Below are 461373 nucleotides of genomic sequence, written 5' to 3'. Positions count from 1 at the left end.
GCAGTGCACCGAGTTCGCGTTGCAACGTCGTTTCATCGAGCTTGTCTGTGCGATAGCCCGTCGCCTGCAATGCAGCAAGCGTACTCGCAAGGCTGCGCGGCAGATTAAGAAACGATGCAGACAGATTCTTCTCGCCGGACGGGTAGTTGTAGAACAGGATGGCCACGCGCTTCCCGGCATTTGGCGTGGACTGCAACCGCGCGAGCGCGACCGCCTTGCCTGCCACGGCATCGACCTGCTCCGGAATGCCGACGATGGCGCCATCGCGCTTCGACGTGGCAGCGGCCAGCATCGGGTCCATCACGCCTGCCAGTTCGGGCTGCACGAGATAGAACGGCGTATCCGTCAGGCTGATGCCATGTGGATCGGCAGCCCAATCGGCGGCATCGCCCTTGCGATAGGGCATCACCTGCAACACCGGCACACCGAGTGTTTCGAACTCGGCCTTGCGTCCCTGCGGATTGAGCATGATCTGCCCATTGATCAGCACATCGACGAGGCACTTGCCATCCGGCGCCACCATGCGCGTGATGGCATCGGCTTCCATGATCGGGCCATAGAAGACGAGGGCGCGTGCGTGACGCGATTCGATGCGCGCGACCAGGTCATCGATGAACGCGCTGTCGAGGCCCGACACATAGGCTTGATGGATGGCGATGCCGATCACCGGCGTACCGCCTGCACCCGATGCTTTCAACGCTTCCGCAGGCGTGGTCGTGATGACGTTTGGCAAGCGGGGATGGTAGTACGCCGCCTTCGGAAATATCACCGGCGGTGGGATCGATGCATCCGCGCGCAAGCGAAACTGCGCGGACGCCACCGTGCGCAGCATCGCATCGAAGTTGGCGCGGCCACCGTTCGCGTAGTAGGTCTGCATGCGCTTTGCCAAGGCATCATCGACGCCGTGCGACTCGTATCGATCGGTCGCCAGCAAGACGCGCGGCGTGGTCGATGTGGTCCACAACGGACCGAGTTGCGCGAGCATCGCCGTGACGATATGGTCGCGCGGCGCATCGACGATCAGCAGGTCCGTCTTCGTCGCAAAGCTACCGAGTTCCTGCGCGGAGAGCTTCTCGATATAGCGCGCCTCCAGCGTCATGCCGTGCTGCGCGGCCATCTCGCGCAGGGGTTCGAACTTACCGGCGGGCACGGGCGATGCGGTCAGGATGTGGATGCCCGGCGCGGCGGCATGCGCGGACATCGCCATCATCGCAACCAGCAGCACAACCAGGAACGCCAACCACCGCGCCTTTGCCGATATCAATTGTTGAAACATCGTGTCTCCTCCTGATGGCTTGTGCGTCATGCGTGCGTCAGAACGCGACCTTGACACTGGCCGCCACAGTCCGGCCCGGCTGCGTATAGAAATCGAGGCCCGGGTCCGTCGCGGTCACGCCGGTCTGGCGCACATCGCCCCAGAGCCAGTACTTCTTGTCGAACAGGTTGTTGACCGCGAGTGTCAGCGTGGCGCGCTTGCCGAAGCGCCACCATGCCTGCAGATCGACCACGCCATAGCCACCAGGCTTGAAGTACTGCGTGCGCGAATCGTCCGTGCGCGTCACGGCCTTCGCACCGCGCCAGCGCAGTGCGGCACCGGGACCATCCTCACGCTGCGGCTCCCATGTCAGCCCCGCCGATGCGCGCAATGGCGACACCGTATTGAGCGGCTGGTCCTTCTGCTCGTTCGTGCCATGCGCATACGCTACCGCGCCATCCACGCGCCACTGCGGTAGGAAGCGCCAGGATCCACGCCACTCCGCACCATAGATGCGCACCTTCGATTGATTGCGGTACTGGTAGGTCGCACGCATGCCGGACAGGCACGACGGATCGGATGGACAGCGGAGCATCACCTGTTCGATGAAGTCCGTGTAGCGATTGTCGTACATGGCCACGCTGCTCTGCACGGTGTCGCTGGTGTAACGCACGCCCACTTCGAACGAACGGCTTTTCTCGGGGTCAAGATCGCCGTTCGGCGCCGCGCCGTAGCCCTGCACCGGATTGCGGAAGCTGCCGTTGATCTCTCGATAGCTCGGCGCGCGATAGCCAAACACGTATTGCGCCCACACGTTGATGCGATCCGTCGCCTGCCACAGTGCGGACAGCTTCGGCGACAGGTTCGAATCGCTCTTGTCGATAGGCGCCTTGCCGTTTGCGCTGTGATACAGCGAATCGTCATCGGGACCGAGCGAGTACTGGTCAAAGCGCAGGCCCGGCGTCAGCGTGAAACGGCCATCGAAGAAACGCAGTTCGTCCTGCACGAACACACCGATCTGACGCGTCTCTCCCTTGGGGAAATCGTGCAGCGGGAAGTTCTCGCCGGCCAGCGATTTCACAGTGGTACCGGTCGTGGTGTTGACCACGGTCGCGTCGCGCATTTCCTCCGAAGTGGTCTGGAGAAAGTCCACGCCGCCGATCAGCCGATGCTCGACACTACCCGTGCGAAAACCCTTGTCGGCCTGCACGTTGAAACCAGTCTGCGCCTGCTCGAATCCGAAATCGAGTCCCACATTGCAGAGGTTTCTGCCAGGCCGCGTGCCCGAACATCCCGCGCTGCTGCCGCTGCGCACCTGATCGGTATGCGTGCCCGAATCGCTCTGCTGGTAGTACACCGATGCCGTGAGCCGATCGAGCACCGCATTGGCAGGACGCCATTCGTAATCGAGCGAGATACGGTCGCGTTTCATCTCCTCCGTGCCATCGGCCTGCGTCACGCGAGGCAGCGCGGGCGTGAGGCGCAGCATGTTCGTGCTGCTGTGCGCATCGCGCCGCTCATAGGTCAGGCGGAAACGTTGCCGGGGCGTGGCATTCAGCACCACCTTGCCAAGATAGGCATTGGTCTCGCCGCGCTGCGGATTCGGTGTGGTGCGGTAGATCGAGGTCGAATCGTTCGCACCCATGTTCTGCATTTCATGCGACGTGCGGTGCGCGTACATGAACAGGCCCTGCACCGTGTCGTTGCCGCCGGCCACGCCCACGGTCTGGCGGAAGCCGTCATCGATGCCATTCCATTCGAGCCCCGCTTCCGCACCCACAGTCTTGCCGCGCATCAGATCCACGGGATCTTTCGTCGCATACGACACCACGCCGCCGATGGCATCGGAACCATAGAGGCTCGATGCGGGACCACGTAGTACTTCGACGCGTTTCAGGAACGAGAACTCCGGCGCCTCGCGCGTGGATGTCGAGATATTCGACGGCCCCCCGCCGCTGTAGTAGTCGGGCAGGCGCACGCCATCGACCATCTGCAGCACGCGGTTGTCTTCGATGCCCCGGATGTTCACGCTGCCCGCGCCAAAGCGGCGACGGTCGCGCGGCACGTCGATGTCGGGTTCGTCGGCAAAGAGGCCGGTCTCGTCAACGGGCATGGCCTGCCCGATCCTGCGCGCGTCTTCCACCGTGATGGTGGACGCCACCGCATCGGCGCGTTCCTCGGTGCGCGTGGCGGTGACCACCACCTCCCCGAGTTGCCGCACCTCCTCGGCACATAGCGGTGCGCTCAGCATGGCGCAAAGTGTGGCGACAGGTGTCGTCCTGAAATTGGCGCATGAGCGCGCCAGCCAACGGCATGTCATCGGTTTTTCCCCCTGATGGAAAGCGATAACGCTGGCTGGCTGAAATGCCGCGTGGCCGATGAGGTCCTCGCGTCAGGGGGCGGATGGCTGGCATGCGTGCACGGCGGGCCCTGTGGTTGGTGTGTGGGCGTCGCGCCGGAAACGAGAATTATTCTCGTTTATTTCCGAGTCGACAAGAGCCGTTGTGCAAGGTGCCCTGTTGTTGTTGGAGAACGACGAGGCGCGACGGGGAACGATCGGAAAAGACTGACTCCCGCTCCCGCCTGCGCGGGAGGGGAGCAGGGAACATCAGTGCGTGACGGCCTCGGGCTGCTTCACGTCGAGCGGGTTGCCCTCGGCGTCGATCTGCAGCGGGCCGGTGCCGGAGTACTTGTCCAGCGCCAGGTAGATCACCGGCGTGATGAACAGCGTGATGACTTGCGAGAACAGCAGGCCGCCCACCACCGCCAGGCCCAGCGGCTGACGCAGTTCGGCGCCCGCACCCAGACCCAGGGCGAGCGGCAGGGCGCCCATCACGGCGGCGAACGTGGTCATCATGATCGGACGGAAGCGCAGCAGGCACGCCTGCCGGATCGCCTTCGCCGGATGCATGCCCTGTTCGCGCTGCGCAGCCAGCGCGAAGTCGATCATCATGATCGCGTTCTTCTTCACGATGCCGATCAGCATCAGCACGCCAATCGTCGCAATCAGCGATAGCTCCACGTTGAACAGGTACAACGTAGCCAAAGCGCCAATTGCCGCCGAGGGCAGGCCGGCGAGAATCGTCAGCGGGTGAATGTAGCTCTCATACAGCACGCCCAGCAGCGTGTAGATCACCGCCAGCGCCGCCACAAGCAGCACCACCTGCGTGGCCTGCGAGGACTGGAACACGGCCGCATCGCCGCCCCAGCTCGTGAAGATCGACGCGGGCACTTCCAGTTCCTGCTTGTAGCGATCCATCAGCTTCGACGCGTCGCCCAGCGGCGCACCCGGCGCGAGGTTGAACGACACGGTCACCGAGGGCAACTGCCCCTGGTGATTCACCGCAATCGGTCCCACGCGGCGCTCGGTGGTGGCAAAGGCCGACACCGGCACCATCTGGCCCGTCTTGCTGCGCACGTAGAGCTTGGAGAACGCGGTCTCATCCACGCGATCCACATCGGCGGCGGTCAGGATCACGTAGTAGTTATCGATGGGCGTATAGATCGTCGAGACCTGCCGCTCGCCGAACGCGGTGTACAGCGCCGTGCGAACGTCCTGGATCTGCACGCCCAGCGCATTGGCCTTGTCGCGGTCGATGGTCAGGTGCGCCTCAAGGCCCGACTGCTGCGAATCGCTCGTCACGTCGCGGAAGATCGGCTCGGCGCGCATCTTGGCCATGAGCTTGTCGCTGAACTCCTGCAACTGCCCGGCCTTCACGCTCTGCAGCGTGTACTGGTAGCGGCTCTTGCTCTGGCGGCCGCCCAGGCGCAGGTTCTGCACGGGCGAGAAATACACCTGCAGCCCCGGCACGCCCGAGACATCCTTTCGCAGTGACTCCACCACCTGCGGCATCTTCACGCGCTCGCCAAGCGGCTTCAGTTCCACGAACATGCGGCCCGTGTTGATGGCCGGCGACGGTCCGCCGCCAATCGATGCCACCACGCTCTTCACCGACGGATTCGCGCGGATGCGCTCGGCAGCATCGCGCAGGCGCTCGGACATCGCTTCGAACGAAATGTCCTGCGGCCCTTCTGCATTTACCTGGATCTGGCCGATGTCTTCTTCGGGGAAGAAGCCCTTCGGAATCTTCACGAACATCACGGCGGTAATCACGAACGTGAGACCCGCGATACCGAGCACGAAGCGGCGATGCGCCAGGCACCAGTCCAGCCCGCGCGCATAGTTGTGCAGCGTCCACTCGAACAGGTCTTCGAACCACTGCGTCGAACGCATGCCGATGGTCTGCTTCTGCGCCACGCGATGCACGGGCGCGCCCGCTGCGTGATCGCCATAGGCATGCTGCGATTCATCGATGGGGACGTTTTCCGCCGAGAGAAAGCGCGCGCACAACATCGGGATCAGCGTCAGCGAGACCAGTGCCGAGACCAGGATCGATAGCGACACCACCGCCGCGAATTCGTGGAACAGCAGCCCGATCACACCCGGCATGAAGAAGATCGGGATGAACACGGCCACCAGCGAAATCGAGATCGACAGGATGGTGAAGCCCATCTCGCGCGAACCCACCAACGCGGCCTTGAGCGGCGGCACGCCTTCCTCGATATGGCGCACGATGTTCTCGAGCATCACGATGGCGTCGTCCACCACCAGGCCCACGGCCAGCGTGATGGCCAGCAGCGATACGTTGTCGAGGCTGTAGCCGAACGCCTTCATCAGCGCCACGGTGCCGATCAGCGAGATGGGCAGCGAGACCGTGGGAATCAGCGTGGCCGCCGCGCGGCGCAGGAACAGAAAGATGACCAGCACCACCAGCGCCACGGTCAGCGCCAGCGTGAACTGCACGTCATGGATCGATTCGCGGATCGATACCGAGCGGTCGTTCACCACGGCCACGTTGACCGATTCCGGCATCTGCTGCTTCAGGCGCGGCAGCGCATTCCTGACGGCATCGACCACGGCCACCGTGTTGGCATCGGGCTGGCGCTGCACGGCCAATACGATGGAGCGTTCGTTGTTGAGCCAGCTACCGGTCTTGATGGTCTCGACGCTGTCTTCCACATCGGCCACGTCAGAGAGTCGCACCACGGCGCCGCTAGGCTGGCTCGCCACGATGATGTTGCGGAACGCTTCCGCACTCGTCATCTGGCGATTGGCCTGGATGGTCAGCGTCTGTCGCGCGCCATCGAGCGTACCGACCGGCGTGTTGGCATTGGCGCGATTCAATGCCGTGGCGAGCTCGTCGAGCGTGAGACCGCGCGCGGCGAGTGCATCAGGGTGCGCACGCACGCGCACCGAGAAACGTTTCTGACCGTAGACCTGCACCTGCGCCACGCCGGGCAATGTGGCCAGCGTGGGCGAGATCAGGTTGTCGCCGAATGCATTCAGTTCGCCCAGGCTCATTGATGGCGAATTGATGGCCAGCAAGATCACCGGTGCGTCCGCCGGGTTCACCTTGCGGTACGACGGCGGCACCGTCATCTCGATCGGCAACGAACGTTGCGCGCGGAACAGCGCGGCCTGCACGTCAACGGCCGCATCGTCGATACTGCGGTCGCTGTTGAATTCGATGGTGATGCTGGAGTTGCCGAGCGTGTTCGACGAACTGATCACGGTCACGCCCGGAATCGTCGCGAACTGCTTTTCCAGTTGCGTGGCCACCGAAGCCGCCATGGTCTCGGGACTCGCCCCGGGCAGCGTGGCGGTGACCTGGATCACCGGCGAATTGAAGCTGGGCAGCGCGGCAATTGGAATCGTCGGATACAACACGATGCCGGTGACGATGACGGCCAGGCACAGCAGCACCGTCATCACGGGCCGGCGGATACAAAGCTCGGACAAACTCATGATGTCAGTGTCCGTTGCCGTTGGGTGCTGCCGCTGGAGCCGATGCTGCGGCACCACGCGCCGGCACTTCGCGCACCAGCGTGCCCGGACGCAGGTTCTGCGCGCCCTCGATCACCACGCGGGCCTTGGGCTGCACGCCTTCGACCACGGCGGCTGCGGCGGTGGTGACGATGACCTTCACCGGCACGCGCGCCACCTTGCTGTCCGGCTGCACCACGTAGACGAAGCGGCCCTCGGGACCTGTCACCACGGCTTGCGGCGGCACGCTCAGCGCATCCTTCAACGTCTGCACCGTGGCGCTGACGTTGGCATAGGTGCCCGGCCAGAGCCGGCTTTCCGCGTTGTCGAACATCGCCTTGACGCGGATGCTGCCGTACTGCGGGTCCACCGTGTTGTCGACGAACGTGATCTTGCCCGTGACGGGGCTCTTATTGCCGTCGTTGGGCTGGGCCGTCACGGCCACCGGGCCGGCACGCAGCGCATCGCGCAGCGAAGCCAGTTGCCGCTCCGGCAGCGTGAACGTGACCGTGATCGGCGCAATCTGTGCCACCGTCACCATCGGCAACGCATTGGTCGGCGTCACCAGCGAACCGGGGAAGACATTGATGATGCCGGTGCGTCCGCCAATCGTCGCGCGGATGGTGCCGTAGCTGATGGCTACCTGGCTGGCCTCGATGGCAGCCTGGTCAGCGCGGATCGTGGCTTCGAAGCCATCCACCTTCGCCTGGGCCGTATCCACGGCGCTGCGCGAAATGAAATTGCGCTGCAGCAGTTCCTGGCTGCGCGCCAGCGTGCGGCGGGCATCGGAGAGATCTGCCTGATCGCGCATGAGCTGGGCGCGGGCCTTTGCCAGATTGGCTTCGTCCATGCGCGAATCGAGCGAGAACAGCAGATCGCCCGGCTTCACGGTCTGGCCTTCCTTGATATGCACGGTGCGCACGGTGCTCGATACCTGTGGGCGCACGTCCACGCTCTGCATGGCCGTCACGGTGCCGTTGGCGTTGACTTCCACGGGCACGTCGCCCTGCTGCACGAGGGCAGTAGCCACAGCCGCAGCGCTGGGGCCCTTGGCTACAGGCTTCGGGGCGAGCCACGTCTTCCAGCCGAACCACCCGGCAATTGCCACGACCAGTACCGCGATCACCACTACCCATGGCGATGTACGGCCACGGCCCGTGCTGGCGGCCGCGCTCCAGTTCCCATCGACAAAGCCTTTCGGCTGGTCGATCCCATCTGATTTCATGTGAGGACCCTCAATTGCCGCATGGCGCGCTCCCCAAAACGTGGCACCCGGCGTCTTGGCACCGGATTTTGCCCGCGCGAACCGCTACTAGTACCGCGCCTCGCCCATCCAGGCAAAGCGCGTTGTATTACAAGCCATTACAGCATCGATGGGGACGGATGGAGGGCCGGCGAGGATGGCAGGCCCCCGGCGGTGGCCAAAATGCTTGTATCAGACCTAAAACATTAGCAGAAAAGCCGGTTCGGGCCACTGGGGAATAACGCGGGAAAGGGGAGGTTTCGGCGGAAAACTCAGGCGTTTTCCCGCCGATTGAGGCTTTCGAGCGACACTTCACGTGGCCCTGGAACCAGCACCACGCCATCGCCAGCCCGTATGACACCTGGGCGCGCCACGCCCAGGTACACGCCCGAAAAGCCACTGCGGGTCATGTCGCGCACGGCATGCGCATAGCCCAGGGCGGCATTCAGTTTGAAGCAGGGGCGACGTGTCGATTTCACCACAAACTCGACATCGCCGATGTAGAGGTGGTCTCCCACCCACAGTGCGGTTTCGAGCAATCCTTGCGTGGTCAGGTTCTCGCCCATCGCACCAAACGCCAGCGGACGTTCGGCTTCTTCCACGCCGGCTTCGCGCCGCCGGGTGTTCCACCAGGTGTAATGCTCGATCGGATAGGCATAGACGGCGCGATCCGGGCCACCGTGGACAGTGCGGTCCACCTGTTCATCGCCCGCCATGCCGAGCCGATGCACGCCCACCGCGATAGGGTGATGCTGGGTGCTGAGGGGATGCTTGCGAATGGCCGACATAACCACGGCCTCGGTTCCGGCACCCGCCACGACCAGCGGCAGCGCCGTCCCCACATTGACAGCCAGTACGCGCCGGACGGCAGGGCCGCCGGTGCCCATTGGATTGGGACGCGGATCGGATTCGGCCACGGTACGCCCTCCTTGCGTGTGCGGGGCCCGCGCGGGTGCCCAGCTTTTCGCTGGTGCCACGCGCTGACTTTGTGAACCGAGTGTACCGGCTCGTCCACGCGTTTGAGGATGGGTAATGTGGGGAAACAGACGCTCCCGGCACACGCGCCAAGCGCGCGCCGGGGCAGGGGTGAGGCAGGGACGAAACTCAGCGCGAAAGCGCAGGCGTCAGCGCCTTGGGATTGGCGATGCTGTCGTGCTTGCCGCCCAGCACGTCGAGGATGTTCTGGAACGCGGTGCGGAAGTACAGCTCGTAGCTGTCACGCTCCACATAGCCCAGGTGCGGCGTGCAGATGCAGTTCTCCATGCGCAGCAGCGCGTGGCCCTGCAGGATCGGCTCGGATTCGAAGACGTCGATGGCCGCCATGCCGGGGCGGCCCCGGTTCAGCGCGGCCACGAGCGCGTTTTCCTCGATCAGCTCGGCACGGCTGGTATTCACGAAAAGCGCCGTGGGCTTCATGCGTTGCAGGTCAGACAGCTTGACGATGCCGCGCGTCTCGTCGTTCAGGCGCAGGTGCAGCGACAGCACGTCGCTGTCGGCGAACAGTTGCTCGACGGATTCCGCCACGTTCAGGCCGTCGTCGCGCGCCGCCTGTTGCGACGCCTCGCGGCCCCAGACCAGCACGTTCATGCCGAACGCACGCCCGAAGCCAGCCAGCAGCTTGCCGATCTTGCCGTAGCCCCAGATCCCCAGCGTCTGGCCACGCAACACCTGGCCCAGCCCGAAATTCGGCGGCATCGTGGTCGACTTCAGGCCCGACTGCTGCCAGGCGCCATGCTTGAGGCTGGCCACGTACTGCGGAATGCGGCGCTGGGCCGCCATGATCAACGCCCACGTGAGTTCGGCGGGTGCCACGGGCGATCCCACGCCTTCCAGCACCACGATGCCACGGTCGGTGCAGGCTTCGATATCCACATGACTACCGGCCCGGCCCGTCTGGCTGATGATGCGCAGCTTGGGCAGCTTCTCGAGCAACTGACGCGTCACTCGCGTCCGTTCGCGGATCAACACCAGCGCCTCCACATCGGAGAGGCGCGCGGCCAACTGGCCCACACCTTTGACGGTATTGTTGAAAACCTTCACGTCATGCCCTTCCAGCAGGGAAAAGCAGGGCAGCTTGCGCACGGCGTCCTGGTAATCGTCGAGAACGGCAATCTTCATTGGTGACTCTTTGAACGGGGGCTTGGTGCGCGCGGCCACAGAATCAGCGCGCGCCGGACAGTATTGTTGGCTTCCCTGACGCAACATCCACGACAGACAAGCGCAGGAATTCGAACAGCCATTTTGACAGGGGCGACAATGCTGCGCAGCAAAAAACAGGGGGCCCGTAGAGTGGTATTCTTGCCCGCTTCCGCGACGCGACAGGTTGGTCGAGCCAAGCTCCCACTCCCTGTTCGCCGCCGGACAATGCCCGACCGGCCCCTGCCGTCCGTCAGAAACGGACGAAGCGCAACTGTATCGCAGCCGCAGGGACCCCCGCGACCCTTTGCCCTCAATTGGTCGCCGCCGAGTTGTAACGGGATGTGACCACACCGTATGCGAGCGTTTTGCCTTCTTTCCCGGCAGGCGCCCGGCCCGGTAGCCGGTCTTCCCCGCTCACTCCGCACCCGGCCCCTCGCGCCGGTTGGACATTGCAAGGTTTCTTTTTCGCTTTGGAGCAGTAGATATGAACCACCCCACAATGCAAGGCACACCGGCCCTGAACGTGCCGGCCTGGGTAAAGAACCAGAAACTGGTCGCCTGGGTTGCCGAGATCGCTTCCCTGACCAAGCCGGACCAGATCTACTGGTGCGATGGCTCGCAGGAAGAATATGACCGCCTGTGCGAACTGATGGTCGCTGCGGGCACCATGCGCCGCCTGAACCCGGCCAAGCGCAAGAATTCGTTCCTGGCGCTGTCGGACCCTTCCGACGTGGCACGTGTGGAAGACCGCACCTTCATCTGCTCCGAGAAGAAGGAAGACGCCGGCCCCACCAACAACTGGACTGCACCGGCAGAAATGCGCCAGACGCTGTCTGGCCTGTTCGACGGCTGCATGCGCGGCCGCACCATGTACGTGGTGCCGTTCTCGATGGGCCCGCTGGGTTCGCCGATCGCGCACATCGGCGTGGAACTGTCCGATTCGCCGTACGTGGCCGTGAACATGCGCATCATGACGCGCATGGGTCGCGCCGTGTACGATGTGCTGGGCACCGACGGCGAGTTCGTGCCGTGCGTGCACACCGTGGGCAAGCCGCTGGCTGCTGGCGAGCAGGACGTGGCATGGCCGTGCAACAAGACCAAGTACATCGTCCACTTCCCGGAATCGCGCGAGATCTGGTCGTTCGGTTCGGGCTACGGCGGCAACGCGCTGCTGGGCAAGAAGTGCTTCGCACTGCGGATCGCCTCGACCATGGGCCGCGACGAAGGCTGGCTGGCCGAGCACATGCTGATCCTGGGCGTAACCTCGCCCGAGGGCAAGAAGTACCACGTGGCCGCTGCATTCCCGTCGGCCTGCGGCAAGACCAACTTCGCGATGCTGATCCCGCCCAAGGGCTACGAAGGCTGGAAGATCACGACGATCGGCGACGACATCGCGTGGATCAAGCCGGGCCAGGACGGTCGTCTCTACGCCATCAACCCGGAAGCCGGCTACTTCGGCGTGGCCCCGGGCACGAGCGAGAAGACCAACTTCAACGCGATGGCGACCCTCAAGGAAAACGTCATCTTCACCAACGTGGCGCTGACCGATGACGGCGACGTGTGGTGGGAAGGCATGACCCGCGAAGCCCCGGCGCACCTGGTGGACTGGCAGGGCAAGGATTGGACGCCTGCTATCGCCAAGGAGACCGGCGCCAAGGCCGCGCACCCGAACGCCCGCTTCACCGCCCCGGCCTCGCAGTGCCCGTCGATCGACGACAACTGGGACAACCCGGCTGGCGTGCCCATCGACGCCTTCATCTTCGGTGGCCGCCGCAGCACCACGGTGCCGCTGGTGACCGAAGCGCGCAACTGGACCGAAGGCGTCTACATGGCCGCCACGATGGGCTCGGAAACCACCGCCGCCGCTGCTGGCCAGCAAGGCGTGGTACGCCGCGACCCGTTCGCGATGCTGCCGTTCTGCGGCTACAACATGAGCGACTACTTCGGCCACTGGCTCGCACTCGGCAAGAAGCTGGAAGCCTCTGGCGCCAAGCTGCCGAAGTTCTACTGCGTGAACTGGTTCCGCAAGGACGCCGACGGCAACTTCGTCTGGCCGGGCTTCGGCGAGAACATGCGCGTCCTGTCGTGGATGATCGACCGCGTGGAAGGCCGCGGCGAAGGCGTGGACCATGTCTTCGGCACGTCGCCGCGCTACACCGACCTGAACTGGAACGGCCTGCCGTTCACGGCCGAGCAGTTCGAACAAGTCACGTCGATCGACCACGCCGCCTGGCAACAGGAACTGGCACTGCACGACGAACTGTTCACGCAACTCAAGCACAACCTGCCGCAAGCACTGGTGGAAACGAAGGACGCACTGGCTAAACGCCTGGGCTGAGTTTCGTTTCTTGCTTTGAGGAAAAGCCGACTGGTGAAAGCTGGTCGGCTTTTTTGTTGGTTGGCGCTCGCAAGTGCTGTGGGTTTGCTCCCCTCTCCCGCGTTGCGGGAGAGGGGCTGGGGGTGAGGGCGAGCGGGTCAACTGCCGATCAAGCAACTCACCGATACAAAACCTGCGGCAACCACAACCCAATCCCCGGAAAGATATACAGCAGCGCCAGCGCCACGATCTGGATGGCCATGAAGGGCAGCATGCCGGCGAAGATCTGGTTCAGCGTGACGTGGGGTGGCGCCACGCCCTTGAGGTAGAACGCGGCCATCGCCACGGGCGGAGAGAGGAACGCGGTCTGCAGGTTCAGTGCCACCAACAAACCGAAGAACAGCGGGTCGATGCCGAAGTTGTCGAGCAGTGGAATGAAGATCGGCATGAAGATGATGATGATCTCCGTCCATTCCAGCGGCCAGCCGAGCAGGAAGATGATGATCTGCGCGAGGATCATGAACTGCACGGGCGACAGGTCCATCGACAGCACCCATTGTTCGACCAGTGCCTGCCCCCCCAGCAACGCGAACGCCGCCGAGAAAATCGACGAGCCGACGAACAGCCAGCAGACCATCGCACTGGTCTTCACCGTCAGGAACACCGAGTCACGCACCACGGTGTAGTTGAGCTGCCCATACGCGGCGGCCAGCAGCGCGCCGCCGAGCGAACCCACCGCTGCGGCCTCGGTAGGTGTGGCGAGGCCGAACACGATCGACCCAAGCACTGCGAGAATCATCACGGCCAGCGGAAAGAACGATGCCAGCAGCATCTTGAACACTTCGAGCCGCGCGAAGTTGAAGAACCAGTAGAAGACCGCGAGCACGGCAACGAGCACTGCCAGCGTGATCCAGAACCACATCGGCGCGGGCCGTGATCCGGCTTCGGCAATCTCCTGCGCAACAGGTGCGCTGGTCTGCGCAGCAGGTGCCGCATCCAATGGCGCAGCGGGCTTGGGCGTGACGCTCTCCGTCGTCGGTGGTGGCTGCAGGCTGTCGGTGCTGGTCGTGGCATCGGCGGGCGGCGCCTGCAGATCATCGAAGCCCGTCGATTCGGTGCTCTCCACCATGGCGCCCATTTCGGAAATGGCCGGTCCCTGCGCGGCACGCGGCGCCGTTACCACCGCATACATCAGGCTCATCATCAGCGCGACGAAGATCGCCGGCATCAGCACCACGCCAAGTTGGCGGACGATGTAGCCAGCCGGCACGCTGGCATTGCGACGCCCCTTCACGGCCATGAGCAGTGCAGGCAGCGCACGTTCGCTGAAGTGATCGCGCAACGTCGTAGCGAAACCCGACAGCGGAATCCGTCGTTCCTCTGCCGAGAGCGGGGGCGCCATCGATGGCTTCAGTTTGGCGATGATGACGGCGTAGAGAATGTAGAGTCCCGCGAGCATCAGCCCCGGAAAAAACGCGCCTGCATAAAGCTGCACGACCGATACGCCAGCCGTGGCGCCATAGACGATCAGCAGCACCGATGGTGGAATCAGAATGCCCAGGCATCCGCCTGCGGTCACCGCACCCGCCGATAGCTGCGTGCTGTAACCCGCGCGCAGCATCGCCGGAAACGCGAGCAGTCCCATCAGCGTCACCACTGCGCCCACGATACCCGTGGCCGTGGCAAACACCGCGCAAGTAATCAGCGTTGCCACCGCCAGCGAACCGGGCAGCCACGCCAGTGCCAGATGCAGGCTGCGGAACAGCTTCTCGATCAGGTTGGCGCGCTCCACGAGATAGCCCATGAACACGAACAACGGGATCGAGATCAGCACGTCGTTGGTCATCACGGCATAGGTCCGCTGCACCATCAGGTCCAGCGTCTGCGCCACCGCGATCTCGGGGTTCGCATGCCGATATGCGAGCCACGCGAACAACACGCCCATGCCCATCAGCGTGAATGCCGTGGGAAAGCCGAGCATGATCGCCACCACGATCAGCGCGAGCATCAGCAAGCCGAGATGACCGTTGGTCCAGTCGGCAGGCGAGGGCATGAAAAACGCCACCGCGCCGACGATCAGGATCATCAGCGACACGCCGAACCACAGTTCCTTTCTCATCGCACCGTCCCCTCGGTCCTGTTCGTGCGCGCGGCATCAGCGGTGGCGTCTGCGCTTGTCAGCACGCTGTCCTGTCCCACCATCTGCTTGAGTTTGTCGACGTCCACTTCTTCCACGTCATCCTCGCGCGTGGGCCAGTGTCCCTGCATCAGGCACAGCACGCAGCGCGCGGTCTCCGCCACGCCCTGCAGCAACAGCAACGCGCCCGCCACCGGAATCACGGCCTTGAACGGATAGATAGGCGGCCCGTCGGCGGCAATCGACGAATGCTCGTTCTGCGCGAGCGACACCTCGAAGAAATCCACGCCCGCCCAGGCCAGCGCGATCACGCCCGGAAAGAAGAACACCAGGTACAGCACCAGGTCGATGGTGGCCTGCGCACGGGGCGCGAGAAAGCCGTAGAGGATGTCGCCGCGCACGTGTCCACGCTTGGCCAGCGTGTATGCCCCACCCAGCATGAACAGGGCGCCATAGAGCATGTTGCTGGCGTCGAACACCCAGGCGTGCGGCGCGTCGAGCGCGTAGCGCGAGAAGACCTCGTAGCTGATCATCAGCGTCAACGCGATGATCAGCCACGCACCGGCCTGTCCCACGAACGTGCTGATGCGGTCGATGCCGAGCAGCAGTTTTTGCACAGGTGGCTCCGTCGGAGTACGGCTTGCGCGCTACGCCTTCTTTGCGCCGAAATAATGCTGGGAGGCCATGCGGTACTCGACATTGGTGTCGTTCTGCCAGCGCGTGGTGCGCTGTGCAAACGCCCGCATCGAATCGTTGACCTTCTTGAACATCGGATTCTCTTTCTCCTTGCGCGCCACAATCTCATCCCAGATCTTGAGCTGCGCCTGGAGCACGCTGTTCGGCGTGGCGTAGAACTTCACGCCCTGCTGCTGCAGCGCCAGGTAATCCTTTGAATAGCGATCGATCGCCTTGATCGACATCTCCGCGGAACTTGCGTCCACGGCATTGGCGATCAGCGCGCGCAGCTTGGGCGACAGCGCGTCGTACCGCTTCTTGTTGAACACGATCTCGAACTGCTCGGAGCACTGGTGGAAGCTGCGCAGCATGCAGACCTTCGACACATCCGGGAAACCCAGCGCGCGATCCGAACTCGCATTGTTGAACTCGGCGGCATCCAGCAGGCCGCGGTCCAGCGCCGGTACGATCTCCGCGCCCGGCAGCGCATTCACTGCGGCGCCGAGTCCCGTGAAGATATCGATCGACAAGCCCACGGTGCGGAACTTGAGTCCCTTGAAATCCTCGGGTTTCGTGATCGGCTTCTTGAACCAGCCGAGCGGCTGCGTGGGCATCGGGCCGTAGAGGAACGACACCACGTCGAGATTCAGGCTGCGGTAGATCTCTTCCTGCAGCTCCTTGCCGCCGCCGTACTTGTGCCAGGCCAGCAGCATGTTCGGGTCCATGCCATAGCCGGGGCCCGATCCCCACAGCGCCAGCGCCGAATTCTTGCCGTACCAGTAGGCAATCACGCCATGGCCACCGTCGAGCGTGCCCTTGCTGACCGCATCGATCAGGTCGAATGCCTTGACCACTGCGCCCGCCGGCAGCAACTCGATCTTGAGATCGCCGCCGGACATGTCGTTGACCTTCTTGACGAAGTCACCGGCGAACTCGTGGAAGATGTCCTTGGTTGGCCATGTGCTCTGCCACCGCATCGTCACCGGCCCCTGCGCCTTGACGATGGCTGGAAAGCCCATGGTTGCCGCGCCTGCGGCCGCCACTGTGGCGCCGCCAATGAATCCCCGCCGTGAAACCGTCTCCGCGGCACCGTCCGTGCCGTCCTTGCGCCTTGCTGCCATGACCGTCTCCCCTTGTGTGTTGAACGAACAACCACTGCACGGCTGTCCCTCCCTCCGCGCAGGCAGTGGCCAACGCGGAAAAGCGGGACGAAAAGGAACTGGAAGATTCAGTGCGAGGCCAGGACGCGTCGTATTTTTTTCTGGAAACGGTACGGACTACGCAAACAAGTCTGGCAATGCAGACAAGCATCGGGCCTTGGGTTGAATTGATCTTAGGCAGTGCGGATCACGCGAACAATGTAGGGAATACCCGATTCAAACCCTGACGCGAACCCGTATTCGCTACGCAGACGGCTTGGTATCGCCGCCGTCACCCACTTGCTGCACCGCATACTTGACCAGCCCGGCGCGCCCTTCGATGGCCAGCTTGCGCTTGAGATTGAGCCGGTGCGTCTCCACCGTACGCACCGATACGCCGAGCTGCGCGGCGATTTCCTTGTTGGCCATTCCCTTGCCGATGCCCTGCAGGATGTCGCGTTCGCGCGGTGTCAGCGCATCGAGTGGGCTGACCGCATGCTCGGCCATGCCACGGGCGATGCGCGCGCTGTAGAACACGCGGCCCGCCAGCACGGCCTGGATGGCCGCCATCAGTTCGTCGGCGGGCGCATCCTTGAGTACGTAGCCGCGCGCACCGGCCCGGATCGCCTGTCGCACATATTCGAGGTTGTCGTGCATCGACACGATCAGCACCGCGAGTTCGGGATACCGGTCGTGCAACGCGCCGGCCAGTGCGATACCGCCCATGCCGCGCATCCCGATATCGGTAATCACGAGTTCTGGCAGGTTGCCCGGCGCGGCATTGGCCAGCCATGCCAGTGCGCCTTCGCCATCGTCGGCCTCGCCCACTACCTCCAGGCCGGGCTGCAGGGACAGGTGCATGCGCATGCCATCGCGCACCAGCGCGTGATCGTCGATCAGCAACACGCGGGCCGGCGCGCCGGAAGGAGGATGGAGGTCGTCTTCGTGCAGAACGGTCATGACAGCGATATTTCGGGAATGCGGAAGTTCACAGGCAGCGCGGCCACGAGCCGCGTGCCGGTGGGTGTCGATACCACGTCGAACTGGCCGCCCAGCGCCGCCATGCGTTCGCGCAGGTTGCGCAGGCCAATGCCACGCTGCGGATCACGCTGCATGCGGGCCACATCGAAACCCGTGCCGTTGTCGCGCACGGTGAGCCGCGTGGCCGATGGCCCGAAGTCGAGCTGCACATCGACATGCGTGGCATGCGCATGGCGCTCGACATTGGTCAGCGCTTCCTGGGCGATGCGGAACAGCGCAGTCGCCTGCTCGTCGGTCAGCGTGCGCGGTGGCCCCGCCTGCGAGACCGCCACGGTCAGCGTGCTGCCCGCCTGCATCTCGCGCGCCAGATGCTCCAGCGCAGCGAACAGGCCCAGGTCATCGAGCAAGGCAGGGCGCAGGTTGCGCGCCACGCGTCGCACTTCATTGAAAGCGGAGTCCAGACGGTTCAGCGCCATGCCGAGAATCGGCGCCACTGAAGCGCCTTCCGTAGGCGCGGTCCGGATGCGGTTGGTAGCGGCTTCGAGTACCAGCTTCACGGAGACCAGCAACTGGCTGATGCCATCGTGCAGTTCGCGCGACAGCCGCGCGCGCTCGTCTTCCTGCGACTGCACCACGCGCTGCGCCAGTTGACGCAGCTTGGCATCGGCCTCGCGATGCTCGCTGATATTGAGTGCCAGGCCGCTGGCCGCCACCAGCAGGATGCTGATACCCGCGATCACGCCGATCCACGCCATGGTCTCGCGGATATCGGTCTCCGCGCGCGCATCGAGCCTGCGCAGCGTCTGCTCCACATCGTCAAGGTAGATGCCGGTGCCAAGCATCCAGTTCCAGCCCGGCACAGCCACCACGTAGCCCAGCTTGGGCGCGAGCTGCTTCGACGATGGCTTCTGCCACATGTAGCGCACCGAGCCACCCCCTTCCTTGGCCGCCGCGATCAGCTTCTGGATCGTCAGCGCCCCTTCGGGGTCGCGCATCAGCCACAAATCCTGGCCAACCAGTTCAGGCTGGCGCGGATGCATCAGGTTGCGGCCCTGCAGGTCGTAGAGGAAGAAATAGCCATCGGGACCGTAGTCGAGCCGCGCCAGCGCCGCCATGGCCGCCTGCCGCGTGGCCATGTCGGTGCGCCCCGATTCCACCATCGGCGCGATGGCGCTCTGCGCCAGGTCAACGTAGTGGCGCAGCTCGGTTTCCTTGCTCTGCAGATAGGCGGATTCCACCAGCGCGCGCTCGTGGCGGGCAAGGGCAGTGGCCTGGAATTTGACGGCCAGCGCAATGCCCATCATCGCGACGGCGAGCGGCGCCACGGCGAGCAAAAGTATCTTTTGACGGAGTTTCATCTGTACCGGGGGTAAACACCGATGACGGGGAGGCCGCTTGACTTCGTCGGCATACGTACTACTACGCATGCTTGTTGCGTAGTTTCGCGCTTGTGCCGACATGGGCGGGTGTCAATACTACACGCCGGTTCGCGCCCGGGCATGGCCCCGGCACAAATCGACGCAGTAGGTGCACCGCGGCCCTGGCTTTTATCGCTGGTCCGGGATGCACTGCCTGCCTGCACGATCAGATCCGGGACCAGACGAGTACAGACCGGGCGCCGCAGACATCGAGGAGACCCGCTTTCCGCGCGATTGTCAGCGTCCGCTATCCGGCACCGCCCCCTCTACCCGATTTTTCTGTCGACGCAGGTACTTTCAGCCGGTCTGAGGAGACCCTTCAACATGAATCGCATCGGACAACACCTGTTGTGGCTGGCCGTCGCCGTACTCGGCGCATTTGCCTTCGCCACCGTCGCGCTGTCGCGCGGTGAAGCCGTCAGCGCACTGTGGATCGTGGTTGCCGCGCTCTGCATCTACCTGATCGCCTATCGCTACTACAGCAAGTTCATCGCCGAAAAGGTGATGCAGCTCGACCCCAAACGCATGACGCCCGCGTGGCGGCACAACGACGGCCTGGACTACGTGCCGACCAACAAGGCGGTGCTGTTCGGCCACCACTTCGCCGCGATTGCCGGTGCCGGACCGCTCGTCGGTCCCGTGCTGGCCGCGCAAATGGGCTACCTGCCCGGCATGCTGTGGCTGCTGGCCGGCGTGGTGTTTGCCGGTGCGGTACAGGACTTCATGGTCCTGTTCATCTCCACGCGCCGCGATGGCCGCAGCCTGGGCGACCTGGTCAAGTCGGAGATGGGCACCATCCCTGGCATGATCGCGCTGTTCGGCTGCTTCATGATCATGATCATCATCCTGGCGGTGCTGGCGCTGATCGTGGTGAAGGCACTGGCCGATTCCCCGTGGGGCACGTTCACCGTGGCGGTGACGATTCCCATCGCCATCTTCATGGGTATCTACACGCGCTATATCCGCCCGGGCCGTATCGGCGAGGTGTCGGTGATTGGCTTCGTGCTGCTGATGCTTGCCATCATCGGTGGCCAGTACGTGCATGAAAGCGCCACGCTCGCGCCGCTGTTCACGTACGACGGCAAGGCCCTGACGTGGATGCTGATCGGCTACGGCTTCGTGGCCGCCGTGCTGCCCGTGTGGCTGCTGCTGGCGCCGCGCGATTATCTCTCCACGTTCCTGAAGATCGGCACGATCATCGCGCTGGCCATCGGTATCCTGATCGTCGCGCCCGAACTGAAGATGCCGGCGCTGACGCAGTTTGCGGCAGGCGGCGGTCCGGTGTGGTCGGGCAACCTGTTCCCGTTCCTCTTCATCACCATCGCGTGCGGCGCCGTGTCGGGCTTCCATGCGCTGATCTCGTCGGGCACCACGCCCAAGCTGCTGGAGAACGAATCGCACGCGCGCTTCATCGGCTACGGCGCGATGCTGGCCGAGTCGTTCGTCGCCATCATGGCCCTGGTTGCCGCCTCGGTGATCGAGCCCGGCGTGTACTTCGCGATGAACAGCCCGGCGGCCGTGATCGGCACCTCGCCGGAAGCCGTGGCTGCCACGGTATCCACGTGGGGCTTCGTCATCACGCCTGACGTGCTGATCCAGACTGCCAAGGACGTTGGCGAGAACACGATCATTTCGCGCGCCGGTGGCGCTCCGACGCTGGCCGTGGGTATCGCGCACATCCTGCACCAGGTGGTGGGCGGCCAGGCCATGATGGCCTTCTGGTACCACTTCGCCATCCTGTTCGAAGCCCTGTTCATCCTGACCGCTGTCGACGCAGGCACCCGTGCCGGCCGCTTCATGCTGCAGGACCTGCTGGGCAGCTTCGTGCCGGCGCTCAAGAAGACCGAGTCGCTGACCGCCAACCTGATCGCCACCGGACTGACCGTGGCGGCCTGGGGCTACTTCCTGTACCAGGGCGTGGTCGATCCGCTGGGCGGCATCAACACGCTGTGGCCGCTGTTCGGCATCTCCAACCAGATGCTGGCTGCCGTGGCGCTGGTGCTGGGTACGTGCGTGCTGGTCAAGATGAAGCGCGGCCAGTACGCCTGGGTCACGCTGGTGCCCACCTGCTGGCTGCTGATCTGCACGCTGACCGCTGGCTGGCAGAAGCTGTTCCACTCGGACCCCAAGGTCAGCTTCCTGACCCACGCCGAGAAGTTCAGCGCCGCCATTGCCGAAGGCAAGGTGCTGGCCCCGGCCAAGTCGATGGAGCAGATGCACCGCATCGTCTTCAACGACTATCTGGACGCCGGCCTGTGCGCGCTGTTCATGTTCGTGGTGCTGTCGATCGTGTTCTACGGTTTCAAGACCGCGATGCAGGCACGCGGTATCACGAAGCGCACGGACAGCGAGACGCCGTTCGAACCGCTGCCGGCCCAGGCATCGGTGCAGTCCTGATCACTGGCTATCTGAATTGAGGAGGCCGCCATCATGCTCGAACAGATCGGAACCATGGGACGTTACCTGGGACAGTCGTTGCGGCTGATGGTTGGCCTGCCCGACTACCAGACCTATGTGGCCCATATGGAAGCCACCCACCCCGACCGCGCACCCATGACGTACGAGGAGTTCTTTCGCGAACGCCAGGAAGCACGGTACGGCGGCGGCCAGGGCAAGTGCTGCTGAACCATCGCAGCCCGGCAGTACGGAAAACGGCTCCTTCATGGAGCCGTTTTTCATGGGAAGGCCGCTTGCCCATTTGTGACGGCAAATTGCACGATGTGGCGCCAGAACATCAGTTTTTAACGCGCCGATACCGTTTCTCCGGCGGGTTACAGGGCTTCACATCTAGTTACAGCAAGGGCAGGGCTCCTTCTCTACACTCCGTTCCCAGATACAACAATTAAAGGAAATTCGAATGTCTCGCCATCTCCGCACCCTGACTCTGGCCCTTGCTCTCTCGGCAGCAGCCCTGCCGGCGTTTGCAGGCGGTGATTTGAACAATGCCCTCGGCGGTGGCCTGGGTGGCGTGGCAGGTGCCGCAGTCGGCGGCGCGCTCGGTGGCAGCACCGGCGCCGTGCTCGGCGGTGCCGTAGGCGGCGGCGCAGGTGGTGCACTGACCTCGAACCGCCGCGAACGCACGGGCGCCATCATCGGCGGCGCCCTGGGCGGCGGCGCAGGCACCGCAGCCGGCAACGCCATGGGCGGCCGCACCGGCGGCCTGGTCGGCGCCGGCCTGGGTGGTGCAGCAGGTGCCGCACTGGGTGGCAATGTCTCGCGCAGCAACTCGTACGACGATGACCGCCGCTACTACAAGCGCAGCAAGCACAAGAAGCATCATCGCCACTATCACGACTGATAGTTAGCGAGGTGGAATGGAGAACGGGCCCTTTGGGGCCCGTTTTGTTTTTTCAGATTCGTCTCATAGGCATCGGCAATCACGAAGTCCAGACTGTTTGTTTCCCAACGGAGTGGACAGCTATGACCAGGACAGCACCGACAATCGAAGACGAAGGTGACGTGCAGAAGAGGATAGGGGGCGTTGCAGCGCTCTTCGGATTCCTCGGCGAACTGACATTGGAGGAGTTCGACGCTTGCAATGAAGAGATCGCAGAGTTATTCCTGGGCCAGTCAGATGAGAATGATGACTGGGACGCGCAATAAGCCCCATGTCTAAGACGCCAAAAACAAAAAAGCCCGTACCAACCAGGTACGGGCTTTTTACAATGTGCGGGGCAGCTTACAGCTTGGCGCCATCCGTGAACACGTCGAACGGGGCCTTGGCGCCGTCGGTGTACGGGTCGAACTTGCCCATCTTGGCACCGTCCGTGTACGGATCGAACTTCGTGGCCTTGGCGCCATCGGTGTAGGGATCGAACTTGCCGGCCTTGGCGAAGGCGGGAGCGGCGGACAGGGCTGCGGTCAGGGCAACAATCAGGGCAATTTGGCGCTTCATGACGATCTCTTCACTTTCATGCGGATGCCGGCTGAGTCGGGAGTTTGCTGCGTTGCGGCATCGAATGACTCGATATTAGGCATTTCCCTGATATGCATAAATAGCTCGATCCACAATGATTGATTGTGGTTTCAACAATAAATTACCCTCCACAGGGAAAAATTCAGGCAGCAGCCAGGGGAATATGTCATGGATCGACTGCAATCGATGCGCGTGTTCGCCAAGGTGGTCGAACTGGGCAGCTTTGCCCGTGCGGCGCAGCAACTCGAAATGTCGAACGCCGTGGTCACCCGCTACGTCGCCGATCTGGAAAGCCATCTCGGCACGCGGCTGCTGAATCGCACCACGCGCAGCCTCTCGCTGACCGATGCCGGCGAGACTTATCTGCAGCGTTGCGCGCAGATCCTTGAAGACGTCGAGGAAGCGGAATCGATTGTCACGGCGCGCAGCCAGTCTTTATCGGGCACGCTGCGGCTGATCACGCCCGTCATGTTCGGTTTGCACCTATTACCGCAAACCCTGGAACGGTTTCATCGCATCTATCCCGATATCGTCTTCGATGTGCAACTGTCCGACCGGATGGTCGATATCGTCGAGGAAGGACGTGACGTGGGGGTCATGCTGTCGGACCTGGGCCTGGGATCGCACCTCGTGGCGCGCCCGCTGATCTCGGCGGAGATCGTGCTCTGCGCATCGCCGGGATACCTGCGCGACCATCCGCCGCTGCGTACCGCCCACGATCTGACCAGCCACCGCGCCATCGCGATGCGGTTGCCAACTGCCGAGCACGAATGGACGCTGTCCGGCCCCGAGGGCGAAGTCACGGTGCCCATCCGTCCGGGATTGCTGTGCAGCAATGCGGAACTCGCGCATCAGGCTGCGCTGGCCGACATGGGCATCGCCATGCTGTCGTCCTACCTCGCACGTCCGAATATCGAGGCGGGACGCCTGATGCACGTCCTGCCGCAATACCAGCTGCCGCGCCGCGACGTCAGCGTGGTGTACCCGAGCCGGAAATTCCTGCCCACCAAGGTACGCGCCTTCATCGACTTCCTGCTCGAGGAAGGCAAACAGCGGGGCGGCGAGACGGTTGCCAAGGCGCACAGCCAAAGCTGAAACCTGCGGCAGCAAGAGCACCAAGCAAAACGGCGAGGTTTTCACCTCGCCGTTTTGTTTGCCGTCACCGGGAATGGTGAGCGGTTACTCTTCCGCGTCAGCCGTCTGCTTGGCCGTAGCACGCGGCTTCTTGGCTGCCGGTGTCTTGGCGGCTGCAGTCTTCGTCGCCGCCTTCCTGGCCGGCGCCTTCTTCGCAGCTACCTTCTTGGCCGGTGCCTTCTTTGCCGCAGCGGTCTTGGCTGGCACCGCTTCCGCACCATCATCCTTGGCGGCCGTCTTGGCTGCAGGCTTCGCGCCGGCCTTGCCGGCCTTCGGCTCGCGCGCCTCGAACTCGAAGCCGATCTTGCCGTCAGGCTGCTTGACCAGGAACGCCTTGAAATTGCGTCCTGTCCGAGACGACTTGAAGCCGGTCAGCAGATCCGTCTTGCCGGCCGACAGCAGCTTGCCGATCTGCTCTGGCGACACTTCCTGCTGCAGGATGATCTTGCCGGTCGTGAAATCGCAGGACTTTTCCGGACCCACGGCGTTCTCGCACACGTACTTCATGCCGTGCTCATACACCGAGCCATTGCACTTCGGGCAGTGGCCCAGCGCCGTCTGCTCACTGAAATCCACCGGCTCGCCGTCGCCATCATCGTCGTTCTGGCCGAAGTCGAACTCCATCTTCCAATGGCCTTCGTCGTCGTGGGCGAGCTTCAGGATGGCGGCAAACGGACGTCCCATCTTGCTGCGGAAGCCCTGCAGCGGACCGATTTCCTTCTTCAGCAGCAGTTCCTCAACCTCGTTGATCTCGAACTGGCGACCACCCGGGATCTTGCTGATCGAGAAATCGCAGGCCGTGCAGGCAAACCGGCGATAGTTCTCCTTGACCTGCCCCGCGCATTGCGGACATGGCGTGTCCAGCGTGGCGTAGTCTCCGGGAATCGTGTCGCTGTCGTATTCCTTGGCGCGCTTCACGATCTGCTGCGTCATCTGCGCGATCTCGCGCATGAACTCATCCCGCTTGAGCCGGCCGCGCTCGATCTGCGACAGCTTGTGCTCCCACTCGCCTGTCAGCTCGGCCTGCGTCAGTTCCTGCACGCCCAACCCGCGCAGCAACGTCATCAGCTGGAACGCCTTGGCCGTAGGGATCAGTTCACGCCCCTCGCGCACCAGGTACTTCTCGGTCAGCAGCCCTTCGATGATGGCCGCGCGCGTAGCTGGCGTACCCAGGCCCTTGCCGGCCATCGCCTCGCGCAGCGCGTCGTCGTCGACGAGCTTGCCAGCACCTTCCATGGCCGAGAGCAGCGTGGCTTCGTTGTAGCGAGCCGGCGGCCGCGTGGTCAGGCCCACCGCATCGACCTTGTCGGTCTTGACCTTCTCGCCTTTCTGCACGGGCACCAGGTTGGCGTCCTTGTCGTCCTTGCCCTGCGCCTCGCGGCCGTAGATCACGAGCCAGCCCGGATTGACCAGCACCTTGCCTTCGGTCTTGAAGTGGTGTCCGGCAACCTCGGTAATGCGCGTGGTCACCTGGAACTCGGCCACCGGGAAGAACACGGCCAGGAAGCGGCGCACGACCAGGTCGTACAGCTTCTGCTCGGGCTCGGACAGGTTCTTGGGTGCCTGCAGCGTCGGGATGATAGCGAAGTGATCGCTGATCTTGCTGTTGTCGAAGATCTTCTTGTTCGGCTTCACCCAGCCGCTCGACAGGATCTTCTTGGCGTGCGGCAGGTAGTTCGGCGAGCTGTCGGCCAGCATGTCCATGGTCTGCTTGACCGTGTCCAGGTAGTCCTCCGGCAGCGCGCGCGCATCGGTACGCGGGTAGGTCAGCACCTTGTGCTTCTCGTACAGCGCCTGGGCCAGACCCAGCGTGTTCTTGGCCGAGAACCCGAAGCGGGAGTTGGCCTCGCGCTGCAGGGTGGTCAGGTCGAACAGTGCCGGCGACTGCTGCGTGGACGGCTTCGACTCCTCGCTGACCGTGCCCGGCTTGTCGCGGCACGCGGCCACGATGCTCTTGGCTTCGGCCTCGCTCCACAGGCGCGACTCGCGCGCCTCGGGATCGAATTCGTTCTTCTTGAACTTGGGATCGAACCAGCGGCCTTCATAGAGGCCAGCCGCCGCGATGAACTCGGCGCGCACTTCCCAGTAATCGCGCGGCACGAAGTGTTTGATCTTCTCTTCGCGCTCCACGACGATCGACAGCGTCGGCGTCTGCACCCGGCCCACGGTGGTCAGGAAGAAGCCGCCGCCCTTGCTGTTGAACGCGGTCATCGCACGCGTGCCGTTGATGCCCACGAGCCAGTCGGCTTCGGAGCGGCAGCGCGCGGCATCGGCCAGCGGCAGCATTTCCTCGTCGGCACGCAGCGCGGCAAAGCCGTCGCGGATTGCCTGCGGGGTCATCGACTGCAGCCACAGCCGGCTCACCGGCTGCTTGGCCTTGGCCTGCTGCGCGATCAGGCGGAAGATCAGTTCCCCTTCGCGCCCCGCGTCGCATGCGTTGACCAGCGCGGTCACATCCTTGCGCTTGATCAGGCGGTTCAGCACCTTGAGGCGCGACTCGGTCTTGGCGATGGGCCGCAAATCGAAATGCGGTGGAATCACGGGCAGGTTGGCGAAGCTCCACTTGCCCCGTTTGACTTCGTAATCGTCGGGTGCCGCGATCTCCACGAGATGGCCCACGGCCGAGGACAACACGTAGTTGTCGCTCTCGAAGTATTCGTCGTGCTTGGTAAAGCCCCCGAGGGCGCGCGCGATATCGGCGGCAACCGATGGCTTTTCCGCGATGATGAGGGCTTTAGACATTCAACGGGTCCTTGTGACGCGGCGCCCCAAAATGAGCAGCCTGCGCCTCTTGAAATTCACGGCAAACTATGTAAACAGCACGCCTGGGCTTTGAGGCGCCAATAATAAGCGCGGTTTCGACGGGCTTGCAAGCCACTGCCGTCACCACACCCAGCGCGCCTCAGCTATCCCGGGCATCCAGGCCAAGTAGCCACGGCAGCACTTGAGGAATCTCCGATGCTGCCGCAGGCATGGCGGCGCCTTTTATCAGCATCCGCTCCAGCACGTCGAGGTGTGGCAGCACCGTTCCGTAGAAATGTGGCGCGCCGCCTGCGATGGGCTGAATCAATACAGTAGGAAAGTTTTCGATGTCGATGTCCTCACCGAGGTAGTCGGAATGGGTTTCGACGTCGATCCACACAAAACAATCGTTCGGATACCGCTCGGCCAGCGCGGCAAACCCGGCCACATACTGCTTGCAGGTGCCGCACCAGTCGGCACACAGGCAGGCCACGAGCCGTCCGGCGGGACGGTTGGCCAAGGCCCGGCTGACGGCGCCAGGGTCCTGCTCGGGGTAGTAAACGGCCATTGCAAGCGAAGTATGAGGCGAACGCGATACCGCGGATCATGCCAGACGCCGGAAGCGATTGCCCGGCAGCCGTTCCGCCGCCCCGGCCAACTCAAGCTGCAAAAGGGCCGCAGACGCCGCTTCCGCTATCATCCCCGCCCGTTCGCACAAGGCGTCGAAGCTGACAGGATCATAGGACAGGGCACCGCCAAACACGTCCCCCGGCATGGTGCCAGCCTCGCGAGAAACGGCGACAGCCGCCTGCCCCGCCACCCGCTGCGGCGTACCCAGATCAGCAAATTCCTCAAAAACGTCTGCCGGGGATTCCACCAGCTTCGCCCCCTGCCGAATCAGCTTGTGGCAGCCGCGCGAGAGTTCCGCGTGGATCGAGCCGGGAATGGCAAAGACCTCCCGGCCAATTTCGGATGCCAGCCGCGCCGTGATCAGCGACCCCGACCGCTCGGCAGCCTCCACCACCAGCACGCCCCGCGCCAGCGCGGCGATGATTCGGTTGCGCCGCGGAAAGTGATTCGCCCGGCCTGGCGTACCCAGCGGAAACTCGCTGACAATCGCCCCGCCTGCGTCCACGATGCGGTGCGCCAGCCCATGGTGTCGCGCCGGATAGACGATATCGACACCGGTGCCGACCACAGCCACGGTGTTGCCCGGCCCCTCGATCGCTGCCGCGTGCGCTGCGGCGTCGATCCCCAGCGCCAGCCCTGACACCACGGTCAGACCCTTCTCGGAAAACGCCTGCGCGAACAACTGCGCATTGCGCTCGCCCTGCGCCGTGGCGTGCCGCGCGCCGACAATACCCAGCGACGGCGCCTGCAGCCGCGCTGCATTGCCATTGATATAGAGCACCAGCGGCGGATCGGCCAGATCAAGCAGGCGCGCGGGATAGGCCGCATCGGCCATGGTTACGACGGCGTGGTCCGGCACGTCAAGCCACCGGCATGTCCGGTCGATGCGTTCGGCCATGGCCTCGTCGGGCCGCGCCACCAGCGCCCGAACGGCTGCGGGTTCGGCCACTTCGCCCAGTCGTGCAGCCTCCTGGGACAGCACGGCTTCCGGCAAGCCGAATGCGGCCAGCAGGTTGCGGGCGGTGCGGGCCGAAACGCCGGGGGTGGTGGTCAGGCGGACCCAGGCGGCAACTTCAGTGGGGTCGCGAGTCGATACGGTCATCGGGAAGCGCAGCGGGACGGCGCCTCGGCGCCGCCCCCACTGGTCACTGCGGCGTCTTGGCGAGGTCGCCGACCTTCATCACGTTGGTGGCGTCTGTCACCAGCGCGTAGGCGATGCCCGGGAACACACGGTAGACATAGGCCAGTCCGTACCGGTCGTCGGGCAGCGTGATCGTGCGATTACCGTCGGTGGCATCCTTGACCTGGCCGCCCGTGCGGGACAGCGCCAGCACATGGCCCGGCTCCAGCCCGGCGTTGGTGCCCAGGTTAAGCACGACCACCTGCTTGGCGCCGCCGTACTCGACGCCGCCATAGACCGCCGCGATGCGGGCTTCGATATTGGTGTCCGGCGCGTGCGGCACGTATCTCACCAGCTCACGCGCGGGTTGCGGCAACAGCAGCGAGCCCGCTCCCATTTCCTGCGGCGACTGGGTGACCTGCACCGTCGCCACGGCATCGGGGCCCTCCGGGCCGCGCGTCAGGCGCACATTGCCCTGGTACTGGGCCTCGTAGCCGAGCACGGCCTGCGTGATCGGATCGTAGACGGGCTGGGCCGGCTTGAATGCCTGCCAGTCGCTGCCTACGGAGTCCGTCGGCGCGATGCCGCGCACGTAGCCGGTGTCGCCACGGCCCATGTACACGCGGGCATCCGTCAGGGCCACGATGCGGGCCGACGTGGCCACCGTCTGCTGGTCCACCACGAGGGGACGCTTCAGGAAAGGTTCGATATCCGAAGAGGGAATGCTGGGGATGGCGTTGTTGCTATCGCCCTCGCCCCGCACGCGCGGCGACAGGCGGATATCGCCACCGCTCGCGCCGCCCGGTGCGGTGGTGGACAGATAGGCGCGGCCATCGCGCTGGACCAGATACAGGATCTGACCCGGATAGATCAGATGCGGATTGCCGATCTGCTGCCGGTTCATGCCCCACAGCGCCGGCCAGCGCCATGGCTGGCGCAGGTACTTGCCCGAGATCCCCCACAGGGTGTCACCCGAGCGCACCGTGTACTGCCCGGGGGCATCGGTAGCGAGTTCCGAAATTGGGATACCCTGCTGGGCAGTGATGTCCGCCTCGGCGCGCTGCGCTGGGGAGATGGCAAGGTCAGCAGCCTGGACAGCCGCTGCCGCCCCTGCTGTGACGCATGCAGCACTCAGCATGGCGAGGGTGAACGCGTGCAGCCTGCGGCCCGACGCCGCCTGTTGTTTGGTAATATCGCGCATTTTCCTGAACCGGTCGGGAGACCAACCGGATTGACCCTAGGTAGAGCGTGCCTGCTGCGGCGCGCCTTGAATTTTTGTACTAGCGCCCCGATTCTGCATGTAAACACCGCACGCCGCAACGCTGGCCGGGCAGTGGACAGCACCCGGCGTTGCGCTCCAGCATCATGGCCAAACTCGATATCCTCACCTATCCCGATCCTCGCCTGCACAAGGTGGCAACGCCCGTGGCGGTGGTGGACGACCGCATCCGCCAGCTCGTCGCCGACATGGCCGAAACCATGTACGAAGCCCCCGGCATCGGCCTGGCAGCCACCCAGGTGGACGTCCACGAGCGCGTGATCGTGATCGACGTATCCGAGTCGCGCGATGGGCTGATGGTGTTCATCAACCCCGAGATCGTCTGGGCCAGCGACAACCGCAAGGTGTGGGAAGAGGGCTGCCTCTCCGTGCCCGAGGTCTACGACCGCGTGGAGCGCCCGGACCGCGTCAAGGTGCGCGCGCTCAACGAGCGCGGCGAGACCTGGGAAATCGACGCCGACGATCTGCTGGCCGTATGTATACAGCACGAGATCGACCACCTCGATGGCAAGGTATTCGTCGAATATCTGTCGCCGCTAAAGGTCAACCGGATCAAGAGCAAGCTCCAGAAACGCGTGCGCTCGCGGATGTAACAGTGGGGCCGCACGTGTGCGGCCTCTGCTATCGTTACACGATCCGAATCCCGATCACGTACCGGCCGCTATGCGGCCGGTGTCGTTTTGACTCCGTATTGTTGCCATGACCCAAGTCCAGCCACTGCGCGTCGCGTTTGCCGGCACGCCCGAATTCGCGCGTGTCGCCCTGGAAGCCATCCACGCTGCCGGGTTTCCGGTGGTGGCCGTGCTGACCCAGCCCGACCGTCCCGCCGGCCGCGGCATGCAACTGCAGGCCAGCCCGGTCAAGCAGTTTGCCGTGGAAACGGGATTCGGCCCCGTGCTGCAACCCCGCTCGCTACGCCGCCACGGCAAGTACCCCGAAGAGGCCGGGGCCGCCGTGGACACGCTCGCGCAGATTGCGCCCGATGTGATGGTGGTGGCCGCGTATGGCCTGATCCTGCCGAAGGAAGTCCTGGAACTGCCGCGCCTGGGCTGCCTGAATATCCACGGCTCGCTGCTGCCACGCTGGCGCGGCGCGGCACCCATCCATCGCGCGATCGAGGCCGGGGACGCCGAGACGGGCATCACGCTGATGCAGATGGACGAGGGCCTGGATACCGGTGACATGCTCACGCGCGAAGCCGTGGCCATCGGTCAGCAGGACACCACGGGCAGCCTGCATGACACGCTGGCCGAAATGGGGGGCCGGATGATCGTCGATGCGTTGCGCCAGCTCGCTGCCGGCCAGCCGCTGACCGCCACGCCGCAGCCCGAAGCCGGCGTGACGTATGCCGAGAAGATCGCCAAGGAAGAGGCACCGCTCGATCTCACACGCCCGGCGGCGCAGTTGGCGAACCAGGTGCGCGCATTCAATCCGTTCCCGGGCGCCACGATCCAGGTGGGCGACACCGTCATCAAGTGCTGGCAGGCCCTGCCGCTGGCCGCGCCGGCAGGGCAGTCCCAGCCGCCGGGCACCGTGCTGGCTGCCGACGCCGCCGGCGTGATCATCGCGTGCGGCGACGGAAGTGCGTTGCAGGTGACCGAGTTGCAGAAGCCGGGCGGTCGGCGCCAGCCCGCGCAGCAGTTCCTGCAAGGCATGCCGCTGCCCGCCGGCACGCGCTGCCTGGTGCCGGGTGCGGCCTGAGCGCCTGACATGCCACATGCCGCGCCTGAAACCCTGCGAACGACATTGAATTTCTGGAGTCCTGGCCCTATCTAACCGTCATCGCGTCCGCAGGGGCGGGTACGCGTACTGGACGATTTGGATCTGGAGACCAAAGCCATGTTCAACTGGGTCAAGACCTTCATGCTGATGGCAGCGATCACCGCGCTGTTCATCGTCATCGGCGGCATGATCGCTGGCCGTAGCGGCATGATGTTCGCGCTGCTGATAGCACTCGGGATGAATTTCTTTTCCTACTGGTTCTCGGACAAGATGGTGCTGCGCATGTACAACGCGCAGGAAGTGGACGCCAGCACCGCGCCGCAGTTCTACAACATGGTGCAGGACCTGGCCCAGCGCGCCGGCCTGCCCATGCCGCGCGTGTATTTGATCAACGAGGACGCGCCGAACGCGTTTGCCACGGGCCGCAATCCCGAGCACGCTGCCGTGGCGGCCACCACCGGCATCCTGCGCGTACTGTCCGACCGCGAATTGCGCGGCGTGATGGCGCACGAACTGGCGCATGTACGCCACCGTGACATCCTGACTTCGACGATCGCCGCGACGATGGCCGGTGCCATTTCGGCGCTGGCCAACATGGCGATGTTCTTCGGCGGGCGCGACCAGAACGGCAACCGTACCAACCCCATCGCGGGCATCGCGGTGGCCCTGCTGGCGCCGCTGGCCGCATCGCTGATCCAGATGGCGATTTCGCGCGCCCGCGAGTTCGAGGCAGACCGGGGCGGTGCCGAGATCAGTGGCGATCCGCAGGCGCTGGCCAGCGCGCTGGACGAGATCCATCGCTATGCACAGGGCATTCCGTTCCAGGCAGCGGAGGAACACCCCGCCACCGCGCAGATGATGATCATGAACCCGCTGTCCGGTGGCGGCATCGCCAATCTCTTCTCGACCCACCCGGCCACGGAAGAGCGCATTGCGCGCCTGATGCACATGGCGCAGACGGGCACGTACCCCGCCTGATCGACGGGTTTGCCGGTCTATCCGGCGACAACGGGTAAACTGCCCGCTGGGTTCCCTCAGGGACCGGCGGGCATTTTTGTATCCGCCGATCTTCTCACGTCGTTTTTTCACCGCTTTTCGGTCTTTTCGGTATTTCCCCATGCGCCTGCAACACGATTCCCTTGCCTTCCAGATGCTCGGTGCCGCCGCGGCTGTTCGCGGCGTAAACGAAGGCACGGCCTTGCCGCAGGCCATCGAGGATGTTGCCACGCACTTGCGGCTGGACCGCGTGCGCGACGCCGCCACACGCGGCGCCATCCAGGACCTGGCCTATCGGTCGGTGCGCCAGTTCGGCACCACGCGCGCACTCGTCACGCAACTGGTGACGCGGCCGCCCGGCGCGCTGGTCGACTCCCTGTTGGCCGTGGCGCTGGCGCTGCTGCTTGAAGGTGAGGACGGTGACGGCACCAAGGTGGGCCGGGGCGGTTATTCGTCGTTCACGGTGGTGGACCAGGCCGTGAGCGCTGCGGCATCCGAACCCAAGACTGCGCATGCGCGCGGCCTGGTCAACGCCGTGCTGCGCCGATTCCTGCGCGAGCAGAAACTGCTGCTGGCCGCCGCCCTCAAGGACGATGAAGCGCGCTGGAACCTGCCGCACTGGTGGCTGAAGATGCTGCGCCAGGCTTACCCCGATCAATGGAGCACATTGGCCGACACCGTCAACGCGCGGCCCCCGATGACGTTGCGCGTCAACACGCGCCGTATTTCGGTGAAGGACTATCTGCAAGCACTGGCCAACGCGGGCATGGCCGGCACCGCCGTGGGCGACCAGGCCGTGCGCCTGGTGCGTGCGTTTCCGGTATCGCAGATTCCCGGCTTTGCCGAGGGCGACGTTTCGGTGCAGGATGCCGGCGCGCAACTGGCGGCTCCGCTGTGCGAAGTCGCCGACGGCATGCGCGTGCTCGACGCCTGCGCGGCACCGGGCGGCAAGACGGGCCATCTGCTCGAACTGGCCGATATCCACGTGACCGCCGTGGAAAGCGATGCACAGCGCGCCGCGCGCATCCACGACAACCTCGCTCGCCTGGAGCAGCGTGCCGAGGTCATCGTCGGCGATGCCAGCCGCCCAAAGGACTGGTGGGACGGGCAGCAGTTCGACCGCATCCTGGCCGATGTACCATGCTCCGCATCGGGCATCGTGCGCCGCCATCCGGACATCCGCTGGCTGCGCCGCGAGACCGATATCGCCAAGCTGATGACCGAGCAGCGTCGCATCGTCTCGCAGCTCTGGCCGCTGCTGAAACCGGGCGGCATCCTCGTATATGTCACCTGTTCTATTTTCCCAACGGAAGGCGAAGAGCAGGCGCGCTGGTTTGGTGCGCAGCTGCCAGATGCGATACGATTGCAGGCGCCGGGCCAGCTCCTGCCCGGTATCGAGGCGCCTGAAACGGCTGGCAGCGACATCGCCGGCAAGGCAAGCCTGCCGTCGGATCACGATGGCTTCTACTACGCCCGCTTCCAGAAACGCGCCTGATACTTCCACCGATGCCCAGCCTGCAGCGCCTGTCCGACCTATGTGCCCCAGGCCGCGCGGTACGCGCATGGGCACTGGCCGTGCTGCTGGTGCTGATACTCGGCGTGCAGATGCTTCCGGCCCGCGCGCAATTGATCGAAACCAATGACGCACGCATCGAGTACACGGACGGCGCGTTCGAGCTCGCCACGTCGTTCGACTTCGATCTGCCCCCGGCTTTGGAAGACGCGCTGCATAAAGGTATCTCGCTCTATTTCGTGGTCGATTTCCAGCTGTCGCGGCCCCGCTGGTACTGGTTCGACGAGAAGCCGGTCAACATCACGCGCTCGGTGCGGCTTTCGTACCAGCCGCTGACGCGCCAGTACCGCGTTTCCACGGGCGGCCTGCAACTGCCGTTCAATCGGCTCAAGGGCGCGCTGCAGTTCATCCAGCAAGTGCGCGGATGGCGAGTCTTCGAGCGCCGCGACGTCAAGCCGGGCGAGACGTATCACGTGGAGACACGCATGCGGCTCGACCTGAGCCAGCTCCCCAAGCCGTTCCAGGTCAACGCGGTGAATACACGCGACTGGAACCTGTCTTCCGAATGGAAGCGCTTCAACTACACCGTGCCGACGAACTTCGACACCCCGCAGCCGGTGCCCGCGCCAGCGCCGCCGCCCGTGGCGCCACCCGCACCGCCCGCGATGCCGGGCGCGTCTTCCACCGCTCCTGCACCTGCCCCATCGGCTGACGCACGTACACCGTTCGCGCAGACCTTGTCGAACGCACTGTCCCCGAATCAGCTGGTGCAGCCGGCCAGCCAGCCATGAACGGAAATCCGTGGGACAGCAGGTTCCGCCGCATGCTGTATCGCGTGGTGGTGGGGATCATCGTCTTCCTCGCCCTGGTGCTTGTGGGCCTGCTCGCCGGGGCTTCCGCCAATACCGAGTTCTTCGACCGCTATTTCACGCTGCTTTTCAAGATCAACCTCGTCGTCGGGGTCTTGCTGGTCCTGACGGTGGGCGCGCTCGCGCTGACGCTCTATATCCGCTACCGGCGCGGCAAGTTCGGCACGCGGCTGATGAGCAAGCTCGCCGTGTTCTTCGGCGTGGTGGGCGTGCTGCCAGGCGTGCTGATTTACCTGGTGTCGCTGCAGTTCGTCTCGCGCAGTATCGAATCGTGGTTCGACGTGCGCGTGGAGACAGCCCTGGAAGCGGGCCTGAACCTGGGCCGCTCGACAATCGACAGCCAACTGGCCGATCTGCAGGGCAAGGCACGGCTCATGGCGGACCAGCTCACCGGCGCCTCGGGCATGGCCACCTCACTGCAACTGAATCGACTGCGCGAGCAGTATGGCGTGCAGGAAGCCGCGATCTTCACGGGCAGCGGGCGCGTGTTGGCCACGGCATCGAGCAGCTATGCTTCGCTCGTACCCGATATTCCGTCGGGTGTACTCGCCGAGCAGGCGCGCATGGCCGGCGGCTACGCGGCTGTGGAAGGCGGCACCGACCCGTCCGCTGGCGAGAAGCCCGTCAATATCGACAGCAGCCACCTGTACCGCATCCGCGTCATCATTCCGCTTGGGCCGGCGCCAGCCGCGTCGGACGAACCGCCGCAGGCCAGTGCGGCAACGGCTGCAAGGCCACGGCCCCAGTCGTCGATAGGCAGCCGCTGGGCAGGCTCTGGACTCTCCGTCGAACGGCGTCCCGAGGATGCGCCGGCTACAGGCTTCGGACTGATCGGCGACACGGTACGCGAGGAACGTTACCTGCAGGTACTGCACCCCGTGCCGGCAGTGCTGGCGCGCAATGCGGACGAAGTCCAGCGTGCCTACCAGGAATACCAGGAGAAGGCGCTTGGCCGCACTGGCCTGCGCAAGATGTACATCGGCACGCTGACGCTGACGCTGTTCCTGGCCGTGTTCATTGCCGTGATGCTGGCGCTGCTGCTGGGCGGGCAGCTTGCGCGTCCGTTGCTGATGCTGCTGCAGGGAACGAAGGAGGTCGCCGAGGGCGATCTCTCTCCCAAGCGTGAACTGAAAAGCCGCGACGAACTCGGACAACTCACACAGCAGTTCAACCAGATGACACGGCAGTTGTCCGAAGCGCGCATCGCGGTAGAAGATAACCGCGTGGCGCTGGAGCAATCGAAAGCCTATCTCGAAAGCGTGCTGCAGAATCTGACAGCCGGCGTGCTCGTGTTCGATCGGCGCTTCACGCTGATCACGGCCAACCCCGGCGCCGAGCGAATCTTCCGGCAGCCGTTTGCCGGTGTGCTGGGCCAGCCCGTGGAGCAGATTCCGGGCATGGGCGATTTTGCCGACATCGTGCGCCAGGCGTTTTCCGAGCAGACCACCAGCGAGGTGCTCGGCGGCGCGCAGCATTGGCAGAAACAGATCGAACTGCCCCAGGGTGAGGAACAACCGCTCACGCTACTGGTGCGCGGCGCCCACCTGCCGGGCGCCAGCCGCGACGAGCCGGGCTACGTGGTGGTGTTCGACGATATTTCCGACGTGATCTCGGCCCAGCGCTCCGTGGCATGGGGCGAGGTAGCGCGGCGCCTGGCCCATGAAATCAAGAATCCGCTGACCCCGATCCAGCTTTCCGCCGAGCGGTTGCAGATGAAGCTGTCGCCGAAACTGGAGGTCTCCGACGCCGAAGTGCTAAAGCGCGGGGCTGCAACGATCGTTAACCAGGTGGCGGCGATGAAACGCATGGTGGACGACTTCCGCGATTACGCGCGGACGCCGCCGGCGGTGATGCAGTCACTGGCGCTGAACAGCCTGGTGGCAGAAGTCTTGCATCTGTATGGCATCGACGATCCGAACGTGCATGAGCATCCGGTGATTCATCCGACGCTGGCCCGTGATTTGCCTGAAATAAAGGGCGATCCGACGCAACTGCGGCAGGTGATCCACAACCTGTTGCAGAATGCGCAGGATGCGGCGGCAGACAACGTGGCGGCCGGTAGGGCGGCGCCCCATATCACTCTGCACACCGAGACTGTAGAATACAAAGATTCTGCCGGCGAAGACCGGAGAGCCGTCAAGTTGTCCATTACGGACAATGGTCCCGGATTCGCACCACGCATCCTGAGCCGTGCGTTCGAGCCGTACGTGACCACGAAAGCCAAGGGTACGGGTCTGGGGCTTGCGATGGTGAAAAAGATCATTGACGAACATGGTGCGCGGATCGAACTGCGCAACCGCATGAACGGCACCGAGATCGCGGGAGCGCAGATCTCGATCCTGTTCGTTAAGCTGCCTTAGTCAATCTTGCGCGCCGGTGCCTCCGGTCGCGCTGCGGTGGGGTTAAGAGGGGAAGTATGGCAACGATCCTCGTAGTCGATGATGAAATGGGTATCCGGGAGTTGCTCTCGGAAATCCTCAGTGACGAAGGACATGTGGTGGAGCTGGCCGAAAACGCCCAGCAGGCCCGCGAGTTCCGCGCGTCCGCTACGCCTGACCTGGTGCTGCTCGATATCTGGATGCCGGATACCGATGGCGTCACGCTGCTCAAGGAATGGTCCGCACAGGGCTACCTGTCGATGCCGGTCATCATGATGTCCGGGCATGCCACGATCGATACGGCTGTCGAGGCCACCAAGATCGGCGCACTGAATTTCCTGGAAAAGCCGATTGCGCTGCAGAAGCTGCTGTCGGCCGTGGAAGCGGGCCTGGCGAAGGGCGTGGAGCGTCCGCGCAGCGCACCGTCCGCGCCCGCCACGACCGCAGCCCCCGAAAGCGTGCCCGACGCGGCCAGTGCGGATACCCTCCCCGTGGAGACGCTCCCGGCCGAAGCCACGGTCAATGGCAATCCGTCACGCGGCGTCCCGGAAGGCGAAATGCACTTCTCGTTCGACATGCCGCTGCGCGAAGCACGCGACCTGTTCGAACGCGCGTACTTCGAATACCACCTGGTGCGCGAACACGGCAGCATGACGCGCGTCGCCGAAAAGACCGGCCTCGAACGCACCCACCTCTACCGCAAGCTCAAGCAGCTCGGCGTGGAACTGGGCCGCAACAAGCCTGAACCGCCGGAACAGTGACCCGGCCACAAAACGCTTGACGAGGGCGATACTGGCAGTTATAGTTTCGCTTCTTTGGCCCGGTAGCTCAGTCGGTAGAGCAGAGGATTGAAAATCCTTGTGTCGGCGGTTCGATTCCGTCCCAGGCCACCAGAACATGAAAACGGACGCTTCGGCGTCCGTTTTTGCGTTTGGGGATTCCGTTTGGGGATTCCACTTAACACCGCCCCCGAAAACATTCACATCGCCACGCTGCTGCGCAGGCACTTGGCTGCGTTACGCTCATCCGCATTCATACGATGCGAGATCACCATGCGGAAAGCGCTTACTTCCATCCTGATACTTGCCGGTGTGGCGGCAACCCATGCGGGGGCTGCTTCGCCGGGCACCTCGAATGACCCGGTACAGCGCCGTGCCGTGGAGGCAGTGATCTGGGGGATGCCGGCGGTCAACACCGAGTTGATGGTGCAGGCAATGTTGCGTAGTACGTCGGCCAAAGAGAACGAAATCGTTTACTGGTCGGAGCCTGTGAACTGGAAGAACCAGACGCTGACGCCGAATCCGGATTCGATCTACTTCATGTCATTCGTGAACACGAAGGTCTCGGGGCCGCTCGTGATCGACATTCCGCCGGCCGAGGGTGGCTCACTGGCAGCCAATATCGTGACGACGTGGCAGATGCCGCTCGAAGATGCCGGTCCCGATGGCGCGGACAAGGGGAAGGGTGGCAAGTATCTGATTCTGCCGCCGGATTATCGTGACACGCCGCCTGAAGGTTATGTCGTGCTGCGTTCGGACACCTATGGTGGCTTCGCGCTGATGCGCTCGAACCTGGCTAGCCACAGTGAAGCCGATGTGGCGAAAGCGGTGGCGTACGGAAAGCGCGTCAAGATCTATCCGCTGTCGCAGGCCAGTGCGCCGACGCCGACGCGCTTCACCGATGCCTACGACGTACCATTCGATTCGACGATTCGTTATGACGCATCGTTCTTCAAGACGCTCAACGACGTGGTGCAGAAGGAGCCGTGGATCCAGCGCGACCGCGTGATGATCGATCAGCTCAAGACGCTTGGCATCGAAAAGGGCAAGCCGTATCAGCCCGACGCCAATATGCAGAAGGCGCTCGATGCCGCTGCGCGACAAGCTAACAAGGAGCTATCCGCACGCTATGACCTGGGCTTCTATCGCATGGTGCCCGAGTACCGCTGGTTCCCTGCGGCGATGCCGGAGGTGATTCGTGCCGTGTCCACCGGTTACGGCAACGTCGACGAGTATCCGGTCGATGCGCGCGGCGTGACCTACACGCTGGGCTTCACGGGCATCAAGCGCATCGGCACCGCGCAGTTCTATCTCATGGTGAACAAGGACAAGGACGGCAAGGCGCTGGATGGCAAGCAGACGTATCGCCTGCGCGTGCCCGCGAATCCGCCGGTCAAGCAGTATTGGTCGGTCACGGCCTATGACCGCAATACGCACGCGCTGATTCGCAATGTGCCGCGCGCGAGCGTGGCATCGACGACGACGGGTGTGCAGAAGGAAAACGATGGCGTGGTCGAAGTCTACTTCGGCCCGAAGGCGCCCAAGGGCAAGGAAGCCAACTGGGTCTCAACCGATCCGAAGGGCAGCTTCGAATTGCTGTTCCGTCTCTATGGTCCGGAGAAGCCGTTCTTCGACAAGGAGTGGAAACTGCCTGACGTCGAGCGTGTGTCGGCACGCTGAAGGATTGGTGTTAGGCAAAAAGGCCACGCGGCATATCGCGTGGCCTTTTTGCATGGGCCTGCCTGCCTAGCCGAACAGTTCTTCCGCCACCGTGGGATGCAGCGGCATCGTCGTCTTCAGATGCGAGGCTTTCACGCCGAGCCGCAGCGCCACGGCAAAGACCTGGATGATCTCCGGCGCCGCGCCATCCATCAAATGCGCGCCAAGGACGCGGCCACTGCGTGCATTGAACACGAGCTTGAAGACCGATTGTTGCGGCACGCCGCCGAAGCGGCTTTCGAGCGAGACAAATCGCTTGATTTCGGTCCGCACGCGATCGGCCTTGCCGCCGGCGGCCTCAATGGCTTCGGCCTCTGTCAGGCCCACCGCACCGATGGCTGGTTCGCAAAACACCGCGGTGGGCACGGCATCGAAATCAGCAATATCGCCGCGCTTGTCGAAGAGTCGATCCGCCAGCCAGCGGCCCTGTGCCACGGCAACCGGTGTCAGGTGGATGTTGCCGGCCATGCAATCACCGATGGCGTGAATTGCGCGCACCGAGCTGCGGAACTGCCGATCCACGCGCACACCGCCGTGCTCGTCGAGCTTGACGCCCAGCGCTTCCAGACCGAGTCCGTCCACATTCGCCTTGCGTCCTATCGCGGCCAGCGCCGCTTGTGCGCGAACCGTTTGCATGCGGCCCGGATTGTTCTCCTGCTTGTAGCAGACGTCCATCGCGCCGTTCGATTGCGAGACCATCGTGACTTCCGCGCGGAAGTGGATGCGCACGCCCTTGGCCACCAACGCATCGGCAAGCGCTGCTGCAATGTCGTGATCGAAGCGTTTCAGCAGCCTGTCCTCTCGCACGAGCAGGTCTACTTTCACGCCGTAGCGCGAGAGAATCGAAGCCATCTCCACAGCGATGTAACCACCGCCGATCACGACGATGGAAGCGGGTACGGTCTGCCACGTGAACACATCGTCGGAGGAGGTCACGAGTTCGCCGCCCGGCACCGGCAGCGGCACGGGACGCGCGCCCGTGGCGATCAGCGTCTTCTTTGCGCGGATGACTTCGTTGCCGACGACGATATCGCCGCGATCGTTGAATTGCGCTTCACCGTGCCAGATCTCGACGCCTGCTTCATTGAGGCGCTGCTTGTACGACGCATTGAGGCGCGCCACCTCGGCATTCACGCGCACGATGGCATCGCGCCAGTCTTCCTTGCCGCCTGTGTGCGACAGGCACGTGGAGAGAATCGACGCCCAGCCTGCACCGTACGACAGCATCTTCTTCGGCACGCATCCCCGGTTGACACAGGTGCCGCCGATGGCGTCACGCTCCACAAGGATCACGCGCGCGCCATGCGACGCAGCACGCCGCGCGGCAGCCACGCCGCCCGAACCCGCGCCGATCACGACAAGGTCGGCCTCGCGCATCTTCGAGCGGGCATCGCGTTTGCGCGGTACGCGCTCCACGACGGGTTCGGCGCTGACCTCGCTGGCCCGCCTGCGGGGACGGGTGGATGCCTGGGTAGTTGTCTGCGTAGTTGTCTGCAAGACGATCTCGGGTGATGCCTGACGCTTTGTCATTCATGCCTCCTTGGCTCTCGCGGCAGTTGCCGCCTACCAAACGATCGACCGGCGCCATGGCAGCGCGTTCCCCGAAGACAACGGGCTTATTGCGCCGGCAGTAAATCCTTCCTGATATCGGGCCATTCGCGCAGGAATGTCTCGGCGTCACGCCGGCCCAGGTCGTATGCGTGTGTCATCGCCTGGGGCTTCGTATAGTCCCAGCTTGAAATCGGCACGCGTTGCGAAGGTTGCAGATAAAGGCGGCGCTGGCCGCCCGTCTCGACGATGAAGCGGCGCGGACGCGGATAGAGACGCGTCACCAGCACCAGCACATTGCCCGGTGCATCGTCGAGCGCATCCACGGGTACGTTGTCCACCAGGCCACCATCGAGCACCGCGCGGCCATTGCGTCGCAGCACGGGCGTGAAGGGCGGCGTCGATGCCGATTGCAGCAATAGATCGGCAAGGTCCTCGGGCGAACGGCAATCCTGCGCGCGCACGAACTCGGGGCGAAACCCAAGCGAGCGGCCCAGCCGCGGATGCAGCGTTTTCAGCAGGTGCTTGTCGATGTTGTACGCGAGCAGCCCGGCCGCCACTGCAAGGCGCGGACCGCTCCAGCGCGGGATATGCGCCACACCGATGCGAATCTCGGGCGCACCCTTCAGCCGTTCCAGCCGATTGTCGGAAAACAGCGAGAGCAGCGCATTGCGATAGATGCCGTAGTGTGGAAACACGCGCTCGCGGCGCAGCAGGTTGCCCCAATAGGCATTACGCGAATTGTCGGCCAGCACATCGCGGTAGTACGCCATGGTCTGGTGCGAATCGTGCGCGTAAATCATGCACGCCGTGGCGGCCCCAGCCGAGATCCCGGCGATCACGCGCGGACGCAGTTGCAGTTCAGGCGCTACCGTGTCCCACCATCCGGCCTGCCACCAGCAGCGGTTGCCGCCGCCGGCAAAGACGACCTGGTCGAATATCTGGGAAGAGGAAGAAGATGCCATGTCGGTCAGAGCAGCGCGTAGGTCGTCGTGGCCTGCACCGCGAGCTTGCCATCCTGGCCGGTCAGTTCGATCTCGCCGAACACGACCGTCTTGCCGAGCCGCAGCACGTTGGCGCGGACCAGCACATCGCCATCGATCACGGGACGCATGAAGTTGGTGGTGAGGGTCACCGTCGTCATTGGACGGAACTCGCCGAGCGCAGCGGAGATGGCGACGATCATCGCGGTGTCGGCGGCCGACATCAGCACCTGGCCGCACACCACGCCGCCTGCATGGCGGAAATGCTCGCGAAATGGCAGGCGCAGCGTTACGCCGCTGGCATCCACGGCTTCGGCGCGCAAGCCCAACTCGCGCACCCAGGGCGCAAGCACGCGCTCAAGCGTGGCCTCGATATCGGCAAGTGTGAAAGTGGCGGCAGGCACGTTCCGGTCTCCTCGGCGCGCAGAGGTGTTGTTTGCGCCAATGATACAGAATCGCGCCCGCCGCGCTGCAGCCGGCCGGACTTACCGCTCATGCGGCGCTTATGCGGCGTTGTCGGCCTCCGCACGCGACGTCGAGCGGGTGGCATGCCAGCGCAGCACGCGCGGCACCACCACCACGGCCACCGTCATGGCCAGGATCGTGGCGGAGATCGGCTGCTTCACGAACAGGCTCCAGTCGCCCTGGCCAATCGACAGTGCATTGCGCAGCTGCTTCTCGGCCATCGGGCCGAGGATCAGGCCGACGATGACTGGTGCGGTCGGAAAATCGAAACGGCGCATTGCCATGCCGAGCAGTCCGATCACGAACAGCAGCAGCAGGTCGAACCACGACTGGCGGATGCCATAGGCACCGAGTCCCGCGAAAATCAGAATGCCACCATAGAGCAGCGGCGTGGGCACGCGCAGCATGCGCACCCACAGGCCGATGGCCGGCAGGTTCAGCACCAGCAGCATCACGTTGCCGATGTAGAGCGATGCGAGCAGGCCCCAGACCAGATCGCCCGATGTCTGGAACAGCATCGGACCCGGCTGCAGGTTGTAGTTCTGGAATGCGGCCAGCAGGATGGCCGTCGTGTTCGAGGTAGGAATGCCCAGCGTCAGCAGCGGGGCCAGCGTGGCCGTCACTGCGGCATTGTTGGCTGCCTCGGGACCCGCCACGCCTTCGATGGCGCCCACCTTGCCGAACTCTTCCTTGTGATTGGACAGCTTCTTCTCGGTGGCGTACGACAGGAACGTGGGAATCTCTGCGCCGCCTGCCGGGATCAGGCCGAACGGAAAGCCGATCAGCGTGCCGCGAATCCACGCAGGCACCGAGCGCTTCCAGTCCGAGCGATTCATATGCACCGAACTGAGCTTGTTGAAGCTGCCATCGGGCTGCGGGAAAAACGCGTTGAACAATGCCTCGCCCACGGCGAACAGGCCCACGGCCACCACGACGATATCCACACCGTCGTACAACTCCTGCACGTTCATCGAATAGCGCGTCTGGCCCGACAACGAGTCCATACCGATCAGGCCGATGCCCAGACCCAGGAACAATGCAGTCATACCGCGCAGCAGCGACGAGCCCAGCACGGCAGAGACCGTCGTGAAGGCCAGCAGCATGATCATGAAGTATTCGCCCGGGCCGAACTGCAGCGCCACGTCCGCCGCCACCGGCGCGAACATCGACAGCAGCACGGTGGCGATCGTGCCGGCCACGAACGAGCCAATCGCCGCGGTGGCGAGTGCCGGACCCGCACGGCCGTTCTTGGCCATCAGGTTGCCTTCCATCGCCGTGACCATGGTCGACGATTCGCCTGGCGTGTTCATCAGGATCGATGTCGTCGATCCGCCGTACATCGCGCCGTAGTAGATGCCCGCGAACATGATCAGCGCGGCAGTCGGTTCCACCTTGGTGGTCAGCGGCAGCAGCATGGCCACGGTCAGTGCCGGGCCGATGCCGGGCAGCACGCCGATGGCGGTGCCGAGGAAGCAGCCCACCAGTGCCCACAGCAGATTGATGGGCGTGATGGCCACGGCAAAGCCGTGCATGAGTTGGTTCAGGGTATCCATGTCAGAAGCCTCCCGTTGTTGGCAGTCAGGTGCGGACTCAGAAGCCCGCCACCGGCAGCAGCGGCAGGTTGATGCCGAGCAGGAAATCGAACAGCGCCCACATCGGCACCGTGAGCAGCAAGCCAATCAGCGCATCGCGCACGATGCGCCGGCTGCCGTAACCGCGTGCCACGCACACCATCATCAGCGTCGACGAGAACACGAAACCCAGCATGCCGATCAGTGCCATGTTGGCCACGAGGCCGGCTGCCACCCACAGGAAGCCCTTGAAGTTGTGCGGCGCCGCGGGCAGCTCGGCATCTTCCTCCGGCATGTTGCGGAAGCCGCCGCGCACGCCTTGCCATGTCAGCAACGCACCGCATACGGCGAGGCCGATGGCGACGAGTGTGGGCACGAATCGCGGCGACAGGCCGGCGTAGCCTTCCTCGCCCGAAATGCCCGGCAGGCCGGCAAAGAAAAATACGGACAGCGCCAGGACGGCGACACCGATGCAGACGTGGGACGGTTTCATGATGGCGCTCCCGGATGAACGAGCCATCCGCGCTGTGCGGGGGATGTGGTGGGGTAAGGCGAGGGGACGCACCACGCGGTGCGTCCGGTCATGCCGATCTCTTGGATCGTTCTTGTGATGCGAATCGCGCGGGACGTGCTTGCGCGAATTACTTCGCCACGCCCAGTTCGCGCAGCGTGCTACCCAGGCGCGCGGATTCCGCATCCACGAACTTGCCGAACTCGTCGCCGGTCAGCAGGAACGGCGTCCAGTCGTTCTTCTGCAGCGCGTCCTTCCAGACCTTGTTCTCGGTGCCCTTGACCACGGCATCGATCATGGCCTTGCGCTGTTCGGGCGTGGTGCCGGGCGCGCCGTAGACGCCGCGCCAGTTGTAGATTTCCACGTTCACGCCTTGCTCCTTGAGCGTGGGGATCTCGGCGGTGCGGTCCTTCGACGTCACGGCCAGCGCGCGCATCTTGCCCGTCTTGATGAACGGCAGGAATTCGGAAACGCCAGCGATGCCCACGGTCACGTGGCCGCCCAGGATCGATGCCGATGCCTCGCCACCGCCGGCAAACGGCACGTAGTTGACCTTCTTCGGATCCACGCCCACTTCCTTGGCAATCAGGCCGGCCAGGATGTGGTCGATCGAACCCTTCGAGCCGCCGCCCCAGCTCACGCTGCCGGGGTTGGCCTTCAGTTGCGTGGTCAGGTCCTTGAGCGACTTGATCGGCGAATTGGCCGCCACCGTCAGCACCATCGTGTCGGCGAACAGTCGCGCGATTGGCGTGGCGTTCTTCAGCGTCACGGGCGGCTTGTTGGTCTCGATCGCACCCACCATCACCGCGCCGGTCACGATCAGCGCATTGGGGTTGCCCTTGTCCGTGTTCACGAACTGGGTCAGGCCGATGGTGCCGCCCGCGCCGCCCTTGTTGTCATAGGACGCGCTCTTGGCCGTGCCCGCCGCAATCATGGCCGCGCCGATGGTGCGGCCGGTCTGGTCGTAGCCACCGCCGGGATTGGCGCCGATCATCACCTTGAGGTTGTCCACCGCGTAGGCGGGCGCTGCCACCACGGCGGCCGCAAGCGTGGCCGTGGCAACGAAGGCGTGGGTAAATCGGGCAAGCGAGCGGGGCATGGTGAGTCTCCTGGGTTTTATTGGCATCCTGGGCCGGATTCTAGGAGCGCCGAACTGTCAAATTCCTGTCAAAACGACAGCTTTATGCTCGGGGTTTACGTGGGTGTCGCGGGCCCGTGCCGGTGTCCGTCTGCATGGCCCTTGTCGTTTTTTGGCATCGTCGGGTGTCCCATATCTGATCTGCACATCTTTGACTTGGCGGACGTCCGACATCTCTCTACGATTGACTTCGGTCATCTGCCGCACCGACACGGGCGCAGACGACGATGCGGAACACCTCCGCATGCAGACAAGGACCGCCGCACGACGAGGCGACGGCCACTCCGGATCTCGGGTATCCGGAAATGCAGGTTTCGGGTAGGTCGGGTGTTTTAAAAAAGAAGCAGAGTGTCTAAGGGGTCAACACGCATGGATACATCGATCAAGACGTCGGACGGCTGGCCGCCGGAGCTCGACGTGGGGGCCGATCGCGGCCTGTGGAAAAGCACGGTTGCCGCCGCCAACCAGGCGCTGGAAGCCGCCAAGGGCATGCAGGCAGCGGTCGGGCAGACGCTGAAGCTGCAGCACAAGATCATGGCGCTGCGCGACGAGCTGCATCGCGCCGAGGCCGAGCGCGATCTGTATCGCGACCTGCATACGCGCACGGTCGATGAACTGAATCACACGCTGGATCTGAGTCCCTCCGAATGGCAGAGGCTACGCGCGGACAACGAGACGCTGCAGATCCGCCATCGCGCCTACAAGCTGCTGGTACAGCACTACGTGCGCGCTGGTACGCCGATCGATCCGGCCACGTTCGCGGACCAGCGCAGCCGCGTGCAGCAGCACATCCTGTTCCAGCGTCGCAAAGGTATTCCTGTCTCGGTCATCACGGCCGACGACATCGCATTCCTGCTGCGCTGACCGTACGCGTGACCTGTCACTGGTTTCTGGGGAGACGACCATGAACTGCCTCATGCCTGGATTGGCGGCGCCGCTGCATTGCCGTCCTGCCCATCCGCCGCGCACACCTGATTGCGTCCCGCTGCCTTGGCGGCATAAAGACGGCGGTCGACCGTCGCCAGCATGGCATCGAGTGTCTGGCACCCGTCGATCCCGGCTTCTGCGACGCCAATCGATACGGTGAAGCGGATGCGTCCGTCGGCCATCCCGGCTGGCGGCGCATCGGGCGCCGGTACAACGCCGAGCGTCTCCACGATTGCGCGCAGGCGCTCGGCGGTAGCGGTGGCTTCCGCCAGCGTGTCGCCCGGCAGCAGCACTGCGAACTCCTCGCCACCGATTCGTGCGGGCACATCCATTTCACGCAGGTTGTCGCGCAGCGCGTGCGACAACGCCTGCAGCACTTGGTCGCCGCTGGCGTGGCCCCATCTGTCGTTCACGCGTTTGAAGAAGTCGATATCGAGCATCAGCATGGCCAGTGGCTCGCCGTCGCGGTGCCGCCGCGCGGATTCGACGGCGAACCGGTTGCTGAACGATCGACGATTCGCCAGTTCCGTGAGCGGGTCGGTCTCCGCCATCGCCTGCAGCTTTTCACCGACGGCAAGGTAGTGGCTGAACAGGTGGTTGACCACGCGCAGCGTGACCAGCATCAGCAGCGGCAACGCCAGCCAGATCGCCAGCAGCGGCAGGCTGGTCCGCTGGAACACCGCGCGATAGACATCGGCGTCATCGAAGGTCTCGAAGATCAGCCAGTTGCCGCGTCCGCCGGCCTGCTGGAACAGCAGATATTGCCCATCGACATGCAGCATGCCGTTGCCCTTGGCAAACAAGTCGGCCAGCGACGTGTGGCGCCACCGCGCGCCCACATCGGCGGGCCAGCGCAGGTCGATCCGCTCCCGGCTGTCGCTCGTTGCGAAGATCGCGCCGTTGCGATCCATGAGATAGCGCACGGCGCCATGCTGTTCGGGTTCGCCGATCAGCGTGCGCAACTTCGGCAGGTCCACATCGAGCGCCGCCACGCCACGAAAACGATTGCCCACGTAGACCGGGATGCTCAGCGTCGTGGTGCGTTGCCGGGTGCTCTCGAACTGCGTGTAGATCGGCGCGAGCCGCATGATGCGCTCGGGATTCCGGTCGGGCAGCAGATTGCGGTAGTAGGGCATCTGGCTGAAACGTTGCATCAGCTCGCCGGCCTTGGCCTCGGACAGCGGCGGATAGGTGACATAGAAGCCGTTGCTCGAGATAAACGTGACGACGCTCTCGGTATCGTCGTTGCTGCGCTGGCTGATGCCTAGCACATGGCTGAGTTGGCGCGCGGCGTAGAGATCCGAACGCAGATCCGCGTCGCGACGCTCGAATCCCTCCAGGCCATGCAGCCTGTCCGCAGAGACGCCCACCACGGAAGCATCGCCCTCGGGGACCGCCATGGTCCATTCGGCGTGGTTGCGAGCGGCGTAGGCTTCCTCGATCACCGTATCGGTCGGCAATGCGTCGGGACCTTGCTGGATAGAGATCAGCTGCTGCGCGTAGTCGCGTACGAATTCGAGCTTGAAACGTTCGGCAGAGATCACCGCATCGATGCCGAGCGCGCGCAGGGTCAGGTCATGCTGGCGCGCGCCCAGTACGCGTTCACGCAACAGGTAGAGATCGCGCGCACCCACGCTGATCATCAACACCATGGCAATACCGAAACCCACTACCACCACGCGATGCGGATGCATCAGCACCTCGCGAGGCAGCCATCGCGGGCTCGGTAGCAATTTGCGCCAACTCATCGGAACGTCTCTCCCGGCAAGGCCCGCGTTTCGCGCCGTCGACAACGTCGGCATTCGGCAGGCGGTGGCAATGAGAAATGCAGCGTGCGGCAATGCTGGCGCGCAGGCGTGTCCTGCGGCGCAACCGGCACAGTGTAGTGCAGGCGCCTGGCGGCGGCTATCGCAGGGAATTGCGGTGGCGCAAGGAGAAGGAGAAGGAGAAGGAGAAGGAGAAGGAGAAGGGGGGAAGGGGAGGAAGGACGGCAGGTGCCGCGCGACGCCCGGCGTCGCGCGGCAGACCGGTCTACGGGATCAACGACGTTCTGTGCGGAAGTAGAGCAGGGCGAGCGCGGGCAGCGCAAACCCGATCCAGCTTGCCAGCGGCCAGCCGGCCCGCGCAAATGCCCACGCGCCTACCGATGACCCGATGGCGCCGCCCACGAAGAAGATCGCCATGTAGAGACCATTGAGGCGGCTGCGGTGCGCCTCGGACAATGCAAAGATGGCGCGTTGGCCGATCACCAGATTCGTGGAGACGGCGAAGTCCAGCAGGATGGCCGCAGCCGTGAGCGACAACAACGAGAGCGTCGATCCTTCCACGCCGAGTCGGCTCAGCAGGAACGATCCCGCCCCCAGCGCCAGGGCGAGCGCGGTCATCTGGCGGCTGTGACCGCGATCCGCATAGCGGCCTGCCATCGGTGCGGCGACGGCACCCGCCACGCCCACCAGCGCAAAGATCGCAATACCGGTCTGCGACATCCGGAAGGCCGGCCCGGCCAGGTACAGCGGCGTGGTGGTCCAGAACAGGCTGAACACGCCGAACATGCTGGCCTGGTACGCCGCACGGCGACGCAGCACCGGCTCGGTGCGCAGCAGGTGAATCATCGAACCGAGCAGCGCGATGTAGTGAACGCCTGGCGCGGGGCGGCGCTGCGGCAGCTTGCGCGCCAGCACCACGGCGAGCAGCACCATGGCAACGGCCGATGCCGCGAAGATGGCGTGCCAGCCGAATGCGTCCGAGACCAGGCCCGCCACCGGGCGCGCCAGCATGATCCCCATCAGCAGGCCGCTGGTGACATTGCCGACGGCCCGGCCGCGCATGTGTTCGGGCGCGAGGTGTGCGGCAAATGGCACCAGCACCTGCACGGCCACGGAGCACAGTCCGATCGCGCATCCCGCCACCAGGAACACGCCAGCATGGGTGGACAGCGATGCAGCCAGTAGCGCCACCGCGCACCCGGCTACCAGCGTCAGCACGAGCTTGCGGTTCTCGACGATATCGCCGAGTGGCACCAGCAGCAGCAGGCCTACGCAGTAGCCAATCTGGATCAGCGTCACGATCAGGCCCGCCACCTCCGGCGAGAGGTGAAGCGCCTGCGCAATCGGCCCCACCAGCGGCTGGGCATAGTAGAGATTCGCGACGATCATGCCGCAGGCCACGGCCAGCAGCGGCGTGATCCATGCAGCGGGCGCGGCCGCGCGTTGTGCGGTGGTGGAGGTCATGGGGCGGCTTGTGGAGAACTCCCCGCACCTGTTTCGGCGTACCGGGGGAAGCCGCCGATTCTACCGGGAGATAGATAGGCGTGCAGGGCGGAGGGCTTAGGCCGGTGGCTCGGCGCGGTCGTCCTCCTCCTGTCTTTCGTCGTGTGCGTCGACTTGTGAGTCTTCGGAACCGTCCTCGTCGAACCGGAATGCCTCCTGTACCGGCGCGGGGTTGTCGCCCTGCTCGGCGGCTGGCATCAAGGCACTCACGCGCACGCCAAGCAGCCGGATGCGGCGTTCCAGCGGAATGCGCTTCAGGCATTCCGTGGCGCCGCGCCGGATGTCGCCACCATCGGCGGTGTGCGCGGTCATCGTCAGATCGCGTGTGACCGTATGGAAATCGTCGAAGCGCAGCTTGATGCCGACGGTGCGCCCCACGTAGCCCTTGCGCCGCAGATCTTCGCCCACCCGCATGCACAGCTTCGTGAACTGCTCGGATAGCACGGGACGGTCCCCGCGCGGATGAAGGTCACGCTCGAAGGTGGTCTCGCGGCTCATGGATTTGGGCTCGGAACTGACCACCACCTGGCGCTCGTCGCGGCCATGGGCCACTTCCACGAGCCACGCCGCATAGTTGCGTCCGAAATGGGTCTGCAGCAGCGCCAGATCCGCCTCGGCCAGCTGCGCCACGGTCTCGATGCCAATGGCCGCCAGCTTCTCCGCCGCCTTCGGACCAATCCCATTGACCTTGCGGGCCGGCAGCGGCCAGATCCGCAGCGGAATATCGGCAGGCGTCAGAATGGTCAGGCCGTTGGGCTTGTCGAGTTCCGAACCGATCTTGGCCAGCAGCTTGTTCGGCGCCACGCAGATCGAGCAGGTCAGGCCGGTGGCATCGTTCACCGCAGCCTTGATATCCGCAGCCACCTGCCTGGCCTCACCCTCAATATTCGTAAGATCGATATATATCTCATCGATCCCGCGATCCTCTATTTGTTCCGTGAATGTTCGTACAGCGGCCTTGAACAGTCCCGAGTAGCGGCGGTAAGCGTCGAAGTCGGTCGGCAGCAGGATGGCGTCGGGCGCGAGCTTGGCCGCCTTCATCATGCCCATCGCCGAAAACACGCCCAGCGCCCGCGCCTCGTAGGTGGATGTGGTGACGACGCCGCGCCCCACGTAGTCGCGCAGCCGCGCGTAGCGGCGGCTGCCATCCGGCAACGTCTCCGGTATCGCGTTGCGACCCCCACCGATCACCACGGCCTGGCCGCGCAGATCCGGGTACCGCAGCAGTTCGACCGATGCGTAGAACGCATCCATGTCGAGATGAGCAATTCGCCGGGGTACGGAGGCCATGAGTCAGAGGAGACGTTGGATTACTGTATGGATGTACAGTATAGTGTGGTCGCCAATTTAAGGAAACGGCGATCACACGCCCATCTTTATATCTATCGCACGAATTTTAATGGCTAAATTTTATGAGCTTTATTTTTCGTATCAATCGCCTCTCGCGATTTCCAGCGACTGACGACCAATCCTTCCACAGCGTAGATCGCCAGCGAGATCCAGATCAGGGCATAGCCGATCTGCTTCATCTGCGGGAAGGGCTCGTGCCACAGCCAGATACCCAGCGCGAGCTGGATCGTCGGTCCCGCGTATTGCAGGATGCCGAGCATCGAGAGCGGAATCCGGCGGGCGCCCGCAGCGAAGAATAGCAAGGGCACCGCCGTCACCGGCCCGGCCAGCAGCAACAGCATCTGCGTGAGCGGCGTGGCTGCACGCGTGGTGTCGTGCCCGGTGATGAAAAGAGAACCCAGCGCGACGGCGGCCACCGGAAATAACAGCAGCGTCTCCAGCGACAAGCCTTCGAGCGCACCCAGCGCACCCGTCTTGCGCAGCAGGCCGTAGCCGCCGAACGATGCCGCCAGGCCGAGCGCGATCCACGGCAAATGTCCCGCCGACCACGTGAGCCACAGCACTCCGGCCCCGGCGACGGCAATAGCCAGCCACTGACCCCAGCGCAGGCGTTCGTGCAGCAGCAACACACCCAGCAGCACGCTGACCAGCGGATTGATGAAGTAGCCGAGGCTGGCATCCACCACACGATCCGCGGACACCGCCCAGATATAGAGGAACCAGTTGCAACAGAGCAGTCCCGCACTGGCCGCGAAGTTGAGGATCAGCTTTGGGTTGGCCGCCACCTCGCGCAGCCAGCCGAAGTGACGGCGCCACAACAGGATCGCGCCGAGGAACACCAGCGACCAGACCATCCGGTGCAGCAGGATTTCGAGGGGCGCCACGCCGTGCAGCGATTTGATATAGAGGGGCAGCAGGCCCCAGATGATGTACGCCAGCAAGGCGTAGAGAATGCCGAGTTGCATGGGAGATATCCTGTGGTGCGGCGGATTCTACCCGCGGTGGCCCGGTTGCGTATGAACCTGCCCCCATGCTGTGCGCCATGAAAAAAACCCGGCCGGAGCCGGGTTTCGCTGCATCGTCCGAAACGGGTTACAGCTTGCGCGTGAAGCTGAACTGCGAGAACGACTGCTCGGCCACGTTGAACCAGGCGGCTTCGTTGTTGCGGAACACGCGCCAGTCTTCGAAGATCTTCTTGAACGACGGGTTCTTGGCGCTTTCGTCGGCGTACGCTTCCTGCGTGGCCTTGAAGCATGCCTCCATGATCTCCTTCGAGAACGGACGCAGCTTCACACCATTTTCCAGCAGACGGGCCAGCGCCTGCGGGTTCACGGTGTCGTACTTCGCCATCATGTTCGTGTGCGCCTCGATCGTGGCCGTTTCCAGTGCGCGCTTGTACAGCGGCGGCAGCTTGTCGAACTCCGGTTGCGAAGCGTAGAACGACAGCTGCGCGCTGCCTTCCCACCAGCCCGGGTAGTAGTAGTACGGTGCCACCTTGTAGAAGCCGAGCTTCTCGTCATCGTACGGACCCACCCATTCGGCCGCGTCGATGGTGCCTTTTTCCAGCGCCGGGTAGATGTCGCCACCGGCAATCTGCTGCGGCACCACGCCCAGGCGCGCCAGCACCACGCCGGCAAACCCGGCCACGCGGTACTTCAGGCCCTGCAGGTCCGCCACGGTCTTGATTTCCTTGCGGAACCAGCCGCCCATCTGGGCGCAGGTGTTGCCGCCCATGAAGTTGACGACGTTGTATTCCTTGAAGAACTCGCGCATCAGCTTCATGCCGTTGCCTTGCATCATCCATGCGTTCTGCTGGCGCGCGGTCAGGCCAAACGGGATCGTCGTGTCGAAGCACAGCGTCGGGTTCTTGCCGAAATAGTAGTAGCCGGCCGTGTGGCCAATCTGCACGGTCTGGTTCTGCACCGCATCCAGCACCTGCAAGCCCGGCACGATTTCACCGGCGGCAAACACCTTGATGTTGAACTTGCCGTCGGTCAGTTCCTTCACCCGTTGGCTCAGCAGTTCGGCGCCGCCATAGATGGTGTCCAGCGACTTCGGGAAGCTCGACGCCAGGCGCCATTCCACCGCCGGGTTGCTACCCACCACGGCCGGGGCCGCCGGCGCGCTGGCCGAGGCGGCGGGGGCGGCGGGCTTGTCTTCCTTGCCGCAGGCGGCGAGCGCGCCAGTGGCGGCGACAGCCGATGCTTTCAACAGGAAGGAACGGCGTTCCATGAATATCTCCTCTTTTATATTGATATGTATGCAGACTGCCTTGACCCCAAGGCGTGGCCTGGAAGACAGGTCGGACGATTATAGCTGTGGCGTTTTGGGCACGGAGTGCCGGCAGGATGGGGGTTTTCGCTAGTCGGTAGCAGTTCTGCAACGGTTTTCCCGCATGCTCGAAAACGGTGCCTGGAAGGCAGCCGGTCGACGGCTGAAAAGGTTTCAAAAAGGTTTCGCGATGTGGGATTTCGCACGCTTTTCGGCACGATTGATGGATTTTGTAACCCGGCTTGCGGTCAAAAAGTCCGACTGTTAAAACCAGAGCCCTCACTCCCCAAGCTTCCATCGGTGCTGGCTCTGCCGGTTCTGTTCGGTTCCGTTGTATCCATGCCGCCATCCGTTTCGCCTCCGTTCCGATATTTCGCCCGCCGTCGCCTGGCATTTGCCGTGCTGGCCGCGTGGGGGATGACGGCATGTGCGCAATCGGGGAGCCTGACGGGAAACACATCGGCCAGCACCAGTCTGGCTCCGCCGCCGATGATCGCGGAACGCGGTACGGCGCAGCCCAACTCCGCAGTGGCTGCGGGTGCCGTACCCGTGGCTGCGACGACATCCGCAGCGCCTGCTGCACCGGCGGCGGCCGATCCGCTGGCGGCGCTGATTCAGGCTGCGTCAAATACGGAATCCACCGCCACGGAAGCCGCGCCGCCTGCCGAGACCACCGTTGCAGATGTCAATCCCGACTTCGTCGGGCCGCCCGATGCGCTGGCGCCGCCGCCGCCGCCGCCACCTTTGGTGCTGTTTCCGAACCGGTTGGGCGAGTTTCCCGCCTTGGCCGCCGCACCGCGCCAGGCACCCGTGGCTGCGCAGGAGGGTGGCGAATCTTCCACTTCAGAAACGCCATCCGATGCTCCGCCAGTTCTCCGCTCCCAGTTACCTGCCGATGACCCGGCGGGCGACTCCGTGTGGCGACTCGGCTATAGCGGACGCGCGGCGGTGGAAGACCGCGCTGGTACCCAACGAGCCTGCCCCGGCGGTGGTACACCCTCGGCTGGCTTCGGCCAGGGCCTGGCCTGTACCAGTTCGGGGGAAGTGAAGATCCGCGAATCGCTCGTGGACATGGGCGGCGGCACGCAGGTGCAGCTCGTGGCGCAGGCCAAGGGGACCAACACCACCTCGGTCAACGGCACGGCCGCTGCCGTGGATCCCTACGCGCTGCTGCCTAACTTCTACACCTCGGTCAGCGGCTTGTCCGGCATCTCGGTTCTTAACGAGGCCAGCGTCTGGGCCGGGCGCCGGGACAGCAACGCCTTCCTGATGTCGTCGGGCCTGTTGCCGCCGAACTCATCGTCCATGCGGTTCGGCATCGACAACGCCAAAGTGGGCAATTACGGGCTGAGTTATCAATACACCGCGCGTAACGATCTAAATGGCGCCAAGCTGCCCAGCTATCACACCGTGCGGACGTCCCCGATCGGCACCAATGACCAGGGTTCTGTCCAACTTGGCTTCACGCGTGTAGAACCCCTGCAGGAAATCGCCGATACCGGCAGCGCCTGGTGGGCTTCCGCCATGCACGAGCAAAAAGGCGTGCTGTTCGGCACCAATCGGCTGGGCGTGCAGTACGGGCAGGGTTCCCGCACCGCCATGACCGGATACACCGGCATGGGGACGGACCTCTCGCGGGTACGCGTAGCGGAATCCATGGAGTGGAAGGGCAAATCCGGCCTGGCCGGATCGGTGGAATCGAGCCTGCAACTGGACCGCTCCCATATGGGCACCCTGCAATGGGCTGCCACGCGGGTGCGTCCGGCCTTTGTGGCCAGTGACCAGTTCAAGCTGACCTTCGAGGTGGCGCACGACCAGATTTCGTCCGGGTTTGGGGTGGGCGGCCAGCGTACGGCGTTCACCGTGGCACCGACGCTGACGCTCGGCAAGGCCACCGGCAACGCAAATCTGCGGGCCTTCTACACGTATAGCCGCGCCAACGATGTGGACGGCATCACCTTCGCCGCGCCGGCTGACGCCTGGGCCACTCAGGCCAGCGGCTCGATCTTTGGCGTCCAGCTCAATCGACGCTGGTAAGCGGGGCTTGTGATCCCCGCTCCATGATGGATGATTGGATGGGATTCCTAGGTGACTGATATCCACTCAACCAATCAAATAACGCCGCTGCATTCGTCGCACCAAATATCTGAGCAAAAATAAAAGCCATCACATCCATAAAACGAATACCAGTAAAAATATCGGTGAAGGCACAGGCGATAGTCAGGGCGGGGTTGGCGAACGAGGTGGATGAGGTGAACCAGTATCCCGCCATGATGTAGCCGCCCACGACAAATGGCAGCATGGCAGGTCGATGACGACCGGTGGCAATCCCAAGCCCGATCAGGCCAAACGTGGCCAGGGATTCGCTCCACCACATCGGCGCACCGGTACGCACCTGCATCGACATCGATATCCAGGGCAGGCCGAACATTGCATGCGCAGCAACCACTCCCGCCATCGCACCTATCAATTGGACGAATATATACCCCGATGCGGTGGTCATTGAAATCCGTCTGGACAATAGATGTGCCAACGTGACGGCCGGGTTGAAGTGCCCACCCGAGACCGGCCCGAGCGATATCAGCAACGCGACGAGTCCTGCGCCGGTGGCCAAGGCATTGCACAGCAGGGCGAGGGCCGTGTTGCCGGCCGCCAGTTGTTCGGCGCGGATGCCCGACCCAACGACGATGGCAACAAGCAGGGCCGTCCCCAGTGCTTCGGCAAGGAGTCGGCGGGCGAGGGTGGGGGAGACCAGCGGATTGGAAAGCGAAGGCGTGGACATGCAGGCGAAAGGCGAAAAACCGAACGCGCAGTGTTCCGCGCCACCCACATTTGCGTCAATGCAGCGGGGCGATGGTGTGAAGCGACTACCGGTATCGAATCAGGTCGCTGCCCGTTGCTCGCGCCTTACTGCAGGTCGTTACGCAGGATCAGCAGCCACGGCAGGTGCGAGTTCGTGAAGCCGTCGAGCTGGCCAGCGTCGTTCAGGTCGATCACGTCCATCGATACCGACTGCTGGACATTGCCGCCGATCGCCTTGACCACCTTCGCCGCGCGATCGACCTCGACCACGATATCGCAATGCATGGGTGTCGTGCCAAAACCGATATCGGCGGGATCGTCGATGTATTTGTCGCGTCCCCGGCCGGCGCAGATCATGTCGCCGGGGCGGGGTAGCGCCGGCAGCGGTTCGACGTGGAAGGCCGGACGCGGCAGGATGCCGTCGCGCGCGTCCACCACGTACATCGAATGCGACTGGCCGGTCAGGAACTGATCATTGTCGAGTCCCGCGCGACGCATGACCCAGGAAATGAACACCGCCGACCACGCCCACGCACCTTGCGTGACCTGCCGGCAGTCGGGCGCCTCGCCCACGATGCCCCAATAGCGTTGCGCCATGCGGCACCCTTGCGGCGTGGCTTCCATGCCCGTGCCATCGGGAAAGCGCAGGCAACTGGCGTTATCGCCATGCTCTTCGGCATCGACATCCGCCGACGCACCGGAAGCGGCACCATTCCGGGAATTCGGCGCACCCGTCTCTGCGGCGGCTGTGAGGTTCGGGGCGGGCAGCGGGCTATGCGTCACGCAAGCCGTATCGTCACGTGCGATGTGTACGACCTGGCTGCCCCATTTGCGCCACTCCTGCAGCGCGATATCGACGATGCGTTCGCGCGGCGTCGCGCCGGATGGCGTACTCACCCGCTCATAGTCAGGCAATGGCACCGCCTGCGGACGCGCGGTGCGCGGTGGCGCCGTGGTGCAACCGCAGACCAGGGCGACGGCCAGAACGCTCGCAACAGTTCGCCAGGCGCGCTTCACGGCCTGTGGAGAACGCTGTGGAACCTTGTGTGGAAAGCGTTGTGCATAACGCTGTGGAGAATTGCGCATCGACAAGCAGGGCGGTCATGCCGACCCGGGATTCCTGATTTCGCGCAAAGCCTTGTTCAGACAAGCGCGAACGGGGATTTCTGACTCATGCAGACAGCGTCCGTAACGGTGCTGCCAACTGTGCAATTCTGCACGTGAATCCGAGGGGAATGCTTTGTGGATAACGTCCCCGCGCGCTGCGCGCCTGTGCCGCTGAAGGGCTCCGGCGGCGGCACGGCGGGGTCATGCGGACCGGGCCAGCAACGTGCCCGTCGGCACTACTGATTCACGGCGTCCTTGAACTTCTGGCCTGCCTTGAACTTCACGGTCTTCGCAGCTTCGACCTTGATTTCTTCGCCGGTGCGCGGGTTGCGGGCCATGCGCTCGCCGCGCTCGCCCTTGCTGAACGTGCCAAAGCCGATCAGGCTCAGGGTGTCACCCTTGGCAACGGCGTCCATGATGGCGCCCAGCGTCACGTTCAGGGCTTGCTCGGCCTTGGCCTTGGTCAGACCGTCCACGCCAGCTGCGATTGCGTCGATCAGTTCGGTTTTCGTCATGCTTCACTCCGTATCGAGTTGGAAAAACTGACGTCCGGCCCTGGGACTTTCCTCGGGAAAGCCGCCCTGGCAAAGACGCCGCGGGCCACATCATACCGTGTCGGACACGCCGCACCGGGAAAGGTTTGTTACGGAGAGTCGCCGCCAACCCGCCTCAGGACACGGTTCGCGGGGATTTGGAGTACTGGCCGGGGGTCTTTCGAGCAGCCGTTTCGCAGCTCGCCGCCGCGACGTATACCCCTGCGTATACGTCATCTAATGCGTCAGAGGCGCTCAGAAGGCGTATACGGCGTTTTGGGCGCCAAGAGCGGCTCGGGGACGTATACGTCGGCAAAACGCCTCCAAGAGCTTCTGAGGACCGCGGAAGGCACATCGGGACTTACAGTGGTCAAGTCACGCCGGTATACGCGGTATACCGGACCTGCAGATTCATCGCCCCCCTGCTGGCAGCGTTCTGACTGCTCATTTTTTCATCGCAGCAAAAAAAGAGGGAAATTCCAGAGGGCCGCCGTATACGCCCCTCCTTCGTATCTCAACCGTACGGTTTACATCTTTCTTTCATGTATACAAATAGTAGTGATAGATAAGCACCGCCCGTTTCTGTGGATAAGTACGTATACGTGAATCGGATCAAGCGTTTACGTATACCGAAACCGTAGGGAGGAAATGTTGGCCGCCGTGGATGACTCATCCGTTCGATGGAAGGGGGTCACGTATACGTGCTGACTTGTTCGTATACCTTCCCCAGGCCAACCCCAGGCAGCCCACACGAAACACGCGCGCTTATCCACAGAAAATGGCGCGGTTATCCACATCGGTATACGTCGGGCGAGCGTATACCTGCGCATGGCGCGCAGGTATCATCCGGTTCGCGCCGGACTGGACCGGCGGCCCATTTCCCCACCCCCAGGAACCTCAGCACATGTCGGACAAGCCCAAGGACGCCAAAGAGAAGAAGGCAGGCAAGAAGAAAACCGCCAGCGATCGCATCGAAGTGCGACAGTCTGGCGTGCATGGCAAGGGCGTATACGCGATTGGCGCCATTGGCGAGGGCGAGCGGGTGATCGAGTACAAGGGCGAGCACATCTCGTGGAAGGAGGCGCTCAACCGCCATCCGCACGATCCGACCGATCCCAATCACACGTTCTATTTCAGTCTGGAAGACGGCAACGTGATCGACGCCAAGTACGGCGGCAACCGGGCGCGCTGGATCAACCACGCCTGCGAACCGAACTGCGAGGCGCGCGAGAAGAAGGGACAGGTCTTTATCCACGCGCTGCGCGATATCGCCGCAGGTGAAGAGCTGTTCTATGACTACGGTCTGGTGATTGACGCGCGCTATACCAAGAAGCTGAAGAAGGAATACGAGTGCCGTTGCGGCAGCCCGAAGTGCCGCCACACCATGCTGGCCCCGAAGGACAAGAAGTAAGCGGGAATCAGCCCTGCGCCGTGCCCGGCGCTTCGCACGGAATCCGGATCACGAAGCGCATCGACGCACGGCGCTCCTGGATCTCGGGCGCCGCACCATCCTCGGCGCCTGCGATAGCGGGGGCAAAACTTGCCGATGCGGTGGGCTGAGGCGCGGGAGCGTCCTCGATACGGATCGTGCCCTGATGCAGCAACACGATCTCGTTGACGATGGCCAGGCCCAGGCCGGCGCCACTCGGTGCCGCTTGCGCCGGTTGCGTACCCGGCGTGTGATCGCCGCGGAAGAAGCGCTTGAACACTTCCTCGCGGCGCGCGGGTGCGATGCCGGGACCGTTGTCCTCCACCATCACCACGGCCATGCCGCGATGCCCCATCGTCTCGCCACCGGCGCGCACGGTGATGCGGCCGCCAGCCGGCACGTACTTCACGGCGTTATCCACGAGATTCGATAGCGCTTCGCGCATCAGCAGCCGATTGCCGCGCACCACGGCTGGCGCGCTGCCCGTGAACGTTGGGCCGGGCAGGACTTCGAAGCCGAGATCCACGCGCCGCGCCAGTGCCTGCGGCACCCATTCCGCCCCCACTTCGAACGCCAGCTCCGCCAGGTCGAAATGTTCGACGGGCCCGAGCCGCTCCAGAGACAGGCCCGGTTCGGCACGTGCCAGCGACAGCAACTGATTCGACAAGCGCACGGCCCGGTCCGATGCGGTCTGTACTTCACGCAACGCCTGGCGGGCCACCTCCAGCGTATCGGCTTCCATCGCCCGGTCGGCATGAAGCTTCACGGCGGTCAGCGGCGTGCGCAACTGGTGCGCGGCATCGGCGATGAACTTGCGCTGCGCATCGAGCGCATCGCGCAGTCGCGACAGCAGCGCATTGAGGCCCCGGATCAGCGGCTCCACCTCGGCCGGCACCTGGGTCTCGTCGAGCGGGGCCATCGACCTGGCCGTCTGGCGATTCAGCTTGTCGGTCAGGATCTGCAGCGGCACCAGCTCTTCCTTGAGCACGTGCGACAGGATCAGGCTACCCACCAGCAACAACAGGATCAGCGGCACCGACACCGACAGCAGGATCTCGTTGGCCGCCGTTTCCCGCCGATCCAGCAACTCCGCCACTTCCACGACGATGGGCCCGCGCGGCAGTTGCGGCTCCGCCGTCGTACCCAGTTCATCGTTGGCCGCGCTCGGCAGGCTCACTGGCAGCCGCACCGCACGCACCTGTTTGCCGCTGAACCACGCATAGAACAGTCGCGCGTCGTGCAGCGACGTCTGGCCCGTGCCATAGCCGAGCCAGGTGTCCATGCCACCGATCAGGCCGTCCGGGCCATGGATGCGCCAGTAGATGCGATCCGAGCCTTCGGCTTCGACCAGTGTCTGCGCAATCGTTGGAATGTCCTGTTCCAGCCGCGGGCCGGCAATGCGGATCTGCTGCGCGATGTTGTTGGCCACGCCATACAAGGCGCGGTCAAAAACCTGCGTGGTGTAGTGAGCGGCCAGCCAGTACGACAGCGATCCGCTGGTCAGCACCAGTGCGAACAGCGGCGTGGCCAGCGCGCGCAGCAGGTGAATCCGCAGACTCTGGTTCGACGTGCGGAGCATCGTGCTGCCGCGCCGGTTCTTCACCCGCGCGGTGGGTTCGCCTGGCTGAGCGGAGGAGGATTGCGAACGCGGCCACATGGCGATTCAGGACGTCGAAGGGTGCGCGGGCGAGCGCTCTGCAGGGCAGGGCTCAGTGTCCGGCACGGATCTGCAGCAGATAACCAAAGCCGCGCACGGTGACGATTTCCACGTCCGCATCTTCCAGCTTCTTGCGAACCCGGTGCACGTAGACCTCGATCGCCGTATCGCCAACCGTATCGCCGCCTTCACCGGCAGGGTGCGCGAACGTGGCGAGGTGATCCTGCAACTGCGCCTTGCTCACCACACGACCCTGGCGCTGCAGCAGCAACTCCAGCACCGCGAACTCGCGCGGCGACAACTCCAGCGGGCGGCCATCGACGAACATCCGTCGATCATTACCCGACAGCCGCAGTCGACCCAGACGCACATCGCGCTCCGGCGCCGCCTCGCCATGCTGGCTGCGACGCAGCAGCACGCGCACGCGCGCTTCCAGCTCGGGCAGCGCGAAAGGCTTCACCAGATAGTCGTCCGCACCGGCATTGAGGCCGGAGAGCTTGTCTTCGAGCTCGTCCCGCGCGGTGAGAATGATCACCGGCGTGGTGCGGTTGCGCGCCCGATAGCGCGCAAGAAGCGTCATCCCATCGATACCGGGCAGGCCCAGATCCAGGATAACGAGGTCATGCTGCTCCTTGAGCAGATGATCAGTGGCATAGACGCCGTCATGCACCACGCGAACCTGGTGCCCAGCCCGCGACAGGCCAGCCTCCACGCCGCTGGCGATTTGACGATCATCTTCGATCAGCAGGATACGCATGGCAGACCGTGACTTTGAGCGGTTGTAACAATGTCACGAATTGTACCGACAGTTTTGGGCGTTGCCTTTCAGTTGGCTGACGGGGGGAGGTGAGTGATGAATTGGGCGTATGGACCGGTGGCAGAAAACGTTACCGGATCTCGGACCAAATCACCTCGGAAGGATGATGTTCGCGGATGACATCGAGTGCGTGAGTCATTGTGTCGACGTTGTCGGGGTCCACCTTGTGGTTGAAAACCGAGACAGATATCCCGCTTGCCCGAAGTTCATCAGTTTCATGCTGCTCCAGCACGCCGCCGCTCACCCATGGGTGGTGGGTGTGGGCCAGGCTGATGTGCAATAATTTGGATACCGCTGCTTTTGATACGGCAAAGAACACCATTTCATTCTGAATGAGATTCGGATTTCCAGATTTCGATCCGTTCGGTGAGATCATAAAACTCGCATCGGCGGGCCGGCAGGTCACGATGAATGTGTGCTTTATAAGTAGTCATGATGTTTCCATCCGGGCGCAGCACTGACGCGGAGCACAAAGAGCTCCGGCCCAACAGCATAAGTTGTATCCACCTCTCCCGGGCGAAAAACAAAGCCAGCAATATGGGTTGAAAAAAGGATGCAATCTTCCAGATTCAGTTCGAGCCATGGACCGCTCTGGAATTGCTCCACACCTTCCAGCGTTGAAGGGAAGGCGTAAGCTGCCACGACGTCTGTGGCCGCGATCAATTCATCTACCCGCGTCACAAGAAACTCGGTCGCCCCACCTGCCGCGAATGCTCTGCCGATGTTCTTCGCATCGTCGTCAAAAAGTGCTTTGTCATCCAGCGTGGCTACCGTCCATCCCCTATGCCTAATTGTACTGAGGTTTGGGCTTCCATTTTTTTTTAAGAAGGAGAGTAATCTCTGAACTTCCGAAATATTTAGCCTTATGCTCGATGGCGCGGTCAGTTCAGTAAGGTATCTATCCAAGTTCTGACTATTACTCATACGTTAGATCATTTTTGAATTTTCCAATCGTCACGTAAATTTCGTCAAAATCATCTTCTATCTTGATTTGTGCAGAGGCGGCATCGAATCCGAATTCCGTTTTGATCTTGCAATTCCATGATTCGCATATCAGATCAGCAATTTTTCTGGCGGCATCTGGCTCAATAAAATTAAATAGGGCAGTAATTTCAATAAGATTCATCCACGGCTGTATTGATGCCGTCGTTCGCCCTTGCTCGCGATATTTATCGTACTCTTCTTGAGAGAATAATTCCTCTACAAAGATCTCGTTGTCAATCACTAAGAATTTTGGGTGAAAAAGCTCGGCGAATGTTAGATACAGTTCATGCTGAAAATCAAGTTGTGTGCTTATTGCGTGCAGATAATCAAATCGCGAGAATTTTTTATCGGGATTTGCTTTAACATAATCTTCGTACGTCCATCTATGGTTCTGCACGATCCCCTCCTTTTGGGATTTCGTCCAACAATGCCTCTCTGACGCGACCCTTATCAACAAATTTTTCGCCTCCTGGTGCCGTATTGAAACCTGCTTCCTTCACGTTCGGCCTGTCTATTTCGCCGTGGCTCTTACCGGAACCCCGATATTGTTTCCAGCGTCCGTCGCCATAGTGAGTTGTATATTGACCCTCTGAGCCGGGCTTTTCAATAATGGAGTGAGGCAGCCCTTCGGCTTCTGGCAGCTTGCCTGGTGGCTTGTTGCGGGCTTTTTTCTCCGAACCTTCACTAAATATCGCCCCCAACCCCTCCACCACCTGTAGCGGAATATAGATCGGGTTCTTGACCCCCTCCAGCGCGTCGCCCACCAGATCCAAAACCGGCTGAACGAGCACCCTGGCGCCGTTGTCGCCCGATTCGTCGGGTGACTCCATCACCGTGGCTTCGCCTGGATCAGCCGGCAGGGCGGGGGTTTTGAACGGATCGAGCGGTTGTCCAGGTTTTCCACCTCCGACCCCGCGACCGCCGCCGCCTGGGTTCGGTCGTGGCGCGAACTGGTTGTTCTCGCCTTCAATCGTTGCCGCATTGGTGGCTGTGCCGGCGTCCGTGCCGCCGACGCTGGCGATACCGGCCACGAGGTTGCGCACTGCGTCGAGCCGGGCTTGCTTCTGTTCGTTCGTCAGACCATCAGCGGGGCCCATCAGGGTGCCAACGACTGAACTGGTGGCTGCGCCCATCGCGCCTGTGCCGCAAGACTGGGTGGCGGCTGCGGCGCCTGCGCAGCCGACGATGGCGTGCAGGGCGGTGCGGGCAGTTTCCGCACCTGGGGTGCCATCGCCAATGCCGGCAGCGATCTGCTTTACGCCGGTGGCGCCGAGTCCTTGCAGATAGCCGACCGCTGCGCCCTGCACGAACTGTGTGGTTGATCCGGTGACGTTGCCGCCTGCGGCAGCGGTGAGTGCCGTGGTGATGCGTCGATATGTGCCACCGGGGCCCCACTTGGCGGCGTCCTGGTATTGCTCGTCCAGATCGGCGCGGCGCGCGGGGTCGGTCTCGTTGTCGCGGGCGCGCTTGATGGCGTCGGCTTCTTTCGCCCGATTATTCAAAAACGCCCCCGTCTCCCGCTGCAAAGCGCCGACGATCTCGAAGCCGGCTTTGATCTCCTTCTCGTTGAAGATTGGCTTGAGCGCGTTGCTGCCGTCGACTTCGCTGGAGACATCGCGGTTCAGTTCGGCCAGCGTGTCGTCAGCCGATTTGCCTGTCAGCGCCTGCTGCGCCTCGGTATCGCGAATGGTGATGGCGGCGTCGCTGATGCCGCTGCGCGTGGTACTGCTCGACTTGCCTTTGGCGCCGATGGCCACGGGTGGTGCGGCGCTGAATCCGCCCATCGATGGCAGGTTGCTGCCCGGCACCTTGTCGCCGCCCGTGGCGGCTTGCCCCTGCTGGTTCGTGCCGACTGTGTCGACGCCGCCTGCAGTGCTCCCCGCAGTGCTCCCATCGTCGCCGCCCGTTTGCTTGCTGCTCCCCTTCGACGCGAACCCGCCGCCGATGCTGACGCTGCTGGCCGTGTAGCTCGCCTTGTTGTCGATGTCGCTGGTGGTCAGCGTGCGGGTGTCGAGGCGGTTTAATTTTTCTTCCGCTGCCTTGCGCGTCGAGGTGATCACGCCGCCGTCGAGCGATGTGTTGCCCTTCACGCGGATGTCGAAGCCGCCGTCGCCCGCCTTCAGGCCCGATTGCTCGGTCACGCTGGCATAGCGGCTGTCGATCTTCTGCTGCCCGATGTTCGCGCTGCCGGAGAGGCCGCCACCCACCGTGACGCTGCCACCCGCGCTCTGGTCCTTGCTCTTGTAGTCGTGGATGTCCTGCAGGCTGCCGATCTGGAGATGGCCGCCGATGTCCGCATCGATCATCCGGCCGCGGGCCACGGCACCATTCAGCTCCGTATCGCCGCCCGATTCGATCTTGAGTGTCTGGCCGGCATCGACCCGCGAATGGGTCCACGTGCGATCAGTGCCTTCGCCCTTGCCGCGCGAGCCACTCGCGCTGGCCGTCACGCCGAACGATGTGCCGCCCTGGCCTGCCTGAAGCCCGACCCCCATGCCGACGTTGGAACTCTTGCTCTGCCGGCGCATGTCCGATACGTTTTCTGCGCCCAGCAAGTGCACCTTGCCCTCGGCCTTCAAATGGAGGTCCTCTCCCGCGCGTACCTCTGCGCCGCGAATCGTCAGTTCCGAATCCTGGCCGTTGCCCGTCGCCATGATGCGCACGTTGCCGCCTGCCGCGACGGTCGAGCGCGCTGCCACATCCGCCCGATTGGTGGTGCGGCTCTGGTTCTGGCTGCTGCCCACCGTGATCGAGAGCCCAACACCGCCACCGCTGCTCGGATCGGCCATCACGGCATCGGCCGCATTCTTCGCTGCCAGTGCGGTCGTGGCGCCGGCCAGTGCCTGCATGCGGGTGTCCGAGGTATTGCCGGCCGCGCGCTTCATCTGCTGCGCGGTTTCGATGAGCGCGATGGCAGGGGCAGTCACCGCCACGGTCAGCCCCGATTGCCGGAAGCGGCTTTCCTCGGTGCTCTGGCTCGCCTCGCGCGCCTCCACGATCTCGCCTTTCCTGGCGAAGATGCCGATGTCGCCCTTGGGCGCCACCACATGGCTGCCTGTCTGCCGATAGGCGTCGCCGGCAATCAGCGTGACATCGCCTTGGGTCGCGCCAATGGTGGACGCCGCTGCCGAAGTCCGGGTGTTGCGTGCGTCGTTGCTCTGCTGCTGTGTGCCGATGGTGAACGCCGTGCCGCCGCTGTAGAGGAAGCCGCTCTTCTTCGTTTCCTTGAAGTGGCTCTCGGTGGTGGTGTTCTGCGCTGCCTCGATCGAGAGCGTGCCCCTGGCCACGACCCTGGTGCCGAGATCGGAGACGACATTGCTGCCTGTGATGTCGATGTTCTGACCCGCATGAAGCTCGACGGTGCTGCCGCTGAACGTGGTGGCCAGCGACGTTGTCTCGCGCAGGCTGTCGCGCGTGGTGGTGCGAGACGATCCGAGCAGACCGCTGCGCTGTTGATCGCGGTCTTCGCTCCAGTTGCTGGTGTTCTCGCCAGCCGTGAGCGTGGTGTTGCGACCCGCCACCGCCAGCAGCGCGCCCGCATCGCTCGTCACCTGCGCGGCGCGCGCGCGGAGGTCGCGTTCCGCCGAGAGGGTGACGTCGCCGTTCGTGCGGATCGATGTGCCGATCTCCTGCGTGCTGCCTTGACGCAGGGCGTTGCCCGCGTTGCGCACGTTGTCTTCCTGCACGCCAACGCGAACGGTGCCAAGCGTCAGGTCGCGGCCTGCTGCGATGACGGTCTTGCCTGCCTTGCCCGTGTTCGAGATCTGTGCACCGTCGAGCACCATGTCTCGGCCCGCCAGCGCCGTGAGCGTGGCACCTGGCTTGCTGACGTAGAGACCCGCCACACGATCCACGTTGGTACGGCTGAACGTGCTCTGGCCCGACTGTGTCTCGCTGCTGCGAGTGGTGGAGGCCAGCCGCAGGTCACGCGCAGCCACAACCCGCAGCGCAGAGCCTGCATCGATCGTCCCGCCCGTGTTCTCGATATCCTCACGCGCCCGCACGCTGACCGCATCGCCCGTGATGCGACCGCCGAGGTTGCGCACGTTCGCGGCATCGAGCCGGATGGCGCGGCGCCCGGCGATGGTGCCCGTATTGGACAGATCGCCACGCAGCGACAGGTCGACCACGTTGGCGGCGATGAGCGTGCCGTCGCCCCTGAGATCGCCCGGTTTCGTGCGGACGTAGACCTGCGGCACGAGTGCGGTGGCAGTGGTGCCATCGGGTAGCGTGACGCGTTGCTCGACGAGCCACACGATGTCGCTCGTGAGTTGTGCAATCTGCGCAGCGGTGAGCGCGACGCCGGGACGCAATTGCATGTCGCGCGCCACCGTGACGCCATTGGCGAGCAGCGCGCGGTATTGCGCTTCGTCGCTGCGGTATCCGTCGAGGAAGCGTCGGCCGGTCAACTGCCCGATCTGTTCGCGCACGAGCTGCTGTTCGTAGAAGCCGTCGCCCAGACGTTTCTCGATCATCTCGGGATCGATGCCGAGTTGATCGAGCATGGAGTCCGATGATAGCCATTGCCGATAGTCGGTGAATCGCGCATCGGTTTCGATCAGGTGGGTGCCGCTGCCTGGGCGGAACAGGCTGCCCGACGGAATCTCGGGGCGGAAGTCGATGGTGCGGACTGTTGATGGATCGTCGCTGCCGGTCGTGGCGATGTCGATAAGGCGTACACGGGTGTCGCCATTCGCACGGCGGCCCTCGATGCCGTTGCCGCTGTCCTCTCCCTGGTGGTTTGCACGTATGACCGCCAGGCCCAGGTCGAACGCGCGATACTCGTCGGCGGGCGTGTAAGCAATCCTGGGATCTCGCTCGCGAGTGGTGTAGCGCCGCACGCCGCCGCGCCATCGCCCATATGTGTACTGGCTGGTGCCAACGCGCTGAATCACCTCGTAACCCACGGCATCGCGGTTCTCGATCCTGTCCGCCGCCCCAGTCAGCGCGCCGCCGGCCATGATCTGACTGTAGGCGTTGAGCAGGTCCTCGCCATCGATATCGATCGACCCGCCCGCGCGAATGATGGCCGGTGTGCTCTGTGTCACGCGGTCGACAGAGCGCGTTTCGGTGAAGTCGTAGTCCGTGTAGTTCTGGATGGGCTGCCCGGCGATGGCGGAGTCGGCGTCGGCCTTGCCGCGATAGCGGCCTGCACGGCTCCATGATTCCCATTGCAGCGTGTCGAGGTCGTACTGGTTCGGATCGTTCTGCGGCTGGACAGTTTGTCTGCGGACGGAATCGCCCACCTGTACCCGCTCGGTACGGAAACTGTGGTCGGTGTTGCGCAGCGACTCCGTGGCGAGCGACATGTCACCGAGCGATTCGATCGTGGCGCTGGTATTGCTGAGGTAGTCGGCGCGGCCTGTGGCGTAGCTATCCTCGTCGAGCGCGCCGCCGATGTTGAGCGTGCCCCCGCTGAAGATCAGCCCCTGGTCGCGATTGATGATCTCGCCTGCGCCGATATCGAGTTGCTCGCGCGCGGCGATGGTGGGGGTGCTGGCCTTGTCGTCGTCGACATGCTTGTTATTGAACAGCTGTCTCGCCTGGATGGCCAGTCGGTCACTGTAGAGCCGGGCTGAGCCGGAGTTGTATAAATAGCCGGACTCCACACGCGTGAAGCCGCCATCGATCAGGCCTTCATTGAAGAGTGTGTTGCGCGCCACGATGGTGGTCGTGCCACCCTGGATCACCCCGGCCAGCAGGTTGTCGATGTAAGTCGTACGCAACGCCAGTCCATGCGCCTGTACCGTGCCCTTGTTCCCTATCCAGTCGGTGTCGATGTCCGCGCGCCCATCGGCGATGATCGTGCCTGCGTTCTCGAGACAGCCAGCCGCGATTGAAAGGCTTCCGGCGCTGCCGATATGGCCGTCGAGGTCATTGGTCAGCCCCTGTCCCGAAGTATCGACATGCAGTGCCACGGATGCCTGCAGCAACCCAGCGTTGTTGTCGAGTGCGCCACTGCGGATATCGAGCACTCCATCGAGCGCGGCGATCCTGCCAGCGGTATTGCCGAGTTCTCCACTGCGCGTATCGATATCGATATCCGCGCCGAGCACCGAACCTTCCACGTTGTGCAGCGTCGATGCCGGGATGCCGAGTCGTCCCTTTGCGGCCTGTAGCGTGCCGCCTGCGTTGTCGACGGCATGTTGCGTGGCGATGTCGATGCTGCCGCGAGACGACGCGACGAAACCATCGTCACCGTTTGCAACGGTGCTGCCACGTAGCTCGACGTTGTCGGCCGCGTACAGGGCGCCGCCCCGGTTGTCGATGGCTTCACCGACGGTGACTGCCAGCGTGGCGCCGGCCATCATCGTGCCGGCATTGCGCACGGCCACCGCGGCAATGCGCGCATCGCTCATCGCTTGCAGGACACCGGTGTTCTCCAACCGGCCATCGCTGGTCACCGACAGTTCGCCCGCCTGTGCGCCGATATGCCCGACATTGCGCATGCCAACGCCGTGTTCCGTGCCGATCAGTGCGATCTTTCCCGCGTACATGCCACCGAGCGCGCTGACATCGAGTGCGTAGGCCGGTGCCGAACCAGAACCGCTCGCCGGTGTGATCGAGGCCAACGTGGCATCGGCATCGTGTGCACCTGTCGCAACCTTCAAGTCCTCTGCCCAGATGCCGGCATTGACGCGCACCGCACGCGCAAGCAGTTCGGTGTAGCTCACGCGGCTCACGTCCATGCCGTGGCCCGTGATGTCGATGCCGCCTCCACGTACGCGATAGCCTTCCAGGCTCCCGCCGTTGACGATGGGCGTGCCAGTGGTCATCGTCACACGATTGGCGTTCAGGAAGCCGCAGCCATCGCACGTGATGCCCGCCGGGTTGGCGATCACGATTTGCGCGCGGTCACCGGCCACTTCCGTGTAGCCGCGCAACTGGCTGGGGTTGCTGCTGTTGACCTGGTTGAGAATCACGCGCGCCGTGCCGCCCGAGAGCCACGGATTGCCTTGCACCCATCCGCCCAGTTGCGTCTGCGCGTTCTGGCGGGCGTTGTTCAGGATGGCGCCCCGTTCCTGCACATCGAACTGGCTGTACGCGTTGCGCGACACGCCGGCCGCGCTCGGGGTCTGGATGTTGACCAGCGGCGTGCGATTGGGCGCGGTCAGGACCGTGGGCCGCTGCTGGCCCGGTGCGTTTGGGTCCGCGACGATCTGTGCGGTGGCAGTGGTGACCAGTGAGACCTGGCCGAGCACGAAGACGATGCGGTACAGACGCTTGTTCATTGACCCATTTCCGAGAAAGGAATGCGCGTGGCGGTTCAGTACGACCAGCTCACGTTGAAGCCCGCCGTCGTGCTGGCGGTGACAAAGCCGGTTGGCTTGTAGAGGGGCTTGCCGATGAAGAGATCGGCATGGAGGCCGCGATACCCACCACGCATGCCCATCACGGCACCGGCCAGTTGCGTGCCCACGAGGTACGCCGCGCTGCGTCCATTGACCTGCCCGTAGTCCGCACCGGCATACAGTTCGAATCCCCTCCCGGCCAGCGAGAGGGCCAGTTCGTTGCGCACGAACCATCCCCGGTCGCCGATCAGCGTGGATTCCCCATCGAAGCCGCGCACCGTGTAGCGATTGCCGATGGAGAAGCGGTCCTGCGGCACCAGCGGCGTGAAGTTCCACTGGCCACGTACGGCGCCCGTGTAACGCAGGCGCTGTGCGGCCAGCACGAAGGGCACGGTCAGTTGTGCGTCGGCAAGCAGGATTTCCGGACGTGACGTGCCTTCATCGAACCGTTCCTCGGGGGCGCGCAGCGAGGCCATCGCGCCGGTGCCGCGTCGATAGGCGAGGTTGGTGTCGAGCGATGCATGCCCGAGGAACTCGCGATGTGCGAGGCCGAGTTCCCAGCCCGCCGTGCGGCGGCGCTGGTTCCGCACCTCGGTGTCGTCGATGTAGTTGCCGGAGCCACGCGCCCAGCCGCGCGCGTAGGCGGTGGTCTTGCGCGAGGCATCGCGATACAGCAGCCGAGACAGGCGGAGATCGGCGTTACGGCTTTCGCCGCTGTAGCGATAGTTCTGGCTGTAGCCGAATACGGTCTGGTGATACTGGTTGCCGCTGGCAGTGATGCCGAGCAGCCAGCGGTCATAGGGAACCGAATAATGGACCGTGTAGCCACGCGTGCCGTTGCTGCCTGCACCGCCGCCGCCCAGGTCGTGATTCAGGCTCGCGTAGAAGAGATCGTTCAGTGTCCACCAGTGATCGAACGACACCGTGACGTTGCCCTGGTACTTGCCGGTCTGCTTGCTGCCCGAGTCGTCCACTGTGGCGCTGATGCGGAACGGCATGCCTTGATGCCAGCGGATGACGAGATCGCTCTCCCCGGGCTGCGCGTCGGGGCCTTCGGCGGGCGTGATCTGGATATCGGCCTCGGCCGTGGGTACACGCTTGAAGTTCTCCAGCGCCTGTTCGATATCGCGCAGGTTCAGGATGTCACCCGGATGCGCGGGCATCGCATTCCACAACGTCGCGCGCATGCTGGAATCCTCGCTGAAGCGGATGTCGCGGATGCGGCCGGGGATAACGGTCAGCGTCAGCGTGCCCGTCTTCAGATCCTGTGGCGCAGCCAGTACGCGCGTGGTGACGTAGCCCTTGCGGACGATGGCGTCCTGCACACGGGCCATGACGACGTTGATGCCTTGCGACCCCAGGCATCGGCCGATGGCGGGATCGTCGGAAACATCCGATGCGTTGGCCGCATTCGCAGCCCAGTGGAATCGCTCTGCCGCATCACCTGTCAGTGTGATGCGGTCGATCCGGAAGCAGGGCGATTCGTTTTCCGGAATTTGTTCGGAAGCGGCAACCGCAGGTGCTTCCAGTCTGACGTCGGGTGAGACTTCCTCGCGCTCACGCAGGGCGCGTTCGCGCTCCTGCTGCCGCAGTTGTTCCTGGGTGTCGCGTTGGGGAAGGGTAGGCGCAGTCTGCGCCATGGCAAGCAGGGGCAGGGCGAGCAGAGTACCTATCGCCAAACGCCCTGCATTTTGTAGAAGATGTTTCCGACCGTTCCCGTTGTCCCGCACCGACTCGCTCCGAAAGAGGATCGGCGCGACATACAGGAATCAGTTCAGACCGTGGACGTTGCATCCACGGAATCGTCACACGCCGGATCAGGAGCGCGACGATATCGAGACAAGGGAACGGTGAAAATCGCAGCTTTACGAAAGTCGCGATTGTTGCAGATCGTCTACCGCACCAGCCCCGCAGCAGCCTTCTCGATGAACTGCGCAAGGTCGATGTCACGCTGCGTCAGGCCGTTGGCGTCGTGGGTGGACAGCGTGATGTCCACGCGGTTGTACACGTTGAACCACTCGGGGTGGTGATCCACCTTGTCGGCGCGCAGGGCCACGCGGGTCATGAAGCCGAACGCGGCGTTGAAGTCCGCGAAGCTGAACGATTTCTGGATGGCGTCGCGGTCCTTGACCGGGGTCCAGCCGGGCAGGGTAGCGAGCAGAGGCTTGCGTGCCTCTTGGGAAAGGGGTGTCATGGCAGGCTCGATCAAAAGGGTAAAAGACGATGGTACGGCGGTTCAGATATCGTCGCTATCGGCCCAGCCTTCGCGGTTGCCCACCTGGATCACTTGATCGCCTTCTGCGATGTCACCGGCGCCCAGCGTCGGCAGCGCGCGCAGTTCGGCGTACAGCGATGTGAAATCCGGACGCGTGGCATCGAACAGTTGTTCGAAATCGTCGATCACGAAGTACGTCTTCTGGAACGTGTCGATGCGATAGCGCGTGCGCATGATGCGGTGCAGGTCGAAACCGATGCGGTTCGGGCTGGCGGAGTCGAGGCTGTAGATCGATTCGCCCTGGCTCGACAGAATGCCCGCGCCGAAAATGCGCAGACCGTCCCGCGTCTGGATCAGGCCGAATTCCACGGTGTACCAGTACAGGCGCGACAACATGTCGAGCGCACCCAGCCGCGCGGCCTTGAGGCCGCCCTTGCCGTAGGCTTCCATGTAGTCCGCGAACACCGGGTTGATCAGCAGCGGCACATGGCCGAACACGTCGTGAAAGCAATCCGGCTCCTGCAGGTAGTCGAGCTGCTCCGGCTTGCGCATCCACCAGCTTGCCGGAAAGCGGCGATTGGCCAGGTGATCGAAGAACACTTCATCCGGCACCAGTCCCGGCACTGCCACGACCTGCCAGCCCGTGGCGCGCATCAGCATCTCGTTCAACTGATCGAACTCGGGCACACGGTCGCGTTCCATGCCGAGTGTGGCCAGACCCTGCAGGAACTCGTCGCAGACACGGCCTTGCAGCATCGACGCCTGGCGGTCGTACAGCTTGCGCCAGATCGCATGGTCGGTCTCGGTATAGCGGTGGACCGGCTGGGCGATGGTGAAGTCGGCGCGCAGTTCCTGGCCGGACAGCAGGCCGGCGTCGAACTGTTCCTGGAGCTTCGCGGTCATCGTGCCGGCAAAGCTGGCTTCCGTTGCGGCTTCGGTCGTGACGGCCGAAAGGTTCATGGGGTGTCTCCGATGCGGGTTTTACGCATAGTCTAGCCATGCAAGCGCGCGGACTGGCCGCAAAAGCAGTGATTATTGCGATGTCGATGCATATAATCCGCACATCTTCGATTCGTCATGCGGAATTCCTGCGCGCAATGAGCCCCACCGACCTCGACCCCTACGACCTGGCGCTTCTCACGGCGCTGCAGAGCGACGGACGCTCCACCCACCAGCAACTGGCCGAGCGCGTCCACCTTTCGCCCAGCCAGGTCGGGCGGCGGCTCGCGAAGCTGGAAGCCGATGGCGTGATCACCGGCTATCGGGTCAACCTGTCGCCACAGGCGCTGGGGCTGGGGGTGCTGGTCTTCATCAGTGTGAAGCTGGCCCACCATGGCGACACGATCATCGAGCGGTTCAAGGAGGAAATCCTGCTGCTTGAAGAAGTGCAGGAGTGCTACACCGTGGCCGGCGAGGCTGACTACCTGGTACGCGTGGTGGTGCCGGACCTGCCCACGCTGGCCGAATTCACGATGAAACGGCTCATGCGCGTGCCCGGTGTGGAAAGCGTGCGTTCGAATATCGTCCTGACGGCCCTCAAGCGTGAGGGGGCGTTGCCGCTGTCGCATCTGCGCTGACCCGGAATGTAGTTCTGCCGAAATGTGCCGAGGCTTGCGCTTGGCATCGGCGCGTGTCACCCTCGCCCGGAGCCAAAAATCCGGAGAAGTCAGCATGATCGGGAAGATCGCCACGGTGGCACGCGCCACCGCCGCAGGTCTGGTATTGAGTGCGCTGGCGTGGTCGCCGGCCGCCACGGCGGCGCAGGTCACGCGCTTTTCGCCCGAAGGGGTGAACCCGCAGGTCCGCCAGGTGGCGATCCGCTTTGACGAGCCAATGGTGCCGATGGGCGACCTCAAGGCCGCTCCGCCTGCCGCGGTCTCCTGCACAGGCGGCAGCGTGGGCGGCTCCGGCCGCTGGGTCAACGCCACGAACTGGGTCTACGACTTCGAACGCGACCTGCCGCCCGGTGTGCGCTGCACGGTACGGATGAGCAGCGGACTCAAGAGCGTGGCCGGCAAGGACTTCGCCGGCAAGACCGAATACAAGTTCGAGACGGGCGGCCCGATTGTCGTGTCGGCCCGCCCCTCGGGCGGTGAGGTCGAGGAAGACCAGGTCTTTGCGCTGCGCTTCAACGGTGCGGCCACTGCGGGCTCGATTCGCCAGCATGCGTGGTGCCAGGCCGAAGGTCTTGGCGAGCGCATCCCCGTGCGGCTGCTGACCGGCAAGGATCGCGATACCGTCATCGAGGCGCTGCACTGGAAGGAAGTGGCCAAGCGCGAGGGTGACGCTATCCACCTGCTGGCCTGCCAGCAGCGGCTGCCCGGCGGCGCGCGGATGCAACTGGTGCTCGACGCCGGCATTGCCACGCCATCGGGGCTGGCCACCACTGCGGCGCGTCGCTTCGACTTCACCGTGCGCGAACCCTTTACCGCGGGCTTCACCTGCGAGCGCGAACGTGCCGAGGCACCTTGCACACCGCTGCGGCCCATGACGGTCACGTTCTCGTCGCCGGTGCCACGCAAGCTGGCCGAAGGCATCGTGCTCAAAGGCCCATCGGGTCCGCAGAAGCCCGCTTTCGATCCGGACGAGGCTGCCGATGCACCCGTCTCGTCGGTGCAGTTCAAGGGGCCGTTCGCGGAGAAGGCCAGTCTGACGATTGAAGCGCCAAAGGATCTCAAGGACGAAAGCGGCCGCGCGCTCGCCAATGCCGACCTGTTCCCGATCAAGCTGACCACGGCCACGTTGCCGCCGCTGGCCAAGTTCGCCGCCGCACCGTTCGGCGTGGTGGAGCGCTTTGCCGATGTGCCGCGCGGCAAGTCGCCCAATGATTTTCCGCCGCTGCTGCCCGTGACGCTGCGCAACGTCGAGGCAGACCTGCCCACGTTGTCCGTGCGTGCCGAGGCTGGCACCGTGGCGCGGCTCAAGGTCGATGACGACGGCGCCATCCTGCGCTGGTTCGGCATGGTCAAGCGCATGCACGAGAACACCTGGACCAAGGAGCAGATCGCAGCGATCCGCACCGGCCAGGCGCCGTACAGCGTGCGCAGCCCGCGCGATGCACCGGCTGTGGAAACCCGTGCGGTGTCGCTGCTCAACGGCGTGAACGGCGCCAGGACACTCGCCATTCCCAAGTCGACCGACACCAACCCGCGCCCCTTCGAAGTGGTGGGCATTCCGTTGCCGGAGCCCGGCTTCCACGTGGTGGAAATCGCGTCGCCGATGCTGGGTGAAGCGCTGCTCGGCAGGAAGGCGCCGATGTACGTGCGGACCGCCGTGCTCGTGACCAACCTCGGCGTGCATTTCAAGCTCGCACGCGGTGAGGGTGAAGGTGACATGAGCGGCATGGCGTGGGTCACCACGCTTGACGATGGCAAGCCCGTGGCCAATGCCAGGCTCGCAGTGCGCAACTGCGATGGCGAACTGCTGGGCGAAGGTGTCAGCGATGCCACGGGCGTGGCGCGCTTTGCCAAGCTGCCGGATCGCCGTCACAAGGACTGCGCCAACGGCATGGATGGCTACTTCGTGTCCGCACGCATCGCCGCCGATCATCCGCAGGCGCGTGGCAAGGCCGACATGGCGTTTGTGATGTCCGACTGGACGCGCGGCATCGAGAACTGGCGCTTCAACGTGCCCACGGACCTGAGCACCAAGCAGACGGTTCGCGCGCACACCATCTTCGATCGCACGCTGGTGCGTGCTGGCGAGACGGTGTCGATGAAGCACCTGATCCGCAACGAGACCGCACAGGGCTTTGCGTTGCCGAAGGACATGCCCGAGACGCTGGTGATCACGCATCAGGGCAGCGGCCAGAAGTACGAGATGCCGTTGGCGTGGCGCAATACCGCGACGGGCGGGCGTAGTGCAGAGAACACGTTCCAGGTGCCGCCATCGGCCAAGCTCGGCGTCTATGACGTGGCGCTGGTCTACACGAACAATCGCACGCTGGAGAGCGGCAGTTTCCGTGTGGAAGCGTTCCGCCTGCCGGTGATGTCGGGTTCGCTGTCGATCACCAAGGACCCGAAGATCAAGGGCAACGCACTGGTGGCGCCCACCGAGGTGCCGGTGGGCGTGGAGATCCACTACCTGAACGGTGGTGGTGCGGCGGGCCTGCCGGTGCGTGTCTCCGCACTGCTGCGCGGCAAGTCCGTGAACTTTGCGGACTACGACGAGTTCTCGTTCAACCCGCCGCGTGCGCAGCAGCAGTCGAACAGCAGCGGCGGCGACGAGGAAGAAGACCAGGACAGCGAGAGTGCACGCGAGAGCGAGAAGCTCGTGGCGGACAAGCTGCCGATGACGCTCGACAAGGACGGCAACGGCAAGGTCACGATCAAGGATCTGCCGAAGGTGACCACGCCGGGTGACCTCGTGCTCGAAGCCGGCTTTGCCGATCCGAACGGCGAGATCCAGACGCTGCGCCAGAACGTCTCGCTGTGGCCCTCGGCCGTGGTGGTGGGCATTCGCGCGGCAAGCTGGGTATCGGTCAGCCAGAAGCTGGCGGTGCAGACGGTGGTGGTCGATACGCAAGGCAAGCCGATTGCGGACTCGCCCGTGCAGATCAAGGCGCGTGCCCGCATCACCACGTCCGCGCGCAAGCGCGTGGTGGGCGGCTTCTACCGCTACGACAACCGCAGCGAGACGAAGGATCTCGGCGTGGTCTGTGAGGCGCGCACCGATGCGCAGGGCAGGGCGCGCTGTGAAGTGGCGCTCTCGCAGGCCGGCGAAGTCGAACTGATTGCCAATGCGCGCGATGCCGATGGCCGCATGGCGCAGGCGGCCACCACGGTGTGGGTGACGCGCCAGGGTGAACTCTGGTTCGGCGGTGAGAACCACGACCGCATGGATGTACTGCCCGAGAAGAAGAGCTATGCGCCCGGCGACACCGCCGTGTTCCAGGTGCGCATGCCGTTCCGCCGCGCGACGGCACTGGTGGCCATCGAGCGCGAAGGCATTCTCGACACGCAAGTTGTCGAACTCAATGGCAGCGATCCGACCATCAAGCTCAAGGTGAAGCCGGAGTGGGGGCCCAACGTGTACGTATCGGTCCTGAGCATCCGTGGACGCCTGCGCGAAGTGCCGTGGTACTCGTTCTTCTCGTGGGGCTGGCGTCAGCCGCTGGACTGGTGGCGTGCGTTCCGCAGCGAGGGCAAGGAGTATGTGGCGCCGTCGCCGTTGGTGGATCTGTCGAAGCCGGCTTTCCGCCTGGGCCTCGCGGAGATCCGCGTGGGCAGTGAAGCGTATCGCCTCGATGTTTCGGTGACCCCTGACAAGGCGACGTATCCCGTACGCGGCAAGGCGCGCGTGGTGGTGCAGGTCAAGCTGCCCGATGGCAAGCCCGCAGCGAATGGCGAAGTGGCGCTGGCCGCCGTGGATCAGGCGCTGCTCGAACTGATGCCGAACGGTAGCTGGAACCTGCTCGATGCGATGGTGCAGCGGCGTAGCTATGGCGTGGAAACGTCCACGGCGCAGATGGAAATCATCGGACGACGCCACTATGGCCGCAAGGCGGTGCCGGCCGGTGGTGGCGGCGGCAAGAGTCCGACGCGTGAACTGTTCGACACGCTGCTGCTCTGGAATCCGCGCGTGCAGCTCGACGCGGAAGGCAAGGCCACGCTGGAGGTGCCGCTCAATGATTCGCTGACGAGCTTCCGCATCGTGGCCGTGGCGGACCTCGGCGTGAACCGCTTCGGCACGGGTAGTGCATCGATTGCCGCGACGCAGGACCTGCAGATGATTTCGGGCCTGCCGCTGCTGGTGCGCGAGGACGACAAGTACCGTGCGATGTTCACGCTGCGCAATACCACGCAGCGCGCGATGACGGTCGAGGCCACGGCCCGCGCGACGCTGGTCGATGCGCAGACGCTGCCTACGCAAACGGTGCAGATTCCTGCGGGCGAAGCGCGCGAAGTCAACTGGGATATCACCGCGCCTGCGCTGCTCGCGTACTCTCGCAGCGGCACGATCCTCTGGGAAGTTGCCGCTACCGAGAAGGGTGGCGGCGGTGCCACTGACAAGCTCAAGGTATCGCAGCAGATTGTGCCCGCCGTGCCGGTGACGGTGCAGCAGGCGATGCTCGCGCAGCTCACGCCGAACCTGTCCGTGCCGGTGCAGGCGCCTGCTGGCGCGTTGGCCGATCCATCGGGCCGGTTGCGTGGTGGCATGCAGGTCTCGCTGCAATCGTCGCTGGCAGGTGGCATGCCGGGCGTGCGCGAGTGGTTCCGCAACTATCCGTTCAGTTGCCTGGAGCAACGTACGTCAAAGTCCCTGGGTCTGGCCGATGCATCGGCATGGGATGCACTGATGGCGCAACTGCCGTCGTATCTCGATACCAACGGGCTGGCTTCCTACTTCCCGCTGCGCAGCGATGGGCAATCGGGCAGCGAGGTGCTGACCGCGTATCTGCTGACGATTGCCAACGAGGCGTCGCGTGCTGGCCTGCCAATGCGCATTCCCGATGCGCAGCGCGAGCAGATGGAGCGTGGACTGATCGCGTTCGTGGAAGGACGCATCACCCCGCCGCGCTGGGCGCCGGCTTCGGCATCGATGGATCTCGACGTGCGCAAGCTCGCCGCCATCGAAGCGTTGTCGCGTAGCGGCCGCGCACAGGCGCGCATGCTCGGCTCGATCCAGATCCTGCCTGACCAGTGGCCGACTGCGGCGCTGATCGACTGGCTCTCGATTCTCTCCCGCATGCAGGACGTTCCCGAGCGCGACAAGCGCATGGCCGATGCCACGCAACTGCTGCGTAGTCGCCTGACAGTGCAGGGCACGCGGCTGGTGTTCTCTACTGAACGCAGCGACAACTGGTGGTGGCTGATGCAGGGCGGCGATGTCAACGCGGCCAAGCTGCTGGCGCTGGCTTCCGAGCTGCCCACGTGGAAGGACGATGTACCGCAACTGGTGACGGGCCTGCTGGGCCGCCAGACGCGCGGTGCATGGATGACCACCACGGCCAATGCGTGGGGCGTGCTGGCGATCAAGCGTTACGCGCAGGTCTACGAGAAAACACCGGTGGCGGGCACGGCGCGCGCCACGCTCGGCGATGCCACGCGTACGTTCGACTGGAGCAAGGCGAAGCAGACCGAAGGCGTGGCCAGCGGCGCGGTGGATCTGCCGTGGCCGGCAACGTCCGCAGGCAACCCCGCACTCGGCGCGCTGCAGGTGGAGCAGCAGGGCACGGGCCGTCCGTGGGCCACGGTGCGCGCACTGGCGGCGGTGCCGCTGACCGAACCGGTCTCGGCGGGCTATCGTGTGCGCCGCACCGTGACACCGGTGGAGCAGGCGGTGGCGGGCAAGTGGTCGCGCGGCGATACGTACCGCGTGAAGCTCGATATCGATGCACAGTCCGACATGACGTGGGTGGTGGTCAGCGATCCGGTGCCCACTGGCGCCACGATCCTCGGCAGCGGCCTGGGCCGCGATTCCGTGATCGCCACGCGCGACGAGAAGAAGGCATGGTCCGACTTCACCGAGCGCACGACCGAGGCGTATCGCGAATACTTCAGCTATGTGCCGAAGGGCGCGCTGCAGGTGGAGTACACGGTGCGGCTGAACAATGTGGGCGAGTTTGCATTGCCGCCATCGCGTGTGGAAGCCATGTACGCGCCCGATGTCTTTGGCGAAACGCCTAACCAGAAGGTCGTTGTAGGAGCTGGCAAGTGACCTTCATCACCATGCGGATGCCCCCGCGCGTGCGTGAATGGTGGTTGGTCGGCACGCTGGCCGGCATCACCTATGGACTGCTGTTGTTCCAGGTCTCGCTGGATCTGCCGGCTGGCGCGCCGTTGACGGGCAGGATTGCCTATCAGCCGCTATGGAAGGCAGCGATGGCGTTGCTGCTGGCGCGCGCGGCGTGGTTCCATCAGCCGAAGCAGGAGCGGCGCTGGCTCGTCACGGCGCTGCTGTTCTCCGCACTTGGCGATCTGCTGCTGGCGCTACCGGGGCTGCGGATTTCGTTCCTGGGCGGACTCGGCGCGTTCCTGCTGGCGCATATGGCTTACCTCCGGATTTTCATTCCGCTGATCGAGGATCTGCGTCCGCATCGGCTGGTCGGTTGCGGCATCGTGCTCGGTGCTGCGGGTGCGATGCTGGGCCGGTTCTGGCCGAACCTTGGCGAACTGAAAGTGGCCGTGAGCGCCTATATCGTGATCGTCGCGATCATGGCGTGTTCGGCACTGATGGCGAGATTGCCCACGCCGCTGGCTGCGATCGGTGCGCTGTTCTTTGTGGCGTCCGACGCGATGATCGGCATGGCGAAGTTCCTGTCGCCATTCGATACCTACCAGCTCGGCATCTGGTGGACCTATGCGATTGCGCAGGTGTTGCTGGTGGCGGGCCTGGTATCGGGACCGCGCGAACGCAGCGTCTGCAGCGAGTGTGGCGAGCAAAGATGACATGCTGAAGTTGCGCCTCTGCTCTCGTATCCGCCTTGTGGCTGCGGCCTGCCTGCTGATGTCGGCGGTTACGGCCCACGCCGTACCTGGTTTCCGCGAGGTACGCGACAACTGGCGCAGCGCCGATATCGTCGTGACCGATCGGCATGGAGAAACCGTGGCGCGTGTGCGCGATGATTTCAAGGCACGGCGCGGTGACTGGGTGGCGCTTGCCGATACCTCGCCAGCGCTGCGTACGGCCATCGTGATGTCCGAGGACCGGCGCTTCTATGCGCACAGCGGCGTGGACTGGCAGGGCGTGGCCGCTGCGGTGTGGGCCAATCTGTGGAACACGCGCACGCGTGGTGCGTCCACGCTGACGATGCAACTGGCGGGCCTGCTCGACGAGGATCTGCGCACGGGGCGGGGCCGCAGCGTCGGGCAGAAGGTGGGGCAGGTTGTCAGTGCCTCGTCGCTGGAACGCGGCTGGCGCAAGGATCAGATTCTTGAAGCCTATCTGAATCTCGTGCCGTTTCGCGGCGAACTAGTTGGCTTGTCGGCGATGTCGCAGACGCTGTTCGGCAAGGCGCCGAGCGGACTCGATGCGCGGGAGTCGGCGGTGGCCGTGGCGCTCGTGCGCAGCCCCAATGCTTCCGCACAACAGGTATCGAAGCGCGCGTGCGGCATCCTGCGCGAGATGAAGCAGCCGCGCGAGTGCGACGGACTCGAAGGCTTCACGGCGCTGATGCTCGCGAAAGCGGTTAGCCTGCCTGGCGACGGCATGGCGACGCGGCGTGGCAATCTTGCGCCGCACCTGGCGCGTGCCGTGATCGCCCAATCCCGTGCGATGACACCGGCAGGCAACCCACTGCCACCGCGCATCGCCACCACGCTCGATGCCAACTTGCAGCGCGTGGCCGTGAACAGTCTCGACCGACATCTGCGTGAACTGTCGGGCCGCAATGTCGAGGACGGTGCGGTAGTCGTCATCGACAACGCCAGTGGCGACGTGCTCGCTTACGTGGGATCGTCGGGCGCGCTGTCGGCGGCGGCGCAGGTCGATCACGCGGCGGCGCTGCGGCAGGCGGGTTCCACGTTGAAGCCGTTCCTCTATGCGCAGGCCATCGAGGAGCGCAGGCTGACGGCGGCATCGTTGCTCGATGACCGGCCCGTCAATCTGCCCACAGGCGGCGGCCTCTACATTCCGCAGAACTACGATCATCGCTATGCGGGCTGGGTGAGCCTGCGCGCGGCGCTTGGTGCGTCATTGAACGTGCCGGCCGTGCGCACGCTCGTCATGGTCACGCCGCATCGCTTTCATCGCCGGCTTGTTGCGCTCGGTCTGCCGCTGACGCAGTCGGGCGATTACTACGGCTATAGCCTCGCGCTAGGTAGTGCCGATGTATCGCTGCTGTCGCTGACCAATGCCTATCGGAGCTTCGCGAATGCGGGGGCGTATTCGCCTGCGCGGATGACGTCCACTACGGTCGCTGCGCCGCGCACTGTGATGTCGCCAGCCTCGGCGTACGTGATTGGCGATGTGCTGTCGGATCGCCATGCGCGAGCGCGCACGTTCGGACTCGACAGTCCGCTGACCACGCGCTTCTGGACGGCGGTGAAGACCGGCACGAGCAAGGACATGCGCGACAACTGGGCGGTAGGCTGGTCGCAGCGCTACACCGTGGGCGTGTGGGTGGGCAATGCCAGCGGCGCGAGCATGCATGACGTGTCCGGTGTGTCGGGTGCGGCGCCGGTCTGGCACGAGGTCATGGAGGCCCTGCATGGCAGCACGCCGAGCCAGGCACCCACGATGCCTGCGGGCGTGGAGCGTGTGGCGCTGACGTTCGACGGCAATCTCGAACCGGCGCGCGAGGAAGTCTTCGTGACGGGGACGGCAGTCAGCCAGATCCGCGTGGGCTCCACGGGCAAGACGCAGAGCGCGCCAGCCATCGCAAGCCCCGCCGACGGCACGATCTTCGCGCTCGATCCGGATATTCCGCCTGCTGCGCAACGCGTCTGGTTCCATGCCGATGGTCTGACCGGTCAGACTGCGAATGCGGTGAGCTGGCGAATGGATGGCAAGCCCCTGGGCCGCGGCGGGCAGGTGGCATGGCTGCCGTGGCCGGGACGGCATCGTGTACAACTGGTGGATGCCGCAGGCAAGGTCGTTCATGACATCGGCATCGAGGTGCGCGGCGCCAGCGTGAAGGACGCTGGGCCGCAGAAGGTCTCTGCGCGGCGTTGAACCTGCCTGTCGCTGGTGTCGGCGACAATGCTCGCCTCCTGACGTGACCTGCAAGGCTTTCCGATGACCCATTCGTTCCAGCCGCTCGATGCCGCCGCCACGGCCGCCCGTCTGCCGTATCCCGAACTGGCGCAGGCCATCGCCGCCATGCTTGGCGAGTTGCGCGATGGCACGGCCATGGCGCCACCACGCATCGCGCTGCCCATTGGCGATGCACAGCACGGTGCTGGCACGCTGCTGGTGATGCCGGCGCGCAACCGCGACCTGGTGATGACCAAGAATATCACCGTGCATCCTGACAATCCAAAGCGCGGACTCGCAACGATCCTCGGCGAAGTGCTCGTCGCCAATGCCCATACCGGCGAGCGCATCGCCATGCTCGACGGACCCACGGTCACGGGTCGCCGCACCGCTGCGGTGTCATTGCTGGCCGCGCAACAATTCGCTCCGGTGCCGGACGGCGAACTGTTGATCGTCGGCGCTGGGGTGCAGGCCGAGACGCACCTCGAAGCCTTCGTCTCCGGACTGCAGGTGCGCAAGGTGTGGTTCCAGTCTCGGACACGGGCCAAAGCAGAGGCACTGGCCGACCATGCGCGCGAGCTAGGCGTGGAGGCGGAGGTGATCGACGAGGTGGCTGCAGTGCTGCCGCGCGTATCGATGGTGGTCACGGTGACATCGAGCCGTACCGCCGTGCTGCCCGATCTCGATAGCGGACTCTGGACGGACCGGCACTTCGTGGCGGGCGTCGGCGCTTTCCGCCCCGACATGTGCGAACTGCCCCCGCAGCTCTGCCATGCCGCCGCAGCCAGTGGCCGTCTGCTGGCCGACACCCTGTTCGGGATCGAGGACGAAGCCGGGGATCTGTTGCAGGCCGGTATCGACTGGAACGACGTGCAGCCCTTCCAGACTGCGATTCTGCAGGGCGAGGCGCTGCGGACGAAGGCCGGCAGCCCGCTGGTGTTCAAGAGCGTGGGCTATGCGCTGTGGGACCTCGCCGCGTGCGTGCTGGCCAGCGCCGTTGACTCGTCAAAATAGCCATGTTGTGGGTAATGTTTCTCAGTTTTGAAACAGAACCGTTGCGCTGACGCGTCGCTTTCTTTCGGAAAACTCCTAATTGGTCACCCGCTGTTTTGGGTTAACCCTGCCTTTAGGGCATTTCTTCTATGATCCCGTTCCGTGTTTGAAACAGGCTGCGCGGGCCGCGCAGGATAATGCGACCCAGCAGTGGTTGTATTCAAAGAGGATGGAGCAAGAGGAACAATGAAAAAGATCTATAAGAAGATGCTGGTGGCAGGCGCCGCCATGGCACTGGCTGGCGTCGCACAGGCCCAGTCCGCGGGCAGTAACATCGTCAGCTTCGGCTGGATGCGGGTGATGCCCCAGGGGCATTCCGAATTTCTGACCATCGATTCCGTCGCCGGTCGCCCGACGGGTGGTCTGCAGCGCCAGAACACCGGTGCCACGATCGATTCGGCCGATACGCTGGGCCTGACGATGTCGCATTTCTTCACCGACAACATCTCGGCCGAGTTTGTGCTGGGTGTGCCGCCGAAGCATGACGTGAGCGGTGACCGTGGCTACGAGAAGTACGGCAAGCTCGGCACGGTGCGCCAGTGGAGCCCGGCCATCGTGGCGAAGTGGCACTTCTTCGATGCCAAGACGAAATTCCGCCCGTACGTCGGTATCGGTGTGAACTACACGTGGTTCACGGGCGAGACCGTGACGAACCAGAGTTTTGTTCAGGGCGAATTCGGCCCGGGTTCGACAATGGCCGCCACGGCCAAGTCGTCCTGGAATCCGGTGTTCAACATCGGTGCCAGCTACGCTGTCACGGATAACTGGTTCGTGGGTCTGTCGGTGTCGTATGTGCCGATCTCCACGACGGCTAACTTCACGACCACGCTGGCCAACGGCGCCAAGGTCGAGTCGCACACGAAGATCAAGATCGACCCGATCGTGACCTTCCTGAACGTCGGCTACCGCTTCTGATCCCCTGCGGGGACCAGCAGTGAAGAAGGGCACCCCTCGGGGTGCCCTTTGTACGTTATGCGGCGCTCTTAACCGGATAGCCCGCACCTTCGATCGCCTGCTGCAGTGCCGATCGGTCTGCGGCGGACTCTACCTTGACCGCCTGCGTGGGCACATCGGCGCTGACCTGTGCAGCCGGGTCCACCGCGTGCACGGCCTTGGTGATGGCGCTCACGCAATGGCCGCAGGACATGCCTTCTACCTGGAACTGGATCATGGAAACTCCTTGAAATGGGGAGGAAAGAAACGATCTCGGACTGGAGTATGAACCTTCCCATCGTGGGAAGCGCAAGGGGAAGATAAGGGACAGCGCAACGCGGGCGTGCATTGCGTGAAAACCTTGACCTTCCAATGGTGGTAAGGTCCACAGTGCCTGTATTGCCGATGCCCTGAGTCCGCTTCCATGACCACGCCAGCTTCCTCCCTGAACCCCTCCGAATGGCGCCTTCCCGTGGAAGGCATGACTTGCGCGTCATGCGTGCGGCGCGTGGAAAACGCTTTGGCCAAGGTGCCGGGTGTGCGCGACGTGGCCGTGAACCTCGCCACGGAGCAGGCCACCCTCCAGGCCGACAACGGTGCGGCGCTGGCTGCGGCGGCGCAAGCCGTGAGCGCGGCCGGCTACGAAGTGCCGCATGACGAGATCGCACTCGATATCGCCGACATGACCTGCGCATCGTGCGTAGGCCGCGTAGAACGCGCGCTGCGCGCCGTGCCGGGGGTGGTCGATGCCCAGGTGAACCTGGCGACGGAACGCGCCACGGTGACCGTGCTGCGCGGTGCTGCCGATGCCGCGACGCTGGCCGAGGCCGTGACGCTCGCAGGTTATGGCGCCCAGCCCGTGGTGGAAACCATCGCAGCACCGGGTACGGCTACGGCGCGAGCCGACTTCTGGTCGGGCCCATGGCCGGTGGCGATCTCTGCCGCATTGTCGTTGCCGCTGGTGGCACCGATGGTGCTCGAATGGTTCGGCATCCACGCGATGCTGCCCGGTTGGTTCCAGTGGCTGCTGGCCACGCCGGTGCAGTTCGTGTTCGGCTGGCGCTTCTACAAGGCCGGCTACAAGGCGGTGCGCGCCGGGGCCGGCAACATGGATCTGCTCGTGGCGCTGGGTACATCGGCTGCCTATGGACTCTCCCTCTGGCAGATGTTCACGGCGGGCGACACCATGCCGCATCTCTATTTTGAGAGCGCGGCAGTGGTCATCACGCTGGTGCGGCTCGGCAAGTGGCTGGAGACGCGCGCCAAGCGCCAGACCGCCGAGGCAATCCGCGCGCTGGCTGCGCTGCGTCCCGACACAGCGCAGGTCCGCCGCAACGGCGTGGAGCAGACCGTGCCGCTGGCGCAGGTACGCGTGGGCGACGATATCGTGGTGCGGCCCGGTGAACGGATTCCCGTCGATGCGGAAGTGATCGAAGGCAGCAGCCACGTCGATGAATCGATGCTGACCGGCGAGCCGGTGCCCGTCGTCCGGCAGACCGGAGATCGGCTCACAGGCGGCGCCATCAACCAGGACGGGCTGCTGGTAGCGCGTACCGTGGCCGTGGGCGCGGAGACCGTACTCGCGAAGATCATCCGCATGGTGGAGCATGCGCAGGCCGCCAAGGCGCCGATCCAGCGACTCGTCGATCGCGTCAGCGCGGTCTTCGTGCCCGTGGTGCTTGGCATCGCCCTGGCCACGTTGCTCGGGTGGGGACTGGTGGCGCATGACTGGAGCACCGCGCTGCTCAACGCGGTGGCCGTGCTCGTCATCGCGTGCCCTTGCGCGCTGGGTCTGGCCACGCCAACCGCGATCATGGCGGGCACCGGCGCGGGTGCGCGCGCAGGCATTCTGATCAAGGATGCGGAGGCGCTGGAACTCGCGCATCGCGTGTCCGTGGTGGCCTTCGACAAGACGGGCACGCTGACCGTCGGCAAGCCCGAGGTTGTGGCGCTGCATGCTGTGGATGGCGATGACGCGGTCGTACTCGCGAAGCTCGCCGCGCTGCAGAGCGGTAGCGAACATCCGCTGGCGCGTGCGGTGATGGCGATGGCCAGTACGCGCGGCATTGCGGTGCCTGTTGCCACCGATGTGCACGCGTTGCCGGGACGTGGCATCGCAGGCGTGGTCGATGGACAAGCACTTCAGCTCGGCAGCGAAGGGCTGCGTGTGTCGCTACACGCAGACGCGGGTGCGCTCGGTGCGCAAGCGGATCGATTGCGCGATCAAGGTCGCACGGTGTCGTGGCTGATCGACGTGGCGGCATCGCGCGTGCTCGGACTCGTGGCATTCGGCGATGCTGTAAAGCCCGGTGCTGCAGCGGCCATCGCACGATTGCGCGATGCAGGCATTCGCACCGTCATGCTCACGGGCGACAACGCCGGCGCTGCGGCGCGTGTGGGCGAGTTGCTCGGACTCGATGAAGTACAGGCCGAAGTGCTGCCGCAGGACAAGGCCGCGCGTGTGGCGGCACTCAAGCAAGGCGGCGCCGTGGTGGCGATGGTCGGTGACGGCATCAACGATGCCCCCGCGCTGGCCGCTGCCGATGTCGGTGTGGCAATGTCCACGGGCACCGATGTCGCGATGCATGCAGCCGGTATCACGGTGATGCGTGGCGACCCGTCGCTGGTGGCCGATGCACTGTCGCTTTCGCATCGCACCGTACGCAAGATCCGTCAGAACCTGTTCTGGGCTTTCGTCTATAACGTGGTGGGCATTCCGCTGGCTGCGGCGGGGCTGCTGAATCCCGTGGTGGCAGGCGCGGCGATGGCGTTCTCAAGCGTCAGTGTGGTGGGCAACGCGCTGCTGCTGCGCCGCTGGCATCCGGAGATCGACAAGGAGACATCGCGATGAATATTGGCGAAGCCGCGCAGGCATCCGGCGTGTCGGCGAAGATGATCCGGCACTATGAGTCTATCGGCCTGGTCGATGCGCCGCCGCGTAGCGATGGCGGGTATCGCCGCTACGACGAACGCGCCGTGCACACCTTGCGCTTCGTGCGCCGCGCCCGTAATCTCGGCTTCTCGCTCGACGAGATCCGCGGACTGCTATCGCTCTGGCACGATCGCGGACGGGCCAGCGCCGATGTGAAAGCGCTGACGTTGAAGCACGTGGCGGATCTCGAAGTCAGGATCTCCGAGCTGGCTGCGATGCGGGATACGTTGAAGTCTTTGGCGGAAGCGTGTTCCGGTGATGACAGGCCGGATTGTCCGATTTTGTCGGATATGGAAAGGGCGGGGTGTCATGGGTAGGGAAGGTTGAGTATCTCTCGCTATTGGTTTTCTCCCCTCTCCCGCCTTGCGGGAGAGGGGCGGGGGAGAGGGCAAGCGGTTCAAATTTCGAGGTGGTAGGCAAGCAGAACCTCCAGCCCTCTCCCCCAACCCCTCTCCCACTGCGCGGGAGAGGGGCGCAAAACAAAAGATCAAAAAACAATTCGGGAGACCCACGCATGACCGCCACCCAATCCCATCAGCGCATGCGCGACGGCACCGAGTTGCTCATCCGCACCTGGCTTCCCGCTACCGCAGAACCTCTTGGCACCGTCCTGCTTGTCCACGGCCTGGCCGAACACAGCGGGCGCTACGAACACGTCGCCGCTGCGCTATGCGCAAGAGGCTTGCGCGTACGTGCCTACGACCACCGTGGGCACGGTGCCAGTGGCGGTCCGCGCATGGTGGTCCCCGGCCCCACGGCCTACGTCGATGACCTGGCAGAAATCTACGATGCCGCCGAGCGCCAGTGGCATGAGCTGCCGATGGTGCTCGGCCACAGCATGGGTGGACTCGTCGCGGCGCAGTTCGCCACGGCGCGTGTGCGCCCGATTCGTGCGCTGATCCTCTCGTCACCCGCGCTCGCACTGAAGCTGTCAAACACCATGCTGACGCTGCAGCGTGTGCTGCTGGCACTGGCGCCGCGTATGCGCGTGCCGAATCCCATCGATGCACGCATGCTGTCGCATGACGCCGAAGTCGTCCGCGACTACCGTAACGATCCGCTTGTGCAGGGCACCATCAGCGCCAGTGTGCTCGAATCGTTCCTGCGCGGCATGGCGCAGGCGCAGGGCGATGCAGGGCGGCTCGAAGTCCCCACGCTGATGCTCGTCGGCGGCGCGGACACCATTGTCGATCCGCAGGGCAGCCGCACGTTCTTCGACGGCATTCCGGAAGGGGTTGCGGAGATGCACTGGTTCGATACCGGCTACCACGAGATCTTCAACGAGACGCAGCCGTTGCGTGGCGAGGTATTCGCCGCATTGGACGAATGGCTGGGCCGCCACCTGGAGGTTCCGGTAAAGCCCTGACGCCCGCGCGGTGAAAGTCGTGCGATGATCTCCGGCATTCCGACAATGACAGCCACGGCCCTCAGGGCCTGCAAGGATGCAAGGGGACATGGAGACGTACGACTACATCATCGTGGGGGCCGGTTCCGCCGGCTGCGTGCTGGCCAACCGCCTGACGCAGGACCCCGGCGTGAAGGTGCTGCTGCTCGAAGCAGGCGGCAAGGATGACTATCACTGGATCCATATTCCGGTCGGCTATCTCTACTGCATCGGCAATCCACGTACAGACTGGCTGTATCGCACGGCGGAAGAGGCGGGCCTGAACGGCCGGTCGCTGGGCTATCCGCGCGGGCGTGTGCTGGGCGGCTCCTCGTCGATCAACGGCATGATCTACATGCGCGGCCAGCGCGAGGACTACGACGCATGGGCCAGCCTCACCGGCGATGACGGCTGGCGCTGGGAGAACGTGCTCCCGCTGTTCAAGCGCAGCGAGGATCATCATCGGGGGGCCAACGAATTCCATGGCGCGGGTGGTGAATGGCGCGTGGAGGGGCAACGGCTGCACTGGGACATCCTCGAACGATTCATCGATGCCGCCGAGCAGGCGGGCATTCCGCGCACCGACGATTTCAATCGCGGTGACAACTTCGGCGTGGGCTATTTCGAGGTGAACCAGCGTCGCGGCATCCGCTGGAACACGGCCAAGGCATTCCTGCGCAAGGCATCCGAGCGGCCCAACCTGACCATCGTGACCGGCGCGCAGGTCAGTGCGCTGACGTTCGATACACCCGATGGCCGTCGCTGCACAGGCGTTCAATACCTGGGCGGTGGCAAGCCAGCGGAGGCGCAAGCGACCGAGGAAGTGATCCTGGCCGCTGGGGCCGTGAATTCGCCGCAACTGCTGGAGTTGTCCGGCATCGGCCAGCCGGAGCGCCTGCAGGCGCTGGGCATCCGCGTGCGCCATGCCTTGCCGGGCGTGGGCGAGAACCTGCAGGATCACCTGCAACTGCGCACGGTCATCAAGGTGGATGGCGTGCGCACGCTCAACACGCAGGCGTCGAAGTGGTGGGGCAAGCTCGGCATCGGCCTGCAATATGCCTTCAACCAGAGCGGGCCGATGAGCATGGCGCCGTCGCAATTGGGCGCGTTCGCGCGCAGCGACGACAGCCAGGCGCGCGCCAATGTGGAGTACCACGTGCAGCCGCTGTCGCTCGACAAGTTCGGTGATCCGCTGCATGCCTTCAACGCCTTCACCGCGAGCGTGTGTAACCTGCGTCCCACGTCGCGCGGTAGCGTGCATATCGAGGACGCCGATTTCCGGCGCGCACCGCGCATCGCACCCAACTATCTCTCCACCGACGAGGATCGCAAGGTGGCGGCCGATTCGATCCGGCTCACGCGCCGCATCGTGGCATCGCCCGCGCTGGCGCCTTACAAGCCGCAGGAGTGGCTGCCCGGTCCCGCGTTCCAGACCGACGAGCAATTGGCCGAAGCCGCTGGCGCCATCGGCACGACGATCTTCCATCCAGTGGGTACGTGCCGCATGGGCGCCGCCGATGATGCGGACGCCGTGGTGGATAACCGGCTCCGCGTGCGCGGTATTGCGGGGCTGCGCGTGGTCGATGCCTCCGTCATGCCGCTCATCACATCGGGCAACACCAACTCCCCGACGATCATGATCGCGGAGCGTGCCAGCGAGATGATTCGCGCGGATCGCAAGGCGCGTGCGAGCGGCGCAGCAATTTCGCCGGAAATCGTCACCCCGGTTTCGGCGTAGCCGCCCTATAAGGGTCTTCCACGATACACGGCGTCGTATGGGCGGCAGCCCCGCATGCGGCGTCGGTACAGGGCCGCACGTCGCCTATGCGCCACGTGGCGAATGTATTACGCCTAGTGCAAACCCCGATGTTTTGCGACGCAGCAGGCGCACACAATAGTTGCCGGTATACGGTGCCTGAGTCTTCACTTGGCGCATCGTTATCTACGGCAGCCGCGCCGTTCATCACAACCACTACAACGCGGCAAATATGGCGACAGCGCCGGAGTTCGAACCATTGTCAGTTGCCGGGCACAACCCGGCATCGCAGCAAGAGGGCGGGCAGGAGACTATGACTCAGGAAATCATCCTGGAAACAAAGAACCTCACGAAGGAATTCAAGGGGTTCACCGCAGTGAGCGACGTCAATCTGCGCGTACGTCGCGGCTCGATCCATGCATTGATCGGGCCGAACGGCGCAGGCAAGACCACCTGCTTCAACCTGCTCACCAAGTTCCTGGAGCCCACCACGGGCACCATCCTTTTCAACGGCATCGACATCACGCGCGAGAAGCCCGCACAGATTGCGCGGCGCGGCGTGATTCGCTCGTTCCAGATTTCCGCCGTGTTCCCGCACCTGACCGTGCGCGAGAACGTGCGCATCGGGTTGCAGCGTCAACTCGGCACCGCGTTCCAGTTCTGGCGCAGCGAGCGTTCGCTCGATGTGCTCGATGCACGTGCGATGGACTTGCTCGATCAGGTCGGTCTCACCGAATTCGCGGAGACCGTCACCGTCAACCTGCCTTACGGCCGCAAGCGCGCGCTGGAGATCGCTACCACGCTGGCGATGGAACCCGAGCTGATGCTGCTCGACGAGCCGACGCAGGGCATGGGCCACGAGGACGTGGATCGCGTGACGCAGCTGATCAAGAAGGTATCGGCTGGCCGCACCATCCTGATGGTGGAGCACAACATGAACGTGGTCTCGTCGATTGCCGACAAGATCACGGTGCTACAGCGTGGCGCGATTCTGGCCGAAGGTCCGTACGCCGAAGTGTCGAAGGACCCGCGCGTGATGGAAGCCTACATGGGCACCGCCGACGCCGAACTGCAGGGAGCGCACTGATATGTCCACGAACGCATCCAACGTTCCCGCGCTTGAGATCAAGGACCTGCACGCCTGGTACGGCGAATCGCACATCCTGCATGGTGTGGACCTCACTGTGAATCGTGGCGAAGTGGTAACGCTGCTGGGCCGCAATGGCGCAGGCCGTACCACCACCATGCGCGCGATCATGGGCCTGACCGGCGCACGCAAGGGATCGATCAAGGTCGATGGCAAGGAAACCATCAACTTGCCCACGCACAAGATTGCGCACTACGGCATTGGCTACTGCCCCGAAGAGCGCGCGATCTTCTCGTCGCTCTCGTGCGAAGAGAACCTGCTGCTGCCGCCGGTGCTGAAAGGTTCCAGCCAGGGCATGAGCGAGGCCGAGATCTACGAGATGTTCCCGAACCTGAAGGAACGCAAGCAGAGCCAGGGCACGCGTCTTTCTGGCGGCGAGCAACAGATGCTGGCCGTCGGCCGCATCCTGCGCACCGGCGCAAACCTGCTGCTGCTCGATGAAATCTCGGAAGGGCTGGCACCGGTCATCGTGCAGGCACTGGCGCGCATGATCCTGATGCTCAAGAAGAAGGGCTACACGGTGGTGATGGTGGAGCAGAACTTCCGTTTTGCCGCGCCGCTGGCAGACCGCTTCTACGTGATGGAGCACGGCACCATTGTCGAGCGCTTTGCGGCCAACGAACTGCAGGCCAAGATGCCGGTGCTCAATGAACTGCTTGGGGTCTGATTCGCAACACCGCCCGGTGAAGCGATCGCACTTTTAGTCGCACTGTCGACGACATGCAGCAATGGATGGCGTGAGCGCGCCGCCACAACTCAGGAGACAAAACATGAAGATGACCCAGCTGGCTGTCGCAGTGACGGCAACTGTCTTTGGTGCGTTTGCAGGGGGCGCTTCGGCGCAGGTAACGAATGACACGGTGAAGATTGGCTACATCACCGACCTGTCGGGCCTGTACGCCGACATCGACGGCCCCGGTGGTCTCGAAGCGGTCAAGATGGCCATCGAGGATCACGGTGGCAAGGTGCTCGGCAAGCCGATCGAACTGGTCTCCGCCGATCACCAGAACAAGGCCGACATCGCTGCGTCCAAGGCGCGCGAGTGGATGGACCAGCAGGGCCTGGACATGCTGCTGGGCGGCACCAACTCGGCCACCGCACTGGCCATGAACAAGGTGGCGCAGGAGAAGAAGCGCGTCTACATCAACATCGGCGCGGGCACGGCTCGCCTGACCAACGAAGAGTGCTCGCCGTACACGGTGCACTACGCGTACGACACGGTGGCGCTGGCCAAGGGCACCGGCAGCGCGGTGGTGAAGCAGGGCGGCAAGAAGTGGTTCTTCCTGACCGCTGACTACGCGTTCGGCCACTCGCTCGAAACCGACACCGCCGCCGTGGTCAAGGCCAATGGCGGCACGGTGGTGGGCCAGGTGCGCCACCCGCTGTCGGCATCTGACTTCTCGTCGTTCCTGTTGCAGGCGCAAGCCTCGAAGGCCGACATCCTGGGCCTGGCGAATGCCGGCGGCGACACGATCAACTCGATCAAGGCGGCCAAGGAATTCGGCATCACCAAGACGATGAAGATCGCCGGTCTGCTCATGTTCATCAACGACGTGCACAGCCTGGGCCTGAAGAACACCGAGGGCCTGCTGATGACCGACAGCTGGTACTGGGACATGAACGACGACACGCGCAAGTTCGCGAATCGCTTCTTCGGCAAGATGAAGAAGATGCCGAGCAGCTTGCAGGCCGCCGACTACTCCGCCGTCAGCAACTACCTGAAGGCCGTGGAAGCCGCCAAGACCGACGACGCAGACAAGGTCATGGCCCAACTCAAGTCGATGAAGCTCTCCGACTTCTACAGCAAGGGTCAGATCCGTGGCGATGGCCGCTACGTGCACGACATGTACCTGATGCAGGTGAAGGCACCGGCCGATTCGAAGAAGCCGTGGGACTACCTGAAGGTTGCCGCAACGATCCCGGGTGACCAGGCCTTCACGACGGTGGCCGAATCGAAGTGCGCGATGTTGAAGAAGTAAGGCAGCAAGCGAACCGCGATGGTTTGCTCCCCTCTCCCGCGCGACGGGAGAGGGGCAGGGGGAGAGGGCCAGCGTCACAAACGCCGATGGCGGCAATTTGAACCGCCGGCCCGCTTCCCCAACCCCTCCCCACTCAGTGGAAGAGGGGAGACACCAACAGGCAATCGACGTCCATGGATATCTTTGGAATCCCACTACCCGCCATGTTGTCCCAGCTGCTGCTGGGGCTGGTCAATGGCGCTTTCTACGCGATGCTGAGCCTGGGGCTGGCCGTCATTTTTGGCCTGCTCAACGTGATCAACTTCGCGCACGGTGCACTGTTCATGCTCGGGGCGGTGCTCGCCTGGGCGGGGATGGAATACGCCGGACTCAATTACTGGGTGATGCTGCTGCTCTCGCCGCTGGTTGTGGGCGTGGTGGGTATCGTCATCGAGAAGACGATGCTGCGCTGGATCTACAAGCTCGATCACATCTACGGCCTGCTGCTCACGCTGGGTATCACGCTGGTGATCGAAGGTGTGTTCCGCTCGATCTACGGTGTCTCGGGCCTGCCGTACTCGCCGCCCGACGCGCTGCAGGGTGCCACGGACCTGGGCTTCATGATCCTGCCGAACTATCGCGCGTGGGTCGTGGTGGCGTCGATCGTGGTGTGCCTGGCCACGTGGTTCGTCATCGAGAAGACCAAGCTCGGCGCCTACCTGCGCGCCGGCACCGAGAACCCCAAGATGGTGGAGGCGTTCGGTGTGAACGTGCCGTTGATGGTGACGCTGACCTACGGCTTCGGGGTGGCGCTGGCCGCGTTTGCCGGCGTGCTGGCCGCACCCGTGATCCAGGTCTCCCCGCTGATGGGCCAGAACCTGATCATCGTGGTGTTCGCGGTGGTGGTGATCGGCGGCATGGGTTCGATCATGGGATCGATCCTCACGGGCCTGGGGCTCGGGGTGGTCGAAGGGCTGACCAAGGTGTTTTATCCTGAAGCATCGGCAACGGTGGTGTTCGTCATCATGGTGATCGTGCTGATGCTGCGCCCGGCCGGGCTGTTCGGGAGGGAAAAGTGATGAGCGGACCGACGGGACAAACTGCCGTGGCAGTGGAAGCAAAGGGATTCAAGGAAGGCACGGGCATGCAGAAGAAGGTGCTGTACGGCCTGCTGCTGCTCGGGCTGATCGTGGCACCGCTGGCCGGTGCCTATCCGGTGTTCGTGCTCAAGGTGCTGTGCTTCGCGCTGTTCGCGTGCGCCTTCAACCTGCTGATCGGCTTCACGGGTCTGCTCTCGTTCGGCCACGCTGCCTTCTTCGGCGGCGCGGGCTACGCGGCAGGACACGCGATGAAGGTCTGGGGCGTGACGCCGGAGCTGGGATTGCTGTTTGGCACGCTGTCGGGCGCGGCCATCGGATACGTGGTGGGGTCGCTGGCCATTCGTCGGCAGGGCATCTACTTCTCGATGATCACGCTGGCGCTGGCGCAGATGCTGTTCTTCTTCTTCCTCCAGGCGAAATTCACGGGAGGCGAAGACGGGCTGCAGGGCATTCCGCGCGGCAAGCTGTTTGGCGTGCTGTCGCTGGCCGATGACATGACGCTGTACTACGTGGCGCTGGTCATCGTGGTGCTCGCCTTTGCGCTGATCGTGCGCACGGTGCATTCGCCGTTCGGGCAGATCCTCAAGGCCATCCGCGAGAACGAGCCGCGTGCGATCTCGCTCGGCTACGACGTGGACCGCTTCAAGCTGCTGGCCTTCGTGATCTCGGCCGCGCTGTCGGGGCTGGCCGGTTCGATCAAGGCGCTGGTGCTGGGCTTCGGCACGCTGACCGATGTGCACTGGTCGATGTCGGGCTCGGTGATCCTGATGACGCTGGTGGGCGGCCTGGGTACGCTGTCGGGTCCGCTGGTCGGCGCGTTCGTGATCGTGGCGCTGGAGAACAAGCTTGGCGATATCGGTACCTTCCTGGCAAACGTGACCGGCATCGGCTGGTTCAACGGACTGGGCGAATCGGTGACGATGGTGACGGGCGTCATCTTTGTGATCTGCGTGCTGACGTTCCGCCGAGGCATCATGGGCGAACTGATTGCGCTCACGAGCCGCAAGAAGTAGCAAGGCTCCGGAGTGGAGATCGGGCGACATGCCCGATTTTGGGGCTAGGGTTATTGCTGACTTGTTTCATACGCACCGGTTCGTTACATTGCATATACGGTTTTCGCAGGTTACTTGGAGGCGGAAGCGAGGAGACGACAGGCGCGCACCCGGTGTCGGGTAGCAGCAGCCAAATAGATAAAAAGGCGTTGTTGGGTGATCCCCGGCAACGCCTTTTTCATTTTTGGCGTTCAAAAACCCGTCGGAAGTCGATCGAAATCGTCTGTCCGAGATCATGTGTCCGCCGCGTGCAGGTGTGCCAGGCGCAGCCCATGCATCTCCGGCATGACCGCCCGCCAGCCCCCATGCGACAATGCCGGCCTGCTTCCTGGCCTGCCATGTCCGATCCCTCCGCATCCCCTGATTTTCCCGATAAGCTCCCCGCGCAGCACTGGGTACGCCCCGGCGTGGGCGCTGACGCATCGGCTATCGACATGTGGCTGGCGACCCGTGCGCCGCTGACGGTTCCCGAAGCCCGCGCGCGGCGGCTCTCGCTCGACGCATTGCTCGCGCAGGGTGGGCAGGGAATATGTCTGCTTGGCGGCACTGATGTGGTGCAAGACACTTTCGATTGCCTGCTGCCGGTCTCGCTGGTCCACAGCCTGTCGGTGGGCGGAGTGGGTGGACGCGTGGCCATGGTCGCCGAGTGGTGGGCTCCCGCCATGGCGGCGGACGCCTGGCTGGCGGCCTGCCTGGCCGAACTCGCTGATTGGTGCCGTGCGCATGGCATCCGAGCCATCGCCGTAGCACCGGGACTCACCAGCGATGCCACGCGGCCCGCTGAAGGCTTCGGACCGGATGCCTCGGGGATGTGGGTACGCAACCTCGTGCCGACGGCAAAACGGCTCGGCTAGAGCGCGTTCTTCTTTACCCAACTACTCTCTGACGGTTTCACGATGGAGTTTGCTTTTCTGGCCGTGGCTGCCTTCCTGGCCGGCCTGATCGATGCCGTGGCGGGCGGCGGTGGTCTCGTGCAGGTGCCGGCGCTGTTTTCCATGTATCCGAACATGCCGCCGGCCACGCTGATCGGTACCACCAAGGTGGCCTCGATGGCCGGTACGTTCAACGCCACGATGCGTTACGCGCGCCGGGTGAAGATCTACTGGGGTGCCACAGGCCCTGCGTTGATCGCCGCGTTCATCTTTGCGATGGCCGGTGCATGGACGCTCACGATGATTCCCGCCGAGCCGTTGCGCCGCGCATTGCCATTCGTGCTGCTCGTCTTGCTGGCCTATACGGTGGCGAAGAAGGATCTCGGCACGGAGCATGCGCCGTCACTGACAGGTGGACGCGAGCGTCTGGCGGCATTGCTCACGGGCGCTGCAATCGGCTTCTACGATGGCGTGTTCGGCCCCGGCACCGGCAGCTTCCTGATGATCATCTTCGTACGCGTGTTCGGGTACGACTTCCTGCATGCCTCGGCATCGTCGAAGGTGGTCAACCTCGCCACGAATCTGGCAGCATTGCTGCTGCTGGCGTCAAAGGGCCACGTGTGGTGGCAGCTCGGCATTATCATGGCGATTGCCAACGTGGCGGGCAGTCAGGTGGGCAGCAAGCTGGCGCTGCGCCACGGCAGCCGCTTCGTGCGCAAGGTCTTCATCGTGGTGGTCAGCGCACTGATCTTCAAGACGGCCTACGACGCGTTCCTGCGTTAAGAAGACCTGTCTCCGAACCCTTGGTGTTGCGCCCGTGCTGCTGCGGGTTAATCCCGCTTTTCGACGCAAATCGCTGTGTTAGACTCGATTCGCATTCCCGACCGCGCGGTCGGGGAATGACACTGCGCCATCCGGGGTAACACGCGCAGGACGGGAAAACACGGGACGAGACTATGTTCCGGCATACGGATGCCAGCGCTGCATCCGACAAAAGAGCCCGTGCGCAAGCAAGCAGGGCCGCTACAAAAACTGAGGGCATCCGCCGGCCGGAAGCCGACGGATGCCTTTTTCCGTTTTGGAACAGAAGGAGACATGCAATGACGTTCAAGCGCGCCAGCTTGCTGGCTCTTGCCGCCGCCAGCCTCTTTGCAGGCACGGCCAGCGCCCAGGTGAAGGTCGGGGTCACGGTATCGGCCACGGGGCCGGCCGCATCGCTCGGCATCCCGGAGAAGAACACGTTCACGCTGCTGCCGAAGGAAATCGCGGGCAAGAAGATCGAGTACATCGTGCTCGACGATGCCACGGACACGACCACGGCGGTCAAGAACACGCGCAAGCTGATCAGCGAGGACAAGGTGGACGTGGTGGTGGGTTCCACCGTCACGCCGAACTCGCTGGCGATGGTGGACATTGCGGCCGAGAGCGAAACGCCGATGATCTCGATGGCCGCCTCGGCCCGCATCATCGAGCCGATGGATGCCAAGCGCGCGTGGGTCTTCAAGACGCCGCAGAATGACTCCCACATGGCAACGGCTATCGCCGAGGACATGACGAACAACAACGTGAAGACGGTGGCGTTCATCGGCTTTGCGGATGCCTACGGCGAAAGCTGGGCGCAAGAATTCGCCAAGGTGGCGGAGATGCGCAAGATCAAGGTGGTGGCCAACGAACGCTTTGCGCGCACTGACAACTCGGTGACGGGCCAGGTACTCAAGCTGATGGGCGCCAATGCCGATGCCGTGCTGATCGCGGGTTCGGGCACACCCGCAGCGCTGCCCGCCAAGGCGCTCAAGGAGCGTGGGTTCAAGGGCCGTATCTACCAGACCCACGGTGTAGCCAACCCCGACTTCCTGCGCGTCTGCGGCAAGGATTGCGAAGGCACGCTGCTGCCCGCTGGTCCGCTGCTCGTGGCCGAGCAACTGCCCGACAGCAATCCGGTGAAGAAGCCGGCCATGACCTACAAGACCGCCTACGAGAAGGCATTCGGCGGACAGGTGTCCACGTTCGGCGGCCATGCATGGGATGCGGGCCTGCTGCTGCAGAACGCGATTCCCGAAGCGCTCAAGAAGGGCCAGCCCGGCACGAAGGAATTCCGCAAGGCACTGCGCGATGCACTGGAGCAAACCAGGAATCTGCCCGTCTCGCACGGCATCATCAACATGAGCTCCACCGACCACCTCGGCATGGACCAGCGCGCACGCGTGATGGTGCAGATCGTCGACGGCAAGTGGAAGCTGCAGAAGTAAGCCGGCGAACCAGACGTCTGGCAGGAGCACGCGCGGGGTAGGCGCAGCAACGGGGGCGCATGGACAACCATGCGCCCTTTTTTTCTCTTGCCTCGCTGAATTCACAGTATTCATGCGTGACGGCCGCTATGCTGACGGCGCGGATCCACGTAGATTCACGGCATATAAACACCCACGAAAAACGGGGAGACAATGGACCTTTCGATTGCGGCCATTCTGGCGCAGGACGGCATCACCTCGGGCGCGATCTACGCGCTGCTGGCACTGGCACTGGTGCTGGTGTTCTCGGTGACGCGCGTCATCTTCATTCCCCAGGGCGAGTTCGTCGCCTACGGTGCCCTGACGCTTGCTGCGATACAGGCCGGCCACGCACCGCAGACCACATGGCTGTTGCTGGCGATGGGCGTGCTCACGTTCATCTACGAGTGCGTGACCGTGATGCGTAGCCCCGACCTGCGCGCTACCGCCGTGCGTCGTATCGCGATCCTCGCAGGCAAGTACGTGCTTTTCCCCGCAGCCGTGCATCTGCTCGTGCAGCAGTACAGCAGCCAGTCATTGCCGATGGCCGCGCAGGTTGCGCTCACGCTGCTGATCGTGATTCCGCTCGGACCCATGCTGTATCGGCTGGCCTATCAACCGTTGGCGGAAGCCAGCACACTGGTGCTGCTGATTGTCTCGGTGGGTGTGCACTTTGCGCTGGTGGGATTGGGTCTCGTGATGTTCGGTGCCGAAGGCTCGCGCACGACGCCGTTCTCGGATGCACGCTTTGAAGTGGGCACGCTCACGGTCTCTGGACAGAGTCTCTGGGTAGTGGCCGTGTCAGGCGCATTGATCGCCGCGCTGTATTTCTATTTCGAGCGCACGCTGCAGGGCAAGGCACTGCGTGCTACCGCCGTGAACCGTCTCGGCGCGCGTCTCGTCGGTATCGGCACCACGCAGGCGGGGCGGCTGTCATTCACGCTGGCCGCAGCGATGGGTGCGCTGTGCGGCGTGCTGATCGCGCCGCTCACTACTGTGTATTACGAATCGGGCTTTCTGGTGGGCCTGAAAGGCTTCGTCGGCGCCATCGTCGGCGGGCTGGCGAGTTATCCCGTGGCGGCGCTGGGCGCGCTGCTTGTGGGGCTGCTCGAATCCTACTCGTCGTTCTGGGCGAGTGCGTTCAAGGAGGTCATCGTATTCACGCTGATCATTCCCGTGCTGCTGTGGCGTTCGTTGACGAGCAAGCACGTCGAGGAAGAGGAGTAAGCGATGACGATGCTCACTGACAAACCGCTGGAGAAAACCATGCGTGACGCACCGGCATCGGGCCATGCAGCGGTGACGCGCGGCGCGCTGCGCAATCGCATCTTCGTCGTCGCCTTCGTGCTTGTGCTCGCGCTGTTGCCCGTGCTGCCGACACCTGAGTTCTGGATCACGCTCGGCAACTACATCGGCCTCTACAGCATCGTGGCGATCGGGCTGGTGCTGCTCACGGGCGTGGGGGGCATGACATCGTTCGGGCAGGCCGCATTCGTGGGGCTGGGCGCGTACAGCACGGCGTACCTGACCACGCAGTTCGGACTCTCGCCGTGGTTCGGCCTGCTCGTGGGGCTGGTCATCACGATGGCCTCGGCCTACGTGATCGGACTCATCACGATGCGGATGTCAGGCCACTACCTGCCGCTCGCGACGATTGCGTGGGGACTATCGCTGTTCTTCCTGTTCGGCAATCTCGAATTCCTCGGCAAGTACGATGGCCTGAACGGTATTCCGGTTCTGTCATTCTTCGGCATCGACCTGCAGTCGGGCCGCTCGATGTTCTACCTGATCTGGGTGGTGGTGCTGCTGTCCGTCTTCGCGATGCAGAACCTGCTGAACTCGCGCCCCGGCCGCGCCATTCGCGCGCTCAAGGGCGGCGGCACGATGGCCGAGGCGATGGGCGTGAACACCGCCTGGATGAAGGTGGTGATCTTTGTCGTGGCGGCGATTCTCGCGTGCATCTCGGGCTTCCTCTACGCGCATCTGCAACGCGCGGTGAACCCCACGCCGTTCGGTCTCAACTACGGCATCGAATACCTGTTCATGGCCGTGGTGGGTGGCGTGGGCCACGTATGGGGTGCGGTGCTTGGCGCGGGCATTCTCACCATCCTCAAGGACGTGTTGCAGGGATTGTTGCCGCGCCTGCTTGGTAGCACGGGCAACTTCGAGATCATCGTCTTCGGTGTGCTGATGGTGCTGCTGCTGCAGTACGCGCGCGATGGCATCTGGCCGTTCCTGCGCAGGCTTGTGCCATCGGGTCCGCCCGTTGCGGCACCCGATCACGCTGCACCATTGCCCGTGCGTCAGAAGCCCGAAGCCGGCGAGCTGGTGCTCGATGTCACGCGCGCACGCAAGCAGTTCGGCGGACTCGTTGCCGTGAACGATGTGAGCTTCCAGGTGCGTGCTGGCGAGATCGTCGGACTGATCGGACCGAACGGCGCAGGCAAGTCCACCACGTTCAATCTCGTCACCGGTGTGCTGCCGCTGACTGCGGGCGAAGTGCGTTATCGCGGCGAGGTGATTTCGGGTCTGCCGTCGCGCGAGATTGTGAAGCGCGGCGTGGGCCGCACGTTCCAGCACGTTCATCTGCTACCGACCATGACGGTGCTGGAGAACGTGGCCATCGGCGCACACCTGCGCGGTGACTTCCGTCCGCAAGGGGGCGTGATGGCGGCGATCCTGCGGCTGAATCGCACGGAGGAACAGAAACTCCTCGCCGAAGCGAAACGGCAACTCGAACGCGTGGGTCTCGCCGACTGCATGTACATGGAAGCAGGCAGTCTCGCACTGGGGCAGCAACGCATTCTCGAAATCGCACGGGCGCTGTGCTGCGACCCTGCGCTGCTGCTGCTCGATGAACCCGCCGCGGGTCTGCGCTACAAGGAGAAGCAGGCGCTGGCCGATCTGCTGCGCAAGCTCAAGGGCGAGGGCATGAGCGTGCTGCTCGTCGAGCACGACATGGACTTCGTGATGAACCTGACCGATCGCCTCGTGGTGATGGAATTCGGCACGCGCATCGCGGAAGGCGTACCTGAAGAGGTCCAGAAGAATCCGGCGGTATTGGAAGCCTATCTCGGCGGCGTCGAGTGAAGCGTAGCGTGAGGAATTGAGATGAGTCTGATTCTTGAAGTGAAAGACCTGCACGTGCGCTACGGCAAGGTGGAGGCCGTGCATGGCGTGAACCTGAAGGTGGAGGCCGGCAAGATCGTCACGGTGATCGGTCCCAATGGCGCGGGCAAGTCGACGATGCTCAATGCGGTCATGGGTGCGTTGCCGGTGACGGGTTCCTCCAGCGGCTCGGTGCGCTACCTGGATCACGACATGACCGGCATCCCGGTGGAAGGGCGCGTGGCGCGCGGCATGTGCCTGGTGCCGGAGAAGCGCGAGCTGTTCGCCACGATGAGCGTGGAAGACAACCTCCAGCTTGGCGCCTTCCGACGCAAGCGCGCAGGGGAGCGCAACTACCTCGACCAGATGGAAGTCGTGTACGGCCTGTTCCCGCGCCTCAAGGAGCGCGCGAAGCAGGAAGCCGGCACGCTGTCCGGTGGCGAGCGCCAGATGCTGGCGGTAGGGCGCGCGCTCATGGCAAAACCGAAGCTGCTGATGCTCGACGAGCCGAGCCTGGGTCTGGCGCCGCTGATCGTGAAGGAGATCTTCCACATCATCAGTAATCTGCGTCAGACAGGCGTTGCCACGCTGCTGATCGAGCAGAATGCGCGCGCGGCGCTGCAGGTGGCCGACTACGGGTATGTGATCGAGACCGGCGACATGGCGATGGAAGGAGAAGCCTCGGATCTCGCCAGCAACCCGAAGGTCATCGAGACCTATCTGGGGCTGGCGAAGAAGGCCGCCTAACCTCGATTTCGGCGGCTGCGTATACGTATGGAAAATAATGGCGCCCTTGTGGCGCCATTTTTCATTCGTCAGAACGATGTTGTTCACAAAGATATCCACAGTGTGGATATCTACGTTCGGACCAAGGCAGCGATATCGCTTTTGGCCAGTTCCAGCAGCCATTCGCGGAAGATCCTGAGCGCTGGATGGTCGCGCTTTTCGCGTGGCGCGCAGAGGAAGTAACCCCGGTTCAAGGTCACCGGCAGGTCGAACGGTGCGACCACCTGACCGGCCTGCAACGCATCCCTGACAAGGCATCGCTGGAGAACGGCGATGCCCATGTCGGCCTTCACCGCCTCCAGAAGAATCGACACCTGATCGAATCCGCGCGCCAGTGTTGGCGCAGCATCAGGTACGCCTGCGGCCTGCAACCAGTGTTGCCAGTTCCTGGGGGCAGTTGTGTGGAAAAGTAGCGGTTCGCCCATCAGGTCGGCAGGAGTTTTCCACAGATTGGCAGACTGTCTGGCGTGAGCGCGCGCAGGGTGGCAGATCGGCACCATTTCCCGACCGATCACATAGTCCGCCTGCCAGTTCGGCCACGTACTGGCCTCGCCCGTCAGCAATGCGGCATCGGGTTTCGCGCCCGAGAAATCCTCGTCGCGGCGATAGGGCACGAAGTCCAGTCGGATGTCCGGATGCTTGCGGTGGAAGTCCGGCAGGCGCGGCACCAGCCAGACGCTGGCCAGCGTGGGCACGGCCGAGAGCGTCAGATGATGGCGGCGGTCCTCGCCAAACATCGCCGCGCTGGCGGTTTCCAGTGCTGCCAGAGGCTCCGCAATCCCCTCCAGGTAGCTGCGACCCGCCTCGGTCAACGTCAGGCGGTGCGCATTCCGATACACGAGCGGCTGGCCGAAGTGGGCCTCCAGACGGGCGATGGCGCGGCTGATAGCGCCTTGCGTGACGCAGAGCGTATCCGCAGCGCGCGTGAAGCTACCGAGCCGGGCGGCCGTGACGAAGGCATGCAACTCGGACATCGAAGGCGAGCGTATACGCATGGCGCTCCGAAGATGATCTTTGGTAATGGAAGCGTGCAATATAGTCGTTTGTGCGAGCTCGGTAAACTCAACGACACTGGCCGCTCGGGACCCCGAATCGAGAGCCAGAAAAGAGGAGTTTGCACAGATGAACCGAGCCCACAAAGCCCACGGCGCGCGTCGCCGTCTAGTGTTGTCCACAGTGTTGTCCACAGCCGTCGCAGGTGCCTTGGGCACGCTTGCACTGCCGGCCGCCGCACAGTCCGGCTACCCGAACAAGCCGATCCGGCTCGTCGTGCCGTTCGCGGCGGGCGGCACCACCGACCTGTCGGCTCGCCTCGTAGCCGAGTTCGCTGGACGCGAGTTGGGTCAGACTATCGTGGTCGACAACAAGGGCGGGGCAGGGGGCTCGATCGGGATGGAGCAGGTCGCGCGTTCGGCGCCGGATGGGTACACCATCGGCATGGCCACGGTCAGCACCCATGGCTCGAACCCAGCCGTTTATCCGAAGCTGGGCTACGACCCGATCAAGGACTTCGCGCCCGTGACCAATGTCGTGGCGATTCCGAGCATTTTTGCGGTACATCCCAGCGTACCGGCCAAGACGATGCAAGAGTTCGTGGCACTGGCCAAGGCCAATCCCGGCAAGTATACGTTCGCCTCGCCGGGCGCCGGATCGCTCGGTCATGTCAACATCGAGAACTTCATGACGCTGGCCAAGATCGATCTGCTGCACGTGCCGTACAAGGGCGCCGGTTTGGCGCTCAACGATGCGGTGGCAGGGCAGGTCAACGCCATTACCGACAACCTCTCGACCACGCTGCCTCACGTGAAAGCGGGCCGCCTGCGTGCCCTGGCACTGCTCGGCGCGCAGCGCTCGCCGCAGCTGCCTAACGTGCCGACCTATGCCGAACTTGGCTACAAGGACATGGGCGAGGGTGGCTGGTTCGGTATCGTGGCGCCGGCCGGGACGCCGCAGCCGATCATCGACAAGCTTAATGCCGCCATCCACAAGGCCATGCAGCAGCCTGAGTTCAAGCGCCGGGTGGACGAGTCGGGCGGCACGCTGATGCCGACCACGCCGGACCAGTTCAAGGCGCAGATCCAGCAGGCGCTGACTCGCTATGCGCGAGTGGCCAAGGCCGCCAATATCAAGCTGGACTAAGCCATGCAGCCTTTTGAAGCCATTCACGGCGACGCATCGGACGGTCCTTTCACGCTGGCTTTGCCGCAGGGCGAGGCACTGCCGCTGGTCTGCGACTCTCCGCATAGTGGCGTCCACTACCCGGGCGACTTCGGCGCTGCGGTGCCTCTGCAGCGCCTGCGTGGTGGCGAGGATACCCATATCGACGCGCTCTGGCAGGGCGTACCTAAGGTTGGCGGCACATTGATTGCGGCTACGTTTCCCCGGGTCTATATCGATCCCAACCGCACCCTGGACGACCTGGACCCGGAGCTGCTGGCATCGGCATGGCCCACGCCGCTTGCACCGGGACCGAAAACGAAGCTGGGGTACGGCCTGGTTTGGCGGAGGATCGATGCGGACACGCCGATCTATGATCGCCAGCTTTCCGTTGCCGAGGTGCAGAATCGAATTTCCCGGTACTACCAGCCATACCATGCCGCATTGGATCGGGCAGTGGAGTCCGCGTACGAGCAATTTGGCGCACTCTGGCATCTGAACCTGCACTCGATGCCAAATAATGCCTACGAGCGTCTGAAGATCAAAAGCCCGCATCCGCTGGCGGACTTTGTCCTTGGGGATCGGGATGGCACGACGTGCGAGCCGGGGATTGTTGAGCTGATCGAGCGGGAACTGCGCGGGATGGGCTACACGGTGGCGCGCAACGATCCCTACAAGGGTGTCCAGTTGATTGCCCAGATCGGCCGACCGGCGGAGCGGCGCAACAGTTTGCAGATCGAGATCCGCCGCCCGCTCTACATGGACGAAGCAACCAAGCAACCCAATGCGAGTTTCGGGTCGCTGCAGCGCGATCTTTCCCGTCTCTGTCAGACCGTGGCGGCCTATATCCGAAGCCATCAGACGTAGTACGTTTCACGTGAAACATACTTTGAAGCCCCGCCGTGTGCGGGGCTTTTTACATTCGATGTTCCACGTGAAACAACACATTTGCGACGGCTAGCTCCCATGGCCTCATGTTTCACGTGAAACATCGGGGCAGGGCACGGGACGGCCAGTTGATTGCCGCTATAATTCGGCATCCCGCATTTTTCCCGCCCAGCCTCCCGGAGGAGGTGTCCCATGCTTTACCCAAAAGAATTCGATGTCATTGTTGTCGGTGGTGGTCACGCCGGCACCGAAGCCGCTCTCGCCGCCGCGCGAATGGGCTGCCAGACGCTGCTTCTGACCCACAACATCGAGACCCTTGGTCAGATGAGCTGCAATCCGTCCATTGGCGGCATTGGCAAAGGCCATCTGGTCAAGGAAGTGGACGCCATGGGCGGCGCGATGGCTGCCGCGACGGACGAATCCGGCATCCAGTTCCGGATTCTCAACTCCAGCAAGGGCCCGGCCGTTCGCGCCACGCGTGCGCAGGCTGATCGCGTGCTGTACCGTGCCGCGATCCGTACCCGGCTGGAGAATCAGCCGAACTTGATGCTGTTCCAGCAGGCTGTGGATGATCTGATGGTGGAGGGCGACCGCGTCGTCGGCGCTCGCACCCAGGCCGGTATCGACTTCCGCGCGCGCGCCGTGGTGCTGACAGCCGGTACGTTTCTCGATGGCAAGATTCACGTCGGACTGGACAACTACACGGGCGGGCGTGCGGGCGATCCCGCGGCCGTGTCGTTGTCGGCGCGTCTCAAGGAATTGAAGCTGCCCCAAGGCCGCCTCAAGACCGGCACGCCGCCGCGTATCGATGGCCGCACGATCGATTTTTCGCTTATGGAAGAGCAGCCGGGCGATCTCGATCCGGTGCCGGTATTCTCGTTCCTCGGTCGCGCAGAACAGCATCCGCAGCAGTTGCCTTGCTGGATTACACATACCAACAGCCGTACGCACGACATCATCCGCGGTGGCCTCGATCGCTCGCCAATGTACACCGGCGTCATCGAAGGGGTAGGGCCGCGTTATTGCCCGAGTATCGAGGACAAGATCCATCGCTTTTCGTCCAAGGAAAGCCATCAGATCTTCCTGGAGCCGGAAGGGCTGACCACGAACGAGTTCTACCCGAATGGCATCTCGACCAGCCTCCCGTTCGATGTGCAGCTCGATCTCGTGCATTCGATTCGCGGCATGGAGAATGCGCACATCCTGCGTCCCGGCTATGCCATCGAATATGACTACTTCGATCCGCGTGGCCTGAAGGCGTCGCTGGAAAGCAAGGCCATCGACGGCCTGTTCTTCGCGGGCCAGATCAATGGCACGACCGGTTACGAAGAGGCCGCGGCGCAAGGGCTGCTGGCCGGTATCAACGCCGGATGCTTTGTGCGCGAGCGCGATGCCTGGACGCCGCGCCGTGACCAAGCATATCTGGGTGTGCTGGTGGATGATCTGATCACGCGTGGCGTGACTGAGCCGTATCGCATGTTCACGAGCCGTGCCGAGTTCCGCCTGAGTCTGCGCGAAGACAACGCCGACATGCGCCTGACCGAAGTTGGACGTGAACTGGGTGTGGTCGATGACGCGCGCTGGGATGCCTTTAACCGGAAGCGCGACGCTGTTTCACGTGAAACAGAGCGATTGAAGAGTACGTGGGTGAACCCCACGCTGCTGCCCGCCGCCGACGCCGTGCCGCTGCTCGGCAAGGCCATCGAGCACGAGTATTCGCTGGCCGATTTGCTGCGTCGCCCAGAAGTCCGCTACGAAGCACTGGTGACGTTGCAGGACGGACGCTATGCACCGTCTACGCCACTGGCCGACGATGCGATGCTGGCCGAGCAGATTCGCGAACAGATCGAGATCGGGATCAAGTATCACGGCTACATCGCGCGGCAGGCCGCCGAAGTCGACAAGCTCGAAGCCAACGAATCCACCAAGCTCCCGCCGAACTTCGACTACACCGAAGTGCGCGGACTGGGCTTTGAAGTAAGTCAGAAGCTGAACCAGCATCGTCCGGAAACGTTGGGCCAGGCGTCGCGGATTTCCGGCGTCACGCCGGCCGCGATCTCGCTGCTGCTCGTGCATCTGAAGAAGAAGGGCATGGGACGCACGCCGCCGACGAGTCCGTCGACGGCTAGCGGGCAGGAGGCAGCCTGAGTGGCGGGTTATCGGACTCCTGTGATCGACGAGGCCGCGCAGCGCACGCGACTCGAAGCGGCGCTGACGACCATTGGTCTGAAGCTGTCTGCGGCGCAGATTGAAACGCTGCTGTCGTATCTGACGCTGCTACGCAAGTGGAACAGCGTCTACAACCTTACCGCCATCCGTCACCCCGACGAGATGCTGACGCACCATCTGTTCGATTCCCTGGCGGCGGTGCCCGCCTTGGCCGAAGCTGCGCGCAGCATCACCGTACCTGACGCTGCGCGGGGCAGGGTGCTCGACGTGGGCTCTGGCGGTGGCATGCCGGGATTGCCGCTTGCCATCGCTTGCGCGGACGTGTCGGTGTTGATGGTCGATATCGTCCAGAAAAAGACGGCCTTCCTGACGCAGTGCCGCGCCCAGTTGCAACTGACCAATGCCGCCGCGCATTGGGGGCCGGTCGAAAAGATCGAGGACACAAACGGATATGCGGTGATCACGTCGCGCGCATTCGCCGAGCTGACTGACTTCGTGAATCTGTCCGGACATTTGCTGGGACCAGGCGGCAAGCTGCTCGCCATGAAGGGGGTGTATCCGCAGGCCGAGTTCGATCGGATGGACGCGGCAGGACTGATGGAAGCGTGGCAAATCGACGCTGTGCCGCGTTTGCACGTGCCCGAACTCGATGCCGAGCGGCATTTGGTAGTGTTATCAAGGCGTTGAATTAGCCTGATCTAGTTTTAAAACGTACTATTCTTTCAACGAATAAGAGTGGTGCAACGAGGAGCTTCTGCGCATATGGCCAAGGTATTCGTGATCGCAAACCAGAAGGGCGGCGTCGGCAAGACCACCACCACGGTGAATCTTGCTGCCGGACTGGTTGCGCAGGATCAGCGTGTGCTGCTGGTGGATCTGGACCCGCAGGGTAATGCCTCGATGGGTTCGGGTATCGACAAGCAGGCGCTCGAACATAGCGTGTATCAGGTACTGGTGGGATTGGCCTCGGTGTCGCAGGCGCGTCAACGCTCCGAGTCGGGTGGCTACGATGTACTGCCGGCCAACCGCGAACTGGCTGGAGCGGAAGTCGAACTCGTCGAGCTCGACCAGCGCGAACGCCGGCTCAAGCAGGCCCTTGCGGAAGTCGATGACCAGTATGACTTTGTCCTGATCGATTGCCCGCCGTCCCTGTCACTGCTGACACTGAACGGACTGTGCGCGGCGCACGGGGTCATCGTGCCGATGCAGTGCGAATACTTCGCGCTCGAAGGGTTGTCGGATCTCGTCAACACGATCAAGCAGGTGCACGCCAATCTCAATCGCGATCTCAAGGTAATTGGCCTGCTGCGCGTTATGTTCGATCCGCGCGTCACGCTGCAGCAGCAGGTCTCGGCGCAGCTCGAAGCCCATTTCGGCGACAAGGTGTTCAAGACCATGATTCCGCGCAACGTGCGATTGGCCGAAGCGCCGTCATATGGCATGCCCGGCGTGGCCTTCGATGCGACCTCGAAGGGCGCCAAGGCCTATCTCGATTTCGGCGCGGAGATGATCGCGCGCGTGCGTCAGCTCGGTTGAGCGGCAACAAGCATTGGACAGGAAGGTGGCGAGCATGGTGACCGCAAAGAAGAAGGGCCTGGGCAGGGGACTGGAAGCATTGCTCGGCGGCCCGGCCGAGATTGTCGAAGCCGCGAAGGAAACCGGCGCGCCGTCGGTGCTGCGCGTGGATCAGTTGCAGCCCGGCAAATACCAGCCGCGTACGCGCATGGACGAAGGCGCGCTGCAGGAACTGGCCGCCAGCATCCGCGCGCAGGGTCTGATGCAACCGATCCTGGTGCGCCGCGTGGCCGAACCCGACCGCTACGAGATCATCGCGGGCGAGCGACGTTACCGCGCATCGAAGCTGGCCGGCCTCGACAAGGTGCCGGTGCTCGTCAAGGACGTGGCCGACGAAGCCGCCGCCGCGATGGCGCTGATCGAGAACATTCAGCGCGAAGACCTGAACCCGTTGGAAGAAGCGCAAGGCATCATGCGCCTGATCCGCGAATTCAGTTTCACGCACGAGCAGGCCGCGGAATCGGTGGGACGCTCGCGCAGCGCGGTGTCCAACCTGCTGCGCCTGCTGAACCTGGCCTCGCCGGTGCAGACCATGCTGATGGCCGGTGATCTCGACATGGGGCACGCCCGCGCACTGCTGGCCGTGGATGGTGCCAACCAGATCACGCTGGCCAATCAGATCGTGAACAAACGGCTGTCGGTACGTGAAACCGAGAAGCTGGTGGCCTCGACGCTGAAGCCGTTTGATCTCAAATCACTCAAGCAGAAGCAGGGCAACGGCACGCGCGACGTGGCACGGCTGGAAGAGGAGTTGTCCGACACGCTGGGGCTGGCCGTCCAGATCAGGCTCGGTGCGCGCGGCAAGGGTCAGTTGACGATCCACTTCCCGAGCAACGACGCGCTCGATGGGGTACTGACACGGCTGCGCGAACCTGAAGCCAGCGCATAACCGGTTTACCCGTCATTCGGCAATGTTTTACTGGTGGATATTTCGCGCTGTCGGCCCGGCGCGACACCTGCACATCGCGTGCACCAGCCTGCGGCAGACAATCTGCGCGATAACCGAACGCCCCCGCAGCGATGATTCATTGCGGTGCGCAGCCGCACGGCGTCAACGGGGGCCAAAACACCATGATTCGCGCAAGGACGAGCGCAATCCAATTACGTTTCGCATCATTGCCGCGCAATTTCGCACCCGCCATCATGAAGACGTGATAGCAACCGTTGTGCGAAATTCAATGCAAGCTAACTGAAAGCAGATTGACTCAAGTTGGCGATTCCTAATAGAATCGTGCGGTTTGAAATCTGGCCGGGCCGGAAAAATTCCGGGTTGGGCCGAGACTGGGCAGGTGGTGGTGCGAGACCTTCGTGACGAGTGGGATGATAACGCCCGGGATGAGGACGAAGCTGTCGATCCGCTGTCGCGTGCCGAGGCGGTGAAGCTGCTGGGCGAGCGCGCGTTGCGTCCGTCCCGCATGACGCCAGGCAAGGTGGTAGTGGCTCAGGTAATCGTGACGCTGCTTTCGGCACTTGCCTGGTCGATGTTTGCGCAGGGTGGCATGGCCTCAGGCTGGTCCGCTTTCTTCGGTGGCATGGCGTGTTTCGTACCCAGCGGCTTCTTCGCGCTGCGCTTGTACGTTTCGCGCAAGCAGCCATCGGTTGGCGGCCTGGTGGCCGGCGAGGCAATCAAGATCTTCGGCACCGTGGCACTCCTGGTGCTGGTGATCGTGCTGTACCGTGATTTGCACTGGGTACCTTTGCTGGTCACGTTCCTGTTGGCACTCAAGACTTATTGGGTGGCGCTCGCGATCCGCTAAGCGGATGAACGCGAATCCCGTCGCCCTTGGCACTGCACAGGCAGCGCCGCGGCGTGGGGCTTGCGTCTCAGATGAGGCACCCATCCGGATTATCAAGAGGTTTCATGCGCCGCGCGTCACGAAGGTGAAGCGCAGCGTGAGTAAGGTTTTGCCAGAAGTTTTGCCAGAACAAAGCGGCGAGCTTGCACGGGCGGTGACCGGTCATGTGACCGAAGGCCATGCAAGACGCATACCGGTGGGCCGATGAGTTGGCGCCGGACAGACCAATTTCGCAATATACCTTTCGTTTCGACATGTCAGCTGAAGCTACCGCTGGGCACACGCTCACACCCTCAGGCTATATCGCCGAACACTTGCAAAACTTGAATTCGATCGGCGGAAAGCAGCACGCCGTCGTCGATTTCAGTGTCATCAACTATGACACCGTGTTCTGGTCCGTGCTGTGCGGCGCTATCGCCGTGCTGTTCCTCTACGTTGCCGCACGCCGCGTCACGCCGGCCGTGCCGGGCCGCTTCCAGGCTTTCGTGGAAATGATCGTCGAGATGGTCGACGACCAGGCCAAGGGCATCATCCACGGCGACCGTTCGTGGATCGCCCCGCTGGCGCTGATGGTGTTCTGCTGGATCACCCTGATGAACGCCATCGACCTGATCCCCGTCGACTGGGTCACCGGCCTGAACAACCTGCTGGGCATCTTCCACATCCATCTCCCGCACCACCGCGCAGTGGCCACGGCCGACCTGAACGGTACGCTGGGCATGTCGTGTTCGGTGCTGGTGCTGATGATCTACTACAGCTTCAAGATCAAGGGCGCAGGCGGCTTCATGCACGAACTGTTCTCGGCCCCGTTCGGCGCCAAGTGGTACCTGGCCCCGTTCAACCTGATCCTGAACATCATCGAATTCCTGGCCAAGGCCGTGTCGCTGGGCATGCGGTTGTTCGGCAACATGTACGCCGGCGAACTGGTGTTCCTGCTGATCGCACTGCTGGGTTCCATCTGGACGTTCGGTGCGGACCTGTCCGCGCTGGGCTTCATCGGGCACGTGGTTGCCGGCACCGTATGGGCCATCTTCCACATCCTGATCGTGCTGCTCCAGGCCTTTATTTTCATGATGCTGACGCTGGTGTACATCGGCCAGGCTCACGATCACCACTGATTTCAGGTTCTTCGTTTTTTAGTTTTTTGGTTCTAAGTCTCTCTCAATTAAAGGAGTCATCATGCAAGCATATCTCGCCAACATCCAGGGTCTGACCGCAATCGGTATCGGCATCATCATCGGTCTGGGCGCTATCGGTGCCTGCCTGGGTATCGCCCTGATGGGCGGCAAGTACATCGAAGCATGCGCACGTCAGCCTGAACTGATGAACCCGCTGCAAACCAAGATGTTCCTGCTGGCCGGCCTGATCGACGCTGCATTCCTGATCGGCGTGGGTGTTGCAATGCTGTTCGCGTTCGCGAACCCGCTGCTGGCTGTCATTCAGTAAGTCTTTTCGGTCTGCATGATGCTGACGGGCGGCGCAGGCCTCAGTCCGATGGCCTGGCCGCCCTTGTGCATTTATCTGTAGTTTGATTACCGAAAGGAACACACCATGAATCTGAACGCAACGTTTCTTGCGCAGATGGTCGTGTTCTTCATCCTGTGGTGGGTTGTTGCCAAATTCATTTGGCCGCCGCTGGTGAAGGCGCTCGACGAACGCGCAAAGAAGATCGCCGATGGCCTCGCCGCTGCCGAAAAGGGCAAGGCGGAGCTTGAAATCGCCAACAAGCGTGTGGACCAGGCCATGGCCGAAGCCCGCACCGAAGGCGCGCAACGCGTGGCCGACGCTGAAAAGCGCGCCCAGGCAGCCGCCGACGAGATCAAGCAAAACGCCCAGGCGGAAGCCGCACGTATCATCGCCCAGGCCAAGGCCGAGGCGGAACAGCAGGTTACCCGCGCTCGCGAGACGCTGCGCGACCAGGTTGCCGTGCTGGCCGTGAAGGGTGCCGAGCAGATCCTCAAGCGTGAAGTGAACGCGCAGGTCCACGCAGACCTGCTCAATCAACTCAAGGCTGAGCTCTAATCATGGCTGAAACCGCAACCATTGCCCGTCCCTACGCCGAGGCGCTGTTCCGCGTCGCGAGCGAAGCCGGTGCAGGCAACCTGGGTGCATGGTCCGAACTGGTGTCGGAAATGGGGCAGGTTGCCGCCAATCCCGACATGCAGGCCCTCGCCACCGATCCGAACGTCCCGGGCGCCAAGCTCGAGGAAGTGTTCCTGTCGGTGCTGAAGAGCCCGGTGAACGACGAGGCAAAGCGCTTCGTCAAGCTGCTGGTAGAAAACAGCCGCCTGACGGTGCTGCCGGAGATCGCCGAACAGTTCCATGTGCTCAAGAACGCCCGCGAGGGGTCGTCCGATGTGGAAATCACCAGCGCTTTCCCGCTGGATGACTCGCAGAAGAACGACCTGGTCGCCGCACTCGAACGCAAATTCGGCCGCAAGCTGTACGCGAGCGTGGTGGTCGACCCATCGCTGATCGGCGGCGTGAGCGTCAAGGTCGGCGACGAAGTGCTCGACACCTCCGTGCGTACGCGCCTGGCTGCCATGCAAGCCACGCTGACCGCCTGACCGCAACGGCCGACGGATTGAAGAATTAGGAGCATTGTGATGCAACTGAACCCCTCAGAAATCAGCGAGCTGATCAAGTCCCGCATCTCGGGTCTTGGCGCCGACGCTGAAGTGCGCAACACCGGTACGGTAATTTCCGTGACCGATGGTATCTGCCGCGTGCACGGCCTGTCTGGCGTGATGCAGGGCGAGATGCTGGAATTCCCGGGTAACACCTTTGGCCTGGCACTGAACCTCGAGCGTGACTCGGTGGGTGCCGTGGTGCTGGGTGATTACGAACACATTTCGGAAGGCGATACGGTCAAGTGCACCGGCCGCATTCTGGAAGTGCCGGTTGGCAAGGAACTGCTGGGCCGCGTGGTCAACACGCTGGGCCAGCCGATCGACGGCAAGGGCCCGATCAACGCCAAGGAAACGGACGTGATCGAGAAGGTGGCACCGGGCGTGATCGCACGTCAGTCGGTGAGCCAACCGGTCCAGACCGGCCTGAAGTCGATCGACGCGATGGTGCCCATCGGCCGTGGCCAGCGCGAGCTGATCATTGGCGACCGCCAGACCGGCAAGACCGCCGTGGCCGTCGACGCCATCATCAACCAGAAGGGCAAGGGCGTCTTCTGCGTGTACGTGGCAATCGGCCAGAAGGCTTCGACGATCTCGAACGTGGTGCGCAAGCTCGAAGAGCTGGGCGCCATGGAATACACGATCGTCGTGGCCGCATCGGCTTCGGACTCGGCCGCCATGCAGTACCTGGCTGCCTACGCCGGCTGCACGATGGGCGAATACTTCCGCGACCGCGGTGAAGACGCACTGATCGTCTATGACGATCTGACCAAGCAGGCATGGGCCTACCGTCAGGTGTCGCTGCTGCTGCGCCGCCCGCCGGGCCGCGAAGCCTACCCTGGCGACGTGTTCTACCTGCACTCGCGTCTGCTCGAGCGTGCTGCCCGCGTGAACGAAGACTACGTGGCCAAGTTCACGAACGGCGCCGTCACCGGCAAGACCGGTTCGCTGACCGCGCTGCCCGTGATCGAAACGCAGGCTGGCGACGTGTCCGCCTTCGTGCCGACCAACGTGATCTCGATTACCGACGGTCAGATCTTCCTGGAAACCGACCTGTTCAACGCCGGTGTCCGCCCCGCTATCAACGCCGGTATTTCGGTGTCGCGCGTGGGTGGTGCAGCGCAGACCAAGGTCGTCAAGAAGCTGTCCGGCGGTATCCGTACCGACCTGGCCCAGTACCGTGAACTGGCTGCGTTCGCGCAGTTTGCCTCGGACCTGGACGATGCCACCCGCAAGCAGCTGGAGCGCGGCCGCCGCGTGACGGAACTGCTGAAGCAGCCGCAATACCAGCCGCTGCAAGTGTGGCAACTGGCCGCGTCGCTGTACGCCGCGAACAATGGCTTCCTCGACAACGTCGACGTGAAGGACATCCTGCCGTTCGAGAAGGGCCTGCACGACCACCTGAAGACCAAGTTCGCCGACCTCGTCAACCGCATCGAAGATACCAAGGATCTGTCGAAGGACGACGAAGCCGCCCTGCGTGCCGCGATCGAGGATTTCAGGAAGTCCGCCGCGTTCTAACCGCGTGATTCCATGCGCTGCGCCGCCGCTGCCGCAAGGCAGCGGGCGCGGCATGAATGGAGAGGAAAGATATGGCCGGAACGAAAGAGATTCGAACCAAGATCAAGAGCGTGCAGAACACGCGAAAGATCACCAAGGCGATGGAGATGGTCGCCGCATCCAAAATGCGCAAGGCGCAGGAACGGATGCGTAACGCCCGCCCTTACGCTGAAAAAGTGCGCAATATCGCAGCGCACCTTTCCGCTGCCAACCCCGAGTTCAAGCACCCGTTCATGGTGGCGCGCGATGTGAAGCGCGTCGGCATGATCGTGGTGACGACCGACAAGGGTCTGTGCGGCGGCATGAACACGAACGTGCTGCGAGCTGTGACCAACGAACTGAAGGACCTGCAGGGCCGGGGCGTGGACGTGCAAGCGACCGCCATCGGTACCAAGGGCATGCAGTTCCTGGGTCGCATCGGCGCCAAGGTGGTCTCGAACGTGACGCAGCTCGGTGACACCCCGCACCTGGAAAAGCTGATCGGCGCGATCAAGGTCCAGCTGGATGCCTTCACCAACGGCGAAGTCGATGCGGTGTACCTGGCCTATACCAGGTTCATCAACACGATGAAGCAGGAGCCGATGGTCGAGCAACTGCTGCCCCTGGCGGCAGACAAGCTGAGCCAGACCGAAGATGAGAAGCGCGCCTACTCGTGGGATTACATCTACGAGCCCGACGCCCAGACGGTTGTGGAAGAGTTGCTCGTCCGCTACGTCGAAGCGCTGGTGTACCAGGCCGTGGCCGAGAACATGGCGTCGGAACAATCCGCGCGCATGGTGGCCATGAAGGCGGCATCCGACAATGCCAAGAACGTGATTGGCGAACTGCAACTGGTCTACAACAAGACCCGTCAGGCAGCGATCACGAAGGAACTGTCGGAAATCGTCAGCGGCGCGGCAGCGGTCTAAGGCGTCAAGTATTCAAGCTATCGGAGATACGAAATGAGTATCGGAAATATTGTGCAGTGCATTGGCGCCGTGGTGGACATCGAGTTCCCGCGTGACGCAATGCCGAAGGTGTACGACGCACTCGTGCTCGAAGAGGGCAACGACAAGTCGTTCGCCGAGAAGGGTCTGACCTTCGAAGTGCAGCAGCAACTGGGCGACGGCGTGGTGCGTACCATTGCCCTGGGTTCCTCGGACGGCCTGCGCCGTGGCATGTCGGTGAAGAGCACCGGCGCCCCCATCTCCGTGCCGGTTGGCCACGGTACGCTGGGCCGCATCATGGACGTGCTGGGTCGCCCGATCGACGAAGCCGGTCCGATCGCCGCTGACGAAAAGCGCGCGATTCACCAGAAGGCACCGAAGTTCGACGAACTGTCGCCTTCGGTTGACCTGCTGGAAACGGGCATCAAGGTGATCGACCTGGTGTGCCCGTTTGCAAAGGGCGGCAAGGTGGGCCTGTTCGGTGGCGCCGGCGTCGGCAAGACCGTGAACATGATGGAGCTCATCAACAACATCGCCAAGCAGCACAGCGGTTTGTCGGTGTTTGCCGGCGTGGGCGAGCGTACCCGTGAAGGGAACGACTTCTACCACGAAATGAAGGACTCGAACGTGCTCGACAAGGTGGCCATGGTGTTCGGCCAGATGAACGAGCCGCCGGGCAACCGTCTGCGCGTGGCGCTGACCGGCCTGACCATGGCCGAGCGCTTCCGCGACGAAGGCCGCGACATCCTGTTCTTCGTCGACAACATCTACCGCTACACGCTGGCCGGTACGGAAGTGTCGGCACTGCTGGGCCGTATGCCTTCGGCCGTGGGCTACCAGCCTACGTTGGCTGAAGAAATGGGCAAGCTGCAGGAACGGATCACGTCGACCAAGACGGGTTCGATCACGTCGATTCAGGCCGTGTACGTGCCTGCGGATGACTTGACCGATCCGTCGCCGGCTACCACCTTCCTGCACCTGGACTCGACCGTCGTGCTGTCGCGTGACATCGCCGCGCTGGGTATCTACCCCGCCGTCGATCCGCTCGATTCGACCTCGCGCCAGCTGGATCCGCAAGTCGTGGGTACGGAACACTACGAAGTGGCCCGCCGCGTCCAGCAGACCCTGCAGCGCTACAAGGAACTGCGCGACATTATCGCGATTCTGGGCATGGACGAACTGTCGCCGGAAGACAAGCTCGCCGTGTCGCGTGCGCGTAAGATCCAGCGTTTCCTGTCGCAGCCGTTCCACGTGGCCGAAGTGTTCACGGGTTCGCCGGGCAAGTACGTGCCGCTGAAGGAAACCATCCGTGGTTTCAAGATGCTGGTGGATGGCGAGTGCGATCACCTGCCCGAGCAGGCGTTCTACATGGTTGGCTCGATCGACGAAGCCTTCGAAAAGGCCAAGAAGCTTCAGTAAGCGAGGTCTTTCGCCTTCACCGGCCGGGGTGGCATCGCCGAAAGGCAGCCACCCGGGCTGAAGGCGAATCACCGCTTCCTGTTTGCGGGAAGCAAACGCCTTCTGGAGAAAGGATCATATATGGCAACCATTCTTGTAGACGTCGTCAGCGCGGAGTCGTCGATCTTTTCCGGTCAGGCGAAGTTCGTTGCGCTGCCGGGCGAGTCGGGTGAACTCGGTATTCTGCCGGGCCACACGCCGCTGATCACGCGTATCCAACCCGGTGCGGTTCGCATCGAGAAGGAAGACGGCAGCGAGGAATTCGTGTTCGTTGCCGGCGGCATTCTGGAAGTCCAGCCTCAGCACGTGACCGTGCTGGCCGACACCGCCATCCGCGGTGGCGATCTGGACGAAGCCAAGGCCCAGGAAGCGAAGCGCGCTGCCGAGGAGCTGATGCAGAACCAGAGCAGCGATCTCGACCTGGCTCGTGCGCAAAGCGAACTGGCCGTGGCCGCCGCACAGCTGGCTGCAATCGCCCGCCTGCGTCGTAAGAAGTAAGCATTACCTGACTGACGCCGCGTCGTTGTTTTTTGAGCGTGGTCAGTAAAAAAGGCAGCCAGTTGGCTGCCTTTTTTTAAGTGCGCGCGCTATATTTTCGAGCCAGGACGGCAAAAAAAAGCGCGCGGGCCGGGGAGGCACCGCGCGGACGGGAAAATCCCTTCGAGGGGTCAATTCGAAGGAACGGGTTCGGTCCAGGAGTTTTACTTACAAGCGCAGCGGAACTTTCGTCTCCGCATGATCGGCGAGTTTCCCACTCTGGAATCTCAAGCCTCGCGCTGCCAGCTTTCCTGGTTGTCCGGATCAGCCACTTCTGAGAAGAGGCTGGTCTGGATAATTCGGGTTACTGCTAGGCTTTCTTCTACACCCCTTATTATTCAAGAGCTTAGCGGCGGGGGTGCCTCACACCAAGCGCTGGTCTGTCAATGCATTGTGGGGGAAACTTCTGGGCATGGCAGTAACAAAATGTATCGGTTTGCAAGAAGTTGAAAGCTGGCTGCGATATTTCCCGGCGTTTTAAACACTTTTGCGCAAATTTGAAACCGTTTTCATCACCTGAGCGGCGCCTTCCTTCTAGGGGGAATGTAAATACATTTTGGGGCTAGTGTACTGAATGCATTACGTTTTTTAGGCCCGTGCTTAATTGGCATCCCTCCTTGGTAGGGTGGCTGCCATTTCACCGCCAACGCTCTGTGCGATGCCGCATTCAGCGTTACGATTCGAAACGGTTCGTATTGCCGTTTTCCGAAGCGGTGGAGCCGCCGCAACTGCCGCTACACTGACGATCCTTCGTTATTCCCGATTTTCCCATGGCCATCGATCCCCAATTGCAGGCGTACTACCTTCGCATGGCTGAACGGTATGCGGGACAACCTCTTGCGGCGGATGCCGTGGCGCGTCGTGCGCGCTTCGAGGAGGTGGCGGCGCTGTCCATCCTGCCAGATCCGGAAGACATGCAAGTCAGCAACCTGGAGATCCCGGTCGACGGCGCGGCGCTGCCTGTCCGCATATTTCGACCCGCGGCCAGCGCCCCGGCACGCCTGATTGTCTATTTCCATGGGGGAGGCTGGGTGGTTGGCTCGCCGGTGACCCATCACACGGTTGCCGCCTTGCTGGCCACCGATACGGGGTGCATCGTGGCGAGTGTCGATTACCGCCTGGCGCCCGAGTATGCGTTTCCGACACCATGCGACGACGCCGTGGCCGCCGTGCGATGGCTCGCGGCACAACGCGAAGCACTCGGCGCGACGCCAGACTTTCTGGCCGTCGCCGGCGATAGCGCCGGTGGTCATCTGGCCGCCGCGGCGGCGCGTGTCGTCAACGAGGAGGCCGGTGCGCCAGTGGTGAACGCCCAGTTGCTGATCTATCCGGTGGCCGCGCCTGTGCTGACGACGGAAAGCTACCGCGCCTTTGCCGAAGGGCCGGGCCTGACGCGCGACGAGATGTCATGGTTCTGGACCCAGTACATCGGTGACGCCGCGTTGGCGCGGGGACCGGAACAGTCCGATCCGCGCATTCATTTGATGGCTTCGCCACCTGCCCAGTTGCCGCCAGCCACTGTGGTGATGGTCGCCGCCAACGACGTGCTGCGCGACGATGGCCTGGCCTACGCGGATTTCCTGGTGCGTCATGACGCACCGGTGACCACGATCGAGGCGAGCGGCATGACGCATGGCTTTGCGCGTCTGCAGCCGGAGGCGCCGCGTGCTCGCGAGTGGATGCGGCGCGCGGCGCAGGCATTCGTCGGCACCTTCGACGAACTCTGAGTCTGCTGCACCGAGCCCGTCGGACATGACGGGCATCACGGCCCCAGCCGTGGGAAGACCGCTGCGTTCCCGTAGAATGGCGGTCTTACGAGGATGACCATGACCGCATTGCAGAACGATACCTTCCTGCGCGCATTGCGCCGGCAGCCCACCGAACACACACCGCTGTGGCTGATGCGCCAGGCGGGCCGCTACCTGCCTGAATATAATGCCACGCGCGCGCGCGCAGGCAGTTTCCTGGGACTCGCCAAGAATCCGGCATATGCGACCGAGGTGACGCTGCAGCCGTTGGACCGGTATCCGCTGGACGCGGCCATTCTGTTCTCCGACATCCTGACCGTCCCGGACGCGATGGGCCTCGGCCTGTCCTTCGCTCAGGGCGAAGGCCCGCGTTTTGCACATCCGCTGCGTACCGAAGCCGATGTGGCGAAGCTGGCCGTGCCGGATATGTCGTCACTGCAATACGTGTTCGATGCAGTCAGCGAGATCCGCCGCGCGCTTGTGCAGGACGGTCGCCAGCGCGTGCCGCTGATCGGTTTCTCGGGCAGCCCATGGACCCTGGCCTGCTACATGGTGGAAGGCGGAGGCTCCGACGATTTCCGCACTGTGAAGGCCATGATGTATGGCCGGCCAGACTTGATGCATCGCATCCTGGAAATCAATGCCCAGGCTGTTTCCGCCTACCTGAACGCGCAGATCGAAGCCGGCGCGCAGGCCGTGATGGTGTTCGATACCTGGGGCGGTGCGCTGGCCGACGGCATGTACCAGACGTTCTCGCTGGCCTATATGCGTCGGGTGCTGCAGGGCCTGAAGCGCGAGCACAACGGCGAGCAGATTCCCGTGATCGTCTTTACCAAGGGCGGCGGTATCTGGCTGGGGCAGATCGCTGATATCGGCCCGGACGCCATCGGCCTGGACTGGACCGTCAACCTGACGCAGGCTCGCCAGCGCACCGGTAACCGTGTGGCGCTCCAGGGCAACATCGATCCGACCGTCCTCTTTGCCCCGGAAGCGGCGATTCGCGAACAGGTGCGCAACGTACTCGACAGCTTCGCGGCAGGTGGTGGTAGCGATGGCCACGTCTTCAACCTGGGACACGGTATTTCGCAGTTCACGCCGCCTGAGAACGTTTCGATCCTCGTCGATGAGGTCCACGCTCACAGCCGCAAACTGCGCGCTACGCGGTCAGCCTGATTCTCTGTGCAGTCAGTTTCCCCGCGTCGCAACGATGTGATGGGTAAAATCCCATTTGTGGCGCAGGCGGCGCTAAAGGCGGGCTGTCAAGTAAACTATTTTGATTTTTATCGCCAAAAAGGTGCCAGGGGCTTGTTGTCAAGGCTTGACTTATGCACACCGATAGGTTTGCGGCGCTGCACGAGCGGGTAAGTCCTTAACTCACTTGGGGGAGGTTTGCAAGCCCTTGATTTATAAGGCTTTGAATCTTCTCCAAACGGGCTGGCCGGAGCGATGGAACCCTTGCCGTACGCGCCTTAGCGGGTGGTCGGCGCGACTTTTCAACAAAGTTATCCACAGGCATTTTCTGGCAGCGGCAAAACCTTCCATGGATCATCGACTTAGGGTCACATTTCAAGTTTTACTTTAAGTTGATGTTGCGCCGCACACAGACTTCCTCCAACGTAAAGCTCTCGACTGGCATGCACCGGATTCGCGCCATCGCCATGCACCAGTCGGGAGGGTGCGTGTGATCAGCCCCAACTCGCCAGGCACGGTAACTGTGGCGGATACCTTACAGACAACTGCTCCCACGTTGTCGTATCCCCGAATCGTCCGCGTGGCACTCGATACGCCGGCCGATGACTGCTTCGACTATCTCTCCGATGGCGCGGCCGCACCCGGGGAGCTGGTGGTCGTGCCGTTTGGCAAGCGCATGGTGGTGGGCGTCGCCGTTGCACTCGCAGACGATTCGGATGTGCCTTCGGACAAGCTCCGGCCCATTACGCAGCGAATCGGCTGGCTGCCCCCGCTCAACGACGAGTGGCTCGCCCTGGCCCGGTTCGCCGCGCGCTACTACCACCGTTGTCTGGGCGAGGTGATGCTGCCATCGCTGCCGCCGTCGCTGCGCGACGCGGAGACGTGGGAGCGGCTTGGCGTGCGCGCCCAGACCGTGCAGTACCGGCTGCGGCCCGGCTGTGCCGACGCGTTGCGTGAGGCCGCTCCCACTCGCGCCCGCACCGTGCGTGCCCTGGCTGAACTGCTGATCGCCGCGCAGGAATGGGTACGCCTGCCCGATGCGAGGGAAATCTGCACGGCGGCACCGGCGCGCTTGGCTGAATGGGAGGCCGCAGGCTGGGTCGAGTGCGCGCACGCGCCGCAGATCCTGCTGGAGACGCGTGCAGACCTTGCGCCATCGCCTGCGCCGGCACTCCATGACGAGCAGCGCCGGGCGGTGGATGCCATCGCGGCTGCCGCGGGCTTCGCGGCCTTCCTGCTGCACGGTGTGACCGGCAGCGGCAAGACCGAGGTGTATCTGCACGCGATGGCGGATCGGCTCGCAGCGGACCCCTCGGCGCAGGTGCTAATGCTGGTCCCCGAAATCAACCTCACGCCACAGCTGCAATCCCGGATCGCCGAGCGCTTTCCGGACTTGCCGCTGGCCGTGCTTCACAGCGGCCTCGCCGATCAGGAGCGCAGCCTCCAATGGCTGGCGGCGCACCGGGGTGAGGCGCGCATCGTGCTGGGCACCCGGATGGCGGTGATGGCGTCGATGCCGAACCTCAAGCTGATCGTTGTCGACGAAGAGCACGATACGTCCTACAAGCAGCAGGAAGGGTTGCGCTACTCGGCGCGCGACCTCGCGGTCTGGCGGGCGAACCAGCTCAAGGTGCCGATCGTGCTGGGGTCGGCTACGCCTTCGATGGAATCCTGGCAGCGTGCCGAGCAGGGCGCGTATCGCAAGCTGGTGTTGCGCGAACGCGCCCAGACCGATGCCGCGTTGCCGACCGTTCGGCTGATCGATCTGAATCACGAGCGTCAGCGTCAGCGCGAACTGTTCGAGGGGCTGTCGGTGCCGTTGCTCGATGCGATCCAGCATCGGCTCGATCGCGGCCAGCAGAGCCTGCTGTTCCTCAACCGGCGAGGTTATGCACCGGTGCTGGCCTGCGATAGCTGCGGCTGGCTGTCGGGTTGCCCGCGCTGCTCGGCGTACCTGGTGCTGCATCGACCGGAACGGCGGCTGCGCTGCCACCACTGCGGGTTGGAGTCGCCGGTGCCACACCATTGCCCGGACTGCGGCAATGTCGATGTGGCGCCGCTCGGGCGTGGTACGCAGCGAATCGAGGAAGCGTTATCCACACGTTTTCCACAGGCTCGCATCGCGCGCATCGATGCCGATTCCACGCGCAAGAAGGGCAGCGCGCAGGCCATGTTCGATGAGGTTCATGCGGGCGAAGTCGATATCCTCGTCGGCACCCAGATGGTGGCCAAGGGCCACGACTTCCAGCGCGTGACGCTGGTCGGCGTGGTCCACCCCGACGCCGCCATGTTCAGTCACGACTTCCGCGCGGCCGAGCATCTGTTTGCGTCCTTGATGCAGGTGGCCGGACGGGCGGGCAGGGCGGGGCTGGGCGGCGAAGTGATGATCCAGACGCGTTATCCGGACGCCCCCGCATTGCAGGCCCTGGCGCGCCATGACTATGATGGATTCGCAGCCAGCCAGTTGCGCGAGCGCCGGCAGGCCGGGTTGCCCCCGTTCGCCTACCAGGCGCTCATCACGGCGGAACACGGCGAGCTGGAACGTGCGTTGACCTTCCTGAAAGCCGCGCGGGACCATGCCGATGCATGCCCGATGGCGCCCGAGGTGCAACTCCATGACCCGGTGCCGATGTCGATGGTGCGCATCTTCAACAAGGAGCGTGCCCAGATGCTGGTCGAAGCCGGATCGCGCCCCGTGCTGCAACGGTTTTTGAGTGAGTGGCTGCCCACTTTTCAGGAGGTGGGTGCGCAAGTGAAGGGCGTGCGCTGGCAGTTGGAAATCGATCCGTTGAGGATCTGAGGCCGGCCTTGCGAGGTCTGTCATGTTGCGTGGGTGCAACCTTTTCCAGGCGGGACGAACTAGGTGGTTGCACTAGGTTGCACCTCGTAATTCTACGAGAGTAAGATCGCGCCAATCGGCAGGCTGGCGCGTTACGCCCATGCGTATCGCCACGGCCGCCACCGCCTTCTTAAGATCCGCTGGAGAACTGCCCGCATGGCCACCACCACCCTCGGCGTGAAGCTCGACGATGCTTCGCGTGAACGCCTGAAACGCGTTGCCCAATCGATCGACCGTACCCCCCACTGGCTGATCAAGCAGGCCATCTTCACGTATCTGGAGCAGATCGAGCGCGGCCATCTGCCGCACGAAGGCGCCAACGGCACGTCGCATGACACGGATGGTGATGCTGGCGATGTGGCGCAGGGCGAGGCCATGGCCCAGCCGTTCCTGGAATTTGCGCAGAGCATCCAGCCGCAGTCGGTGTTGCGCGCGGCGATTACGTCTGCGTATCGCCGTCCGGAAACCGAATGCGTGCCGGTGCTGCTGGAGCAGGCCCGCCTGCCGAAGGCCGAGGCCGACGCCGCCATCAAGATGGCGCGTACGCTGGCGCAGAAGCTGCGCGAGCAAAAGGTGGGTACGGGCCGTGAGGGTCTGGTGCAGGGCCTGATCCAGGAGTTCTCGTTGTCGTCGCAGGAAGGCGTAGCGTTGATGTGCCTGGCCGAGGCACTGCTGCGCATCCCCGACAAGGCCACGCGCGACGCTCTGATTCGCGACAAGATCAGCGGCGCGAACTGGCAGTCGCACCTGGGCCAAAGCCCGTCGCTGTTCGTGAACGCCGCCACCTGGGGCCTGCTGCTGACTGGCCGGCTGGTGGCCACGCACACCGAAGCCGGATTGTCGAAGGCGCTGACGCGCATCATCGGCAAGGGCGGCGAGCCGCTGATCCGCAAGGGCGTGGACATGGCCATGCGCCTGATGGGCGAGCAGTTCGTGACTGGCGAGACGATTTCCGAGGCGCTGGCCAACGCGCGCAAGTATGAGGCCGAAGGCTTCCGTTATTCGTACGACATGCTTGGCGAGGCTGCGATGACCGAGGCCGACGCGCAGCGCTACCTGGCATCGTACGAGCAGGCCATCCACGCAATCGGCCAGGCGTCGCGCGGCCGGGGCATCTATGAAGGCCCGGGCATCTCGATCAAGCTGTCGGCGCTGCATCCGCGCTACAGCCGCGCGCAGCACGAGCGCGTGATTTCCGAACTGTATGGCCGCCTGAAAAGCCTGACGCTGCTGGCCCGCCAGTACGACATCGGCATCAATATCGACGCCGAAGAAGCTGACCGCCTGGAAATCTCGCTCGATTTGCTGGAGCGCCTGTGCTTCGAACCGGAACTGGCCGGTTGGAACGGTATCGGCTTCGTGGTGCAGGGTTACCAGAAACGCTGCCCGTTCGTGATCGATTTCCTGATCGACCTGGCACGCCGCAGCCGCCACCGCCTGATGATCCGTCTGGTGAAGGGCGCGTACTGGGACAGCGAGATCAAGCGCGCCCAGGTGGATGGGCTGGAAGGCTACCCGGTCTACACGCGCAAGGTGTACACGGACGTGGCCTACGTGGCATGCGCCCGCAAGCTGCTGTCGGTGCCGGACGCAATCTATCCGCAGTTCGCCACGCACAACGCGCATACGTTGTCGGCCATCTACCAGATCGCCGGTCAGAGCTACTACCCCGGCCAGTATGAATTCCAGTGCCTGCATGGCATGGGCGAGCCGCTGTACGACCAGATCGTCGGCCCGAAGTCGGACGGCAAGTTCAACCGTCCGTGCCGCATCTACGCACCGGTTGGCACCCATGAAACGCTGCTGGCGTACCTGGTGCGCCGCCTGCTGGAGAACGGCGCGAACACGTCGTTCGTGAACCGCATCGCCGATGAATCCATCCCGCTGGACGAACTGGTGGCCGATCCGGTGACCGTGGTCGAATCGATGCACAAGACGGAAGGTACGCTGGGCCTCTCGCACCCGCGCATCCCGCATCCGCGTGAACTGTATGGCGACGCGCGCGCCAATTCGGCGGGCATCGATCTGTCGAACGAGCATCGCCTGGCCTCGCTGTCGTCGGCGCTGCTGGCCGGTGCCAGTGAAGTCCATCGTGCCGAACCGCTGCTCGGTGCCGACATCCCGCGCGGCGACGCCAAGCTCGACCCCGTGCTGAACCCGGCCGACCACCGCGACGTGGTGGGCCACACCAGCGAAGCCACGCCGTTCGAAGTGGAGGCCGCGCTGGCTGCCGCCGTGAATGTGGCACCGATCTGGCAGGCCACGCCGCCGGAGGTGCGCGCCGCTGCGCTGGAGCGCGCCGCCGACCTGATGGAAGCCCAGATGCAGCAGTTGATGGGCGTCATCATGCGCGAGGCCGGCAAGACGTTCTCGAACGCCATCGCCGAAGTCCGCGAAGCGGTCGACTTCCTGCGCTACTACGCGGTGCAGGTGCGCGAGACGTTCTCGAACGACACGCACCGCCCGCTCGGCCCCGTGGTCTGTATCAGCCCGTGGAACTTCCCGCTGGCGATCTTCACGGGTCAGGTTGCTGCCGCACTGGCTGCCGGCAACCCGGTGCTGGCCAAGCCGGCCGAACAGACCCCGCTGATCGCCGCCGCTGCTGTGCGTCTGCTGCGCGAAGCCGGTGTGCCGGCTGGTGCCGTGCAACTGCTGCCGGGCCGTGGCGAGACCGTGGGCGCTGCGCTCGTGGGTGATGCGCGCGTGAAGGGCGTGATGTTCACCGGCTCCACCGAAGTGGCACGCCTGCTGCAACGTAATGTTGCGGGTCGCCTCGATGCGGCGGGCCGTCCGATTCCGCTAATCGCCGAAACGGGCGGCCAGAACGCGATGATCGTGGACTCCTCGGCCCTGGCCGAACAGGTGGTGGGCGACGTCGTGAACTCGGCCTTCGACTCGGCAGGCCAGCGCTGCTCGGCGCTGCGCGTGCTGTGCCTGCAGGAAGACGTGGCCGACCGCATCCTGGAAATGCTCAAGGGCGCCATGGGCGAACTGACGCTGGCCAACCCGGATCGTCTGTCCACCGACGTGGGTCCGGTGATCGACGAGGAGGCGCGCGGCAACATCGTGCGTCACGTAGAAGCCATGCGCGCCAAGGGCCGCCGCGTGCATCAGGCAGATCCGAACGCCGTGCAGTCCGCCGCCTGCCGTAACGGTACGTTCGTGCCGCCGACGCTGATCGAACTCGACTCGATCGAGGAACTGAAGCGCGAGGTCTTCGGCCCGGTGCTGCACGTGGTGCGCTACCCGCGCGCCGCGCTGAATACGATGATCGACCAGATCAACAACACCGGCTATGGCCTGACGCTCGGCATCCACACCCGGATCGACGAGACCATCGCGCATATCGTGGACCGTGCGCATGTCGGTAATCTCTATGTGAACCGCAATATCGTCGGCGCCGTGGTGGGTGTGCAGCCGTTTGGCGGCGAAGGCTTGTCCGGCACGGGTCCGAAGGCTGGCGGCCCGCTGTACCTGCATCGCCTGCTGTCGGTCTGCCCGCAGGATGCCGTGGTGCGCGTGGTTCGCGCATCGGACGTAGCCGAGGCCGCGCAGGCTGCGCCGGTATCGACCGAGCTGGCCGCACTGAAGGGCTGGGCGCAAGGCAGCCTGCCCGAAGTCGCCGCCGCCTGCGACCAGTTCGCTGCCGCTTCGGCATCGGGTATCTCGGCCACGCTGCCGGGCCCCACGGGCGAGCGCAATACGTACTCGCTGCTGCCGCGCGAGCGCGTGCTGTGCCTGGCGCAGACGGAGTCGGACCTGGCGCTGCAACTCGGCGCTGTGCTGGCGGTTGGCGCCCAGGCGTTGTGGGTTGACACACCGGTTGCAAAGTCGCTGTTGGCACGGCTGCCGGCCGCAGTACAATCGCGCGTCCGTATGGTTTCCGACTGGAAATCGTCGGACACCGACTTCGACGCGGTGCTGCATCACGGCGATTCCGACCAGTTGCGCACCGTCTGTGAACAGGTCGCTACGCGTCCGGGTCCGATTGTCGGCGTCCAGGGCCTGGCCCAGGGTGAACCGAATATCGCGCTCGAGCGTTTGTTGATCGAACGTTCGCTGTCCGTCAATACGGCGGCTGCGGGCGGCAATGCAAGCTTGATGACGATCGGCTGAGGCACGTCCTCTTCCGGTTTCACATCAGAGGCGTGCGGCGAGGGCCGGTGATCCCGACCTTGCTGCGCCACTTAGAATGGAACGGTGCTGCCAACGCCGTTCCGACATATGCCGACAACGGCACCATATGGCACCCGTTTGGGACCCAAGGAGAACTGATGAGCTCGACATTCCGCAAGACGGCCATGACCGTCGCCATGGCCGTTGCCGGCCTGACTGCCGCTTCGGCTGCTTTTGCCCAGGCCCAGGAAATCAAACTGGGCTACGCCGGTCCGCTGACCGGCGGCCAGGCCCAATACGGCAAGGACATGCAGAACGGCATCGTCCTGGCGATCGATGACATGAATGCCACCAAGCCCAAGATCGGCGGCAAGGAAGTCAAGTTCGTGCTGATCTCCGAGGACGACCAGGCCGATCCGAAGACCGGTTCGGTGGTGGCGCAGAAGCTGGTGGACGCCGGCATCCAGGGCATGCTCGGCCACTTCAATTCGGGCACCAGCATCCCGGCGTCGATGGTCTACAACCGTGCAGGCATTCCGCAGATCGCCATGGCCACGGCACCCGAATACACCCGCCAGGGCTTCAAGACCACGTTCCGCATGATGACGTCCGACACCCAGCAGGGTTCGGTGATCGGCGCATACGTGGTGAAGAAGCTGGGCGCCAAGAACATCGCCATCGTCGACGACCGCACGGCCTACGGCCAGGGTCTGGCTGACGAGTTCGAGAAGGCCGCCAAGGCCGCCGGCGGCAAGATCGTGCGCCGCGAGTTCACGAACGACAAGGCCGTGGACTTCAAGGCTGTGCTGACCAACATCAAGCGCAGCAACCCGGACATCATCTTCTACGGCGGTGCCGAAACCCAATCGGCCCCGATGGCCAAGCAGGTCAAGGAACTGGGCATGAAGGCCCCGCTGGTCTCGGGCGAAATGTCCAAGACCGACAACTTCCTGAAGCTGGCCGGCAACGCCGCCGATGGCACCGTGGTGTCGCTGGCCGGCCTGCCGCTGGAACAGATGCCGGGCGGCGCTGCGTACGAGAAGAAGTACGAGAAGCGCTTCGGCTCGAAGGTCCAGACGTACTCGCCGTACGCCTATGACGGCGCCACCGCGCTGATGACCGCCATGATCAAGGCCGGCTCCGCCGACCCGACGCGCTACCTGCCCGTGCTGGCCGCTACCAGCATGCAGGGCGTGACCACCAAGACGCTGGCCTACGATGCACGCGGCGACCTGAAGGACGGCGGCATCACCGTCTACAAGGTGCAAGGCGGCAAGTGGACCGTGCTGGAAACCGTGGGCGGCAAGTAATCGCCGCTCGCCGAGTAGCTTTTAGCATTACGCGCGCCGGACGGCTTTCCTACGGCTGGCGCGTGGCAGAACTGACGCCACCCGGGCAGATGCCCGCGGTGGCGTTTTTTGTTGGGGAGCGGCTTTTTCTTTCGGTCAACCCCGATCAACCCCCAATCTCCCCCTCTCCTCCCCGAAGCAGGTCACGCCAATAGCGCATAATTCCGCTTTGCTGATTTCTGATGAAGGAGCGGACCTTGCAGGATGTCCGTTACGACCACGCCATCGCGCTGGCAAATGCCGGGCGCCATGACGAAGCTGTACAGGTAGCCGACCAGCTCTGGGCGGCGCATCCCGAAGTTGTGGACTATGCCGCGCTGCGCGCGCAGATCCAGTCGGATCGTGGCGATGTGGCGGCGGCGTTGGCCGCGCTCGACGAGGCCATGACGCGGCTGCCCGAGCTCTCGCTGGCGCCGATGCATCGCTGGGCCTCGCGCGGGGCGCTGGCGCATATGTATGGCACGTTGCTGATGCGTGAAGGGCGCGACACCGAGGCGCAGCCGTGGCTGCACGAGGCCGCGCGCCGCAACGGGCTGGCCACGGGCGAGTGGGCTGCGCATTTCTATGCGGGCTTTGTCGCGTTTCGCCTCAACGATTTCGCGCTGGCGGGCCGCTACTGGCACGACCTGCTGTATCGCTCGCCCGATCTCGGGGCTGGCGATATCCTGCCGCTGGTGCAGGACTATGTCGCGCGCAGCGATGCCGCGCAGCAACTTGGGGAGCCGCTGCTGCGGATCTGCCTGGGCCGGATCGCACTGGATTCCCCGGAGCTGCTCGATCTGACGCCAGCGCAGGGCGATGCCCTGGCCGCGGCCCAGGCCGAAACGGTGCTGGCCGCCGAGCCCGATCATCCCGAAGCACGCCGGTTGCGCGCGCCGTTGCGGCTGGGCGTGGACCCGGCGGCGGCACTCGATGACCTGGATACGTACCTGCGTCAGCGTCCGGACCCGCTCGCGCAGGTGCGCGCGCTGACGTGGCGGCACCAGTCGCAAGCCAAGGCAAGTGCCAGCACCCCGGCGCAGCCCGCCTGGACTGGCTTTGCCATGACGGCCGATGCCGACGATGGTGCCATGTACTTCCACGCGGCTGCGGCGCTCGGCGCGTTCATCGACGAGGTGCCTGCGTCACAGGCCGTGCTGAAGCCGATGCTGGAGGCCGCGTGCCGCAAGGGACTGGGCTGTTTCGAGGCATATTTCGAGACGGGCGAGGGCGATGCGCAGGGCCATGGCGGCAACGCCGATCCTCACCTGTATTCCCTGCTGTGCCGCCTGCTGGCGCGCACGCTGCCGGCCGATGCGACGCATCTGGAAGAAAAGGTGTCGCTGCACCAGAAGGGCATGGCGGCCAGCGACTTCATCGACCACTGGATCGACATGCTCGACGCCTACGCGGCGGCGGGCGAGCACCAGAAGGTGGTGGATCTGGCCGGTGAAGTGATGAATCGTCATCCGGTGGAGCGCAACCCTGCGGACGTGAGTTGGGCGTTCAGCCGGCTCGTGGCCGCGTGGGCGGCACTGGGCGGGCGTGAAGCCACGGAATCGGCCAATGCCGCGCTGACCCATATGGATGCCCGTCTCGATGCGCTGCCCGTCGAGGCACGCAGCGAAGGGGCGCACGCCATGGCCCATGCCCGCGCGCACTACGGCGCGTTGCTGGCCAAGGGTATGGCGGGGATGGACGAACACGACCGTGCCGATGCACTGGCCGAACTCGAAGCGCTCCAGCGCCGCTCGCTACTGGTGGAAGACGGCTGGCTCTATGGCCGCTTTGGCCAGATCTGGCGCGACCTCGGCGACAACGAGCGCGCCTTGCCATTGATCGAACAGGCCGTAGCACTTGGGGCTGGCAATGCCCAGGCAGAAGCGCAGGCGCGGGTACAGCGTGCCAGACTCCTCGTGGAACTGGACCGGAAGGCGGAGGCCCTGACGGATTTCCAGATGGCGTTTGCTGCGCGTGACGACTGGGATGCCGACGCGTGGCTGCTGGCCGTGCAGGCGGCCGTGGCGCAGGGCCACCGCGAGACGGCACTGGAGTGGTTCGAAAAGGCCAAGGCGGCGGGGGCTGGCGTGGGCACCACGCGTGGGCTCTTCGGCAAGACCGAGGCGGCGCTGAAATCCACCCGGCCGAAGTGGAAGGTATGGGGGCTGTAACGCGGGGCGGGAGGGTCGCGTGGCATCCCACTAGGTGACCCACCGCACAAGACAATTCTCAATTTGAAAGACCTACAAAAGCGCGATCGATGAAGATCGCGCTTTTTGTTTGTGGAAGATGGGTTTTATCGGCAAGATGGGAAAAGTGTCGGACAAGCACTGACACTTTGAAACGTGTCCTTCCATTACCATGACGCGCATGAATCGACTGAGCCAACTTTTCCCCTCGCTGCCGCTGGCGCCGGGCGGCCTGTTCTGGGTAGGTCTCGCACTCGTTGGTGCGGGGCTGGCCGGAGAGGTCTGCCGCCGCTGGCTGGGCATTCCGCGCATCGTCGGATACGCCATGGTCGGGCTGTTTGCCGGCATGCTTGGCCGCAGCATCGTGGACGACAACATGATCGCCCAGACCCGGGTACTGATCGATATGGCGCTGGCACTGGCGCTGTTCGAACTCGGCCACCGGCTGTCGCTGTCATGGCTGCGCGCCAACCGCTGGTTGCTGTTCACGAGCGCCGCCGAAAGCCTGCTGACGTGGGGCCTCGTCGCCACCGTGCTGCAATGGCTGGGCGCGTCGCCCGGCGTTGCGATCCTGGCCGGTGGTATCGCGGTCAGCACCTCGCCGACCATCGTGCTGCAACTCAAGAACGAACTGCGCGCCGAAGGGCAGGTGACCGAGCGGCTGATGGCCATGGCCGCGCTGAACTCGATCTACGCGGCGGCCATTGTGCAGGTGGCGACGGGCTGGCTGCATTCGGAGTACGGCAACCTGGGCGCTGCGCTGCTGCATCCGCTGTACCTGCTGGTGGGCTCGTGCCTGCTGGCATGGGTAGTTGGCAAGGTGGGGCATGCCATCTACGCGCGGATGTCTTCCGACGATCACTACAGTTTCCTGGTGTTGGTAGGGCTGGTGCTGTTCACGCTGGCGCTGACGCGCGTGCTCAAGCTTTCGATGCCGCTCACGCTGATGCTTGCCGGCGTGGTCTTCAAGCACCAGGACCGCCAGCCGCACGTCTGGCCCACGCACTTCGGTAGCGCGGGCAGCCTCCTGATCATCGTGATGGTGGTATCGCTGGGCCTGCCGCTGACGGCGCAGGACTGGATCATCGGCGGGACGATGGCCGTGGCGCTGGTTGTGCTGCGTCACGTGGCGAAGCTGGTTGGCGTGGTATCACTGGGTTCGTTTTCGGGGCTGAGCCTGCGGCAGGCCATGGCGCTGGGCCTTGCGCTGGCGCCGATGTCGGGGCTGGCCTATCTTCTGATGAGCGACATTGCCCGCCTGTATCCGGGCACCGGCGTGCCGCTCGCATCGATCATCCTTTGCGCGCTCGCCATCGAGCAGGTGCTGGGCCCGATCATCGCGGCGTGGGCGCTGCGTTACGCGGGCGAGGCAAGGGACAATGGAGGAGGGCGCTGATGTCGCTCGAACCGTTCAAGCATTCCGAGCCGCTGACCTTTGGCGTGGAGCTGGAGCTCCAGCTCGTCAATCGCCATGACTATGATCTGGCGCCATTCGCACCGGACCTGCTTCGGGCACTCAAGGGCGCGCAGCATGCGGGGGACATCAAGCCCGAGATCAGTCCGTCAATGATCGAGATGAGCACGGGCATTTGCCACAGCTACGCGCAGGCGCTGGAAGAGCTGACGGTCATGCGCGACCTGATGATCAATGCGTCGCGCGGCCTTAACCTCGGCATCTGCGGCGGCGGCACGCATCCGTTCCAGGTGTGGTCCGAGCGCACCATCTCGGACTCCCCGCGCTATCAGTACATCTCGGAGCTATATGGCTATCTGGCCAAGCAGTTCACGGTGTTCGGGCAGCACGTGCACATCGGCTGCCCGAGTGCGGACGAATCGCTGTTCCTGCTCCATGCCATCGGGCGGTATGTGCCGCACTTCATTGCGCTGGCGGCGTCGTCGCCTTATGTGCAGGGGGTCGATACTGGATTTGCATCCGCTCGATTGAATTCTGTTGCCGCGTTTCCGATGAGCGGTCGGGCGCCGCACGTGTTGACGTGGGATGGCTTCGAAGCCTACTTCAACAAGATGCGCGCGACGGGCGTGATCGAGAGCATGAAGGACTTCTATTGGGATATCCGTCCCAAGCCGGAGTTCGGCACGATCGAAGTGCGCGTCATGGATACGCCCCTCACCGTGCAGCGCGCGTGCGATATCGCCGCGTACATCCAGGCGCTTGCGCGATATCTGCTGCTGTCGCGTCCGTTCATGCCGCAGGAAGACGATTACCTCGTCTACACCTTCAACCGTTTTCAGGCGTGCCGCTTCGGGATGGAAGGCGAATACGTGCATCCGAACGAACTGACGCGGATGCCGATTGCAGACCACATCCTGTCGATCTGCGATGCGCTGGAGCCGCATGCGGAGGCACTCGGTTCGTTGCAGGCGCTATCGAACATCCGCGCACTGGCCGCTTCACGCGACAACGATGCGCATTCGGTACGCGTGATCAACGACGAAGCCCACAGCCTGCGCGATACCGTACGGCATACGTGCGAGCGGTGGGAATCGTAAGTCGCGCAGTCTGATGCGTCAGGCGCCGTGCGGCACGCTTGTGCCGTCGCGGCCGGCCACGAGTCCGAGTTGCTGGTTGGCAGGCACCGCGATATCGATCAGCTTCGGTCGCGGTAGATTCAGTTCACGCATCATGGCGATGAACTCCTCGCGCGATCGGCCCGCGATGCGGCTGTTGCTCGCGCGTTCCTGACCGATCGTGGATGCCGTGCGGCCCTTGTAGTCATGCGCGGGATAGACCTGCGTATCGTCGGGCAGGCGGAAGAGTTTCTGTGTCAGGCTGTCGAACAAGGTGCCTGCATCGCCCGACTGGAAATCCGTGCGCCCGCAGCCGTCGATCAACAAGGCATCGCCGGTAAAGATCCGGCGCACCACGCCATCGGCCGTCGTTTCTTCCCACAGGTAACTCATGCTGCCAGCCGTGTGTCCCGGCGTATGGATCGCGCGCAACACCTGACTGCCGAACGAAATGGAGTCGCCATCGATCAATTGCTTGCTGGCGGGCTTGATGTCGCAACCGGACGGCGCTGCGGTGCTGGCGCCGGTCAGCGCGGCCAGTTGCCCGGCGGACGTGATGTGATCGGCATGCGCGTGGGTCTCGATGATCCAGACTACCTTGGCGCCGGTGTCTTTCAGCACGGCAAGGTCGCGCCCGGACTGACAATCTACCGGATCGATCAGGACCGCCTCATGCGTGGCGGCATCGATCAGCAGATAGGTGAAGGTGCAGGAGACGTCGTCGAACAACTGGTGAAAGGTCTGCATGGCCGCTTTCTTTTGGAGACTGATGTTATTGGCAAATCTTGTCGGCAACCCGAAAGTGCTTCCATCATATACGGCGGCCTGCCATTCACTATGATCGTCAGCATTCGACGATATTCACCGCCAGCCCGCCGCGCGCCGTTTCCTTGTACTTCGTTTTCATGTCTGCGCCGGTCTCGCGCATCGTCTTGATGACCGAGTCGAGCGACACATAGTGTGTGCCATCGCCCCGCAGCGCCATGCGCGCGGCGTTCACGGCCTTGACCGACGCCATCGCGTTGCGTTCGATGCACGGGATCTGCACCAGTCCGCCCACGGGATCGCACGTCAATCCGAGGTTGTGCTCCATGCCGATCTCGGCGGCGTTCTCCACCTGTTCCGGTGTGCCGCCAAGTACCGCAGCCAGCGCACCGGCCGCCATCGAGCACGCTACGCCAACCTCGCCCTGGCAGCCTACTTCCGCACCGGAGATCGACGCATTGAGCTTGTAGAGCAGGCCGATGGCGCCAGCGGTCAGCAGGAAATCCACCGCGCCCTGAGGACTCGCGCCGGGTACGAAGCGATCGTAGTAGTGCAGCACGGCAGGGATGATGCCAGCCGCACCGTTGGTGGGCGCTGTGACTACGCGACCACCCGCCGCGTTTTCCTCGTTGACGGCCATCGCGTAGAGGTTGACCCAATCCATGACGGTGAGCGGATCGGACAACGTACGCTCCGCGCGCAACGTCAGGTTGCGATACAACTCGGGCGCACGCCGCTTCACCTTGAACGGACCGGGCAGTTCGCCCTCGGTGCGGCAACCGCGCGCCACGCATTGCTGCATGACGTCCCAGATATGCAGCAGGCCATCGGTGACCTCGGTGTGCGAGCGCCACGTCAGTTCGTTCTCCAGCATGAGTTGTGCGATGGACTTGCCGCTCGCATGCGCCATCTCGAGCATCGCCTTGCCGCTGCGGAACGGATGCGGCAACTGATTCTCCGCAGTCTGCAACTGCGTATTGGGTGCGCCGGCCGTGACGACAAAGCCACCGCCCACTGACAGGTAGCGCGCTTCACGTAGCGGGTTGCCCTCGGCATCGTAGGCGTGGAACTTCATGCCGTTCGGATGCTCGGCCATCGCTTCGCGTCGATAGAACACGATGTGCTCGCGTTCCACGAACGGTACCGTGTGCTTGCCCAGCAGCGTCAGCAGCTTGCTGCGGCGCATCGCGGAGAGCTTCTCGTCGATGCCTTCGGGATCGACGGTATCGGGCGCCTCGCCCATGAGCCCGAGAATCACGCCCTTGTCGGTGCCGTGTCCCTTGCCGGTGGCGCCCAGCGAGCCATACAGTTCGGCACGCACGCTCGCTACTTGCGGCAACAACCCATCGCGCTCCAGACCATGCGCGAACATCAGCGCGGCGCGCATCGGTCCCACGGTGTGGGAACTCGACGGGCCGATGCCTACCTTGAACAGATCGAAAACACTGACTGCCACGGCTGACTCCAGATGCGAAGACGGCGCGCCGCCGGCACGCCGTCAGGGGCCGCCCACGATTCGGAAATCAGGGCGGCAGGGGACTTTTCAACTTTTCTTATCGAGCCGGAGTGCTTACGCCTCTTCAGCGTACTCGCTCATCGGCACGCACGAGCAGAACAGATTGCGGTCGCCATACACGTTGTCCGCACGGCCAACCGGCGGCCAGTACTTCTGCGTGCGCAGCGACGCCACCGGATAGGCGGCTTCCTCGCGCGTGTACTTGCGCGTCCACTCGTTGGCCGTGATCACGTTGGCCGTGTGCGGCGCGTGCTTGAGCGGATTGTCTTCACGGTCGAAGCTGCCGTCCTCGACGCGCGCAATTTCGCCACGGATGGCAATCATGGCGTCGATGAAGCGGTCAAGCTCGGACAGCGCCTCGCTTTCGGTCGGCTCGATCATCAGCGTGCCCGGCACCGGGAAGCTCATGGTCGGGGCATGGAAGCCGTAGTCCATCAGCCGTTTGGCGACGTCTTCGTTCGAGATGCCCGTGCTCTTCTGCAGCGGACGCAGGTCGAGAATGCACTCGTGCGCCACCAGACCACCCTGACCCGCGTACAACACCGGATAGTGCGGCGACAGACGCTTGGCCACGTAGTTGGCCGTCAGGATCGCGTTCTCGGTGGCGGCGGTCAGGCCGGTCGAGCCCATCATCGCCACGTACATCCACGAAATCGGCAGGATGCTGGCCGAGCCGAACGGCGCGGCGGAGACTCCGCCGATGCCGTTGTCGTCGCGGCGATAGCCAACGCTGTCCTGGTTCGGCAGGAAGTCGGCAAGGTGCGCGCCCACTGCCACCGGACCCACGCCCGGTCCGCCACCGCCGTGCGGAATGCAGAACGTCTTGTGCAGGTTCAGGTGGGAGACGTCACCGCCGAACTGTCCCGGTGCGGCCACGCCGACCATTGCGTTCATGTTCGCGCCATCCACGTAGACCTGGCCGCCGTGCTTGTGCACGATGTCGCAGATCTGCTGCACGCCCTGTTCGAACACGCCGTGCGTGGACGGGTACGTGATCATGATCGCAGCGAGGTTCTTGCTGTGCTGTTCGGCCTTCTTCGCCAGATCCACGAGGTCGACGTTGCCGTTCTCGTCACAGGCCACAACCACCACCTTCATGCCGGCCATCTGTGCCGATGCCGGGTTCGTGCCGTGCGCGGAGGAGGGGATCAGGCAGATGTCGCGATGGCTCTCGCCACGGCTTGCGTGGTAGGCGTGGATGATCAGCAGGCCAGCGTACTCGCCTTGCGAGCCCGCGTTCGGCTGCAGGCTCACGGCGGCGTAGCCCGTGGCGGCGCAGAGCATGGCTTCGAGCTGGTCGATCATCTCGCGATAGCCCACGGTCTGGTCGAGCGGCGCGAACGGATGGATGTTGCTGAACTCGGGCCACGTCACCGGCAGCATTTCGCTGGTGGCGTTGAGCTTCATCGTGCAGGAGCCCAGCGGAATCATCGTGCGGTCCAGCGCCAGGTCCTTGTCGGCCAGCGAGCGCAGGTAACGCAGCATTTCGTGCTCGGCGTGGTGCGTGTTGAACACCGGGTGCGTCAGGTAAGCGCTCTGGCGCGAGAGTGCGGCCGGGAAGCCGTCGGCCACCGTTGCTTCTACGTCATCGAACTTCGGCACGGCCTTGCCATGCGCGAAGATTTCCCACAGCGCCACCACGTCATCGCGCGACGCGGTTTCGTCGAACGAGATGCCGATGCGCGTGCCGCCTGCATGACGCAGGTTGATGCCGCGCTGCGTGGCGGACGCGTGGAATGCGTCGGTGTTGAAGCCGGTGTCGAGCGTGATCGTGTCGAAGAACGTCGTGTTCAGCGGCGTGTGGCCGAGTGCCTTGAGGCCGGCAGCCAGCGTGGCGGTCAGGCGATGCACGCGTTGCGCGATGCGCTTGAGACCCTGTGGACCATGGTAGACCGCGTACATCGACGCCATGATGGCCAGCAGTGCCTGCGCCGTGCAGATATTCGACGTGGCCTTCTCGCGGCGGATGTGCTGCTCGCGCGTCTGCAGCGCCAGGCGGTATGCCTTGTTGCCTTGCGCGTCGATGGTCACGCCGACGAGGCGGCCCGGCATCGAACGCTTGAATTCGTCGCGCACGGCCATATAGCCGGCGTGCGGGCCGCCGAAACCGAGCGGCACGCCAAAGCGCTGCGTGTTGCCCACGGCCACGTCCGCGCCCCATTCGCCCGGTGCGGCGAGCAGCGTCAGCGCCAGCAGGTCGGCGGCGGCTACCACGCGCGCGCCGGAGGCATGCACGGCTTCGGCAATCGCGCGGTAGTCGGCCACGTCGCCGTTCACGCCAGGGTACTGCAGCAGCACGCCGAACGCCTCCGCCTTCGCGGCTTCGGCTGCGGGGCCAACCTTGATTTCGATGCCCATCGGCTCGGCGCGGGTGCGTACCACTTCCAGCGTCTGCGGCAGCACGTCGTCGGCCACGAAGAACGTGTTCGATGCATGCTTGTTGACGCGCTGCAGCAGCGTCATGGCTTCGGCGGCGGCGGTGCCTTCGTCCAGCATCGACGCATTGGCGATGTCCATGCCGGTCAGGTCCGTCAGCATCTGCTGGAAGTTCAGCAGGGCTTCGAGACGGCCCTGCGAGATCTCAGGCTGGTACGGGGTGTAGGCGGTGTACCACGCCGGGTTTTCAAACACGTTGCGCAGGATGACCCCGGGCGTGAGCGTGTTGTAGTACCCCTGCCCGATGAAGCTCTTGAGCACGCGGTTCTTGCTGGCCAGGCCGCGCAGCTTGGCCAGCGCGGCTTCCTCGGTCAGCGGGGCGGTGAATTCGCCCAGCGACATGCCATCGCGGCGACGGATGGCGGCAGGCACCACGGCATCGATCAGCGCGGCGGTGCTGTGGAAACCGAGCAGCTTGAGCATGTGCTGCTGTTCGGCGGTATCGGGCCCGATATGGCGGGCGGCGAAGGCGTCGCGCGCCTCCAGTTCGGCCAGCGTGGGCCGTGCAGCTTGGGCGGCAGCGTTCATGGGAAACGGGGCGTTCATGGCAAGGAAATCTCGTGGAGCGCGCGGGGCAGGTGGTCAGCCTGCCGCCACGCGCGGCATCGGACAATCAGCGCGATCAGGCGCCGACGCTGGCCTTGTAGGCGTCGACGTTCATCAGGCCGTTCACATCGTCGCCGTTGGCCGGCTTGATCTTGAACAGCCACGCGTCGAAGGCGTTGGCATTGACCGATTCCGGCGATGCCGAAGCCGCGTCGTTAATGGCGATGACTTCGCCGGCCACCGGGGCGTAGATGTCGGAAGCCGCCTTCACGGACTCCACCACGGCCAGCGCGTCGCCTGCGCCAACCGACTTGCCCACTTCGGGCAGTTCCAGGAAAACGATGTCGCCCAGCGCGTCTTGTGCGTGGTCGGTGATGCCGATGGTCAGCGTGCCGTCGGCTTCGACGCGCACCCATTCGTGCGACTCGGTGTACTTCAGGTCAGCGGGGAAATTCATGAGGGTTCTCCGGGATACAGTGTGTTTCTTGTTTCATTCACCCGCCCGCGGCATGTGGGCTCGAGCGGAACGGGTGGAAGGGCGACCGTTGGTGTGAAGCGGGGGCCGATGCCTCAGCTCACGAGTGCCTTGCCATTGCGCACAAACGGCAGTTTAACCACAGTCGCGGTCAGTTTGCGGTCGCGGATCTCTACCTGGACTTCCGCACCCGGCACGATGTCCTTCGGCAGACTGGCAAAGGCAATGGACTGGGACAGCGACGGGCTGAATGTGCCGCTGGTGATTTCGCCGTCGCCGGATGCGGTGACGACTTTCTGGTGCGCGCGCAGCACGCCGCCCTTGTCGCGCAGGATCAGGCCCAGGAACGCGCGTTTCTGGCCGCCAGCGGTCAGCGCAGCCTTGCCGGTGAAGTCGCGTTCGCTTTGCAGATCGACCGTCCACGACAGCCCGGCGTCGAGCGGCGACGTATGGATGTCCATGTCCTGGCCGTACAGGTTCATGCCGGCTTCCAGGCGCAGGGTGTCGCGTGCGCCCAGGCCGGCAGGCTTCACACCGGCTGCCACGAGTTTTTCCCAGATACCGGCGACGTTCTCGGCCGGCACCACCAGTTCGAAGCCGTCTTCGCCGGTATAGCCCGTGCGCGCCACCATCAGTTCGCCCATGGCCGGGTCCTGCACGACCAGCGCGTTGAATGGCTTGAGGGCATCGGCGGGCTGGGTGGAGGGGAAGGCTGCATAGACTTTGGCGCGTGCGTTCGGACCCTGCACGGCGACGATGGCCAGTGCGCTGAACCCTGCTGGTGCCACGTCACCACGGCGCGGGTTGATAGTCACGCCGCTGCCGGTCTCGCTGTTGCGCGAACGGATCCATTCGATATCGCCGACGGCCGTGCTCGCATTGACCACGAGCCGGAAATAATCCTCGGCAAAGAAGTAGACGATCAGGTCGTCGATGACACCGCCTTTCTCGTCGAGCATGCAGGAATACAGGGCCTTGCCCGGTGTCTGGAGCTTGTCGACGTTGTTGGCCAGCAGGCCGCGCAGGAAGGTGCGGGTGTTCGCGCCATGGAGATCGACCACGCACATGTGCGAGACGTCGAACATGCCGGCGTCCGAGCGGACTGCGTTGTGTTCCTCGATCTGGGAGCCGTAGTTGACCGGCATGTCCCAACCGCCAAAATCGACCATGCGGGCGCCGAGGGCGCGATGAATGGCGTTGAGGGGCGTGGCCTGGAGCGTCATGGATATCCTCGGGCAATTCGAAAACGAAAAAAGGGTCACCCGCCGCATGCCGGCCGCACCAATGTGCAACCAGTCCGCTGCGGCGGATGACCCCTCTGTCCTCGATACCTGAGAGATTACGAAGCCGTGGCTCCGTGCGCCCCTTCGGTGGACATGCTCGCCGGCCTTCCAGCTGCGGCGGATGTCGCTCTCCAGAGTGCGGCATGCATCGTGTGCATGTTGCATGCCGATCCGACCGGTCCATGGTGCCTGAGAGTTTTCGGGTGATTCCCCTTCGGCGGCGCAATGCGTGATGCGCGCTCTCCCGGTCAGATGCGCGTGAATGTACGGGAGCGGTCTGGCTTTGTCAAACCGTCCCGTCGCGCGCTGCGGTCCCCCCGTTCGGTCAGCGGTTGTCCTTGGTTACGACATTGCCGATGACGCCACCGGCAGCCGCGCCGCCGATCGTACCCAAGGCGCTGCCGTTGGTCAGCACCGCGCCGCCGAGCGCGCCCGCACCGGCGCCGATGGCGGTATTCCGTTGCTTCGGCGTCATGTCCGCGCAACCGGCAAAGCCGACCAGCGTAGCGCCGATCAGCGCGACTTTCGAGAGCGTGCGAAGGGTGTTCATGATTGGCTCCTTGATTCGAATGGATTCCGATACGTTCCGATATCCGGAAGGTTTGCCGTGCACCGTTGTGACTGCCAACCTGCTCGGCCGTACGGGAGAGAGGCAAACTCCATGCCCCGTCACCAGGCAGGGCCCGCCCGATTTACGATTGTTACCAGCGTGAAACGGGTGCCGTCGGACACCCTCCGACAGGCCCTGTCAGCCACCTTGCCGCGTGGTAGCATCGTCGCCTTCGGCGCGTGGCTGACCGCGTGCCGAGTTCGGCATTTCCGCCCTTCCCGGTTCTCGTCCCCGCTTTCCTCTTCCCGCCCCATGACCCACGGACTCAACGCCGCGCAATCCGAAGCCGTTCGCTATCTGGACGGCCCTTGCCTTGTGCTGGCCGGGGCGGGTTCCGGCAAGACGCGCGTGATCACGCAGAAAATTGCGCATCTGATCGAGGACAAGGGGTTCGAGCCGCGTCACATTGCTGCCGTCACGTTCACGAACAAGGCGGCCAAGGAGATGCAGGAGCGCATCAGCAAGCTCATGGAGGGAAAGACCACGCGCGAAGGGAAGCGTATTCCACTCAAGCAGCTGACCGTTTGTACGTTTCACTCGCTCGGCGTGCAAATTCTGCGCATGGAAGCCGAGCATGTGGGCCTGAAGCCGCAATTCTCGATCATGGATTCGGACGACTGCTTCGGACTCGTGCAGGAGCAGTTGAGTACCACCGACAAGAAACTGATCCGCAGCGTGCAGAGCACGATTTCGCTGTGGAAGAACGGCATGGTCGATCCCGAGACCGCGCTCGCGCAGGCCGCCACGGCCGACGAGCACCAGGCCGCCATGGTCTATCGCGCGTACGTGGCGACGCTGCATGCGTACCAGGCGGTGGACTTCGACGATCTGATCCGGCTCCCGGCCGAACTGTTCGCGCGCGATGAAGCCGTGCGTCTGAAATGGCAGAACCGGCTGCGCTACTTCCTCGTGGACGAATACCAGGACACCAACGCGTGCCAGTACCAGTTGCTGAAGCTGCTGGCCGGTGGGTCGCATCTGCGCGCGCCGGCGTTCACTGCAGTGGGCGATGACGATCAGGCGATCTATGGCTGGCGCGGTGCCACGCTCGACAACCTGAAGCTGCTGCAAACCGATTTCCCCGACCTCAAGGTCGTGAAGCTCGAACAGAACTACCGCTCGACGGTGCGCATCCTGGAGGCGGCCAACGCGGTCATCGCCAACAATCCGAAACTGTTCGACAAGAAGCTGTGGTCGGAGCATGGCATGGGCGATCCCATCGCCGTGCATCCGATGAACGATGAGGAGCACGAGGCCGAGTCCGTGGTGTTCCGGCTGTCGGCGCACAAGTTCGAGCGGCGCGCGCAGTTCCGCGATTACGCCATCCTGTATCGCGGCAACCATCAGGCGCGGCTGTTCGAGCAGATCCTGCGGCGCGAGCGCATTCCGTATGTGCTGTCAGGTGGACAGAGCTTCTTCGACAAGGCCGAGATCAAGGACATCTGCGCGTATTTGCGATTGATCGCCAATCCCGATGACGATCCCGCATTCATCCGTGCGATCACCACGCCGCGCCGTGGCGTGGGCAACACCACGCTCGAAGTGCTCGGCACGTTTGCGGGGCAGGCCAAGGTGTCGCTGTTCGAAGCGGCGATGATGGGTGGCATCGAGGGCAAGCTGCAGCCGCGCCAGCTGGAACCGCTGCGGCTGTTCTGCGAATCGATGGTGCGGCTGGCAGATCGTGCTGCAAACGATCCGGCCACGGTGGTGCTCGATGACCTGATGGAAGGCATCCACTACGAGGCGTATCTGTACGACACCTTCGACGAACGTCAGGCGCAATCGCGCTGGACCAATACGCTCGAATTCCTCGACTGGCTCAAGCGCAAGGGCACGCGTCCCGAAGCGGAGGGCGATGGGGAAGCAACCGGTTTCGATACCGCCGACGGCTTTGCAGACGAAGGCAAGAACCTGCTCGAACTGACGCAGACCGTGGCGCTGATGAGCATGCTCGAAGGCCGCGACGAAGATCCCGACGCCGTGCGGCTCTCGACGCTGCATGCATCGAAGGGACTCGAGTATCCGCACGTGTTCCTGGTGGGCGTGGAAGAGGGCATCCTGCCCCATTCGCGCGAGGATGAGGACATGGGTGACGAGAAGATCGAGGAAGAGCGACGGCTGATGTATGTGGGCATCACGCGTGCGCAGCGCAGCCTGCAGATCAGCTGGTGCAAGAAGCGCAAGCGTGCGCGCGAAACGTATTCCGTGGAGCCGTCGCGCTTTATCGGCGAGATGAAACTGGAAGAGGCCCCAGCAATCGTGGACGAGACGCCGGCCATGAGTCCGAAGGATCGGCTGGCAGGGTTGAAGGCGCTGCTTGGCAAGCCGGCTGTCACTGGCTGAGCGGGCTGATCGGCATCGCCAAGGCCATCGACATGTCCGTGCGTTGATACAAGCTCGACAAGACGCCACTCCGGACCCTGCCTACGATAGCCGTCGCGCATGCAACATCTCGGCGTTCCATGCGCGACACCGCGCCCGCCCTTCGGTAGCGGTGTGGCTGGGCACATGCGAGCCCGGCTTCTTCCCTGTTGAACGCTCCCGGCTGCGGCAGCACCGGGGGCGTTTTTTTCTTCGGGGTGGCGCGCGGCGCACGTATCAATCCTGATACAAAACCGGCATCGGATGTAATAGCCTGGCTGGTACATTGGCAACTCTCATCCGGGCCGGCGTCTTCGCGGGTCCGCAAGCCCCCTCCCACCTGCACGTTCGCCATGGATTTTTCTCCCGCCCTGACCACCCGCCTGCTGATCGTTGACGACGATCCCCAGATCCGCACCATGCTTGCCGAGTACCTGGCCACGTTCGGCATGGAAGCCCAGGGCGCGGAGGGTGGCGCCGCCATGCGCACCGCGCTGGCGAACCAGCAGTTCGACCTCGTCATCCTGGACCTGTCGCTGCCGGGCGAGAACGGCCTGACGTTGTGCCGCGAGATTCGCGATACGAGCAATGTGCCGGTGATTATGCTGACGGCGCGCGCCGAACTCGCGGATCGCGTGGTCGGGCTCGAAGTCGGGGCCGACGATTATGTGACCAAGCCGTTCGAAATGCGCGAACTGGTGGCGCGTATTCACACCGTGCTCCGGCGCAGCCGCAGCGAATCGCGGCGGCCCGCACCGGCGTCCACGGGACACGAAATGCGCTTCGGCGTGTGGCGCCTGAACACTACGCTGCGCCAGTTGGTGGATGCAGAGGAAACGGTTGTGCCGCTGTCGAATGCGGAGTTCCGGCTGCTGCTGACGTTCATCGAGAATCCGAACCGTGTGCTCGACCGCGAGATGCTGATCAACAACGCGCGCGGCCGCGACCTCGACGTGTTCGATCGCAGCATCGACCTGCTGGTATCGCGCCTGCGCCAGAAGCTGCGCGACGATCCGCGCGACTCGGCGCTGATCCGCACCGTGCGCGGCGAGGGGTATGTCTTCACCGTCAACGTGGAGCATTGAACAGCATGGCCGTGGACCCGACCTCGCCGCCAAATGCCGGCGATGCCACGCCGCCGCGTGCGCGTCGTCGTCGTTTCGATTCGATGTTCCTGCGGGTCTTCTTCGTGATGACCGCGATCATGCTCGGCGTGCATGTGCTGGGCGTCACCGTGATCGAGAGCCTGTTCCCGCGTCCCGGCTCCGAACGCTACATGGAGCGCATGCGTCGCGCAGTGGCCGAGGCGGAAGCCAATGGCACGCTGACGACGGATGGCGTGCCGAAGCATCCGCTCGAAGGCATCTTCGCGCCGCCGGGTGGTCCGGGCTTCCTCGATTACGGTCCGGGTTTCGGTCCGCCGTTCGATCCCCATTTCGGGCCCGGTCCGCAAGGTGGTTTCGGGGGCCGCTTCGGCGGTCCACGCGGCAACGAGCCGTTCGATTTCGATGGGCCGCCATTGCATCTGGACGCATTCCGCACACCCAAGCCGGGCGAGCGCATGCCCGGTCCGCCGCAGGGTTTCCACATCCGCGGTATCTGGCCACCGCATCTTGGCCTGCTGTTCCAGCTCGCCGCGATTTTGATCGCTTCGTGGGTCGGGGCGCGGCTGCTGGCACGACCGGTGCAGCAACTGGCGAGTGGTGCGAATCGGCTGGCGCAGGATGTCCACGCGCCACCGCTCGATGAAGAACGCGGACCCGCCGAAGCACGCGATGCCACGCGCGCGCTGAACCTGATGCAGCAACGCATCCGCACGCAACTGGCCCAGCAATCGCGCTTTCTGGCTGCGGTGTCGCACGATTTGCGCACGCCGCTGACGCGCATGAGCCTGCGCATCGAACGCATCGAAAGCAATGACGTGCGATATCGCTTGCGTCAGGATCTGACCGAGATGAACGGGCTGATCGATGCCACGTTGTACTACCTGCGCGAGCGCGATGGTGCAACGGGCCCACGTCAGCGCGTGGATGTGCAGGCGCTGGTGCAGGCGGTGGTCGACGATGCGCAGGAGATCGGGCAGGACGTGCGACTCTCGGGCGAGGCCGCGCCGATGCTCGCCTATCCCGCAGAACTGCGCCGCGCGGTGGTGAACCTCGTGGAGAATGCGCATCGCTATGGCGGCGCCGCGCATATCGTGCTGGCCGATAGTCCGGAACGGGTCACGATCGACGTATGCGATAACGGTCCCGGCATTCCACCCGCCGAGTTGTCGCGCGTGCTCGAACCGTTCTATCGCGTGGAATCGTCACGCAGCCGCGCCACGGGCGGCGTGGGCATGGGGCTGTCGATCGCGCACGACATCGTGACCCGCCACGGCGGCGAGTTGAAGTTGTCGAACCGGACCGAAGGCGGCCTGCGTGTCAGCATCACGCTGCCGCGCGTATAACGCCGCAGCGGGAAATAATCAGGCCCGCTGCGGCAGGCCGCTCTTGCCGATGGCCGCGAGTTGCACGTATTGCGAGCCACGCAGCCCGCGCGTGAAATCGAGCGTGAAGTCGCCCACGTCGATACGTGCCTGCAAGGCGCGTCGCAACTCGGCCGGGCCCGGTGCTTTCATACCCGTGGCGGCGCGCGTCAGCCACGCGGCGCCGATGTATCCCGCGAGCGTGGCAGGCGAGGGCGGCTCGTCGAGATACTGCTTCATGCGCGCGACGTGCTCCTTGACCACACGCAGCGTGGATTCCTGCGGCCCCGGCGCGATCTGCGTTACCACCATGCCGCCGGCGTAGCTAGCGCCCAGAATCTCGCGCGCGGATGACGGGCTGACCGCAGACAATCCCACCAGAAAGCCAAACCAGTTCTGCGCGGCGAGCGCGCGGCCAAGGCTGCCGTACGCGAGGGTATCGCCCGCCACGATCACCGCGCCGGGACGTGCGGCGGCGATGCGGCGCGCGCTGTCCTCGATGTTGCTACCCAGCGGCACCGCGCGCGTGGCGATGTCCTTCTCCAGGCGTGCCAGCCACGGCGTACCGGTGCCCAAGGCACCGGCCGCGAAGTCCGGCGACACGGCCAGTGCGATGTTGCGCAATCCGTAACTGTGCAACTGGCGCACGGCGGCATCGACCTCGGCCTGATAGTCGGCACGTGTGAACCAGATGTTCTCGGCGGTCATGGCCAGTCCGGACAACGGCGCAACGAGTTGCACGCCGCGCCGCGTCAGTTCCGAGGCATTCGCCAGCGATGGCAACAGGGCGTCTCCTGTGCCGAACAGCACGTCCGCACGTTCGTTATCGGCCAATGCCACGGCTTGCGCGATGGCATGGCGCGGATTCGGATCGGCATCCCGGATGACATGCACGATGCGTGGCGCGCCCGGCGTCGCCGCGGCATTGAACGCATCGAACAGGACCTTGGCCCCGGCCAGGTAGTCACGCGCGAGATCGGCCTGCGGTCCGATGCGATCGACCAGATGCCCGACCACCAGTTGGCGCCTTGCCACGGGTGTGGCGGGTTGCGCCATTGCATTGGGCAGCAGGGCTGCGGTGGACAACGCGCCAAGTGCGAGTAAGGTGCGACGCCGGGCCGTGATCGCTGGTTCGGGTTCGGGCGGGCGCGACGACATCGACTGCGGCAAGGCTGGGCGCATGGCAGCGGGAGCAAATGAGAGTGGGGGATGGGCCACGAGACATCGAGGCCGGGGCCGAGACTATCGGCCGTTGATGACGCTTGCGTGACTTTTTCCCGACAGAAGTCCCCACCTATTCGGGGGTGGCCGGCGCAGCCGGTCCGTTGTTTTGATTGGCGTCAAAGTTGATAGGGATTGGCGGGCATAGCATCGGTCGGTTAGCCGTGCCTTTACCGAGAACTCGAAAATGTCCGCCCCCACCTCTGCCTCAAACTCCACCAGTCATTCCAACAGCACTGCCTTCGATCGTCGCGCGCTCGCCGACTTCCGCAGCCTGGCCGGTCGCATCGACGGTAACGGTCCCCGCTATACCTCATATCCCACTGCCGACCGCTTCCATGCTGAAGTGGGTGACGCCGGCTATCTGCGCGCGCTCGACGCCTGCCGCGCCGATGCCCCGGCGCCGTTGTCGCTATATCTGCACATCCCGTTCTGCGAGAACATCTGCTACTACTGCGGTTGCAACAAGATCATTACGAAGGATCACAGCCGCAGCGCGCGCTACGTGGACTACCTGGCGCGCGAGATGGCGATGGTGGCCGCGCGTCTCGGCGAACGGCGCGGCGTCATGCAATCGCACTGGGGCGGCGGTACGCCGACCTTCCTCGATCCTGCCGAAATGCGCGCCGTGATGGCTGCCTTGCATCGACACTTCGAACTGCTGCCCGAAGGCGAGCACTCGATCGAAATCGATCCGCGCCGTGTGACAGACGACCGCATGGCGCTGCTCGCGGAACTGGGGTTCAACCGCATCAGTCTTGGGGTGCAAGATTTCGATCCCGAAGTGCAGCAGGCCATCCATCGGGTGCAGTCTTTCGAGGAAACGCGCGATGTGGTGCTGGCGGCGCGGCGGTTGGGATTCCAGTCTGTCAGCATGGACCTGATCTATGGGCTGCCACACCAGACCACCGCGCGCTTCAACGCCACGGTCGACCGTACCCTCGAGCTGCGCCCCGACCGGCTGTCCGTTTACAGCTACGCGCATCTGCCACATGTCTTCAAACCGCAACGCCGCATTGACCAAAATGCACTGCCGCCAGCCGGCGAAAAGCTCGATATCCTCGTGTCGACCATCGAACGGCTGACCGCTGCCGGCTATGTCTATATCGGCATGGACCATTTCGCGTTGCCCGGAGATGACCTCGCCGTCGCCCAGCGGGAAGGGCGGCTGCAGCGCAATTTCCAGGGCTACGCCACGCACGCGGGCTATGACCAGCTTGGGCTCGGTGTGTCGGCCATCGGTGCGGTGGCGGGGCACTACGTGCAGAATGCCCGGACCACCGACGACTACTACGCCGCGCTGGACGCGGGCCGCCTGCCGATCGTGCGCGGCTTCGAGACGTCGGCCGAGGACCATCTGCGCCGCAAGATCATCGGCGCGCTGATGTGCAACGGCACGCTCGACATTGCCGCAATCGAGGCCGAGCACGATATCGACTTCGCCACGAAGTTCGCGGACGAGTTGGCCGAACTCGACCGGCTGGCCGTGGACAACCTGGTGCGCCGCACACCGAACCGTATCGACATCACCACACTGGGCCGCCTGCTGGTGCGCCGCGTGGCCATGGTGTTCGACCAGTATCTGCGGCAGGACGCCTGGCGACCCCAACCCGCGCTGGCTGCGAACGATGCCAAGGCCGTTCCGATCCAGCGCTATTCGCGCGTGGTCTGAGTCCTCGTCAGCAAAAACCAGAAAACAAAAAAGCCCGCGAACTGCTTCGCGGGCTTTTTGCCTGGCCGTTGCGCCGGGTTACTTGGCGGCGTTCGCCATGTAGTCCGATGCGGCGATCACGTCTGCGTCGGGGCCGGCATAACCACCCTTCGGCGGCATGATGCCCTTGCCTTTGAGCGCGTAGTTGTGCACGACATCCATGCCTTCCTTGAGTCGCGGCGCCCAGGCGGCCTTGTCGCCGAACTTGGGAGCACCCGCGACGCCGGCGGCATGGCAGGCCGCGCAGACTTGCTCGTAGACCTTCTTGCCGACTTCGGCCGAAGCTGCGGCCGGGGCAGCCGGAGCGGCAGCGGCGGCAGGAGCGGGGGCCGGGGCTGCTGCTGCAGGTGCGGCGGGAGCAGGTGCGGCGGCGGCAGGGGCTTCGGGAGCCGATGCGGCGGCTTGCGCGGGCGCGCCCTGAGCCGGTGCGGCGGGTTCCGGGAACTTGGCGCCGCCAGCGTCGGCCATGTAGACCACCGCGCGAGCCAGTTCGTAGTCGCTGAAATCGTCCGGCGACGTACCGGCACGCGGAGGCATGGCGCCCTTGCCGTTGACCACGGCCTTCATCAGGCCGTCGAAGCCTTGCCCGATGCGCGCGGTCCAGTCGCCGGCCACGCCGAACTTCGGTGCGCCAGCAGCGCCGGTGGCGTGGCAGGCTGCGCAGACTTCCTTGTAGACCTGTTCGCCCGTCTTGAAGACGCGCGGCGCGCTGGGGTCCTTGATCTCCAGCGACGCGACCGGGGCAATGCGGGTGTTGACCGCTTCCGCAGTCTGGGTCGAGCCAGCGCCCTCAAGGGTGCCATGGCCCACAAAATTCACTAACAGGATGATGACGATGATCGGCACCAGGAAGGCGGCGATCACAACAGCGACTAGTTGCTTGGGTGTCTTGATTGGCGACTCGTGGTGGTCGTTTTCTTGATGGACGTCACTCATACAGAACTCTCGATTTTGCGGGAAACCGTTTGCACAGCTCGTTGGGGGCGGCTTGCTTGTCTGGACCCTGTTTCGGGGGTGAATCTGTCGGCTATCGCGCCCGGGGCCATCTCCTGCCCCGCTACGTCTCTGTTACGACGCAAATAGCTGCCGATTATAGACCCAAGACCTTGGCGCAGGTGTCAAAAGCGGCGATTCAGAGACCCGTGATAACCCCTCCCCCGACACCCATCGGCGCATCCCTCATGGACGGCCACTGCCAAGTCGGGTATCCTATGCGACTTTCCGGCGCCGGCATCCGTCCGACGCCAAGCCAGACACATCGCGCCCGTAGCTCAATGGATAGAGTACTGCCCTCCGAAGGCAGGGGTTGCTGGTTCGATCCCAGCCGGGCGCACCACGGTTTTTCTGATTGATTCCCCAGGTTTTCTCCAGGTCGTTCTGACCCAGCGTCGTCCTCCAGTTCGATCGACGCCAGCGCCGTTGACCCCTCAAGCTTCCCTCATTTCCGCCCGTTAACCGTCCCGAGCGCAAGCGCAGCGATGGATGGACTGGCTGGAGCGAGCGCCATCAGAACTCTGAAGGAACGGGGAAATCATGACGTTTGCTGTCGCATATCCTGCCGGGCGTGCCGAGCGGGGTGGATCTTTCGCATCGCAACCATCGCTCACCTCCCGGCAGGCCGCGTTGGGCGGGATTGCTCGCTGGGCGGATCTTGTCATGTTGTCGACACTGCTGTGCTCGGGTGCGGCGGCATTGGCGATTGGGGTGCATTACTACGCATTGACGCTGGCGATTGGTGCTGGCGGGGCTCTGGTGGTGCTGGGGTCTCTGACTTACCTCATGGCGCGCGGCACGCGGTTCAGTGGGTATGCGCTCGTGGCGGCCAATGTGGCCATGGTCGTGCTGCATATCCAGTTGTCGCATGGGCTGACCGAGTTTCACTTTGGCGTGTTCGTGCTGCTGGGGCTGCTGCTGGTCTATCGCGACTGGCGTCCGCTGGTGTTTGCGGCGGCGCTGTTTGCGGTGCACCACGTGGTGTTCGATCGGCTGCAGGCGTTGAGCTATCCGTTCTATTGCACGGGCGAGGCTGATTTTGCGCGGGTGTCGATGCATGCCATCTATGTGGTGGTGCAGACCGCGATCGAGATCGTGCTGGCGCTGCAGTTGCGACGCGCGGCGGTGGAAGGTGCCGAGTTGTCGGCGCTGGTGGCGCAAGTCGATGGCGGCGATCGGATCTCCCTGGATGTGGAAAGCGTGGCGGTCAGTGTGACGACAGCGCTGGCGCTGAAGGCGGCCATCACGCGGATGGGAGCCGCGATGATCGAGGTCCGCACCGCGGCGATGTCCGTGGAAGACGCCGCATCGGAGATCGCCAGCGGCAGCATGGATCTGAGCACGCGGACCGAACGGCAGGCGTGGGATGTGCAGCAGACCTCGGCGTCGATGCAGGAAATCCACACGGCGGTGCAGAGTGCCGCGCAGACGGCGGGCGAGGCCAGTTCACTGGCAGGCGAGACTTCGGATGCCGTAGTGGATGGCGGCGAGGCGGTGGGGCGCGTGGTGGAGACCATGGATGGCATTTCCGCATCCGCCGATCGCATCGCAGAAATCACGGGGCTGATCGACAGCATTGCGCTGCAGACCCACATCCTGTCGCTCAACGCTTCGGTGGAAGCGGCGCGGTCCGGCGAGAGCGGGCGCGGGTTTGCCGTGGTAGCCACCGAGGTGCAGCAATTGGCGCATCGGACTTCGACGGCTGCGCGCCAGATCCGCGAGTTGATTGGCGAAAGCAGCGCGCGCGTGGCGCAGGGCCGGCAGCAGGTAGCCACGGCGCATGGCGGCATGGGCGATATCGTGGCCAAGGCACGACGCGTCAATGACCTGATCCGCAGCATCTCCAGCGCCACCGATCAGCAGGCCGCCGGCATGGGGCAAGTGGGCGAGGCGGTGGCGCAGATCGACAGCATGACGCGCCAGAACGCGGCGCTCGTGGAAGAAAGCGCCGCAGCGGCGGAGAGCCTGAAGGACCAGGCATCAAAACTCAATGCGGTGGTGGACCAGTTCCATCTGCTTGGCAACGGACGGCCCGCATAGGCCCGGCGGATGAGGGACACGCCACTTCGGCCATCGGCATTGCTATGATGCGTCGCATGGCCGAAGACCTGTTCATTTCCCATCACGAGTACGAGATCACCGCGATCCGCGCCCAAGGCGCGGGCGGGCAGAACATCAACAAGGTGTCCAATGCGGTGCATCTGCGCTACGACGTGCGCGCGTCGTCGCTGGCGGAGGACCACAAGGAGCGTCTGCTGGCGCTGCACGACCACCGCATCACGCGCGATGGGGTGATCGTGATCAAGGCGCAGCAGCATCGGAGCCTTGAGATGAACCGAGAGGAAGCGGTGCGCCGGCTGCATGAACTCGTGCAGAGCGTGGCCACACCACCGCGCGTTCGTCGGGCCACTCGGCCGACGCGTGCTTCGAGGGTACGCCGGGTCGATGCCAAGGTCCAGCGCGGACAGGTCAAGGCATTGCGTGGGAAGGTGATCGATTAGAGACCACCGCCCGACCACCGCCCTACCACCTCCCATATATCGACAGTTTGAATCGAACAAATATTTCAAACGGACGACAGAGGGCTGGGACAACGCGCCCATAGGCAGGCATGCTCGGGTTTCCGGTTTCATGACCGACCCTGACTCTCATCTGCCGCCCCATGTCATCTGTCACCACTGCCGCACCGGACGTCACGCTGGCACCCATTCCGCGCGATCCCGGCTGGCCCATCGTCGGCAATCTCTTCCAGATCACGCCCGGCGAGATCGGGCAGCATCTGCTGGCGCGCAGCCGGCACCACGACGGCATCTTCGAACTGGACTTTGCGGGGCGGCGTGTACCGTTCGTGTCGTCCGTGGAACTCGCGGCGGATGTGTGCGATCCGGCGCGCTTCCGCAAGATCATCGGCCCGCCGCTGTCCTATCTGCGCGACATGGCCGGTGATGGCCTGTTCACCGCACACAGCGACGAGCCGAACTGGGGGTGCGCGCATCGCATCCTGATGCCGGCCTTCAGCCAGCGCGCGATGAAGGGGTACTTCGACGTGATGTTGCGTGTGGCGAATCGGCTCGTGGAGAAATGGGATCGCAAGGGCACTGACGCCGATATCGCCGTGGCCGATGACATGACGCGGCTCACGCTCGATACCATCGCGTTGTCCGGCTTCGGCTATGACTTCGAGTCGTTCGCGAGCGAGCAACTCGATCCGTTTATCGTGGCCATGGTCGGCGCGCTGGAAGAGGCGATGCAGAAGCTGACCAGGCTGCCGATCCAGGATCGATTCATGGGCCGCGCGCATCGCCAGTTTGCTGCCGATACCGCGTACATGCGCAACCTCGTGGACGATGTGATTCGCCAGCGTCGCGCGGCACCGATGCCGGGCATGGACCTGCTGAACCTGATGCTGGAAGCGCGCGATCCCGAGACCGACCAGCGGCTCGACGACGCCAACATCCGCAACCAGGTCATCACGTTCCTGATCGCCGGGCATGAGACGACGAGCGGTCTGCTGACGTTCACGCTGTACGAACTGATGCGCAACCCCAGCGTGCTCGCGCAAGCCTATGCCGAAGTGGATGCGGTGCTGCCCGGTGATGCACCGCCCGTGTATGCCGATCTCGCGCGCATGCCAGTGCTCGATCGCATCCTCAAGGAGACGCTGCGGCTGTGGCCTACTGCGCCGGCATTCGCGGTGGCGCCGTTTGCCGATGAGGTCATCGGCGGGCGCTATCGGCTGCGCAAGGATCGACGCATCTCGGTGGTGCTCACGGCGCTGCACCGCGATCCGAAAGTGTGGGCGCATCCCGAGCGATTCGATATCGACCGCTTCCTGCCCGAGAACGAAGCCAAGCTGCCGCCGCACGCCTATATGCCTTTCGGCAGCGGCGAACGCGCGTGCATCGGCCGGCAGTTTGCACTGACGGAAGCCAAGTTGGCGCTGGCGCTGATGCTGCACAACTTCGTCTTCCACGATCCCTACGACTACCAGTTTCGTATCAAGGAAACGCTGACGATCAAGCCCGACAACCTGGTGTTGCGTGTGCGCCGTCGTCGTCCGCATGAACGGATGGTGACGAGCCATGCCGTGTCTGTCGTCGCGGATACGGCGCAGGCCGAGGTGCGTGGCAATGGTCAGGCGATGACCGTGCTGTGTGCATCGAGCCTGGGCACGGCGCGCGAACTGGCCGAACAGATTCACGGTGGTGCGATCGCCGCAGGGTTCGCCAGCACGCTCGCCGATCTCGACGATGTGGTGGATGCGTTGCCGACATCGGGACTCGTCGTCGTCGTGGCCGCCACGTACAACGGCCGCGCGCCAGACTCTGGGCGCAAGTTCGAATCGATGCTCGATGCCGGTGGCGTGACGGGCTATCGCGCGCAGGATATTCGGCTGGCGATGCTCGGTTGCGGTAACTCGCAATGGGCCACGTATCAGGCGTTTCCGCGTCGCGTGTTCGAGTTCTTCACGGATGCTGGCGCAGTGCCACTGTTGCGCCGTGGAGAAGCCGACGGCAACGCCGATTTCGATCAGGCGGCCGAGCGGTGGCTCGCGCAACTGTGGCAGGCATTGCAGGCCGATGGTGTACAGGCTGGCGGCATCGCAGTGGATGTGCAGATGCGCAGCGTCGCAGCGATTCGCGCGGAGACTTTGCCTGCCGGGACGCAGGCGTTCACGGTGATCGACAACATCGAGTTGATCGATGCACCGGATGGACTGTGGGATTTCTCCATCGAAGCGCCACGTACTTCCACGCGCAGCATCACGCTGCGACTGCCGCCGGGTGTGTCGTATCAGACGGGCGATCACCTCGCTGTCTGGCCGCAGAACGAATCGGCACTCGTCACCGCGCTATGCGAACGGCTCGACCTCGATCCCGAAGCCATCGTCACGCTGTCTGCGCCGCAAGGGAGTGGACGTGGATTGCCAGTCGGGCAGGCGCTGCCGCTACGTCAGTTGCTGACGCATTTCATCGAACTGCAGGATGTGGTGTCGCGCCAGACGCTGCGCGCACTGGCGCAGGCCACGCGCTGTCCGCATACGCGACAGTCGCTGGAACAACTCGCATCGGACGAAGGCTATGCGGAAAAGGTGGCTGCGCGCCGACTCGGCATTCTCGATGTACTCGACGCGCATCCGGCTATCTCGCTGACATTGCCGCAACTGCTGGCCTGCACGGTGCCGATGCGCCCGCGCTTCTATTCGATCGCCTCATCGCCGCTGGCTTCGCCCGATATCGCCACGCTGCTCGTGGGCACGGTGTGGGCGCCGGCACTGTCGGGACGTGGACAGTTTCGTGGTGTGGCCTCGACATGGCTGCAAGGGCTGACGAACGGTACGTGCATTGCCGCATCGATCCGCACACCGAATCCATCGTTCGCACCCCAGCCAGATCCGTCAGTGCCGATGCTGCTGATCGGACCCGGTACTGGCATCGCGCCGTTCCGTGGCTTTATCGAAGAACGCGCTGCGCAGCAGATGGCTGGTGCAACGGTTGCGCCGGTGCAGTTGTATTTCGGATGCCGTCACCCGGAGCATGACTGGCTGTATCGCGATGATTTCGCACGATGGGCCGAAGCGGGTGTAGTGGAAATTCACACGGCGTACTCGATAGTGCATGGCGCTGCGCGCTATGTGCAGGATCTGCTGTGGGAACGGCGTGCCGATGTGTGGCAACGCGCTCAGGCCGGTGCAACGATCTATGTCTGCGGCGATGGCCGACGCATGGCGCCTGCGGTACGCAAGGTGCTGATCGAGATAGCGGGGGAGCAGGGCGGGATGGCGGCCGATGAAGCGTCGGCGTGGTTGGCGGGGATGGTGGAGCGGGGGAGATATCGGCAGGATGTTTTTAATTGAGGTAATTGCTTCCCTGTCGGTTTGCTCCCCTCTCCCGCAGAGCGGGAGAAGGGAGAACACCAACGCGAAATCAGCGGGCGGACTGCAACGCCGCGATCCGCGCTTCAATCGGCGGGTGGCTCGAGAACAGCGCCAGCCACGACTTGCCGCCCGAGATGCCCATCGCCTGCATGTTCTGCGGCAGGCCATCGGCATCGAGACCACCGAGGCGACGCAGTGCGGACACCATCGGCGACGGCGAGCCCATCAGTTGCGCAGCGCCTGCATCGGCGCGGTACTCACGATGACGTGAGAACGCGGCAACGATGATGCTGGCGAGGATACCGAACACGATCTCGCAGACCACGACGGTGATCATGTAGCCGATGCCGGGGCCGCTCGATTCCTCGTCGTTGCGCCGCAGCCACGAGTCGACGAAGTAGCCGACCACGCGTGCCATGAAGATCACGAACGTGTTCACCACGCCCTGGATCAGCGTCAGCGTGACCATGTCGCCATTGGCGATGTGCGCCACTTCGTGCGCGAGCACGGCTTCCACCTCGTCATGCGACATCGATTGCAGCAGGCCGGTGGACACCGCCACGAGCGAGTTCTTCTTCGAGGCGCCGGTCGCAAACGCGTTGGGCTCGCCATCGTAGATTGCCACTTCAGGCATTGGCAGGTTGGCGCGCGTGGCGAGCTTCTGCACGGTCTGCACAAGCCACAGCTCGGTGCTGGTGCTCGGATGCGTGATGACCTGCGCACCCGTAGACCACTTGGCGATGGTCTTGGACATCAGCAGCGAGATGAACGAGCCGCCGAAGCCCATCAGCGCGGCAAACGCCAGCAGGGTGCCGAGATTCAGTCCGTTGGAAGTCAGGAAGCGGTTCACGCCCAGCAGGCTGGCCGTGAAGCTGAGGACGAGCATGACGGCGAGGTTGGTCGCCAGGAACAGGAATATTCGTTTCATGTGTGTGGGGATAACAAGACGCGGCGGGGCCGCAAGCGCGCACGGCACGGGTAGCGTGCCATGCAACGTAAGGGCGCGGAAGAGACTCCGCGCGAAACGGGGTCAGCCGCGCGGTGGGCGCGGCAGCAGAGGCAGGTCGGGATCGGGCAATCGCGCCACCGCGTAGCGGGGCACGGTGCCGCGTGCAGCAGAGGCCATCACGCGCGGCACGGGCGCGGGCAGCAACTGCTCGGCAAAATCGGCGCCGAGTGGCGTCGGTTCGGCGGTATCCGAGGGATAGGAAGAATCGGGCGCAAGAGGCGCGGCGAGGTCGGCCTGATCAGCCGCCACCGCGAAGTTCGCTTGCGCGAGCGGCGCGGGTTGCACCATGTCGATGCCGCTGGCCGATGCCGACATGCCAATGCCGGCCCATGCCTGCAGGGGCAGGAAGGCAAGCAGCACGATCATCAACAGGAAGCGAAGCGGTTGCACGGGGGCGGGTGACGCAGGAGACAGAAAATGTTGCTGTCGATTCTACAGGATGGCGAACCGGTGCGCAGGGTGCGCCCCGAGCTACGCGGCTTATCTATCCGACCGATCACCCGACGACATGAAGTGCCGCCCGCGTGCCCCACCACGCGGCTTCCTCGAAGACCGACAGCCCGGACAGATCGGCATGCGCGAACAGCACCGGACCATCCGCCGCACGCAACGCGGCAAGGCCGGGGTTGGCAAGGAAACCGGGCACCGGCGTGGCCATCGCGTGACCGCGTGCGGTGATCTCCGCGGCATCGGCATGACGCCAGAACTCGCGGCCATAGACTTGGCGCAGATCGGCGCTGGCGATCTCCATCAGCGCTGCGGGCGAGGCGTCGGCCAGCCAGCGGCGCACGGTATCGGGATCGGCACCAGCCGGTACGCCTGCCGCAGCATCGAGCGGACAATACGCCGTGAAAGCCGTTTGCGCCGGGCGCGCCTGCCTGATCCATTGATGGGTGGCCACCACATAGCCCAGCCCGCGCGATCCATGCACGACGTTGTCCCACGCCAAAGGCACGCCGGCCGCTTCCTGCGGAAAGCCGCGCAAGCGGAACGATGACACCAGCCACGGCGCGTGATGCTGCAGATGCACGGCGGGATCGAAGCCGAGCGGGCCCAGCGGCATGATGCGTGCGGCCACGTGAAGCGGCATCGCGCAGATCACGCGGCGCGCACGGATGTGGCGCAGTCTCGGCGGCTGGGTGATGCCATCCGGCCATTGCACGGTCAGCACGCGCACGCCTTTGCCATCCGGCTCGATGCGAACGGCCATGCCCGGTTGTCGCCAGGGCCGTTGCTGGCCCACGCGGCGGTCGATCTTCGTCACAAGCCGCGTGACAAGTCCGTGCAGCCCATCGGGCCAGGTCAGCACGGCGCCATCGGTGGCATTGCTCGCATGGCCGCCCCGGCTCGCAAAGTAGTGCAGGCCCGCCCAGGCCGACACGACGTCCGAACCCGCGCCGTAGTCATCGCGGCAGCAGTAGTCCGCATACCAGTGCAGCGTAGGTGCCGTGAAACCTTCGGCGTCCAGCCATGTCCGGAAGGTCTGCCGATCGAGTGCGCGCCACGCAGGATCACGCGACGACTCGGCTAGCGGGATCGCGAACACCTTGCGGCCATCTGTGCCCGTCGTCGTGCGCAACGCATCGATGCGAGCGAGAAAACGCGTGTGCTGATCGTGGAAGGTATCGCTATCGGGCAGCAGGCCATCGTGCCATGCGCCTTCGAAGAAGAGACGTTCCTCGGGAGCATGGACGACAAAGCGTTCGTCAAAGCGCGGACGCGCATCGAAGGGATCGCGCTCGATGACGCCCAGGTCGGCCAGCATCTCGCGCACATGGGTCGATTCAGCGGACGGCAGCGGCAGGTAGTGCGCGCCGCGCGGAAAGCCGATCTCGCCAAAGCTCCCGCCTGCGGCATTGCCGCCGAACTCGGGACCTTCGAGCATGATGAAGTTGCGATGGCCGGCGCGCGACAACTGCCACGCTGCCGACACCCCACCGATGCCACTGCCGAGAATCGCCACGTCCACGCGTTGCTCGCCATCGGGCGCGGGCCATTCGCGTATGTTGCGCATGTCGCGCAGCGCGTGACCTTCCGCCATGCCGGGACGCAGCACGAGCGGCTCGGGTTCGCGCAGCCCCACGCCCGCAAGGAAGCGCGAGGCTTCATCGCCGAGCCGCTCGCAACCTGCCAATGCAGCCGTGGATGCTGCGATCAGGAAACGTCGTCGATCCATGCTGCGATGCGCGTCACGCTATCGAATGACATTGCGCCAGTCCTTCTCGAAATCGTGGACCAGCGTCTGCTCGTTGAGCCGGTTGGCATTACCCTGGCGCGGCGCCATATCGGCGGGGAAGCTGAACATCAGCGCGGTGCTGGCGGCATCGAGAAACTTCATCGGCACGTCATAGCGCGTGGGCGGCGTGTAGTCGTCGCGCTTGCCGGCCAGGATGAAGCCCCACTCGCCGAACGACGGCACATAGGTGTGATACGGCCAGGTATGCAGGCCGGCTTCGCGCAGCGTGGCGTCGATATCCCAGAACGAGCGCGGGGCGTAGTAGGGCGAGGTGGATTGCACCACCGCGTAACCCTTCTCGGCCAGATGGCGCGATAGCAGGCGATACATCGGCACGGAGTAGAGCTTGCCGAGGCCGAAGTTCGACGGGTCGGGCAGGTCGACGATGATCGCGTCGAAACTCTCGCGGTTGGTCTCCAGCCACTGCGCGGCATCGGCGTTGACGATGGTCACGCGCTTGTCGGTGAGCGAGTCCTGGTTCAGCGCGCGCAGCGGTTCGCTCCGCGAGAATAGCGTGGTCATCGCCGGATCGAGGTCGACCAGCGTGGCATGTTCGATATGCGGATACTTGAGGATTTCGCGCATCGCCAGCCCGTCGCCGCCACCGATCACCAGCACGCGCCGTGCCCAGGGCAGCGCCTGTAGCACCGGATGCACCAGCGCTTCGTGATAGCGGTGTTCATCGCGCGAGGAGAACTGCAGATTGCCATTGATGTACAGGCGCAGGTCGTCCTTCCAGCGCGTGATCACCAGCCGCTGGTACGGCGTGCTTTCGCTATGGATGATCTCATCGCCGAACTGACCGCGCTCGGCCCATTGCGTCAGTTGTGTGGAGCCAATGAACCCGGCAGTCAGCACCGCCAGCACGATGCCGGCGCGCATCGCCCGCATGACCACGCGCGAGATCTCGTTGCGGAAGATATGCAGCGTGAACAGCGCCACGCCCACGTTGAGCATGCCGAACAGGAATCCCGTGCGCGACAGCCCGAGCCGGGGCGCCAGCACCAGCGGGAACACGAGCGATACCGCCAGCGCGCCGAGATAGTCGAACGTGAGCACGCGGCTGACCAGATCGCTGAACTGTGCCTTGCGCGCGTTGAGGATGCGCATGACAAGCGGAATCTCCATGCCCACCAGCACGCCGATCACGAACACCAGCGCATAGAGCGCGGTGCGGAACGGTGCCGACAGCCACGCGAACACCACGAACAGCAGCGCCGCCGAGATGCCGCCAAGTAGCCCGACCAGGATCTCGATATCGATGAATCGCGTGAGGACATCCTCGTCTTTCACATAGCGCGACAGCCACGACCCCACGCCCATGGCGAACAGGTAGCAGCCTATGATGGAAGAGAACTGGAGGATGGAATCGCCCAGCAAGTAGCTGGACAATGCGCCGGCGATCAGTTCGTAGCCCAGCCCGCAGGAGGCTACGATCAACACCGACAGGACAAGGGTACGGTCGCGCATGGAAGGCGGTCGCAAGGGGTCGGCGGGCGCGCAACACACGCCCAGATTGTCACGGAATTGGTAGTGGAAGAAATGGGACTGCGGATATACTTTGCCGCAACTTCCTGCGGCAGCAGCACGATACGGACAACCCGGACATGCAACCCATCTACGCCTACGCGGAGCACCTGCTGGCAAGCCTTGTGCTGCTGGTAGTGTTCGTCGGAGTCTACACCAGGATCACCCCGTTCCACGAGTTCACGCTGATCCGCCAGGGCAACATCGCGGCGGCGTTGTCACTGGGTGGGAGCGTGCTTGGATTCTGCTTCACGCTGTCATCGAGCATCCAGCACAACGACACGTTCCTGATGTTCCTGGTCTGGTCGTTTGGTGCGATGCTCGCGCAGGCCGTGGTCTATGCCGCGCTGGCCCGCGCGCTGCCCGACATGGACGCGGCCATCGAATCGAACAACATCGCCATGGGCGGGCTCATGGGCACGATGTCGGTATCGGTGGGCGTGCTGAACGCCGCCTGCCTGTCCTGAACCGCCGCAACCTTCCCTTTAGCGAGGCGCAGCCATGAGCATCGGGTCATTCATCAAGAAGCAGTTCATCGACATCCTCCAGTGGACGGAGGATACAGACGGCGTGCTGGCGTGGCGCCATCCGATGGAGGACATGGAAATCCAGTACGGCGGCAGCCTGACCGTGCGCGAGAGCCAGATGGCGGTCTTCGTCAACGAAGGCAAGATCGCGGACGTGTTCGGGCCGGGCATGTACAAGCTGACCACCCAGACGCTGCCGGTGCTCACGTACCTGAAGAACTGGGACAAGCTGTTCGAGTCGCCCTTCAAGTCCGACGTCTACTTCTTCAGCACGCGGCTCCAGATCGGTCGCAAGTGGGGCACGGCCCAGCCGATCACGATCCGCGATGCGGACTTCGGTATGGTGCGGCTGCGCGCGTTCGGCCTGTACTCGTACAAGATCGTCGATCCGAAGCTGTTCTACACCGAGATCAGCGGCACGCGCGCCGAGTACACGCGTGACGAGGTCGAGGAGCAACTGCGCAACCTGCTGATTGCGACGATGACCGGCACGCTGGGCGCGTCGTCGATCCCGTTCCTCGACATGGCCGCCAACCAGCCGCTGATGGCGCAGACCATCCGCGAGAAACTGGTGCCAGAGTTCGCGCGCTACGGCGTGGCGCTCGACAACTTCGCCGTGACCAACGTGTCGCTGCCGGAGGAATTGCAGAAGGCCATCGACACGCGGATATCGATGGGCATGATGGGCGATATGGCCAAGTACACGCAGTACCAGGTGGCCAGCTCGATCCCGCTCGCGGCGCAGAACGAAGGTGGTATCGCCGGCATTGGCGCTGGACTCGCGGCCGGTGCGGTGATGGGCCAGGCGATGGCGGGTGGCCTGGTGGGCGGTGTGGCCGGCGCACCCGGCGTACCCGCGCCTGCGGTTCCGCCTGTGGCTGCTGCATCGGCTGCTGCGCCCGCTGCCGATGATCCCGCCGCGCGCCTGCAGAAGCTCAAGGAGTTGCTCGACAAGAGCCTGATCTCGCAGGCGGAGTTCGATACGGCCAAGGCTGAGATCCTGAAGAAGCTGATCGGCTAAGCCTGCATGCAAACGGTCAACTGTCCGGGCTGCGGCGCGGAGGTCAGCTTTCGTTCGTCCGCCGCCGTCATGGCGGTCTGCGAGTACTGCAAGAGCACCTTGCTGCGCGAGGCCGACCAGGTGCGCGACATCGGCAAGATGTCCGCCGTGCTGGAGGACTACACGCCGCTGCAGATCCACACCAGCGGTACGTGGCAGGGGCAGGGCTTCACGCTGGTGGGCCGCATCCAGTTGCGCTATGACGCGGGGCTGTGGAACGAGTGGTACGTGCTGTTCGACGATGGTACGGACGGCTGGCTGGCCGATGCGTCGGGCCAATACATGCTCACGCGACGCGTACCGGACGACGAGGCGAAGCGTGCATCGGTCAGCAAAATGCCGCGTTTCGATGCGCTGCGTCCCGGCACGCATCTGTTCTATGGCAACCATCGTTTCGAGGCCAGCGACGTGCGCACCGCACGCTGCACGGGTGGCGAGGGCGAACTGCCGTTCCAGGTGGCATCCGGATGGACGGCCCAGGTGGCGGACTTCCGGGTCGCCGACAAATTCCTGACGCTCGACTACGCGGATGGCTATCCGCCTGCCGTGTACACGGGCCAGGCGGTGATGTTGCCGCAATTGAAGGCCCAGTTCCTGCGTGAGGCCGATGCCATCGGCCGTACCGCCGACCGCTATCGCGGCAAGGCCGTACCACTGTCCTGCCCCAACTGCGGGAGCCCGATCAGCTGGCGCATGGGCGTGGCGAACTTCGTGGTGTGTCCGAGTTGCCATAGCGAGGTGGACTGCACCACGTCGACCGCCATCGTGCTGGAGAAACACGCCGAGATCGAGGCATTACAGACGAGCCTGACGCCCGGCGAGGTCGGCACCATCGACGGCAAACCGTACACGGTGCTGGGCCTGCTGCAGTGCGTGGACGATGACGAAGACGAATCGTCCACGTGGATCGAGTACCTGCTGTTCAACGAACAGTCTGGCTTTATCTGGCTCGTCGAGCAGGATGCGGGCTGGGACCGCGTGCAGGTGCTCGACGAATGGCCGGACACATCGTTGCCGGCATCGGTGAAGCTCGGCGGACAGAAGTACGAGCGCGGCTTCCACTACCGCAGCACGGTGCTGTACGCAGCGGGCACGTTCAACTGGCGTGTGCAGGCCGGCGACGCCACGATGCTGACCGAGTTCGGTCCGCCGGTGCGCCGACTGACGCGCGAAGCCTCGGAAACCGAGATCGTGTGGACGCGCTCCACCACGGTCAGCCGCACGCAGGTGGCGGAATGGTTCAAGGGCAACAAGGCGCTGGCCGCCGCGAAATCACGCAAGGACACACCGCGCGCCGCCGCGCAGACCGGTGACCTGGCTTACTTCCGCAAGGTGGCCTGGGGCGTTGCCATCATCATGTGGCTGCTGAATGGACCGCTGGCGCTGTTTGGTCGGGCCAGCTTCGCCGCGCTGATTGTCGGCACGCTGTTACTGTGGGCGCCGATCTGGGTGGCTGCCTCCATGTCCGGAGGCAATGCCGATGCGGATGACGATGACGATTAAAAAGAGGGGCTGACTTGCGTTTCCTGTTTCTGGTCTACGGAATCATCATCCTGTTCGGCGTCACGTTCTACACGATAGGGTCCACGAGCGGATCGTCATCGGGCAGCCGAAGCTGGGGCAGTTCCGGCGGCGGCTGGTCGTCCGGCGGCGGTGGTCACAAGTAATCTGCGATCGATACGCGATGAATGCGCCCACACTGATCTGCCCGCCCATGCTCGGCCAGCACCTGCTGCTCGACATGCAGGGCGTACTTGCGGCTGCGCTGACCGATGCGGTACACATCGAGCGTGTCCTGCGCGATGCGGCGCATGCGGCCGGCGCCACGGTGGTGGATGCGCGGCTCCATCACTTCGGTCCCGGTCTCGGCGTGACGGGGGTACTGCTGCTGAAGGAGTCCCATATCAGCATCCATACGTGGCCGGAGTACGGTTACGCGGCGGTGGATATCTTCATGTGCGGCACGGCGCAGCCCGCCCTCGGTGTCGATGTCATTGTTGACATGCTGCGGCCCGTGCATTGGCAGGTGCGAGACCATGCGCGCGGTCCGGGTTTTGCACGGCCTGCGCAACCGGTCTAGACTGGCGGCTAACCCTGTAACAACTACAGGGATGGAGGTCTGGATATGCGCATCGGCGAACTGTCGCGCCACAGCGGCTGTGACGTGGAAACCATCCGGTACTACGAGCGGGAAGGGCTGCTGGACGCACCTGCCCGCGAAGACAACGGGTATCGCCGCTATGGCGATCCGCACCTCGTGCAACTCAATTTCGTGCGCCACTGCCGTTCGCTGGGAATGAGCCTGGCCGATGTGCGGCGGCTGCGGGATTTCCAGCGTAATCCGTCGCTGGCCTGCGACGATATCGACACGTTGCTCGACCGTCAGATCGATCAGATCCACGCCCAGCGCGTGGCACTGGAGGCACTGGAAACCCAGTTGCGCGCACTGCGCCATACGTGCGAGAACCCGAATCCTCATCCGGCCAGTGAGTGCGGCATCCTGCAGAACCTGCAGCAGGCGGCCGAAGGCGCCGCATGCGAATGCCACCCGCGCCACTGAGCGGCTGAGGTTTTCCCCGCTATTTCCGGGAGCCCCTCGGCACGGGCCTGTGCTAGCATGGCCGTTCGCGTTGCGCTGACACCACGCGCAGCGGCTTTTCCTGCTTCAACTAATTCAGAAAATTCTCACGATGTCTCGTCGTCTTTCGTTCGCCGCACTTGCCATGGTCCGCTCCGCGCGACCGGTGCGCGCACGTCTGATGATGCAGCCCATCACCCAGACCCGCCGGATCAACGCCCCGCTTGATCCCGCCCGGTTCCCGGCCTGACTGACCCCGCCGCTTAGGGTCCGGTGCCGAACCGGGCCGCAGCACCGCGTTCTCCCTATCGATTCATCCACGGCCTGCCGGGCAGACTTGCTGCGCCGGCGCCGCTTTTGCGAGAGGCATTGCCATGGCAAAGACCAAAGCACCTACGCTGTACCTGACCGAACTCGACGTCACGCGCCTGGAAGCCATTGCCAGCCGCGCCGGCACCGCCGAGCTCGATGAAATGCTCGACGCACTGCTGGAGCGCGCCGCCATCGTCACGCCCGATGCCATCCCTCGCGACGTTGTGACGATGAACTCGCGCGTGGTCTGCACGCTGGAGGGTGATGCCCAGCCACGTGAGTGGACACTGGCTTACCCCGACGATGCGGATCTGGCGGCGGGACGTTTGTCCGTGCTGTCGCCGATTGGCCAGGCGTTGCTGGGTGCGCGCGCCGGGAAGACGGTGGATTACCGGTTGCCGAATGGTATGGCGCAGCGCGTGACGATTGTGGATATTGCGTTTCAGCCGGAGGCTAGTGGGCAGTTCACGTTGTAGACATCGCATCTCCCCGCTGCTGGTTTCTCCCCTCTCCCACAACGTGGGAGAGGGGCTGGGGGTGAGGGCAAGCGCTCGCACACCGAGATGCCTGATCGCAGCTTGAAAGTCCAGCCCTCACCCCCGCCCCTCTCCCGCCGTGCGGGAGAGGGGAGCAAAACACAGATAGCCCTTCCAAACCTACCCTCCGGTAGCACCCGCTCGTCTCCCGACCCCGTCGTTTCACGGCTTGCAACGCACCATTCGTCGCAGCGGTATTTCTCGCTGATCTACTACCCACTAACCTTCAGTCCGTGCTCGCATCGCTACATAGATAGCGCATCGGGCAAGTTGTCGGCAGTGACCATAAAAAAGTAGTGAATCAGTTGAAGGAGTCCCAGATGAACGCCAGACGTACCCTTGGCGGTGCCCTGCTGCTCGCCGTGTTTGCCGCGTCGACCGCATTTGCCGCACCCGCCGCCACCAAGAAGGTGGGCAAGTTCGACGTGTATGCCGACGCCGCGCGCACCGGCAAGTTCGACACGTTCAGCGAAGGATCGAAGATCGGCAAGTACGATACCTTCACGGACGGTGCCCGTCAGGGCAAGTTCGACACCTTCAGCGAAGGCGCCCGGCAAGGCAAGTTCGACAGCTACAGCGAAGGCTCGCGCGCATTCAGCGGCGAGATCTCCGGATCGGCGCTCGACAACTCGCGCAATGGCGATCTGTACGGCTACAAGGTTTGATAGCCCAGCAGAAAGCAAATCGGCGACCCGCTTGATGGCGGGCCGCCGATCCTGATTTCCAGTTTCTCTCCCACCTGCGCAGCCGACCTCCTCCTTCTCTCTCCGCTGCGCAGGTGATTTTTCCCCGCCTTGTCTTTCCCGCTATCCCTTCAGACTTCGCCTAGAGTTGCTTCGCGGCGAACGTATCGCATTTGCGGATATCGCCCGTGTTGAGCCCCTGGCGCAGCCATTTCACACGCTGCTCGCTGGTGCCGTGCGTGAACGCCTCGGGCACCACATAGCCTTGCGACTGTTTCTGCAGCCGGTCGTCGCCGATGGCTGCCGCGGCCTTCAATCCTTCCTCGATATCGCCGGGCTCCAGCAGTTGCTGGTTGAGCTTTTGCGCCGTGGCGGCCCAGACACCTGCCAGGCAGTCGGCCTGCAATTCCATGCGCACCGACAACTGGTTGGCCTGCGCCTCGCCCATGCGTCGCCGCGCCGAATCGACCTTGCCCGATACGCCGAGCAGGTTCTGGATGTGATGCCCAACCTCATGCGCGATCACATACGCCTGCGCGAAATCGCCACCCGCACCAAAGCGCTGGCGCAGTTCGTTATAGAACGCGAGATCGATATAAACCTTCTGGTCGGCCGGGCAGTAGAACGGTCCCATTGCGGATTGCCCCGTACCGCACGCCGTGGGCGTGGCACCCGAAAACATCACAAGCGTGGGCGCAGCGTAACGGCGGTTCAGATCGGTCTGGAAGATGTGGTCCCACGTACGCTCGGTGTTGCCAAGGACCTTGCGCGTGAACACGCTCAACTGATCGGCGGCCGGCGCGCGCTGTGCCTGCGACTGCGGCGCCTGCTGCGGCTGGAGATTGGACGCGCCCTGCAGGATCAGCATCGGATCGATGCCGAAGAAATAGGACGCCGCCAGCGCGATGACTACCGTGCCAATGCCAATCGACTTGCCACCCAGCGGAAATCCTCCGCCGCCACCGCCCCGGCGGTCTTCCACATTCTGGCTTTCGGCTTCGTCGTCGAGACGCATATCGGGGGCTCCATCGGCTGGTGTGTGATGCCGCTGGAGTATAGCAATGGTGTCTGACGGTGTTGAGCGCTGCGGTGTTTGCTCCCCTCTGGGTTTTCTCCCCTCTCCCTCTGGGAGAGGGGGCGGGGAGAGGGCAAGCGCTTGCGTACCGAGATGGCTGATCGGAGCTTGAAAGGCCGGCCCTCTCCCCCGCCCCTCTCCCGCAAGGCGGGAGAGGGGAGCAAACCATCAGGGAATTACACCGTCTCAGCCGCCGGCACCCGCCCAATATCCAGCCCTTCCACCTCCGTCCCCACTTCCGCCACGCGCAGCAGGTTCGTCGTGCCGCCCTGCCCGAAGGGCATCCCCGCAGCAATCGTGATCTGATCGCCCGGTGCGGCGTAGCCTTCCACGAGTGCGGCGCGTGCCGCGGCCTGCACCATTTCGTCCACGCTCTGCACGTCGGGGCTGACCGTCGAATGCACGCCCCACGTCATCGCCAGGCGTCGCGCGATGTCGAGGTTCGGCGTGATGCTGACGATGGGTGCAGCGGGACGCTCGCGCGCGGCGCGCAATGCCGTAGCGCCCGACGACGTGTACGTGACCGTGGCCTTGGCGCCGATGATGTTGGTCACTTCACGCAGCGCGGCGCAGATGGCATCCTGGCGCGTGTTCAACGGTGCTTCGTGCTGCGCATCGAGCATGTTGCGGTAGAGCGGATCGCGTTCCACCTCGGTGATGATCCGGTCCATCATGGCCACGGCCGGCACCGGATGGCGACCATTGGCGGATTCGGCCGAGAGCATCACGGCATCGGCGCCATCGTAGATCGCGCTCGCCACATCCGAGGCTTCGGCGCGCGTCGGTACCGGCGAGTCGATCATCGACTCCAGCATCTGCGTGGCGATGACGACGGGCCTGCCCAGTTGGCGGCAGATGCGCAGGATGCGCTTCTGTACGCCGGGCACACGCTCGGGCGGCAGTTCCACGCCGAGGTCGCCACGCGCCACCATCACGGAGTCCGACACGCGCACGATTTCTTCGAGTTGCTGCAGCGCCGCTGGCTTCTCGATCTTCGACAGCACACCCGCACGCGTGCCAATGATCTCGCGCGCTTCAACGATGTCCGACGGACGCTGCACGAACGACAGCGCGATCCAGTCAGCGCCAAGTTCCAGAGCGAATTCCAGGTCGCGGCGGTCCTTCTCGGTCAGTGCGGGAATCGGGATCACGGCATCGGGCACGTTCACGCCCTTGCGGTCGGACAGCGTGCCGTTGTTGGCCACGCGCGTGGTGATGCTGCCGCTCGACACGTTCTCGATATTGAGCCGCACCTTGCCATCGTCGATCAGCAGCGACTGCCCGGCGCTGGCCGCCTTGAACAGCTCGGGGTGGGGCAGATACACGCGCGTGCCATCGCCGGGCGTGGGATCGCTGTCGAGCACGAACACATCGCCCGCGCGCACGGCCACCTTGCCTGCGGCGAACGTGCCGATGCGCAGCTTCGGACCCTGCAGGTCCGCCAGGATCGCGATGGGGCGGCCGGTCTCGGCTTCCACCTGACGCACGGCGTCGTAGCGGGCACGATGATCCTCGTGATTGCCGTGGCTGAAGTTGAGCCGGAACACATCGGCCCCGGCATCGAACAGTTGGCGGATGACCGCGATGTCCGAGCTGGCCGGGCCGAGGGTTGCAACGATCTTGGCTTTGCGCTGACGTCTCATAGGGGCTCCTTCTCCATCCTCTTGTGTTGCTGCTGTAGCTTGTGGGGTTCGCGCGCGCCGATCAGACGATCAGGATCGCGCGGAAATCGTTGACGTTGGTGCGGGTCGGGCCGGTGACGATCAGGTCGTCGAGCGCGGCGAAGAATCCGTATCCGTCGTTGTTGTCGAGATGCGCGCGTGCCGATGCGCCCTGCGCCGCGGCGCGCGTCAGCGTGTCCGGCGAGAGCAGTGCGCCGGCATTGTCTTCGGAGCCATCGATGCCGTCGGTATCGCCAGCGAGTGCGTGCACGCCCGGCAATCCATCAAGTGCCACGGCCAGCGCCAGCAGGAACTCCGCGTTGCGGCCACCCCGGCCATTGCCGCGTACCGTCACGGTGGTCTCGCCACCGGAGAGAATCACGCACGGCTTCTGGAACGGCTGCCCGTGCGCGACGATCTGACGCGCGATGGCGGCATGCACTTCGGCCACGTCGCGCGCTTCGCCTTCGATGCTGTCCGAAAGAATGTGCGGCGTCAGGCCGAGTTCACGAGCGCGCGCAGCGGCGGCTTCGAGCGATTGCTGCGCACTGGCGAGCGTGACGCTGCGATGGCCGGCAAAGCGTGCATCGCCCGGCTTCGGCGTTTCGCCGGCACCGCTCTCCAGATGCGCGCGCACGGCGTCCGGAACTTCGATGCCGTACTTGGCGATCACGGCCAGTGCATCGGCGCATGTCGTGGCGTCTGGCAACGTGGGGCCGCTGGCGATCAAGGTGGGGTCGTCGCCGGGGATATCGGAAATCAGCAAGGTTTCGACGCGTGCAGGAGCGCATGCCAGTGCAAGCCGTCCGCCCTTGAGCGCGGAGAGATGCTTGCGCACGCAGTTCATCTCGCCGATGCTGGCGCCGCTACGCAGCAGGGCCTTGTTCACGGCCTGCTTGTCGGCCAGGGTCAGGCCCGGCGCCGGTGCGGCGAGCAATGCCGAACCACCGCCGGAAATCAGGCACAGCACGAGGTCATCGGCGGTCAGGTCCTGCACCAGTTCCACCATCCGTTGCGCGGCCTGCTGGCCCGCTGCATCGGGTACGGGATGCGCGGCTTCCACCACCTCGATGCGGCGGCATGGTGCGCCGTGGCCATAGCGTGTGACCACCAGACCCGACAGTTCGCCCTGCCAGTGCGACTCCACAGCCTGCGCCATCGCAGCAGCAGCCTTGCCGGCGCCGATCACTACCGTGCGGCCCTTGGGCGGCTGCGGGAGATGCGGCGGCAGGCAGTGGCTGGCGCTGACGGCGGCCACTGCCGTATCGAACAGGTCGCGCAGCAGCGCGCGCGCCTCGGTGGGATGGCGATAGTCGGATGGGCGTTTGGCGGAAAGCAACGCAGCCGTGGCGTCTGAGGCGTCGGTGGCGAACATGCGGGTCCTGAAAAATCTTCGGTCATTCGAAGCAGCCGCCTTCGCACGAAGACGGCTGCAGCAACGCGGTAAAGCTTGCTTCCGTACTTACTTCGCGCCCTTGGCGATCTCGTGGTTCGACATGATTTCGATCGCACGGCACAGCGCCGAATGATCCTGCTTGCCGAAGCCATTGGCTGCGCACGTGTTGAACAGTTCCTGCGCGGTGGCCGTGTTCGGCAGCGCCACGCCCAGTGCCTTCGCGCCCTGCAGTGCGAGGTTCAGATCCTTCTGGTGCAGTTCGATGCGGAAGCCCGGATCGAAGGTGCGCTTGACCATGCGCTCGCCGTGCACTTCCAGAATGCGCGAGGCCGCGAAGCCGCCCATCAGTGCCTGGCGCACCTTGGCCGGATCGGCGCCAGCCTTCGATGCAAACAGCAGTGCTTCGGACACGGCCTGGATGTTCAGCGCCACGATGATCTGGTTGGCCACCTTGGTGGTCTGGCCGTCGCCATTGCCGCCCACCAGCGTGATGTTCTTGCCCATCAGGTCGAACAGCGGCTTCACCTGATCGAAGGCTTCGGACGGGCCGCCGACCATGATCGTCAGCGACGCAGCCTTGGCACCCACTTCGCCACCCGACACCGGTGCGTCCAGGTACGAGGCACCCAGCTTGTTGATGCGCGCCGCAAAGTCCTTGGTGGCGATCGGCGAGATCGAGCTCATGTCCACCACGATCTTGCCGTAGGTGGCTTCCTTGCCCGCTGCCTTGAATGCAGCCGCCACGCCTTTTTCGGCAAACAGCACGGCTTCCACGTGCGGGGTATCGGGCACCATGATGATGACGATGTCCGCGCGCTTGGCCACTTCTTCCGCGCTCGTGCAAACCGTGACGCCGGCATCGACCAGCCCTTGCGGTGCGGGGTTCACGTCATGCACGAACAGCGTGTGGCCTGCTGCGCGCAGGTGGCCCGCCATCGGGGCACCCATGATGCCGAGTCCGATAAAGCCGATGTTTTTCTGGTTTGCCATTGTTGTCTCCAGGGTTTTCAAGATGAGATGAGTTCGATTCGGTGTTCTCCCCTCTCCCTTTGGGAGAGGGGTGGGGGAGAGGGCAGGCGGGTCAGATTGCGAGTGCGTCGGCAAGCAGAACCTCTGGCCCTCTCCCCCAACCCCTCTCCCGCGCGTTGCGGGAGAGGGGAGCAAATAACTAAGCGGTGAGGTGACTTAAACCCCCATCCCCTTCCTCCATCCCAGGCCTTCCTCGGTGGTCGTCTTCGGCTTGTACTCGCAGCCGATCCAGCCGGCGTAGCCGATCTCGTCGAGGAAGCGGAACAGGTAGGGGTAATTCAATTCGCCAGTGCCGGGCTCGTTGCGGCCGGGGTTGTCGGCCAGTTGCACGTGGCGGATCTTCGGCAGGTTGGCGCGGATCGTATTGGCGATCTCGCCCTCCATGCGTTGCATGTGATAGATGTCGTACTGCACGTAGAGGTTGGGCGCGTTCACCTGGCCGATCAGGTCAACGGCCTGCTGCGTGCGCGACAGGAAGAAGCCGGGGATGTCGAAGGTGTTGATCGGCTCGATCAGCAGGTCGATCTGTTCCTTCTGCAGCGCGCTGGCGGCAAAGCGCAGGTTTTCGACGAGGGTCTCGTTGGCCTGCTCGCGCTTCACGTTCTGCGGCAGGATGCCCACCAGACAGTTCAGTTGCCGCACGCCCAGCACCTTGGCGTACTTGATGGCTTCGCCCACGCCGTCCTGGAATTCGCTCACGCGGTCGGGGTGGCACGCGATGCCGCGCTCGCCAGCTTCCCACTTGCCGGCCGGCAGGTTGTGCAGCACGAGGTCGAGCTGGAAGCGGTTCAGCTGATCGGCAATCTGATCGGCATGGAAGGTATAGGGAAACAGGAACTCCACGCCGCGGAAGCCCGCGCGGGCGGCGGCCTCGAAGCGGTCGAGGAAGCCCACTTCATTGAACAGCATCGTCAGGTTGGCTGCGAGCTTTGGCATTGTGATGTCTCTCTCGGTGTCGGGGAAAAAACGCCGCACCTGCCCCAGGGCCAGGGCAGGGCGGCTTGCTACGGGAAAGCAGAAACTTTTGAAACGATGAGCGAGGGATGGTCAGGCCGTGACCGTCTCTTCCTTGAGGATGGCCTCGTCGGCGTCCTCGATGTCCTCGATCGGTTCGAACTCGTTGATGTTGTCGATCTCGGTGCCCATCGCGATGTTGGTCACGCGTTCCAGGATCACCTCGACGACCACCGGCACCGAGAACTCGGCCATCAGGTCGCGCGCCTCGGCAAAGGCCGGCGCGATGTCTTCGGGCTTGAACACGCGGATCGCCTTGCAGCCCAGACCTTCCACCACCTTCACGTGGTCAACGCCATAGCCTTCCAGTTCTGGCGCATTGATGTTGTCGAAGGCCAGTTGCACGCAGTAGTCCATCTCGAAGTTGCGCTGCGCCTGACGGATCAGGCCGAGATAGGAGTTGTTCACCACCACGTGGACGTACGGCACCTTGAACTGCGCGGCCACGGCCAGTTCCTCGATCATGAACTGGAAGTCGTAGTCGCCCGAGATGGCCACGACATCGGAATCCGGCGAGGCAGTCTTCACGCCGATGGCGGCGGGAATGGTCCAGCCCAGCGGGCCGGCCTGGCCGCAGTTGATCCAGTGGCGCGGCTGGTTCACGGACAGGAACTGCGCGGCGGCGATCTGCGAGAGACCGATCGTCGTCACATAGCGCACGTCGCGCGGGAAGTACTGGTTCATCTCGCGATACACGCGCTGCGGCTTGACCGGCACGTTGTCGAAATCGCTCTTGCGCTGCATGGTGCGGCGACGCTTCTGCACATCGGCCACCCAGCTCTTGCGGCATGGCAGGCGGCCAGCCATCTTCATTTCGCGCGCCACTTCCACGAACAGTTCCAGCGCAGCCTTGGCGTCGGACACGATGCCAAGATCCGGACCGAATACGCGACCGATCTGCGTAGGCTCGATATCGACGTGCACGAACTTGCGGCCCTTCGTGTAGACATCGATGCTGCCCGTATGGCGATTGGCCCAGCGGTTGCCGATGCCCATCACGAAATCGGAGGCCAGCAGCGTGGCGTTGCCATAGCGGTGCGAGGTCTGCAGACCCACCATGCCAGCCTGCAGCGGATGGTCGTCGGCCAGCACGCCCCAGCCCATCAGCGTCGGCACCACCGGCACGTTGACCAGTTCGGCAAACTCGACGAGCAGTTCGTTGGCATTGGCGTTGATGACGCCGCCGCCGCAGACGATCAGCGGACGCTCGGCCTGGTTCAGCATCGAGATGGCTTTCTCGATCTGCGCGCGCGTTGCGGCCGGCTTGTACGGCTTCATCGGCTCGTACGTCTCGATATCGAATTCGATCTCTGCCACTTGCACGTCGAACGGCAGATCGATCAGCACGGGACCGGGACGGCCCGAGCGCATCAGGTGGAACGCCTGCTGGAACACCTGCGGCACCAGCGCCGGCTCGCGCACGGTCACGGCCCACTTGGTCACGGGCTTGGCGATCGATTCGATATCGACGGCCTGGAAGTCTTCCTTGTAGAGGCGGGCACGCGGGGCCTGGCCGGTAATGCAGAGGATGGGGATCGAATCCGCCCAGGCCGAGTACAGGCCCGTGATCATGTCAGTGCCGGCGGGGCCCGAGGTGCCCACGCACAGGCCGATGTTGCCCGGTTCGGCACGGGTGTAGCCCTCGGCCATGTGCGAGGCGCCTTCCACGTGGCGCGCCAGCAGATGCTTGATCGTGCCGGCTTTGCGCATGGCCGAATAGAACGGGTTGATGGCGGCGCCAGGCACGCCAAACGCGGTGGTGATGCCTTCCTTTTCCAGCACGGCAATGGCCGCGTCGACTGCTCTCATCTTCGGCATGTCTGTCTCCAATACGCTCAAAAACATGGGTGAATGTCGTTCTGGGGTTGATGCTATGCCCGCAGCGGGTCATCGATAAACGGAACGACGATCACTTGATTCGATATCAGCGGTATGGAATCGCGCAGCAAAGCTGGATGAAATGCGGCGCAATCGATACTTCGAAAGCCGCGTTCCATGAGGTCGTCGAACGGGACGGAAAGGCAGATACGATGCGGAACTGGGGCGATCTCGTACCTTTTCGGGGTATCGCCCTTAAGCGGGGCGGGCCAGAATAGCGGGTTTTGAATTGCCACTGCTTCGCCATGTACACGCGGCTGCCGCCCACCTACGAATTGTTGGAAGCCCTGCAGACGGCCCCCGGCCCGAAGCGGCCCGATGGCCGCCTGGGCACGGTGCTGTGGGCGGGTTTCGTGCTCGCGCTCGTGCCTTCGCTGGTATCGGGCGGCGCACTGGTCTGGTGGCACCAGATCCTCGTGCAGGTGCCGCCGGCATGGCTACCGCAGGCGTTCCACGTGCTGCTGGCGATCAGCGCCGTTTTCTACGTGGCGGCCTGGGCCGCGCGGCTGCTGGGCGGTCGTGATGCATTGCAGCATCCGCTGCGCTGGATGTCGCGCCGAGTCGATACCCAGAGCGAGGTGGAAAACGCGCTGCTGCTGCGGCTGGGCCGGATTCCGGCGCTGCAACTGCGGGCGCGGCAGCGTCGCATCGGCCTGCATGCGCGGATCTGGGAAGGCGGCGCACGGACCGTGGCGCTGGTCCTTGCCCTTGGTCCCGCCGCCGTGGTGCTGGCCGATGGCGTCGCCGTGATGGCGCCGGGTCACGGGCCGACGCTGACGGCCATCTATGGCGTGGTGCTGGTAGTGGGTGCGGCGTTCGCGCTGTTCGCCCAGTTGCAATGCAGCGCGCCACTGCGCCGGCTGGCCCATGTGCTGGGTGAAGCCGCCGAGATCAACGAGGCCCTGGGCCGCTCGCGCCAGCCGTGATCGGCCTGTCTCATCGAACGTTGCGCATGCGCAGCATCGCGGGGCGGGGATGCGCAGCAAGCCCGTCATGCCTCACAATCCCGGCAGGAGACAACTGGCTAAGCCGGGCGCAATGGACAAACTCAAACAAATCGAAGCATTCATCGCCGTGGTCGAGCACGGCAGCATGGCGGCGGCGGCGCTGACGCAGAACGTCACGCCCGTAATGATTGGCCGTCGCATCAACGCACTGGAATCCCGCATCGGCGTCAAGCTGCTGCACCGCTCCACGCGGCGTATCGTCGTGACCGAACAGGGCGCGGCATTCATGGAGCAGTGCAAGAAGGCACTATCGGACCTGGACCGCGCCGAGATGCTGATTGCCGAAGGCAAGCACAAGGCCACGGGGCACCTGATCGTGTCGGCGCCGGCGGCGTTCGGGCGCAAGCATGTGGCACCGCACGCCCCGGCCTTCCTTGCCGCCAATCCCGACGTGCAAGTCTCGTTCAACCTGACCGACCGCGTGGTGGACCTCGTGCGCGAGGGCTATGACGTGGGTATCCGCATTGGTGGCGCCATCGACCCCAACTTCGTGGCGATCAAGCTGGCGACCAACAAGCGTGTGGTCTGCGGCACACCCGCCTACTTTGCGAAGTACGGCGTGCCGCACACACTGGAAGATCTGGAGAAGCACAACTGCCTGGCGTTCAACCTGCAGGGTGGCCAGCAGCGCGGCTGGTACTTCCAGCAGAACGGCAAGACGGTGACGGTGCGCGTGAACGGCAACCTCGACTGCAACGATGGCGAGTTGCTGCACCGCTGGACCGGCGAGAGCATCGGCCTGGGCTGGCGCTCCACCTGGGAAATCCTGCCGCAACTCGACAGCGGCGAGCTGATCACGGTACTCGACGAGTACGCGCTGCCCGACTACGACATCCTGGCCGTGTACCCGCAGCAGCGTCCGGTGCCCGCCAAGATCCGCTTCTTCATCGAGCACCTGAAGCAGGCGTTTGCCAAGCCGGGGTATTGGACGGGAAGAAGCTGAGGGGAAAAGGAAGAGGAGGGGTGGCAGGCTGGAACAATCCAGCCCGCCAAATGAAAAAGCCCGCAGCCATTGCGGTCTGCGGGCAGTCCTTCTTGCGAAGGACGGGGAGAGCTCATGAAGTGCGCCCCCGCAACTCCATGGCGAGAGGAATGATGCGCCTCACACCCGCCCTTCGTCGTTGATGGCGATCAACCCGAATGCAACCTCGGAAGGATCAGGCCAGCAGCGCTGCCACCAGATCCTTGCTGCGCGCCGCAGCCGGGACTTCCTCGAAGTGCAGCGCGCTTTCCACGTGGTTCAAATGCTCCACCATCAACTGCACGGCGCGATCCGCATCGCCGGCCCGGGCCGCTTCGATGAACGCGCGATGCTCGTCCGACGAACACGTGGCATCGCGGCGGCTCTGGTACAGCATCGTGATCACCGCGCTGCGCATCGACAACTCGCGCATGATTTCCGTCAGCACGTTATTGCCGGCCACCTCCGCCAGCACGATGTGGAAATCCCCGAGCAGGCGCGTGCGGGTCTGCGCATCGTTGCCGCCGAGTGACTTGCGCTCCGCCGCCAGATGTTTCTCGATCCGTTTGTAGTCCGCCGCCGTGGCGCGCGCCACGAACTCGCGCGCCAGCGCCGCCTCCAGGATGCGGCGCACGGCAAAGACCTCGCGCGCCTCTTCGGCGCTGGGCTTGGCCACGAAGGCACCCTTGTCCGGAACAATCTGGATGACCTTGTCCTTGGACAGCATCAGCAACGCCGCCCGCACCTTGGTGCGGCTGACGCGGTAGACGCTGGCCAGCGCCTCTTCGCGCAGCTTGGTGCCGGGCGGGAGCCGGTGCGAGACGATGGCACCGACGATATCGTCGGCGATCGCCTCGGCGGTCATATCTGGATCGATGTGCTCGGGCATGGTGTGCGCGCGTCTCTTGCCGGACCTGCGCGTTGGCTGGAATGGCGTGATTCTAGCGCCCCGGCACCGTCCCCGGCAGCGATGCAGGAACGACAGCGTCCGTGGAGGCTTCCACCGAGGCCGACAACCCCTCGTCGAGTTCGCCCATCGGGATGGTGCCGTTGAGCACGCCGTGCGCCCGTTCGCGGTCGATATCGCGCTCCCAGGACGCCACCACCACCGTGGCCACGCAGTTGCCGATCAGGTTGCCCACCGCACGGGCAATGCCGATGAACCAGTCCACCGACAGCACCAGCACCAGGCCGATGGCGGGAATCGCCGGATGCGCGGACAGCGTGGCTGCCAGGATCACGATGGCCGAGCCGGGAATGCCATGCGCGCCCTTCGACGTAATCAGCGCCACGGCCAGGATGCCGAGCAGGTCGCCCATCGCCAGCGGCGTGTTCGTGGCCTGCGCGATGAAGACGGCGGCCAGCGTCAGGTAGATCGAGAACGCATCGAGGTTGAACGAGTAGCCCGTGGGAATCACCAGCCCCACCACGGACTTGCGGATGCCCATGTACTCGAGCTTTTTCATCACCTGCGGCAGCACGCTGTCTGACGACGCGGTGCCCAGCACCACGAGCAGTTCGGCGCGCAGATAGCGAATCAGCTTCAGCACCGAGAATCCGCACAAGCGCATCACTGTGCCGAGCACCACGACCACGAACACGATCACCGCGCCGTAGAACAGGATCACGAGGAAGCCGAGCTGCTTGAGCGAGCCGATGCCGTACTTGCCCACCGTGAACGCCACCGCACCCAGCACACCCAGCGGCGCCAGCTTGATGATGAAGCCCATCATCTTGAACAGCGTGGCGGAGAAGTTGTCGATCAGTTTCACCAGCGGCCGTGCCGGCTCACCCACCACCGACAGTGCGCAGCCGAAGAGCACCGAGACCAGCAACACCTGCAGCACGTCACCACTGGTGAACGCGCCGAGGATCGTGTTGGGAATCAGCTTCATCAGGAAGTCCACCGTGCCGGCGCTCTTCACCTTGTCGGCCGAATCCATGTACGCGGCCATCGCCGAGGGATCGAGCGATCGCGGGTCCACGTTCATGCCCACGCCGGGCTGGAACAGGTAGGCCAGTGCAATGCCCAGTGCCAGCGCGATGGTGGTGACGATCTCGAAGTAGACCACGGCCTTGAGGCCGACGCGGCCCACCTTCTTGAGTTCGCCTGCGCCACAGATACCGGCCACGACCACGCAGAACACCACAGGACCGATCAGCATCTTGATGAGCTTGATGAAGCCATCGCCAAGGGGTTTGAGCTTGGCGGCAAATTCGGGAAAGGCCAGGCCGAGGAGGGTGCCGAGCACCAGGGCGATCAGCACCTGGCCAAACAGGGAGCGGGTAAAGCGCGTGTGCAGGCGAGCGCCGGCGGCGCGCTGCGGGGGTACGGCATGCTGCATCGTTGTCTCCGTGCCGGGCGGGTCCGTGTCGCCATCGATGGCGCCATCGGCCTGCCCTGATCTGGTTCAGGATTGCCAACCGTCACATGTCAGGCGATGCGTGCGTGACGGCCGGTATGGCTGCGCCGGGATCAGGCGAACCGCTAAGCCTGATGCCACATGGAAAGCCCCCCTGTTGAGGCGGAATCCACGCAATCCACTTGTCGGGACTGGATTGTCCGGGGCGGATTGTCGGTGCGTGGAGGCCAATATAGTGCATATCATTTTTGTATGCAATTTTTGAATTCACTGTGCTACCATGAATCGCACAGAATAGAGCTACGGTACGGGCGCCCGCCCGGCTGGCCCAGCACTTGCAACATGGCCGGCATTCCTTCAATCCGGGCTCAGGCAACAACAGCAGGAGAGACACGCACATGGCAGCAATTCCGACGACGCTGGCCGCCGACACTGGCTCGCGCATCATGGCCTGGGCCGACACCCTGGCCGTGCATACCGATCAGCCCGGTATGCTCACCCGCACCTACCTGACGGACGCCCACCACGGCGCCGCCGCCCAGTTGACCGAATGGATGCAGGCCGCCGGCATGACCGTGCGCCGCGACGTGGCCGGCAACGTGATCGGCCGCTACGAAGGCACTGAGCCCAATGCGCCGGCGCTGCTGACGGGGTCGCACTTCGATACCGTGCGCGACGCGGGCCGCTACGACGGCAACCTCGGCGTGATCCTGCCGATTGCCTGCGTGGCCGAGTGGAACCGCCAGGGTCGCCGCTTCCCGTTTGCGCTCGAAGTGGTCGGGTTTGCCGAGGAAGAGGGCGTGCGCTTCAAGGCCACGCTACTGGGCAGCCGCGCTATCGCCGGTACGTTCGACACCAACGTGCTCGACAACGTCGATGACTCGGGCCAGACCATGCGCGACGTGATGCGCGCCGCTGGTTTCGATGCTGCGCAACTGCCCGGTGCCAAGCACGATCGCAACAAGGTGCTCGGCTTCATCGAGGTGCATATCGAACAAGGTCCGGTGCTGCTCAACGAAGGGCTGCCGGTTGGCGTGGTGACGGCGATCTCGGGCGCCACGCGCTACATCGTTGAACTCGAAGGACTCGCCGGCCATGCTGGCACGGTGCCGATGGACATGCGCCGCGATGCCGCCATGGCTGGCGCTGAGATCGGCCTGTATATCGAGAAGCGCTGCGGCGGCAAGCCGGGGCTGGTGGGGACGGTGGGCCAGTTCAACGTGCCGAATGGTGCGACCAACGTGGTGCCGGGCCGCGCCGTGTTCTCCATCGATATCCGCGCCGGCGTGGATGCCGAGCGCGAGGCTGCCGTGAATGACGTGCTGGCCGAGATCGAACGGGTCTGCGCACGCCGCAACGTACGTGTGCAGATGCGCAAGACCCACGAGGCCAACAGCGTGCCGTGCGCACCGTGGCTGCAATCGCAATGGGCCGCCGCTGTGGAGCGCCAGGGCGTGCCGGTGCGCCACCTACCATCGGGCGCGGGCCATGACGCCATGGCCATCGCCGCCATTGCTGACGTGGCGATGCTGTTCGTGCGCTGCGGCAACGGCGGCATCAGCCATCACCCCACGGAAACGATGACCGCCGAGGACGCACAGATTGCCGCACGTGTGTTCGCCGATTTCGTCGAGCATTTCCAGCGCACCCAATAAGACCACCAGACAACTCCGAAAGATACGAAGATGACCGCACGAGACAACATGAACCCGATCGAGACCACGCTCACCCAGTACATCGACACGCAGCGCCCGCAGCAGGAGGCGTTCCTGGCCGAGCTGGTCAAGGTGCCGTCGGACAACCCGGCGGGCGATTGCGAGGCCCATGGCCTGCGCGCCAAGGAATTGCTCGAAGGACTCGGCTTCAAGGTGGATGCGCACAAGGTGCCCGAAGCGCAGGTGAAGGCCGCAGGCATGATCAGCGCCACCAACCTGCTGGTGCGCAAGACGTTCGGCAACGGCGGCCCGACCATCGCGATGAACGCGCACGGCGACGTGGTGCCGCCGGGTCTGGGCTGGACCAAGGACCCGTACGGCGGCGAGATCGCCGACAGCGAACACGGTCCGGTGATGTATGGCCGAGGCGTTGCAGTGTCGAAGTCGGACTTCGCCACGTACGCGTATGCCGTGCTGGCACTGATCGAAGCCGAGAAGCAGGGCGCAAAGCTCAACGGCACGGTGGAACTGCAATTCACGTACGACGAGGAAACCGGCGGCGATATCGGCCCGAAGTTCCTGCTCGACGAAGGCCTGAGCAAGCCCGACTACGCGATCTCGGCCGGTTTCTCGTACGGCATCACGTCGGCGCACAATGGCTGCCTGCACGTCGAGGTGACGGTCAAGGGCAAGCAGGGCCATGCCGCCATGCCGCACACCGGTGTGGACGCCATCGAAGCCGCCACGCACATCCTGCAAGCCATCTACGGCCTGCGCGCCGAACTGGCGACGCGCAAGAGCAAGACGCCGGGCATCGACACCGCTACGCTGAACGTGGGCCTGATCAAGGGCGGCATCAACACCAACGTGGTGCCTGATCTGGTCACGTTCCGCGTGGACCGCCGCATGATTCCGGAAGAGATCGGCTTTGATGCCGAAGGCGAACTGCGCGCCGTGGTGGAGAAGGCTGCAAAGGAGCGTCCGGGCATCGAGGTGAAGGTCGAGCGCATCATCCTGGCCGAACCGCTGTCGGAACTGCCGGGCGTGGAAAAGCTGATCGGTGCATTGAAGACGCGCGCCGAATCCGTGTTCGGCGTGGAGATCCCGGTGCAGGGCGTGCCGCTCTATACCGACGCCCGCCACTACACGAAGCACGGCATCCCCACCGTGCTGTACGGCGCGGGCCCCCGCACGCTGATGGAAGCCCGCGGTCACAACTCCGATGAAAACCTGCGTCTGAACGATCTGAATCGTGCAACGAAGGTGGTGGCGCTGGCGTTGTCGGATTTGCTGGGCTGATTGACGTTACTCCTATCGCTCCCCTGCTGGTTTGCTCCCCTCTCCCGCTTGCGGTGTATAGCCCGGACACATAGGTAACACCTGTTCGGAGACATGGGTAACACATCTAGACTGGCTGGCAGTGTCTTTTGGGAGACCTGCCATGCCGTGGAAGGAAGTGTCACTCATGGATCAACGCAGGGAATTAATGGTGCTGGCCAGCCAGCCGGGAGCGAATCGTCGCGAGTTGGCCAGGCGCTACGGCATCTCGCCCAAGACGCTGTACAAGTGGCTGCAGCGGTATGACGGGCAAGGCCCGGATGGGCTCGCCGACCAGAGCCGTCGGCCGGAACTGAGTCCCGCCAGGACCGACGAGGACATCGAGCAGCGGATCGTTGTGCTGCGCGACGAGAACCCCTATTGGGGCGCTCGCAAGCTGGCGCGATTGCTGCACAACGAGGGCACGGCCTGGGTGCCGGCGCCCAGTACCGTTCACGAGATTTTGCGTCGCCACGGCCGACTGGGCGAAGGCATGGCCGCTGCGCAGGCGCCGCTCCGGCGCTTCGAGCATGCGCAGCCCAACGACCTGTGGCAGATGGACTTCAAAGGCCATGTGCCCAACCGCCACGGGCACTGCCATCCGCTGACGGTACTCGATGACCATTCGCGCTTTAGCCTGTGCCTGGCTGCGTGTGGCGATGAGCGCGGCGAAACGGTCCAGCCAAGACTGATCGCGACATTCCAGCGCTATGGGTTGCCACAGCGCATGACCATGGACAACGGACCGCCCTGGGGCGGAGGTGCGGACGGCTTGGGCTATACGGCGCTGACGGTGTGGCTGATGCGCTTGGGCATCGCCGTCAGTCATTCGCGCCCATATCATCCTCAGACACAGGGCAAGGACGAGCGCTTTCATCGCACGCTCAAGGTCGAGCTATTGCAGGACCGCTGCTTTGTCGATAACGCGCAAGCCCAGCGTGCATTTGATCACTATCGCGAACGCTACAACGGCCAGCGCCCGCACGAGGCGCTGAAGATGGAGGTGCCGCTCGAGCACTACCGTGCCAGCACCATCGCCTATCCCAAATCGCTGCCGGAAGTGGAGTACCTGTCGACGGACCTGGTCTATAAAGTGGGCAGCAACGCGCGGATAGAAGTGCGGAGACGACGCGTGAAGATTGGCAAGGCTTTCATCGGACAGCGCATCGCGCTACGCCCAAAGAAGGAGGACGGCTGCTTCGGCATCTGGTTCAGCCGGTTTGAGATAGGGGAACTCGACCTGCGCGTACTGTGATACGCGCAGATCACGTGTTACCCATGTCTCCGAACACCTGTTACCCATGTCTCCGGTCTGTACATGCGGGAGAGGGGCGGGGGTGAGGGCCAGCGCTTCAAGCTCCGATCAAGCATCTCGTTTCGCAAGCGCTTGCCCTCACCCCCAACCCCTCTCCCACTTTGTGGGAGAGGGGAGAACACCGAGGGGGCAAATAACTACTCTGCCACACCCCCCACCACTGCCTGGCTCACCAGCCACCGCCGCACAATCTGCTCCTCTTCGGCTGTCAGATTCGCCCGCAATTCACGGTCTACCTCGCTCGCGCGCGTCTTGCACCCACCGAGCAACTCCCGCCCCGCATCGGTCAACCCAATCGTCTGAATCCGACCATGCACCGGATGCGGCTGCCGTTCGATGGCGCCGAGCTTCTCCAGATTGCTGATGATCACGCTCACCGTCTGCGGCGTCAGCAGTGCGAGCCGCGCCACATCGGCGCCCGAGATACCCGGATACGCACCAAGCATCGTCAACACAAAAAACTGCGGCACCGTCACGCCGAGATCGGCCAGTGCGCGCTCCAGCCGCAGGCGGTTGCTTGCGCTGGCCTGGCGTAACAGGTACGCCAGATAGCCGCTTTCGCCACGCTTGCCTTCACCGGGTGCGGGAATGGTGACCGCCTCGGCAGGCTGCGCAGCCTTCTTCTTCTTTTCCTTTTTCCCTTCTTTCGGCAGGGTCTTGCTCATGATGTTAGAGTTCTGACATTGTTGTTCGAACTCTGACATCTTACCCGAAGGAGCCACGCATGGATTTCCAGACTTTCACGCAGACTGCCCCCGACGTCTATGCGTCGCTCGGCGGCGTCAGCAAAGCCGTGGCCGCGTCCGGTCTCGACAAGGCGTTGACCGAACTCGTCAAGCTGCGCGTCTCGCAGATCAACGGCTGCGCGTTCTGCCTGCAGTTCCACCTGAACATCGCACGCAAGCTCGATATCGATCCGCGCAAGTTCGACCTCCTGGCCGGCTGGCGCGACGCCGGCATCTACACCGACCGCGAAACTGCCGCGCTGGGCTGGGCCGAAGCCATGACGCGCATGACCGATCCATTCGCGAGCGATGCTGCGCTGGCCGAGGCGCGCAGCGTCTTCGACGAGCGCGAAATGGTGTTCCTGGCCGCCACCGTGGCGTCGATCAACGCGTGGAACCGTATCGCCGTGGGCTTGCACTTTCCGCCGCCGCCGGCGGAGCAGGGAGCCCGATGATGAGCGCCCGTATCGTTGTACTCGAATCCGATGAGCAGGTTATTGCCGCTTTCCCGCTGATGCACCAACTGCGTCCGCACCTGGCGGACGCGGCCGAACTGGTGACGCGCTGGAAGCGCCAGACTGCCGATGGCTATCGCCTCGCTGGTATCTGGGAGGGGGATCGCCTCATGGCGCTGGCCGGCTACCGCATCGCCGACAACCTGATCGTGGGCCGGCATCTCTACGTGGACGATCTGGTGACCGACGCCAACGCGCGCAGCGGTGGGTACGGGCAACGGCTGATGGATTGGCTCAAGACGCAGACCGAGGCGGCGGGCTGCACGCAACTCGTGCTCGATACGCCGCTGACCAATGTGCTGGGCCACCGCTTCTATTACCGCAACGGGCTGCTGACGCGTGCGCTGCGCTTCTACTTCCCCATCGAATCGAAGGCCTGAACCATGACAACCCTTTTGCACCTCAATGTCAGCCCGCGCGGCGACCAATCGACCAGCCGGCGCGCCGGCCAGCGCGTGCGCGAGCAACTGGCCGCGCAGTGCGGCAACCTGACCGTGGTCGAGCGGGACCTGGCCGCCGATCCGCTGCCGCCCATCGGCGCCGATTTCACGCACGCCAATATGGTCGTGGCGGCCAAGCGCACCGACGCAGATCCCGCCGCGCTGGCGCTGTCCGAAACGCTGATCGCCGAACTGCAGGCGGCGGACATCGTGTTGATCACCACGCCGGTTCACAACTTCACGGTGCCGGCCACGCTCAAGACATGGATCGACCTTGTGGTGCGGCCGGAGCGCACCTTTGCCGGCTCGCCGCAGGGCAAGCTGCCGCTGCTGCGTGATCGTCCCGTGCTGGCCATCGTGTCATGCGGCGGCCGTTTCCATGAAGGCGAGGGCAGCCAGCAGGATTTCTTCACGCCTTACCTGAAGTACGTACTGGAAATCATCGGCCTGAAACGCGTGGAAGTCATGCGGCTTGAAGGCATGGTGCGTCCGGAAGCCGTCACGCGCGCCTTCGAGCAACTGGAAGCGTGGTGCGACACCGCGCTGCCGGGATTCCTTGAAGCGGCGTAGCGCTTACGCGCGCACTTCCTCGGGATGCGGCACCGTTTCGTTCCCCTGGCCGAGCGGGCGCTGCATCAGCACGGTGTCGATCCACTGGCCATGCTTGAGGCCCACCGATTCGAGCCGGCCCACGGTACGGAACCCGAGCCGTTCATGCACGGCCACCGAGCCCGCCCCTTCGCCGCTCCGGGTCAGCGCCACCACGGCCACCATCTGACGCCACGGACCGGTCTCGCACCGGGCAATCAGTTCGGACAACAGCGCGCGGCCCAGGCCCGCTCCGGTATGGCGATGGTCGATATAGATCGAGTCTTCGATGGCAAAGCGATAGGCGCTGCGGGCGCGGTAGCTCGACGCGTAGGCGTAGCCCACGATCTCGCCATCGCGCTCGGCCACGATATACGGCAGCCCCTTGCGATGCACCTCGGCCATCCGCGACTGCATGTCGTCCACGCCAGGAACAACTTCCTCGAAGGACGCGCGGCCATGCTGCACGTGGTGCGCGTAGATGGCGTGGATGGCGGGCACGTCGGCGGCGGTGGCGTCGCGCAACTGGAAGGGGTGGCGGAGGGGGGCGGCGGCAGCGGAGGACACGATGGTTCTTGGCAGGAAAACACCACGGCGGGATGCCATGGCAATGGATCAGCGATGCGCGGCAACGCAGAGCGAGGTGCGCGCGCCACACCGAAACCTTACCGCGACTGGGGCGTGCCGGGTTGTATATGATGCGGGGATATTCAAAAGCGCAGAAATGGTGCAATCCGACGGGGGCAAACCAACGGCGTGCCCCCGAATCTGCAAGCAGGCTGGAGGAAGCCATGATCACGATCTATCACAACCCGCGTTGCTCCAAATCGCGCGAGACCCTGACCCTGGTGGAGAGCGCCGCCGAGCGTCTGGGCGAGCCGGTGGAGATCGTCGAATACCTGAAAGCGCCGCCATCGCTGGCCACGCTGCGTCAGCTGCATACGATGCTGGGCGTGCCGGTGCGCGAGATGATCCGCAACGGCGAGGACGCCTACAAGGAGCTGGATCTGGCCGACGAGGGCCTGACCGACGCCGAACTGCTGGCTGCCGTGGCCGACAACCCCATTCTGCTGCAACGTCCCGTGGTCGTACGCAACCGCCGCGCGGTCATTGGTCGACCGCCGGAAAACGTCGAGCCGCTGCTGAAGTAAATCCCTTCGTTGCGGCGCACAAAATAAAACCGGCCTCCGCAACGGAGGCCGGCCGGTCAGTCAGGCGAATCGCTTCAGGCGAGTCGTCGTTTATGCAACACCCAGCCAGTGCATGGCCTCCTGACCGAAACTGATGCCGGCCAGCACGGCCAGCAGCACGAGTGCCGTGATGACGCTGACATAGACCAGCGCCTGGGCAACCTCGGCATCTTCCGTGACCGAATGATGATGAACGACGACATCGGGGCGCGCGTGCGCGCCATGTGACCAGTGTGGCCAGTGCAACTTGCCGGCAGCGTCCTTGAAGTGGAGATCGGGATGGAATCGCATGGTCACACCTCCTCGGCGCACTGTTGCTCACCCGGTGGGATCGCCGTGGGACATTTCCCCAGCGCCGTCGTTTGCACACTTCCAATATAGGAGACGCGGCGGAAATGTGGTCCCGATGTCGCGTACGCCCGACCACTCAGTCTGGCTGCGAGGCCGGAGGTGAGGAATCGCTTTCGCTGGTTTCGATGCTGGTGGCGTCCAACTGCGCCAGCCGGGTTTCCCGCGTACGCAATTCGGCGAGCATGTTGCAGAACAGCGCACCTTGCTCGCGGGCATCGTCGAGGGCGATATGGGTGTGCGGCAGCGGGTCGTGCCAATGCGCCGGGAAGGCGGCCTTGACCGATTTCCGGAAGGGCCGGCCGGTCAGCGCGAAGCCCATCGTCTTGATGTCGAGCGCCGCCCAGCCGAACGGCGACCGGCCAGCGAAGCGCATCATGTACCAGAACATCCACGTGAAATCGAACCCGGCCGGGAACGCGATGAAGACCGGCTTGCCGGGCAGGCTCTCCACCCACTCCACGTAGCGCGGCATCACGTCCTCGGGGCGCTCCAGGTCACGCCGGCAGGCGGCCCAGGCGTCGGGCTGCGTCTTCCACCACGCCACCTGCACGGGATGGCCGGTGGCGCCGGGCAGCGTTTCGAGGTTGGCAGAGAAGGTGCCGAGCACGGTCTTGTCCGCCAGCATCGCCACGGAGGCAAACGACAGCATCGAGTGTGGGCCGGGAATCGGCCCGTCCGCCTCGACATCGGTGCTGACGTAGATCTCGGGGCGCGTATCGGGTGCCTGTTTTTTCGCCATGCGTCAGGCCGCGTCGATCAGATGGTCCGCCACAAACGGATTGTTGCGGCGTTCCTCGCCAAACGTGGATACCGGCCCGTGGCCCGGCACGAACGTCACGTCCTCGCCCAGCGGCCACAGATGCGTACGGATCGAGCGAATCAGGTCGGCGTGGTTGCCGCGCGGAAAATCCGTGCGGCCGATCGACCCGGCGAACAACACGTCTCCCACGATCGCCACCTTGTTCGGGCGCGAGAAAAACACCACGTGGCCTGGCGTATGGCCGGGGCAGTGATAGACCTCCAGCGTCTCGCTGCCGAACGTCACCGTATCGCCGTTCACCAGCCAGCGATCCGGCTCGAACACCTCGGCATGCCCAAAGCCGAAGCGCCGCGTCTGCTCCGGCAACTGCTCGATCCAGAACCGCTCGTCCTCGTGCGGCCCTTCGATTGGCACGCCAAACTGCCGCGCCAGTGCCGCGGCGCCCGCGCAGTGATCCACGTGGCCGTGCGTCAGAAAGATCTTCTCCAGGGTGACGCCGTGCTCGACGATGGCTTCGGCGATTCGGTTGAGGTCGCCGCCCGGATCGCACACTGCAGCGCGCTGCGTGGCGTCGTCGATCAGCAGCGAACAATTCTGCTGGAATGGCGTGACGGGAATGAGGAGGACTTTCATTTTTGTGCGCGATAGGGCATGCGAAACGGGGGCATTTTGCACCCGATCCGGAACGTTCGGCAGGGTTTCGGGGGTGGGCCATTGTAGCCGTCGGATATGCCGGCGGCGGTCACTGACTGAAGGCTGAAACGTTTGAATCGGAGTTGAGACGATTCTCAAAGTTACATGACGATCACTTGGATCGGGCGTTGCGGCAATCGGCGCAATCCCTTGCCAGGCGGTGGATTGCGGGGAATTGACGGGCGTTTGAATGCGGTTGCATTAGATTTCGTAACAAAATCAAGGTGATAGCTTCAAACGACCGATGTTAGACTGCGCGCATGATCAGTCTGCCCCTCTTCCGTCCGGGGTCCGTGCGCACCGATGCGCCCGGGTCCAATCGCTTCCTTCGTCAATGCGCCATCATCGTGTCGGCGCTGGTGATGGCTGCGTGCGCGACGCCACCGGGGGGGGAGGGCGATACCGCGTCGGATACTTCGACTGCGCTCTCCACGCGCACGGCAAAGTCGAAGCCCAAGACCGACAAGTCCGCGGGCACGGCGACCAAGTCCGATGATCGCGGCAGCTGGAACCTCTTCGGTCTGCCGGATGACAATGCACCTTCGCAATCGTCGATCGACGGCCTGCGCGCTGACATGGGTACGTTCGAGCAGCGCGGCATGGCGTCCTGGTACGGCAAGGGTTTCCATGGCCGCAAGACTGCCAATGGCGAGCGCTTCGACATGCGTGCGATGACCGCCGCCCACCCGTCGCTGCCGCTGGATAGCTGGGTGCTGGTGCGCAACCTGCGCAACAACAAGGTGGCGGTGGTGCGAATCAACGATCGCGGCCCGTATCACGGCAACCGGGTCCTGGACCTGTCGTATGCAGCGGCCAAGCGCCTGAACTTCGTGGATCACGGTGCGACGCAGGTAGAAATTCGCCGGTTGTCGCGTACCGAAGTGGCGGCGCTGGGTCCGAACATCGAGGCTGGCGGCTCCGAGGCGGGCGACGGCAGCGGCGCGGACGACTTGCCGGAAACGGCCAGCACGCTGGTTCCGGCCAAGTCCAAAGCCAAGGCCAAGGCGAAATCCACGGCCAGGAAGCGCAAGTAGGACGTCCACGGGCGATGCGGAACGGTCAACCCTCCCTCATCGATGTCCCGGCCATCCTTCCTCAGCTTCGCATTTTCAGATTTGTCTCAAACGGCACGACGCTCCGGCGCGTGCCGTTTGTCGTTTCGACCCTCGCTTCAGTCCTTGTTACCGCCATCGTCCTCGCCGCGCATCGCCAGCGCCATCTTGTACAGCGCATCGGTCTTGGCGCCGGTGACCGACGCGGCCAGCTTGGAGGCGCGCTTGGCTGGCAATTCGGCCAGCAACAGCTTCAGCACGCGCTGCGCCTCGGCATCGGGCGCGCCATCGTCGGCTCGTTCGGCACGGCCCGCACCCTCTATCACCAGTACGAACTCGCCTTTGCCGCGCGAAGCTTCGGCGGCCAGCCACGCTGGCGCCTCGGCCACGGTCATGACCGGCGTTTCCTCGAAGAGCTTGGTCAGCTCGCGTCCGATCAGGATGCGGCGCGTGGCCGGCAGGATCTCGGCCAGCGCAGCGAGCGTATCGGCAATGCGGTGCGGCGCCTCGTAGACGATCCAGGCATGATCGAGCGCAGCCAGCCCGGTGATGGCGTCGTTGCGGGCCTTGGGCTTGCCGGGCAGGAATCCGATGAAGCTGAAGCGGCCTTCGCCGGCTTCAAGCATGTCGCCCGCCACGGACAGCGCGGTCACCGCCGCGCTCGGACCCGGCAGCGGCACTACCTTCAGACCCGCGCCGCGCACCACTTCCACCAGCCGCGCGCCAGGATCGGAAATGCCGGGCGTGCCGGCATCGGAGACATAGGCGATGCGTTCGCCGGCCTGCAGCCGTTCGACGATCTTGCCAGCCGCTTCGCGTTCGTTGTGCTCGTGAACAGCCACCAGCGGACGTTGCAGCCCCACGCGCGACAGCAGTTGCCCGGTGTTGCGCGTGTCTTCGCAGGCGATGGCATCCACCAGGCCGAGCACGTGCAGCGCGCGCAGCGACAGGTCCGCGACGTTTCCGATCGGGGTGGCCACCACGTAGAGCGTACCGGGCGGGTAGGTCTGGCCGGCTGCCAACTGGTTCCATTCACTCATGCTTGAGAACTTCCTTTGAATCGCTCATTCCAATCGACCACCCGCACGGCGACACAGACAGGCCAACAAACGGCCACGGCACGCGGCGCGCGGGCGGAAGACCGGGCGCTGGCCTACCTGAAGCGGCAGGGCCTGGCGCCCATCGAGCGCAATTATCGCTGCAAAGGCGGCGAGATCGACCTGATCATGCGCGCACCGGACGATACGCTGGTGTTCGTCGAGGTACGGCAGCGCGGCGGGCGCGGCTTCGGCGGGGCGGCGCAAAGCATCACGCCAGCCAAGCAGCGTCGCGTACTGCTGGCCGCCACGCATTACCTGGCCACGCTCGATCGGGTGCCACCTTGCCGGATAGATGTGGTGGCGATGGAGCCTGGGCGGCTGGAGTGGCTGCCCGGCGCGTTCGACCTGACCTCACTCGACGGGAACACCTGCGCGATGCGTGCGTCATAATGCGCGGGATTGTGCAGATGTCACACTAGACCATGAGCATTGAAAGCATCGAGCAGCATTTTCTGGACAGTGCCGACACCAAGCGGCATGCCGCCGCGTTGCTGGCGCCGCACATCGACGCCGCCGTGGAACGCATGGTGATGGCGCTGACCAGCGGCAACAAGATCCTGGCTTGCGGCAACGGCGGCTCGGCGGCCGATGCGCAGCATTTCGCCGCAGAACTGATTGGCCGCTTCGAACGCGAGCGGCCGGGGCTGGCGGCGATTGCGCTGACGACCGACAGCTCGATCCTGACCGCCATCGGCAACGACTACGATTTTTCCGTGGTGTTCTCGAAGCAGGTGGAGGCGCTGGGCCAGCCTGGCGATATCCTGCTGGCACTGTCGACATCGGGCGATTCGGCCAACGTGGTGGCGGCAATTCAGGCCGCGCACCAGCGCGATATGTCGGTGGTGGCATTGACGGGAAAGGGCGGCGGACGCATCGCCACGCTGCTCGAAGAATTCGATATCCATCTGTGCGCGCCCAGCGACCGCACGGCGCGCATTCAGGAAGTACACCTCCTGACACTGCACTGCCTGTGCGACGGGATCGACGAAGCGCTCCTGGGAGAGGCATGACGCAGATGGCCGAGGTTATCCCGGGTTATCCACATGACTGCCCACAGGCTATGCACAGATATTGAGTGGTAGTCCACAGCCATATCCACAGGCGGGGCTGCCGGCCGTTGCGCCCGCCGCATGAAACACAGGCATTCCCTGATCCACCCCATCGGGCATTCCACCCGTTACCCAGAACCCATATACCGCATGACGAACGTGATTCCGCAGAAGACGACATCCCTGGCCCGCGCCGCGCGCACGGCCGTGACCGTGGCGGCCCTGGTGGTATCGGCCACGCAACTGGCCGGCTGCTTTCCGGTACTGGCTGGTGCGGTGGGCACCGGCGTGGTCATGGCCACCGATCGCCGGCCCACGGGCACGCAGACCATCGACCGCGGCCTGCAGCTGGAGATCGAGAGCACGCTCAGCACGCGCTACAGCAGCAGTCAGGCGCGTGTGAACACGTCGGTGTTCAACCGCAAGGTACTGCTGACGGGCCAGGCGGCCAACGCGCAGATCAAGCAGCAGATCGAGCAGTATGTACGCGGCCTGCCCAACGCGCGCGAGGTGGTGAACGAGCTTGAAGTCTCGACTTCGCCTGACTTCATGACGCGCAGCAACGACACGTACCTGACCAGCAAGGTCAAGACGCTGCTGGTGACGGCGGACGGCGTGCCGGCCAACTCGATCAAGGTCACCACCGAGAACGGCGTGGTGTACCTGATGGGTGTGCTCACCACAAGCGAGGGCGACAAGGCTACCGACGTGGCCCGCAATGCCAGCGGCGTGCAGAAAGTGGTCAAGGTGTTCGACTACGTGAGCGAAGCGGAGCGCGCCCGCCTGGACCAGGCCTCCAGTTCGCAGAACGGCAACACGGGCAGCGATGCCGTGGGTACGCCGGCCCCGGTGCAGACCGTGCCGGGCAGCCAGCCCAACGCGCCGGTCACGTCGGACGCCCCGGCCTCGATGGGTTCGTCGGGCGCCACCACAAGCCCTGTGGCTGCGCCGGTCACGTCGCCAGTGGCGTTGCCGCCGGGCCGCAACCTGCCCTAAGCTGAATCGGACAAGACAGAAAAAGTCGCCCCCACCGGAGCATCGCCATGCAGCCTTCGCCGCGTTACCTGTTGTCCTCCCGCTGGATGGCCGGTGTCGTCGCGATGGCGCTGGCGTCCCTGTCATCGATGGCGTGGGCGCAATCCCCACAACCCGCTTCGGCGCCGATGACTGCGGGGCCAGCCGATGCTGGCAAGCTGACCATCGAAGCCCAGCGTGCCCGCGTGGAGCAGGCACGCAACCAGGCCGCCTCATGCGCCGTCTGCCACGGCACCGATGGCCGCCCGCCCGCCGACAGTCCCGTGCCTCCCCTGGCCGGCCGGCCTCGTGCGGAGCTGACCGAGATCATGCTCGAGTACAAGAATGGCAAGCGCCCGGGCACCGTGATGCCACAGATCGCCAAGGGCTACAGCGACGCCGATATCCTCGCCATCGCCGCGTGGTTCGCGGATCAGAAATAGCCCATGCACAGACGCTCGGTATTGAAGGCGGCGCTGGCCGCCTCGGCCTTCGGGATGCTCACGCCCGCCATGGCCCGCGCCGCCGCACCCGCACGCGTTGTGGTGATCGGCGGCGGATATGGCGGCGCCACGGCGGCGCGCTATCTGCGCACATGGAGCCAGGGTGCGGTGGATGTCACGCTTGTTGAGCCGGACGCCGCGTTCGTTTCCTGCCCGCTGTCGAACCTTGTGGTTGGGGGCTTCCGACAACTGGGCGACCTCACCATCGCCTATGACAAGCTCACCAGCCGGCACGGCGTGAAGGTGGTGCGCGACCACGCCACCGCCATCGACACATCGCGGCGGCAGGTCCGGCTGGCCGGTGGCACAACACTGCCCTACGACCGGCTCGTGCTGTCGCCCGGCGTGGAGATGCAACGCAGTGCGATTCCGGGGCTGGCCACGCCGGCAGGCAGCCAGTTCGTCCATGCGTGGAAGGCGGGTCCGGAGACCGAGACACTGCGCCGACAACTCGCGGCGATGCCTGACGGCGGCACCTTTGCCATCACGATCCCGCTCGCGCCATACCGCTGCCCGCCGGGACCGTACGAGCGCGCCTGCGTGGTGGCGGACTATTTGAAGCAGCACAAGCCGCGCGGCAAGGTGCTGGTGCTCGACGCCAATGCCGATATCACGTCGAAGGGCGCGCTGTTCCGCGAGGTCTGGAAAACGCGCTACGCTGGCATGATCGAGTACCGGCCCCAGCATGAGACCGTGGACCTCGATCCCGTCACGCGCACGATCAAGTTCGATGTCCAGGACGATGTGCGGGCGGACGTCATCAATATCCTGCCGCCCCAGCGTGCGGGCGCGATCGCCGTCTCCGCTGGGCTCGCCACGGCCAACGGGCGCTGGTGCGAGGTGGACTTCCTGACCATGGCTTCGCGTGTGGCACCGGATATCCACGTACTCGGCGACGCGATCCAGATCGCGCCGCTCATGCCCAAGTCCGGCACGATGGCGAGCCAGCACGGCAAGGTGGCGGCCGCCGCCATCCTCCAGTTGCTCGCCGGGCGCCAGCCAGACCCGGCGCCGCTTTATACCAATACCTGCTACAGCTTCACGTCGGCCACCGAGGCCATCCACATCGCCAGCGTCCATCGCTACGACGCCACGGAGAAGACGATGCTGACCGTACCGGGATCAGGCGGGTTGTCGACGGCGCCGTCGGCGCTGGAAGGGCAGTATGGGGTGGCTTGGGCGAGGAGTATCTGGGGGGATATGTTGGGGTGAGGCACGGGCTACGCCCCTCTCCCGCTGGTTTGCTCCCCTCTCCCGCAAGGCGGGAGAGGGGAGCAACACCCGCCACACGCATCCCCCATAGCTGTTACCCTTCCCCCTCCAGCATCCCGCCCCCAGGGATGCCGCCCCCTCCACATCATGCAACCCAAAGATCGTCTCCTTGCCTTGGCCATCATCGTGGTCTGGGGTGTCAATTTCGTCGTTATCAAGGTAGGTCTGGTTGGCGTACCGCCGATGCTGCTCGGCACGCTGCGCTTCTGCCTTGTCGCCTTCCCCGCCATCTTCTTCATTCCGCGCCCCCGCATTCCGCTGCGCATGCTCGTGGCTTATGGCGCGACGATCAGCCTGGGCCAGTTTGCGTTCCTGTTCTATGCGATGGCCGTGGGCATGCCGGCCGGGCTGGCGTCGCTGGTCTTGCAGTCGCAGGTGTTCTTCACCGTCGCCATCGCGGCGTTCTGGCTTGGCGAACCGTTGCGCTGGCACAACCTTGCCGGCATGGCGGTGGCCGCAGGCGGATTGGCGCTGATTGGCAGTGGGGCCGCACACGGGCCGGGCGGCATGACGGCCGCAGGCTTCATCCTGACCCTGTGCGCGGCGCTGTGCTGGGCAACGGGCAACATCGTCAGCAAGAAGATTGGCCCGGTGGACCTGCTGGGGCTTGTCGTCTGGGGCGCGTTGATTCCGATCGTTCCGTTTGCGCTGCTGTCGCTCTGGTTCGAAGGGCCGGGGCGCATTGTCGATGCCATGGGTCATGTGCCGGGCAAGGCGATCTTCGCTGTCTGCTACCTGGCCTTTGCCGCCACGCTGTTCGGTTACACGATGTGGGGCCGCCTGCTGACCCGCTATCCCGCCAGCAAGGTGGCGCCGCTGACGCTACTGGTGCCAGTGGTGGGCCTGGTGTCGGCGCACGTGCTGCTGGGGGAGGACCTGGGCCTGGCCCAGTGGGCAGGCGCTGCCGTGGTCATGGTTGGGTTGCTGCTGAATGTGTTCGGCAATCGACTGGGGACGGGCAGGGCCGTGGCACGGCGCTGACTTCGGGCCAATTTTGCAGAAAATTGAGGGTTAACCCGCAAATACTCGGTAAATCGCGGCGATTCCCTCCTTTTTTGTACATATCGATATCACGGCGTTGTCCGTAGCCTCGCAAATTCTTGAGGCAAAATAGCGGGCTGGCCGCATATGCCGTGGAGCCCTCACCGTTCACCGACGAGGCACTCCTCAGAAGCCCGCCCCAACGGTGGCCAGCGCGCGCCGCGCCGCGGAGATGTCCGAGCGCGGCCATTTGCCGTCCCCACGGCTCATTCAGTTTGGAGCACAACACATGAAGCAGTTTGTCATCGCCGCCGCGTTGCTGGTGGCCGGCGCGTCCGCACATGCCGCAGTCGATGCCGCCAAGGCGCAGGAAATCGCCAACAAGAACGCCTGCATGGGCTGCCACCAGGTGGACAAGAAGCTGGTGGGCCCGTCTTACAAGGACGTGGCCGCCAAGTACAAGGGCGACAAGGGCGCGCTGGCCAAGCTGTCGGCCAAGGTGAAGGGCGGCGGTTCGGGCGTCTGGGGTCCGGTGCCGATGCCGGCCAACCCAGCCATCAGCGATGCAGACCTGAAGACGGTAGTGGAGTGGGTACTGGCCGGCGCACCGGCCAAGTAAGCACGCTGCCAGCGGACGGGCCGGCCCTGGCCGGTCCGCCGCGCACCAGCCAGTTTTATGAAGCGCAGGACCCGGCGACGCACCGGGGACCGCAGGGGTCGACAGAAAACCGGGTACGAATAGTACGGGAAGCAAATGAATACAAAACGACGTGAAGTGCTGCGGATGACCGCCGTACTGTCGCTGATGGCAGCCACCGGGCTGATCAGCGAGGCGCAAGCCGCCGAATGGAACAAGGCTGCCTTCGACGGCAAGAGCGTGGCCGACGTGATCAAGTCGCTCGGCGGCAGCGGCACCGAGAAAAGCAGCGCGATCCATTTCAACGCCCCCGACATCGCCGAGAACGGCGCCGTGGTGCCCGTGGCCGTGACGAGCAACATTCCGGACACCGAGCAGATCGCCATCCTCGTGGAAAAGAATCCGAACACGCTGGCCGCCGACTTCATCATCCCGGCCGGCACCGAACCGTTCGTGTCCACGCGCGTGAAGATGGGCCAGACGTCCGTGGTGCATGCGGCCGTGAAGGCCGGTGGCAAGTGGTACGTGGCATCGAAGGAAATCAAGGTCACGCTGGGTGGTTGCGGCGGCTGAGGCCCGGCACCAGACAGTTCGAGCACTGATTTTCCAGAACCCTGCTGACAGGAGAAGCACATGGCAGACCCGATGCGCGTTCGCGCCACCGAAAACGGCGGCGTCGTAGACGTCAAGATTCTGATGAAGCACGACATGGAGACGGGCCAGCGCAAGGACGCCTCCGGCAAGACCGTGCCGGCCTGGCATATCCAGACCGTGACGGCCAGCTACAAAGGTAAAGACGTGTTCCAGGCCCAGTTCGGCCCGGCCGTGTCGAAGGACCCGTTCCTGAATTTCAAGTTCAAGGGCGGCGCCAAGGGCGACAAGGTCACCGTGACCTGGGTCGACAACCGCGGCGACAAGCGTACCGACGAGGCCACCATCGCCTGATCCGGCGAAGCAAGGAAGCATTATGCGGCGAGCATTCTTTCGCGCCACGGCGGCATTGGCCGCCATCGGCCTCACGGCCAAGGCATCGGCACAGCAGGCCCCCGCGCCGGCATCCTCCGGCAGCAAGGGCCGCGTCAAGGTGGTCTACCAGTTGTCCGAAGGCAACGATCAGGCTGTGCGCGCCATGGCCAACCTGCGCAATCACCTGAACGGCGCGCCCGACACCAAGATCGTGGTGGTGGCGTTCGGTTTTGGCGTGGATTTCCTGGTGGAGGGCGCGAAGGATGCGCGCGGCAACACGTTCGAGGCGCCCGTGGCGGCGCTGAGTTCGTCGGGCGTGGAGTTCCGCGTCTGCCGCAACACGCTGACCGCGCGCCGCATTTCCGAGCAGAACCTGCTGATGGACGCCAAGGTCGTGCAGGCCGGCGTGGTGGAAGTGGCCCGGTTGCAGTTCGAGGAAGGCTACGCCTACATCAAGCCCTGACCGGCTGTGCATGACATCCGGCAACGAGCCGCCGGATCCAACAAGACAGTGGTCCGCCCGCGCGCCAGTTGGCGCCAGGGCGAGACGACGAGGAGAAACGCCCCAATGGTTACCGAGCGCAACACCCGCCGCGCCGTGACGGCGGTGCTGGCCACGCTGGCCGCAGCCGCTGCCGTCGTGGCCGCGTCACTGTCCGGCCCTGCGCTGGCACAGGACAAGACCGCCGAGGAAATCGCCAAGTATCGGCAGATGCTGGCCGAAGGCAATCCCGCCGAACTGTGGGAAGCCGCGGGCGAAGAGCTGTGGAAGAAGCCCGCCGGTCCGAAGAATGCCTCGCTCGAACAGTGCGACCTGGGCAAGGGGCCGGGCGTGACCAAGGGGGCATACGCCGAACTGCCGCGCTACTTCAAGGATGCCAACAAGGTCATGGATCTGGAGCAGCGCCTGGCCTATTGCCGCGTGACGCTACAGGGCCTGACGCAGGAAGAGGCGCTGAAGAACCCGTTCTCGTCGGCGGGCAAGCCTTCCGATATCGAGCGGCTGGCGGCCTTCGTGACGGGCGAATCGCGCGGCATGAAGATGAACGTCCAGCTCAAGCATGCCGAAGAGAAGCGCGTCTATGCGCTCGGCCAGAAGATGTTCTACTACCGTGGCGGCGCGTACGACTTTGCCTGCGCCACGTGCCACGCGGTGGACGGCCAGCGCATCCGCCTGCAGGACCTGCCGAACCTGATGACCGAGAAAGGCGCACAGGCTGCGTACACGACCTGGCCGGCGTACCGGGTGTCGCAGGGCGAGGTTCGCACGATGCAGCACCGGCTGTACGACTGCCTGCGCCAGCAGCGCTTTCCTGAACCGGCCTATGGCTCGGACGTGATCACCGCCCTGACGATGTTTTTGGCGAAGAACGCCAACGGCGGCACGTACGATGGTCCGAACATGAAGCGCTGAGCCGGGAGACAAGAACATGAAGACACTCCACACGATGGCGCGGGTATCGCTGATGTCGATCGCAGCGCTGGCCCTGATGGGCGGCGCCCACGCGCAGACCGCGCAGAATTCCGCCAAGGGCACGAAGGCCGAGAAAGCCGAGAAGACCGTCAAGGTCACCGACGCCGACATCCGCCAGTTGATCGAATCGTCGTTCACGTCGAAGGGACCGGCCACGGTCGAGGGCGTGATCAACCAGGACGCCACGCAGAAGGCATGCAGCCAGTATCCCGACCGCACCAAGGTGCCGGCGCCGCTGGCCAAGAAGGTGGAAGCCGCCGAACTGAAGCAGGTGAAGTACCCGGCTGACAGCAACTTCATCGGCGACTGGAAGGAAGGCGAGAAGATCGCGCAGAACGGCCGGGGCATGCAGTTCAGCGACCAGGTGGGCGGCGTCAACGGCGCCAACTGCTACGCGTGCCACCAGTTGACCAAGGCAGAAATCTCGTTCGGCAATATCGGCCCCTCGCTCTACCACTACGGAAAACTGCGCGGCAACTCGCAGGACGTGGTCAAGTACACGTGGGGCAAGATCTGGGATTCGAACGCGTACAGCGCGTGCTCCAACATGCCGCGTTTCGGGCACAAGGGCATCCTGACCGAGCAGCAGATTCGCGACGTGATGGCACTGCTGCTGGACCCGGCCTCGCCGGTCAACCAGTAATGGCAACGGCGGCGCGCCGGATGCGCGGCTGGCTGGTTGCCGCTGCGACGGTGTTGGCCGCTGCACCGGCACTGGCTGCCGATGTTGGCGAGACCATCCGTCTGCCCGAACTGAAGCTGCTCGATGGCAGCACGGTGCCTGCTTCGCACTGGACCGGCAAGCCGGTGGTGATCGAATTCTGGGCGACGTGGTGCCCGTTCTGCGCGTTGCAGAATCCGAGGCTGCAGGCGCTGTACGACAAGACGCGCGGCACGAAGCTGCAGGTGCTGACCATCAGCATCGACCGCGATCCGCGCGAGGCGCAGGCGTACCTGAAACAGCGCGGCTACACGTTCCCCGCGACGATGGATTCCGACGCACTGCGCCGAGCCTTCGGCGCGCGCCGGGGTTTGCCGGAACTGTACGTGCTCGACGGCAACGGTCGCGTGGTGCAGAAGGAAGTGGGCGAGATGATCGACGACGACGTGGCGGCGCTGGCCCGTTACGGCAAGCCCTGACGCATTCGAACGGATAACAGCATGAACCGACGCGAGTTCCTGCAGGTACTGGCGGTGGCCGGTGCCGGAGGCATGACATTTTCCGGTGGTGACGCTCAAGCCGCGCAAGCAGCCGAGCGGCTCTACGACGTGCCGCGCTTCGGCAACGTCCACCTGCTGCACTTCACCGATTGCCACGCACAACTGAATCCCGTGCATTTCCGCGAGCCGAGCGTGAACCTCGGCGTGGCGGAGTGGGCGGGCAAGCCGCCGCACCTCGTCGGACAGGCGTTCCTGCGCGCGTACGGTATCGCGCCGGGCAGCGCGACGGCCCACGCATTCACCTATCTCGATTTCACGGAAGCCGCGCGACGCTTCGGCAAGGTTGGCGGATTCGCGCACCTCTCCACGCTCGTGCAACGCATGAAGGCGAGCCGGCCCGGCGCGCTACTGCTCGATGGCGGCGATACGTGGCAGGGTTCGGCCACCGCGCTGTGGACGAAGGGCCAGGACATGGTCGATGCCGCGCTGCGGCTTGGCGTCGATGTGATGACACCGCACTGGGAAATGACGCTCGGCGCGGAGCGTGTGAAGCAGATCGTCGATAACGATTTCAAGGGGCGCGTGTCGTTCCTGGCGCAGAACGTGAAGACCAACGACTTCGGCGATCCGGTCTTCGATCCGTACGTGATCCGCGAGATGAACGGCGTGCCCGTGGCCATCATCGGGCAGGCGTTTCCGTACACGCCCATCGCCAATCCGCGCTACTTCGTGCCCGACTGGACCTTCGGCATCCAGGAAGAGAATCTGCAGCAGGTGATCGACGAGGTACGCGGCAAGGGTGCGAAGGTGGTGGTCCTGCTATCGCACAACGGCATGGACGTGGACCTGAAACTCGCCTCGCGCGTGCGGGGTCTCGATGCCATTCTGGGCGGCCACACGCATGACGGTGTGCCGAAGCCGGTATCCGTGAAGAACGCGGGCGGCGTCACGCTGGTGACCAACGCCGGCTCCAACGGCAAGTTCCTCGGCGTGCTCGACTTCGACGTCCGCAACGGCAAGGTGGCCGATTTCCGATACAAGCTGCTGCCGGTCTTCGCCAACTACTTGCCCGCCGATCCGCAGATGGAAGCGCTGATCCGCAAGGTGCGCGCACCGTACGAGTCGAAGCTCGGCGAAGTGCTCGCCGTGAACCGTGGCCTGCTGTATCGGCGCGGCAACTTCAACGGCACTTTCGACCAATTGATCCTCGACGGCCTGATGGCCGTGCAGGACGCCGAGATCGCTTTCTCGCCCGGTTTCCGCTGGGGCACCACACTGCTGCCCGGCCAGCCGATCACCATGGAAGCGTTGATGGACCAGACGGCCATCACCTACCCGTACACCACGGTCACGCAGATGTCCGGCACCACGATCAAGACCGTACTCGAAGACGTGGCCGACAACCTGTTCAACCCGGATCCGTACTATCAGCAAGGCGGCGACATGGTGCGCGTGGGCGGCCTGCAATACACCATCGACCCCACCCGGGCGATGGGCCAGCGCATCACCGACATGCGCCTGGCCGGCCAGCCGATCGACGCCGACAAGACCTACAAGGTAGCCGGCTGGGCCCCCGTCGCCGAAGACGCCCGCCAGGCTGGCGGCCCGCCGATCTGGGACGTCATGGCCCAATGGCTGCGATCGAACAAGGAAGTCAGCGCCCGACCGCTGAACCTGCCGACCGTAAAAGGCATGGACGGCAACCCCGGCATGGCACCCGTTTGATCCTGCCTTGACCCCACCTCAGGTGTTGGTTCCATGCGATTGAAAGGCCGCTCGAAGTTCGGCTAGAATCGACCGCACGGGCCGATAGCTCAGCTGGGAGAGCGCTGCGTTCGCAATGCAGAGGTCGGGAGTTCGATCCTCCTTCGGTCCACCAGATTCCAGTCCCGCATCAAACTCGCCGGAGATCGCATCTCCGGCCCGACGCCTCCTTTGTGGAGGCGTTTCTGTTTGTAGGATGGATGCCGGGAAGTGATACCGTGTGACTCTCGTTCAGCTTCCCGGCGCACCATGTCCACGCCCACAGCCCCGTCTTCCGTACGTAGCGAATCCTCCGATCCCGAAGTCCGCCACCTCGCCGCCCGTCGTTCGACCCTCGTCAGCGTCTTCGTCAACATCGCCCTGACCGCCGCGCAGGGTTTCATCGGCATCGTCGCGGGTTCGCAGGCGCTGGTGGCCGATGCGCTGCATTCGCTATCCGATCTGGTTTCGGATTTCGTGGTGTTGTTTGCCGGGCATCACAGCCGCAAGGGGGCGGATCACGATCATCCGTATGGGCATCATCGGTTCGAGACGGCGGCGTCGTTTGCGTTGGGTGTGTTGCTGCTGTCGGTGGGGGTGGGGATGTTGTGGGCGGCAGTGGGCAAGATCGAACATCCCGACGGCGTGCAGCCGGTGCAGGCCGTGGCGTTGTGGGTGGCGCTGGGGGCGCTGGCTTCCAAGGAGCTGTTGTTCCGATACTTGCTGCGGGTGGCGGAGCGGGTCAGGTCGAGCATGCTCGTGGCCAATGCCTGGCACGCGCGGTCGGATGCGGCGTCATCGCTGGTGGTGGCGCTGGGCATCGGTGGCAACCTGCTCGGCTATCACGTGCTCGATCCGGTGGCGGCCATCGTCGTGGGATTGATGGTGTCGCGGATGGGCGTGCGATTCGGCTGGGATGCAATGAGCGATCTGATGGATCGTGCCGTCGATGAAGACATCGTCGCCGAATTGCGTATCACGATGCTGGAAACACCGGGACTGCTGGGGCTGCACGATCTCAAGACGCGCAAGATGGGCGACATGATTCTGGTCGACGTGCATCTGGAAATCCCTGCGGACCTGACCGTCGAGCAGGGTCATGCGATTGCCACGGAAGCGCGGCGTCGGGCGATGGAGCGGGACGATGTGCTCAATGTCATGACGCATGTCGATCCGGTGCGGTGAGCACACAACCTCACGGGCCTGTCAGTTTTTTTGTGTGCAGGACAGCTAGAGGCTTGCCGGTCGAATGGATTGGCAAGCCTGCATTCTCTCAGAGGTGCGGGTGGGTAAATCGGTCTTCGTACAACACTGCGAACTGATTCATGGCCGCCTTCCAGTCATGCGTTGCCATCCCCCATTTTCCAGTGATGTTGCGCAGGGCCAGCCACAACAGCTTGGTGGCAGCTTCGTCGCTGGGGAAGTGGCCTCGGGTCTTGATGATCTTGCGTAGCTGCGCGTTGATGCTTTCGATGGCATTCGTCGTGTAGATGATCTTGCGGATCGCCGGCGGGAATGCAAAGAATGGAATGACCTGATCCCAAGCCCGGCGCCAGGCAGCCGGGATCGGTGTGTACCGCTGTCCCCATTGCCCTTGCTCAAAGGCTGCCAACTCGGCCATGGCCGCTTCCGCGCTGGGCGCCGTGTAGATCGGTTTGAGCGCTGCGGCCACCGCCCGACGGTCCTTCCACCCTGCGTAGTCCAGGCTGCCCCGGATCAGATGCACGATGCAGGTCTGCAGCGTGGTGTTCGGGAATACGGCGTTTAACGCTGGCTCCATGCCCTTGAGGCCGTCGGTCACCGCAATCAGGATGTCCTGCGTGCCGCGCGTTTTAAGATCGTTGAAGACCTTCATCCAGAACTTGGCGCCCTCGGTGGTTTCGATCCATAGGCCAAGGATGTCGCGCGTCCCATCGGGCAAGACGCCGAGCGCCAGATAGACGGCCTTGTTGCGCACCACGCCGTCCTCGCGCATCTTGACCCGCAGGGCATCGAAGAACACCACCGGGTACATGATCTCGAGCGGACGGCCCTGCCATGCCGTGATCTCCTCCATCACCGAGTCGGTCACCGAGCTGATGAACTCGGGCGAAACCTCGGTGCCGTACTGCTCGACCAAAAACGCCTGAATCTCGCGAACCGTCATGCCGCGGGCGTACATGGCGATGATCTTGTCATCGAACCCCGTGAAGCGCCGCTCGTGTTTGGGGATCAAGATCGGAGCGAAGCTGCCATCCCGATCGCGCGGGATGTCCAGGCGCAGCGGCCCGTCCTCGGTCAGCACCGTCTTAGCACTCTTGCCGTTGCGCTGATTGGTTGTCTCTGCCAGGCGCTCGGTACCGGCTGGATAGCCCAGGTGATGGCCCAGTTCGGCACCCAGCGCACGCTCGATCAGCGCCTTCTTGAACGCCATGGCCGCATCCTGCACCGCCTCGGCGGTCATCGGGCCTTTGACGAATTGATCAATTAATTCCTTCGGGATGGCGGGCAATTCCCGCAATGGGGCTTTCGGTTTGCGTGGCATACATGCTCCTTAACGACATGTTATGCCCTACACACAAAATTCCTGACAGGCCCAACCTCACCGCAAATCACTCCGCCGATACAGGCTCAACCCCACCGCCAGGAAAGCCAGCATCCCTGCGCAACCCCGGTTGATCCATTGCACCGCGCGGCCGGACAGTGTGCGCACCGCGTGCCGGCCGCCGAACGCGTAGATCGCCATCATCAGGATATCCATCAGCGCCGCCACCACCGCCAGGATCACGTACTGGATGGCAACGGGCTTGTCTGCGTGGACGAACTGCGGCACGAAGGCCGAGGTAAACAGGATGGCCTTGGGATTCGAGAGCGCCACGAACAGCGCGCGCAGGAAGGCGGCGCGGCCGCTGGCTGACGAGGCGTCGGCCGTGGCCACCAGCGCCTGGGCGGGTGCGCGCCACATCGCAACGGCGAGGTAGAGCAGGTAGGCCGCGCCGATCCACTTGATCGCGGAGAACAGCAGTTCCGACGCCTGCAGCACGGCGCCCAGGCCGCAGCCGACCGCGCCGATCAGGATCAGGTCGGCCAATGCTGCGCCGCCGATTCCGCAGGCGGTGACCCGCCCGGGCCGCGTGGCGCCGTTGCTGAGTGCAAGGAGCATCGTCGGGCCCGGCGTCACCATCACGGTGGCAACGGCGATCAGATAGAGGAACAGGGTAGTGGTGTCCATGGACGGCTCCGATGCGGCAAGCCGCCAGTGTGAACCCAAGCCGTGCCTGTGGACAACCCCGTGAACAAGCCTGTGATATGCCTGGGGGCGTCATGTGGGACGTATACGTACAACAGACGCACAACTTTTGACGTATACGTACCGACCTCCATTGCCGGCGCGGATTATCCACCTCCGTCCACGTATACGCCGCGTACCTGCCCCTACAGTTATCTTTTCTGCAACATATTGATCGGCAAGGAGAAAAGACGGTTATCCACTGCGCGGCATCCGTGTTAACCATTACTACTACTATTTATGTATACGTAAACAAAGACGTAAACCGTATACGTACTGTTGCGTCGGCAGAAAAAAACTAGCGCGGCACCTTGAACCGCTTGCGGGCGTCCAACGCCTGGGTGCGGGTGGTGCAGCCGTCCATATGGTCGTTGACGAGGCCCATCGCCTGCATGAGCGCGTACATCGTGGTGGGACCGACAAACTTCCAGCCGCGCTTTTTCAGGTCTTTCGATAGCGCCGTGGACTCCGGGCTGATCGCCATGGTGCGCAGTACCTCCGGCGTCAGCTTCCTGGGACGGCTTTTCGGATCGGGTTCGAATTTCCAGAAGTAGGCCGCCAGCGAAGGCTCGGTCTTGAGCAGTTCCTGGGCGCACTTCGCGTTGTTGATGGCCGCTTCGATCTTGCCGCGATGGCGCACGATGCCGGCATCGCCCAGCAGTCGTTCCACGTCTTTCTCGGTGAAGCGTGCGACCTTGTCGATCTCGAAATTGGCGAAGGCGCGGCGGAAGGCTTCGCGTTTGCGCAGGATCGTGAGCCAGCTCAGTCCGGACTGGAAGCCTTCGAGGCAGAGTTTCTCGAACAGCCGGCGGTCGTCGGCCACCGGGAATCCCCATTCGTTGTCGTGATAGTGGCAGTAGTCTTCGAGTTCACCGCACCAGCCGCAGCGTACCTGGGCCTGTGATGCCGATTTCGTGGACTTTGCGGACGTGGTGGTCATGAGTCGATCCGTGCGGAGCAAAGCGATAGCGTACCGGATGCGGCGCGCTGGAATCGGACATTCGAATGTAAAAAAGCCAACCCGCAGGTTGGCTTTTTCGGAGCGAAGGCGAGGCGCCGGTCAGGCCAGCTTCTTGCCCGTGCGGTCGTGCATGAAGAACAGTGCGACGACGCTGATCGCGGCAGCCGCAATCACGTAGTAGGCCGGGGCCAGCTTGTTGTGCGTGGACTCGATCAGCCACGTCACGATCAGCGGGGCAAAGCCGCCGAAGATCGTCACGGCGAAGTTGTACGCGAGCGACAGGCCCGTGGAACGCACTTCGGTCGGGAACTGCTCGGCCAGCACGGCGGGCGCCGGGCCCGTGAACGCGGCCAGCAGGATGCCCAGCACGATCTGCACCTTCAGCAGCGTGGCGGTGGTTGGTGCCACGTTGAGCCAGTGGAAAAGCGGATAGGCGAGTACCAGAATCGCCAGCGCCACCACGGTCAGCATGCGCTTGCGGCCCACGCGGTCGGACAGCATCCCCATCAGCGGGCACAGCACCAGGATGATGGCGCCGCAAATGGCCGTGGACTGGAACGTGGCGCCCAGCGGCAGACCCAGTTGCTGCTTGGCGTACGACGGCATGTAGAACACCAGTACATAGGTGCAGACCGTCCAGAGGATGGTCACGCCAAGGCCGGCCAGCACTTCGCGCGGATGGTCGCGCAGCACTTGCGAGAGTGGCGAAAACTTCACGTTGTTGGCGCGGCGCTCGGCCTGGCGTGCCTCGAACTCGGGCGGCTCTTCCAGATGCGAGCGAATGTACATACCCACCGGGCCGATCAGCAGGCCGAACAGGAACGGAATACGCCAGCCCCAGGAATCGATCTGGGCCTGATCCAGACCGTTGATGACCAGCGCGCCCATGGCGGCACCCAGCATGAACGAAATGCCCTGGCTGGCCTGCTGCCAGCTGGCGTACATGCCACGTTCTTCATCCGGAGCGTGTTCGATCAGGAATGCCGTGGCGCCACCGACTTCGCCGCCAGCCGAGAAGCCTTGAATCAGGCGAGCCAGCACGATCAGCGCGGGCGCCCAGAGGCCGATGGAGTCATAAGTCGGGGCCAGGCCGATAATGGCCGTACCCAGGGCCATCAGCAGGATGGTCAGCGTCAGCGCAGCCTTGCGGCCCACGCGGTCGGCGTAGACGCCTAGCACGATGGCGCCCACGGGACGCATGAAGAAGCCCACGCCGAAGGTGGCGACGGTGAGCAGGAACGAGGTCAGATCATTGCCGGTGGGGAAAAACAGCTTGGCAATGATGACGGCGAAAAAGCTATAGACGGTGAAATCGAACCATTCCAGGCCATTGCCGATGGTGGCGGCGATGATCGCGCGTCGTCGGGTGGATTTGGAGAGGTCGTTTGCAGTGGCTGCGGTAACGGACATGGGGCTTGATACAGAGGAAGGAACCGGTGGATTGCCCCCGCCGGTTATGGTCCGGCGGTGACGCAAGGCGTCATCTTAAGCGATTCCTTACATCAACCCAGCCAGCAGCCCTGCCCACCACGTTGGTACGCAGCACAAAAAGTGGCGAATCAACGAGGGTTCAGAGAGCGCCGTGCCCCGTATGGCTGGCGATGGCATCGGCGTCGGCCGCTGCTCGGGTGGGGGCCTGGACGTCAGGCGTGGGGGCAGGCCGCTTGCGCGTGAACCATAGCCACGCGGCACTGGCCGTCCAGCCGATCACGAAGACCGTGTCGCCAGCATGATTGAACAGCGCGGCGGCAAAGGGAATGCCGAAGGCTTCGGCGAGCATATCGGCGGGTAGCCGCGCGATGATCCACAGCAGTACGGCTGGGCCGCTGCCATAGACGCCGGGCTGCCACCACAGGGCGTGGGGCAGGGCGTGCAGGGGATCGAAACGCTTGGCCACTGGGCTTTCTCCGGCGGATGCCTCATGGCATCTCTGGGCACATCATAGGCCGATTCCGACTACGGCTGCCCCGGTGCTGTTGCGCATCTGCATCGTTTGTGTGCGGTATCCAACGCCCTCCGATGCCGCTTCACGCAGGGGCACCCGTAGCTTCAAGTTTTTTGCACGAAGTGTCCGCAAACGGCGCGCGTTGCCGCCCCGGATCTTTGCCAGACTTCATGCATTGCAGAAAACCGCTGAACGGCTTGCGCCATGACTACCTTGCTTCCCGCCATCTACGTCTCCCACGGATCCCCCATGCTCGCCATCGATCCCGGCCCTACGGGCGCCGCGTTCGATGCGCTTGGCGAGCGCCTGCGCACGCTGAAGCCGAAGGCCGTGCTCGTGATCTCGGCACACTGGATCTACAGCACGCTGGCCGTGGGCACGCGCACCCGGCAGGAAGCGTGGCACGATTTCGGCGGCTTTCCGCGTGAACTCTACGCGCTGCGCTACGACGCCCCGGGTTCGCCGGAACTGGCCGCCCGCGTGAAATCGCTGATCGAGGCGGCCGCCATTCCCGGCGCGAGCTACGTGGGCGAGGATCCGGATCGGCCACTGGACCACGGCGCCTGGATGCCCATGCGCCACTTCTTCCCGGATGCCGATGTGCCCGTGGTGCAGCTCGCCTTCAACCCGTACCTGAGCCCGGCGGCGCAGATCGAGATTGGCCGTGCGCTGGCGCCGCTGCGTGCGGAAGGCGTGCTGGTGGTGGGTTCGGGCAGTTTTACGCACAACCTGCAGGAGGTGTTCGGCAGCGGCGAGCGCAAGGCGCAGCACGGCCCGCAGACCGAGCCCTATGTCGATGCGTTCCGCGGCTGGATGACCGATGCCTTGAACGAGGCGCTGGCCACGGGCGATGTGTCGCGTATTGCGGACTATCGGACGCAGGCGCCGTACGCGCGCCGCGCGCATCCCACGGACGAGCATCTGCTGCCGTTCTACGTGGTGCTCGGCGCAGCAATGGGTTCCGCCGAGGCGGGAGCCAGCCAGGCCGAGGTGGCCCGGATTGCCGATGAGGTCACCTACGGCGTGCTGGCGATGGATACCTTCGTCTTCCAGGGCATGGGCACCGGCCATGCGCCACTGCCCAAGGCTGCCTGAGGTTCAGGCGGCTCAGGTCCTGAGATAGCGGCGCGCAGCCCGCGCGCCGAACAAGGCGATGTAGCCCATCGTCAGCGCCACCACGGCGAGGCCGACGCGGAGGTTGGCCAGATGCGCCACGCCACCGATCAGTACCGGGCCGATCAGCATTCCTACGTAAGCAAAGCGCGCCACGCGTGCGATGGCCTCGGCCGGGGTCACGCCGGGCAGGAAGGACGCCGCCGCAAAGAAGATCGGCACCATGTTGGCGGCGCCCAGTCCCATCAGCGCGAAGCCGATCAGCGCGGTCAGCGGGAACGGCACGAAGAGCGCCAGCGCGATGCCCGCGAATCCCACCCAGGCACTGCCGGTCAGCGTGCGCGCATCGCCGAAACGGGCACGCAGGAGATCCCCCCCGAACCGGCCGCAGGCCATGCCGCCCGAGAATGCCGCATAGCCGAAACTGACCCAGTCGAGCGGTGCCTGCGTGACTTCGCGCATGTAGACCGTGGTCCAGTCGTACATTGCCCCTTCGCCCACCAGCCCCAGGAACGCCATCAGGCCCAGCAGCCACAGCGCGCGCGAGGCGTGCTCGCGATGGTGCTCGGCCGATGGCAGCGCGGGGTGATCCGCAAGCAGGCCCGGCGTGACGCCGATCGCCACCGCAGCGGTCATGGCCGCGATCATCGCCGCGTGCGCGAGCGGGGGTACATCCAACGAGATCATCAGACCGCCGAAAGCCGCGCCAACCATCCCGCCCAGGCTGAACATGCCGTGCAGCGCCGACATCACGGGCCGCGTGCGGCTGGCTTCCACCGTAGCGGCCTGCGCGTTCATGCCGACATCGAACAGGGCATTGGTCATGCCAAACACGAGCAGCGTCGGCAGCAGCAAGGCGAAGCTCGGCACAGCCAGCACGCTCAGCGTGACCAGCGAGAAGGCCACGCCGCCAATCATCGACGCTTTGCCGCTACCTAGACGGCCCACCCAACGTCCCACCGGCCCCATCGCCAAGATGGCCCCCGCAGCGACAGCCAGCATGGCGAACGACAGCATGGCATCGGAGAGTTCGAAGCGCGCCTTGATGGTGGGAATGTGTACGCCCCAAGTGGCAAAGGTGGCGCCGTTGGCAAAGAACAGCGCCATGGTGCCGCGCGTGGCGCGCGACACGGCTTGCGGGGTCGGGGCGGGAACTGCAATCGGGGGCGAGGCGGTTTCGAACGAATATTCGGACATCAGGTACGGCCAGGAACAACAAAAAAAGATTGGAAGTGAGCGCTTTATGCGACGGCGGCGTCCTGCCGCAGCAGGCCGCGCTGGTGCAGCGCGTAGGCAAACGCGCCCAGCGCGCCGAGCGCCAGCGCCACCATGACCCACAGCATGAGCCAGTAGCCGCCAGCGGCACGCCAGAGCAGCGCGCCGAACCATGGCGCTGCGGCCTGCATCAGCAGCACCGGGGTCATCATTAACCCATTCAGCGTGGCGTAGTGATGACGCGAGATCAGTTCGGGCATCGCCATCGCGCGCAGCATGGTGTTCACACCGTTGGCAATGCCGTAGCAGATGGCCGCGACCATGAGCCAGTAGCCATGGCCGAGCGTCAGGCAGAGCAGGCCCACGCTCATGACCACGTAGACGGGCATCGAGAGGCGCACCGGCTGGTTGATTGGCAGCCGTGCCATGGCCAGACGCCCAGCCACCTGCGCGGGGCCGATCAGCGCGGCCACGATCAGTTGCTGCCCCACTGGCATGCCTTTCTCGGTCAGCATCGGAATCAGGTGTGCGCCGAGCAGCGAGGCAATCACGGCGGTGGCTGTAAAGGCGGCGACCACGGCCCAGAACACCGGCTCGCGCAGCGTGGCGCGCGCAATGCCCTGCGAGGCGGGCGAAGCGCCGCCGGGAAGCGGCGTGCCGGAATAGGTGGCATGCACGGCGTAGCGCAGGCGGGCATGGAGCGGGGCGCAGACGAACAGGTTCAGCGCGGCGAAGATGATCAGCGTCTCGCGCCAGCCCAGATGCAGCACTAGCCATTGTCCGATCGGAATGAAGATCGTGCTGGCGAAGCCGGCGAACAGCGTCACCTTGACGATGGGCTTCTGGTAGCTGTCGCCAAACGCCTGCCTCAGCACCACGAATGCGGGTTCATAGAGCGTGGAAGCCATCGCCAGCCCCAGCGGAATCCACATCAGCAGGAACACGGTTGGCGACGGACACCACGCCCACAGCAGCAGACCCGCAGCTGCGAGCACCGAACCCCAGCCCATCACCTTGCGCGCGGGCACGCGGTCCAGCAGGCGACCCACGGCGAACGAACACATCGCCCAGACCAGCAATCCCAGTGAGAAGCCACCCGCGAGGAACGGTTTGCCGAAACCCAGTGCCTGATGCATGGGTTCCAGAAAGACCGTGAACGTGAAGTAAAGCGTGCCCCAGCTGATGATCTCGGTAATGCCGAGCGTCCAGATGATCTGGCGAGGGGAGAGGTGCGGGGCGGTGGCGGTCATGGCGCGCCCGGCGCTTTCGGGGGCGCCGGTGTGCGGGGCGGTCAAGGAAGCAGAAATTGTATCGGCGCCGCCTCTTCAGCGGGAAACCAATTCAGTGGGTGCTTAAGGGGGGCTCCACCAGGAATTTCGCTCGTTATATCGGCATAATGAATTCTCAGTTCCAAAAATACGCACTTACTATTCATCGATAAAATAATTACGATCAGTGGTCAGGAATCAGACGCTTGCCCAGGCTCACTGCGGCGTCGCGGCCATAGCCGAGCCGGTCGTAGAACGCGAGCACCGCGTCGTTGGTCTCGCGCACCAGCAGGTTGATCTTGGGGCAGCCGCGTTCGATCAGCAGGGCTTCGGCGCGGGCCATCAGCATGCGCCCGTAGCCACGACCCTGCAATGCCGGATCGACCGCCAGGTAGTAGACCCAGCCGCGATGGCCGTCGTAACCGATCATCGCCGTGGCGACCACGCGTCCGTCGATTTCGCCGATCTGGAACAGCTCCGGCTGCGTCGTCAGCTTGCGCGCGATGTCATTGTGCGGATCGTTCCAGGGACGCGTCAGGCCGCAGGCTTTCCAGAGTTCGACAACTGCGGATTCATCGGCGGGGTGAAAGGGGCGGAGTTGCATGGTGATGCTGGGGAGGGTTGGGCATCACAGTGTAGCGACGTCAGATGAAGAGTGAACCGCTGGCCCTCTCCCCCGGCCCCTCTCCCGCTTTGCGGGAGAGGGGAGCCAACCGGGAGCGATCGAACCGCCCGTGGTGTTCTCCCCTCTCCCGCAAGCGGGAGAGGGGCGGGGGAGAGGGCCAGCGCATCAAATGCTACAGAGAATCAAGCCGCCCGCGCCCCAGCCTGCGGATCCCGAAACACCCCCAACAACCGCGCCCACTTGCCACGCGCCGCTGCCAGGTTGTTCTCCTTCACATGCCCAAAGCCGCGAATGTCGTCCGGCACGTTGGCCAACTCAACAGCCGTGCTGTGGTTCGCCGCCGTCAGGCCGCCAGAAAGTTCATCGAGCAGCGCCCGGTACTCACCGATCAGCGCGCGTTCCATACGGCGTTCCTCGGTACGACCGAACACGTCCAGCGGCCCACCGCGCAGGCCCTTGAGCTTGGCCAGGATGCGGAACAGCGTCATCGTGGACGGACCGAAGCGGCGCTTGACCAGATGTCCCTTGTCATCGCGCTTGGCCGTGATCGGCGGCGCCAGCCAGAAGTTGATCTGGTAGTCACGGCCCGGTTCGCCTTCGAACTGCGCGCGCAGCTTGTCGAGGAAGAGCGGGTCGGTGTACAGGCGCGCCACTTCGTACTCGTCCTTGTAGGCCATCAGCTTGGCGAGATTGCGCGCCGCAGCTTCTGTCAGCGGCAGGGGTTTGCCAGCGCCGACCAGCGCGCTCTCGGCAGTGCGGACGCGCTGGATGGCATCGCGATATCTGGACGCATAAGCCGCATCCTGATACTTGGTCAGCAGCTCCACGCGATTGGCGATCAGCTTCTCCAGCAGCGCGCCGGACGATGTCGGCAGCTTCACCACATCGGCCCCTTCGGTCTGCGTCTTGAGCTTGCCCGTCAGTGACAGCACATGATCCGGGTCATGCGCCATATGGCGGCCCCAGTCGAACGCGGCCTTGTTCTTCTCTACCGACACACCGTTCAGTTCGATGGCGCGCTCCAGCGCTTCGAGCGACAGCGGAATCCAGCCCTTCTGCCACGCGTAGCCCAGCACCAGCGGATTCGTGTAGAGCGTGTCGCCCAGCAGCGCCACGGCCAGTGCGCTGGCGTTGATGAAATCACACTGATCGCCCACGGCGTTGCGGATGTCCTGCTCTGCCGAGAGACCCGGGAACTGCCACTTCGGATCCTTGATGAACGCGGCGGTCGGCGTCTGCGCCGTGTTGACGATGGCGCGCGTGCGGCCATGCTGCGTCTTCGAGATGACATCGTCGGTGGCCGAGACAATGGCGTCGCAGCCGATGACGAGATCGGCCTCGCCCATCGCGATCCGCGTAGCGTGCAGGTCCGAAGGCTTGTCGGCGATCTGCACGTGCGAGAGCACTGCGCCACCCTTCTGCGCCAGACCCGCCATGTCGAGCACCGTCACGCCCTTGCTTTCCAGGTGCGCGGCCATGCCTAGCAGGCCGCCGATCGTCACTACGCCGGTGCCGCCCACACCCGTGACAAGGATGCCGTACGAGCGGCGCATCGTCGGCAACTGTGGCAGCGGCAGTTCAGGCAGGCCAGTCATCGCGATGCCCGTGGCCTGAGGCTTGCGCACCTGCGCACCTTCCGCCGTGACAAAGCTCGGGCAGAAGCCGTTCAGGCACGAGAAGTCCTTGTTGCACGAAGACTGGTTGATCTGCCGCTTGGTGCCGAGTTCGGTTTCGAGCGGCTCCACGGACAGGCAGTTCGACTTGACCGAGCAGTCTCCGCAACCTTCGCACACTGCATCGTTGATGAACGCGCGGCGCGCCGGATCGGGGAACGTACCGCGCTTCCTGCGGCGGCGCTTCTCGGTGGCGCAGGTCTGGTCGTAGATCAGGATCGTGCAGCCTGGCACCTCGCGCAATTCGCGCTGGATGGTATCGAGTTGGTCGCGATGATGAACGGTCAGCCCTTCCGGCAGCTTGATCGCACTGTTGTACTTCTCGGGCTGATCCGTGACGATGACGATCTTCTTCGCGCCTTCCGCCGCCACCTGATAGGCGATGTCCTGCACCGAAAGCTGGCCGTCCACGGGCTGGCCGCCCGTCATCGCCACCGCATCGTTGTAGAGGATCTTGTACGTGATGTTCACGCCCGCCGAGATCGACGCGCGAATCGCCAGCAGCCCCGAGTGGAAATACGTGCCATCGCCAAGGTTGGCAAAGACGTGCTTGTCACCGGCAAACGGCGCCTGGCCGATCCACGCCACGCCTTCGCCGCCCATCTGGCTGAAGGTGCTGGTGCTGCGGTCCATCCACACCGTCATGTAGTGGCAGCCAATACCGGCCAGCGCACGCGAACCTTCGGGCACGTTGGTGGAGGTGTTGTGCGGGCAGCCCGAGCAGAACCACGGCTTGCGCTCGGCGGTCACGCGCGGTGTGGCCAGCGCTTTTTCCTTGGCTTCGATCACGGCCAGCCGTGCGGCAATGCGCGCGCGCACGTCGCTGGGCAGGTCGAACTTGTCGAGTCGCGTGGCGATAGCCTTGGCGATGATCGCCGGGGATAGTTCGTAGTGCGCCGGCAATAGCCAGTTGTTCTGCGGGATCGACCATTCGCCGCCCGCGTTGTCGCGCTCGTCGAACTTGCCGTAGACCTTGGGGCGCACATCGTCGCGCCAGTTGTACAGCTCTTCCTTGAGCGCGTACTCCATGATCTGGCGCTTTTCCTCGACGACGAGGATTTCCTGCAGCCCCTCCGCAAACGCACGCGCGCCGTGTGCCTCCAGGGGCCAGACGCAGCCCACCTTGTACAGGCGGATGCCGAGCTGCGCGCAGGTCGCGTCGTCGAGTCCCAGGTCGGACAGTGCCTGGCGCGTATCGAGATATGCCTTGCCGGCAGTCATGATGCCGAAACGCGCGTGCGGCGAATCGATCTCGATGCGGTCGATCTTGTTCGCGCGGACATAAGCCAGCCCCGCGTACCACTTGAAGTCGAGCAGCCGCGCTTCCTGTTCGAGCGGCGGATCAGGCCAGCGGATGTTCAACCCGCCCTGCGGCAGGATGAAGTCGTCGGGCAGCACGATCTGCACGCGATGCGGATCGAGTTCGACAGAGGCTGACGACTCCACCACATCGGTCACGCACTTCATCGACACCCATAGGCCCGAGTAGCGGCTCATCGCCCAGGCGTGCAGGCCGTAATCGAGATACTCCTGCACATTGGACGGATAGAGCACCGGCAGCCCGCACGCCTTGAAGATGTGCTCGGACTGGTGTGCCAGCGTGGAGGATTTTGCGGAGTGGTCGTCACCGGCCAGCACCAGCACACCGCCGTGGCGGCTCGAACCGGCCGAGTTCGCATGCTTGAACACATCGCCCGTGCGATCCACGCCAGGGCCTTTGCCGTACCACATGCCGAATACGCCATCGAACTTGGCGTCCGGATACATGTTCACCTGCTGCGAACCCCATACCGACGTGGCGGCGAGGTCTTCGTTCAGCCCGGCCTGGAACACCACGTTGTGGGCGGCCAGGTGCTTCTTGGCCTTCCAGAGCGATTGGTCGAGCGCGCCGAGCGGCGAGCCGCGATAGCCGGAGATGAAACCGGCGGTATTGAGGCCGGCGGCGCGGTCGCGTTCCTGCTGCAGCATCGGCAGGCGCACAAGGGCCTGCGTGCCGCTGATGTAGATGCGGCCACGCTCAAGCGTGTATTTGTCTTCGAGGGAAACGTTTTCGAGCGCGCGACGGATAGCGTCGCTGACCGGGGCGGTCAGTGGGGCATTCATATGTGCTCCTCTGGGGGGCGTGCTGTCGGGATCACCGATACATCAGTTATAGGCAACTGTTGGCCGCTTCTTGTGGAAGCGTCGAACAGCCGTGTCTCTGCGAGCGATGGTAGCACCGGCGTGCAGACCACGGTACCGTGCGATGCAGCATAAAACGGGCCATATGCCCCCGTGATTTCCCGTATACCGTTGGGCTGCCCGTGTACACTGCGGTGCATCCAAATGGCGCACGCCGACTGCTTTGTGGCGTCTGTGCGTCACACCGCCGGGCCCCCTCCATGGTGCAACCCGGCCCTCAAGAAGAACCGACCATGAACAATTCTCCCCGCCAGGGTGCGACCCTGGCCGTCCTGATCGACGCCGACAATGCAGCGCCCGCCATCGTCGAAGGACTGCTGGCCGAAGTGGCCAAATACGGCGTGGCCGCCGTGAAGCGGATCTACGGCGACTGGACGCGCCCGAACCTGTCGGGCTGGAAAGACCGCCTGCTGGCGCACTCGATCCAGCCGATCCAGCAGTTCCGCTACACGGTAGGCAAGAACGCCACGGATAGCGCGATGATCATCGATGCGATGGACCTGCTCTACACGGGCCGCTTCGATGGTTTCTGCATCGTGTCGAGCGACAGCGACTTTACGCGCCTGGCCTCGCGCATCCGCGAGCAGGGCCTGACCGTCTACGGCTTTGGCGAACGCAAGACGCCCAAGCCCTTCGTCACCGCCTGCGACAAGTTCATCTATTCGGACGTGCTGCGCGCGGCCGATACCGATAACGATGCAGACGGAGACGCCGATGCGGCCACCGCCCCGGCCCGTCGCCGCAGCACCCAGGAACTGCGTCAGGATTCGCGGCTGGTGCGCCTGCTGCAGAGCGCCTCGCAGGCCGTGTCCGACGAGGACGGCTGGTCCACGCTCGGCGGCATCGGCAACTACATCGCCAAGCAGGTGCCGGAGTTCGATTCGCGCAACTACGGCTACGGCAAGCTGTCCGAGCTGGTGACGGCTACCAACCTGTTCGAGGTGGAAACCCGCAACGGCGGCAACAACAAGACGATCTGGGTACGGCTGCGCAAGCGGAACAAGGGTGAGGGCCAGCCGGTGGCGCAGCAGGCGCCGCAGCCTGTGGCACAGCAACCGCAGCAACCTCAGCAGCAACCCCGCGCCCACCAGCCGAAGCCCGCCCCGCAGCCGCCGGCGCAAACCGTCGCCCAGCCTGTGCCGCCGATCGAGACGCCGGCCCCGGTGGTGAAAATCGACGCCATCCCCGAACCCGCGCCTGCGCTGTCAGCCGATATCGAGGAAGAACGTGCAGGCTCGGCTTCGACGCTGATTGCGGAAACCGTGGAGCCGGTGGAAGAAGAACCCAAGGCACGCGGCAAGCGCACCCGCCGTCCCGACGTGACGCTTAGCGACACGCCGTGGCCAATCGACCAGTCGGTGTTCTCGGCTCCGGGCACGACGGTGCTGTCGGCCAAGGCAGAGCCGGAAGTCGTGGAAGCTGTTGTGAAAGAAGTGCCGGTGGAGGAAGCAGCACCGGCTGAAGAAAAGAAGCCGGCAGCGAAGAAGAAGGCTGCACCGCGCAAGCGGGCGCCTGCAAAGAAGAAGGAAGTGGCGCAGGAATAAGCTCGGAGCGACTCGGCCCCTGTCGGTTCGCGCCCCTCTCCCGCACGGCGGGAGAGGGGCTGGGGGTGAGGGCCAGCGCATCGTCTGCCGCTGGCGCCTATCCCCGCCTATCGCACCAACTGATTGATCTCGATAATCGGCATCAGTACCGCGAGCACGATCAGCAGCACCACCACACCCATCGTCAGAATCAGCAGCGGCTCCAGCAGGCTGGTCAGGAACAGCGTTCGACGCTCCAGTTCCTGGCCTTCGCCCGTAGCCGCCCGCTCCAGCATGATCGGCAGGTTGCCGGTCGCTTCCCCCGAACGAATCAGATGCACCAGCACCGGCGGAAACTGGTTCTGCGCGGCCAGTGCGCGCGCCAGTGAGGCGCCTTCGCGCACCCGCGTCGTCGCATCGTCGACGTTGTTCTTGAGCGCGACGTTCGTCAGCGTTTCTCCAGCGGCTTGCAGGCTGCGCAGGATCGGCACACCGGCCGATACCAGAATCGCGAGCGTGCTGGCAAAGCGCGCGGTGTTGTAGCCGCGGATCAGCTTGCCGATCAGCGGCGCGGTCAGCAGCCAGCGGTGCCACGACAGCTTCACGTCCGGCTGCTTGAGCACGCTGCGTATGATCGCCGTGACCACCGCAATCGCGGCGATGCCCGCCCACCACCAGTTACGCACGAAATCGGACAGCCACAACATGACGATCGTCAGCGTGGGCAGCTTCTGCTTGGTGTTGGCGAAGACGCTGACCACCTGCGGCACCACATAAGACAGCAGGAAGATCACGATGGCGAATGCCACCACGGTGACGATGGCCGGGTAGGTGAAGGCAAGGCGGATCTTCGACGTCAGCGTATTGCGCGTCTCGATATAGGTCGCCAGCCGCTCCAGCACCACGCCAAGGTGGCCCGAGTGCTCGCCAGCAGAAACCAGCGCGCGATAGATGTCCGGAAAATCCTTCGGATGCTGCGACAGCGCCACGGACAGCGAACTGCCGCCCATGACTTCGGCGCGGATACCGGCGAGCAACTCATGTACGTACTGACGTTCGGCCTGGTCGGCCAGTGCACCCAGCGCCTCGTCGAGCGGCAGGCCCGACACGATCAGGCTGGCGAGCTGCCGCGTGAACAGCGCCTGCTCCTGCGTGGACAGCCGGCGCACGAACATGCCCTGGCTGCCGCGCTTGGCGAGGCCCGCACCGGCCAGCGGATCGACAGAAATCGGCGTCAGGCCGCGTGCCCGCAACTGGGTGCGCGCTTGCTTGGGACTGTCGGCCTCGATGACGCCGCGGTCGGTGCGGCCGGTAGCGTCAGCGGCTTCGTAGCGAAAGGCGGGCATGCGGCGTCAGGTTCCTAGTCGCGCGTCACGCGCAGCACTTCTTCCAGCGACGTGGCGCCGCTCTCGATCCAGCGCTGCGCATCGCCACGCATGGTGTGCATGCCCTTGCCGAGCGCCACCTGCTTGATTTCCGATTCGGGCTGCTGGCGATGGATCATCGTCTGGATCTCGCTGTCCACGGTCAACAGTTCATAGACGCCCATCCGGCCCTGATAGCCCGAGTGGCCACACTTGTCGCAGCCCACGGCATGCCACACGCGTTGCAGCGGCTTGCCTTGGGCCTGCAACACATCGGCCTCGCCCGGCGTGACTTCGATCACTTCCTCGCGCTTGCAGTGCGGGCACAGGCGCCGAACCAGCCGCTGCGCCAGCACGCCGAGCAGCGACGACGACAGCAGGAACGGTTCGATCCCCATATCCACCAGACGCGTCACGGCCGAAGCCGAATCGTTCGTGTGCAGCGTGGCCAGCACCAGGTGACCCGTCAGCGAGGCCTGCACAGCGATCTGCGCGGTCTCCAAGTCGCGGATTTCGCCGATCATCACCACGTCCGGGTCTTGCCGCAGGATCGCGCGCAGGGCCTTGCCGAACGTCATGTCGATACGCGGATTGACCTGCGTCTGGCCGATCCCGTCGAGGTCGTACTCGATTGGATCTTCCACGGTCATGATGTTGGTCGTGTGCGAGTCGAGCCGCGACAGCGCCGCATACAGCGTGGTCGTCTTGCCCGAGCCGGTCGGGCCGGTCACCAGCACGATGCCGTGCGGCTGGCGCACGAGATGATCGAAGCCGCCCAGTGTGCCGGGCGCCATGCCCAGCTTGGCCAGATCGAGCCGGCCCGCTTCCTTGTCGAGCAGACGCAGCACGGCGCGTTCACCGTGGCCAGTCGGCAGCGTCGAGACCCGCACATCCACCGGACGCCCGCCCACGCGCAGCGTGATCCGGCCATCCTGTGGCAGACGCTTCTCGGCGATGTCGAGCTGCGCCATGATCTTGATCCGCGAGATAAGCGCGCCGTGCAGCGCCTTCTTCGGCCGCACAACATCGCGCAGCGTGCCGTCCACGCGGAAGCGCACCACCGATGCCGATTCGAACGGTTCGATATGGATATCGGACGCCTGCTCGCGCGCCGCCTGCGTGAGCAGCGCGTTGATCATGCGGATGATCGGCGCGTCGTCCTCGGACTCCAGCAGGTCTTCCACGGCGGGAATGTCCTGCATCAGCCGCGACAGGTCTACCTCGCCTTCGACTTCGCCCACGATCTGTGCGGCCGATCCGTCCTGGCGGTTGTACGCATCGGACATCGCCGCTTCCAGCGCGGGTTGCTCCAGCACGCGCAGATGCAGCGCGCCATGCACGCGCGCCACCTCGGCCAGTGCCGCCGGCGAGGTCTTGCGGCTCACCCAGACTTCGAGTCCGTCCGGACGCTGGTGCGCCACCAGCAGTCCGGCATCGCGCGAGAACGCGTACGACACAAGCCGCGCCGCCATCGGCGACGGGGCTTCGAGAGGCGCTTCCTGCGGCGGTTGCGCGGCGAGTGTTTCGGTCGTCATGCGTGACTCAGCTTTGCGGACGTGCCGGCTTGGCGAACGACTGGTCGTTCAGCGACAGCGGACGCGGCGGCTGCTGCGATGGTTGTTGCGACGGCGGCACCGATGGTTGCTCCGGCGCGGCCGGCGGCGTGGGGCTGAGTGGCAGCGGACTCTGCACGGGACCGTTGTAGCGCGGATCGACGAACGGCGCACCCGGGGAATCGGCAGGCGGCAGTACCGGCGTGTCCTTGTCCCGTACCAGCATGTTAGGCGAGACGTAGCCCTGCTGCTGACCGCGCATGTACTCGTAGCGGTCCTGCGTCAGGCGATCCGTGGCGGCTGCCGTGCGCATCACGTACGGGCGCAGGAACACCAGCAGGTTGGTTTTCTTGCGGTTCTTGTTCTCGTAGCGGAACAGCGAGCCGATCAGCGGAATGTCGCCCAGCAATGGCACCTTCTGCACGCCGTCGCCGTAGCTGTCTTCGATCAGGCCGCCGAGCACGATGATCTGGCCGTCATCGACCAGCACATTGGTCTCGATCGAGCGCACGTTGGTGGTGGGACCCGACGTGAGGTTGATCGTGTTGGCCACCACCGACGAGGATTCCTGGTAGATCTGCATCTTGACCAGCCCGCCTTCGGAAATCTGCGGCCGCACGCGCAGCGTGATGCCGACGTCCTTGCGGTCGAAGGTCTGGAACGGCGACACGCTCGATGAGCTGCCCGTCTGCGCGTAGGAGCCGGTCGTGATCGGAATGTTCTGGCCGATCAGGATCTTGGCTTCCTCGTTCTCCAGCGTGATCAGGTTCGGCGTGGAGAGCAGGTTCACGCTGTCGTTGCTGCCCAGCGCGCGCACCAGCGCACCCAGGCCCGTCGAACGGTTCAGCACACCCACGTTCAGGCCGCCGATGTCCGGCACGATCTGCTGCGCCGCCGCAATGCCGGCCGTGGCGTTGTTGTTGTAGAGCAGGCCCGCCAGGCTCAGGTTCAGGATGTTGGCGCCGCCCGAGGCGAAGTTGGTGCCCGCGAAGCCGATGGTATTGCCGGTGGCGTTGACCAGGCCCTGCCACTGGATGCCCAGTTCACTGGCCTGCGAGGCCGTGACCTCGACGATCATCGATTCGATGTATATCTGGGCGCGACGCGCATCCAGGTCGTCGATCACGCCGCGCAGGTTGCGGTAGACGGGCTCGCTTGCGGTGATGATCAGCGAATTGGTCGACGGGTCGGCCTGGATGATGCCACCCGTGGTGGGCTGCTGGTTCACGGCGAACGACGACGAGAACGCGTTCGAACCGCCACCGCCAAAGCTCGACGAACCGCTGCTGCCGCTGCGGCCATAGCCGCTGGTCGAGCCGCCCGTGTACTGGCCGGACTGCTGCATCGACGTATTCTGCGAGGTGGCGCCCGCGGCGCCGGCAATGCCACCGGCCTGCCCGCCCTGGGTCGAGGTGGAGAAGCTGCTGTCAGCCGCCACGATCGCGCGCAGCGTGGCCGCGAGCTTGGTGGCGTCGGCGTTCTTGAGCGGCACCACCCAGATATTGCCGCCGCGTGCATAGGGCTGGTCGATTTTCTCGATCAGGGCGCGTGCCTGCTGCACACGGGCACGGCTCGACGCGCGGATCATCAGCGAGTTGCTGCGCGGCTCGGCCACCACGGTGGTGCGCAGCGATGCATCGCCGCCCGGCGCAGCACCGGCGCCGCCGGCTGCCGACGGGTCAAGCAGCTTCTGCAGGACCACGGCGGCATCGCTGGCCACGGCGTTCTTCAACGGGATCAGTTCCACTTCGCCCGATGCCGGCGCATCCACCGCCGCAATGATGCGGGCCAGGCGGCGCAGGTTGTCGGCGTAGTCGGTGATGACCAGCGTGTTGTTGGCCGGGTAGGCGGTGATGGTGTTGTTCGGCGCGATCATCGGCCGCAGCACCGGTACGAGGTTGTTGGCCGACTCGTAGTTCAGCCGGAACACCTGCGTCACCACCTGATCGCCCCGGGAGCTACCCGCGCCGATGACCGTGGGCGAGCCCTGGAGCTTGGCGTCGGCTTCCGGCACCACCTTGGTGAAGCCGTTCGAGTCCACCATCGCGTAGCCCTGCATCCGCAGCACCGACCCCAGCGTTTCCAGTGCCTGGGCGCGCGAGACCGGCTGTTCGGTCACCAGGTTGACGGTGCCCTTCACGCGCGGATCGATCACAAAGTTCTTGCCCGTGGCCTGGCCCACCGCCTTGACCACCGATTCGAGATCGGCGTTGACGAAGTTCAGCACCACCTGGTCGCGGTTGTTGCGCGGTGTAATGTCGTTCGGCTGCGGCACCTGCTGGGGCTGCTGCGCCCAGAGCGGCGCGGGCGCCAGCAGGGAGAGGCCGCACAGCAGCACAGTGGCGCGTGCGCAGGCGGTACGGAAGAAAGAAGGGTGTGCTTGCGTTTTCATCGTCGGTTCAAAGCTCGCTCTGTTGCCGTGAGGCTCAGAAGCGCAGCCTGGTCACGTTGTTCTCGGTTCGGCCCAGCAGGCCCAGCAGGCCCGCCAACTGGGTTGCCGCATCGGGGTCGGCGCGTGCCGTACCTTCGAAGCGTGCCTGCCGGCCCAGCGTGCCGCTGCCCTCCAGGTACAGCGGCCCACTCAGGGTTTTCAGTTGCAATTTGCCATCGGCGCCGGCCAGGTCGATATCCGCGCGGTAACTGCCCAGCGGACGCAGACGGCTGACGGCGGCGGACATCTGATCGAGCTGCACGCTCAGATGCCCGGACTTCTGGTTGCCGGTAAATCTGCCCTGCAGTGCCGACCAGTCCACACGCATCGCGCCGTCCGGGCGCAGGGTGTTGAAGGGGGCGCCAATGCCTTCCAGCATCGAGGCCGGCAGCCGGATACTGCCCGATTCCACCGTCCAGCCCGCAGGCGTGACGGCCAGCTTGACCGGCGCGGCCATGGTGGCGTCCTGGAACACCACCACCCGCAAGGTACCCGTCAGCAACGGCCAGAACGCCACATCCCAGTTCAGGCGGCCGGGCAGCACCGTGGCGGTCTGGCTGCCGGCACCGGCCGTCAGCGCGAGCGTGGCGCTACCGTGCCAGAGCGTGCCTGCCGCATCGGCCAGCAGGACCCGCCGCTGCGTGTCCGTGGCGATGCGGTCGGCCATCCATGTAGCCGGCAGGGACGCGACGATCGTCACGACAACCGCCGCCAGGCCGAGCATGGCCCAACGCAGCCGTTGCCAGCCACGCGGCGCGCGCGCCTGTCGGCGAGCCAGTCGCAATGCTTCCAGCCGTGCCATCAGTTACGGCCGCCGGCGCCCGGACCCTGCAGGGTGGCCGTGACATTCACCAGCGCCGTGGCGCCGACATAGCTGATTTTCGCGTCCGTGACCTTGAGCCGCTGCTGCGCCCTGACATCCTGCAGCCAACTGGTCACGGCGCCAAAGGCGGCCTTGTCGAGCTGAATCTGCACGGCGCTTTCGCCTGTGGGCGCGAGTCGCGTGGCCTTCAATCCGTGCTGGGCGAGGCTGTCTTGCAGCGCCTGCGTCAGCGCATCGCCGCGCAGCGACGGCGCCGGGCTGGCCTGCAAACCGCGTGCTTCCTGCGCCAGGGTTTCCATTTCGGCCAGGTCCGCGCGCTGGACGGGCAGGTGGCGCATCAGACGATCACGGCCCGTGGCAGCCGGTTCCCACAGCACGAGGTAGCCGAACACCAGCACCAGGACCAGTGCGCCGCCACCCAGGATGGCCTGTTCGCGCGGATTGCGGGCGTTCCAGAATGTGTCGAAGCGCTCGCGCCAGGCATCGGGCACGCGCGGGCGCAGCCGGCCCAGACGGGCAAAGGCGGGGGAGGAGGTCGAACGATTACCGAACTTCATGCGCCGGCCCTGCCTTCAGGCTTGCCGCCGACGCTGCCTGTGGCGGCTTCCCGTTTCACGGTCCAGCGCGATCCCGGCGGCGTCGGAGCGCCACCGACGCGCACCGTTGCGTCGGGCGGGTTCTTGTCTTCGTCCATCTGCAGACCCACTTGGCGCGCGGCGGTACGCAGCGCGCTGGTGTTGGTGCCCGGCTTGAGCGTGACGTACAGCGTGCCGGCGCGGTAATCGAGTTGCAGCAGCGCATCGGGCGGGAGATCCCGGGCTGCGCGTGCGAAGCCATCCGCCAGCGGCAGGAAATCGCTCGGCGTGCTTCGGCCGCTGGCGGTACGCAACTGTTCGATCTGGCGACGCATCAGCAGCGGCGGCTCGGCCACGGGCGGCACATTGGGGAATGCGGTGTGCAGGAGGTCGATCTGCGCGGCATCGATCCGCTTCGACTCCTGCCGCAGCATGAACCACTGCACATTCATGCCGATGATCTGCACAATCAGCAGCGCCACGGCCAGCGCCACCGGCGCACGCCATGCGCGCAGGTTCCAGCGGTCCATACGGCCCTGGGCGAACTCGAACTGCGCCAGGTCGAGTTGCGGCTCGCGCAGGCACGCTTCGGCGCCGACGAGCCAGATGCGCCATGCATCGGAAATCCTTGAGGCACGCGGCGCGGCGCGCGTCTCGCGCAAGGCCGGCACCGGCGCGTGTGCCTGGGCCGTCTTGTCGCCATGCCAGTGTCCGGCCGGGGCCAGCACCTGCCAGGCGGCCAGCGCCTGATCGTTGAGTAGCAGTCCGTAGCCATCGTACGGGCCCGTGCGGACGGTCAACTGCCAGAGGCGGGCCGATTCGGCCGCTGCCAGGGCAGGTGCCGAGGTGTCCAGCAACGATGCCGACTGGGCCAGCGCCGAGACCGCAGCTTCCACCACCAGCGTGGCGGGCTGCAGGGATTCGTCTGTGGTGGCGGGAATGACAGGTGCGGCGGGAGCGGCGGGGCGGGGCGCAGGCGCGGTGTCGGCGCCACCGGCCAGCACCGGCTCGGCGGCGGAAGACTCGGCTGCGGCGGCCTCGGGCGCCAATTCCAGTGGTTCGGCCAGCGGCAGGCAGAGCTGCGCGGGCAGCACGCTGCGGCGGCGATGCTTGTGTTCGGCAAACTGGTCGAGTGCGGCGCGCAGCCACGCGCGGTCCGTCACCATCAGCAGACGGCGACGCGCACCGCGTGCCGAGGCGGCTGGGTCCAGCGCCGGCCCCAGGGCGATATGGCACGGCGCCGCATCGGTGGCGAGCATGTCCTCGACCAGATTGGGCAGTGCCAGACGCAATCGGGCGGGGGGCAGCGGGGGCACCATGGCGGCCGTCAGCAGCACATCGCTGGCGGCGACGATCAGCACCAGGCGGTCTGCGGCGGGCATTTCGGCGGGTACGGCGTGGCCTTCGCGCAACAGCTCGGGGGCTGGCGGCAGGCCGGTTCGCCGGCTTTTGTCTCCTGCCGTGGCGCGTACCAGCGCAAACGGCATCGTCCCGAATTGCCACGGTTGCGGCTGGTCATGCGGCCGGTGCGGCAGGCGGACGTAGAGCGTGGTACTCAAGATTTCCCTGTATGCAGTGGACGATATTGCGCTGGCGGCAGGAGTGGGCCCGACGGCCGCCAGCATCCGGGGTACGGCAGGGCTGGCGAAGCAAGGGGCCTGGCCGCAGGTTGCTGCAGCTGTCCGGGCTGGCGCAGCAGCATACCTTGCCTGTGTGACCAACGTGCGTCAATAGTGACTCGTCCGATTTTGGAGGAGGTTGATTCCTACGTCGCGCCCCACAAAAATTGGCTTGCCGTACGGCCCCGTTTTAGCGTTGCTCCGGCATGGCATCGGCATCGCGCACCCAGATGACTCGGGTGGTATTGCCGCTACCGAGCACATCGCTGCGGCGTACCAGCGACACCTTGAGGCGCCGCGCACGGTCGTGCCGGACCAAACCGTAGATCAGGAAATAGTGGGTGCGCACGTCCAGCGCATCGGTGGCCGACCCGGCCTGCGGCGCAATGGACTGGAGCTGCGTGGTCACGTCGCCGGTGTTGTTGAAATAGGCGCGGTCACGCTGGCGCACCAGTTCGCGCGCACGGTCGATGGACAGCTTGTCGATCACGGCCGAGAGCACTTCGGCGTCCGCGGTATTAGCGTTGACCTTGGTGCGCTCGGGCAGAACCGTCACAAAGGGTTCCAGCACCGCCACCATCTGCGGCGAGTAACCGGGGATGGCCAGCAGGTCTTCGACACTGTCCGGCGTCCGGGGCGCGGGTTGTCCGTTGGCGGAGACGCCCTTGGCGGCACGCAGAAAATACTGTGCAGTCGGCTCCGCCAGCGCGGCGTTCATGCCCAGCGTTTGAAGCAGTCGTCGGAAGGCCGCCAGGGAAGTCTGGTCGATATTGGCGACGCGGACCCCGCCTTCGGCCGTCCACAGATAGAGGTTGGTCAGGTTGAACCGCGCCTGCGCATCCAGGATGCGGCCCGACACGAACGAGGTTTCGCCAGCCTGGTCCGTGCTCACGCCCGTGCCGAGGAAATCTGAAAGACGCGTCTCCGCCACCGGCACAGACCATGGCTCACCGATGTAGTCCACCTGTGAGCGGCGCTGATCGTCACGCAGGATCAGCCGGGACCAGTCCACGGCGGCGCGCTCGATCCATTCCGCCTGGGCCATCAGGCGCTGGTTCTCGATCGAACGGATCTGTACTTGCTGGCGCCAGAGCAGGCCGGAGACGATAACTACGGCCAGCGTGACCATGAGCAGCGCGGTCACCACGGCGGCGCCCGACTGGCGTTGGCGATGCTCGGGAATCGCGATGCGCCGGGTCATGACGTCCCCGTCATGCAGACTTTCTGGAACTGGCGCGTGGCGCTGCCCTCGCTCATGCGGGCGAAGACATTGAGTTCGATGGCGCGAATACTCACGCTGTCGGAGTAGGCGCCGCCCTCGGACTGTGCACTGGCCTGCGCATCGCTGGCGGATTGCGCGGCGGCGGCACTCGCCGCATCGACCATCACACTGGCCTGCCGCAACGCCGTGCGCACGCGTCCCGAGTCCACCAGCCAGCCGGCTGGCTCCACCCAGGCGCGGGCCGAAAGCTGGTCGGCGTCACTCAGCAGTGGGCGCAGCTGCAGACCCTGGCTGTTGGCCCGCCGCAGTGACAGGATTGCCGATTGCACTTCGCTGCGGGTGCTGGCGGGCCGACTGGCGGCGCGCACGATCGTATTGCCGTCGAGCCGATAGGTCACCACCTGCCAGGCCGGCGCCTGGCCAGCGTCGCGGCGGTCGCGCACCATCAGCAACTGGTTGGGCGCCAGTTCGACGGGACTCGTATCGAGCTGGGCGGGTTTGGCGAGGTGTTCGCAGTCGGACTGGAACTGGCCGTAGAGCACTTTCAGCGCGTCGAGGCGTGCGTCGTGCTCGGTCAGCCGCTCGCGGCTGCGCGTGAGCGAATCGAGTGCGCGCCATCCGATCACCGCCATGACCGCCAGTAGCGTGATGGCTACCAGCATCTCCAGCAGCGTGAAACCGCGCGTGGGGGATGCGCCGCGCCGCCTGTGCGATCGATCAGAGAACATTGCGCGTTTCATTGGGGACCAGCGTGACCAGCCAGGCCAGCCGTACGGACTTGTCCGTCGCCGATGGGAAAACCGCGATTTCCACGCGGCGGAACGATGGGTTTGGCGTGCCCGACACGGTTTCCTGGCAATACAGCGGCACGCCGCCCTGCGGGCATTCGTAGCCGCGCGAACCGGGCTCTGGCCACGTCCTGGACAGCCGCAGCGTGGCCAGATGATTCTCGGCGCTGAATTCGGCCAGCATGCGCTGCTGTAGCGAGGCGCTGGATTCAGTCATCGAACCCATTGCGCGCATGGCGGCAGTCAGCGCCACGGCCAGGATGGTCAGGGCAACGAGTACCTCGATCAGCGTAAAGCCGGGCGGGTGGGGGCGGTGGGCTCGGCGGATCATGGGGTCATCGTTGCCACGTAGCGGCCGCTGCCATCGCCTGCGACTTCGATGCGGATATCGCCGCGTGTCAGTACCAGCCGCTGGGGTTCATCAATCAGTTCGCGGCCGAAGACCAGCCGGATCGGGCCATTGCCGAACTGCCGGCCGCCCTGGACAACCACCGCGCTGTCCAGCGCCAGACGCCAGCGGCCCGGCGCGAACACGTCGGCACGCATCGGCACCCAGCCCTGCGGGGTGGATTCCAGGAAACGCCATCCGGAGGCATCGCCTTCCCAAGCGAGGGGACGTGCGCCAAGTTGCGCGTCCTCCTGGGCAAGTTCGAACAGGCGGGCGATCCGCTGGCCATCGTCGAGTACGCGGCCACGGTCGTTGGGCGTGGCGTTGACAGCCACCAGGGAAATGACGATGCCGGCGATCACCATGACCACCAGCAGTTCGAGCAGCGTGAAGCCGGAAAAACGCCGGCGACGCGTGGAAAGAGCGGCCATGCCGCGCGGCGTCGCCAGATACATGAGGGAAGGGGGCGTTATTCCCAGTTACCGATATCGGCGTCGTTGGCGCTGCCGCCTGCCTGGCCGTCGGCGCCGAAGCTGAACACGTCGATCTCGCCGCGCACGCCCGGGTTCAGGTACTGGTAGGGGTTGCCCCACGGATCCTTGGGCAGGCGTTCCAGATAGCCGCCGCCCTTCCAGTTGTTCGGAATGGGCTCGGTAGTGGGCTTGCTGACCAGCGCGGCCACGCCCTGCTCGGTGGTGGGATAACGGCCGTTGTCGAGGCGGTACAGCTTCAGCGCCTGCATGATCGACGAGATGTCCTGGCGCGCCGCGACGATGCGGGCCTCATCGGGACGGCTCATGATCTTGGGCACAACCAGCGCGGCCAGCACCCCAAGGATCACGATCACCACCATGATTTCGATCAGCGTGAAGCCGCGGGCGCGGCGACGGGTTTCGGTCCGGTGGTTGTTTCTGCGCATCGTGTCTGGGTAAGTGAGTCAGATATGGCCGAAGAGTATAACTCTCGCGGCATGACGGTTTGGTGTGCCGGAAGAAGGCAGTGGCTGGAATTTGTGTACCAATCTGCAACTGCGACAACTGCAACAGAAAACTTGCATTTCAGATGCAGGATATCTATGATTCGAGTCACGATGCAATTGACCCGATTCTCCGACTACGCCCTGCGCATGCTGATGTATGTATCGCGCGCCGACGGTAGCCGCCCCATCACGATCGCCGAAGTCGGCCAGCAGTTCGACATTTCGCACAATCACCTCGTCAAGGTGGCGGCGCGGCTCTCGAAGCTGGGCTGGATCACGGCCACGCGGGGCCGGCACGGTGGCCTGCAGCTTGGCCCCGACGCCGAGCGGCTGACGATCGGCACGATCCTGCGCGAGCTCGAAGGCCAGAAGGCGATTGTCGACTGTGGCAATCCGCCGTGCGTGCTCCGCGGCAACTGCCGCCTGAAGCACGCGCTCGATGCTGCGCAAGAGGCATTCTACAGCGCACTCGATGGCGTGACACTGGGCGAAGTGAACGGTAGTACGGCCGAATCGATCATTACCTTGCATCGAGATTTCCTGAGCCGGCGCGCGGCCTGAGGTCCGGGGAAAGCCCTCGGACACGGTTCGCCGCCGGCTTTGTTGTGAGAAAAAACATGCATGTCAGATGCATGAAATAACAGGAGTATTGCTGATGTTGTCCGCTGCTTCCCGCCCCTATATCGATGCCAGCGTTCCCGTGCTGCGTGAGCACGGCGTCGCCATCACCACGCATTTTTACCGCGAGATGTTCGCCGCGCGTCCCGAGTTGACCAGCCTGTTCAACATGGGCAACCAGGCCAACGGCTCGCAGCAGCAGTCGCTCGCAATGGCGGTTTTCGCCTACGCGGCCAATATCGACCGCGCCGATGTCCTGGCTCCCGTGGTCGAGCGCATCGTCCACAAGCATGTCGCTGTTGGCTTGACGCCCGCCCACTACCCCATCGTCGGCAAGTACCTGCTGGAAGCCATTGCCGCCGTGCTCGGCGACGCCGCCACGCCGCCGCTGCTGGCCGCCTGGGACGAGGCGTACTGGCTGCTGGCCGGCGAGCTGATTGCCGCCGAGGCTCGCCTGTACGATCGCGCCGGCGTCGCCGCTGGCCAGCTGCTGCGTGTGCGCGTGGTGAGCCGCGAGCAGGAAAGCGAGCAAGTGGTGGCGCTGACGCTGGCGGCCGCCGACGGTACGGCGCTGCGTGATTTCGCGCCGGGCCAGTACATCAGCGTGGAGGCCGTGCTGGGCAATGGGCAGCGCCAGTTGCGCCAATACTCGCTGTCCGGCGAACGGGGCCTGCCCACGTGGCGTATTTCGATCAAGCGCGAGGAAGGCAATGCGGAAACGCCGGCTGGCGCGGTATCGAACTGGCTCCATGACAACGCGTTTGTCGATACGACGCTCCATGTCAGCACCCCTTGGGGCGATTTTGCGCCCACGCTCGATGACCGTCGTCCGATCGTGCTGATGTCGGCTGGTATCGGTGTGACGCCGATGGTGTCGGTGCTGCGCACACTGGCCCGCGAGAACCCGCACCGCCACGTGCTGTTTGCCCACGCCGCGCGCCATGGTGGCCACCATGCACACCGCAACGACATGGTCTGGGCCCGTGAGCGCATGCCTAACCTGCGTACTCATGTCAGCTACGAGCAGCCGTCCCAGGCCGATCAGTCGGGGCGCGATTACGACCACGCAGGGACGATGCCGATCGACGCGCTCCTGAAGGCGGAAGACACATCCGGTTTCCAGGATGCCCGCTTCTACCTGTGCGGACCGCTGGGTTTCATGCAGGCGCAGCGCCATGCGCTGATCACCGCCGGCGTTCCCGTGGGTCATATCCATCGCGAAGTGTTCGGCCCGGACCTGCTGGACGATCTGCTCTGATCCGGCCAAGATGCGCGGCACCGACGGTTGTCACGTTGTGACAGACAACCGTCGCATGGGTCTGGTAGGCTAGGCGGTTCCTATAGATAGCCGCTTGGCATACCTGCTCGTGCCCACTCTGTCCCGGCCCGCATTCCCGATCGATATCTCCGCCGCCTGGCTGCCGCGCCTGGCCGGTCTCGCGCTGTTTGCCGCGCTATGCGCGCTCGTCACCCACTGGGTGCTGGCCTTCAGCGCGATGCGTACCATCCCCGTTCCCAAGTCTGCTCGCATCGCACAGACCGAAGCCGTGGAAACGGGTGCGGTGGCGACGTTGTTCGGCGGTAGTGCCCAGGCTGGCGTGCGCGATATCCAGCTGATCGGTGTTGTGGCCGATCTCGACGGCGTGGGGCCTGCAGCTGCGATCCTGTCGATCGATGGCGGTCCGCCCAAGGCCGTGCGTGTGGGTGCTTCGCTGTCCCCGCAGATTAGGCTGAAGGAAATTCACGGCCGCAACATCGTGATCGAACGCAACGGTGTGCGTCAGGAAATCATCTTGCCGCTGCAGAATTCCGTGAGCGTGGGTCGCCCGGGCAACCTGCCGGCCGTGCCGCCATCCGGCGCCGCCGCACCGCTCTCCACGCCGATGCCGGCCACCGTGCAGGCGATGCCACCGCCGGCAGCAAGTATTCCGCAACCGCCCCAGAACATGCCTCCGGGCATGCAGCAACCCATGCAACAGGTACCGCCGCAGAGTCTGACGGGGGAGGCTCCCCCAGTCGACAAGGAATGACGACGGGGTGAAAGCGCTGGAAAAGCGATTTCAAAGTGTTGCGCAATATTTGACTGTCTTGCGCCTGTTTACGGCACGAGTCGATTCTGTGAGGCCCGTAACATCGTATTAAAAGCGCTAACTTGCGTTGGATGTCTGCGTTCTAATCCATACACGCCCAACGTGATGAAAAGGAGCACAGACATGCAACGCACTCACAAGACGCAGATTTTCAAGAACTTCATCGCGGCCTCGGCCGTCTTCCTGACCGCAGGCGCAGCGATGGCGCAAACCGCAGCCCAGTCCCCGGCCTCCGCGCCACAGGCGGCTCCGCAAGGCGGTCCCGGCCATCATCACCGCATGGACGGCCACGGCCCGCACGGCGGCGGCATGATGATGATGAAGTCGATCGACACGGACGGCGATGGCACGATCTCCAAGGCCGAAGCCGACGCGCTATTCAACAAGATCGATACCAATCACGATGGCAAGCTCGACAAGCAGGAAATGGGCGCCTATCGCAAGGCAATGTTCGAGCAGCACCGCGCCGAGAGGAAGGCGGCGTTCGAGGCGAAGTTCAAGGCGGCGGACAAGAACAACGATGGGGCACTGACCCGCGACGAGTTCAAGACCGCATTCCCGCGCATGGCCAACCGCTTCGACAAGCTTGATGCCAACCGGGATGGCAAGGTGACCATGGCCGAGATCCAGTCGGATATGGAGAAGATGCGAAAAGAGCATCACAATCGCCCCATGCAGCGCGGACCGGGCGCCGGCTCGGCACCGGCCGTGCCGTCTTCCAGCGGCGGCTGAACGACTGCTACCGTAGCTTGACCGACGCGGCCTCCGGGCCGCGTTTTTTATGGGGCTGGCACCAACCTTGCCTGTGCAACGTGATGCATACGTCCCGGGCAACGGACGCGTGACAGGCGGCGAGGTGAAAATAAAATTGCGGACTTGTGCCCAACTTGCTAAATTTGCGCAAAAAAATTGCCGACAAACATATTGCGGAGCAACAAAACGTGAGCAAGGTGGAACTGGACAAGATCGACAGGAAGATTCTGGAGGTTCTGCAGACCAACGGCAGGCTGACCAACCTGGAAGTGGCCGAGCGCGTAAATCTGTCGCCGAGTCCCTGTCTGCGCCGCATCCGTCGTCTTGAGGAGATCGGCGTGATTCGTCAGTACGCCGCGCTGCTGGAACCGAACAAGATCGGACTCGGGCTGCTCGCGTATATCAACGTGCGCCTGGAAAAGCAGGGTGGCACGCCCAAGGGCAAGGCCCCGCTGGACCTGTTCCGCGCGGCGCTCCAGACTTGGCCGGAAGTGGCCGCCTGCCACGCCATGACCGGCGAGATGGATCTGTTGCTCAAGGTCTATGTGGAGGACATGGAGCATTTCGCGCGCTTCATGCAGGAGCAACTTCTGGCGCATCCGTCGGTCATCGATGTGCGTTCGAGCTTTGCGCTGGAATCGATCAAGGACACCACGGCATTGCCGGTGGCAGGCGGCGCCTGATTTTCAGGCCGCAGAAACAACAACGGCGCACCATCGCGGTGCGCCGTCTGCATTGGCGAGCTGCCTGGTTCGTCAGGCCGTCCCTTTCTGCGGTACCAGCGAACGCCAGAAGCGCAGACCGAAGCGGCGTGCATCGCGCAGGTTCCGACGCATCATGTAGTCCAGATCCGCAACCTGTTCGTCGATGACCTCGGTCAGGCGGCTCACCGTATCGGCGGGCGTCAGTTCCAGATAGGCATCGGCCTCGCCATAGGCGTACTGCACCTTCATGCCGGCCTTCTTGGCGATGTGCATCATCGCGGCGTTGCGCGACAGGCAATGCATGTACAGGGTACGGACATTGGTGTTGCGGCCATGCATCGCGGCGCGCTGGAACAGTGCACTGCCGATCCCGCGGCCCCGCGCGCTCTTCGACACGGACACGCCGAACTCGGCCACGCGGCCCTGGGCGTTATCGCGCAGGTTGGCGAAGTGCCCCACGCCAATCAGTTCCAGATGCTCGTCATAGACGCCGAACACACTGTCGTGATCGAAGTCGATGCTCTCGACATAGGCTTCAATGACGTGGTCTCCAACCGACTGGCCGAAACGGAGCAGGCGATCTTCCTCGCCCAAGGCGAGAAAATGCTTGTGCAGGCGGGAGCGATGATGGGCAGCCAGCTCGCGTACCAGGGTGGTATGGCGCTGGGTGGCCTGGCTAGCCTCGGCTGCACGGCGAAGATCTTCGTCGGTTACGGCTCCGACGGCCTTGCTCAGTTCGAGCGGGTTCACTTGGATTTCCTTCTTGGGATCGATATAAACATAGCATTGCAGCGATTTCTGCCCACTCTGTTTCCATCAACACACCAAACCACACCGTCGTGAGGATGTTTTGTGATGCAAAATACGGGTTCGGGCAAACACTAGGTTGCTGCAATGCGAAAAGTATTGTAGTGGAATTGTCAGGTCCGCGTAAGCCTTCGTGCGCAAGCCCCCAAGGGGGCCGCATCGCGAGAATTCATAAATCGTTGCAGAATCAACGGCTTGGCTTGGCGAATGTGTAGTCGCCATCGACACCTGTTGTTGATCTGCTGCAACGCCGCACAGAGCTGCCCGTCGCCTCGGTCCGTGCCGCGCGCGCCGGAAGGCCTGGAAGAACAAGCCTTATATGGACGAGCCACCCATCGTTGTGATTTATGCGCATCCTGCGCCAAGGCAATCCCGCGTCAATCATCCACTCGCCGAAGCGTTGGCCCAGTTGCCGCACGTTGAGGTCCGCGAACTCTACAAGCGCTATGTCGATTACGACATCGACGTGGTAGCTGAACAGCGCCTGCTCTCTACCGCAGAGACTGTGGTCCTGCAATTTCCCGTGCGCTGGTACAGCGTGCCGGCCCTGATGAAACTGTGGCTCGACGAAGTGCTGGAAGTGGGCTGGGCATTCGGCCCTGGCGGCACGGCGCTGCGTGGCAAGTCGATGCTCGTCGTGGTCAGCACCGGCGGGCATGCCGATGCATACGGGCCCGACGGCGTCCATGGCCATCCGATCAGCGATTTCCTGCTGCCGCTCGAACAAACGGCACTGCTGTGCGGCATGACCTGGCTGTCGCCTGTCGTGCTTCATGACGCTGATCGGGCCGACACCGATGCGGTGGCGCTTCACATCGAACACGTGGCCCGCCACCTGGCCCCGCCGCCATTGCCACCTGAAACGCAGGAATGGCCCGAAGCCGGCGAGCCTGACGAGGACGCAGCATGAACCAGCACGATTTCCTGATTGCACTGCTTGTTTTCCTCGTGGCGGCGGTGGTGGCCGTGCCGCTGGCGCGGCGCTTCCAGCTGGGTTCTGTGCTGGGCTACCTGATCGCTGGCGCCGCGATTGGCCCGTTTGCGCTGAAGCTCGTGACCAATGTCGAGTCGATCCTGCATTTCTCGGAGTTCGGGGTCGTGCTGATGATGTTTGTTATTGGCCTGGAACTGGAGCCCCGCAAGCTCAAGACGCTGCGCAAGTCGATTTTCGGCTATGGGTCGGTGCAGATGGTGATGTGTGCGCTGGCGATCGGCATCGTGGCCGTTTTGTTTGGTGCGTCCTGGCAGATCGCACTCGTGGCCGGGCTGGGCCTGGCGCTATCGTCCACCGCCATCGCATTTGCCACGCTGGCCGAGCGCAACCTGATGCAGACGGGAGCCGGTGCGGCCAGTTTCGGCATTTTGCTGTTCCAGGATATCGCGGCCATTCCGATGATTGCTTTGCTGCCGCTGCTGGCCGCCGAGGGAGCCGGGGCGACCGCGCACGGTCCGGAAAACTGGCAGACGGCCGCCAAGGCGGTGGCGGTGATCGGCGCCGTGGTGGTGGGCGGACGCTATCTGGTACGGCCGGCGCTTCGCATCATCGCCCGGACTGGCATGCGCGAGATGTTCACGGCATTCTCGCTGCTGCTCGTCGTCGGCATCGCGTTGATGATGGACGCGGTGGGCCTGTCGATGGCGCTGGGTACTTTTGTTGCGGGCGTGCTGCTTGCCGATTCGGAGTATCGCCATGCCCTGGAGGCGGACATCGAGCCGTTCAAGGGGCTGCTGCTCGGGCTGTTCTTCATGGCCGTGGGCATGTCGATCGATTTCGGCATCCTCGCCAGTTCGCCGGGCAAGGTGATCGGCTTCGTGATCGCCTTCGTCGTGGTCAAGACGCTGGTCCTGACGCTGCTGGCTCGCCGGTTCGGCGTCGGGCGTGGTCAGTGGCTGCTGTTCGGGTTGCTGATTTCGCAGGGCGGCGAGTTCGGGTTCGTGGTGTTCGCCGAGGCACGCATGGTGGGACTGATGCCGCGCGAGACCGAGGCGCTGCTGGTGCTGATCATTGCGTTGTCGATGGTCGTCACCCCGCTGCTGCTGCTGGCGTTCGACCGCCTGCTTGCTCCGCGCCTGAACGCGATGTCGCAGCGTCCCGATGACGAGATCACGAATCACCACAATCCCGTGATCATTGCGGGCTTCGGCCGCTTCGGGCAGATCATTGGCCGGCTGCTCTATGCCCAGGGTGTGGGTGTGACCGTGCTTGACCACGATCCTGACCAGATCGAGTTCCTGCGCCAGTACGGATTCAAGATTTTCTATGGCGATGCCACGCGCATTGACCTGCTGGAGGCGGCTGGCGCCAGCGAGGCGCGCATCATGATCGTCTGTATCGAGGATATCGACGACAACCTGGCACTGATCGACAAGGTGCGCCATCGCTGGCCCGAACTGGCAATCTACACTCGCGCCAAGCACGTATCTCACGTCTACCAGTTGAAGGACCGGGGCGTTGAAACGTACGAGCGCGAGATGTTCGAAGGGTCGCTGATGCTCGGCCGGCGCGTGCTGGAAGGACTGGGCTTTGACCCGGTGGAGGCGCGCAGCGTGGCGCTGCGGTTCCGCCGCCATAACGTCGAGGCGATCGACCGCTTCTATCCGTACTACAAGGATCAGAAGAAGCTGGTGTCGATGGCCCGGCAGGCGCGGGACGAACTGGAGGAAATGTTCCGCCAGGACCGGGAGCAGCGGAAGAAACGCGAAGAAGCGGAGTGGTCCTGACCGGCCCGACCGTCTAGCGGGGAACGGCCGGCACCAGGCCGTTTTCCAGCAGGCCCACCACCATTTCGGCGAACTGCGCATATGACAGCTTGCCGCCCGGCTTGAGCCACGTGAACGTCCAGTTGATCATGCCGAAGACGGTCATGGTCAGCGCGGTCTGGTTCTCGCCCGTGACGCGCTCCGGGAATGCCAGCCGCAGCAGGCGCGAGAATGCCGCCACCACGTCGCGTTCGCGCTTCAGGATCTGGTCGCGCTGTTCCTCGGCCAGGAACTTCACATCGTTGATCAGCGCAATATGGCGGGTCTGCGACGTTTCGTATTCGGCCAGGAAGGCGCGCAGCAAGTGACCGAATGTTTCCCGATGGCTGCGGCCCTGGCGCTCGCCGTCGCGCTCGACCTCGGTCACGATCTGCATGAGCTGGCGCGTGTAGCGATCCAGCAGGTCGAACAGGATCGCTTCCTTGCTCTCGTAATAGTGGTAGAGGCGGGCCTTGGAGGTGCCGCACGCGGCAGCCAGGTCGGCCATTGAGGTGCTGGGATAGCTCGTGGCGGCAAACGCAGCTGCCGCCAGGTCCAGGATCTGTTCGCGTTGCGCCTCGAAGTCGGGCGCTTTGGTTCTGGCCATATGGGTCGGATCGATCCCTGTTTTTATCGGGTTACTCGGCGCTGGCCATCAGGGAATTGCGGCGGACTTCGCAGGTGTCCAGGCTTTCCGGATTGCCGCGCAATTGCAGTTGCCCGTTGCTGACCAGTTCGCGGCACCGCCAGAAGACGAACCAGTCGCTGGCCAGCAGCCCTTCGATCGCTCCCATGACGCTGGCCACGGTCTGCGCGGCGGGCGTCCATTCGACTGGCGCACGCTCAAGGATGACGTCGTCGACGTTGTGATAGGCCGCCGGCACCAGCGTGTTGCCTTTCCACAGCCGGACGTCGGCGTTTTCCTTCACGTTTTGCTGCCACTCGTAGCCTAGCCGGCCCAGGCGCAGGACTGACACCGGGGCGATGGTCGAAAACCGGCGCGCCAGGCGGGAGGCGGGATACATGCCGATGGCGGTCAGGCTGCCGTGCGCGGGGGTTTCCAGCTCGCGCAGGTCCATCGCCACTTCGTTGATCCGCTGGGGCGCCTGATAGAGGTGGAAGACCACCCGGCGCAGCATGAGCTGGTCCGATGCACTCTGGCCGTGCCAGATCGCCACTTCCATCGCGTCGCGCCGCAATTGCTGGAGCTGGTCGAGCGCCTGGCGCATCTCGGCGGCAAAGTCGATGTCGGAGTGGGGTGCCACGCGCTGCCAGAAGCCGGAGCGGATCAGGCCGGTACTGTCGATATCGGCGATCGGGCCCACGGCGAGGTCGTCGCGCAGGACGACCACCGGGTCGGGGCGGGCGGCCTGGGCCAGAGCCTGGCGCAGTGTATTGCCCGCGACATCGCCGTTGACGACATGGATATATTGCATGACCGTGATTGTATAGGGATGCGACGGGTCCAGGCCCTGCGCCAGCGGCCGATGCGACGCATGAAGCGTGTTCCGCCATTGTAATCACGGCATGCGGTACGCCGGGCATCGGCGGCTGTCCGACATGTGGGTTTTCCACCATTCGGCAGCCGCGGACACGCGGCGGAAGACGGGCGGCAGTTACCGCTCGTCGTAGCTGACCACCACGCGCGGCGTGAGCGCCCGGGCCTGGCAGGTCAGCACGAAGCCCTTTTCCATTTCCCACGGTTCGAGCGTGTAGTTCTTCTCCATTTCCACCTTGCCTTCGAGCACCTTGGCCCGGCATGTGCAGCAGACCCCGCCCTTGCAGGCGTAGGGCAGGTCGAGCCCAGCCGAGAGCGCGGTGTCGAGCACGTTCGCATCGGCCATTGGCAGGCGCATCTTGTGCTGCTTGCCGTCCAGCACGATGACCAGTTCGGCGGTGCCGGCATCTCCTGTGGCGTCGTGCTGGGCAGCGACAGCGCGACGGGGCTGGGCCAGCGGCACGCCGAAGCGCTCCGCATGGATCTTGTGGGGATCGAGACCCGCCGTCTTGAGGGCATCCTCGACCTCGTCGATCATCGACGCCGGGCCGCAAACGAAGGCGGCGTCGATATCGTCCACGGGAAGCAGGGTCTGCAGGAAGGCGGTCACGCGCTGCCCGTCCAGACGGCCATGCAGCAGATCCACCTCCTGGGGCTGGCGCGACAACACGTGATAGAGCGTGAAGCGAGACAGGTACTGATTCTTAAGATCCTCCAGCGCCTCGGAGAAGATGATCGAGTCAACGTTCCGGTTGCCATAGATCAACGTGAAGCGGCTGCCAGGTTCCGTGGCCAGCGTGGTGCGGATCAGGGACAGCACTGGCGTAATGCCGCTGCCCGCGGCGAACGCCACGTAATGCCGCGCGATGGTCGCATCGAGCGGCACGTAGAAACGGCCATCAGGCGTCATGACGTCGAGCGTCTGTCCGGGGGCCGCGGTGTCGTGCAGCCACGTGGAGAACACGCCATCTTCGACGAGCTTCACGGCCACGCGTAGCTCGCCGTGACTGTCGTAATCCTGCACGCCAGAGCAGATCGAGTACGAGCGGCGGACGTCCTTGCCTTCAACCTGCGCTTTCAGCGTCAGGAACTGCCCCTGCGTGAAACGGTAGGCATCACGCAGTTCGGTGGGCACCGCGAAGGCAATCGAGACCGTATCGGAAGTTTCGGGGCGAACCTGCGCCACGCGCAGCGGGTGGAAGTGTGGAGTCATGGCCGGGGCGGGGTCCGCGGGTCAGTAGGGTTTGAAGTAATCGAACGGTTCGCGGCAATCCAGGCAGCGGTAGAGCGCCTTGCATGCCGTGGAGGCGAACCGGGACAACTCCTGTGTGTGGATGCTGCCGCAGCGTGGGCACGCGACCGTGGCCGTGGCATGCACACGGGGCATGAAGCGCAATGGCTTGACGTTCGCATCGTGTGCAGGAGCCGAAGCGCAATGGCCCGGCGGGGCGATGCCGAATGCGCGCAGGTTGGCGCGACCGGTCTCGGTAATCCAGTCGGTAGTCCAGGCAGGGGCCAGCACGGTGCGCACGCGCCACGGGGCCAGTCCGGCGGCGTCCAGCGCGTGGCCAACGTCCTCCTCGATCTGTCCCATGGCCGGGCATCCGGAATACGTGGGGGTGATGGTCGCCTCGATGGTGACGCCATCATCGGCCAGTACCACATCGCGCAGGATGCCGAGGTCCCGGATCGATACCACCGGGATCTCGGGGTCGGGCACGGCTTCCAGCGCTGCCCACGCGTGCGCCAGACGTGCCTCGGAAGAATCCGTGGCCGCCGCCGACGGCGCAAAGGCCGGCGCGAACGGCGAGGCGGGGTTGGTGAGCGAAGCGGCGAAATGAGGCATGGTCGGCCCTTCCGTTACCACTGCGCGCCCGGGTGGGCGCGAGCCAGGCCCTGCAACTCCGCCAGCAGGTAGCTCATATGCTCGGAATGCACGCCTTGCTTGCCGGTCGACACGAAGCCGGTGGTTGCCGGGCGCTGCAGCGTGGCATCGTCGAGCGTGGCGGTGACCGTCGCCTCCCAGGCGTCGCGCAGATCGGCGGTCAGTACGCTCACGCCCTGCCGCGCCGACTCCTCTTCCACGGGATCGACCGCGAAGCACTCGTTCATATATGGCAGCAGGTGATCGAGCGCACGCTGCATGCGGCGGTGCGATTCGCCAGTGCCATCGCCCAGCCGCACCACCCAGTCCGCGGCGTGATGCAGGTGATAGCGAACCTCCTTGGCGGACTTCGCGGCGATGGCGGCGAGTTCCGGGTCGCTGCTCGCTTCCAGCGCGGGCCACAGTTCAGCCATCAGCGCGCTGTACAGGAAGTTGCGCATGATGGTTACGGCGTAGTCGCGATCGGCGCGTGCCGTGCCGGCCAGCGGACCGTGGTGGGGCAGTTCCTGCAGCGTCCAGTTGCGGAAATCGGATTCGGGTCGCCAGTAGGCGTAGTCATCCTCGTGGCGCGCGCGGCCCGTCAACCGGCCTTCAAGCACGCCGGCATGGGCATAAAGCAGGCGAGCCTGGCCGATCAGGTCCAGGCTGATATTGGCAAGCGCGATGTCTTCCTCGAGCACGGGGCCGTGGCCGCACCACTCGGCGTTGCGCTGGCCGAGGATCAGGGCGTTATCCGCCAGCCGCAGTATGTACTGGAGCGTCGCAGGGATCGGAGGCTGGGTCGTCATGTTCATGGCGCGGCCCTTACATATGGTTGACTTCGTCGGGCAACTGGTAAAACGTGGGATGGCGATAGATCTTGTCGGCCGCCGGATCGAACAGTTCGGCCTTCTCGGCTGGCGCGCTGGCCGTGATGGCCGATGAGGGCACTACCCAGATCGACACGCCTTCCTGCCGCCGCGTGTAGACATCGCGGGCCATGTGCAGCGCCTGCTGGGCGTCCGCAGCATGCAGGCTGCCGCAGTGCTTGTGCTCCAGCCCCTGCTTGCTGCGGACAAACACCTCCCACAGCGGCCATTCCTTCTGTTGCTTCGATGGGGTGATGGTTTGGGTCATGTTGGTTACCTTGCTTGTTCTGTCGTGGCTCAAGCCGCCTTGGCCTGGGTCCGGCGGGCGCGCTTTTCGGCATGGGCCAGCGCAGCTTCGCGTACCCACGCGCCGTCTTCGTGCGCCTTGACGCGGGTGGCCAGCCGCTCGCGATTGCAGGGGCCGTCGCCGTTGATCACGCGCCAGAACTCTTCCCAATCGAGGGGGCTGTAGTCGTAGTGGCCGCGCTCGGCATTCCACTGCAGGCCCGGATCGGGCAGCGTGACGCCAAGGATCCTGGCCTGTTCCACCGTGGCATCGACGAACTTCTGGCGCAGGTCGTCGTTCGAAATACGCTTGATGCCCCAGGCCATCGTCTGGGTGCTATTGGTGGAGGCCGCATCGGGCGGCCCGAACATCATCAGCACCGGGAACCACCAACGATCCACCGCCTCCTGCACCATGGCGCGCTGGGCCTCGGTGCCGCGCATCATGGCCAGCAGCGCGTCATAGCCCTGGCGCTGGTGGAACGACTCCTCCTTGCAGATGCGGATCATCGCGCGCGCGTAGGGGCCGTAGGAGCAGCGGCACAGGGGGATCTGGTTCATGATGGCCGCGCCATCCACCAGCCAGCCGATCACGCCCACATCGGCCCAGGTCAGCGTCGGGTAGTTGAAGATCGACGAATACTTGGCGCGACCGGTGTGCAGCGCATCGACGAGATCGTCGCGCGACACATCAAGCGTTTCCGCAGCGCTATATAGATAGAGTCCGTGCCCGCCTTCGTCCTGCACCTTGGCCAGCAGGATGGCCTTGCGCTTGAGAGACGGCGCGCGGCTGATCCAGTTGCCTTCCGGCTGCATGCCGATGATCTCGGAGTGCGCGTGCTGCGAAATCTGGCGCACCAGCGTCTTGCGATAGGCGTCGGGCATCCAGTCCATCGGCTCGATCTTGGCGTCTTCGGCCATGCGGGCATCGAACGCGGACTGGCGATCGGCCACGCTGGCGTCTGCGAGCGGACGCTCCGCCGGCTGTCCTGGGAGGTCGAGGCTCTGTGTGTACATCACGTCTCCTTGGCATGCGTCTATGACGACGGGCGCCGACCTGCCGGATGCTTGCTGATCCTGTAGACATCAATTTGTGGGGGTCGGGCGTGCGGCCACTATATATATAAACCGTCCGGTCGGTCAATTTATTGCACTGACAAGATGAAGGGTTTTCAGAATTGGCTCACGAACGTCTATCCAGAGCCACGTGTAGTATCGAACTTCATCTTTCGTTCGACGTGGGAGGGCAGTGCAATGGCAGGCAAGGCATACAGCAAGATCGCGGTGGCGGTGGACGGCAGCGGAACGTCGGACCTAGCCTTGTACGAAGCGATTCGCGTGGCGTCGGGCAGCGGCGCATCCGTGCTGGCGCTCTACGTGGTGGACAACGGTGTGATGCTTTTCGATGCCGGTTTTTACGATCCCACGCAGGTCCAGCGCGCATTTGTCGACAGTGGGACCAAGGCACTGGAGGCGGCCGGCAGGCTGCTGGGCAATGAGGGTGTGGCGCACGAGACGAAGCTCGTGGATGATCCCGCCGTCATCGGCGATGTGGCCGGCTCGATCAATGCGGCCGCGAGCGAATGGGGTGCCGACTTACTGGTCATCGGTACACATGGCCGTCGCGGCGTGCGCCGGCTCGTTCTCGGCAGCGTGGCCGAAGCTGTGATTCGCCAGTCGACGATGCCAGTGTTACTGGTGCGCGGCAAGGAGGCAAACGCCTGACGCCCCATCCTTCGACTTCAGTTGGCGGCTATCCCGCGAAGCGGAAATGGCCGCCGCGAAGTACGATCTCGCGTGCCTCGGTCAGTTCGAACATCGCTTCCGCAAGTTGCTCGATGCGCGTGCGATTGGTGGTGAACGCGCTGACCAAGTCTTCCTCTCTCGCCGAACGGGCGCCGCAATAGGCTTCGAGCGCCTCCGCGGTGACGGAATACTGGGACCAGTTGCCGTTGACCGTGGCCGGACACGACAGTGTCAGGCTTGCGCCGCAATAAGTGGGACTGCTGGTGGGGAAAGTGATGTCGACCATGGCGCACCTCGTCTTGCCGGGAACGGGGAAACGGCGGATATCCATTCAATATAGGCAATCCACCCATTCGGGCAAGCATGGCCCTGCGAACGCCTTTGATAGCAGTCAGCCTGCCCGCATACCAGGCAGCCGTCGCCGTTGGCTCCGCGCCTGTTCGGCAGCAAGAGACCTGAGTCCGACTACCACGCGGTGTGCGTCGTCGATATGACCATCGGCGTAAGCGGTTTGCTCGGCCAGGAAGTGATCGAACGGCCCATCGTCTCGTGTCAGCGGCGGCAGTTGAGGTGGGGCGATAGCCGCGGTCACACCGGTTCGGCCAGGCCGAACGGCGACTTCGGCGAGGCGTGCTTCCAGATCTGCAAGCATTGCCTGGGCGGCAGGTCCCGGCGGCAGAGGTACTTCACCCGATTCGGCACCTGCCCTGATCAGTCCGGCGAGCGACGCCATGCGCCTGGACGTGGCATGCAACGCAGTATGCGCCGCCGCAAGCTGAGGATCGAATTCGTCAAGGCATTGCTGGAGCGTGCTTTCCGCGCGCGAGGAAGCCCGGCCCGCCGCCACGCGCAGCGCCTCGAGACGCGCTTGCGCGGGCGTCAGGGTTCGTGCCGCGCCAGTTGCAGCCCGGAGATACACGGCATTGACCGCCAATGCGTCGAGACTGTGCCGGAAGACCCGCGACAGCTCGGCGCGCGGCGCCAGGATGTAATAGCTGGCCAACGCAATTACGCAGCCGATCGCCGTATCAAGTCCGCGCAACGCGGCCACGTGACTACTATTCGATGCTGGCTCGCCAATCCACGAGAACAGGATTACGGCTGGTGTCAGGAAAAACGCGAAGCCAGCAGCGTTGCCAGCCAGGCGCAGGGCGTAGGCTGCGGCCAGGAAGATGGCGCTGGCACCCAGTGCCAACATTGGAGCGGGATGCGTGAGACTGATCAGGCAGGCCAGCACCGCACCGGCTAGGGATCCGGCGAAGCGGTGAAGGGAGATTTGCCGCGTGGTTTGCAGCCGCGGACTGAGCACCATGATCACAGTGACGGCGACCCAATAGCCGTGATCGACTTGGAACAGCTGCGATGGCAGTAGGCTCAGGCCTCCGGCAAACGCCATCCGCACGGCATGCCGCGTGATGCGTGCATCCCGTGCAGCAATGTCAGCCAACGCGTCGCCGAAACGATCAAGCATGCCCGTCAACCCGGTATTGGGCCAGGCGAAAGTCCCGCGCCAGCGTGTGAACGATGGATGCTGTGACAGGGCAGCCAGCGCCGATTGATATGCCGGCGGCGCACTCGCGTTGACTCGCTGTCCGACCAGCCGCCGCAGATCCTGGGACAACATCGCGGTGAGAGCGGGCAAGTCCGGCGCATGCCGGGTCAGGGACTGGCGTACCTGTTCCAGCGTGTCTGCCAGACACCGCGCAGTATGGTCGAGCGGAAGCCCGTCCCGTTTGCCGGCGCGTTCTCGGAGCTCGCCCGCTACGATCAACAGGGCAAAGATGGCATCGGCCACTGCCACGGTGTACGCGTAGTGCAACAGCCCGACAGGATCCAGAATCCCGCGCCGCCCGTTCACTGCAGCGCGTGCTGCTTCAATCCGCTGCCGCAACTCAAGCTTGCAGGCCGAAATGTCCCCGGCCAGCGCGCCCGCCAGGGTTTGGGCAAAGCGATGCAATGCGTCGTAGACAGCAATGATTTCGAGGCGAGGGCGCGCATCGCGTTGCGACGGGACTAGCAGCAGGCAGGCGAGGCAGGCAAATACCCCGCCGCGCAAATAGTCTGTGGCCGCCATCCACGCATGCGAAGCAACTGACGTGTCGGCAACTGGCTGCAGGCATGCCGCAATGAGTACGACATATAGCAGCTTGAAGCTAAGGGCGGCGGCTGGTCCCCGGATTTCCGCCAGTCCAGCCACCATGCCTGCGCTCAGCACCACCGCCAAAGCCGTCAACGGGGATGTGGAGAGGCTGGCGCCCAAGACACTCGCGACGGCGCCACCGATTCCCACGGCCCCCAGGCTCCGCATGCGCGTAGCCGCCGTACCTTGCCGATCGGCCAGACAGGTCCAGATCGATGCGGTTGCCGACCAGAGGTAGCCAGCGTCACCCGTCAGCCAGGCAGTTCCCGCCAGTGCAAAGAACGACAGCGCATAGACGATCCCGCGCTGGAGGAGCGCAGTTTCAGGGCAGTATCGGAGAAGGCGCAGGGCGCGTCGCATGATCGGAAATGAAGTACCGGGACGTCTTAGGGTGAGTACCGATACCACTCTACGGGCAACATTGTTGCAACGCAACATTTCGTAGAAATACGACAGGTTGGTGCGGAAGTCGTGCAGCGACGCACCGACATGGTGAAAAAGTCAGTGGAACGGGGTGCATGACGATTTTGTCATAAAGACCAACGGAATTCGCTGATGCTGCCACCGCATTCCGCCGTTTTCAGACAAAAAAAACCCGCGCAGGTTGTGCGCGGGTTGGAATCCACCGAGGTGGTGGAGGAGACAGACTTCACTATACACGACTTGTTGCGACGCACCAAGCGCCAGCCTCAAAATTGACCGCAAGACAACACAATCGTCGTTGTTGTCGTACAACGGGATGACATCTACTACCGGAAAAGATACGCAATCCACACAGCTGCGGTCATCCCAACCACATCCGCAAACAACGCACAGCCAAGCGCGTGCCTGGTATTGCGCACATTCACACTGCCGAAATAGACCGCTAGTACGTAGAACGTGGTTTCAGTCGATCCCTGGATGATGGCTGCCACGCGTGCCTGAAAAGAGTCCACGCCGTAGGTGGTCATCACATCCACCATCAGCCCGCGCGCGCCGGCACCCGACAGGATTTTCATCAAGCCTACCGGCAGGGCCGGCACGAAGTCCGTATTCATTCCCAGTTTTTCGAACATCGCGGTCAGTGCGAACATCACCACGTCCATGCAGCCACTGGCTCGGAAGAGTCCGATAGCAACAAGAATGGCCACTAGATAAGGAATGATCTGGACGGCCACTCCGAACCCCTCCTTAGCGCCATCGACGAACGCGTCGTAGACATTCACGCGTTGGAATGCCCCACAAACTAGAAACAGGACGATCAGGGACAGGATGAACCCGCTGCCTGCGAGCGCCGCCATCTGGCTGACCTGAGCAGGCGGCGCATGGCGCAGCCAGAGAAACAGCGCTGCAGTAGCCAACCCCGCAATGGCGGCGGCAATCAGTACTGCGGGTTTGAACAGATTGAGACGCTGAACCCAAGCCACAGCCAGCAGCCCTGCCAAGCAAGAGGCGCCGGTGGCCAGTAATGTCGGCAGGAATATGTCGGCCGCGTTGAAGTTGACCAATCCTTGCTTTACGGCCATTGCCTGCCGGATGGCTATGACCGAGGTCGGGATCAGTGTCAGCCCGGCAGTGTTGAGTACGATAAACATGATCTGGGCATTCGTCGCTGTATCGGGCTGGCGATTCAACGATTGCAGTTCGCGCATCGCGGTCAGCCCGAGTGGCGTGGCGGCGTTGTCCAGCCCGAGCATATTGGCGGAGACATTCATCATCATGGCTCCCTGCGCTGGATGCCCCTGCGGAACGCCGGGGAAAAAGTGACGCAGCAGCGGATTTACCATTCGGGCGAACACGTCGATCACGCCAGCGCGCTCGCCAACCCGCATGATTCCGATCCACAGACTCATGACGCCTACAAGGCCCAGAGAAATCTCAAAAGCCGTGCGCGCACTGTCGAACAGGCTGACAAGTAGGGCTGGAAATACACCAAGATCCCCGCCTATGAGCCGAACGGCGGCCGCCAGGAAAGAGAGCAGGAAGAATCCGAGCCAGACGAAGTTCAGTGCCATCGACGCCAATCCATCATTGGGATGCCTTCCGCCCAGATGCGGAGGCGCCCTGCATCATAGCCGCATGGGTGCGACGCCAGCGTCATGCCATCTCTGCGCTGCGCTCTTTTAGCAATGCACGCAAAATGGACCGATGACAGTGGCTTTCATCCTCGCAATAGCATCCGAGCGAGAAGTTGGTCTGATGGGAGAGCGCTGCCAGCAAGTCGAGAGTCCGACTGGCCTCCGGCTGAGCCATCTCGGCCCGAAAGCTTTTCTCGAAACTGCGCCACGCTTTGATATCGGCGGCTTCTTTTGCATCTTGCGCCTTGGCAACCAGTTCGGCAGATGGGGAAAGCGCCGGATACCAGACATCGTAATAGTTTCGACTGGCGAACTCGGTTTTCGGTACTCCTCGCGGCGGCCGGCGCACGGTGCCTATCCGCAATCCCTCGCCGTGGGCGCGCGCGTCACCGAGCCGCACGATACGTATTGCCATGTCTTCCTCCCTTGTTCTTGTTGCGGGACATCGTGTCATGGGTGCTTGGTCTTCGCATCTCCCTCACAGCAGATATCGGCAACTTGAGATTATTTTCAAAAAGATCTTGCGCAGTCCGCAAATCGCATCTAATATTCGCCCCCTCGCAACACAAACCGCGCTGCAAACGCAGGGCAGGCAAGGGTTGCGGGGCAGCAGTGGCGGGGGTTGCGGGGTTTAGCAGCGCTGGCCGGCAGAGAAAAAAATCTTCTGCAAACTGTTGACGAAACGATGAATGTTCTGCATAATCTCGTTTCTCTGCTGCAGCGAAAGCGACGCGGCAGACGCAGTAAGAAAATGCAGTACCCGGCGGCGGCAAAGCTGTTCGTCAATGTTCTTTAACAACCAAACAACCGATAAGTGTGGGCGCTTGATGGCGAACGCCGCTGAGGACTTCGGGTTCTTAGTGTTGCTTCAAAAGTATCAAGTGCTCGCACAGTAAAACATGTTCGATTGTTCTTCGGAGCAGTCGAGTCAGTTTTCTGAGAGTGAGCGACCGCTCGAAAGAGCGAGACCTGTAGGGAAACCGAAGGGTCACACAGAGATTGAACTGAAGAGTTTGATCCTGGCTCAGATTGAACGCTGGCGGCATGCCTTACACATGCAAGTCGAACGGCAGCACGGACTTCGGTCTGGTGGCGAGTGGCGAACGGGTGAGTAATACATCGGAACGTACCCTGTTGTGGGGGATAACTAGTCGAAAGATTAGCTAATACCGCATACGACCTGAGGGTGAAAGTGGGGGACCGTAAGGCCTCACGCAGCAGGAGCGGCCGATGTCTGATTAGCTAGTTGGTGGGGTAAAGGCCCACCAAGGCGACGATCAGTAGCTGGTCTGAGAGGACGATCAGCCACACTGGGACTGAGACACGGCCCAGACTCCTACGGGAGGCAGCAGTGGGGAATTTTGGACAATGGGGGCAACCCTGATCCAGCAATGCCGCGTGTGTGAAGAAGGCCTTCGGGTTGTAAAGCACTTTTGTCCGGAAAGAAATCGCTTCGGTTAATACCTGGGGTGGATGACGGTACCGGAAGAATAAGCACCGGCTAACTACGTGCCAGCAGCCGCGGTAATACGTAGGGTGCGAGCGTTAATCGGAATTACTGGGCGTAAAGCGTGCGCAGGCGGTTTTGTAAGACAGGCGTGAAATCCCCGAGCTCAACTTGGGAATTGCGCTTGTGACTGCAAGGCTAGAGTATGTCAGAGGGGGGTAGAATTCCACGTGTAGCAGTGAAATGCGTAGAGATGTGGAGGAATACCGATGGCGAAGGCAGCCCCCTGGGACGTCACTGACGCTCATGCACGAAAGCGTGGGGAGCAAACAGGATTAGATACCCTGGTAGTCCACGCCCTAAACGATGTCAACTAGTTGTTGGGGATTCATTTCTTCAGTAACGTAGCTAACGCGTGAAGTTGACCGCCTGGGGAGTACGGTCGCAAGATTAAAACTCAAAGGAATTGACGGGGACCCGCACAAGCGGTGGATGATGTGGATTAATTCGATGCAACGCGAAAAACCTTACCTACCCTTGACATGCCACTAACGAAGCAGAGATGCATCAGGTGCCCGAAAGGGAAAGTGGACACAGGTGCTGCATGGCTGTCGTCAGCTCGTGTCGTGAGATGTTGGGTTAAGTCCCGCAACGAGCGCAACCCTTATCTTTAGTTGCTACGCAAGGGCACTCTAGAGAGACTGCCGGTGACAAACCGGAGGAAGGTGGGGATGACGTCAAGTCCTCATGGCCCTTATGGGTAGGGCTTCACACGTCATACAATGGTGCGTACAGAGGGTTGCCAACCCGCGAGGGGGAGCTAATCCCAGAAAACGCATCGTAGTCCGGATCGTAGTCTGCAACTCGACTACGTGAAGCTGGAATCGCTAGTAATCGCGGATCAGCATGCCGCGGTGAATACGTTCCCGGGTCTTGTACACACCGCCCGTCACACCATGGGAGTGGGTTTTGCCAGAAGTAGTTAGCCTAACCGCAAGGAGGGCGATTACCACGGCAGGGTTCATGACTGGGGTGAAGTCGTAACAAGGTAGCCGTATCGGAAGGTGCGGCTGGATCACCTCCTTTCCAGAGGCTTGTGTTCACAAGTCAAGCGTTCACACTTATCGGTTTGTTTGAGTGTTACAGCCAAGGGTCTGTAGCTCAGGTGGTTAGAGCACCGTCTTGATAAGGCGGGGGTCGTAGGTTCAAGTCCTACCAGACCCACCAAGTTATCCGGGGGATTAGCTCAGCTGGGAGAGCACCTGCTTTGCAAGCAGGGGGTCGTCGGTTCGATCCCGTCATCCTCCACCACTTACCTTGGGGTAGTTGTCAAAGACCAGGATTCAGAGGTTCTGAATTTTAGTCTTTGGCTATTGCTATCAGTTTCGCACGAAGTGCGAGCTGGCTGTTCTTTAACAATATGGGATGTAGTAAAGGTGTCGTGAAGCGTTGATGAGACGCTGCAGTACAAAACACGATACCGGGTTGTGATTGTATCAACCAAAATGTATTTAAGTGATCGAAAGATGACTTGGAATACGGCACAAACGCGAGAACTCAGACCTATAGCGGTGTCTTGAATGAGACACACTCGTTATAGGGTCAAGCGAACAAGTGCATGTGGTGGATGCCTTGGCGATTACAGGCGATGAAGGACGCGGTAGCCTGCGAAAAGCTTCGGGGAGCTGGCAAACAAGCTTTGATCCGGAGATGTCCGAATGGGGAAACCCGGCCCTTATGGGTCATCCCTGACTGAATACATAGGTCAGGGAAGCGAACGCGGCGAACTGAAACATCTAAGTAGCTGCAGGAACAGAAATCAACCGAGATTCCCAGAGTAGTGGCGAACGAAATGGGAAGAGCCTTGTACTCTTTAGCAGCGTTGTTAGCAGAACGGGATGGAAAGCCCGGCCATAGCAGGTGATAGCCCTGTATGCGAAAACAGCATTGTGGAACTAGGTGTACGACAAGTAGGGCGGGACACGTGAAATCCTGTCTGAAGATGGGGGGACCATCCTCCAAGGCTAAATACTCGTAATCGACCGATAGTGAACCAGTACCGTGAGGGAAAGGCGAAAAGAACCCCGGGAGGGGAGTGAAATAGATCCTGAAACCGCATGCATACAAACAGTCGGAGCCTGGAAACGGGTGACGGCGTACCTTTTGTATAATGGGTCAGCGACTTACATTCAGTGGCAAGCTTAACCGGTTAGGGAAGGCGTAGCGAAAGCGAGTCCGAATAGGGCGTTGAGTCGCTGGGTGTAGACCCGAAACCAGATGATCTATCCATGGCCAGGTTGAAGGTGCGGTAACACGTACTGGAGGACCGAACCCACTAACGTTGAAAAGTTAGGGGATGAGCTGTGGATAGGGGTGAAAGGCTAAACAAATCTGGAAATAGCTGGTTCTCTCCGAAAACTATTTAGGTAGTGCCTCGTGTGTCACCTTCGGGGGTAGAGCACTGTCATGGTTGGGGGGTCTATTGCTGATTACCCCGCCATAGCAAACTCCGAATACCGAAGAGTGCAATCACGGGAGACAGACATCGGGTGCTAACGTCCGGTGTCAAGAGGGAAACAACCCAGACCGCCAGCTAAGGTCCCCAAGATTGGCTAAGTGGGAAACGAAGTGGGAAGGCTAAAACAGTCAGGAGGTTGGCTTAGAAGCAGCCACCCTTTAAAGAAAGCGTAATAGCTCACTGATCGAGTCGTCCTGCGCGGAAGATGTAACGGGGCTAAGCCAGTCACCGAAGCTGCGGACGCACATTTATGTGCGTGGTAGGAGAGCGTTCTGTAAGCCTGTGAAGGTGTCTTGTAAAGGATGCTGGAGGTATCAGAAGTGCGAATGCTGACATGAGTAGCGATAAAGGGGGGTGAAAGGCCCCCTCGCCGTAAGCCCAAGGTTTCCTACGCAACGTTCATCGGCGTAGGGTGAGTCGGCCCCTAAGGCGAGGCAGAGATGCGTAGCTGATGGGAAGCAGGTTAATATTCCTGCACCGTCGTATGATGCGATGGGGGGACGGATCGCGGAAGGTTGTCCGGGTGTTGGAAGTCCCGGTCCCTGCATTGGAGAAGGCGCTTTGGCAAATCCGGGCGCGGGATTCAAGGATGTGGGGCGAGCGGCTTTATGCTGCGAAGCAATCGGAAGTGGTTCCAAGAAAAGCCTCTAAGCTTCAGTCATACGAGACCGTACCGCAAACCGACACAGGTGGGCGAGATGAGTATTCTAAGGCGCTTGAGAGAACTCGGGAGAAGGAACTCGGCAAATTGGTACCGTAACTTCGGGATAAGGTACGCCCTGGTAGCTTGACTGGCCTGCGCCAGAAGGGTGAAGGGGTTGCAATAAAATGGTGGCTGCGACTGTTTAATAAAAACACAGCACTCTGCAAACACGAAAGTGGACGTATAGGGTGTGACGCCTGCCCGGTGCCGGAAGATTAAATGATGGGGTGCAAGCTCTTGATTGAAGTCCCGGTAAACGGCGGCCGTAACTATAACGGTCCTAAGGTAGCGAAATTCCTTGTCGGGTAAGTTCCGACCTGCACGAATGGCGTAACGATGGCCACACTGTCTCCTCCCGAGACTCAGCGAAGTTGAAGTGTTTGTGATGATGCAATCTCCCCGCGGCTAGACGGAAAGACCCCATGAACCTTTACTGTAGCTTTGCATTGGACTTTGAACCGATCTGTGTAGGATAGGTGGGAGGCTTTGAAGCGTGGACGCTAGTTCACGTGGAGCCGTCCTTGAAATACCACCCTGGTTTGTTTGAGGTTCTAACCTTGACCCGTGAATCCGGGTCGGGGACAGTGCATGGTAGGCAGTTTGACTGGGGCGGTCTCCTCCCAAAGTGTAACGGAGGAGTTCGAAGGTACGCTTGGTACGGTCGGACATCGTACCTAAAGTGCAATGGCAAAAGCGTGCTTAACTGCGAGACCGACAAGTCGAGCAGGTGCGAAAGCAGGACATAGTGATCCGGTGGTTCTGAATGGAAGGGCCATCGCTCAACGGATAAAAGGTACTCTGGGGATAACAGGCTGATACCGCCCAAGAGTTCATATCGACGGCGGTGTTTGGCACCTCGATGTCGGCTCATCTCATCCTGGGGCTGTAGCCGGTCCCAAGGGTATGGCTGTTCGCCATTTAAAGAGGTACGTGAGCTGGGTTTAAAACGTCGTGAGACAGTTTGGTCCCTATCTGCCGTGGGCGTTGGAATCTTGACGGGGGCTGCTCCTAGTACGAGAGGACCGGAGTGGACGTACCGCTGGTGTACCTGTTGTCTCGCCAGAGGCATCGCAGGGTAGCTATGTACGGAAGAGATAACCGCTGAAAGCATCTAAGCGGGAAACTCGCCTGAAGATGAGGATTCCCTGGAGGCTTGACCTCCTTGAAGGGTCGTTCGAGACCAGGACGTTGATAGGCTGGGTGTGGAAGCGCAGTAATGCGTTAAGCTAACCAGTACTAATTGCCCGTAAGGCTTGATCCTATAACCAGTGTGTTTTACCTGGTGTCTGTGATCCGCCTTGTGCCCAAGGTCGACACAACACAACCCAACCTTTACTACACCCAATTCGCCCGCGTTGACCCATGTCAGCGCAGGCAACCCCTTATGCCTGGTGACCATAGCGAGTCGGAACCACCCCTTCCCATCCCGAACAGGACCGTGAAACGACTTTGCGCCGATGATAGTGCGGATACCCGTGTGAAAGTAGGTCATCGCCAGGCTCTTATGCCCCAAAACCCCTCGACAGCCAACGCTGCGAGGGGTTTTGTCTTTGGATTTTTGTAATCGAATCCAGCTTCACCCCTATAGACACCCTATAGGGTGAGAGCGTCGATTTCATATCGATGATTCTGGTCCGGCTGAATCGATTTTCGAGCGATCAGGCGGGACTTCTGAAGCGATCCGCGCAGCACCCACCGCAATGGAAAGTGCTTGACAGCTCCGGTAAGTTACACCATAATCACAAGTTCTCTGCGGAGAGGTGCCCGAGTGGCTAAAGGGGGCAGACTGTAAATCTGTTGGCTTACGCCTACGCTGGTTCGAATCCAGCCCTCTCCACCAGAATGCAAGACAGCGACCAGGCGCAAGCCGGTGAAGCAGGAAGAAGTAACCGGGCGGGTGTAGCTCAATGGTAGAGCAGAAGCCTTCCAAGCTTACGACGAGGGTTCGATTCCCTTCACCCGCTCCAGGCTTGGTCGTAGTCGCAAGAAGTAAGTCTAGATTCGCCCATGTGGCTCAGTGGTAGAGCACTCCCTTGGTAAGGGAGAGGTCGGCAGTTCGATCCTGCCCATGGGCACCACCAATACCCGCACTGGCAATTGCTACCGAGACAGGAGTCGCGACATGGCAAAGGAAAAGTTCGAGCGGACCAAGCCGCACGTGAACGTAGGTACGATTGGTCACGTTGACCATGGCAAGACGACGCTGACGGCAGCAATTGCCACGGTGCTGGCTGCGAAGTTCGGCGGCTCGGCCAAGAAGTACGACGAGATCGATGCAGCGCCGGAAGAAAAGGCACGCGGCATCACGATCAACACCGCACACGTGGAATACGAAACGGCGAACCGCCACTACGCCCACGTTGACTGCCCGGGCCACGCTGACTATGTGAAGAACATGATCACGGGCGCCGCGCAGATGGACGGCGCGATCCTGGTGTGCTCGGCTGCAGACGGCCCGATGCCGCAAACGCGCGAACACATCCTGCTGGCCCGCCAGGTTGGCGTGCCTTACATCATCGTGTTCCTGAACAAGTGCGACATGGTCGACGACGCCGAGCTGCTCGAGCTGGTCGAAATGGAAGTGCGCGAGCTGCTCTCGAAGTACGACTTCCCGGGCGATGACACGCCGATCGTGAAGGGTTCGGCCAAGCTGGCGCTGGAAGGCGACAAGGGCGACCTGGGCGAAGGCGCGATCATGGCTCTGGCCGACGCGCTGGACACGTACATCCCGACGCCGGAGCGCGCTGTGGACGGTACGTTCCTGATGCCGGTGGAAGACGTGTTCTCGATCTCGGGCCGCGGTACCGTGGTGACGGGTCGTATCGAACGCGGCATCGTGAAGGTCGGTGAGGAAATCGAAATCGTGGGTATCCGCCCGACGGTGAAGACGACCTGCACGGGCGTGGAAATGTTCCGCAAGCTGCTGGACCAAGGCCAGGCTGGTGACAACGTTGGCCTACTGCTGCGCGGCACGAAGCGTGAAGACGTGGAACGTGGCCAAGTCCTGTGCAAGCCGGGCTCGATCAAGCCGCACACGCACTTCACGGGCGAGGTGTACATTCTGTCGAAGGACGAAGGTGGTCGTCATACGCCGTTCTTCAACAACTACCGCCCGCAGTTCTATTTCCGTACGACCGACGTGACCGGCTCGATCGAGCTGCCGCAGGACAAGGAAATGGTCATGCCGGGTGACAACGTGTCGATCACCGTCAAGCTGATCGCCCCGATCGCCATGGAAGAAGGCCTGCGCTTCGCTATCCGCGAAGGCGGTCGTACCGTCGGCGCCGGCGTTGTGGCAAAGATCCTCGACTAAGTTTTTGTCGAACTGGCGAGCGCGACACCAACCGGTCGCGTTCGTTTGCCAGGGGGTTGGCTTAGGCTAACCCCAAGTTGTTTTAGGGGTATAGCTCAACTGGCAGAGCGTCGGTCTCCAAAACCGAAGGTTGGGGGTTCGATTCCCTCTGCCCCTGCCAAATCAATCAGCCGCGTCGCGATGAAGACTCGTGACGCGGCTTAGTCTCGTTTGCGAAACATGGCTAATCCCAATGTCGAAACCGTAGGCGCCTCGAGCGGCAAAGTAATGCTCGTCGTGGCGGTGCTCCTGGTGGTAGCCGGAGTCATCGGTTTCTACGCGCTGGCCCAGCAGCCCTCTTACGTCCGCGGCGCCGCACTGTTCGCCGGTATCGCGCTGGGCGTAGTGGTGGCACTTATCTCCGCGCCTGGCAAGGACTTCGTGGGATTTGCCCGTGAATCGTATCGGGAAGTTCGCAAGGTCGTCTGGCCGACGCGCAAGGAAGCCGGACAAATGACGGGACTCGTCTTTGTCTTCGTCGTCGTTATGGCGCTCTTCCTGTGGTCGGCGGACAAGCTCATCGAGTGGGTAATCTTCTCGCTCGTGCTGGGCTGGAAATAAGAGGTAGACATGACGGATAACGCTCAGCAGGAAGCCACGGCATCGGAATCGCCTTCATCGAAGAAGCGCTGGTACGTGGTACACGCTTACTCCGGCATGGAAAAGAGCGTGCAGCGCGCGTTGCAAGAGCGCATCGAACGCGCCGAGATGCAGGACAAGTTTGGTCGCATCCTCGTGCCGTCGGAGGAAGTCGTGGAAATCAAGGGCGGGCAAAAGTCCGTCACCGAACGCCGCTTCTTCCCGGGTTACGTGCTGGTCGAGATGGAAATGACCGACGAGACGTGGCATCTGGTGAAGAACACCAGCAAGGTCACTGGTTTCGTTGGCGGCGCGCGCAATCGCCCGAGTCCGATCTCCCAACGGGAAGTCGACAAGATCATGACCCAGATGCAGGAAGGGGTCGAGAAGCCGCGTCCCAAGACGTTGTTCGAAGTGGGCGAAATGGTGCGTGTCAAGGATGGCCCATTCACCGATTTCAACGGTAACGTCGAAGAAGTGAATTACGAAAAGTCGCGCCTGCGCGTGACCGTCACGATCTTCGGACGTGCGACGCCGGTCGAACTGGAGTTCGGCCAGGTCGAGAAGGTTTAAGGATTTTTCACTGCCGTCGCCCGTAAGGGGGAGGGTGGAAAAAGGGTCAGTTACGGCTGGCCCGAAGAGGAGCGTGAGGTCATGCCTGGCATGGCGATAGCGCGTTACCACTCAACAGGATCTGATTCCGAAACAGGAACGGGTCCGGATTGGAGTAAATATGGCCAAGAAGATCATTGGCTTTATCAAGCTGCAGATTCCAGCTGGTAAGGCAAATCCCTCCCCGCCCGTTGGTCCCGCACTGGGTCAGCGCGGTCTGAACATCATGGAGTTCTGCAAGGCGTTCAACGCCCAGACCCAGGGTATGGAACCCGGTCTGCCGGTGCCGGTGGTGATTACTGCCTTCGCCGACAAGAGCTTCACGTTCGTGATGAAGTCGCCGCCGGCGACCGTGCTGATCAAGAAGGCAGCAGGCATCACCAAGGGTTCGCCGAAGCCCCATACCGACAAGGTTGGCAAGATCACCCGGGCCCAGGCTGAAGAAATCGCCAAGGCAAAGAATGCTGACCTCACCGCCGCTGACCTCGACGCCGCCGTGCGTACGATCGCTGGTTCGGCGCGTTCGATGGGCATCACCGTGGAGGGTCTGTAAATGGCTAAGGTTTCGAAGCGCGTCGCCGCTAACAAGGCGAAGGTCGAGCGTACCAAGTTTTACCCGATCGACGAGGCTCTGAGCCTGGTCAAGAGCTGCGGCTCGACCAAGTTCGACGAATCGATCGACGTGGCCGTGCAACTGGGCATCGATGCCAAGAAGTCGGACCAGGTTGTGCGTGGTTCCGTAGTGCTGCCGGCTGGTACCGGCAAGTCGGTGCGCGTGGCTGTGTTCGCCCAGGGCGAAAAGGCCGAAGCCGCCAAGGCTGCTGGCGCTGACGTGGTTGGCATGGAAGACCTGGCAGAGCAAGTAAAGGCCGGTAACCTGAACTTCGACGTCGTGATCGCCTCGCCGGACACGATGCGTATCGTGGGTACGCTGGGCCAGATCCTGGGCCCGCGCGGACTGATGCCGAACCCGAAGGTTGGCACTGTGACGCCGGACGTCGCCCAGGCTGTGAAGAACGCCAAGGCTGGTCAGGTGCAATACCGCGTCGACAAGGCCGGTATCATCCACGCCACCATCGGTCGTCGCTCGTTCGACGACGCCGCGCTGAAGAGCAACCTGGCCGCCCTGCTGGACGCCCTGGTCAAGTCGAAGCCGGCTACGAGCAAGGGCGTGTACCTGCGCAAGATCGCCGTGTCGTCCACGATGGGCGTTGGCGTTCGCGTCGAACAGACCTCGCTGTCGGCCTAAGCTGACGGCAGCCACCTGGCAGGAACCCGATAACGCCCGCCAGGGCAGGAATTGAAGACTGCGGTGTTGCCGCAGTCGACTCCAGCGCCGGAAGGCGACGGAGGAAGGCTTTGGGCAGTGGCATCAGCCTCGCGCTTGACGTGAGGGAGGTGCCGCTGGTTATCAAAGACCGCTGGTGTTCATGCCGCTTCGGCAGCGTGGACTTAATCGGTCGGCGCCATGCGGAGCTCGCTCCGATGATCGCCGGTCTGCCAGCGCAGATGGCGCACCCGAAGGGATTGATGACGCCGGGTAGGACCCGGGGGATTCGGGCCAATCGGACGCCGTTCGTTTGGACTGATGTGATTGAGCCGGTTTTCCGGTGCATTCGCATCGTTTTGGAGCTTAACCGTGCCACTCAATATTGAAGATAAGAAGGCCGTCGTTGCTGAGGTTTCGGCGCAAGTCGCCAAGGCCCAGACCATCGTCGTGGCCGAATATCGCGGCATTACGGTTGGCGATCTGACCAAGCTGCGTTCCACCGCTCGTCAGCAAGGCGTGTACCTGCGTGTTCTGAAGAACACGCTGGCCCGCCGTGCCGTCGAAGGTACGCCGTTTGCAGGCCTCGCAGAGCAGATGACCGGCCCGCTGATCTACGGTATTTCCGAAGATGCAGTGTCGTCGGCCAAGGTTCTGAACGACTTTGCCAAGACCAACGACAAGTTGGTCCTGCGTGCAGGGTCGTACAACGGCAACGTTCTCGATGCTGGCGCCGTCAAGGCCTTGGCTTCGATCCCGAGCCGTGACGAACTGATTGCTCAGCTGCTTGGCGTGATGCAAGCGCCGGTGTCGGGCTTCGCCCGCCTGCTGGCTGCTGTGGCTGCCAAGAAGGCCGAAGGTGCTCCCGCGGAAGCGGAAGCCCCGGCTGCCTGAGCCCTCGCTTAAACAGATCGCATTACCGATCCCGAATCAAATCTAGTAGGAGTATTCCAAATGGCAATCACTAAAGACGACATCCTGGAAGCCGTTGGCGCGATGTCCGTGATGGAACTGAACGACCTGGTCAAGGCGTTCGAAGAGAAGTTTGGCGTGTCGGCTGCAGCCATGGCTGTTGCTGCTGCCCCGGGCGCTGGCGGTGCCGCTGCCGCTGAAGAACAGACCGAATTCAACGTGATCCTGGCCGAAGTTGGCGCCAACAAGGTCGGCGTGATTAAGGCTGTTCGCGAAATCACCGGTCTGGGCCTGAAGGAAGCCAAGGACCTGGTCGATGGCGCACCGAAGCCCGTCAAGGAAGGCGTGGACAAGGCCGCTGCTGCCGAAGCCAAGAAGAAGCTGGAAGACGCTGGCGCGAAGGTCGACGTCAAGTAAGTGGTACCGCGCGTGCCTTCGGGCACGCGGATGGGGCTGGCAAAGGGAGAATCCCGGCGCCAGCCTTTTTGCGCTTGTGTGGGTGTGTTTAGAGGTGCACCTTGGGGCGTAATGTCCTTTCCTTGACGAGGAGAGGAAGCGAAAGATGTGAAGTAGCGTATGCTTGGCAGTGCGAAATCCTTCGCTGCCTTAGCAGAAGCCAAACATCAGTGGCACACTAGGTGGTTGCTGATGTTTGTCTTCTGAACCGACTGCAGAAGACAAGTTTGGTCGGGTATCCCCCGGACGCGTACAGGCATTGCGCCGTGCAATGACCACACCGTCCGCAGCGTGCGGGTACCGTCAGCCAGAGGTTGGTAGCGGCCAACCGCCAAATCCCCTCCCAGTCGCTGAACACCTCAGGTGCCGGCCAGGTCCAGCCTGCCCTGCGATGATTCGGAGATCCCATGGCGTACAGCTTCACCGAAAAGAAGCGCATTCGCAAATCCTTTGCGAAGCGTGCTACGGTTCATCAGGTTCCATTCCTGCTTGCAACACAGATTGAATCCTACACCCAGTTTTTGCAAGCGGAAACGCCGACCGCGCGTCGCAAGAGCGAGGGTCTGCAAGCTGCGTTTAACGCAATCTTCCCAATCTCCTCCCATAACGGGCTTGCCCGTATGGAGTTTGTCTCGTATCACCTTTCCAACCCGCCGTTCGACGTCAAGGAATGTCAGCAGCGCGGCCTGACTTTCCACTCGGCGCTGCGTGCCAAGGTTCGACTGATCATCAACGATCGCGAGAACCCGGGCAAGGTGAAGGAAGTGAAAGAACAGGAAGTCTACATGGGCGAAATTCCGCTCATGACGTCGACCGGTTCTTTCGTGATTAACGGCACCGAACGTGTCATCGTTAGCCAGTTGCACCGTTCCCCGGGCGTGTTCTTCGAACACGACAAGGGCAAGACGCACAGCTCCGGCAAGCTGCTGTTCTCGGCACGTATCATTCCGTACCGCGGTTCGTGGCTCGACTTCGAATTCGATCCGAAGGACATCCTGTACTTCCGTGTGGACCGCCGCCGCAAGATGCCGGTGACGATCCTGCTGAAGTCGATCGGCCTGACGCCGGAACAGATCCTGGCTCACTTCTTCGTGTTCGACAATTTCACGCTGCAAGGCGAAGGCGCGCAACTCGAGTTCGTGCCCGAGCGTCTGCGCGGTGAAGTTGCGCGCTTTGACATCGTCGACAAGAATGGCCGTGTCGTGGTGGAGAAGGACAAGCGGATCAACGCCAAGCACATCCGTGACCTGGATTCCGCCGGCACCAAGCTGATCAGCGTGCCCGAGGACTATCTGCTCGGCCGCGTGCTGGCCAAGAACATCATCGATCCGGACACCGGTGAAGTGATCGCCAACGCCAACGACGAGCTGACCGAGACGCTGTTGGAAAACCTGCGCGAAGCGGGCGTCAAGAACATCCAGACGTTGTACACGAACGACCTCGACCAAGGTCCGTACATCTCGCAGACGCTGCGTGCCGACGATACCGCCGATCAGACGGCAGCGCGTATCGCCATCTACCGCATGATGCGTCCGGGCGAACCGCCCACCGAAGACGCAGTGGAAGCGCTGTTCCAGCGCCTGTTCTACAGCGAGGAATCGTACGATCTGTCGCGCGTTGGCCGCATGAAGGTCAACAGCCGTCTGTCGCGTCCGAGCGGCGAAGGCAGCATGGTGCTGCAGGACGAGGACATCCTCGAGACGATCAAGATCCTGGTGAACCTGCGTAACGGCAAGGGCGAAGTCGATGACATCGACCACCTGGGCAATCGTCGCGTGCGTTGCGTTGGCGAACTGGCCGAAAACCAGTTCCGCGCCGGCCTGTCGCGTGTGGAGCGTGCGGTCAAGGAACGTCTGGGCCAAGCCGAGACCGAGAACCTGATGCCGCACGATCTGATCAACTCGAAGCCGATTTCGTCGGCGATTCGCGAGTTCTTCGGTTCGTCGCAGCTGTCGCAGTTCATGGACCAGACCAACCCGCTGTCGGAAATTACCCACAAGCGCCGTGTTTCGGCACTTGGCCCGGGCGGTCTGACGCGCGAGCGCGCCGGCTTTGAAGTCCGTGACGTGCACCCGACCCACTATGGCCGCGTGTGCCCGATCGAAACGCCGGAAGGCCCGAACATTGGTCTGATCAACTCGCTGGCACTGTATGCTCGCCTGAACGAATACGGCTTCCTGGAAACGCCGTACCGCAAGGTGGAGAACAGCAAGCTGACCGACCAGGTGGATTACCTGTCGGCCATCGAGGAAGGCAAGTACGTGGTGGCGCAGGCCAATGCGACAGTCGATGCAGACGGCACACTGATCGACGAACTGGTGTCGTCGCGTGAGGGTTCCGAGCGGGAAACCCGCATGGTGACCCCAGACCGCGTGCAGTACATCGACGTGGCGCCGTCGCAGATCGTGTCGGCTGCTGCCTCGCTGGTGCCGTTCCTTGAGCACGATGACGCGAACCGTGCACTGATGGGCGCGAACATGCAGCGTCAGGCCGTACCTTGCCTGCGTCCGGACAAGCCGCTGGTGGGTACTGGCGTGGAGCGCACCGTGGCCGTTGACTCGGGTACGGCCGTGCAGGCGATGCGTGGCGGCGTGGTGGATTACGTCGATGCGATGCGTGTGGTGATTCGTGTGAACGACGACGAAGCCGTGGCCGGCGAAGTTGGCGTGGACATCTATAACCTGATCAAGTACACGCGTTCGAACCAGAACACCAACATCAACCAGCGTCCGATGGTGAAGGTTGGCGATATCGTTGCGCGCAACGATGTGATCGCCGACGGCGCCTCGACCGACCTGGGTGAACTGGCACTGGGCCAGAACATGCTGGTGGCGTTCATGCCGTGGAACGGCTACAACTTCGAGGATTCGATCCTGATCTCGGAGCGTGTGGTTGCCGAAGACCGTTATACCTCGATCCACATCGAGGAACTGTCGGTCGTCGCCCGTGACACCAAGCTGGGACCGGAAGAAATCACGCGCGACATCTCGAACCTGGCCGAAGCGCAACTGGCGCGCCTGGACGAGTCGGGCATCACGTACATCGGCGCCGAAGTGGAAGCTGGTGACGTGCTGGTGGGCAAGGTCACGCCGAAGGGCGAAACCCAGCTGACGCCGGAAGAGAAGCTGCTGCGCGCGATTTTCGGCGAGAAGGCTTCGGACGTGAAGGACACGTCGCTGCGCGTGCCGTCGGGCATGAGCGGTATCGTGATCGACGTGCAGGTGTTCACGCGTGAAGGCGTGACGCGCGACAAGCGTGCGCAGTCGATCATCGACGACGAACTGAAGCGCTACCGCCTGGACCTGAACGACCAGCTGCGTATCGTGGAAGGCGATGCCTTCCAGCGTCTGGAGCGCCTGCTGATCGACAAGACCGTCAATGGCGGTCCGAAGAAGCTGGTCAAGGGTGCGAAGCTGACGAAGGAATACCTGGCGGACCTGGACAAGTACCACTGGTTCGACATTCGTCCGGCCGACGAGGAACTGGCTGCCCAGCTGGAAGCCGTCAAGGAAGCCATCGAGCAGAAGCGCCACGAGTTCGACCTGGCCTTCGAAGAGAAGCGCAAGAAGCTGACGCAGGGCGACGAACTGCCGCCGGGCGTGATCAAGATGGTCAAGGTGTACCTGGCCGTCAAGCGCCGCCTGCAGCCGGGCGACAAGATGGCAGGTCGTCACGGTAACAAGGGTGTGGTGTCGAAGATCGTTCCGATCGAAGACATGCCGTACATGGCCGACGGTACGCCGGCGGACATCGTGCTGAACCCGCTGGGCGTGCCTTCGCGGATGAACGTGGGTCAGATTCTCGAAACCCACCTCGGCTGGGCCGCGCGCGGTCTGGGCGAGCGCATCGGCAACATGCTCAAGGCTAACGTTCGTGCAACGGAACTCCGTCCGCTGCTCGCGCAGATCTACAACGAGAGCGGCAAGCCGGAAGACCTCGACAGCCTCAGCGACGCCGAAGTGCTGGAACTGGCCACCAACCTGAAGAAGGGTGTGCCGTTCGCCACGCCGGTGTTCGACGGTGCGCATGAAGACGAAATCCGTCGCATGCTGGACCTGGCCTATCCGGAAGAGATCGCTCGCGAGAAGGGTCTGACGGCCTCGAAGCAGCAGGTCACGCTGCACGACGGCCGCACGGGCGAAGCCTTCGAGCGTCCGGTCACGCTGGGTGTGATGCACATGCTGAAGCTGCACCACTTGGTCGACGACAAGATGCACGCGCGTTCGACCGGTCCGTACTCGCTGGTGACGCAGCAGCCGCTGGGCGGTAAGGCCCAGTTCGGTGGCCAGCGTTTCGGTGAGATGGAAGTGTGGGCACTGGAAGCCTACGGCGCGTCGTACGTGCTGCAGGAAATGCTGACGGTCAAGTCCGATGACGTGAACGGCCGTACCAAGGTGTACGAAAACATCGTCAAGGGCGAGCACTCGATCGACGCCGGCATGCCGGAATCGTTCAACGTGCTGGTGAAGGAAATCCGCTCGCTGGGTATCGACATCGATCTGGATCGCTTCTGATCCGGTTCGATCGGGAGGCAGCCGCGGTTGCCTCCCACCAGTGCAGGTTTCCCACAGGATTGAATGCCGCCGTACCGGACAGACTCCGGGCCGGTGGCGAAACAAGGAGTTGCAATGAAAGCATTGCTCGATCTCTTTAAGCAGGTTCAGCAGGAAGAGCAGTTCGACGCGATCAAGATCGGCCTGGCCTCGCCCGAGAAGATCCGTTCGTGGTCGTATGGCGAAGTGAAGAAGCCGGAAACGATCAACTACCGTACGTTCAAGCCGGAACGGGATGGTCTGTTCTGCGCCAAGATCTTTGGCCCGATCAAGGACTACGAGTGCCTGTGCGGCAAGTACAAGCGCCTGAAGCACCGTGGTGTGATTTGCGAGAAGTGCGGCGTTGAAGTGACGCTGGCCAAGGTGCGCCGTGAGCGCATGGGCCACATCGAACTGGCCGCGCCGACCGCGCACATCTGGTTCCTGAAGTCGCTGCCATCGCGTCTGGGCATGGTCCTGGACATGACGCTGCGCGACATCGAGCGCGTGCTGTACTTCGAGGCATTCGTGGTGCTCGAACCCGGCATGACCCCGCTCAAGAAGAGCCAGATCATGTCGGAAGACGACTACATCGCGAAGTGCGATGAGTACGGCGAAGGCGAGTTCGTGGCAATGATGGGTGCCGAGGGCATCCGTGAACTGCTGCGCGGCATCGACATCGAGAAGCAGATCGAACAGATCCGCGCCGAGCTGCAGGCCACGGGTTCCGAAGCCAAGATCAAGAAGTTCGCCAAGCGCCTGAAAGTGCTCGAGGCGTTCCAGCGTTCGGGCATCAAGCCCGAGTGGATGATCCTGGAAGTGCTGCCGGTGCTGCCGCCCGAACTGCGTCCGCTGGTTCCGCTCGATGGCGGCCGTTTCGCCACGTCGGATCTGAACGACCTGTATCGTCGCGTCATCAACCGTAACAACCGTCTGAAGCGCCTGCTGGAGCTGAAGGCCCCTGAAATCATCGTGCGCAACGAAAAGCGCATGCTGCAGGAAGCCGTCGACTCGCTGCTGGACAACGGTCGTCGCGGCAAGGCCATGACGGGTGCGAACAAGCGTCCGCTGAAGTCCCTGGCTGAAATGATCAAGGGCAAGGGCGGCCGTTTCCGTCAGAACCTGCTGGGCAAGCGCGTGGACTACTCGGGCCGTTCGGTCATCGTGGTGGGCCCGACGCTGAAGCTGCACCAATGCGGCCTGCCCAAGCTGATGGCGCTCGAACTGTTCAAGCCGTTCATCTTCCACAAGCTGGAAACGATGGGCATCGCCACCACGATCAAGGCGGCGAAGAAGGAAGTGGAAAGCCAGACGCCTGTGGTGTGGGACATCCTCGAAGAGGTGATCCGCGAGCACCCGGTGATGCTAAACCGTGCGCCGACGCTGCACCGCCTGGGTATCCAGGCGTTCGAGCCGGTGCTGATCGAAGGCAAGGCCATCCAGCTGCATCCGCTGGTCTGCGCGGCATTCAACGCCGACTTCGACGGTGACCAGATGGCTGTTCACGTACCGCTGTCGCTGGAAGCCCAGATGGAAGCCCGCACGCTGATGCTGGCCTCCAACAACGTGCTGTTCCCGGCCAACGGCGATCCGTCGATCGTCCCGTCGCAAGACGTGGTGCTGGGTCTGTACTACACGACCCGCGACAAGATCAACGGCAAGGGTGAAGGCATGACGTTCGCTGACATCAGCGAAGTCATCCGCGCCTACGAGAACAAGGAAGTCGAACTCGCCTCGCGTGTGAACGTGCGGATCACCGAGTACGTGCTGGTGGACAAGGACGCAGTGGGCGATGCCCGCTTCGCACCGAAGATCACGCTGCAGGCCACCACGGTCGGCCGCGCGATCATGTCCGAAATCCTGCCGAAGGGCCTGCCTTTCTCGGTGCTGAACAAGCCGCTGAAGAAGAAGGAAATCTCGCGTCTGATCAACACTGCGTTTCGCAAGTGCGGTCTGCGCGAAACGGTGATCTTTGCTGACAAGCTGCTGCAGTCGGGCTTCCGCCTGGCTACGCGCGCCGGTATCTCGATCGCGATCGACGACATGCTGGTGCCTCCGCAGAAGGAGAAGATCATCTCCGACGCAGCTGCCAAGGTGAAGGAATACGACAAGCAGTACATGTCGGGTCTGGTGACGGACCAGGAACGTTACAACAACGTCGTGGACATCTGGGGCGCCGCCGGCGACCAGGTGGGCAAGGCGATGATGGAACAGCTCCAGCACGAAGACGTGGTCGATCGCACCGGTGCGACGGTCAAGCAGGAATCGTTCAACTCGATTTACATGATGGCGGACTCGGGTGCTCGCGGTAGCGCGGCACAGATTCGTCAGCTGGCGGGTATGCGCGGCCTGATGGCCAAGCCGGACGGCTCGATCATTGAAACGCCGATTACGGCGAACTTCCGTGAAGGCCTGAACGTTCTGCAGTACTTCATCTCGACCCACGGTGCACGTAAGGGTCTGGCGGATACGGCACTGAAGACCGCGAACTCGGGCTACCTGACGCGTCGTCTGGTTGACGTGACGCAGGATCTGGTGGTGGTGGAAGACGATTGCGGCACCTCCAACGGCGTGGCCATGAAGGCCCTGGTCGAAGGCGGTGAAGTGATCGAAGCCCTGCGCGATCGTATCCTCGGCCGTGTGACGGTGGCGGACGTCGTGAATCCTGAGACCCAGGAAACGGCAATCGAAACCGGCACGCTGCTGGACGAAGATCTGGTCGAATTGATCGACAGCATCGGCGTGGACGAAGTGAAGGTGCGCACGCCGCTGGCATGCGACACGCGCTACGGCCTGTGCGCCAAGTGCTATGGCCGCGATCTGGGCCGTGGCGTGCTGGTGAACTCGGGTGAAGCAGTGGGTGTGATCGCTGCACAGTCGATTGGTGAGCCGGGTACCCAGCTGACCATGCGTACGTTCCACATCGGTGGTGCGGCATCGCGTGCGGCAGTGGCATCGAGCGTGGAAGCCAAGGCTACCGGTACGGTGCGGTTCACGGCGACCATGCGTTACGTGACGAACGCCAAGGGCGAACTGATCGTGATCTCGCGTTCGGGCGAGGCACTGATCACGGACGACCACGGCCGCGAGCGCGAGCGCCACAAGATCCCGTACGGTGCCACGCTGCTGGTGCAGGACGGCCAGGCCATCAAGGCTGGTACGCAGCTGGCTACGTGGGATGCACTGACTCGTCCGATCGTTTCCGAGTACTCGGGCACGATCAAGTTCGAGAACGTGGAAGAAGGCGTGACCGTCGCCAAGCAGATGGACGAAGTGACGGGCCTGTCGACCCTCGTGGTGATCGATGCGAAGCGCCGTACGGCTGCTACCAAGGGCCTGCGCCCGCAGGTGCGCCTGCTCGACGCGAACAACCAGGAAGTGAAGCTGCCGGGTACGGATCACTCCGTGACCATCGGCTTCCAGGTGGGCGCGCTGATTACCGTGAAGGACGGTCAGCAAGTACACGTGGGTGAAGTGCTGGCACGTATCCCGACCGAATCGCAGAAGACCCGCGACATTACCGGTGGTCTGCCGCGTGTGGCCGAACTGTTCGAAGCCCGTTCGCCGAAGGACGCCGCCGTGCTGGCGGAAGTCACCGGTACGGTGTCGTTCGGTAAGGATACGAAGGGCAAGCAGCGTCTGGTGATTACGGACCTGGACGGCAACGCCCACGAGTTCCTGATCGCGAAGGAAAAGCAGGTGCTGGTGCACGATGGCCAGGTGGTGAACAAGGGCGAAATGATCGTGGAAGGTCCGGCGGACCCGCACGACATCCTGCGCCTGAAGGGCATCGAGGAGCTGGCACACTACATCGTGGACGAAGTGCAGGACGTGTACCGTCTGCAGGGCGTGAAGATCAACGACAAGCACATCGAAGTGATTGTTCGTCAGATGCTGCGCCGCGTGCAGATTGCCGATGTGGGCGACTCCAAGTTCATCCCGGGTGAACAGGTGGAGCGTTCGGAACTGCTCGACGAGAACGATCGCGTGATCGCCGAAGGCAAGCGTCCGGCCATCCACGACAACCTGTTGCTTGGTATTACCAAGGCGTCGCTGTCTACCGACAGCTTCATCTCGGCGGCATCGTTCCAGGAAACGACGCGCGTGCTGACCGAAGCCGCGATCATGGGCAAGACCGACGACCTGCGTGGTCTGAAGGAAAACGTGATCGTTGGCCGTCTGATCCCGGCCGGTACTGGCCTGGCCTACCACCGTGCCCGCAAGGCACGCGAGGCATCGGAACGCGAACGCGCCCAGGCGATCTCCGACGAGGAGCAATCGCTCTTCATCGAGCCGCCGGTGGTGCAGGCGACCGAGGGCGATGGCGACGCAGTCTGATCGCGATGTCCTGATCCAGCAGTATTGAAGCAGTAAAAAACCCGGTTCGATGAACCGGGTTTTTTTTCGTCCGTTCTCTCCTGAGCGCGCAGCATGCTGCAGTGGGTCAAGACGGATGCAAGTCGATGACGCTAGGGTGTCAGTATCTTCCGCAATCTTCCCTGTCTCGCCATGCTTCACTGTCCCCGGATGAATACACGTTGGCGTGTGTCGGCAATAGTCGTCACCGTTGCGACGTTCGTTGCAGTTGTCGGCTGGAGTGGTGTGGGTGCGACGTCCACAACTGATCGCTCTTCACTTGATCTTTCACCTGGGCCGCCCGCGACGATAGAAGACGAACGGCGTCGCCACTTCGAGCAGCACTACGACTGTGTGGCGGGAAATGGAGTGGCCGGGGTTTGCGCACATCTTGAGGATCGTGCGCGCCAGCGCCAGATCGATGCGTTACGTCAAAGTACGACGCCGGCAGGCATGCCGCCCCCGGCGCCTCCCCCCAATTACCGCGAGGCATGGCCGGCGCGCGGCATCTCCCTCCCTGGTGGACGCTAGCACCGGACTGTGACGAAGCATGTGGACGATCCTTGGGCAATCCGTTCACCTGGGGGCGCGTGCATTTTTCTCTATTTGGTCCTGATCTGTAGCAACGAACTGCGTAGCATCCGTACCCATCCGAGCACCGCTTCCATCCCCTGTGCGCTGTCACAGGAGAGTCCAGACTTGCACGTACACCACGAAATCACGTGGGACTCCTCATGGAAGGTAAGTGATGTTGAAATTCGTATCAGCGACGGTCCTGTTGACCGGCATGTCGTCGGCGCTGTTTGCCATGAGCGCCGACGATCTGCAGCGCGCAGAAGGGCTGTACCAGGCCAACTGCGCGGTCTGTCACTCAGCCAGCCGCGGTGGCTATGTCGGTCCGGCGTTGAACAAGGATCGATTGGTGCAGAGCGAAGCCGCGCTGCGCGGCACGATCATGACCGGCATCCCCGATACGCTGATGCCGCCGTTCCACTCACGCATGTCCGACGGGGACATCCGGCTCGTATCGGCATTCATCAAGACGCAGGCTGTTGGCGATCCGCAATGGTCGATGCAACAGGTGCGCGATAGCCTGGAAGTACTCGTCGACGAATCGAAGCTGCCGTCCCGCCCGACATACAAGATCGATTCCGTCTACGACCTCATGGCCGTCATGGCACGTGGGCGTTATGGCAAGGGGACTGGCAAGGACAATGCCAAGACGGTGTTCCTGAATGGCAAGACGAATGAGGTGGTGGGCGAGATCGCCACGCCGATGGCGCCTCACATTCTCGATTTCAGTCCGGTGGACCCGCGTTGGGGATGGCTGAAGAGCGATGACGGATACGTCTACAAGATCGATCTGTACTCGCTCAAGATCACGCGCAAGATCAAGACCGGACTCACCGGTCCGGGCATCGCGCTGTCCAATGATGGCAAATGGCTGGCAGCCAGTTCCTTCGTGCCCAACCAGGTGGTCATCATGAAGGCGGATACGCTGGAGCCAGTGAAGCATCTGAAGCTGGAGGGGACGGATCTGGACGGCAAGTTCATCCCATCGGCGGGTGGCCCGGTGATTGGCAGCCGCATCAATAACAAGTTCGCCTTGACGTTGAGGCAAGCGGGACAGATCTGGATCGTGGACCCCGACCGTGAAGGTATGCCCGTGACCAAGCTGGAGAAAGTGGGACGCATGCTTCACGACACGTTCCTGACGCCGGACGGACGGTACTCGATGGTGGCCTCCTATGGCGATAACAAGATCGTGGCGATCGATCTCAAGGAAGACAAGGTCGCGCGGGATATCCCGGCGGGGTGCCAGCCTCATGTGGGTTCCGGTGCCGTGACGCCGATCGGCGGGCGGATGCTCGCGTTCGGCACCAATATCGGCCAGTGCGACAAGGGGGATGTCGTGACGGTTTGGGACACCAAAGATTTCTCGGTGGTGAAGAACATTCAGGTCGCAGGACCGACCGAATCGCCAGCGGCGCATCCGGATGCACCGTATGTGGCGGTCGATATCGTCAGCAAGGACAAGAAGGCTTCGCAGATCCAGCTGATCGACAAGCAATCACTGGAAGTGGTGAAGACGCTCGATGCAGGCGGCCACGCGTTCTTTCCCGAGTACACCCGCGACGGGAAGTATCTCTACGTGAGCGCTGGGTACTACGGTGATCGGATTCGCGTCTACGACAGCAAGACATTGCAACTGGTGGCAGAACACAAGATGGAAAGCCCGGCAGGCATCTTCTCGCGTGCGCGCACGCAGTGGATTTCGGTGGGTTTGCCACCCACTCGCAAGCATTGAGACAGGGAGCCGACCATCATGAACAACGAGTTCAAAAAAGGGGTGCTTGGCCTTGGTTTTATGGCTGCGTCCATATGGACGATCGCCGCGTACGCCGCTGACGGAAAAGACGGCACGAAGCTCGACGACAATCTCTCCAGCATCGTGCCGCTGTGCGCCGCTTGCCATGGCATCGACGGTATCAGCAGCGTCGGCATGTATCCGCATCTGGCAGGGCAGAACGCCGAGTACCTTGCCAAGCAGTTGCGGGACTTCCGCAGCGGGGATCGTCAGGACGCGGTCATGCGCCCGATGGCCGAACCGTTGAGCGACGCCGCAATCGATGCGCTGGCGCGTCATTTTGGCGCGATGGGCGGCAGGCGGTAGCCATCCAGGCGCAGTTGTCGATCGAGCACTACGCGCGATCGACAACTGCCCGCATCATCGTCATGGCTTCGGCAATCTGCCCGGCATTCATCGATGCATAACCGAGCAGCAGCGTGTGACCTTGCCATACTTCGCCATGCCGGCACGCCGCCTCTTCGAGTGTGTAGACGCGGAGGCCGCATCGTAGCGCGCCATGCGCAATCGTCCTGGCATCGGGGCCATGCAGCGGCAGACGCAGCGCGAGATGCAATCCCGCACCTGGTCCGACGATCTCGCAGGTATTGCCCCAGATGTTGCGGATACCTTCGACAAGCACATCACGTTGCGCGCGATAACGTTGCCGCAGCCGATAGACGTGCCAGTTGTAGTCGCCGCGTTCGAGCAATCTGGCCAGCACGGCCTGCTCCAGCCACGGACATCCCTGATTCAGTAACGCCTTGCGCCGCGCCATGACTTCCACGAGGTGAGGCGGGCACGCCATGAAGCCCAGCCGCGTGCCGGGTCCCAATACCTTGGAAAACGTCCCGACATAGATGACGCGTGATGGATCAATCGCCATCAATGGCGGCAGTGGCGAACTCTCGTAGCGAAAGTCTGCATCGTAGTCATCCTCCACGATGCACGCGCCGGAGCGTGCTGCCCAGGCGAGCAGGGCGCGCCGCCGGCACATCGACATCGTCACGCCCAGCGGATACTGGTGCGATGGGGTGACGTAGGCCAGCGATGCCGGACCGGGTGGCAAGGCATCGGTGCAGAGTCCATCGGTATCGACGGGAAGTGCAATAGGGGATGCGTCCGCCAGTTGGGGGAGATTGCAGAAGCCTGCGTAACCTGGTGCTTCCACAACCACGCGACTCCCCGGTCGGACCATCTGTGCCGCCGCCAGATGCAGCGCCTCCTGCGCACCGGCTACGATGATGATCTGTTCGGGGTCGACAGCGAGCGCCCGCGTCGCTGCGAGATGATCGGCGATGCCGGTACGTAATCCCCACAATCCTTCGGGCGGCGTGTAGTCGCTGACGGCATGGCTCATCTGCCGCAGCAACGTACTGGATAGTGCCGCCCATCGCCGCGCAGGAAAGGCGTCGGTCGCAGGGCGCCCGATCCTGAAATCGAAACGCACCGGCGCGGCGGGCGGCAAGGTATGCACGCCTGTCGAGCCGAGTATTGGAAAGTGCTTGCCGAACGAAGGTGTGGCGAGCGCGTCCCTGGGTGTTGTGGGTAGCTGTGGCGTGGGCATTGCCGCACGCGGCACATTGTCTGCCACGAAGAAGCCCCTATTTGCCTCGCCGCGCACCAGTTCGGCATCGATCAAGCATTCATAGGCGCCGAGCACAGTGTTGCGCGCGACGTGGAGCATCGATGTCAGGCAGGCAATCGAAGGCAGCCGGTCAGCAGGCTGCAGCCGGCCAGACAGAATCAGCCATTCGATCTGCTTGCCGATCTGGCGCTTGTACGGCTCGCCGCTTTCCCGATCGAGCACAAGAGGCAGTTCAAATGAGTGGCGTTGCATGGGGAGAGCTTGTCCCGGCCGACGTCCGTCATGTGCGTTAGCCGTTTTCCCTCATGCTAGCTGCAGGCTGCACGCATTCAGTTGTGCTGAGGCAAGGGTGTGGCGATTGCCGTGACACGTTTTTGGGCTTTGTGAATCAGGTGACGTTGTCACTGCCGCCGAGCATGCGCTGGAGTGGTATGGTTACGCCTTTCCTGGCTCCCCGTCCTCCCGCTGTCCATGTCGCAAGCCCTGGCGATCCTCAAAGAAGTCTTTGGCTACCATGCCTTCCGTGGCCGTCAGGCGGAAATCATCGACCACGTGGCCGAGGGCGGCGATTGCCTGGTGTTGATGCCCACCGGCGGCGGCAAATCGCTCTGTTATCAGATTCCGGCGTTGCTGCGCCAGCAGGCCGGACACGGCATCGGTATCGTCGTTTCGCCGCTGATCGCGCTGATGCAGGATCAGGTGGCGGCATTGACCGAGGCCGGCGTACGCGCCGCCGTGCTCAATTCCACGTTGAGCGGCAGCGAGGCATCGGCGGTCGAGCGCGATCTGCTGGCCGGGCGGCTCGATGTGCTCTACGTGGCGCCCGAGCGGCTCATGACGCCGCGCTTTCTCGATCTGCTCGATCGGGCGCGCGTGGGTTTGTTCGCGATCGACGAAGCGCACTGCGTCTCGCAATGGGGTCATGACTTCCGGCCTGAATACATACAGCTGTCCGTGCTGCATGAACGCTTTCCAAACGTTCCACGGATCGCGCTGACCGCCACGGCCGATGCGCTGACGCGTAACGAGATCGTCGAGCGGCTGGCACTGGACGATGCGCGGGTCTTCATTTCGAGCTTCGACCGCCCCAACATCCGCTATCGGATTGTCGAAAAGGACAACGCCCGCCAGCAACTGTTGGCCTTTATCAAGGCCGAGCACGTGAACGGCGAGGGTGGGCATGACAGCGGCATTGTCTATTGCCTGTCCCGGAAGAAGGTCGAGGACACGGCGGCGTGGCTGTCCAGCCATGGCATCAAGGCGTTGGGTTACCACGCCGGCATGGATGCCGATGTGCGGCAACGCCATCAGGCGCGCTTCCGCGAGGAAGAGGGCATCGTGATGGTGGCAACGATCGCGTTCGGCATGGGCATTGACAAGCCCGACGTCCGTTTCGTGTCGCACCTGGACCTGCCCAAGAGCATGGAAGGCTATTACCAGGAAACCGGCCGTGCCGGCCGCGACGGTTTGCCGGCGAACGCCTGGATGGCCTACGGCCTGGGCGATGTGGTGCAGCAGAAGCGGATGATCGACGAGTCGGAAGCAGACGATGCCCACAAGCGCGTGTCATCGTCCAAGCTCGACGCGCTGCTGGGTTTGTGCGAGACAGCCGGCTGCCGGCGGGTGCGGATTCTGGCTTACTTCGAGGAAGCATCCGAGCCCTGCGGAAACTGCGATACCTGCCTGGAGCCGCCCGCCACCTGGGATGGCACGCGCGAGGCGCAGATGGCGCTGTCTTGCGTCTACCGCACGGCGCAGGCCAGCCGCATTCACTTTGGCGCCACGCATCTGATCGATGTGCTGCGCGGTAATGCCAGCGAGAAAATTCGCCAATGGGGGCACGACAAGGTGTCGACATTCGGCATCGGCAAGGACATGGCGGTGAGCGAGTGGCACGCGGTATTCCGCCAGTTGATCGCACATGGGTTGCTTGTGATCGATCACGGCGGACACGGCGCACTGTTGCTGGGTGAGTCCGCGCGAGAGGTGCTCAAGGGTGGTCGGTCGATCACGCTGCGGCGTCAGATGAGCAAGCCCCCAAAGTCGGGCGAGCGCGCATCGAAGGGCACGCGCACCGATCACACCGCAACGATGGACCCGGATACGCTCGCCAACTGGGAGGCGCTGCGCCGCTGGCGTACCGCCACGGCCAAGGAACATGGGGTGCCGGCCTACGTGATCTTTCACGATGCAACGCTTGCCGAACTTGCGCGCAGTGGTCCGGAATCTCTCGACGAACTGGCCGAAGTGCCCGGTATCGGGGCGTCAAAGCTAGAGCGCTACGGCGACGAGATCCTCGAAACCCTGCGCGGGGTTTGAGTACAGGGTTGTAGACGTATACGCCGCGTATACCCCTTGACCGTTGCGTATCCCGCTGATAGAGTGCCAGATTCGAGTTTTTGGCTTCGGATTTCGCTCGTCCGTCGGCTGAGTGGTGCCCCAGGCGCCCGGCCAGGCAGGACGGCAGCGGGATCCCGGCGAGCTCGCGCTCTTTGGTAAGTCTGTCATTCCACAGCCCTTCCTCCGAGCGTCCGCTCACCTCTCCCGCCCAAAACCCGTTGTTGCCCCTTGGCCAGTTGCTGGCGCAGGGGTGTTTTTGTGTAAAACCAAGCTGGATTGAACAATGCCAACTATCAACCAACTGGTTCGCAAGCCGCGTGTCTCTGAGGTCATCAAGAGCAAGAGCCCGGCGCTTGAGAACTGCCCGCAGCGTCGCGGCGTGTGCACCCGCGTGTACACCACGACGCCGAAGAAGCCGAACTCGGCACTGCGTAAGGTCGCCAAGGTGCGCCTGACCAACGGTTTCGAAGTCATTTCGTATATCGGCGGTGAAGGCCACAACCTGCAGGAACACTCGGTCGTGCTGATTCGCGGCGGCCGTGTGAAGGACTTGCCGGGTGTGCGTTACCACATCGTCCGTGGCTCGCTGGATCTGCAAGGCGTGAAGGACCGCAAGCAGGCCCGTTCGAAGTACGGTGCGAAGCGTCCGAAGGCTGCCTAAGCTTTCTTCGCTGCAAGCAATATCCGATAGCCCTGGCGCGAGTCATGGTGCTGTCACCAGGCGGCGGTACAACGGAGCGTTTTTCGCGCCGTGCCGTCGAGTAAGTGGTCACCCGGCGAATTTGTCCAAGCGATTGACAAGCTAGTTGGTGGCCGGAGAGCGGAAATTTTGACCCGCCTCTCAACTGAATCTTAAGGAAAGAAGATGCCACGTCGTCGTGAAGTCCCCAAGCGGGATGTTCTGCCTGATCCGAAGTTCGGTAACGTTGAAGTTGCCAAGTTCATGAACGTGCTGATGCTGGACGGCAAGAAGTCGGTTGCCGAACGTATCGTGTACGGCGCGTTCGACCAGATCGAAAAGAAGGCAGGCAAGGCCCCCATCGAAGTGTTCTCCGTTGCGATCAACAACGTGAAGCCGGTGGTGGAAGTGAAGAGCCGTCGCGTGGGCGGCGCCAACTATCAGGTTCCGGTCGAAGTCCGTCCGTCGCGTCGTTTGGCATTGGCGATGCGTTGGCTGCGCGAGGCCGCGAAAAAACGCAGCGAGAAGTCGATGGCGCTGCGCCTGGCAGGTGAGCTGATGGAAGCTGCAGAAGGCCGCGGTGGCGCAATGAAGAAGCGCGACGAAGTGCACCGCATGGCCGAAGCCAACAAGGCGTTCTCGCATTTCCGCTTCTAAAGCGCGCGAAAAACACTGTTGGTTGCCGGGCGGGTTGTGTTTTCACACAATTCGCCCGTTTGTGTTAAGGGCGCAGCGGATGAGATTCCAGCGCCTCTCGGACAAATAGAGGATTAAAGTGGCTCGTAAGACTCCCATTGAGCGCTACCGCAATATCGGTATTTCGGCTCACATTGACGCGGGTAAAACCACCACGACCGAGCGTATCCTGTTCTACACCGGTGTGAACCACAAGATCGGTGAAGTGCATGATGGCGCGGCCACCATGGACTGGATGGAGCAGGAGCAGGAGCGTGGCATCACGATCACCTCCGCTGCCACCACGGCCTTCTGGAAGGGCATGGGCGGCAACTACCCGGAACACCGCTTCAACATCATCGACACCCCGGGCCACGTGGACTTCACCATCGAGGTGGAGCGTTCCATGCGCGTGCTGGATGGTGCCTGCATGGTCTACTGCGCAGTGGGTGGCGTGCAGCCGCAGTCGGAAACCGTCTGGCGTCAGGCCAACAAGTACCGCGTGCCGCGTCTGGCATTCGTGAACAAGATGGACCGTACCGGCGCGAATTTCTTCAAGGTCTACGACCAGCTGAAGACCCGCCTGAAGGCCAATCCGGTTCCCGTCGTGGTGCCTATTGGCGCCGAAGACGGCTTCCAGGGCGTGGTTGACCTGCTCGAAATGAAGGCCATCATCTGGGACGAATCCAGCCAGGGCGTGAAGTTCGAGTACCAGGACATCCCCGCCGAGCTGCAGGCCAGCGCCGAAGAATGGCGCGAGAAGATGGTCGAGTCGGCCGCCGAAGCCAGCGAAGAGCTGATGGAAAAGTATCTGGGTGGCGAAGAGCTGACCCGTGCCGAGATCGTCAAGGCGCTGCGTGACCGTACCATTGCCTGCGAAATCCAGCCGATGCTGTGCGGCACCGCGTTCAAGAACAAAGGCGTGCAGCGTATGCTGGACGCCGTGATCGACTTCCTGCCGTCGCCGGTCGACATTCCGCCGGTTACGGGTACGGATGAGCGCGACGACGAGAAGAAGCTGGAGCGCAAGGCTGACGACAGCGAGAAGTTCTCGGCGCTGGCGTTCAAGATCATGACCGACCCGTTCGTCGGCCAGCTGATCTTCTTCCGTGTGTACTCGGGCAAGATCAACTCGGGCGACACTGTGTACAACCCGGTGAAGCAGAAGAAGGAGCGTCTGGGCCGTATTCTGCAGATGCACGCGAACCAGCGCGAAGAAATCAAGGAAGTGCTGGCTGGCGACATCGCTGCTGCGGTGGGTCTGAAGGACGCCACCACGGGCGATACGCTGTGCGATCCGGCTGCGCCGATCGTGCTGGAGCGCATGGTGTTCCCGGAGCCGGTGATTTCGCAGGCTGTCGAGCCGAAGACCAAGGCTGACCAGGAAAAGATGGGTATCGCCCTGAATCGCCTGGCTGCCGAAGATCCTTCGTTCCGCGTGCGTACCGATGAAGAATCGGGCCAGACCATTATTTCGGGCATGGGCGAGCTCCACCTGGAAATTCTGGTCGACCGCATGAAGCGCGAATTCGGCGTGGAAGCCAACATCGGCGCCCCGCAGGTTGCCTACCGCGAAACCATCCGCAAGAAGGCCGAAGACGTCGAAGGCAAGTTCGTCAAGCAGTCGGGCGGCCGCGGCCAGTACGGTCACGCCGTGATCACGCTGGAACCGCAAACGCCGGGCAAGGGCTTCGAATTCGTCGACGCCATCAAGGGCGGTGTGATTCCTCGCGAATACATCCCGGCGGTCGAGAAGGGTATTGTCGACACGCTGCCGGCCGGTATCCTGGCAGGCTTCCCGGTTGTGGACGTGAAGGTCACGCTGACGTTTGGTTCGTACCACGATGTGGACTCGAACGAAAACGCGTTCCGCATGGCCGGCTCGATGGCTTTCAAGGAAGCCATGCGCAAGGCCAGCCCGGTTCTGCTGGAGCCGATGATGGCCGTGGAAGTGGAAACGCCGGAAGACTACACGGGTACCGTGATGGGCGACCTGTCGTCCCGCCGCGGCATCGTGCAGGGCATGGACGACATGGTTGGCGGCGGCAAGATCATCAAGGCCGAAGTCCCGCTGTCGGAAATGTTTGGTTATTCCACGTCGCTGCGCTCGGCCACGCAAGGTCGCGCCACGTACACGATGGAGTTCAAGCACTACTCCGAAGCACCGAAGAACATCGCCGAAGCCGTGATGACGGCCAAGGGCAAGTAATAAAGCTTTGCCGCCATGCGTGACCCGCATGGCGGCCAATGAATCGAATCACACTGAATTCCATTAGGAGCTGAAACATGGCAAAGGAAAAGTTCGAGCGGACCAAGCCGCACGTGAACGTAGGTACGATTGGTCACGTTGACCATGGCAAGACGACGCTGACGGCAGCAATTGCCACGGTGCTGGCTGCGAAGTTCGGCGGCTCGGCCAAGAAGTACGACGAGATCGATGCAGCGCCGGAAGAAAAGGCACGCGGCATCACGATCAACACCGCACACGTGGAATACGAAACGGCGAACCGCCACTACGCCCACGTTGACTGCCCGGGCCACGCTGACTATGTGAAGAACATGATCACGGGCGCCGCGCAGATGGACGGCGCGATCCTGGTGTGCTCGGCTGCAGACGGCCCGATGCCGCAAACGCGCGAACACATCCTGCTGGCCCGCCAGGTTGGCGTGCCTTACATCATCGTGTTCCTGAACAAGTGCGACATGGTCGACGACGCCGAGCTGCTCGAGCTGGTCGAAATGGAAGTGCGCGAGCTGCTCTCGAAGTACGACTTCCCGGGCGATGACACGCCGATCGTGAAGGGTTCGGCCAAGCTGGCGCTGGAAGGCGACAAGGGCGACCTGGGCGAAGGCGCGATCATGGCTCTGGCCGACGCGCTGGACACGTACATCCCGACGCCGGAGCGCGCTGTGGACGGTACGTTCCTGATGCCGGTGGAAGACGTGTTCTCGATCTCGGGCCGCGGTACCGTGGTGACGGGTCGTATCGAACGCGGCATCGTGAAGGTCGGTGAGGAAATCGAAATCGTGGGTATCCGCCCGACGGTGAAGACGACCTGCACGGGCGTGGAAATGTTCCGCAAGCTGCTGGACCAAGGCCAGGCTGGTGACAACGTTGGCCTACTGCTGCGCGGCACGAAGCGTGAAGACGTGGAACGTGGCCAAGTCCTGTGCAAGCCGGGCTCGATCAAGCCGCACACGCACTTCACGGGCGAGGTGTACATTCTGTCGAAGGACGAAGGTGGTCGTCATACGCCGTTCTTCAACAACTACCGCCCGCAGTTCTATTTCCGTACGACCGACGTGACCGGCTCGATCGAGCTGCCGCAGGACAAGGAAATGGTCATGCCGGGTGACAACGTGTCGATCACCGTCAAGCTGATCGCCCCGATCGCCATGGAAGAAGGCCTGCGCTTCGCTATCCGCGAAGGCGGTCGTACCGTCGGCGCCGGCGTTGTGGCAAAGATCCTCGACTAAGCACAACCTTTTTGGGGCATGCCTGCGGGCATGTCCCTTATAATCTGGGCGCTTCGCCCATCGCTCTTTTAAGGAACAATCATGCAGAACCAGAAGATCCGTATCCGCCTGAAGGCTTTCGACTATCGCCTGATCGACCAGTCGGCCGCCGAAATCGTGGATACCGCCAAGCGTACCGGCGCGATCGTCAAGGGCCCGGTGCCCCTGCCGACTCGTATCCAGCGCTTCGACATCCTGCGTTCGCCGCACGTCAACAAGACCAGCCGCGATCAGTTCGAGATCCGCACCCACCAGCGCCTGATGGACATCGTCGATCCGACGGACAAGACCGTCGACGCGCTGATGAAGCTCGATCTGCCGGCAGGCGTGGACGTCGAGATCAAGGTATAAGTATGTGTCGGGCCAGGCTTCTGGCCTGATTCAGCAAGACGGCGAACGCAAGTTCGCCGTTTTTGTTTTCCAAATCGTCGCATGGTGTGCGAATAGTACGGAAAGCTACAGCATCGGCACGCAAAGTGCCGGATTCGGCGCCGTTTCCGACCCGCAGGCGTAAGACCGTCGAGGAAAAGCGCGCCACCGCTTGCCCTTTCCAAATTGCTGTGGTATGTTGCAAGGCTACCCATTAATCCGGGTAGTGGGGGCCATTTTGGTCACGCGCAATCCTTTTCGCGCAACCCGCACTCACACAGTTTTCGTGTATCAATCAGCCCCGGCCAATCGCAGCTGGGAATGGAGCAAACCATGAGCCTTGGCCTTGTAGGTCGCAAGGTTGGCATGACCCGTATTTTCACGGACGACGGTGATTCGATTCCCGTTACCGTGGTCGAGGTCGGCGACAACCGCGTGACGCAAATCAAGACGGACGAGACCGACGGTTATACCGCGGTTCAAGTCACTTTTGGCAGCCGACGCGCAAGCCGTGTCACCAAGCCGCTGGCGGGTCACCTCGCCAAAGCCGGCGTGGAAGCTGGCGAAATCATCAAAGAATTCCGCATCGATGCAGCCAAGGCTGCCGAGCTGCAAGCTGGCGGCTCGATTTCTGTCGACCTGTTCCAGGTTGGTCAGAAGATCGACGTGCAGGGTGTGACGATTGGTAAGGGCTATGCCGGTACCATCAAGCGCCACCACTTCGCATCCGGTCGTGCCACCCACGGTAACTCGCGTTCGCACAACGTGCCGGGTTCCATCGGTATGGCGCAGGATCCGGGCCGCGTGTTCCCGGGCAAGCGCATGACGGGCCACCTCGGTGACGCTACCCGTACCGTGCAAAACCTCGAGATCGCCAAGATCGACGCAGAGCGCAAGCTGCTGCTGGTCAAGGGCGCCATCCCCGGTTCCAAGGGCGGCAAGGTCATTGTGACCCCGGCCGTCAAGGCCAAAGCTTAAGGAGCGCATGTAATGGAACTCAAGCTCCTCCAGGACAACGGTCAGATCGGTGCTGGCGTTACCGCCTCGCCCGAAGTGTTCGGCCGCGACTACAACGAAGCCCTGGTTCACCAGATCGTCGTTGCCTATCAGGCCAATGCTCGCAGCGGTAACCGCAAGCAGAAGGACCGCGAAGAGGTCAAGCACACGACGAAGAAGCCGTGGCGCCAGAAGGGTACGGGCCGTGCTCGTGCCGGTATGTCGTCCTCGCCTCTGTGGCGTGGCGGTGGCCGTATCTTCCCGAATTCGCCGGAAGAAAACTTCAGCCAGAAGGTCAACAAGAAGATGTTCCGTGCCGGTATGCGCTCGATTTATTCGCAGCTCGCACGTGAAGGTCGTATCAACGTAGTGGACGGTTTCGCTGTCGACGCGCCCAAGACCAAGCTGCTGGCCGACAAGTTCAAGGCCATGGGCCTGGACTCGGTGCTGATCATTACCGACAGCCTCGACGAAAACCTCTACCTGGCTTCGCGCAACCTGCCGAACGTGGCAGTCGTGGAGCCGCGTCATGCTGATCCGCTGTCGCTCGTGCACTACAAGAAAGTGCTGGTGACGAAGGCAGCTGTCGCGCAGATCGAGGAGTTGCTGAAATGACGCAAGTAGCCAAGAACGATCATCGTTTGATGCAGGTGCTGCTCGCGCCGGTGGTTTCCGAAAAGGCAACCCTGGTAGCCGACAAGAACGAACAGGTTGTGTTCGAAGTGGCTCGCGATGCCAACAAGGCAGAAGTGAAGGCCGCCGTCGAACTGCTGTTCAAGGTCGAGGTGCAGTCCGTTCAGATCCTGAACCAGAAGGGCAAGCAAAAGCGCTTTGGCCGCTTCATGGGCCGTCGCAATCACGTCAAGAAGGCATACGTGTCGCTGAAGCCGGGTCAGGAAATCAATTTTGAAGCGGAGGCCAAGTAATCATGGCACTCGTCAAGACCAAGCCGACATCCCCGGGCCGTCGCTCGATGGTGAAGGTCGTTAATCGCGACCTCCACAAGGGTGCCCCGCACGCACCGCTGCTGGAAAAGCAATTCCAGAAGTCGGGTCGCAACAACAACGGTCATATCACCACCCGCCACAAGGGCGGTGGTCATAAGCACCACTACCGCGTGGTCGACTTCAAGCGCAACGACAAGGACGGCATCGCCGCCAAGGTCGAGCGTCTGGAATACGATCCAAACCGTAGCGCGAACATCGCCCTGGTGCTGTTCGTCGACGGTGAGCGTCGCTACATCATCGCCACGAAGGGCATGGTTGCTGGCCAGGCTCTGATGAACGGCTCGGAAGCGCCGATCAAGTCGGGTAACAACCTGCCGATCCGCAACATCCCGGTCGGTACCACGATCAACAACGTGGAAATGCTGCCTGGCAAGGGTGCGCAGATCGCGCGCGCTGCTGGTGGGTCCGCAGTGCTGATGGCTCGTGAAGGCCTGTACGCTCAAGTGCGTCTGCGCTCCGGTGAAGTGCGTCGCGTGCATATCGAATGCCGCGCCACCATCGGTGAAGTGGGCAACGAAGAGCACAGCCTGCGCGTGATCGGCAAGGCCGGTGCAACGCGCTGGCGCGGTATTCGCCCGACCGTTCGCGGTGTGGTGATGAACCCGGTGGACCACCCCCACGGTGGTGGTGAAGGCAAGACTGCTGCTGGTCGTGATCCGGTTTCGCCGTGGGGTACCCCGGCCAAGGGTTACCGCACTCGCAGCAACAAGCGCACGGACAGCATGATCGTCCAGCGCCGCCACAAGCGCTAATCGGTAGGTAGGAGCTAAAGATATGACTCGTTCCGCAAAAAAGGGTCCGTTCTGCGACGACCACCTGCTGAAGAAGGTGGAAACGGCGGTGAGCGGCAAGGACAAGAAGCCCATCAAGACTTGGTCGCGTCGTTCGACCATTCTGCCGGACTTCATCGGCCTGACGATCGCTGTGCACAACGGCCGTCAACACGTGCCGGTGTACGTGACGGAAAACATGGTTGGCCACAAGCTCGGTGAATTTGCGATTACTCGCACGTTCAAGGGCCACGCGGCTGACAAGAAAGCGAAGAGGTAAGGTGCCATCATGGAAGTGAAAGCGATTCATCGCGGTGCCCGCATCTCCGCCCAGAAAACGCGTCTGGTTGCTGACCAGATCCGCGGTCTGCCGATTGAGCGCGCTCTGAACATCCTGGCCTTCAGCCCGAAGAAGGCTGCCGGGATCGTGAAGAAGGTCGTCGAATCGGCCATCGCCAACGCCGAGCATAACGAAGGCGCCGACATCGACGAACTGAAGGTCACTTCGATCTTCGTCGACAAGGCCACTTCGCTCAAGCGCTTCACTGCGCGTGCAAAGGGCCGCGGCAACCGCATCGAGAAACAAACCTGTCACATCACTGTGACGCTCGGCAACTAAGGAGTCACGATGGGACAGAAGATTCATCCGACTGGCTTCCGTCTGGCCGTCAGCCGTAATTGGGCTTCGCGTTGGTACGCCAACAACACGAAGTTCGCCGGCATGCTGAAGGAAGACATCGAAGTTCGAGACTTCCTGAAGAAAAAGCTGAAGAACGCATCGGTTGGCCGCGTGGTCATCGAGCGTCCGGCCCGTAATGCACGCATCACCATTTACAGCTCGCGTCCGGGCGTGGTGATCGGCAAGAAGGGTGAGGACATCGAACTGCTCAAGGCCGAGCTGCAACGTCGCATGGGTGTGCCCGTGCACGTGAACATCGAAGAAATCCGCAAGCCGGAAACCGATGCGCAGCTGATTGCCGATTCGATCACGCAGCAGCTCGAGCGCCGCATCATGTTCCGTCGCGCCATGAAGCGCGCGATGCAGAACGCCATGCGTCTGGGTGCACAAGGCATCAAGATCATGAGCTCGGGCCGTCTGAACGGTATCGAAATCGCACGTACCGAGTGGTACCGCGAAGGCCGTGTGCCCCTGCACACCCTGCGCGCCGACATCGACTACGGTTTCTCGGAAGCCGAAACCACCTACGGCATCATCGGTGTCAAGGTGTGGGTCTACAAGGGTGATCACCTGGGCCGCAATGACGCGCCTGTGGTGGAAGAGCCGCAAGAAGACCGTCGTCGTCGTCCGGGTCGCCCGGAAGGCCGCCGCCGTGAAGGCGAAGGTCGTCCGTCGGGCAACCGCCGCGGTGGTGCCGGTGCTGGTCGTCGTGCTGCGCCAGGCGCAGACGCGAAGAGTGGAGAATAACAATGCTGCAACCGAAGCGTAGGAAGTATCGCAAGGAGCAGAAGGGCCGCAACACGGGTAAAGCTACCCGTGGCAACGCCGTGTCTTTTGGCGAGTTCGGCCTGAAGGCAATGGGCCGTGGCCGTCTGACCGCTCGTCAGATCGAGTCGGCACGTCGTGCGATGACCCGTCACATCAAGCGTGGCGGCCGCATCTGGATCCGGATCTTCCCGGACAAGCCGATTTCGAAGAAGCCTGCCGAAGTCCGTATGGGTAACGGTAAGGGCAATCCGGAATACTACGTGGCTGAAATTCAGCCGGGCAAGATGCTGTACGAAATGGACGGCGTGACGGAAGAGCTGGCACGTGAGGCGTTCCGCCTCGCGGCCGCCAAGCTGCCGATCGCCACGAATTTCGTGGTGCGTCAGGTCGGTACGTAAGGAGATTGGGATGAAAGCATCCGAACTGCGCGGCAAGGACGCCGCAGGCCTGAACCAGGAGCTCTCCGAGCTGCTGAAGGCTCAATTTAGCCTGCGCATGCAAAAGGCCACCCAACAGCTGCAGAACACCAGCCAGCTGAAGAAGGTGCGCAAGGACATCGCGCGCGTGCAAACCGTGCTGAACGAGAAGGCAGACGCGAAATGACTGAAGCTGCGAAGACTGAAACGTCGCTTCGCCGGACCCTCGTGGGCCGTGTCGTGAGCGACAAGATGGACAAGACCGTGACGGTCCTGATCGAAAACCGCGTCAAGCACCCTCTGTACGGCAAGTACGTGCTGCGTTCGAAGAAGTACCACGCACACGACGAAGCCAACCAGTACAAGGAAGGCGACAAGGTCGAGATCCAGGAAACCCGTCCGCTGTCGCGGACCAAGTCCTGGGTTGTTTCCCGGCTGGTAGAAGCTGCACGCGTCATCTAAGTACAACAGTACTGAGTTGACTTGCAAGTCCAGGATTGTGTTGCTATAATCCTGGACTTCCGCTTTATTGCATCCGCCCAAGCAGCATCACCCGGGTGGGTCTGTATAGCGAGCCAGAGCCTGGCATCCTGAAGTCTGGGGTGTCGGCACTACCGACTTCCAAGTTGATCAACCCAAACGGCGCTGGCGCAATGCCTGGCTCCGACGGGACCAAGACTGACCGGCGGCCTTCATTTGAGGGACTGGCGGATTAAGTTGGGAAGATAACACCATGATTCAGACAGAAAGCCGGCTCGAAGTGGCCGATAACACTGGTGCGCGCGAAGTGCTGTGCATCAAGGTACTGGGTGGGTCCAAGCGCCGCTACGCGAGCGTGGGCGACATCATCAAGGTTACCGTGAAAGACGCAGCTCCCCGTGGCCGCGTGAAGAAGGGCGACATCTACAACGCCGTTGTCGTGCGTACCGCCAAGGGCGTGCGCCGCGCGGACGGTTCGCTCGTCAAGTTCGACGGCAATGCTGCTGTCCTGCTGAACAACAAGCTCGAGCCGATCGGCACCCGTATCTTCGGGCCGGTAACTCGTGAACTCCGTACCGAGCGCTTCATGAAGATCGTGTCGCTCGCTCCGGAAGTGCTGTAAGGAGCCGCCATGAACAAGATTCGCAAAGGCGACGAAGTCATCGTGCTGACCGGTAAGGATAAGGGCAAGCGCGGTGTCGTCCAGGCAGTGCAAGGCGACAAGCTCGTGGTTGACGGTGTGAACGTTGCGAAGAAGCACGCTCGCCCGAACCCGATGCTGGGTACCACCGGTGGCGTGGTCGACAAGCTGATGCCGCTGCATATTTCCAACGTTGCGCTCGTGGATGCCAATGGCAAGCCGTCGCGTGTCGGTATCAAGGTCGAAGACGGCAAGCGTGTGCGCGTGCTGAAGACGACCGGTGCCGTCCTGGCCGCTTGATTCTGGGCACAGATAGGAGTTGAGCATGACAGCACGTCTGCAAGAGTTTTACAAAGAACAAGTTGTGCCGGCGCTGATGAAGCAGTTCGGCTACAAGTCGGTCATGGAAGTGCCGCGTTTCACCAAGATCACCCTGAACATGGGTCTGGGTGAGGCCATCAATGACAAGAAGGTCATTGAACTGGCCGTTGGCGACCTGACCAAGATCGCGGGTCAGAAGCCCGTGGTGACGAAGGCCAAGAAGGCCATCGCCGGCTTCAAGATCCGTCAGGGCTACCCCATCGGTGCGATGGTGACCCTGCGCGGTGAGCGCATGTTCGAATTCCTCGATCGTTTCGTGACCGTGGCCCTGCCGCGCGTGCGTGACTTCCGTGGTGTGTCGGGCCGTTCGTTCGACGGTCGTGGCAACTACAACATCGGTGTGAAAGAGCAGATCATTTTCCCCGAAATCGAGTACGACAAGATTGACGCACTGCGTGGTCTGAATATCAGCATCACGACGACGGCTAAGAACGACGAGGAAGCCAAGGCTCTCCTGAATGCGTTCAAGTTCCCGTTCCGTAATTAAGGGGTAACCGTGGCTAAATTGGCTCTGATTGAACGTGAGAAGAAGCGCGCAAAGCTCGTGGCGAAGTACGCCGACAAGCGCGCAAACCTCAAGGCCATTATCGACGACCAAGAGAAGTCGGAAGAAGAGCGTTATCTGGCGCGTCTCGAGCTGCAAAAGCTCCCGCGCAACGCTAACCCGACTCGCCAGCGTAACCGCTGCGCGATCACCGGTCGTCCCCGCGGTACCTTCCGCAAGTTTGGCCTGGCGCGTAACAAGATCCGCGAGATCGCCTTCAAGGGCGAAATTCCGGGTCTGACGAAAGCCAGCTGGTAATTACGCACAGGCTACAGGAGAAACAGTATGAGCATGAGCGATCCTATCGCCGATATGCTGACGCGCATCCGCAACGCTCAAGGCGTGCAGAAAGCGTCGGTGGCCATGCCCTCGTCGAAGCTGAAGGTTGCGATCGCCAAGGTCCTCAAGGACGAAGGCTATATCGACGACTACTCGGTGGCGGAAGATGGCGGCAAGGCGCAATTGACCATTGGTCTGAAGTACTACGCCGGTCGTCCGGTTATCGAACGCATTGAACGCGTCTCGAAGCCCGGCCTGCGCGTGTACAAGGGCCGCAGCGACATCCCCCAAGTGATGAACGGCCTGGGTGTGGCGATCATTTCGACCCCGCAGGGTCTGATGACCGACCGCAAGGCACGTGCCACTGGCGTGGGCGGTGAAGTTCTCTGCTACGTCGCGTAAGGAGCAAACATGTCCCGTGTAGGTAAGGCTCCCATCGCGCTGCCGAAAGGCGCTGAAGTGAACGTGGCGGCTGGCGTGCTCTCCGTGAAGGGCCCGCTGGGTACGCTGTCCCAGCCGATTCACAGCCTGGTGAAGGTCAACGTTGCCGAAGGCAACCTGACGTTCGAACCGGCCGACGAATCGCGTGAAGCTAACGCCCTGCAAGGCACCATGCGCGCCCTGGCGGCAAACATGGTCAAGGGTGTGACCACCGGTTTCGAGCGCAAGCTGAACCTGGTTGGCGTGGGTTACCGCGCTCAACTGCAAGGCTCCGCGCTGAAGCTCCAGCTTGGTTTCTCGCACGATGTGATTCACGAAATGCCGGAAGGCGTAAAGGCTGAAACGCCGACGCAGACCGAGATCGTGATCAAGGGTGCTGACAAGCAGAAAGTCGGTCAGGTTGCCGCGGAAGTTCGCGCATACCGTCCGCCTGAGCCCTACAAGGGCAAGGGTGTTCGTTATGCCAACGAGCGCGTCATCCTGAAGGAAACCAAGAAGAAGTAAGGGGTCCAATGATGAACAAGAAAGACGCTCGTTTGCGCCGTGCACGTCAGACCCGCGCCAAGATCGCGGAACTGAAGATCAATCGTCTGACCGTGTTCCGTACGAATTCGCATATTTACGCTCAGGTGTACTCGCCGTGCGGCACGCAAGTGCTGGCTTCGGCTTCGACCGCCGAGGCAGAAGTGCGCAAGGAACTGACTGGCAGCGGTGCTACCGTTGCCGCCGCCACCCTGGTGGGCAAGCGCGTTGCCGAGAAGGCAAAGGCTGCTGGCGTGGAAACCGTTGCGTTCGATCGCGGCGGCTTCCGCTTCCACGGTCGCGTGAAGGCCCTGGCTGATGCCGCGCGTGAAGCCGGCCTCAAGTTCTAAGCGCTCAGAGAGAGATACGTCATGGCAAAGATGCAAGCAAAAGTCCAACAGGACGAACGCGACGACGGCCTCCGCGAGAAGATGATTTCGGTCAACCGTGTCACCAAGGTGGTGAAGGGTGGTCGTATCCTCGGTTTCGCTGCGCTGACCGTGGTTGGTGACGGCGATGGCCGCATCGGCATGGGCAAGGGCAAGGCCAAGGAAGTTCCGGTAGCCGTGCAGAAGGCAATGGACGAAGCCCGTCGCAAGATGGTCAAGGTCTCGCTGAAGAACGGCACGCTGCAGCACGAAGTCGTTGGCAAGCACGGCGCCGCAAAGGTGCTGATGATGCCCGCCAAGGAAGGTACCGGTGTTATCGCTGGTGGTCCGATGCGCGCGATCTTCGAAGTAATGGGTGTGACGAACGTTGTGACCAAGTCGCACGGTTCGACGAACCCTTACAACATGGTTCGCGCCACCCTCGATGGTCTGCAAAAGATGAGCACGCCGGGCGAAATCGCCGCCAAGCGTGGCAAGTCGGTTGAAGACATCCTCGGCTAAGGTGAACGAAATGTCGCAGAAAACCGTAAAAGTGCAACTCGTGCGCAGCCTCATCGGCACGCGCGAGGATCATCGCGCCACCGTACGTGGCCTGGGCCTGCGTCGCCTGAACTCCGTTTCGGAGCTGCAGGACACGCCCGCCGTGCGCGGCATGATCAACAAGGTCTCGTACCTGGTGAAGGTTCTGGCCTGATCAGGACTCGGAGAGCAACATGCAACTTAACAACCTGAAACCGGCTGACGGTTCGAAGCACGCCAAGCGTCGCGTCGGCCGCGGTATCGGCTCCGGCCTGGGCAAGACGGCTGGTCGCGGTCACAAAGGTCAGAAGTCGCGTTCGGGCGGCTTCCATAAGGTTGGCTTCGAAGGCGGTCAAATGCCGCTGTATCGTCGTCTGCCGAAGCGTGGTTTTACCTCGCTGACCAAGGCCTTCAACGCCGAAGTGACCCTGCGTGACATCGAACGCCTGGAAGCTGCTGAAGTGGACCTGCTGGTCCTGAAGCAAGCTGGCCTGGTGGGCGAACTGGTCAAGAACGCAAAGGTCATCAAGGCCGGCGAGCTGACGCGCAAGGTAACGATCAAGGGTCTGGGTGCCACCGCTGGTGCCAAGGCTGCGATCGAAGCCGCGGGCGGCCAAGTCGAAGCGTAATTTACGCATAGCATTCGCAGCATAGGCGAAGTCACAGTCGGAGCATCGTTTGGCCACGGCGAAACCCAATGCAAGCTCGCAGGCCAGGAACACAGCTAAGTACGGCGATCTCAAGCGTCGGCTGATGTTCCTGGTGCTGGCTCTGATCGTCTACCGCATCGGTGCACATATTCCGGTGCCGGGGATTGATCCGGACCAGCTTGCGAAGCTTTTCCAGAGTCAGTCGGGTGGCATCCTCGGGATGTTCAACCTGTTTTCGGGCGGTGCGCTGTCGCGCTTTACCGTCTTCGCGCTCGGCATCATGCCGTACATCTCGGCGTCGATCATCATGCAATTGCTGACGATCGTGTTGCCGCAGCTGGAAGCGCTGAAGAAGGAAGGGCAGGCGGGGCAACGCAAGATCACGCAGTACACGCGTTACGGTACGGTGATCCTCGCTACGTTCCAGGCGCTGTCCATCGCGGTAGCGCTGGAGTCTCAGCCGGGTCTGGTCATCGATTCGGGGCTGATGTTCCGGGCGACGGCCGTGATCACGTTGGTGACCGGTACGATGTTCCTGATGTGGCTGGGTGAGCAGATCACCGAGCGAGGTCTGGGCAACGGTATCTCGATCATCATCTTCGGCGGTATCGCGGCGGGGCTTCCCAATGCGATCGGCGGGCTGTTCGAACTGGTTCGTACGGGGTCGATGAGCATCATCGCGGCAATCTTCATCGTCGCGATCGTGATCGGTGTGACGTTCGCTGTGGTCTTCGTGGAGCGCGGCCAGCGAAAGATTCTGGTGAACTATGCCAAGCGTCAGGTCGGCAACAAGGTGTACGGCGGTCAGTCGTCGCACCTGCCGCTGAAGCTGAACATGGCAGGGGTGATTCCGCCGATCTTTGCATCGTCGATCATTCTGTTCCCGGCGACGATTGCAGGCTGGTTCACGTCGGACTCGACGGGGTCGGTGGGGCGGGTCATCAAAGACCTCGCCGCAACGCTGTCTCCCGGCCAGCCGGTGTATATCCTGCTGTATGCGACTGCGATTGTTTTCTTCTGCTTCTTCTACACGGCTCTTGTGTACAACAGCCGGGAAGTGGCAGATAACCTGAAGAAAAGTGGAGCCTTCATTCCGGGCATCCGTCCGGGCGAGCAAACGACGCGCTATATCGACAAGATCTTGGTGCGCCTGACGCTGGCTGGTGCGATTTACATCACACTGGTCTGCCTGTTGCCGGAATTCCTGGTGCTGCGCTGGAACGTTCCGTTCTACTTTGGCGGAACCTCGCTGCTGATCATCGTGGTCGTCACGATGGACTTCATGACGCAGGTGCAGTCCTATGTCATGTCGCAGCAGTACGAGTCGCTGCTGAAGAAGGCGAATTTCAAGGGTAACCTGACCTTGCGCTGACAAAGCCGAGGTTGGTGGATTGCACCAGGTATGGCAAAAGACGACGTCATCCAGATGCAAGGGGAGGTCCTGGAAAATCTCCCCAACGCGACGTTCCGCGTCAAGCTTGAGAATGGCCACGTAGTACTCGGACATATCTCCGGCAAGATGCGAATGAACTACATCCGGATTCTTCCGGGTGACAAGGTGACGGTTGAGCTGACTCCATATGATCTGTCACGCGCACGGATCGTCTTCCGGACGAAGTGAAGCGAACAGGAATTGAAGGAAGAGGAAAATCATGAAAGTGCTGGCTTCTGTGAAGCGCATTTGCCGCAACTGCAAAATCATCAAGCGCAACGGTGTCGTGCGCGTGATCTGCTCGTCGGATCCCCGCCACAAGCAACGCCAAGGCTAATCGGAAAGAGGATTGACGAATGGCACGTATCGCAGGGGTTAACATCCCGAACCACAAGCACACCGAAATCGGTCTGACGGCCATTTATGGTGTCGGCCGCTCGCGCGCCCGCAAGATTTGCGAGGCTACCGGTGTACCGTTTGACAAGAAGGTCAAGGATCTGACCGACGCCGACCTGGAAAAGCTTCGTGACGAAGTGGGCAAGGTCACGGTCGAGGGTGACCTGCGTCGTGAAACCACGATGAACATCAAGCGTCTGATGGACCTTGGTTGCTATCGTGGCATGCGTCACCGCAAGGGTCTGCCGATGCGCGGTCAGCGTACCCGCACCAATGCACGCACTCGCAAGGGTCCGCGCAAGGCCGGCGTGGCACTGAAGAAGTAAAGCCGAAGGCATAGGAAGAATCGAATGGCAAAAGGTCCGAATAACGCCGCTCAGCGCGCGCGTAAGAAGGTCAAGAAGAACGTTGCCGACGGCATCGCACACGTCCACGCTTCGTTCAACAACACCATCATCACGATCACCGATCGCCAGGGTAACGCCCTGTCGTGGGCAACTGCCGGTGGCCAAGGCTTCAAGGGTTCGCGTAAATCGACCCCGTTCGCAGCCCAGGTCGCAGCAGAAAATGCCGGTCGCGTGGCGCAAGACCAGGGTATCAAGAACCTGGAAGTGCGCATCAAGGGCCCGGGTCCGGGTCGCGAATCGGCTGTCCGCGCGCTGAACGCGCTCGGCATCAAGATCGCTATCATCGAAGACGTGACGCCAGTGCCGCACAATGGCTGCCGTCCGCCGAAGCGCCGCCGTATCTAAGCGTCGAGGCTAACCGGAGGTGAGGTTGGGGGCTTTCCCCCAAACTCCGGTACTGTGGTAGTATCCCGCGTTGACCTGCTGCAAGTTCATTGCGGCAGGTTTTCGTTTTGCGCTCGCACACCGAAAGCGTAGCTTTCATGCGGGCGATATTGTCATGCTTTTGCGTTGCCTCCGCTTGCCTTGGTGCTGGCGGATGAAGAACCATAAGCCCACCGTCTGTCACACAGGTGACGGACTCGCGGCGCGTCCTGATGGCGTCGCGATCGATCAAAGGAAGATAAAGTGGCACGTTATACCGGCCCGAAGGCCAAACTTTCCCGCCGCGAAGGCACTGACCTGTTCCTGAAGAGCGCACGCCGCTCGCTGGCTGACAAGTGCAAGCTGGACAGCAAGCCGGGCCAGCATGGCCGCACGTCGGGCGCCCGTACGTCGGACTATGGCAACCAACTGCGCGAAAAGCAGAAGGTCAAGCGCATCTATGGTGTGCTCGAGCGCCAGTTCCGCCGCTACTTTGCCGAAGCGGATCGCCGCAAGGGCAATACGGGTGAGAACCTGCTGCAACTGCTGGAATCGCGTCTGGACAACGTCGTGTATCGCATGGGCTTCGGCTCGACCCGCGCTGAAGCGCGTCAGCTGGTGTCGCACAAGGCGATTCTGGTGAACGGTCAGACCCTGAATGTCCCGTCGGCCCAGATCAAGTCGGGCGATGTCGTGACGATCCGCGAACAATCGAAGAAGCAAGTCCGCATCGCCGAGTCGCTGTCGCTGGCCGAGCAATCGGGCTTCCCGACCTGGGTGAATGTCGATTCGAAGAAGTTCGAAGGCACGTTCAAGCAAGTCCCGGATCGCGCCGATATCTCTGGCGATATCAACGAAAGCCTGATCGTCGAACTGTATTCGCGTTAATCGCGGACCGGTACTCGCACGGTTTAGCGCTTGCCTTTCGTACAAGGCTTCGCTTTCAGCCCGACGCGCTCTGTGGCGCGTCGGGCTTATTGCCCATCATGCGATGGGCTTTTTCAGGTTCCAAACGTCAGCCTTATCGGTGTAACGAGCCGAGGGTATTGAAAAGGACAACCTAATGCAAACAGCACTCCTCAAACCTAAAATCATCGCCGTCGAACCGCTGGGCGACCACCACGCCAAAGTCGTGATGGAGCCGTTTGAGCGCGGTTATGGGCATACGCTTGGTAACGCCCTGCGTCGCGTCCTGCTGTCGTCGATGGTCGGCTATGCCCCGACTGAGGTCACGATCGCTGGGGTGGTCCACGAGTACTCCACTATTGATGGCGTGCAGGAAGACGTTGTCAATCTGCTCCTCAATCTGAAGGGCGTGGTATTCAAGCTCCACAACCGCGACGAAGTCACGGTCTCGCTGCGCAAGGACGGTGAAGGCATTGTTACGGCAGCCGACATCGAGCTGCCGCACGACGTCGAAATCATCAACCCGGGTCATGTCATTGCCCACCTGTCCGCAGGCGGGAAGCTGGACATGCAGATCAAGGTCGAGCAAGGCCGCGGCTATGTGCCGGGCAACGTGCGCAAGTTCGGTGACGAATCCGGCAAGGTTATTGGCCGCATCGTCCTGGACGCATCGTTTTCGCCGGTTCGCCGTGTGTCGTACGCCGTGGAATCGGCGCGTGTGGAACAGCGTACCGACCTGGACAAGCTCGTGATGAACATCGAAACCGACGGCGTCATCTCGCCGGAGGAAGCGATTCGTCAATCGGCACGTATCCTGGTCGACCAACTGTCGGTGTTTGCCGCGCTGGAAGGCACGGAATCGGCTGCCGAGGCTGCTTCGAGCCGCGCACCGCAGATCGATCCGATCCTGCTGCGCCCGGTGGACGATCTCGAGCTGACGGTGCGCTCGGCCAACTGCCTGAAGGCCGAAAACATCTACTACATCGGCGACCTGATCCAACGTACCGAGAACGAACTGCTCAAGACCCCGAACCTGGGTCGCAAGTCGCTCAACGAGATCAAGGAAGTCCTGGCTTCGCGTGGTCTGACGCTCGGCATGAAGCTCGAGAACTGGCCGCCCGCAGGTCTGGAGAAGTAATTGACGGTGCGGAACGGCCGCGAGGCGGTTCCGCATGTCATTCGCGTCCCGTGCAATGTCGTACGGGGCTTGGAAGCACTACCGGCCCGCGCCGTAGCTGCGTTGTGCATGCGGCGGCGATAGAAGAGCTGGTCAAACACTGTAATCGAAAGGAATCATCATGCGTCACCGTCATGGTTTGCGGAAACTGAACCGCACCTCGTCGCACCGTCTCGCGATGCTGCGCAACATGTCCAACTCGCTGTTCCAGCACGAGCTGATCAAGACCACGCTGCCGAAGGCCAAGGAACTGCGCAAGGTTGTCGAGCCGCTCATCACGCTGGCCAAGAAGGATACCGTTGCAAACCGCCGTCTGGCATTTGCCCGTCTGCGCGACCGCGACATGGTCACGAAGCTGTTCAACGAACTGGGCCCGCGTTACAACGCTCGCCCGGGCGGCTACACCCGTATCCTGAAGTTCGGCTTCCGTCAGGGCGACAATGCGCCGATGGCACTGGTCGAGCTGGTGGATCGTCCGGAAATCACGGAAGCTCCGGCTGACGAAGCCGCAGAGTAAGTGAACGCCGCAGCCCGTCGCTGACGGGTTATCGGACACCGCACTACAATCGAGCCAGGCAATTGCCTGGCTCGATTGTTTTGTGCGCACCACACGACCCACTCGTCATGAAAGATTCAGAATCTGCTCATGTTGCATCGGCTGCGGCCCTTTCAGAATCGGTCTGGATGGCGATGACCAACCTGCCCGATGAAGCCTCTGCGGCGCGGGTAGCGCGCGCCGTGCTCGAGGCTCGCGTGGCGGCGTGCGTGAACCGGCTGGCGCCCTGCCAGTCCCAATACTGGTGGCAGGGCAAGCTGGAACAGGCGCAGGAGTATCCGCTGCTGATCAAGACGACGGCAGGCCAATACGAGGCGCTTGAAGCCGTCATCAGCGCCGTGCATCCATACGACGTGCCAGAGGTCGTCGCGTGGCCGCTGGCGGCTGGCTTGCCAGCCTATCTGGGCTGGGTCCGGGGCGAGGCCGCCGGCAATGCGGCAGTGCCTCCTACAAACTGAACGGAATGATTCATGGGAATGTCGGGTAACTGGGTCGATGCAGACATGCCGAAGGCTGCGACGTCATTCTTCGCATGGCGAAGCCTGCGTCATATCGTCGCACCATCGGCTGCGTTGCTGATCGCGATATTGGCGATGCTGGTCTGCCTGTTCGCATGGAGCCCGGCACACGCAGCGAGCGAGGATGATTTCCTGCCACCCGATCAGGCATTCCGTTTTTCAGCGAAGCCGCTCGATACGAATACCGTCGAGATCCGTTTCGACGTCGCCGATGGCTACTACCTGTATCGGGAGCGCTTCGCGTTTGCCGCAAAGCCACAGGATGTCAGGCTCGGCATACCGGAATTGCCGCAGGGAAAGGTCCATTTCGACGAGACGTTCGGCAAGGACATGGAAACCTACCGCGGCACCGTGGTGATCAAGGTGCCTGTGCAGCAGATTCCCGCCGACGGGCAATGGAGCCTGGTCGTGACGTCGCAAGGCTGTGCCGACAAGGGCTTGTGCTATCCGCCGATGGAAAGCGTCTACAAGGTTGGCGGCTCGGTACTTGGCAAGCTGTTTGGTGATCGCAGTGCGGCGCCTCAGTCCAACCCCGGCGAGTCCAGCGCAGACGCCGCAGTTGGCTCTGCCGTCCCGCCGGATGTACCCGGATCAGCGGCGGCACCGGTGAGGCGCAACCTGACGGCTGACGACGGTGACCGTATTGCCGGAGCACTGGCTACACGCAACCTTGCCTTGATCGCCGGCCTGTTCTTCGGCCTTGGCCTATTGCTGACCTTTACGCCCTGTGTGTTGCCGATGGTGCCAATCCTGTCGTCGATCGTCGTCGGGGAACATGTGACGCGTGGCCGGGCCTTCGTCGTTTCGCTGGCGTATGTGCTCGGCATGGCCGTCGTCTATACGGCGGTGGGCGTGGCGGCAGGGCTGGCGGGTGAAGGACTGTCAGCCGCGCTGCAGACACCCTGGATACTGGGCGCATTTGCCTTGCTGATGGTCGCGCTGTCGCTGTCGATGTTTGGCCTCTACGAATTGCAGTTGCCGCAACGCTGGCAGAGTGGGCTTACAGCCAGTTCGAACCGGCGCCAGAGCGGACAGATCGCCGGCGCAGCGGCAATGGGCGCTATCTCCGCGTTGATAGTCGGACCTTGCGTCACCGCGCCGCTGGCCGGTGCGCTGGCCTACATCGCACAAACGGGGGACGCGTTGACTGGCGGTGCCGCACTGCTGGCCATGGCCCTTGGTATGGGTGTGCCGTTGATCCTCGTAGGCGTGGGTGCGGGCAATCTGCTGCCACGCGCAGGGAGGTGGATGGAGGCGACCAAGCGCTTCTTCGGATTCATGCTGCTGGGTCTGGCGATCTGGATGGTGACGCCGGTACTTCCGTCGTGGATCGTAATGCTCGCGTGGGCCGCGTTGTTGATCGTGGCGTCTGTATATCTCGGTGCGTTCGATGCGCTGGCGCCGGACGCGCGCGGCGTACTGCGGCTGGGCAAAGGGCTTGGTCTCGTTGCTGCACTGGCCGGTGCGATCCAGGTTGTGGGTGTAGCGTCAGGTGGGCGCGATCCGCTGCAGCCGCTCTCGCATATCGGCGCAGTGACGGGAGCGGTGGGTAGTCGACCGTCCAAAGATGAAGTGCGCTTCGAGCGCGTGCGTAGCGTAGCGGAGCTCGATGCCCGCGTGGCACAGGCTGCAATTGCGGGTCGACCAGTGTTGCTGGATTTCTATGCGGACTGGTGTGTCAGTTGCAAGGAAATGGAGAAACTGACGTTCCCCGATCCCAAGGTGCGAGCCCGACTGGCGAACGTCGTGTTGTTGCAGGCCGATGTGACTGCAAACAACGCCGATGACAAGGCGCTGCTGAAGCGCTTTGGTCTGTTTGGGCCACCGGGCATCATCCTGTTCGGTGCGGATGGCCGGGAGCGACCCGTTCGGGTGATTGGCTACCAGTCGGCGAATCGCTTCCTCGATAGTCTTGAGCGCGCCCTCGGCAAAGCGCCGCAGACCTGAGCCTGAGCTCGGGCTATCGCTCCAGCCAGCGGTTGAGTGCCCAGATCCCGCCAATTGTGGCAACCACGCCGCCCATCAGTCCGATGGTCCACCAGAAGCCATTGGTTTCCTGCAGCCATGGCATTCGCGCGAAGTTCATTCCGAAAATGCCGGTAATCAGCGTCAGTGGCATGAACAGGGCCGTGATGACGGTGAGTGCGCGCATCGTCCGGTTGGTGCGGTGCGCCACGGCGGAGAAGTGAATCTGCACGGCCGATTCGATGGAGTCTTCAAGCCGACGTGCGTGGGCGAGTACACGCAGAATGTGCTCCATCAGATCGGTCAGACGGACGAGCAGCACTTCATCGCGACTGGCCGTTGTGGCGTTCTCACCATCCTCGGTGCTGTAGCGATTGTCCAGCAGGCTGTCGCGAAACTCCTGTAGCGCATCGCGTTGCTCCTCGCTCAGGTGCTCAAGCCGGCGTAGCTGGATGCGGGCGTCGAGCAACCCTTCCCAACTGGAGAAGCTCCGGCGCGTGCTGAGCAGCGCGCGCTGCCAGCGATCGAGTTGGCGGGTCAGTGGCGCCCGCAGATCCAGGTAACGATCGACCATGGCATTGAGCAGCCGCAGCATCAAGTCTTCAGGCCGCGTAGGCGGGCGCACGCCATGCACCAGCGCACTGATACCGTTGGCACGCGGTGCGGCGATGCGTGGCGCACCGCAGGTATCGAGCAGCCGTTGCCGGACCTGATCGACCGTACGCGACGGCGACGGCCGTACGGTCACCAGCACGGTGTCGAATACGAAGAAAGTGATTGGCTGGGTGTCGATCCTCGCCAGCGCGGGCAGGAAGCCGGGTGCGTACTTGCGAGCTGCCTTCTGAGGCGCCGGCATTGGCGTTACCGGTGTTCCTGACGGCTCGACCGCGGTGGGCGTGGCGCCCGAAGATGCCTGCGCGGCGGCATCGCCTGCATGCTCCGCTTCCTCTTCCGCAAACTGCCGACTGGTTTCAAACGTCAGCTTGCGGAAGATGACCATGTCGTACGCATTGGTCGTATCGAAGAATGACGGATGCGCCGGATTGGTGGCGTCGGAGAGGTGCAGGTCGAGGATCGGTGCACCTGTCAGCGCCACAAGGTTGTCACGCCACGCCGCAGGCGCAGCAGTGACTTCTTCCGTGGCGAAATCCGCCCAGACAAAGCGCGCGGCCGCATTGTCAGCCAGGAAGTCACGCGCCGCGTCCAGCGTGGCCAGCGGATGCACCTGGCTGGCCGAGAACCCAAGTAGTTGCATGCAGGCGATATCGGGGCCGGAGCCTCAGGCCGTCAACAGACGCGCCGCATCGCGGGCGAAATAGGTGAGGATGCCATCGGCACCGGCTCGGCGGAATGCGAGCAGCGACTCCATCATGACCTTGTCGTGATCGAGCCAGCCGTTCTGCGCAGCGGCTTTCAGCATCGCGTATTCGCCGCTGACCTGATAGACATAGGTCGGATAGCTGAACTCGTCCTTCACACGGCGGACGATATCGAGATACGGCATGCCCGGCTTCACCATCACCATGTCCGCACCTTCCATGATGTCCTGGGCCACTTCGCGCAGGGCTTCATCGGTGTTGGCCGGGTCCATCTGGTAAGTCATCTTGTTGCCCTTGCCCAGATTGGCGGCCGAGCCTACCGCATCGCGGAACGGGCCGTAGAACGCGGAGGCATACTTGGCCGAATACGCCATGATGCGCGTATGGATGTGGCCCGCCTCCTCGAGCGCGGTACGGACTGCGCCGATGCGGCCGTCCATCATGTCGGACGGTGCCACGATGTCCACGCCGGCTTCGGCCTGGACCAGTGCCTGTTTCACGAGAAGCTCGACGGTGATGTCGTTGATCACGTAGCCGTTCTCGTCGAGCACGCCGTCCTGGCCGTGGCTCGTGTACGGGTCGAGCGCCACATCGGTCAGCACGCCCAGTTCGGGGAAACGATCCTTTAGCGCGCGCACGGCGCGGGGCACCAGGCCGTCGGCGTTGGTGGCCTCGATGCCGTCCGGCGTCTTCACGGACGGATCGATGACGGGGAACAAGGCGATCACGGGGATGCCGAGCTTGACGCAATCTTCGGCCACGGGCAGCAGCAGGTCCACCGAGACGCGCTCGACACCGGGCATCGACGCCACCGCTTCGCGCTTGTTCTGGCCTTCCAGGATGAACACCGGATAGATCAGATTGTCAGGCGACAGGCGGTTTTCTCGCATCATCCGGCGCGAAAAATCGTCGCGGCGCATGCGGCGCGGGCGGTACTCGGGGAAAGTGGACATGGCTGAATCTAGGGGAGTGAGTCGGGGGACAAATGCGCGACGCAAGTCACCAGAACCTCTCGCGGCCGGTGACCCGGAAACAGCGTCGAAAGAAAAAAGAACTTTTGTGCCTGCCCGCTATCATACTCGCGGACACCTTGTGTTGCTTCGCGCAGCGCGGTGTCCCCCGCTACTCCTCCCTGAGCGGGTACCCGCCCTGAACCGGTGGGAAAGTTTGTCCCCGTTGCTTGCAACGGGGCTTTTTTTTGTCCGGCCAATGCGGGGATGGCTGCGGGAATATGCGCGAGGGAATCAGGGTTGCGGCGTGACCGTGCCCTGCTCGGGCGGCTGGGCTTCCGGTAGCGCCAGCCATCCGGCTACTACGCGCTGGGCTTCCTCGATACCGCGCCTTTTAAGGCTGGAGAACAACTGCGCAGTCAGAGGCGGCGGGTTGTCCATCTGCTGGGAATAGTTCGCCAGGATGCGCCGCGTTTCCCGAAGCGCATTGGTGTTGTCGTTTTGCGTCAACTTGTCGGCCTTGGTCAACAGCACGTGGATCGGCTTGCCCGTGGGCAGGAACCACTCGACCATCTGGCAATCGAGGTCCGTGAAAGGGCGTCGCGCGTCCATCATCAGGATCAGGCCCATCAGTTGCTGTCGCGTCTGGACATAGTCCGACAGCAGTCCCTGCCAGTGGAACTTGGCACTCCCCGACACCTGCGCATAGCCATAGCCGGGCAGGTCCACGAGGAAGGCAAGCGGATCGGTGGCCTTGACCGGTGCCACCGTGAAATAGTTGATGTGCTGTGTGCGGCCAGGCGTGCGCGACGAGAAAGCCAGGCGCTTCTGGTTGCACAGCGTGTTGATGGCCGTCGATTTGCCGGCATTGGAGCGGCCGGCAAACGCCACCTCGGGCACTGCCGTGGCGGGCAGGTCGCGCAGATGGTTGACGGTATCGAAGAAGCGGGCCTGATGAAGAAGGGACATGCGCGAATGCGGTAAGGAGGGCGAAAAGCCGGACTTGGCAAGCTGCCAGTGCAGACGTCGCCACAGAGAATGACCTAAGTCAATCCGGAAAGCGATTTATTGTACAATAACCCGGTTTACGGTCTCCTGAGCAGGTGGCGTGTGGCATTCTTGCCGGATGTCATCGGCAATGCTTTAAATCGATCGCTTGAGCTTGAAGTTGTTCGCGATCAATTCAAAGGCTTGCGCATACGCGGTACCAGGCTCTCTGTTTTTTCTGCTCACATAGGCGCTTCCTCACCGCCAGGCAGGACAAAGGCAGGGGTCAGGAAAGGGACGACCGGCGGCATGCATTACGGTGTTCATAACAAATCTGACAAGGTGTACTAATGAACCGCATTGCGAAACTTTTGGGTGTCATGGCGCTGGCTGTTCCGCTTGGCGCAATGACTGGGCTGGCAACTGCCGCAGAGCAGGCCGCCACCACGAAAGCTGATCCCGCCAAGGGCGAAACGCTTTACACACAGGGCGTCCCTGATCGCAATGTTCCCGCCTGCTTCTCCTGCCACGGCGCCGCTGGCAACAGCAGCGCCGCAGTCAATCCCAAGCTGGCTGGCCAGCAGGCCGACTATACACACAAGCAGCTTGTCGATTTCAAGGCCAAATCGCGGGACAACCCGATCATGTCGCTCTACGCTGGCGCGCTGTCGGATCAGGACATGCGTGATATTGGCGCCTACCTGGCCAAGCAGCCACTGAAGCCTGCCACGGCCAAGAACAAGGATACGATCGAACAGGGCCAGAAAATCTACCGTGCGGGTATTGCCGCGAAGGGTATCCCGGCTTGTGCCGGCTGCCACGGACCGACCGGCGCCGGGATTCCGGCGCAGTATCCCCGTATCGGAGGCCAGTATTCCGAGTACACCGAAGCACAACTGGTGGCATTCCGCCAGGGCACCCGCAAGAACAATTCGGTCATGACCACGATTGCCGCCAGGATGTCGGATGCCGAGATCAAGGCGGTGGCGGATTACGTCGCCGGCGTCCGTTAAGTCGTATCGCGCGCGATCCGGTATATCCCGTAGTGGGATGAACCGGAGACGCGGGCAACAATCGAAGAGGGTGGCCTGCTTGCCGAAGCATGTCCACCCTTTTTCATTTTTTGCGCCGCACCGTGGCGTCACACCGGCGCGAGAGACTCGCGCCACATGGATTTCAGGCGTTTCCGCACATGTCGAACCCTTCCACTTCAGGGCTGCACCTGAAGACCTCCCACCGCGTCCTGCGCGATACCGTCGAGTTGCTGTCCTCGATGCGGTTCGCCATCACGCTGCTGACGGTGATTGCCATCGCCAGCGTGATCGGCACGGTGCTCAAGCAGAACGAGCCGTATCCGAATTACGTCAACCAGTTCGGACCGTTCTGGGCTGATCTCTTTCACACGCTGTCGTTGCAGAAGGTGTACGGCTCGTGGTGGTTCCTGTTGATCCTGGCCTTCCTGGTGATTTCCACATCGCTGTGCATCTCCCGCAACGCCCCGAAGATGCTGGTCGAGATGCGTTCGTGGAAAGACCATGTGCGCGAGCGCAGTCTCCGTGCGTTCCATCATCGCGGGGAATATGATGCGCCGCGCGGTCGTGCGGAAGCGGTCGGCCGCGTGGCCGCACTGCTACGCAATCGGGGTTATCGCATCAAGCCGGTGGAGCATGAGGGTGCCACGCTGCTGGCGGCGAAGGCCGGGGCTGCGAACAAGCTTGGCTACATTCTTGCCCATACAGCCATCGTCGTGATCTGTATCGGCGGTTTGCTCGATGGGGATATGCTGATTCGCGCGCAGATGTTGTTTGGCGGCAAGTCGCCGATCAGTGGCAACGCCCTCATCAGCGAGATCGGGGCTCAGCATCGTTTGTCGACGAGCAACCCGGGATTCCGTGGCAGTGCGTTCGTGCCCGAGGGCGCTACCGTGTCGACGGCCATTCTCAATGTCGCGGACGGCGCGCTGGTGCAGGACCTGCCGTTCACGATCATGCTCAAGAAGTTTACGGTCGACTACTACTCGACCGGCATGCCCAAGCTGTTTGCGTCCGATGTCATTGTGACCGACCGTGCAACGGGCAAGCAGACCGAGGCGACGATCAAGGTTAACGAGCCGCTGACGATCGATGGCATTGCGATTTACCAGTCGAGCTTCGAGGATGGCGGCTCGCAATTGAATTTCGTGGGCTATCCGATGGCCGGTAGCAGCCATGCCACCTTCGCGCTTGGTGGCACGGTGGGCGGTAAGGTGCAGCTTGCCGGTACGGGTCCCGACGTCGACGGCCTGACCGTCGAGTTCAGCGATTTCCGCCAGATCAATGTCGAGACGGTTACCGATGGCTCGGGCAAGGCCGATGTGCGCGGTGTTGCGCGCAAGCCGCTCGGCACGCTGGATCAGCACCTGGGTTCGGCGGTGAACCTCGACAAGGACAAGAACCTGCGCAACGTCGGCCCCTCGGTCCAGTACAAGCTGCGTGATCGCAACGGTCAGGCGCGCGAGTTCAACAATTACATGCTGCCGGTGCAACTCGAAGGACAGACGGTATTCCTGGCTGGCATGCGCGAATCCCCTAGCGAGTCGTTCCGTTACCTGCGGATTCCCGCGGATGACCAGCGCAGCCTGAATGACTGGATGCGGTTGCGTGCGGCACTGCAGGACAAGGCGATGCGTGAACAGGCCGCACGCCGGTTTGCGGAAGCCTCGATGCCCGGGGCCGGCAAGGAAGCGCTGCGTGGCCAGCTTGCCGAAAGCGCCTTGCGTGCGATGGATCTGTTTGCCGGTGCCACGCGTCCTTCGCCGGACTCTCCGCCGGGCGGCTTCACGGCCATTGCGGCGTTCCTGGAGAAGTCCGTGCCGCAGGGCGAGCAGCAGAAGGCCGCCGATGTATTGCTGAAGATTCTGAATGGTTCGATGTGGGAATTGTGGCAACTGTCGCGTGAGCAGGCCAAGCAGCCGACGATCCCGAATGATGCGCAAAGTGCGGCATTCCTGCAGCAGTCCATTAACGCGTTGTCAGACAGCTTTTTCTATCTGGCACCGGTATTTTTGCAGCTTGATGACTTCAAGGAGGTCAAGGCAAGCGTGTTCCAGATGACCCGTGCGCCGGGCAAAAACATCGTGTATCTTGGCTGCCTGCTGTTGACGCTGGGCGTGTTCGCGATGTTCTACATTCGCGAGCGCCGGGTCTGGGTCTGGGTGCGCGACAGGCGCGAAGACGAGAGCGACGCGACAGGCAGTCACGTCATGATGGCGATGTCCACGCAGCGACGCACGCTCGACTTCGAGAAGGAGTTCACGGCACTGCGCGACGATATCGGACGCGCGGTAGGTGCCGGCGCCACGGTAGCGATGCCGTCCGCAGCACATCGATCCGAAGCATCAGCGCACGATGATCAACGCGGCGCGTCGCTATAGTAGAAAGTCAGCAGAGTCAGCAGATATAACAGGCGCGCAAGCGTCGCATAGCAGGAATGCCATGTCCTCCAATCTGAACCACGCCAATCCCGGGCTGCCCGCGCGACAGAACGTCGCAGCCCACGATATCCCTCCGGCCGATGCATCGTTCGATGCCGAATATCTGGAGCCGTCGTTCCTTCGCCGGCTGACTTGGGTTGACTGGGCCTTTGCGCTGCTGCTGGTCGCGGGTGCCGGCTTCGCGCTGGCGCAGTACGGACACTGGATGAACGTCTACGACAAGGCCGTGCTGATTGCGTCGGTGCCGACGTTCGCGCTGCTTGGCTGGCACTGGAAGGCGGTGCGGCCGTTGATGGTAGGCATCGCCGTACTGTCGCTGCTGGCGATCCAGATGTACCAGGGCAACCTGGCGCGTGCCGAAGAGGCATTTTTCCTGAAGTATCTGCTGTCGAGCCAGTCGGCCATCCTGTGGATGAGCGCGCTGGTGTTTCTCTCGACGGCGTTCTACTGGGTGTCGTTGATCACGCGATCCGAAACGGGCGCGAGCATCGGCAGCAAGCTCTGCTGGGCCGCCGTGGTCCTCGGTTTTACCGGTTTGATGGTGCGCTGGTACGAGTCGTATCTGATCGGCGCAGACATCGGTCACATTCCCATCTCGAACCTCTACGAGGTCTTCGTCCTCTTCACGCTGATCACGTCGCTGTTCTACCTTTACTACGAGCGTCGCTACGCCACGCGCGCGCTGGGCGCCTTCGTCATGCTGGTAGTGTCGGCAGCGGTGGCGTTCCTGCTTTGGTACACGGTGTCGCGCAATGCGCAGGAGATCCAGCCGCTGGTACCTGCGCTGCAAAGCTGGTGGATGAAGATCCACGTGCCGGCGAACTTCATTGGCTACGGCACGTTTGCACTGGCTGCAATGGTGGCGGTGGCCTACCTGCTCAAGCAGCGCGGCATCATGGCGGAGCGCCTGCCATCGCTCGAACTGCTCGACGACGTGATGTACAAGGCGATCGCCCTGGGCTTCGCGTTCTTCACGATTGCGACGATCCTGGGCGCACTGTGGGCGGCCGAAGCGTGGGGTGGCTACTGGAGTTGGGACCCCAAGGAAACCTGGGCGCTGATCGTGTGGCTGAACTATGCGGCATGGCTGCACATGCGCCTGATGAAGGGGCTGCGCGGCACCATGGCGGCGTGGTGGGCGTTGGTGGGCCTGTTGGTCACGACCTTTGCGTTCCTGGGCGTCAACATGTTCCTTTCGGGGTTGCATAGCTACGGCGAACTCTGAGACGCGCCGACGCTGGACCCGAGCTTGTCGATCGAAGAGCCCGTCCAATACGACGGGCTCTTTTTCGTTTGTCTTGTCGAGTAGCGCCCGCATCACAGGTGACATTTATTTGAACTCGACGGCGACAAACGCATCACATTCGGTGTTTACTGAGGGTGAACGGCACCGGTTGTCGGCGCCGACCGAGAAGGGAGACTTGAAGATGACTATTCGTCACAACGCCATGTCTGCATTGCGACCGGCTGCCTTGGCACTGGGTACGGCAGCGCTGCTGCTGGGCGGTTGCGCGAGCATGGGAATGGGAGGTGGAAACATGCCGCCGACCGTCAAGGTCGCCAACGGCGTACTGACCGATCCGCAGGGCCTGACGCTTTACACGTTTGACCGCGACACGGCGAGCAGTGGCAAGAGCGTCTGCAACGGCGCGTGTGCCACCAACTGGCCGCCGCTGTTGGCAGAGCCCGGCCGTACGGCATCGGGCGATTATTCGATCATCACGCGCGACGACGGCGCACGCCAGTATGCGTACAAGGGCAAGCCGCTCTATCGCTTTGCCAAGGACGCCAAGGCTGGCGATCGTGCAGGCGACAACCTGAACAACGTCTGGCACGTCGCAAAGCCCTGAGCGGGCACGGCGACCCGCCAGAAGGCCGCGCCGGCTCCCGGGTAGAAGGGGCGGGCGCGGCCTTTTGTCGCAATGTCGGGGGCGGCATCGCACGTTTGAGACCGTTTTCGTGTCCAATGCAGCATCGTCCAGAATAAATGCTGCCCATCATGCTGATTCCTTCCCCCAAATGGCTGCGCGGTGATGACATTGCCGCATCCGAGATCACGCCTCGGGAGACATATCTTTCGCGTCGGCAGTTGCTGGCGCTCGGCGGCGCTGGGATGGCGGGTACGTGGCTCTCGCGTTCAGCGTTTGCGCAAGGCGCGCCCGGCAAACTGGCGCGGCTGCCCGCCACGCCGAACAACGCCTATGTCGTGACCGAGAAGCGCACGCCCTACGAGGACGTCACCACCTACAACAACTTCTACGAGTTCGGCACGGACAAGTCCGATCCCGCCCGCAATGCCGGCACGCTGCGCCCGCGTCCGTGGCAGGTGGCAGTGGAAGGCTTGGTCAAGCATCCCAAGACCTACGACATCGACGAGCTACTGAAACTCGCGCCGATGGAGGAACGTGTCTACCGGCTGCGTTGCGTGGAAGGTTGGTCGATGGTGATCCCGTGGATCGGATATCCGCTGGCGGAACTGATCAAGCGCGTGGAGCCGCAGCCCGGCGCGAAATTCGTGCAGTTCATCACGCTGGCCGACAAGAAGCAGATGCCGGGCTTGGGTAGCAGTGTCCTCGATTGGCCGTACAGCGAAGGACTGCGCATGGACGAGGCGATGCATCCGCTGGCGCTGCTGACCTTCGGGCTGTATGGCGAGGTGCTGCCCAATCAGAACGGCGCACCCGTGCGGATGGTGCTGCCGTGGAAATACGGATTCAAGAGCGCAAAGTCGATCGTGAAGATTCGTTTCGTCGACAAGCAGCCGCCGACGAGTTGGAACCTTGCCGCCGCCAATGAGTATGGCTTTTATTCCAACGTGAACCCGGATGTCGATCATCCGCGCTGGAGCCAGGCCACGGAGCGTCGCATTGGTGAGGACAAAGGCGGTGGTGGTTTCTCCGCGCTGTTCGCGCCCAAGCGCAAGACGCTGCCGTTCAACGGCTATGGCGCGCAAGTGGCATCGCTCTATCAGGGCATGGATCTGAGGAAGAACTTCTGATGGATGGGCGCGGTCCGTCGGCTACCCCGACGCGTGCGGGCGAGGCGCGCGGGCTGGCGATGCCCACCCCAGCGCAACTGCGTGCCGTGAAGGTCGTGGTGTGGTTGCTGGCATTGTTACCGTTCGCGCGATTGATGTACCTGGGCGCGACCTCGCAGTTCGGCGCCAATCCATTGGAATTCGTGACGCGGTCCACTGGGACGTGGACGCTGGTGATGCTCTGCGTGACGCTGGCTGTCACTCCGCTACGCAGGCTGACCGGTTGGAACTGGTTGCTTCGGCTGCGTCGCATGCTGGGCCTGTTCACGTTCTTCTACGCGCTGCAGCACTTCCTGCTGTGGCTGGCCGTGGATCGAGGATTCGAACTGGCGGCCATTCTCAAGGACATCGGCAAACGCCCGTTTATCACGGTCGGGTTTGCGGCGTTCGTGCTGATGGTGCCGCTGGCTGCCACCTCGGCCAATGTTATGGTGCGATGGCTCGGCGGCAAGCGGTGGCAGAGCCTGCATCGGGCAATCTATGCCATCGCCGTGCTGGCGATCCTGCACTTCTGGTGGCACAAGGCCGGCAAGAACGATTTTGGTGAAGTGTCGATCTATGCTGCCGTGGTGTTTGTGCTGCTGGCAACACGGGTGTGGTGGCGGGGCAAGCGGGCATAGCGGCTTCTGCACGTCGTCGCGGAGTGCCATGAAAAAACGGCGACGTGCGGTAGTCGCAGCATCGCCGTTTTTGGCGTGCCGATGCAGGGCGCATCGGGATGTCTGAGGCGTCTTCAGTCTTTCAGGAGGCGCTCATTGGCGAACAGGTCCGCCGGCAGTTCGCGCTCGCGCACGAGGTGCACGGTGTTGCCATCGACCATGACTTCGGCGGCGCGGCCACGCGTGTTGTAGTTCGAGCTCATGACGAAGCCATACGCGCCAGCCGACATCACCGCCAGCAGATCGCCCGGCTGCACAGCCAGCGCGCGATCACGGCCCAGCCAGTCACCTGATTCGCACACGGGGCCGACCACATCGTAGGTGCTGGCGGCGTCGTCGCGCGGCGCCACGGGTTCGATGCGATGGAACGCCTCGTACATTGCAGGGCGGGCCAGATCGTTCATGGCGGCATCGACAATGCAGAAATTCTTTGCCGCGCCCGGCTTCAGGAACTCCACTTGGGTGAGCAGCACGCCAGCATTGCCAACTAGCGAACGGCCCGGTTCGAACAGCACTTCGCGGTGACCGTGACCTCGCGCCGCCACGCGGTCGATCAGCGTCGTGGCGAAGCCGGTGATGTCCGGCGGCGTCTCGTCGTCGTACGTGATGCCGAGACCACCGCCTACGTCGATGTGTTCGAGCTTGATCCCTTCGGCTTCGAGCGCTTCCACTACGTCCAGCACCTTGTCCAGTGCTTCAAGGTACGGGGCGACTTCCGTGATCTGCGATCCGATGTGGCAATCGATACCTGCCACGTCGATGTGCGGAAGTGCGGCGGCGCTGCGGTAAGTCGGCAGCACGTCTTCAAATGCGACACCGAACTTGTTGCCTTTCAGCCCCGTGGAGATGTAGGGGTGGGTCTTGGCATCGACGTCGGGGTTGATGCGCAGCGACACGCGCGCGCGCTTGCCCAGGCGTCCCGCCACGGCGTTGAGCCGGTCGAGTTCGGGAATCGATTCGACATTGAAGCCACGCACGTCATGTTGGAGTGCCAGCGCCATGTCGGCCTCGCTCTTGGCGACGCCGGAGAAGACCACCTTGCGTGGGTCGCCGCCAGCGGCGATCACGCGCAGTAGTTCACCGCCCGAGACGATGTCGAAGCCCGCGCCCAGCTTTGCGAAGACCTGCAGCACGGCCAGATTCGAGTTGGCCTTGACCGCGTACTGCACGTGCGCATTGCGGCCCTTGCAGGCAGCGGCGTAGGCATTGTAGGCGGTGGTCAGCGCGGCGCGCGAATAGATGTAGGTCGGCGTACCGAACTCGGCGGCGATACGGGCCAGCGGCACCTGTTCGGCGGCGAGGGTGCCGTCCGGACGGCGGGAGAAGAATTCAGTCATGTTCGTGGCGTGCAGCACTCAGCGTGCGGAGGGGGCGGAAGCGCCGGTGGCCGGCTGGACGGGTACTGGCGAGGTGGCCGGTTCGCCCATGGGTTGGGCCGGCGTCACGGCACCCGGCTTGCCCAGGCCCGGATCGGGCACGGTCGGCGGGGTGGGTTCGCCCGGCACCCGGGGCATGTACAACGGGCCGCGGATGCCGCAGCCGGCGAGGGTCATCGCGAGAACGGCGGCAAACGCCGATACAATCGCACCACGACGCAGCATCGGGGAGTCCTTCATTTGTCTGGATGGGCTTTCGGATGGCTGGGGGAGGCGTGCTGCTTCCCTGATTTCCATCAATTGATGCCGGCCCAAAGCCTGTCGGAAACGGGCCGCCGGCGGTCTTGGAGTGTAGCATGCCCCCCCTCAATGAAACGGAGTTCCTGGCGCTGGCCGGGGCCGCGCTGGACAAGCTGGAAGCCGACATCGAGTCCGCCGCGGACGCGGTCGACGCCGATGTCGAAATCAACCGCACCGGCAATGTCATGGAGCTCGAATTCGAGGATGGCTCCAAGATCATCGTCAACAGCCAGGCGCCGATGCAGGAATTGTGGGTGGCGGCCAAGGCAGGAGGCTTCCACTTTCGCCATGACGGCGCCAAATGGATCGATTCGCGCAGCGGGGCGGAGCTGTACGCGGCGCTGTCGGGTTACATGAGCCAGCAGGCCGGTGCGACGCTGACGCTGAAGTAAGCGCTGGGGCGCTTCGGCGCCTTGATAAAAAAACCGGCCGCCAGGGCCGGTTTTTTTCGTTTTGAAGCCGGAGGCCGCACATCATGCGCCGCCGAACATCTCCAGGATCTTCTTCTTTTCCTGCTCGGTGTCCTGGATCGGACGCGAGCTTTCCTCGGGCTTGCCCGGCCACGGATCGCCCAGGCCCACGGAGGCCACGCCAGCGCCGCCCGCGTTCTCCTCAAGCGTCCAGTCGCCAGCCACGTTGACCACGCCTTCCGGCGCCTGGCGATCCGGGCTTTCCGGTACGCCCTTCAGCGCCTTGCTCATGTACCCCACCCAGATCGGCAGGGCCAGCCCGCCGCCGGTTTCGCGCACGCCCAGGCTCTTGGGCTGGTCATAGCCCATCCAGGCGATGGCCACGAGCTTCGGTGTATAGCCTGCGAACCAGGCATCGACCGCGTCGTTGGTGGTACCGGTCTTGCCGGCCAGATCGTTGCGGCCCAGCCGCTGCTTGGCCGGATTGGCCGTGCCACTGCGCACCACCTCCCGCAGCATACTGTCGGCGATAAAGGCGGTCCGCGCATCCAGCACACGCACCGCATCGGCACCGGCCGTCTGCGGATGGGTTTCCGAGATGACCTTGCCGCGCGAATCTTCCACACGCTGGATCAGGTACGGATTCACGCGGTAACCGCCATTGGCGAAGACCGAGTAGGCGCCGGCCATCTGCAACGGCGTCACGCTTCCCGCGCCCAGTGCCATCGGCAGGTAGGCCGGATGTTTGTCGGCTTCGAAGCCGAAGCGTGTGATGTAGTCCTGGGCGTACTGGGTGCCAATGGCGCGCAGGATACGGACGGAAACGAGGTTCTTCGATTTGGCCAGCGCGCGGCGCATCGTCATCGGACCTTCAAACTTGCCGTCGTAGTTCTTCGGTTCCCATACTTGGCCGCCAGTGTCCGGGCCAATCGTCAGCGGCGCGTCATTGATCACTGTCGCCGGCGAGAAACCCTTTTCCAATGCGGCCGTGTAGATGAACGGCTTGAAGCTCGAACCGGGTTGGCGCCACGCTTGCGTGACGTGGTTGAACTTGTTCCGGTTGTAGTCGAAGCCGCCCACCATGGAGCGAATCGCACCGTCCTCCGGATTCAGCGAGACGAATGCCGCGGCTACCTCGGGCAGCTGCGTCACGGACCACGAGTTCGACTTCTCGTCCTGCGTCACGCGGATGATTGCGCCCGGGCGGATCTTGACCTTGGGCTGGGCATTGGCCGACAACGAAGGCGCGATAAAGCGCAGCGCGTTACCTTCGATCGTTGCCACCTCGCCGGACAGCAGCGTGGCCTTGACCTGCTTGGACGTCACGCTGGTCACCACGGCGGAGCGCAGGTCGTCACTGCCCGGATGCTCGACGAGTGCATCGTCGATGGCCTGCTCGCGTTCCGCGGAGTCGGATGGCAGGTCGATGAATGCCTCCGGACCGCGGTAGCCGTGCTTGCGCTCGTACGTCATGATGCCGCTGCGTACAGCCTCGTATGCGGCGTCCTGGTCGGTCTTGTTCAACGTGGTGTGGACCGTCAGGCCGCGCGTGTAGGTTTCCTCACGATACTGCGCGTACATCAGTTGCCGCACGATTTCCGCCACGTACTCGGCGTGGGTCGAGAACTCGTTGCCCTCGCTGCGCACCTTCAACTCCTCGCGTACCGCCTGATCGTACTGTTCGGGCGTGATGTAGCCGAGGTCGCGCATGCGCTGGAGAATGTATTCCTGGCGCACCTTGGCGCGGCGCGGATTGACCACCGGGTTGTAAGCCGACGGTGCTTTGGGCAGCCCGGCCAGCATCGCGGCTTCGGCCGGCGTCACGTCCTTGATCGACTTGCCGAAATACACGCGTGCGGCGCTGGAGAACCCGTAGGCGCGCTGGCCCAGGTAGATCTGGTTCATGTACACCTCGAGGATCTGATCCTTGGTCAGATTGGCCTCGATCTTGTACGCGAGGAGCATCTCGTAGATCTTGCGCGTGTAGGTCTTCTCGCTGGACAGGAAGAAGTTGCGTGCTACCTGCATCGTGATCGTCGATGCGCCTTGCGACAGGCCGCCGCGCAGGTTGGCCAGGCCAGCCCGCAGCACGCCCACGAAGTCCACGCCGCCGTGTTCGTAGAAGCGGTCGTCCTCGATCGCGAGCACGGCCTTCTTCATCACGTCGGGAATTTCGCCGATCGGCACGAAGTTGCGGCGCTCCTCGCCGAACTCGCCAATGAGGATGTTGTCGGCCGTGTAGATCCGCAACGGGATCTTGGGACGGTAGTCGGTGATGGTGTCCAGCGACGGCAGGTTCGGGGCTGCCACAACCAGCGCATAGCCTACCAGCAGCGCCACCGCAACCATGCCGGCAACAAGCAGTCCGAGCACCCAGAACATGATGCGCGTCCAGAGCGGACGGCGGACGGGGAGGGACGGCTTCTGTTGTGCTGTGGCCATAAGGGGTTTACCTGACAAGAGTGCCCGGATTATATCGTCGGCGCCTGGCCACACAGCGCGCCCGGTGGCGCGGAAGGCGCTATCGCGCTGTTACAAGATGTAATGACGTTGAGGTCTGCCGGTCACGCGGTGCAGATCGCTGACGCAGCGCGGGTCAGCGGGAGGTCTCGCAGCGTTGGTGAAAACGACCCGTCTGACGTGACGTCGGAAGGGGCGCGTTGCCGGGAAACGACGCCCTGCGACGGCGATGTTTCGGAGCGTCGGATTTTGGCAACGGATTCGCGACGACCTTCTGAAAATGGATGCGTGGTCAAACCGGCACATTGCCAGCGCCCATGGTTTGAGTGAGAATCCACGAACATAAAAGAGCAAACGTTTCATCCAAGAAACTGGCTCGCACCATTAGAGCAAACAAGCCGTGGGCGAGTTCAAATGTCAGGGGGTCAACCTTGCGACGGGGCATCTTGTCGGGTCTTCTACGCCGTACTACGGTCGGCGTAGATATTGGGTCGTCTAGCGTCAAGGTCGTCGAACTGTCCGTCGGGGCAGGGAAGAACGACTTCAGGCTGGAGAAATGCGCCAGCGAACTGCTGGATCGCAATGCCGTTGCCGATGGCAACGTGGTCAACATCGAGGCCGTGGGGATCGCGCTGAAGCGTGCCCTTGGCAAGGCCGGCATCCGCACCAAGGACGTAGTCCTGGGTGTGCCGTCCATGCTGACGGAATCCCAGACGGTCAGTCTTCCGGACAACCTGTCCGAGGACGAACTCTATTCGCAGGTCGAATCGGAGGCGCACCGCCTCTATCCGCCTTCCCAAGCGGTGAATTTCGACTTCGCGGTGATTGGTCCCAGCGAAACCGAAGGTGGTATTGGCGTACGCGTCACGGCCGCCAACAGCGATCGTGTGCAGGAGCGCGTGACGGCTGCCGAAATGGCCGGCCTCAAGCCGCAGGTCATGGACGTGGAGGAGTACGCCGTACAGCGTTCGGTCGTGCAGATGCTTGGCGTTCCGGTGGGTGTGACGGAAACCGACGCCAAGGATCTGCCGGTCGTGGCGGTCGTGCATCTTGGCGGCAGCCGTTCCAAGGCCATCTTCTACCAGGGCTGGAAGGAACTGTACGAGCAGCCTCTGAACAGCTACGGCGACCAGCTCACGCAGAGCGCCGCTCGCATGTTCACACTGGACGCGCTCAAGGCCGAGATCAAGAAGCGCAAGAACACGCTTCCCGAAGCGTGGCGTGCGCAACTGCTCAAGCCGTCGCTCGATGCACTCGCCATGGAAGTGCAGGGTGCCATCGGCAACTTCATCGCCAGTTCCAGCCTGAGACGTGTCGACGAGATCCTGCTGTCCGGCGGCCACGCTTCGCTGCTGGGTGTCCAGGCGGCGATCCAGCAGCAGACGCAGATCACGACCACGCTGGCCAATCCCTTCGCCAACATGATGACCGCAGGCAAGGTCAACGAACGCTATCTCCAGCGTGACCTGCCTGCGTACATCGTCAGTGCGGGACTGGCGCTGCGCGGACTGCAATAACCCACCTTGGGGGACACGCATGTCCACGACGACGAATACCATTCCGTCGGTCAACCTGCTGCCTTATCACGAGGCGCGCAAGGCAGCCCGACGCAAGAAGGTCTACACGATGCTGGGCGGTGCGGCGGGCGCAGGTGCGCTCGTGGTGCTGGCTGGCGGCTTCTACATTGACGCGCAGATCGAGGATGTCAGCCGTCTGAATCAGACGCTTTCGACCGAGAACGCCCGCATGGACGGGCAGATCAAGGAAGTCAACTCGCTCAAGAAGGATATCGAGGCACTGCTCGACCGGCAGCGCGCCATCGAAAGCTTGCAGGCCCAGCGCAACCTGCCGGTGCAGTTGCTCGAGGAACTGGTTCGCCAGGTACCCGAAGGCGTGTACCTGACAAGCCTCAAGCAGACGGGCGACAACTTTGTCATGGCCGGCATCGCGCAATCCAACGAGCGTGTCTCCGAACTGCTTCGCAACATCGACCAGGTGCAATGGCTCGATCGAGCCGAGTTGGTCGAGTCGAAGGCCACCGTGATGACGAACAACCTGAAGGAGCAACGCAGGCTGTTCGACTTCTCGATGCGCTTCTCGTATCGCGTGGAAGAACCCGCCGTCAAGAAGGGCGCCGGCGGCGCATCGGCGGCCGCGGCCAAGCCCGCGAAAGGCAAGGTCTGACCATGGCGCTGAATTCCGATATCTCCCTGCAGGATCTGACCGCGCAGTTCCGCGGCCTGAACCTGAACGAGCCCGAAACGTGGCCTACCGCCCCGCGCCTGCTGTTCTCGGTTCTGGCCGCGGTGATCGTGCTGGTACTCGGCTGGCAGTTCTATTGGAGCGACAAGACCGCCGATCTTGATCGCCGTCATGCCGAGCACGAGACTCTCAAGACACAGTTCCGAAGCAAGGTGGCGCAGGTGGCCAACCTTGAAGCATTGCGCAAGCAGAAGGTGGAAGTGGAAAAGCGCGTAGCGCTTGCCGAACGCCAGTTGCCCAACAGTACCGAGATGGACGCGCTGCTCGCGGACGTGAACCACGCTGGTGTGGCGCGCGGCCTGCAGTTCGAACTGTTCAAGCCACAGGCGGCCATCATCAAGCCGTACTTTGCCGAGATTCCGGTCAACCTCAAGGTCACCGGCCGCTACCACGACGTTGCGTTGTTCAATGCGGACGTGGCGGCCCTGTCGCGGATCGTGTCGATGCGTAACCTGAACATGTCGGTGGCCAAGGACGGCACGCTTTCGATGGAAGGTGTGGCGATGGCCTATCGTGCGCTGGACCCGGACGAGCAGGCAGCACAACGCAAGGCGGCTGCCGATGCCGCGGCGAAGAAGAAGGGAGGTGCCAAGTGAGTCGCCTTCTCGAACGATGCCCCCCGGTTGCGCTGCATACGTTGGCTGCTGCGGCACTGGCGGTGCTCGCGCTGGCCGGATGCGGCCCTAGCGAGGACGACGGCCTGAGACTGTGGATGGACCAGACGCGTGCCGCTAAGGCGCCCGCGCCCGAGCCGCTGCCCGACGTCAAGCCTTACACGCCGCGCGAGTATGCCGGCCGTAGTTCGCCGGAGCCATTTGCGCAGACCAAGATCGGCGAGCTGAACAAGTCGATGACCGAGTCGCCGGAGGCCGGACGGCGACGCGAGCCGCTTGAAGACTATCCGCTGGAGAACTTCAAGATGCTCGGCATGCTGAAGAAAAACGGCGAGACCTACGGTGTCGTACGCGTAGATAACAAGATCCACCACGTCAAGGTGGGTCAATATCTCGGCCAAAGCTATGGCCGGGTCGTCCGCATCAACGATCAGGAGATCGTGTTGCGCGAATTGGTTCGGGAAGGGGTCTCAGATTGGAAAGAGAAAATGACCAGCCTGAAGCTGGAGGCATCCGCATGATCACCGCACGTTGGGTCAGGACGCTTGCGGGCGCGTCCGCTATGGCGCTGATGCTGGCCGCTCCGGCCGCATTTGCACAGAACAACCAGCTCAAACAGGTGGACGCCAACGTGGTTGGCGAGCAGACCGTGTTCACGGTCGACCTCAAGAGCCCGCTGGCGCAGAAGCCGGTGGATTTCACGACGCAGAATCCGTCGAAGATCGCGATCGATTTCTTCGATACCGGGTTTGTAGGGGGCCGGGCACAGTATGAGTACGCCGGCAAGCTGCTCAAGAGCGCCAACGTGATGCAGATCGGGGACCGCACCCGCGTGGTGCTGAACCTGAGTCGCAACGCGACGTATCGCACGGAAATTCGGGGCACGCAGTACGTGGTGTTGATGGACAACGTCACGCAGTCGGCTACCGCCGCCGCACCGACGTTCGCGCCATCGCCGACCGTGACCGCCGCCGTGGCGGCGAACCGTCCGTCGGTACGCAATATCGATTTCCGTCGCGCTGGCGAGAGTGCAGGCCGCGTGGTGGTGGACTTGTCCTCGCGCGATACCGGCATCAACATCCAGCAGCAGGGCCAGAACCTGGTCGTGGATTTCATGGGCACCTCGCTGCCGGCCGATCTGCGCCGCCGCTTCGATGTGACGGATTTCGGCACGCCGGTGCAAGGTCTGCGTGCCAACGATGCCAACGGCAGCGCTCGCCTCATCATCGAGCCGCGCGGCAACTGGGAATACAGCTCTTACCAGACCGACACCCAGTTCGTGGTGGAGGTGCGGCCGGTCAAGAACGATCCGAACAAGCTGATCGCCGGTCAGGGATATCGCGGCGAGAGGTTGTCGCTGAACTTCCAGAACATCGATATCCGGTCGCTGCTGCAGGTCTTTGCGGACTTCACGAACCTGAACATCATCACGAGCGACACGGTTCAGGGCAACCTGACGCTGCGCCTCAAGGATGTGCCGTGGGACCAGGCGCTCCAGATCGTGATGGACTCGAAGGGGCTGGCGTCGCGCCGCAACGGCAACGTGCTGTGGGTGGCGCCGAAGGCCGAGCTGGCCACGAAGGAAAAGCTCGAGCTTGAGTCGATGCAGCAGATCAACGAACTCGAGCCGATCCGCAGCCAGGTGTTCCAGCTCAACTACCAGCGTGCCGACGATGTGCGCCGCATGCTGCTGGGGTTGCCGGTGGCGGGCAGTGGCGGCGGTGCTGCACCGGCGGGTGGTGCAGCGGGTGCCGCGAGCGTGACGCGCATGCTGTCGAAGCGCGGCTCGCTGACGGCGGATCCGCGTACGAACCAGCTGTTCGTGTCGGACATCGGCAGCAAGCTGGAAGAAGTGCAAGGCTTCCTGCAGAAGATCGACATTCCTGTACGCCAGGTCATCATCGAGGCGCGCATCGTCGAGGCGAGCGATACGTTCAGCCGCAATCTCGGTGTGAAGCTGGGTTTTGCCCTGCCGCGCTCGGGCAGCGCAATCGGCAATTCCTATCAGAACGTGGCCTCGCCATTCACGGCCGACAGCAAGTGGACCAACGCGCCGGCGCTGAGTTTGCCGGCAGCGGCGATCAATGGCGTGGACCCGGCATCGGTGGCATTCAGCATCTTCAACGCCGGCGCAGGCCGCTTCCTGGATCTGGAAATCTCGGCGCTGGAAGCTGACGGCAAGGGCAAGATCATCTCCAGCCCGCGTGTCGTGACGGCAAACAACATCAAGGCGCTGATCGAGCAGGGTACCGAACTGCCGTACCAGTCGGCTACGTCGAGCGGCGCCACGTCGATCCAGTTCCGCAAGGCCAACCTGAAGCTGGAAGTCACGCCGCAGATCACGCCCGAAGGCAATGTGCTGCTGGACGTCGATGTGAACAAGGACAGTGTCGGTATCCAGACCGTCAACGGCTTTGCCATCGACACCAAGCACGTGCAGACCCAGGTGCTGGTCGACAACGGCGGCACGGTGGTGATTGGCGGTATCTACAGCCAGGACGAAAGCAACAACGTCAACAAGGTGCCCTTCCTGGGCGATATCCCGGTGATCGGCAACCTGTTCAAGAACAACGCCAAGGTCAACAACCGGACCGAGCTCCTGGTGTTCCTGACGCCGCGCATCCTGAACGATAACGTCTCGCTGAAATAGCCCGGTCCGGGTGCAGCACCAAGCCCGGATGCAGTAAACTGGCAGGCCGCGTCGCAACCCGACGCGGCCTTTTTCCTTTTGGCGGCGTCGTGGGCGGTATCGATGGCTGGCCGGGACGGGAGCCATGCAATGATGCACAATGGCGTTTGCATCACGTCGCGTCCCCTCCCAGGCGACCGCGCGTGCCCCGAGCCTTATCGTGCAAGACAGTCTCCTGTGACAGCCAATCGCCCGAACCTATTCTTTGTTGGCCTGATGGGCGCCGGCAAGACCACCGTGGGCCGCGCCGTAGCCCGACGCCTGAACTATCCGTTCTTCGATTCGGACCATGAACTCGAAGCGCGGTGTGGCGTGCGCATCCCGGTAATTTTCGATCACGAAGGTGAAGCCGGATTCCGGGACCGCGAGGAACACGCCATTGCAGAACTGACGTCGCGCAGCGGCATTGTGCTGGCAACCGGCGGCGGCGCCGTACTGCGCGAGGCCAACCGGGCGGCCCTGAAGGCCAATGGCACGGTCGTCTACCTGCGCGCCAGCCCGCATGACCTGTGGCTGCGCACCCGGCATGACCGCAACCGTCCACTGCTGCAAACCGCCGATCCCAAGGGGCGCCTGGAAGCGCTCTACGCCGAGCGCGATCCGCTCTATCGGGAAGTGGCGGACTTCATTATCGAAACCGGCAAGCCGACCGTGGCACAGCTTGCTAATATGGTTCTCATGCAACTTGAAATGGCCGGCTTCACGCTTCCGCCCGTCGATACTGCCGCCGATTCGATTTCGGAAACGGACGAGCCAGACGGGCGCCCGGCCCAGGACACCCATTCATGATCACGCTGGAAGTCGATCTCGGGACGCGTAGCTACCCGATCCATATCGGCGGCGGCCTGCTGGACCGCGCCGAACTGCTGCAACCGCATGTGCGGGGGCAGCACGCTGTCATCGTCACCAACGAAACCGTGGGGCCACTGTACGCGGCGCGCGTCGAGGCCGTGCTGGCGAAGCTCGGCAAGACCGTACGGACGGTGGTACTGCCCGACGGCGAGCGCTTCAAGCAGTGGGAAACGCTGAACCTTATCTTCGATGCGCTATTGCAGGCTGGCGCCGATCGCAAGACGACACTGATCGCACTGGGCGGCGGCGTGGTGGGCGACATGACGGGGTTTGCAGCCGCCTGCTATATGCGCGGCGTGCCGTTCGTGCAGATGCCGACGACGCTGCTGTCGCAGGTGGACTCGTCCGTGGGCGGCAAGACTGGTATCAACCACCCGCTCGGCAAGAACATGATCGGCGCGTTCCACCAGCCGAATGCTGTGATCGCCGATATCGACACGCTGCGAACGCTGCCGCCGCGGGAACTCGCAGCGGGGCTGGCCGAGGTCATCAAGCATGGTGCCATCGCCGATGCGGACTACTTCGGCTGGATCGAATCGAATATCGCCGGACTCAATGACTGCGACGTCGTGCTGATGGCCGAAGCCGTGCGCCGCTCGTGCGAGATCAAGGCAAGTGTGGTGGCGCAGGACGAGCGCGAAGGCGGCCTGCGCGCCATCCTCAATTTTGGGCACACGTTCGGCCATGCCATCGAAGCCGGCATGGGCTACGGCGAATGGCTGCACGGGGAGGCCGTGGGCTGCGGCATGGTGATGGCAGCGGACCTGTCGCATCGGCTGGGCTTCATCGACGTGCAGACCCGCGCGCGCATCCGCACGCTGACGCAAGCGGCCATGCTGCCCGTGGTGGCGCCGGACCTGGGCGTGGATCGCTATGTCGAACTGATGAAGGTGGACAAGAAAGCCGAAGCCGGCAGCATCAAGTTCATCCTGTTGCGCAAGCTGGGCGAAGCATTCATTACCACGGTGCCGGACCCCGATCTGCGCGATACGTTGCGCCACGCCGTCCTCAAACCGCCTACCGAGGCACCGGTCGCGTGAGCGACAGGTTATGCCTTGCAACCCCGAACCAGCCACGGATTAACGGATTGCCCGCATGACCACCGCTCCCCTGAAAGTCACACCCGCCGACCTCGACGCCCACCTCGCCCCGTATGCCGCGCTCTCTGCGCGGTCGCGCGGGCGCGTGCATGCGGAGCCGGCCTCGTCGTCGCGCAGCGAATTCCAGCGCGACCGCGATCGCGTCATCCACAGCACGGCCTTTCGCCGGCTCGAATACAAGACGCAGGTTTTCGTGAATCACGAGGGCGACCTGTTCCGCACGCGGCTCACGCACAGCCTGGAGGTGGCACAGATCGCGCGATCCATCGCCCGCAACCTGCGGCTGAACGAGGATCTGGTCGAGGCCATTTCGCTGGCGCACGATCTTGGGCACACGCCATTTGGGCACGCCGGACAGGATGCGCTCAATGGTTGCATGAAGAACCACGGAGGCTTCGAGCACAATCTGCAGAGCCTGTTGGTGGTGGACGAGCTGGAGGAGCGCTACGGGGGCTTCAACGGGCTGAACCTGACGTTCGAAACGCGCGAGGGCATCCTGAAGCATTGTTCGCGCGTGAACGCCGCTGCGCTGGGTGAGCTGGGGCGCCGCTTTCTGGAGGGGGCGCAGCCCTCGCTGGAGGCGCAACTGGCCAACCTGGCCGACGAGATCGCCTACAACAACCACGATATCGACGATGGCCTGCGGTCGGGTTTGCTGACCCTGGAGCAACTCGACGAGATCCCGATGTGGGGACGCCATCGCGCGGAGGTGATGGCGGCGTTCCCGGGTATCAACGGCAGGCGTGTGATCAATGAGACGGTGCGCCGTATGATCAACACGCTGATCGTCGATCTGATCGAGACCACGGGGCGCAATATCGTGGCGGCCAACCCGAAGACGATCGATGACGTACGCGCCGCCGGCCCGCTGGTGTCGTTCAGTCCGAAGGTGCATGAAGAGGCCCAGGCACTCAAGCGTTTCCTGTTCCGCCATTTGTATCGCCACTACCTGGTGATGCGGATGTCGGCCAAAGCCCAGCGCATTATTACCGACCTGTTCGGCGCATTCATTCAGGATCCGCGCCTCCTGCCGCCGCAATACCAGGCGGCGGGCCACGGCACAGATCAGCCACGGTTGATCGCGCACTATATCGCCGGCATGACGGACCGCTATGCCATCCGCGAGCATCGCCGCATCTTCGCAGTCAGCGAAAGCAACTGACTCGCCGGGGATGCATTGAAATAAACGGGGACAGATCAGGCTATCATTGGGGTCACCCAAGATCAGATAGCCGGATTGCCCCATGGCTCGCCTTCCCCGATTCTCTCCCCCTGACATGCCTGTGCTGGTGTTGCAGCGCGGGAACAACCGCCAGCCGGTGTTCCTCGGCACAGACGACTACCTGCATTACCTCGATTGCCTGCGCATGGCAGCCCGCGAACACGAGTTGTCGATCCACGCCTATGCATTGCGGCCCAACCATATCCACCTGGTCGCCACGCCCAAGGGGGCCGATTCGCTGAGCTTGACGATGCAAGCGGTGGGCCGGCGCTACGCTCGGCATTTCAATCGGGTGGCAGAGCGTACTGGCACCCTCTGGGAAGGACGGTTTCGCTCGGCGGTCATCGAACCCGGCCTCTGGATGATGCCCGCCATGCTCTATGTCGAGGGGAATGCGGTTCGTTCTGCCGATGTCTTGACGCCTGACGCCGACCGCTGGAGCAGCTATCGCCATCATGCCGGCATCGAAGCCAGTCCGCTTGTAAGCGATCACTCCGTGTATTGGGATCTCGGTAACACGCCATTCGAGCGCCAATCCAACTACCGGGCGCTGATGGCTGACGGCCTGTCCGGCAAGACGCTCGCCACGCTGCAAAAACATGCCCATAGCGGCTGGCCGCTGGGTAGCGATGCGTTCTTGGCGCAGTTGGAGCGGCAGTCCACCCGGCGGGTGCAACCCCTTCCCAAAGGCCGGCCGCGCAAGGTGGGGGGCGAGGACGCGTTGCCATCGCCGTCAGATCACGCACCAACTTGAGGCATTTGTGCGCGAAATATAATGTGTCCCCATTAATTGGCCCTATAAAAATGGTGCGATTTTTAATGTGTTCTGACCCCATTTAAAAAATCTGCGCGGTTAAGTCGATTCTCTTATAGTTGCCCCACCCACACAGTCATTGTGCGGCGCGTCACGCTCGTGTACGCCGCTGCGGTGCCTGCATGCCACGCCCGATAAAGAGGCCCTGCAGCAGCCACCCCTACGGTCTGCCCGCGCGCTGATTGCGCAGCCTTCACCGGAATTCAGCCCGTGGACCATACGCAACACCCCACCGCTTCTGACGCACTCGCCGCCCGCCCACAGGCCCAGGGCCTGTACGACCCGACCAACGAACACGACGCCTGCGGCGTCGGCATGGTCGCGCACATCAAGGGCAAGAAGTCCCACGAAATCGTTTCGCAGGGCCTGAAGATCCTGGAGAACCTGGATCACCGGGGCGCCGTGGGCGCCGACCCGCTGATGGGCGACGGTGCCGGTATCCTGATCCAGATTCCGGACCAGTTCTACCGCGAGGAAATGGCCAAGCAGGGCGTGACCCTGCCGCCGAACGGCGAGTACGGCGTGGGCATGATCTTCCTGCCGAAGGAACACGCGTCGCGTCTGGCCTGCGAGCAGGAACTCGAACGCACGGTGCGCCTGGAAGGCCAGGTCGTGCTGGGCTGGCGCGATGTGCCGGTGGACGCCAACATGCCGATGTCGCCGACGGTGCGCGAGACCGAGCCGGTCATCCGCCAGATCTTCATCGGTCGCGGCCGCGACATCATGACCACCGACGCGCTGGAACGTAAGCTCTACGTCATCCGCAAGACGGCCAGCCACGCCATCCAGGCGCTGAAGCTCAAGCACGGCAAGGAATACTTCGTGCCGTCGATGTCGGCCCGTACCGTCGTGTACAAGGGTCTGTTGCTGGCCAACCAGGTGGGCGAGTACTACCTGGACCTGCAGGATTCGCGCGCGGTGTCGGCGCTGGCACTGGTTCACCAGCGCTTCTCGACGAACACCTTCCCGGCCTGGGAGCTTGCCCACCCGTACCGCATGGTCGCCCACAACGGCGAAATCAACACGGTCAAGGGCAACGTGAACTGGGTGAACGCGCGGACTGGCGCGATCTCGTCGCCCGTGCTCGGCGATGACCTGCCCAAGCTCTGGCCGCTGATCTATCCGGGCCAGTCGGATACCGCATCGTTCGACAACTGCCTCGAACTGCTGACGATGGCCGGCTACCCGCTCGTCCACGCCATGATGATGATGATCCCGGAAGCCTGGGAACAGCACACCATGATGGACGACAACCGTCGTGCCTTCTACGAATACCACGCCGCGATGATGGAGCCGTGGGACGGCCCCGCCGCCATCTGCTTTACCGATGGCCGCCAGATCGGCGCCACGCTGGACCGTAACGGCCTGCGTCCGGCCCGCTTCTATGTGACCGAGGACGATTTCGTCGTGCTGGCTTCGGAAGCTGGCGTGCTGCCGTTCCCGGAATCGCGCATCGTCCAGAAGTGGCGCCTGCAGCCGGGCAAGATGTTCCTGATCGACATGGAGCAGGGCCGCATCATCGACGACAAGGAACTCAAGGACAACCTGGCCAACGCCAAGCCGTACAAGAGCTGGATCGACGCCGTCCGCATCAAGCTGGACGAGATCGACGCCAAGCCGGAAGACGTGGCGGCCGAGAAGAAGCCGGTGTCGCCGCTGCTGGATCGCCAGCAGGCATTTGGCTACACGCAGGAAGACGTCAAGTTCCTGATGGCGCCGATGGCGCTGGCCGGCGAGGAAGCCACGGGCTCGATGGGCAATGACTCGCCGCTGGCCGTGCTGTCGTCGAAGAACAAGACGCTGTACCACTACTTCCGCCAGCTGTTCGCACAGGTGACCAACCCGCCGATCGACCCGATCCGCGAGAACATGGTGATGTCGCTGGTGTCGTTCATCGGTCCGAAGCCGAACCTGCTGGAACTGAACAACATCAACCCGCCGATGCGTCTTGAAGTGTCGCAGCCTGTGCTGGACTTCAAGGACATCGCCAAGATCCGCAACATCGAGCACTACACCGGCGGCAAGTTCCGTTCTTACGAACTGAACATCTGCTACCCGGTGGCGTGGGGCAAGGAAGGCATCGAAGCCCGCCTGGCATCGCTGTGCGCGGAAGCCGTGGACGCCGTGCGTTCGGGCTTCAACATCCTGATCGTGACGGACCGTCGCGTGGACGGTGGCGAGGTGGCGATTCCCGCGCTGCTGGCCACGTCGGCCATCCATCATCACCTGGTGGAGAAGGGCCTGCGCACGTCCGCCGGCCTGGTCGTGGAAACCGGCTCGGCACGTGAAGTCCACCACTTCGCACTGCTGGCCGGCTACGGCGCGGAAGCCGTGCACCCGTACCTGGCGATGGAAACGCTGGCCGATATGGCCGCGGGCCTGTCGGGCGACCTGTCGCCGGAAAAGGCAGTCAAGAACTTCGTCAAGGCGATCGGCAAGGGCCTGTTCAAGGTGATGTCGAAGATGGGCATCTCCACGTACATGTCGTACACGGGCGCCCAGATCTTCGAAGCCATCGGCCTGTCGCGCGAACTGGTGCAGAAGTATTTCCACGGCACGCCGTCGAATGTCGAAGGTATCGGCATCTTCGAGGTGGCCGAGGAAGCGCTGCGCCTGCATCGCGATGCATTCGGCAACAACCCGGTGCTGGAGAGCATGCTCGACACGGGCGGCGAATACGCCTACCGCGTGCGCGGCGAAGAACACATGTGGACGCCGGACTCTATCGCCAAGCTGCAGCACTCGGTGCGTGCGGACGATGGCAAGGGCCAGTACCAGACGTACAAGGAATACGCGAACATCATCAACGACCAGAGCCGTCGCCACATGACGCTGCGCGGCCTGTTCGAGTTCAAGGTTGACCCGGCCCGCGCGATTCCGCTGGAAGAAGTGGAGTCCGCCAAGGAAATCGTGAAGCGCTTCGCCACGGGTGCGATGTCGCTCGGTTCGATCTCGACCGAAGCGCACGCAACGCTGGCCGTGGCGATGAACCGCATCGGCGGCAAGTCCAACACGGGCGAAGGCGGCGAGGACGAGAAGCGCTATCGCAACGAACTGCGCGGCATTCCCATCAAGCAGGGCGACACGTTCAAGAGCCTGCTGGGCGATCACGTCATCGAGAAGGACCTGGAACTGAAGGCTGGCGACTCGCTGCGCTCGAAGATCAAGCAGGTGGCGTCGGGCCGCTTCGGCGTCACGGCCGAGTACCTGGCTTCCGCCGACCAGATCCAGATCAAGATGGCGCAGGGCGCCAAGCCGGGCGAAGGCGGCCAGTTGCCGGGCCACAAGGTGTCCGACTACATCGGCAAGCTGCGTTACTCGGTGCCGGGCGTTGGCCTGATCTCGCCGCCGCCGCACCACGACATCTACTCGATCGAGGATCTGGCACAGCTGATCCACGACCTGAAGAACGTGAACCCGATGTCGGACATCTCGGTCAAGCTCGTGTCCGAAGTGGGCGTGGGCACCGTGGCGGCAGGCGTGGCGAAGGCCAAGGCTGACCACGTGGTGATCGCCGGCCATGACGGTGGCACGGGCGCATCGCCGTGGTCGTCGATCAAGTACGCCGGATCGCCGTGGGAACTGGGTCTGGCCGAAACGCAACAGACGCTGATGCTGAACGGCCTGCGCAACCGCATTCGCGTGCAGGCTGACGGCCAGATGAAGACGGGCCGCGACGTGGTGATCGGCGCGCTGCTGGGCGCCGACGAGTTCGGCTTTGCCACGGCACCGCTGGTGGCCGAGGGCTGCATCATGATGCGCAAGTGCCACCTGAACACCTGCCCGGTGGGTGTGGCCACGCAAGACCCGGCGCTGCGCAAGAAATTCCAGGGCAAGCCCGAGCACGTGGTGAACTTCTTCTTCTTCGTTGCAGAGGAAGCCCGCGAGATCATGGCGCAACTGGGTATCCGCACGTTCGACGAACTGATCGGCCGCGCTGACCTGCTCGACACGCGCGGTGGCATCGAACACTGGAAGGCACGCGGCCTGGACTTCAGCCGCATCTTCTACCAGGCACCGTTCCCGGCGGATGTGCCGCGCTACCACACCGATGTGCAGGACCACGGCCTGTCGGTGGAAGCCGGCAAGGCGCTGGACCACACGCTGATCGCCAAGGCGCGTCCTGCCATCGACAAGGGTGAGCGCGTCTCGTTCATTCAGCCGGTCAAGAACGTGAACCGCACGGTGGGCGCGATGCTGTCCGGCGTGATTGCCAAGCAGTACGGTCACGAGGGCCTGCCCGACGATACCGTCCACATCCAGTTCCAGGGCACGGCCGGCCAGTCGTTCGGCGCGTTCCTGGCGCACGGTGTGACGATCGACCTCGTCGGCGATGCCAATGACTACGTGGGCAAGGGCCTGTCCGGCGGCCGCGTGATCGTGCGTGCCCCGCACGAGTTCCGTGGTGACCCGACGCGCAACATCATCGTCGGCAACACGGTGCTGTACGGCGCGCTGGCTGGAGAAGCCTTCTTCAACGGCGTGGGCGGCGAGCGTTTCGCGGTGCGTAACTCGGGCGCCACGGCAGTTGTGGAAGGCACGGGCGACCACGGTTGCGAGTACATGACCGGCGGCACGGTGGTGGTGCTGGGCGGTACGGGCCGTAACTTCGCGGCTGGTATGTCGGGTGGCCTGGCCTACGTCTATGACGAGGACGGCCTGTTCGACAAGCGCTGCAACACGGCGATGGTGGCACTCGATCCGGTGCTCGCCTCGGCGGACCAGCAGAAGGAGCAGCCGGAATCGCAGTGGCACAAGTTCGATGGCAAGCGCCAGCTGGACGAAGTGATCCTGCGCAACCTGATCGAGCAGCATTTCCGCTACACCGGTTCGGAGCGCGCCAAGGCGCTGCTGGCCGACTGGGCAACGGCACGCCGCAAGTTCGTCAAGGTCTTCCCGACCGAGTACAAGCGCGCGCTGGGCGAGATGTACGCCAAGGAGCAGGCCGCACGCGACAACGATCGCGAAGCGGTAGCCGCCTGATCGGGCAGCCCCACGAGAGGGCGCCTGCGGCCACGGGCCGCGGCGCCGACAAGATACTGACCCCACGCGAGGCTGGCCCGGCCGCCTCGCGCCAAGCAAGACCAAGGATGCAACATGGGTAAGGCGACTGGCTTTCTCGAATTTCCGCGCCAGAACGAAGGCTACGAACCGGTAGTCAAGCGGGTGAAGCACTACAAGGAGTTCGTGTTCGCGCTGTCGGACAACGAAGCGAAGCTCCAGGGTGCGCGCTGCATGGACTGCGGAATTCCGTTCTGCAACAACGGCTGCCCCGTCAACAACATCATTCCCGACTTCAATGACCTGGTGTATCGCCAGGACTGGAAGTCGGCGATCGAGGTGCTGCACCAGACCAACAACTTCCCCGAGTTCACGGGCCGCATCTGCCCGGCACCGTGCGAGGCAGCCTGCACGCTCGGCATCAACGAATTGCCGGTGGGCATCAAGTCGATCGAGCACGCGATCATCGACAAGGCCTGGGAAGAAGGCTGGGTCGCACCGCAGGTAGCCAAGCACAAGACCGGCAAGACCGTGGCCGTGGTGGGTTCGGGCCCGGCGGGCATGGCCGCTGCGCAGCAACTGGCGCGCGCCGGTCACGACGTGACCGTGTTCGAGAAGAACGACCGCGTGGGTGGCCTGCTGCGGTATGGCATCCCCGACTTCAAGATGGAAAAAACGCTGATCGACCGCCGCATCGAGCAGATGCAGTCGGAAGGCGTGACGTTCCGCACGGGCGTGATGGTGACCGATGGTGACAAGCTGCCGGCCGGCATCAAGAACTACGCTCGCGAAACGGTGACTGCGCAGGCGCTGATGGACCAGTTCGACGCCGTGGTGCTGGCGGGCGGCTCCGAAGTGCCGCGCGACCTGCCGGTGCCGAACCGTGATCTGGATGGCGTGCATTACGCGCTGGAATTCCTGATTCCGCAGAACAAGGAAGTGGCCGGCGACGGCGCCAACGAGATCCGTGCCGAAGGCAAGCACGTGATCGTGATTGGTGGTGGCGATACGGGTTCCGACTGCGTGGGTACGTCGAACCGCCATGGCGCGGTATCGGTGACCCAGTTCGAACTGCTGCCGCAACCGCCGGAAGAAGAGAACAAGCCGCTGGTGTGGCCGTACTGGCCGATCAAGATGCGTACGTCGTCGTCGCACGACGAAGGCTGCTCGCGCGACTGGTCGGTGGCCACCAAGGAATTTATCGGCGAGAACGGCAAGGTCACGGCGCTGAAGGCGTGCCGCGTGGAATGGAAGGACGGACGCATGCAGGAAGTGCCGGGCAGCGAGTTCGTGCTCAAGGCCGATCTGGTGCTGCTGGCAATGGGCTTCACGAACCCGGTAGGTTCGGTGCTCGAAGCGTTTGGCGTGGATACCGACGCTCGCAAGAACGCCAAGGCATCGACCGAAGGCGAGCGCGCGTATCACACCAACGTGCCGAAGGTCTTCGCCGCCGGCGACGTCCGTCGCGGCCAGTCGCTCGTGGTCTGGGCCATCCGCGAAGGCCGTCAGGCCGCGCGTTCGGTGGATGCGTTCCTGATGGGATATTCGGAACTGCCGCGGTAAGCATCAACCGGTGCCTCCGGTTTTCGCCCCTCTCCCACCGTGTGGGAGAGGGGAGCCAGACGGCGGGTGATGAATTTACAGCCCACACTCCATCAACACCGCCCCCTCCCCATACGTCGCCAGCTTCGCGCCAAGCGAATGCCTCGCCACCGGCGCGTACCCAAGCCTGCGCCAGAATCCATCGGCATCCTGTACGGCGACCAGCCGTGAAGACCGCAGGCCCGCATTCCACGCCACCTCGCGCGCCGCCTCGTAGAGCTGCACCGCCAGACCCGCCCCACGCCCGATCGGCGCTACGGCCATGTCATGCACGAACCACGTCAGCGATTCGCTATCGCGCCAGTCCCGCGCGAGTGCGCCATTCCATGGCGGCAACGATGTCTCGGGCCAGGCGTGCGTGAACAGATAGGCGGCCAATGTCCCATCGGGCAATCCGGAGATCCAGCAAGTGGAGGGCGAGAGGTCCAGTCGGCTCGCCAGCGCCTCGGCAGTTTCCACGAGCGCGGCGCCATAGCATTGCGCCTGGATATCGAGCACGGCGGGCAAGTCGGCGGCGCGCATCTGCCGCAGCGTGAATTCTGACTTCGGATGCATCGGCGGATTATACGAGCGCTCACATTGGGGTCCGCCCTGAGAGCGTTTACGTGTCTGTGCCGCGCCCGCTCTTCTTCTTAGAATTTCCACAGAACATAACAAAAGAAACTGCCTCGAGAATCCCTTTCAGCCGAACTGGTGCCGCTGCGGTGGGCTGCGGCCCGGAGGAAATTGATGACCGAAGTACGCGTTTGTATGCGGCTTTGGCGAGGTCAAGCGAAGTTGCCAATACTCGCTGCCAAGTGGTTGGGGTGTGCAGTTGTCTGCCTGAGCGGCATGACGACGGTCCTCGCTCAGCCTCCTGCTTTCGCCCAGCTTGCGAGCATTCCGCACAGCTCCCGCGCGGAATTGCAGAATCGCCAGATATCTTTCCCGGCGCGGTCGCTGCGCATGATCGTGCCATTCCCGGCCGGCAGTGTGGCCGATGCCGTCGCGCGCCTGCTCGCCGAGCGGCTGGAGGTACGGCTGGCGGTGCCTGTCGAAGTGGATAACCGTCCGGGTGCATCGGGCACCATGGCCGGCGACCTCGTGGCCAAGGCCAGTTCCGATGGGCACACGCTATTGTTCCATCAGGCCAACATGCTGATCCAGCCAGGGCTGGAGCCCGTGCCTTACGACGTGATGCGCGACTTCACGCCCGTGGCCCGGGTGGCTGCCACGCCGCTGTTTCTCGTCATCGACGGACGGCTGCCGATGACGACGTCGCAGCAGTGGGTTACCGCTGTGCGCTCGAATCCGGCGTCGTACAGCTACGGCTATGGTCAGCCCGGGAGTCCATCCCATCTCTATGCCGAGTACGCGGTGCGCAGCGTCTCGAACGGTGTGCCGCTGGTCACCGCCAAGGGCGAGAATGCCGTCGTCCAGGAAATGCTGGCGGGCCGCATCAGCGCCTGTTTCTGTTCGTGGACGGCCGTGCAGAGTCATGTGCGATCAGGCGCACTCAAGATACTTGGCGTGGCTGGGCCGCTGCGGTCGCCGCTGGCGCCGCAAGTGCCCACGCTGCAAGAGTCGGGCCTCGATGGCTATGGCGCCCTGGCGTGGTACGGCGTCATGGCCCCTGCCAAGACGCCACGAGCCATTGTCGCCCGCCTGGCCGGCGAGTTGGACAACGTGACAAACGAGCGGGACGTGCAGACCCAGTTGCTGGCTGCCGGGCTCACGCCGGTGCGGGATTCGCCCGAGGCTTTCGCCACGGCCATCCGGTCGGAATCGGTACAGTGGCAGGTCATCATGAGGCAAGGCGGGACACGCGCTGAACCCTGAATGCGGCCCGGCTGGTACGCCTCCCGAGGGCAGGTGGCGCGTAGTCCGCATCTGCAGATGCCACCTCGTTTCCCACCGGATGCCGATTGTTGTCGTGCTGGCAATGGTGAGATCACCACACGGGACAGTGACCGGTAGGTAGTAGCCCTTATAATGGCGACCTGCCTAAAACCGGTGACATTGTGAGCGCTACCGTGCCGAACCCTGCTGGCCAGCTTGCTACCGGCCCGAACATCGTCGAACTCACGGACGTCGATTTCGCGTATGCCGATGGCGCCACGCCCATACTTTCCGGGCTTTCGATGCGTTTTCCGCGTGGAAAGGTCGTAGCGGTCATGGGCGGATCGGGCTGCGGCAAGACCACCGTGATGCGGCTGATCGGCGGCATGGTGCGCCCCCAACGAGGCCGTGTGACGTTCAATGGCGCCGATATCGACACCATGGATCAGCCCGGTCTCTATGCCGTGCGGCGTCAGATGGGCATGCTCTTTCAGTTCGGGGCCCTGTTCACTGACCTCTCCGTCTTCGATAATGTGGCGTTTCCACTACGCGAGCACACTGATCTGCCCGCGTCGATGATTCGTGATCTGGTGCTGATGAAGCTGAATGCCGTAGGGCTGCGCGGTGCGCGGGACCTGATGCCGGCACAGATCTCGGGCGGTATGGCACGGCGGGTGGCGCTGGCCCGGGCGATTGCCCTGGATCCGGCGCTGCTGATGTACGACGAGCCGTTCGCCGGACTCGACCCGATCTCGCTGGGCCTGACGGCCAACCTGATCCGCAACCTGAATGACGCGCTGGGCGCCACCACGATCATCGTCTCGCACGATGTGCAGGAGACGTTCCAGATCGCGGACTACGTGTATTTCATTGCCAACGGCGGTATCGCGGCCGAAGGCGTGCCAGAGGAGCTGCGCCGGTCGGAAGATCCGTTCGTGCGCCAGTTTGTCCGTGCCGAGGCGGACGGCCCGGTGCCATTCCACTATGCCGGCCCCTCGTTGGCCGAAGATTTTCTCGCCGGAGGCTCGCGTTGACCGGCTTCTTCATCTCCATCGGCGCCGCGCTGCGCCAGTTCGTGGGTGGCCTGGGCCGAGCGACGCGCATGTTCGTGGCATTGCTGGCGCTATCGCCTGCGCTCTTCCGCCGTTTCCGGCTGGTGACCGATCAGGTGTTCTTCGTGGGCAACCTGTCCCTGCTGATCATCGCGGTGTCGGGGCTGTTCGTCGGATTCGTGCTGGGCTTGCAGGGCTACTACACGCTGAACCGGTACGGCTCGGAACAGGCGCTGGGGCTGCTCGTGGCGCTCTCGCTGGTGCGCGAGCTGGGTCCGGTGGTGTCGGCGCTGCTGTTTGCGGGCCGCGCCGGTACGTCGCTGACGGCCGAGATCGGCCTGATGAAAGCGGGCGAGCAACTTACGGCCATGGAAATGATGGCCGTGAATCCGCTGCAACGCGTGATAGCGCCGCGCTTCTGGGGTGGCGTGATTGCCATGCCGGTGCTAGCGGCCATTTTCAGCGCCGTGGGCATCCTGGGCGGCTATGTCGTGGGTGTGCAGTTGATCGGCGTGGATGCCGGCGCGTTCTGGTCGCAGATGCAGGGCGGTGTCGATGTGCGCGCCGACGTGCTCAATGGCGTGATCAAGAGCTTCATCTTTGGTGTCGCGGTGACGTTCATTGCGTTGTACCAGGGGTTTGAGGCCAACCCGACGCCTGAAGGGGTATCGCGCGCCACGACGCGCACCGTGGTGATGGCGTCGCTGGCCGTGCTGGGGCTGGATTTCCTGCTGACCGCGCTGATGTTCAGCTAAAGCTTTCCAAAAGAGACTCGCATGAAGAAAAATTCGCTCGATTACTGGGTGGGGCTGTTTGTGGTGGTGGGCTTTGCTGCACTGCTGTTCCTGGCGCTCAAGGCCGGCAACCTGAGCAGCTTTTCGTTCCAGGACACCTATACGGTAACCGCCAACTTCGACAATATCGGCGGCCTGAAGCCGCGCGCACCGGTCAAGAGCGCGGGTGTGGTGGTGGGCCGTGTGTCGTCGATCACGTTCGACGACAAGGAATACCTGGCCAAGGTGACGATGCACCTGGACAAGCGCTTCGAATTCCCGAGAGATACCTCGGCCAAGATTCTGACCTCGGGCCTGCTGGGCGAGCAGTACATCGGGCTCGAAGCGGGCGGCGACGACAAGATGCTGGCGCAGGGCAGCAAGATCACGATGACCCAGTCCGCCGTGGTGCTCGAGAACCTGATCGGTCAGTTCCTCTATAACAAGGCCGCGGATGCGGGCGGCGGCAGCTCGCCGGCCCCCGCCTCGACGCCGGCCACCCCTTCTTCTTCGACGGATACGTCCGGCTCGGGCGCGGCAGCCTTGCCTGCGGCGCCGGGGCTTGGCGGCAGCAAATGAGTTCCTATCAACGCCTGATCGCGGCCTCCGTTGCCGCCTTTGCCCTGGCGGGTTGCGCCACGGGTCCCCAAGCCAACCCGGCCGATCCGCTGGAACCCTTCAATCGCGGCGTCAGCACGTTCAACGACAACCTCGACCGCTACGCGCTGAAGCCGGTGGCCGAGGGTTACCAGAACGTCGTGCCTTCGCCGGTGCGCACGGCAGTAGGCAATTTCTTCTCCAACATCAGCGATGTCTACTCGGCCGGCAACAACCTGCTGCAGGGCAAGCCGACGCGTGCGATGGAAGACACGATGCGCGTGGCCATCAACAGCGTGCTGGGTATCGGTGGCCTGATCGACATCGCCACGCCGGCTGGCCTGCCCAAGTACAAGGAAGATTTTGGCCAAACACTGGGGGTCTGGGGTGTGCCGACGGGCCCATACCTGGTGCTGCCGCTGTTCGGGCCGAGCAGCGTGCGCGACGCGTCGGGCATGGTGGTGGACCGTTTCATGGATCCCACCTTCTATATCTCGCCGTGGACCGCCAGCCTTGCAGTATCGGGGGTTCGCGTGGTCGACGGCCGGGCACAGTTGCTGGGTGCGTCCAACCTGATCGAGGCCGCGGCGCTGGACAAGTACTCGTTCCTGCGCGATTCGTACCTGCAGCGCCGCCAGTACCTGATCTATGACGGCAATCCGCCGAAGTCCAAGGACGACGAGGATGACGGAGACGACAAGCCGGCACCGAAGGACGATGGCGCGGCACCCACCACGACGAGCGCTGGCTGATCCGGCGCCAGCCCAGTCCAGTCAAGGACGTACGGCGCTGTGAGCGCGGTGTCAGCCCTGAAACAAAGTGTTTGAAAGTGGTGTCTCAAGCATGATTCGGGCAGCGTCGCGACGGCGCCTATGTTTCAATGAGCCCGTCCCGGCGCCGTGTCTGGTGTACCGGGAGGGCGTGACCCTGCCGATATTGCAGTGTCACCACAATGAAAAGAGGAAAATTCACATGCTCAAGCGAGTTCTGCTTCCATTCCTGACTGTCCTGGCATTCTCGGGCGCCGCACAGGCCCAGGCCATCGACACTGCCACGCCGGACGGTCTGGTCAAGACCGTCGTGAACGACGTGATGGCGACCGTGCAGGCCGACAAGGACATGCAGGCTGGCAACATCGGCAAGATCACGCAACTTGTGGAACAGAAGATCCTGCCGCATGCCGATTTCACGCGCACCACGCAGATCGCCATGGGCCGTAACTGGTCGAAAGCGTCGCCCGAGCAGCAGAAAGTGATCGCCGACGAGTTCAAGACGTTGCTGATCCGTACCTACGCAGGCGCCATCGCGCAGATCCGCGACCAGAAGGTGCAGTTCCGTCCGTACCGTGGCACCGCGGAGGACACCGACGCGACGATCCGTACGCAGGTCATCAACAAGGGCGAGCCGATCCAGATGGATTACCGCCTTGAGAAGACCGCTGCAGGCTGGAAAGTCTATGACATCAACGTGCTGGGCGCGTGGCTGACCGAAGCCTATAAGGGCAGCTTCAACACGATTGCTACCCAGCAGGGTATCGACGGCATCATCAAGACGCTGCAGGACCGCAACCGCCAGTTGGCCAACGCCAAGGGCTGACTGTCCATGTGACGCTGGAAACCGTTGCGCCGCAACATGGCGCGCGGATCTGGTCTACAATGGCCGCTCGCTCCCGCCTGTTGCACTTTTTTGTTTGCAGGCGGGAGTTTCGATTCCTCTCCCGAAGCCTCCCTGATCCCATGCCAGCCTTTGGCTCCTCGCTGACCAACCGCAACGCCGCCGACGTGCTGCGTGACGGGCTGTCGCATGTGCGGCAGGGCGACGTGACGGTGGATTGCAGTGCGCTGACCCACGTCGATTCGTCGGCCGTGGCCGTGCTGCTGGCGTGGCAGCGTGCCGCCGAGCAACGTGGCCAGACCCTGGCGCTCCAGAGTGTGCCACCGCAGTTGCAGTCGCTGGCCAGCCTCTACGGCGTCGACACCCTGCTGGGTCTGTCCGCCGGCGCAACTCTTCCGCAGCACCACCACCACCGACATTGAACCGGCATCCGTTGCCGTGCGCGGACTCAAGCGCGCGGTCATGCGATGCCACGGCGTCGGGCCTGGCCCGCCGTCGCGCAGGTCAGAGCGGGAGAACCCCCGCATCCCCTATAATTCCGGGTTGTTCGTCCCCAAGTCGCCCCCAACTGCCCTGAGACCATTCCCTCAGGTGCTTCGCGGCTAACCTCAGGGTCGCTTCCCAACTCCAAGAGAGGCCCGGCCGTGCAAGCGGCCCCGTCCCAACATCTGGCCATGAAAGCCATCGAAATTACCGATGTCCGCAAGCGCTACCGCAACCTGCAGGCGCTCAAGGGCGTCAGTTTCAGCGTCGAGCGTGGCGAGTTTTTCGGCCTGCTCGGTCCCAACGGCGCCGGCAAGACCACGCTGATCTCGATCCTCGCAGGCCTGAATCGCGCCGATTCGGGGTCGGTCAGCGTGCTGGGTCACGATGTGGTGGACGATTACCGCATGGCGCGGCGCATGCTGGGCGTGGTGCCGCAGGAACTGGTGTTCGATCCGTTCTTCACCGTGCGCGAGACGCTGCGGCTGCAGTCGGGCTATTTCGGGTTGTCGCGTAACGACGACTGGATCGACGAGATCATGGCCAACCTGGATCTCACCAACAAGGCCGACAGCAACATGCGCCAGCTCTCGGGCGGCATGAAGCGCCGTGTGCTGGTGGCGCAGGCGTTGGTGCATCGCCCGCCCGTGATCGTGCTCGACGAGCCGACGGCCGGCGTGGACGTGGAACTGCGCCAGACCCTGTGGAAGTTCATCTCGCGCCTGAACCGCGAAGGCCACACGATCATCCTGACCACGCACTATCTGGAAGAAGCCGAGGCGCTGTGCGATCGCATCGCGATGCTCAAGTTCGGCGAGGTGGTGGCGCTGGACCGTACCAGCAGCCTGCTGAACCAGTTCGCCGGGTTGCAACTCGTCCTGACACTTTCGAAGGGTACGCTGCCGGCGGAACTCGAAGCACTGCGCACGCAGGGCAACCCGGGCGAGCGGGCGCATCGCCTGCGCCTGTCGGGCTATGAGGCCGTGGAGCCGATCCTGGGCGCGCTGCGCGCCGCCGGATGCGAAATCGAAGACATGGAAATCAGCAAGGCCGACCTGGAGGATGTATTCGTGCAGATCATGCGCCGTGAGGGCGAGATGCCCGGCAGCCTGCCGAATTCCGCCATGGAGGCCGCGGCATGAAGAACCCCGTCGACGTGGATGTGACCCAGCAGCAACGGCTGGATGCGATGGCCGTGGGCGGGCTGGTGGGCTTCCGCACGCTGCTCTACAAGGAAGTGCTGCGTTTCTGGAAGGTCGCCTTCCAGACCGTGGCCGCGCCGGTGCTGACCGCCGTGCTGTACCTGCTGATCTTTGGCCATGTGCTCGAAGGCCGCGTGCGCGTCTATGACCAGATCAGCTACACCGCATTCCTGGTGCCTGGCCTGGTGATGATGAGCGTGCTGCAGAATGCGTTCGCGAACAGTTCTTCGTCGCTGATCCAGTCCAAGATCACAGGCAATCTCGTATTTATCATGCTGCCGCCGCTGTCGCACTGGGAGATGTTCGGCGCCTATGTGGTGGCGTCGATCATCCGCGGACTCAGCGTTGGCCTGGGCGTGCTGCTGGTGACGGCATGGTTTGCCAACCTGCACTTCGCCCATCCGTTCTGGATCCTGCTGTTCGGTCTGGGCGGTGCGGGCATCCTGGGCACGCTGGGGCTGATCGCCGGCATCTGGGCGGAGAAATTCGATCAACTGGCCGCGTTCCAGAACTTCCTGATCATGCCAGCAACGTTCCTGTCCGGCGTGTTCTATTCGATTCATTCCCTGCCGCCGTTCTGGCAGGCGGTGTCGCACGCCAATCCGTTCTTCTACATGATCGACGGATTCCGCTACGGCTTCTTCGGCGTGTCCGACGTGCCGCCGCTGTACAGCCTGGCCGTGGTGGCCGTGGCATTCGTCGTGCTGGCCGCGCTGGCGCTGCACCTGCTGCGCAAGGGTTACAAGCTGCGGCATTGATCGACGTCGATCCGCCGCCATTCACTGATTACATTTGAGACAGACATGCTGCCTACACCGGAACAAGTCAGGGATTACATTGCCCAAGGGTTGCCCTGCGAACATCTGCAAGTGGAAGGCGATGGCCAGCACTTCTTCGCCACCATCGTGAGCGCGGAGTTCGATGGCAAGCGCCTGATCCAGCGTCACCAGCGGGTCTACGCGGCCCTGGGTGACCGTATGCGCGCGGAGATCCATGCGCTGTCGATGAAGACGCTGACGCCTGCCGAGTGGCAGGCCGGGGCCGACAAGTAAGCGGCGCCACACAACAGATCAACTGCCGCCTGGACGTGTGTCGGGGCGGTGAACCAGACAGAACATGGACAAATTCCAGATCCAGGGCAATGGCCCGCTCAAGGGCGAGATCCGCGTATCGGGTGCCAAGAACGCCGCACTGCCGATCCTCTGCGCGAGCCTGCTGACCGCCGACACGGTGACTATCGACAACGTGCCTGACCTGCAGGACACGCGCACCATGCTCAAGCTGCTGCGCCAGATGGGCATGCAGGCGGAGATGGTAGATGGCGTGGCCACGCTGACCGGCGCGGACATCAACGCGCCGGAAGCTTCGTACGAACTGGTGAAGACCATGCGCGCGTCGATCCTCGTGCTGGGACCGCTGGTGGCGCGCTTCGGCGAGGCACGTGTCTCGCTGCCGGGTGGTTGCGGCATCGGCGCACGCCCCGTGGACCAGCACATCAAGGGCCTGCAGGCGATGGGCGCAGAGATCACCATCGAGCATGGCTTCATCCATGCCCGCGCCAGCCGCCTGAAGGGCGCGCGCGTGGTGACGGATATGATCACAGTGACCGGCACCGAGAACCTGCTGATGGCCGCCACGCTGGCTGATGGCGAGACCGTGCTGGAGAACGCCGCACGCGAGCCCGAGGTGACCGACCTCGCCGAACTGCTGGTGAAGATGGGCGCGAAGATCGAGGGCATCGGCACCGATCGGCTGGTGATCCACGGTGTGGACCGCCTGCACGGCGCGCGTCACAGCGTAGTGGCCGATCGCATCGAGGCCGGCACGTTCCTGTGCGCGGCCGCTGCCACGCTGGGTGACCTGACGCTGCGCGATATCCCGCCGCAGATCTTCGACGCCGTGCTGATCAAGCTGCGCGAAGCCGGCGCCCAGATCGAGACGGGCGACAGCTGGATTCGTCTGGCGATGCCAAAGCGCGCGCAGGCCGTGAGTTTCCGTACGTCCGAGTACCCGGCGTTTCCGACCGATATGCAGGCGCAGTTCATGGCATTGAATGCCGTGGCCGAAGGCACCGCGCGCATCACCGAAACGATCTTCGAGAACCGCTTCATGCACGTTCAGGAACTGAATCGCCTGGGCGCGAGCATTACGGCGGAAGGCAACACGGCGGTCGTGACGGGCGTGCCGCGCCTGTCCGGCGCCACCGTGATGGCCACCGACCTGCGCGCGTCGGCCAGTCTCGTGATCGCCGGCCTGGTGGCCGATGGCGAAACGACGATCGAGCGGATCTATCACCTGGATCGTGGCTACGACCGCATGGAAGACAAGCTGTCGGCCGTGGGCGCGAAGATCCGCCGCATCGCCTGAGCCACGTACACCATCGACTATCGAACATCGACGAAGATCGTATCGAGTCGCCCCCTGAACGCGTTTGAAGAATCTACGATGAGCCCCGCTTTCAATGCCTCGCCCAACCAGCTGACGCTGGCGCTCTCCAAGGGCCGCATCTTCAAGGAAACGCTGCCGCTCCTGGCCGCTGCCGGCATCGAGGTCACCGAGGACCCGGAAACCTCGCGCAAGCTGATCCTGCCCACGACCGATCCCGCCGTGCGCGTGATCATCGTGCGCGCTTCGGACGTGCCCACGTACGTGCAGTACGGCGCCGCGGACTTTGGCGTGGCGGGCAAGGACGTGCTGATGGAACATGGCATGACCGGCCTGTATGCACCGATCGATCTGAACATCGCTCGCTGCCGCATGTCGGTGGCGGTGCCGGCCGGTTTCGACTACGCCAATGCCGTGCGTCAGGGTGCGCGGCTGGCAGTGGCCACCAAGTATGTGCAGACCGCGCGTGAGCACTTCGCCAAGAAGGGCGTCCACGTGGATCTGATCAAGCTCTATGGGTCGATGGAACTGGGTCCGCTGGTAGGACTGTCCGACGCCATCGTCGATCTGGTCAGCACAGGTGGCACGCTGCGCGCGAACAACCTCGTCGAGGTGGAGGAGATCGTGCAGATCTCGTCGCGGCTGGTGGTCAACCAGGCGGCATTGAAGCTCAAGCGGGAACGGCTGACGCCGATTCTGGACGCATTTGAACGGGCCTCGGCGGCAATCGCCTGAGGTGAAGTTGATCGGGGACCCGCAAGGAACGAAGTCATGAACGAATCCGAAATGGACAACCTGTCGATCCGCAGGCTCGATTCGACCGAGCCCGGCTTCGCTGAAGCGTTGCGGCAGGTACTGGCCTTCGAAGCCTCGGAAGACGAGGCCATCGACCGCGCCGCAGCCGACATCCTGGCCGATGTGCGCCGTCGTGGCGATGAGGCCGTGCTGGAATACACGCGCCGTTTCGACCGCGTGGAAGCCGCGTCGATGGGCGCGCTGGAAATCCCGCAGTCGGCGCTCGAAGCCGCGCTTGAAGAACTGGAACCCAAGCGCCGCGCCGCGCTGGAAGCGGCCGCTGCCCGCGTGCGTGCCTATCACGAGAAGCAGAAGATCGAGTGCGGCAGCCATAGCTGGGAGTACACCGAATCGGACGGCACGATGCTGGGTCAGAAGGTGACCCCGCTGGACCGCGTGGGCCTGTACGTGCCTGGCGGCAAGGCCGCGTATCCGTCGTCTGTGCTGATGAACGCGATTCCGGCACGCGTGGCTGGCGTCAAGGAAGTGATCATGGTCGTGCCCACGCCCGGCGGCGTGCGCAACGAGCTGGTGCTCGCAGCCGCGCAGATCGCCGGTGTGGATCGTGTTTTCACGATCGGTGGCGCACAGGCTGTGGGCGCGCTGGCCTACGGTACGGCCACGCTGCCGCAGGTGGACAAGATCGTCGGCCCGGGCAATGCCTATGTGGCGGCGGCCAAGCGCCGCGTGTTCGGCACGGTCGGTATCGACATGATCGCCGGGCCGTCCGAGATCCTGGTGATCTGCGACGGCACGACTGATCCGGACTGGGTGGCGATGGATTTGTTCTCGCAGGCCGAGCACGATGAACTGGCGCAATCGATCCTGTTGTGCCCGGACGCCGACTATCTGCGTCGCGTGGAAGACAGCATCCGTCGCCAGTTGCCGACGATGCCGCGCCGCGAGGTGATCGCCGCGTCGATCTCCGGCCGTGGCGCACTGATCAAGGTGCGCGACATGGAAGAGGCGTGCGACATCGCAAACGCCATTGCACCGGAGCACCTGGAGATTTCGGCGGAGAACCCGCGCCAGTGGAGCGAGAAGATCCGCCATGCTGGCGCGATCTTCCTGGGCCGCTACACGAGCGAGTCGCTGGGCGACTACTGCGCCGGTCCCAACCACGTGCTGCCGACCTCGCGCACGGCGCGCTTCTCGTCGCCGCTGGGCGTGTATGACTTCCAGAAGCGTTCAAGCCTGATCGAGGTCAGCGAGGGCGGGGCGCAGATGCTGGGCCAGATCGCCGCCGAACTCGCCTATGGCGAAGGGCTGCAGGCCCACGCGCGCAGCGCCGAGTATCGCTTCAAACGTTAAGTCAATTTCAGAGCCGCCTCCATAAGGATCGATATGTCAGCCGTAGACCCATCCCTGATCGAACGCATCATCCGTGACGACGTACGCGCCATGGGCGCCTATCATGTCGCCGATTCGCACGGACTGGTGAAGCTCGACGCGATGGAGAATCCCTACCGGCTGCCGCCCGCGCTGCGCGACCAGCTGGCCGCGCGGCTGGCCGAGGTGGCCCTGAACCGCTACCCGGTGCCCAGCAGCGAGGCACTGCGTGCCAAGCTGAAGACAGTGATGAACGTGCCGGCTGGCATGGACGTCATCCTCGGCAATGGTTCGGACGAACTGATCAGCATCCTGTCGCTGGCGGCTGCAAAGCCTGGTGCGAAGGTGCTGGCGCCGTTGCCGGGTTTCGTCATGTATGCGATGTCGGCGCAGTTTGCAGGACTGGAGTTTGTCGGCGTGCCGCTGCGTGCCGATTTCTCGCTGGACCGTAGCGCGATGCTGGCAGCGATGGCCGAGCACAAGCCCGCCATCATCTATCTGGCTTATCCGAACAATCCGACGGGCAACCTGTTCGATGCCGCCGACATGGAAGCCATCGTCCGCGCCGCACAAGGCGAGGTGTGCCAGAGCCTGGTGGTCGTCGACGAGGCCTACCAGCCGTTCGCGCAGGAAAGCTGGATGCCGAGACTGAAGGATTTCGGCAACCTGCTGGTCATGCGCACGGTATCCAAGCTCGGGCTGGCTGGTATCCGCCTGGGCTACATGGCTGGTTCGCCCGATTGGCTGGCGCAACTCGACAAGGTGCGCCCGCCGTACAACGTCAACGTGCTGACCGAGGCCACCGCGCTATTCGCGCTCGAACATGTGGATGTGCTCGATGATCAGGCCGCGCAACTGCGCGCAGAACGCGCGAAGCTGGCCGATGCGATGGCGGCGCTGCCGGGTGTGACGGTGTTCCCGAGCGCAGCCAACTTTCTGCTGGTCCGTGTGCCGAACGCTACACAGGTATTCGACCGGGTGCTCGCACGGAGGGTATTGATCAAGAACGTGAGTAAAATGCACGCATTGCTGGCCAACTGTCTGCGCGTGACGGTCAGCACCCCCGAAGAAAACGCGCAGTTTCTTGAAGCATTCCAGGCTTCATTGCAGGATTAACCCCACCATGCGTGTTGTAGAGGTCACTCGCGATACCTCGGAAACGCAGATTCGCGTTTCGCTGAACCTTGATGGCACGGGCCGCCAGAAGCTGGCGTCCGGTGTGCCGTTCCTCGACCACATGCTGGACCAGATCGCCCGCCATGGCATGTTCGATCTCGAGGTCGAAGCCAAGGGCGATACCCATATCGACGATCACCATACGGTGGAAGACGTGGGCATCACGCTGGGCCAGGCCGTGGCGCGCGCCATTGGCGACAAGAAGGGCATCACCCGCTACGGCCACAGCTACGTGCCGCTGGACGAGTGCCTGTCGCGCGTGGTGATCGACTTCTCGGGCCGTCCGGGCCTGGAGTTTCACGTGCCGTTCACGCGCGCCCGCGTGGGTACGTTCGACGTGGACCTGCTCATCGAATTTTTCCGCGGCTTCGTGAACCATGCCGGCGTGACGCTCCATATCGACAACCTGCGCGGCATCAATGCCCACCATCAGTGCGAGACCGTGTTCAAGGCTTTTGGCCGGGCACTGCGCATGGCGGTGGAGCTTGACCCGCGCGCGGTTGGCCAGATTCCATCGACCAAGGGAACGCTCTGAACGATACTGGGTACTGACCTGCGCCCCTTGCAGGCGAGCCGGCTGGTTGCGGCGACGCTGACACGCCACCACCGCTACTCACCCGCATCCGATGGATACGCTGAAGTCTTTCATCTCGCTGCTAGCGCTGATCAACCCGATCGGTGCCATCCCGTTCTTCATCAGTCTGACCAGTCAGCAGACCGAGGCGGAAAAGCTGAAGACGATCAAGACGGCGTCGATTGCCGTGGCGATCGTGGTGGGGTTGTCGGCGTTGCTGGGCCAGCAGATCATCGCGTTCTTCAATATCTCGGTGGCATCGCTGCAGGTTGGCGGCGGACTCATCATGATCATGATGGCGATGAACATGCTGAACGCGCAGGCCGGTCGGACCAAGGCCACACCCGAGGAAGAGGACGAGGCCGAAGCCAAGACGAGTATCGCGGTGGTGCCGCTGGCGTTGCCGCTGCTGACGGGGCCGGGATCGATCAGTACCGTGATCGTGTATGCCGGCAAGACGGATCACTGGTACGAACTGCTGATCCTGGTGGCGATTGGCGTGGTGTTGGGGTGCGTGGTGTATGGAACGTTCCGGGCCGCTGACCCGATCGCACGGGTGATCGGGCGGACCGGGATCAATATCGGTACGCGCCTGATGGGTCTGATCCTGTCGGCGCTGGCCGTTGAATTCATTGTGGACGGGCTCAAGACATTGTTGCCTGTTTTGAAATCATGACTACCATAGCAATTGTGGATTACGGCATGGGCAACCTGCGCTCGGTGGCGCAGGCGCTTCGCGCCGCAGCGCCGGAAGCGGATGTCCAGGTCGTGGATCGCCCGGAAGCGATTCGCGCGGCGGACCGCGTGGTATTGCCGGGGCAGGGCGCGATGCCGGACTGCATGGGTGCACTCGGCGAATCGGGCCTGCAGGAAGCAGTGATCGAAGCCGCCGCCTCGAAGCCGATGCTCGGTGTGTGTGTTGGCGAACAGATGCTGTTCGACCGTAGCCACGAAGCTCGCATCGGCCAGGACGATACGCCTGCGCTGGGACTGATGCCAGGCGAGGTGATCCGCTTCGAGCTGGATGGCATGACGCAGGCAGACGGCTCGCGCTTCAAGGTGCCGCAGATGGGCTGGAACCGTGTTCGCCAGACGCGGGCCCACCCGCTGTGGAACGGTATTCCGGACGAGAGCTGGTTCTATTTCGTCCACAGCTATTATGTGCGGGCGCAAGACGCGGCCCATGTGGCTGGCGAGACGGATTACGGCGTTGTGTTTACCAGCGCAGTGGCACGCGATAATATTTTCGCCACGCAGTTCCACCCGGAGAAGAGTGCCGCGATGGGTTTGCAGCTGTACCGGAACTTCGTGCACTGGAATCCGTGAAGCCTCGAAAGCGGCCTCACGAGCAGAAGCACGTTAGCAGCACCTTTTTGCCAGACACACCAAGAATTGTCCCAAGCGATATCGATACCGATCGTTCAGAGCCGACGACCCAGACTGCATTCCTTGCAAAACTGACATGACCTGAACGCCAGCGTCCGCGCCGGCATCGCTACCTTTCCCTTTTTACACAACCACCACGCTCGTTACGCTATGTTGCTCATTCCGGCCATCGACCTGAAGGACGGTCAGTGTGTACGCCTCAAACAAGGCGACATGGACCAGGCCACCGTCTTTTCCGAAGATCCCGCCGCCATGGCACGTCATTGGGTCAATCAGGGCGCGCGGCGCCTGCATCTGGTTGATCTGAACGGCGCGTTTGTCGGCAAGCCGCGCAACGAGGCGGCCATCAAGTCGATCATCGCCGAGGTGGGCGACGAGATCCCCGTGCAGCTTGGCGGCGGCATCCGCGACCTGAACACGATCGAGCGCTGGCTCGACGATGGCCTCTCGTACGTGATCATCGGCACGGCTGCCGTCAAGAACCCCGGCTTCCTCAAGGATGCGTGCTCGGCCTTCGGCGGCCACATCATCGTGGGACTCGACGCCCGCGATGGCAAGGTCGCCACCGATGGCTGGAGCAAGCTGACCGGCCACGAAGTGGCGGATCTGGCGCGCAAGTACGAGGACTACGGCGTGGAAGCCATCATCTACACCGACATCGGCCGCGACGGCATGCTGCAGGGCATCAATATCGATGCCACGGTCAAGCTGGCCCAGTCGATGTCGATCCCGGTGATCGCCAGCGGCGGCCTGTCCAACATGGCCGATATCGACCAGCTCTGCGCGGTGGAGCATGAGGGCGTGGAAGGTGTGATCTGCGGTCGCGCAATCTACTCCGGCGACCTCAACTTCTCGGAAGCCCAGGCGCACGCCGACAAGCTGGGCGCGGAGTAACGTCGCCGGCAGGGTGCCCCAATGGCACCCCAACCAGCCGCTGCCCCAGGCGGGCGGCGGCAGGCAAGGAATCTCATGCTAGCCAAACGTATCATCCCCTGCCTCGACGTCACGAACGGGCGGGTGGTCAAGGGAGTCAACTTCGTCGAGTTGCGCGACGCGGGCGACCCTGTGGAAATCGCGCGCCGCTACGACGATCAGGGCGCCGACGAAATTACATTCCTCGATATCACCGCTACCAGCGATGGCCGCGACCTGATCCTTCACATCATCGAAGCGGTTGCCTCGCAGGTGTTCATCCCGCTGACGGTGGGTGGCGGCGTGCGGACCGTGGAAGATGTGCGGCGCCTGCTGAATGCCGGCGCTGACAAGATCAGCGTCAATTCCTCGGCCATTGCCAATCCCCAACTGGTTTCTGACGCTACCGGGAAATATGGCTCGCAGTGCATCGTCGTGGCCATAGACGCCAAGCGCACATCGGCGCCCGGTGAGCCGGCCCGCTGGGAAGTCTTCACACATGGCGGCCGCAAGGCCACGGGCCTTGACGCCGTGGAGTGGGCCAGCGAGATGGCAAGGCGCGGCGCCGGCGAGATCCTGCTGACCAGCATGGACCGCGACGGCACCAAGAGCGGCTTCGACCTGGAGTTGACGCGCGCCGTGAGCGACGCCGTGCCCGTGCCGGTGATCGCCTCGGGTGGCGTGGGTGGATTGCAGGACCTGGCCGACGGTATCAAGCTGGGCCGTGCGGACGCGGTGCTCGCGGCCAGCATTTTCCATTACGGCCAGCATACCGTTGGCGAAGCCAAGGCTTTCATGGCCCGCGAGGGCATTCCGGTCCGGATCTGATCATGGCGAACAAGTGGTTGAACAAGGTGAAGTGGGACGATAACGGGCTCGTGCCGGTGATCGTCCAGGAGACGGGCTCCAACGATGTGCTGATGTTCGCATTCATGAACCGCGAAGCGCTGCTGCGCACCGCGGAACTGGGCGAAGCGGTGTTCTGGTCACGTTCGCGCAAGCGCCTGTGGCACAAGGGCGAGGAATCGGGGCACGTGCAAAAGGTGCATGAGATGCGCCTGGACTGCGACGAAGACGTGGTACTGCTCAAGGTCACGCAGATCGACAGTATTGCGTGCCACACCGGCCGCCACTCGTGCTTCTTCCAGAAGTTCGAAGGGGATGCCGAAACGGGCGACTGGAAGACCGTGGAGCCGGTGCTAAAGGATCCCTCCAAGATCTACACTTCGAAATCATGAGTCAGGAACTGTCCTCCGCCGATGTGCTGGCGCGCGTGGCCGCCACGCTGGAATCTCGCAAGCCGGAGAACGGTGGCGATCCGGAATCGTCCTATGTGGCCAAGCTGTTCAGGAAGGGCGACGACGCCATCCTGAAGAAGATCGGCGAAGAAGCCACCGAGACCGTGATGGCCGCCAAGGATGCACGTGCAGCCAATCTGGACGCCGCAACTGTCGACAAGATGGTCTACGAAGTGGCCGACCTGTGGTTCCATTCGATGGTATTGCTGGCGCACGTGGGCAGGTCTCCCGCCGACGTCATCGACGAACTGGCGCGCCGCGAAGGATTGTCGGGGCTGGCGGAGAAGGCAAGCCGCAAGGAGTAGGATGACGCCATGCCACCCGGAAATGGTCCGGAGCGGCGGATGCGCTACGTTGGAGGTCACGAATGGCGACGGACTACACCACGCAGGTCACGACAACGGTCGATTCGGACAAACTCGATGGACTACGCAAACTCACGCATATCCTCTATGCGCTCTATGCGATACATTGGCTGACTGGCGGAATCACTGCGCTGATTGCTATTGTCGTCAACTACGTGAAGCGTGACGACACACGGGGTACGCTCTACGCTTCGCACTTCGCGTGGCAGATCCGCACTTTTTGGTGGTCGATCCTCTGGTTCGTGGTGGGCGGCGCCATGTTTGTGACGGTGTTGCTGTTTCCGGTGGCCATCGGGCTCTGGAGCGTGCTTTCCCTGTGGATGCTATACCGTATTATCAAGGGCTGGCTCTATCTGAATGACCGCAAGCCGATGTACCCGGGCGAGCAGTTCTGAGACAGCCAGGGCGCGTTGGACACGTTGCAACGAAAATTTCATGAAATCCCAGGACAATTGCCTTTTCTGCAAGATCGTGGCCGGCCAGATCCCGTCGAACAAGGTTTACGAGGACGACGACCTGCTGGCATTTCACGATATTCATCCCAAAGCGCCGGTACACTTTCTGGTTATTCCGAAATCGCATGTCGATTCGCTGGCCGATTGCGGGCCCGGCGATGCCGAGGTGCTTGCTAGAATAATGCTCAAGGTGCCTGAACTGGCGCGCCTTGCCGGCTGCACTAACGGGTTCCGCACGGTGATCAACACCGGCACGGACGGTGGACAGGAGGTTTTCCACCTCCATCTGCATGTGCTCGGCGGCCCGCGCGACCAGTGGAAGACGCCGGCGTTCTGAGGACTTTCGTCAGATTGCCTGGGTATGAAGAGTGATCGGTGCAGCGATGCACCGATTGGATGTTGCGCCGGCCACCGTCGACCGGCGCGGCCTTTGAGGGACGGAACTACTGGCGGGGCGGCTATTCCATCCGACGCCGCAGCTACATCAGGAGCAAGAAATGGGTTCGTTTAGCATTTGGCACTGGCTGATTGTGCTGGTGATCGTCATGCTCGTCTTCGGTACCAAGAAGCTGCGCAATATTGGCAACGACCTGGGCGGTGCCGTGAAGGGTTTCAAGGACGGCATGAAGGACGGCAATGGTGAAGCGGCGGCAGATGGCCAGCCGGCACCGGCCAAGGAACTGCGCGACACCACCACGATCGACGTGGAAGCCAAGGAAAAGTCGCGCCAGCAATAAAGTCCGGGCGGCTGTTTTCCTCCCTCCACATGGCGGCTGCGTGAATCGCGGCCGCCTGTCACGTGTTACTGTCCCGATGTCCGCATGATCGATCTCGGCATTTCCAAGCTGGCACTCATTGGCGCTGTTGCGCTGATCGTGATCGGCCCCGAGCGTTTGCCGAAAGTGGCGCGCACGGTTGGCGCACTGGTCGGCCGTGCGCAGCGCTATATCAATGACGTCAAGGCTGAAGTCAGCCGTGAGGTGGAACTCGAGGAACTGCGCAAGATGCGCACGGAATTCGAGACTGCCGCGCGCGATGTCGAGCAGACCATCCACAAGGAAGTCAACGAGCACACGCAGTCGCTGAATGAAGCGCTGAACGGTGCGGAGTCGGCCGACAATTCGGCTGGGATGGACTCCGGCGTTTCCGCTGGCTACGTGCCCAGTTGGGACAGTGCTCACAAATCGCACAACGGCCGGAAGAGCTGGCGTGTGAAGCAGGGCGCGCGGCCTATCTGGTTCAAGCGTCAGCAGAATACCCGCGTGTGGGTGCAGTCCGGCGCCGCGCGCGTCAAGCGCCATCGCCCGGCCACCGGTCGTAATCGTTCCTTTTTCGAGTAAGCATGGCGGGCACCCCAGATCCTCTCGACCCCAACGCCGAGTCCCAGCAAGAGACGTTCATTTCCCACCTGGTCGAGCTGCGCGAACGACTGGTCAAGGCCGTGGGTGGCGTGATCCTCGTCTTTGTCTGCCTGGTTTACTGGGCGGCTGAAATCTTCAACCTGTTTTCCGCGCCGCTGACCGCCTCGCTGCCCAAGAATGGCCGGATGATCGTGACCGATGTCACCGGCTCGTTCTTCGTGCCCATGAAGGTCACGATGCTGGTGGCGTTCCTGATCGCGTTGCCCTGGGTGCTCTACCAAATATGGAAGTTCGTGGCGCCGGGCCTTTACCAGCATGAAAAGAAGCTGATCGTACCGCTGGTTACCAGTACCTATGTGCTGTTCCTGTGCGGCGTGGCGTTTGCCTATTTCCTGGTATTTCCAACCGTTTTCCATTTCATGGCGCATTACAACGCGCCACTCGGGGCCGAGATGTCCACGGACATCGATAAATACCTGAGTTTTGCCATGACCACGTTCCTTGCCTTCGGCATCACGTTCGAAGTGCCGGTGGTAGTCATCGTGCTCGTCAAGTTCGGCGTGGTGGAACTGGAAAAATTAAAGCAGATCCGCCCATATGTGATTGTGGGCGCTTTCATTATTGCGGCAGTGGTCACACCTCCCGATGTGATGTCGCAACTCCTGTTGGCCGTGCCGCTCGTGCTGTTGTACGAACTCGGCCTGCTTATGGCGCGTTTTGTGACGCGTCAGCCTCTTGGTAGGCCCGCAGAAGGCAAAACCCAGCCTGACTGAGTTCCCCGCGAGTTGTTAACGACCTGTATATCCCGGGTCTTTATGCCTTTTTTGCACCAAAATGGTGAAAATATTCGGGTTTGCTGTTGCTTCATCACAACAAGAAGCGTCGGTAAACTCGGTTTACGGCGAAAAAGACTTCTGACGGGCAGGGGGGGTGACACATAATACGACGCAGACGTGAAGCTAAATGCGTCGCCCAAGCACTTGGGCAACCAAGATTTCCCAATCAGTTGACAAGGAAAGTGTCGATATGAAGATGAAACTGTTTGCTGCTGCCGTTGCCGCTCTGGCCGCCGGTGGCGCCTATGCCCAATCGAGCGTGACCCTGTACGGTGTCGTCGACGCCGGTATCGAATACCAAAACCACCAAGCCAACGCTTCGGGCAGCCACGACGTCGTGCGCCTGAACTCGGGCAACATGTCGGGCAGCCGTTGGGGCCTGCGCGGTGTGGAAGATCTGGGCGGCGGCCTGAAGGGCGTGTTCGTCCTGGAAAGCGGTTTCAGCGTTGACACGGGCACGATGGGCCAGGGCAACCGCCTGTTCGGTCGTCAAGCCTTTGTTGGTGTGCAAAGCAACTACGGCACGCTGACCCTGGGTCGCCACCAAACGCCGTTCTATGACTTCGGTCTGGCCTTCGACCCGATGGCCATCGCTTCGAACTACTCGATCACGGCCCAAGCCCCGGAATTCCAGGCTCGTGCTGACAACTCGCTGAAGTACATCGGCAAGTTCGGCGGCCTGACCGGCTCGCTGCTGTATAGCCAAGGTACCAACACCGGCGCAGGTGCTCCGTCGGCAGCCAACCTGCCGTACGGCGGCAATGCTGGTGAAGTTCCGGGCAACTACAAGCTGGGCCGTGCTTACACCGCCAGCCTGATCTACGCAGCAGGCCCGTTCTCGTTCGGTGCGATTTATGACGAAACGAACCAAGGTATCAACGTTGCTGGTCTGACCGACGCCAAGATCCGCCGCGCTTCGGCTGCTGGTACGTACGCCTTTGGCCCTGCCAAGGTGTTCGCTGGCTACCGTTGGGCCAAGGCTCTGGACGGCGCAGTGCTGCCGGGTGCCGTGGCAATCGGTCAAGCGAACAACTCGTCGACCTCCAACCTGTACTGGCTGGGTCTGGGTTATCAGCTGACCCCGGCATTCTCGCTGACGGGCGCTGCTTACTACCAAGACTTCCGCAACAGCGGTGCTGATCCGTGGAGCTTCGTCGCTTCGGCTGACTACGCCTTCTCGAAGCGCACCGACGTGTACCTGAACGTCGCTTACGCCAAGAACAAGGATGGTTCGACGCTGGGCGTGTCGTCGTCGGGCACGAACGCTGCTGGCACTTCGGCTGGTTTCGGTGGTTCGGGCTTCGGCACGACCAACGGCTCGGCCAACCAGTTCGGCGCTGTGGTTGGTGTTCGCCACAAGTTCTAATTTGACGCGGGTGTAAGCCCGCTTCAGATTCGGCTTGTTCAAAACGCCGGCATCCGCAAGGATGCCGGCGTTTTGTTTTGTGGCCTGGGTTGTGGGTTTCAAGTTGCGCGCCTTGGACTCCGTCGTATCCCTTTCGCTCGCCGGGGCGAATCGGTGGTCTGTTCGGAGACATGGGTGGCACATTGAATCCGGCGGCGCAGACGATGCGAGAGGCTGGATTCGAGCGTGGCGCCATGTACCGCCTCTGACTCCGGGGTGGTGAGGGAGTATCCAGCAGCATCGAGGGGAAAGTGCCTGTCGTCGCCCCATTCCTGTGTTGACTGCATCGGTGCAGCATCGGTGACCCTCAAAAAAAAACCCCCGTCTGAAGAGGCGGGGGTTTTGCTTTCTGCGTTGAGACCTTCTACTGCACTATCGATTGCTGCTCAGCGATCACTCTTCGTCCAACGGCATCGCGCGCCGCGGCGGCGGAGGTCGCTTGCCAATGGTGACAGTCAGTTCAGACGCCTTGCCGCGTCGGATCATCTTCATTTTTACCTCGGCACCGGGTTTAAGTTGGGCGATGGCGTTAAGTAGTGCGGTCGTATCCGAAATGACCTGGTTATCGACCGAGACCAGCACATCGCCAGGCTTCATGCCTGCCTTGTCCGCAGGTCCGTCCTGCACGATGGCGGCGATCAGCGCACCTTCCCGGGCGTCGAGACCAAAGGATTCGGCAATTTCAGGCGTCAGATCCTGTGGCTCCACACCGATCCAGCCTCGTGTGACGCTGCCAGTCGAGATGATCGATTCCATCACTTGCTTGGCCGTCGAGACAGGGATGGCGAAGCCGATACCCAGCGAGCCGCCCGAGCGCGAATAGATCGCCGTGTTGATGCCGAGCAGATTGCCTTGCGCATCGACCAACGCGCCGCCGGAGTTACCGGGATTGATTGCAGCGTCGGTCTGAATGAAGTTCTCGAAGGTATTGATGCCCAGATGGCTACGGCCGAGCGCCGAGACGATACCCATCGTCACGGTCTGGCCGACACCGAACGGGTTGCCGATGGCCAGCACCACATCGCCCACCTTGACGTTCTCGATTCGACCGAGCGTGATTGCAGGCAAATCCTTCAGCGTGATCTTCAGGACTGCCAGGTCTGTTTCGGGATCGGACCCCACGACCTTGGCGTTGGCCTTGCGACCGTCGGTCAGCGCTACCTCTATCTCATCGGCGCCGTCCACCACATGGTGGTTGGTTAGAATGTAACCCTCGGCGCTGACAATCACTCCGGAACCCAGGCTGGATACGGGCTCCTGCCGCTCAGGCAGCCGATCGCCAAAAAAGAACCGGAACCACGGATCCTCCGCCTGCGGGTTGGGCGTCCGCTTTGAGCCGTTTTTGCTGGTGAAGATATTGACCACCGCGGGCATCGCTTCGCGAGCAGCGTCGCTGTACGACCCCTGCGCTGCGGAACCGGCCACGCTGGGCACTACTTCCTTCAATGCGACGATGGGAGACCCGGATTGCACGGCCACCCGCCCGCGCTGCAGCCACTCGGGTTTGAGCGTGGCTATCACGAACCACACGGCCAGCACGACCGTGACGGCCTGGGCGAAAAACAGCCAGAAGCGGCGCAACATATTGGAGTTTTGACCAGAAAATGAAAACAAAAGAGCTTGAATTGTACTTGAACGACCTTCTGGAAGTTCCGCGTTTCAAGGACTATTGCCCGAACGGGCTACAAGTGCAAGGTCGACCCGAAGTCACGCATATCGTCACCGGTGTCACGGCGAGCCTGGCACTGATCGACGCCGCGATCGAGGCCGGTGCCGACGCGATCCTCGTCCATCACGGCTACTTTTGGAAGAACGAGGATGCACGGGTCATCGGTCAAAAGCACGCGCGCTTGAAAAAACTGCTGGCCGCCGATCTCAACCTGATGGCCTACCATCTGCCGCTCGACAACCATCCCGAACTCGGCAACAACGCGCAACTCGCGTTGCAACTGGGGCTGTCTCCCATCGGACGTTTCAGCGACGATCAACTCGGCTGGACGGGCACATTGCTGCAGCCGATGCCGCTGAAAGCATTTGCCGCCCACGTGGGAGGCGTGCTGGATCGGGAACCGCTGACGATTGGCGATCCGGACCAGATGATCCGTTCTGTTGGCTGGTGTACGGGCGGTGCGCAGGGCTATTTCGCGGCGGCCGTGGATGCCGGCGTGGATGTCTATATCAGCGGCGAGGTCTCCGAGCCGACCACTCATCTGGCGCGCGAGAGCGGGGTGGCCTACATCGCGGCGGGGCATCACGCCACGGAACGGTATGGCATCCGCGCCGTCGGAGAACATCTGGCACAACGTTTCGAGCTGCGCCACACGTTCATCGATATTCCGAACCCGGTCTGATCCGAATTCGGAATATCGTCGCAAACCGGAGGAGACTCAGGCGCGCGGGGCTTGCAGGCTGTCGCGGATTTCACGCAGCAGCTTGATGTCCTCGGGCGTCTCGGCGGGCTTCGGCGCTTCCTCACTCTTCGCGCGCATCTTGTTCACCGCGCGCACCATCATGAAGATGATGAAGGCCAGGATCACGAAATTGACCACGATGGTCAGGAAGTTACCGTAGGCAAAGACTGGCACGCCCGCCTTCTTCAGGTCCGCCAGCGTGTGCGGCACATTGGGCGGAGGGTCCGCCAGCACGATGAAGAGGTTCGAGAAGTCCAGCTTCCCGATGATCCGGCCCACCAGCGGCATGATCAGATCGTTGACGATGGAATCCACGATCTTGCCGAAGGCCGCACCGATGATGACCCCGACCGCCAGGTCCACGACATTGCCGCGCATTGCAAAAGTTCGGAACTCGCTCATCATTCCCATTGGTTATTCTCCATTTTGTTGTTCCAGATTAACGTTTGAGTTTGACAAAGACTGCATCATCGCAACCTCGAGTGCAAGTCAGGAATCAGCGCCAGAACCGCCCCCAAGCGGTCACACCCGCGATCCCATGACGGATTATCGGCGCCGCGGCTATCAGTAGTTCGCCTATCGTCGCCAGATGTGCCTCAGGTATAATTTTTTGTTGACGCAGGATTCAATTGATGACATCCCCTGGGGTTTGGAATGAGTGACCAGCAAAACGTGAAGAACGTGGACAAAGGTCGCCGCAATTGGTTGATCGCGACTTCAGTCGCGGGCGGCGTAGGAGGCGTAGCAGTAGCAGTACCTTTCGTCAGTACCTTTGCACCGTCGGAGAAGGCCAAGGCCGCCGGCGCGCCCGTCGAGGCCGACATTGGTGCCTTGAAGCCTGGCGAAATGATGACGGTGGAATGGCGTGGCAAGCCGGTCTGGATTCTCCGCCGTACCCCGGAAATGCTGGCTTCGCTTCAGAAGACCGACGCTGAAGTAGCGGATCCCAAGTCAGACGTTCCCTTTACGATGGCGACGCCCGACTATTGCAAGAACGAGACCCGCTCGCGTGCCGAGCACAAGGATCTCCTCGTTGTCGTGGGCATCTGCTCCCACCTTGGATGTTCCCCCTCCGGTCCCTTTGCCTCGGGTGCCAACCCGCAGCTCGGCGCCGATCCTGGTTTCCTCTGCCCGTGCCACGGGTCAACGTTCGATCTGGCTGGCCGCGTGTTCAAAAACAAGCCTGCCCCGCAGAACCTTGACGTCCCCCCGTACCAGTTCCTCTCCGACACCAAGATCGTGATCGGCAAGGACGAGAAAGGAGAAGCGTGATCATGGCGGCCGAAAAAGAAGTCAAGACTACCGGGCTGCTGGGCTGGATCGACGCCCGTTTCCCCGCGACCCAACTCTGGGAAGATCATCTCTCCAAGTACTACGCGCCGAAGAATTTCAACTTCTGGTATTTCTTCGGATCGCTCGCGCTGCTGGTGCTCGTGATCCAGATCGTCACGGGCATCTTCCTCGTGATGAACTACAAGCCGGATGGCACCCTGAATGCCGCCGGCATTCCCGTGGCGTTTGCCAGCGTCGAGTTCATCATGCGCGAGGTGCCATGGGGCTGGCTGGTCCGCTACATGCACTCCACTGGCGCCTCGGCGTTCTTCGTGGTCGTGTACCTCCACATGTTCCGCGGGCTGCTGTACGGCTCGTATCGCAAGCCGCGCGAACTGGTCTGGATCTTCGGCTGCCTGATCTTCCTGTGCCTGATGGCCGAGGCGTTCATGGGCTACCTGCTGCCATGGGGCCAGATGTCGTACTGGGGCGCGCAGGTGATCGTGAACCTGTTCTCGGCGATTCCCGTGATCGGCCAGGACCTGTCGCTGTTCATCCGCGGCGACTACGTGGTGAGCGATGCCACGCTGAACCGCTTCTTCTCGTTCCACGTCATTGCAGTGCCGCTGGTGCTGCTGGGCCTGGTGGTGGCGCACATCATCGCGCTGCACGAAGTGGGCTCGAACAACCCGGACGGCGTGGAGATCAAGGCGAAGAAGGACGAGAACGGTGTTCCGCTCGACGGCATCCCGTTCCACCCGTACTACTCGGTGCATGACCTGGTGGGCGTGGCAGGCTTCCTGATCTGTTTCTCGGCGGTGATCTTCTTCTTCCCGGACGTGGGTGGCTACTTCCTGGAAGCCAACAATTTCTTCCCGGCGGATCCGCTCAAGACACCGCCGCACATCGCACCGGTGTGGTACTTCACGCCGTTCTATTCGATGCTGCGCGCCACGACCACGAACTTCCTGCCGATTCTGTGGCTGTTCTTCGCGTTCGTGCTGGGCATGGTGTTCCTTCGCACGAAGGATGCGCGCATCCGCATTGGTTCGGTTGCGGTGCTTGTGATCCTGGCCGTTGGCTTCTATTTCATCGACGCCAAGTTCTGGGGGGTGCTGGTGATGGGCGGCTCGGTAATCGTGCTGTTCTTCATGCCGTGGCTCGACTGCTCGCCGGTCAAGTCCATCCGTTACCGTCCGGGTTTCCACAAGACAATTCTCACGGTCTTCGTGGTGGTGTTCCTGGTCCTGGGTTACCTGGGTGTCCAACCGCCGTCGCCGGTCGGCGAGAAGGTGTCGCAGCTCGGTACGCTGCTGTACTTCGCCTTCTTCCTGACCATGCCGTTGTGGAGCCGTGCCGGCACGTTCAAGCCGGTGCCGGAGCGTGTCACGTTCCATCCGCACTAAGACGCCGCGCGACCCTACAAGAGGACAAGGACACAAGATGAAAAAGTTGCTTTCGATCTTCGCACTGGTCGGCGCGTGCCTTGCCGCGCTGCCCGCGATGGCCGCAGAAGGAGGCTATCCGCTGGAGCCGGCGCCGCTGGATACCAGCGATGTATCGTCGCTGCAGCGTGGCGCCAAGCTGTTCGTCAACTACTGCCTGAACTGCCACGGTGCATCGATGATGCGCTACAACCGGCTCAAGGACCTGGGTCTGACTGACGACCAGATCCGTCAGAACCTGTTGTTCACCGGGGACAAGGTGGGCGATACGATGACTGTGGCGATGCCGCCGAAGGATGCCAAGGCGTTCTTCGGCGCAGCTCCGCCGGACCTGTCGGTCATCGCCCGCGCACGGGGCAATGACTGGCTCTACACCTATCTGCGTACCTTCTACCGTGACGACACCCGCGCGACGGGCTGGAACAACCTGGTTTTCCCGGCCGTCGGCATGCCGCACGTGCTGTGGGAATTGCAAGGTGTTCGCGTGCCGAAGTTCGCCGAAGTGGAGGAGCACGGCCACAAGGTGCAGAAACTGGCTGGCTGGGAGCAGGTTACTGCTGGCAAGATGAGCACGCAGGAGTATGACCAGGCTGCAGCCGACCTGGTGAACTACCTCAACTGGATGGCTGAGCCGGCGCAGAGCCACCGCAAGCGGCTCGGCGTCTGGGTGCTGCTCTTCCTCGGCGTTTTTGCCATCTTCGCCTGGCGCCTGAATGCGGCGTACTGGAAGGATGTGAAGTAAGCAGGGGAGGTTTGCTCCGTTAGCTTTGTAACGGTGTTTGTAACAACGCAGGATGCCATCCCCAGGGGTCGGCGCGGAAGTTGCAGCAATGCACCGCCGCGCCGACCCTTTTGCTTGGGGCGTTTCGGGTTACCGATGCCGGCCTGGTGGTTTCAGTGATCCATGGATCATTTGTAACTAATTTGCTTTTCGATGGGCCGTTCCGGCAGAATGTTTGCCCTGTCTGAGCTAGCACTGCTAAGTTCGTCAAATTGCTACGAATTTGGCGCACTTCCCACCCAAGGAATTCAACCATGATGGTGTTGTATTCGGGTACCACTTGCCCGTTTTCCCAACGTTGCCGCCTTGTCCTCTTCGAAAAGGGCATGGATTTCGAAATTCGCGACGTTGACCTGTTCAACAAGCCGGAAGATATTTCGGTGATGAATCCGTACGGCCAGGTGCCGATTCTCGTCGAACGCGACCTGATCCTGTACGAATCGAACATCATCAACGAGTACATCGACGAGCGCTTCCCGCATCCGCAGCTGATGCCGGCAGACCCGGTGCAACGCGCCCGCGCCCGCCTGTTCCTGTTCAACTTCGAAAAGGAACTGTTCACCCACGTGTACGTGCTGGAGAACGAGAAGGGCAAGGCCGCCGAGAAGAACCACGAGCGTGCCCGCGCCGCGATTCGCGACCGCCTGACCCAGCTCGCCCCGATCTTCGTCAAGAACAAGTACATGCTGGGCGAAGAGTTCTCGATGCTCGACGTCGCCATCGCGCCGCTGCTCTGGCGCCTGGACCACTACGGCATCGAACTGTCGAAGAACGCCGCACCGCTGCTGAAGTACGCAGAACGTATTTTCAGCCGCCCGGCCTACATCGAAGCACTGACTCCGTCCGAAAAGGTCATGCGTCGCTAAGACGGCCGCGACGCCACCGCAAAGCTAATGTCTGAAACTTCCACCAAGCCCTACCTGATCCGCGCCATCTACGAGTGGTGCACGGATAACGGCTTCACGCCGTACATCGCCGTGTTCGTCGACAGCCAGACCAACGTGCCGCGCGAGTTCGTGAAGAACAACGAAATCGTGCTGAACGTGAGCTTCGACGCAACCAGCGGCCTGGACATGGGCAACGAATGGATTGCTTTCAGCGCTCGCTTCGGTGGCGTATCGCGCAAGATCGACGTGCCCATCGAAAACGTGCTGGCCATCTACGCACGCGAAAACGGGCAGGGCATGGCGTTCCCCGTCGAGCGTAGCGTCCCCGAAACCCAGGCCGCCACGGAACGCGAAAACAACCCGCCTCCGAAGCTGGCCCCGGTAGACATCGACACGCCCGCGCCGGTTACCGCCGACGCGAGCAGCGCGGACTCGGACGACGAACCGACCCCACCGCCTGTGCCCCGCATCGGCGGCAAGAAGCCATCGCTGAAGGTTGTCAAATAGACATCCACAAAGCCGACCGCATGCAGTAGAATCGCGGTCTGCACCAAACATGCCGGCTTAGCTCATCAGGTAGAGCAGTTGATTTGTAATCATCAGGTGGCGGGTTCGAGTCCTGCAGCCGGCACCACCTTTCTGTCCCAAGCGATCCGGGTCGATCCAAAAACAAAATAAAATCAATCACTTGGACGCGATTTGGCATCCGAAGTGATCCGGTTAGGGCCAAAGAAAGCCAACAAAAATGTTGGTATGATGGTTGGTATCGGCTCGATAGAGCACATCAGATACCAACATGCCGCTCACCGATCTCCAGATTCGCACAGCGAAGCCTCAAGACAAGCCATATCGCAAAGCCGACGGCGGCGGGCTTTTCCTCGAAGTTCGTCCGAACGGCTCCCGGTACTGGCGGCTCGCATATCGCCATCTCGGCAAGCAGAAGCTGCTCGCCATCGGCGTCTACCCAGTAACGTCGCTCAGCGAGGCACGTGAAGCGAGGGATGCAGCCAAGAAGCTGTTGGCGGCCGGTGAGGATCCTTCCGCTCAAAAGCGGCTCGCGAAGCAAGCCGCCGTAACTGCTGCTGCGACCACGTTTGAAGCCGTCGCCAAGGAGTGGCACGAAACCAAGCGTGGCGGCTGGACGCCAAAGCACGCCGTCAAAATTCTCGAGTCCCTCCGAGCAAACATCTTCCCTACCCTGGGGGAGCGGCCCATTGCCGAAATCACGGCACAGGAGCTTCTCGCAACACTTCGGAAGATTGAGCAGCGCGGCGCCTTGGAGACCGCTGCTAGGGTATTACAGCGCAGCAGCGCCGTATTTCGCTATGCGGTTGTCACTGGTCGATGCGAGAGAGATCCGGCGGCAGATCTGAAGGGGGCGCTAAAGCCGCCTGTCGTACAGCACCACACCGCGCTCACTGCGAAGGAGCTGCCCGAGTTTTTGCGGTTGCTGGACGTATATGACGGCGAAGAGCTCACCAAGTTGGGATTGCGCTTGCTGATGCTGACCTTTGTGCGGACTACCGAGTTGCGTGGTGCGAAGTGGGCGGAGATAGACCTCACCGCCGCAGAATGGCGCATCCCCGCCGAACGCATGAAAATGCGTGATCCTCACATCGTCCCCCTGGCAACCCAGTCTATCGCCGTTCTGGAGCGGTTGAAGCAGTTGTCCGGTCATTCGACGTTTGTGTTTCCAAATTCCCGTAACCCACAGAAGGTCATGAGCGAGAACACCTTGCTCTATGGCTTATATCGAATGGGTTATCACGGGCGAGCGACTGGTCACGGTTTCCGCGCTACAGCATCGACGATCCTCAATGAATTGGGGAAGCGTGCCGATGTCATTGAGCGCCAACTCGCTCATGCAGAGCGAAACAAGGTTCGTGCTGCTTATAACCGGGCGCAATATCTTCCGGAAAGGCGCGAGTTGATGCAGTGCTGGGCGGACTATCTGGATCGGTGTGTGGCGGGTGCATCGATCGATTCGCTGCAAGAGGACGTCGCATGACGATGGACCCGACACTTCGTGATCTGGCGCTGCGCACGCTGGAACAGGAACTGCCCGGGATCGATCTTTTTTCGCGAGAGTTCCTGTTCGATCGTCGGCATGCGGTCGACCGCAGCCAATTGCTGACGATCGCCGGCCCCGCTGGCGCGATGAGCCGCCTTTCGTTCCTGCTCCGAGAAGTCATGCCCGATGATGATGACCTCCGCCAAAAATTGTTCGGAGACTACGATCTTGGCAACCGGCGATTCTTGTCAGCGGAATTTTGCGTCACGGAACAAACGCGCAGCGAAAACGAAAACGTGCGCAGTCTCGTGGCCGAATTGGAAGCCGACTGGAAACGCGACTGGGGCGAGGAAAAGAGCATCGATGCCAGTCACCTCAAGAAAATCAAGCAGGACCTCGCCACGCTGACAGGCCGCAGCATGGAGCAGCATTACGCCTGCAACAAATCAACGGCGCTCAAAGTCGTGAAACTGCTGTACTGGTTAGGCAGGGACGATTCCACACACGAAAACGCCGGGGCCGGAAAATTCCAGATATTCGATTGGCTGAAATGGCCCGAAGGCGATGGCCGCCATCGATTCTCGTTGTCGTTTCGGTCCGCATACCCTTATCAAAGCCCGACATCCAAGACGTCGTACAAAACTAGCGATGAACGGTCCGCGCTTCTAGCCGACCTGAAAGGCTACCTAAGTGCTGAGCTGACCGAGGAAACCTACGCGGCCATCGTCAGCGTCCCGGAGGAACTGCACTGGCACCTCAACAGCATCGAGCACAACATCGAAAAGCTGCTGGTCGATACGGGTCGCACAGGATACGAGGATGCAGTCAAGACCTACGACTATCTCGCCGGCCGATTGGAACTGTTGGCGTTCTCTGTCGAGAATATCGACATTCCGCTCGACGAAACGCTCTTTCTGTACCTGCACACCTTGGAATTCGCGCATTTCGCGGAAGGCTATCCCAAACTACTGGACAAAGCCGATCCCGGCTGCATGCTCGTGCCTGTCGCGCCGGTAATCGATGTGCTTGCGAAGGACATCACGAATGGCACGCTTGGGATGTATGACCCGTTCGTTCCAGAGGATGAATGGGTTGAGTTCATTCACAATGAGAAAAACGAACTGGGTCTAATCGTCAGCGCGGCACTGCGCGAAGCAATTACTCCTGCCGCGCTGGAAAAGGCCACCGAACCAGCGCGACGCCTGGCCCGGACCCATGTCATTTTTCGAACAGCGAAGCTTTTTGACGACGAGGAATGCTTCATTTTCAGTGCACTGGATGTTGTTGCTGCACTCTCTTGCGTCTGCCATGAACAGAGTAAGCCGGCCAGCGAGCGTACCAAGCACAAGCCGTTCTGGAAAGGCCAGCAAGCACAAGGCGGCAGCATCCTGACTTCGCTTGATCTCCCCACCCTCGGAGACCAGCCGTTCGCGTTCTACGATCGCATCCCCGAAGAACATCGGCTGATCTGGACCAGTCGTTTTGAATGGTTTCGGGATGCTTTGCAAGGCCATACCGAGCTGGCCGTCCAGCGTTTCCGATTTCGCAGCGCCGCGATGCGCCGGGCCAAGGCTATCGTCAAAACGAACAACCGCGGCGGAATGCGCGACGCCATGGAGCGACTGAACCTGGCGACGTTCGAGTTGGGGCTGCACTTCCTCGGCGGCTAGCTTGCGCATCTATCGAGGTCGGTTGCTGCGTTTAAAAAACTGACCTTCGAAGAAGATCTGCAAAAACCGACACTGCTCCGACTCCCGCCGAAATGGTTCGGCGGAGCTTCAGGAGTGACGGATGAGCACGATTAGACCGCCCCACATGCGCGGTGCCGAAGTCGATGCGTGGATTGGTATCGGCAAAAGCACGCGCCACGAGTGGCAAAACCCCAAATCCCCATACCACGATCCGACGTGGCCGCTGCCTATCAGGCTTGGCGCTCGTAAGACCGTTTACATCACTGAGGAAATCGAAGCGTGGCTGAAGTCGCGTCTGCGCGCTCGCGATCTTCACGGCGAGAAGGATGGGGCATGATGCAAGGCAATCCTCCGCCACTTCATGCTTTGGCACCCGGGATACGGGAAGTCATCGAAGAACAGGCAAAGACGCCGGCGACTAAGATTTCGCTCGCCGGTTTCGTGGATGGTTACGTCTCCCAGACCGCAGGACCGTGTGTACAAGTACGCGGACTGTACGGGGAAACGATCCCGGCGACTGTATATGTTCTCATCATTGCTCCGCGGGGCGCCGGCAAGTCACCAATGGGGGCGCACTTCCGGCAGCATTTCGATACATGGCACGACAACTATGTCTCCCAGACTGCCGGGGCATGGCAGGAGTACCAGGGCAAACTGGAAGTTTGGAAGGCTGAAAAAGCGGGCATTCTAAAGACGATTAAGAAGCATGCCGCGGCTGGTCTGGAGACCGATGCGCATTTTCAGCAACGCTTGATCGAACTGGAGAAAAATCCGCCACAACCGCCGCCGTCACCATCCGAGCGCTTCGAGGATACGACCATCGCCCCCTGGATGGTGTCCGCCGTGAAACATCCAGCTACCTTCTTCTGCGCGGATGAAAGTGGTCCGATACTGGAGTCCATGAACAAGGATCTGATCGGCGCCCTATGCGGGGGCTGGTCCGAAGTGCCTCCCAGTCGTGCACGAAGCCATACGGGCGTGCAGGTCGTGCGAGTCATGCCTACTGTCGTTCTATCCGTGCAAAACGATGTCTGGCTGAACTTCCAGTCGAAAGCCAAGGGCCGGCTCTTCATGGAGATCGGGATGGGCAGCCGTCCGATATATTACGTCGTGCACCAATCGGATTTCGCCAAGCAATCCGCAGATGTCTCCGATGAACCAGACCGCATCGCCCTGCCGCGGCTCCTCGATCGGGCAGCACACTTTCTCGGTATCCAGGATCAATTGAACCAGCGTGGCTGGATGGACCGAAAGGTCCTGGAACTGTCGCAGCCCGCGAAACGGGAGGCTCGCGATACCGAAAAATACCTGAACAGCATCCGTGGCAGCGCTGCCAGTCCGGACGAGTTGTCACTCATCGACAAGGCTGTGGGAAACATCCTTCGGCACGCCGGCCGCCATCACGAGTTCAATGGTATCGATGGCCCCATCCAGGCAGAGGAAATCGCCAATTCAGCGGAGTGGGTCTTGTGGAGCCTGGAAAACTACGTTCGTCTGAGCGAAAGCGGGCAAACCAGTGGACGCAATGTCGAAAAAGACGCGGAAGCCCTCTGGAACCTGATGCTCGATCTGCGGGTGCGCGACTGCAAGATGACGAAACGCCGGCTGGCCGAAGAAGCCTTCAATGTTGGTCTGGCTCGTTCCACGCACTTCATCGACGCTCTGAGCCTGCTTTGCCAGGAGGACGTGGCGACCGTCAGGGACGGCTACGTGTATTGGGACAGACCTGACCGTGTAGGCCACCTCATCAGGAGAGACGGCAAGCGTTAATTTGCCTCTGCTTATATGGGTGTGAACCGGCATGATTACGTACATCCTATGCGAGGCAGAAAAACTAAGGGGAAGCAAGGATTTTTTCGATCGCGGATTGGCGAATCGCTTTGTTTTTCGGCTTTTCGTATTTCTGGTTCTAACGTGGTTATAGATAAATTTAATTATCAAATAATAAACCATAGAAGCTAGCGTAGCTGGTAATGGCGAAGGAGTGAGTGTGATATATCAAGATCAATCACAGAATGTTGTCGATGGTGATTGGGGTCAAGTGATTGACATTGAATACGAAAACGATGAGCAAGGTATCGATAAAGCGACCCTCAGAAAAATATCGATTGGATTAAATCGAATATATGGCCATAACGGAGAGAGCTACTACATCCCCATTTCTGTAGCACACCTCAGTGCGCTTGAATCATTCAGTAAGCGGCTGTTCGAAACTGACGATTTGCCATATCGAGTTAAAAGAAGAAATGGCATCGAATGCTATGTCGCATTGAGGATGGCCTATGACATCAAGCTGTTGCCAGCGTATGCACGAATCTACAGTCCGTCATTGGCATTCCCACCAGACTTCGATCTGTTCTTTGAGGTGTATCCCCAACACGAAATCAGTCAGTATGGCCACATTGAATGGCTCCCTTCCGACGATGAAGATCGCATGGGGGAGATCATCCACGATGTAGAGCCTAGGTATGCCGAGATGGCGATCAACTTCGTATTAAAGATACGTGAAGCGGCCAGGAAGAAACAACTGGCGAAGCGCATGCGTGACTGGCTGAGTGGTTGCCATCGGAACCGGAGATACTTGCGATCGTTCATGATCGGGATTCTTGAGGAGCACGCTCGCATCATGGTAGTTGACGTCGTTTTCCTGTATAGACGAAGCGCTTGTGAAAACCAGACCGAAGCTATCGCTCGTGGCATCAAGCTGCGGGAACGGTCAGAGCGTGAGTACTTGGCATATCTGGATGGCACAGAGACCGATGAGGTGTCCGATCGAGTGATCAGCCTTTATGAACTGAAGGAGGATCTGAAGACCTTCTTCAACAATGCTCGTCATAAACCATCACTCTTCGGAAAGGACAAGTTCATCGACTATTTCGGTCGCATCGAATACTCACGTGATGTTGGTTACCACGCCCATATGTGCTTCTTCTACAAGGGTTCGGAAGCACAGCGACACATCTGGTATTCACACGAAATCGGTAAGTACTTCGCAAAAATAACAGAAGGGCGTGGATATTACTTCAGCGCCAACGCCAAGGCTGCGGAAGGAAAGTATCGTAACGTCGGTGTCGGTATTGTTGAGCATGATGATTTCGAGAAGATACGTCACCTTTGGACGGCAGTCAGCTACTTCGTCAAGGCATCGCAGGTCGTCCGTGTGAAAAACACGGGCAAAGAGCAGATGGTGTTGCATGGTAAGCGCCGGGAGCGCCGAGGGGTGAAGCTGGGGCGTCCGCGCGAAACTGGCCTCACTGACCAGGAATACCGGTCGAGGCTCGAAAGAATCTTTGTGTAGTGAATAAACGGGGGCTTGGTGGCATGTACAGAACGATCCTCCAGCCCCGTGAGGAGAGTTCTGTACATCGCTCGCGGCTGGGGAAGTTTTCGAGCGAAGTGCTGTTCATTGGGTGTTTAAGAAACCTCCCTGCACAGGACCAAGCCATCTAAGGATGATTGGCAATGCCCATGCATATCGCGCAGCGGCATTTCATCAACCCCTATACATGAGGTATTGAACCCGTGATGCAGTCCATCCCGAACCCGACGAATAGTTCACACGTAGGCCAGCAGCAACCGCACGGCACGCAAGCCGATATCGATGAGCTTCGCACGCTTTTGGCGCAGCAGCGACGCATGGATCCAAGAAGGCAACGTTTTCGCAATATGTACGACACCATTCAGGAACTCATTGCAGCGGGGCTACATGCCGCGATAATCAGGAAGCTCAAGAGCATGGACCTGAGCATCTCGCCAGTTACGTTTAAAAGTTGGTTGGCAGAAATACAGCAGGAGCGTGACAGTATGGTAGTAAGCGACCGGAAGAAGATGTATCGCAAGTGCGAGAAGCAATGCGGCGTAGCGCGGCATAATCGGGCATCACTAAGACAGCATGTCGCGCGGAATCGGGCTGGCTCCCGTAAGCACGAAACGAGCTAGCCCCAACCGATCGCGGCAAAACTGGGGCGGTCTGCTACGCATTACATTAGCTCAAACGGAGAGAGCACACCGGCCAGGCCTCCGTGGCCATCGTCTACCAGCCAAAGCGTTTGAACACTTGCATCCGCTTCCGCCAAAAGAGTGTCGACCTCTGACGCTTCACTCACGAGACAGGCACGAACAAGTTCGAGCTCCGCGCCACTCTCCTTGAGTCCGCCGACTTCCCGTATTTCTTTCGCGAGCAGTTCCTTTCTCTTCTCTTTCCGATGCAGAAATTTTGCGACAGAGACTTCAGGCAACAGAAGCCAGTCGTGGTCAATTTTGACGGGAAGAAACGAAAACGAATGCGTAAGCATAAGCTGCCGAGCATATGCGACCGGTTGCCAAGGCTGAACAGCCACTGGAGATCGGACCATAAAATCGCCGACCGTTACTCGCTTGAAATCTTGCTCCTTCATTAGGGCCTCCTCTAGGGCAATGCATAGCGCGATTGCTGCTTCTGTCGCGTGGCGAGCATAAACGCCACTATGCATTGCGTCATTGCGGGCGTTCTGGACCGTCCTGTACAACGCGGAAAAGCTTGCAAACAAGACTGGGAATTCCGTCGCAACATGATGCAGAACATCGGAATCCTTCGCGAGCTCATAAAGTTCGCGGATGTAGGAGCCCAGTTGGCCCTCCTGCCGCAGTAGTCGCATTCCAATAGCTTCCAATGCGAAGCACACTTCGCCAAAGCCCTCGGCGTCGGCTAATGCCGAGTAGCGTGCTCCGCGTAGCCTGTCGCGGTAATGGCATCGCTCAAGCCATGAAAGTGTAGGTCCCATTGTTCTGTGCAACTCGATACATTCATGTTATTCGGAAGGCTGCGTCTAGAGACTCTTCATCTGCCCGCCCTGCTCCTCGATCGCCGTGCGCACGATGTTGTGCACTGCCTTCAAGAAGGCTAATGCGGGCTCTGAGTTTACTGTGCCCGGGACGGGCGCAGCCAGCTCATAGATGCCCCGGATGTCCACTGCACGGCGCGTTGCAGAGCCCTTGCCCTTGTGGTCATTGCCACGGCGCCAGTCAGTCAGATGTTCGTCTACTAGTCGTGCTACAGCCAGGGAGTGCAAGTCGCGGAAGACAATTTGCCGAATCGGTGCGATGGCCTCTTGCGCTTCGGTGTCATCCTTAGGTGCTCGCGTCCAATGCACCGGGTGATCCAGAAAATTCGAGATCTCCTCGGTGATGCGGCCCACGAAGTCCGCCACGGGGCGCAGCGAATCGTATTCGATATCCAGTTCATTCGCGATTCGGCGGTTCAAGGCCTTGACGCGCGTCCAGTGCTCGGTACTTACTTCCGCGCTGTGCGCAAAACCAAGGCGGAAGTTCCAGGCACGCTGGAAGCTGTCTGCGGCGCGTTGCACCGCGAAGCCAAGACCCGACGGGTCGTAGGACGGCTTCGCATCGGGCTGGGGTGGTGGCATGATCGACCGATCAAACTGGTCGAGCAACTGCCCTAGTTGCACCCGCACCCCGCCGGGCAACTTCTCCGATGCGGCATCCAGGCCGCCGAGCATGAAGCACTGCATGTCGATCGTCCGCTCCATCGCGGTGACGATGGGGCCGTTCAACACGTCCCGCAGTCGCCCCAGATAGTTGTAGACCGAGGCCAGCACGTGGGCGCGCTTGGCTGCAAAGCCGGGCAGATTGAGGCCCTTTACTTGATCGAAATGCGTGAAGGCGATGGCGAGCTTGCCGTAGTTGCCGCTGGCGGCAACGGCGCGAAGTACCGCTTGTGCGGCGGCCTGCACGGGCTGCTCCGCGTTGTCCACCAGCATGATGGTGTCGACATCTGCGAACCGCTGCGTCACGTGCGTGGTGACGCTGCTGGACGAGTCCGGTGTGTGTCCCAAGCCCTGGCCGTCTAGATACACGACCTTACTGCGGCGATCAGTAAAAACCGGGTACAGTGGGCCACGCACGCGGATGCCATCTACCAGCGGTGTCAGTAGCCTCCCGAAGGCCGGCGCATAGTTGCTGGAGAACCAGCGAACCTGACGCAGGAAGTCATCCCGATCTTCTGTTTCGTAGGTCCACAACTCAGGCCAGCGCGCGGTCTTACCGCGCTTGGTGAGCGTACCAACATCCAGGCGGTCAAATCGCAGTTGGATGTCGTCCATGATGTCCAGCACCAAATCGCGGAAGGCATCGTCGTCGAGCAGCTCGCTCTGGAAGATTTCTAGCGCAGCCTGCAGATCTTCAGGCTGGATCGTGGACGGATCAGGCAGCAGTTCCGCTTTGATCGCCACGGCTTTCGCAGCAGCAATTGCCTTAACGCGCTCGACATAGCCGGCAAGCTTCACTTGCAGCGCAGCAGCATCTGCGGCTGAAATAGCCTCTCGATCGTCCGCTGGAGGGGCGATCGAATCGCTGCTGCCACCAAAGTCCCAATCATCGTCCGCCAGATAATCGCCGGTGGTCTTCCAAGCGCCGAGCAGGTAGCTCAGACGGAAACGTTGGTCAGCATGGTGCAGCAGCTTGTCGGCGACTTTTTCGTCGCCCATGGTATCCCACACCGCCGAGCAGGCCGCAATTATGCAGTCCTCGACGTTGGCCCGAATCGCGTGTTCGGAGAAAAACGTCACCGCCGCACGATAAGGGCCGTCGTCAGGGATCACCTCGATGTCAGACACCGTGGTCTTGGCAGTGGAGGTTGAGGGGAAGCGGTCCTTGTCAGGGTTAGAGCCGATCAAGTGCCGCAGCAGCGAAGTCTTGCCAGCTCCTGTGGTGCCCACGAAAAGAACGCGAGCATAACCTTCGTCCCGGCCGGGCAGGGGAATGATGTTGTCGCGCAATGCTACGGGATTTGCCACGCTGGCCTGTAAGCCGTCGAAGAAGGCATCGACGACGATTGGGCTAAAAGCCTGGAGAGCGTCGTTGTATCGGCTGGCATTCCACCAAGACTCGTCGGCCAACAGTTCGTTCATCTGCGCGACGAGTACATCAGCTTCATCCGGGTTGGCCGTTCCGAGGCCGCGGCGCACCTTCAAGCCTGGTTTGCCTTTGGAGTCAGATCGGCAGGGATGCCGGAAGCTGATGCTGAAGCCGGGGCGGTCTCTGGTGGGGGACTTCGATGCAGTGTAGCTCATGCGACCTCGCGTTGTTCCGTGATGTACCAGAATGTAAGTGACCTCATTTCCGTTGTCAAGGATTTGGAACAACGTGGAACAACGAAAGTTGTGCTGCTTGCTCTTGCGGAACGCGGTCTGGACCGTGCCGATACAGCGCGTGTTTGCCCGCAAGAACAACATCCTTCGCGCAAGCCAGCACTAGCCGGCCGCGCGTAAGTGGCTCAGGCACACTTTCTCCACTTGTCACGCAAATGTAGATCGCCTATAGTCGCTCCCGGCTTCTGGCCTCGGTCCCGCTCCCGAGAGTTTCCATCGACTCGTAATTGCGACGCGCCGCTCGGCACGTTTCGTTGTGCACTACCTCCCTTTGGCCGGCCTGTGCAACTAGTAAATCGATGGGTAAGACATTGCAGGCTGTAACCATGAGAGGCACTCGATGCACAATCACGATATCCGCAAGGCGATTCTCGCCCGCGCTGCGGCGCTGAAAGCAGTCGCACATCACACCAGCATCTCCCAGAACCATCGTCTCGAAGCCCTGACCGCAGGCTACGTCGATACAAAATTCGCATCCGTTTCCGCGAAGTACGGCGATGGCGTTGCGCACTTGGATATGTTTGATCAAGAGCGCATGGCCAAACGAATGATCGAGCTCACGGATCAGGCTACATCCGACGTCGTCGAGCTGCAGACCGATGGCGTCTCGGTCAACGTGGAAATCGTCAAAGATCGCGTGCAGCCGACACGCTATTCCGACGTGTCGTACCGCGTGAACGTCCAAGTTTATGGCCTGGGCGCATTCAAACGGGAGCCGATCTTCCTGATGCCGCAGAAGCTCCTTGCGAACGGTCATGAACCGTTCCGCGTGGATTCGGCCCACGATCGTCGCGTGGATCGCGGCGAAGACGCTCCGGTTGGCCTGTCGGGGCAATTGCTTGAGGCTAAGCTCGTTAAAGGCCACTGGCACGGCGGCCTTTACATCTACGACCGGCCCTTGCAGGAGAACGACGCAGATTGTCTGGCCTGGGTTCGTCACAGCCTCACCCGTGCGATCCACCGTAGCCTTACGCCGATTGTCCGTTGCGATGTGTTCCGCCCAATCCAGCCGAGTCCGTATGAGGCTGGCGTTTGGCGCGTTCGCCTGCGTGTGCATCCCGATGCAGCGCTGCCCCGTACGAAGTTTGCGTTGCCGGCGTTGGCGCACCACATCATTCCGATGAATGCGGATTACTTTGCAGACATCGATGTTGGGCTGATGCACGGCGGCCGCTGGGAGGCAGATGTCTATCCGAGTGGTCAGAAGGGCATCGACAACATGATGACGGCGCGGGAGGTGCAGTCGGCATTCCTGCGCGCGATTGAACCTGTGGTTCAGCAATTTCTTGCGATGTCGCCGTACTCGATCAAATACCGCCCCGCAGTGCAATTTGCCAGCACCAGCGCACCCCTCTAACTTTCGGCGGTGTTGAAGAGAGCCGTGCCGCCATGCCCCGGTCTGATGACTCAGGGTATGGCGACACAAACGCCGGTTCATCTCGATCTTGATACCGTGCTTGGCAATAGCTGCTTTGGTCGATATCGTGTTAACCCGTCCTCGTGGCCCTTCTACGACCTTCCACAAGGCCGTGGTCGGTGAAGAAACCAAAAAAAGATGCCACCACCCTCACGGGGGTGGCATCACAATGCAAAAGGTTCTTCAGGCCTCGGGTAGGCTACATTGGCCACGCCATTCGTTAATCATGTCGTTGCTTACAGGGGCCTCCTCTCCCATACCGTTTCGAAAGTCCTTCAGCTTGGCGTCGTAGCACGCTTCGCCTTGCGTGCCTGATTGCTGACGAGAATCAGAGACCGTTGGCGCTGGCGCCGGTTCAGATGACGTAGTGGCTTGGCCAAGTGTGACATTGGCAGGAACATTGAGGACGTATCGGACATGGTCCTCGCTGCGGTGGTGAAGTAGGTCCCGAACGGTCAACTTCCAATCCCTGTTCCAGTGCGCGACGCTGCCGTCTTGCTTCAGCAGTTCAACGCCCGACCAGGCAGGGACGACATGACTGTCCCGAACAAACCACCGAAACACCTCGCTGGCCTTCGTGATGCCGTCGTAGGACTTGTCGATCTGTGCGAGGGCGTCTTTCTCGGCGCGCTCGAAGCGGGTGCGCTCCCGCTGCAGGCTGGCGAGCTCTTTCTCGAGGTTGGCCTTAGCGTTGGTCAGGTGCTGTTGAGCCTGTTCGACGGCGAACTTTGCACTAGCGCCGGCTCCCATCTCGCTGTTGACCGCTGCCCGGCGCAGCGCCTCTGCGGGATCCTCATCGGCCCTATGAGTATGGTTCTGGGCGCCGTTGGTCTCCAGCCGGGCGAGCTTGTCCTTCGCTTCTGCCAGTAGCTTTTCCCAGGTGGCGGGGCCTTGTCGGGTGCTTTCGATACTCTGATCGAGGCCGCGATAGTACCTCTGATACTCGTCGCGCGTCTCACGGATCTTCTGTTGGCGCAGTGCCGCGAGCAACTCAGGGCCGTTCCTCATGGTGCAGCGGTACTCAACCACGAGCCGGCCAGTGTCATCGTTGGTAGTGCGCCACGCATCTTGTGCGCAGGAGTCGCGGTTTGATAGCGCGGTCTCGTACGTATGGGTTGAGTCTTCGGGGACCGTCGCCGCCTTGACCGCTGTAGCTTCCGGTTGACCGCAGCCCGTCAGGGCCAAGCTCAGTACTGCCATCGAGGCCAGGATTGAGGATTTCATGTTCATGACTTGGGATTGTTGGATTGGGTGTAGCGGGCAAGGCTGAGAGGATGCAGCCGCCGTCAAACGGAAAAAGGCGCAGAGGCCGGGATAGCCAGCCACTGCGCCAAGGGCGTGCGCGACAGAGCTCCGTGGGGGCTCGTGCGCGGTAGTTGAACCGCCGTATTACTGCGACACACCAATTAGGACATAGTCGGTCTCGCCATTGATGGCGGGGACAGTCGTACCCTTCTTCGTGGCGACCATGAGATAGACGTAGGTGGTTACGCCGCCAGCCGTGTATTTGAAGGCCTTGGCGCGAACCACGCTTTCGCCTTCTTCGCGGCCCTGATCGGTAAATGCCTGTGCGATGTTCATGTCCGGAGCATCCGGAACACCGCCGTTGTCGTTGCCCGTGAAGACAAAAGAGCCGTCTGGGTTGAAGACGGCTGTACCCGAACCGCCTGCATCGCAATTCTCGTACTCGACATACGTCTTACCCTGCAGTTCGGTCACATCAGTTACCGGCACCAGTTCCTCCGACACGAAAACGTACTGGCTAAGCTGCTCGCCAGCGGTCGTCGTGCATAGCTCGCCGATACGGTTTCCCGCCTTGCTCACGAAGCCTGTGAACGGACCATCAGCGGCGAGGGCAATGAGATTGCCATCCGCATCGATCGTCCCCTTTGTCACCAGGTTCCCCCGATTGGGATCAGGGATGGAGAGTACGTAGTCACCCCTCAAGGTCTTGGCAGCACCGACCCGGAAAGTGGTGAGGCTCGGCGTAGTGAAGGCCGTTCCCGCGTAGGCCTCTCGGGTCAGTGCTTCGCCAGCAGCCGCATGGGCGGCAGCGTCGGCCTGCGTAATGCCCGCAGCTGCCAGCGCGGCGCCGTAGCTCTCAAGCACGTCATCGCCGATATCTCCCTTTTCCGCACTGAACTTAGCGGTCAAGGGATCGAAGCCATCGGGCAGAGCCGGTTTGCCCGGCAGGGTGGCAAGCGTGGTCTTGAGCTTGCCTTGGGCAGTGGACAGCGCGCCCGAGGTGATTGCGCCGCTCAGGGTGCCGTTCGTCACGCTGGCGTACCACGTGCTGGGATCCTGGCCGCTGAGGATACCCACGATCAGGTCAGTGAGCGGGGTGATATTGGCGATACCAGGTGCCGACACGACCGAATGGAGAGGCGACGCCAGCGCCTGACTGTTGGCCTGGCCGCCAGCGATTCGGGTAACGCACGGATAGTCAGTTGCCTTCAGCGAGGCCGTCCAGACGCCGTTCGCGTCGGTGGCTGCGGAAGCTGTTGCGCCGGAAGCGCATTTCAGTTCCACGTTGCCACCGACAATTGGGGCGCCGATGGCGGCCACGCCCGTCGCGGTCGTGAGGACGGGCGCGGGGTTACCGCCCGTGTTGGAACCGTCTCCCCCGCCACCGCCGCATGCCGTAAGGACCCCGACTATCAGGGCACCAAGGGCCGATTGAGCCATATGTCTGTTCCGAATGCTCTTCATCTGAATTCTCCTTTATGAGTGACGTTAGAGTCACTTAAGCCGATAAATCCGGCAACTCCGCGTTGTGATGTTTACTCCATAGCTTTGGCCGCAGGAGGCGTACCACTGAGCCTTATCGACCACTTACGATGAGATTGTAGAATAAACACGACGAAATTTGATGTGTATAATACGTCGTGAATCAGTCATCAGGTGGGCATCCTGCACGCCATGACTGTCAAGCGCTCAGAGACCTCTCCCGCCCGTCCGGCCCCCATTTCGGTCGCGCTGGGGAAACGCATCAAGCAGTGCCGGCATGCTGTGGACAAGTCTCAGGAAACCTTGGCGTTCGAGGCGCACGTCGATCGCACCTATATCTCGGCGATCGAACGTGGCATTGCCAACCCCTCGGTGGAGACGCTGGCAAATATCTGTTACTGCCTCGGCGTGACGCTGGCCCAGCTCTTTGCTCCACTGGATGGCGTGCCGCTGGCGCCCACCGGAGCGCGCCGGGCGAACACGGCCACACCGCCCGAAATCAAGCGCAGCCGCTTACGGTAAGAAGCTGCGCCCGGCCTTGCGCCTCTATCGAGGCTCGGTCTTAGCAGCTCTCCCGCACGACAACCTTCAGCTGACAAGGGGTCAGCGCCTCCATCAGTAGTCACCCGGTAATAGCACCGTCGTGACTGACCGATCCCACTCGGTGATGATCCAGACCGTTCGTTTGTTGGGGAGCAGGTAACTGGACAATACCCGCTGACCGGTCGTGGCGGCGACGTCGTTCTGCAGACGGTCATCGTCACAGAGGTTGCCCCAATCACCTCGGGCATGGCGGTTCACCAGCGCAAAAATCGATATGTCCGCTGTTTGCAGAACGTCTCAGGCGGCCGGCGTTGCCAACAAACGCCCAAGCGGTAGGCGCGATTGGATTGGGGCGGGTACAGATCGATCCATCATGACGATCTCCAGGTTAAGGGCGTGCGCAAGCCTCCGGAGGGACCCGGATGCAGGCACGTCGAATGGGAAATGAGAAAAGAAGGCGACCGGACGAGGCCCGGCCTATGCCTTCAGATTGAGCGAGACGAGTTGGCGGCGTACTGCAGCAGCACGCGCCTGCGAGCAGCCTAGCTGGCGACGGATGTCGGCCACTGTCGGACGCAGGTGACCCGCAGCGATAGCCTGCGCAAGCTGTGCCACAGCGACATCGGCTGACTCCGTTATCGGCGACGGCGTGACGGGATCGCTGGCAGCGACGTGACGTTTGGATTTCGATTCGCGATGAGCTGGTTTCGGCGTGGAGCTCGTCATGACTGGTGCTGCAACCGGTGTGACGGGCGTGACTGCCGGTGGTGACCGCAGCGTGACCGTCCACAACAGGCAGGCCACGCTCTCCAGCACCGCGGCGAATGCCAAGCCAGACAGCAGATCGATGCGCGCGACGGTTGTACCGAACAATGCAGCAAGCCGCACCGTGACCGGGTCAGCGGTCAGCCCATCGCGTTGCGCCATGACTCGATCGCCTGCCGCCTGTGACCGTCGGATGTCTTCGGTTTCGGCGTCCAGCGCGTCGAGCCTGGCGGCAAGCGTCAACCGGCGGGCTTCCAATGTCGGACAGTCGCGCTGGCAACGGCGGGTATTTGCTGTTGCCAGTTGCGCCGTCACCGTCGCCCGGTCTGCCATGACCGCTGTCAAACTGCGACCGGCGGGCTGAGGGGAGGGCAAGGCGATCGAACCCGCCCGCAATTCCCCCGCATGCCGCTGGGCCAGCAGAAAGAACGTCAGATGGCCGTAACAGGCTGTGGCCATACAGGCGAGCCACAGTACACCAGCCACGCCGCGCACGACCAGCGGCGCGCTCCGCACCAGCGCGGGCAGCAGGTGTGCGCCGACCACCAGAACCATGCTGATCGCCACCCACATCAACCGCTCCGCCAACGGGCCACCGCGCTGCCAGCCGGCCAAGACCGACAGGCAGAGGGCGGTGCCCGTCGCCATGACCGCCAACAGCAGCGCCCAACGGAATGGTCGGGTCATGCTGCCGCGCCCCCCAACAGTGCAGCCTTGCGCTCCAACTTGTCGCGTAGCGCGGGAGGGTTGATCGGATCGGCTTTCCCGGTGTCGCCAGGTTCCAATTCGTCAGTGCCGGCATCGGGATAGAACTCCTCCACGACAGCAGCGACTTCCTCCGGACTGTCCTCGAATGCCCCATTGCTGAAACCCATCCTTGCGGCAACATCCAATGCCGCTTGGTCAAAGCCAGCCCCCTTGCGCCGCGCGTCCAACTCACGCGCCTCGGTGATGACATCTTCCAGCGTGCTGCCCGACCGGATGCAGAGATCCACGTAGTAGATCGCCGAGCGGTAGCTTTGCGTCGTGGACTTGCCGCGCAGTTTCAATTCTAGCGACAGGCAGGCCAGCAGATTGCCCGACACCGCGCTGAAATAATGCAGCCGAGCTGCTAGCGTCCTGATGCTGTTATAGGACGTCGTTCTAAAGATGAACGCCGCCAGGTCATCGTCGTCACCGATTTTGACATTCAGCCGGCCGTACGGCTTGCAGCCGGAGTTGCCAAAACTGCAGCCGTCTGGGGACGGGCAGGGCAGCGACACGACGCCATCCCGCTCCACGCGCCGGCACTGCTCGCCGTTGCCGACACAGACCGGCCGGCCGGTTTCCCGATCGAATAGGCTGTACTCAGCGCGCAGGTTCAAGTCCGGCTCGTTGAACAACAGCCGTACCGGAATCGAACGCAGTTTGCCAGCGGCGGCTTTGCGTAGCGATTCATTGAGCGGGTGCAAGATCCACCCGTCTCGGTTCTGCAGTTGAGTGGTCAACGTAAACTGATCGTCTTTTTCCGGCAGTCGTTTGCCATTCTTTTCTACTACTCTGCCGATAGAGATCCGGCCTACCACGGGGGGCGTCAGGGCAAGTCCTTTCAACATGAAGGTATCTCCTAAGAGGGTTTAGACGGAAATGCGGAAGCGGCGAGAGCCGGCTTTGGAAATGGAGTACTGCGGTGCCAGGTGCGGATGGTCGGCCAGCAGCCGGTCGAGGTCGGTGCCACTACTGTCCTTGCTTCGCTTGAAAGTGACCTCCCCGGTCTCGAATAGCGCCCGAGTGGCATCGCCCATGGCTTGCTGGATGCCTTGTTTCAGCTTTGCCGCAGCCTGTTCCAATGACTCGATCTGTCCGCGTACAGCAATGAGGTCCGCGAATGCCCCGGACAACTGCCGATCTTCCGAGAAATCCACCGTCGCACCGGTATCGCGGGGGTACAGGCAGCGCACCGCGCGGTCCGCTGATTCGGAGCCATCTCCAGGTGGTGGGGTATCGGTTTCGACGTGGCGCCAGAACTGACCTTCCAACTCGATCAACTGAGCAATCAGCGCATCGTCCCGCTCGATTCGGTGGACTTCCAATGCCTGCCCACACAGCAGCACAGCGACGTCGGCAGCCTGCTTTCCGGCGACGGCCAATTGGTGTTGAACTTGCAACTGCACGTATTCGGGTACGCCGTCTTGCCAGTGTCGGGCGCCGAACTCTCCTGCGGTCTTGCATTCCAGAATCTGCACGCCGGGAACACCAACGACTTCCCGATCCAAGTTGGCGAGCATGAATGGGTAAGCAGCGTGCTGGAGAACAGCATTGACCCTGCGAACGCGGTGGCCGGTCTGCTGTGTGTATGCCGCCGCGACGATGGGCTCCAGCAGCGTTCCCCAATAGACCGGTTCGCGGGTGTCGCCAGGATCGGGCTTCGGGAGCTCGGCATCCCGACCAGTCTTCTCCAGCCAGAGTTCGAGTTGCGACTTATATGGATTCAGGCCCACGGATGCGGCGGCATCCGAGCCACCGATTCCGCGTTTCCGCACCTCAAGCCAGTCTTCGCGGGGCAAGCTTTTCGTACCCACCAGCCGTAATGCTGGCCGGCAGCTGCGGCGCCTGTTGGGTTCAGGCAACGACATATCAACCTCCATTAATGAAGATGCCCGGTGGGAGTCATCCCGACCGGGCATCTATGCGGTAGTAAAAAAGGATTCATGCGACGAGCTTCAGCGCTTCGTCCCAGGCCTTTTGCTTGAGTGCTGCACCCTGACCGAACCAGGCGGCGTCCAGGCGGTGGTCGTTGCTGCGGGCGCGACGGTGGTGGTCCACAAACTCCGTAACACTGTTGAGCAGGCCCCAGGCTGTCCCAGATGCCGAGGCCATTTCGGAGCCCTTGCCGCGACCGGCGTAGAGTTCCTGTACGGCCTTCAGCGCTCGGTCATTGACGGCAGTTGAGTTGCCATCGGATTGTTGATTCACCGGATACGTCAGCACGCGTTTGAGGAAAGCCTCCACCGCGGCGTCCTGAACCTTGCACTGCGACAGCGCCTTCATGCGGACCATAAAGCCATCCCACGAGGAAATCGCGATGCCCAATTGGCGCTTGACTGCCTGTGGGTCAAACTGGCTGCGGTGTGGCACTTTGACGGCCCCCGTGCTGTCGCCGAGCGCGATGGCGAGCGTGTTATTGCAGACAACACGAACCGAGGTGAACTGAGCGGTGGTTGCCAGCGTTCCGTCACATGCTGTCGCTAACAACAAATAACCATGGACGCGATCGCGGCCCTTGAGCATGGCGCTCTGGCCTGTCTTGGCCAGCGCCCACAGCTTTTTGCCGCCTTTGAGCACACCAGCGGTTTCGAGTTCGTACCCGCCTGCTTCGACCAGGTCTCGGTAAAACTCGAGGACGTCCTGTGGTTGCACTACTTGGAAACGACGGGAGACAACCGAAAGTGGGGCCTTGGTGTCGGAGCGGTAGAGCACCTTCTGGTCGGGGAATGCGTGGATGGAGCCGAGGTTTTCGCTGCCGGCGACGTAGCGAACATCGGCATTCTCAATGCGCCAGTCCATACCAGCCTGTCGTGCCCAGACTTCGAGAGGTTGTTTGGATGTAAGTTGGTTGCCCAGGCCGTGCCACGGGGTTTCGTTGACATAGGCCATTGATTGAACGAGATGCATGGTTTTCCTCGAAAGGTGAATCGCGAGAGCAGATAACAAAGATGCCTACAGCCTCAAGGGCCGTAGGCATCAAATAGACCGAATGTGATAGTGCTGGCGGTCAGGCTACGTGCGGCTCGCCAAATGTATGGCCGCACGCCTGACATGCATAGTTGTCGAGCACATGGGTGTCGATATGCTCGCCAACTGCGGAGCCAGCAGCGCAACCGGCGGCACCACCGACTAGGGCACCCATGAGTGCACCAGCTAGGCCACCCAAAATCGAGCCGACCGGGCCGGCGATCATGCCGAGGGTAGCCCCGGCTTCGGCGCCGCCCAACGCGGCAGCGGCACTACCAGCGGCTCCGGCGGCAGCACCCACGGCACTGCCAGCTTTGCGCGCGTAGTCGCGAGTGGTAATGCGGGTCGAGTTACAGCGTGGACAGGAAAGGGAGTAGCTCATATCAGTCTCATGAAGTTTCAGGGCAAGCGGATGCTGCCCAGGCCCACTGGAGGGGCATGCTCGATAAAGTGATATGTGTTTGAAAATTTCTGGATCGAGAGACGCTTGCGCAAGAGAATTTGGCCGCGCGCTCAGAGAGAGAGGTATTGGAAGATCAGAGTCGTTAATGGGCTGAATCGGGGAAAGAAAGGGGCCGGCTCTCTCGACATTTTCGGCGGGATATTCGATTTTGATAGTGATACCGTATCAAAATGATACGTGTGGTATCCTTCCCGTCTGCAACTGTAGTGGCGGAGTTACGCGGGGCTTATGGGGCATAAAACGAGAGAGGCCATGATCGAGACGTCCGGTGGGTCACAAGCGCAGCGTGAACGATTGGCATTCCTAGAGCTGCGCACCTATTTCACCGGAGAGCTCCGAAGAAGCGATATCGAATCGCGATTCGGTGTCAAGCCCGCTGCTGCTTCGCGAGACCTGAGCTGCTACCGAGAGATCGCCCCTGACAATCTGACTTACGATGCCGTGACCCGGTGTTACCGGCCAACTGACCTATTCAAGCCAGTCTATGAAATCCACTCGGAGCGAGTGCTGGCCTGGCTGCTGAGCGGTTTCGGAGATGGACTCGAATTGGGCCTAAGGCAAGCTGCACCATGCGAAGGGCCAGGGCAGCTAATAAGACCCGACATGGGCGTTCTTGCGACCATCACGCGCTCCCTATGCGCCAAACGTCCAGTCCAAATTAACTACCTCTCCTTGTCGTCGGGCGCGAAGCGCCGCGATATTGTGCCGGTTGCATTGGCTGATAATGGCTTGCGTTGGCACGTCCGCGCGTTTGATCGTGAGCGTCAGCGCTTCGGCGATTTTGTACTTACTCGTATCACCGAGGTACAGGATTTGGATGGCGCGGCGGATGAACATGAGCTCTTGGCGGCCGACGAGCAATGGGCACGGATCGTGGATATGGAATTGGTACCGCATCCCGGCGCCCGGTGGCCCAAGGCGATTGAGGCCGACTATGCCATGAGCGAAGGTGTGTTACGCATCAAGACGCGTGCGGCACTGGCCGGCTACGTGCTGCGGCGCTGGTCTATTGATTCGAGCCCGGATCATAGCCTGGACCCGACTTCTCACCATTTGTGGCTTCGAAATACCCCAGCGCTCTATGGCGTCGAGAGTGCGGCTCTGGCGCCAGGCGTCGCTGTTGTGTCGGAAGCGAAAGGTGCACTCGTATGAAAGATACGATCTTCATCAGCCACGCAACTCCTGAAGATAATGCCTTCACACGTTGGCTCGGCTCGAAGCTCGAACTTGCCGGCTATAAGGTCTGGCATGACTTGGCGCGCCTGAAAGGCGGCGACATCTTCTGGGAGAAGATTGAGAGCGCGATCCGGAACGACTCGTTCAGGTTCCTTGCGGTCGTGTCGACCGTGGCGGTGGGTAAGTCGGGCGTCAAGGACGAATGGGCCGTGGCTGCCACGATCGAAAAGTCGCTACCGGGGTTTGTCATCCCGCTGCGCATCGATCACTACGATTTCCAACTCTTCCCGATCACGATCCACCGAAAGAATGCCATCGACTTCGCTAACGGCTGGCACAAGGGCTTGGCGTCGCTGTTGGATACGTTGGACGAGGTAAAGGCCCCCAAAATCTCCACGCCCGATCCTGCCTTGGCGCGTCATTGGTTGGCCGAAATGAAGGAGGGGGCGATCCTCCGAACGGCGAATCCCGAAAAGCTCGACTCTACTTGGCTTCCCATGCTGTCGCTTCCGCCATCGCTTGAGACGGCCCGCTTCTTGGGAAGTGAGCGCAAGATCAAGCTCACGCAGGAGAATGTCGTACTGCCATGGTTTGAGCACGAAGACCGGATTGTTGGCTTCGCCAAAGGGGCAGACCTGGTGACGTTGATGGCAAAGTCCGCCATGCTCAAAGCGGCTGGAGCCATCGAAACAAAAACCTTCATTGACGCAGGTTCTGCACTTGGCGACAAGCCCGTCTCCAAATGGGAAGCGCGTAAGCGTGTCGCCAATCTGGTCCGTCAGGCATGGGAACTGGCGATGGAAGCCAAGGGTTTAGGCATGCATGAGCAGTCCGGCGGACGCAAGGTCTTCTATGTCACACCAGAAATGACCAAGGGCGAACGGGTTGCTTTCGTAGATGTCGACGGGCGCACCCGAAAGAAGGCTCTGCATGGGCGAAGCGAGAAGCGCAAGGCAAATTGGTCCTATGCCGTGGGTATGGTTCCGGTGCTCGATGATCCTTGGCGCATCGAGCTGCGTTCAACCATCGTTTTTACCGATGACAACGGCAAGCCCATGGACGCCCCCGCGAAGGCCCATCGCCTGCGCATGAGTTTTTGCCGAAGCTGGTGGAACGATCGTTGGCGCGGCTTTCTCAGGGGATTCCTCGCGCTGGTGGCCGATGGTCAATCGGAAATCCGCCTTCCTGTCGGCTCCAATCGCCATATCGTAATAGGTGCGACGCCGATCGTCTTCACTGCCCCTGCGGGCCTATCTGACCTGACGCCCTCAATTGACATTGATGCGGTTGAGGAGCCCGACGAGGATTTGGATGATCTTGACGAAATCGAGGAAGACGAGGCTGCCCAGTGAGTTTTGATCCTACCCTAATCGAGCTCGCGGAGCCCGAGCTCTTGTTCGGCTATGAGCAGCGCATGGCGCATCCTAAGGACGGCCTGCTTTTGTATGGCCCAATGGATGGAGGCAAGGGCGCCGGGAAGCTTCGTATTGGCGTCGTTTCTACCGCTGACGGCCTGGCTCGCTATTCGAAGTGCGTGGACAAGATGTCCAAGCCGATCGCTCCCGCGCGACCGGACGACCCAAACCATACCTTGTTTCCGGGCTTCCAGGCTCTGTTTGGCGTCGAATGGCCCTCAAAGCCGGAGGTCTGGTTAGAAATCGACCCGGATGAACTTGCTAGGGCAATTCGCATCTCGGATCGCCACCAAGCTATCCACAAAGCCGTGTCGCTGTATTCCGATGCGATCGCTGATCACTTGCGCGAGAGCAGTGAGTCGCCGGTCGATTTGTGGATGGCAGTAGTGCCAGAAGATGTCCACAAATACTGCCGTCCGCAGTCTATCGTCGAAAAATCCCAGCGTGAAAGCTCAGGCATTCTGATGAACAAGACAGCGGCCACCCGACTTCTTCGAGAACCTGGTCTCTTCGACGACGACAACAGATCGGCTGAGATCTACCTCTACGAACTGGACTTCCATAATCAACTCAAGGCGCGTCTGTTGGAACACAAGGCGGCCGTCCAAGTGGTCCGCGAAACTACACTGACTCCCGATGAGTTCCGTAAAGAAAACGGGATGCCGCTGCGCGGTCTGCAAGACCCTGCGACGCTGGCGTGGAATCTCGCGACCACTTGCTACTTCAAGGCGGGTGGTAAGCCTTGGCAGCTTGGTGCGTCACGACCAGGCGTGTGTTACGTCGGCATTGTCTTCAAGAAGGATTTGTCGTCGGCTGAGCCGGGCAACGCGTGCTGCGGCGCGCAGATGTTCCTCGATTCGGGCGACGGGGTGGTGTTCCGCGGAGCAGTCGGTCCCTGGATCACGGCGACGGACCATGAATTCCACCTCCCCAAGGAGAAGGCCAAGGCCCTCATGTCACTGGTAGTGGACGCCTATCGGAAAAGCCATAGCGGCGAGCCGCCCAAAGAGCTTTTCATCCACGGCAAGACTCGCTTCTCCGACGAGGAGTGGGCTGGCTTCAAGGAGACGGTGCCCGAGGAGACCAATGTCGTGTGCGTGCGAATCCGCGAGGACTCCGGCATGAAGCTCTACCGGCACGGCACCATGAACGTTCCGAGAGGACTCGGTTGGGTGAAGTCGCCGTGGAAGGCCTACTTGTGGACCAAGGGGTTCGTGCCGCGCCTGCAAACCTATGCGGGACGCGAGGTGCCCAACCCTTTGTCGATCGAGATCAGCAAGGGCGAGGCCGACATCCAGCAAGTTATGGCTGATGTCTTGGCGCTGACCAAGCTGAATTATAACGGGTGCATCTACGGGGACGGGGTTCCCGTGACGCTTCGCTTTGCCGACTCGGTCGGGGAAATACTCACGGCGGCGCCTCGAAAAAACGAGCTGCCGCCATTGCCGTTCCGCTACTACATCTGAGTACCGGCAGAACACAGAACATAGAAGACCCATAAAGGTAGAACATGCTTGGATTGCAACTGCGCGATGAGTTTAAGGGAGTCAGGCTCAGAGGGACGACCATCGACTTCACCAACGACGCCAAGACCGGCGCGTTGGACATGGCCGCCCAAGATTTCTTGCGCATCACATATCCGTCCGTCGATCTGATCAAGACGATTAAGGCGGCGGCCCCTGGCTCGAATCGAGCGGTGGTCCTCATCGGTGACAAGGGCCAAGGCAAGTCCCACCTGATGGCAGCTCTCTGTCATTTGCTGCGCGACCCCGAGGCGGGCGAGGCTTGGCTCAAAGACTGGTCCGATAAGCTGGGCCGTCCTGAGCTCGCACAGCTTGGGCTTCACAGCGCGCGCCATGTCATCGCCGAGCCGCTGCACGATCGGCGCTTCGCCTACCTATGGGATTTGCTGTTCGCGCGCCATCCCAACGGCGAATATGCCCGTGGCGTCTGGGCAGGTCAAAAGACCGAGGTTCCAGGCAAGGACATCCTGGTTGCGATGTTCAAAAGCAAGCCCTGCGCGTTGCTGCTCGACGAGTTCCAAACCTGGTTCGACGGCCTCAGCGACGCCCAGGAGCCCCGCCAAGTGTGGGCCTTCAATTTCATCCAGCTCTTGTCGGAGATCGCGGAGAACAACCCCGAGCTCTTGACGCTCGTGGTGTCGGTCCGCGAAGGCAGCTCCAACGCTGCCCAGCAGCTCTTTCGCGTCAATCCCGTGCGCGTCGATTTCAAGGGCGAGCAGGCCCAGCACGACCGTCGTCGTTTGTTGCTGTATCGGATTTTTGAGAACCGCATCAACATCTCCGAGGCCCAGATTGTCCCGCTGATCGAGCCTCATCTGTCCGAGTTCATCCGCCTGGGTCAGCGCCCCGCGAGCGAAGTCGATAAGCATCGGGCGCGCTTCGTCGAGGCCTGGCCGTTCTCGCCAGAGCTGCTTCAATTACTGGACGACGAGGTCATTTTCGCCATCAAGGCACAAGGCACGCGTGATTTGGTCCGGATCTTGGTCGAACTGTTCAAGACAGCGGGCGACACGATTCCGGTGATCACGCCGGCCGACTTCGAGCTGTCTGGCGATGACCGTGGCAGCGCGGCGGCTCTGATCGACAACGTCGGCATCGACCATCACAAGCAGCTTCGCGACCGCGCGCTGCGTAACCTTACTGCAGTCCAGGAGGCCTTGGGCGGCGATCTGACCGGTGTTCCGCACTTACGCGAGATTCTCACGTCGCTGTGGCTGCGCTCATTATCGCTGGACAATCAGCGCGTCGGCGCCGATCCCGAGACGCTGCAAATCGATGTCACGCGTGGTGCGAGGCTCGACGACAACGCTTTCCAAGCCGAGCTCGCCTCGATCGAGAGCAACAGCTACAACATCCACAAGACCGGCTCGCGCCTTGTGTTCAAGCTCGAGGAGAACGCCCGCACTCGGTTGATGGCTCACGCCAGAAACGACAAGCTGTTCCAAAACGGCGAGGACGTCGATTTCCTCGCCAGCGAGATTCGCCACGCTATCGGCGGCGACGCGCAGATCAGCGGGATGTATCGGACTATTGTGCTAAAGCGCGAATGGAACAACTCGCCGTGGGATGAGGTAGAAGAGTCGCTGCGCCCGAACGTGTGGGACAACAAGATCCCGTTGATTGTCCTGCCGGCTTATCCGGCCGAGCTCAATGCGGCGCTGGGCGCGTGGCTCAAAAAATTCTTAGGCTCTAATCGCAACACGGTGCGTTTTCTGTTGCCCAAGAAGGGCAGCGACGGCGCGTCAGCCATCTACCAGGATAAAGAGCTGATCTTGGCGGCCAGGGCCGCGAGCCTCGCCAAGGGATGGGCCAAGGACGAACCTGCCTACAAGGCGCTGTCCACCGAGTTTCTTGGCGCGTTGAAGATGCGTATCGCCGAGCGGTTCGATCGTTTCGCCATCCTGTCGGTCTGGAACCATGAGGACTCGTCCAAGTGCGTGTTCAGCGTCGAGCCTCACGGAACCAAGGGCGACAAGATCCCGGCGGCCATCCAAGAAAAGATCAAGCAGAACTTGTTCGTCGATGAGGATTTCGATGAGCTCGTGGTCGGCTTCGCCGAGAAGAACATGTCGATGGCCAAGCTGTTGGCCGAGCTTCGCGAGCCGCGGGGCGGTGGTCTCGACTGCATTCCTTGGTTAGGTGAGGCCGAGGCGAAAGACTCGGTGTTGGCCGTTTGCGCCGCTGGCCAGATCACTATCCATGCCCGCGGGCTCAAGAGCCTGCAGGTGGTTCCCGGTGAACCTAGCGATGTCGCTCTTCGGCGCATGAAGCGCGACTTCAACGTCACTGGCAAACAGCTCGAAGACACCACGCTTTCCAAGCCTGGCTCGGCCCCCTCGAGTTCTGGCCAGACGCCCAGCGTTCCGCCTGCGGGAGGCATCGGCGGTTTGCCTGGCATCGCGCCAGTCCCAGGCATTCCGGGCGACGCGCCACCCCAAAATCCGTTCGGCGATCCGCCGTCAGCAGGCGGTGGCGCCGGAACTCACGCGCCGATCACCACCAAACTTGAAAGCGCTCCTACTTCGGGACTCAATCTGCTCAGCCGGGTCGTGGACACCTGGCATGTGGGACCGGCGACGACCGTGCGCAACGTATCGATCAAAGTCGAGAAGCTCACCGGCGCACAGTTGCAGCAGTTGATCCGCAATCTGCCCGATGGCCTCTCGTATGGGCTCGATGCGGACAAGGAGGAATTCTGATGGCTATGACCGCCCAATCGTTGCAATCGCTGCTTGTCCAGGAGCCAAGCGTCGTATGGACCGACGTCTTTTCCGATGTGTGGGAACGTATGTCGCAGCCCGTCAGCGGCGATGTCGCCTCCGAAATGGTGCGCCGTGATAAGGACATCGAAGGCCTCGACTTGGTGCTCTCGAGCGCCGCCTGGGACCTGTGGCCTCACTTTGAGGCCTGCGCGCCGAAGACCTCTAAGGCCTTGCAGGATTTTTGGTCCGCGTCCCCTGGCTCGAAGGCTGTCCTAGTTCTGGATGCGTTGTCCTTGCGCGAGGCGCCTTGGATTTTGCAGGAGGCTGCAAAGCGCGGCTTTAAAGTCCATGGTGGACGGGCTACCGGATCGGCGCTCCCCAGTGACACCACCAGTTTTGCAAAAGAGCTCGGCATGTCGCAGCGCTCTCTATTGACGTCAGGCCAAGTCGGCTCGTTGAAGCTGGCGGGCGCGGCCACGGCTCTGTTTACCCAGCCGTGGCTCGAATGCGCCAACACGTTGCCTAACCATCCTGATTTGTTTGTGTGGCATGACTGGCCCGACAGCCTTATGCATGATCTTTCCGGCCCGGGGCCTGGGTTGCGGCAGCTTGCGGAGGATGCGAAGACTGTTTTGACTGGCGATGACTTTTGGACCTTCGTCGAACGACTAGCCACGGGTCGCCGTCTCATCATCACTGCCGATCATGGATACGCGGCCTCCGGCCAGTTTAGCGATGTCCTCGACCAAGAGCAGAAGGAATATTTCCAAAAGACCTTCGGGGCCGAGCGTTTCGCGTCGAGCGCTGACAAAGCGCAGTCTCATTGGCTTCCGCCTGTTGATCTTCCATTGACGACGGCTCGCGGCGACTATCGCTTTGCTTTGGGTCGCAGGGCATGGAGCGTCCAGGGTGGACGCAAAAATCTATCTCACGGCGGCATCTCATTGTTGGAAGTCGCGGTGCCATTCATCGAGCTCTCGCGGGCGCTCTGAGAGAATACATGGCTATTACGAAGAAAAATAAGGCGGAGCTGCTCAGCGAACAGGTCGCGGCTCTGGTTGGCGCAGGTAAAGCCGTCGCGCTCGGAACGGTCGATTTCTCGGACCCCAATCGGCCCAAGACATGTCTGGAGGTCGACTTTCCGATTTTGCCGATCAACCAAGTTGCGGCTTTGGAGGGCAATTCCGGCAAGCCGATCTATCAAATGTCGAAGTGGTGGGCGCGTCGTCGTTCGAGCGTATTCCGGTCGATGTTGATCGCAGCCGCGACTAAGGCCCCCGATGACGAGCAGCATGCCGCCAAGACGGTGTGGGATTCCTACTATGCCAACCATCAGAAGCGAGGTTCGTTCAAGGACGTGAAGGTCGCGGAGATTTTCATGGGCGGCGGAACGACCATAGTCGAAGGCGCTCGGCTTGGCATGCAAATGGTTGGCAACGATCTGAATCCAGTAGCGTGGCTAGTGGTCAAAAATGAGCTCGCCCAGGTTAAAAGAAAAGAGCTCGAAGATTTGTTGGCGGCCATCGAAGATGAGGTGAAGTCGCAAATCATGCCTTACTACGCGACCACCTGTCCGCGTGGGCACAAGTCAAAGTGGATCGAGAAGGCGACAGGCCAAGTGATGGGCGACGAGTTCAATCCGCTGGCGCTGACAATAGAGCAGAAGAAGAAATACAGGTATGAAGGTCCAGAGGTGATTTACACCTTTTGGTCGAAGCATGGCCCATGCGAGGCTAATGATTGCGGCCATCGGACGCCGATCATGTCTTCCGCCGTTGTGTCGGTCAAGGAAATATCCATCAAGACATGGAGCGGCTTCGAATGCTCATGTGGGCAGACATTCCGCATTGAGCGTGACGAGGCACGCATGGCTCCTGGCGCTCCCCTCTTCGTTGCGCCAAGCGAGCAGCCTTACGCGGTAATGGATGCGGACGGCCGCTTTGCGTGCCCGCACTGCGGCAAGCAGCATCAAGACCTCAAGGCCAAGATCGATGGTAATTCGATCAATCTTGGCAAGGGCAAGAATGAAAAAATTGCGCTTACGCTTTTAGTCCACCCGGATTGGTTGAAGGGCGCGCCCGGAAAAGACAATCAAGGGCGACCGTATGGTGGGAGCGTCACGGACGATCTGGAGTCCACGCGCAGATGGAACGAAGTTCGCGCCTCGACACTCAAGTTTTTAGAGGTGCGAGGAGTTCTCCCTGACACGGTGACTTGCCCAGAAACGGGAGTGTCATTTGACCCTTCCGCTGGGACCATTCCGAAGAAATCGACGTTCACTTGCCAAGAGCCTACATGTGGTCGTGAGAATGATGTTCTTGATAGCATCAAGGCGACGGGGAAAACCGGGCCGATGGCTGCGTATGCGCAGCAGTGCTATTGTCCAGAATGCGACACTGCCGGACGTCCTTACGGTGGGCGATATTTCGAGCTTCCTAAGATCGAAGAGATCGACAAGGCCAACGAGGAGTGGAATTCGCGCAAAGACGCCGATTTGTCTGGATATTGGCCCATTAGCGAGCTGCCGTATGGATTTATGACCCACCATCTTCAAGGCGGGGTTCCGAATCATGGATTCACGCATTGGTGGACCATGTTCAATTCGCGTCAACTTTTGGTCCATGCGTCGTTGTTGAAGTCCTTGCTAACGTCGGGTGCCGCAACCTGGGAGGTCAGAGAAAGTATGCTGGGTGGCTTCCAACAGTATCTGAGAAATCAGAACATGTTCTGCTTTTGGAATGCGCAGCGGGATACACCTGAACCTCACTTCTCAAATAACAACTACCACCCGAAATCGACCGTCATTGAGAACTGTGTTTTTCCGCGTCTTGGGCGGGGGAACTGGGCTTCTTGTGTAGAAGGAGTTCTTGAAGGCGCTGATTGGTGCAAAGACCCTTGGGACACGTTAGCCAACGCTGAAATCGAAACCAAGGATAGGGCGCTGGCCAAGGCCCTGTCCGGAAAAAGCGAGAAGGTTTTTCCGGGCGATGTGGTACTCCCGAACGCCAGCATTCATTGCGGATCGTCCACCGACCTGAATTTCATTCAGAGTGGATCGCATGACCTGGTCATCACCGATCCGCCGTTTGGTGGCTTGTTGCACTACTCTGAGCTATCGGATTTCTTTTATGTGTGGCTTCGCCTTGCATTGAAGGATAAATACCCCGAAATCTTTACGGGTGAATACACTCCGAAGACTTTGGAGGCGGTGTCTAACCGGGCAAGACACCCGGACGATCCCGATGCGTTTTATGAGCGGTTGTTGACGGCATGTTGGGCGGAGTGCCATCGAATCTTGAAGCCAGGCGGCATATTGTCGTTCACCTTCCATCACAGTGAGGATGAGCCGTGGGTGGGTGTCTTGAAGAGTCTTTTCGATGCGGGATTCTATCTGGAAGCCACCTATCCGATCCGCAGCGACGAGACCAAGGGCGACGGCGAGTTTGGGTCAAAGACCATCGAATACGACATCATTCATGTCTGCCGCAAGCGCGTGGACGACCCAACACCGATCAGTTGGGCCAAGCTGCGTCGCAAGATCGTCGACGACGTGCGCGACCTCAAAGGCCTGTTGGAGCAGCACCAGGCCAGTGGTTTGCCTCGGGCCGACTTGGAGGTGATCCGTCGCGGCAAGGCGCTGGAATACTACTCGCGCCACTACGGCCATGTGTATGTCGAGAAGGGCCGCGAATTCACGCTGCTCGAAGCGCTCGCCGGCATCCATCAACTGCTGGACGACGAGCGCGATGACGCTGGCGTCGCTCCGCCCGTGCTTGCCGAAGTCCATACTCGGCAGTTTCTGCGCATCTACGACAAGTCGGTGGCGGTGGACCGCAACGACATGGTCAAGTATTTGCGCGGCACTGGCACTGCGCCATCGCTCTTTGAGGCGTACGGCTGGTGCTCGGAGGAGAAGAAGGTCTATCGCCTGTGCGACCCGCTTGAATTTGCCAAGGGCTGGCGCGGAAAGCATCGCAAGGGAATGTCGCGCGATTTGGACCAGACGCTGTTCCTGGTCGGTGCTTGCTTCAAGGACAGTGGCTTGCGGGTCGATGAAACGCTCAACAACCCCAATTTCGATCCACATCCGGCCGTGCCTGACTTGCTCGATTGGATGGCGAACCGTGGCGGGTCCAGCGAGATCCAAGCCGCCGCCCGCATAGCCAAACAGCTCTACGCCAGATGGCTTGGCGAGAACAAGGCGAAGGTCAGAGCGGCGCAAGAGCAATTTGACATGTTCGGGGAGGCGGCATGAAGAACGCGCCGATGGAAATCGACACATGGAAGCGCCAAGGCCACAGCATCCTGTGGGATGTGCCTAGGCTCGCGTCGTTTTGCAAACCGGAGGAGGCCGTCAGCCTGCGGCAATTCTGCATGCTTGGAGCTTCAGGTTGGAAGGATGTGGATGCGCTGTTGGTGAAGGACCGCGCGCTGGTGGTCGCCGGCCTCGAAGGCAGCCTTGATCCGCTCGACCCAGACGCCGCCGTCGCATGGCTTGAAGCCCATATCTATCCAATGATCTCCTCGTTTCAGCGGGAGGTGGCCTTTGGAGGCAGCCAGGCGGCTTTGATTTTCTGGTTCGCCGATGCTCGGCGCTTTGAGTATCGCCAGGCGGAGCAAGCGGCCTACTGGAAATGCAGCGCGGCCCATGGCAAGCGCGAAATTCCGATCGGTCGCTGCCTTTGGAACGGCTCCGAGCCCAACAGCCAAGAGATTCGGACGAAAGTCGACGGCGCCGCCCGCTTCGCTGGTTACTACCTCCAGCGGATTTCCTGATGTCGACATTGGTGGGCGTTTCGGCGCAAATTATCCAACCTGGCCAGCGCGTAAGACACGTCCAATTTGGCGAGGGGGTCGTTGTATCGGCGGCCTCCGATGGCTATGCGCGCGTGTTCTTCCAAGGCGGCGAGCGCCAAGTCGCCGTCGATTCGCTCCTGCCTGCGTTTGGCAAGGCGCAGCGCGTCGTCGCTAGCGTCGGCCAAGGCCGCGACCGGGCGCGCGAGGCCTGGCTTGCGTGGCAAGCCCACGTCTTGCCGTTGATGGAGAGCGCCGCGTCGCTCACTTCGGCCAAGATCGACCTGCTTCCCCACCAAGTCGTCCTCACCCACCGCGTGACCACCACGTCGCCGCGTCGCTTTCTGGTGGCCGACGAAGTGGGACTGGGCAAGACCATCGAGACCGCTCTTATCCTGCGCGAGTTGGCCAGCCGTGGCGAGCTCAAACGCGCCTTGATGGTGGTCCCCGCAGGTCTGGTCAACAACTGGCACCGCGAGCTCAACGAGGTATTTAACCTCAATTTCGAAGTGTTCGGCTCCGAGGGAGACGTGACTGACCGCAAGTCCAACGCGTTTGCAAAGCATGACCGCCTCATCGCCAGCATTGACACTTTGAAGCGCAAGGCTCGGGTGAAGAAGCTCGAAGAGGCGCCAAAGTGGGACTTGGTGGTGTTCGACGAAGCCCATCACCTGACGGCGTTCAAGTCCGGCGGCAAGGTCAAAAAGACCGAGAACTACAGGCTCGCGGAGTCCTTGCGTGACCACAGCCGCGACATGCTTTTGCTGTCGGCAACGCCTCACCAGGGCGACCACTTCCGATTCTGGATGCTGATCCAGCTTTTGGATTCCACCTTGTTCAACGCTCCCGAGGAGATGGTGCGTGAGCGCCACCGCCTCAATTCGGTCGTGGTGCGCCGGACCAAGGCCGACGCGTGCAAGCCCGATGGCACGGCGTTGTTCGCCAGGCGCTGGGTCCACACCGAATCGTTCTTGATGAACGACCGCGAACGTCTCTTCTACGCCGGGCTCAATGAATATTTGCAGGACGGCTTTGCGCTGGCCAAGAGGCAGGGCAACAAGGGGATGGCCCTAGGCTTCGTGATGACGATCTTCCAGAAGATCGCCGCGTCGAGCTTCGCGGCGGTGGCGCGCACGCTGCGCCGCCGGCTCATCGCATTGACGGTCCACGAGGCGTTGATGCACGACGAAAGCCGCGACATCGATCGCCGCGACGAATCCTTGCGTGAGGCCAAGGACTTGATCCGCTCGGAGCTGCGTCTTGGGCATGACCGCCTAGCCGATATCGAGGTCGATCAGGCTCTTGGCGACATCCAACGCAGGATTTTGAAGAAGCTCGACGAGGAGGCCATGGACATGGCCTCCAGCGTGTCCGACGAGGTCGCGTTGGCGGCGACCGAGGATTCGGCAGTGGCCTCGGTCGCTCTCGCTTTGCCGGAGGAGCGACTGCGCATCAAGGACTTGCTGCGCAGACTCCCCGAGGAGCCCGAGACCAAGGTCAAAAAGCTGTTGTTGGCATTGGGAGCGCTCTGGCGACAAGACGCGGGCGAGCGCGTGGTGATCTTTGCCACCTATCTAGGCAGCGTCGAGATGCTGGGCCAGATGATCGAGCGCGAGTATCCGGGCCAAGGCGTGGTGGTCCTAAAAGGCGGCGACCATGGTAGCAAATCGGCGGCCGAAAAGCGCTTCAAGCAGGCAGATGGGCCACGCGTGATGATCTGCACCGCAGCAGGCCGCGAGGGGCTCAACATGCAGCACGCCCGCGTGCTGTTCAATTTCGATCTGCCGTGGAACCCGATGGACATGGAGCAGCGCATCGGGCGTATCCACCGCTACGGCCAAAAGCATACCGCCCAGGTCTATAACCTGGTGTTGTCTGACACGATCGAGGGCAAGATTTTCCTGCTGCTAGATGAAAAACTCACCGAGATCGCCAAGACGCTGGGCAAGGTCGATGAGCGCGGCGAGGTCGCCGAGGACCTGCGCTCCCAAATCTTGGGCCAGCTCTCCGAGCGCCTGAGCTACGAGAAGCTCTACGCAGAGGCGCTTGGCGATCCAGAGCTCAAACGCACGCGCGTCGAGTTGGAGGCCGCGATGACCAACGCGAGCCAGGCGCAAGCTGTGGTCTTTGAATTGTTTCAAGACCTCGGCGGCTTCAACATCGACGAATACAAGCCGCTGTCGGACACGTCGGCAGGCATGGGAGCGTTGGAGCGATTCATCCAATCGGCCGTCGAATCAGATGGCAAGAAGTTCGTGCCAGCCGGTCCCGGCGCGTGGCAAGTGGTGGGCGCCGATGGAGCCACGGTCGAAGCCAGCTTCGTGTCTGACCGCGACCGGGCCTTGGCCGACGAGCATCTATCCTTGCTGGGCCTCGATCATCCGCTGATCGCTGGCTATCTTGGTGCCCTTAGGGCGACGGCGGCTGAGGACTTGGGCTTGTCGGTGACAGGCTCGGGAGGACGCCTTGGCGTGCTGTCGCTTTGGCATGTAGTCGCCACCGACGAGAAGCACCGCCAGCGCTCGCTCATCATACCGCTGGCGGTGGATGCAGAGGGCAAGCGTTCGCCGTCCATGGAGAAATTTGCCGATCAATTGTTCGACGCCGAGCCATCCGCGCCAGCTTTGAGACGCGAACAGGCTTTGGATAGGCTCGCGACAGTTATAGAGCCTATGTTGCATCGGGATTTGGTTCACAGGGGACTGGTCAAGCCTGGCCAAGCTTACGAGGCCGATTTGGTCGGATGGGTCGAGGTCGTCTAGCAGGGAAGCGTGGCGAATACAAGGAAAGGTGGGGGAGTTAGGGGATGCCAAACGTTCGTTCCATCGATATGCTTTTCTTGGAAGACCTGCTTGGCATGGGCAGCGGGTATGTCCTCAATTTCTCCGACAGGACCTTTTCCCAGTTTTTCGCCGAAGAACTCAACTGCGATATCGACGATCCCGCGTATGCGGTGAACGGCAGGTCAAAAGGCAAGCGGCTTCGCTGCTTTCTGCAAACGGTCGATATTCCCACCGTCGTCCGTACGCTCAAGGCGCTATGGGAATATCGTGAGGCCGTGCGCGTTCGCGATCAACAGCCGGACACCGTGGAGAACGCCGAAGGGCGGCTGTTGGCGTTGATCAATCGGTTGGAAGGCAAGCCCGAGGCGGTCAAGCCTGCCGGCCAGGCGCCTGCGCCGGCATTCGATCGTCCACGGCTCGTTCAGCTCAAGGCTGAGCTACTCGCGCTCCACCAGCTCGCTCCTCAAGCGCGAGGCTATGCCTTTGAAAAACTGCTCCGCGAGATTTTCAACGTCTATGAATTGGAAGCCCGCGAGCCGTTTCGCCTGCGGGGCGAGCAGATAGATGGTAGCTTTCAGCTCTCGAATGAGACCTACTTGCTCGAAGCCAAGTGGCAGGGCGATCAAATTGGGGTCGCCGACCTGCACACGTTCCACGGCAAGCTCGAACAGAAAGCGGCTTGGACGCGCGGTCTCTTCGTCAGCAATAGCGGCTTCACCGAGGACGGGCTCGCTGCTTTCGGCCGAGGCAAGCGGGTGATCTGCATGGATGGCCTCGATCTGCACGATACGATGCATCGGGAGATTCCGCTCAATCACGTCCTCGACCGAAAAGTAAGGAGAGCCGCTGAAACGGGCTCTCCGTTTGCTCGCGTGCGAGACCTATTTCCAAGCTGACTGTTGAGTGAACGAGCGGTCGTTGTGGATCAGGAAGCCAAATTTGATGTGCTGGGCTGGGCGAGCCGGAGAGCTCGCTAAGCGAAGGAGGCTCGAGATGGAGTTGTTCTGCTCCAAAATGCCTACGTACGATCCAGTACGAATGACTATCTTGGGTCTGGATGCGGTCAGGTCATTGATGTTGGTACATTTGTTGGTATGCAGGCGCGTGTTTTGGTGATTCTCTATTGATTTTATTGTGTTTTTTGCTTCATTGTGGGTGCTGCAGCCGCACCAGTTTCCAGTAAAAAAGCCACGCGAAAGCGTGGCTTTTTTACTTCTTCCCTCGTGGATATCACCCTCCCACCGGCTTCCCATCCTTGTGCCGCACCACCACCGTCGAAGACCTCGACGGCAGGTTCGCGTCCGGCCAGTTCCCACCGGCCACCCCAGTCCCCGTCGGATGCTGGATGTTCACGAAGAATGTCGTCAGGTCCGGCGTATAGGCCAGGCCGGTGATTTCGCACCCTTGAGGTCCGACCAGCAGGCGTCGCACTTCCTTCGTTACCTGATCGACGTAGTGCATCGAGTTCGCACCGAAGGTGTTTGTGATGGACGTGCCGGTGCCGGCGTCGGTTTGTACCCAGAGGCGGCCCTTCGGGTCGACGCGGATGCCGTCGGGGCTGCTGAAGGTGGCGCCCTTCATGTTGCCATGCAGATTGGACGTCGCAAGCGAGGGGTCGCCGGCGAGTAGCAGGATTTCCCACTTGAACTTGGTGGCGAGCGGGGAGTCGCCGTCTTCGCGCCAGCGGATGATGTGGCCGTGCGAGTTGTTGTTGCGCGGGTTGGCTGCGTCGATTTGCACGCGGCTGCCGTTGTTGGTCAGCGTGCAGTAGATGGTCTTGTCGAGGCCCACCGTGATCCACTCGGGGCGATCCATCAGCGTGGCGCCTGCCACGCGGGCGGCGGCCTTGGTGTTGATCAGGACGTCTGACTGGGTGTTGAAGTCGACGTTGACCGGCACTACCACGCCCGGGGCGGCCTGGGTCCAGTTGCCCGGGTCCGAGGCGCCGGCGGTGAGGCCGTTCTTGCCCTGGGTCAGTTCGATCCAGTCGCCGGTGCCGTCGGCATTGAACTTGGCCGCGTAGAGCGTGCCGTTGTCGAGCAGGCTGGCGTTGTTCAGGCGATTGGTGGCGTCGAACGCGGCGCTCGGGATGAATTTGTAGATGCAGCCAGGCGTGCCGTCGTCGCCCATGTAGAACGCCACGCGATTGTCTGCGGTGGTCATGAACGCGGTGTTCTCGTGGTCGAAGCGGCCCATGGCGGTGCGCTTCACGGGCAGGCCGCTGATCTGCTGGAGCGGGTCGATCTCGACCACCCAGCCGTAGCCTTCGTCGGCGTGCGTCGGGTCGAGGTAGTTGTCGGTGGTTTCCTCGCACGTCAGGTACGTGCCCCACGGCGTATGGCCGCTGGAGCAGTTGTTGAGCGTGCCGATGACCACGGGGCCCACGGCGGCTGCGGCCGGGCCGGACACGCGGTAAGACGTGTTGCCGGAGTAGCGCTTGTTGTAGAGCGAGTTGCGCTTGACTTCCCACTTGCCGGCCACGAGTTCGATCTCGATGACGGACACGCCTACCGACGACAGCACGATGCGTTTCTGCTCGGGCGTGGCGGTGGCGGGGTCGTATGAGCCGGACATCAGGATGGCGGCATCCGGTGCTTCGTGGTTCATCACGAGCAGGCCGCCCTTTTGCGGATCGACGCCGGGGATTTCATAGAAGTGCATGCCGTCGTGATTGCCGCCGGCCTGCTGCTCCGTTTCCATCGACGTCTGGAACGCCCCCTTGTAACCGGCTGCGCCCGGAGCGACCGGGTCGCCTGCCGAGAATATCGTGTAGGTCTCGTAGTTCTCGGCTACGGTCACCTTGTTGGCCGTGATCTTCGAGTCCAGGCCCTTGAAGTTGACGCTGTAGTCGAGCGGTTGCTGGCCGGGCGTTGGCGCAGGGGCCGGAGCCGGTGCAGGGGCGGGCGCCGGTGCGGCGGTGTTGTCGTCGTCGCCACCGCATGCGGCGAGGAGCGTGCCGCCGCCGAAGGCGGACAGCAGCGACATGCCGAGACTGCCGCGCAGTACGCGGCGACGGGCCGGGTTGGCGGCCACCAGTTCTTCGAGCGTTTGGCCCGGCACTGACTTGTTGCCTTCTGCTTCGCGGCGCGGCGCGCGCAGCTTGTCGGTGATGTACGACATGATCGTTCCTCCAGTCTTTTGCGGGAAGGCGCGCGTTGCGTGACGCGCGCCGGTTCAGGGACAGCCGCAGATACTAGGGAAGCGATATGTCTTTTTCGTTACACAATGACTGCACAATCGGCGATCTTCGATCTGGCTTGGGCCGACTTCGGCATCCCCCTTCAATCTCCAGAATCCTCAACCGATAACTTCTAAGCGGACAAGTCCCGTAAGGGTGGCGGAGTTCGATGACAGTCCTGTGGCGTGACGACAGGGCGGTGAGTTGTCCAGTCATCGACGCTTGTCTCGCGCATAATCGGTGCCACACCGTACTGACCCTTCCTGAAAAGGGCATCCCCGCGCCGGTGGCCGGCCACGCGGGGGACTAACAATCCGGCCGATTTTTTTTCTGTTGGGTACAACTGGAGAGGTCAATCTATGGAACGCAGGAAAGCAGGCCGGGGGCTTGCGCGCGTGGCAATGGCGGCGATCGTCGGGACAGTGGCCGCATGCGGTGGCGGTGGTGACGACGATGGCAATTCGGTGGTGCGCGTGTCGGAGGCAACAACGTTGTCACCTACCGCAACGTCGAGCGCGGTGACACCGGCGCGGTGGATTCCATCGCTGACCGATACGTGGCAACTGCAGTTGCAGGGCACGATCAATACGAGCTACAACGCGGCAGTGTTCGACATCGACCTGTTCGATACGCCGCAGGCCACCATCGATAACCTGAAGGCGCAGGGCAAACGCGTGGTCTGCTACTTCTCGGCAGGCAGCAGCGAAAACTGGCGCCCGGATTTCTCGAAGTTCAAGGCCGCCGATATGGGTAATGCACTCGATGGCTGGGCGGGCGAACGTTGGCTCGACACGCGATCGGCCAACGTGCGTACGATCATGAAAGCGCGCATGGACCTCGCCAGGGCGAAGGGCTGCGATGGGGTCGATCCCGACAATGTCGACGGCTACACCAATAAGCCGGGCTTGCCGCTGACAGCAGCCACGCAGCTCGACTACAACCGCTTCCTGGCAACCGAAGCGCATGCGCGCGGACTGGCCGTGGGATTGAAGAACAGTGTGGACCAGTTGGGTGATCTGGCTTCGTCGTTCGATTTCGCGGTGAACGAGTCGTGCTTCAGGTACAACGAATGCGCGGGTTACTCGGCGTTCACCGTACAGGGCAAGCCTGTGTTCAACGTGGAGTATCAGACGAAGTGGAAGGACGCCACCACGCGCAAGACGCTATGCGCGAAGGCCAAGGCGTTGAACCTGCGGACGTTGGTGCTGCCGTTGGCGTTGAATGACAAGTATCGGTATAGCTGCGATTGATTTTCGCAGCGCGATCAGTCGTTATGCGCTCCCCTCTCCCGCGATAGTGGGAGAGGGGTGGGGGAGAGGGCAAAGGCTTGTATTGCGACTGATCGCAATTTGAACCGCTGAGCCCTCTCCCCCTGCCCCTCTCCCGCCTTGCGGGAGAGGGGAGCAAACAAGGGGTTCAGCGAGCCCCTCGCGTCTTTTCCACTTCCCGCCACGCCAGATACACCCGCGTATCAAACTCCAACTGGTGATAACGCGGTTCCATGTGTTCGCACAGCCGATAGAACGCCTTGTCGTGGTCGCTCTCTTTCAAATGGGCGAGTTCGTGCACGACGATCATGCGCAGGAAATCGGCGGGTGCGTCCTTGAATAGCGACGCCACGCGGATTTCCTTTTTTGCCTTGAGCTTGCCACCCTGTACGCGCGAGATGGCTGTGTGCAGGCCGAGCGCGTGTTGTGCGGTGTCGAGCCGCGCGTCGTAGCCCACCTTGTGCAGCGGCGGCGCGCTGCGCAGGTATTCCTGCTTGAGTTCGGCGGTGTATTCGTAGAGCGCGCGATCCGTCTGGATGATGTGGCGCTCGGGATAGCGGCGTGCGATGTGGTCGCCCAGCGTGCCGGCTGCGAGGGCAGCGCGCACCTGGTCGAGCACGTTGGGCGGATAGCCGCCCAGGAATCGCATCGGGTCTTTCACGCCCGGCCGCCAGCCTTCGGTCATCGCCAATCGTCAATCAGTGGTGGTGATGGTGCTGGTGCATCCAGCTGTTGTCCGTCGAGTTGACGAACGACGCGACGGCGTCCTTGTCGCCGGTGGCGTGGCGCATCAGTTCGCCGCACTTGCAGATGCCTTGGTACGGCATGATGTGCGAGCAGGCCGAGGTCTTTTGCAGATACAGCGTGACGGGTTTCGTGCACTTCTTGCACTTGAACTTCAGGGTCAGGGCGGGTTTGCTCATCGCAATTCGGAAGATATCGGAGAAATTCGGGGGTGATGGAAGCACCGTGAAGGCGCTCCAAAGAACCCGGTATTGTACCGGCCGTGCCGGATCAATGCGTGGGTGCCACGTGGGTGATGCGGGGATGGCATTGAGTCCTGCCATCCGTTTGCTACACTCCCGCCATTCCCTCGCGGTGCGCCCAGCGCAGCCGCCTTCCTCCGCATTCCACAGCACTCAACCGAACCCGCTCCCATGGCACAGTACGTTTTCACCATGAACCGCGTGGGCAAGATCGTTCCGCCCAAGCGTCACATTCTCAAGGACATCTCGCTGTCCTTCTTCCCCGGCGCCAAGATCGGCGTGCTGGGCCTGAACGGCTCGGGCAAGTCCACGCTGCTGAAGATCATGGCCGGCCTCGACAAGGAAATCGAGGGCGAAGCTACGCCGATGCCGAACCTGAACATCGGCTATCTGTCGCAGGAGCCGCAGCTCGATCCCGAGCAGACCGTTCGTGAATCGGTGGAAGCCGGGCTGGGCGGCGTGTTCGAAGCGCGCAAGAAGCTCGACGAAATTTATGCGGCCTACGCCGAGCCGGACGCCGACTTCGACGCGCTGGCCGCCGAGCAGGCCAAGTACGAAGCCATCCTGGCTGCCAGCGATGGCAACAACGCCGAGCTGCAGCTCGACATCGCCGCCGATGCGCTGCGCCTGCCGCCGTGGGACGCCAAGATCGGCAACCTGTCCGGTGGTGAAAAGCGCCGTGTGGCACTGTGCCGCCTGCTTCTGTCGCGCCCCGACATGCTGCTGCTCGACGAACCGACCAACCACCTGGACGCCGAGTCCGTGGACTGGCTCGAACAGTTCCTGACGCGCTTCCCGGGCACCGTGGTGGCCGTGACCCACGATCGCTACTTCCTCGATAACGCCGCCGAGTGGATTCTCGAACTGGATCGCGGCCATGGCATTCCGTGGAAGGGCAACTACAGCTCGTGGCTGGAGCAGAAGGAAAACCGGCTGAAGCAGGAAGAGTCGAGCGAGTCGGCCCGCCAGAAGGCGTTGAACAAGGAACTGGAGTGGGTGCGCCAGAATCCGAAGGGCCGTCAGGCCAAGTCGAAGGCGCGTCTCGCGCGCTTTGACGAACTGAACAGCCAGGAATACCAGAAGCGCAACGAAACCCAGGAAATCTTCATCCCTGTGGGCGAGCGTCTGGGCAATGAAGTGATCGAATTCGAGAACGTCAGCAAGAGCTTTGGCGATCGACTGCTGATCGACAATCTCAGCTTCAAGGTGCCGCCGGGCGCCATCGTCGGCATCATCGGGCCGAACGGCGCCGGTAAATCGACGTTCTTCAAGATGCTCACCGGCAAGGAACAGCCGGATAGCGGCGAGATCAAGGTCGGCCCTACGGTGAAGATGGCATTCGTGGACCAGAGCCGCGATGCGCTGGATGGCACGAAGACCGTGTTCGAGGAAATCTCGGGCGGCTCCGATGTGCTGACCGTGGGCCGCTACGAAACGCCGTCGCGCGCCTACATCGGCCGCTTCAACTTCAAGGGCGGCGACCAGCAGAAAACCGTGGGCTCGCTGTCAGGCGGTGAACGCGGTCGCCTGCATATGGCCAAGACGCTGATCGAAGGCGGCAACGTGCTGCTGCTGGACGAACCGTCGAACGACCTCGACGTGGAAACGCTGCGCGCGCTGGAAGACGCACTGCTGGAGTTCGCCGGCTGCGTCATGGTGATCTCCCACGATCGCTGGTTCCTGGATCGTATCGCTACGCACATCCTGGCCTTCGAAGGCGATTCGCACGTGGAGTTCTTCCCGGGCAATTACCAGGAATACGAAGCGGACAAGAAGAAGCGCCTGGGTGAAGAAGCTGCGAAGCCGAAGCGGATCCGGTACAAGCCGATCATGCGTTGATTGGTTCTTGCGCTTTTGTTTTGCTCCCCTCTCCCGCTCGCGGGAGAGGGGAGAACACCATCAGAGGGGAGCACCCCGGCAGTAAATCAAAGAATTACCCGCGCACCAACCTCACCAGCGTAATCTCCGACGGTGCCCCGAACCTCTTCGGCGGACCCCAGTAGCCCGTTCCGCGGCTCACATAGATCCACATTCTTTCATGCCGGTTCAGCCCATGCACATAGGGCTGCTGCATTGGCACGAACAGGTTCCATGGCCAGAACTGGCCGCCATGCGTGTGTCCCGATAGCTGCAGATCGAAACCTGCCGCTGCAGCAGCGGGGGCCGAGCGCGGCTGATGGGCGAACAACACGCGTGCGGACGCATCGGCTGGCGCACCCTGCAGCGCACGAACAGGATCGCTGCGATGGCTTTCGATAAAGCCGCCCGCCGTGAAATCGGTCACGCCACCCAGCACCAGCGACGCCTGCCCGCGCGTGACCACCACATGCTCGTTCATCAGCACCGTCAGGCCCAGGCGCCGCAGTTCGGCGATCCACGGCTCCGCGCCAGAGTAGTACTCGTGATTGCCTGTGACCACATAGGCGCCATGCCGCGCTTCCAGTCGCGCGAAGGGTGCGGTGTGGGCCGATAGCTCGCGAACCGAACCGTCCACAAGATCGCCCGTCACGGCGATGGCGTCGGGTTTGAGGCCGTTCACGCGATCGACGATGCGATCGAGATAGGGGCGCTTGATCGTCGGCCCCACGTGGATATCGCTGATCTGCGCGATGGTGAAACCCTGGAATGCCTCGGGCAGGTTAGCGATCGGCACATCCACCTTCACCACCCGCGCCAGCCCCCGCGCGTTGAAGAAACCGATGGCCGAGACTGCCAGCGCCAGTCCCCACACTGCCGCTGCGCTGTTGGCAGCGAGGCGGGCAGGCTGCCAGCCGGTCAGGGTGGCTACGAGCAGGAAGATGTCGCGGGCGACGGTCAGGATCAGCAGCGACGAGAAGAAGCCCATCGCCAGCATGCCGATCCAGCTCAGTCGATCCGCCCAGCCCGTGGACAGGCGCCGGGCCATCAACGCGGACGGAATCAGCAGGCTCGACGCCATGAGCCAGAGCACGCCCACCGTGTGGACCACCAGCGGACCGGGCAGGGGCGGGAGCAGGCGCACCCCGATATAGACGTGGAGCGCCGCGACGATCATCGCGGGCAGCAACAGGGAGCGGCGCAGCAGCTTGGAACTCATGGCGGGGGCGATGGCATCGTAATTCGACGTAGTTGAGGCCCTCACGCGCATGATTCAAGGGTGTAGGTGCAAGATACGCGACAAATGCCTGCGCTGCCCGTGGCAAGGCGGCATCGATCTGTCCGATTTTGGGCGCAAGATGAATGTTTTCGAGGCGCATTGTTCCAGCCTGCGCGGTCATTTAGATTCACTGACGCTGCAGTGGTGTCTGATGCTGCCCATTCTTGCTGGAGTTTCTATGTTGAAGCGATTTCCCAGGCGTTTGCCCATCAGCCCCACGTTGATCGCCGTGGCGCTGCTCGGTGTGGCGGCGGCGCCGCTGCCGGTGGATGCGCAGGCTGCCACCACGGCCCAGCCCGCCAGCGCCGCCCGCAAGGTGGCGCCGCTCACCTGGCCGCGCAGCTACGAGGTGGCGGGTGAGCACGTGGAGCTTTACCAGCCCGAGATCGAGAAATGGGAGGGTGACCGGATGTCAGGCCGCGCCGCAGTGGGCATCGGCGCCAAGGACGGTGCGCCGACCTATGGCGTGGCGCGTTTTTCGGCGCAGGCCGATATCGACAAGCCATCGGCGCTGGTGCAACTGTCGAAGATCCAGATCGATAGCGTGGACGTGCCCACACGCCCCGAAGCCGCCGACAAGATCCGCCAGGCCCTGATCGGCCAGCTGTCTCCCAAGGGCCTGACCGTGCCGCTGGATGAGTTGCAGGCCAGCTACGCCGTGTCGCAGGAACTGGCGAAAGCGCAGCGCGTGCCCGTGAAGAACGATGCTCCGCAGATCCTGTTTGCCGCCACGCCCACGCTGCTTGTGCATGTGGATGGCGAGCCCGTCTGGCGCGAGGTGGCTGGCACTGGCTACGAGCGCGCGATCAACAGCCGCGCGTTGCTGCTGCGCGATACCAGCGGCGAGCTATGGCTGCAGGCGGCGGGTTACTGGTATCGCTCGGCATCGGAGGGTGGGAAGTGGGATGCCGTCGCCAATCCGCCCGCCGCGCTGCTAGGCGCCGCCCGCAAGATCGCAGCGGTCAAGAACGAGCCGAAGGCGGATCCGATGATGCCTGCCGATGGCAAGAAGCCCGCGCGGCCGCCAGCCGTGCAGTTGGCGACGCGGCCAGCGGAACTGATCGTGACACTGGGCGAGCCGCAGATGACACCGGTCGCGGGGGTGGGCCTGCTGACGATGTCCAATGCCGACCACGCGGTCTTTGTCGATCCGTCGAGCAACCAGACCTATGTGCTGATCTCGGGGCGCTGGTTCCGCGCGGCGATGCTCAACGGGCCGTGGGAATACGTGCCCGGTGACCAGTTGCCGGCGGAGTTCGCGAAGATCTCGCCGAAGGACCCCAAGGCGAATGTACTGGTCTCGGTGCCGGGCACGCCGCAGGCCCGCGAAGCCGAGATCGCGGCGACGATTCCGCAGACCGCCTCGGTGGCACGTGACAAGGCCACGGTCGCCGTCAACTACGATGGCCCACCGAAGTTCGAGGCCATCACCGGCACGTCACTGCGCTACGCGGTCAACACGGGCACGCCCGTGATCGAGGTCGATAGCGCCCACTACTACGCCGTGGCCAACGGCGTCTGGTTCACCGCTGGTGTGCCGGGCGGCCCGTGGCGCGTGGCCACCGAAGTGCCCTCGGCCATCTACACGATCCCGCCCAGTTCGCCGCTGTATTACGTGACCTATGTGCGGATCTACTCGGTCACACCGACGACTGTCGTGGTCGGCTACACGCCGGGCTATATGGGCGTGGTGGTCAGCCCCGACGGCACCGTCGTCTACGGCACGGGCTATGTCTATCCGCCCTATGTCGGCAGCTATTACTACGGCTATCCGGTCACGTACGGCTATGGCGCAGGCTTCGGCATCGGCGTGGCCGAGGGGTTTGCGTTCGGTTTTGCGGCAGGCGCAATCTGGGGCGGCGCGGCGCCGTACTGGGGCCCTTACTGGTACGGCGGCTGGGGCGGTGGCAACTTCGTCAATATCAACCAGGCGAACTTCTATGGCCGGTGGGGGCAAGGCACGGTCACCCATGCCGAGGGCTGGAATGCCTGGACCGGCACCCAGTGGCGTGGCACGGCAGGTGCCGGCTACAACGCGGCCACGGGCGCTCGCTACCAGGGCAGCCGGGGTGCGGCCTTCAATCCCTACTCGGGCAACTACGCGGCGGGGCGCCAGGGATCGTTCGCCAATCCGTCGACCGGCCGCGAAGGTGCGGCGCGCGGCGGCGTGGCCGGCAACGAGTATTCGGGCAACTATGCGGCGGGCCGACAGGCCGCAGGCTACAACGCGCAGACCGGCCGCGTGGGCGCTGGCGAGATCGGCGTGGCCGGCAACACGCAGACCGGCCAGCAGACGGCGGGCAGTCGAGGCTTTGTCGCCAATCCGAACAAGGACAACGCCGTGGTCTGGAACAACGGCAATGTCTATGCGGGGCACGACGGAAACGTCTACCAGCACACGGATAACGGCTGGCAGCAGCACACCAGCAACGGCTGGCAGTCGGTGCAACCGAATGCCGATGTGCAGAACCGGCTGGACCAGCAACGGCAGGCGCGGGATGTGGGGCAGCAGCGGTTTGGGAATGCGGCGTCGCAATGGCAAGGCAGGGGGTTCGGAGGTGGGAGGTTTGGCGGCGGGGGTGGAGGCGGGCATTTTCATGGGTTTCGGCGGTAGAGATTCCACGTCCGTCCGGTTGATTCCCCTCTCCCGCTTGCGGGAGAGGGGCTAGGGGAGAGGGCCAGCGGCTCAGGATGCGATATTGGTGTTTGAATCGCGTGGCCCTCTCCCCCGACCCCTCTCCCGCCATGCGGGAGAGGGGAGCAAGGATGGCGCTCGGGAGAGGGGAGCAAGGACGGTCGATTTCCCTTAACGCCCCAAATAAAAGATTCATTGGCCGCAGACTTTGCGCAGACATAACCTGCCGACTACACGGGCGCGGTACGTGCCTGGTCTGCTATGGGAGCGGCGCATGGATTCGGCGGTTCAGGCAACGCAGGGACGGTGGCTGATGGCCGCCACGGCAATGACCATCCTGTTGGCCGGCTGTGGCAAGTCGGAGCCGCCGGCTGCAGCGCAGCAAGCGGTGCCGGTGCAGGTCTACACGACCCGCGCGCAGGATCTGCCCGTGACGTTCGATTTCGTGGGGCAGACACAGAGTGACCAGGCCGTCGATATCCGCGCCCGCGTGGCCGGCTTCCTGATCAAGCGGAATTACACGGAGGGCAGCCTGGTCAAGGCCAACCAGTTGCTGTTCGAGATCGACCACAAGCCGTTCCAGGCGCAGCTCGATGCAGCACGCGCGCAGTTGAACCAGCAGAAGGCGCGGCTCGAAGTGGCGAATGCCAACCTGGCGCGCGTGAAGCCGCTGGCCGAGCGCAATGCGTTGTCGCAGAAGGATCTCGATGATGCCACCGGCAACTATCATTCGGCGCGGGCCGGTGTGGAGCAGGCGCAGGCCGAGGTCGAGACGCAGCAACTGAATCTCTCGTACACCTACGTGCGCGCGCCCGTGGATGGCATCTCCAGTTTCGCGGTGCTGCCCGAAGGCGCATATGTCAGCACGACCAACAGCCTGCTGACCACGGTGTCCACGCTGCAGCCGATGCGGATCAACTTCAGTGTCTCGGAGCCGCAGACCTTGCAGTTCCGCGCGCAGCGCGAAGACAAGTCAATTGTGGTGCCCAATGACGAGCACTACACGGTGACCGTGGTCATGGCCGATGGCAGCAAGTATCCGCAGCAGGGCCGAATCACGTTTGCCGATGCCACCTACAACCAGCAGACCGGCACGTTCCTCGTGCGCGCGTTGATGCCGAATCCGGATGGCGTGCTACGTCCCGGCCAGTTCGTGCGCGTGCTGGTGGATGGCGCCACGCGGCCCAATGCCATCGTGGTGCCGCAGCGGGCCGTGATGCACGGGCCCAAGGGCGATGTGGTGTTCGTGGTCGACAAGGACAACAAGGCCATGCCGCGCCCAGTCATGGTGGGTGAACTCTCTGGGCCGATGTGGCGGATTGCCAAGGGTTTGCAACCCGGAGAGGTGGTGGTGGTTGACGGTGCGGGCAAGCTGACCGAAGGCGCACCGGTCAAGGTGACCGGAGAGGCGCCGATTGCGGCAGTGGGCGAAGGCAGCCGGCCGCCGGCTTCCACGCCATCGGCACCGGCTTCCGCACCATCCGCGCCGCCGGCTTCGGCTCCGCCTGCCGCCAAGTCCTGACCGGAGGCCCGCCATGCTTTCCGCCTTCTGCGTCAACCGCCCGATCTTCGCGATGGTCATTTCGCTGATCATCGTTATCGGTGGCGGCGTTGCGATGTTCGCGCTGCCCATCGCCCAGTATCCCGATATCACCCCGCCGCAAGTCACCGTCAGCGCCACGTACGCAGGTGCCGACTCCGACACCGTGGCGCAGACCGTGGCCGCGCCGATCGAGACCCAGGTCAACGGCGCGGACAACATGATCTACATGCAGTCCACGTCGTCGCCCACCGGGTCGATGACGCTGAACGTCTATTTCGATATCGGCACCGATCCTGACACCGCGCAGGTGCAGGTGCAGAACCGCGTGAACCTGGCGCTGCCGCAGTTGCCCGATACGGTGCAGAAGACCGGCATCAACGTGCAAAAGCGGTCGTCGAGCTTCCTGCTGCTGATTGCGGTGTATTCGCCCGATAACCGCTTCGACCAGCAGTACATCAACAACTACGCCAACCTGTATGTGCTGGATGCCATCAAACGCGTGAACGGTGCCAACCAGGCGCAGATCATGGGTTCGGCAGACCTGGCCATGCGCATCTGGCTGCGGCCGGACCGCATGGCCGCGCTCGGCATCACTGCGCAGGATGTGCAGCGCGCCGTGCAGAACCAGAACGAGCAATTCGGCGCGGGCAGCGTCGGGCAGGCGCCCAATGCGCGGCCGGTGGAACTGACGTTCCCGCTGGTGACGCCGGGCCGGCTGACCACGCCGCAGCAGTTCGAGAACATCATCCTGCGCGCCGACAACCAGGGCGCGGCGATTGTGCGGCTGAGCGACGTGGGCCGCGCGGAGATCGGCCAGCAGCAGTACACGCTGCGCTCGGCGCTGAATGGCAAGCCGGCGACGATCATTGCCGTGTACCAGCAGCCCGGCTCCAATGCCATCCAGGTGGCCAAGGACGTCAAGAAGACGCTCGACGAGATGCAGAAGTCGTTCCCGGCGGGCATGAGCTACAAGATCTCGCTCGATACCACGGAGTTCGTGAGCGCATCGATCGACGAGGTGGTGCATACGCTGATCGAAGCCGTGATCCTGGTGGTGCTGGTGGTGTTCATCTTCCTGCAGAATTTCCGCGCCACGGTGATCCCGGTGCTGGCCGTGTTCGTGTCGATCATCGGCACGTTCGCGGGGCTGCTGGCGCTCGGGTTCTCGATCAACCTGCTGACGCTGTTCGCGCTGGTGCTGGCCATCGGCATCGTGGTGGACGACGCTATCGTGGTGGTGGAGAACGTCGAGCGCAACATGGCCGAGTTCAAGCTCTCGCCGCGCGAGGCCACGCTGCGCGCCATGGAGGAAGTGACCGGCCCGGTGATCGCCATCGTGCTGGTGCTGTCGGCGGTGTTTATCCCGGTGGCGTTCGTGTCCGGCACCACGGGGCAGCTCTACCGGCAGTTCGCGCTGACCATCGTCGTCTCCGTGGTGATCTCGGGTTTCTGCGCGCTGACGCTGTCACCTGCGCTGGCCGCGATGATCCTGAAGCCGGGGCACCACACGCCATGGCGTGGCTTTGTCTGGTTCAACGAGCGGTTCGACCGCATCGTGCATCACTACGGCAACTGGGTGCGCGGGTTCATGCGCCGCGTGGTGTTGGCAATGGCGCTGTTCGGCGTGATGCTGCTGGCGGTGTGGCAACTGTTCTCGCATATCCCCACGGCGTTCGTGCCGGCCGAGGATCAGGGCTACATCCTGGTGGCAGTGATGATGCCGGACTCGGCCAGCCTGGATCGCACGGAGAAAGTGACGCAGCAGGTAGCGGACATGTTCCGCCAGCATCCGGCCGTGGAGGATGCTTCGGCGCTGTCTGGCTACAGCTTCATCGACAGCCAGTACAAGACCAACGCCGGCACGGTGTTCGTCGGCATGAAGAGCTTCAGCAAGCGGGAGTCGGCGGACCTTGGCGTGCCGGCGATGCTGCACGAGATCACGCCGAAGCTGCGCGGGATTTCCGAGGCCATCGTCATTCCGGTCAACCCGCCGTCGATCCCCGGGCTGGGGTCACAGGGCGGCTTCGAATTCTGGGTGCAGAATCGTGGCACGGGCAGTACGGCCGAGCTGGAAGGCGTGACGCGCAACTTCATCAAGGCTGCGGCCAACCACAAGGAACTGGGGCGGCTGACCAGCACCATCCAGTCGGCGTCGCGCCAGATGCGGGTGGAGGTGGACAAGGAGAAGGCGGAGACCATGGGCGTGCCGATTGCCGATGTCTACGGCACGCTGCAGACGCAGTTCGGCTCGCTCTATATCAGCCAGTTCTCGCAGTACAGCCGCGTGTGGCAGGTCATCCTGCAGGCCGAACCGCAGTATCGCGCTTCGCCCAACAATCTCGAATACCTCTACGTGCGCGGCCACGACGGCAAGATGGCGCCCGTCTCGGGGTTGTTGAGCACGAAGTATTCGAGCGGACCTGACCTGCTCTCGCGCTTCAACAACTTTCCGGCGGCCAAGATCACCGGTGACGCGGCGCCGGGCTACAGCTCTGGCCAGGCGCTCGCGGCCATGGAGGCGGTGGCGCGCGAGACACTTCCGGCCAGCTACAGCTTTGCGTGGAGCGGCGAGGCGTTCGAGCAGAAGAAATCGGGCAACACCACGACCATCGTGTTCGTGTTCGGTATTGTGATGGTGTTCCTGATCCTGGCGGCGCAATATGAGTCGTGGTCGCTGCCGCTATCGATCCTGACCGCCGTGCCGTTCGGTATCTTCGGCGCGCTGCTGGCGATTCTGCTGCGTGGTTTGTCGAACGATGTGTACTTCCAGATCGGCATGGTGACGCTGATCGGGCTGGCGGCGAAGAACGCGATTCTCATCGTCGAGTTCGCGGTGATGAAACACAAGGAAGGGCTGTCGCATGCCGATGCGGCAGTGGAGGCCGCCAAGCTGCGGTTGCGCCCCATCGTGATGACGTCGCTGGCGTTCATCCTGGGCGCGGTGCCGCTGTTCATTGCCTCGGGCGCGGGGTCGAACTCGCGTCATTCCATCGGCACTGGCATTATTGGCGGCATGATCGCGGCGACCACGCTGGCGCTGCTGTTCGTGCCGTTGTTCTCGTGGCTGGTGGGGACGGCTGCCGACAAATGGGCGGCACGCCGTGGCAAGAAGGTGCCGGCCGGGCCCTCCACGCCCGCCGTGCCGCCTACGGGAGAACCGTCATGATTCCACTCCAACGGCTAGGCGTGCCGACAGTGTTGACGATGGGAGCGCTGCTGTCCGCCTGCGCCATCGGCCCCGACTACAAGCGTCCGGAAGTGGCGGAGCCGGCAGCGTATCGGATCGATTCCGGCATGCTGACGCTGGCCGCCGACAGCGACTGGTGGAACGCGTTCAATGATCCGGTGCTGACGGCGCTGGTGGAGACGGCGCTGCGCAACAACTACGATGCGCGCATTGCATCGGCCCGCATCGAAGAATTCCGTGCGCAGTTGATGATCGCGCGCTCGGGCTACTTCCCGCAGTTGAATGCCACGGGGTCGGCGGCGCGGCAGCGCAGCGGCTCGTTCAACGGCACGCCGTTCGCATCGTTCGGCGGCCCGCGCAACAGCTATGAGACCTTGCTGAATGCAAGCTGGGAGATCGACCTGTGGGGCAAGATCCGCCGGCAGGCCGAGTCAGCCGAGGCGAGCCTGTGGAATGCCGAGTACACGCGGCGCGGCATCGTGCTGTCGCTGGCGGCGTCCGTGGTGCAGGGCTATGCCACGCTGCGCGGGCTCGATGCACAACTGGAGGTGGCACAGGCCACGCTGTTGACACGCGGGCAGGCCCTGGACATCTTCAGGCAGCGCTACGAAGGCGGCGTGATCTCGCAGGTGGAGTTGTCGCAATCGGAAAACGATTACTACTCGGCGGAGGCGACGATTCCGCCGCTGCGCTCGTCGATCCAGGAGACCGAGAACGCACTGTCGCTATTGCTGGGCCGCCAGCCGGGTCCCATCGAACGCGGCGCAACACTCGCGCAACTACAGCCGCCCCCGATCAATGCCGACCTGCCTGCCGCGTTGCTGGCACGGCGGCCCGATGTGCTGCAGGCGGAACAGCAGGCCGTGGCCGCCAATGCGCAGGTGGGTGCGGCGCTCGCCTTGTACCTGCCATCGGTCAATCTCTCGGCCTTCTTCGGTGCGCTGGCGAGCTCGCCCGCCGCACTGTGGGATAGTGCCTCGAAGGTCTGGGGCTTCGGCGCGAGCCTCGCGCAGCCGGTGTTCCAGGGCGGGGCGATTCGCGGGCAGGTCAACGCGGCCGAATCAGTGCGCGACCAGTCCATGCTGGGCTACCAATCCGCCGTGCTCAACGCGCTGGCCGATGTGAACACGTCGCTGGCCAACGGCACCGAAACACGCAACCGGCTGGTCAGCCTGCGCAAACAGGAGCAGAGCCTGACGGTCTATGCCGATCAGGCCGATGCGCGCTACGAGGGCGGCTATTCGAGCTATCTCGAAGTCACCGACGCGCGGCAGAAGCTGTTCGCGGTGCAACTGGCTTCCATCCAGGGGCAGGTCGATGTGCTGACCAGTGCCGCCGCGCTCTACAAATCGCTCGGCGGCGGATGGTCTGCGGTGCCAGACGATGTGCGAGGCGCGGGGCTGCAGGGCGATGCGGCGGCGATCACCTCCACCACCACAACAACAGCCACGACGGTCCCAACGACAGCTATGCCTGCGCGTTGACCGGACCCACCTCAGGTAACGTCAGCATCCCGCTGTTGAGCGAGTATCCGTACACCTCGCCATGGCGGCCCCAGTCGATGGCGATGCGGAGCACGCGCTCGGCTTCTTCCGGTTTCAGGAAGGCTTCCAGTTCGCGCAGCACCGCTTCCTCGCCCACTTCGCCATCCTCGCTCTGCTCGAGTTCGCGCCGGATGTGCGCAGCCAGCGCTACGTGAGACAGCAACTGCTTGCCGAACAGCACCTTGCGTTCGGGTGGGGCGGTGTCGTAGTAGAGGCGGCCCAGGTTGGTGGCCGTGATGTCGCCGCGTTCGATGTGGGCCAGCCCCAGCAGTTGCATGGCCTCGCACGCGGGCAGCAGGTCGTCGTCGGTCAGGCCGGCTTCCGTTGCCAGGTGCGGCAGGTCGGCGCGGCCGAAGAACGGAGATTCGTGCAGCAGGTCGAGCACGGCTTCCATCTGGCTGATATCGGCATCGGGCAGGCGGTAACCAATCTGCTGCGCGGCCGCGGCGGCGGGTACGGCCTTGCCGTGTCCAGCCGGCGACGTCATCAGCGCATAGATCTCGTCGATCAGGGCGCGCACCAGGGCATCGTCACGATTGCGCGGACGCGTGAACGGCACACGCACCTCGGCGCGCACGCGGCCCGGATCGCTGGAGAGAATCACGATGCGATCCGCCATCATCACGGCTTCCTCGATGTTGTGCGAGACGATCAGGATGCTGCGGATATTGGCGCGGCCCGACTGCCAGAGATCGAGCATTTCGTCGCGCAATGTCTCGCCCGTGAGCACGTCGAGCGCGGAGAACGCCTCGTCCATCAGCAGCAGGTCCGGTTCGGTCACCAGTGCCCGGGCGATGCCCACGCGCTGGCGCATGCCGCCCGACAACTCGCGCGGCAGGGCGCTGTTGAAGCCGGACAGCCCGATCATGTCGATGGCTGCCTCGGCACGGCGCGCGCGCTCGGCCTTGGCCACGCCCTGCGCTTCAAGGCCCAGTTCCACGTTCTGCTGCACGGTCAGCCACGGGAACAGCGCGAACGACTGGAACACCATCGCGATGCCTTCCGCCGCGCCGCGTAGCGGCTGGTTGTGGAACAGCACATCGCCCCGGTCGGCCCCCACCAGGCCCGCCATGATCCGCAGCAGCGTGGACTTGCCCGAACCGGACTTGCCGAGCATAGCGACGATCTCGCCTTCGCACAGCGTCAGATTGACGCCTTCGAGTACGGCGCGATCGGTGCCGTCGGCGGTGCGGAACATCTTGCCGACGTCGCGCAGTTCGATTACGGGCTGGCCTTGGGGCATGTCATGCAGAGCCATCGTCGATTCCTTTCTTAAAGCCGGGTGCGCGACTGCGCCAGGTCGTAGAGCCGGTTCCAGAGCAGGCGGTTAAAGCCCACCACGAACAACGCCATCACGCAGATGCCGAGCGCGATGCGCGGGAAGTCGCCGCGCGCGGTCATCTCGGCGATATAACTGCCAAGGCCCGTGGCTACCAGCGTGCGGTCGCCCCATGTCACGTACTCGGACACGATGCTCGCGTTCCACGAACCGCCAGCGGCCGTGACCAGTCCCGTCAGCAGGCTCGGGAACACGGCGGGAATCAGGAAGCGCCGCCACAGCAGCCAGCCCCGCAGCCCGAAATTGCGTGCCGCCAGCCGCAGCTCGCTGGGAATGCCCGATGCACCGGCTACGACGTTGAACAGGATGTACCACTGCGTGCCAAAGATCATCAGCGGGCTGAGCCAGATTTCCGGGTCCAGGTGGAATCGCACGATTGCCATCACGGCCAGCGGGAACATCAGGTTGGCGGGGAACGCGGCCATGAACTGCGCGATGGGCTGGGCGATGCGCGCCACCGACGGGTTCAGGCCGATGCGGATGCCAATCGGCACCCAGACCACCGCCGCCAGCGCAATGAGCACCACCACGCGCAGCATCGTCAGCGTACCGAGCCAGAGCACGTGCACGGCTTCGGCCCAGCCCACTTCACTGTGGACGAAGTGGAAGACGCGCCAGAGCGCGGCCAGGGCCACGGCGACGATCAGCGCATCGCGCAGGCGGTCGAGCCACGGATTCCATCGCACAGGAGCGGTGGGCCGCACCACGACCTTGCGGCGGCGCGCGCCCCACGACAGCGTGCGGCCGGCCAGCGCCGCCGTGAAATCGAGCAGCGCATGCACCCAGGCCGAGCGGCGCAGCAGGTTGAGCAGCCACGATTGCGGCGTGGTGTCCTGCGCCAGCGTCTCGAAGCGGAAGCGGTCCGCCCACGCCACCAGCGGACGGAACAGGAACTGGTCGTAGATCATGATGCCGATCAGCATGGCCAGGATCGCCCAGCCGATGGCGGCCAGGTTCTGCTGCGCAATGGCGACGGCGATATACGAGCCGATACCGGGCAGGCGAATGTCGTGGCCGGACACCGAGATGGCCTCCGAGGCCACCACGAAGAACCAGCCACCCGACATCGACATCATCATGTTCCAGACGAGACCCGGCATGGCATACGGCACTTCGAGCCGCCAGAACCGCTGCCACGGCGACAGCCGGAACATCGCGGCGGCTTCGAGCAGATCGCCGGGGATGGTGCGGAACGACTGGTACAGGCTGAACGCCATGTTCCACGCCTGCGATGTGAAGATTGCGAAGATGGCCGCGCACTCCACGCCGGCGAGGTTGCCGGGGAACAGCGCGATAAAGCCGGTGACCGTGACCGACAGGAAGCCAAGCACGGGGATGGACTGGAGGATGTCCAGCGCCGGCACCATGATCTTCTCGGCGGTGCGGTTGCGCGAGGCCAGCGCGGCGAACGCGAACGAGAACACCAGCGACGCCCCGAGCGCAGCCAGCATGCGGATGCTGGTGCGCATCAGGTAATAGGGCAGCCACGCGGGATCGAGGTGCACCGCCAGCGCCTGGCCGGGCTGATAGGGCACGTTCATCTGCTGCGCCGCGAAGGCTACGGTGACGATCACAGCCAGGATGATCGGCAGCAGCGCGAAGTCGAACCGGTTTGGCGGCGCGGTCAGCAGGGGGGCAACGTAGCCAGGGGTGGGTTTGCGGGGCGTTGGTGGCATGGTCACGCCTTCTGATTTTGCTCCCCTCTCCCGCGATGCGGGAGAGGGGCGACCACCAACGGTGCGCGAGGTGGCTGTGGGTTTGCTCCCCTCTCCCGCGATGCGGGAGAGGGGCGGGGGAGAGGGCCAGCGCTTCCAGTCCTAACCAGTTTGGCCAAGGACGAACGGCCTGCCCTCTCCCCTAGCCCCTCTCCCGCATCGCGGGAGAGGGGAACACACCATGGTGAGGGCCAAGGCGTCGTATGCTGCTGACACCTGACCTCAACCCTAACGCTCAACCCGACTAGGTAGTTTACCTAGGCATGGAGTTTTTCATGACCGCACCCTCCGAAACCTGGCGCCTATTCGCCCATGGCCGCGTGCAGGGCGTGGGCTATCGCGCCGCCTGTGAGGCACAGGCCACATCATTGCAACTGGGAGGATGGGTAAGAAACCGCGCCGATGGCACGGTAGAGGTCGTCGCAACCGGCGCGCGACATCAGCTCGAAGCACTCCAGCAGTGGATGGAGCAAGGCCCGCCGGCCGCCCGGGTTTCCAAGGTCGATCGGGAAACCCTGCCGCCCGAAGTCTTCCACGGCTTCTCGTTCCGCGAAACGCGCTAACTAAGCCGTCAGCCAGTCGATTCCCGGCCGCCCATGGCTTTCCAGCCAGTCATTGGCCTGCCGGAAATGCCCGCAGCCCAGAAAACCACGATGCGCCGACAACGGCGACGGATGCGGCGCTTCCAGCACGCAATGCGTCTGCCCTTCCAGCAAGGCGCGCTTGGCCTGCGCATGGCTGCCCCAGAGCATGAAGACGAGGCTCGGCCGCGAGGCCGCCAGCCCGTGGATCAGGCAATCGGTCACGGCTTCCCAGCCGCGCTTGGCATGGCTGGCCGCATTGGCCTGTTCGACGGTCAGCACGGTGTTGAGCAGCAACACTCCCTGGCGTGCCCAGCCTTCGAGATTGCCCGAGGCGCGCACCGGCTCGGCGCCATATTCGGCACCGATTTCCTTGAAGATGTTGCGCAGGCTCGGCGGCACCTTCACGCCATCAGGCACCGAGAAAGCCAGCCCATGCGCCTGCGGAATTTCCTTGCCACCGACCACGCCCGTGCCGTGGTACGGGTCCTGGCCGAGAATCACGACCTGCACCGCCTCGGGCGGCGTCAGGTGCAGCGCGTGGAAGACCGTATGCGGAAACACGGGTTTGCCCGCCGCACGTTCCCCATCGACGAATGCACAGAGCGCTTGCCAGTTGGCATTGCCGAGGCACGGGGCCAGCACATCGCGCCAGCCTTTGGGCAAGGCATCGACCTGATCCTGCAGGCAGGCAACCGATGTGGTGTGGGATGACGAGGACTCGGTGGCGAACAGATCGGATTGCATCAAGCAGTGGAAGAGGGTGAGGTTGGGGCGCTGAGTCGATAGCCGCGCGCAGCCTTGCTGAGATCGGACGGCGTCAGCGGGGCAACGTGGCCGAGCCGCGCGCCGAAAGCGCGCAGCGCGGCCTCGCCAGCGTGCGCGTCAGCCCCATCGCGCGGCAGCCATTCCAGTTCGAGTTCCTGGATGCGCTCGGAAACAGTGGCGTCCGGCGCGGTGATCGCGCCCGTATCCAGCGCGGCCTCGATCCGCTCGCCATCCTGCTCCACGATCCAGGTGCGGCGCGTGAAATCGGTACGAAAGACCGGACCGAGTCGCTCCGCCAGCGGCGCCAGCACGGCGCGGGCCTCGTCAGGAAAGCGCGAAAGTTCGATGGCTTCACCGGCCACTTCCGTTTCCCATTCGTGCCGCGATGCCAGGCCGCCGCTGCTCTTGCCGGCGGTCTTCAGCGTCTGCAGCCACTGCGCGCCCTTCTTGCGCAGCCGCAGCGCGGCACGTGCCTGCGCCAGGTCGCGGGCGGCTGTGTCGAGGTAGATGTTGAGCAGCGTCGTCTCGCCCCGAGCTTGCCCGTTGGCGTCGAGCCATGCTGCCACGGCCGCCAAGGCGGCGTCAGGCACGGCCAGCTTCAATTCGAGTTCGATGGCCATCGTTCGCAACCGCTCAGGCGAACAGGCGAGCCAGTTCGACGCCCGGCTCCGGCGCACGCATGAACGCCTCGCCCACCAGGAACGCGTGGACATTGGCATCGCGCATGCGCTGCACATCGGCTGGTCCCAGGATGCCCGACTCGGTCACCACCAGCTTCTCCGCCGGAATCTGCGGCAGCAGGGCCAGCGTGTTGTCGAGCGAGACCTCGAACGTGCGCAGGTTGCGATTGTTGATGCCCAGCAGCGGCGTCTTCAGGCGCAGCGCGGCGTCGAGTTCGTCGGCGCCGTGGACTTCCACCAGCACGTCCATGCCGAGTTCGAGCGCACAGGCTTCGAGTTCCGCCATCAGGCCGTGGTCGAGTGCGGCCACGATCAGCAGGATGGCATCGGCGCCCCAGGTGCGCGCTTCGTAGACTTGGTACAGATCGACCATGAAGTCCTTGCGCAGCGCCGGCAGCGGGCAGGCACCACGCGCACGCTTCAGGTATTCGGCGTGGCCCTGGAAGAAGTTCACATCGGTCAGTACCGAGAGGCAGGCCGCGCCGTGCGTGGCGTAGCTTTCGGCGATGGCCTCGGGCACGAAGTTCTCGCGCAGCACGCCCTTGGACGGCGACGCCTTCTTGACCTCGGCGATCACGCCAGCATGGCCAGCCGCGATCTTGTCGCGCAGCGCGCGTTCGAAACCCCGCGGCGCCAGCCCCGGTTCGGCGCGCAGCGCTTCGGCTTCGGCGCGCAGGCTCGGCAGGTCGCGCTTCTTGCGCGCGGCGGATACTTCGTCGGCCTTGACGGCCAGGATCTTGTCGAGAATGTCGGACATGGCGATTTACTTGAATTGCTGCGTGGCGCGCACGAAATGGTCGAGCTTCTCGCGGGCGGCGCCGCTGGCGATGGCTTCACGGGCGCGTTCGATACCGTCCTCGATGGAGCTGGCCACGTTGGCGGCGTACAGCGCCGTGCCCGCGTTCAGCGTGACGATCTCGCGCGGCGTGCCCGCCACGTTGCCGAGGGCTTCGAGCAGCATCTCCTTCGATTCGGCGGCGTCGGCCACCTTGAGACCCCGGTTGGAAATCATCGACAGGCCGAAGTCTTCCGGATGGATCTCGTACTCGCGCACTTCGCCATCCTTGAGTTCGCCCACGAGCGTAGCCGCGCCCAGCGAGACCTCGTCCATGCCGTCCTTGCCGTAGACCACGATGGCGTGCTGCGCGCCCAGGCGCTGCATCACGCGCACCTGGATACCGACGAGATCGGGATGGAACACGCCCATCAGGATGTTCGGCGCATCGGCCGGATTGGTCAGCGGACCCAGGATATTGAAGATGGTGCGGACGCCCATTTCCTTGCGGATCGGCGCCACGTTTTTCATGGCCGGGTGGTGCGTGGGCGCGAACATGAAGCCGATGCCGGTCTGTTCGATGCACTGGCCCACCTGATCCGGCGTCAGCATGATGTTCACGCCGAGGGCTTCAAGCACATCGGCGCTGCCGGACTTCGACGACACGCCACGGTTGCCGTGCTTGGCGATCTTGGCGCCAGCGGCGGCGGCCACGAACATCGACGCCGTGGAGATATTGAACGTATGCGAGCCATCGCCGCCCGTGCCCACGATATCGACGAAGTTCTGGCGATCGCTGACGGTCACGTGGTTGGCAAACTCGCGCATTACCTGTGCGGCAGCCGAGATCTCGCCGATGGTTTCCTTCTTCACGCGCAGGCCGGTCAGGATGGCGGCGGCCATCACCGGGCTGATCTGCCCCTGCATGATCTGCCGCATCAGATGCAGCATCTCGTCATGAAAAATCTCGCGGTGCTCGATGCAGCGGGTCAGCGCTTCTTGTGGCGTGATGGACATGGCGGATTCTTGGTCGGCTGGGGCGGGGGCGGCAGAGGCGTAGGTGTTGAATTCGGCGCGCCTCATCGCGGCGCCTTGATGAAATTGGCCAGCAGCGCATGGCCGTGTTCGGACAGGATCGACTCCGGGTGGAACTGCACGCCCTCGACATTCAGCGTCTTGTGGCGCACGCCCATGATCTCGCCGTCGGGCGTCCAGGCCGTGACTTCCAGGCAATCGGGCAACGTCTCGCGCTCGATGGCCAGCGAATGATAGCGCGTCACGTCGAAGTGCTTCGGCAGGCCAGCGAACACGCCTTCCTGCGTGGTTTCGATCTTGCTGACCTTGCCGTGCATCACCTGCTTGGCGCGGATGACTTTTCCGCCGAATGCCTCGCCGATGGCCTGATGGCCCAAGCACACGCCCAGCAGCGGCTTCTTGCCCGCGAAGTGCTTGAGCACGTCCACCGAGATGCCGGCTTCGCGCGGGCTGCAGGGGCCGGGCGAGACGCAGATATGGTCCGGGTTCAGCGCCTCGATATCGGCGATGGTGATCTCGTCGTTGCGATAGGTGCGCACATCGGCCCCGAGTTCGCCGAAGTACTGCACGAGGTTGTAGGTGAACGAGTCGTAGTTGTCGATCATCAGCAGCATGTCATCTCTCCCGGGGCTCAGAGGTCGGCGTCCAGGCCGTCCTGGACCTGTTCTGCGGCGCGGATCACGGCACGCGCCTTGGCTTCGGTTTCCTTCCATTCCGATTCGGGATCGGAGTCCGCCACGATGCCGGCCGCGGCCTGCACGTAGAGGTTGCCGTCCTTGATCACGCCGGTACGGATGGCGATGGCCAGGTCCATCTCGCCGCCGAACGACAGGTAGCCCACGGCGCCGCCGTAGATGCCACGCTTGCGCGGTTCCAGTTCGTCGATGATTTCCATCGCGTGCACCTTCGGCGCGCCGGACAGCGTGCCGGCCGGGAACGTGGCGCGCAGCACGTCGAGATTGCTGATGCCGTCGCGCAGCGTGCCTTCCACGGAACTGACGATGTGCTGCACGTGCGAGTACTTCTCGATCACCATCTTGTCGGTGACCTTGACCGAGCCGGTCTCGGCAATGCGGCCGATGTCGTTGCGCGCCAGGTCGATCAGCATGACGTGCTCGGCGATCTCCTTCGGATCGTTCAGCAGTTCGGTGGCCAGTTGCGTGTCACGTTCGGGCGTGCTGCCGCGCGGACGGGTGCCGGCCAGCGGACGGATCGTGACGATGCGCGCAGTCTCGGCATCGCCGTTCGTGCCGCCGACCTTGCGCGTCTCCTGCCGCACCAGGATCTCGGGCGAGGCGCCCACCACCTGGAAATCGCCGAAGTTGTAGAAGTACATATAGGGCGACGGGTTCAGCGAACGCAGCGCGCGGTACAGCGACAGCGGCGAATCCCGATACGGCTTCATCAGGCGCTGGCCGACCTGCACCTGCATCATGTCGCCGGCCATGATGTATTCCTTGGCCTTGTGCACGGCGGCCAGGTAATCCGCCTTGGCGAATTCGCGATAGACCTCGGTCTGCACCGACGGGCTCGTCACGGGCACGTCCACGGGCTGGCGCAGCTTCATGCGCAGTTCGCGCAGGCGCTGGCGGGCGCGGGGATAGGCTTCGGGCAGTGTCGGATCGGCGTAGACGATCAGGTAGAGCTTGCCGGAGAGGTTGTCGATGACCGCCAGTTCCTCGCACAGCAGCAACTGGATGTCGGGCAGGCCCAGGTCGTCGGGCATCTGCGTATCGGCCAGCTTCTTTTCGATGTAGCGCACAGCGTCATAGCCGAAGTACCCGGCCAGGCCACCGCAGAAACGCGGCAGGCCCGGACGCAGCGCCACCTTGAAGCGCTTCTCGAAGGCGGCGATGAAGTCCAGCGGATTGCCTTCGTGGGTTTCCACGACCTTGCCGTCGGTGACCACCTCGGCGCGATGGCCATAGGCGCGGATCAGCGTACGGGCATGCAGGCCGATGAACGAATAGCGGCCAAAGCGCTCGCCACCGACCACGGACTCCAGCAGGAAGGTATTCACGCCGCGCGTCTGCGACTGGGCCAGCTTCAGGTACAGCGACAGCGGCGTTTCCAGGTCGGCCAGCGCCTCCGCGATGATCGGAATGCGGTTGTAGCCCTGGTCGGCCAGCGATTTGAATTCGAGTTCGGTCATGTCGGTCCTCTTCTTGCGGCGCCGCCGAGTTTGGTCGGGTCAGGCGGCACCGTGATGAATGTCTGCGGAGGAGGGCGGATGCTTCGCGCAAGACCCCGCTCCGGGGTGGCCGGTCGTGCACATGACTTTCGCAAAGCTGCGCACACGGCCAGGAATGGCGCGCGGCACGTTCTCGAGGCTAACCGTAGCACAGGCGCAGGAGCGCAACCGGGACTACGGCGCTGGCGGAAGGATCTGCCGGAGAGGCCGGTTGCCGCATGGGAAACATGGGAACCGGTCCGGCTGAGCTTGGGGGGCTGCCAAGGTCCGCTGCGCGGATTGGCAATGCCCTGGCAAGCCCGTCAGGAAACTCGCGAACGCACTTTACGCCTGTTGAGAGGCGCGCCAGCGACGCCAGGGCCAAGCCTGCCGATCACTGCCAAGAAAGTTGCGTTTGCGGTTGAGGAACATTGAAGGTGTTCGGATTCGTCTGGGAGTCGTAATACTCGTAGTCGTCAAACTCGCCGATGCGCGCCCAGCAGGGCCGCCACACGGGCAATGTCGGCGACTATACCATCGGCATCAACGGCTTGTACAGGATTCCCATGGTTGTAACCATAGGGCATCAGCAGCACGCCCATGCCTGCCGCGCGGGCCGCCCGGGCGTCGTTTTCGGAGTCGCCGATGGCCAGCACGGCCGACGGATCGAGCCGGAACACCTCGGCCACCTTGAGCAACGGATAGGGGTCCGGCTTGCGCAGTGCAAAGGCGTCGCCGCCGTAGACCAGCTCGAAATACTGCGCCAGGCCGGTCTTGGCCAGCAGCGGCTCCGTGAAGTTCCAGGGCTTGTTGGTCACGCAGGCCATGCGCAGTCCCAGCCGCTTGAGCGCCGCCAAGCCCTCGCGCACATTCGGGTAGACATCGGAAAACTGGCCATTGATGCGCACGTACTCGCGGTCATAGAGCGCGTAGGCATCGGCAAACAGCCCGTTGGCGTGCAGCGGACTGAACCGGGCGTCCAGCACACGGCGGATCAGGTTCTCCGACCCTTTGCCCACAAAGCTGACGATCTCCTCGGCGGACATCGGCTCCACCGGCCCCAGGTTCGGATGCTGGTGCACGAGGGCCAGCAGCATCGCGTTGACCGCTGCGTGGAAGTCGCCAGCGGTATCGACCATGGTGCCGTCGAGATCGACGATCACCGCCTGGATACCGCTCCAGTCCGTGCGGCGCAGGATGTCTTCGCTCATCTTTACTTGCCAACCGTCGCCAGGACGTCGCGGAACGTGTTGAGGATGCCCTTGTAGCCGCCATCGGCATCAGGCTTGCCGAACACGGCGGAGCCGGCCACGAAGGTGTCGGCGCCGGCTGCAGCGATCTCGGCGATGTTGTCGGGCTTCACGCCGCCGTCCACTTCCAGCAGGATCTGGCGGCCGGTGCGCGCCGTGTAGGCGTCGATGCGGGCGCGGACGGCGCGCAGCTTGTTCAGCGTCTCGGGAATGAACGACTGGCCGCCGAAGCCCGGATTCACGCTCATTAGCAGAATCACGTCCAGACGATCCATGACGTGGTCCAGGTGATGCAGCGGCGTGGCCGGGTTGAACACCAGGCCGGCCTGGCAGCCGTTGTCGCGGATCAGCGCCAGCGAACGGTCGATGTGGTCGCTGGCTTCCGGGTGGAACGTGATGATGTTGGCGCCGGCGCGGGCAAAGTCGGGGATGATGCGGTCCACGGGGCGCACCATCAGGTGCACGTCGATCGGGGCCGTCACATGCGGGCGGATGGCCTCGCAGACCAGCGGACCCACGGTCAGGTTGGGCACGTAGTGGTTGTCCATCACGTCGAAGTGGATCCAGTCGGCGCCGGCTTCGGTGACGCGGCGCACTTCCTCGCCCAGGCGGGCAAAGTCTGCGGACAGGATGGACGGGGCGATGCGGTACGTGGGTTGGCTCATGGCTAGGCTCTGAAAGCGGGCGGTGTGCGGCAGGCAGCGCAGCCATGCCGCCGGAATGGCCGGTATTTTACGCCGATCGGCGGCCATCTCGCCCGGCGGCGTCTCGCAAGGGGCGCGGAATGCCCGCTTGCCGCTGCCAAGGGCTTGCCGCACAATGCGGACACCCGAGCCGCCGCCCCCGGCATGCGGCCAGCCCACCATCCTCACCCGTCGATCCATGAGCGAGTACGCGTTTTCCGTGGCGGTGCGCACGCACTACATGTCTGACCAGTCCGACCCCGACCGTGGGCGCTATGCGTTTGCCTACACGATCACCATCCACAACATCGGCGAAGTGGCCGCTCAGTTGATCTCGCGCCACTGGATCATCACCGACAGCGACAACGGCACGCAGGAAGTGGCCGGACTCGGCGTGGTGGGCCACCAGCCGCTGCTGAAGCCGGGCGAGCACTTCGAATATTCGAGTTGGGCCACGATCTCGACGCCGGTCGGATCGATGAAGGGCGACTACTTCTGCGTGGCCGAGGACGGCCACCGCTTCGAGGTGCCGATTCCCGAATTCGCCCTGGTGCTGCCGCGCATGCTCCATTGAGCGATATGGCCTGACACGAAAACGCGCCGGAACCTAAGCGTCCGGTGTGCGGTCTGCCTCCTTCGGTGCCGGCTGTCCTGTCTGGCTGGCACGCGAAGGGTGGTCATCCGGTGCGCGCGTGGGGCGGGGATTCTTCTTCGCCGTGCCCATCGTCCAGACCACGATGAAGATCAGCAGGAACAGCGCCACGCCGGCCTCGGCGGCCAGCAGCAGGGTGGGGTGGTTTTCGAAGAACTGGCTCATCGCTTGGTTGGAGACTCCGGGGGGCGCTTCGGAAGGTACTCGGGGACAGTCGACGGATCGGCTTGAGATTGTAGGACATGCGGGGTGGAACGCCGGCGCGAGCGTGAGAACGACCGCGCGCCGCAGCCCATTGCCCGCCACGCGGAACAAACAAACACGATGGCATATCAGCTTTCCCTGCGCGGCATCCGCGCGACTGCAAACGACCGGCTGGCGCTGCTGGCCTCGGTACTCGGCGCCGCGCTGCTGGCTGGCTGCATGAGTGGTCCGCCGCCGCGCATCCTGCCGCCGGGCGGCACGACCACGCCGCCTCCCACGTCACCGACGGCCGGACGTTTGCAACCGGCAAGCTGGGCCGAGATCGGCGGCTGGAGCCAGGACGATGTGCGCGCCGCGTGGCCGGCGCTGCAGGCCAGTTGCCAGGTGCTGAAGAAGAAGCCGGAATGGACCCGCGTCTGCGCGGTGGGCATGATGGTGGATGCCGGCGACCTGCCGGCCATGCGCAGCTACTTCGAGAACCACTTCCAGCCCTATCGCGTGATCAATGTCGATGGCACCGATAGTGGCCTGATCACCGGCTACTACGAACCCATCCTGCACGGATCGCGCACGCGCCAGGGCGCCTACCAGGTGCCGCTGTACCGGCGTCCCGTCCAGCTTGGCAAGGGCACGCTGCCTGCGCGCGGCGAACTGCTGCAGAACCCGGCGATGCGCGGTAGCGAACTGGTCTACGTGGACGATGCGGTGGAAGCCGCTTTCCTGCAGATCCAGGGCTCGGGCCGCATCCGGCTGGCCGACGGCAAGATCATGCGTGTCGGGTACGGCGGCACCAACGACCAGCCGTTCCGCTCGTTCGGCAAGTGGTTGCTCGACCGGGGCGAGATCACACCTTCGCAGGCAACGATGCAGGGCATCAAGGCTTGGGCGAAAGCCAACCCGGCGCGTGTCGAGGAAATGCTGAACGTGAACCCGCGTTTCGTGTTCTTCCGCGAACTGCCGCCCAATAACGATGGCCCGGTGGGCGCGCTAGGCGTGCCGCTGACCGCCGAACGCTCGATCGCCGTGGACCCGGCCACGATTCCGCTAGGCGTGCCGGTGTTCCTGTCCACCACGCGCCCGCTTTCCACCGAGCCGATCCAGCGCCTGATGTTCGCCCAGGACACCGGCTCCGCCATCAAGGGCGGCGTCCGCGCCGACTTCTTCTGGGGCGCCGGCGACGCCGCCGGCGAAACCGCCGGCCGCATGAAGCAGGGCGGCAAGATGTGGGTGCTGATGCCGCGAGGCTGACCCTTCGCTAGGTGTTCTCCCTTCTCCCGCTTTGCGGGAGAGGGGCGGGGGAGAGGGCAAGCGGTGCAATTTGCGACAAGTCGGCAAGCAGACCCTCCGACCCTCTCCCCCAACCCCTCTCCCACTCCGCGGGAGAGGGGAGCCAAAAACCCCTCGGTATCCGAAGCTCTTTCGGACCAAAAACCCCCGCCGCTAACGTTCTCCGCTGAACTCCCACCCGACCTATCGGGCAGTTGATTGCCATCAATCCCGCTTTCTCGCTTTATCCCGATGATGGGCGCATCGGACGTGTTGACCACGCCAATGCTTTTCCCACCCTCGCAAGAGAAGAATCATGAAGGCGAAGAGATGGAGGTTCCCCGCGCTGGCGGCGTTGCCGCTGGCCCTATGGATCGGCCAGGGTCATGCGGCATCCCCGCCGACGTTGACGGCCGGCGAGTTCGACACGGCCCGACAGATTTACTTCGAGCGATGTGCTGGTTGCCACGGTGTGCTGCGCCGCGGCGCCACGGGCAAGGCGCTGACGCCGGACATCACGGTGGCGCGCGGCACGGAATACCTGAAGACGTTTATCAAGTACGGCAGTCCGGCCGGCATGCCGAACTGGGGCACCTCGGGTGACCTGTCCGATGCCGAGGTGGACCTGATGGCACGCTACGTCCAGTTGGAGCCACCGACCCCGCCGGAATTTTCCCTCGCGGATATCGAGAAATCGCGCAAGGACATCATGCCGGTGGGCAAGCGGCCCACGCGCAAGATGAACAGCTACAACCTGGAGAATCTGTTCTCGGTCACGCTGCGCGATGCCGGGGAAGTGGCGCTGATCGACGGCGACAGCAAGCAGATCATCAACATCATCAAGACCGGCTACGCGGTGCATATCTCGCGGATGTCGGCGTCAGGGCGCTACCTGTACGTGATCGGACGCGATGCGCGCCTGAACCTGATCGATCTCTGGTTGCCCAGGCCCGACAACGTGGCCGAGGTGAAGATCGGGATGGAGGCGCGTTCCGTCGAGACTTCCAAGTACAAGGGTTACGAAGACAAGTACGCCGTGGCGGGCGCCTACTGGCCGCCGCAGTACGTGATCATGGAAGGCGAGACGCTCAAGCCGCTCAAGGTGGTGTCCACACGCGGCATGACCGTGGACAACGAATATCACCCCGAGCCGCGCGTGGCGTCCATCGTCGCCAGCCATTTCCATCCCGAGTTCGTCATCAATGCCAAGGAGACCGGCAAGATCCTGATGGTGAACTACGCGGACCTGGAGAACCTCAAGACCACGACCATCGACGCGGCGAAGTTCCTCCACGACGGCGGCTTCGATTCCACGGGGCGGTACTTCCTGGTGGCCGCCAACGCCTCGGACAAGATCGCCGTGGTCGATACCAAGGAGGATCGCCTGGCCGCGCTGGTCGACGTGGGCAAGACGCCACACCCCGGACGGGGCGCCAACTTCATCCATCCGACCTTTGGGCCGGTCTGGGCCACGAGCCATCTTGGCGACGAGACGATCAGCCTGATCGGCACCGATCCGGAGGGCCACAAGGCGCAGGCGTGGAAGGTGGTGCAGACGCTCAAGGGGCAGGGCGGTGGCTCGCTCTTCATCAAGACGCATCCCAAGTCTCGCAACCTCTGGGTCGATACACCGTTCCACCCCGACAACAAGCTCAACCAGTCGGTGGCCGTGTTCGACACGAAGCGGCTCGATGGCGGATTCGAAGTGCTGCCGATCGCGCAGTGGGCCAACCTCAAGGGCGACGGTGCCAAGCGCGTGGTGCAGGCGGAATACAACCATGCCGGAGACGAGGTGTGGTTCTCGGTCTGGGGCACCAAGGATCAGGAGTCGGCGCTCGTAGTGGTCGATGACAGGACCCGCAAGCTCAAGACCGTGATCCGGGACCCGCGCCTGATCACGCCCACGGGCAAGTTCAACACGTACAACACCCGGCACGACGTCTACTGACTTGCTGGCCCGGACGGGAGGACGGCTGGCGCCGCGCGCGCCTGTTTCCTCCCAACGCCCAATCCATCCTCTGCCTTCCACCTTCCATCCGAAATTTCAGGAGAACACCATGCATCCCGCAAAAGTCCTTGGCACGGCGATGACCGCACTGACGGCTCTGGCGCTCCCCCTATCTGCACATGCCAGCCTGGAACTCGCCAAGAGCAAGAACTGCATGGCTTGCCACGCCGTCGACAAGAAGGTGCTAGGGCCGTCGTACAAGGACGTGGCCGCCAAGTACAAGGGCGACAAGGGCGCCGCGGCCCAGGTCGCGCAGAGCATCCTCAAAGGCAGTAGCGGACGCTGGGGCGGTATTCCGATGCCGCCGAACGCCGTGAGCGAGGCCGACGCGAATGCGCTGGCCAAATGGGTGCTCGGACTTTGATCCATGGCACGGGGCAAGGCATCGCTCGTGCTGGCGATGGGCATGGTGTCCGTCGCCACCGCCGTACACGCCGAGCCATCGGCGGCACGGCAGGCGCAACTCGCCGGCTGGCTGCGCAATGACTGTGGCGCGTGTCATGGCATGACGCTACAGGGCGGACTCGGTTCGCCGCTGACGGCTGCGGCATTGGCCGGCAAGCCACGCGACAGCCTTGTGGCCACGGTGATGCTGGGCCGCCCCGGCACGCCCATGCCGCCCTGGCAACCGTTCATGACGCAGGAAGAAGCCCAATGGCTGATCGATCGACTCCAGGCCGGCACGCCGCCGCCCCCCTCGCCCGCCACTATCTCGCACGACTGATGCGCCGTGTGGTGCTGTGGCTTGGCGCAACCTGCGTGGCCTCGGCTTGCTCGACCGCGCCGTCCGTCAACGTGCGCGGAACGGGCGACCTCGGCGTGGTAATCGAGCGCGCATCCGGACGCATCCAGATCGTGGAGACCTCCGGCATGACGCGGCTCGGTACGGTGGAGGGGTTTGGCGATCTGTCGCACGCGAGCGTAGTGTTCGCACGCGATGGCCGCCACGGCTATGTGTTCGGCCGCGACGGTGGCCTGACGCGCGTCGACCTGCTCGGCATGCGCATCACACATCGGGTCATGCAGGCGGGCAACAGCATCGGCGGCGCCATTCTGCAGAACGGTCGCGTGGTGGCCGCGCAGAACTACGCACCGGGTGGGGTCAAGCTGTTCGATGCCGCCACGCTTGCGTTGCTGGCCGATATCCCGGCGATTGGCCGCGATGGCCGGCCCTCGAAGGTGGTCGGTCTGGCCGATCTGCCCGGGCAGCGTCTCGCTGCGAGTCTTTTCGAAGCGGGCGAGATCTGGATCATCGACGCCGCCGATCCACGCAAGCCCACTGTCACGAAGCTCGCTGCCGGCAAGCAGCCCTACGATGGACTGGTAACGCCCGAGGGCCGCTGGTACCTGGCGGGCCTGTTCGGCGAGGACGGCCTGTCGCTGGTCGATCTCTGGCAGACGCCGCCGATGGCACGCAAGGTGCTGTCGGGGTATGGCCGGGGCGAGACGCGGCTGCCTGTCTACAAGATGCCGCATCTGCGCGGTTGGGCGATGGCGCAAGGGCAGGCGTGGCTGCCAGCAGTGGGGCGCCACGAACTGCTGGTGGCAGATCCGGCGCATGACTGGCGCGAAGCGGGCCGCGTGGCCGTGGCGGGGCAGCCGGTCTTCGCGATGGCGCGCCCGGACGGACGCCAGGTCTGGGTGAACTTTGCATTTCCGAAGAACGACACCGTGCAGGTGATCGACACCGTCACGCGCAGCGTGGTCAAGACACTCACGCCTTGCCGGGGCGTGCTGCACATGGAGTTCACCCCGAAGGGCGAATCGCTGTGGCTTTCGTGCCGGGACGACAACCGCGTGGAGATTTACGACACCGCCACCTTCGAACGCGTGGCGACCCTGCCGGCTGACCAGCCTTCGGGCATCTTTTTCACCGCACGCGCCCAGCGCATGGGCATGTGACCACCATGTTCGACGAGCAACGCTTTTACGACCGCCTCCAACGCGATCTGCCCATCGAGCCCAGGCCCTTCCGCAGCGCGGGGGCGACGATGGATTTGTCGGAGCACGCCGTGCTGAGCGTGCTGGCGCGCGATGTGGGCGCGGGGCGTATCAGCCGGATCGGCGCGGTCTTTGCCCCCAACGTGATCGGCACCAGCACGTTGGCCGCGTTGGCCGTGCCGCCGTCCGAACTCGAAGAGGTGGCGGCGCGCGTCAATGCCTACGGCGCGGTGAGCCACAACTACGCGCGCAGCGGTCATCGCTACAACCTCTGGTTCGTCGCGGGCGCGCGCCACCGGGCCGCGCTCGACACGCTGCTGTTGCGCATCGCCTCCGACGTGGGCCAGATGCCGCTGGATCTGCCGATGGAGCGCGAGTACCACATCGACCTGGGCTTTCCGATCTCGGGCGCGCGTTCCCGCAGGAGCCGCCGGCGCATGCAACCACCGGCGGCGACGCTCCTCGACGATGACGAATGGCGTCTTGTGGCTGCGCTTGAAACGGGCTTGCCCCTGACGCCGGAGCCGTTTCATGCATTGGCACGGCAGTGCGGGGTGCCGCTGCACAGGGTGCTGACGCGCATCGCGCAATGGCGTGCGAGCGGCGTGATCCGCCGCTTTGGCGCCATCCTCCATCACCGGCCGTTCGGCTTCCGTCACAACGCAATGTGCGCGTGGGATGTGCCCGACGATTGCGTGGACAAGGTTGGCATCCGCCTTGCCGGTGTGGCGCCGGTCAGCCTCTGCTACTGCCGGACACGACGGGAGCCGGTCTGGCGCTACAACCTGTTTGCGATGGTCCACGCGCGGAGCGAGCCTGAGTTGCAGGCAGCGCTGGACCTGTTTGATCGCGAGGCAGGCATGGCGCCGATGCCCGGCGTGGTGCTGCGCAGCGGCACCTGCTACCGGCAGCGCGGCACCCGTTATAGCTGGGAGGCGACGCCGGGATGAATCCTGTCCACACGCCGGGCCGGCCGCCTGCCTGGCTCGATCCCATTGATCGCCGGATCGTCAACGCGCTGCAAAAAGGTCTGCCGCTGACGCCGCACCCGTATGCCGATGCGGCCAGATCGCTGGGCATCGTCGAGGCGGAATTGCTCAAGCGGTTGCACGCGCTGCTGGCGCGCGGCGTGCTGACGCGCTTCGGACCGCTGTTCCAGATCGAACAGGCCGGCGGCCAGTTCGTGCTGTGCGCGTGCCACGCGCCCGCACATCGGCTCGAAGCAGTTATCGCCGCAATCAATGCCTTTCCGGAAGTTGCCCACCACTACGAGCGTACCCATCACCTGAATCTCTGGTTCGTGGTCGCGGTGGCAAACAAGTCCGATGTTCCGGACACGCTCGTGCGCATTGCCGCTCGCGCGGACATCGACATCCTGCCATTCCCCAAGAAGCGCGAGTTCTTCGTCAACCTGTATCTACCCGTTTAGCCATCCAGCAATGCCGCAAGCGTCCCGCATCGTCCACGTTCCGAAACATACCGACTCATCCGGCCTCGCAGCCGCCCATACCTTCGACGCCATCGACCGGGCCCTGATCGCGGCCACGCAGGGTGGCCTGCCCCTCGTCGCGGAGCCCTGGCGCGTGCTGGGCGAACCGCTTGGCCTGCAGGGAGAGGAGGTGCTCGCGCGCTTTGTCGCGCTGCGCGATGCGGGTGTGCTGCGCCGGATTGCCGCCGTACCGAACCACTATGCGCTGGGATGGCGGGCCAACGGGATGACGGTGTGGAATGTGGATGACGCCCGGGCCGGGGAACTAGGCGAGCAGGTGGGCGCGCTGCCGTTTGTGAGCCACTGCTATCTGCGGCCCAGGCGTCAGCCCGGCTGGCCCTACAACCTGTTCGCGATGGTACATGCGCGGTCGCGCGAGCAGGCCATGCCGCAGGTGGAGGAAATCCGCGTGTTGCTGGGCGATGCCTGCCGCGCGCACGACGTGCTGTGGTCCACCCGCATCCTCAAGAAGACAGGCTTGCGACTGCCGGCTTCCCGGAGGGGCAACCATGTTTAGGCTGTCCCGTTTCATGGAGGCACTGCGCGACGGCGGGCCTGTGGCACCGAGGCGCAGGGCGGCGGGTCCGGTGGTGATCTGGAATCTGGTGCGGCGCTGCAATCTCAACTGCAAGCACTGCTACTCGACCTCTGCGGATACGGATTTCAAGGGCGAACTGTCGACCGAGGAAGCGCGCGCCGTGCTGCACCAACTCAAGGCGGCGGGGGTGCCGGCACTGATCCTGTCCGGCGGCGAGCCGCTGCTGCGCCCTGACCTCTACGACATCGCCGCACAAGCCAAGCTGCTGGGCTTTCATCTGTCGCTGTCGACGAACGGGACGCTGCTCGATGATCATCACGCCACACGCCTGATGGCCTCCGGATTCGACTATGTGGGCATCAGCTTCGATGGGCTGCGCGATACGCATGATCGCTTCCGGCGCAGCGTGGGCGCGTTCGATCAGGCATTGGACGGACTGCGCGCGGCCAGGGCAGCCGGCCTGCGCGTTGGCGTACGGATGACATTGACCGAAGCCAACGCCGATGAGCTACCCGACGTGGTGGCGCTGACGGAAGGCGAGGGCATCGACAAGTTCTATCTCTCGCATTTCAACTATGCGGGGCGGGGCAGCAGCCATCGCGCCGACGATGCGCATCACGCCCACACACGAGTGGCGGTGGACTGGCTGTTCGACCATGTGTGGGAGCGAACGCTGCGCGGCGACGCTGGCGATTTCGTGACCGGTAACAACGATGCCGACGGTGTGGCGCTGCTGTACTGGATCGCGCGGCGCCAGCCAGGTCGGCTTGCCGACATGCGGCAGCGGCTGGTGAACTGGGGCGGCAACGCCACCGGCGTGGGCGTGGCGAATATCGACAATCTCGGCCGCGTGCATCCGGACACGATGTGGTGGCATGTGACGATTGGCGATGTGCGCGAGCGCGCGTTTGCCGACATCTGGAGCGATCGGGATCATCCGTTGATGCATGGACTGAATGCCACACCCCGTCCATTGGAAGGACGCTGCGCCGTGTGCCTGCATCGCGACATCTGCAATGGCAATACGCGGGTGCGTGCCTACGCAGTCAGTGGTAATCCTTGGGCGGAGGACCCGGGCTGCTACCTGCTGGATGCCGAGACCGCCGAGGCCCCCGGCGCGGAGGTGGCAGGATGAAAGCGCTTCTTGTCGGTCTTGCCTGGGTGGCCATGGCGCTCGGCGGGGCACACGCGGCGGAGACCACCGACCTCGCCGTCGTGTATCGCGCCAACTGCGCCGCTTGTCACGGTGTCGACCGGTTGGGTGCGATGGGACCGGCGCTGCTGCCCGAGAGCCTGGAGCGGCTGAAGCCCGATGCCTTGCGCGATGTACTGCGCCATGGCCGGCCCGCCACGCAGATGCAGGGGTTCGCCGGTGTGTTGTCCGAACCAGTGCTCGATCAACTGGTGTCCTGGCTGCGCACGGCGCCGGCAGCCACGCCGCACTGGGAAGCCGACGATATCCGCGCGTCGCGCACGGTGATCCACGCGTCAGGCAGCCTGCCGGGCCGGCCTGCCTTCGACACCGATCCGCTCAACCTGTTTCTCGTGGTGGAGTCCGGTAGTCATCACCTGAATGTGCTTGATGGCGACAAGCTGGAACCCATCCATCGATTCGCCACGCGCTTTGCCTTGCACGGCGGTCCGAAGTTCAGCCGCGACGGTCGCTTCGTCTTCGTAGCCAGCCGCGATGGATGGATCAGCAAGTACGACCTGTGGAATCTGACACTCGTGGCGGAAATCCGCGTCGGGCTGAATACGCGCAATGTCGCCGTCAGCGACGACGGCCAGTGGGTCATGGCCGGCAATACGCTGCCGCAGACGATGGTGCTGTTGCGTGCCGACGATCTTTCGCTCGCACGGATCTATCCAGTTGTAGGGAAGGGCGGGAGATCGTCGCGGGTGTCGGCCGTGTACGACGCCGCGCCGCGCGGGTCATTCATCGCTGCGCTACGCGATATCCCCGAGGTCTGGGAGATCCCCTATGCCACGCTGGAGCCGCGCGTCATCGCCCTGGATACCGTGCTCGACGATTTCTTTTTCGATCAGCCTTACCGGCACATCTTGGGCGCATCACGGGCGGGTAGCGGACAGGTGATCGACCTCGACGCAGGCCGCAAGGTCGCGGACCTCGCATTGAGCGGTATGCCGCACCTCGGCAGCGGCATCACCTGGTATCGCGGCGGCCGGGAGGTGATGGCCTCGCCCAACCTGAAAATGGGCCAGCTCAGTGTGATCGACATGGAGAGCTGGCAGACCGTGGCGACGATTCCCACTAACGGCCCGGGCTTCTTCATTCGCAGCCACGAGGCCACACCCTACGCGTGGACCGACGCGATGATGAGTCCGCGCCGCGACACCCTGCAGATCATCGACAAGCAGATGCTGAAAGTGGTGGGCACCGTGACACCGTCGCCGGGTCGTACCGCCGCGCATGTCGAATTCACGCGCGATGGCCGCTACGCGCTAGTCAGCCTGATGGAGCCCGATGGCGCCATCGTTGTCTACGACGCGGCCACGCTGCGCGAAGTCAAGCGGCTGCCGATGGACCGGCCGGTCGGCAAGTACAACGTCTTCAACAAGACCACGCGCTCTTCGGGGACGAGTCACTGACATGGATGAACGATGATGAATGCGAGCGATATCAAGGAGCGGAACGAGGGCGGTGCCCAGCAGCCCGGAAAGGTCTGGCTCGTCGGCGTGGGACCGGGTGACCCGGAATTGGTGACGGTGAAGGCCGTTCGTGCGCTGGCCGAGGCACAGGTGTGGCTGGTGGATGATCTCGTGCCGGCCTCGATCCAGAACTACGCGAGCCCCGGCACACAGATGGTGCCCGTGGGCAAGCGCGGGGGGCGGTGCTCGGTCAGCCAGACAAGTATTCAGGCGCTGACACTGGAGCACGCACGGGCAGGACGCTGCGTGGCGCGCGTGAAAGGTGGCGATCCGCTGACATTCGGCCGCGGTGGCGAGGAAGCCGCGTTCCTGCGTGGGCATGGTATCGAGGTGGAGGTGGTCAACGGCATTAGCAGTGGCGTGGCAGCCGCGCAGTCACTGGGCATCGCACTGACCCATCGCGAACATTGCCACGGCGTGACATTTGTGACCGCCCACACGCGCGGCGATGGCGATCCGGACTGGTGCGCGCTGGCCGCCAGCGGCACCACGCTCGTGATCTACATGGGCATGCTCCGGATCGCCTCCATTCGCGATGCGCTGCTACGGGCAGGCATGCGTCCTGACACGCCCGCAGCGGTGGTCATGCAGGCGAGTTGCAGTGATGAACGGCAGTGGACGGGCACGCTGCTCACGCTGGCGGACGCGATCGCAGCCGGACTCGAAAGCCCGGCCATCATCCTGATCGGCGACGTCGTGGGAACGGTGCCCGTAACGAAAGCGTCCGCGCCGGAGGTGCTGACACTGGCTGATTTGCCGCCGGTGTTCTCACCGCTTCCGGCTGTTTTGCTCCCCTCTCCCACAGAGTGGGAGAGGGGTTGGGGGAGAGGGCCTGAGGCTCTGCTTGCCGACCCGTCATGATCTGAACCGCTTGCCCTCTCCCCCGCCCCTCTCCCGCGAGCGGGAGAGGGGAGAAAGCCAAGAAGCGCAGCGCAGGTTCACTGCCTTGCGAGTTGCCCCTCGGTTGCCTCATTCACAGACCGCCCCACCACACCCTTCACCACCACCCAGACAAACATCAACGCCCCCACTAGAAACACCACATCCCCAAACGTTCGCACCCATCGCAAGGTCTGTAGCAGTGGCTGCTGCACGAACGCTTCGCTCCTCGCATACCAGAGCCCTTCGTTGATGCTGGCCAGCGCCTGGATGATCCCGATCGGCAGCAGACTCGTGGCGATCATCAGCACCAGCCCGCCGTTGAGGCTCCAGAAGGCCATCGACATCAAGCGCGAGTTCAACACGTAGGAAGGCCGCACATAGCGCAGCACCAGCAGCGTGAAGCCGAGCGCCAGGAAGCCGTAGACGCCGAACAGGGCCGCGTGGGCATGGACGGGGGTGGTGTTCAGGCCCTGCACGTAGTACAGCGAGATCGGCGGATTGATCATGAAGCCGAACACGCCGGCGCCGAGCATGTTCCAGAACGCCACGGCGGTGAAGCACATCACCGGCCAGCGCAGGTTGTCCATCCACCGCGCGCGGGCTTTCAGGCGCCAGTTTTCCCAGGCTTCATGGCCGAGCACGATCAGCGGCATGACCTCCAGCGCGGAGAACGTGGCGCCAATTGCCATCACGGGTGTGGTGGTGCCAGCGAAGTAGAGATGGTGGAACGTGCCCGGAATGCCGCCGAGCATGAACAACGATGCCGACGCCAGGCTTGCGGCCGTGGCCATCGGGCGCGAGACCAGCCCAAGAGTCGAGAAGATGAAGGCCAGCGCCGTGGTGGCGAATACTTCGAAGAAGCCTTCCACCCACAGGTGGACCACCCACCAGCGCCAATACTCCATGACGGTGAGGCTGGTTCGCTCGCCGTAGAACAATCCCGCGCCGTAGAACAGACCGATGGCGACCACCGACGAAGTGAGCAGTGCCAGCAGGTTCTTGTCGCTCGTGCCGCGTGCACGCAGGGCAGGTGCGATGCAGCGCATCATCAGCACCAGCCAGATGACGATACCGGCCAGCTTGCCGATTTGCCACAGGCGTCCCAGGTCCACGTACTCGTACCCCTGATGGCCGAGCCAGAAGTTCAGGTTCGCCGGCATCTTCTGCGCGATGGCCAGGTAGTTGCCCACAAACGAGCCCACCACCACGATGACCAGTGCCCAGAACAGGACATCGACGCCCAGCCGCTGGAACTTCGGGTCCTTGCCGCCGTTGATCAGCGGCGCCAGGAACAAGCCGGCGGCCAGGAATCCGGTGGCGATCCAGAACAGCGCGCTCTGGATGTGCCATGTCCGTGTCAGCGCATACGGGAACCACTGCGAGACATCCACGCCGTAGAACTTCTGTCCTTCGACCGTGTAGTGCGCGGTGAAGCCGCCGATCAGCACCTGGAAGGCGAACAGCGCCACCACCAGGAACAGGTATTTGCCAAGCGCCCGTTGCGAGGGTGTCAGGGCAAAGGTCGTCAGCGGATCGCGTGCCGGAGGCGCAGGCAGTGGGGCCTCCTTTCCGCGCAGGAACGCCCACGCCCAGATCAGCAGCCCCACGCCGGCCAGCAGCACCACCACGCTGGTGATCGACCAGACCACGTTCTCGGCGGTAGGCCGGTTGTCGATCAGCGGCTCGTGCGGCCAGTTGTTGGTGTAGGTGGCGGTGTGCCCAGGTCGTTCGGTAGCTGCCACCCAGGCCGTCCAGAAGAAGAACTGCGTCAGGCTGGTCCGACGCTCTGCTGACGGCAGCGTGTTCTCCTTCATCGCAAAGCTCTCGCGGCTGGTGCGCAGTTCTGGCGCATCGGAGAACAAGCGCGAGTAGTAGTTGGCAGTGAGCGCGATGGCCTTGGCCCGACGCTCCGATACGGTCAGCACGTTCGTTGCGACGTCAGCCTGATTGCCACGGTACTCGGCCTTGAGTTCTGCCCGCAGGGCGGCGCGGTCACCCACGTCGAGCGAGGCGTAGTCCTTTGCGTGGCGCTCGCGTGCGGCCAGGTCCAGCCAGGTGGTGAGTTCGCGATGGAGCCAGTCGGCGGTCCAGTCCGGCGCCTGGTAGGCACCGTGGCCCCAGACCGAACCGAGCTGCATGCCGCCGACCGATTGCCACGCGGTCTGTCCGTCGAGGATGTCCTCGGATGTGAACAGCGTGACGCCATCGACCGTGACGACCTTGGCGGGGATCGGCGGCTGCTGGCGGTAGACCTCCACGCCGTAGTAGCCGAGTAGCGAAAAGGTGATCGCCAGCACGGCGATCAGCGTGAACCATAGTTTCTTGTAGGGACCCATGATGGATTTGTTCCTTCGCAACAGATGTCGGCGCATCCTGTGCGAATCTCGTGCCGGAGCAAATGCATCGGAAATTCAATGATTTGCCGCGCCCCATGGTGATTCGAACCATACCGGGACGCGGTGAAACGAACCATGGAAGGGTGTTTTTAACCATGATTGGCGAACGTCTTATGGAGGATCTCTCGGCGGATCTGTCGCAGGCCGAGCGCATGCAGCGGCTGGTGGTGGGCCTGCGCGCGCAATTCCGTTGCGGCGCCGTGGCATTGCTCCAGCAGGAGGAAGACCATCTGCGGCCCGTGGCAGTGGACGGCCTGGTCCGCGACGCACTGGGTCGTCGCTTTGCCACCGGACTGCACCCCCGGCTCGCAGTTATCCTGGCCCGGCGCGATGTGACCTGTTTCGATCACGACAGCGTGCTGCCCGATCCTTACGACGGCCTGATCGACGAGCACGTGGGAGAGCCGCTGCCCGTGCACGACTGCATGGGCGTCAGCCTCCACGTCGAGGGCAAGCCGTGGGGCGTGCTGACACTCGATGCGTTGCAAGTGGGCACGTTCACTGCGGCTGCGCAGGCGGCACTGCGCCGGCTGATCCCGACAATCGAGGCAGCCATCCGTATGTCGCGGCTCGAAGCCGAGAATCGCGCACTGCGGCTAGGACGTACGGAGGCGCCTGCAGGCGAGGCAATACGCGACGACGGCGAGATCATCGGCCAGAGCGAAGCCGTGAGCCATCTGCTGCACGAACTGCGGGTGGTGGCCGACTCGGAGCTGCCGGTGCTGCTGCTCGGCGAAACGGGCGTGGGCAAGGAATTGTTCGCGCACCGGCTGCATCGGCTGTCGCGGCGCCGCAATCGTGCGCTGATCCACGTGAACTGCGCGGCGTTGCCGGAATCCTTGGCCGAGAGCGAACTGTTCGGCCATGCGCGCGGCGCGTTCTCCGGCGCAACGGGCGACCGGCCGGGCCGCTTCGAAGCCGCTGACGGTGGCACGCTGTTCCTCGACGAGGTGGGGGAGTTACCGCTATCGATCCAGGCCAAGCTGTTGCGGACGCTGCAGAACGGCGAGATCCAGCGGCTGGGGTCTGACCGGCCGCGCCGCGTGGATGTGCGGGTGATCGCGGCCACGAACCGGCACCTGCGCGAGTTGGTGCGGGCCGGGTCGTTCCGCGCCGATCTCTATCACCGGCTGTCCGTCTATCCAATCCCGATTCCGACGCTGCGCGAGCGCGGCAACGACGTGCTCCTGCTGGCCGGACACTTCCTCGAACTGAATCGGGCGCGGCTGGGGCTGCGCAGCCTGCGGTTGTCCGCCACGGCGCAGGTGGCGCTGCGGCGCTATCCCTGGCCGGGCAATGTGCGAGAACTGGAGCACGTGATCAGCCGCGCCGCGCTGAAGTGCGTCAGCCGGGGCGCGAGCCGCACCGACATCGTGACGCTGGATGCGGACCTTTTTGCCGACCTGTTCGCGGATTCGATTTCCGATCCGTCCGCCGCGCCGCCGGCGCCCCCTGTTCCCATCGCAGACGTTGGCATGACGCTGCGCGAAGCCGTGGATGCCTGCCAGCGCGCCTGTATCGAACAGGCATTGGCTGCGCAGGACGGCAACTGGGCGCAAGCGGCGCGGCTGCTGGGCGTGGATGCCAGCAACCTCCACAAACTGGCCAGCCGACTGGGCTACAAGCGCGATGCCGTTCAGCGCGGCCGGTTGTCCACGATCCGTCGCGCCTTACCCACAGATCGCTCAACGCCACCTTCGGGCAGGATCTCGATACCCGCCGACACGCCGATATAGGACTTGATATCGTGCGCCAGCATCGCTTGCGCCTGGCCGGCCACCGACGGATCGGCGCCATGGGCGCATTCCACGCGGACAGTGAGCGTATCGAGCGGGCCGTCCTTGTTCAGCACGCACTGGTAATGTGGTGCCAGTTCGCCGTGCTTGAGGATCAGTTCCTCGATCTGCGACGGAAAGACATTCACGCCGCGCACAATCATCATGTCGTCCGTGCGGCCCGTGATCTTCTCCATGCGCCGGAACGCGGCGCGCGCGGTGCCGGGTAGCAGCCGCGTCAGGTCGCGCGTGCGATAGCGCACCACGGGCATTGCTTCCTTGGTCAGCGATGTGAAAACCAGTTCGCCGAACTCGCCATCGGGCAGCACCTCGCCGGTGTCGGGATCGATGATCTCGGGATAGAAGTGGTCTTCCCAGATAGTAGGGCCGTCCTTGGTCTCGGCACATTCGTTGGCCACGCCAGGTCCCATGACTTCCGACAGCCCATAGATATCGACGGCGGAGATATTCATGCGCTTCTCGATGGCCGTGCGCATCTCGGGCGTCCAGGGCTCGGCCCCGAAGATGCCGATGCGCAGCGACGTGGAGGCCGGGTCGATGCCCTGGCGCTCCAGCTCGTCGGCAATCGCCAGCATGTAGCTTGGCGTCACCATGATGATCTCGGGCTTGAAGTCCTGGATCAACTGCACCTGCCGCTCGGTCTGGCCGCCGCCAAACGGAATCGCGGTGAGCCCGGCTTTCTCCACACCGTAGTGCGCACCGAGACCGCCCGTAAACAGGCCGTAGCCGTAGCTGATATGCACCTTGTCGCCACGCCGCGCACCTGACGCCCGGATCGACCGCGCCATCACCGTAGCCCAGGTATCGATGTCCTTCAGCGTATAACCCACCACCGTGGGCTTGCCCGTGGTGCCCGACGATGCGTGGATGCGCGCGATACGGTCCTGTGGCACGGCGAACATGCCGAACGGGTAGTGGTCGCGCAGATCCTTCTTCGTGGTGAGCGGGAATCGCGCGAGATCGGCCAGCGACTGCACCTGATCCGGATGGACGCCGGCCTCATCGAACTTGCGCCGATAGACGGGCGAGTTGTCATAGGCATGGCGCAGCGACCATTTCAGGCGATCAAGCTGCAGCGCCTGCAGTTCGGCTCGGCTGGCGTGCTCGATCGGCTCGAGCGGCAGATCGGTGGGGCGGGTACTCATCGATGTCTCCACATTCCGGGATCGGTGCGCTACGTTGGCGCGGGGGGAAGCTGTGCCAGTGCGAGAGATTTATGCGTCGGGCGGCGGCACCACATGGCCCTTGATCTGGGCCGACTTGCCGCGGAACATCGCCACCGGCTCTCCGGCTCGATTGGTCACTTTGATATCGTAGATGCCGTGCCGGCCGGACAGGATCTGCTCCTCGGCCTCGGCGGTCAGCACGTCGCCGCCCTGCACGGGCCGCAGGAACTCGATCGAGCAGCCCGACGCCACGGTGTTGATGTTGTGGCTGTTGCAGGCAAAGGCGAAGGCAGAATCGGCCAGCGTGAACATCAACCCGCCGTGGCAGATCGCATGGCCGTTCAGGAATTCCGGCCGCACAGTCATCGACAGCCGGGCATAGCCGGGCCGCACTGCATCGACGGAAATGCCAAGCCAGCGGCTGCATGCGTCGGATTCGTACATGGCGCGGGCGGCGGCCTCGGCCAAAGCCTGGGGATCTTGAGTCAAGCGACACTCCTTCCCGAAGGAATCAGTTGAACCGTTTGCTGTTCAGGCGCCAGTGAAATGCGGCGCGCGCTTTTCGAGAAAGGCATTTACGCCTTCCGTGTAGTCGTGCGACCGGCCAAGCTCGCGCTGAAGGTCACGTTCGAGATCGAGCTGCGCATCGAGCGTGTTCGTGGCGCTGGCCCGGAAACTCTGCTTGATGGCGGCCAGCGCGCGCGTGGGCTGCGAGGCGAGGTGCGTGGCGAGTGCCATGGCCTGTTCAGGCAACAGCGGATCGTCCATGACTTCCCAGATCAGGCCCCATTTCTCGGCGTCGTCGGCAGTTAGCCGATCGCCAGTCATGGCCAGTCCCATCGCGCGCGCCATGCCCAGCCGCTTCGGTAGTAGCCAGGTGCCGCCGGAGTCCGGCACGAGGCCAATCTTGACGAATGCCTGGATAAAGCTGGCGGACCGCGCGGCCAGCACGATGTCGCATGCCAGCGCCAGGTTCGCCCCGGCCCCGGCGGCCGTTCCGTTCACGGCGGCCAGCACCGGCAACGGCAGTGCCTGCAGCCGGCGGATCAGCGGATTGAACCAGGTATCGATCAGTTCGCCGAGGTCGGTGGCGTTCTCGGACGTGAAGTCCAGATCGGCAAGATCCTGCCCCGCGCAGAAACCACGGCCGGCGCCAGTCAGCAGCAGCGCCCGGGCGCCACCGGCTTCGACCTGATCAATCGCCTGCACCAGCACACGATGCATCTCGCGCGTAAAGCTGTTGAGCTTGTCGGGGCGATTCAGCGTGACCACGGCCACGTCAGCCTGCCAGCGCAGCAGGATCGGTCCGGATTCAATGGTGCCGCGCGCGCGTTGCGCCGGGGTGGGGGGCATGGTTGTCTCCTGCGCCATGTTGTTCTCCAGGTCGATGATGTGGGTCTTTGTCCACGAAGCGTCGCATGAGCCATTGTAGATAGCATGCGCGCCTGTTAAATAAACCGACCGGACGGTCGGCAAATAATAGAGGGGATGGGCGCGGGGCGCAATATGTCTGGCAACTGTGCCGGATCATCCGTCGCGATATTGCCAAGTCGACCCGCCTGGCGGCACACGCCGCCTTGACCGCTGCCACGGCAGCAGTGGAGTATCGATCCGCAATCAAAGACGCCCCCAACGATAGGAGAAGATATGTCGTACGAGAACATCCTGGTGGAGACCCGCGGCCGCGTCGGGCTGGTGACGCTGAACCGCCCGAAAGCGTTGAACGCCCTCAACGACGCCCTGATGGACGAACTGGGCGCGGCCCTGGTCGCTTTCGACGCCGACGAGGCGATCGGCTGCATCGTCATCACCGGCAGCGAGCGTGCGTTTGCGGCCGGTGCCGATATCGGCATGATGGCGAAGTATTCCTATATGGATGTCTACAAGGGCGACTACATCACCCGCAACTGGGAAACGATCCGTCGCATACGCAAGCCCGTGATTGCCGCCGTGGCCGGCTATGCGCTGGGCGGCGGGTGCGAGCTGGCGATGATGTGCGATATCGTCATCGCCGCCGATACCGCCAAGTTCGGCCAGCCCGAGGTCAAGCTCGGCACGATGCCCGGCGCCGGCGGCACGCAGCGACTGCCCCGCGCGGTATCCAAGGCCAAGGCAATGGACCTGTGCCTGACCGCCCGCATGATGGATGCCGCCGAAGCGGAACGGGCCGGACTGGTTTCGCGCGTGGTGCCAGCAGACAAGCTGCTCGAAGACACGCTCGCTGCGGCCGACACCATCGCGGGTTTCTCGCTCCCCGTGGTCATGATGATCAAGGAGTCGGTCAACGCCGCCTATGAGACAACGCTCAACGAAGGCGTCCACTTCGAGCGCCGACTTTTCCACTCCACCTTCGCTACGGAGGACCAGAAGGAAGGCATGGCCGCCTTTGTGGAGAAAAGAGCACCAAATTTCCGCCATCAATGATGTTGGGGTGCCAAAATAGGGAATACCCGAGGTGATAAGTAGGGTATTTGTAGGGCTGGAGAATTAATTTCCAGCCCTACTTTCCTTTTAAATCAATGGCTTGAACTGCATAATCCGAATTCCGCTCCACGGCTCCGTGACATACGTGTTGCAAAGCTTCCGAATCGGTCTTAATATTCGCCCCCTCGCAACACAAACCGCGCTGCAAACGCAGCGGCGACAAGGGTTGCGGGGCAGCAGTGGCGGGGGTTGCGGGGTTTTGCAGCGCTGGCCGGCAGAGAAAAAAATCTTCTGCAAACTGTTGACGAAACGATGAATGTTCTGCATAATCTCGTTTCTCTGCTGCAGCGAAAGCGACGCGGCAGACGCAGTAAGAAATGCAGTACCCGGCGGCGGCAAAGCTGTTCGTCAATGTTCTTTAACAACCAAACAACCGATAAGTGTGGGCGCTTGATGGCGAACGCCGCTGAGGACTTCGGGTTCTTAGTGTTGCTTCAAAAGTATCAAGTGCTCGCACAGTAAAACATGTTCGATTGTTCTTCGGAGCAGTCGAGTCAGTTTTCTGAGAGTGAGCGACCGCTCGAAAGAGCGAGACCTGTAGGGAAACCGAAGGGTCACACAGAGATTGAACTGAAGAGTTTGATCCTGGCTCAGATTGAACGCTGGCGGCATGCCTTACACATGCAAGTCGAACGGCAGCACGGACTTCGGTCTGGTGGCGAGTGGCGAACGGGTGAGTAATACATCGGAACGTACCCTGTTGTGGGGGATAACTAGTCGAAAGATTAGCTAATACCGCATACGACCTGAGGGTGAAAGTGGGGGACCGTAAGGCCTCACGCAGCAGGAGCGGCCGATGTCTGATTAGCTAGTTGGTGGGGTAAAGGCCCACCAAGGCGACGATCAGTAGCTGGTCTGAGAGGACGATCAGCCACACTGGGACTGAGACACGGCCCAGACTCCTACGGGAGGCAGCAGTGGGGAATTTTGGACAATGGGGGGCAACCCTGATCCAGCAATGCCGCGTGTGTGAAGAAGGCCTTCGGGTTGTAAAGCACTTTTGTCCGGAAAGAAATCGCTTCGGTTAATACCTGGGGTGGATGACGGTACCGGAAGAATAAGCACCGGCTAACTACGTGCCAGCAGCCGCGGTAATACGTAGGGTGCGAGCGTTAATCGGAATTACTGGGCGTAAAGCGTGCGCAGGCGGTTTTGTAAGACAGGCGTGAAATCCCCGAGCTCAACTTGGGAATTGCGCTTGTGACTGCAAGGCTAGAGTATGTCAGAGGGGGGTAGAATTCCACGTGTAGCAGTGAAATGCGTAGAGATGTGGAGGAATACCGATGGCGAAGGCAGCCCCCTGGGACGTCACTGACGCTCATGCACGAAAGCGTGGGGAGCAAACAGGATTAGATACCCTGGTAGTCCACGCCCTAAACGATGTCAACTAGTTGTTGGGGATTCATTTCTTCAGTAACGTAGCTAACGCGTGAAGTTGACCGCCTGGGGAGTACGGTCGCAAGATTAAAACTCAAAGGAATTGACGGGGACCCGCACAAGCGGTGGATGATGTGGATTAATTCGATGCAACGCGAAAAACCTTACCTACCCTTGACATGCCACTAACGAAGCAGAGATGCATCAGGTGCCCGAAAGGGAAAGTGGACACAGGTGCTGCATGGCTGTCGTCAGCTCGTGTCGTGAGATGTTGGGTTAAGTCCCGCAACGAGCGCAACCCTTATCTTTAGTTGCTACGCAAGGGCACTCTAGAGAGACTGCCGGTGACAAACCGGAGGAAGGTGGGGATGACGTCAAGTCCTCATGGCCCTTATGGGTAGGGCTTCACACGTCATACAATGGTGCGTACAGAGGGTTGCCAACCCGCGAGGGGGAGCTAATCCCAGAAAACGCATCGTAGTCCGGATCGTAGTCTGCAACTCGACTACGTGAAGCTGGAATCGCTAGTAATCGCGGATCAGCATGCCGCGGTGAATACGTTCCCGGGTCTTGTACACACCGCCCGTCACACCATGGGAGTGGGTTTTGCCAGAAGTAGTTAGCCTAACCGCAAGGAGGGCGATTACCACGGCAGGGTTCATGACTGGGGTGAAGTCGTAACAAGGTAGCCGTATCGGAAGGTGCGGCTGGATCACCTCCTTTCCAGAGGCTTGTGTTCACAAGTCAAGCGTTCACACTTATCGGTTTGTTTGAGTGTTACAGCCAAGGGTCTGTAGCTCAGGTGGTTAGAGCACCGTCTTGATAAGGCGGGGGTCGTAGGTTCAAGTCCTACCAGACCCACCAAGTTATCCGGGGATTAGCTCAGCTGGGAGAGCACCTGCTTTGCAAGCAGGGGGTCGTCGGTTCGATCCCGTCATCCTCCACCACTTACCTTGGGGTAGTTGTCAAAGACCAGGATTCAGAGGTTCTGAATTTTAGTCTTTGGCTATTGCTATCAGTTTCGCACGAAGTGCGAGCTGGCTGTTCTTTAACAATATGGGATGTAGTAAAGGTGTCGTGAAGCGTTGATGAGACGCTGCAGTACAAAACACGATACCGGGTTGTGATTGTATCAACCAAAATGTATTTAAGTGATCGAAAGATGACTTGGAATACGGCACAAACGCGAGAACTCAGACCTATAGCGGTGTCTTGAATGAGACACACTCGTTATAGGGTCAAGCGAACAAGTGCATGTGGTGGATGCCTTGGCGATTACAGGCGATGAAGGACGCGGTAGCCTGCGAAAAGCTTCGGGGAGCTGGCAAACAAGCTTTGATCCGGAGATGTCCGAATGGGGAAACCCGGCCCTTATGGGTCATCCCTGACTGAATACATAGGTCAGGGAAGCGAACGCGGCGAACTGAAACATCTAAGTAGCTGCAGGAACAGAAATCAACCGAGATTCCCAGAGTAGTGGCGAACGAAATGGGAAGAGCCTTGTACTCTTTAGCAGCGTTGTTAGCAGAACGGGATGGAAAGCCCGGCCATAGCAGGTGATAGCCCTGTATGCGAAAACAGCATTGTGGAACTAGGTGTACGACAAGTAGGGCGGGACACGTGAAATCCTGTCTGAAGATGGGGGACCATCCTCCAAGGCTAAATACTCGTAATCGACCGATAGTGAACCAGTACCGTGAGGGAAAGGCGAAAAGAACCCCGGGAGGGGAGTGAAATAGATCCTGAAACCGCATGCATACAAACAGTCGGAGCCTGGAAACGGGTGACGGCGTACCTTTTGTATAATGGGTCAGCGACTTACATTCAGTGGCAAGCTTAACCGGTTAGGGAAGGCGTAGCGAAAGCGAGTCCGAATAGGGCGTTGAGTCGCTGGGTGTAGACCCGAAACCAGATGATCTATCCATGGCCAGGTTGAAGGTGCGGTAACACGTACTGGAGGACCGAACCCACTAACGTTGAAAAGTTAGGGGATGAGCTGTGGATAGGGGTGAAAGGCTAAACAAATCTGGAAATAGCTGGTTCTCTCCGAAAACTATTTAGGTAGTGCCTCGTGTGTCACCTTCGGGGGTAGAGCACTGTCATGGTTGGGGGGTCTATTGCTGATTACCCCGCCATAGCAAACTCCGAATACCGAAGAGTGCAATCACGGGAGACAGACATCGGGTGCTAACGTCCGGTGTCAAGAGGGAAACAACCCAGACCGCCAGCTAAGGTCCCCAAGATTGGCTAAGTGGGAAACGAAGTGGGAAGGCTAAAACAGTCAGGAGGTTGGCTTAGAAGCAGCCACCCTTTAAAGAAAGCGTAATAGCTCACTGATCGAGTCGTCCTGCGCGGAAGATGTAACGGGGCTAAGCCAGTCACCGAAGCTGCGGACGCACATTTATGTGCGTGGTAGGAGAGCGTTCTGTAAGCCTGTGAAGGTGTCTTGTAAAGGATGCTGGAGGTATCAGAAGTGCGAATGCTGACATGAGTAGCGATAAAGGGGGTGAAAGGCCCCCTCGCCGTAAGCCCAAGGTTTCCTACGCAACGTTCATCGGCGTAGGGTGAGTCGGCCCCTAAGGCGAGGCAGAGATGCGTAGCTGATGGGAAGCAGGTTAATATTCCTGCACCGTCGTATGATGCGATGGGGGGACGGATCGCGGAAGGTTGTCCGGGTGTTGGAAGTCCCGGTCCCTGCATTGGAGAAGGCGCTTTGGCAAATCCGGGCGCGGGATTCAAGGATGTGGGGCGAGCGGCTTTATGCTGCGAAGCAATCGGAAGTGGTTCCAAGAAAAGCCTCTAAGCTTCAGTCATACGAGACCGTACCGCAAACCGACACAGGTGGGCGAGATGAGTATTCTAAGGCGCTTGAGAGAACTCGGGAGAAGGAACTCGGCAAATTGGTACCGTAACTTCGGGATAAGGTACGCCCTGGTAGCTTGACTGGCCTGCGCCAGAAGGGTGAAGGGGTTGCAATAAAATGGTGGCTGCGACTGTTTAATAAAAACACAGCACTCTGCAAACACGAAAGTGGACGTATAGGGTGTGACGCCTGCCCGGTGCCGGAAGATTAAATGATGGGGTGCAAGCTCTTGATTGAAGTCCCGGTAAACGGCGGCCGTAACTATAACGGTCCTAAGGTAGCGAAATTCCTTGTCGGGTAAGTTCCGACCTGCACGAATGGCGTAACGATGGCCACACTGTCTCCTCCCGAGACTCAGCGAAGTTGAAGTGTTTGTGATGATGCAATCTCCCCGCGGCTAGACGGAAAGACCCCATGAACCTTTACTGTAGCTTTGCATTGGACTTTGAACCGATCTGTGTAGGATAGGTGGGAGGCTTTGAAGCGTGGACGCTAGTTCACGTGGAGCCGTCCTTGAAATACCACCCTGGTTTGTTTGAGGTTCTAACCTTGACCCGTGAATCCGGGTCGGGGACAGTGCATGGTAGGCAGTTTGACTGGGGCGGTCTCCTCCCAAAGTGTAACGGAGGAGTTCGAAGGTACGCTTGGTACGGTCGGACATCGTACCTAAAGTGCAATGGCAAAAGCGTGCTTAACTGCGAGACCGACAAGTCGAGCAGGTGCGAAAGCAGGACATAGTGATCCGGTGGTTCTGAATGGAAGGGCCATCGCTCAACGGATAAAAGGTACTCTGGGATAACAGGCTGATACCGCCCAAGAGTTCATATCGACGGCGGTGTTTGGCACCTCGATGTCGGCTCATCTCATCCTGGGGCTGTAGCCGGTCCCAAGGGTATGGCTGTTCGCCATTTAAAGAGGTACGTGAGCTGGGTTTAAAACGTCGTGAGACAGTTTGGTCCCTATCTGCCGTGGGCGTTGGAATCTTGACGGGGGCTGCTCCTAGTACGAGAGGACCGGAGTGGACGTACCGCTGGTGTACCTGTTGTCTCGCCAGAGGCATCGCAGGGTAGCTATGTACGGAAGAGATAACCGCTGAAAGCATCTAAGCGGGAAACTCGCCTGAAGATGAGGATTCCCTGGAGGCTTGACCTCCTTGAAGGGTCGTTCGAGACCAGGACGTTGATAGGCTGGGTGTGGAAGCGCAGTAATGCGTTAAGCTAACCAGTACTAATTGCCCGTAAGGCTTGATCCTATAACCAGTGTGTTTTACCTGGTGTCTGTGATCCGCCTTGTGCCCAAGGTCGACACAACACAACCCAACCTTTACTACACCCAATTCGCCCGCGTTGACACTCGTCAGCGCAGGCAACCCCTTATGCCTGGTGACCATAGCGAGTCGGAACCACCCCTTCCCATCCCGAACAGGACCGTGAAACGACTTTGCGCCGATGATAGTGCGGATACCCGTGTGAAAGTAGGTCATCGCCAGGCTCTTATGCCCCAAAACCCCTCGACAGCCAACGCTGCGAGGGGTTTTGTCTTTGGGTCTTCGGGTTTAACGTTGATACCGGGGTTGTTGTATTCCTGTTTTCAGGGTCCCGGAGCATTCCGGCCTCAATACGCTTCTGATAAGGTCCACTCTCAAGCGCTGTACCGAAATTAGCGCGATGCAGTCTGCAACAGGAAGTCGCGGTGCCGCATGGCCTGACGCATGTTGTTGAGATTTGGCTAGCGGGTGGGGAAACAGGGTTCAGGGGGTCTTATGGCCAAGGAGTTTAGGCCAGCACTGGCATGTGTTGCGGGTATCGTATTGCTCGCCGGCTGTGCATCATCGGCATTGCCGCCAGTGGATCCGTCGAAGATGGCGGATATTTCAGATGGGAGTTGCAAGACGTTCGCGGTAAAAGCCGTGCCGATCACGGCTTCGGCCGCGGCGACTCCCGATCCGTTGGCGCTCGCCAACCGGAGTGCGCCTTCTGACGTCGATGCGGAAGCTGGCGCGGATGGCGAAGCCGAAGCTGACGCCGAATTGGCGCAGCCCCTGGCGCAACTACCGCCATTTTCCCTGCTGGCGTCCTCAGGCCAGATGCAGTCGACCGGCTGGCAGCCCTGGAGGGTCAATCGGAACAAGACGCCCACGCGTTATAGCCTGACCGAACTGGACCAGCATACGGTCTTGCACGCACAGGCCGATGCGTCGGCGTCCGGTCTCTACGTCCCGCTGACCGAACGCGAAGCCCGAACGTTGCGTTGGCGCTGGAAGACGCGTGATGTGATCCGTGTTGCCGATAACGCGGTGAGTCATCGCGAGGATGCGCCGCTGCGAATTTTCGTGGCGTTCGACGGAGATCGCAGCAGTTTGCCGCTACGTGACCAGCTGATGTACGAAATGGCGCGCATCACCACGGGCCGTGAGATGCCCTATGCCACGCTGATGTACATCTGGGGTGGCCGTCGGCCGGAAGGCAGCATTCTGAACAATCCACACACCGATCGGGTGCGCATGATCGTCGTCGATTCGGGCACGCGCCACACGAATGAATGGCGATGCCATGAGCGGGATTTACGTGCCGACTATCGGAAGGCGTTCGGTTCGGATCCCGGCAAGATCCTGGCTGTCGGCTTGATGACCGATACCGATAATACAAAGAGTCGTGCCGAATCCTGGTACGGTGATATCGCAATCGACTAGTGCCTGCGAGGCGGACGACGGCCAGTATAGGCCGGCGTCCTTCCTCGGATCAGGCCGCAGGTAGCCACTTCTCCACAAGCTTCACGAAGAACGTCGAGCCAACCGGCAGCAATTCGTCGTTAAAGTCGTAGCTCGGGTTGTGCAGCATGCACGGGCCCATGCCGTGGCCAGCCTCTCGGTGTGAGCCTTCGCCATTGCCAATGAACAGGTAACAGCCCGGCTTCTCCTGCAGCATGAACGAGAAGTCTTCGGCGCCCATCGTCGGCTCCACGTTGCCATCCACGTTCGATGCGCCCACGAGTTCGCTCGCGATCCCCACGGCGAATTCGGCTTCCGCCGCGCTGTTGATGGTCGGCGGGTAGTTGCGGCGGAATTCGAAATCGATCGTGCAATCGAATGCCTGCGCCACTGCGCGCGACACTTCCTCCATGCGCCGCTCGATCAGGTCGAGCACCTCCACGGTGAAGGTCCGCACCGTACCGCCGAGCCAGACTTCGTTCGGCACAATGTTCGTGGCGTCCCCACCATGGAACTGCGTCACCGAGATCACGGCCGTATCGATCGGACGCTTGTTGCGCGTGATGATGCCCTGCAGTGCCGAGACGATTTGCGCGCCGGTGAACACCGGATCGCAACCGTTGTGCGGCATTGCGGCATGGGCGCCCTTGCCCCGCACCACGATCTTGAATTCATTGCTCGATGCCATGAGCGGACCGGCCGTCGTGCCGAACGAACCCACCGGCATGCCGGGCCAGTTGTGCATGCCGAACACGGCATCGCACGGGAAGCGTTCGAACAGGCCGTCCTTGATCATCTCGCGCGCGCCGCCACCGCCTTCTTCAGCAGGCTGGAAAATCAGATGTACCGTGCCGTCGAAGTTGCGATGTTCGGCCAGGTAGCGCGCGGCGCCAAGCAGCATCGCCGTGTGACCATCGTGACCACATGCGTGCATCTTGCCTTCGTGCTGCGAACGATGGCCGAACGTGTTGGCTTCCTGTAGCGGCAGGGCATCCATGTCAGCGCGTAGGCCGATCGAGCGGGTGCCGGTGCCGTTGCGCAGCACGCCCACCAGGCCGGTGGTACCCAGGCCGCGATGGACTTCGATGCCCCAGGATTCAAGATTCTTTGCTACGACATCGGCGGTGCGCTGCTCCTCGAAGCAGAGTTCCGGGTGAGCGTGTATATCGCGTCGGATGGCGCGGATTTCGGCTTGCGCCTGAAGGATTTCGGGAATGAGCTTCATGATGCCGTCGAGGCTGATCGGACATTTGCGATACCCCGATCATACGACGCCTATCGTAGAAGCGCCAAAACAAGGCCAGAGCGTCACGTTGACCGTAGAAACTGGTGCAGCGCCGCATCGACGGGAAGCTGAGTGCGGGTGGGTTTCCCCGCATGGCGGCCACCGTCGCGTGCTGGAACAGTTCATGCTTGAAGTGCCCGGCCGGTTGCGCCCCGCGCTGCACGGTGGAACGCCGCACCAAAACGCGGCCTTTTCATCGTGGTCACAGTGGGTGCGTGGCTGATCCATATTGTCATTTCAAGACATCCCTCCAGGGAGAATCGCACGATGTCCCTCAGCAACGTCAAGAAGGCGCTTGGCAAGAAGGCCGGCACGGTCATATTGGCTGGCGCTCTTGCCCTCGGCCTGTCAGCCCCTGCGCTCGCCGCCGATATCAAGATTGCCTTGAGTTCGCCGCCGACCTCGATGGACCCGCATTTCTACAACCTGTTCTCGAACATCAATGTGTCCGAGCACGTGTTCGATTCGCTGATCAAGCTCGACCCCGACAGCAAGATCGTGCCGGGGCTGGCGGAGTCGTGGAAGCTGGTGAACAACCTGACATGGGAGTTCAAGATCCGCAAGGGTGTGAAGTGGCACGATGGCACGGAACTCACCACCGAGGATGTGGTGTGGTCGCTCGATCGTCCGGCCACCATTCTCAACAGCCCGGGCAAGTTCGACGTCTACACCAAGGCGATCATCAACAAGAAGATCATCGACAAGTACACGATCCAGCTGACTACCAATCAGCCGTATCCGTTAATGCTGAATGACCTGACGTCGATCTTCATGGTGCAGAAGAAGGCCACGCAGGGTCTGACCTCTGATGACTTTGCGCAGGGCAAGGGGATGATCGGCACGGGTCCGTTCAAGTTCGTGAGCTATGCCCGCGACGATCGGGTGGAACTGGTTCGCAACCCCGACTACTGGGGTGCGAAGCCGGCCTGGGACAAGGTCACGCTGCGCTTCATCCCGAACCCGGCCACGCGCCTCGCCGCGCTGCTTTCCGGCGATGTGCAGGCCATCGAGAACGTGCCGACCCCGGACCTGCCGAAGGTTCGCAACGATCCCAAGCTGCAGTTCTTCTCGAAGATCTCGCATCGCGTGATCTACCTGTACTTCGATGCCAAGCGTGACAAGTCGCCGTTTGTCACGACGAAGGAAGGCCAGCCGATGGACAAGAACCCGCTGAAGGATGCGCGGGTGCGTATTGCCATCAGCACGGCTATCAACCGGCAGGGCATCAAGGACCGGCTGATGGAAGGCTTGTCCGAGCCGACGAACAACCTGGTGCCGCCCACGCTATTCGGCTACAACCCGGCCCTGAAGACGCTGAAGTACGACCCGGAAGCCGCCAAGAAGATGCTGGCTGACGCGGGTTATCCGAACGGCTTCGGCATCACGCTGCACACGCCGAACAACCGCTATGTGAACGACGAGAAGATTGCGCAGACCATCGCGCAGAACCTCACCCGCATCGGCATCAATACGAAGGTGGAAGGCATGCCGATGGCCACATACTCGTCGAAGGGTATCAAGCACGAATGGTCGTTCGGCCTGCTGGGATGGGGTGCACAGACTGGCGAAGTCAGCTCGCCGCTGCGTGCGCTGCTGGCGTGCGAGGATTCGAAGAAGGGCTTCGGCACCACCAACTGGGGTGAGTACTGCAATCCGAAGATGGACGTCGTGCTGGAAAAGGCGCTGGCGACGGTGGAAGACCCCGAGCGATCGAAGCTGCTGCAGGAAGCCACGGCGATTGCCGTGCTGGACGGCGGCATCATTCCGATCCACCATCAGGTCACCACCTGGGCAACACAGAAGGGCATCACGTACGTGCCGCGTACCGATGAGCGCACCTACGCGCACCTCTTCAAGCCGCAGCAATAAGTCGATAGTCGCAGCACGGGGCCGGCGCAGCAGCCGGCCGGCTCCGGTATCATCGCGGCCCCGGCCCGCCAGAATGGCCGGGCGTACTGCCCACGACATCCCCCGTGGGTCGCGAACCCGCTGGCCGTGCCATGGCACACCGGCGAAAGGATAGCGTCTGAAACATGCTGGTTTTCATCATCCGGCGACTGATGCAGAGCGTGATCGTGCTGCTGGTCATGTCGTTGCTCGTCTTTCTCGGCGTGTTTGCGATCGGCAATCCGGTCGACATCCTGATCAGCCCGCAGGCCGACCAGGAAGACATCAAGCGCACCATTGCCGCGCTCGGTCTCGACAAGCCACTATGGGAGCAGTACTGGATCTTCCTGCAGAACGCGCTGCACGGAAATCTGGGAACATCATTCGCCCATGGCACCCCAGCGCTCAAGCTGATTTTCGAACGCATGCCGGCCACGATGGAGCTGGCCATCTGCGCGATCCTTCTCGCTATCGTGCTCGGTATTCCGCTGGGACTGTGGGCCGGACTGCGGCCGAATGGCGTGGCGGGCAAGACCATCATGACCGTGTCAATTCTCGGCTTCTCGCTGCCCACGTTCTGGGTGGGCCTGATGCTGATCATGGTGTTTGCCGTGCAACTCGGCTGGCTGCCGTCGAACGGACGCGGCGAGACGGTACGGGTGCTCGGCATGTCGCTGAGTTTCCTGACGCTGGATGGCATCCGGCACCTGATCCTGCCCGCCATCACGCTGTCGCTGCTCAATATCGCGATGGTGATCCGGCTCACGCGGGCTGGCACGCAGGAGGCGATGCTGCAGGACTACGTGAAGTTCGCGCGCGCCAAGGGGCTGTCGAACACGCGCATCGTTGGCGTACACGTGCTCAAGAACATCCTGATTCCCATTGTCACGGTGATCGCGCTGCAGTTCGGTTCGATCATCGCGTTCGCCATCGTTACCGAATCGATCTTTGCATGGCCCGGCATGGGCAAGCTGATTATCGACTCGATCCAGTTGCTGGACCGCCCAGTGATCGTCGCGTACCTGATGGTCATCGTGACGCTGTTCATCCTGATCAACCTGCTGGTGGACATCGTCTACAGCATGCTCGATCCGCGCGTGCGCATCGCTGACAACAAGGGCTGAGCCATGAGCACTCCGACCGTACCCGATGCCGCCGCCACGCCAGTGGCCGCCGTGAAGGAGCAGACCCCGTTCCGCCGCTTCGCGCGGCAGTTCCTGGAGAGCAAGCTGGCGGTGCTGGGCCTTGTCACGCTGATCGTGCTGCTGCTGATTGCGATCTTCGCGCCATGGCTGGCGCCGCAGAATCCGTACGACCTCGCCACGCTCGATGTGCTCGATGCGCGCATGGCGCCGGGCGAACAGTCCGGCATGGGCATGACCTTCCTGATGGGTTCCGACGAACAGGGCCGCGATATGTTGTCGGCCGTGATGTACGGCCTGCGTATCAGTGTGGGCGTGGGTGTGGTGAGCACGGTGATCGCCCTGCTGATCGGCGCGACACTGGGTCTGCTGGCCGGTTTTCTCGGCGGCCGCACGGAAGTGTTCATCATGCGCGTGGCCGACCTGCAGCTTTCGTTTCCGCCAATCCTGCTGGCGCTGATCCTTCTGGCATTCCTGCGGCCCGGCATTGGCAATATCGTGATCGCGCTGGTGGCCGTGCAGTGGGCTTACTACGCGCGGACTACGCGCAGCGCGGCGCTGGTGGAGCGGCGCAAGGAATATATCGAGGCGGCCACGTGCCTGGGGCTGCCCCCGCGTCGCATCATGTTCCGGCATTTGCTGCCGAACTGCCTGCCGCCGCTGATCGTGATTGCTGCGCTGCAGGTGGCATCCGCCATCACCCTCGAAGCCACGCTGTCGTTCTTGGGGCTGGGCGTGCCGGTGACGGAACCGTCGCTGGGCATGCTGATCGCCAACGGCCAGCAGTACATGCTGTCGGGCAAGTACTGGATCAGTTTCTTCCCGGGCATCGCACTGGTGATCACCATCGTGGCGATGAACCTCGTGGCCGACCAGTTGCGCGATGTGCTGAACCCGCGCCTGCAAACGCAATGATCGAACGGGAGCCAACATGACGCAGCCGACTCTCGTCGTTGAAAACCTGAAGACGCAGTTCTTCACACGCGCCGGCGTGGCCAAGGCCGTGGACGATGTGTCGTTCACGGTGGAACGCGGCGAAATCATGGGACTGGTCGGGGAATCGGGTTCTGGCAAATCCATGACCGGGTACTCGATCATGGGATTGATCGATCCACCGGGCAAGGTCGTCGATGGTCGCATCGCGCTGACCAGCCGCGACGGTGTCACGCGCGACCTGCGCACGCTCACTGCCGCGCAGCAACGCGATGTGCGCGGCAATCGCATCGCCATGATCTTTCAAGATCCGATGATGACGCTGAACCCGGTCCTGCGTATCGACACGCAGATGATCGAGGCCGTGCGTGCCCATGACAACGTCAGCAAGGCCGCGGCCCGCGAGCGCGCTCGCAATGCGCTGGCACGCGTAGGCATTCCGTCGCCCGACGAGCGGTTACTGGCCTATCCGCATCAGTTCTCTGGCGGCATGCGGCAACGCGTGGCCATCGCCATCGCGCTGCTGAACAAGCCGGACCTGATCATCGCCGACGAACCCACCACGGCACTCGACGTGACGATCCAGGGCCAGATCCTTTACGAGATGCAGACGCTGTGTCGCGAGTCGGGCACCGCGCTGATCTGGATCACGCATGACCTGTCCGTGGTGGCCGGTCTCGCGGACAAGGTGTGTGTGATGTACGCCGGCAAGATCGTGGAATCGGGCGATGTGCGACAGGTGCTGGAGCGTCCTGGGCATCCATACACGCATGGGCTGATCGGCTCGGCGCCATCGCGCAATCCACGCGGTACGCCACTGCGGCAGATCCCGGGCATGACGCCGTCGCTTCTGAACCTGCCGGGCGGCTGCTCGTTCCGCAATCGTTGTCCCTACGCCACGGAAATCTGCAAGACCGATCCGCCGCTCGATACCTCGCCCGATGGTCGTCAGCTACGCTGCTTCCATCCGGTCCATGCCCAGCAGGAGGCTGCATGAGCACGCCGGTGATCGATACCCCCAATGCCGCAGTGGCTGTACCGAACGCGGAGAGCAGCATGCCGCCGGCGCCGCTGCTGGAACTGCGCAGCGTGTCGAAGCGTTTCGTGAAGTCGCTCGATGTGGCCGCGAAGATCGCCAACGTCTTCGGCGCAAAGCAGAAGATGGAAGTGGTGCACGCCGTGGACAAGGTGGACCTGGCGATCCGTACCGGCGAAGTCGTCGGGCTGGTGGGCGAGTCGGGCTGCGGCAAGTCCACGCTCGGACGCATGGCGGTGGGCCTGCATTCGTTGACCGAAGGCGAGCGGCTATGGCGCGGGACCGATCTCGACCGGTTGCCGCCCGAGAAGAAGCGCGAGCGGCAACTGGCGATCCAGATGATCTTCCAGGACCCGTACGCGTCGCTGAATCCGCGCCTGCGTGTGCTGGATATCGTCGGCGAGGCGCCGGTCGTGCATGGCATGGTCGAGAAGGGCGCGCAGCAGGCGTATGTGGAAGACATGCTCGTGCGCGTGGGCATGGACCCCACGGTGCTGCGTCGTTTCCCGCACCAGTTCTCGGGCGGTCAGCGGGCACGCATCGGCATCGCACGGGCGCTGGCCGTGAAGCCGGAATTCCTGGTCTGCGATGAGTCGGTAGCGGCGCTCGATGTATCGATCCAGGCCCAGGTGCTGAACCTGTTCATGCGGCTGCGCGAAGAGCTGAACCTGACTTACCTCTTCATCAGTCACGACCTCGGCGTGGTCAAGCACATTAGCGACCGCGTGATGATCATGTACCTGGGGCGCGTGGTGGAGTCAGCGCCCACTGAGCAGGTGTTTTCGTCACCCAACCATCCGTACACGCAGGCACTGCTGGCCGAGGCGCCGAAGCTGGAGGTTGGCAAGAAGACGTATGGGGCGATTCGCGGAGAAATCCCGTCGCCTCTGAATCCGCCGATGGGTTGTCACTTCCATCCACGCTGCCCGCACGCCATGCCGCGTTGCAGGGAGGAGCAACCGATGCTGAAGGAGATCGCGCCGATGCGGTGGTCGGCTTGTCATTTGAATGATGCCGCCTAGTCTCCCTGTCGGTGTTCTCCCCTCTCCCGCTTTGCGGGAGAGGGGAGCAAGCCAGACGAAGCGGTAGAGCACTACCGAATCACCGCACCCTTCGAATTAATGATCGTCATCTCCACGAACTTCGACCCGACGTGGTTGTCTGGTCCGAACTGGACGATGTAGCCGCCGAGGTCTACATTGCGCATGCTTTCCATGGCGGTGACAAAGCGTTCGCGGGTCAAGTCCTTGCCCGCGCGGCGCAATCCTTCCACGAATGCCTTGGCGGCGATGAAGCCTTCGATACTGGCGTAGTCGAACTCGTTCGATTTGCCGGCGGCCTGCAGCAGGCGCAGGTATTCGCGCACCACCGGCAGCGTGGCGTTGCCCGGATGCGGCATCACCTGCGAGATGATCACACCGCTGCCTTGCGGGCCCACTTCGCGGGCCAGTGCCTGCGTGCCGACGAACGACACGTTGTAGAACTGGCCACTGTAGCCCCGGCGCAGCGCTTCCTTCACGAAAGCGCCCACGGTGCGGTAGGCGCTGATCAGCACTACGGCATCGGGCTTGGCCTTCATCGCGCCCTGCATGGCGTCGCCGATCTCGACGGTGTTGCGGATCACGCTTTCCTGCGCCACCAGCTTCACACCGCTGTCGGCCGGCAGCGTCTTGATGGCGTGCTCGATGCCCGAGATGCCAGCGCGGCCATAGGCGTCGTCGTTGTAGACCACGGCGATGCGCTTGAGCCCGGTGGTGCGGATCTGGCGCACGATGGCAGCAGTTTCCTCGTCGTAGCCGGCGCGCACGTGGAACACATAGCGGCTGTGCGGCTCGCGCAGCGATTGCGCGCCCGTGAAGGGCGCGAAGAACGGGATGCGCATGTGATTGACCAGCGGCAGCACGGCCTGGCTCGTCGGCGTGCCCACGTAGCCGAACAGCGCGAAGACGCGCTCTTCCTCGATCAGCTTCCTGGTGTTCTTGATGGCCTCGTCGGGCTCGTACATGTCGTCGAGCGCCTTAAGCTCGATCTTGCGTCCGAACACGCCGCCCTGGCTGTTGATGTGGTCGAAGTACAGGCGCGCGCCCGCGTTCATCTGCTTGCCGAGCACTGCGGTGGAGCCCGTCAGCGCGGCCGACTGGCCCAGTACGATGGTGTCGGCCGTCACCCCGGTTTCCCCGGCGGCAGTGTTGACGCCCAGCGCGGCACCCGATACGCCGCATGCCGCGATGGCGGACGCCACCATCACGCCGACCATCAGCTGCCGGCGCTTGACCCCTGTCTTGAAACCCATGTAAATCCCCGTCAAAAAAATCCGTACAACGTTCTGATTGATTCTGATGTTCTGTGCTGCTGGCGGACCCGCATCCCTTGTCCGGTCTTGTGCCGATACGGGCTTCCGACCGAGGGCCGGACTGCGCCGGCACATCATAATCGAATACAATCGGAGCCAAACAAATTCCCCGGTCCGGCAGGTTTTCGCCGACGCAGTGGCGCCACAGTCACGCCGTTGACACGCGCCCGGCCTGCTGTCTTTTCTGCCCGTACCGGGCGCCCCAGCCTGAATTACCTCTGATCGCCATGGCCCCCCGCATCGTTCGTGCCGCCTGTCCCCATGATTGCCCCGATACCTGTGCATTGCTCGTCACCGTGGAGGACGGGCGCGCGATCAAGGTGGCCGGTGATCCAGACCATCCCGGCACGCAAGGGGTGCTTTGCACGAAGGTGTCGCGCTATACCGAACGCACCTATCATCCAAATCGTGTGTTGACGCCGCTGCGCCGCGTGGGCCGCAAGGGCGAGGGCAAGTTCGAATCGGTGTCGTGGGACGAGGCACTCGACGAAATCGCCGCGCGGCTGTCAGCCATCGCGGCGCGCAATCCGGAAGCCATCGTGCCGTACAGCTACGCCGGTACGATGGGACTGGTGCAGGGCGAGAGTATGGCGGCGCGCTTCTTCCACAAGCTCGGTGCGTCGCTGCTGGATCGCACGATCTGCGCCAGCGCAGGGGCCACGGCGCTCAAGTACACCTATGGCGCGAGCGTCGGGATGGACATGGAGCATGTGGTCGACGCCAAGCTGGTGATCATCTGGGGCGGCAATCCGATCGCATCGAACCTGCACCTGTGGACGCGTGTGCAGGAAGCCAAGCGTCGCGGCGCCACGCTGGTAGCCATCGATCCGTATCGCTCGCTGACCGCCGAGAAGTGCCATCGCCACATTGCGCCGATGCCGGGCACGGATGGCGCGTTGGCGCTGGCGATGATCCACATCCTGATTCGCGACGACCTGCTCGATCACGACTACATCGCGCAGCATACGGTGGGCTTCGACGCGCTGCGCGAGCGCGCGATGGAATTTCCGCCCGCCCGCGCCGCCGAGATCTGCGGTGTGCCGGTGGAAGATATCGAGTGGCTGGCCGGCCTCTACGGCAATCTGGCCGTGCGCGAGCGCCAGCCCGTGGCGATCCGTATGAACTACGGCATGCAGCGCGTGCGCGGCGGTGGCCAGGCGGTGCGCGCGGTCGCGAGCTTGCCGTCCCTGGTGGGCGCATGGCGCCAGGCAGCTGGCGGCCTGCAGTTGTCGACGTCCGGCTTCTTCCCGATCGATCACGAGACGCTGCAGCGTCCGGACCTGCTGCCGAACTGGCCCAGCCAGCCGCGCACCGTGAACATGAGCACGATCGGCGACGCCCTGCTCGATGATGGCACCACCGGCCAGGGTCCGAAGATCGAGGCCGTGGTGGTCTACAACAGCAACCCCGTGGCCGTGGCACCGGAGTCGGTGAAGGTGGCCGAAGGCTTCGCACGGGAAGACCTGTTCACGGTGGTGCTGGAACACTTCCGCACCGATACGGCGGACCACGCCGATTTCGTGCTGCCGGCCACGACGCAGCTCGAACACGTCGATGTGCACAAGGCCTACGGCCACACGTACTTCCTGGCCAACAACCAGGCCGTGGAGCCGCTGGGCCAGGCGCTGCCGAACACGGAGATTTTCCGACGGCTGGCGGCGCGCATGGGCTTCACCGAGCCGTGTTTTGCCGATAGCGACGAGACCATCGCCAGCCAGGCCATCCTGCGCGAAGACAAGCGTGCGGCGGGCATCAGCTGGGAGTCTCTCAAGGAGCAGGGCTGGCAGAAGCTGAGTGTCGGCGCCGCGCCGTTCGCTGACGGTAATTTCCCGACGCCATCCGGCAAGTGCGAGTTCTATTCGGAGGCGATGGCGCGTGACGGCCTGGACCCCGTGCCGGCCTATGTGCCGCCGTACGAAGCGCCGTCGTCCGCCCCGGAACTCGCCGCGCGCTATCCGCTGGCGATGATCTCGCCGCCGGCGCGCAACTTCCTCAACAGCTCGTTCGTCAATGTGGATAGCCTGCGTGCTACCGAGGGCGAGCCGCATCTTGACATCCACCCGGACGACGCCGCCGCACGCGGCATCGTCCACGGCGCGATGGTGCGGGCGTATAACGACCGCGGCAGCATGCAGGCGCGCGCCCGCGTGACGGATCGCGCCAAGCGCGGGCTGGTCGTGGGCCTGTCGATCTGGTGGAAGAAGCTGGCGCCGGATGGCAAGAACGCCAACGAACTGACCAGCCAGCGCCTCACCGACATGGGCCGCGCGCCGGTCTTCTACGACTGCCTCGTCGAAGTGGAGGCGGTCCCCTCGGAGGCATTGGCATCATGATCCGTTGGCCGGCCCGCCGGCGCCTGGCGGGTATCGTCGCGATACTCGCCCTGGGCGCACTGGCGGCCGGCTGCGACACGATCGGCTACTACTATCAGTCGATCGGTGGTCACCTGGGCGTGATGGCTTCGGCCAAGCCCATCGACGACGCCATCGCCACGGCCAATGGCGCCAACGACGCCCGGCTCGCCCAACGGCTCGAACTGGCGCGCCGCATCCGCGACTACGCCTCACGCGAACTGAAGCTCCCCGACAACGGCAGCTATCGCCGCTACGCCAATCTGCACCGGCCCTATGTGGTCTGGAGCGTCTTCGCCACGCCCGAACTGTCGATGGACCTGCGCAAGTGGTGCTTCCCGGTGGTCGGGTGCATCACCTATCGCGGTTACTACGACCAGAACGATGCCGAGCATTACGCGAAGGGTTTGCGCGATGAAGGCTTCGAGGCCTACGTGGCAGGCATCCCGGCCTACTCGACGCTCGGCTATTTCGACGATCCGCTGCTGAACACTTTTGTCTACCAGCCCGAGGGCGAACTGGCGCGGCTGATCTTCCACGAACTGGCGCACCAGGTGGTCTACGTGCGCAACGACACCGCGTTCAACGAGTCGTTTGCCACGGCGGTGGAGGCCGCTGGCGTAGAGCGCTGGCTGGCGCAGGAAGGTTCGGCCGATGCACGTGCGAGCTACCGGATCTACGATGGCCGGCGCCGCCAGTTCCGGGCGATGCTGCTCGATACGCGCGACAAGCTCGTGAAGCTGTACAAATCCCCGCTGGACGATGCCGCCAAGCGCCAGGGCAAGGCGCGCATCTTCGAAGAACTGCGTGACGAGTACGGAACGCTGAAAGCGGAGTGGGCCGGCTACACCGGCTACGACCGCTGGTTCGACCAGCCGCTGACCAACGCCCACCTGGCCGCCGTGGCCACTTACCAGCAATGGGTGCCCGCGTTCACGGCGCTGCTCGCGCAATCCGGCGGCGACTGGGATCGCTTCTACGCCGCAGCACGCCAGATCGGCGACCTTCCGCCTGCCGAGCGCGATGCCGCACTGCGCAAGCTGGCGCCTCCGGCCACGGAGGTCACGCCGTTGACAGCGGGACAGTCCGGCACTCCTGCCGCGCGGCCCTGAACAACGCTCTGCCCATCCCCTGAATCGCGGGAGTTTCCCGATGGTGGCGAGCGCAGTGCGTGCGAGAATGTCGCCTATGTCTCATGCCCCGAGAAAACCCGGCCACACGCCGCGCGCCACCATTGCCGCCACCCTGAGCGAGGACGGTCCGGCGCGCTCGCACGTTGCCGAACGCCAGGAAGCGCGCCGACGCCAGATCCTTGATACCGCCGCGCAGCTTTTCTACACGAAAGGCTACCCGGGCATGACGATGAACGACCTATGCCGGGCGCTGGGTGTCACCAAGCCCGCGGTCTATTACTACTTCTCGGACAAGTACGAGATCTTCGACATCCTGTGCCGCGAATCGGCGCAAACCTGCCTGCCTGTGATTCGCGAGACGGCCGATCCGTCCCTGCCGGTGCGCGAGCGCCTGCATGCCTGCCTGCTGGAGATGGCGAGGCGCTGCGTCAAATGCCACGTGGCAGCGGCGTTGAGCTTCCGCGACAACCAGTACCTGCAGCCAGAGACAGTGGACTGGCTCAACAGCATGGCCCGCGATTTCTACCGCGACCTGTATGGCCTGCTTGAAGAAGGGCGCGCGGCTGGCGTGTTCGCCTTCGGCGATGCGCGCGTGACAGCCCATTCCATGGGCGGCGTGATCGGCTTCATGTACACCTGGCACGAACCGGATCGCATGGACCCTGAAACGCTGGCGATCGAGCTGGCGCAGAACATGATGAAGCTGGTGTTGCCGGCCTGATTGATCGCGGCCAATCGTTGCAAAGATCGTCAGGGTATTCCCTCGAATGTATGGCTGCGTGACGCATAATCCACGATTTCCGCGATCGAATTCGTGGAGGACTTCGTCTAACGGGTTGTCTTTACATGGGGCAGGCGTTTAGCATTCCCAAAAAATCGAACGACCATTCAGAAAATTCAGGAGACGGTATGGAAAAGCTGTGGCTGAAACATTATCCGGCAGGCGTACCGGCAGAGATCGACGCCAGCCAGTTCCGTTCGCTGGCCCAGTTGCTCGAGGAATCGTTCCGTACCTACGCTGATCGCCGTGCATTCATCTGCATGGACAAGGCCATCACCTACGGCGAACTGGACGCGCTCTCGCGGCACTTCGCGGCGTGGCTCCAGGCACGTGGCCTGCGCGCCGGTGCCCGCGTGGCCATCATGATGCCGAACGTGCTGCAGTATCCGGTGGTGCTGGCCGCTGTGCTGCGCGCCGGGTACGTGGTGGTCAACGTCAATCCGCTCTACACGCCGCGTGAACTGGAACACCAGTTGAAGGACAGCGGCGCAGAAGCCATCGTCATCCTGGAGAACTTTGCTTCCACGCTGCAGGCTGTGCTGCCTGCCACGCCAGTCAAGCACATCGTGGTGGCCAGCATGGGCGACATGCTGGGCGGGCTGAAGGGTGCCATCGTCAATTTCGTGGTGCGCAACGTCAAGAAGATGGTGCCGGCGTGGGAGTTGCCCACCTGCGTGCGCTTCAACGATGTGCTGGCCGAAGGCCGCAGCATGGAACTGAAGCCGGTCAGCACCGGTCCGGACGACATCGCCTTTCTCCAGTACACGGGCGGCACGACAGGGGTATCGA

At 63.0% G+C, this 461373-nt stretch carries 396 protein-coding genes, 11 tRNA genes, 6 rRNA genes and 2 riboswitches (2 of these 415 cut by a window edge); of the genes, 274 read left to right on the top strand and 139 right to left on the bottom strand.

Annotated elements, in window-relative coordinates; translation table 11 throughout:
• The 6 genes from cobN to GA566_RS15890 form a co-directional block, all read right to left on the bottom strand.
• A protein-coding gene (cobN, locus tag GA566_RS15915) for a cobaltochelatase subunit CobN (protein ID WP_160473178.1) crosses the window boundary here: on the bottom strand, positions 1 to 1276 show its 5' end (the start). The gene continues 2702 nt to the left of window position 1, outside the view; 1276 of the gene's 3978 nt are visible here — the first part of the coding sequence; it begins with the start codon at positions 1274 to 1276; its stop codon lies off the left edge, out of view.
• Between the two features lie 37 nt (positions 1277 to 1313).
• Positions 1314 to 3575, bottom strand: a complete 2262-nt coding sequence (locus tag GA566_RS15910) for a TonB-dependent hemoglobin/transferrin/lactoferrin family receptor (protein WP_160473177.1) — start codon at positions 3573 to 3575, stop codon at positions 1314 to 1316.
• Between the two features lie 288 nt (positions 3576 to 3863).
• Entirely contained in the window at positions 3864 to 7061 is a 3198-nt protein-coding gene (locus GA566_RS15905; protein ID WP_160473176.1) for an efflux RND transporter permease subunit, read from the bottom strand.
• Positions 7062 to 7065: 4 nt separating this feature from the next.
• Positions 7066 to 8304 (bottom strand): efflux RND transporter periplasmic adaptor subunit, encoded by a 1239-nt coding sequence (locus GA566_RS15900; protein ID WP_160473175.1) that lies wholly within the window; start codon positions 8302 to 8304, stop codon positions 7066 to 7068.
• 290 nt (positions 8305 to 8594) lie between these two features.
• Positions 8595 to 9239, bottom strand: a complete 645-nt coding sequence (locus GA566_RS15895; RefSeq protein ID WP_137926000.1) for an MOSC domain-containing protein — start codon at positions 9237 to 9239, stop codon at positions 8595 to 8597.
• Between the two features lie 187 nt (positions 9240 to 9426).
• Positions 9427 to 10440 carry a D-2-hydroxyacid dehydrogenase family protein gene (locus tag GA566_RS15890; RefSeq protein ID WP_137926001.1) on the bottom strand — a complete coding sequence of 338 codons (1014 nt, stop codon included), beginning with the start codon at positions 10438 to 10440 and terminating at the stop codon, positions 9427 to 9429.
• A gap of 505 nt (positions 10441 to 10945) precedes the next feature.
• On the opposite strand from GA566_RS15890, the gene GA566_RS15885 reads away from it, so the two are divergent.
• A complete protein-coding gene (locus GA566_RS15885; protein ID WP_160473174.1) occupies positions 10946 to 12799 on the top strand; it encodes a phosphoenolpyruvate carboxykinase (GTP) in 1854 nt (617 codons plus the stop codon).
• Between the two features lie 157 nt (positions 12800 to 12956).
• Here GA566_RS15885 and GA566_RS15880 read toward each other — a convergent pair whose 3' ends face one another.
• The 5 genes from GA566_RS15880 to GA566_RS15860 form a co-directional block, all read right to left on the bottom strand.
• Positions 12957 to 14897: a TRAP transporter large permease subunit gene (locus GA566_RS15880; RefSeq protein ID WP_137926003.1), complete on the bottom strand. Its 1941-nt coding sequence runs from the start codon at positions 14895 to 14897 to the stop codon at positions 12957 to 12959.
• The gene (locus GA566_RS15875; protein WP_160473173.1) at positions 14894 to 15532 is read right to left on the bottom strand and encodes a TRAP transporter small permease subunit; all 639 of its coding nucleotides are present in this window, start codon (positions 15530 to 15532) and stop codon (positions 14894 to 14896) included. The genes GA566_RS15880 and GA566_RS15875 overlap by 4 nt, the downstream gene beginning before the upstream one ends.
• A 30-nt stretch (positions 15533 to 15562) precedes the next feature.
• A complete protein-coding gene (locus GA566_RS15870) occupies positions 15563 to 16711 on the bottom strand; it encodes a TRAP transporter substrate-binding protein (RefSeq protein ID WP_137926005.1) in 1149 nt (382 codons plus the stop codon).
• Between the two features lie 282 nt (positions 16712 to 16993).
• On the bottom strand, positions 16994 to 17689 hold the full coding sequence (locus GA566_RS15865) for a response regulator transcription factor (protein WP_160473172.1): 696 nt from the start codon (positions 17687 to 17689) through the stop codon (positions 16994 to 16996).
• Positions 17686 to 19068, bottom strand: coding sequence for a cache domain-containing protein (locus GA566_RS15860; protein ID WP_160473171.1), 1383 nt, complete (start codon positions 19066 to 19068; stop codon positions 17686 to 17688). The genes GA566_RS15865 and GA566_RS15860 overlap by 4 nt, the downstream gene beginning before the upstream one ends.
• 384 nt (positions 19069 to 19452) lie before the next feature.
• On the opposite strand from GA566_RS15860, the gene GA566_RS15855 reads away from it, so the two are divergent.
• The 4 genes from GA566_RS15855 to GA566_RS15840 all read left to right on the top strand — a co-directional run bounded on the left by GA566_RS15855 (position 19453) and on the right by GA566_RS15840 (position 22731).
• Complete coding sequence (locus GA566_RS15855; protein ID WP_137926008.1) at positions 19453 to 21525, top strand: carbon starvation CstA family protein; 2073 nt, start codon at positions 19453 to 19455, stop codon at positions 21523 to 21525.
• Between the two features lie 33 nt (positions 21526 to 21558).
• On the top strand, positions 21559 to 21753 hold the full coding sequence (locus tag GA566_RS15850; RefSeq protein WP_130391883.1) for a YbdD/YjiX family protein: 195 nt from the start codon (positions 21559 to 21561) through the stop codon (positions 21751 to 21753).
• A gap of 232 nt (positions 21754 to 21985) precedes the next feature.
• Positions 21986 to 22426, top strand: coding sequence for a hypothetical protein (locus GA566_RS15845; RefSeq protein WP_137926009.1), 441 nt, complete (start codon positions 21986 to 21988; stop codon positions 22424 to 22426).
• Between the two features lie 122 nt (positions 22427 to 22548).
• Positions 22549 to 22731: a hypothetical protein gene (locus GA566_RS15840; protein ID WP_160473170.1), complete on the top strand. Its 183-nt coding sequence runs from the start codon at positions 22549 to 22551 to the stop codon at positions 22729 to 22731.
• A 76-nt stretch (positions 22732 to 22807) separates the two neighbouring features.
• Here the strand turns inward: GA566_RS15840 and GA566_RS15835 are convergent, their stop codons facing one another.
• Positions 22808 to 23023 (bottom strand): hypothetical protein, encoded by a 216-nt coding sequence (locus GA566_RS15835; protein WP_160473169.1) that lies wholly within the window; start codon positions 23021 to 23023, stop codon positions 22808 to 22810.
• A 189-nt stretch (positions 23024 to 23212) separates the two neighbouring features.
• On the opposite strand from GA566_RS15835, the gene GA566_RS15830 reads away from it, so the two are divergent.
• Positions 23213 to 24139 carry a LysR family transcriptional regulator gene (locus tag GA566_RS15830; RefSeq protein WP_137926011.1) on the top strand — a complete coding sequence of 309 codons (927 nt, stop codon included), beginning with the start codon at positions 23213 to 23215 and terminating at the stop codon, positions 24137 to 24139.
• Between the two features lie 84 nt (positions 24140 to 24223).
• Here the strand turns inward: GA566_RS15830 and GA566_RS15825 are convergent, their stop codons facing one another.
• The 4 genes from GA566_RS15825 to GA566_RS15810 all read right to left on the bottom strand — a co-directional run bounded on the left by GA566_RS15825 (position 24224) and on the right by GA566_RS15810 (position 29871).
• Complete coding sequence (locus tag GA566_RS15825) at positions 24224 to 26920, bottom strand: DNA topoisomerase III (RefSeq protein ID WP_160473168.1); 2697 nt, start codon at positions 26918 to 26920, stop codon at positions 24224 to 24226.
• Positions 26921 to 27080: 160 nt separating this feature from the next.
• Positions 27081 to 27488 (bottom strand): thioredoxin family protein, encoded by a 408-nt coding sequence (locus tag GA566_RS15820; RefSeq protein ID WP_137926013.1) that lies wholly within the window; start codon positions 27486 to 27488, stop codon positions 27081 to 27083.
• A gap of 36 nt (positions 27489 to 27524) precedes the next feature.
• The gene (gene dprA / locus GA566_RS15815; RefSeq protein ID WP_160473167.1) at positions 27525 to 28652 is read right to left on the bottom strand and encodes a DNA-processing protein DprA; all 1128 of its coding nucleotides are present in this window, start codon (positions 28650 to 28652) and stop codon (positions 27525 to 27527) included.
• A gap of 43 nt (positions 28653 to 28695) precedes the next feature.
• Positions 28696 to 29871, bottom strand: a complete 1176-nt coding sequence (locus GA566_RS15810) for a LysM peptidoglycan-binding domain-containing protein (RefSeq protein WP_160473166.1) — start codon at positions 29869 to 29871, stop codon at positions 28696 to 28698.
• Between the two features lie 164 nt (positions 29872 to 30035).
• On the opposite strand from GA566_RS15810, the gene def reads away from it, so the two are divergent.
• From def to GA566_RS15765, 9 genes are all read left to right on the top strand, one after another.
• Positions 30036 to 30542: a peptide deformylase gene (gene def / locus GA566_RS15805; protein ID WP_137926016.1), complete on the top strand. Its 507-nt coding sequence runs from the start codon at positions 30036 to 30038 to the stop codon at positions 30540 to 30542.
• Positions 30543 to 30648: 106 nt separating this feature from the next.
• On the top strand, positions 30649 to 31650 hold the full coding sequence (gene fmt / locus GA566_RS15800) for a methionyl-tRNA formyltransferase (RefSeq protein ID WP_160473165.1): 1002 nt from the start codon (positions 30649 to 30651) through the stop codon (positions 31648 to 31650).
• Between the two features lie 138 nt (positions 31651 to 31788).
• Positions 31789 to 32649: a zinc metalloprotease HtpX gene (htpX, locus tag GA566_RS15795; protein ID WP_160473164.1), complete on the top strand. Its 861-nt coding sequence runs from the start codon at positions 31789 to 31791 to the stop codon at positions 32647 to 32649.
• A gap of 139 nt (positions 32650 to 32788) precedes the next feature.
• Positions 32789 to 34162, top strand: coding sequence for a 16S rRNA (cytosine(967)-C(5))-methyltransferase RsmB (gene rsmB, locus GA566_RS15790; protein WP_160473163.1), 1374 nt, complete (start codon positions 32789 to 32791; stop codon positions 34160 to 34162).
• An 11-nt stretch (positions 34163 to 34173) separates the two neighbouring features.
• The gene (locus GA566_RS15785) at positions 34174 to 34971 is read left to right on the top strand and encodes a DUF4390 domain-containing protein (protein ID WP_137926020.1); all 798 of its coding nucleotides are present in this window, start codon (positions 34174 to 34176) and stop codon (positions 34969 to 34971) included.
• Positions 34968 to 37409 (top strand): PAS domain-containing sensor histidine kinase, encoded by a 2442-nt coding sequence (locus GA566_RS15780; RefSeq protein ID WP_137926021.1) that lies wholly within the window; start codon positions 34968 to 34970, stop codon positions 37407 to 37409. Before GA566_RS15785 ends, GA566_RS15780 begins: the two co-directional genes overlap by 4 nt.
• Before the next feature lie 56 nt (positions 37410 to 37465).
• Entirely contained in the window at positions 37466 to 38188 is a 723-nt protein-coding gene (locus tag GA566_RS15775) for a response regulator (protein WP_160473162.1), read from the top strand.
• A gap of 56 nt (positions 38189 to 38244) precedes the next feature.
• Positions 38245 to 38320, top strand: a tRNA-Phe gene (locus GA566_RS15770).
• Between the two features lie 159 nt (positions 38321 to 38479).
• Positions 38480 to 39886: a DUF1254 domain-containing protein gene (locus GA566_RS15765; protein ID WP_137926023.1), complete on the top strand. Its 1407-nt coding sequence runs from the start codon at positions 38480 to 38482 to the stop codon at positions 39884 to 39886.
• 66 nt (positions 39887 to 39952) lie between these two features.
• Here the strand turns inward: GA566_RS15765 and GA566_RS15760 are convergent, their stop codons facing one another.
• The 6 genes from GA566_RS15760 to GA566_RS15735 all read right to left on the bottom strand — a co-directional run bounded on the left by GA566_RS15760 (position 39953) and on the right by GA566_RS15735 (position 46102).
• Positions 39953 to 41455, bottom strand: a complete 1503-nt coding sequence (locus GA566_RS15760) for an NAD(P)/FAD-dependent oxidoreductase (RefSeq protein WP_137926024.1) — start codon at positions 41453 to 41455, stop codon at positions 39953 to 39955.
• An 86-nt stretch (positions 41456 to 41541) separates the two neighbouring features.
• Complete coding sequence (locus GA566_RS15755) at positions 41542 to 42438, bottom strand: patatin-like phospholipase family protein (protein ID WP_137926025.1); 897 nt, start codon at positions 42436 to 42438, stop codon at positions 41542 to 41544.
• Between the two features lie 5 nt (positions 42439 to 42443).
• Positions 42444 to 42860, bottom strand: coding sequence for a PaaI family thioesterase (locus GA566_RS15750; RefSeq protein ID WP_137926026.1), 417 nt, complete (start codon positions 42858 to 42860; stop codon positions 42444 to 42446).
• A gap of 99 nt (positions 42861 to 42959) precedes the next feature.
• Positions 42960 to 44474: a tripartite tricarboxylate transporter permease gene (locus GA566_RS15745; protein ID WP_137926027.1), complete on the bottom strand. Its 1515-nt coding sequence runs from the start codon at positions 44472 to 44474 to the stop codon at positions 42960 to 42962.
• A 37-nt stretch (positions 44475 to 44511) separates the two neighbouring features.
• Positions 44512 to 44985, bottom strand: a complete 474-nt coding sequence (locus tag GA566_RS15740) for a tripartite tricarboxylate transporter TctB family protein (protein ID WP_137926028.1) — start codon at positions 44983 to 44985, stop codon at positions 44512 to 44514.
• A 148-nt stretch (positions 44986 to 45133) separates the two neighbouring features.
• Positions 45134 to 46102, bottom strand: a complete 969-nt coding sequence (locus GA566_RS15735) for a tripartite tricarboxylate transporter substrate binding protein (RefSeq protein WP_137926029.1) — start codon at positions 46100 to 46102, stop codon at positions 45134 to 45136.
• Positions 46103 to 46510: 408 nt separating this feature from the next.
• Between GA566_RS15735 and GA566_RS15730 the strand changes: the two genes are divergently transcribed.
• Complete coding sequence (locus GA566_RS15730) at positions 46511 to 47005, top strand: hypothetical protein (RefSeq protein ID WP_137926030.1); 495 nt, start codon at positions 46511 to 46513, stop codon at positions 47003 to 47005.
• 50 nt (positions 47006 to 47055) lie between these two features.
• On the opposite strand, the gene GA566_RS15725 is transcribed toward GA566_RS15730, so the two are convergent.
• The 5 genes from GA566_RS15725 to GA566_RS15705 all read right to left on the bottom strand — a co-directional run bounded on the left by GA566_RS15725 (position 47056) and on the right by GA566_RS15705 (position 53919).
• Positions 47056 to 48816, bottom strand: a complete 1761-nt coding sequence (locus GA566_RS15725) for a diguanylate cyclase (protein ID WP_160473161.1) — start codon at positions 48814 to 48816, stop codon at positions 47056 to 47058.
• A gap of 291 nt (positions 48817 to 49107) precedes the next feature.
• Positions 49108 to 50298 carry an MFS transporter gene (locus tag GA566_RS15720; RefSeq protein ID WP_137926032.1) on the bottom strand — a complete coding sequence of 397 codons (1191 nt, stop codon included), beginning with the start codon at positions 50296 to 50298 and terminating at the stop codon, positions 49108 to 49110.
• A gap of 96 nt (positions 50299 to 50394) precedes the next feature.
• Positions 50395 to 51627, bottom strand: a complete 1233-nt coding sequence (gene dinB / locus GA566_RS15715; protein WP_237380213.1) for a DNA polymerase IV — start codon at positions 51625 to 51627, stop codon at positions 50395 to 50397.
• Between the two features lie 113 nt (positions 51628 to 51740).
• Entirely contained in the window at positions 51741 to 52652 is a 912-nt protein-coding gene (gene rarD / locus GA566_RS15710; RefSeq protein WP_160473160.1) for an EamA family transporter RarD, read from the bottom strand.
• A gap of 127 nt (positions 52653 to 52779) precedes the next feature.
• Positions 52780 to 53919 carry a TRAP transporter substrate-binding protein gene (locus GA566_RS15705; protein WP_137926034.1) on the bottom strand — a complete coding sequence of 380 codons (1140 nt, stop codon included), beginning with the start codon at positions 53917 to 53919 and terminating at the stop codon, positions 52780 to 52782.
• Between the two features lie 378 nt (positions 53920 to 54297).
• Here GA566_RS15705 and GA566_RS15700 point away from each other — a divergent pair, with 378 nt between their 5' ends.
• Positions 54298 to 55995: a carbohydrate porin gene (locus GA566_RS15700; protein ID WP_160473159.1), complete on the top strand. Its 1698-nt coding sequence runs from the start codon at positions 54298 to 54300 to the stop codon at positions 55993 to 55995.
• Here the strand turns inward: GA566_RS15700 and GA566_RS15695 are convergent.
• From GA566_RS15695 to GA566_RS15685, 3 genes are all read right to left on the bottom strand, one after another.
• Positions 55979 to 56740, bottom strand: a complete 762-nt coding sequence (locus GA566_RS15695) for an MIP/aquaporin family protein (protein WP_160473158.1) — start codon at positions 56738 to 56740, stop codon at positions 55979 to 55981. The two genes, GA566_RS15700 and GA566_RS15695, sit on opposite strands and share 17 nt — an antisense overlap.
• 125 nt (positions 56741 to 56865) lie before the next feature.
• Positions 56866 to 57846, bottom strand: coding sequence for a DUF2272 domain-containing protein (locus tag GA566_RS15690; protein WP_160473157.1), 981 nt, complete (start codon positions 57844 to 57846; stop codon positions 56866 to 56868).
• Positions 57847 to 58103: 257 nt separating this feature from the next.
• Positions 58104 to 58382: an HU family DNA-binding protein gene (locus GA566_RS15685; RefSeq protein ID WP_019451897.1), complete on the bottom strand. Its 279-nt coding sequence runs from the start codon at positions 58380 to 58382 to the stop codon at positions 58104 to 58106.
• Positions 58383 to 59304: 922 nt separating this feature from the next.
• On the opposite strand from GA566_RS15685, the gene GA566_RS15680 reads away from it, so the two are divergent.
• Entirely contained in the window at positions 59305 to 59811 is a 507-nt protein-coding gene (locus GA566_RS15680) for an SET domain-containing protein (RefSeq protein WP_137926038.1), read from the top strand.
• A 7-nt stretch (positions 59812 to 59818) separates the two neighbouring features.
• Here GA566_RS15680 and GA566_RS15675 read toward each other — a convergent pair whose 3' ends face one another.
• From GA566_RS15675 to phhA, 9 genes are all read right to left on the bottom strand, one after another.
• Positions 59819 to 61486, bottom strand: coding sequence for a sensor histidine kinase (locus tag GA566_RS15675; protein ID WP_160473156.1), 1668 nt, complete (start codon positions 61484 to 61486; stop codon positions 59819 to 59821).
• 52 nt (positions 61487 to 61538) lie between these two features.
• Entirely contained in the window at positions 61539 to 62243 is a 705-nt protein-coding gene (locus tag GA566_RS15670; RefSeq protein ID WP_137926040.1) for a response regulator transcription factor, read from the bottom strand.
• A gap of 130 nt (positions 62244 to 62373) precedes the next feature.
• Positions 62374 to 62679 carry a hypothetical protein gene (locus GA566_RS15665; RefSeq protein ID WP_160473155.1) on the bottom strand — a complete coding sequence of 102 codons (306 nt, stop codon included), beginning with the start codon at positions 62677 to 62679 and terminating at the stop codon, positions 62374 to 62376.
• A gap of 44 nt (positions 62680 to 62723) precedes the next feature.
• A complete protein-coding gene (locus tag GA566_RS15660) occupies positions 62724 to 63227 on the bottom strand; it encodes a cryptochrome/photolyase family protein (RefSeq protein ID WP_160473154.1) in 504 nt (167 codons plus the stop codon).
• Entirely contained in the window at positions 63220 to 63684 is a 465-nt protein-coding gene (locus GA566_RS15655) for a hypothetical protein (RefSeq protein ID WP_160473153.1), read from the bottom strand. Before GA566_RS15655 ends, GA566_RS15660 begins: the two co-directional genes overlap by 8 nt.
• Positions 63671 to 70519, bottom strand: a complete 6849-nt coding sequence (locus GA566_RS15650; RefSeq protein WP_160473152.1) for a hemagglutinin repeat-containing protein — start codon at positions 70517 to 70519, stop codon at positions 63671 to 63673. Before GA566_RS15650 ends, GA566_RS15655 begins: the two co-directional genes overlap by 14 nt.
• 35 nt (positions 70520 to 70554) lie before the next feature.
• A complete protein-coding gene (locus GA566_RS15645; protein WP_160473324.1) occupies positions 70555 to 72219 on the bottom strand; it encodes a ShlB/FhaC/HecB family hemolysin secretion/activation protein in 1665 nt (554 codons plus the stop codon).
• A gap of 254 nt (positions 72220 to 72473) precedes the next feature.
• A complete protein-coding gene (locus tag GA566_RS15640) occupies positions 72474 to 72773 on the bottom strand; it encodes a 4a-hydroxytetrahydrobiopterin dehydratase (RefSeq protein WP_137926207.1) in 300 nt (99 codons plus the stop codon).
• A gap of 42 nt (positions 72774 to 72815) precedes the next feature.
• The gene (gene phhA, locus GA566_RS15635; protein WP_160473151.1) at positions 72816 to 73754 is read right to left on the bottom strand and encodes a phenylalanine 4-monooxygenase; all 939 of its coding nucleotides are present in this window, start codon (positions 73752 to 73754) and stop codon (positions 72816 to 72818) included.
• A 137-nt stretch (positions 73755 to 73891) separates the two neighbouring features.
• Between phhA and GA566_RS15630 the strand changes: the two genes are divergently transcribed.
• The 6 genes from GA566_RS15630 to GA566_RS15605 all read left to right on the top strand — a co-directional run bounded on the left by GA566_RS15630 (position 73892) and on the right by GA566_RS15605 (position 85397).
• Positions 73892 to 74371, top strand: coding sequence for an Lrp/AsnC family transcriptional regulator (locus tag GA566_RS15630; protein ID WP_137926209.1), 480 nt, complete (start codon positions 73892 to 73894; stop codon positions 74369 to 74371).
• Positions 74372 to 74465: 94 nt separating this feature from the next.
• Positions 74466 to 80453, top strand: a complete 5988-nt coding sequence (locus tag GA566_RS15625) for an alpha-2-macroglobulin (protein WP_160473150.1) — start codon at positions 74466 to 74468, stop codon at positions 80451 to 80453.
• Between the two features lie 11 nt (positions 80454 to 80464).
• Positions 80465 to 81184: a lysoplasmalogenase gene (locus GA566_RS15620; protein ID WP_202126810.1), complete on the top strand. Its 720-nt coding sequence runs from the start codon at positions 80465 to 80467 to the stop codon at positions 81182 to 81184.
• A gap of 1 nt (position 81185) precedes the next feature.
• Positions 81186 to 83408, top strand: coding sequence for a penicillin-binding protein 1C (gene pbpC, locus GA566_RS15615; RefSeq protein WP_160473148.1), 2223 nt, complete (start codon positions 81186 to 81188; stop codon positions 83406 to 83408).
• A gap of 63 nt (positions 83409 to 83471) precedes the next feature.
• Complete coding sequence (locus tag GA566_RS15610) at positions 83472 to 84443, top strand: delta(1)-pyrroline-2-carboxylate reductase family protein (RefSeq protein ID WP_160473147.1); 972 nt, start codon at positions 83472 to 83474, stop codon at positions 84441 to 84443.
• Positions 84444 to 84668: 225 nt separating this feature from the next.
• Positions 84669 to 85397 (top strand): OmpW family protein, encoded by a 729-nt coding sequence (locus GA566_RS15605; RefSeq protein WP_137926214.1) that lies wholly within the window; start codon positions 84669 to 84671, stop codon positions 85395 to 85397.
• A gap of 55 nt (positions 85398 to 85452) precedes the next feature.
• On the opposite strand, the gene GA566_RS15600 is transcribed toward GA566_RS15605, so the two are convergent.
• Entirely contained in the window at positions 85453 to 85653 is a 201-nt protein-coding gene (locus GA566_RS15600) for a heavy-metal-associated domain-containing protein (RefSeq protein WP_137926215.1), read from the bottom strand.
• A gap of 186 nt (positions 85654 to 85839) precedes the next feature.
• On the opposite strand from GA566_RS15600, the gene GA566_RS15595 reads away from it, so the two are divergent.
• The 15 genes from GA566_RS15595 to GA566_RS15525 all read left to right on the top strand — a co-directional run bounded on the left by GA566_RS15595 (position 85840) and on the right by GA566_RS15525 (position 103738).
• Complete coding sequence (locus GA566_RS15595) at positions 85840 to 88266, top strand: heavy metal translocating P-type ATPase (RefSeq protein WP_160473146.1); 2427 nt, start codon at positions 85840 to 85842, stop codon at positions 88264 to 88266.
• Entirely contained in the window at positions 88263 to 88664 is a 402-nt protein-coding gene (gene cueR, locus GA566_RS15590) for a Cu(I)-responsive transcriptional regulator (RefSeq protein WP_137926217.1), read from the top strand. The genes GA566_RS15595 and cueR overlap by 4 nt, the downstream gene beginning before the upstream one ends.
• A 197-nt stretch (positions 88665 to 88861) precedes the next feature.
• Positions 88862 to 89713 carry an alpha/beta hydrolase gene (locus GA566_RS15585; protein WP_160473145.1) on the top strand — a complete coding sequence of 284 codons (852 nt, stop codon included), beginning with the start codon at positions 88862 to 88864 and terminating at the stop codon, positions 89711 to 89713.
• Between the two features lie 88 nt (positions 89714 to 89801).
• Positions 89802 to 91469 carry a GMC family oxidoreductase gene (locus GA566_RS15580; RefSeq protein ID WP_160473144.1) on the top strand — a complete coding sequence of 556 codons (1668 nt, stop codon included), beginning with the start codon at positions 89802 to 89804 and terminating at the stop codon, positions 91467 to 91469.
• A gap of 331 nt (positions 91470 to 91800) precedes the next feature.
• Positions 91801 to 92574 carry an ABC transporter ATP-binding protein gene (locus tag GA566_RS15575; RefSeq protein ID WP_137926220.1) on the top strand — a complete coding sequence of 258 codons (774 nt, stop codon included), beginning with the start codon at positions 91801 to 91803 and terminating at the stop codon, positions 92572 to 92574.
• Position 92575: 1 nt separating this feature from the next.
• Positions 92576 to 93301 carry an ABC transporter ATP-binding protein gene (locus tag GA566_RS15570; protein ID WP_137926221.1) on the top strand — a complete coding sequence of 242 codons (726 nt, stop codon included), beginning with the start codon at positions 92576 to 92578 and terminating at the stop codon, positions 93299 to 93301.
• A 103-nt stretch (positions 93302 to 93404) separates the two neighbouring features.
• Positions 93405 to 94613 carry an ABC transporter substrate-binding protein gene (locus tag GA566_RS15565; RefSeq protein ID WP_137926222.1) on the top strand — a complete coding sequence of 403 codons (1209 nt, stop codon included), beginning with the start codon at positions 93405 to 93407 and terminating at the stop codon, positions 94611 to 94613.
• Positions 94614 to 94786: 173 nt separating this feature from the next.
• Positions 94787 to 95671, top strand: a complete 885-nt coding sequence (locus GA566_RS15560) for a branched-chain amino acid ABC transporter permease (RefSeq protein WP_137926223.1) — start codon at positions 94787 to 94789, stop codon at positions 95669 to 95671.
• A complete protein-coding gene (locus GA566_RS15555) occupies positions 95671 to 96705 on the top strand; it encodes a branched-chain amino acid ABC transporter permease (RefSeq protein WP_137926224.1) in 1035 nt (344 codons plus the stop codon). The genes GA566_RS15560 and GA566_RS15555 overlap by 1 nt, the downstream gene beginning before the upstream one ends.
• 377 nt (positions 96706 to 97082) lie before the next feature.
• Positions 97083 to 97598, top strand: coding sequence for a hypothetical protein (locus GA566_RS15550; protein WP_237380211.1), 516 nt, complete (start codon positions 97083 to 97085; stop codon positions 97596 to 97598).
• Between the two features lie 42 nt (positions 97599 to 97640).
• Positions 97641 to 98399 (top strand): TSUP family transporter, encoded by a 759-nt coding sequence (locus tag GA566_RS15545; RefSeq protein ID WP_160473142.1) that lies wholly within the window; start codon positions 97641 to 97643, stop codon positions 98397 to 98399.
• A gap of 317 nt (positions 98400 to 98716) precedes the next feature.
• Positions 98717 to 99865, top strand: a complete 1149-nt coding sequence (locus tag GA566_RS15540; RefSeq protein WP_160473141.1) for an ABC transporter substrate-binding protein — start codon at positions 98717 to 98719, stop codon at positions 99863 to 99865.
• Positions 99866 to 100057: 192 nt separating this feature from the next.
• Positions 100058 to 101110: a branched-chain amino acid ABC transporter permease gene (locus tag GA566_RS15535; protein WP_137926228.1), complete on the top strand. Its 1053-nt coding sequence runs from the start codon at positions 100058 to 100060 to the stop codon at positions 101108 to 101110.
• Between the two features lie 3 nt (positions 101111 to 101113).
• A complete protein-coding gene (locus GA566_RS15530; RefSeq protein WP_160473140.1) occupies positions 101114 to 102973 on the top strand; it encodes a branched-chain amino acid ABC transporter ATP-binding protein/permease in 1860 nt (619 codons plus the stop codon).
• Positions 102974 to 102994: 21 nt separating this feature from the next.
• Positions 102995 to 103738, top strand: a complete 744-nt coding sequence (locus GA566_RS15525; protein WP_160473139.1) for an ABC transporter ATP-binding protein — start codon at positions 102995 to 102997, stop codon at positions 103736 to 103738.
• Positions 103739 to 103848: 110 nt separating this feature from the next.
• On the opposite strand, the gene GA566_RS15520 is transcribed toward GA566_RS15525, so the two are convergent.
• Positions 103849 to 104772 (bottom strand): LysR substrate-binding domain-containing protein, encoded by a 924-nt coding sequence (locus GA566_RS15520; protein WP_160473138.1) that lies wholly within the window; start codon positions 104770 to 104772, stop codon positions 103849 to 103851.
• A 127-nt stretch (positions 104773 to 104899) separates the two neighbouring features.
• Between GA566_RS15520 and GA566_RS15515 the strand changes: the two genes are divergently transcribed.
• The 23 genes from GA566_RS15515 to GA566_RS15405 all read left to right on the top strand — a co-directional run bounded on the left by GA566_RS15515 (position 104900) and on the right by GA566_RS15405 (position 135392).
• Positions 104900 to 105916 (top strand): tripartite tricarboxylate transporter substrate binding protein, encoded by a 1017-nt coding sequence (locus tag GA566_RS15515; protein WP_160473137.1) that lies wholly within the window; start codon positions 104900 to 104902, stop codon positions 105914 to 105916.
• A gap of 3 nt (positions 105917 to 105919) precedes the next feature.
• Positions 105920 to 106801, top strand: coding sequence for an N-formylglutamate amidohydrolase (locus GA566_RS15510; protein WP_160473136.1), 882 nt, complete (start codon positions 105920 to 105922; stop codon positions 106799 to 106801).
• 213 nt (positions 106802 to 107014) lie between these two features.
• The gene (mnmG, locus tag GA566_RS15505; protein WP_160473135.1) at positions 107015 to 108970 is read left to right on the top strand and encodes a tRNA uridine-5-carboxymethylaminomethyl(34) synthesis enzyme MnmG; all 1956 of its coding nucleotides are present in this window, start codon (positions 107015 to 107017) and stop codon (positions 108968 to 108970) included.
• Between the two features lie 21 nt (positions 108971 to 108991).
• A complete protein-coding gene (rsmG, locus tag GA566_RS15500; RefSeq protein WP_160473323.1) occupies positions 108992 to 109678 on the top strand; it encodes a 16S rRNA (guanine(527)-N(7))-methyltransferase RsmG in 687 nt (228 codons plus the stop codon).
• Between the two features lie 75 nt (positions 109679 to 109753).
• Positions 109754 to 110527 carry a ParA family protein gene (locus GA566_RS15495; protein ID WP_137926235.1) on the top strand — a complete coding sequence of 258 codons (774 nt, stop codon included), beginning with the start codon at positions 109754 to 109756 and terminating at the stop codon, positions 110525 to 110527.
• A gap of 34 nt (positions 110528 to 110561) precedes the next feature.
• Positions 110562 to 111455, top strand: coding sequence for a ParB/RepB/Spo0J family partition protein (locus GA566_RS15490; protein WP_160473134.1), 894 nt, complete (start codon positions 110562 to 110564; stop codon positions 111453 to 111455).
• A gap of 400 nt (positions 111456 to 111855) precedes the next feature.
• Positions 111856 to 112323 carry an ATP synthase subunit I gene (locus GA566_RS15485; RefSeq protein ID WP_370459311.1) on the top strand — a complete coding sequence of 156 codons (468 nt, stop codon included), beginning with the start codon at positions 111856 to 111858 and terminating at the stop codon, positions 112321 to 112323.
• Positions 112324 to 112616: 293 nt separating this feature from the next.
• Positions 112617 to 113480 carry a F0F1 ATP synthase subunit A gene (gene atpB, locus GA566_RS15480; RefSeq protein ID WP_137926237.1) on the top strand — a complete coding sequence of 288 codons (864 nt, stop codon included), beginning with the start codon at positions 112617 to 112619 and terminating at the stop codon, positions 113478 to 113480.
• A gap of 61 nt (positions 113481 to 113541) precedes the next feature.
• Positions 113542 to 113808, top strand: a complete 267-nt coding sequence (gene atpE / locus GA566_RS15475; protein ID WP_092138471.1) for a F0F1 ATP synthase subunit C — start codon at positions 113542 to 113544, stop codon at positions 113806 to 113808.
• 105 nt (positions 113809 to 113913) lie between these two features.
• Positions 113914 to 114384 carry a F0F1 ATP synthase subunit B gene (locus GA566_RS15470; protein ID WP_137926238.1) on the top strand — a complete coding sequence of 157 codons (471 nt, stop codon included), beginning with the start codon at positions 113914 to 113916 and terminating at the stop codon, positions 114382 to 114384.
• Positions 114385 to 114386: 2 nt separating this feature from the next.
• Positions 114387 to 114929 (top strand): F0F1 ATP synthase subunit delta, encoded by a 543-nt coding sequence (locus GA566_RS15465; RefSeq protein WP_160473133.1) that lies wholly within the window; start codon positions 114387 to 114389, stop codon positions 114927 to 114929.
• A gap of 39 nt (positions 114930 to 114968) precedes the next feature.
• Positions 114969 to 116510, top strand: coding sequence for a F0F1 ATP synthase subunit alpha (gene atpA, locus GA566_RS15460; RefSeq protein ID WP_137926240.1), 1542 nt, complete (start codon positions 114969 to 114971; stop codon positions 116508 to 116510).
• Positions 116511 to 116581: 71 nt separating this feature from the next.
• Positions 116582 to 117457, top strand: coding sequence for a F0F1 ATP synthase subunit gamma (atpG, locus tag GA566_RS15455; protein WP_137926241.1), 876 nt, complete (start codon positions 116582 to 116584; stop codon positions 117455 to 117457).
• Positions 117458 to 117490: 33 nt separating this feature from the next.
• Entirely contained in the window at positions 117491 to 118894 is a 1404-nt protein-coding gene (gene atpD, locus GA566_RS15450) for a F0F1 ATP synthase subunit beta (protein WP_029051300.1), read from the top strand.
• 120 nt (positions 118895 to 119014) lie between these two features.
• Positions 119015 to 119431 carry a F0F1 ATP synthase subunit epsilon gene (locus GA566_RS15445; RefSeq protein WP_137926242.1) on the top strand — a complete coding sequence of 139 codons (417 nt, stop codon included), beginning with the start codon at positions 119015 to 119017 and terminating at the stop codon, positions 119429 to 119431.
• Between the two features lie 809 nt (positions 119432 to 120240).
• A complete protein-coding gene (locus GA566_RS15440; protein ID WP_137926243.1) occupies positions 120241 to 121197 on the top strand; it encodes an alpha/beta hydrolase in 957 nt (318 codons plus the stop codon).
• 99 nt (positions 121198 to 121296) lie between these two features.
• Positions 121297 to 122391: a uroporphyrinogen decarboxylase gene (gene hemE, locus GA566_RS15435; RefSeq protein WP_160473132.1), complete on the top strand. Its 1095-nt coding sequence runs from the start codon at positions 121297 to 121299 to the stop codon at positions 122389 to 122391.
• Positions 122392 to 122932: 541 nt separating this feature from the next.
• Positions 122933 to 125209: a primosomal protein N' gene (locus tag GA566_RS15430; protein ID WP_160473322.1), complete on the top strand. Its 2277-nt coding sequence runs from the start codon at positions 122933 to 122935 to the stop codon at positions 125207 to 125209.
• Between the two features lie 195 nt (positions 125210 to 125404).
• A complete protein-coding gene (gene putA, locus GA566_RS15425) occupies positions 125405 to 129364 on the top strand; it encodes a trifunctional transcriptional regulator/proline dehydrogenase/L-glutamate gamma-semialdehyde dehydrogenase (protein WP_160473131.1) in 3960 nt (1319 codons plus the stop codon).
• 158 nt (positions 129365 to 129522) lie between these two features.
• Complete coding sequence (locus tag GA566_RS15420) at positions 129523 to 130674, top strand: branched-chain amino acid ABC transporter substrate-binding protein (protein WP_137928551.1); 1152 nt, start codon at positions 129523 to 129525, stop codon at positions 130672 to 130674.
• 221 nt (positions 130675 to 130895) lie between these two features.
• On the top strand, positions 130896 to 132863 hold the full coding sequence (locus tag GA566_RS15415; RefSeq protein WP_202126708.1) for a hypothetical protein: 1968 nt from the start codon (positions 130896 to 130898) through the stop codon (positions 132861 to 132863).
• Between the two features lie 190 nt (positions 132864 to 133053).
• Entirely contained in the window at positions 133054 to 134277 is a 1224-nt protein-coding gene (locus tag GA566_RS15410; RefSeq protein WP_202126707.1) for a cation:proton antiporter, read from the top strand.
• Complete coding sequence (locus tag GA566_RS15405) at positions 134277 to 135392, top strand: YbdK family carboxylate-amine ligase (protein WP_160473128.1); 1116 nt, start codon at positions 134277 to 134279, stop codon at positions 135390 to 135392. Before GA566_RS15410 ends, GA566_RS15405 begins: the two co-directional genes overlap by 1 nt.
• A gap of 18 nt (positions 135393 to 135410) precedes the next feature.
• Here the strand turns inward: GA566_RS15405 and GA566_RS15400 are convergent, their stop codons facing one another.
• From GA566_RS15400 to GA566_RS15375, 6 genes are all read right to left on the bottom strand, one after another.
• Positions 135411 to 136157 (bottom strand): MBL fold metallo-hydrolase, encoded by a 747-nt coding sequence (locus GA566_RS15400; protein WP_160473127.1) that lies wholly within the window; start codon positions 136155 to 136157, stop codon positions 135411 to 135413.
• A gap of 97 nt (positions 136158 to 136254) precedes the next feature.
• Complete coding sequence (locus tag GA566_RS15395; RefSeq protein WP_137927968.1) at positions 136255 to 137631, bottom strand: L-serine ammonia-lyase; 1377 nt, start codon at positions 137629 to 137631, stop codon at positions 136255 to 136257.
• Positions 137632 to 137745: 114 nt separating this feature from the next.
• Positions 137746 to 140673, bottom strand: coding sequence for an aminomethyl-transferring glycine dehydrogenase (gene gcvP / locus GA566_RS15390; RefSeq protein WP_160473126.1), 2928 nt, complete (start codon positions 140671 to 140673; stop codon positions 137746 to 137748).
• Between the two features lie 76 nt (positions 140674 to 140749).
• Entirely contained in the window at positions 140750 to 141130 is a 381-nt protein-coding gene (gene gcvH, locus GA566_RS15385; RefSeq protein ID WP_137927966.1) for a glycine cleavage system protein GcvH, read from the bottom strand.
• Positions 141131 to 141243: 113 nt separating this feature from the next.
• Positions 141244 to 142371: a glycine cleavage system aminomethyltransferase GcvT gene (gcvT, locus tag GA566_RS15380; RefSeq protein ID WP_160473125.1), complete on the bottom strand. Its 1128-nt coding sequence runs from the start codon at positions 142369 to 142371 to the stop codon at positions 141244 to 141246.
• 85 nt (positions 142372 to 142456) lie between these two features.
• A riboswitch (glycine riboswitch) is annotated at positions 142457 to 142576 on the bottom strand.
• Between the two features lie 21 nt (positions 142577 to 142597).
• A riboswitch (glycine riboswitch) is annotated at positions 142598 to 142688 on the bottom strand.
• Positions 142689 to 142756: 68 nt separating this feature from the next.
• Entirely contained in the window at positions 142757 to 142981 is a 225-nt protein-coding gene (locus GA566_RS15375) for a glycine zipper 2TM domain-containing protein (protein WP_137927964.1), read from the bottom strand.
• A gap of 312 nt (positions 142982 to 143293) precedes the next feature.
• Between GA566_RS15375 and GA566_RS15370 the strand changes: the two genes are divergently transcribed.
• From GA566_RS15370 to GA566_RS15360, 3 genes are all read left to right on the top strand, one after another.
• On the top strand, positions 143294 to 145384 hold the full coding sequence (locus GA566_RS15370) for a UvrD-helicase domain-containing protein (RefSeq protein ID WP_160473124.1): 2091 nt from the start codon (positions 143294 to 143296) through the stop codon (positions 145382 to 145384).
• 371 nt (positions 145385 to 145755) lie between these two features.
• Positions 145756 to 146487 (top strand): response regulator, encoded by a 732-nt coding sequence (locus GA566_RS15365; protein WP_137927962.1) that lies wholly within the window; start codon positions 145756 to 145758, stop codon positions 146485 to 146487.
• Between the two features lie 5 nt (positions 146488 to 146492).
• Positions 146493 to 147851, top strand: coding sequence for an ATP-binding protein (locus GA566_RS15360; RefSeq protein ID WP_237380208.1), 1359 nt, complete (start codon positions 146493 to 146495; stop codon positions 147849 to 147851).
• Between the two features lie 18 nt (positions 147852 to 147869).
• Here the strand turns inward: GA566_RS15360 and GA566_RS15355 are convergent, their stop codons facing one another.
• Complete coding sequence (locus GA566_RS15355; protein WP_160473123.1) at positions 147870 to 149051, bottom strand: ABC transporter substrate-binding protein; 1182 nt, start codon at positions 149049 to 149051, stop codon at positions 147870 to 147872.
• Positions 149052 to 149277: 226 nt separating this feature from the next.
• On the opposite strand from GA566_RS15355, the gene hemN reads away from it, so the two are divergent.
• A complete protein-coding gene (gene hemN, locus GA566_RS15350; protein ID WP_160473122.1) occupies positions 149278 to 150762 on the top strand; it encodes an oxygen-independent coproporphyrinogen III oxidase in 1485 nt (494 codons plus the stop codon).
• A gap of 78 nt (positions 150763 to 150840) precedes the next feature.
• On the opposite strand, the gene GA566_RS15345 is transcribed toward hemN, so the two are convergent.
• Positions 150841 to 151737, bottom strand: coding sequence for a cytochrome c5 family protein (locus GA566_RS15345; protein ID WP_137927959.1), 897 nt, complete (start codon positions 151735 to 151737; stop codon positions 150841 to 150843).
• Between the two features lie 324 nt (positions 151738 to 152061).
• On the opposite strand from GA566_RS15345, the gene GA566_RS15340 reads away from it, so the two are divergent.
• From GA566_RS15340 to GA566_RS15325, 4 genes are all read left to right on the top strand, one after another.
• A tRNA-Arg gene (locus GA566_RS15340) sits at positions 152062 to 152137 on the top strand.
• Between the two features lie 320 nt (positions 152138 to 152457).
• A complete protein-coding gene (locus GA566_RS15335) occupies positions 152458 to 153834 on the top strand; it encodes a methyl-accepting chemotaxis protein (RefSeq protein ID WP_160473121.1) in 1377 nt (458 codons plus the stop codon).
• 56 nt (positions 153835 to 153890) lie between these two features.
• Positions 153891 to 154295 (top strand): alternative ribosome rescue aminoacyl-tRNA hydrolase ArfB, encoded by a 405-nt coding sequence (gene arfB / locus GA566_RS15330; protein WP_137927957.1) that lies wholly within the window; start codon positions 153891 to 153893, stop codon positions 154293 to 154295.
• 161 nt (positions 154296 to 154456) lie between these two features.
• The gene (locus GA566_RS15325) at positions 154457 to 157651 is read left to right on the top strand and encodes a bifunctional cytochrome P450/NADPH--P450 reductase (RefSeq protein ID WP_160473120.1); all 3195 of its coding nucleotides are present in this window, start codon (positions 154457 to 154459) and stop codon (positions 157649 to 157651) included.
• Positions 157652 to 157721: 70 nt separating this feature from the next.
• Here the strand turns inward: GA566_RS15325 and htpX (GA566_RS15320) are convergent, their stop codons facing one another.
• The 4 genes from htpX (GA566_RS15320) to GA566_RS15305 all read right to left on the bottom strand — a co-directional run bounded on the left by htpX (GA566_RS15320) (position 157722) and on the right by GA566_RS15305 (position 162387).
• Entirely contained in the window at positions 157722 to 158600 is an 879-nt protein-coding gene (htpX, locus tag GA566_RS15320; protein WP_137928430.1) for a protease HtpX, read from the bottom strand.
• Between the two features lie 102 nt (positions 158601 to 158702).
• On the bottom strand, positions 158703 to 159071 hold the full coding sequence (locus GA566_RS15315; RefSeq protein WP_370459295.1) for a hypothetical protein: 369 nt from the start codon (positions 159069 to 159071) through the stop codon (positions 158703 to 158705).
• 106 nt (positions 159072 to 159177) lie between these two features.
• Entirely contained in the window at positions 159178 to 160857 is a 1680-nt protein-coding gene (locus GA566_RS15310; protein ID WP_137928431.1) for an NAD(P)/FAD-dependent oxidoreductase, read from the bottom strand.
• An 18-nt stretch (positions 160858 to 160875) separates the two neighbouring features.
• Positions 160876 to 162387, bottom strand: coding sequence for a polyamine aminopropyltransferase (locus tag GA566_RS15305; protein WP_160473119.1), 1512 nt, complete (start codon positions 162385 to 162387; stop codon positions 160876 to 160878).
• 137 nt (positions 162388 to 162524) lie between these two features.
• Here GA566_RS15305 and GA566_RS15300 point away from each other — a divergent pair, with 137 nt between their 5' ends.
• The 9 genes from GA566_RS15300 (at position 162525) to GA566_RS15270 (ending at position 168122) form a co-directional block, all read left to right on the top strand.
• Positions 162525 to 162911 (top strand): DUF350 domain-containing protein, encoded by a 387-nt coding sequence (locus tag GA566_RS15300; RefSeq protein WP_137928433.1) that lies wholly within the window; start codon positions 162525 to 162527, stop codon positions 162909 to 162911.
• 34 nt (positions 162912 to 162945) lie between these two features.
• Positions 162946 to 163992 (top strand): SPFH domain-containing protein, encoded by a 1047-nt coding sequence (locus GA566_RS15295; RefSeq protein WP_137928434.1) that lies wholly within the window; start codon positions 162946 to 162948, stop codon positions 163990 to 163992.
• Between the two features lie 6 nt (positions 163993 to 163998).
• Positions 163999 to 165534: a DUF4178 domain-containing protein gene (locus GA566_RS15290; RefSeq protein ID WP_160473118.1), complete on the top strand. Its 1536-nt coding sequence runs from the start codon at positions 163999 to 164001 to the stop codon at positions 165532 to 165534.
• A gap of 14 nt (positions 165535 to 165548) precedes the next feature.
• Complete coding sequence (locus tag GA566_RS32910; RefSeq protein ID WP_202126706.1) at positions 165549 to 165698, top strand: hypothetical protein; 150 nt, start codon at positions 165549 to 165551, stop codon at positions 165696 to 165698.
• Positions 165699 to 165715: 17 nt separating this feature from the next.
• Complete coding sequence (gene speD / locus GA566_RS15285; protein WP_137928436.1) at positions 165716 to 166111, top strand: adenosylmethionine decarboxylase; 396 nt, start codon at positions 165716 to 165718, stop codon at positions 166109 to 166111.
• Positions 166112 to 166156: 45 nt separating this feature from the next.
• Positions 166157 to 166591, top strand: coding sequence for a Cd(II)/Pb(II)-responsive transcriptional regulator (locus GA566_RS15280; protein ID WP_137928437.1), 435 nt, complete (start codon positions 166157 to 166159; stop codon positions 166589 to 166591).
• 130 nt (positions 166592 to 166721) lie between these two features.
• A complete protein-coding gene (locus GA566_RS32905; RefSeq protein WP_202126705.1) occupies positions 166722 to 166859 on the top strand; it encodes a hypothetical protein in 138 nt (45 codons plus the stop codon).
• Between the two features lie 124 nt (positions 166860 to 166983).
• A complete protein-coding gene (gene rnk / locus GA566_RS15275; protein WP_137928438.1) occupies positions 166984 to 167397 on the top strand; it encodes a nucleoside diphosphate kinase regulator in 414 nt (137 codons plus the stop codon).
• A 380-nt stretch (positions 167398 to 167777) separates the two neighbouring features.
• Entirely contained in the window at positions 167778 to 168122 is a 345-nt protein-coding gene (locus tag GA566_RS15270) for a hypothetical protein (protein WP_137928439.1), read from the top strand.
• Between the two features lie 160 nt (positions 168123 to 168282).
• Here GA566_RS15270 and GA566_RS15265 read toward each other — a convergent pair whose 3' ends face one another.
• From GA566_RS15265 to gcl, 6 genes are all read right to left on the bottom strand, one after another.
• On the bottom strand, positions 168283 to 169155 hold the full coding sequence (locus GA566_RS15265; protein WP_137928440.1) for a neutral zinc metallopeptidase: 873 nt from the start codon (positions 169153 to 169155) through the stop codon (positions 168283 to 168285).
• Between the two features lie 236 nt (positions 169156 to 169391).
• Positions 169392 to 170858, bottom strand: a complete 1467-nt coding sequence (gene pyk / locus GA566_RS15260) for a pyruvate kinase (protein ID WP_160473117.1) — start codon at positions 170856 to 170858, stop codon at positions 169392 to 169394.
• A 61-nt stretch (positions 170859 to 170919) separates the two neighbouring features.
• Complete coding sequence (locus GA566_RS15255) at positions 170920 to 172251, bottom strand: glycerate kinase (RefSeq protein WP_160473116.1); 1332 nt, start codon at positions 172249 to 172251, stop codon at positions 170920 to 170922.
• Positions 172252 to 172338: 87 nt separating this feature from the next.
• A complete protein-coding gene (glxR, locus tag GA566_RS15250; RefSeq protein WP_137928354.1) occupies positions 172339 to 173262 on the bottom strand; it encodes a 2-hydroxy-3-oxopropionate reductase in 924 nt (307 codons plus the stop codon).
• 195 nt (positions 173263 to 173457) lie between these two features.
• Positions 173458 to 174237 carry a hydroxypyruvate isomerase gene (gene hyi / locus GA566_RS15245; protein WP_160473115.1) on the bottom strand — a complete coding sequence of 260 codons (780 nt, stop codon included), beginning with the start codon at positions 174235 to 174237 and terminating at the stop codon, positions 173458 to 173460.
• Positions 174238 to 174348: 111 nt separating this feature from the next.
• Entirely contained in the window at positions 174349 to 176133 is a 1785-nt protein-coding gene (gene gcl, locus GA566_RS15240; RefSeq protein WP_137928356.1) for a glyoxylate carboligase, read from the bottom strand.
• A gap of 305 nt (positions 176134 to 176438) precedes the next feature.
• On the opposite strand from gcl, the gene GA566_RS15235 reads away from it, so the two are divergent.
• Positions 176439 to 177119, top strand: a complete 681-nt coding sequence (locus tag GA566_RS15235; RefSeq protein WP_160473114.1) for a hypothetical protein — start codon at positions 176439 to 176441, stop codon at positions 177117 to 177119.
• Between the two features lie 112 nt (positions 177120 to 177231).
• The gene (locus tag GA566_RS15230; protein ID WP_137928358.1) at positions 177232 to 178143 is read left to right on the top strand and encodes a LysR family transcriptional regulator; all 912 of its coding nucleotides are present in this window, start codon (positions 177232 to 177234) and stop codon (positions 178141 to 178143) included.
• Positions 178144 to 178357: 214 nt separating this feature from the next.
• On the opposite strand, the gene GA566_RS15225 is transcribed toward GA566_RS15230, so the two are convergent.
• Together GA566_RS15225 and GA566_RS15220 are read right to left on the bottom strand one after the other, a co-directional pair.
• On the bottom strand, positions 178358 to 179050 hold the full coding sequence (locus GA566_RS15225) for a GntR family transcriptional regulator (RefSeq protein ID WP_137928359.1): 693 nt from the start codon (positions 179048 to 179050) through the stop codon (positions 178358 to 178360).
• 52 nt (positions 179051 to 179102) lie between these two features.
• Complete coding sequence (locus GA566_RS15220) at positions 179103 to 180506, bottom strand: C4-dicarboxylate transporter DctA (protein ID WP_137928360.1); 1404 nt, start codon at positions 180504 to 180506, stop codon at positions 179103 to 179105.
• Between the two features lie 416 nt (positions 180507 to 180922).
• Between GA566_RS15220 and GA566_RS15215 the strand changes: the two genes are divergently transcribed.
• From GA566_RS15215 to GA566_RS15205, 3 genes are all read left to right on the top strand, one after another.
• Positions 180923 to 182179: an allantoate amidohydrolase gene (locus GA566_RS15215; RefSeq protein ID WP_137928361.1), complete on the top strand. Its 1257-nt coding sequence runs from the start codon at positions 180923 to 180925 to the stop codon at positions 182177 to 182179.
• 30 nt (positions 182180 to 182209) lie between these two features.
• A complete protein-coding gene (locus tag GA566_RS15210; protein WP_160473113.1) occupies positions 182210 to 183478 on the top strand; it encodes a M20/M25/M40 family metallo-hydrolase in 1269 nt (422 codons plus the stop codon).
• Positions 183479 to 183620: 142 nt separating this feature from the next.
• The gene (locus tag GA566_RS15205) at positions 183621 to 184751 is read left to right on the top strand and encodes an IS481 family transposase (protein ID WP_160473112.1); all 1131 of its coding nucleotides are present in this window, start codon (positions 183621 to 183623) and stop codon (positions 184749 to 184751) included.
• 197 nt (positions 184752 to 184948) lie between these two features.
• On the opposite strand, the gene GA566_RS15200 is transcribed toward GA566_RS15205, so the two are convergent.
• Entirely contained in the window at positions 184949 to 185476 is a 528-nt protein-coding gene (locus GA566_RS15200; RefSeq protein WP_160473111.1) for a MarR family winged helix-turn-helix transcriptional regulator, read from the bottom strand.
• 59 nt (positions 185477 to 185535) lie between these two features.
• Here GA566_RS15200 and GA566_RS15195 point away from each other — a divergent pair, with 59 nt between their 5' ends.
• From GA566_RS15195 to GA566_RS15185, 3 genes are read left to right on the top strand one after another with little or no spacing between them, the layout of a single operon-like run.
• Complete coding sequence (locus tag GA566_RS15195) at positions 185536 to 185991, top strand: carboxymuconolactone decarboxylase family protein (protein ID WP_160473110.1); 456 nt, start codon at positions 185536 to 185538, stop codon at positions 185989 to 185991.
• Positions 185991 to 186431 (top strand): GNAT family N-acetyltransferase, encoded by a 441-nt coding sequence (locus GA566_RS15190; protein WP_237380203.1) that lies wholly within the window; start codon positions 185991 to 185993, stop codon positions 186429 to 186431. Before GA566_RS15195 ends, GA566_RS15190 begins: the two co-directional genes overlap by 1 nt.
• Positions 186432 to 186434: 3 nt before the next feature.
• Positions 186435 to 187061, top strand: a complete 627-nt coding sequence (locus tag GA566_RS15185; protein ID WP_160473108.1) for an FMN-dependent NADH-azoreductase — start codon at positions 186435 to 186437, stop codon at positions 187059 to 187061.
• A 3-nt stretch (positions 187062 to 187064) separates the two neighbouring features.
• On the opposite strand, the gene GA566_RS15180 is transcribed toward GA566_RS15185, so the two are convergent.
• Positions 187065 to 187685: a GNAT family N-acetyltransferase gene (locus tag GA566_RS15180; RefSeq protein ID WP_160473107.1), complete on the bottom strand. Its 621-nt coding sequence runs from the start codon at positions 187683 to 187685 to the stop codon at positions 187065 to 187067.
• A gap of 185 nt (positions 187686 to 187870) precedes the next feature.
• Between GA566_RS15180 and arsC the strand changes: the two genes are divergently transcribed.
• Positions 187871 to 188230, top strand: coding sequence for an arsenate reductase (glutaredoxin) (gene arsC / locus GA566_RS15175; RefSeq protein ID WP_137928543.1), 360 nt, complete (start codon positions 187871 to 187873; stop codon positions 188228 to 188230).
• Positions 188231 to 188320: 90 nt separating this feature from the next.
• Here the strand turns inward: arsC and GA566_RS15170 are convergent, their stop codons facing one another.
• The 3 genes from GA566_RS15170 to GA566_RS15160 form a co-directional block, all read right to left on the bottom strand.
• Positions 188321 to 188560 (bottom strand): hypothetical protein, encoded by a 240-nt coding sequence (locus GA566_RS15170; protein ID WP_137928542.1) that lies wholly within the window; start codon positions 188558 to 188560, stop codon positions 188321 to 188323.
• 136 nt (positions 188561 to 188696) lie between these two features.
• Complete coding sequence (locus tag GA566_RS15165) at positions 188697 to 189359, bottom strand: exonuclease (RefSeq protein ID WP_137928541.1); 663 nt, start codon at positions 189357 to 189359, stop codon at positions 188697 to 188699.
• Positions 189360 to 189362: 3 nt separating this feature from the next.
• The gene (locus tag GA566_RS15160) at positions 189363 to 190013 is read right to left on the bottom strand and encodes an MBL fold metallo-hydrolase (protein WP_160473106.1); all 651 of its coding nucleotides are present in this window, start codon (positions 190011 to 190013) and stop codon (positions 189363 to 189365) included.
• A gap of 320 nt (positions 190014 to 190333) precedes the next feature.
• On the opposite strand from GA566_RS15160, the gene GA566_RS15155 reads away from it, so the two are divergent.
• Positions 190334 to 191107, top strand: a complete 774-nt coding sequence (locus GA566_RS15155; RefSeq protein WP_171020533.1) for a septal ring lytic transglycosylase RlpA family protein — start codon at positions 190334 to 190336, stop codon at positions 191105 to 191107.
• A 137-nt stretch (positions 191108 to 191244) separates the two neighbouring features.
• Here the strand turns inward: GA566_RS15155 and rsmI are convergent, their stop codons facing one another.
• Positions 191245 to 192165, bottom strand: a complete 921-nt coding sequence (gene rsmI / locus GA566_RS15150) for a 16S rRNA (cytidine(1402)-2'-O)-methyltransferase (RefSeq protein ID WP_160473105.1) — start codon at positions 192163 to 192165, stop codon at positions 191245 to 191247.
• A gap of 15 nt (positions 192166 to 192180) precedes the next feature.
• Here rsmI and GA566_RS15145 point away from each other — a divergent pair, with 15 nt between their 5' ends.
• The 16 genes from GA566_RS15145 to GA566_RS15070 all read left to right on the top strand — a co-directional run bounded on the left by GA566_RS15145 (position 192181) and on the right by GA566_RS15070 (position 204210).
• Positions 192181 to 192615: a YraN family protein gene (locus tag GA566_RS15145; protein ID WP_160473104.1), complete on the top strand. Its 435-nt coding sequence runs from the start codon at positions 192181 to 192183 to the stop codon at positions 192613 to 192615.
• A 32-nt stretch (positions 192616 to 192647) separates the two neighbouring features.
• A complete protein-coding gene (locus GA566_RS15140; protein WP_137928537.1) occupies positions 192648 to 193235 on the top strand; it encodes a phosphoheptose isomerase in 588 nt (195 codons plus the stop codon).
• A 189-nt stretch (positions 193236 to 193424) separates the two neighbouring features.
• Entirely contained in the window at positions 193425 to 194270 is an 846-nt protein-coding gene (locus GA566_RS15135; RefSeq protein WP_137928536.1) for a BON domain-containing protein, read from the top strand.
• 47 nt (positions 194271 to 194317) lie between these two features.
• A complete protein-coding gene (locus tag GA566_RS15130; RefSeq protein WP_237380200.1) occupies positions 194318 to 194731 on the top strand; it encodes a c-type cytochrome in 414 nt (137 codons plus the stop codon).
• A gap of 3 nt (positions 194732 to 194734) precedes the next feature.
• Positions 194735 to 196003 (top strand): NAD(P)/FAD-dependent oxidoreductase, encoded by a 1269-nt coding sequence (locus GA566_RS15125; RefSeq protein ID WP_160473103.1) that lies wholly within the window; start codon positions 194735 to 194737, stop codon positions 196001 to 196003.
• 147 nt (positions 196004 to 196150) lie between these two features.
• On the top strand, positions 196151 to 197044 hold the full coding sequence (locus tag GA566_RS15120) for an EamA family transporter (protein WP_137928382.1): 894 nt from the start codon (positions 196151 to 196153) through the stop codon (positions 197042 to 197044).
• Positions 197045 to 197333: 289 nt separating this feature from the next.
• Positions 197334 to 197663, top strand: coding sequence for a c-type cytochrome (locus GA566_RS15115; protein WP_137928383.1), 330 nt, complete (start codon positions 197334 to 197336; stop codon positions 197661 to 197663).
• Positions 197664 to 197798: 135 nt separating this feature from the next.
• Complete coding sequence (soxY, locus tag GA566_RS15110) at positions 197799 to 198254, top strand: thiosulfate oxidation carrier protein SoxY (protein WP_137928384.1); 456 nt, start codon at positions 197799 to 197801, stop codon at positions 198252 to 198254.
• Positions 198255 to 198314: 60 nt separating this feature from the next.
• Positions 198315 to 198626 (top strand): thiosulfate oxidation carrier complex protein SoxZ, encoded by a 312-nt coding sequence (soxZ, locus tag GA566_RS15105; RefSeq protein ID WP_137928385.1) that lies wholly within the window; start codon positions 198315 to 198317, stop codon positions 198624 to 198626.
• A gap of 22 nt (positions 198627 to 198648) precedes the next feature.
• Positions 198649 to 199110, top strand: a complete 462-nt coding sequence (locus GA566_RS15100; protein WP_137928386.1) for a DsrE family protein — start codon at positions 198649 to 198651, stop codon at positions 199108 to 199110.
• Between the two features lie 105 nt (positions 199111 to 199215).
• On the top strand, positions 199216 to 200061 hold the full coding sequence (soxA, locus tag GA566_RS15095) for a sulfur oxidation c-type cytochrome SoxA (protein WP_160473102.1): 846 nt from the start codon (positions 199216 to 199218) through the stop codon (positions 200059 to 200061).
• A 16-nt stretch (positions 200062 to 200077) separates the two neighbouring features.
• A complete protein-coding gene (gene soxX / locus GA566_RS15090) occupies positions 200078 to 200764 on the top strand; it encodes a sulfur oxidation c-type cytochrome SoxX (protein WP_160473101.1) in 687 nt (228 codons plus the stop codon).
• 20 nt (positions 200765 to 200784) lie between these two features.
• Positions 200785 to 201261 (top strand): TlpA disulfide reductase family protein, encoded by a 477-nt coding sequence (locus GA566_RS15085; RefSeq protein ID WP_237380198.1) that lies wholly within the window; start codon positions 200785 to 200787, stop codon positions 201259 to 201261.
• Positions 201262 to 201282: 21 nt separating this feature from the next.
• Positions 201283 to 203007: a thiosulfohydrolase SoxB gene (soxB, locus tag GA566_RS15080; protein ID WP_160473099.1), complete on the top strand. Its 1725-nt coding sequence runs from the start codon at positions 201283 to 201285 to the stop codon at positions 203005 to 203007.
• A gap of 78 nt (positions 203008 to 203085) precedes the next feature.
• Positions 203086 to 203161, top strand: a tRNA-Ala gene (locus GA566_RS15075).
• Between the two features lie 134 nt (positions 203162 to 203295).
• The gene (locus tag GA566_RS15070; RefSeq protein WP_160473098.1) at positions 203296 to 204210 is read left to right on the top strand and encodes a cation diffusion facilitator family transporter; all 915 of its coding nucleotides are present in this window, start codon (positions 203296 to 203298) and stop codon (positions 204208 to 204210) included.
• Positions 204211 to 204298: 88 nt separating this feature from the next.
• Here the strand turns inward: GA566_RS15070 and GA566_RS15065 are convergent, their stop codons facing one another.
• From GA566_RS15065 to GA566_RS15045, 5 genes are all read right to left on the bottom strand, one after another.
• A complete protein-coding gene (locus tag GA566_RS15065; protein WP_160473097.1) occupies positions 204299 to 205549 on the bottom strand; it encodes an IS256 family transposase in 1251 nt (416 codons plus the stop codon).
• A 57-nt stretch (positions 205550 to 205606) separates the two neighbouring features.
• Positions 205607 to 206236, bottom strand: a complete 630-nt coding sequence (locus GA566_RS15060; protein WP_137928392.1) for a LysE family translocator — start codon at positions 206234 to 206236, stop codon at positions 205607 to 205609.
• Positions 206237 to 206591: 355 nt separating this feature from the next.
• Positions 206592 to 207233 carry a DNA-3-methyladenine glycosylase I gene (locus GA566_RS15055; protein ID WP_160473096.1) on the bottom strand — a complete coding sequence of 214 codons (642 nt, stop codon included), beginning with the start codon at positions 207231 to 207233 and terminating at the stop codon, positions 206592 to 206594.
• Positions 207234 to 207353: 120 nt separating this feature from the next.
• Positions 207354 to 208664: an MFS transporter gene (locus GA566_RS15050; RefSeq protein ID WP_137928394.1), complete on the bottom strand. Its 1311-nt coding sequence runs from the start codon at positions 208662 to 208664 to the stop codon at positions 207354 to 207356.
• Between the two features lie 160 nt (positions 208665 to 208824).
• Positions 208825 to 209109, bottom strand: a complete 285-nt coding sequence (locus GA566_RS15045) for a hypothetical protein (protein ID WP_370459310.1) — start codon at positions 209107 to 209109, stop codon at positions 208825 to 208827.
• 294 nt (positions 209110 to 209403) lie between these two features.
• On the opposite strand from GA566_RS15045, the gene GA566_RS15040 reads away from it, so the two are divergent.
• Entirely contained in the window at positions 209404 to 210294 is an 891-nt protein-coding gene (locus tag GA566_RS15040) for a class III extradiol ring-cleavage dioxygenase (protein WP_171020528.1), read from the top strand.
• Positions 210295 to 210306: 12 nt separating this feature from the next.
• On the opposite strand, the gene GA566_RS15035 is transcribed toward GA566_RS15040, so the two are convergent.
• From GA566_RS15035 to GA566_RS15020, 4 genes are all read right to left on the bottom strand, one after another.
• Positions 210307 to 211419, bottom strand: a complete 1113-nt coding sequence (locus GA566_RS15035; RefSeq protein WP_160473319.1) for an MFS transporter — start codon at positions 211417 to 211419, stop codon at positions 210307 to 210309.
• Positions 211420 to 211553: 134 nt separating this feature from the next.
• The gene (locus tag GA566_RS15030; protein WP_137928201.1) at positions 211554 to 212777 is read right to left on the bottom strand and encodes an MFS transporter; all 1224 of its coding nucleotides are present in this window, start codon (positions 212775 to 212777) and stop codon (positions 211554 to 211556) included.
• A gap of 202 nt (positions 212778 to 212979) precedes the next feature.
• Positions 212980 to 213399: a GNAT family acetyltransferase gene (locus GA566_RS15025; protein WP_160473094.1), complete on the bottom strand. Its 420-nt coding sequence runs from the start codon at positions 213397 to 213399 to the stop codon at positions 212980 to 212982.
• 203 nt (positions 213400 to 213602) lie between these two features.
• Positions 213603 to 217196 (bottom strand): indolepyruvate ferredoxin oxidoreductase family protein, encoded by a 3594-nt coding sequence (locus GA566_RS15020; RefSeq protein WP_160473093.1) that lies wholly within the window; start codon positions 217194 to 217196, stop codon positions 213603 to 213605.
• 311 nt (positions 217197 to 217507) lie between these two features.
• On the opposite strand from GA566_RS15020, the gene GA566_RS15015 reads away from it, so the two are divergent.
• Positions 217508 to 218818, top strand: coding sequence for an NYN domain-containing protein (locus GA566_RS15015; protein ID WP_160473092.1), 1311 nt, complete (start codon positions 217508 to 217510; stop codon positions 218816 to 218818).
• Between the two features lie 107 nt (positions 218819 to 218925).
• Here the strand turns inward: GA566_RS15015 and gspF are convergent, their stop codons facing one another.
• From gspF to gspG, 11 genes are all read right to left on the bottom strand, one after another.
• Positions 218926 to 220143 carry a type II secretion system inner membrane protein GspF gene (gspF, locus tag GA566_RS15010; RefSeq protein WP_137928196.1) on the bottom strand — a complete coding sequence of 406 codons (1218 nt, stop codon included), beginning with the start codon at positions 220141 to 220143 and terminating at the stop codon, positions 218926 to 218928.
• 14 nt (positions 220144 to 220157) lie between these two features.
• Positions 220158 to 221633, bottom strand: coding sequence for a type II secretion system ATPase GspE (gspE, locus tag GA566_RS15005; RefSeq protein WP_160473318.1), 1476 nt, complete (start codon positions 221631 to 221633; stop codon positions 220158 to 220160).
• Between the two features lie 70 nt (positions 221634 to 221703).
• On the bottom strand, positions 221704 to 224106 hold the full coding sequence (gene gspD / locus GA566_RS15000; protein WP_160473091.1) for a type II secretion system secretin GspD: 2403 nt from the start codon (positions 224104 to 224106) through the stop codon (positions 221704 to 221706).
• A gap of 34 nt (positions 224107 to 224140) precedes the next feature.
• Complete coding sequence (gene gspN / locus GA566_RS14995; protein WP_160473090.1) at positions 224141 to 224947, bottom strand: type II secretion system protein N; 807 nt, start codon at positions 224945 to 224947, stop codon at positions 224141 to 224143.
• Positions 224947 to 225525, bottom strand: a complete 579-nt coding sequence (locus GA566_RS14990; protein WP_137928193.1) for a type II secretion system protein M — start codon at positions 225523 to 225525, stop codon at positions 224947 to 224949. Before GA566_RS14990 ends, gspN begins: the two co-directional genes overlap by 1 nt.
• Positions 225522 to 227102 carry a type II secretion system protein GspL gene (gene gspL / locus GA566_RS14985; protein ID WP_160473089.1) on the bottom strand — a complete coding sequence of 527 codons (1581 nt, stop codon included), beginning with the start codon at positions 227100 to 227102 and terminating at the stop codon, positions 225522 to 225524. Before gspL ends, GA566_RS14990 begins: the two co-directional genes overlap by 4 nt.
• A gap of 250 nt (positions 227103 to 227352) precedes the next feature.
• Positions 227353 to 228363: a type II secretion system minor pseudopilin GspK gene (gene gspK, locus GA566_RS14980; RefSeq protein ID WP_137928191.1), complete on the bottom strand. Its 1011-nt coding sequence runs from the start codon at positions 228361 to 228363 to the stop codon at positions 227353 to 227355.
• Positions 228360 to 229124 (bottom strand): prepilin-type N-terminal cleavage/methylation domain-containing protein, encoded by a 765-nt coding sequence (locus tag GA566_RS14975; protein ID WP_160473088.1) that lies wholly within the window; start codon positions 229122 to 229124, stop codon positions 228360 to 228362. Before GA566_RS14975 ends, gspK begins: the two co-directional genes overlap by 4 nt.
• Complete coding sequence (gene gspI, locus GA566_RS14970) at positions 229102 to 229503, bottom strand: type II secretion system minor pseudopilin GspI (protein ID WP_160473087.1); 402 nt, start codon at positions 229501 to 229503, stop codon at positions 229102 to 229104. The genes GA566_RS14975 and gspI overlap by 23 nt, the downstream gene beginning before the upstream one ends.
• On the bottom strand, positions 229500 to 229991 hold the full coding sequence (locus GA566_RS14965; protein WP_346814052.1) for a prepilin-type N-terminal cleavage/methylation domain-containing protein: 492 nt from the start codon (positions 229989 to 229991) through the stop codon (positions 229500 to 229502). Before GA566_RS14965 ends, gspI begins: the two co-directional genes overlap by 4 nt.
• 38 nt (positions 229992 to 230029) lie before the next feature.
• Positions 230030 to 230479, bottom strand: coding sequence for a type II secretion system major pseudopilin GspG (gspG, locus tag GA566_RS14960; RefSeq protein WP_137928144.1), 450 nt, complete (start codon positions 230477 to 230479; stop codon positions 230030 to 230032).
• Between the two features lie 171 nt (positions 230480 to 230650).
• Between gspG and GA566_RS14955 the strand changes: the two genes are divergently transcribed.
• From GA566_RS14955 to GA566_RS14935, 5 genes are all read left to right on the top strand, one after another.
• Complete coding sequence (locus GA566_RS14955) at positions 230651 to 231100, top strand: Rrf2 family transcriptional regulator (protein ID WP_171020521.1); 450 nt, start codon at positions 230651 to 230653, stop codon at positions 231098 to 231100.
• A 94-nt stretch (positions 231101 to 231194) separates the two neighbouring features.
• The gene (locus GA566_RS14950) at positions 231195 to 232415 is read left to right on the top strand and encodes a globin domain-containing protein (RefSeq protein ID WP_160473085.1); all 1221 of its coding nucleotides are present in this window, start codon (positions 231195 to 231197) and stop codon (positions 232413 to 232415) included.
• A 103-nt stretch (positions 232416 to 232518) separates the two neighbouring features.
• Positions 232519 to 233187 (top strand): hypothetical protein, encoded by a 669-nt coding sequence (locus GA566_RS14945; protein ID WP_370459309.1) that lies wholly within the window; start codon positions 232519 to 232521, stop codon positions 233185 to 233187.
• 183 nt (positions 233188 to 233370) lie between these two features.
• Complete coding sequence (locus tag GA566_RS14940; RefSeq protein WP_160473084.1) at positions 233371 to 233979, top strand: EF-hand domain-containing protein; 609 nt, start codon at positions 233371 to 233373, stop codon at positions 233977 to 233979.
• Between the two features lie 209 nt (positions 233980 to 234188).
• Entirely contained in the window at positions 234189 to 234683 is a 495-nt protein-coding gene (locus tag GA566_RS14935) for an Lrp/AsnC family transcriptional regulator (protein ID WP_137928148.1), read from the top strand.
• A 72-nt stretch (positions 234684 to 234755) separates the two neighbouring features.
• On the opposite strand, the gene GA566_RS14930 is transcribed toward GA566_RS14935, so the two are convergent.
• On the bottom strand, positions 234756 to 235454 hold the full coding sequence (locus GA566_RS14930) for a GNAT family N-acetyltransferase (RefSeq protein ID WP_137928149.1): 699 nt from the start codon (positions 235452 to 235454) through the stop codon (positions 234756 to 234758).
• Positions 235455 to 235830: 376 nt separating this feature from the next.
• On the opposite strand from GA566_RS14930, the gene GA566_RS14925 reads away from it, so the two are divergent.
• Entirely contained in the window at positions 235831 to 236421 is a 591-nt protein-coding gene (locus GA566_RS14925) for an NAD(P)H-dependent oxidoreductase (RefSeq protein ID WP_137928150.1), read from the top strand.
• A complete protein-coding gene (gene kefC, locus GA566_RS14920; RefSeq protein ID WP_137928151.1) occupies positions 236418 to 238232 on the top strand; it encodes a glutathione-regulated potassium-efflux system protein KefC in 1815 nt (604 codons plus the stop codon). The genes GA566_RS14925 and kefC overlap by 4 nt, the downstream gene beginning before the upstream one ends.
• Before the next feature lie 13 nt (positions 238233 to 238245).
• On the opposite strand, the gene GA566_RS14915 is transcribed toward kefC, so the two are convergent.
• The 7 genes from GA566_RS14915 to paaA form a co-directional block, all read right to left on the bottom strand.
• Complete coding sequence (locus GA566_RS14915) at positions 238246 to 238857, bottom strand: TetR/AcrR family transcriptional regulator (protein WP_137928152.1); 612 nt, start codon at positions 238855 to 238857, stop codon at positions 238246 to 238248.
• Between the two features lie 31 nt (positions 238858 to 238888).
• Entirely contained in the window at positions 238889 to 239686 is a 798-nt protein-coding gene (locus GA566_RS14910) for a DUF1835 domain-containing protein (protein ID WP_137928153.1), read from the bottom strand.
• 180 nt (positions 239687 to 239866) lie between these two features.
• Positions 239867 to 240961, bottom strand: coding sequence for a 1,2-phenylacetyl-CoA epoxidase subunit PaaE (gene paaE / locus GA566_RS14905; protein ID WP_137928154.1), 1095 nt, complete (start codon positions 240959 to 240961; stop codon positions 239867 to 239869).
• A 21-nt stretch (positions 240962 to 240982) separates the two neighbouring features.
• Entirely contained in the window at positions 240983 to 241594 is a 612-nt protein-coding gene (gene paaD / locus GA566_RS14900; RefSeq protein ID WP_160473083.1) for a 1,2-phenylacetyl-CoA epoxidase subunit PaaD, read from the bottom strand.
• A gap of 14 nt (positions 241595 to 241608) precedes the next feature.
• On the bottom strand, positions 241609 to 242427 hold the full coding sequence (paaC, locus tag GA566_RS14895) for a 1,2-phenylacetyl-CoA epoxidase subunit PaaC (protein WP_137928156.1): 819 nt from the start codon (positions 242425 to 242427) through the stop codon (positions 241609 to 241611).
• A gap of 10 nt (positions 242428 to 242437) precedes the next feature.
• Complete coding sequence (paaB, locus tag GA566_RS14890; protein WP_137928157.1) at positions 242438 to 242749, bottom strand: 1,2-phenylacetyl-CoA epoxidase subunit PaaB; 312 nt, start codon at positions 242747 to 242749, stop codon at positions 242438 to 242440.
• Between the two features lie 29 nt (positions 242750 to 242778).
• On the bottom strand, positions 242779 to 243783 hold the full coding sequence (paaA, locus tag GA566_RS14885) for a 1,2-phenylacetyl-CoA epoxidase subunit PaaA (protein ID WP_137928158.1): 1005 nt from the start codon (positions 243781 to 243783) through the stop codon (positions 242779 to 242781).
• A gap of 237 nt (positions 243784 to 244020) precedes the next feature.
• Between paaA and GA566_RS14880 the strand changes: the two genes are divergently transcribed.
• Positions 244021 to 244491: a universal stress protein gene (locus tag GA566_RS14880; protein ID WP_160473082.1), complete on the top strand. Its 471-nt coding sequence runs from the start codon at positions 244021 to 244023 to the stop codon at positions 244489 to 244491.
• Between the two features lie 28 nt (positions 244492 to 244519).
• On the opposite strand, the gene GA566_RS14875 is transcribed toward GA566_RS14880, so the two are convergent.
• From GA566_RS14875 to GA566_RS14860, 4 genes are all read right to left on the bottom strand, one after another.
• Positions 244520 to 244798, bottom strand: coding sequence for a DUF1488 domain-containing protein (locus GA566_RS14875; RefSeq protein WP_137928160.1), 279 nt, complete (start codon positions 244796 to 244798; stop codon positions 244520 to 244522).
• Between the two features lie 105 nt (positions 244799 to 244903).
• Positions 244904 to 247012, bottom strand: coding sequence for an FUSC family protein (locus tag GA566_RS14870; protein WP_160473081.1), 2109 nt, complete (start codon positions 247010 to 247012; stop codon positions 244904 to 244906).
• Between the two features lie 389 nt (positions 247013 to 247401).
• Positions 247402 to 248646 (bottom strand): nucleoside recognition domain-containing protein, encoded by a 1245-nt coding sequence (locus GA566_RS14865; protein ID WP_160473080.1) that lies wholly within the window; start codon positions 248644 to 248646, stop codon positions 247402 to 247404.
• Between the two features lie 82 nt (positions 248647 to 248728).
• Positions 248729 to 249124, bottom strand: a complete 396-nt coding sequence (locus GA566_RS14860; RefSeq protein WP_160473079.1) for a DUF488 domain-containing protein — start codon at positions 249122 to 249124, stop codon at positions 248729 to 248731.
• 586 nt (positions 249125 to 249710) lie between these two features.
• Between GA566_RS14860 and GA566_RS14855 the strand changes: the two genes are divergently transcribed.
• The 20 genes from GA566_RS14855 to GA566_RS14760 all read left to right on the top strand — a co-directional run bounded on the left by GA566_RS14855 (position 249711) and on the right by GA566_RS14760 (position 272117).
• Positions 249711 to 251242, top strand: a 16S ribosomal RNA gene (locus GA566_RS14855).
• Positions 251243 to 251306: 64 nt separating this feature from the next.
• Positions 251307 to 251383, top strand: a tRNA-Ile gene (locus GA566_RS14850).
• 8 nt (positions 251384 to 251391) lie between these two features.
• A tRNA-Ala gene (locus tag GA566_RS14845) sits at positions 251392 to 251467 on the top strand.
• A 289-nt stretch (positions 251468 to 251756) separates the two neighbouring features.
• Positions 251757 to 254638 (top strand): 23S ribosomal RNA (locus GA566_RS14840).
• Positions 254639 to 254764: 126 nt separating this feature from the next.
• Positions 254765 to 254877, top strand: a 5S ribosomal RNA gene (rrf, locus tag GA566_RS14835).
• Together the 16S, 23S and 5S rRNA genes with 5 tRNA genes alongside form the textbook arrangement of a ribosomal RNA operon.
• A gap of 254 nt (positions 254878 to 255131) precedes the next feature.
• Positions 255132 to 255217: transfer RNA gene (locus tag GA566_RS14830), tRNA-Tyr, on the top strand.
• Between the two features lie 53 nt (positions 255218 to 255270).
• Positions 255271 to 255344, top strand: a tRNA-Gly gene (locus GA566_RS14825).
• Positions 255345 to 255380: 36 nt separating this feature from the next.
• Positions 255381 to 255455: transfer RNA gene (locus tag GA566_RS14820), tRNA-Thr, on the top strand.
• 44 nt (positions 255456 to 255499) lie between these two features.
• Positions 255500 to 256690 (top strand): elongation factor Tu, encoded by a 1191-nt coding sequence (gene tuf, locus GA566_RS14815; protein ID WP_160473074.1) that lies wholly within the window; start codon positions 255500 to 255502, stop codon positions 256688 to 256690.
• 84 nt (positions 256691 to 256774) lie between these two features.
• Positions 256775 to 256850, top strand: a tRNA-Trp gene (locus tag GA566_RS14810).
• 59 nt (positions 256851 to 256909) lie between these two features.
• Positions 256910 to 257290: a preprotein translocase subunit SecE gene (gene secE, locus GA566_RS14805; protein ID WP_137928010.1), complete on the top strand. Its 381-nt coding sequence runs from the start codon at positions 256910 to 256912 to the stop codon at positions 257288 to 257290.
• A gap of 9 nt (positions 257291 to 257299) precedes the next feature.
• Positions 257300 to 257881: a transcription termination/antitermination protein NusG gene (gene nusG / locus GA566_RS14800; protein WP_137928009.1), complete on the top strand. Its 582-nt coding sequence runs from the start codon at positions 257300 to 257302 to the stop codon at positions 257879 to 257881.
• Positions 257882 to 258041: 160 nt separating this feature from the next.
• Positions 258042 to 258473, top strand: a complete 432-nt coding sequence (gene rplK, locus GA566_RS14795) for a 50S ribosomal protein L11 (protein WP_010810467.1) — start codon at positions 258042 to 258044, stop codon at positions 258471 to 258473.
• A complete protein-coding gene (rplA, locus tag GA566_RS14790) occupies positions 258474 to 259169 on the top strand; it encodes a 50S ribosomal protein L1 (protein WP_137928008.1) in 696 nt (231 codons plus the stop codon).
• A gap of 390 nt (positions 259170 to 259559) precedes the next feature.
• On the top strand, positions 259560 to 260081 hold the full coding sequence (rplJ, locus tag GA566_RS14785) for a 50S ribosomal protein L10 (RefSeq protein ID WP_130393182.1): 522 nt from the start codon (positions 259560 to 259562) through the stop codon (positions 260079 to 260081).
• A 60-nt stretch (positions 260082 to 260141) separates the two neighbouring features.
• A complete protein-coding gene (gene rplL, locus GA566_RS14780) occupies positions 260142 to 260516 on the top strand; it encodes a 50S ribosomal protein L7/L12 (protein WP_010810464.1) in 375 nt (124 codons plus the stop codon).
• Positions 260517 to 260962: 446 nt separating this feature from the next.
• Positions 260963 to 265069, top strand: a complete 4107-nt coding sequence (gene rpoB / locus GA566_RS14775) for a DNA-directed RNA polymerase subunit beta (RefSeq protein ID WP_137928007.1) — start codon at positions 260963 to 260965, stop codon at positions 265067 to 265069.
• Between the two features lie 114 nt (positions 265070 to 265183).
• Complete coding sequence (rpoC, locus tag GA566_RS14770) at positions 265184 to 269425, top strand: DNA-directed RNA polymerase subunit beta' (protein ID WP_160473078.1); 4242 nt, start codon at positions 265184 to 265186, stop codon at positions 269423 to 269425.
• Between the two features lie 766 nt (positions 269426 to 270191).
• The gene (locus GA566_RS14765) at positions 270192 to 271751 is read left to right on the top strand and encodes a nitrite reductase (RefSeq protein ID WP_160473077.1); all 1560 of its coding nucleotides are present in this window, start codon (positions 270192 to 270194) and stop codon (positions 271749 to 271751) included.
• An 18-nt stretch (positions 271752 to 271769) separates the two neighbouring features.
• Positions 271770 to 272117, top strand: a complete 348-nt coding sequence (locus GA566_RS14760) for a cytochrome c (protein ID WP_237380194.1) — start codon at positions 271770 to 271772, stop codon at positions 272115 to 272117.
• 28 nt (positions 272118 to 272145) lie between these two features.
• Here GA566_RS14760 and GA566_RS14755 read toward each other — a convergent pair whose 3' ends face one another.
• Entirely contained in the window at positions 272146 to 273630 is a 1485-nt protein-coding gene (locus tag GA566_RS14755) for a PLP-dependent aminotransferase family protein (protein WP_160473076.1), read from the bottom strand.
• A gap of 219 nt (positions 273631 to 273849) precedes the next feature.
• On the opposite strand from GA566_RS14755, the gene recQ reads away from it, so the two are divergent.
• From recQ to dsbD, 36 genes are all read left to right on the top strand, one after another.
• A complete protein-coding gene (recQ, locus tag GA566_RS14750) occupies positions 273850 to 275697 on the top strand; it encodes a DNA helicase RecQ (RefSeq protein ID WP_160473075.1) in 1848 nt (615 codons plus the stop codon).
• A 304-nt stretch (positions 275698 to 276001) separates the two neighbouring features.
• Positions 276002 to 276379 carry a 30S ribosomal protein S12 gene (gene rpsL, locus GA566_RS14745; protein WP_006576501.1) on the top strand — a complete coding sequence of 126 codons (378 nt, stop codon included), beginning with the start codon at positions 276002 to 276004 and terminating at the stop codon, positions 276377 to 276379.
• Between the two features lie 204 nt (positions 276380 to 276583).
• Positions 276584 to 277054, top strand: a complete 471-nt coding sequence (gene rpsG / locus GA566_RS14740) for a 30S ribosomal protein S7 (RefSeq protein WP_066734316.1) — start codon at positions 276584 to 276586, stop codon at positions 277052 to 277054.
• Between the two features lie 118 nt (positions 277055 to 277172).
• On the top strand, positions 277173 to 279281 hold the full coding sequence (fusA, locus tag GA566_RS14735; protein ID WP_137928002.1) for an elongation factor G: 2109 nt from the start codon (positions 277173 to 277175) through the stop codon (positions 279279 to 279281).
• A 77-nt stretch (positions 279282 to 279358) separates the two neighbouring features.
• Positions 279359 to 280549 carry an elongation factor Tu gene (gene tuf / locus GA566_RS14730; protein WP_160473074.1) on the top strand — a complete coding sequence of 397 codons (1191 nt, stop codon included), beginning with the start codon at positions 279359 to 279361 and terminating at the stop codon, positions 280547 to 280549.
• A gap of 81 nt (positions 280550 to 280630) precedes the next feature.
• The gene (gene rpsJ, locus GA566_RS14725; protein ID WP_006160488.1) at positions 280631 to 280939 is read left to right on the top strand and encodes a 30S ribosomal protein S10; all 309 of its coding nucleotides are present in this window, start codon (positions 280631 to 280633) and stop codon (positions 280937 to 280939) included.
• A gap of 351 nt (positions 280940 to 281290) precedes the next feature.
• Positions 281291 to 281935: a 50S ribosomal protein L3 gene (rplC, locus tag GA566_RS14720; RefSeq protein WP_137925256.1), complete on the top strand. Its 645-nt coding sequence runs from the start codon at positions 281291 to 281293 to the stop codon at positions 281933 to 281935.
• Between the two features lie 12 nt (positions 281936 to 281947).
• The gene (gene rplD / locus GA566_RS14715) at positions 281948 to 282568 is read left to right on the top strand and encodes a 50S ribosomal protein L4 (RefSeq protein ID WP_130393152.1); all 621 of its coding nucleotides are present in this window, start codon (positions 281948 to 281950) and stop codon (positions 282566 to 282568) included.
• On the top strand, positions 282565 to 282879 hold the full coding sequence (gene rplW, locus GA566_RS14710; RefSeq protein WP_006576245.1) for a 50S ribosomal protein L23: 315 nt from the start codon (positions 282565 to 282567) through the stop codon (positions 282877 to 282879). The genes rplD and rplW overlap by 4 nt, the downstream gene beginning before the upstream one ends.
• A 2-nt stretch (positions 282880 to 282881) precedes the next feature.
• Positions 282882 to 283712: a 50S ribosomal protein L2 gene (gene rplB / locus GA566_RS14705; RefSeq protein ID WP_137925257.1), complete on the top strand. Its 831-nt coding sequence runs from the start codon at positions 282882 to 282884 to the stop codon at positions 283710 to 283712.
• A gap of 22 nt (positions 283713 to 283734) precedes the next feature.
• Positions 283735 to 284010, top strand: a complete 276-nt coding sequence (gene rpsS / locus GA566_RS14700; protein ID WP_137925258.1) for a 30S ribosomal protein S19 — start codon at positions 283735 to 283737, stop codon at positions 284008 to 284010.
• Positions 284011 to 284019: 9 nt separating this feature from the next.
• Positions 284020 to 284349 carry a 50S ribosomal protein L22 gene (gene rplV, locus GA566_RS14695; RefSeq protein ID WP_137925259.1) on the top strand — a complete coding sequence of 110 codons (330 nt, stop codon included), beginning with the start codon at positions 284020 to 284022 and terminating at the stop codon, positions 284347 to 284349.
• A gap of 9 nt (positions 284350 to 284358) precedes the next feature.
• Complete coding sequence (gene rpsC / locus GA566_RS14690; protein ID WP_092602196.1) at positions 284359 to 285156, top strand: 30S ribosomal protein S3; 798 nt, start codon at positions 284359 to 284361, stop codon at positions 285154 to 285156.
• 2 nt (positions 285157 to 285158) lie between these two features.
• Positions 285159 to 285575 (top strand): 50S ribosomal protein L16, encoded by a 417-nt coding sequence (gene rplP, locus GA566_RS14685; RefSeq protein ID WP_006160465.1) that lies wholly within the window; start codon positions 285159 to 285161, stop codon positions 285573 to 285575.
• A gap of 10 nt (positions 285576 to 285585) precedes the next feature.
• Complete coding sequence (gene rpmC, locus GA566_RS14680) at positions 285586 to 285780, top strand: 50S ribosomal protein L29 (protein ID WP_137925260.1); 195 nt, start codon at positions 285586 to 285588, stop codon at positions 285778 to 285780.
• Entirely contained in the window at positions 285777 to 286055 is a 279-nt protein-coding gene (rpsQ, locus tag GA566_RS14675) for a 30S ribosomal protein S17 (protein WP_008642939.1), read from the top strand. The genes rpmC and rpsQ overlap by 4 nt, the downstream gene beginning before the upstream one ends.
• 271 nt (positions 286056 to 286326) lie before the next feature.
• Positions 286327 to 286695 carry a 50S ribosomal protein L14 gene (rplN, locus tag GA566_RS14670; RefSeq protein ID WP_006576237.1) on the top strand — a complete coding sequence of 123 codons (369 nt, stop codon included), beginning with the start codon at positions 286327 to 286329 and terminating at the stop codon, positions 286693 to 286695.
• Between the two features lie 9 nt (positions 286696 to 286704).
• Positions 286705 to 287013: a 50S ribosomal protein L24 gene (gene rplX / locus GA566_RS14665; RefSeq protein WP_137925261.1), complete on the top strand. Its 309-nt coding sequence runs from the start codon at positions 286705 to 286707 to the stop codon at positions 287011 to 287013.
• Between the two features lie 25 nt (positions 287014 to 287038).
• Positions 287039 to 287581 (top strand): 50S ribosomal protein L5, encoded by a 543-nt coding sequence (rplE, locus tag GA566_RS14660; RefSeq protein WP_019451027.1) that lies wholly within the window; start codon positions 287039 to 287041, stop codon positions 287579 to 287581.
• Positions 287582 to 287590: 9 nt separating this feature from the next.
• Positions 287591 to 287896 (top strand): 30S ribosomal protein S14, encoded by a 306-nt coding sequence (gene rpsN / locus GA566_RS14655; protein ID WP_008642942.1) that lies wholly within the window; start codon positions 287591 to 287593, stop codon positions 287894 to 287896.
• A gap of 27 nt (positions 287897 to 287923) precedes the next feature.
• Positions 287924 to 288319 (top strand): 30S ribosomal protein S8, encoded by a 396-nt coding sequence (gene rpsH / locus GA566_RS14650; protein ID WP_130393148.1) that lies wholly within the window; start codon positions 287924 to 287926, stop codon positions 288317 to 288319.
• A gap of 9 nt (positions 288320 to 288328) precedes the next feature.
• A complete protein-coding gene (rplF, locus tag GA566_RS14645; protein WP_137925262.1) occupies positions 288329 to 288862 on the top strand; it encodes a 50S ribosomal protein L6 in 534 nt (177 codons plus the stop codon).
• Positions 288863 to 288873: 11 nt separating this feature from the next.
• A complete protein-coding gene (rplR, locus tag GA566_RS14640; protein ID WP_061956591.1) occupies positions 288874 to 289230 on the top strand; it encodes a 50S ribosomal protein L18 in 357 nt (118 codons plus the stop codon).
• 21 nt (positions 289231 to 289251) lie between these two features.
• Positions 289252 to 289770, top strand: a complete 519-nt coding sequence (gene rpsE, locus GA566_RS14635) for a 30S ribosomal protein S5 (RefSeq protein WP_006160449.1) — start codon at positions 289252 to 289254, stop codon at positions 289768 to 289770.
• A 10-nt stretch (positions 289771 to 289780) separates the two neighbouring features.
• A complete protein-coding gene (rpmD, locus tag GA566_RS14630; protein WP_008642953.1) occupies positions 289781 to 289963 on the top strand; it encodes a 50S ribosomal protein L30 in 183 nt (60 codons plus the stop codon).
• 19 nt (positions 289964 to 289982) lie between these two features.
• Positions 289983 to 290417, top strand: coding sequence for a 50S ribosomal protein L15 (gene rplO / locus GA566_RS14625; RefSeq protein ID WP_137925263.1), 435 nt, complete (start codon positions 289983 to 289985; stop codon positions 290415 to 290417).
• Between the two features lie 49 nt (positions 290418 to 290466).
• Entirely contained in the window at positions 290467 to 291810 is a 1344-nt protein-coding gene (secY, locus tag GA566_RS14620; RefSeq protein ID WP_137925264.1) for a preprotein translocase subunit SecY, read from the top strand.
• A gap of 30 nt (positions 291811 to 291840) precedes the next feature.
• Positions 291841 to 292059 (top strand): translation initiation factor IF-1, encoded by a 219-nt coding sequence (infA, locus tag GA566_RS14615; protein ID WP_010812378.1) that lies wholly within the window; start codon positions 291841 to 291843, stop codon positions 292057 to 292059.
• 31 nt (positions 292060 to 292090) lie between these two features.
• A complete protein-coding gene (gene rpmJ, locus GA566_RS14610; protein WP_008642959.1) occupies positions 292091 to 292207 on the top strand; it encodes a 50S ribosomal protein L36 in 117 nt (38 codons plus the stop codon).
• 19 nt (positions 292208 to 292226) lie between these two features.
• On the top strand, positions 292227 to 292592 hold the full coding sequence (gene rpsM, locus GA566_RS14605) for a 30S ribosomal protein S13 (protein ID WP_010812377.1): 366 nt from the start codon (positions 292227 to 292229) through the stop codon (positions 292590 to 292592).
• A 24-nt stretch (positions 292593 to 292616) separates the two neighbouring features.
• Positions 292617 to 293018: a 30S ribosomal protein S11 gene (gene rpsK, locus GA566_RS14600; protein WP_130393144.1), complete on the top strand. Its 402-nt coding sequence runs from the start codon at positions 292617 to 292619 to the stop codon at positions 293016 to 293018.
• A 282-nt stretch (positions 293019 to 293300) separates the two neighbouring features.
• Positions 293301 to 293924 (top strand): 30S ribosomal protein S4, encoded by a 624-nt coding sequence (gene rpsD, locus GA566_RS14595; protein ID WP_137925265.1) that lies wholly within the window; start codon positions 293301 to 293303, stop codon positions 293922 to 293924.
• 175 nt (positions 293925 to 294099) lie between these two features.
• Complete coding sequence (gene rpoA, locus GA566_RS14590; protein ID WP_019451037.1) at positions 294100 to 295080, top strand: DNA-directed RNA polymerase subunit alpha; 981 nt, start codon at positions 294100 to 294102, stop codon at positions 295078 to 295080.
• Between the two features lie 160 nt (positions 295081 to 295240).
• The gene (rplQ, locus tag GA566_RS14585; protein ID WP_137925266.1) at positions 295241 to 295636 is read left to right on the top strand and encodes a 50S ribosomal protein L17; all 396 of its coding nucleotides are present in this window, start codon (positions 295241 to 295243) and stop codon (positions 295634 to 295636) included.
• A gap of 107 nt (positions 295637 to 295743) precedes the next feature.
• Entirely contained in the window at positions 295744 to 296133 is a 390-nt protein-coding gene (cutA, locus tag GA566_RS14580) for a divalent-cation tolerance protein CutA (protein ID WP_160473073.1), read from the top strand.
• Between the two features lie 45 nt (positions 296134 to 296178).
• Positions 296179 to 298140: a protein-disulfide reductase DsbD gene (dsbD, locus tag GA566_RS14575; protein ID WP_160473316.1), complete on the top strand. Its 1962-nt coding sequence runs from the start codon at positions 296179 to 296181 to the stop codon at positions 298138 to 298140.
• Between the two features lie 13 nt (positions 298141 to 298153).
• Here the strand turns inward: dsbD and GA566_RS14570 are convergent, their stop codons facing one another.
• From GA566_RS14570 to yihA, 3 genes are all read right to left on the bottom strand, one after another.
• Positions 298154 to 299413 carry a magnesium transporter CorA family protein gene (locus GA566_RS14570; protein ID WP_160473072.1) on the bottom strand — a complete coding sequence of 420 codons (1260 nt, stop codon included), beginning with the start codon at positions 299411 to 299413 and terminating at the stop codon, positions 298154 to 298156.
• Positions 299414 to 299437: 24 nt separating this feature from the next.
• Complete coding sequence (gene hemB, locus GA566_RS14565) at positions 299438 to 300430, bottom strand: porphobilinogen synthase (RefSeq protein ID WP_137925270.1); 993 nt, start codon at positions 300428 to 300430, stop codon at positions 299438 to 299440.
• Positions 300431 to 300721: 291 nt separating this feature from the next.
• Positions 300722 to 301396 (bottom strand): ribosome biogenesis GTP-binding protein YihA/YsxC, encoded by a 675-nt coding sequence (gene yihA, locus GA566_RS14560; protein ID WP_137925271.1) that lies wholly within the window; start codon positions 301394 to 301396, stop codon positions 300722 to 300724.
• A 368-nt stretch (positions 301397 to 301764) separates the two neighbouring features.
• On the opposite strand from yihA, the gene GA566_RS14555 reads away from it, so the two are divergent.
• The 6 genes from GA566_RS14555 to msrQ all read left to right on the top strand — a co-directional run bounded on the left by GA566_RS14555 (position 301765) and on the right by msrQ (position 308543).
• Complete coding sequence (locus GA566_RS14555) at positions 301765 to 302427, top strand: cytochrome c (RefSeq protein WP_137925272.1); 663 nt, start codon at positions 301765 to 301767, stop codon at positions 302425 to 302427.
• 179 nt (positions 302428 to 302606) lie between these two features.
• Positions 302607 to 304826 carry a cytochrome c biogenesis protein ResB gene (locus GA566_RS14550; protein ID WP_160473071.1) on the top strand — a complete coding sequence of 740 codons (2220 nt, stop codon included), beginning with the start codon at positions 302607 to 302609 and terminating at the stop codon, positions 304824 to 304826.
• A gap of 61 nt (positions 304827 to 304887) precedes the next feature.
• Entirely contained in the window at positions 304888 to 306111 is a 1224-nt protein-coding gene (gene ccsB / locus GA566_RS14545) for a c-type cytochrome biogenesis protein CcsB (RefSeq protein ID WP_160473070.1), read from the top strand.
• Between the two features lie 202 nt (positions 306112 to 306313).
• On the top strand, positions 306314 to 306736 hold the full coding sequence (locus tag GA566_RS14540; protein WP_137925275.1) for a hypothetical protein: 423 nt from the start codon (positions 306314 to 306316) through the stop codon (positions 306734 to 306736).
• Positions 306737 to 306885: 149 nt separating this feature from the next.
• The gene (gene msrP, locus GA566_RS14535; RefSeq protein WP_137925276.1) at positions 306886 to 307884 is read left to right on the top strand and encodes a protein-methionine-sulfoxide reductase catalytic subunit MsrP; all 999 of its coding nucleotides are present in this window, start codon (positions 306886 to 306888) and stop codon (positions 307882 to 307884) included.
• Positions 307884 to 308543 carry a protein-methionine-sulfoxide reductase heme-binding subunit MsrQ gene (gene msrQ / locus GA566_RS14530; protein WP_160473069.1) on the top strand — a complete coding sequence of 220 codons (660 nt, stop codon included), beginning with the start codon at positions 307884 to 307886 and terminating at the stop codon, positions 308541 to 308543. The genes msrP and msrQ overlap by 1 nt, the downstream gene beginning before the upstream one ends.
• Before the next feature lie 113 nt (positions 308544 to 308656).
• Here msrQ and lysA read toward each other — a convergent pair whose 3' ends face one another.
• Positions 308657 to 309919: a diaminopimelate decarboxylase gene (lysA, locus tag GA566_RS14525; RefSeq protein WP_160473068.1), complete on the bottom strand. Its 1263-nt coding sequence runs from the start codon at positions 309917 to 309919 to the stop codon at positions 308657 to 308659.
• A gap of 18 nt (positions 309920 to 309937) precedes the next feature.
• Positions 309938 to 310198 (bottom strand): lipoprotein, encoded by a 261-nt coding sequence (locus GA566_RS14520; protein WP_237380192.1) that lies wholly within the window; start codon positions 310196 to 310198, stop codon positions 309938 to 309940.
• A 116-nt stretch (positions 310199 to 310314) separates the two neighbouring features.
• Between GA566_RS14520 and cyaY the strand changes: the two genes are divergently transcribed.
• Complete coding sequence (gene cyaY, locus GA566_RS14515; RefSeq protein ID WP_137925279.1) at positions 310315 to 310650, top strand: iron donor protein CyaY; 336 nt, start codon at positions 310315 to 310317, stop codon at positions 310648 to 310650.
• An 81-nt stretch (positions 310651 to 310731) separates the two neighbouring features.
• Here cyaY and GA566_RS14510 read toward each other — a convergent pair whose 3' ends face one another.
• Positions 310732 to 313110 (bottom strand): penicillin-binding protein 1A, encoded by a 2379-nt coding sequence (locus GA566_RS14510; RefSeq protein WP_160473067.1) that lies wholly within the window; start codon positions 313108 to 313110, stop codon positions 310732 to 310734.
• Positions 313111 to 313574: 464 nt separating this feature from the next.
• Here GA566_RS14510 and pilM point away from each other — a divergent pair, with 464 nt between their 5' ends.
• From pilM to GA566_RS14455, 11 genes are all read left to right on the top strand, one after another.
• Complete coding sequence (gene pilM, locus GA566_RS14505; RefSeq protein ID WP_202126702.1) at positions 313575 to 314645, top strand: type IV pilus assembly protein PilM; 1071 nt, start codon at positions 313575 to 313577, stop codon at positions 314643 to 314645.
• A gap of 19 nt (positions 314646 to 314664) precedes the next feature.
• Entirely contained in the window at positions 314665 to 315312 is a 648-nt protein-coding gene (locus GA566_RS14500; RefSeq protein WP_137925282.1) for a PilN domain-containing protein, read from the top strand.
• A gap of 2 nt (positions 315313 to 315314) precedes the next feature.
• Positions 315315 to 315986 (top strand): type 4a pilus biogenesis protein PilO, encoded by a 672-nt coding sequence (locus GA566_RS14495; RefSeq protein WP_137925283.1) that lies wholly within the window; start codon positions 315315 to 315317, stop codon positions 315984 to 315986.
• Positions 315983 to 316525: a pilus assembly protein PilP gene (locus GA566_RS14490; protein WP_160473065.1), complete on the top strand. Its 543-nt coding sequence runs from the start codon at positions 315983 to 315985 to the stop codon at positions 316523 to 316525. The genes GA566_RS14495 and GA566_RS14490 overlap by 4 nt, the downstream gene beginning before the upstream one ends.
• Positions 316522 to 318654 carry a type IV pilus secretin PilQ gene (pilQ, locus tag GA566_RS14485; RefSeq protein WP_160473064.1) on the top strand — a complete coding sequence of 711 codons (2133 nt, stop codon included), beginning with the start codon at positions 316522 to 316524 and terminating at the stop codon, positions 318652 to 318654. Before GA566_RS14490 ends, pilQ begins: the two co-directional genes overlap by 4 nt.
• A 216-nt stretch (positions 318655 to 318870) precedes the next feature.
• Positions 318871 to 319482, top strand: a complete 612-nt coding sequence (locus GA566_RS14480) for a shikimate kinase (RefSeq protein ID WP_137925286.1) — start codon at positions 318871 to 318873, stop codon at positions 319480 to 319482.
• On the top strand, positions 319479 to 320585 hold the full coding sequence (aroB, locus tag GA566_RS14475; RefSeq protein ID WP_160473063.1) for a 3-dehydroquinate synthase: 1107 nt from the start codon (positions 319479 to 319481) through the stop codon (positions 320583 to 320585). The genes GA566_RS14480 and aroB overlap by 4 nt, the downstream gene beginning before the upstream one ends.
• A gap of 55 nt (positions 320586 to 320640) precedes the next feature.
• The gene (locus GA566_RS14470; RefSeq protein WP_137925288.1) at positions 320641 to 321807 is read left to right on the top strand and encodes a deoxyguanosinetriphosphate triphosphohydrolase; all 1167 of its coding nucleotides are present in this window, start codon (positions 320641 to 320643) and stop codon (positions 321805 to 321807) included.
• A gap of 82 nt (positions 321808 to 321889) precedes the next feature.
• Positions 321890 to 322621: a transposase gene (locus GA566_RS14465; RefSeq protein WP_160473062.1), complete on the top strand. Its 732-nt coding sequence runs from the start codon at positions 321890 to 321892 to the stop codon at positions 322619 to 322621.
• Between the two features lie 375 nt (positions 322622 to 322996).
• Positions 322997 to 327664, top strand: a complete 4668-nt coding sequence (locus GA566_RS14460; protein ID WP_202126800.1) for a glutamate synthase-related protein — start codon at positions 322997 to 322999, stop codon at positions 327662 to 327664.
• Between the two features lie 114 nt (positions 327665 to 327778).
• A complete protein-coding gene (locus tag GA566_RS14455) occupies positions 327779 to 329245 on the top strand; it encodes a glutamate synthase subunit beta (protein ID WP_137925291.1) in 1467 nt (488 codons plus the stop codon).
• A 75-nt stretch (positions 329246 to 329320) separates the two neighbouring features.
• Here the strand turns inward: GA566_RS14455 and GA566_RS14450 are convergent, their stop codons facing one another.
• The gene (locus tag GA566_RS14450) at positions 329321 to 329839 is read right to left on the bottom strand and encodes a GNAT family N-acetyltransferase (RefSeq protein WP_237380190.1); all 519 of its coding nucleotides are present in this window, start codon (positions 329837 to 329839) and stop codon (positions 329321 to 329323) included.
• A 174-nt stretch (positions 329840 to 330013) separates the two neighbouring features.
• Here GA566_RS14450 and GA566_RS14445 point away from each other — a divergent pair, with 174 nt between their 5' ends.
• The 27 genes from GA566_RS14445 (at position 330014) to GA566_RS14315 (ending at position 351061) form a co-directional block, all read left to right on the top strand.
• Positions 330014 to 331102, top strand: coding sequence for a tripartite tricarboxylate transporter substrate binding protein (locus GA566_RS14445; RefSeq protein ID WP_160473061.1), 1089 nt, complete (start codon positions 330014 to 330016; stop codon positions 331100 to 331102).
• 194 nt (positions 331103 to 331296) lie between these two features.
• Entirely contained in the window at positions 331297 to 332136 is an 840-nt protein-coding gene (locus GA566_RS14440; protein ID WP_346811895.1) for an ABC transporter ATP-binding protein, read from the top strand.
• Positions 332133 to 332909 carry a lipid asymmetry maintenance ABC transporter permease subunit MlaE gene (gene mlaE / locus GA566_RS14435; protein ID WP_137925294.1) on the top strand — a complete coding sequence of 259 codons (777 nt, stop codon included), beginning with the start codon at positions 332133 to 332135 and terminating at the stop codon, positions 332907 to 332909. The genes GA566_RS14440 and mlaE overlap by 4 nt, the downstream gene beginning before the upstream one ends.
• A gap of 21 nt (positions 332910 to 332930) precedes the next feature.
• Positions 332931 to 333506: an outer membrane lipid asymmetry maintenance protein MlaD gene (gene mlaD / locus GA566_RS14430; protein WP_137925295.1), complete on the top strand. Its 576-nt coding sequence runs from the start codon at positions 332931 to 332933 to the stop codon at positions 333504 to 333506.
• Complete coding sequence (locus GA566_RS14425) at positions 333503 to 334276, top strand: VacJ family lipoprotein (protein WP_137925296.1); 774 nt, start codon at positions 333503 to 333505, stop codon at positions 334274 to 334276. Before mlaD ends, GA566_RS14425 begins: the two co-directional genes overlap by 4 nt.
• Positions 334277 to 334496: 220 nt before the next feature.
• Positions 334497 to 335120 carry a phospholipid-binding protein MlaC gene (locus GA566_RS14420; protein ID WP_137925297.1) on the top strand — a complete coding sequence of 208 codons (624 nt, stop codon included), beginning with the start codon at positions 334497 to 334499 and terminating at the stop codon, positions 335118 to 335120.
• Positions 335121 to 335260: 140 nt separating this feature from the next.
• Positions 335261 to 335560 carry a lipid asymmetry maintenance protein MlaB gene (locus GA566_RS14415; protein ID WP_160473060.1) on the top strand — a complete coding sequence of 100 codons (300 nt, stop codon included), beginning with the start codon at positions 335261 to 335263 and terminating at the stop codon, positions 335558 to 335560.
• 252 nt (positions 335561 to 335812) lie between these two features.
• Positions 335813 to 336763, top strand: coding sequence for an ABC transporter ATP-binding protein (locus GA566_RS14410; protein WP_137925299.1), 951 nt, complete (start codon positions 335813 to 335815; stop codon positions 336761 to 336763).
• Entirely contained in the window at positions 336760 to 337581 is an 822-nt protein-coding gene (locus GA566_RS14405) for an ABC transporter permease (protein WP_370459294.1), read from the top strand. The genes GA566_RS14410 and GA566_RS14405 overlap by 4 nt, the downstream gene beginning before the upstream one ends.
• A 45-nt stretch (positions 337582 to 337626) precedes the next feature.
• On the top strand, positions 337627 to 337875 hold the full coding sequence (locus GA566_RS14400) for a BolA family protein (RefSeq protein WP_137925300.1): 249 nt from the start codon (positions 337627 to 337629) through the stop codon (positions 337873 to 337875).
• Positions 337876 to 337939: 64 nt separating this feature from the next.
• A complete protein-coding gene (gene murA, locus GA566_RS14395; RefSeq protein WP_160473059.1) occupies positions 337940 to 339190 on the top strand; it encodes a UDP-N-acetylglucosamine 1-carboxyvinyltransferase in 1251 nt (416 codons plus the stop codon).
• Positions 339191 to 339268: 78 nt separating this feature from the next.
• Complete coding sequence (gene hisG, locus GA566_RS14390) at positions 339269 to 339943, top strand: ATP phosphoribosyltransferase (protein WP_137925302.1); 675 nt, start codon at positions 339269 to 339271, stop codon at positions 339941 to 339943.
• 36 nt (positions 339944 to 339979) lie between these two features.
• Positions 339980 to 341314 carry a histidinol dehydrogenase gene (hisD, locus tag GA566_RS14385; RefSeq protein WP_160473058.1) on the top strand — a complete coding sequence of 445 codons (1335 nt, stop codon included), beginning with the start codon at positions 339980 to 339982 and terminating at the stop codon, positions 341312 to 341314.
• A gap of 33 nt (positions 341315 to 341347) precedes the next feature.
• Positions 341348 to 342448 (top strand): histidinol-phosphate transaminase, encoded by a 1101-nt coding sequence (gene hisC, locus GA566_RS14380; protein ID WP_137925304.1) that lies wholly within the window; start codon positions 341348 to 341350, stop codon positions 342446 to 342448.
• Between the two features lie 7 nt (positions 342449 to 342455).
• Positions 342456 to 343043, top strand: coding sequence for an imidazoleglycerol-phosphate dehydratase HisB (hisB, locus tag GA566_RS14375; protein ID WP_137925305.1), 588 nt, complete (start codon positions 342456 to 342458; stop codon positions 343041 to 343043).
• 91 nt (positions 343044 to 343134) lie between these two features.
• Positions 343135 to 343758 (top strand): YchE family NAAT transporter, encoded by a 624-nt coding sequence (locus GA566_RS14370; RefSeq protein ID WP_137925306.1) that lies wholly within the window; start codon positions 343135 to 343137, stop codon positions 343756 to 343758.
• The gene (gene hisH / locus GA566_RS14365) at positions 343755 to 344408 is read left to right on the top strand and encodes an imidazole glycerol phosphate synthase subunit HisH (RefSeq protein ID WP_160473057.1); all 654 of its coding nucleotides are present in this window, start codon (positions 343755 to 343757) and stop codon (positions 344406 to 344408) included. Before GA566_RS14370 ends, hisH begins: the two co-directional genes overlap by 4 nt.
• A 210-nt stretch (positions 344409 to 344618) precedes the next feature.
• Positions 344619 to 345362 carry a 1-(5-phosphoribosyl)-5-[(5-phosphoribosylamino)methylideneamino]imidazole-4-carboxamide isomerase gene (hisA, locus tag GA566_RS14360; protein ID WP_137925308.1) on the top strand — a complete coding sequence of 248 codons (744 nt, stop codon included), beginning with the start codon at positions 344619 to 344621 and terminating at the stop codon, positions 345360 to 345362.
• Positions 345363 to 345437: 75 nt separating this feature from the next.
• Positions 345438 to 346208, top strand: a complete 771-nt coding sequence (gene hisF / locus GA566_RS14355) for an imidazole glycerol phosphate synthase subunit HisF (protein ID WP_137925309.1) — start codon at positions 345438 to 345440, stop codon at positions 346206 to 346208.
• A 2-nt stretch (positions 346209 to 346210) separates the two neighbouring features.
• On the top strand, positions 346211 to 346618 hold the full coding sequence (hisI, locus tag GA566_RS14350) for a phosphoribosyl-AMP cyclohydrolase (protein ID WP_137925310.1): 408 nt from the start codon (positions 346211 to 346213) through the stop codon (positions 346616 to 346618).
• Positions 346615 to 346983 (top strand): phosphoribosyl-ATP diphosphatase, encoded by a 369-nt coding sequence (locus tag GA566_RS14345; protein WP_137925311.1) that lies wholly within the window; start codon positions 346615 to 346617, stop codon positions 346981 to 346983. The genes hisI and GA566_RS14345 overlap by 4 nt, the downstream gene beginning before the upstream one ends.
• Positions 346984 to 347045: 62 nt before the next feature.
• A complete protein-coding gene (locus GA566_RS14340) occupies positions 347046 to 347438 on the top strand; it encodes a hypothetical protein (RefSeq protein ID WP_160473056.1) in 393 nt (130 codons plus the stop codon).
• Positions 347439 to 347478: 40 nt separating this feature from the next.
• Positions 347479 to 347835: a histidine triad nucleotide-binding protein gene (locus GA566_RS14335; RefSeq protein WP_137925313.1), complete on the top strand. Its 357-nt coding sequence runs from the start codon at positions 347479 to 347481 to the stop codon at positions 347833 to 347835.
• Between the two features lie 160 nt (positions 347836 to 347995).
• On the top strand, positions 347996 to 348235 hold the full coding sequence (gene tatA / locus GA566_RS14330) for a Sec-independent protein translocase subunit TatA (RefSeq protein ID WP_130393095.1): 240 nt from the start codon (positions 347996 to 347998) through the stop codon (positions 348233 to 348235).
• An 84-nt stretch (positions 348236 to 348319) separates the two neighbouring features.
• The gene (tatB, locus tag GA566_RS14325) at positions 348320 to 348838 is read left to right on the top strand and encodes a Sec-independent protein translocase protein TatB (protein ID WP_137925314.1); all 519 of its coding nucleotides are present in this window, start codon (positions 348320 to 348322) and stop codon (positions 348836 to 348838) included.
• 2 nt (positions 348839 to 348840) lie between these two features.
• A complete protein-coding gene (gene tatC, locus GA566_RS14320; protein ID WP_160473055.1) occupies positions 348841 to 349632 on the top strand; it encodes a twin-arginine translocase subunit TatC in 792 nt (263 codons plus the stop codon).
• Between the two features lie 253 nt (positions 349633 to 349885).
• A complete protein-coding gene (locus tag GA566_RS14315) occupies positions 349886 to 351061 on the top strand; it encodes a porin (RefSeq protein WP_237380188.1) in 1176 nt (391 codons plus the stop codon).
• Positions 351062 to 351493: 432 nt separating this feature from the next.
• Here the strand turns inward: GA566_RS14315 and GA566_RS14310 are convergent, their stop codons facing one another.
• Positions 351494 to 352684 carry a Do family serine endopeptidase gene (locus tag GA566_RS14310; protein ID WP_137925317.1) on the bottom strand — a complete coding sequence of 397 codons (1191 nt, stop codon included), beginning with the start codon at positions 352682 to 352684 and terminating at the stop codon, positions 351494 to 351496.
• A 20-nt stretch (positions 352685 to 352704) separates the two neighbouring features.
• Here GA566_RS14310 and GA566_RS14305 point away from each other — a divergent pair, with 20 nt between their 5' ends.
• Positions 352705 to 353451, top strand: a complete 747-nt coding sequence (locus GA566_RS14305) for a Nif3-like dinuclear metal center hexameric protein (protein ID WP_160473053.1) — start codon at positions 352705 to 352707, stop codon at positions 353449 to 353451.
• 36 nt (positions 353452 to 353487) lie between these two features.
• On the opposite strand, the gene mscL is transcribed toward GA566_RS14305, so the two are convergent.
• The gene (mscL, locus tag GA566_RS14300) at positions 353488 to 353922 is read right to left on the bottom strand and encodes a large conductance mechanosensitive channel protein MscL (protein ID WP_137925319.1); all 435 of its coding nucleotides are present in this window, start codon (positions 353920 to 353922) and stop codon (positions 353488 to 353490) included.
• Positions 353923 to 354165: 243 nt separating this feature from the next.
• On the opposite strand from mscL, the gene petA reads away from it, so the two are divergent.
• The 11 genes from petA (at position 354166) to GA566_RS14245 (ending at position 364896) form a co-directional block, all read left to right on the top strand.
• Complete coding sequence (gene petA / locus GA566_RS14295) at positions 354166 to 354783, top strand: ubiquinol-cytochrome c reductase iron-sulfur subunit (RefSeq protein ID WP_137925320.1); 618 nt, start codon at positions 354166 to 354168, stop codon at positions 354781 to 354783.
• 2 nt (positions 354784 to 354785) lie between these two features.
• Positions 354786 to 356189 (top strand): cytochrome bc complex cytochrome b subunit, encoded by a 1404-nt coding sequence (locus GA566_RS14290; RefSeq protein ID WP_137925321.1) that lies wholly within the window; start codon positions 354786 to 354788, stop codon positions 356187 to 356189.
• A gap of 37 nt (positions 356190 to 356226) precedes the next feature.
• Positions 356227 to 356970: a cytochrome c1 gene (locus GA566_RS14285; RefSeq protein ID WP_160473052.1), complete on the top strand. Its 744-nt coding sequence runs from the start codon at positions 356227 to 356229 to the stop codon at positions 356968 to 356970.
• A gap of 293 nt (positions 356971 to 357263) precedes the next feature.
• The gene (locus GA566_RS14280) at positions 357264 to 357875 is read left to right on the top strand and encodes a glutathione S-transferase N-terminal domain-containing protein (protein WP_008643086.1); all 612 of its coding nucleotides are present in this window, start codon (positions 357264 to 357266) and stop codon (positions 357873 to 357875) included.
• Positions 357876 to 357902: 27 nt separating this feature from the next.
• The gene (locus GA566_RS14275; protein ID WP_160473051.1) at positions 357903 to 358403 is read left to right on the top strand and encodes a ClpXP protease specificity-enhancing factor; all 501 of its coding nucleotides are present in this window, start codon (positions 357903 to 357905) and stop codon (positions 358401 to 358403) included.
• Between the two features lie 51 nt (positions 358404 to 358454).
• Positions 358455 to 358530, top strand: a tRNA-Thr gene (locus GA566_RS14270).
• A 162-nt stretch (positions 358531 to 358692) separates the two neighbouring features.
• Positions 358693 to 359904 carry an integrase arm-type DNA-binding domain-containing protein gene (locus GA566_RS14265; RefSeq protein WP_160473050.1) on the top strand — a complete coding sequence of 404 codons (1212 nt, stop codon included), beginning with the start codon at positions 358693 to 358695 and terminating at the stop codon, positions 359902 to 359904.
• Positions 359901 to 361577: a hypothetical protein gene (locus tag GA566_RS14260; protein WP_160473049.1), complete on the top strand. Its 1677-nt coding sequence runs from the start codon at positions 359901 to 359903 to the stop codon at positions 361575 to 361577. The genes GA566_RS14265 and GA566_RS14260 overlap by 4 nt, the downstream gene beginning before the upstream one ends.
• A gap of 121 nt (positions 361578 to 361698) precedes the next feature.
• The gene (locus GA566_RS14255; protein ID WP_160473048.1) at positions 361699 to 361935 is read left to right on the top strand and encodes an AlpA family transcriptional regulator; all 237 of its coding nucleotides are present in this window, start codon (positions 361699 to 361701) and stop codon (positions 361933 to 361935) included.
• Positions 361932 to 363368, top strand: a complete 1437-nt coding sequence (locus tag GA566_RS14250) for a DUF3987 domain-containing protein (protein ID WP_160473047.1) — start codon at positions 361932 to 361934, stop codon at positions 363366 to 363368. Before GA566_RS14255 ends, GA566_RS14250 begins: the two co-directional genes overlap by 4 nt.
• Positions 363369 to 363588: 220 nt before the next feature.
• On the top strand, positions 363589 to 364896 hold the full coding sequence (locus GA566_RS14245) for a hypothetical protein (RefSeq protein ID WP_160473046.1): 1308 nt from the start codon (positions 363589 to 363591) through the stop codon (positions 364894 to 364896).
• Between the two features lie 682 nt (positions 364897 to 365578).
• Here GA566_RS14245 and GA566_RS14240 read toward each other — a convergent pair.
• Positions 365579 to 366361 (bottom strand): CBS domain-containing protein, encoded by a 783-nt coding sequence (locus tag GA566_RS14240; protein WP_160473045.1) that lies wholly within the window; start codon positions 366359 to 366361, stop codon positions 365579 to 365581.
• A 45-nt stretch (positions 366362 to 366406) separates the two neighbouring features.
• Positions 366407 to 368668, bottom strand: a complete 2262-nt coding sequence (locus GA566_RS14235) for a hypothetical protein (protein ID WP_160473044.1) — start codon at positions 368666 to 368668, stop codon at positions 366407 to 366409.
• Positions 368669 to 369086: 418 nt separating this feature from the next.
• Here GA566_RS14235 and GA566_RS14230 point away from each other — a divergent pair, with 418 nt between their 5' ends.
• A complete protein-coding gene (locus GA566_RS14230; protein ID WP_160473043.1) occupies positions 369087 to 370103 on the top strand; it encodes a hypothetical protein in 1017 nt (338 codons plus the stop codon).
• Positions 370104 to 370346: 243 nt separating this feature from the next.
• Here GA566_RS14230 and GA566_RS14225 read toward each other — a convergent pair whose 3' ends face one another.
• Both GA566_RS14225 and GA566_RS14220 read right to left on the bottom strand, forming a co-directional pair.
• Positions 370347 to 371393: a hypothetical protein gene (locus GA566_RS14225; protein ID WP_237380186.1), complete on the bottom strand. Its 1047-nt coding sequence runs from the start codon at positions 371391 to 371393 to the stop codon at positions 370347 to 370349.
• 159 nt (positions 371394 to 371552) lie between these two features.
• The gene (locus tag GA566_RS14220) at positions 371553 to 372872 is read right to left on the bottom strand and encodes a hypothetical protein (RefSeq protein WP_160473042.1); all 1320 of its coding nucleotides are present in this window, start codon (positions 372870 to 372872) and stop codon (positions 371553 to 371555) included.
• Positions 372873 to 373070: 198 nt separating this feature from the next.
• Here GA566_RS14220 and GA566_RS14215 point away from each other — a divergent pair, with 198 nt between their 5' ends.
• Positions 373071 to 373412, top strand: coding sequence for a helix-turn-helix transcriptional regulator (locus GA566_RS14215; RefSeq protein WP_160473312.1), 342 nt, complete (start codon positions 373071 to 373073; stop codon positions 373410 to 373412).
• A 498-nt stretch (positions 373413 to 373910) separates the two neighbouring features.
• Here GA566_RS14215 and GA566_RS14210 read toward each other — a convergent pair whose 3' ends face one another.
• The 5 genes from GA566_RS14210 to GA566_RS14190 form a co-directional block, all read right to left on the bottom strand.
• A complete protein-coding gene (locus tag GA566_RS14210) occupies positions 373911 to 374885 on the bottom strand; it encodes a hypothetical protein (protein ID WP_160473041.1) in 975 nt (324 codons plus the stop codon).
• Entirely contained in the window at positions 374882 to 375793 is a 912-nt protein-coding gene (locus GA566_RS14205) for a phage capsid protein (RefSeq protein ID WP_160473040.1), read from the bottom strand. Before GA566_RS14205 ends, GA566_RS14210 begins: the two co-directional genes overlap by 4 nt.
• A 21-nt stretch (positions 375794 to 375814) precedes the next feature.
• Positions 375815 to 376813 carry a YqaJ viral recombinase family protein gene (locus tag GA566_RS14200; RefSeq protein WP_160473039.1) on the bottom strand — a complete coding sequence of 333 codons (999 nt, stop codon included), beginning with the start codon at positions 376811 to 376813 and terminating at the stop codon, positions 375815 to 375817.
• Between the two features lie 73 nt (positions 376814 to 376886).
• Positions 376887 to 377852, bottom strand: a complete 966-nt coding sequence (locus GA566_RS14195; protein WP_160473038.1) for a DUF932 domain-containing protein — start codon at positions 377850 to 377852, stop codon at positions 376887 to 376889.
• Positions 377853 to 377952: 100 nt separating this feature from the next.
• Positions 377953 to 378294 (bottom strand): hypothetical protein, encoded by a 342-nt coding sequence (locus GA566_RS14190; protein WP_160473037.1) that lies wholly within the window; start codon positions 378292 to 378294, stop codon positions 377953 to 377955.
• A gap of 333 nt (positions 378295 to 378627) precedes the next feature.
• Between GA566_RS14190 and GA566_RS14185 the strand changes: the two genes are divergently transcribed.
• Genes GA566_RS14185 through GA566_RS14145 form a run of 9 tightly spaced genes read left to right on the top strand, consistent with a single transcriptional unit; the run spans position 378628 to position 393664 of the window.
• The gene (locus tag GA566_RS14185) at positions 378628 to 379527 is read left to right on the top strand and encodes a WYL domain-containing protein (RefSeq protein ID WP_160473036.1); all 900 of its coding nucleotides are present in this window, start codon (positions 378628 to 378630) and stop codon (positions 379525 to 379527) included.
• A complete protein-coding gene (locus tag GA566_RS14180) occupies positions 379524 to 380903 on the top strand; it encodes a toll/interleukin-1 receptor domain-containing protein (protein WP_160473035.1) in 1380 nt (459 codons plus the stop codon). Before GA566_RS14185 ends, GA566_RS14180 begins: the two co-directional genes overlap by 4 nt.
• Before the next feature lie 41 nt (positions 380904 to 380944).
• Entirely contained in the window at positions 380945 to 382432 is a 1488-nt protein-coding gene (locus GA566_RS14175; protein ID WP_237380184.1) for a hypothetical protein, read from the top strand.
• Positions 382433 to 382476: 44 nt separating this feature from the next.
• Positions 382477 to 385188, top strand: coding sequence for a DUF499 domain-containing protein (locus tag GA566_RS14170; RefSeq protein ID WP_160473034.1), 2712 nt, complete (start codon positions 382477 to 382479; stop codon positions 385186 to 385188).
• Positions 385188 to 386183 carry an alkaline phosphatase gene (locus GA566_RS14165; RefSeq protein ID WP_160473033.1) on the top strand — a complete coding sequence of 332 codons (996 nt, stop codon included), beginning with the start codon at positions 385188 to 385190 and terminating at the stop codon, positions 386181 to 386183. Before GA566_RS14170 ends, GA566_RS14165 begins: the two co-directional genes overlap by 1 nt.
• An 8-nt stretch (positions 386184 to 386191) precedes the next feature.
• Entirely contained in the window at positions 386192 to 389446 is a 3255-nt protein-coding gene (locus GA566_RS14160) for a DUF1156 domain-containing protein (protein ID WP_160473032.1), read from the top strand.
• Positions 389443 to 389967 (top strand): hypothetical protein, encoded by a 525-nt coding sequence (locus tag GA566_RS14155; RefSeq protein ID WP_160473031.1) that lies wholly within the window; start codon positions 389443 to 389445, stop codon positions 389965 to 389967. Before GA566_RS14160 ends, GA566_RS14155 begins: the two co-directional genes overlap by 4 nt.
• Positions 389967 to 392747 (top strand): DEAD/DEAH box helicase, encoded by a 2781-nt coding sequence (locus GA566_RS14150; protein WP_160473030.1) that lies wholly within the window; start codon positions 389967 to 389969, stop codon positions 392745 to 392747. Before GA566_RS14155 ends, GA566_RS14150 begins: the two co-directional genes overlap by 1 nt.
• Positions 392748 to 392791: 44 nt before the next feature.
• Positions 392792 to 393664 (top strand): restriction endonuclease, encoded by an 873-nt coding sequence (locus GA566_RS14145; RefSeq protein WP_237380182.1) that lies wholly within the window; start codon positions 392792 to 392794, stop codon positions 393662 to 393664.
• 334 nt (positions 393665 to 393998) lie between these two features.
• On the opposite strand, the gene GA566_RS14140 is transcribed toward GA566_RS14145, so the two are convergent.
• Entirely contained in the window at positions 393999 to 395888 is a 1890-nt protein-coding gene (locus GA566_RS14140; RefSeq protein ID WP_160473029.1) for a PhoX family phosphatase, read from the bottom strand.
• Between the two features lie 417 nt (positions 395889 to 396305).
• Here GA566_RS14140 and GA566_RS14135 point away from each other — a divergent pair, with 417 nt between their 5' ends.
• Positions 396306 to 397196, top strand: coding sequence for an endo alpha-1,4 polygalactosaminidase (locus GA566_RS14135; RefSeq protein WP_160473028.1), 891 nt, complete (start codon positions 396306 to 396308; stop codon positions 397194 to 397196).
• A 166-nt stretch (positions 397197 to 397362) separates the two neighbouring features.
• Here GA566_RS14135 and GA566_RS14130 read toward each other — a convergent pair whose 3' ends face one another.
• Positions 397363 to 397863, bottom strand: a complete 501-nt coding sequence (locus GA566_RS14130) for a M48 family metallopeptidase (protein WP_160473309.1) — start codon at positions 397861 to 397863, stop codon at positions 397363 to 397365.
• Positions 397864 to 397912: 49 nt separating this feature from the next.
• Positions 397913 to 398137, bottom strand: a complete 225-nt coding sequence (locus GA566_RS14125) for a hypothetical protein (protein WP_137925326.1) — start codon at positions 398135 to 398137, stop codon at positions 397913 to 397915.
• 234 nt (positions 398138 to 398371) lie between these two features.
• Here GA566_RS14125 and ettA point away from each other — a divergent pair, with 234 nt between their 5' ends.
• Positions 398372 to 400039, top strand: a complete 1668-nt coding sequence (ettA, locus tag GA566_RS14120) for an energy-dependent translational throttle protein EttA (RefSeq protein WP_137925327.1) — start codon at positions 398372 to 398374, stop codon at positions 400037 to 400039.
• A 94-nt stretch (positions 400040 to 400133) separates the two neighbouring features.
• Here the strand turns inward: ettA and GA566_RS14115 are convergent, their stop codons facing one another.
• The gene (locus GA566_RS14115) at positions 400134 to 401276 is read right to left on the bottom strand and encodes a metallophosphoesterase (RefSeq protein ID WP_137925328.1); all 1143 of its coding nucleotides are present in this window, start codon (positions 401274 to 401276) and stop codon (positions 400134 to 400136) included.
• Positions 401277 to 401514: 238 nt separating this feature from the next.
• On the opposite strand from GA566_RS14115, the gene GA566_RS14110 reads away from it, so the two are divergent.
• The 4 genes from GA566_RS14110 (at position 401515) to GA566_RS14095 (ending at position 410185) form a co-directional block, all read left to right on the top strand.
• On the top strand, positions 401515 to 403950 hold the full coding sequence (locus GA566_RS14110; RefSeq protein ID WP_237380180.1) for a carbohydrate-binding family V/XII: 2436 nt from the start codon (positions 401515 to 401517) through the stop codon (positions 403948 to 403950).
• Between the two features lie 295 nt (positions 403951 to 404245).
• Positions 404246 to 405493, top strand: coding sequence for an efflux RND transporter periplasmic adaptor subunit (locus tag GA566_RS14105; protein WP_160473027.1), 1248 nt, complete (start codon positions 404246 to 404248; stop codon positions 405491 to 405493).
• 13 nt (positions 405494 to 405506) lie between these two features.
• Positions 405507 to 408680, top strand: a complete 3174-nt coding sequence (locus tag GA566_RS14100) for an efflux RND transporter permease subunit (RefSeq protein WP_160473026.1) — start codon at positions 405507 to 405509, stop codon at positions 408678 to 408680.
• Positions 408677 to 410185, top strand: coding sequence for an efflux transporter outer membrane subunit (locus GA566_RS14095; RefSeq protein WP_237380177.1), 1509 nt, complete (start codon positions 408677 to 408679; stop codon positions 410183 to 410185). The genes GA566_RS14100 and GA566_RS14095 overlap by 4 nt, the downstream gene beginning before the upstream one ends.
• On the opposite strand, the gene GA566_RS14090 is transcribed toward GA566_RS14095, so the two are convergent.
• Positions 410169 to 411503, bottom strand: coding sequence for a nitrate/sulfonate/bicarbonate ABC transporter ATP-binding protein (locus GA566_RS14090; RefSeq protein ID WP_160473025.1), 1335 nt, complete (start codon positions 411501 to 411503; stop codon positions 410169 to 410171). The two genes, GA566_RS14095 and GA566_RS14090, sit on opposite strands and share 17 nt — an antisense overlap.
• 14 nt (positions 411504 to 411517) lie before the next feature.
• On the bottom strand, positions 411518 to 413260 hold the full coding sequence (locus tag GA566_RS14085) for an ABC transporter permease subunit (protein WP_160473024.1): 1743 nt from the start codon (positions 413258 to 413260) through the stop codon (positions 411518 to 411520).
• A 314-nt stretch (positions 413261 to 413574) separates the two neighbouring features.
• Between GA566_RS14085 and GA566_RS14080 the strand changes: the two genes are divergently transcribed.
• Positions 413575 to 413862, top strand: coding sequence for an acylphosphatase (locus GA566_RS14080; protein WP_160473023.1), 288 nt, complete (start codon positions 413575 to 413577; stop codon positions 413860 to 413862).
• On the opposite strand, the gene GA566_RS14075 is transcribed toward GA566_RS14080, so the two are convergent.
• The 8 genes from GA566_RS14075 to rpe all read right to left on the bottom strand — a co-directional run bounded on the left by GA566_RS14075 (position 413863) and on the right by rpe (position 421223).
• Positions 413863 to 414627 carry a uracil-DNA glycosylase gene (locus GA566_RS14075; protein ID WP_160473022.1) on the bottom strand — a complete coding sequence of 255 codons (765 nt, stop codon included), beginning with the start codon at positions 414625 to 414627 and terminating at the stop codon, positions 413863 to 413865.
• On the bottom strand, positions 414627 to 415268 hold the full coding sequence (locus tag GA566_RS14070; RefSeq protein ID WP_160473021.1) for a CYTH domain-containing protein: 642 nt from the start codon (positions 415266 to 415268) through the stop codon (positions 414627 to 414629). The genes GA566_RS14075 and GA566_RS14070 overlap by 1 nt, the downstream gene beginning before the upstream one ends.
• 13 nt (positions 415269 to 415281) lie before the next feature.
• Complete coding sequence (gene trpC, locus GA566_RS14065; protein WP_137927750.1) at positions 415282 to 416085, bottom strand: indole-3-glycerol phosphate synthase TrpC; 804 nt, start codon at positions 416083 to 416085, stop codon at positions 415282 to 415284.
• A gap of 6 nt (positions 416086 to 416091) precedes the next feature.
• On the bottom strand, positions 416092 to 417120 hold the full coding sequence (trpD, locus tag GA566_RS14060) for an anthranilate phosphoribosyltransferase (RefSeq protein ID WP_137927751.1): 1029 nt from the start codon (positions 417118 to 417120) through the stop codon (positions 416092 to 416094).
• Between the two features lie 62 nt (positions 417121 to 417182).
• Positions 417183 to 417752: an aminodeoxychorismate/anthranilate synthase component II gene (locus GA566_RS14055; RefSeq protein WP_137927752.1), complete on the bottom strand. Its 570-nt coding sequence runs from the start codon at positions 417750 to 417752 to the stop codon at positions 417183 to 417185.
• 17 nt (positions 417753 to 417769) lie between these two features.
• Entirely contained in the window at positions 417770 to 419290 is a 1521-nt protein-coding gene (trpE, locus tag GA566_RS14050) for an anthranilate synthase component I (protein ID WP_160473020.1), read from the bottom strand.
• Positions 419291 to 419784: 494 nt separating this feature from the next.
• Positions 419785 to 420519, bottom strand: a complete 735-nt coding sequence (gene gph, locus GA566_RS14045; protein WP_137927754.1) for a phosphoglycolate phosphatase — start codon at positions 420517 to 420519, stop codon at positions 419785 to 419787.
• Between the two features lie 2 nt (positions 420520 to 420521).
• Positions 420522 to 421223: a ribulose-phosphate 3-epimerase gene (gene rpe / locus GA566_RS14040; RefSeq protein ID WP_137927765.1), complete on the bottom strand. Its 702-nt coding sequence runs from the start codon at positions 421221 to 421223 to the stop codon at positions 420522 to 420524.
• Positions 421224 to 421440: 217 nt separating this feature from the next.
• Here rpe and apaG point away from each other — a divergent pair, with 217 nt between their 5' ends.
• Complete coding sequence (gene apaG, locus GA566_RS14035) at positions 421441 to 421815, top strand: Co2+/Mg2+ efflux protein ApaG (RefSeq protein WP_137927755.1); 375 nt, start codon at positions 421441 to 421443, stop codon at positions 421813 to 421815.
• Positions 421816 to 421848: 33 nt separating this feature from the next.
• Here apaG and GA566_RS14030 read toward each other — a convergent pair whose 3' ends face one another.
• Positions 421849 to 422058 carry a hypothetical protein gene (locus GA566_RS14030; RefSeq protein ID WP_160473019.1) on the bottom strand — a complete coding sequence of 70 codons (210 nt, stop codon included), beginning with the start codon at positions 422056 to 422058 and terminating at the stop codon, positions 421849 to 421851.
• A 159-nt stretch (positions 422059 to 422217) separates the two neighbouring features.
• Here GA566_RS14030 and GA566_RS14025 point away from each other — a divergent pair, with 159 nt between their 5' ends.
• The 11 genes from GA566_RS14025 (at position 422218) to cobA (ending at position 432870) form a co-directional block, all read left to right on the top strand.
• Positions 422218 to 423345 (top strand): murein transglycosylase A, encoded by a 1128-nt coding sequence (locus GA566_RS14025; protein ID WP_160473306.1) that lies wholly within the window; start codon positions 422218 to 422220, stop codon positions 423343 to 423345.
• A 334-nt stretch (positions 423346 to 423679) separates the two neighbouring features.
• Positions 423680 to 425311 carry a nitrite reductase gene (locus tag GA566_RS14020; RefSeq protein WP_160473018.1) on the top strand — a complete coding sequence of 544 codons (1632 nt, stop codon included), beginning with the start codon at positions 423680 to 423682 and terminating at the stop codon, positions 425309 to 425311.
• Positions 425312 to 425420: 109 nt separating this feature from the next.
• A complete protein-coding gene (locus tag GA566_RS14015; protein ID WP_137927758.1) occupies positions 425421 to 425735 on the top strand; it encodes a c-type cytochrome in 315 nt (104 codons plus the stop codon).
• Between the two features lie 36 nt (positions 425736 to 425771).
• Entirely contained in the window at positions 425772 to 426095 is a 324-nt protein-coding gene (locus GA566_RS14010; protein WP_237380347.1) for a cytochrome c, read from the top strand.
• Entirely contained in the window at positions 426026 to 427273 is a 1248-nt protein-coding gene (locus GA566_RS14005) for a cytochrome D1 domain-containing protein (protein ID WP_202126700.1), read from the top strand. The genes GA566_RS14010 and GA566_RS14005 overlap by 70 nt, the downstream gene beginning before the upstream one ends.
• Before the next feature lie 5 nt (positions 427274 to 427278).
• Positions 427279 to 428262, top strand: a complete 984-nt coding sequence (locus tag GA566_RS14000) for an Lrp/AsnC family transcriptional regulator (RefSeq protein ID WP_160473016.1) — start codon at positions 427279 to 427281, stop codon at positions 428260 to 428262.
• A complete protein-coding gene (locus tag GA566_RS13995; RefSeq protein ID WP_160473015.1) occupies positions 428259 to 428741 on the top strand; it encodes an Lrp/AsnC family transcriptional regulator in 483 nt (160 codons plus the stop codon). Before GA566_RS14000 ends, GA566_RS13995 begins: the two co-directional genes overlap by 4 nt.
• Positions 428742 to 428751: 10 nt before the next feature.
• Positions 428752 to 429318 (top strand): Lrp/AsnC family transcriptional regulator, encoded by a 567-nt coding sequence (locus GA566_RS13990; protein ID WP_160473014.1) that lies wholly within the window; start codon positions 428752 to 428754, stop codon positions 429316 to 429318.
• Positions 429311 to 430474 (top strand): heme d1 biosynthesis radical SAM protein NirJ, encoded by a 1164-nt coding sequence (gene nirJ, locus GA566_RS13985; protein WP_160473013.1) that lies wholly within the window; start codon positions 429311 to 429313, stop codon positions 430472 to 430474. Before GA566_RS13990 ends, nirJ begins: the two co-directional genes overlap by 8 nt.
• Positions 430471 to 431949 (top strand): nitrite reductase, encoded by a 1479-nt coding sequence (locus GA566_RS13980; RefSeq protein ID WP_160473012.1) that lies wholly within the window; start codon positions 430471 to 430473, stop codon positions 431947 to 431949. The genes nirJ and GA566_RS13980 overlap by 4 nt, the downstream gene beginning before the upstream one ends.
• 12 nt (positions 431950 to 431961) lie before the next feature.
• Positions 431962 to 432870, top strand: coding sequence for a uroporphyrinogen-III C-methyltransferase (gene cobA, locus GA566_RS13975; protein WP_237380175.1), 909 nt, complete (start codon positions 431962 to 431964; stop codon positions 432868 to 432870).
• Between the two features lie 77 nt (positions 432871 to 432947).
• Here the strand turns inward: cobA and GA566_RS13970 are convergent, their stop codons facing one another.
• Positions 432948 to 435227: a nitric-oxide reductase large subunit gene (locus GA566_RS13970; protein WP_160473011.1), complete on the bottom strand. Its 2280-nt coding sequence runs from the start codon at positions 435225 to 435227 to the stop codon at positions 432948 to 432950.
• Between the two features lie 155 nt (positions 435228 to 435382).
• On the opposite strand from GA566_RS13970, the gene norR reads away from it, so the two are divergent.
• Entirely contained in the window at positions 435383 to 437023 is a 1641-nt protein-coding gene (gene norR, locus GA566_RS13965) for a nitric oxide reductase transcriptional regulator NorR (RefSeq protein WP_160473010.1), read from the top strand.
• On the opposite strand, the gene paaK is transcribed toward norR, so the two are convergent.
• The 3 genes from paaK to paaG all read right to left on the bottom strand — a co-directional run bounded on the left by paaK (position 436924) and on the right by paaG (position 439620).
• Entirely contained in the window at positions 436924 to 438228 is a 1305-nt protein-coding gene (paaK, locus tag GA566_RS13960) for a phenylacetate--CoA ligase PaaK (RefSeq protein WP_160473009.1), read from the bottom strand. The genes norR and paaK overlap by 100 nt on opposite strands.
• A gap of 69 nt (positions 438229 to 438297) precedes the next feature.
• The gene (paaI, locus tag GA566_RS13955) at positions 438298 to 438738 is read right to left on the bottom strand and encodes a hydroxyphenylacetyl-CoA thioesterase PaaI (protein ID WP_160473008.1); all 441 of its coding nucleotides are present in this window, start codon (positions 438736 to 438738) and stop codon (positions 438298 to 438300) included.
• Positions 438739 to 438780: 42 nt separating this feature from the next.
• On the bottom strand, positions 438781 to 439620 hold the full coding sequence (gene paaG / locus GA566_RS13950; protein ID WP_160473007.1) for a 2-(1,2-epoxy-1,2-dihydrophenyl)acetyl-CoA isomerase PaaG: 840 nt from the start codon (positions 439618 to 439620) through the stop codon (positions 438781 to 438783).
• 276 nt (positions 439621 to 439896) lie between these two features.
• Here paaG and GA566_RS13945 point away from each other — a divergent pair, with 276 nt between their 5' ends.
• The 6 genes from GA566_RS13945 to GA566_RS13920 all read left to right on the top strand — a co-directional run bounded on the left by GA566_RS13945 (position 439897) and on the right by GA566_RS13920 (position 447665).
• Positions 439897 to 440673, top strand: coding sequence for an enoyl-CoA hydratase (locus tag GA566_RS13945; protein WP_137928550.1), 777 nt, complete (start codon positions 439897 to 439899; stop codon positions 440671 to 440673).
• A 627-nt stretch (positions 440674 to 441300) separates the two neighbouring features.
• Positions 441301 to 442833, top strand: a 16S ribosomal RNA gene (locus GA566_RS13940).
• Between the two features lie 64 nt (positions 442834 to 442897).
• Positions 442898 to 442974 (top strand) — tRNA-Ile (locus GA566_RS13935).
• A gap of 372 nt (positions 442975 to 443346) precedes the next feature.
• Positions 443347 to 446225: ribosomal RNA gene (locus GA566_RS13930) — 23S ribosomal RNA — on the top strand.
• A gap of 126 nt (positions 446226 to 446351) precedes the next feature.
• Positions 446352 to 446464, top strand: a 5S ribosomal RNA gene (gene rrf / locus GA566_RS13925).
• Between the two features lie 271 nt (positions 446465 to 446735).
• Complete coding sequence (locus GA566_RS13920; protein ID WP_137928250.1) at positions 446736 to 447665, top strand: DUF3047 domain-containing protein; 930 nt, start codon at positions 446736 to 446738, stop codon at positions 447663 to 447665.
• A 49-nt stretch (positions 447666 to 447714) separates the two neighbouring features.
• Here GA566_RS13920 and GA566_RS13915 read toward each other — a convergent pair whose 3' ends face one another.
• Positions 447715 to 448908, bottom strand: a complete 1194-nt coding sequence (locus tag GA566_RS13915) for a M20 aminoacylase family protein (RefSeq protein ID WP_160473006.1) — start codon at positions 448906 to 448908, stop codon at positions 447715 to 447717.
• 327 nt (positions 448909 to 449235) lie between these two features.
• On the opposite strand from GA566_RS13915, the gene GA566_RS13910 reads away from it, so the two are divergent.
• The 5 genes from GA566_RS13910 (at position 449236) to GA566_RS13890 (ending at position 454988) form a co-directional block, all read left to right on the top strand.
• The gene (locus GA566_RS13910; RefSeq protein WP_160473005.1) at positions 449236 to 450837 is read left to right on the top strand and encodes an ABC transporter substrate-binding protein; all 1602 of its coding nucleotides are present in this window, start codon (positions 449236 to 449238) and stop codon (positions 450835 to 450837) included.
• 164 nt (positions 450838 to 451001) lie between these two features.
• On the top strand, positions 451002 to 451979 hold the full coding sequence (locus GA566_RS13905; protein ID WP_137928246.1) for an ABC transporter permease: 978 nt from the start codon (positions 451002 to 451004) through the stop codon (positions 451977 to 451979).
• 3 nt (positions 451980 to 451982) lie between these two features.
• Entirely contained in the window at positions 451983 to 452912 is a 930-nt protein-coding gene (locus GA566_RS13900) for an ABC transporter permease (protein ID WP_137928245.1), read from the top strand.
• 16 nt (positions 452913 to 452928) lie between these two features.
• Positions 452929 to 453927 carry an ABC transporter ATP-binding protein gene (locus tag GA566_RS13895; protein WP_160473004.1) on the top strand — a complete coding sequence of 333 codons (999 nt, stop codon included), beginning with the start codon at positions 452929 to 452931 and terminating at the stop codon, positions 453925 to 453927.
• Complete coding sequence (locus GA566_RS13890; RefSeq protein WP_160473003.1) at positions 453924 to 454988, top strand: ABC transporter ATP-binding protein; 1065 nt, start codon at positions 453924 to 453926, stop codon at positions 454986 to 454988. The genes GA566_RS13895 and GA566_RS13890 overlap by 4 nt, the downstream gene beginning before the upstream one ends.
• A 71-nt stretch (positions 454989 to 455059) precedes the next feature.
• Here the strand turns inward: GA566_RS13890 and GA566_RS13885 are convergent, their stop codons facing one another.
• Positions 455060 to 456259 (bottom strand): ABC transporter substrate-binding protein, encoded by a 1200-nt coding sequence (locus GA566_RS13885; RefSeq protein WP_137928242.1) that lies wholly within the window; start codon positions 456257 to 456259, stop codon positions 455060 to 455062.
• 287 nt (positions 456260 to 456546) lie between these two features.
• Here GA566_RS13885 and GA566_RS13880 point away from each other — a divergent pair, with 287 nt between their 5' ends.
• From GA566_RS13880 to GA566_RS13865, 4 genes are all read left to right on the top strand, one after another.
• Complete coding sequence (locus GA566_RS13880; RefSeq protein WP_160473002.1) at positions 456547 to 458652, top strand: molybdopterin-dependent oxidoreductase; 2106 nt, start codon at positions 456547 to 456549, stop codon at positions 458650 to 458652.
• Entirely contained in the window at positions 458649 to 459782 is a 1134-nt protein-coding gene (locus tag GA566_RS13875) for an aminopeptidase (RefSeq protein WP_160473001.1), read from the top strand. Before GA566_RS13880 ends, GA566_RS13875 begins: the two co-directional genes overlap by 4 nt.
• 76 nt (positions 459783 to 459858) lie before the next feature.
• Positions 459859 to 460524, top strand: coding sequence for a TetR/AcrR family transcriptional regulator (locus GA566_RS13870; RefSeq protein WP_202126699.1), 666 nt, complete (start codon positions 459859 to 459861; stop codon positions 460522 to 460524).
• A gap of 188 nt (positions 460525 to 460712) precedes the next feature.
• Positions 460713 to 461373 carry the 5' portion of a long-chain fatty acid--CoA ligase gene (locus GA566_RS13865; protein WP_137928238.1) on the top strand. Its footprint extends 1022 nt past the window's final position, so 661 of the gene's 1683 nt are visible here — the first part of the coding sequence; its start codon is at positions 460713 to 460715; its stop codon lies off the right edge, out of view.

Origin of the sequence: Cupriavidus sp. SW-Y-13, assembly GCF_009793345.1 — a bacterium.
In the GTDB taxonomy this organism is placed as follows: domain Bacteria; phylum Pseudomonadota; class Gammaproteobacteria; order Burkholderiales; family Burkholderiaceae; genus Cupriavidus.
This window is presented reverse-complemented; position numbering and strand designations above follow the sequence as displayed.

Bases quoted from the DNA above. Each gene is read 5' to 3' on its own strand.
- paaD (WP_160473083.1), bottom strand. From the start codon at position 241,594: ATGCCTCATTTCGCCGCTTCGCTCACCAACCCCGCCTCGCCGTTCGCG.
- trpD (WP_137927751.1), bottom strand. From the start codon at position 417,120: ATGTCCATCACGCCACAAGAAGCGCTGACCCGCTGCATCGAGCACCGC.
- dprA (WP_160473167.1), bottom strand. From the start codon at position 28,652: ATGACCGTATCGACTCGCGACCCCACTGAAGTTGCCGCCTGGGTCCGC.
- GA566_RS13920 (WP_137928250.1), top strand. From the start codon at position 446,736: ATGGCCAAGGAGTTTAGGCCAGCACTGGCATGTGTTGCGGGTATCGTA.
- GA566_RS15730 (WP_137926030.1), top strand. From the start codon at position 46,511: ATGGATACATCGATCAAGACGTCGGACGGCTGGCCGCCGGAGCTCGAC.
- GA566_RS14465 (WP_160473062.1), top strand. From the start codon at position 321,890: ATGGCTCGCCTTCCCCGATTCTCTCCCCCTGACATGCCTGTGCTGGTG.
- pbpC (WP_160473148.1), top strand. From the start codon at position 81,186: ATGCTGAAGTTGCGCCTCTGCTCTCGTATCCGCCTTGTGGCTGCGGCC.
- GA566_RS14570 (WP_160473072.1), bottom strand. From the start codon at position 299,413: ATGCAACTACTTGGGTTCTCGGCCAGCCAGGTGCATCCGCTGGCCACG.
- GA566_RS15695 (WP_160473158.1), bottom strand. From the start codon at position 56,740: ATGTCCACGCCTTCGCTTTCCAATCCGCTGGTCTCCCCCACCCTCGCC.
- GA566_RS15610 (WP_160473147.1), top strand. From the start codon at position 83,472: ATGACCCATTCGTTCCAGCCGCTCGATGCCGCCGCCACGGCCGCCCGT.
- GA566_RS14755 (WP_160473076.1), bottom strand. From the start codon at position 273,630: ATGCAACGCCACTCATTTGAACTGCCTCTTGTGCTCGATCGGGAAAGC.
- GA566_RS15660 (WP_160473154.1), bottom strand. From the start codon at position 63,227: ATGAGTAATAGTCAGAACTTGGATAGATACCTTACTGAACTGACCGCG.
- GA566_RS14195 (WP_160473038.1), bottom strand. From the start codon at position 377,852: ATGCATCTCGTTCAATCAATGGCCTATGTCAACGAAACCCCGTGGCAC.
- GA566_RS15030 (WP_137928201.1), bottom strand. From the start codon at position 212,777: ATGACCGCCACCGCCCCGCACCTCTCCCCTCGCCAGATCATCTGGACG.
- GA566_RS14510 (WP_160473067.1), bottom strand. From the start codon at position 313,110: ATGGCCACAGCACAACAGAAGCCGTCCCTCCCCGTCCGCCGTCCGCTC.
- GA566_RS15640 (WP_137926207.1), bottom strand. From the start codon at position 72,773: ATGACACCCCTTTCCCAAGAGGCACGCAAGCCTCTGCTCGCTACCCTG.
- rpmC (WP_137925260.1), top strand. From the start codon at position 285,586: ATGAAAGCATCCGAACTGCGCGGCAAGGACGCCGCAGGCCTGAACCAG.
- GA566_RS13905 (WP_137928246.1), top strand. From the start codon at position 451,002: ATGCTGGTTTTCATCATCCGGCGACTGATGCAGAGCGTGATCGTGCTG.
- GA566_RS14540 (WP_137925275.1), top strand. From the start codon at position 306,314: ATGACTATTCGTCACAACGCCATGTCTGCATTGCGACCGGCTGCCTTG.
- norR (WP_160473010.1), top strand. From the start codon at position 435,383: ATGATTGGCGAACGTCTTATGGAGGATCTCTCGGCGGATCTGTCGCAG.
- infA (WP_010812378.1), top strand. From the start codon at position 291,841: ATGGCAAAAGACGACGTCATCCAGATGCAAGGGGAGGTCCTGGAAAAT.
- GA566_RS15830 (WP_137926011.1), top strand. From the start codon at position 23,213: ATGGATCGACTGCAATCGATGCGCGTGTTCGCCAAGGTGGTCGAACTG.
- GA566_RS15620 (WP_202126810.1), top strand. From the start codon at position 80,465: ATGCGGATGCCCCCGCGCGTGCGTGAATGGTGGTTGGTCGGCACGCTG.
- GA566_RS15865 (WP_160473172.1), bottom strand. From the start codon at position 17,689: ATGACCGTTCTGCACGAAGACGACCTCCATCCTCCTTCCGGCGCGCCG.
- GA566_RS13895 (WP_160473004.1), top strand. From the start codon at position 452,929: ATGACGCAGCCGACTCTCGTCGTTGAAAACCTGAAGACGCAGTTCTTC.
- GA566_RS32905 (WP_202126705.1), top strand. From the start codon at position 166,722: ATGTCTCGTCGTCTTTCGTTCGCCGCACTTGCCATGGTCCGCTCCGCG.
- hisD (WP_160473058.1), top strand. From the start codon at position 339,980: ATGAACGAATCCGAAATGGACAACCTGTCGATCCGCAGGCTCGATTCG.
- GA566_RS15705 (WP_137926034.1), bottom strand. From the start codon at position 53,919: ATGGAACGCCGTTCCTTCCTGTTGAAAGCATCGGCTGTCGCCGCCACT.
- GA566_RS14990 (WP_137928193.1), bottom strand. From the start codon at position 225,525: ATGAAGTTCGGTAATCGTTCGACCTCCTCCCCCGCCTTTGCCCGTCTG.
- GA566_RS14500 (WP_137925282.1), top strand. From the start codon at position 314,665: ATGTCCACGACGACGAATACCATTCCGTCGGTCAACCTGCTGCCTTAT.
- GA566_RS14110 (WP_237380180.1), top strand. From the start codon at position 401,515: ATGTTGAAGCGATTTCCCAGGCGTTTGCCCATCAGCCCCACGTTGATC.
- GA566_RS14100 (WP_160473026.1), top strand. From the start codon at position 405,507: ATGCTTTCCGCCTTCTGCGTCAACCGCCCGATCTTCGCGATGGTCATT.
- GA566_RS14550 (WP_160473071.1), top strand. From the start codon at position 302,607: ATGTCGAACCCTTCCACTTCAGGGCTGCACCTGAAGACCTCCCACCGC.
- GA566_RS14260 (WP_160473049.1), top strand. From the start codon at position 359,901: ATGACGATGGACCCGACACTTCGTGATCTGGCGCTGCGCACGCTGGAA.
- ettA (WP_137925327.1), top strand. From the start codon at position 398,372: ATGGCACAGTACGTTTTCACCATGAACCGCGTGGGCAAGATCGTTCCG.
- gcvH (WP_137927966.1), bottom strand. From the start codon at position 141,130: ATGAATTTCCCCGCTGACCTGAAGTACACCGAGTCGCACGAATGGGTG.
- paaG (WP_160473007.1), bottom strand. From the start codon at position 439,620: ATGGCGCAGGAGACAACCATGCCCCCCACCCCGGCGCAACGCGCGCGC.
- GA566_RS15155 (WP_171020533.1), top strand. From the start codon at position 190,334: ATGATCAGTCTGCCCCTCTTCCGTCCGGGGTCCGTGCGCACCGATGCG.
- speD (WP_137928436.1), top strand. From the start codon at position 165,716: ATGAATGCGCCCACACTGATCTGCCCGCCCATGCTCGGCCAGCACCTG.
- gspD (WP_160473091.1), bottom strand. From the start codon at position 224,106: ATGAAAACGCAAGCACACCCTTCTTTCTTCCGTACCGCCTGCGCACGC.
- GA566_RS15910 (WP_160473177.1), bottom strand. From the start codon at position 3,575: ATGACATGCCGTTGGCTGGCGCGCTCATGCGCCAATTTCAGGACGACA.
- GA566_RS15570 (WP_137926221.1), top strand. From the start codon at position 92,576: ATGTCCACGAACGCATCCAACGTTCCCGCGCTTGAGATCAAGGACCTG.
- GA566_RS14200 (WP_160473039.1), bottom strand. From the start codon at position 376,813: ATGTCGTTGCCTGAACCCAACAGGCGCCGCAGCTGCCGGCCAGCATTA.
- rpoA (WP_019451037.1), top strand. From the start codon at position 294,100: ATGCAAACAGCACTCCTCAAACCTAAAATCATCGCCGTCGAACCGCTG.
- GA566_RS15900 (WP_160473175.1), bottom strand. From the start codon at position 8,304: ATGAAATCAGATGGGATCGACCAGCCGAAAGGCTTTGTCGATGGGAAC.
- GA566_RS15680 (WP_137926038.1), top strand. From the start codon at position 59,305: ATGTCGGACAAGCCCAAGGACGCCAAAGAGAAGAAGGCAGGCAAGAAG.
- GA566_RS15160 (WP_160473106.1), bottom strand. From the start codon at position 190,013: ATGAAAGTCCTCCTCATTCCCGTCACGCCATTCCAGCAGAATTGTTCG.
- GA566_RS15665 (WP_160473155.1), bottom strand. From the start codon at position 62,679: ATGATCTCACCGAACGGATCGAAATCTGGAAATCCGAATCTCATTCAG.
- rplO (WP_137925263.1), top strand. From the start codon at position 289,983: ATGCAACTTAACAACCTGAAACCGGCTGACGGTTCGAAGCACGCCAAG.
- GA566_RS14135 (WP_160473028.1), top strand. From the start codon at position 396,306: ATGGAACGCAGGAAAGCAGGCCGGGGGCTTGCGCGCGTGGCAATGGCG.
- GA566_RS15605 (WP_137926214.1), top strand. From the start codon at position 84,669: ATGAAAAAGATCTATAAGAAGATGCTGGTGGCAGGCGCCGCCATGGCA.
- rplR (WP_061956591.1), top strand. From the start codon at position 288,874: ATGAACAAGAAAGACGCTCGTTTGCGCCGTGCACGTCAGACCCGCGCC.
- hisC (WP_137925304.1), top strand. From the start codon at position 341,348: ATGTCAGCCGTAGACCCATCCCTGATCGAACGCATCATCCGTGACGAC.
- paaA (WP_137928158.1), bottom strand. From the start codon at position 243,783: ATGTACACACAGAGCCTCGACCTCCCAGGACAGCCGGCGGAGCGTCCG.
- GA566_RS15035 (WP_160473319.1), bottom strand. From the start codon at position 211,419: ATGGCGCTGTTCTTTGCCAACGGCGCCACCTTTGCCACTTGGGGCGTA.
- rplK (WP_010810467.1), top strand. From the start codon at position 258,042: ATGGCCAAGAAGATCATTGGCTTTATCAAGCTGCAGATTCCAGCTGGT.
- GA566_RS14340 (WP_160473056.1), top strand. From the start codon at position 347,046: ATGGCGACGGACTACACCACGCAGGTCACGACAACGGTCGATTCGGAC.
- rplB (WP_137925257.1), top strand. From the start codon at position 282,882: ATGGCACTCGTCAAGACCAAGCCGACATCCCCGGGCCGTCGCTCGATG.
- GA566_RS14220 (WP_160473042.1), bottom strand. From the start codon at position 372,872: ATGAAGAGCATTCGGAACAGACATATGGCTCAATCGGCCCTTGGTGCC.
- GA566_RS15235 (WP_160473114.1), top strand. From the start codon at position 176,439: ATGTACACGCGGCTGCCGCCCACCTACGAATTGTTGGAAGCCCTGCAG.
- GA566_RS15220 (WP_137928360.1), bottom strand. From the start codon at position 180,506: ATGCAGCATGCCGTACCCCCGCAGCGCGCCGCCGGCGCTCGCCTGCAC.
- ccsB (WP_160473070.1), top strand. From the start codon at position 304,888: ATGTCCTCCAATCTGAACCACGCCAATCCCGGGCTGCCCGCGCGACAG.
- GA566_RS14305 (WP_160473053.1), top strand. From the start codon at position 352,705: ATGAAAACAAAAGAGCTTGAATTGTACTTGAACGACCTTCTGGAAGTT.
- GA566_RS15355 (WP_160473123.1), bottom strand. From the start codon at position 149,051: ATGCGCCCAGCCTTGCCGCAGTCGATGTCGTCGCGCCCGCCCGAACCC.
- GA566_RS15905 (WP_160473176.1), bottom strand. From the start codon at position 7,061: ATGAGTTTGTCCGAGCTTTGTATCCGCCGGCCCGTGATGACGGTGCTG.
- GA566_RS15600 (WP_137926215.1), bottom strand. From the start codon at position 85,653: ATGATCCAGTTCCAGGTAGAAGGCATGTCCTGCGGCCATTGCGTGAGC.
- GA566_RS15785 (WP_137926020.1), top strand. From the start codon at position 34,174: ATGCCCAGCCTGCAGCGCCTGTCCGACCTATGTGCCCCAGGCCGCGCG.
- GA566_RS14005 (WP_202126700.1), top strand. From the start codon at position 426,026: ATGGCTGATCGATCGACTCCAGGCCGGCACGCCGCCGCCCCCCTCGCC.
- GA566_RS14315 (WP_237380188.1), top strand. From the start codon at position 349,886: ATGAAGATGAAACTGTTTGCTGCTGCCGTTGCCGCTCTGGCCGCCGGT.
- GA566_RS14170 (WP_160473034.1), top strand. From the start codon at position 382,477: ATGCTTGGATTGCAACTGCGCGATGAGTTTAAGGGAGTCAGGCTCAGA.
- GA566_RS15115 (WP_137928383.1), top strand. From the start codon at position 197,334: ATGAAGCAGTTTGTCATCGCCGCCGCGTTGCTGGTGGCCGGCGCGTCC.
- rplW (WP_006576245.1), top strand. From the start codon at position 282,565: ATGACGCAAGTAGCCAAGAACGATCATCGTTTGATGCAGGTGCTGCTC.
- GA566_RS15025 (WP_160473094.1), bottom strand. From the start codon at position 213,399: ATGCAACTCCGCCCCTTTCACCCCGCCGATGAATCCGCAGTTGTCGAA.
- GA566_RS14240 (WP_160473045.1), bottom strand. From the start codon at position 366,361: ATGGGACCTACACTTTCATGGCTTGAGCGATGCCATTACCGCGACAGG.
- GA566_RS15880 (WP_137926003.1), bottom strand. From the start codon at position 14,897: ATGAGAAAGGAACTGTGGTTCGGCGTGTCGCTGATGATCCTGATCGTC.
- GA566_RS15290 (WP_160473118.1), top strand. From the start codon at position 163,999: ATGCAAACGGTCAACTGTCCGGGCTGCGGCGCGGAGGTCAGCTTTCGT.
- dsbD (WP_160473316.1), top strand. From the start codon at position 296,179: ATGCCGAAGGCTGCGACGTCATTCTTCGCATGGCGAAGCCTGCGTCAT.
- GA566_RS13945 (WP_137928550.1), top strand. From the start codon at position 439,897: ATGTCGTACGAGAACATCCTGGTGGAGACCCGCGGCCGCGTCGGGCTG.
- GA566_RS15515 (WP_160473137.1), top strand. From the start codon at position 104,900: ATGAACCGAGCCCACAAAGCCCACGGCGCGCGTCGCCGTCTAGTGTTG.
- GA566_RS15720 (WP_137926032.1), bottom strand. From the start codon at position 50,298: ATGACCTCCACCACCGCACAACGCGCGGCCGCGCCCGCTGCATGGATC.
- yihA (WP_137925271.1), bottom strand. From the start codon at position 301,396: ATGTCCCTTCTTCATCAGGCCCGCTTCTTCGATACCGTCAACCATCTG.
- GA566_RS15210 (WP_160473113.1), top strand. From the start codon at position 182,210: ATGACCGCACGAGACAACATGAACCCGATCGAGACCACGCTCACCCAG.
- GA566_RS15345 (WP_137927959.1), bottom strand. From the start codon at position 151,737: ATGAGTGACGTCCATCAAGAAAACGACCACCACGAGTCGCCAATCAAG.
- GA566_RS15200 (WP_160473111.1), bottom strand. From the start codon at position 185,476: ATGAGCAAGACCCTGCCGAAAGAAGGGAAAAAGGAAAAGAAGAAGAAG.
- GA566_RS15745 (WP_137926027.1), bottom strand. From the start codon at position 44,474: ATGGATACCCTGAACCAACTCATGCACGGCTTTGCCGTGGCCATCACG.
- GA566_RS15555 (WP_137926224.1), top strand. From the start codon at position 95,671: ATGAGCGGACCGACGGGACAAACTGCCGTGGCAGTGGAAGCAAAGGGA.
- GA566_RS14950 (WP_160473085.1), top strand. From the start codon at position 231,195: ATGTTGTCCGCTGCTTCCCGCCCCTATATCGATGCCAGCGTTCCCGTG.
- GA566_RS15170 (WP_137928542.1), bottom strand. From the start codon at position 188,560: ATGCGATTCCATCCCGATCTCCACTTCAAGGACGCTGCCGGCAAGTTG.
- htpX (WP_160473164.1), top strand. From the start codon at position 31,789: ATGTTCAACTGGGTCAAGACCTTCATGCTGATGGCAGCGATCACCGCG.
- glxR (WP_137928354.1), bottom strand. From the start codon at position 173,262: ATGGCAAACCAGAAAAACATCGGCTTTATCGGACTCGGCATCATGGGT.
- hisA (WP_137925308.1), top strand. From the start codon at position 344,619: ATGTTGCTCATTCCGGCCATCGACCTGAAGGACGGTCAGTGTGTACGC.
- GA566_RS15685 (WP_019451897.1), bottom strand. From the start codon at position 58,382: ATGACGAAAACCGAACTGATCGACGCAATCGCAGCTGGCGTGGACGGT.
- GA566_RS15195 (WP_160473110.1), top strand. From the start codon at position 185,536: ATGGATTTCCAGACTTTCACGCAGACTGCCCCCGACGTCTATGCGTCG.
- GA566_RS14180 (WP_160473035.1), top strand. From the start codon at position 379,524: ATGAAAGATACGATCTTCATCAGCCACGCAACTCCTGAAGATAATGCC.
- GA566_RS15550 (WP_237380211.1), top strand. From the start codon at position 97,083: ATGTCCGATCCCTCCGCATCCCCTGATTTTCCCGATAAGCTCCCCGCG.
- secE (WP_137928010.1), top strand. From the start codon at position 256,910: ATGGCTAATCCCAATGTCGAAACCGTAGGCGCCTCGAGCGGCAAAGTA.
- GA566_RS14230 (WP_160473043.1), top strand. From the start codon at position 369,087: ATGCACAATCACGATATCCGCAAGGCGATTCTCGCCCGCGCTGCGGCG.
- GA566_RS15415 (WP_202126708.1), top strand. From the start codon at position 130,896: ATGAAGGAGCGGACCTTGCAGGATGTCCGTTACGACCACGCCATCGCG.
- GA566_RS14965 (WP_346814052.1), bottom strand. From the start codon at position 229,991: ATGGCCGCTCTTTCCACGCGTCGCCGGCGTTTTTCCGGCTTCACGCTG.
- paaC (WP_137928156.1), bottom strand. From the start codon at position 242,427: ATGAACATGACGACCCAGCCTCCGATCCCTGCGACGCTCCAGTACATA.
- rpmD (WP_008642953.1), top strand. From the start codon at position 289,781: ATGTCGCAGAAAACCGTAAAAGTGCAACTCGTGCGCAGCCTCATCGGC.
- GA566_RS14410 (WP_137925299.1), top strand. From the start codon at position 335,813: ATGAAAGCCATCGAAATTACCGATGTCCGCAAGCGCTACCGCAACCTG.
- GA566_RS15690 (WP_160473157.1), bottom strand. From the start codon at position 57,846: ATGCGCAATTCTCCACAGCGTTATGCACAACGCTTTCCACACAAGGTT.
- GA566_RS13875 (WP_160473001.1), top strand. From the start codon at position 458,649: ATGATCCGTTGGCCGGCCCGCCGGCGCCTGGCGGGTATCGTCGCGATA.
- GA566_RS15565 (WP_137926222.1), top strand. From the start codon at position 93,405: ATGAAGATGACCCAGCTGGCTGTCGCAGTGACGGCAACTGTCTTTGGT.
- gcvP (WP_160473126.1), bottom strand. From the start codon at position 140,673: ATGAACGCCCCGTTTCCCATGAACGCTGCCGCCCAAGCTGCACGGCCC.
- arsC (WP_137928543.1), top strand. From the start codon at position 187,871: ATGATCACGATCTATCACAACCCGCGTTGCTCCAAATCGCGCGAGACC.
- tuf (WP_160473074.1), top strand. From the start codon at position 279,359: ATGGCAAAGGAAAAGTTCGAGCGGACCAAGCCGCACGTGAACGTAGGT.
- GA566_RS14030 (WP_160473019.1), bottom strand. From the start codon at position 422,058: ATGAGCCAGTTCTTCGAAAACCACCCCACCCTGCTGCTGGCCGCCGAG.
- GA566_RS15280 (WP_137928437.1), top strand. From the start codon at position 166,157: ATGCGCATCGGCGAACTGTCGCGCCACAGCGGCTGTGACGTGGAAACC.
- hyi (WP_160473115.1), bottom strand. From the start codon at position 174,237: ATGCCAAAGCTCGCAGCCAACCTGACGATGCTGTTCAATGAAGTGGGC.
- cutA (WP_160473073.1), top strand. From the start codon at position 295,744: ATGAAAGATTCAGAATCTGCTCATGTTGCATCGGCTGCGGCCCTTTCA.
- nirJ (WP_160473013.1), top strand. From the start codon at position 429,311: ATGTTTAGGCTGTCCCGTTTCATGGAGGCACTGCGCGACGGCGGGCCT.
- GA566_RS14010 (WP_237380347.1), top strand. From the start codon at position 425,772: ATGGGCATGGTGTCCGTCGCCACCGCCGTACACGCCGAGCCATCGGCG.
- GA566_RS15740 (WP_137926028.1), bottom strand. From the start codon at position 44,985: ATGAAACCGTCCCACGTCTGCATCGGTGTCGCCGTCCTGGCGCTGTCC.
- GA566_RS15700 (WP_160473159.1), top strand. From the start codon at position 54,298: ATGCCGCCATCCGTTTCGCCTCCGTTCCGATATTTCGCCCGCCGTCGC.
- mnmG (WP_160473135.1), top strand. From the start codon at position 107,015: ATGCTTTACCCAAAAGAATTCGATGTCATTGTTGTCGGTGGTGGTCAC.
- GA566_RS14205 (WP_160473040.1), bottom strand. From the start codon at position 375,793: ATGTTGAAAGGACTTGCCCTGACGCCCCCCGTGGTAGGCCGGATCTCT.
- hemE (WP_160473132.1), top strand. From the start codon at position 121,297: ATGACCGCATTGCAGAACGATACCTTCCTGCGCGCATTGCGCCGGCAG.
- GA566_RS15465 (WP_160473133.1), top strand. From the start codon at position 114,387: ATGGCTGAAACCGCAACCATTGCCCGTCCCTACGCCGAGGCGCTGTTC.
- GA566_RS15215 (WP_137928361.1), top strand. From the start codon at position 180,923: ATGGCAGCAATTCCGACGACGCTGGCCGCCGACACTGGCTCGCGCATC.
- cobA (WP_237380175.1), top strand. From the start codon at position 431,962: ATGATGAATGCGAGCGATATCAAGGAGCGGAACGAGGGCGGTGCCCAG.
- kefC (WP_137928151.1), top strand. From the start codon at position 236,418: ATGAACCAGCACGATTTCCTGATTGCACTGCTTGTTTTCCTCGTGGCG.
- tuf (WP_160473074.1), top strand. From the start codon at position 255,500: ATGGCAAAGGAAAAGTTCGAGCGGACCAAGCCGCACGTGAACGTAGGT.
- gcvT (WP_160473125.1), bottom strand. From the start codon at position 142,371: ATGACGCTCCAGGCCACGCCCCTCAACGCCATTCATCGCGCCCTCGGC.
- rplX (WP_137925261.1), top strand. From the start codon at position 286,705: ATGAACAAGATTCGCAAAGGCGACGAAGTCATCGTGCTGACCGGTAAG.
- GA566_RS15420 (WP_137928551.1), top strand. From the start codon at position 129,523: ATGAGCTCGACATTCCGCAAGACGGCCATGACCGTCGCCATGGCCGTT.
- GA566_RS13890 (WP_160473003.1), top strand. From the start codon at position 453,924: ATGAGCACGCCGGTGATCGATACCCCCAATGCCGCAGTGGCTGTACCG.
- GA566_RS14335 (WP_137925313.1), top strand. From the start codon at position 347,479: ATGAAATCCCAGGACAATTGCCTTTTCTGCAAGATCGTGGCCGGCCAG.
- GA566_RS15780 (WP_137926021.1), top strand. From the start codon at position 34,968: ATGAACGGAAATCCGTGGGACAGCAGGTTCCGCCGCATGCTGTATCGC.
- arfB (WP_137927957.1), top strand. From the start codon at position 153,891: ATGGCCGAAGACCTGTTCATTTCCCATCACGAGTACGAGATCACCGCG.
- GA566_RS14915 (WP_137928152.1), bottom strand. From the start codon at position 238,857: ATGGCCAGAACCAAAGCGCCCGACTTCGAGGCGCAACGCGAACAGATC.
- GA566_RS14455 (WP_137925291.1), top strand. From the start codon at position 327,779: ATGGGTAAGGCGACTGGCTTTCTCGAATTTCCGCGCCAGAACGAAGGC.
- GA566_RS14235 (WP_160473044.1), bottom strand. From the start codon at position 368,668: ATGAGCTACACTGCATCGAAGTCCCCCACCAGAGACCGCCCCGGCTTC.
- GA566_RS14370 (WP_137925306.1), top strand. From the start codon at position 343,135: ATGGATACGCTGAAGTCTTTCATCTCGCTGCTAGCGCTGATCAACCCG.
- GA566_RS15040 (WP_171020528.1), top strand. From the start codon at position 209,404: ATGACTACCTTGCTTCCCGCCATCTACGTCTCCCACGGATCCCCCATG.
- GA566_RS13915 (WP_160473006.1), bottom strand. From the start codon at position 448,908: ATGAAGCTCATTCCCGAAATCCTTCAGGCGCAAGCCGAAATCCGCGCC.
- GA566_RS15185 (WP_160473108.1), top strand. From the start codon at position 186,435: ATGACAACCCTTTTGCACCTCAATGTCAGCCCGCGCGGCGACCAATCG.
- gspE (WP_160473318.1), bottom strand. From the start codon at position 221,633: ATGGCGGCGCGGCTTGTGTCGTACGCGTTCTCGCGCGATGCCGGACTG.
- GA566_RS15305 (WP_160473119.1), bottom strand. From the start codon at position 162,387: ATGCGCGACCGTACCCTTGTCCTGTCGGTGTTGATCGTAGCCTCCTGC.
- GA566_RS13880 (WP_160473002.1), top strand. From the start codon at position 456,547: ATGGCCCCCCGCATCGTTCGTGCCGCCTGTCCCCATGATTGCCCCGAT.
- GA566_RS14225 (WP_237380186.1), bottom strand. From the start codon at position 371,393: ATGAACATGAAATCCTCAATCCTGGCCTCGATGGCAGTACTGAGCTTG.
- GA566_RS14955 (WP_171020521.1), top strand. From the start codon at position 230,651: ATGCAATTGACCCGATTCTCCGACTACGCCCTGCGCATGCTGATGTAT.
- GA566_RS14080 (WP_160473023.1), top strand. From the start codon at position 413,575: ATGACCGCACCCTCCGAAACCTGGCGCCTATTCGCCCATGGCCGCGTG.
- putA (WP_160473131.1), top strand. From the start codon at position 125,405: ATGGCCACCACCACCCTCGGCGTGAAGCTCGACGATGCTTCGCGTGAA.
- GA566_RS14925 (WP_137928150.1), top strand. From the start codon at position 235,831: ATGGACGAGCCACCCATCGTTGTGATTTATGCGCATCCTGCGCCAAGG.
- rplA (WP_137928008.1), top strand. From the start codon at position 258,474: ATGGCTAAGGTTTCGAAGCGCGTCGCCGCTAACAAGGCGAAGGTCGAG.
- GA566_RS14140 (WP_160473029.1), bottom strand. From the start codon at position 395,888: ATGTCGTACATCACCGACAAGCTGCGCGCGCCGCGCCGCGAAGCAGAA.
- GA566_RS14495 (WP_137925283.1), top strand. From the start codon at position 315,315: ATGGCGCTGAATTCCGATATCTCCCTGCAGGATCTGACCGCGCAGTTC.
- GA566_RS14115 (WP_137925328.1), bottom strand. From the start codon at position 401,276: ATGAGTTCCAAGCTGCTGCGCCGCTCCCTGTTGCTGCCCGCGATGATC.
- mlaD (WP_137925295.1), top strand. From the start codon at position 332,931: ATGAAGAAAAATTCGCTCGATTACTGGGTGGGGCTGTTTGTGGTGGTG.
- GA566_RS15735 (WP_137926029.1), bottom strand. From the start codon at position 46,102: ATGCCCCGCTCGCTTGCCCGATTTACCCACGCCTTCGTTGCCACGGCC.
- GA566_RS15650 (WP_160473152.1), bottom strand. From the start codon at position 70,519: ATGAACAAGCGTCTGTACCGCATCGTCTTCGTGCTCGGCCAGGTCTCA.
- GA566_RS14460 (WP_202126800.1), top strand. From the start codon at position 322,997: ATGGTCGCGCACATCAAGGGCAAGAAGTCCCACGAAATCGTTTCGCAG.
- GA566_RS15810 (WP_160473166.1), bottom strand. From the start codon at position 29,871: ATGCGCGATATTACCAAACAACAGGCGGCGTCGGGCCGCAGGCTGCAC.
- GA566_RS15530 (WP_160473140.1), top strand. From the start codon at position 101,114: ATGACGATGCTCACTGACAAACCGCTGGAGAAAACCATGCGTGACGCA.
- GA566_RS14760 (WP_237380194.1), top strand. From the start codon at position 271,770: ATGAACAACGAGTTCAAAAAAGGGGTGCTTGGCCTTGGTTTTATGGCT.
- GA566_RS15135 (WP_137928536.1), top strand. From the start codon at position 193,425: ATGACGAACGTGATTCCGCAGAAGACGACATCCCTGGCCCGCGCCGCG.
- GA566_RS14255 (WP_160473048.1), top strand. From the start codon at position 361,699: ATGAGCACGATTAGACCGCCCCACATGCGCGGTGCCGAAGTCGATGCG.
- GA566_RS15065 (WP_160473097.1), bottom strand. From the start codon at position 205,549: ATGCCACGCAAACCGAAAGCCCCATTGCGGGAATTGCCCGCCATCCCG.
- GA566_RS14875 (WP_137928160.1), bottom strand. From the start codon at position 244,798: ATGGTCGACATCACTTTCCCCACCAGCAGTCCCACTTATTGCGGCGCA.
- GA566_RS15375 (WP_137927964.1), bottom strand. From the start codon at position 142,981: ATGAACACCCTTCGCACGCTCTCGAAAGTCGCGCTGATCGGCGCTACG.
- GA566_RS14310 (WP_137925317.1), bottom strand. From the start codon at position 352,684: ATGTTGCGCCGCTTCTGGCTGTTTTTCGCCCAGGCCGTCACGGTCGTG.
- rpsM (WP_010812377.1), top strand. From the start codon at position 292,227: ATGGCACGTATCGCAGGGGTTAACATCCCGAACCACAAGCACACCGAA.
- GA566_RS15180 (WP_160473107.1), bottom strand. From the start codon at position 187,685: ATGGCATCCCGCCGTGGTGTTTTCCTGCCAAGAACCATCGTGTCCTCC.
- GA566_RS14870 (WP_160473081.1), bottom strand. From the start codon at position 247,012: ATGCGACGCGCCCTGCGCCTTCTCCGATACTGCCCTGAAACTGCGCTC.
- GA566_RS13910 (WP_160473005.1), top strand. From the start codon at position 449,236: ATGTCCCTCAGCAACGTCAAGAAGGCGCTTGGCAAGAAGGCCGGCACG.
- GA566_RS15575 (WP_137926220.1), top strand. From the start codon at position 91,801: ATGACTCAGGAAATCATCCTGGAAACAAAGAACCTCACGAAGGAATTC.
- GA566_RS14940 (WP_160473084.1), top strand. From the start codon at position 233,371: ATGCAACGCACTCACAAGACGCAGATTTTCAAGAACTTCATCGCGGCC.
- GA566_RS15270 (WP_137928439.1), top strand. From the start codon at position 167,778: ATGAACGCCAGACGTACCCTTGGCGGTGCCCTGCTGCTCGCCGTGTTT.
- rplD (WP_130393152.1), top strand. From the start codon at position 281,948: ATGGAACTCAAGCTCCTCCAGGACAACGGTCAGATCGGTGCTGGCGTT.
- paaK (WP_160473009.1), bottom strand. From the start codon at position 438,228: ATGAGTACCCGCCCCACCGATCTGCCGCTCGAGCCGATCGAGCACGCC.
- GA566_RS14405 (WP_370459294.1), top strand. From the start codon at position 336,760: ATGAAGAACCCCGTCGACGTGGATGTGACCCAGCAGCAACGGCTGGAT.
- hisH (WP_160473057.1), top strand. From the start codon at position 343,755: ATGACTACCATAGCAATTGTGGATTACGGCATGGGCAACCTGCGCTCG.
- GA566_RS14765 (WP_160473077.1), top strand. From the start codon at position 270,192: ATGTTGAAATTCGTATCAGCGACGGTCCTGTTGACCGGCATGTCGTCG.
- GA566_RS15510 (WP_160473136.1), top strand. From the start codon at position 105,920: ATGCAGCCTTTTGAAGCCATTCACGGCGACGCATCGGACGGTCCTTTC.
- GA566_RS15675 (WP_160473156.1), bottom strand. From the start codon at position 61,486: ATGTGGCCGCGTTCGCAATCCTCCTCCGCTCAGCCAGGCGAACCCACC.
- GA566_RS15850 (WP_130391883.1), top strand. From the start codon at position 21,559: ATGCTCGAACAGATCGGAACCATGGGACGTTACCTGGGACAGTCGTTG.
- GA566_RS15765 (WP_137926023.1), top strand. From the start codon at position 38,480: ATGCGGAAAGCGCTTACTTCCATCCTGATACTTGCCGGTGTGGCGGCA.
- GA566_RS14130 (WP_160473309.1), bottom strand. From the start codon at position 397,863: ATGCGATTCCTGGGCGGCTATCCGCCCAACGTGCTCGACCAGGTGCGC.
- GA566_RS14070 (WP_160473021.1), bottom strand. From the start codon at position 415,268: ATGGCCATCGAACTCGAATTGAAGCTGGCCGTGCCTGACGCCGCCTTG.
- GA566_RS15775 (WP_160473162.1), top strand. From the start codon at position 37,466: ATGGCAACGATCCTCGTAGTCGATGATGAAATGGGTATCCGGGAGTTG.
- GA566_RS14290 (WP_137925321.1), top strand. From the start codon at position 354,786: ATGGCGGCCGAAAAAGAAGTCAAGACTACCGGGCTGCTGGGCTGGATC.
- GA566_RS14400 (WP_137925300.1), top strand. From the start codon at position 337,627: ATGCTGCCTACACCGGAACAAGTCAGGGATTACATTGCCCAAGGGTTG.
- lysA (WP_160473068.1), bottom strand. From the start codon at position 309,919: ATGACTGAATTCTTCTCCCGCCGTCCGGACGGCACCCTCGCCGCCGAA.
- GA566_RS15360 (WP_237380208.1), top strand. From the start codon at position 146,493: ATGGCCGTGGACCCGACCTCGCCGCCAAATGCCGGCGATGCCACGCCG.
- GA566_RS14085 (WP_160473024.1), bottom strand. From the start codon at position 413,260: ATGCCACCAACGCCCCGCAAACCCACCCCTGGCTACGTTGCCCCCCTG.
- GA566_RS14150 (WP_160473030.1), top strand. From the start codon at position 389,967: ATGTCGACATTGGTGGGCGTTTCGGCGCAAATTATCCAACCTGGCCAG.
- GA566_RS15760 (WP_137926024.1), bottom strand. From the start codon at position 41,455: ATGACAAAGCGTCAGGCATCACCCGAGATCGTCTTGCAGACAACTACG.
- def (WP_137926016.1), top strand. From the start codon at position 30,036: ATGGCCAAACTCGATATCCTCACCTATCCCGATCCTCGCCTGCACAAG.
- rpsH (WP_130393148.1), top strand. From the start codon at position 287,924: ATGAGCATGAGCGATCCTATCGCCGATATGCTGACGCGCATCCGCAAC.
- GA566_RS15540 (WP_160473141.1), top strand. From the start codon at position 98,717: ATGACGTTCAAGCGCGCCAGCTTGCTGGCTCTTGCCGCCGCCAGCCTC.
- rpmJ (WP_008642959.1), top strand. From the start codon at position 292,091: ATGAAAGTGCTGGCTTCTGTGAAGCGCATTTGCCGCAACTGCAAAATC.
- GA566_RS15870 (WP_137926005.1), bottom strand. From the start codon at position 16,711: ATGGCAGCAAGGCGCAAGGACGGCACGGACGGTGCCGCGGAGACGGTT.
- GA566_RS15190 (WP_237380203.1), top strand. From the start codon at position 185,991: ATGAGCGCCCGTATCGTTGTACTCGAATCCGATGAGCAGGTTATTGCC.
- GA566_RS14975 (WP_160473088.1), bottom strand. From the start codon at position 229,124: ATGAAACGCGCAATGTTCTCTGATCGATCGCACAGGCGGCGCGGCGCA.
- rplE (WP_019451027.1), top strand. From the start codon at position 287,039: ATGACAGCACGTCTGCAAGAGTTTTACAAAGAACAAGTTGTGCCGGCG.
- GA566_RS15370 (WP_160473124.1), top strand. From the start codon at position 143,294: ATGACCCACGGACTCAACGCCGCGCAATCCGAAGCCGTTCGCTATCTG.
- GA566_RS13885 (WP_137928242.1), bottom strand. From the start codon at position 456,259: ATGGGTTTCAAGACAGGGGTCAAGCGCCGGCAGCTGATGGTCGGCGTG.
- rpsK (WP_130393144.1), top strand. From the start codon at position 292,617: ATGGCAAAAGGTCCGAATAACGCCGCTCAGCGCGCGCGTAAGAAGGTC.
- trpE (WP_160473020.1), bottom strand. From the start codon at position 419,290: ATGACCGAACTCGAATTCAAATCGCTGGCCGACCAGGGCTACAACCGC.
- GA566_RS14865 (WP_160473080.1), bottom strand. From the start codon at position 248,646: ATGGCACTGAACTTCGTCTGGCTCGGATTCTTCCTGCTCTCTTTCCTG.
- GA566_RS15595 (WP_160473146.1), top strand. From the start codon at position 85,840: ATGACCACGCCAGCTTCCTCCCTGAACCCCTCCGAATGGCGCCTTCCC.
- GA566_RS15125 (WP_160473103.1), top strand. From the start codon at position 194,735: ATGCACAGACGCTCGGTATTGAAGGCGGCGCTGGCCGCCTCGGCCTTC.
- GA566_RS15365 (WP_137927962.1), top strand. From the start codon at position 145,756: ATGGATTTTTCTCCCGCCCTGACCACCCGCCTGCTGATCGTTGACGAC.
- rpsL (WP_006576501.1), top strand. From the start codon at position 276,002: ATGCCAACTATCAACCAACTGGTTCGCAAGCCGCGTGTCTCTGAGGTC.
- GA566_RS15820 (WP_137926013.1), bottom strand. From the start codon at position 27,488: ATGGCCGTTTACTACCCCGAGCAGGACCCTGGCGCCGTCAGCCGGGCC.
- GA566_RS14470 (WP_137925288.1), top strand. From the start codon at position 320,641: ATGACCACCGCTCCCCTGAAAGTCACACCCGCCGACCTCGACGCCCAC.
- dinB (WP_237380213.1), bottom strand. From the start codon at position 51,627: ATGGCCTCCGTACCCCGGCGAATTGCTCATCTCGACATGGATGCGTTC.
- GA566_RS15230 (WP_137928358.1), top strand. From the start codon at position 177,232: ATGGACAAACTCAAACAAATCGAAGCATTCATCGCCGTGGTCGAGCAC.
- GA566_RS14450 (WP_237380190.1), bottom strand. From the start codon at position 329,839: ATGCATCCGAAGTCAGAATTCACGCTGCGGCAGATGCGCGCCGCCGAC.
- murA (WP_160473059.1), top strand. From the start codon at position 337,940: ATGGACAAATTCCAGATCCAGGGCAATGGCCCGCTCAAGGGCGAGATC.
- GA566_RS15335 (WP_160473121.1), top strand. From the start codon at position 152,458: ATGTTGTCGACACTGCTGTGCTCGGGTGCGGCGGCATTGGCGATTGGG.
- trpC (WP_137927750.1), bottom strand. From the start codon at position 416,085: ATGTCCGACATTCTCGACAAGATCCTGGCCGTCAAGGCCGACGAAGTA.
- GA566_RS14425 (WP_137925296.1), top strand. From the start codon at position 333,503: ATGAGTTCCTATCAACGCCTGATCGCGGCCTCCGTTGCCGCCTTTGCC.
- msrQ (WP_160473069.1), top strand. From the start codon at position 307,884: ATGGATGGGCGCGGTCCGTCGGCTACCCCGACGCGTGCGGGCGAGGCG.
- GA566_RS15400 (WP_160473127.1), bottom strand. From the start codon at position 136,157: ATGCAGACCTTTCACCAGTTGTTCGACGACGTCTCCTGCACCTTCACC.
- GA566_RS15490 (WP_160473134.1), top strand. From the start codon at position 110,562: ATGGTGACCGCAAAGAAGAAGGGCCTGGGCAGGGGACTGGAAGCATTG.
- rpsE (WP_006160449.1), top strand. From the start codon at position 289,252: ATGGCAAAGATGCAAGCAAAAGTCCAACAGGACGAACGCGACGACGGC.
- GA566_RS14185 (WP_160473036.1), top strand. From the start codon at position 378,628: ATGATCGAGACGTCCGGTGGGTCACAAGCGCAGCGTGAACGATTGGCA.
- GA566_RS14095 (WP_237380177.1), top strand. From the start codon at position 408,677: ATGATTCCACTCCAACGGCTAGGCGTGCCGACAGTGTTGACGATGGGA.
- GA566_RS13970 (WP_160473011.1), bottom strand. From the start codon at position 435,227: ATGGGTCCCTACAAGAAACTATGGTTCACGCTGATCGCCGTGCTGGCG.
- GA566_RS15580 (WP_160473144.1), top strand. From the start codon at position 89,802: ATGGAGACGTACGACTACATCATCGTGGGGGCCGGTTCCGCCGGCTGC.
- GA566_RS14345 (WP_137925311.1), top strand. From the start codon at position 346,615: ATGAGTCAGGAACTGTCCTCCGCCGATGTGCTGGCGCGCGTGGCCGCC.
- soxZ (WP_137928385.1), top strand. From the start codon at position 198,315: ATGGCAGACCCGATGCGCGTTCGCGCCACCGAAAACGGCGGCGTCGTA.
- rpoC (WP_160473078.1), top strand. From the start codon at position 265,184: ATGAAAGCATTGCTCGATCTCTTTAAGCAGGTTCAGCAGGAAGAGCAG.
- GA566_RS15130 (WP_237380200.1), top strand. From the start codon at position 194,318: ATGCAGCCTTCGCCGCGTTACCTGTTGTCCTCCCGCTGGATGGCCGGT.
- GA566_RS14265 (WP_160473050.1), top strand. From the start codon at position 358,693: ATGCCGCTCACCGATCTCCAGATTCGCACAGCGAAGCCTCAAGACAAG.
- GA566_RS15585 (WP_160473145.1), top strand. From the start codon at position 88,862: ATGACCGCCACCCAATCCCATCAGCGCATGCGCGACGGCACCGAGTTG.
- rplF (WP_137925262.1), top strand. From the start codon at position 288,329: ATGTCCCGTGTAGGTAAGGCTCCCATCGCGCTGCCGAAAGGCGCTGAA.
- atpD (WP_029051300.1), top strand. From the start codon at position 117,491: ATGAGTATCGGAAATATTGTGCAGTGCATTGGCGCCGTGGTGGACATC.
- atpA (WP_137926240.1), top strand. From the start codon at position 114,969: ATGCAACTGAACCCCTCAGAAATCAGCGAGCTGATCAAGTCCCGCATC.
- GA566_RS15845 (WP_137926009.1), top strand. From the start codon at position 21,986: ATGTCTCGCCATCTCCGCACCCTGACTCTGGCCCTTGCTCTCTCGGCA.
- petA (WP_137925320.1), top strand. From the start codon at position 354,166: ATGAGTGACCAGCAAAACGTGAAGAACGTGGACAAAGGTCGCCGCAAT.
- GA566_RS15440 (WP_137926243.1), top strand. From the start codon at position 120,241: ATGGCCATCGATCCCCAATTGCAGGCGTACTACCTTCGCATGGCTGAA.
- GA566_RS15825 (WP_160473168.1), bottom strand. From the start codon at position 26,920: ATGTCTAAAGCCCTCATCATCGCGGAAAAGCCATCGGTTGCCGCCGAT.
- rplV (WP_137925259.1), top strand. From the start codon at position 284,020: ATGGAAGTGAAAGCGATTCATCGCGGTGCCCGCATCTCCGCCCAGAAA.
- atpB (WP_137926237.1), top strand. From the start codon at position 112,617: ATGTCAGCTGAAGCTACCGCTGGGCACACGCTCACACCCTCAGGCTAT.
- GA566_RS14420 (WP_137925297.1), top strand. From the start codon at position 334,497: ATGCTCAAGCGAGTTCTGCTTCCATTCCTGACTGTCCTGGCATTCTCG.
- GA566_RS14415 (WP_160473060.1), top strand. From the start codon at position 335,261: ATGCCAGCCTTTGGCTCCTCGCTGACCAACCGCAACGCCGCCGACGTG.
- rsmI (WP_160473105.1), bottom strand. From the start codon at position 192,165: ATGAGTGAATGGAACCAGTTGGCAGCCGGCCAGACCTACCCGCCCGGT.
- gspG (WP_137928144.1), bottom strand. From the start codon at position 230,479: ATGCGCAGAAACAACCACCGGACCGAAACCCGTCGCCGCGCCCGCGGC.
- gph (WP_137927754.1), bottom strand. From the start codon at position 420,519: ATGAGCGAAGACATCCTGCGCCGCACGGACTGGAGCGGTATCCAGGCG.
- hisF (WP_137925309.1), top strand. From the start codon at position 345,438: ATGCTAGCCAAACGTATCATCCCCTGCCTCGACGTCACGAACGGGCGG.
- recQ (WP_160473075.1), top strand. From the start codon at position 273,850: ATGTCGCAAGCCCTGGCGATCCTCAAAGAAGTCTTTGGCTACCATGCC.
- tatC (WP_160473055.1), top strand. From the start codon at position 348,841: ATGGCGGGCACCCCAGATCCTCTCGACCCCAACGCCGAGTCCCAGCAA.
- GA566_RS14055 (WP_137927752.1), bottom strand. From the start codon at position 417,752: ATGCTGCTGATGATCGACAACTACGACTCGTTCACCTACAACCTCGTG.
- GA566_RS15205 (WP_160473112.1), top strand. From the start codon at position 183,621: ATGCCGTGGAAGGAAGTGTCACTCATGGATCAACGCAGGGAATTAATG.
- GA566_RS15890 (WP_137926001.1), bottom strand. From the start codon at position 10,440: ATGAAGATTGCCGTTCTCGACGATTACCAGGACGCCGTGCGCAAGCTG.
- GA566_RS15050 (WP_137928394.1), bottom strand. From the start codon at position 208,664: ATGTCCGTTACCGCAGCCACTGCAAACGACCTCTCCAAATCCACCCGA.
- rplL (WP_010810464.1), top strand. From the start codon at position 260,142: ATGGCAATCACTAAAGACGACATCCTGGAAGCCGTTGGCGCGATGTCC.
- GA566_RS15165 (WP_137928541.1), bottom strand. From the start codon at position 189,359: ATGGCGAAAAAACAGGCACCCGATACGCGCCCCGAGATCTACGTCAGC.
- soxB (WP_160473099.1), top strand. From the start codon at position 201,283: ATGAACCGACGCGAGTTCCTGCAGGTACTGGCGGTGGCCGGTGCCGGA.
- GA566_RS14210 (WP_160473041.1), bottom strand. From the start codon at position 374,885: ATGACCCGACCATTCCGTTGGGCGCTGCTGTTGGCGGTCATGGCGACG.
- GA566_RS13870 (WP_202126699.1), top strand. From the start codon at position 459,859: ATGTCTCATGCCCCGAGAAAACCCGGCCACACGCCGCGCGCCACCATT.
- tatA (WP_130393095.1), top strand. From the start codon at position 347,996: ATGGGTTCGTTTAGCATTTGGCACTGGCTGATTGTGCTGGTGATCGTC.
- GA566_RS15085 (WP_237380198.1), top strand. From the start codon at position 200,785: ATGCGCGGCTGGCTGGTTGCCGCTGCGACGGTGTTGGCCGCTGCACCG.
- GA566_RS14160 (WP_160473032.1), top strand. From the start codon at position 386,192: ATGGCTATTACGAAGAAAAATAAGGCGGAGCTGCTCAGCGAACAGGTC.
- rplQ (WP_137925266.1), top strand. From the start codon at position 295,241: ATGCGTCACCGTCATGGTTTGCGGAAACTGAACCGCACCTCGTCGCAC.
- mscL (WP_137925319.1), bottom strand. From the start codon at position 353,922: ATGGGAATGATGAGCGAGTTCCGAACTTTTGCAATGCGCGGCAATGTC.
- GA566_RS15645 (WP_160473324.1), bottom strand. From the start codon at position 72,219: ATGGCGCAGACTGCGCCTACCCTTCCCCAACGCGACACCCAGGAACAA.
- rplC (WP_137925256.1), top strand. From the start codon at position 281,291: ATGAGCCTTGGCCTTGTAGGTCGCAAGGTTGGCATGACCCGTATTTTC.
- rpsG (WP_066734316.1), top strand. From the start codon at position 276,584: ATGCCACGTCGTCGTGAAGTCCCCAAGCGGGATGTTCTGCCTGATCCG.
- GA566_RS15630 (WP_137926209.1), top strand. From the start codon at position 73,892: ATGAGCCCCACCGACCTCGACCCCTACGACCTGGCGCTTCTCACGGCG.
- pilQ (WP_160473064.1), top strand. From the start codon at position 316,522: ATGATCACCGCACGTTGGGTCAGGACGCTTGCGGGCGCGTCCGCTATG.
- GA566_RS14155 (WP_160473031.1), top strand. From the start codon at position 389,443: ATGAAGAACGCGCCGATGGAAATCGACACATGGAAGCGCCAAGGCCAC.
- apaG (WP_137927755.1), top strand. From the start codon at position 421,441: ATGAGCGAGTACGCGTTTTCCGTGGCGGTGCGCACGCACTACATGTCT.
- GA566_RS15070 (WP_160473098.1), top strand. From the start codon at position 203,296: ATGTCCACGCCCACAGCCCCGTCTTCCGTACGTAGCGAATCCTCCGAT.
- gcl (WP_137928356.1), bottom strand. From the start codon at position 176,133: ATGCCGAAGATGAGAGCAGTCGACGCGGCCATTGCCGTGCTGGAAAAG.
- rpoB (WP_137928007.1), top strand. From the start codon at position 260,963: ATGGCGTACAGCTTCACCGAAAAGAAGCGCATTCGCAAATCCTTTGCG.
- GA566_RS15855 (WP_137926008.1), top strand. From the start codon at position 19,453: ATGAATCGCATCGGACAACACCTGTTGTGGCTGGCCGTCGCCGTACTC.
- GA566_RS14145 (WP_237380182.1), top strand. From the start codon at position 392,792: ATGCCAAACGTTCGTTCCATCGATATGCTTTTCTTGGAAGACCTGCTT.
- GA566_RS15055 (WP_160473096.1), bottom strand. From the start codon at position 207,233: ATGACCACCACGTCCGCAAAGTCCACGAAATCGGCATCACAGGCCCAG.
- GA566_RS14125 (WP_137925326.1), bottom strand. From the start codon at position 398,137: ATGAGCAAACCCGCCCTGACCCTGAAGTTCAAGTGCAAGAAGTGCACG.
- GA566_RS15325 (WP_160473120.1), top strand. From the start codon at position 154,457: ATGTCATCTGTCACCACTGCCGCACCGGACGTCACGCTGGCACCCATT.
- cyaY (WP_137925279.1), top strand. From the start codon at position 310,315: ATGCCCCCCCTCAATGAAACGGAGTTCCTGGCGCTGGCCGGGGCCGCG.
- atpG (WP_137926241.1), top strand. From the start codon at position 116,582: ATGGCCGGAACGAAAGAGATTCGAACCAAGATCAAGAGCGTGCAGAAC.
- GA566_RS14015 (WP_137927758.1), top strand. From the start codon at position 425,421: ATGCATCCCGCAAAAGTCCTTGGCACGGCGATGACCGCACTGACGGCT.
- GA566_RS15885 (WP_160473174.1), top strand. From the start codon at position 10,946: ATGAACCACCCCACAATGCAAGGCACACCGGCCCTGAACGTGCCGGCC.
- rpe (WP_137927765.1), bottom strand. From the start codon at position 421,223: ATGAGCCAACCCACGTACCGCATCGCCCCGTCCATCCTGTCCGCAGAC.
- rpsC (WP_092602196.1), top strand. From the start codon at position 284,359: ATGGGACAGAAGATTCATCCGACTGGCTTCCGTCTGGCCGTCAGCCGT.
- gspF (WP_137928196.1), bottom strand. From the start codon at position 220,143: ATGCCCGCCTTTCGCTACGAAGCCGCTGACGCTACCGGCCGCACCGAC.
- paaB (WP_137928157.1), bottom strand. From the start codon at position 242,749: ATGACCCAAACCATCACCCCATCGAAGCAACAGAAGGAATGGCCGCTG.
- GA566_RS15445 (WP_137926242.1), top strand. From the start codon at position 119,015: ATGGCAACCATTCTTGTAGACGTCGTCAGCGCGGAGTCGTCGATCTTT.
- GA566_RS14520 (WP_237380192.1), bottom strand. From the start codon at position 310,198: ATGAAGGACTCCCCGATGCTGCGTCGTGGTGCGATTGTATCGGCGTTT.
- fmt (WP_160473165.1), top strand. From the start codon at position 30,649: ATGACCCAAGTCCAGCCACTGCGCGTCGCGTTTGCCGGCACGCCCGAA.
- rpsS (WP_137925258.1), top strand. From the start codon at position 283,735: ATGACTCGTTCCGCAAAAAAGGGTCCGTTCTGCGACGACCACCTGCTG.
- GA566_RS15545 (WP_160473142.1), top strand. From the start codon at position 97,641: ATGGAGTTTGCTTTTCTGGCCGTGGCTGCCTTCCTGGCCGGCCTGATC.
- GA566_RS15725 (WP_160473161.1), bottom strand. From the start codon at position 48,816: ATGAGTTGGCGCAAATTGCTACCGAGCCCGCGATGGCTGCCTCGCGAG.
- GA566_RS15060 (WP_137928392.1), bottom strand. From the start codon at position 206,236: ATGGACACCACTACCCTGTTCCTCTATCTGATCGCCGTTGCCACCGTG.
- tatB (WP_137925314.1), top strand. From the start codon at position 348,320: ATGATCGATCTCGGCATTTCCAAGCTGGCACTCATTGGCGCTGTTGCG.
- htpX (WP_137928430.1), bottom strand. From the start codon at position 158,600: ATGAAACGAATATTCCTGTTCCTGGCGACCAACCTCGCCGTCATGCTC.
- GA566_RS14025 (WP_160473306.1), top strand. From the start codon at position 422,218: ATGGCATATCAGCTTTCCCTGCGCGGCATCCGCGCGACTGCAAACGAC.
- GA566_RS15310 (WP_137928431.1), bottom strand. From the start codon at position 160,857: ATGGATCGACGACGTTTCCTGATCGCAGCATCCACGGCTGCATTGGCA.
- GA566_RS15860 (WP_160473171.1), bottom strand. From the start codon at position 19,068: ATGAAACTCCGTCAAAAGATACTTTTGCTCGCCGTGGCGCCGCTCGCC.
- GA566_RS14090 (WP_160473025.1), bottom strand. From the start codon at position 411,503: ATGGCTCTGCATGACATGCCCCAAGGCCAGCCCGTAATCGAACTGCGC.
- soxY (WP_137928384.1), top strand. From the start codon at position 197,799: ATGAATACAAAACGACGTGAAGTGCTGCGGATGACCGCCGTACTGTCG.
- GA566_RS15835 (WP_160473169.1), bottom strand. From the start codon at position 23,023: ATGAAGCGCCAAATTGCCCTGATTGTTGCCCTGACCGCAGCCCTGTCC.
- aroB (WP_160473063.1), top strand. From the start codon at position 319,479: ATGATCACGCTGGAAGTCGATCTCGGGACGCGTAGCTACCCGATCCAT.
- hemN (WP_160473122.1), top strand. From the start codon at position 149,278: ATGTCCGCCCCCACCTCTGCCTCAAACTCCACCAGTCATTCCAACAGC.
- GA566_RS13995 (WP_160473015.1), top strand. From the start codon at position 428,259: ATGAATCCTGTCCACACGCCGGGCCGGCCGCCTGCCTGGCTCGATCCC.
- GA566_RS15470 (WP_137926238.1), top strand. From the start codon at position 113,914: ATGAATCTGAACGCAACGTTTCTTGCGCAGATGGTCGTGTTCTTCATC.
- GA566_RS14445 (WP_160473061.1), top strand. From the start codon at position 330,014: ATGACCGAAGTACGCGTTTGTATGCGGCTTTGGCGAGGTCAAGCGAAG.
- rplP (WP_006160465.1), top strand. From the start codon at position 285,159: ATGCTGCAACCGAAGCGTAGGAAGTATCGCAAGGAGCAGAAGGGCCGC.
- hisI (WP_137925310.1), top strand. From the start codon at position 346,211: ATGGCGAACAAGTGGTTGAACAAGGTGAAGTGGGACGATAACGGGCTC.
- rplN (WP_006576237.1), top strand. From the start codon at position 286,327: ATGATTCAGACAGAAAGCCGGCTCGAAGTGGCCGATAACACTGGTGCG.
- phhA (WP_160473151.1), bottom strand. From the start codon at position 73,754: ATGAACCTTTCGGCCGTCACGACCGAAGCCGCAACGGAAGCCAGCTTT.
- GA566_RS14555 (WP_137925272.1), top strand. From the start codon at position 301,765: ATGAACCGCATTGCGAAACTTTTGGGTGTCATGGCGCTGGCTGTTCCG.
- GA566_RS14860 (WP_160473079.1), bottom strand. From the start codon at position 249,124: ATGGCAATACGTATCGTGCGGCTCGGTGACGCGCGCGCCCACGGCGAG.
- msrP (WP_137925276.1), top strand. From the start codon at position 306,886: ATGCTGATTCCTTCCCCCAAATGGCTGCGCGGTGATGACATTGCCGCA.
- GA566_RS14280 (WP_008643086.1), top strand. From the start codon at position 357,264: ATGATGGTGTTGTATTCGGGTACCACTTGCCCGTTTTCCCAACGTTGC.
- GA566_RS13980 (WP_160473012.1), top strand. From the start codon at position 430,471: ATGAAAGCGCTTCTTGTCGGTCTTGCCTGGGTGGCCATGGCGCTCGGC.
- GA566_RS15020 (WP_160473093.1), bottom strand. From the start codon at position 217,196: ATGAATGCCCCACTGACCGCCCCGGTCAGCGACGCTATCCGTCGCGCG.
- GA566_RS15525 (WP_160473139.1), top strand. From the start codon at position 102,995: ATGAGTCTGATTCTTGAAGTGAAAGACCTGCACGTGCGCTACGGCAAG.
- GA566_RS13900 (WP_137928245.1), top strand. From the start codon at position 451,983: ATGAGCACTCCGACCGTACCCGATGCCGCCGCCACGCCAGTGGCCGCC.
- GA566_RS15255 (WP_160473116.1), bottom strand. From the start codon at position 172,251: ATGTTCGCCACCGACGCCTCAGACGCCACGGCTGCGTTGCTTTCCGCC.
- GA566_RS14075 (WP_160473022.1), bottom strand. From the start codon at position 414,627: ATGCAATCCGATCTGTTCGCCACCGAGTCCTCGTCATCCCACACCACA.
- GA566_RS14275 (WP_160473051.1), top strand. From the start codon at position 357,903: ATGTCTGAAACTTCCACCAAGCCCTACCTGATCCGCGCCATCTACGAG.
- GA566_RS14190 (WP_160473037.1), bottom strand. From the start codon at position 378,294: ATGAGCTACTCCCTTTCCTGTCCACGCTGTAACTCGACCCGCATTACC.
- GA566_RS15120 (WP_137928382.1), top strand. From the start codon at position 196,151: ATGCAACCCAAAGATCGTCTCCTTGCCTTGGCCATCATCGTGGTCTGG.
- soxX (WP_160473101.1), top strand. From the start codon at position 200,078: ATGAAGACACTCCACACGATGGCGCGGGTATCGCTGATGTCGATCGCA.
- gspN (WP_160473090.1), bottom strand. From the start codon at position 224,947: ATGGCACGGCTGGAAGCATTGCGACTGGCTCGCCGACAGGCGCGCGCG.
- GA566_RS14880 (WP_160473082.1), top strand. From the start codon at position 244,021: ATGGCAGGCAAGGCATACAGCAAGATCGCGGTGGCGGTGGACGGCAGC.
- GA566_RS14000 (WP_160473016.1), top strand. From the start codon at position 427,279: ATGTTCGACGAGCAACGCTTTTACGACCGCCTCCAACGCGATCTGCCC.
- GA566_RS14250 (WP_160473047.1), top strand. From the start codon at position 361,932: ATGATGCAAGGCAATCCTCCGCCACTTCATGCTTTGGCACCCGGGATA.
- GA566_RS15625 (WP_160473150.1), top strand. From the start codon at position 74,466: ATGATCGGGAAGATCGCCACGGTGGCACGCGCCACCGCCGCAGGTCTG.
- GA566_RS15300 (WP_137928433.1), top strand. From the start codon at position 162,525: ATGCAACCCATCTACGCCTACGCGGAGCACCTGCTGGCAAGCCTTGTG.
- GA566_RS15295 (WP_137928434.1), top strand. From the start codon at position 162,946: ATGAGCATCGGGTCATTCATCAAGAAGCAGTTCATCGACATCCTCCAG.
- rnk (WP_137928438.1), top strand. From the start codon at position 166,984: ATGGCAAAGACCAAAGCACCTACGCTGTACCTGACCGAACTCGACGTC.
- rsmB (WP_160473163.1), top strand. From the start codon at position 32,789: ATGCGCCTGCAACACGATTCCCTTGCCTTCCAGATGCTCGGTGCCGCC.
- hisB (WP_137925305.1), top strand. From the start codon at position 342,456: ATGCGTGTTGTAGAGGTCACTCGCGATACCTCGGAAACGCAGATTCGC.
- paaE (WP_137928154.1), bottom strand. From the start codon at position 240,961: ATGACTCCACACTTCCACCCGCTGCGCGTGGCGCAGGTTCGCCCCGAA.
- GA566_RS15410 (WP_202126707.1), top strand. From the start codon at position 133,054: ATGACGCGCATGAATCGACTGAGCCAACTTTTCCCCTCGCTGCCGCTG.
- GA566_RS15225 (WP_137928359.1), bottom strand. From the start codon at position 179,050: ATGCCCGAGCACATCGATCCAGATATGACCGCCGAGGCGATCGCCGAC.
- hemB (WP_137925270.1), bottom strand. From the start codon at position 300,430: ATGTCCACTTTCCCCGAGTACCGCCCGCGCCGCATGCGCCGCGACGAT.
- atpE (WP_092138471.1), top strand. From the start codon at position 113,542: ATGCAAGCATATCTCGCCAACATCCAGGGTCTGACCGCAATCGGTATC.
- GA566_RS14020 (WP_160473018.1), top strand. From the start codon at position 423,680: ATGAAGGCGAAGAGATGGAGGTTCCCCGCGCTGGCGGCGTTGCCGCTG.
- hisG (WP_137925302.1), top strand. From the start codon at position 339,269: ATGAGCCCCGCTTTCAATGCCTCGCCCAACCAGCTGACGCTGGCGCTC.
- GA566_RS15265 (WP_137928440.1), bottom strand. From the start codon at position 169,155: ATGCGTCTCGACGACGAAGCCGAAAGCCAGAATGTGGAAGACCGCCGG.
- GA566_RS15520 (WP_160473138.1), bottom strand. From the start codon at position 104,772: ATGCGTATACGCTCGCCTTCGATGTCCGAGTTGCATGCCTTCGTCACG.
- nusG (WP_137928009.1), top strand. From the start codon at position 257,300: ATGACGGATAACGCTCAGCAGGAAGCCACGGCATCGGAATCGCCTTCA.
- GA566_RS15755 (WP_137926025.1), bottom strand. From the start codon at position 42,438: ATGGCATCTTCTTCCTCTTCCCAGATATTCGACCAGGTCGTCTTTGCC.
- GA566_RS15670 (WP_137926040.1), bottom strand. From the start codon at position 62,243: ATGCGTATCCTGCTGATCGAAGATGATCGTCAAATCGCCAGCGGCGTG.
- gspK (WP_137928191.1), bottom strand. From the start codon at position 228,363: ATGACCCGGCGCATCGCGATTCCCGAGCATCGCCAACGCCAGTCGGGC.
- GA566_RS15560 (WP_137926223.1), top strand. From the start codon at position 94,787: ATGGATATCTTTGGAATCCCACTACCCGCCATGTTGTCCCAGCTGCTG.
- gspI (WP_160473087.1), bottom strand. From the start codon at position 229,503: ATGATCCGCCGAGCCCACCGCCCCCACCCGCCCGGCTTTACGCTGATC.
- GA566_RS15535 (WP_137926228.1), top strand. From the start codon at position 100,058: ATGGACCTTTCGATTGCGGCCATTCTGGCGCAGGACGGCATCACCTCG.
- GA566_RS14285 (WP_160473052.1), top strand. From the start codon at position 356,227: ATGAAAAAGTTGCTTTCGATCTTCGCACTGGTCGGCGCGTGCCTTGCC.
- GA566_RS15140 (WP_137928537.1), top strand. From the start codon at position 192,648: ATGAGCATTGAAAGCATCGAGCAGCATTTTCTGGACAGTGCCGACACC.
- pyk (WP_160473117.1), bottom strand. From the start codon at position 170,858: ATGAGACGTCAGCGCAAAGCCAAGATCGTTGCAACCCTCGGCCCGGCC.
- GA566_RS14165 (WP_160473033.1), top strand. From the start codon at position 385,188: ATGGCTATGACCGCCCAATCGTTGCAATCGCTGCTTGTCCAGGAGCCA.
- GA566_RS14105 (WP_160473027.1), top strand. From the start codon at position 404,246: ATGGATTCGGCGGTTCAGGCAACGCAGGGACGGTGGCTGATGGCCGCC.
- rpsJ (WP_006160488.1), top strand. From the start codon at position 280,631: ATGCAGAACCAGAAGATCCGTATCCGCCTGAAGGCTTTCGACTATCGC.
- GA566_RS13990 (WP_160473014.1), top strand. From the start codon at position 428,752: ATGCCGCAAGCGTCCCGCATCGTCCACGTTCCGAAACATACCGACTCA.
- cueR (WP_137926217.1), top strand. From the start codon at position 88,263: ATGAATATTGGCGAAGCCGCGCAGGCATCCGGCGTGTCGGCGAAGATG.
- GA566_RS14910 (WP_137928153.1), bottom strand. From the start codon at position 239,686: ATGCAATATATCCATGTCGTCAACGGCGATGTCGCGGGCAATACACTG.
- rarD (WP_160473160.1), bottom strand. From the start codon at position 52,652: ATGCAACTCGGCATTCTCTACGCCTTGCTGGCGTACATCATCTGGGGC.
- GA566_RS15100 (WP_137928386.1), top strand. From the start codon at position 198,649: ATGCGGCGAGCATTCTTTCGCGCCACGGCGGCATTGGCCGCCATCGGC.
- rpsQ (WP_008642939.1), top strand. From the start codon at position 285,777: ATGACTGAAGCTGCGAAGACTGAAACGTCGCTTCGCCGGACCCTCGTG.
- GA566_RS15495 (WP_137926235.1), top strand. From the start codon at position 109,754: ATGGCCAAGGTATTCGTGATCGCAAACCAGAAGGGCGGCGTCGGCAAG.
- GA566_RS15840 (WP_160473170.1), top strand. From the start codon at position 22,549: ATGACCAGGACAGCACCGACAATCGAAGACGAAGGTGACGTGCAGAAG.
- GA566_RS15015 (WP_160473092.1), top strand. From the start codon at position 217,508: ATGAACAATTCTCCCCGCCAGGGTGCGACCCTGGCCGTCCTGATCGAC.
- soxA (WP_160473102.1), top strand. From the start codon at position 199,216: ATGGTTACCGAGCGCAACACCCGCCGCGCCGTGACGGCGGTGCTGGCC.
- GA566_RS15405 (WP_160473128.1), top strand. From the start codon at position 134,277: ATGTCGCTCGAACCGTTCAAGCATTCCGAGCCGCTGACCTTTGGCGTG.